Source organism: Reichenbachiella sp. (assembly GCF_965233835.1).
GTDB lineage: Bacteria > Bacteroidota > Bacteroidia > Cytophagales > Cyclobacteriaceae > Reichenbachiella.
The window spans coordinates 1,180,587-1,641,959 of the sequence record NZ_OZ247585.1; the positions used below are offsets into that span (position 1 = coordinate 1,180,587).

At 40.1% G+C, this 461,373-nt stretch carries 416 protein-coding genes, 6 tRNA genes, 1 pseudogene and 1 riboswitch (2 of these 424 running past the window's edge); of the genes and pseudogenes, 248 read left to right on the forward strand and 175 right to left on the reverse strand.

The genetic code is table 11. The features are described from left to right. The 3 genes in view from ACO6S2_RS05055 to ACO6S2_RS05065 are tightly spaced (at most 2 nt apart) and all read left to right on the forward strand, a layout consistent with a single transcriptional unit that may run on beyond the window. Positions 1-937, forward strand: partial view of a peptidase domain-containing ABC transporter gene (locus ACO6S2_RS05055; RefSeq protein WP_422361431.1) — the 3' portion only. 788 nt of this gene lie to the left of the window's left edge; the window shows 937 of its 1,725 coding nt (coding positions 789-1,725); its start codon lies beyond the left edge, outside the window; it ends in the stop codon at positions 935-937. A gap of 2 nt (positions 938-939) precedes the next feature. After that, positions 940-2,301, forward strand: coding sequence for an HlyD family secretion protein (locus tag ACO6S2_RS05060; RefSeq protein ID WP_422361432.1), 1,362 nt, complete (start codon positions 940-942; stop codon positions 2,299-2,301). Then, the gene (locus ACO6S2_RS05065) at positions 2,294-3,700 is read left to right on the forward strand and encodes a TolC family protein (RefSeq protein ID WP_422361433.1); all 1,407 of its coding nucleotides are present in this window, start codon (positions 2,294-2,296) and stop codon (positions 3,698-3,700) included. Before ACO6S2_RS05060 ends, ACO6S2_RS05065 begins: the two co-directional genes overlap by 8 nt. A 38-nt stretch (positions 3,701-3,738) precedes the next feature. Here the strand turns inward: ACO6S2_RS05065 and ACO6S2_RS05070 are convergent, their stop codons facing one another. The 6 genes from ACO6S2_RS05070 to ACO6S2_RS05095 all read right to left on the reverse strand — a co-directional run bounded on the left by ACO6S2_RS05070 (position 3,739) and on the right by ACO6S2_RS05095 (position 9,980). After that, complete coding sequence (locus ACO6S2_RS05070; protein ID WP_422361434.1) at positions 3,739-4,065, reverse strand: DUF6686 family protein; 327 nt, start codon at positions 4,063-4,065, stop codon at positions 3,739-3,741. Between the two features lie 43 nt (positions 4,066-4,108). After that, positions 4,109-5,047, reverse strand: coding sequence for a DUF6607 family protein (locus tag ACO6S2_RS05075; protein WP_422361435.1), 939 nt, complete (start codon positions 5,045-5,047; stop codon positions 4,109-4,111). A gap of 50 nt (positions 5,048-5,097) precedes the next feature. Continuing rightward, positions 5,098-5,535: a DoxX family membrane protein gene (locus ACO6S2_RS05080; protein WP_422361436.1), complete on the reverse strand. Its 438-nt coding sequence runs from the start codon at positions 5,533-5,535 to the stop codon at positions 5,098-5,100. Beyond that, a complete protein-coding gene (locus tag ACO6S2_RS05085) occupies positions 5,532-6,917 on the reverse strand; it encodes an HmuY family protein (protein ID WP_422361437.1) in 1,386 nt (461 codons plus the stop codon). The genes ACO6S2_RS05080 and ACO6S2_RS05085 overlap by 4 nt, the downstream gene beginning before the upstream one ends. 4 nt (positions 6,918-6,921) lie before the next feature. Beyond that, entirely contained in the window at positions 6,922-9,192 is a 2,271-nt protein-coding gene (locus tag ACO6S2_RS05090) for a TonB-dependent receptor plug domain-containing protein (protein ID WP_422361438.1), read from the reverse strand. Positions 9,193-9,344: 152 nt separating this feature from the next. Next, complete coding sequence (locus ACO6S2_RS05095) at positions 9,345-9,980, reverse strand: response regulator transcription factor (protein ID WP_422361439.1); 636 nt, start codon at positions 9,978-9,980, stop codon at positions 9,345-9,347. A 178-nt stretch (positions 9,981-10,158) separates the two neighbouring features. On the opposite strand from ACO6S2_RS05095, the gene ACO6S2_RS05100 reads away from it, so the two are divergent. After that, positions 10,159-10,521 (forward strand): response regulator, encoded by a 363-nt coding sequence (locus tag ACO6S2_RS05100; protein ID WP_422361440.1) that lies wholly within the window; start codon positions 10,159-10,161, stop codon positions 10,519-10,521. Positions 10,522-10,545: 24 nt separating this feature from the next. Further along, entirely contained in the window at positions 10,546-11,052 is a 507-nt protein-coding gene (locus ACO6S2_RS05105; RefSeq protein WP_422361441.1) for a hypothetical protein, read from the forward strand. Positions 11,053-11,065: 13 nt separating this feature from the next. Here ACO6S2_RS05105 and ACO6S2_RS05110 read toward each other — a convergent pair whose 3' ends face one another. Next, positions 11,066-14,398 carry a CHAT domain-containing protein gene (locus ACO6S2_RS05110; RefSeq protein ID WP_422361442.1) on the reverse strand — a complete coding sequence of 1,111 codons (3,333 nt, stop codon included), beginning with the start codon at positions 14,396-14,398 and terminating at the stop codon, positions 11,066-11,068. 161 nt (positions 14,399-14,559) lie between these two features. Between ACO6S2_RS05110 and ACO6S2_RS05115 the strand changes: the two genes are divergently transcribed. Continuing rightward, positions 14,560-14,907 (forward strand): PadR family transcriptional regulator, encoded by a 348-nt coding sequence (locus ACO6S2_RS05115; RefSeq protein ID WP_422361443.1) that lies wholly within the window; start codon positions 14,560-14,562, stop codon positions 14,905-14,907. After that, positions 14,894-17,497: an ABC transporter permease gene (locus ACO6S2_RS05120; protein WP_422361444.1), complete on the forward strand. Its 2,604-nt coding sequence runs from the start codon at positions 14,894-14,896 to the stop codon at positions 17,495-17,497. The genes ACO6S2_RS05115 and ACO6S2_RS05120 overlap by 14 nt, the downstream gene beginning before the upstream one ends. A gap of 61 nt (positions 17,498-17,558) precedes the next feature. On the opposite strand, the gene ACO6S2_RS05125 is transcribed toward ACO6S2_RS05120, so the two are convergent. From ACO6S2_RS05125 to ACO6S2_RS05145, 5 genes are all read right to left on the reverse strand, one after another. Next, complete coding sequence (locus tag ACO6S2_RS05125) at positions 17,559-18,677, reverse strand: beta galactosidase jelly roll domain-containing protein (RefSeq protein ID WP_422361445.1); 1,119 nt, start codon at positions 18,675-18,677, stop codon at positions 17,559-17,561. Further along, entirely contained in the window at positions 18,674-19,222 is a 549-nt protein-coding gene (locus tag ACO6S2_RS05130; RefSeq protein ID WP_422361446.1) for an aspartyl protease family protein, read from the reverse strand. Before ACO6S2_RS05130 ends, ACO6S2_RS05125 begins: the two co-directional genes overlap by 4 nt. 98 nt (positions 19,223-19,320) lie before the next feature. After that, complete coding sequence (locus ACO6S2_RS05135) at positions 19,321-20,013, reverse strand: response regulator transcription factor (RefSeq protein ID WP_422361447.1); 693 nt, start codon at positions 20,011-20,013, stop codon at positions 19,321-19,323. Further along, on the reverse strand, positions 20,010-21,590 hold the full coding sequence (locus ACO6S2_RS05140; protein ID WP_422361448.1) for a sensor histidine kinase: 1,581 nt from the start codon (positions 21,588-21,590) through the stop codon (positions 20,010-20,012). The genes ACO6S2_RS05135 and ACO6S2_RS05140 overlap by 4 nt, the downstream gene beginning before the upstream one ends. Before the next feature lie 54 nt (positions 21,591-21,644). Next, positions 21,645-24,056, reverse strand: coding sequence for an ABC transporter permease (locus ACO6S2_RS05145; protein WP_422361449.1), 2,412 nt, complete (start codon positions 24,054-24,056; stop codon positions 21,645-21,647). A 241-nt stretch (positions 24,057-24,297) separates the two neighbouring features. On the opposite strand from ACO6S2_RS05145, the gene ACO6S2_RS05150 reads away from it, so the two are divergent. Beyond that, complete coding sequence (locus ACO6S2_RS05150; protein ID WP_422361450.1) at positions 24,298-24,987, forward strand: SGNH/GDSL hydrolase family protein; 690 nt, start codon at positions 24,298-24,300, stop codon at positions 24,985-24,987. A gap of 95 nt (positions 24,988-25,082) precedes the next feature. Then, complete coding sequence (locus ACO6S2_RS05155; protein WP_422361451.1) at positions 25,083-25,772, forward strand: hypothetical protein; 690 nt, start codon at positions 25,083-25,085, stop codon at positions 25,770-25,772. 209 nt (positions 25,773-25,981) lie between these two features. Here ACO6S2_RS05155 and ACO6S2_RS05160 read toward each other — a convergent pair whose 3' ends face one another. The 3 genes from ACO6S2_RS05160 to ACO6S2_RS05170 form a co-directional block, all read right to left on the reverse strand. Continuing rightward, entirely contained in the window at positions 25,982-26,944 is a 963-nt protein-coding gene (locus ACO6S2_RS05160) for a DUF2167 domain-containing protein (protein WP_422361452.1), read from the reverse strand. 454 nt (positions 26,945-27,398) lie between these two features. Continuing rightward, a tRNA-Glu gene (locus ACO6S2_RS05165) sits at positions 27,399-27,470 on the reverse strand. Positions 27,471-27,515: 45 nt separating this feature from the next. Then, a tRNA-Glu gene (locus ACO6S2_RS05170) sits at positions 27,516-27,587 on the reverse strand. 149 nt (positions 27,588-27,736) lie between these two features. Between ACO6S2_RS05170 and ACO6S2_RS05175 the strand changes: the two genes are divergently transcribed. From ACO6S2_RS05175 to ACO6S2_RS05185, 3 genes are read left to right on the forward strand one after another with little or no spacing between them, the layout of a single operon-like run. Then, positions 27,737-28,900 (forward strand): hypothetical protein, encoded by a 1,164-nt coding sequence (locus ACO6S2_RS05175; RefSeq protein ID WP_422361453.1) that lies wholly within the window; start codon positions 27,737-27,739, stop codon positions 28,898-28,900. 60 nt (positions 28,901-28,960) lie between these two features. After that, on the forward strand, positions 28,961-29,446 hold the full coding sequence (locus tag ACO6S2_RS05180) for an RNA polymerase sigma factor (RefSeq protein ID WP_318173195.1): 486 nt from the start codon (positions 28,961-28,963) through the stop codon (positions 29,444-29,446). Then, entirely contained in the window at positions 29,427-30,014 is a 588-nt protein-coding gene (locus ACO6S2_RS05185) for a hypothetical protein (protein ID WP_422361454.1), read from the forward strand. Before ACO6S2_RS05180 ends, ACO6S2_RS05185 begins: the two co-directional genes overlap by 20 nt. 1 nt (position 30,015) lies before the next feature. On the opposite strand, the gene ytxJ is transcribed toward ACO6S2_RS05185, so the two are convergent. The 3 genes from ytxJ to ACO6S2_RS05200 all read right to left on the reverse strand — a co-directional run bounded on the left by ytxJ (position 30,016) and on the right by ACO6S2_RS05200 (position 33,727). Next, on the reverse strand, positions 30,016-30,369 hold the full coding sequence (ytxJ, locus tag ACO6S2_RS05190) for a bacillithiol system redox-active protein YtxJ (protein ID WP_422361455.1): 354 nt from the start codon (positions 30,367-30,369) through the stop codon (positions 30,016-30,018). Positions 30,370-30,371: 2 nt separating this feature from the next. Further along, positions 30,372-31,505 (reverse strand): hypothetical protein, encoded by a 1,134-nt coding sequence (locus tag ACO6S2_RS05195; protein WP_422361456.1) that lies wholly within the window; start codon positions 31,503-31,505, stop codon positions 30,372-30,374. 245 nt (positions 31,506-31,750) lie between these two features. Next, on the reverse strand, positions 31,751-33,727 hold the full coding sequence (locus ACO6S2_RS05200) for an alpha-ketoacid dehydrogenase subunit alpha/beta (protein ID WP_422361457.1): 1,977 nt from the start codon (positions 33,725-33,727) through the stop codon (positions 31,751-31,753). Positions 33,728-33,890: 163 nt separating this feature from the next. Here ACO6S2_RS05200 and ACO6S2_RS05205 point away from each other — a divergent pair, with 163 nt between their 5' ends. Further along, positions 33,891-35,129, forward strand: coding sequence for a M16 family metallopeptidase (locus tag ACO6S2_RS05205; protein ID WP_422361458.1), 1,239 nt, complete (start codon positions 33,891-33,893; stop codon positions 35,127-35,129). Here the strand turns inward: ACO6S2_RS05205 and ACO6S2_RS05210 are convergent. The 4 genes from ACO6S2_RS05210 to ACO6S2_RS05225 all read right to left on the reverse strand — a co-directional run bounded on the left by ACO6S2_RS05210 (position 35,126) and on the right by ACO6S2_RS05225 (position 40,111). Beyond that, positions 35,126-35,755 (reverse strand): thioredoxin family protein, encoded by a 630-nt coding sequence (locus ACO6S2_RS05210; protein ID WP_422361459.1) that lies wholly within the window; start codon positions 35,753-35,755, stop codon positions 35,126-35,128. The two genes, ACO6S2_RS05205 and ACO6S2_RS05210, sit on opposite strands and share 4 nt — an antisense overlap. Before the next feature lie 7 nt (positions 35,756-35,762). Then, a complete protein-coding gene (locus tag ACO6S2_RS05215) occupies positions 35,763-36,218 on the reverse strand; it encodes a TlpA disulfide reductase family protein (RefSeq protein ID WP_422361460.1) in 456 nt (151 codons plus the stop codon). Between the two features lie 340 nt (positions 36,219-36,558). After that, positions 36,559-38,334, reverse strand: a complete 1,776-nt coding sequence (locus ACO6S2_RS05220; protein ID WP_422361461.1) for a chloride channel protein — start codon at positions 38,332-38,334, stop codon at positions 36,559-36,561. An 82-nt stretch (positions 38,335-38,416) separates the two neighbouring features. After that, on the reverse strand, positions 38,417-40,111 hold the full coding sequence (locus tag ACO6S2_RS05225) for a M61 family metallopeptidase (protein WP_422361462.1): 1,695 nt from the start codon (positions 40,109-40,111) through the stop codon (positions 38,417-38,419). A 208-nt stretch (positions 40,112-40,319) separates the two neighbouring features. Between ACO6S2_RS05225 and rpmH the strand changes: the two genes are divergently transcribed. From rpmH to ACO6S2_RS05260, 7 genes are all read left to right on the forward strand, one after another. Beyond that, positions 40,320-40,478, forward strand: coding sequence for a 50S ribosomal protein L34 (gene rpmH, locus ACO6S2_RS05230; RefSeq protein ID WP_318173185.1), 159 nt, complete (start codon positions 40,320-40,322; stop codon positions 40,476-40,478). 28 nt (positions 40,479-40,506) lie between these two features. Beyond that, positions 40,507-40,908: a ribonuclease P protein component gene (gene rnpA / locus ACO6S2_RS05235; protein WP_422361463.1), complete on the forward strand. Its 402-nt coding sequence runs from the start codon at positions 40,507-40,509 to the stop codon at positions 40,906-40,908. An 11-nt stretch (positions 40,909-40,919) separates the two neighbouring features. Next, positions 40,920-42,566, forward strand: coding sequence for a S41 family peptidase (locus ACO6S2_RS05240; RefSeq protein WP_422361464.1), 1,647 nt, complete (start codon positions 40,920-40,922; stop codon positions 42,564-42,566). Positions 42,567-42,577: 11 nt separating this feature from the next. Beyond that, positions 42,578-43,255 (forward strand): tRNA (adenosine(37)-N6)-threonylcarbamoyltransferase complex dimerization subunit type 1 TsaB, encoded by a 678-nt coding sequence (gene tsaB / locus ACO6S2_RS05245; protein WP_422361465.1) that lies wholly within the window; start codon positions 42,578-42,580, stop codon positions 43,253-43,255. Beyond that, the gene (locus ACO6S2_RS05250; RefSeq protein WP_422361466.1) at positions 43,255-43,770 is read left to right on the forward strand and encodes a DUF2480 family protein; all 516 of its coding nucleotides are present in this window, start codon (positions 43,255-43,257) and stop codon (positions 43,768-43,770) included. Before tsaB ends, ACO6S2_RS05250 begins: the two co-directional genes overlap by 1 nt. Before the next feature lie 61 nt (positions 43,771-43,831). Next, positions 43,832-44,581 carry a segregation and condensation protein A gene (locus tag ACO6S2_RS05255; RefSeq protein ID WP_422361467.1) on the forward strand — a complete coding sequence of 250 codons (750 nt, stop codon included), beginning with the start codon at positions 43,832-43,834 and terminating at the stop codon, positions 44,579-44,581. Next, on the forward strand, positions 44,581-45,612 hold the full coding sequence (locus ACO6S2_RS05260; RefSeq protein ID WP_422362434.1) for a lysylphosphatidylglycerol synthase transmembrane domain-containing protein: 1,032 nt from the start codon (positions 44,581-44,583) through the stop codon (positions 45,610-45,612). Before ACO6S2_RS05255 ends, ACO6S2_RS05260 begins: the two co-directional genes overlap by 1 nt. Positions 45,613-45,669: 57 nt before the next feature. Here ACO6S2_RS05260 and ACO6S2_RS05265 read toward each other — a convergent pair whose 3' ends face one another. Continuing rightward, positions 45,670-46,089: a nucleoside-diphosphate kinase gene (locus ACO6S2_RS05265; protein ID WP_422361468.1), complete on the reverse strand. Its 420-nt coding sequence runs from the start codon at positions 46,087-46,089 to the stop codon at positions 45,670-45,672. A 156-nt stretch (positions 46,090-46,245) separates the two neighbouring features. On the opposite strand from ACO6S2_RS05265, the gene ACO6S2_RS05270 reads away from it, so the two are divergent. Genes ACO6S2_RS05270 through ACO6S2_RS05290 form a run of 5 tightly spaced genes read left to right on the forward strand, consistent with a single transcriptional unit; the run spans position 46,246 to position 49,977 of the window. Next, positions 46,246-47,259 (forward strand): DHH family phosphoesterase, encoded by a 1,014-nt coding sequence (locus ACO6S2_RS05270; protein ID WP_422361469.1) that lies wholly within the window; start codon positions 46,246-46,248, stop codon positions 47,257-47,259. Further along, the gene (locus tag ACO6S2_RS05275; RefSeq protein WP_422361470.1) at positions 47,249-48,166 is read left to right on the forward strand and encodes an FKBP-type peptidyl-prolyl cis-trans isomerase; all 918 of its coding nucleotides are present in this window, start codon (positions 47,249-47,251) and stop codon (positions 48,164-48,166) included. Before ACO6S2_RS05270 ends, ACO6S2_RS05275 begins: the two co-directional genes overlap by 11 nt. A gap of 6 nt (positions 48,167-48,172) precedes the next feature. Beyond that, positions 48,173-48,634: an FKBP-type peptidyl-prolyl cis-trans isomerase gene (locus tag ACO6S2_RS05280; protein ID WP_422361471.1), complete on the forward strand. Its 462-nt coding sequence runs from the start codon at positions 48,173-48,175 to the stop codon at positions 48,632-48,634. Between the two features lie 10 nt (positions 48,635-48,644). After that, positions 48,645-49,391 (forward strand): FKBP-type peptidyl-prolyl cis-trans isomerase, encoded by a 747-nt coding sequence (locus ACO6S2_RS05285; protein ID WP_422361472.1) that lies wholly within the window; start codon positions 48,645-48,647, stop codon positions 49,389-49,391. Between the two features lie 10 nt (positions 49,392-49,401). Continuing rightward, a complete protein-coding gene (locus ACO6S2_RS05290) occupies positions 49,402-49,977 on the forward strand; it encodes a non-canonical purine NTP diphosphatase (protein WP_422361473.1) in 576 nt (191 codons plus the stop codon). A gap of 50 nt (positions 49,978-50,027) precedes the next feature. Here ACO6S2_RS05290 and pruA read toward each other — a convergent pair whose 3' ends face one another. Both pruA and ACO6S2_RS05300 read right to left on the reverse strand, forming a co-directional pair. Then, positions 50,028-51,659, reverse strand: coding sequence for an L-glutamate gamma-semialdehyde dehydrogenase (gene pruA / locus ACO6S2_RS05295; RefSeq protein ID WP_422361474.1), 1,632 nt, complete (start codon positions 51,657-51,659; stop codon positions 50,028-50,030). A 249-nt stretch (positions 51,660-51,908) separates the two neighbouring features. Then, a complete protein-coding gene (locus ACO6S2_RS05300; protein ID WP_422361475.1) occupies positions 51,909-52,670 on the reverse strand; it encodes an SDR family NAD(P)-dependent oxidoreductase in 762 nt (253 codons plus the stop codon). A gap of 139 nt (positions 52,671-52,809) precedes the next feature. Here ACO6S2_RS05300 and ACO6S2_RS05305 point away from each other — a divergent pair, with 139 nt between their 5' ends. From ACO6S2_RS05305 to ACO6S2_RS05320, 4 genes are read left to right on the forward strand one after another with little or no spacing between them, the layout of a single operon-like run. Beyond that, positions 52,810-53,259 carry a thioredoxin family protein gene (locus ACO6S2_RS05305; RefSeq protein ID WP_422361476.1) on the forward strand — a complete coding sequence of 150 codons (450 nt, stop codon included), beginning with the start codon at positions 52,810-52,812 and terminating at the stop codon, positions 53,257-53,259. A gap of 55 nt (positions 53,260-53,314) precedes the next feature. Then, positions 53,315-55,702, forward strand: a complete 2,388-nt coding sequence (locus ACO6S2_RS05310; RefSeq protein ID WP_422361477.1) for an ABC transporter permease — start codon at positions 53,315-53,317, stop codon at positions 55,700-55,702. 43 nt (positions 55,703-55,745) lie between these two features. Then, positions 55,746-55,994: a hypothetical protein gene (locus ACO6S2_RS05315; RefSeq protein ID WP_422361478.1), complete on the forward strand. Its 249-nt coding sequence runs from the start codon at positions 55,746-55,748 to the stop codon at positions 55,992-55,994. Further along, positions 55,975-56,385, forward strand: coding sequence for a type II toxin-antitoxin system VapC family toxin (locus ACO6S2_RS05320; RefSeq protein ID WP_422361479.1), 411 nt, complete (start codon positions 55,975-55,977; stop codon positions 56,383-56,385). Before ACO6S2_RS05315 ends, ACO6S2_RS05320 begins: the two co-directional genes overlap by 20 nt. A 54-nt stretch (positions 56,386-56,439) precedes the next feature. Here the strand turns inward: ACO6S2_RS05320 and ACO6S2_RS05325 are convergent, their stop codons facing one another. The 3 genes from ACO6S2_RS05325 to ACO6S2_RS05335 form a co-directional block, all read right to left on the reverse strand. Next, on the reverse strand, positions 56,440-56,883 hold the full coding sequence (locus ACO6S2_RS05325) for a Dps family protein (protein WP_422361480.1): 444 nt from the start codon (positions 56,881-56,883) through the stop codon (positions 56,440-56,442). A 112-nt stretch (positions 56,884-56,995) separates the two neighbouring features. Next, complete coding sequence (locus tag ACO6S2_RS05330; protein ID WP_422361481.1) at positions 56,996-57,724, reverse strand: polyprenol monophosphomannose synthase; 729 nt, start codon at positions 57,722-57,724, stop codon at positions 56,996-56,998. Positions 57,725-57,812: 88 nt separating this feature from the next. Next, entirely contained in the window at positions 57,813-59,204 is a 1,392-nt protein-coding gene (locus ACO6S2_RS05335) for an arginine decarboxylase (protein ID WP_422361482.1), read from the reverse strand. A 123-nt stretch (positions 59,205-59,327) separates the two neighbouring features. Between ACO6S2_RS05335 and ACO6S2_RS05340 the strand changes: the two genes are divergently transcribed. The 13 genes from ACO6S2_RS05340 (at position 59,328) to ACO6S2_RS05400 (ending at position 73,147) form a co-directional block, all read left to right on the forward strand. Next, on the forward strand, positions 59,328-60,245 hold the full coding sequence (locus ACO6S2_RS05340) for a dimethylarginine dimethylaminohydrolase family protein (RefSeq protein WP_422361483.1): 918 nt from the start codon (positions 59,328-59,330) through the stop codon (positions 60,243-60,245). A 1-nt stretch (position 60,246) separates the two neighbouring features. Beyond that, a complete protein-coding gene (gene ctlX, locus ACO6S2_RS05345) occupies positions 60,247-61,188 on the forward strand; it encodes a citrulline utilization hydrolase CtlX (RefSeq protein ID WP_422361484.1) in 942 nt (313 codons plus the stop codon). A gap of 6 nt (positions 61,189-61,194) precedes the next feature. Continuing rightward, positions 61,195-62,988 carry an arginine--tRNA ligase gene (gene argS, locus ACO6S2_RS05350; RefSeq protein WP_422361485.1) on the forward strand — a complete coding sequence of 598 codons (1,794 nt, stop codon included), beginning with the start codon at positions 61,195-61,197 and terminating at the stop codon, positions 62,986-62,988. A gap of 3 nt (positions 62,989-62,991) precedes the next feature. Further along, positions 62,992-63,891 (forward strand): 1,4-dihydroxy-2-naphthoate polyprenyltransferase, encoded by a 900-nt coding sequence (locus ACO6S2_RS05355; RefSeq protein ID WP_422361486.1) that lies wholly within the window; start codon positions 62,992-62,994, stop codon positions 63,889-63,891. A 27-nt stretch (positions 63,892-63,918) separates the two neighbouring features. Beyond that, positions 63,919-64,263 carry a translation initiation factor gene (locus ACO6S2_RS05360; RefSeq protein WP_422361487.1) on the forward strand — a complete coding sequence of 115 codons (345 nt, stop codon included), beginning with the start codon at positions 63,919-63,921 and terminating at the stop codon, positions 64,261-64,263. Positions 64,264-64,378: 115 nt separating this feature from the next. Then, positions 64,379-64,618, forward strand: a complete 240-nt coding sequence (rpmB, locus tag ACO6S2_RS05365; RefSeq protein WP_422361488.1) for a 50S ribosomal protein L28 — start codon at positions 64,379-64,381, stop codon at positions 64,616-64,618. Between the two features lie 12 nt (positions 64,619-64,630). Further along, positions 64,631-64,813 carry a 50S ribosomal protein L33 gene (gene rpmG / locus ACO6S2_RS05370; RefSeq protein ID WP_420582242.1) on the forward strand — a complete coding sequence of 61 codons (183 nt, stop codon included), beginning with the start codon at positions 64,631-64,633 and terminating at the stop codon, positions 64,811-64,813. A gap of 2 nt (positions 64,814-64,815) precedes the next feature. Beyond that, positions 64,816-64,968: a DUF4295 family protein gene (locus ACO6S2_RS05375; RefSeq protein ID WP_084372144.1), complete on the forward strand. Its 153-nt coding sequence runs from the start codon at positions 64,816-64,818 to the stop codon at positions 64,966-64,968. Positions 64,969-65,051: 83 nt separating this feature from the next. Beyond that, positions 65,052-66,002, forward strand: coding sequence for a signal recognition particle-docking protein FtsY (gene ftsY, locus ACO6S2_RS05380; RefSeq protein ID WP_422361489.1), 951 nt, complete (start codon positions 65,052-65,054; stop codon positions 66,000-66,002). Between the two features lie 14 nt (positions 66,003-66,016). Next, the gene (locus tag ACO6S2_RS05385; RefSeq protein ID WP_422361490.1) at positions 66,017-67,489 is read left to right on the forward strand and encodes a DUF4301 family protein; all 1,473 of its coding nucleotides are present in this window, start codon (positions 66,017-66,019) and stop codon (positions 67,487-67,489) included. Between the two features lie 107 nt (positions 67,490-67,596). Further along, positions 67,597-68,592 (forward strand): AAA family ATPase, encoded by a 996-nt coding sequence (locus ACO6S2_RS05390; protein ID WP_422361491.1) that lies wholly within the window; start codon positions 67,597-67,599, stop codon positions 68,590-68,592. Between the two features lie 223 nt (positions 68,593-68,815). Next, positions 68,816-70,084 (forward strand): hypothetical protein, encoded by a 1,269-nt coding sequence (locus ACO6S2_RS05395; protein ID WP_422361492.1) that lies wholly within the window; start codon positions 68,816-68,818, stop codon positions 70,082-70,084. 252 nt (positions 70,085-70,336) lie between these two features. Further along, positions 70,337-73,147, forward strand: a complete 2,811-nt coding sequence (locus ACO6S2_RS05400) for a TonB-dependent receptor domain-containing protein (protein ID WP_422361493.1) — start codon at positions 70,337-70,339, stop codon at positions 73,145-73,147. Between the two features lie 46 nt (positions 73,148-73,193). Here the strand turns inward: ACO6S2_RS05400 and ACO6S2_RS05405 are convergent, their stop codons facing one another. Beyond that, entirely contained in the window at positions 73,194-73,898 is a 705-nt protein-coding gene (locus tag ACO6S2_RS05405; RefSeq protein WP_422361494.1) for a coiled-coil domain-containing protein, read from the reverse strand. 236 nt (positions 73,899-74,134) lie between these two features. On the opposite strand from ACO6S2_RS05405, the gene ACO6S2_RS05410 reads away from it, so the two are divergent. After that, positions 74,135-76,039: a CASTOR/POLLUX-related putative ion channel gene (locus tag ACO6S2_RS05410; RefSeq protein ID WP_422361495.1), complete on the forward strand. Its 1,905-nt coding sequence runs from the start codon at positions 74,135-74,137 to the stop codon at positions 76,037-76,039. On the opposite strand, the gene ACO6S2_RS05415 is transcribed toward ACO6S2_RS05410, so the two are convergent. Together ACO6S2_RS05415 and ACO6S2_RS05420 are read right to left on the reverse strand one after the other, a co-directional pair. Next, positions 76,036-76,221 (reverse strand): hypothetical protein, encoded by a 186-nt coding sequence (locus ACO6S2_RS05415; protein ID WP_422361496.1) that lies wholly within the window; start codon positions 76,219-76,221, stop codon positions 76,036-76,038. The two genes, ACO6S2_RS05410 and ACO6S2_RS05415, sit on opposite strands and share 4 nt — an antisense overlap. Positions 76,222-76,375: 154 nt before the next feature. Continuing rightward, complete coding sequence (locus tag ACO6S2_RS05420; RefSeq protein ID WP_422361497.1) at positions 76,376-76,549, reverse strand: hypothetical protein; 174 nt, start codon at positions 76,547-76,549, stop codon at positions 76,376-76,378. Positions 76,550-76,772: 223 nt separating this feature from the next. Between ACO6S2_RS05420 and gdhA the strand changes: the two genes are divergently transcribed. Further along, a complete protein-coding gene (gene gdhA, locus ACO6S2_RS05425; protein WP_422361498.1) occupies positions 76,773-78,128 on the forward strand; it encodes an NADP-specific glutamate dehydrogenase in 1,356 nt (451 codons plus the stop codon). Between the two features lie 295 nt (positions 78,129-78,423). Next, positions 78,424-80,052: a S41 family peptidase gene (locus ACO6S2_RS05430; protein WP_422361499.1), complete on the forward strand. Its 1,629-nt coding sequence runs from the start codon at positions 78,424-78,426 to the stop codon at positions 80,050-80,052. Here ACO6S2_RS05430 and ACO6S2_RS05435 read toward each other — a convergent pair. The 11 genes from ACO6S2_RS05435 to xerD all read right to left on the reverse strand — a co-directional run bounded on the left by ACO6S2_RS05435 (position 80,049) and on the right by xerD (position 95,244). Then, positions 80,049-80,570: a hypothetical protein gene (locus ACO6S2_RS05435; RefSeq protein WP_422361500.1), complete on the reverse strand. Its 522-nt coding sequence runs from the start codon at positions 80,568-80,570 to the stop codon at positions 80,049-80,051. The two genes, ACO6S2_RS05430 and ACO6S2_RS05435, sit on opposite strands and share 4 nt — an antisense overlap. Before the next feature lie 35 nt (positions 80,571-80,605). Further along, positions 80,606-81,220 (reverse strand): hypothetical protein, encoded by a 615-nt coding sequence (locus ACO6S2_RS05440; RefSeq protein WP_422361501.1) that lies wholly within the window; start codon positions 81,218-81,220, stop codon positions 80,606-80,608. Continuing rightward, positions 81,220-82,002 (reverse strand): hypothetical protein, encoded by a 783-nt coding sequence (locus ACO6S2_RS05445; protein WP_422361502.1) that lies wholly within the window; start codon positions 82,000-82,002, stop codon positions 81,220-81,222. Before ACO6S2_RS05445 ends, ACO6S2_RS05440 begins: the two co-directional genes overlap by 1 nt. Before the next feature lie 10 nt (positions 82,003-82,012). After that, entirely contained in the window at positions 82,013-85,213 is a 3,201-nt protein-coding gene (locus ACO6S2_RS05450) for a caspase family protein (RefSeq protein ID WP_422361503.1), read from the reverse strand. 67 nt (positions 85,214-85,280) lie between these two features. Then, positions 85,281-87,185, reverse strand: coding sequence for a PQQ-binding-like beta-propeller repeat protein (locus tag ACO6S2_RS05455; protein ID WP_422361504.1), 1,905 nt, complete (start codon positions 87,183-87,185; stop codon positions 85,281-85,283). A gap of 102 nt (positions 87,186-87,287) precedes the next feature. Then, entirely contained in the window at positions 87,288-88,040 is a 753-nt protein-coding gene (locus tag ACO6S2_RS05460) for an NRDE family protein (RefSeq protein ID WP_422361505.1), read from the reverse strand. Positions 88,041-88,121: 81 nt separating this feature from the next. Further along, the gene (locus ACO6S2_RS05465) at positions 88,122-88,760 is read right to left on the reverse strand and encodes a LolA family protein (protein ID WP_422361506.1); all 639 of its coding nucleotides are present in this window, start codon (positions 88,758-88,760) and stop codon (positions 88,122-88,124) included. Between the two features lie 81 nt (positions 88,761-88,841). Beyond that, positions 88,842-91,355, reverse strand: coding sequence for a DNA translocase FtsK 4TM domain-containing protein (locus ACO6S2_RS05470; RefSeq protein ID WP_422361507.1), 2,514 nt, complete (start codon positions 91,353-91,355; stop codon positions 88,842-88,844). Positions 91,356-91,430: 75 nt separating this feature from the next. Then, positions 91,431-92,456, reverse strand: coding sequence for a quinone-dependent dihydroorotate dehydrogenase (locus ACO6S2_RS05475; RefSeq protein ID WP_422361508.1), 1,026 nt, complete (start codon positions 92,454-92,456; stop codon positions 91,431-91,433). Positions 92,457-92,660: 204 nt separating this feature from the next. Continuing rightward, positions 92,661-94,226, reverse strand: a complete 1,566-nt coding sequence (locus ACO6S2_RS05480) for a T9SS type A sorting domain-containing protein (RefSeq protein WP_422361509.1) — start codon at positions 94,224-94,226, stop codon at positions 92,661-92,663. Positions 94,227-94,344: 118 nt separating this feature from the next. Continuing rightward, on the reverse strand, positions 94,345-95,244 hold the full coding sequence (xerD, locus tag ACO6S2_RS05485; RefSeq protein ID WP_422361510.1) for a site-specific tyrosine recombinase XerD: 900 nt from the start codon (positions 95,242-95,244) through the stop codon (positions 94,345-94,347). A 166-nt stretch (positions 95,245-95,410) separates the two neighbouring features. Between xerD and aroQ the strand changes: the two genes are divergently transcribed. The 5 genes from aroQ to ACO6S2_RS05510 are packed head-to-tail and all read left to right on the forward strand — an operon-like array spanning position 95,411 to position 98,051. Beyond that, entirely contained in the window at positions 95,411-95,830 is a 420-nt protein-coding gene (gene aroQ, locus ACO6S2_RS05490; RefSeq protein WP_422361511.1) for a type II 3-dehydroquinate dehydratase, read from the forward strand. Between the two features lie 3 nt (positions 95,831-95,833). Beyond that, positions 95,834-96,406: a MarC family protein gene (locus ACO6S2_RS05495; protein ID WP_422361512.1), complete on the forward strand. Its 573-nt coding sequence runs from the start codon at positions 95,834-95,836 to the stop codon at positions 96,404-96,406. 48 nt (positions 96,407-96,454) lie between these two features. Beyond that, positions 96,455-96,928, forward strand: coding sequence for a ribonuclease HI (rnhA, locus tag ACO6S2_RS05500; RefSeq protein WP_422361513.1), 474 nt, complete (start codon positions 96,455-96,457; stop codon positions 96,926-96,928). An 11-nt stretch (positions 96,929-96,939) separates the two neighbouring features. Continuing rightward, positions 96,940-97,488 carry a GNAT family N-acetyltransferase gene (locus ACO6S2_RS05505; RefSeq protein ID WP_422361514.1) on the forward strand — a complete coding sequence of 183 codons (549 nt, stop codon included), beginning with the start codon at positions 96,940-96,942 and terminating at the stop codon, positions 97,486-97,488. Next, a complete protein-coding gene (locus tag ACO6S2_RS05510) occupies positions 97,485-98,051 on the forward strand; it encodes a HutD family protein (protein WP_422361515.1) in 567 nt (188 codons plus the stop codon). The genes ACO6S2_RS05505 and ACO6S2_RS05510 overlap by 4 nt, the downstream gene beginning before the upstream one ends. Before the next feature lie 114 nt (positions 98,052-98,165). Here ACO6S2_RS05510 and ACO6S2_RS05515 read toward each other — a convergent pair whose 3' ends face one another. Continuing rightward, positions 98,166-98,723 (reverse strand): hypothetical protein, encoded by a 558-nt coding sequence (locus ACO6S2_RS05515; protein WP_422361516.1) that lies wholly within the window; start codon positions 98,721-98,723, stop codon positions 98,166-98,168. Positions 98,724-98,800: 77 nt separating this feature from the next. On the opposite strand from ACO6S2_RS05515, the gene ACO6S2_RS05520 reads away from it, so the two are divergent. Beyond that, positions 98,801-99,511 (forward strand): tRNA1(Val) (adenine(37)-N6)-methyltransferase, encoded by a 711-nt coding sequence (locus tag ACO6S2_RS05520; protein WP_422361517.1) that lies wholly within the window; start codon positions 98,801-98,803, stop codon positions 99,509-99,511. Here the strand turns inward: ACO6S2_RS05520 and ACO6S2_RS05525 are convergent. Then, positions 99,508-100,290 carry a DUF3667 domain-containing protein gene (locus tag ACO6S2_RS05525; protein WP_422361518.1) on the reverse strand — a complete coding sequence of 261 codons (783 nt, stop codon included), beginning with the start codon at positions 100,288-100,290 and terminating at the stop codon, positions 99,508-99,510. The two genes, ACO6S2_RS05520 and ACO6S2_RS05525, sit on opposite strands and share 4 nt — an antisense overlap. 165 nt (positions 100,291-100,455) lie before the next feature. On the opposite strand from ACO6S2_RS05525, the gene ACO6S2_RS05530 reads away from it, so the two are divergent. From ACO6S2_RS05530 to ACO6S2_RS05545, 4 genes are all read left to right on the forward strand, one after another. Then, entirely contained in the window at positions 100,456-100,836 is a 381-nt protein-coding gene (locus ACO6S2_RS05530) for a hypothetical protein (RefSeq protein WP_422361519.1), read from the forward strand. A gap of 136 nt (positions 100,837-100,972) precedes the next feature. Beyond that, positions 100,973-103,279: a TonB-dependent receptor domain-containing protein gene (locus ACO6S2_RS05535; RefSeq protein WP_422361520.1), complete on the forward strand. Its 2,307-nt coding sequence runs from the start codon at positions 100,973-100,975 to the stop codon at positions 103,277-103,279. A gap of 47 nt (positions 103,280-103,326) precedes the next feature. Next, positions 103,327-104,721, forward strand: coding sequence for a PepSY domain-containing protein (locus tag ACO6S2_RS05540; protein ID WP_422361521.1), 1,395 nt, complete (start codon positions 103,327-103,329; stop codon positions 104,719-104,721). Positions 104,722-104,799: 78 nt separating this feature from the next. Further along, on the forward strand, positions 104,800-107,250 hold the full coding sequence (locus ACO6S2_RS05545) for an ABC transporter permease (RefSeq protein WP_422361522.1): 2,451 nt from the start codon (positions 104,800-104,802) through the stop codon (positions 107,248-107,250). A 105-nt stretch (positions 107,251-107,355) separates the two neighbouring features. On the opposite strand, the gene ACO6S2_RS05550 is transcribed toward ACO6S2_RS05545, so the two are convergent. Continuing rightward, a complete protein-coding gene (locus tag ACO6S2_RS05550; RefSeq protein WP_422361523.1) occupies positions 107,356-109,731 on the reverse strand; it encodes a sodium-translocating pyrophosphatase in 2,376 nt (791 codons plus the stop codon). A 270-nt stretch (positions 109,732-110,001) separates the two neighbouring features. On the opposite strand from ACO6S2_RS05550, the gene ACO6S2_RS05555 reads away from it, so the two are divergent. Further along, entirely contained in the window at positions 110,002-110,622 is a 621-nt protein-coding gene (locus ACO6S2_RS05555; protein WP_422361524.1) for a hypothetical protein, read from the forward strand. Positions 110,623-110,679: 57 nt separating this feature from the next. Next, complete coding sequence (locus tag ACO6S2_RS05560; RefSeq protein WP_422361525.1) at positions 110,680-111,447, forward strand: methyltransferase domain-containing protein; 768 nt, start codon at positions 110,680-110,682, stop codon at positions 111,445-111,447. On the opposite strand, the gene ACO6S2_RS05565 is transcribed toward ACO6S2_RS05560, so the two are convergent. From ACO6S2_RS05565 to ACO6S2_RS05585, 5 genes are read right to left on the reverse strand one after another with little or no spacing between them, the layout of a single operon-like run. After that, a complete protein-coding gene (locus tag ACO6S2_RS05565; RefSeq protein ID WP_422361526.1) occupies positions 111,444-112,415 on the reverse strand; it encodes a glycosyltransferase family 2 protein in 972 nt (323 codons plus the stop codon). The genes ACO6S2_RS05560 and ACO6S2_RS05565 overlap by 4 nt on opposite strands. After that, a complete protein-coding gene (locus ACO6S2_RS05570; RefSeq protein WP_422361527.1) occupies positions 112,415-112,954 on the reverse strand; it encodes a DUF4199 domain-containing protein in 540 nt (179 codons plus the stop codon). Before ACO6S2_RS05570 ends, ACO6S2_RS05565 begins: the two co-directional genes overlap by 1 nt. A 58-nt stretch (positions 112,955-113,012) precedes the next feature. Beyond that, complete coding sequence (locus ACO6S2_RS05575) at positions 113,013-113,531, reverse strand: DUF4199 domain-containing protein (RefSeq protein ID WP_422361528.1); 519 nt, start codon at positions 113,529-113,531, stop codon at positions 113,013-113,015. Between the two features lie 5 nt (positions 113,532-113,536). After that, complete coding sequence (locus ACO6S2_RS05580) at positions 113,537-114,799, reverse strand: dihydroorotase (protein ID WP_422361529.1); 1,263 nt, start codon at positions 114,797-114,799, stop codon at positions 113,537-113,539. After that, entirely contained in the window at positions 114,799-116,778 is a 1,980-nt protein-coding gene (locus tag ACO6S2_RS05585) for a BatA domain-containing protein (protein WP_422361530.1), read from the reverse strand. The genes ACO6S2_RS05580 and ACO6S2_RS05585 overlap by 1 nt, the downstream gene beginning before the upstream one ends. Before the next feature lie 539 nt (positions 116,779-117,317). On the opposite strand from ACO6S2_RS05585, the gene ACO6S2_RS05590 reads away from it, so the two are divergent. From ACO6S2_RS05590 to bshC, 5 genes are all read left to right on the forward strand, one after another. Further along, the gene (locus tag ACO6S2_RS05590) at positions 117,318-118,568 is read left to right on the forward strand and encodes an efflux RND transporter periplasmic adaptor subunit (protein ID WP_422361531.1); all 1,251 of its coding nucleotides are present in this window, start codon (positions 117,318-117,320) and stop codon (positions 118,566-118,568) included. 38 nt (positions 118,569-118,606) lie between these two features. Further along, positions 118,607-119,320: an ABC transporter ATP-binding protein gene (locus tag ACO6S2_RS05595; RefSeq protein WP_422361532.1), complete on the forward strand. Its 714-nt coding sequence runs from the start codon at positions 118,607-118,609 to the stop codon at positions 119,318-119,320. Positions 119,321-119,470: 150 nt separating this feature from the next. Next, entirely contained in the window at positions 119,471-120,847 is a 1,377-nt protein-coding gene (locus ACO6S2_RS05600) for a TolC family protein (protein ID WP_422361533.1), read from the forward strand. 163 nt (positions 120,848-121,010) lie between these two features. Beyond that, on the forward strand, positions 121,011-122,327 hold the full coding sequence (gene rimO / locus ACO6S2_RS05605; RefSeq protein WP_422361534.1) for a 30S ribosomal protein S12 methylthiotransferase RimO: 1,317 nt from the start codon (positions 121,011-121,013) through the stop codon (positions 122,325-122,327). Positions 122,328-122,418: 91 nt separating this feature from the next. Next, on the forward strand, positions 122,419-123,978 hold the full coding sequence (bshC, locus tag ACO6S2_RS05610; RefSeq protein ID WP_422361535.1) for a bacillithiol biosynthesis cysteine-adding enzyme BshC: 1,560 nt from the start codon (positions 122,419-122,421) through the stop codon (positions 123,976-123,978). 41 nt (positions 123,979-124,019) lie between these two features. Here the strand turns inward: bshC and ACO6S2_RS05615 are convergent, their stop codons facing one another. From ACO6S2_RS05615 to ACO6S2_RS05630, 4 genes are all read right to left on the reverse strand, one after another. Continuing rightward, complete coding sequence (locus ACO6S2_RS05615) at positions 124,020-124,811, reverse strand: substrate-binding periplasmic protein (RefSeq protein WP_422361536.1); 792 nt, start codon at positions 124,809-124,811, stop codon at positions 124,020-124,022. A gap of 8 nt (positions 124,812-124,819) precedes the next feature. Next, positions 124,820-125,494: a hypothetical protein gene (locus ACO6S2_RS05620; protein WP_422361537.1), complete on the reverse strand. Its 675-nt coding sequence runs from the start codon at positions 125,492-125,494 to the stop codon at positions 124,820-124,822. Between the two features lie 139 nt (positions 125,495-125,633). After that, complete coding sequence (gene typA / locus ACO6S2_RS05625; RefSeq protein WP_422361538.1) at positions 125,634-127,412, reverse strand: translational GTPase TypA; 1,779 nt, start codon at positions 127,410-127,412, stop codon at positions 125,634-125,636. An 84-nt stretch (positions 127,413-127,496) separates the two neighbouring features. After that, positions 127,497-128,288, reverse strand: a complete 792-nt coding sequence (locus tag ACO6S2_RS05630) for a hypothetical protein (protein ID WP_422361539.1) — start codon at positions 128,286-128,288, stop codon at positions 127,497-127,499. Positions 128,289-128,503: 215 nt separating this feature from the next. On the opposite strand from ACO6S2_RS05630, the gene ACO6S2_RS05635 reads away from it, so the two are divergent. Continuing rightward, positions 128,504-129,256, forward strand: a complete 753-nt coding sequence (locus ACO6S2_RS05635) for a pirin family protein (RefSeq protein ID WP_422361540.1) — start codon at positions 128,504-128,506, stop codon at positions 129,254-129,256. A gap of 58 nt (positions 129,257-129,314) precedes the next feature. Here ACO6S2_RS05635 and ACO6S2_RS05640 read toward each other — a convergent pair whose 3' ends face one another. Together ACO6S2_RS05640 and ACO6S2_RS05645 are read right to left on the reverse strand one after the other, a co-directional pair. After that, on the reverse strand, positions 129,315-130,229 hold the full coding sequence (locus ACO6S2_RS05640; protein WP_422361541.1) for a DUF3078 domain-containing protein: 915 nt from the start codon (positions 130,227-130,229) through the stop codon (positions 129,315-129,317). A 78-nt stretch (positions 130,230-130,307) separates the two neighbouring features. Then, entirely contained in the window at positions 130,308-131,993 is a 1,686-nt protein-coding gene (locus ACO6S2_RS05645) for an AMP-binding protein (RefSeq protein ID WP_422361542.1), read from the reverse strand. Positions 131,994-132,865: 872 nt separating this feature from the next. On the opposite strand from ACO6S2_RS05645, the gene ACO6S2_RS05650 reads away from it, so the two are divergent. From ACO6S2_RS05650 to frr, 4 genes are all read left to right on the forward strand, one after another. Then, on the forward strand, positions 132,866-133,330 hold the full coding sequence (locus ACO6S2_RS05650; RefSeq protein ID WP_318173085.1) for an Lrp/AsnC ligand binding domain-containing protein: 465 nt from the start codon (positions 132,866-132,868) through the stop codon (positions 133,328-133,330). A gap of 62 nt (positions 133,331-133,392) precedes the next feature. Then, on the forward strand, positions 133,393-133,887 hold the full coding sequence (locus tag ACO6S2_RS05655) for a biotin/lipoyl-containing protein (protein WP_422361543.1): 495 nt from the start codon (positions 133,393-133,395) through the stop codon (positions 133,885-133,887). 68 nt (positions 133,888-133,955) lie between these two features. Further along, complete coding sequence (pyrH, locus tag ACO6S2_RS05660) at positions 133,956-134,660, forward strand: UMP kinase (protein WP_422361544.1); 705 nt, start codon at positions 133,956-133,958, stop codon at positions 134,658-134,660. A gap of 58 nt (positions 134,661-134,718) precedes the next feature. Continuing rightward, positions 134,719-135,279, forward strand: a complete 561-nt coding sequence (frr, locus tag ACO6S2_RS05665; protein ID WP_422361545.1) for a ribosome recycling factor — start codon at positions 134,719-134,721, stop codon at positions 135,277-135,279. Here the strand turns inward: frr and nadD are convergent, their stop codons facing one another. From nadD to ACO6S2_RS05695, 6 genes are all read right to left on the reverse strand, one after another. Beyond that, complete coding sequence (gene nadD, locus ACO6S2_RS05670; RefSeq protein ID WP_422361546.1) at positions 135,280-135,852, reverse strand: nicotinate (nicotinamide) nucleotide adenylyltransferase; 573 nt, start codon at positions 135,850-135,852, stop codon at positions 135,280-135,282. It abuts the gene before it with no gap. Positions 135,853-135,862: 10 nt separating this feature from the next. Beyond that, on the reverse strand, positions 135,863-136,432 hold the full coding sequence (gene gmk, locus ACO6S2_RS05675; RefSeq protein WP_422361547.1) for a guanylate kinase: 570 nt from the start codon (positions 136,430-136,432) through the stop codon (positions 135,863-135,865). Positions 136,433-136,435: 3 nt separating this feature from the next. Continuing rightward, positions 136,436-136,684 carry a zf-HC2 domain-containing protein gene (locus ACO6S2_RS05680; RefSeq protein WP_422361548.1) on the reverse strand — a complete coding sequence of 83 codons (249 nt, stop codon included), beginning with the start codon at positions 136,682-136,684 and terminating at the stop codon, positions 136,436-136,438. 47 nt (positions 136,685-136,731) lie between these two features. Then, positions 136,732-137,310 carry a sigma-70 family RNA polymerase sigma factor gene (locus ACO6S2_RS05685; protein WP_420582178.1) on the reverse strand — a complete coding sequence of 193 codons (579 nt, stop codon included), beginning with the start codon at positions 137,308-137,310 and terminating at the stop codon, positions 136,732-136,734. 182 nt (positions 137,311-137,492) lie between these two features. Next, entirely contained in the window at positions 137,493-138,794 is a 1,302-nt protein-coding gene (gene ahcY / locus ACO6S2_RS05690) for an adenosylhomocysteinase (RefSeq protein ID WP_422361549.1), read from the reverse strand. A 72-nt stretch (positions 138,795-138,866) separates the two neighbouring features. Further along, positions 138,867-139,622, reverse strand: coding sequence for a biotin--[acetyl-CoA-carboxylase] ligase (locus tag ACO6S2_RS05695; protein WP_422361550.1), 756 nt, complete (start codon positions 139,620-139,622; stop codon positions 138,867-138,869). A 40-nt stretch (positions 139,623-139,662) separates the two neighbouring features. On the opposite strand from ACO6S2_RS05695, the gene rsfS reads away from it, so the two are divergent. From rsfS to ACO6S2_RS05730, 7 genes are read left to right on the forward strand one after another with little or no spacing between them, the layout of a single operon-like run. Next, positions 139,663-140,034, forward strand: a complete 372-nt coding sequence (gene rsfS, locus ACO6S2_RS05700; RefSeq protein ID WP_420582175.1) for a ribosome silencing factor — start codon at positions 139,663-139,665, stop codon at positions 140,032-140,034. A 49-nt stretch (positions 140,035-140,083) separates the two neighbouring features. After that, the gene (ftsH, locus tag ACO6S2_RS05705; protein WP_422361551.1) at positions 140,084-142,180 is read left to right on the forward strand and encodes an ATP-dependent zinc metalloprotease FtsH; all 2,097 of its coding nucleotides are present in this window, start codon (positions 140,084-140,086) and stop codon (positions 142,178-142,180) included. A 45-nt stretch (positions 142,181-142,225) separates the two neighbouring features. Beyond that, on the forward strand, positions 142,226-142,996 hold the full coding sequence (locus tag ACO6S2_RS05710; RefSeq protein WP_422361552.1) for a UDP-2,3-diacylglucosamine diphosphatase: 771 nt from the start codon (positions 142,226-142,228) through the stop codon (positions 142,994-142,996). After that, a complete protein-coding gene (locus ACO6S2_RS05715; RefSeq protein ID WP_422361553.1) occupies positions 142,993-143,799 on the forward strand; it encodes a hypothetical protein in 807 nt (268 codons plus the stop codon). The genes ACO6S2_RS05710 and ACO6S2_RS05715 overlap by 4 nt, the downstream gene beginning before the upstream one ends. A gap of 36 nt (positions 143,800-143,835) precedes the next feature. Then, a complete protein-coding gene (locus ACO6S2_RS05720) occupies positions 143,836-144,279 on the forward strand; it encodes a DUF6452 family protein (protein WP_422361554.1) in 444 nt (147 codons plus the stop codon). Beyond that, positions 144,254-144,964, forward strand: coding sequence for a DUF6048 family protein (locus ACO6S2_RS05725; protein ID WP_422361555.1), 711 nt, complete (start codon positions 144,254-144,256; stop codon positions 144,962-144,964). The genes ACO6S2_RS05720 and ACO6S2_RS05725 overlap by 26 nt, the downstream gene beginning before the upstream one ends. A 5-nt stretch (positions 144,965-144,969) precedes the next feature. Then, on the forward strand, positions 144,970-145,992 hold the full coding sequence (locus tag ACO6S2_RS05730) for a potassium channel family protein (RefSeq protein ID WP_422361556.1): 1,023 nt from the start codon (positions 144,970-144,972) through the stop codon (positions 145,990-145,992). Between the two features lie 59 nt (positions 145,993-146,051). Here ACO6S2_RS05730 and ACO6S2_RS05735 read toward each other — a convergent pair whose 3' ends face one another. From ACO6S2_RS05735 to ACO6S2_RS05755, 5 genes are all read right to left on the reverse strand, one after another. Then, the gene (locus ACO6S2_RS05735; protein WP_422361557.1) at positions 146,052-147,371 is read right to left on the reverse strand and encodes an inositol-3-phosphate synthase; all 1,320 of its coding nucleotides are present in this window, start codon (positions 147,369-147,371) and stop codon (positions 146,052-146,054) included. Positions 147,372-147,389: 18 nt separating this feature from the next. Next, positions 147,390-148,388: an NAD-dependent epimerase/dehydratase family protein gene (locus ACO6S2_RS05740; RefSeq protein ID WP_422361558.1), complete on the reverse strand. Its 999-nt coding sequence runs from the start codon at positions 148,386-148,388 to the stop codon at positions 147,390-147,392. A 74-nt stretch (positions 148,389-148,462) separates the two neighbouring features. Next, positions 148,463-149,695: a serine palmitoyltransferase gene (gene spt / locus ACO6S2_RS05745; protein ID WP_422361559.1), complete on the reverse strand. Its 1,233-nt coding sequence runs from the start codon at positions 149,693-149,695 to the stop codon at positions 148,463-148,465. Positions 149,696-149,830: 135 nt separating this feature from the next. Further along, the gene (locus ACO6S2_RS05750; RefSeq protein WP_422361560.1) at positions 149,831-150,952 is read right to left on the reverse strand and encodes a hypothetical protein; all 1,122 of its coding nucleotides are present in this window, start codon (positions 150,950-150,952) and stop codon (positions 149,831-149,833) included. Between the two features lie 284 nt (positions 150,953-151,236). Further along, positions 151,237-153,126: a tetratricopeptide repeat protein gene (locus ACO6S2_RS05755; RefSeq protein ID WP_422361561.1), complete on the reverse strand. Its 1,890-nt coding sequence runs from the start codon at positions 153,124-153,126 to the stop codon at positions 151,237-151,239. 678 nt (positions 153,127-153,804) lie between these two features. On the opposite strand from ACO6S2_RS05755, the gene ACO6S2_RS05760 reads away from it, so the two are divergent. From ACO6S2_RS05760 to ACO6S2_RS05770, 3 genes are all read left to right on the forward strand, one after another. Beyond that, positions 153,805-154,407: a DUF2306 domain-containing protein gene (locus ACO6S2_RS05760; protein ID WP_422361562.1), complete on the forward strand. Its 603-nt coding sequence runs from the start codon at positions 153,805-153,807 to the stop codon at positions 154,405-154,407. A 57-nt stretch (positions 154,408-154,464) separates the two neighbouring features. After that, positions 154,465-155,505, forward strand: a complete 1,041-nt coding sequence (locus ACO6S2_RS05765; RefSeq protein ID WP_422361563.1) for a helix-turn-helix transcriptional regulator — start codon at positions 154,465-154,467, stop codon at positions 155,503-155,505. 157 nt (positions 155,506-155,662) lie between these two features. Then, positions 155,663-160,588: a T9SS type A sorting domain-containing protein gene (locus tag ACO6S2_RS05770; protein ID WP_422361564.1), complete on the forward strand. Its 4,926-nt coding sequence runs from the start codon at positions 155,663-155,665 to the stop codon at positions 160,586-160,588. A gap of 90 nt (positions 160,589-160,678) precedes the next feature. On the opposite strand, the gene ACO6S2_RS05775 is transcribed toward ACO6S2_RS05770, so the two are convergent. Next, positions 160,679-161,416, reverse strand: coding sequence for a LytR/AlgR family response regulator transcription factor (locus ACO6S2_RS05775; protein ID WP_422361565.1), 738 nt, complete (start codon positions 161,414-161,416; stop codon positions 160,679-160,681). A 216-nt stretch (positions 161,417-161,632) separates the two neighbouring features. Between ACO6S2_RS05775 and ACO6S2_RS05780 the strand changes: the two genes are divergently transcribed. Further along, positions 161,633-164,854: a caspase family protein gene (locus ACO6S2_RS05780; protein WP_422361566.1), complete on the forward strand. Its 3,222-nt coding sequence runs from the start codon at positions 161,633-161,635 to the stop codon at positions 164,852-164,854. An 18-nt stretch (positions 164,855-164,872) separates the two neighbouring features. On the opposite strand, the gene ACO6S2_RS05785 is transcribed toward ACO6S2_RS05780, so the two are convergent. Next, positions 164,873-175,162 carry a BspA family leucine-rich repeat surface protein gene (locus ACO6S2_RS05785; protein ID WP_422361567.1) on the reverse strand — a complete coding sequence of 3,430 codons (10,290 nt, stop codon included), beginning with the start codon at positions 175,160-175,162 and terminating at the stop codon, positions 164,873-164,875. 392 nt (positions 175,163-175,554) lie between these two features. Between ACO6S2_RS05785 and ACO6S2_RS05790 the strand changes: the two genes are divergently transcribed. The 3 genes from ACO6S2_RS05790 (at position 175,555) to ACO6S2_RS05800 (ending at position 180,266) form a co-directional block, all read left to right on the forward strand. Beyond that, the gene (locus ACO6S2_RS05790) at positions 175,555-177,579 is read left to right on the forward strand and encodes a histidine kinase (RefSeq protein ID WP_422361568.1); all 2,025 of its coding nucleotides are present in this window, start codon (positions 175,555-175,557) and stop codon (positions 177,577-177,579) included. A gap of 18 nt (positions 177,580-177,597) precedes the next feature. Then, positions 177,598-178,341, forward strand: a complete 744-nt coding sequence (locus tag ACO6S2_RS05795) for a LytR/AlgR family response regulator transcription factor (protein WP_422361569.1) — start codon at positions 177,598-177,600, stop codon at positions 178,339-178,341. A 227-nt stretch (positions 178,342-178,568) separates the two neighbouring features. Beyond that, positions 178,569-180,266, forward strand: coding sequence for a cadherin repeat domain-containing protein (locus ACO6S2_RS05800; RefSeq protein WP_422361570.1), 1,698 nt, complete (start codon positions 178,569-178,571; stop codon positions 180,264-180,266). Positions 180,267-180,300: 34 nt separating this feature from the next. Here ACO6S2_RS05800 and ACO6S2_RS05805 read toward each other — a convergent pair whose 3' ends face one another. The 3 genes from ACO6S2_RS05805 to lysA all read right to left on the reverse strand — a co-directional run bounded on the left by ACO6S2_RS05805 (position 180,301) and on the right by lysA (position 184,269). Further along, positions 180,301-181,254 (reverse strand): ABC transporter ATP-binding protein, encoded by a 954-nt coding sequence (locus ACO6S2_RS05805; RefSeq protein WP_422361571.1) that lies wholly within the window; start codon positions 181,252-181,254, stop codon positions 180,301-180,303. Positions 181,255-181,362: 108 nt separating this feature from the next. Then, positions 181,363-182,868 carry a sensor histidine kinase gene (locus ACO6S2_RS05810; RefSeq protein WP_422361572.1) on the reverse strand — a complete coding sequence of 502 codons (1,506 nt, stop codon included), beginning with the start codon at positions 182,866-182,868 and terminating at the stop codon, positions 181,363-181,365. Between the two features lie 225 nt (positions 182,869-183,093). Beyond that, positions 183,094-184,269, reverse strand: coding sequence for a diaminopimelate decarboxylase (gene lysA / locus ACO6S2_RS05815; protein WP_422361573.1), 1,176 nt, complete (start codon positions 184,267-184,269; stop codon positions 183,094-183,096). A gap of 111 nt (positions 184,270-184,380) precedes the next feature. Between lysA and ACO6S2_RS05820 the strand changes: the two genes are divergently transcribed. Both ACO6S2_RS05820 and ACO6S2_RS05825 read left to right on the forward strand, forming a co-directional pair. Continuing rightward, entirely contained in the window at positions 184,381-185,052 is a 672-nt protein-coding gene (locus ACO6S2_RS05820; protein ID WP_422361574.1) for a hypothetical protein, read from the forward strand. Between the two features lie 69 nt (positions 185,053-185,121). Next, positions 185,122-185,643 carry a hypothetical protein gene (locus tag ACO6S2_RS05825; protein WP_422361575.1) on the forward strand — a complete coding sequence of 174 codons (522 nt, stop codon included), beginning with the start codon at positions 185,122-185,124 and terminating at the stop codon, positions 185,641-185,643. Positions 185,644-185,672: 29 nt separating this feature from the next. On the opposite strand, the gene ACO6S2_RS05830 is transcribed toward ACO6S2_RS05825, so the two are convergent. The 3 genes from ACO6S2_RS05830 to ACO6S2_RS05840 all read right to left on the reverse strand — a co-directional run bounded on the left by ACO6S2_RS05830 (position 185,673) and on the right by ACO6S2_RS05840 (position 187,662). Beyond that, positions 185,673-186,497, reverse strand: a complete 825-nt coding sequence (locus ACO6S2_RS05830) for an alpha/beta hydrolase (protein ID WP_422361576.1) — start codon at positions 186,495-186,497, stop codon at positions 185,673-185,675. 65 nt (positions 186,498-186,562) lie between these two features. Continuing rightward, complete coding sequence (locus ACO6S2_RS05835) at positions 186,563-187,318, reverse strand: M23 family metallopeptidase (RefSeq protein ID WP_422361577.1); 756 nt, start codon at positions 187,316-187,318, stop codon at positions 186,563-186,565. Positions 187,319-187,326: 8 nt separating this feature from the next. Further along, positions 187,327-187,662, reverse strand: a complete 336-nt coding sequence (locus ACO6S2_RS05840; protein WP_422361578.1) for a PadR family transcriptional regulator — start codon at positions 187,660-187,662, stop codon at positions 187,327-187,329. A gap of 319 nt (positions 187,663-187,981) precedes the next feature. Between ACO6S2_RS05840 and ACO6S2_RS05845 the strand changes: the two genes are divergently transcribed. From ACO6S2_RS05845 to ACO6S2_RS05935, 19 genes are all read left to right on the forward strand, one after another. After that, entirely contained in the window at positions 187,982-189,244 is a 1,263-nt protein-coding gene (locus ACO6S2_RS05845) for a cytochrome c3 family protein (protein ID WP_422361579.1), read from the forward strand. 73 nt (positions 189,245-189,317) lie between these two features. Further along, entirely contained in the window at positions 189,318-192,380 is a 3,063-nt protein-coding gene (locus ACO6S2_RS05850) for a TAT-variant-translocated molybdopterin oxidoreductase (protein ID WP_422361580.1), read from the forward strand. 19 nt (positions 192,381-192,399) lie between these two features. After that, entirely contained in the window at positions 192,400-193,761 is a 1,362-nt protein-coding gene (gene nrfD / locus ACO6S2_RS05855) for an NrfD/PsrC family molybdoenzyme membrane anchor subunit (RefSeq protein WP_422361581.1), read from the forward strand. Position 193,762: 1 nt separating this feature from the next. Then, on the forward strand, positions 193,763-194,293 hold the full coding sequence (locus ACO6S2_RS05860; protein WP_318173044.1) for a DUF3341 domain-containing protein: 531 nt from the start codon (positions 193,763-193,765) through the stop codon (positions 194,291-194,293). A 34-nt stretch (positions 194,294-194,327) separates the two neighbouring features. Beyond that, positions 194,328-194,948 (forward strand): c-type cytochrome, encoded by a 621-nt coding sequence (locus tag ACO6S2_RS05865; RefSeq protein WP_422361582.1) that lies wholly within the window; start codon positions 194,328-194,330, stop codon positions 194,946-194,948. A gap of 19 nt (positions 194,949-194,967) precedes the next feature. Next, positions 194,968-196,224, forward strand: coding sequence for a quinol:cytochrome C oxidoreductase (locus tag ACO6S2_RS05870; RefSeq protein WP_422361583.1), 1,257 nt, complete (start codon positions 194,968-194,970; stop codon positions 196,222-196,224). Between the two features lie 31 nt (positions 196,225-196,255). After that, positions 196,256-197,311, forward strand: coding sequence for a cytochrome c oxidase subunit II (locus ACO6S2_RS05875; RefSeq protein ID WP_422361584.1), 1,056 nt, complete (start codon positions 196,256-196,258; stop codon positions 197,309-197,311). Between the two features lie 12 nt (positions 197,312-197,323). Further along, positions 197,324-199,168, forward strand: coding sequence for a cytochrome c oxidase subunit I (locus tag ACO6S2_RS05880; RefSeq protein ID WP_422361585.1), 1,845 nt, complete (start codon positions 197,324-197,326; stop codon positions 199,166-199,168). Between the two features lie 10 nt (positions 199,169-199,178). Further along, positions 199,179-200,252 carry a COX15/CtaA family protein gene (locus ACO6S2_RS05885; RefSeq protein ID WP_422361586.1) on the forward strand — a complete coding sequence of 358 codons (1,074 nt, stop codon included), beginning with the start codon at positions 199,179-199,181 and terminating at the stop codon, positions 200,250-200,252. Further along, positions 200,245-201,141, forward strand: a complete 897-nt coding sequence (gene cyoE, locus ACO6S2_RS05890) for a heme o synthase (RefSeq protein WP_422361587.1) — start codon at positions 200,245-200,247, stop codon at positions 201,139-201,141. The genes ACO6S2_RS05885 and cyoE overlap by 8 nt, the downstream gene beginning before the upstream one ends. 1 nt (position 201,142) lies before the next feature. Further along, a complete protein-coding gene (locus ACO6S2_RS05895; RefSeq protein ID WP_422361588.1) occupies positions 201,143-201,724 on the forward strand; it encodes a cytochrome c oxidase subunit 3 in 582 nt (193 codons plus the stop codon). A 17-nt stretch (positions 201,725-201,741) separates the two neighbouring features. After that, the gene (locus ACO6S2_RS05900; RefSeq protein WP_422361589.1) at positions 201,742-202,491 is read left to right on the forward strand and encodes a cytochrome c oxidase subunit 3; all 750 of its coding nucleotides are present in this window, start codon (positions 201,742-201,744) and stop codon (positions 202,489-202,491) included. A 22-nt stretch (positions 202,492-202,513) separates the two neighbouring features. Beyond that, on the forward strand, positions 202,514-202,843 hold the full coding sequence (locus ACO6S2_RS05905) for a cytochrome C oxidase subunit IV family protein (RefSeq protein WP_422361590.1): 330 nt from the start codon (positions 202,514-202,516) through the stop codon (positions 202,841-202,843). A 57-nt stretch (positions 202,844-202,900) separates the two neighbouring features. Beyond that, a complete protein-coding gene (locus ACO6S2_RS05910; RefSeq protein WP_422361591.1) occupies positions 202,901-203,485 on the forward strand; it encodes a hypothetical protein in 585 nt (194 codons plus the stop codon). A 22-nt stretch (positions 203,486-203,507) separates the two neighbouring features. Further along, a complete protein-coding gene (locus tag ACO6S2_RS05915; RefSeq protein ID WP_422361592.1) occupies positions 203,508-204,080 on the forward strand; it encodes a DUF420 domain-containing protein in 573 nt (190 codons plus the stop codon). Between the two features lie 35 nt (positions 204,081-204,115). Continuing rightward, a complete protein-coding gene (locus tag ACO6S2_RS05920; protein WP_422361593.1) occupies positions 204,116-204,373 on the forward strand; it encodes a hypothetical protein in 258 nt (85 codons plus the stop codon). A 25-nt stretch (positions 204,374-204,398) separates the two neighbouring features. Then, positions 204,399-204,716 carry a DUF983 domain-containing protein gene (locus ACO6S2_RS05925; protein WP_422361594.1) on the forward strand — a complete coding sequence of 106 codons (318 nt, stop codon included), beginning with the start codon at positions 204,399-204,401 and terminating at the stop codon, positions 204,714-204,716. Positions 204,717-204,834: 118 nt separating this feature from the next. Further along, complete coding sequence (locus ACO6S2_RS05930; protein ID WP_422361595.1) at positions 204,835-208,368, forward strand: ATP-binding protein; 3,534 nt, start codon at positions 204,835-204,837, stop codon at positions 208,366-208,368. A 2-nt stretch (positions 208,369-208,370) separates the two neighbouring features. Next, positions 208,371-211,844: a hypothetical protein gene (locus ACO6S2_RS05935; protein ID WP_422361596.1), complete on the forward strand. Its 3,474-nt coding sequence runs from the start codon at positions 208,371-208,373 to the stop codon at positions 211,842-211,844. Positions 211,845-212,094: 250 nt separating this feature from the next. Here the strand turns inward: ACO6S2_RS05935 and ACO6S2_RS05940 are convergent, their stop codons facing one another. After that, positions 212,095-212,850, reverse strand: a complete 756-nt coding sequence (locus tag ACO6S2_RS05940) for an ABC transporter ATP-binding protein (RefSeq protein ID WP_422361597.1) — start codon at positions 212,848-212,850, stop codon at positions 212,095-212,097. Position 212,851: 1 nt separating this feature from the next. Further along, positions 212,852-213,580, reverse strand: a complete 729-nt coding sequence (locus ACO6S2_RS05945; protein ID WP_422361598.1) for an MlaE family ABC transporter permease — start codon at positions 213,578-213,580, stop codon at positions 212,852-212,854. Positions 213,581-213,701: 121 nt separating this feature from the next. Here ACO6S2_RS05945 and ACO6S2_RS05950 point away from each other — a divergent pair, with 121 nt between their 5' ends. The 6 genes from ACO6S2_RS05950 (at position 213,702) to ACO6S2_RS05975 (ending at position 219,259) form a co-directional block, all read left to right on the forward strand. Beyond that, positions 213,702-214,397, forward strand: a complete 696-nt coding sequence (locus ACO6S2_RS05950; protein ID WP_422361599.1) for an SDR family oxidoreductase — start codon at positions 213,702-213,704, stop codon at positions 214,395-214,397. Positions 214,398-214,660: 263 nt separating this feature from the next. Continuing rightward, positions 214,661-216,601, forward strand: coding sequence for a (E)-4-hydroxy-3-methylbut-2-enyl-diphosphate synthase (gene ispG / locus ACO6S2_RS05955; protein WP_422361600.1), 1,941 nt, complete (start codon positions 214,661-214,663; stop codon positions 216,599-216,601). After that, positions 216,601-216,801 carry a DUF6728 family protein gene (locus ACO6S2_RS05960; protein WP_422361601.1) on the forward strand — a complete coding sequence of 67 codons (201 nt, stop codon included), beginning with the start codon at positions 216,601-216,603 and terminating at the stop codon, positions 216,799-216,801. Before ispG ends, ACO6S2_RS05960 begins: the two co-directional genes overlap by 1 nt. Beyond that, the gene (locus ACO6S2_RS05965) at positions 216,801-217,160 is read left to right on the forward strand and encodes an MmcQ/YjbR family DNA-binding protein (protein WP_422361602.1); all 360 of its coding nucleotides are present in this window, start codon (positions 216,801-216,803) and stop codon (positions 217,158-217,160) included. The genes ACO6S2_RS05960 and ACO6S2_RS05965 overlap by 1 nt, the downstream gene beginning before the upstream one ends. Before the next feature lie 274 nt (positions 217,161-217,434). Then, complete coding sequence (locus tag ACO6S2_RS05970) at positions 217,435-218,754, forward strand: hypothetical protein (RefSeq protein WP_422361603.1); 1,320 nt, start codon at positions 217,435-217,437, stop codon at positions 218,752-218,754. A 136-nt stretch (positions 218,755-218,890) separates the two neighbouring features. Then, complete coding sequence (locus ACO6S2_RS05975) at positions 218,891-219,259, forward strand: response regulator (protein ID WP_422361604.1); 369 nt, start codon at positions 218,891-218,893, stop codon at positions 219,257-219,259. Positions 219,260-219,264: 5 nt separating this feature from the next. Here the strand turns inward: ACO6S2_RS05975 and ACO6S2_RS05980 are convergent, their stop codons facing one another. Next, positions 219,265-219,705 carry an SRPBCC family protein gene (locus ACO6S2_RS05980; RefSeq protein WP_422361605.1) on the reverse strand — a complete coding sequence of 147 codons (441 nt, stop codon included), beginning with the start codon at positions 219,703-219,705 and terminating at the stop codon, positions 219,265-219,267. Between the two features lie 90 nt (positions 219,706-219,795). On the opposite strand from ACO6S2_RS05980, the gene ACO6S2_RS05985 reads away from it, so the two are divergent. From ACO6S2_RS05985 to ACO6S2_RS05995, 3 genes are all read left to right on the forward strand, one after another. Next, positions 219,796-220,401, forward strand: coding sequence for an SGNH/GDSL hydrolase family protein (locus ACO6S2_RS05985; protein WP_422361606.1), 606 nt, complete (start codon positions 219,796-219,798; stop codon positions 220,399-220,401). A 153-nt stretch (positions 220,402-220,554) separates the two neighbouring features. Continuing rightward, positions 220,555-221,283, forward strand: a complete 729-nt coding sequence (locus tag ACO6S2_RS05990; protein ID WP_422361607.1) for a hypothetical protein — start codon at positions 220,555-220,557, stop codon at positions 221,281-221,283. A 58-nt stretch (positions 221,284-221,341) separates the two neighbouring features. Then, positions 221,342-222,598 carry a replication-associated recombination protein A gene (locus ACO6S2_RS05995; protein ID WP_422361608.1) on the forward strand — a complete coding sequence of 419 codons (1,257 nt, stop codon included), beginning with the start codon at positions 221,342-221,344 and terminating at the stop codon, positions 222,596-222,598. 333 nt (positions 222,599-222,931) lie between these two features. Here the strand turns inward: ACO6S2_RS05995 and ACO6S2_RS06000 are convergent, their stop codons facing one another. The 7 genes from ACO6S2_RS06000 to ACO6S2_RS06030 all read right to left on the reverse strand — a co-directional run bounded on the left by ACO6S2_RS06000 (position 222,932) and on the right by ACO6S2_RS06030 (position 227,233). Continuing rightward, positions 222,932-223,834, reverse strand: a complete 903-nt coding sequence (locus tag ACO6S2_RS06000; RefSeq protein WP_422361609.1) for a tetratricopeptide repeat protein — start codon at positions 223,832-223,834, stop codon at positions 222,932-222,934. Between the two features lie 19 nt (positions 223,835-223,853). After that, the gene (locus tag ACO6S2_RS06005; protein WP_422361610.1) at positions 223,854-224,366 is read right to left on the reverse strand and encodes a hypothetical protein; all 513 of its coding nucleotides are present in this window, start codon (positions 224,364-224,366) and stop codon (positions 223,854-223,856) included. A gap of 207 nt (positions 224,367-224,573) precedes the next feature. Further along, positions 224,574-224,963 carry an energy transducer TonB gene (locus ACO6S2_RS06010; protein ID WP_422361611.1) on the reverse strand — a complete coding sequence of 130 codons (390 nt, stop codon included), beginning with the start codon at positions 224,961-224,963 and terminating at the stop codon, positions 224,574-224,576. Between the two features lie 199 nt (positions 224,964-225,162). Further along, the gene (locus ACO6S2_RS06015) at positions 225,163-225,651 is read right to left on the reverse strand and encodes a GNAT family N-acetyltransferase (RefSeq protein WP_422361612.1); all 489 of its coding nucleotides are present in this window, start codon (positions 225,649-225,651) and stop codon (positions 225,163-225,165) included. Then, the gene (locus ACO6S2_RS06020; protein ID WP_422361613.1) at positions 225,648-226,064 is read right to left on the reverse strand and encodes an arsenate reductase ArsC; all 417 of its coding nucleotides are present in this window, start codon (positions 226,062-226,064) and stop codon (positions 225,648-225,650) included. Before ACO6S2_RS06020 ends, ACO6S2_RS06015 begins: the two co-directional genes overlap by 4 nt. A gap of 78 nt (positions 226,065-226,142) precedes the next feature. Then, the gene (locus tag ACO6S2_RS06025) at positions 226,143-226,589 is read right to left on the reverse strand and encodes a DUF6428 family protein (protein WP_422361614.1); all 447 of its coding nucleotides are present in this window, start codon (positions 226,587-226,589) and stop codon (positions 226,143-226,145) included. Between the two features lie 131 nt (positions 226,590-226,720). Then, positions 226,721-227,233 carry a DUF2911 domain-containing protein gene (locus ACO6S2_RS06030; RefSeq protein ID WP_422361615.1) on the reverse strand — a complete coding sequence of 171 codons (513 nt, stop codon included), beginning with the start codon at positions 227,231-227,233 and terminating at the stop codon, positions 226,721-226,723. 159 nt (positions 227,234-227,392) lie between these two features. Between ACO6S2_RS06030 and ACO6S2_RS06035 the strand changes: the two genes are divergently transcribed. Continuing rightward, positions 227,393-227,800: a response regulator gene (locus tag ACO6S2_RS06035; protein ID WP_422361616.1), complete on the forward strand. Its 408-nt coding sequence runs from the start codon at positions 227,393-227,395 to the stop codon at positions 227,798-227,800. Here the strand turns inward: ACO6S2_RS06035 and hutF are convergent. Together hutF and ACO6S2_RS06045 are read right to left on the reverse strand one after the other, a co-directional pair. Continuing rightward, positions 227,797-229,173: a formimidoylglutamate deiminase gene (hutF, locus tag ACO6S2_RS06040; protein ID WP_422361617.1), complete on the reverse strand. Its 1,377-nt coding sequence runs from the start codon at positions 229,171-229,173 to the stop codon at positions 227,797-227,799. The two genes, ACO6S2_RS06035 and hutF, sit on opposite strands and share 4 nt — an antisense overlap. Then, on the reverse strand, positions 229,170-229,973 hold the full coding sequence (locus tag ACO6S2_RS06045; RefSeq protein WP_422361618.1) for an N-formylglutamate amidohydrolase: 804 nt from the start codon (positions 229,971-229,973) through the stop codon (positions 229,170-229,172). The genes hutF and ACO6S2_RS06045 overlap by 4 nt, the downstream gene beginning before the upstream one ends. A gap of 105 nt (positions 229,974-230,078) precedes the next feature. On the opposite strand from ACO6S2_RS06045, the gene ACO6S2_RS06050 reads away from it, so the two are divergent. Next, positions 230,079-230,642 carry a DUF3109 family protein gene (locus ACO6S2_RS06050; RefSeq protein WP_422361619.1) on the forward strand — a complete coding sequence of 188 codons (564 nt, stop codon included), beginning with the start codon at positions 230,079-230,081 and terminating at the stop codon, positions 230,640-230,642. On the opposite strand, the gene ACO6S2_RS06055 is transcribed toward ACO6S2_RS06050, so the two are convergent. The 10 genes from ACO6S2_RS06055 to ACO6S2_RS06100 all read right to left on the reverse strand — a co-directional run bounded on the left by ACO6S2_RS06055 (position 230,639) and on the right by ACO6S2_RS06100 (position 246,706). Next, positions 230,639-231,235, reverse strand: coding sequence for a DUF6090 family protein (locus ACO6S2_RS06055; protein ID WP_422361620.1), 597 nt, complete (start codon positions 231,233-231,235; stop codon positions 230,639-230,641). The two genes, ACO6S2_RS06050 and ACO6S2_RS06055, sit on opposite strands and share 4 nt — an antisense overlap. Before the next feature lie 35 nt (positions 231,236-231,270). Continuing rightward, positions 231,271-232,176, reverse strand: a complete 906-nt coding sequence (locus tag ACO6S2_RS06060) for a hypothetical protein (RefSeq protein WP_422361621.1) — start codon at positions 232,174-232,176, stop codon at positions 231,271-231,273. A gap of 291 nt (positions 232,177-232,467) precedes the next feature. Beyond that, on the reverse strand, positions 232,468-233,037 hold the full coding sequence (locus tag ACO6S2_RS06065) for a hypothetical protein (protein ID WP_422361622.1): 570 nt from the start codon (positions 233,035-233,037) through the stop codon (positions 232,468-232,470). Positions 233,038-233,135: 98 nt separating this feature from the next. Next, a complete protein-coding gene (locus ACO6S2_RS06070) occupies positions 233,136-234,365 on the reverse strand; it encodes an alpha/beta hydrolase family protein (protein WP_422361623.1) in 1,230 nt (409 codons plus the stop codon). Between the two features lie 17 nt (positions 234,366-234,382). Beyond that, positions 234,383-235,210: a LytR/AlgR family response regulator transcription factor gene (locus ACO6S2_RS06075; protein WP_422361624.1), complete on the reverse strand. Its 828-nt coding sequence runs from the start codon at positions 235,208-235,210 to the stop codon at positions 234,383-234,385. A gap of 135 nt (positions 235,211-235,345) precedes the next feature. Then, positions 235,346-240,133, reverse strand: coding sequence for a T9SS type A sorting domain-containing protein (locus ACO6S2_RS06080; RefSeq protein WP_422361625.1), 4,788 nt, complete (start codon positions 240,131-240,133; stop codon positions 235,346-235,348). A 178-nt stretch (positions 240,134-240,311) separates the two neighbouring features. After that, positions 240,312-242,921 (reverse strand): ABC transporter permease, encoded by a 2,610-nt coding sequence (locus ACO6S2_RS06085; protein WP_422361626.1) that lies wholly within the window; start codon positions 242,919-242,921, stop codon positions 240,312-240,314. Then, positions 242,922-243,260: a PadR family transcriptional regulator gene (locus tag ACO6S2_RS06090; RefSeq protein ID WP_422361627.1), complete on the reverse strand. Its 339-nt coding sequence runs from the start codon at positions 243,258-243,260 to the stop codon at positions 242,922-242,924. It lies immediately after the preceding gene. A gap of 83 nt (positions 243,261-243,343) precedes the next feature. Beyond that, positions 243,344-245,812, reverse strand: a complete 2,469-nt coding sequence (locus ACO6S2_RS06095) for an ABC transporter permease (RefSeq protein WP_422361628.1) — start codon at positions 245,810-245,812, stop codon at positions 243,344-243,346. Positions 245,813-245,950: 138 nt separating this feature from the next. Next, entirely contained in the window at positions 245,951-246,706 is a 756-nt protein-coding gene (locus ACO6S2_RS06100) for a TerC family protein (protein WP_422361629.1), read from the reverse strand. Positions 246,707-246,846: 140 nt separating this feature from the next. Here ACO6S2_RS06100 and ACO6S2_RS06105 point away from each other — a divergent pair, with 140 nt between their 5' ends. The 7 genes from ACO6S2_RS06105 to ACO6S2_RS06135 all read left to right on the forward strand — a co-directional run bounded on the left by ACO6S2_RS06105 (position 246,847) and on the right by ACO6S2_RS06135 (position 252,749). After that, positions 246,847-247,296 (forward strand): MarR family winged helix-turn-helix transcriptional regulator, encoded by a 450-nt coding sequence (locus ACO6S2_RS06105; protein ID WP_422361630.1) that lies wholly within the window; start codon positions 246,847-246,849, stop codon positions 247,294-247,296. A gap of 49 nt (positions 247,297-247,345) precedes the next feature. Then, positions 247,346-247,879 (forward strand): NADPH-dependent FMN reductase, encoded by a 534-nt coding sequence (locus ACO6S2_RS06110; RefSeq protein ID WP_422361631.1) that lies wholly within the window; start codon positions 247,346-247,348, stop codon positions 247,877-247,879. A gap of 24 nt (positions 247,880-247,903) precedes the next feature. Next, entirely contained in the window at positions 247,904-248,335 is a 432-nt protein-coding gene (locus ACO6S2_RS06115; RefSeq protein WP_422361632.1) for a DoxX family protein, read from the forward strand. A gap of 91 nt (positions 248,336-248,426) precedes the next feature. Next, positions 248,427-248,873, forward strand: coding sequence for a GNAT family N-acetyltransferase (locus tag ACO6S2_RS06120; protein WP_422361633.1), 447 nt, complete (start codon positions 248,427-248,429; stop codon positions 248,871-248,873). Positions 248,874-249,162: 289 nt separating this feature from the next. Beyond that, positions 249,163-249,594, forward strand: coding sequence for a DUF1987 domain-containing protein (locus ACO6S2_RS06125; protein ID WP_422361634.1), 432 nt, complete (start codon positions 249,163-249,165; stop codon positions 249,592-249,594). Between the two features lie 478 nt (positions 249,595-250,072). Next, a complete protein-coding gene (locus tag ACO6S2_RS06130; RefSeq protein WP_422361635.1) occupies positions 250,073-252,379 on the forward strand; it encodes a PAS domain S-box protein in 2,307 nt (768 codons plus the stop codon). Beyond that, the gene (locus tag ACO6S2_RS06135) at positions 252,366-252,749 is read left to right on the forward strand and encodes a response regulator (RefSeq protein ID WP_422361636.1); all 384 of its coding nucleotides are present in this window, start codon (positions 252,366-252,368) and stop codon (positions 252,747-252,749) included. The genes ACO6S2_RS06130 and ACO6S2_RS06135 overlap by 14 nt, the downstream gene beginning before the upstream one ends. A gap of 56 nt (positions 252,750-252,805) precedes the next feature. Here ACO6S2_RS06135 and ACO6S2_RS06140 read toward each other — a convergent pair whose 3' ends face one another. Then, positions 252,806-253,417: a DinB family protein gene (locus tag ACO6S2_RS06140; RefSeq protein ID WP_422361637.1), complete on the reverse strand. Its 612-nt coding sequence runs from the start codon at positions 253,415-253,417 to the stop codon at positions 252,806-252,808. A gap of 177 nt (positions 253,418-253,594) precedes the next feature. Here ACO6S2_RS06140 and ACO6S2_RS06145 point away from each other — a divergent pair, with 177 nt between their 5' ends. From ACO6S2_RS06145 to ACO6S2_RS06160, 4 genes are all read left to right on the forward strand, one after another. Further along, complete coding sequence (locus ACO6S2_RS06145) at positions 253,595-254,815, forward strand: TCR/Tet family MFS transporter (protein WP_422361638.1); 1,221 nt, start codon at positions 253,595-253,597, stop codon at positions 254,813-254,815. A gap of 82 nt (positions 254,816-254,897) precedes the next feature. Then, positions 254,898-257,519, forward strand: coding sequence for a DUF5686 and carboxypeptidase regulatory-like domain-containing protein (locus tag ACO6S2_RS06150; RefSeq protein ID WP_422361639.1), 2,622 nt, complete (start codon positions 254,898-254,900; stop codon positions 257,517-257,519). Positions 257,520-257,596: 77 nt separating this feature from the next. Then, positions 257,597-260,683 carry an Ig-like domain-containing protein gene (locus ACO6S2_RS06155; protein WP_422361640.1) on the forward strand — a complete coding sequence of 1,029 codons (3,087 nt, stop codon included), beginning with the start codon at positions 257,597-257,599 and terminating at the stop codon, positions 260,681-260,683. 9 nt (positions 260,684-260,692) lie between these two features. After that, a complete protein-coding gene (locus tag ACO6S2_RS06160) occupies positions 260,693-261,139 on the forward strand; it encodes a hypothetical protein (RefSeq protein WP_422361641.1) in 447 nt (148 codons plus the stop codon). A 31-nt stretch (positions 261,140-261,170) separates the two neighbouring features. Here ACO6S2_RS06160 and ACO6S2_RS06165 read toward each other — a convergent pair whose 3' ends face one another. Then, a complete protein-coding gene (locus tag ACO6S2_RS06165) occupies positions 261,171-261,629 on the reverse strand; it encodes an Lrp/AsnC family transcriptional regulator (RefSeq protein WP_422361642.1) in 459 nt (152 codons plus the stop codon). 152 nt (positions 261,630-261,781) lie between these two features. Here ACO6S2_RS06165 and ACO6S2_RS06170 point away from each other — a divergent pair, with 152 nt between their 5' ends. The 11 genes from ACO6S2_RS06170 to ACO6S2_RS06220 all read left to right on the forward strand — a co-directional run bounded on the left by ACO6S2_RS06170 (position 261,782) and on the right by ACO6S2_RS06220 (position 269,935). Continuing rightward, positions 261,782-262,582, forward strand: a complete 801-nt coding sequence (locus ACO6S2_RS06170; RefSeq protein WP_422361643.1) for a DUF1338 domain-containing protein — start codon at positions 261,782-261,784, stop codon at positions 262,580-262,582. 239 nt (positions 262,583-262,821) lie between these two features. Further along, positions 262,822-263,283 carry a DoxX family protein gene (locus ACO6S2_RS06175; protein ID WP_422361644.1) on the forward strand — a complete coding sequence of 154 codons (462 nt, stop codon included), beginning with the start codon at positions 262,822-262,824 and terminating at the stop codon, positions 263,281-263,283. A gap of 104 nt (positions 263,284-263,387) precedes the next feature. Next, positions 263,388-264,935 (forward strand): glycine--tRNA ligase, encoded by a 1,548-nt coding sequence (locus tag ACO6S2_RS06180; RefSeq protein ID WP_422361645.1) that lies wholly within the window; start codon positions 263,388-263,390, stop codon positions 264,933-264,935. A gap of 200 nt (positions 264,936-265,135) precedes the next feature. Next, entirely contained in the window at positions 265,136-265,804 is a 669-nt protein-coding gene (locus tag ACO6S2_RS06185; RefSeq protein WP_422361646.1) for a hypothetical protein, read from the forward strand. Then, a complete protein-coding gene (locus ACO6S2_RS06190; protein ID WP_422361647.1) occupies positions 265,801-266,448 on the forward strand; it encodes a hypothetical protein in 648 nt (215 codons plus the stop codon). Before ACO6S2_RS06185 ends, ACO6S2_RS06190 begins: the two co-directional genes overlap by 4 nt. Before the next feature lie 12 nt (positions 266,449-266,460). After that, positions 266,461-267,297, forward strand: coding sequence for a zinc-dependent peptidase (locus ACO6S2_RS06195; RefSeq protein ID WP_422361648.1), 837 nt, complete (start codon positions 266,461-266,463; stop codon positions 267,295-267,297). 2 nt (positions 267,298-267,299) lie between these two features. After that, the gene (locus ACO6S2_RS06200) at positions 267,300-267,620 is read left to right on the forward strand and encodes a DUF721 domain-containing protein (RefSeq protein ID WP_422361649.1); all 321 of its coding nucleotides are present in this window, start codon (positions 267,300-267,302) and stop codon (positions 267,618-267,620) included. Positions 267,621-267,671: 51 nt separating this feature from the next. Continuing rightward, positions 267,672-268,298 carry a hypothetical protein gene (locus tag ACO6S2_RS06205; RefSeq protein WP_422361650.1) on the forward strand — a complete coding sequence of 209 codons (627 nt, stop codon included), beginning with the start codon at positions 267,672-267,674 and terminating at the stop codon, positions 268,296-268,298. Next, positions 268,295-268,879 carry a Crp/Fnr family transcriptional regulator gene (locus ACO6S2_RS06210; RefSeq protein WP_422361651.1) on the forward strand — a complete coding sequence of 195 codons (585 nt, stop codon included), beginning with the start codon at positions 268,295-268,297 and terminating at the stop codon, positions 268,877-268,879. Before ACO6S2_RS06205 ends, ACO6S2_RS06210 begins: the two co-directional genes overlap by 4 nt. 77 nt (positions 268,880-268,956) lie before the next feature. Next, a complete protein-coding gene (locus ACO6S2_RS06215) occupies positions 268,957-269,415 on the forward strand; it encodes a carboxymuconolactone decarboxylase family protein (protein ID WP_422361652.1) in 459 nt (152 codons plus the stop codon). A 103-nt stretch (positions 269,416-269,518) separates the two neighbouring features. Continuing rightward, positions 269,519-269,935, forward strand: a complete 417-nt coding sequence (locus tag ACO6S2_RS06220) for a CBS domain-containing protein (RefSeq protein ID WP_422361653.1) — start codon at positions 269,519-269,521, stop codon at positions 269,933-269,935. A gap of 53 nt (positions 269,936-269,988) precedes the next feature. Here ACO6S2_RS06220 and rocD read toward each other — a convergent pair whose 3' ends face one another. Continuing rightward, positions 269,989-271,224, reverse strand: coding sequence for an ornithine--oxo-acid transaminase (gene rocD, locus ACO6S2_RS06225; protein WP_422361654.1), 1,236 nt, complete (start codon positions 271,222-271,224; stop codon positions 269,989-269,991). 200 nt (positions 271,225-271,424) lie between these two features. Between rocD and ACO6S2_RS06230 the strand changes: the two genes are divergently transcribed. The 6 genes from ACO6S2_RS06230 to ACO6S2_RS06255 all read left to right on the forward strand — a co-directional run bounded on the left by ACO6S2_RS06230 (position 271,425) and on the right by ACO6S2_RS06255 (position 281,174). Continuing rightward, complete coding sequence (locus ACO6S2_RS06230; RefSeq protein WP_422361655.1) at positions 271,425-271,589, forward strand: DUF5522 domain-containing protein; 165 nt, start codon at positions 271,425-271,427, stop codon at positions 271,587-271,589. A gap of 102 nt (positions 271,590-271,691) precedes the next feature. Then, positions 271,692-273,479: a tetratricopeptide repeat protein gene (locus ACO6S2_RS06235; protein WP_422361656.1), complete on the forward strand. Its 1,788-nt coding sequence runs from the start codon at positions 271,692-271,694 to the stop codon at positions 273,477-273,479. A 176-nt stretch (positions 273,480-273,655) separates the two neighbouring features. After that, entirely contained in the window at positions 273,656-274,012 is a 357-nt protein-coding gene (locus ACO6S2_RS06240; protein ID WP_422361657.1) for a T9SS type A sorting domain-containing protein, read from the forward strand. 40 nt (positions 274,013-274,052) lie between these two features. Next, a complete protein-coding gene (locus tag ACO6S2_RS06245) occupies positions 274,053-276,983 on the forward strand; it encodes a G8 domain-containing protein (protein ID WP_422361658.1) in 2,931 nt (976 codons plus the stop codon). Next, positions 276,980-279,568 (forward strand): T9SS type A sorting domain-containing protein, encoded by a 2,589-nt coding sequence (locus ACO6S2_RS06250; RefSeq protein WP_422361659.1) that lies wholly within the window; start codon positions 276,980-276,982, stop codon positions 279,566-279,568. Before ACO6S2_RS06245 ends, ACO6S2_RS06250 begins: the two co-directional genes overlap by 4 nt. Before the next feature lie 145 nt (positions 279,569-279,713). Continuing rightward, the gene (locus tag ACO6S2_RS06255) at positions 279,714-281,174 is read left to right on the forward strand and encodes an aminoacyl-histidine dipeptidase (protein WP_422361660.1); all 1,461 of its coding nucleotides are present in this window, start codon (positions 279,714-279,716) and stop codon (positions 281,172-281,174) included. A 51-nt stretch (positions 281,175-281,225) separates the two neighbouring features. On the opposite strand, the gene ACO6S2_RS06260 is transcribed toward ACO6S2_RS06255, so the two are convergent. After that, a complete protein-coding gene (locus tag ACO6S2_RS06260; RefSeq protein ID WP_422361661.1) occupies positions 281,226-282,533 on the reverse strand; it encodes an ABC1 kinase family protein in 1,308 nt (435 codons plus the stop codon). Further along, positions 282,530-283,198 carry a TetR family transcriptional regulator C-terminal domain-containing protein gene (locus ACO6S2_RS06265; RefSeq protein ID WP_422361662.1) on the reverse strand — a complete coding sequence of 223 codons (669 nt, stop codon included), beginning with the start codon at positions 283,196-283,198 and terminating at the stop codon, positions 282,530-282,532. Before ACO6S2_RS06265 ends, ACO6S2_RS06260 begins: the two co-directional genes overlap by 4 nt. A gap of 158 nt (positions 283,199-283,356) precedes the next feature. Between ACO6S2_RS06265 and ACO6S2_RS06270 the strand changes: the two genes are divergently transcribed. Beyond that, positions 283,357-283,926 (forward strand): hypothetical protein, encoded by a 570-nt coding sequence (locus ACO6S2_RS06270; RefSeq protein WP_422361663.1) that lies wholly within the window; start codon positions 283,357-283,359, stop codon positions 283,924-283,926. Here the strand turns inward: ACO6S2_RS06270 and ACO6S2_RS06275 are convergent. Further along, on the reverse strand, positions 283,923-286,187 hold the full coding sequence (locus tag ACO6S2_RS06275; RefSeq protein ID WP_422361664.1) for an ATP-dependent helicase: 2,265 nt from the start codon (positions 286,185-286,187) through the stop codon (positions 283,923-283,925). The genes ACO6S2_RS06270 and ACO6S2_RS06275 overlap by 4 nt on opposite strands. A 137-nt stretch (positions 286,188-286,324) precedes the next feature. On the opposite strand from ACO6S2_RS06275, the gene ACO6S2_RS06280 reads away from it, so the two are divergent. Both ACO6S2_RS06280 and ACO6S2_RS06285 read left to right on the forward strand, forming a co-directional pair. Next, on the forward strand, positions 286,325-287,638 hold the full coding sequence (locus tag ACO6S2_RS06280) for a Na+/H+ antiporter NhaC family protein (protein ID WP_422361665.1): 1,314 nt from the start codon (positions 286,325-286,327) through the stop codon (positions 287,636-287,638). A 12-nt stretch (positions 287,639-287,650) separates the two neighbouring features. Beyond that, the gene (locus tag ACO6S2_RS06285) at positions 287,651-288,100 is read left to right on the forward strand and encodes a GNAT family N-acetyltransferase (RefSeq protein WP_422361666.1); all 450 of its coding nucleotides are present in this window, start codon (positions 287,651-287,653) and stop codon (positions 288,098-288,100) included. Here ACO6S2_RS06285 and ACO6S2_RS06290 read toward each other — a convergent pair. Next, on the reverse strand, positions 288,097-288,432 hold the full coding sequence (locus ACO6S2_RS06290) for a PadR family transcriptional regulator (protein WP_422361667.1): 336 nt from the start codon (positions 288,430-288,432) through the stop codon (positions 288,097-288,099). The two genes, ACO6S2_RS06285 and ACO6S2_RS06290, sit on opposite strands and share 4 nt — an antisense overlap. 55 nt (positions 288,433-288,487) lie before the next feature. After that, entirely contained in the window at positions 288,488-291,094 is a 2,607-nt protein-coding gene (locus tag ACO6S2_RS06295) for an ABC transporter permease (protein ID WP_422361668.1), read from the reverse strand. 205 nt (positions 291,095-291,299) lie between these two features. Between ACO6S2_RS06295 and ACO6S2_RS06300 the strand changes: the two genes are divergently transcribed. Together ACO6S2_RS06300 and ACO6S2_RS06305 are read left to right on the forward strand one after the other, a co-directional pair. Then, positions 291,300-291,776: a lipocalin family protein gene (locus ACO6S2_RS06300; RefSeq protein ID WP_422361669.1), complete on the forward strand. Its 477-nt coding sequence runs from the start codon at positions 291,300-291,302 to the stop codon at positions 291,774-291,776. A 7-nt stretch (positions 291,777-291,783) separates the two neighbouring features. Further along, positions 291,784-292,617 carry a hypothetical protein gene (locus ACO6S2_RS06305; RefSeq protein WP_422361670.1) on the forward strand — a complete coding sequence of 278 codons (834 nt, stop codon included), beginning with the start codon at positions 291,784-291,786 and terminating at the stop codon, positions 292,615-292,617. On the opposite strand, the gene ACO6S2_RS06310 is transcribed toward ACO6S2_RS06305, so the two are convergent. Then, positions 292,601-293,404 (reverse strand): Rossmann-like and DUF2520 domain-containing protein, encoded by an 804-nt coding sequence (locus tag ACO6S2_RS06310; RefSeq protein ID WP_422361671.1) that lies wholly within the window; start codon positions 293,402-293,404, stop codon positions 292,601-292,603. The two genes, ACO6S2_RS06305 and ACO6S2_RS06310, sit on opposite strands and share 17 nt — an antisense overlap. 9 nt (positions 293,405-293,413) lie before the next feature. Between ACO6S2_RS06310 and ACO6S2_RS06315 the strand changes: the two genes are divergently transcribed. Next, positions 293,414-294,277, forward strand: a complete 864-nt coding sequence (locus ACO6S2_RS06315; RefSeq protein WP_422361672.1) for an alpha/beta fold hydrolase — start codon at positions 293,414-293,416, stop codon at positions 294,275-294,277. Positions 294,278-294,329: 52 nt separating this feature from the next. Here the strand turns inward: ACO6S2_RS06315 and secDF are convergent, their stop codons facing one another. Continuing rightward, complete coding sequence (gene secDF / locus ACO6S2_RS06320) at positions 294,330-297,311, reverse strand: protein translocase subunit SecDF (RefSeq protein WP_422361673.1); 2,982 nt, start codon at positions 297,309-297,311, stop codon at positions 294,330-294,332. A 99-nt stretch (positions 297,312-297,410) separates the two neighbouring features. After that, positions 297,411-297,785, reverse strand: a complete 375-nt coding sequence (locus ACO6S2_RS06325; protein WP_422361674.1) for a hypothetical protein — start codon at positions 297,783-297,785, stop codon at positions 297,411-297,413. 67 nt (positions 297,786-297,852) lie between these two features. Between ACO6S2_RS06325 and ACO6S2_RS06330 the strand changes: the two genes are divergently transcribed. Next, positions 297,853-298,794 carry a glycosyltransferase gene (locus tag ACO6S2_RS06330; protein ID WP_422361675.1) on the forward strand — a complete coding sequence of 314 codons (942 nt, stop codon included), beginning with the start codon at positions 297,853-297,855 and terminating at the stop codon, positions 298,792-298,794. Here ACO6S2_RS06330 and ACO6S2_RS06335 read toward each other — a convergent pair. From ACO6S2_RS06335 to ACO6S2_RS06345, 3 genes are all read right to left on the reverse strand, one after another. Then, positions 298,791-299,597 carry a hypothetical protein gene (locus tag ACO6S2_RS06335; RefSeq protein WP_422361676.1) on the reverse strand — a complete coding sequence of 269 codons (807 nt, stop codon included), beginning with the start codon at positions 299,595-299,597 and terminating at the stop codon, positions 298,791-298,793. The two genes, ACO6S2_RS06330 and ACO6S2_RS06335, sit on opposite strands and share 4 nt — an antisense overlap. Beyond that, positions 299,597-300,520: a ribosome small subunit-dependent GTPase A gene (gene rsgA, locus ACO6S2_RS06340; protein ID WP_422361677.1), complete on the reverse strand. Its 924-nt coding sequence runs from the start codon at positions 300,518-300,520 to the stop codon at positions 299,597-299,599. The genes ACO6S2_RS06335 and rsgA overlap by 1 nt, the downstream gene beginning before the upstream one ends. 75 nt (positions 300,521-300,595) lie before the next feature. Next, complete coding sequence (locus ACO6S2_RS06345; protein ID WP_422361678.1) at positions 300,596-301,225, reverse strand: peroxiredoxin; 630 nt, start codon at positions 301,223-301,225, stop codon at positions 300,596-300,598. 213 nt (positions 301,226-301,438) lie between these two features. Here ACO6S2_RS06345 and ACO6S2_RS06350 point away from each other — a divergent pair, with 213 nt between their 5' ends. Beyond that, positions 301,439-302,560: a DUF6588 family protein gene (locus tag ACO6S2_RS06350; RefSeq protein ID WP_422361679.1), complete on the forward strand. Its 1,122-nt coding sequence runs from the start codon at positions 301,439-301,441 to the stop codon at positions 302,558-302,560. Positions 302,561-302,755: 195 nt separating this feature from the next. On the opposite strand, the gene ACO6S2_RS06355 is transcribed toward ACO6S2_RS06350, so the two are convergent. Then, positions 302,756-302,926, reverse strand: a complete 171-nt coding sequence (locus tag ACO6S2_RS06355) for a hypothetical protein (RefSeq protein ID WP_422361680.1) — start codon at positions 302,924-302,926, stop codon at positions 302,756-302,758. A 140-nt stretch (positions 302,927-303,066) separates the two neighbouring features. Between ACO6S2_RS06355 and ACO6S2_RS06360 the strand changes: the two genes are divergently transcribed. Beyond that, a complete protein-coding gene (locus ACO6S2_RS06360) occupies positions 303,067-303,522 on the forward strand; it encodes a low molecular weight protein-tyrosine-phosphatase (RefSeq protein ID WP_422361681.1) in 456 nt (151 codons plus the stop codon). After that, positions 303,519-304,376 (forward strand): fructosamine kinase family protein, encoded by an 858-nt coding sequence (locus ACO6S2_RS06365; protein ID WP_422361682.1) that lies wholly within the window; start codon positions 303,519-303,521, stop codon positions 304,374-304,376. Before ACO6S2_RS06360 ends, ACO6S2_RS06365 begins: the two co-directional genes overlap by 4 nt. Here ACO6S2_RS06365 and ACO6S2_RS06370 read toward each other — a convergent pair. Further along, a complete protein-coding gene (locus ACO6S2_RS06370) occupies positions 304,359-305,645 on the reverse strand; it encodes an aspartate kinase (protein WP_422361683.1) in 1,287 nt (428 codons plus the stop codon). The genes ACO6S2_RS06365 and ACO6S2_RS06370 overlap by 18 nt on opposite strands. Before the next feature lie 142 nt (positions 305,646-305,787). Here ACO6S2_RS06370 and fbp point away from each other — a divergent pair, with 142 nt between their 5' ends. Continuing rightward, positions 305,788-306,801 (forward strand): class 1 fructose-bisphosphatase, encoded by a 1,014-nt coding sequence (fbp, locus tag ACO6S2_RS06375; RefSeq protein WP_422361684.1) that lies wholly within the window; start codon positions 305,788-305,790, stop codon positions 306,799-306,801. Here fbp and ACO6S2_RS06380 read toward each other — a convergent pair. Genes ACO6S2_RS06380 through yihA form a run of 3 tightly spaced genes read right to left on the reverse strand, consistent with a single transcriptional unit; the run spans position 306,798 to position 308,178 of the window. Continuing rightward, entirely contained in the window at positions 306,798-307,109 is a 312-nt protein-coding gene (locus tag ACO6S2_RS06380) for a hypothetical protein (RefSeq protein ID WP_422361685.1), read from the reverse strand. The genes fbp and ACO6S2_RS06380 overlap by 4 nt on opposite strands. 7 nt (positions 307,110-307,116) lie before the next feature. Next, positions 307,117-307,545, reverse strand: a complete 429-nt coding sequence (locus ACO6S2_RS06385; protein WP_422361686.1) for a DUF5606 domain-containing protein — start codon at positions 307,543-307,545, stop codon at positions 307,117-307,119. A 36-nt stretch (positions 307,546-307,581) separates the two neighbouring features. Next, a complete protein-coding gene (gene yihA, locus ACO6S2_RS06390; RefSeq protein WP_422361687.1) occupies positions 307,582-308,178 on the reverse strand; it encodes a ribosome biogenesis GTP-binding protein YihA/YsxC in 597 nt (198 codons plus the stop codon). A gap of 200 nt (positions 308,179-308,378) precedes the next feature. On the opposite strand from yihA, the gene ubiE reads away from it, so the two are divergent. Both ubiE and ACO6S2_RS06400 read left to right on the forward strand, forming a co-directional pair. Continuing rightward, a complete protein-coding gene (gene ubiE / locus ACO6S2_RS06395; protein WP_422362435.1) occupies positions 308,379-309,044 on the forward strand; it encodes a bifunctional demethylmenaquinone methyltransferase/2-methoxy-6-polyprenyl-1,4-benzoquinol methylase UbiE in 666 nt (221 codons plus the stop codon). Then, a complete protein-coding gene (locus ACO6S2_RS06400; RefSeq protein WP_422361688.1) occupies positions 308,993-309,769 on the forward strand; it encodes a porin family protein in 777 nt (258 codons plus the stop codon). Before ubiE ends, ACO6S2_RS06400 begins: the two co-directional genes overlap by 52 nt. Here the strand turns inward: ACO6S2_RS06400 and ACO6S2_RS06405 are convergent. After that, positions 309,766-310,062, reverse strand: coding sequence for a hypothetical protein (locus tag ACO6S2_RS06405; protein ID WP_422361689.1), 297 nt, complete (start codon positions 310,060-310,062; stop codon positions 309,766-309,768). The genes ACO6S2_RS06400 and ACO6S2_RS06405 overlap by 4 nt on opposite strands. Positions 310,063-310,167: 105 nt before the next feature. Further along, the gene (locus ACO6S2_RS06410; protein WP_422361690.1) at positions 310,168-311,055 is read right to left on the reverse strand and encodes a GNAT family N-acetyltransferase; all 888 of its coding nucleotides are present in this window, start codon (positions 311,053-311,055) and stop codon (positions 310,168-310,170) included. 17 nt (positions 311,056-311,072) lie between these two features. Between ACO6S2_RS06410 and ACO6S2_RS06415 the strand changes: the two genes are divergently transcribed. Both ACO6S2_RS06415 and ACO6S2_RS06420 read left to right on the forward strand, forming a co-directional pair. Continuing rightward, positions 311,073-312,209, forward strand: a complete 1,137-nt coding sequence (locus ACO6S2_RS06415; RefSeq protein WP_422361691.1) for a tetratricopeptide repeat protein — start codon at positions 311,073-311,075, stop codon at positions 312,207-312,209. Between the two features lie 2 nt (positions 312,210-312,211). Beyond that, on the forward strand, positions 312,212-312,811 hold the full coding sequence (locus ACO6S2_RS06420) for an IMPACT family protein (protein WP_422361692.1): 600 nt from the start codon (positions 312,212-312,214) through the stop codon (positions 312,809-312,811). On the opposite strand, the gene rlmN is transcribed toward ACO6S2_RS06420, so the two are convergent. Continuing rightward, complete coding sequence (gene rlmN, locus ACO6S2_RS06425) at positions 312,808-313,854, reverse strand: 23S rRNA (adenine(2503)-C(2))-methyltransferase RlmN (protein ID WP_422361693.1); 1,047 nt, start codon at positions 313,852-313,854, stop codon at positions 312,808-312,810. The genes ACO6S2_RS06420 and rlmN overlap by 4 nt on opposite strands. 22 nt (positions 313,855-313,876) lie before the next feature. Beyond that, the gene (locus ACO6S2_RS06430) at positions 313,877-314,281 is read right to left on the reverse strand and encodes a (4Fe-4S)-binding protein (RefSeq protein WP_422361694.1); all 405 of its coding nucleotides are present in this window, start codon (positions 314,279-314,281) and stop codon (positions 313,877-313,879) included. Positions 314,282-314,393: 112 nt separating this feature from the next. Between ACO6S2_RS06430 and ACO6S2_RS06435 the strand changes: the two genes are divergently transcribed. Together ACO6S2_RS06435 and ACO6S2_RS06440 are read left to right on the forward strand one after the other, a co-directional pair. Further along, positions 314,394-315,008, forward strand: coding sequence for a DUF6134 family protein (locus ACO6S2_RS06435; protein ID WP_422361695.1), 615 nt, complete (start codon positions 314,394-314,396; stop codon positions 315,006-315,008). A 94-nt stretch (positions 315,009-315,102) separates the two neighbouring features. Beyond that, the gene (locus ACO6S2_RS06440; protein ID WP_422361696.1) at positions 315,103-317,910 is read left to right on the forward strand and encodes a M16 family metallopeptidase; all 2,808 of its coding nucleotides are present in this window, start codon (positions 315,103-315,105) and stop codon (positions 317,908-317,910) included. A gap of 7 nt (positions 317,911-317,917) precedes the next feature. Here the strand turns inward: ACO6S2_RS06440 and ACO6S2_RS06445 are convergent, their stop codons facing one another. The 32 genes and pseudogenes from ACO6S2_RS06445 to ACO6S2_RS06600 all read right to left on the reverse strand — a co-directional run bounded on the left by ACO6S2_RS06445 (position 317,918) and on the right by ACO6S2_RS06600 (position 351,899). Further along, positions 317,918-318,427 (reverse strand): phosphoribosyltransferase family protein, encoded by a 510-nt coding sequence (locus ACO6S2_RS06445; RefSeq protein ID WP_422361697.1) that lies wholly within the window; start codon positions 318,425-318,427, stop codon positions 317,918-317,920. 7 nt (positions 318,428-318,434) lie between these two features. Further along, positions 318,435-318,917: an Lrp/AsnC family transcriptional regulator gene (locus ACO6S2_RS06450; RefSeq protein ID WP_318172930.1), complete on the reverse strand. Its 483-nt coding sequence runs from the start codon at positions 318,915-318,917 to the stop codon at positions 318,435-318,437. Between the two features lie 269 nt (positions 318,918-319,186). Further along, positions 319,187-322,777 (reverse strand): PKD domain-containing protein, encoded by a 3,591-nt coding sequence (locus ACO6S2_RS06455; protein WP_422361698.1) that lies wholly within the window; start codon positions 322,775-322,777, stop codon positions 319,187-319,189. Between the two features lie 164 nt (positions 322,778-322,941). Continuing rightward, positions 322,942-323,775 (reverse strand): glycosyltransferase family 25 protein, encoded by an 834-nt coding sequence (locus tag ACO6S2_RS06460; RefSeq protein ID WP_422361699.1) that lies wholly within the window; start codon positions 323,773-323,775, stop codon positions 322,942-322,944. After that, complete coding sequence (locus ACO6S2_RS06465; protein WP_422361700.1) at positions 323,776-324,993, reverse strand: hypothetical protein; 1,218 nt, start codon at positions 324,991-324,993, stop codon at positions 323,776-323,778. Then, positions 324,993-325,802, reverse strand: a complete 810-nt coding sequence (locus ACO6S2_RS06470) for a glycosyltransferase family 2 protein (RefSeq protein WP_422361701.1) — start codon at positions 325,800-325,802, stop codon at positions 324,993-324,995. The genes ACO6S2_RS06465 and ACO6S2_RS06470 overlap by 1 nt, the downstream gene beginning before the upstream one ends. A gap of 3 nt (positions 325,803-325,805) precedes the next feature. Beyond that, entirely contained in the window at positions 325,806-326,681 is an 876-nt protein-coding gene (locus tag ACO6S2_RS06475) for a class I SAM-dependent methyltransferase (protein ID WP_422361702.1), read from the reverse strand. Next, positions 326,665-327,738 carry a hypothetical protein gene (locus tag ACO6S2_RS06480; protein ID WP_422361703.1) on the reverse strand — a complete coding sequence of 358 codons (1,074 nt, stop codon included), beginning with the start codon at positions 327,736-327,738 and terminating at the stop codon, positions 326,665-326,667. The genes ACO6S2_RS06475 and ACO6S2_RS06480 overlap by 17 nt, the downstream gene beginning before the upstream one ends. Continuing rightward, positions 327,735-328,670 (reverse strand): glycosyltransferase family 2 protein, encoded by a 936-nt coding sequence (locus ACO6S2_RS06485; RefSeq protein ID WP_422361704.1) that lies wholly within the window; start codon positions 328,668-328,670, stop codon positions 327,735-327,737. Before ACO6S2_RS06485 ends, ACO6S2_RS06480 begins: the two co-directional genes overlap by 4 nt. Then, on the reverse strand, positions 328,667-329,161 hold the full coding sequence (locus ACO6S2_RS06490; protein WP_422361705.1) for a dTDP-4-dehydrorhamnose 3,5-epimerase family protein: 495 nt from the start codon (positions 329,159-329,161) through the stop codon (positions 328,667-328,669). Before ACO6S2_RS06490 ends, ACO6S2_RS06485 begins: the two co-directional genes overlap by 4 nt. Positions 329,162-329,164: 3 nt before the next feature. Beyond that, positions 329,165-329,470, reverse strand: a complete 306-nt coding sequence (locus ACO6S2_RS06495; RefSeq protein ID WP_422361706.1) for a hypothetical protein — start codon at positions 329,468-329,470, stop codon at positions 329,165-329,167. Positions 329,471-329,474: 4 nt separating this feature from the next. Then, positions 329,475-332,297: a carbamoyltransferase N-terminal domain-containing protein gene (locus ACO6S2_RS06500; RefSeq protein WP_422361707.1), complete on the reverse strand. Its 2,823-nt coding sequence runs from the start codon at positions 332,295-332,297 to the stop codon at positions 329,475-329,477. A gap of 52 nt (positions 332,298-332,349) precedes the next feature. Beyond that, a complete protein-coding gene (locus tag ACO6S2_RS06505) occupies positions 332,350-333,225 on the reverse strand; it encodes an NAD-dependent epimerase/dehydratase family protein (RefSeq protein WP_422361708.1) in 876 nt (291 codons plus the stop codon). A 1-nt stretch (position 333,226) separates the two neighbouring features. Continuing rightward, positions 333,227-334,285, reverse strand: coding sequence for a glycosyltransferase family 61 protein (locus ACO6S2_RS06510; RefSeq protein ID WP_422361709.1), 1,059 nt, complete (start codon positions 334,283-334,285; stop codon positions 333,227-333,229). 59 nt (positions 334,286-334,344) lie between these two features. Further along, entirely contained in the window at positions 334,345-335,088 is a 744-nt protein-coding gene (locus tag ACO6S2_RS06515; protein WP_422361710.1) for a sulfotransferase, read from the reverse strand. A 13-nt stretch (positions 335,089-335,101) separates the two neighbouring features. After that, a complete protein-coding gene (locus ACO6S2_RS06520; protein WP_422361711.1) occupies positions 335,102-336,289 on the reverse strand; it encodes a glycosyltransferase family 4 protein in 1,188 nt (395 codons plus the stop codon). Continuing rightward, positions 336,286-337,356, reverse strand: coding sequence for a CDP-glucose 4,6-dehydratase (gene rfbG, locus ACO6S2_RS06525; protein WP_422361712.1), 1,071 nt, complete (start codon positions 337,354-337,356; stop codon positions 336,286-336,288). Before rfbG ends, ACO6S2_RS06520 begins: the two co-directional genes overlap by 4 nt. Then, positions 337,343-338,431 carry a DUF6625 family protein gene (locus tag ACO6S2_RS06530; RefSeq protein WP_422361713.1) on the reverse strand — a complete coding sequence of 363 codons (1,089 nt, stop codon included), beginning with the start codon at positions 338,429-338,431 and terminating at the stop codon, positions 337,343-337,345. The genes rfbG and ACO6S2_RS06530 overlap by 14 nt, the downstream gene beginning before the upstream one ends. 235 nt (positions 338,432-338,666) lie before the next feature. Further along, on the reverse strand, positions 338,667-339,890 hold the full coding sequence (locus ACO6S2_RS06535) for an acyltransferase family protein (RefSeq protein ID WP_422361714.1): 1,224 nt from the start codon (positions 339,888-339,890) through the stop codon (positions 338,667-338,669). Further along, entirely contained in the window at positions 339,877-340,587 is a 711-nt protein-coding gene (locus ACO6S2_RS06540; protein ID WP_422362436.1) for a sulfotransferase family 2 domain-containing protein, read from the reverse strand. The genes ACO6S2_RS06535 and ACO6S2_RS06540 overlap by 14 nt, the downstream gene beginning before the upstream one ends. Continuing rightward, positions 340,581-341,357, reverse strand: coding sequence for a glucose-1-phosphate cytidylyltransferase (gene rfbF, locus ACO6S2_RS06545; protein ID WP_422361715.1), 777 nt, complete (start codon positions 341,355-341,357; stop codon positions 340,581-340,583). Before rfbF ends, ACO6S2_RS06540 begins: the two co-directional genes overlap by 7 nt. A 7-nt stretch (positions 341,358-341,364) precedes the next feature. Then, complete coding sequence (locus ACO6S2_RS06550; RefSeq protein ID WP_422361716.1) at positions 341,365-342,360, reverse strand: glycosyltransferase; 996 nt, start codon at positions 342,358-342,360, stop codon at positions 341,365-341,367. Between the two features lie 4 nt (positions 342,361-342,364). Continuing rightward, the gene (locus ACO6S2_RS06555; RefSeq protein ID WP_422361717.1) at positions 342,365-343,099 is read right to left on the reverse strand and encodes a class I SAM-dependent methyltransferase; all 735 of its coding nucleotides are present in this window, start codon (positions 343,097-343,099) and stop codon (positions 342,365-342,367) included. 1 nt (position 343,100) lies between these two features. Continuing rightward, positions 343,101-343,544, reverse strand: coding sequence for a GNAT family N-acetyltransferase (locus ACO6S2_RS06560; protein ID WP_422361718.1), 444 nt, complete (start codon positions 343,542-343,544; stop codon positions 343,101-343,103). Next, the gene (locus ACO6S2_RS06565; RefSeq protein ID WP_422361719.1) at positions 343,537-344,508 is read right to left on the reverse strand and encodes a hypothetical protein; all 972 of its coding nucleotides are present in this window, start codon (positions 344,506-344,508) and stop codon (positions 343,537-343,539) included. The genes ACO6S2_RS06560 and ACO6S2_RS06565 overlap by 8 nt, the downstream gene beginning before the upstream one ends. A 5-nt stretch (positions 344,509-344,513) precedes the next feature. Further along, positions 344,514-345,476, reverse strand: a complete 963-nt coding sequence (locus ACO6S2_RS06570; protein ID WP_422361720.1) for a hypothetical protein — start codon at positions 345,474-345,476, stop codon at positions 344,514-344,516. Between the two features lies 1 nt (position 345,477). Continuing rightward, on the reverse strand, positions 345,478-346,182 hold the full coding sequence (locus ACO6S2_RS06575; protein WP_422361721.1) for a WbqC family protein: 705 nt from the start codon (positions 346,180-346,182) through the stop codon (positions 345,478-345,480). Continuing rightward, positions 346,179-347,273: a DegT/DnrJ/EryC1/StrS family aminotransferase gene (locus tag ACO6S2_RS06580; RefSeq protein WP_422361722.1), complete on the reverse strand. Its 1,095-nt coding sequence runs from the start codon at positions 347,271-347,273 to the stop codon at positions 346,179-346,181. The genes ACO6S2_RS06575 and ACO6S2_RS06580 overlap by 4 nt, the downstream gene beginning before the upstream one ends. A 2-nt stretch (positions 347,274-347,275) precedes the next feature. Next, positions 347,276-347,959 (reverse strand): sulfotransferase, encoded by a 684-nt coding sequence (locus ACO6S2_RS06585; RefSeq protein WP_422361723.1) that lies wholly within the window; start codon positions 347,957-347,959, stop codon positions 347,276-347,278. Positions 347,960-347,966: 7 nt separating this feature from the next. Next, positions 347,967-349,717, reverse strand: a pseudogene (locus ACO6S2_RS06590) (ABC transporter ATP-binding protein). Beyond that, entirely contained in the window at positions 349,714-350,997 is a 1,284-nt protein-coding gene (locus ACO6S2_RS06595) for a hypothetical protein (RefSeq protein WP_422361724.1), read from the reverse strand. The pseudogene ACO6S2_RS06590 and the gene ACO6S2_RS06595 overlap by 4 nt, the downstream one beginning before the upstream one ends. Further along, positions 350,997-351,899, reverse strand: coding sequence for a polysaccharide biosynthesis protein (locus tag ACO6S2_RS06600; RefSeq protein WP_422361725.1), 903 nt, complete (start codon positions 351,897-351,899; stop codon positions 350,997-350,999). Before ACO6S2_RS06600 ends, ACO6S2_RS06595 begins: the two co-directional genes overlap by 1 nt. A 216-nt stretch (positions 351,900-352,115) precedes the next feature. On the opposite strand from ACO6S2_RS06600, the gene ACO6S2_RS06605 reads away from it, so the two are divergent. The 3 genes from ACO6S2_RS06605 to ACO6S2_RS06615 all read left to right on the forward strand — a co-directional run bounded on the left by ACO6S2_RS06605 (position 352,116) and on the right by ACO6S2_RS06615 (position 354,618). Continuing rightward, positions 352,116-353,222, forward strand: a complete 1,107-nt coding sequence (locus tag ACO6S2_RS06605) for a DegT/DnrJ/EryC1/StrS family aminotransferase (protein WP_422361726.1) — start codon at positions 352,116-352,118, stop codon at positions 353,220-353,222. Positions 353,223-353,230: 8 nt separating this feature from the next. Further along, positions 353,231-353,332, forward strand: a complete 102-nt coding sequence (locus tag ACO6S2_RS06610; RefSeq protein ID WP_422361727.1) for an NAD-dependent epimerase/dehydratase family protein — start codon at positions 353,231-353,233, stop codon at positions 353,330-353,332. 212 nt (positions 353,333-353,544) lie between these two features. Continuing rightward, positions 353,545-354,618 carry a glycosyltransferase family 4 protein gene (locus ACO6S2_RS06615; RefSeq protein WP_422361728.1) on the forward strand — a complete coding sequence of 358 codons (1,074 nt, stop codon included), beginning with the start codon at positions 353,545-353,547 and terminating at the stop codon, positions 354,616-354,618. On the opposite strand, the gene ACO6S2_RS06620 is transcribed toward ACO6S2_RS06615, so the two are convergent. From ACO6S2_RS06620 to ACO6S2_RS06640, 5 genes are all read right to left on the reverse strand, one after another. Beyond that, complete coding sequence (locus ACO6S2_RS06620; RefSeq protein WP_422361729.1) at positions 354,619-355,776, reverse strand: tol-pal system protein YbgF; 1,158 nt, start codon at positions 355,774-355,776, stop codon at positions 354,619-354,621. Positions 355,777-355,856: 80 nt separating this feature from the next. After that, positions 355,857-356,474 (reverse strand): PAS domain S-box protein, encoded by a 618-nt coding sequence (locus tag ACO6S2_RS06625; RefSeq protein ID WP_422361730.1) that lies wholly within the window; start codon positions 356,472-356,474, stop codon positions 355,857-355,859. Between the two features lie 158 nt (positions 356,475-356,632). Further along, positions 356,633-357,808: a homoserine dehydrogenase gene (locus ACO6S2_RS06630; protein ID WP_422361731.1), complete on the reverse strand. Its 1,176-nt coding sequence runs from the start codon at positions 357,806-357,808 to the stop codon at positions 356,633-356,635. A gap of 2 nt (positions 357,809-357,810) precedes the next feature. Further along, a complete protein-coding gene (locus ACO6S2_RS06635; protein ID WP_422361732.1) occupies positions 357,811-358,983 on the reverse strand; it encodes a trans-sulfuration enzyme family protein in 1,173 nt (390 codons plus the stop codon). 130 nt (positions 358,984-359,113) lie between these two features. Next, positions 359,114-359,224, reverse strand: a riboswitch (SAM riboswitch). Positions 359,225-359,311: 87 nt separating this feature from the next. Continuing rightward, positions 359,312-360,121, reverse strand: a complete 810-nt coding sequence (locus ACO6S2_RS06640) for a VOC family protein (RefSeq protein ID WP_422361733.1) — start codon at positions 360,119-360,121, stop codon at positions 359,312-359,314. Between the two features lie 158 nt (positions 360,122-360,279). On the opposite strand from ACO6S2_RS06640, the gene sufB reads away from it, so the two are divergent. From sufB to ACO6S2_RS06730, 18 genes are all read left to right on the forward strand, one after another. Next, positions 360,280-361,725, forward strand: a complete 1,446-nt coding sequence (gene sufB, locus ACO6S2_RS06645; protein WP_422361734.1) for a Fe-S cluster assembly protein SufB — start codon at positions 360,280-360,282, stop codon at positions 361,723-361,725. 44 nt (positions 361,726-361,769) lie between these two features. Beyond that, positions 361,770-362,525, forward strand: a complete 756-nt coding sequence (sufC, locus tag ACO6S2_RS06650) for a Fe-S cluster assembly ATPase SufC (RefSeq protein ID WP_422361735.1) — start codon at positions 361,770-361,772, stop codon at positions 362,523-362,525. Between the two features lie 11 nt (positions 362,526-362,536). Further along, entirely contained in the window at positions 362,537-363,838 is a 1,302-nt protein-coding gene (sufD, locus tag ACO6S2_RS06655) for a Fe-S cluster assembly protein SufD (protein ID WP_422361736.1), read from the forward strand. A 5-nt stretch (positions 363,839-363,843) separates the two neighbouring features. Next, positions 363,844-365,073 (forward strand): SufS family cysteine desulfurase, encoded by a 1,230-nt coding sequence (locus ACO6S2_RS06660; RefSeq protein WP_422361737.1) that lies wholly within the window; start codon positions 363,844-363,846, stop codon positions 365,071-365,073. 26 nt (positions 365,074-365,099) lie between these two features. Next, positions 365,100-365,528: a SufE family protein gene (locus tag ACO6S2_RS06665; protein WP_422361738.1), complete on the forward strand. Its 429-nt coding sequence runs from the start codon at positions 365,100-365,102 to the stop codon at positions 365,526-365,528. 1 nt (position 365,529) lies between these two features. Further along, a complete protein-coding gene (locus ACO6S2_RS06670; protein WP_422361739.1) occupies positions 365,530-365,844 on the forward strand; it encodes an iron-sulfur cluster assembly protein in 315 nt (104 codons plus the stop codon). Between the two features lie 101 nt (positions 365,845-365,945). Then, on the forward strand, positions 365,946-366,362 hold the full coding sequence (locus tag ACO6S2_RS06675) for a BrxA/BrxB family bacilliredoxin (RefSeq protein WP_420581884.1): 417 nt from the start codon (positions 365,946-365,948) through the stop codon (positions 366,360-366,362). Positions 366,363-366,447: 85 nt separating this feature from the next. Further along, positions 366,448-367,005 carry a thioredoxin family protein gene (locus tag ACO6S2_RS06680; RefSeq protein ID WP_422361740.1) on the forward strand — a complete coding sequence of 186 codons (558 nt, stop codon included), beginning with the start codon at positions 366,448-366,450 and terminating at the stop codon, positions 367,003-367,005. Between the two features lie 165 nt (positions 367,006-367,170). After that, positions 367,171-367,989: a 3-methyl-2-oxobutanoate hydroxymethyltransferase gene (panB, locus tag ACO6S2_RS06685; protein ID WP_422361741.1), complete on the forward strand. Its 819-nt coding sequence runs from the start codon at positions 367,171-367,173 to the stop codon at positions 367,987-367,989. Positions 367,990-367,992: 3 nt separating this feature from the next. Continuing rightward, positions 367,993-368,283, forward strand: coding sequence for a hypothetical protein (locus ACO6S2_RS06690; protein ID WP_422361742.1), 291 nt, complete (start codon positions 367,993-367,995; stop codon positions 368,281-368,283). Beyond that, positions 368,283-368,774, forward strand: a complete 492-nt coding sequence (locus tag ACO6S2_RS06695) for a hypothetical protein (protein ID WP_422361743.1) — start codon at positions 368,283-368,285, stop codon at positions 368,772-368,774. Before ACO6S2_RS06690 ends, ACO6S2_RS06695 begins: the two co-directional genes overlap by 1 nt. A gap of 246 nt (positions 368,775-369,020) precedes the next feature. Then, positions 369,021-371,243, forward strand: coding sequence for an NADP-dependent isocitrate dehydrogenase (locus ACO6S2_RS06700; RefSeq protein ID WP_422361744.1), 2,223 nt, complete (start codon positions 369,021-369,023; stop codon positions 371,241-371,243). Positions 371,244-371,540: 297 nt separating this feature from the next. Continuing rightward, positions 371,541-372,008: an NADH-quinone oxidoreductase subunit A gene (locus ACO6S2_RS06705; protein ID WP_422361745.1), complete on the forward strand. Its 468-nt coding sequence runs from the start codon at positions 371,541-371,543 to the stop codon at positions 372,006-372,008. A gap of 37 nt (positions 372,009-372,045) precedes the next feature. After that, complete coding sequence (locus ACO6S2_RS06710; protein ID WP_084373594.1) at positions 372,046-372,567, forward strand: NADH-quinone oxidoreductase subunit B; 522 nt, start codon at positions 372,046-372,048, stop codon at positions 372,565-372,567. Between the two features lie 2 nt (positions 372,568-372,569). Further along, positions 372,570-373,076, forward strand: a complete 507-nt coding sequence (locus ACO6S2_RS06715) for an NADH-quinone oxidoreductase subunit C (protein WP_422361746.1) — start codon at positions 372,570-372,572, stop codon at positions 373,074-373,076. Further along, positions 373,073-374,290: an NADH-quinone oxidoreductase subunit D gene (locus ACO6S2_RS06720; RefSeq protein ID WP_422361747.1), complete on the forward strand. Its 1,218-nt coding sequence runs from the start codon at positions 373,073-373,075 to the stop codon at positions 374,288-374,290. Before ACO6S2_RS06715 ends, ACO6S2_RS06720 begins: the two co-directional genes overlap by 4 nt. A gap of 52 nt (positions 374,291-374,342) precedes the next feature. Next, positions 374,343-375,866, forward strand: a complete 1,524-nt coding sequence (locus tag ACO6S2_RS06725; protein WP_422361748.1) for an NAD(P)H-hydrate dehydratase — start codon at positions 374,343-374,345, stop codon at positions 375,864-375,866. A gap of 179 nt (positions 375,867-376,045) precedes the next feature. Further along, positions 376,046-376,429, forward strand: a complete 384-nt coding sequence (locus tag ACO6S2_RS06730; RefSeq protein WP_422361749.1) for a T9SS type A sorting domain-containing protein — start codon at positions 376,046-376,048, stop codon at positions 376,427-376,429. Positions 376,430-376,501: 72 nt separating this feature from the next. On the opposite strand, the gene ACO6S2_RS06735 is transcribed toward ACO6S2_RS06730, so the two are convergent. Then, on the reverse strand, positions 376,502-379,447 hold the full coding sequence (locus ACO6S2_RS06735; RefSeq protein WP_422361750.1) for a DUF2723 domain-containing protein: 2,946 nt from the start codon (positions 379,445-379,447) through the stop codon (positions 376,502-376,504). 105 nt (positions 379,448-379,552) lie between these two features. On the opposite strand from ACO6S2_RS06735, the gene ACO6S2_RS06740 reads away from it, so the two are divergent. After that, entirely contained in the window at positions 379,553-382,042 is a 2,490-nt protein-coding gene (locus ACO6S2_RS06740) for a M1 family aminopeptidase (protein WP_422361751.1), read from the forward strand. Positions 382,043-382,097: 55 nt separating this feature from the next. On the opposite strand, the gene ACO6S2_RS06745 is transcribed toward ACO6S2_RS06740, so the two are convergent. Next, entirely contained in the window at positions 382,098-383,996 is a 1,899-nt protein-coding gene (locus ACO6S2_RS06745) for a M1 family metallopeptidase (protein WP_422361752.1), read from the reverse strand. A gap of 255 nt (positions 383,997-384,251) precedes the next feature. Between ACO6S2_RS06745 and ACO6S2_RS06750 the strand changes: the two genes are divergently transcribed. From ACO6S2_RS06750 to eno, 48 genes are all read left to right on the forward strand, one after another. Then, positions 384,252-384,334, forward strand: a tRNA-Tyr gene (locus ACO6S2_RS06750). A 44-nt stretch (positions 384,335-384,378) separates the two neighbouring features. Then, a tRNA-Gly gene (locus ACO6S2_RS06755) sits at positions 384,379-384,451 on the forward strand. Between the two features lie 13 nt (positions 384,452-384,464). Then, a tRNA-Thr gene (locus tag ACO6S2_RS06760) sits at positions 384,465-384,536 on the forward strand. A gap of 124 nt (positions 384,537-384,660) precedes the next feature. Continuing rightward, a complete protein-coding gene (tuf, locus tag ACO6S2_RS06765) occupies positions 384,661-385,848 on the forward strand; it encodes an elongation factor Tu (protein WP_422361753.1) in 1,188 nt (395 codons plus the stop codon). Positions 385,849-385,961: 113 nt separating this feature from the next. Then, a tRNA-Trp gene (locus ACO6S2_RS06770) sits at positions 385,962-386,034 on the forward strand. Positions 386,035-386,061: 27 nt separating this feature from the next. Then, complete coding sequence (gene secE, locus ACO6S2_RS06775; protein WP_318172880.1) at positions 386,062-386,250, forward strand: preprotein translocase subunit SecE; 189 nt, start codon at positions 386,062-386,064, stop codon at positions 386,248-386,250. A gap of 22 nt (positions 386,251-386,272) precedes the next feature. Continuing rightward, the gene (nusG, locus tag ACO6S2_RS06780; RefSeq protein WP_422361754.1) at positions 386,273-386,830 is read left to right on the forward strand and encodes a transcription termination/antitermination protein NusG; all 558 of its coding nucleotides are present in this window, start codon (positions 386,273-386,275) and stop codon (positions 386,828-386,830) included. 2 nt (positions 386,831-386,832) lie between these two features. After that, positions 386,833-387,273 carry a 50S ribosomal protein L11 gene (gene rplK, locus ACO6S2_RS06785; protein ID WP_422361755.1) on the forward strand — a complete coding sequence of 147 codons (441 nt, stop codon included), beginning with the start codon at positions 386,833-386,835 and terminating at the stop codon, positions 387,271-387,273. 16 nt (positions 387,274-387,289) lie between these two features. Further along, positions 387,290-387,985, forward strand: coding sequence for a 50S ribosomal protein L1 (rplA, locus tag ACO6S2_RS06790; protein ID WP_422361756.1), 696 nt, complete (start codon positions 387,290-387,292; stop codon positions 387,983-387,985). Positions 387,986-388,038: 53 nt separating this feature from the next. Further along, entirely contained in the window at positions 388,039-388,569 is a 531-nt protein-coding gene (gene rplJ / locus ACO6S2_RS06795) for a 50S ribosomal protein L10 (protein ID WP_422361757.1), read from the forward strand. Between the two features lie 39 nt (positions 388,570-388,608). Continuing rightward, a complete protein-coding gene (gene rplL, locus ACO6S2_RS06800) occupies positions 388,609-388,986 on the forward strand; it encodes a 50S ribosomal protein L7/L12 (RefSeq protein ID WP_422361758.1) in 378 nt (125 codons plus the stop codon). Between the two features lie 135 nt (positions 388,987-389,121). Beyond that, entirely contained in the window at positions 389,122-392,994 is a 3,873-nt protein-coding gene (gene rpoB, locus ACO6S2_RS06805; RefSeq protein ID WP_422361759.1) for a DNA-directed RNA polymerase subunit beta, read from the forward strand. A 48-nt stretch (positions 392,995-393,042) separates the two neighbouring features. Continuing rightward, positions 393,043-397,356: a DNA-directed RNA polymerase subunit beta' gene (gene rpoC, locus ACO6S2_RS06810; RefSeq protein ID WP_422361760.1), complete on the forward strand. Its 4,314-nt coding sequence runs from the start codon at positions 393,043-393,045 to the stop codon at positions 397,354-397,356. Then, positions 397,346-397,681, forward strand: coding sequence for a DUF3467 domain-containing protein (locus ACO6S2_RS06815; protein ID WP_422361761.1), 336 nt, complete (start codon positions 397,346-397,348; stop codon positions 397,679-397,681). The genes rpoC and ACO6S2_RS06815 overlap by 11 nt, the downstream gene beginning before the upstream one ends. Before the next feature lie 119 nt (positions 397,682-397,800). Beyond that, entirely contained in the window at positions 397,801-398,181 is a 381-nt protein-coding gene (rpsL, locus tag ACO6S2_RS06820; protein WP_084373612.1) for a 30S ribosomal protein S12, read from the forward strand. Positions 398,182-398,201: 20 nt separating this feature from the next. Continuing rightward, on the forward strand, positions 398,202-398,669 hold the full coding sequence (rpsG, locus tag ACO6S2_RS06825; protein ID WP_420581860.1) for a 30S ribosomal protein S7: 468 nt from the start codon (positions 398,202-398,204) through the stop codon (positions 398,667-398,669). Positions 398,670-398,681: 12 nt separating this feature from the next. Continuing rightward, complete coding sequence (fusA, locus tag ACO6S2_RS06830; RefSeq protein ID WP_422361762.1) at positions 398,682-400,787, forward strand: elongation factor G; 2,106 nt, start codon at positions 398,682-398,684, stop codon at positions 400,785-400,787. Positions 400,788-400,799: 12 nt separating this feature from the next. Continuing rightward, entirely contained in the window at positions 400,800-401,105 is a 306-nt protein-coding gene (rpsJ, locus tag ACO6S2_RS06835; RefSeq protein WP_318172870.1) for a 30S ribosomal protein S10, read from the forward strand. A gap of 181 nt (positions 401,106-401,286) precedes the next feature. Further along, positions 401,287-401,919, forward strand: a complete 633-nt coding sequence (gene rplC, locus ACO6S2_RS06840; RefSeq protein WP_422361763.1) for a 50S ribosomal protein L3 — start codon at positions 401,287-401,289, stop codon at positions 401,917-401,919. Positions 401,920-401,921: 2 nt separating this feature from the next. Next, the gene (rplD, locus tag ACO6S2_RS06845; protein WP_422361764.1) at positions 401,922-402,551 is read left to right on the forward strand and encodes a 50S ribosomal protein L4; all 630 of its coding nucleotides are present in this window, start codon (positions 401,922-401,924) and stop codon (positions 402,549-402,551) included. Positions 402,552-402,555: 4 nt separating this feature from the next. Continuing rightward, positions 402,556-402,843, forward strand: a complete 288-nt coding sequence (rplW, locus tag ACO6S2_RS06850) for a 50S ribosomal protein L23 (protein ID WP_084373618.1) — start codon at positions 402,556-402,558, stop codon at positions 402,841-402,843. Between the two features lie 11 nt (positions 402,844-402,854). Beyond that, on the forward strand, positions 402,855-403,676 hold the full coding sequence (gene rplB, locus ACO6S2_RS06855; RefSeq protein WP_422361765.1) for a 50S ribosomal protein L2: 822 nt from the start codon (positions 402,855-402,857) through the stop codon (positions 403,674-403,676). A gap of 3 nt (positions 403,677-403,679) precedes the next feature. Continuing rightward, positions 403,680-403,955 (forward strand): 30S ribosomal protein S19, encoded by a 276-nt coding sequence (rpsS, locus tag ACO6S2_RS06860; RefSeq protein WP_084373620.1) that lies wholly within the window; start codon positions 403,680-403,682, stop codon positions 403,953-403,955. Between the two features lie 11 nt (positions 403,956-403,966). Continuing rightward, positions 403,967-404,353, forward strand: a complete 387-nt coding sequence (gene rplV / locus ACO6S2_RS06865; RefSeq protein ID WP_348435397.1) for a 50S ribosomal protein L22 — start codon at positions 403,967-403,969, stop codon at positions 404,351-404,353. Position 404,354: 1 nt separating this feature from the next. Further along, entirely contained in the window at positions 404,355-405,083 is a 729-nt protein-coding gene (rpsC, locus tag ACO6S2_RS06870; protein WP_422361766.1) for a 30S ribosomal protein S3, read from the forward strand. A 33-nt stretch (positions 405,084-405,116) separates the two neighbouring features. Beyond that, the gene (gene rplP / locus ACO6S2_RS06875) at positions 405,117-405,542 is read left to right on the forward strand and encodes a 50S ribosomal protein L16 (RefSeq protein ID WP_420581853.1); all 426 of its coding nucleotides are present in this window, start codon (positions 405,117-405,119) and stop codon (positions 405,540-405,542) included. Between the two features lie 21 nt (positions 405,543-405,563). Further along, positions 405,564-405,761 carry a 50S ribosomal protein L29 gene (rpmC, locus tag ACO6S2_RS06880; RefSeq protein ID WP_084374008.1) on the forward strand — a complete coding sequence of 66 codons (198 nt, stop codon included), beginning with the start codon at positions 405,564-405,566 and terminating at the stop codon, positions 405,759-405,761. A gap of 11 nt (positions 405,762-405,772) precedes the next feature. Next, on the forward strand, positions 405,773-406,030 hold the full coding sequence (gene rpsQ / locus ACO6S2_RS06885) for a 30S ribosomal protein S17 (RefSeq protein WP_318172863.1): 258 nt from the start codon (positions 405,773-405,775) through the stop codon (positions 406,028-406,030). A 3-nt stretch (positions 406,031-406,033) separates the two neighbouring features. Beyond that, on the forward strand, positions 406,034-406,402 hold the full coding sequence (gene rplN / locus ACO6S2_RS06890; RefSeq protein WP_084373625.1) for a 50S ribosomal protein L14: 369 nt from the start codon (positions 406,034-406,036) through the stop codon (positions 406,400-406,402). A 29-nt stretch (positions 406,403-406,431) separates the two neighbouring features. Continuing rightward, a complete protein-coding gene (gene rplX / locus ACO6S2_RS06895; RefSeq protein ID WP_318172861.1) occupies positions 406,432-406,755 on the forward strand; it encodes a 50S ribosomal protein L24 in 324 nt (107 codons plus the stop codon). Continuing rightward, a complete protein-coding gene (gene rplE / locus ACO6S2_RS06900; protein WP_422361767.1) occupies positions 406,748-407,305 on the forward strand; it encodes a 50S ribosomal protein L5 in 558 nt (185 codons plus the stop codon). The genes rplX and rplE overlap by 8 nt, the downstream gene beginning before the upstream one ends. A 1-nt stretch (position 407,306) precedes the next feature. After that, on the forward strand, positions 407,307-407,576 hold the full coding sequence (gene rpsN, locus ACO6S2_RS06905) for a 30S ribosomal protein S14 (RefSeq protein WP_318172859.1): 270 nt from the start codon (positions 407,307-407,309) through the stop codon (positions 407,574-407,576). Positions 407,577-407,651: 75 nt separating this feature from the next. Further along, the gene (rpsH, locus tag ACO6S2_RS06910) at positions 407,652-408,047 is read left to right on the forward strand and encodes a 30S ribosomal protein S8 (protein WP_422361768.1); all 396 of its coding nucleotides are present in this window, start codon (positions 407,652-407,654) and stop codon (positions 408,045-408,047) included. Between the two features lie 10 nt (positions 408,048-408,057). Continuing rightward, a complete protein-coding gene (gene rplF, locus ACO6S2_RS06915) occupies positions 408,058-408,609 on the forward strand; it encodes a 50S ribosomal protein L6 (protein ID WP_422361769.1) in 552 nt (183 codons plus the stop codon). Between the two features lie 8 nt (positions 408,610-408,617). After that, positions 408,618-408,965 carry a 50S ribosomal protein L18 gene (gene rplR / locus ACO6S2_RS06920; RefSeq protein ID WP_422361770.1) on the forward strand — a complete coding sequence of 116 codons (348 nt, stop codon included), beginning with the start codon at positions 408,618-408,620 and terminating at the stop codon, positions 408,963-408,965. Positions 408,966-408,972: 7 nt separating this feature from the next. Beyond that, positions 408,973-409,491: a 30S ribosomal protein S5 gene (rpsE, locus tag ACO6S2_RS06925; protein WP_422361771.1), complete on the forward strand. Its 519-nt coding sequence runs from the start codon at positions 408,973-408,975 to the stop codon at positions 409,489-409,491. A gap of 4 nt (positions 409,492-409,495) precedes the next feature. Continuing rightward, positions 409,496-409,675 carry a 50S ribosomal protein L30 gene (gene rpmD / locus ACO6S2_RS06930; RefSeq protein ID WP_422361772.1) on the forward strand — a complete coding sequence of 60 codons (180 nt, stop codon included), beginning with the start codon at positions 409,496-409,498 and terminating at the stop codon, positions 409,673-409,675. A 28-nt stretch (positions 409,676-409,703) separates the two neighbouring features. Next, positions 409,704-410,150: a 50S ribosomal protein L15 gene (gene rplO, locus ACO6S2_RS06935; RefSeq protein WP_422361773.1), complete on the forward strand. Its 447-nt coding sequence runs from the start codon at positions 409,704-409,706 to the stop codon at positions 410,148-410,150. Between the two features lie 3 nt (positions 410,151-410,153). Further along, positions 410,154-411,473: a preprotein translocase subunit SecY gene (gene secY / locus ACO6S2_RS06940; protein ID WP_084373635.1), complete on the forward strand. Its 1,320-nt coding sequence runs from the start codon at positions 410,154-410,156 to the stop codon at positions 411,471-411,473. A gap of 13 nt (positions 411,474-411,486) precedes the next feature. Continuing rightward, entirely contained in the window at positions 411,487-411,705 is a 219-nt protein-coding gene (infA, locus tag ACO6S2_RS06945) for a translation initiation factor IF-1 (RefSeq protein ID WP_073122829.1), read from the forward strand. Between the two features lie 67 nt (positions 411,706-411,772). Continuing rightward, positions 411,773-411,889, forward strand: coding sequence for a type B 50S ribosomal protein L36 (ykgO, locus tag ACO6S2_RS06950; protein ID WP_073122828.1), 117 nt, complete (start codon positions 411,773-411,775; stop codon positions 411,887-411,889). A gap of 2 nt (positions 411,890-411,891) precedes the next feature. Next, positions 411,892-412,269 carry a 30S ribosomal protein S13 gene (gene rpsM / locus ACO6S2_RS06955; protein ID WP_084373636.1) on the forward strand — a complete coding sequence of 126 codons (378 nt, stop codon included), beginning with the start codon at positions 411,892-411,894 and terminating at the stop codon, positions 412,267-412,269. A gap of 9 nt (positions 412,270-412,278) precedes the next feature. Beyond that, positions 412,279-412,671 (forward strand): 30S ribosomal protein S11, encoded by a 393-nt coding sequence (rpsK, locus tag ACO6S2_RS06960; protein WP_084373637.1) that lies wholly within the window; start codon positions 412,279-412,281, stop codon positions 412,669-412,671. 23 nt (positions 412,672-412,694) lie between these two features. Further along, positions 412,695-413,300: a 30S ribosomal protein S4 gene (gene rpsD / locus ACO6S2_RS06965; RefSeq protein ID WP_422361774.1), complete on the forward strand. Its 606-nt coding sequence runs from the start codon at positions 412,695-412,697 to the stop codon at positions 413,298-413,300. A gap of 35 nt (positions 413,301-413,335) precedes the next feature. Next, positions 413,336-414,325: a DNA-directed RNA polymerase subunit alpha gene (locus ACO6S2_RS06970; RefSeq protein WP_422361775.1), complete on the forward strand. Its 990-nt coding sequence runs from the start codon at positions 413,336-413,338 to the stop codon at positions 414,323-414,325. A gap of 2 nt (positions 414,326-414,327) precedes the next feature. Beyond that, complete coding sequence (rplQ, locus tag ACO6S2_RS06975) at positions 414,328-414,936, forward strand: 50S ribosomal protein L17 (protein WP_422361776.1); 609 nt, start codon at positions 414,328-414,330, stop codon at positions 414,934-414,936. Between the two features lie 118 nt (positions 414,937-415,054). Further along, positions 415,055-416,167, forward strand: a complete 1,113-nt coding sequence (gene carA, locus ACO6S2_RS06980) for a glutamine-hydrolyzing carbamoyl-phosphate synthase small subunit (RefSeq protein WP_422361777.1) — start codon at positions 415,055-415,057, stop codon at positions 416,165-416,167. Next, positions 416,164-417,441, forward strand: coding sequence for a phosphopyruvate hydratase (gene eno, locus ACO6S2_RS06985; protein ID WP_422361778.1), 1,278 nt, complete (start codon positions 416,164-416,166; stop codon positions 417,439-417,441). Before carA ends, eno begins: the two co-directional genes overlap by 4 nt. A 181-nt stretch (positions 417,442-417,622) precedes the next feature. Here the strand turns inward: eno and ACO6S2_RS06990 are convergent, their stop codons facing one another. Together ACO6S2_RS06990 and lysS are read right to left on the reverse strand one after the other, a co-directional pair. Continuing rightward, positions 417,623-418,645 (reverse strand): lipase/acyltransferase domain-containing protein, encoded by a 1,023-nt coding sequence (locus tag ACO6S2_RS06990; protein ID WP_422361779.1) that lies wholly within the window; start codon positions 418,643-418,645, stop codon positions 417,623-417,625. Between the two features lie 216 nt (positions 418,646-418,861). After that, positions 418,862-420,601 carry a lysine--tRNA ligase gene (gene lysS, locus ACO6S2_RS06995; RefSeq protein WP_422361780.1) on the reverse strand — a complete coding sequence of 580 codons (1,740 nt, stop codon included), beginning with the start codon at positions 420,599-420,601 and terminating at the stop codon, positions 418,862-418,864. A 340-nt stretch (positions 420,602-420,941) separates the two neighbouring features. Here lysS and ACO6S2_RS07000 point away from each other — a divergent pair, with 340 nt between their 5' ends. From ACO6S2_RS07000 to ACO6S2_RS07020, 5 genes are all read left to right on the forward strand, one after another. Continuing rightward, a complete protein-coding gene (locus tag ACO6S2_RS07000) occupies positions 420,942-422,945 on the forward strand; it encodes a Vps62-related protein (protein ID WP_422361781.1) in 2,004 nt (667 codons plus the stop codon). Positions 422,946-422,949: 4 nt separating this feature from the next. Beyond that, positions 422,950-423,834 (forward strand): hypothetical protein, encoded by an 885-nt coding sequence (locus ACO6S2_RS07005; RefSeq protein WP_422361782.1) that lies wholly within the window; start codon positions 422,950-422,952, stop codon positions 423,832-423,834. A gap of 10 nt (positions 423,835-423,844) precedes the next feature. Continuing rightward, complete coding sequence (locus ACO6S2_RS07010) at positions 423,845-425,005, forward strand: hypothetical protein (RefSeq protein ID WP_422361783.1); 1,161 nt, start codon at positions 423,845-423,847, stop codon at positions 425,003-425,005. After that, a complete protein-coding gene (locus ACO6S2_RS07015; protein WP_422361784.1) occupies positions 424,995-426,176 on the forward strand; it encodes a hypothetical protein in 1,182 nt (393 codons plus the stop codon). The genes ACO6S2_RS07010 and ACO6S2_RS07015 overlap by 11 nt, the downstream gene beginning before the upstream one ends. 82 nt (positions 426,177-426,258) lie before the next feature. Beyond that, complete coding sequence (locus ACO6S2_RS07020; protein ID WP_422361785.1) at positions 426,259-426,741, forward strand: DUF962 domain-containing protein; 483 nt, start codon at positions 426,259-426,261, stop codon at positions 426,739-426,741. Between the two features lie 36 nt (positions 426,742-426,777). Here ACO6S2_RS07020 and ACO6S2_RS07025 read toward each other — a convergent pair whose 3' ends face one another. Then, on the reverse strand, positions 426,778-427,308 hold the full coding sequence (locus ACO6S2_RS07025) for a DinB family protein (RefSeq protein ID WP_422361786.1): 531 nt from the start codon (positions 427,306-427,308) through the stop codon (positions 426,778-426,780). Between the two features lie 82 nt (positions 427,309-427,390). Here ACO6S2_RS07025 and ACO6S2_RS07030 point away from each other — a divergent pair, with 82 nt between their 5' ends. Continuing rightward, on the forward strand, positions 427,391-427,933 hold the full coding sequence (locus ACO6S2_RS07030; protein WP_422361787.1) for a DUF1697 domain-containing protein: 543 nt from the start codon (positions 427,391-427,393) through the stop codon (positions 427,931-427,933). On the opposite strand, the gene ACO6S2_RS07035 is transcribed toward ACO6S2_RS07030, so the two are convergent. Continuing rightward, positions 427,930-429,582: a VRR-NUC domain-containing protein gene (locus ACO6S2_RS07035; protein WP_422361788.1), complete on the reverse strand. Its 1,653-nt coding sequence runs from the start codon at positions 429,580-429,582 to the stop codon at positions 427,930-427,932. The genes ACO6S2_RS07030 and ACO6S2_RS07035 overlap by 4 nt on opposite strands. Before the next feature lie 73 nt (positions 429,583-429,655). Here ACO6S2_RS07035 and ACO6S2_RS07040 point away from each other — a divergent pair, with 73 nt between their 5' ends. From ACO6S2_RS07040 to ACO6S2_RS07060, 5 genes are all read left to right on the forward strand, one after another. After that, the gene (locus ACO6S2_RS07040) at positions 429,656-430,819 is read left to right on the forward strand and encodes a J domain-containing protein (RefSeq protein WP_422361789.1); all 1,164 of its coding nucleotides are present in this window, start codon (positions 429,656-429,658) and stop codon (positions 430,817-430,819) included. Between the two features lie 39 nt (positions 430,820-430,858). Beyond that, positions 430,859-432,463 carry a M1 family metallopeptidase gene (locus ACO6S2_RS07045; RefSeq protein WP_422361790.1) on the forward strand — a complete coding sequence of 535 codons (1,605 nt, stop codon included), beginning with the start codon at positions 430,859-430,861 and terminating at the stop codon, positions 432,461-432,463. Beyond that, entirely contained in the window at positions 432,460-432,909 is a 450-nt protein-coding gene (locus ACO6S2_RS07050; protein ID WP_422361791.1) for a GNAT family N-acetyltransferase, read from the forward strand. The genes ACO6S2_RS07045 and ACO6S2_RS07050 overlap by 4 nt, the downstream gene beginning before the upstream one ends. A gap of 75 nt (positions 432,910-432,984) precedes the next feature. After that, positions 432,985-434,823, forward strand: a complete 1,839-nt coding sequence (locus ACO6S2_RS07055) for a peptidase M61 (protein WP_422361792.1) — start codon at positions 432,985-432,987, stop codon at positions 434,821-434,823. A gap of 151 nt (positions 434,824-434,974) precedes the next feature. After that, positions 434,975-436,318 carry a PhoH family protein gene (locus tag ACO6S2_RS07060; protein ID WP_422361793.1) on the forward strand — a complete coding sequence of 448 codons (1,344 nt, stop codon included), beginning with the start codon at positions 434,975-434,977 and terminating at the stop codon, positions 436,316-436,318. 74 nt (positions 436,319-436,392) lie between these two features. Here the strand turns inward: ACO6S2_RS07060 and ACO6S2_RS07065 are convergent, their stop codons facing one another. Next, entirely contained in the window at positions 436,393-439,122 is a 2,730-nt protein-coding gene (locus ACO6S2_RS07065) for a triple tyrosine motif-containing protein (RefSeq protein ID WP_422361794.1), read from the reverse strand. 218 nt (positions 439,123-439,340) lie between these two features. Here ACO6S2_RS07065 and ACO6S2_RS07070 point away from each other — a divergent pair, with 218 nt between their 5' ends. Next, on the forward strand, positions 439,341-440,153 hold the full coding sequence (locus ACO6S2_RS07070) for an ion transporter (RefSeq protein WP_422361795.1): 813 nt from the start codon (positions 439,341-439,343) through the stop codon (positions 440,151-440,153). A gap of 89 nt (positions 440,154-440,242) precedes the next feature. Here the strand turns inward: ACO6S2_RS07070 and ACO6S2_RS07075 are convergent, their stop codons facing one another. Next, entirely contained in the window at positions 440,243-441,439 is a 1,197-nt protein-coding gene (locus tag ACO6S2_RS07075) for an S-adenosylmethionine:tRNA ribosyltransferase-isomerase (RefSeq protein ID WP_422361796.1), read from the reverse strand. Between the two features lie 84 nt (positions 441,440-441,523). Between ACO6S2_RS07075 and ACO6S2_RS07080 the strand changes: the two genes are divergently transcribed. After that, positions 441,524-442,615, forward strand: coding sequence for an o-succinylbenzoate synthase (locus ACO6S2_RS07080; RefSeq protein WP_422361797.1), 1,092 nt, complete (start codon positions 441,524-441,526; stop codon positions 442,613-442,615). A gap of 129 nt (positions 442,616-442,744) precedes the next feature. Here ACO6S2_RS07080 and ACO6S2_RS07085 read toward each other — a convergent pair whose 3' ends face one another. The 6 genes from ACO6S2_RS07085 to ACO6S2_RS07110 form a co-directional block, all read right to left on the reverse strand. Then, entirely contained in the window at positions 442,745-443,560 is an 816-nt protein-coding gene (locus tag ACO6S2_RS07085) for a queuosine precursor transporter (RefSeq protein WP_422361798.1), read from the reverse strand. A gap of 513 nt (positions 443,561-444,073) precedes the next feature. Further along, the gene (locus ACO6S2_RS07090; RefSeq protein ID WP_422361799.1) at positions 444,074-444,988 is read right to left on the reverse strand and encodes a ribonuclease Z; all 915 of its coding nucleotides are present in this window, start codon (positions 444,986-444,988) and stop codon (positions 444,074-444,076) included. A gap of 41 nt (positions 444,989-445,029) precedes the next feature. Then, positions 445,030-445,407: an STAS domain-containing protein gene (locus ACO6S2_RS07095; RefSeq protein ID WP_422361800.1), complete on the reverse strand. Its 378-nt coding sequence runs from the start codon at positions 445,405-445,407 to the stop codon at positions 445,030-445,032. Positions 445,408-445,425: 18 nt separating this feature from the next. Continuing rightward, complete coding sequence (locus tag ACO6S2_RS07100; protein WP_422361801.1) at positions 445,426-446,370, reverse strand: phosphoribosylaminoimidazolesuccinocarboxamide synthase; 945 nt, start codon at positions 446,368-446,370, stop codon at positions 445,426-445,428. Positions 446,371-446,469: 99 nt separating this feature from the next. Further along, a complete protein-coding gene (locus tag ACO6S2_RS07105) occupies positions 446,470-447,774 on the reverse strand; it encodes a toxin-antitoxin system YwqK family antitoxin (RefSeq protein WP_422361802.1) in 1,305 nt (434 codons plus the stop codon). 106 nt (positions 447,775-447,880) lie between these two features. Continuing rightward, positions 447,881-449,059 (reverse strand): acetyl-CoA C-acyltransferase, encoded by a 1,179-nt coding sequence (locus ACO6S2_RS07110; protein ID WP_422361803.1) that lies wholly within the window; start codon positions 449,057-449,059, stop codon positions 447,881-447,883. Between the two features lie 293 nt (positions 449,060-449,352). Here ACO6S2_RS07110 and ACO6S2_RS07115 point away from each other — a divergent pair, with 293 nt between their 5' ends. Continuing rightward, positions 449,353-449,919, forward strand: coding sequence for a DUF4136 domain-containing protein (locus ACO6S2_RS07115; protein WP_422361804.1), 567 nt, complete (start codon positions 449,353-449,355; stop codon positions 449,917-449,919). A gap of 237 nt (positions 449,920-450,156) precedes the next feature. Here the strand turns inward: ACO6S2_RS07115 and ACO6S2_RS07120 are convergent, their stop codons facing one another. The 3 genes from ACO6S2_RS07120 to ACO6S2_RS07130 all read right to left on the reverse strand — a co-directional run bounded on the left by ACO6S2_RS07120 (position 450,157) and on the right by ACO6S2_RS07130 (position 453,281). Continuing rightward, positions 450,157-451,260, reverse strand: coding sequence for a hypothetical protein (locus tag ACO6S2_RS07120; RefSeq protein ID WP_422361805.1), 1,104 nt, complete (start codon positions 451,258-451,260; stop codon positions 450,157-450,159). Positions 451,261-451,269: 9 nt separating this feature from the next. Then, positions 451,270-452,403: a DJ-1/PfpI family protein gene (locus ACO6S2_RS07125; RefSeq protein WP_422361806.1), complete on the reverse strand. Its 1,134-nt coding sequence runs from the start codon at positions 452,401-452,403 to the stop codon at positions 451,270-451,272. Positions 452,404-452,483: 80 nt separating this feature from the next. Further along, positions 452,484-453,281 carry a helix-turn-helix domain-containing protein gene (locus tag ACO6S2_RS07130; RefSeq protein ID WP_422361807.1) on the reverse strand — a complete coding sequence of 266 codons (798 nt, stop codon included), beginning with the start codon at positions 453,279-453,281 and terminating at the stop codon, positions 452,484-452,486. A 287-nt stretch (positions 453,282-453,568) separates the two neighbouring features. On the opposite strand from ACO6S2_RS07130, the gene ACO6S2_RS07135 reads away from it, so the two are divergent. Next, positions 453,569-456,178, forward strand: coding sequence for a leucine-rich repeat protein (locus ACO6S2_RS07135; RefSeq protein WP_422361808.1), 2,610 nt, complete (start codon positions 453,569-453,571; stop codon positions 456,176-456,178). 14 nt (positions 456,179-456,192) lie between these two features. On the opposite strand, the gene ACO6S2_RS07140 is transcribed toward ACO6S2_RS07135, so the two are convergent. After that, the gene (locus ACO6S2_RS07140) at positions 456,193-457,740 is read right to left on the reverse strand and encodes a hypothetical protein (protein WP_422361809.1); all 1,548 of its coding nucleotides are present in this window, start codon (positions 457,738-457,740) and stop codon (positions 456,193-456,195) included. A gap of 142 nt (positions 457,741-457,882) precedes the next feature. Between ACO6S2_RS07140 and ACO6S2_RS07145 the strand changes: the two genes are divergently transcribed. From ACO6S2_RS07145 to ACO6S2_RS07165, 5 genes are all read left to right on the forward strand, one after another. Then, the gene (locus tag ACO6S2_RS07145; protein ID WP_422361810.1) at positions 457,883-459,049 is read left to right on the forward strand and encodes a 2-isopropylmalate synthase; all 1,167 of its coding nucleotides are present in this window, start codon (positions 457,883-457,885) and stop codon (positions 459,047-459,049) included. A 3-nt stretch (positions 459,050-459,052) separates the two neighbouring features. After that, complete coding sequence (locus tag ACO6S2_RS07150; RefSeq protein ID WP_422361811.1) at positions 459,053-459,223, forward strand: hypothetical protein; 171 nt, start codon at positions 459,053-459,055, stop codon at positions 459,221-459,223. Between the two features lie 76 nt (positions 459,224-459,299). Continuing rightward, positions 459,300-460,706 carry a 3-isopropylmalate dehydratase large subunit gene (leuC, locus tag ACO6S2_RS07155; RefSeq protein ID WP_422361812.1) on the forward strand — a complete coding sequence of 469 codons (1,407 nt, stop codon included), beginning with the start codon at positions 459,300-459,302 and terminating at the stop codon, positions 460,704-460,706. A gap of 4 nt (positions 460,707-460,710) precedes the next feature. Next, the gene (leuD, locus tag ACO6S2_RS07160) at positions 460,711-461,304 is read left to right on the forward strand and encodes a 3-isopropylmalate dehydratase small subunit (protein ID WP_422361813.1); all 594 of its coding nucleotides are present in this window, start codon (positions 460,711-460,713) and stop codon (positions 461,302-461,304) included. Continuing rightward, positions 461,304-461,373: the beginning of an alpha-isopropylmalate synthase regulatory domain-containing protein gene (locus ACO6S2_RS07165; RefSeq protein WP_422361814.1), read on the forward strand. The gene runs 1,466 nt beyond the window's last position; only the first 70 of its 1,536 coding nucleotides appear in the window; its start codon is at positions 461,304-461,306; the stop codon falls past the right edge of the window. The genes leuD and ACO6S2_RS07165 overlap by 1 nt, the downstream gene beginning before the upstream one ends.

Below are 461,373 nucleotides of genomic sequence, written 5' to 3' on the forward strand. Positions count from 1 at the left end.
AATAACTGGAGGTCTGTTGATATTAGGAAGTATTTTGGTGATCAACCAGGAGATAAACTTGGGACAGTTTGTGGCTTCAGAGATTATTATTCTTTTGGTACTAAGTTCGGCTGAAAAATTAATTCTGACTATGGAAACTGTCTACGACGTACTGACTGGTTTAGAAAAATTGGGTCAAGTTTCAGATATTCCTTTGGAAAAAGAAGGAGGGCTGTCTCTTTCTGAAATTTCGAACAATAAGGGGGTATCAGTAGAACTTTCAAATTTGTCCTACACTTTCGAGGAAGGAGGTAAGCGTGCATTAGATAAAATTAATCTGCACGTCAAAGCTGGTGAAAAAATAGCCATCACAGGCAATAATGAATCAGGAAAAACCACGCTGATATCAGTCATATCCGGACTTTATCACAACTACGAAGGGTCAATTTTGTTTAATGGTATTCCATTCGCGGATATTGACATCACGAGTTTTAGATCGGTAGTAGGAGATAATTTGGGGTTACAGGATTTGTTTCATGGCACATTGGCGCAAAATATTTCTGTGGGGAAAGATGATGTGTCAGTAGAAGACATCCTTCGAGCTATTGATCAGGTAGGTCTCAATGACTTCTTAAAAAACTTGCCAAAAGGCCTTGCCACCATGATTAGTCCGGAAGGGCAAGGTTTGACGGATAGTGTCAAACAGAAATTGATATTGGCCAGGACATTAGCAGAAAGTCCCAAAATTGTGGTGATGGACAATGCCTTACAAGGTTTGGATTTTGAGGACAGAAAACGAATAAGCGAAATTCTTACCAGTAAGGAACAAGATTGGACACTAATGACGGTGACCAATGATCCACTTGTCTTACAAAACTGTGATAGGATAGTTACACTCGAATACGGAAAAATAGTGGATATATCTCCTTCAATAACTAAATCTAAAACGAAGAAATAATTATGCTGAATATTTCAAACAATCCAATGGATAGAGATGAGATATTGAAGGATGTTTCATCGTATCAGGAGGTTATGTCATCTCATGCCACCCGAAAGTTTGTATTCCTGCTTTGCGGTATTTTCGGTCTGATCATTATTGGGTTATTTCTGCCTTGGACGCAAAATATAAGAGCAAGAGGAACACTCATAACCTTGAGTCCTGATGGGCGTGAGCAAGCCATCAATTCCGTCATCTCTGGTAGAATTGAAAAATGGTATGTCAGAGAAGGACAGTTAGTCGCCAAAGGAGACACCATTCTTCATATTTCAGAAATGAAAACTGAGTACTTGGACCCTGATCTTGTGGGCAAAACCAGAAATCAAGCAAGTGCAAAAAAAGCATCCAAAGAGGCCTATGCGGATAAAGGTAAGGCACTGGATCAGCAGATAGCTGCATTGTTGCGCAACAGAAATTTGAAGCAAAAACAAGCTCAAAATTATTTGGAACAGTCCGCGTTGAAGCTCAAATCTGATAGCATTGATTTTCAAACCAGTTTAATGAATTTGGAAATTGCCCAAAGACAATTTGATCGACAGCAGAAGTTATATGATCAAGGATTAAAGTCATTGACGGAACTGGAAGGCAAACGACAGAAACTTCAAGAATCGATCAACAAAAAAATATCTGCGGAAAACAAATGGTTGGCCAGTCAAAGTCAGTATTTAAATGCTGAATTGGGATTAAGCACGGTGGAAAACGAATACCGCGAAAAAATTGCCAAAGCTCGGTCGGATAAGATGTCTGCACTATCTGGAGAAATGGAGGCAGAGAGCGAGTATAATAAGCTTTCCATCAAGCAGGAGAGTTATGCCAAGCGATCAAGCTTCTATTACATTCTGGCACCTCAAAATGGTTATGTCACCAAAGCTACCAAATCAGGTATTGGTGAGATTTTAAAAGAAGGAGAGCAAATATTCACCTTTGTGCCTGAGAGAACAGAGATGGCAGTGGAGCTACATGTGAGACCATTGGATTTGCCTTTGATCCGAGAGGGCAGAAAGGTACGTCTACAATTCGATGGCTGGCCCGCCCTTGTGTTTAATGGTTGGCCGGATGTTTCATTCGGTACGTTTGGTGGGAAAATAGTGGCATACGATAAAGTAGCCAGAGATGGTACTTTTAGAGTTCTTGTTGCTCCGGATGAAGAAGATGTGGAATGGCCTACGCTCCTAAGACTCGGAAGTGGTGCTTATGGAATTGCGCTATTGAACAATGTTCCAGTATGGTACGAGTTATGGCGAAACCTCAATGGATTCCCTCCTGATTTCTATATGAAAGGAGATGTAGTAGAAAAAAAACCTAAAGGAGTGAAGTATGAATAGGCTCCTTATCATATGCGCTTTATGCCTTTGGCAAATACAAGTCTTTGCTCAGCAAGATACGCTTGGTCAATTGAGCTTGTCTGAATTTTATGAAATAGTTCGCAGTCATCATCCGATGGCCAAACAAGCTAAATTAATCCTTGATAGAGGTGACTTGGTGGTGAGTCAGGCTAGGGGGGCGTTTGATCCGAAATTGATTTCTGAGTATCAAACCAAACAGTTTCAAGGCAAGGACTACTACGATGTATGGGACAGCTATGTAAAAGTGCCTACGGTGATCAATGTGGATTTGAAAGCCGGCTATGAAAGAAACAGTGGACAATTTTTGAATCCAGAGCACACTGTTCCTACAGATGGCCTTTACTATGCAGGAGTAAGTGTACCTATTGGACAAGGTTTGATTCACAATAGTCGAAACATTAATTTGAAAAAAGGAATGGCTGAACAACAGAACCTTACGAGTCAGGCTAATGCTGTTTATAATAATCTGCTACTCGATGCAAATTATGTGTATTGGAATTGGTTTGAAACTTATCAAAAAATGAGGGTAGCTCAAGAAAGTTTGGATTTGATCAGTGAGAGATACCAGGGAATAAGAGAGTCAGTAGTAAATGGAGATAAAGCGGCCATAGATTCGGTGGAGGCACTTATCCAAGTGCAAAGCTGGAAAAATGAGGTAAATAAATCTCGATTGAATTATCAAAATGCAACACTCCAAATGGAGAACTTTGTTTGGGACACTACCCAAATATTTGCCGCACACCCCGATACTGCCTGGCAGAAACAGGAAGTACTGGTGGTGGATGAGTATATCAATTTTGCCGTATCCAATCATCCGGATCTAAATGCAATGCAGGCAGACTTACTTTCCTTAGAGTTAGACAGAAAACTGGCAGCGGAAAATATCAAACCAGTACTGAATCTGAATTACAATTTCCTGATGGCTAGTGGAAACTCTTCAGATGAGTCTATGGCAGGCCTAAGTAATAATTACAAGGGCGGATTTGAATTTAGTTTTCCATTATTGATTAGGAAAGAGCGTGCAAAACTCAAACAGGCTAAGATTAAGCTGGAAGAAGGTGGTTTAAAGTTGACTAGTAAATCGCGTATAGTTACCAACAAGGTATTTCAATCCTACGGTAAAATTATTGTGCTTCTCGAAATGCTAGAAGAACAGCGAAGAATCGTCCAAAACTATCAGAGACTATTAGAGGGAGAAAGAACAAAATTCCAAAATGGAGAGAGTTCTGTATTCTTGGTGAATAGCCGGGAAAACAAAAAGATCGCTGCCGAAATGAAACTAGTTAACCTAGAAGCCGAATATGGTAGAGCTATTGGGATGGTCAACTGGTCAAGTGGTTATTTTACTACTCAGCTCGAGAATGCACAAGTACAGTGAGATCAAGAATAAATACATGAGTCATTTCCCTTCAGTATTTAGGACTTGATTAGGTCATACACCTCTAGTAGCAGCTTACTTTCCTGAAGAATTCCCCTGAGTTCTGTAAACTCTTGAAAATCAAGATTAATTTGAATGTCTTTATGTGGAGTTTTGATGATGATTCTGGCCGACTCATCAGGGAAGTATACGGCATGATCCTCAAAATCAATCTTAGAATAATTTTCCACAAACTTGTTGAAGTTTTTGTGGGTATAGCCAATGAGAAGGTTTTTATAATAGAGGCCTATTCGCCTACAGCAGGCACAGTTCGTAATACTGAAATTAGGCCCATGGGAAAGAATATTTGGATCACAATTTTTCATAGAGTGGGTAAAAGAAGGGCGTACAATGACGCCCTCTTGAGATTTACTTCAATGAAGTAAGCATTTGATCGCTCTTCAGGTGTTTTTGAATCACCGCTTTAATTTTAGTTTGAGATTGCTCAGCGTCGTAAGGCTGAATATTGATCATTTCTTTTTCCAGTGCAAATAATCTTTGAAACATGATCTTATCATCCACTTTCATATTAATGGCCACCGTCTTTTTTTGAGCAAACAACTCATCCCAGACTAGGCGAACATCGGCCCAATACGCTTGGTTTTTATCCCACCATTTTTTAGCTACTTCACACTTCGAATCGTCTGTTTTGGCATAGGTGTTCCAGCCCTTTTCTTGTGCCAAAAGAACATCGCCCTTGTCACTCCTAATGATCTTGTTGTTGTCTTGCTCATGCACCCAGCCGTAGTCAGTGATTTCTTGACGGTTGGTCCTTGTCATTACGTTGTAGTCCTTGCGTTTGCTAAATTCCCTTCTCGGTAATGGCGCATCTGCCTTGCTCTCCCAGTAGTGCTTGCCATCCACATGCACCCAGGTGGCAGTACCTTCATAGCGTGGGCTATCATCTACCTGATATACTTTTTGAGTCCACTGACCTTTTACCTCCGACGGACTTTTAGACATATACTTCCAGGTGTTCTCCTTGTCAAAGGCGTAGAAATTTGTGTTTTCATATATCCAATCTTGTCTCCAGTGTTTGATGATCATGGTGTCACCAATCACCAAAAGATGCTGAAGAACAACTTTGTCTTTAGTTTCCGAAACAGGAAATACATATTCCAAGGCACCAGAAGTGTAGTTTTTGTGAAACTCATAATCTTTATCTGGAGCAAAGGTTTCAGCGAAGTTGAATCGAATGTCATAGCAGCCACACATGGCTTTGATTGCTTCTATATCTTGCTTTTTTTGTTTTTGTCCATAAGCTATCGCTGTGGAAAGGAACAAAAGAATGATGATTATTTTTTTCATAGTTATACTTACTTATTTGTGTATTAATATTTTTATAAATGGTTCAATAATTAATTAACTGTAGCCTGCTGAGTTAAAAATGTGGTTTTCAGTCTAGGGTAGTCGTAGGCGAGCAAGGCTAGATTAACCAAGAGGTAGAATCCGGTCATGAGCAATTCGCCCACCTCATGAGGTTCGAGGAAGAGGTGGAAGAAAAATATGTTTAACGAAAGCGGTACAAGCATCACAGCCCCCAGCAGTGCATAGACCTGACTGATTAGCAATAGCCCGCACACGATCTCCGCCACACCCAAAACAGGCCAGAAGTAGTCGGTACCTTTCAACCCTCCGATCATACCCTTTATTTTTACCACATGATCGGGCAACTGCACACCCTGCTCTGTAGCAGGTCGAGGTGGTTTAGGGATAAATTTTTGAAGGCCAGCGTAAACGAATAGCCCACCAAGGGCTATCCGTGTTACTAAAATCAGAATTCTTAAATTTTTCATTTTAAGTGCTCGTACTTAAATGATGGGCCAACTTCACTGTCACCGTTGTAGTAAGCAGTGAACTGGAATTTGAAGAGGTTGCCATCTATATCCTGAAAGCAGTAGATTAAGTTGCTGTTGATTACAATCTGATAATTGGCATCCAAACCTCGCCAGTTGGTTCCGATGATACTGTAATCGTCTTCTGTTTCAGACAGTGCACTAATTGCCGCCTCTTTTGTTAAATCCTCATAGGTAATTTCTACTTCATCTGTGTTTATTACAGCGACAAGTGTACCTCCATAGAAATTATGAAAGGCGGCTTGAGAATTGTACGTGCCGTAATATTGCCCACCATAGAAGGCTACTTGTGAGAGTGTAGAAAGCACTAAGTCCCATTGGCCGTCTTCGGGTGCTACCGTAGCTTCGCCATTCCCGAAATGTACATACTTGAAGTTTTGATTACTGGACTTGTTTATGGAGAAAGAAGTTTCGTTGGTTCCATCTAAATCTGCAGACCTAACCGTATAGGATGTCCCACTCTTAGTTATTTGTACTTTTTTCCAACCGCGATCTTGTCCACCATATTTATCAATTCCACGGTCAATGATGTACACATGGCTAGTGGTACTTTCTTTGTCCCATTCGTAGAAAACTGTTTCTGCAAAGTCACCGGTAAATGTTGTACCCTCTTCCGCTCGATCGATCAGCCCTGATAAATCCAGCCCTACGGTATCGTCTTCGCTAACTTTAGTAAAGTCTATTTGATCGGTTTTTTTTGCGTTCATGACAGCGGTTGCATTTAGGAGAATATTGAATCCATCACCTGCAGACTCTAAGACAAGGTCGAAGTCATTGCGATCTACTCGAGTAGTTTGTCCAGAACTCAAATCGATATAAACCTGATGTGTACGGTCGTCTCCTCCCACGTCAGTCTTGATTTCTGCCGAGGGAACTACAAAATTTTCTGAAAATACGACTGTAAAAGTTACCTGATCCCCAAGGTCAAGTACACCTGTATCATTACTGATGGTGAGTGTAATAGATTCATCTTGGTCAATGTTGAGTGCCGAACCTGCCGAAATAGTTACAGTCACGGACTCATCTCCTATAGCAAAGGGTACCGTAGCAATCATATCTGAGGCGGCAGGGCTGGTGAAGAAATCAGCATCTTCGCCATAGGCCAAGCTTGCACTTTTGATTTGCACGGACAGATTGCCATCGGATTCTGCTGGTCTGGAAAATGAGATTTCAATGTCAGCCGAGGAAGCTTCGTCAGATATACCTGTTTCGGTGTTGGAGAAGTTGACACGTACTGGAGCGGTTTCGTCTTCTTCGCATGCCGTCACCCCCAACAGGATGAGGCTAGCCAGTAGGTAGATAATTAATTTCAAATCTTTCATTGGTTTACTTATTAAAAAATTGGTAATTGATCTTTAGAAAAAAGGAGCGCCCATAGGCCACTGATGAGCGACCATCGCTGTTGCTGCTATGGGCTCCTCCAGAACTGATGTTATTGTTGACGGACGTGAGGTCCAATACATTTTTAGCCCCAACTCCAATGGTGAGGGCGTCTTTCCAAGTCTTGGTGAGCGTGAGGTCGAGTAACTGATAGCCATCGACTTGTCGTAGTTCTGGGTGGCTGTCTCCGTTGCCATGATCGACTGACAGATATTGCTTACCTGGGCCGACAAACTTGTAAAAACCTGAAAGCTTTACACCAAAAAAGGTGTAACCAAGCTGCGAGATAAACTCTGGTGAGTAAAGGAATTGAGGAACATTGTGTACCGAGGCTTCCGCACTAAGTCGGTGGTATCTTCCTATATAAGAAGCACCTGTTTTTAATGTAAACTTCTGGCTACGATAGGAAATGTAACCAGCTGTTCCCAACGTTTTGAATTTATGTATGTTGGTATAAGTGGTGGCCTGGTTAGTGCCTTCGGGTGTGAAATAGCTTATGCGGTTGTCGATATCGTTATAGAAGCCGCTGGTTTGTAGCTCCCAGCCACTGTTGCCAAATTGATGAGTGATGTCTCCGTTGATATTGTTGGAATATTCCGGTTCCAGTTGATCGTTGCCTACAATGTTGTGATTGGCGTCGATAAACTCATGATACAGTTCTCGCAAAGAAGGAGCCCTAAACCCCCGGCCATAACTCAATCGCAATTGGGTATGATTGGTAACGTCATATTTGAGATTGATCGAGGCCGAGGGGTTGGCATTAAAGATGGAATTGTAAGTCAGGCGGATTCCTGGCCGTACTTTTAGTTTGGTACCAATTTCAACCTCTGAAGTGGCAAATAGACCGAGGTCTGTCATTTCCTTGTCACCAGTACTTAGGGAGCTCCCGTTGGCTGTTTCAAGGGTGCCATCTACACCGAACTGTGTATGCCATTCGGTACTGCCCAATGCCCACTGTACCACATCATCTAGTGCATTTCTAAAAAAAGTAGTTTGGAATTTTATGGTATCCTGACCGCTAGCAGTGGTGACATTGGGCACACCTTCCAGGAGAAAGGCTTTGAAACGATGGGTGTGTCGACTGTAGTCTGTGTAAGAGACAACAGTGTGCATAGTACCCTTACCCATCGAAAGCTCGGATTGAATCTGATGCATCCAGCGATGAGTGAGGTATTCCTTGTCAAAGGCGTAAGGGTCATCTTGTACATTTACTTGCTCTGGTACCCCAAGGCTTTCTATAGTTTCGCTGAGATAGTCGAGACGGTAATAGATCGAAAAATTAGCAACATCAAATTGTACTTGCCCGGACTGAAAAAATTGATTTTTTGGATACCACAAATGGTCTCGACCAGTGCCACCCCATCCACCAAATTTGTGACTTCTTGTTGATGCTTGTGCAGACCAGTTGGAATTGAATTGATATCGACCTGAAGCAGATAGATTGTGCACACCTTCACCGAATATACTATACTCGCTACCAACTGTTTCTTCTTGAATGCTCAAATCCAAATTCCATTTTGTTGACTGTTTGTTTTTGGAGATTACATTGATGACTCCAGCTAGGGCATCGGCGCCATAGTTTACAGCCATAGGGCCTTCTATTATTTCTATGCGTTCGATGGTATTTACATTGATCTGCGCCAAATCAATCTCATTGCCAACCCCACTACGTCCAACCATAGGCACCCCATCAAGTAGAACTTTTACGTTTTGGCCGCTCAGGCCTTGGAGGCTGATAGAAGAATTGCCAACGGCATTATCTCTACTAAATCGAATGTTGAGCTCATTGGCCAACACTTCTGTAAGAGATTGTGCGCCTTGTGATTCTATCCTGGTTTCATCAAGTATTCGCACCTGATATACTGAGTTTCTTACGGATTGTGGAGTATACTGACCAGTGACTACCAGCTCCTCCAGTTGGATTTCTTTTGGAATAAGTTTCCAAGAGTTCTTTCCTTCCTTTGAACTGTAAACAGTATCAATTTGAGTTTGATAGTTGAGGTGGGAGATGGTAGCCCTAAAAGGATAGTTTGCTGAAATGTCAGCGTATCCATGCTCATCTGAAATGTAAAACTCTGAATGGTTGTTTTGAAGGTTAGATACCACTATCGTGGCTCCTAGCACGGGAAGCTCGTTGCTCAGCACCTGAAAGGACTGGGCGTGTGTTTCTATACTGATAGAAGCCAGTATAAGTAGTAAGGTTTTTTGTAGTGTCATAACTTTCATTATTTAGAATGATTCTAAACAATGCAAAATTTGATAAGTTATGACTCTTGCACAATCGCTAGAGATAAGGAAATTTAGCTCACTAGGTGTAGTAAGCGAAGAGAAGGCTTCTAGCTAATGCTAGTGACTGATCGGAGAGTTTGCTATAGGTCAACAAGGCCAGATTTCACCGCATATACAATCAATTCAACCGGTGAAGTGAGCTCCAATTTTTTGAGCATGTTTTTTCTATGGGAGTTGATCGTGTGGGTACTTACGTTAAGCTCTTCTGCGATCTCCTGCGTGGTCAACCCCTTCACTACCCATTCCAAGACTTCAATCTCTCTACCAGAAAGAATCTCATTGGATTTTTGGGTTTTCTGCGGAGCTTGGGGTTTGATAAGTACGTCCAGAATATCTCCACAATAAAACCGCTTACCTAGCCGAATGCTTTCCAGTGCAGTTTTGATTTCTTGGGCATCACAGTGAGTGGTGAGTATACCACGGATACCCATTTCTTTTAGTTTTTGTATCAAGGCGTGATCGGCGAGATCTACTACGAGCAGAACATCGACGTTGGGCTGTAGGATAAGTTGTGCTATTTGAGGTAGGGATTTGTCTCCATCTTTTGACAGGTCTGCCAGAATGAGATGGTTGGATGCTCCATCCAGGGGAGCAATTTCCTTTAAAGACTCTGAAGTTCCTATCAGGTGAAAGTGATTGGAATCACTTATAATCTGCTTCCACCCCATCAAGGAAACGTAGTTGTTATTAACAAGAAAAGTGCGAGTCGCTAGCAATGATTTTTATTTAGACTAATTCTAAACAAAATTAGATGGCAATCTCCGGTTTTGCAAATTGTTTGGAACGATTCTAAATAAAGAATTGAGTTTTGTTGAAATTATTTGCCTGCATTGGGTCAGCATCAATTCATTGATTATATTTAGTTGTACTTCCAGCAGCTAAATAACATTCCACATGACAACAGTATTAGTAGTAGACGATTCGAAATTTCAAAGAGAGACCATTAAGAATATATTGGAGGAGGGTGGTTATGAGGTGATAGGGGAGGCTGCCAATGGTGAAGATGCCATCAAATTAGCTCTTATTCTAAAGCCCGAAATCATTACGTTGGATAACGTGTTGCCTGATATGTTTGGATTAGATGTTATGGATGAGTTGAATGATGTTGATTTCAAGGCTAAGGTAATCATGATTAGTGCTGTAGGACAGGATATTGCTCAGCGAGAGGCCAAGGAGATTGGTATACTAGAATACCTTGTCAAACCATTCGAAAAACAGGACTTGCTGGACAAAGTATTAAAGTTGGCCACCATGTAGACCTGATTGATTCCGTGATAGATAATGAGTGAATCCCATTCACATTTTCAAATTCGACCGAGATTTAAGGTCAATCTGCTTCAGACACCAGAAGAAATTGCTAACCAATTGAAGGCAGGAATAGAGGCAGGTGCTACAGGAATACATGGTACACTAATCGATGGCCATGCTACATTTTCTCTACCTAAAAAGGATCAACATTATTGGTCGCCACAGCTAGGTTTAAGTTTTGAATCTTCAGAGACTGGAAGTGTCTTGAGAGGGCTGTATGGTCCAAGACCAGAGGTCTGGACCATGTTCGTGCTATTCTACTCCATTATAGGATTTGCCGCTTTAGTGGTTCTCGTGGTAGGATATAGCAATTGGTCCTTAGGTCAATCAGCCAAGATACTCTGGGCAGTACCTATATTAACAGTTGTTTTCCTTACCCTCTATATAGTTTCTTATTTTGGTCAAAAAATGGGACGTAAACAAATGATTGAATTACACACCTTTATAGAACAGGCCTTGAACATTAAAATAAGGGATTGAATCACCAAGGTCGTTACCTTCCCACTATGTTAAAAGCGCCCCAGTATTTTGGATTAGGGTGTTTTTCTTTTAGTTGAAGTTGAGCATTTCTGAAAGCCAGGTGTTTGTCTTTCGTGGTGCTTAGGTTTTGATAAAAATTAATCATCAAATCCATTGTGGTTTGGTCATTAACTTTCCAGAAACTCATGACCACTGACTTACTTCCTGCTATCAAAAATGCACGTTGCAACCCGTAAACACCCTGACCATTTTCTATATGTCCCATTCCAGTTTCACAGGCAGAAAGAACTACCATTTGCGTTTCATTTAGGTTGAGGTGCATGGCTTCATAGGCCGTAAGAATTCCATCTTCACCTTGTTCTGACTGGTTCTGATATTTGCTGGAAGCACCACTGAGAAATAGACCGGAGTAAAAGAGGGGATTGTCTTTAGGGCTGGTTTCTTCGAAGTAACCATGGGTGGCGATGTGCAGAATGGTAGTGTTCTCCAATTCCTTTATCCTTTCCTCAAGTGCGTCTTCCCCGGTTAGCACTTTTGTTTTCCATTTAGTTTCGTCCAGAATGGACTCGATAGTCGTGACTTCAGAGTAAGTGCCTGGCAGCGGCTCCAGATTCTCTATGTTGGTAAACGCACGTGTTGCAATGGTCTTTTGATGTGGACTCGATTTGGAAGTGGATACTCCTGCTCCCAAATGATAGGTAGGAAAACCAACTAAAAGAATTTCACCTCGAGTAGGTAGGAGCGAGTTAGCTTTGAGCAAGTCGCGCGTACTTGTAACTAAACGGACGTCCATTTCATCAATAACAAATTGATTGGTCGTTGGGTTTAATAGCGTATTAACATTGATTTTATGGTACACACCGTCTCCAGATAGATATACACGATCTATCCCCGAAAGTTCATCAGCAATGGCTTTCCAATAGACATCGTACGATTTGCGGTCATCCAGCTCATAGGAAACAGCATTACTATATGCCTGATACTTCTTCCCTTCAAGCTCGTTTCCGTTTTTTATACGGATAAAGTTAACCTCAGTGCTCCCGCCCTTAAGAATCATGGCGAGGTAATTTATCTGTTCGGTAAACTTACCTCCATTGGTAAAATCATAGGTTCTGAATCTGATCATTTCAATGGCCGCCTCTCCTGGTTTAAGTGCCTGTAATACTTTTTGAATTAATTCTGGTTCGTAGACCGAACTAGAAGGCGCCATGCCCATAAGTTGCAATTGGATTTGAAGGCTGTCAATTTCGTGTTGAATATTTTGCGCATCGACTCCACGATTATTCATTTCTTCGGGCGACAAGGATACTGATCTGGCGAGCAAGTTTTTCTTATCCATAAGGTCTTGAAAAGTGGTTTTTAACGCCTTGTCATCTGACTTCATGATAGCGTTTTGGATCTTCACTTGGTCATTGAATAACAATCCTTTGAGCAACAATTGATTTTCTAGCACTTGGTTCAACGTGTTTTGGTCAAACTCAGATTGGTTAAGTGCATATGAATTGAAGGATTCGAAATGCCTTTTCACATCTCTATAAAACAACAATTTCCCATTTTCGCTCATGGCTGGGAAATAAGTGAAAATTTGGTTGATTAATTTGTTGTTAAGCGCCTGATAATTTCCATTGGCTAAGTCGTTCATTTCAAGATTTATTGCTAGTCCAATGTAATTCTCGAGAAAAGGAATAATCGATGGGTGATTAGGCGATATTTCTTCTAGTTTGGAAAAATGTGTAAAGGCTTTTGAAATAAAGTCCCAAGCTTTTTCATACTCTCCCTGTGCATAGTAAACTTCGGCGCTACCTAAATCTAGTACCGCGTCCTGATCAGAGAAAGAATATACTTCTCTGGTTTTGTTCATTTGCTCAATTACTATCCTCGCGGAGTCAACTTTATTAAGTGCAACTAAGGAAATCGCCAATTCTTTTTGTGCCAGCACATATTTTAATTCTGAAGAACCAGAGATTTCACCGAGCGCCATTTTGTGGTAGTAAACAGCGCTGTCAGCCTGACCCCATTTGCGATAATAGCTGCCCATATTGATATAGGCATCATACAATTGAGCAGACTGGTTGTTTTTATTTAGAAAGGTCAAAGAAGCTTTTGCATACTCAATTGTTTTGGGGTAATCTCCCCAGGTATAGTACACCATAGAAAGATTTGCTGCCAGACTAGCTTGGTCTGTTGCCAGATTATTTTTTATAGCCAAATCAAGGGCTTGTTTGCCAATTTGTGCCGCAGCGCCATAGTTGCCAATTTCTCTGTAACAGTGGGTAAGCCAGGATAGAATAGAGGCCTGCCAGGCTGGCTGAGCTAAGGCATACTGACCATAAAGGTCATTGGATTGATGAAGTAAATCGATGGCACTAAAAAAGTCGTAGGCCTGAGCCAGGCCTACTGCTTGCATATAATATTTAGGATAGCCCTGGGCATCAATGGGTGATTCATCATTGGTTTCCTTAAAGTTGTAATTGGCTAATTCAGGATAGTTTTGAATGTATGAGGTCAAGTATTGCTCGGTGGCTGGATTGTCTTTCAACGCGTCTTTGATCAAAGAAATGGCTGCCGGCGTATTTGAACTCATCAGTTCTACTCCAGCTAAAAGCATCTTAGCATATCCGAAGTCTGGAAAATAATCTAGACTCTGCTGGAAGTGAGTTCTCATTTTTTGCAAATCACCTAAGGCCCAATAGACCTGCCCTAGGGCGAAATTCGCCTTGTAGTTTTTGGGTGAGATGGCCAAAGCTTTTTCGTAGTGATTGATAGCTTGATCGGCCTGACTTAGGCTAGTATAGTAGGCTCCTAATTCCTGATGCAATTCAAACAAATTGGGGTCTAGGGAAAATGCCTTTTGCACATATTCGTGTTCTACCTTGTTGGCTGCCTCTATAGGCAGCTGAGTCCATAAGTAGTAATAGGCTCGGCCTGAAGATGGAAACTTTGATCTGGCATCTTCGAAATCTAATGATGCGCTTTCGGCTCTGTTGTTGTACAGATACATCATGCCCCTGAAAAGGAGGTAATCCGGCTGGTTACTGTTTATGGTCGTCAGTTGTTCGGCTAGGTTGAGTGCATCTTTGTATTCTATTTGCGCCTTTTCAGCTTTGTTATTGAATTGGTATTGATTGCCCAATTCGAACTTGGATTTGGCTAGTCCCCAAAGCGCTGACTCATTTTTATTTCTATCCCACGACTTTTGATAAGACTGAATGGCTTTTGAATAGTTTAGCTCTTCAAATAATTCATTTCCCTGACTCAGCCAAGTATCAGACTCATCAGCTTGACCCAAGAGAAAAGTAGTTACAAAAAAGAATAAGATAGTGATTAACGTCCGGTAATAGGTCATTGGTTTTTTGCTCGTGTTATGCCTGCAAGATGATATGATTCAAGGAACATTCAAAATGGCCAGCGCACATTGACCAGGGGCATATGTAACATTCAATATTCATATTTGTAGGATTTGATTAAACAATTTATACATTTGTATAAATTGATAGTTGTAATGTTATGAAAGGAACCCAATTAGGAGAGTTTGAAGAAGTAGTATTGCTAGTGGTTGGATTGCTGTTTCCAAATGCTTATGGTGTGAATGTAAGGCAAGAAATAGAGTCTCAAATAGGTCGTAAGGTTGTGTTGGGGGCTATTCATTCTGCCTTGAATAGATTGGAAAGCAAAGGCTTTCTGGTATCGAAGTTGGCAGATGAAACCCACGTCCGAGGAGGGAGACGAAAACGTCTTTTTCAAATCACAGCCAGCGGAAAAAAAGCATTGGAAATCAATCGTGATCTGCGCAATCAACTATGGAATCAAATCCCCGATGTAGCATGGAAGGCACTCAGTTATGAAGTCATCTAAGCAATCATTTCCTCCCCAAATAGCTGATCGATTTCTGAGATGGTTTTGTAAAAAAGAGCTGTTGGAGGAGATCAAAGGGGACCTCCATGAAATATATTTTGAAGAAACTATTGATATGCCTCGGTGGCGGGCGCATCTGTTTTATTGGATTCAAGTGTTCAATTTTCTTCGCCCGTTTGCCATCGATGGTCAAAACTCAAAAAACACAATCATGATTTTTAACTACTTCAAATTCGCCAGGCGTAATCTGGTGAAACACAAAACCAGTGCGTTTCTTAATATTATAAGCTTATCGGTTGGAATTGCCTGTTTTACTTTCATTGCTGCATACATATATTCTGAACTCAAATACGATAGATTTCATGAGAAGGCAGAGAACATCTATCGTGTGCCCATAGACTTTGTGGATAGTAAGGGGAATCGATTGCCTGACGCAACCACCCCTCCAGCATTGGCACCTGCATTGAAAAGAGACTTTCCTGAAGTACATTCAACCGTGCGTTTGTTTCCTTCATGGGGTGGCCAGTTTAGGTTGAAAACTGAAGATGGTCGGCAGTTTTTCGAAACAGATTTCCTCCGAACTGACTCCACATTTTTCACGGTTTTTACTTTTCCTTTTCTACATGGCGACTCAAAGTCAGCTTTGAATGCCCCTGACCAAATGGTTATTTCAAAAAAAGTGGCCTTAAAATATTTTGGAAGGGAAAATGTACTGGGAGAAAAAATAATACTGATGGGTGATGAAAATAAAACCTATCAAATATCCGGAGTGCTTGATAACCTTCCTGAGGAGTCACATTTTCATTTTGATTTTTTAACTAAGCTCGACTTTGATGGGCTAGAACAAAACTGGGGATGGTACAACTACTATACCTATATCAGAATGAATGAGGGCGTGGATATGAGCGCTTTTGAGACTAAGCTTCAACCATTTTACGAAAGTTATCAAGAGGAGGGAGAGGAGCACTACAATAAAATTTACACCCAACCATTAACAGACATACATTTGAAGTCACACCTGAAATGGGAACTAGAGGCCAATGGTGACATCAATAACATTTACATCTTTGGAGGTCTTGGGCTGTTTGTACTTTTTGTGTCTTGCCTTAACTATATCAACCTGACCATTGCTCAGTCCGTCCGCCGATTTAAAGAAGTGGGTGTACGAAAAGTCTTTGGAGCTCATCGTTCTGCTCTAGTTAGTCAGTTTATGGTAGAGACATTTCTGACGGCGGCAATCGCTTTGGTCGCTGGTTTCGTACTCACAGAATTGGCTTTCGTGCAGCTGAATGCCATGTTGGATAAACAACTGACACTGCTCGATGGGCAGGGAATTATATTTATGTTTTCCGTAGGTGTCGTAGTTCTCATAGTAGGTTTGTTGTCAGGTATTTTTCCAGCTTATCATTTAACAGCATTCCAGGTTGCGCTTGCAGTAAAGGGAATAAGAGGCCATTCAGGTACATCAATCAAGAAGATTAGAAGTACGTTATTAGTGCTTCAATTTTCTATTTCCGCCCTAATGATTCTGGCGGCGTTGGTCGTCCATCAACAGTTAACCTATATGCAACAGGCTGATAAAGGCTTTGATCCCAATCAAGTATTAGTGATAGAGAATGGTGAAGCCGTCGGAAACTATACCACTTTTAAAAACAAAATATTGAACATTCCTGGAGTGCAAAATGTAGGAAATGCTAATGGTGTTTTAGGTCAATTGAATTGGACGACGAGAGTTGGTTATCCAGATCCATTTGTGATGAATTATATGGTCATAGATGCCGATTTTATTCAGACCATGGGTTTGCAACTGACCAGCGGTAGGTCGTTTTCTACTGACAGACCAACTGATAAAGAAGGCTGGACGATGATGGTGAATGAAACTGCAAGTAAGGAGCTGGGTTTAACGACTGATCAGATAGGTCAAACGTTACCAATCACAACCATGGAGGACTCTATCATCTACGGAACCATTGTGGGTGTGCTCAAAGATTTTCAGTTTACGGATATGAAAATCGAAACGAAGCCCTTTGCATTTTTCTATCGAGATGAGCCGCTTGATTTTATAAATTTAAGCATTTCAGGCAGCAACATACAGGAGACCCTAATGGCCATTGAGAGCGAATGGAGAACGTTATCCGGTGATGCCCCCCTTGAGTCTTTTTTCCTAGATCAAGTGTATGAGGACTTACTTCAAGAAGAAAATGTGCTAAGCCAATTGATGCTTGGTTTGACCTTTCTTTCATTTTTTATTGCCTTTATAGGTATGTTTTCTATTGCCAATATTCGGCTGAAAGACAAAACAAAAGAGATTGCAGTGAGGAAGGTGTTAGGCTCTTCAGTCTTTGATGTGATGCAGTTGATGACGGTCAAGTTTGTGAAGCTTGTATTGCTATCCAATATGATCAGCATACCTTTAGCCTACTACTTCGCCCAAACTTGGTTGACCAACTTTAGTTATCGTACTCCACTAGGTTGGGGAATTTTTGCCATTGCGTTTATTTCTACACTACTGGTAGTTATAATAGTGGTTGGTAGTCAATCTATTCGTGCAGCGCGTGCGAACCCTGTTAAGAGCTTGCGGCAGGAATAGAAATGAAATTGTAAAAGATCTTATCTTTTTGATAAGGTCTTTATTAGAAAAGCACTCGTAATCACCTCCTGTCCCTAATCATTCTGGTCACGTCCTTTTCTGAGACAATTCCCACGGGGCCGGAATAGATGCCGCCTTCCAGACCAATGTCCTTTACCTTCACGGCAATTGTGTTCTTGCCATTTTTATTCAATAGTCCTTTTGGAATGGGGTAAACACGGATTTTTTGGTACGATCTACTTTGGCCAAAATGTCCTTCATCATTTGTCTCACCTATTTTCTGCCCATTGAGGTAGGTGACATCGAAATCATCAATCCTTCCAAGTGTGAGGTAATAGGATTCTCCATTTTCAGGTTTAAAACTGAGTTCGAACGTTTTGCGATACCAAGCCGTACCATCTAGTGAGCGATAGCCTTGGTTGTCCCAATAAGAGGGCACCAGAACTACATCCCAGTTTTCGTCGTCCAAATTGGCCTCGTTGAAGTACTTTTTATTTGATTTGGTAAACCTCCATGGGCCATACAGATTTTGAAGTAGTTCCTCGCTTCCACCAGAAACATATACCCCTGGTTTGCCCTTCACAATTCCACCATTCTGATATTCGTCGTAGACCTTCACGGCTATGACATTGTCTCCTTCAAAATTGATGAGTTCGTTGCCAATAAAATAGGCACGATCAGAATTATAACCCGTTCGAAATCTAGGTGGGAAGTCTCCCGTTTTCCCCACCAATGTGCCATTCAAAAAGGTCTCGTCCACATCGTCGATGAAGCCAAGCATAAGATAGTGAGCTTCGTTTGGTCTCAAAGCGCGACCATCGAAATGCACCCGATACCAGGCAAAACCATCATAGCCATGGAATCCATCGTTTTCCCAATCTCCAGGTACTTTTATATTTACCCAGGAGTCATCGTTGTATGAAGGGTCTGCCCATTTATTTTCATTGCCAATTTGAAATTTCCAAGACTTTTCCAGATCGATTACACGATAGTTGTTTTCAAACTTATTCTGAACGGGATGCTCTTCATAATGATCAAAAAAATCGTCGAATAGGAGTTCCCAAAAACTGGGCTCTTTATCTCGGTGGTCATTTTTCTGAGCCTGTAGATCTCTTGATCCGCACAGAACGATAATCAAGACGGATAATAGAGCCGGATATATGTTATTCAACTTGATCATCTTTTTGAATTGGCATTTTTTGCAATAATAATCTCTTCCGATTCAAACTTACGTTCTCCCCTTTTCTTCTTTGTTTTTACCTTGATAGAAGCTGTTCCAGTACTCATATCTATGACAAATCCGTGATTTCTCATCATGTGTGTGCCTACAATCGCAGATATTTTCTTACCTGTTCGTAGTTGGATTGATTGGACTACGGTAGAAAGGTCGAAAGCATACGACGGTCCCTTCAGCTTTATATGACCGTATTTAAATGTTGCTTGAGAAGTTTCCATCAGCCTATTGTTCGTTGAACTTAAGCCGGATATATTAAATCGTCCCGTGCTTGACGAGCTCGTATGAAAACCATACTTTTTTTGTGCCCCCGTATCCAGTACAGTGAATTCTGAACCAGTATCCAGCAGTACCCACGTCTTTTTGTTGTTTAGTGTCATTTGAATAATTGGTTTTCCTCTGAACTTTGTTTCCACTGTTTCAAAACCTTGTGCGTGAACTGGACTCAAGGCATATCCAAGTGTAGTGATAATAAGTAATAGCGTTTTCATTGTTTTGAGTTTTATGTTATTGAATAATTCAAAATAACACTCCCTCATGTTACCGTGTGTCACCAGCGGGTAAACAGATGTCACAAGATGTCAAATGCTCAAGCTCCGATCATTTTGTATCCCATGCCATGCACGGTCAAGATAATTTTTGGGTCATTAGGGTTCGTTTCTACCTTTTGTCGTAGTCTTAAAATAAAATTATCGACCGTTCGGGTAGTGGGGAACTCATCATACTTCCAAATGTTTTTTAGTAGTTCGTCCCTACTCACAATTTCTTGTTGATGATCCTTCAAAAACTTCAATACTTCAAATTCTCTGTGCGACAGTTTTACCTCCTGTTGATCAACTCTGGCAATAAAATTTTTGAAGTCTACTTCCATCAGTCCGATTTTTTCGAATTGTTGAGTGGAAGTATTTACTGCGCCTTGCGTTCTTCTCAAAACAGCTTTGACTCTGGCCAGTAGTTCCCTTAAGCTAAAAGGTTTGGTGATGTAATCATCAGCTCCTAGTTCTAGCCCCAACACACGATCAATTTCTTCACCTTTGGCAGTGAGCAGTATGACGGGTACTTTGTTACCGTCCATTCTCAATTTCTTGCACACATCAAAACCTGAGAGTTCGGGCATCATCACATCCAATACAATCAAATCATAGGATTGCTCTTGCACCTTTTGAAGTGCTACTTTTCCATCTTCTGCCTGATCTACTTCATATCCTTCGAACAATAGATTATCAGCCAGACCTTCACGCATCGCAGGTTCATCATCTACTACTAATATCTTATTCATCATTCACGATTTTGTTTAATTATTGGAAATTTCAAAGTAAATGTACTGCCCTTATGAGGTGTGGAATCCACAACCACTTCACCTTGATGTGATTCCATAATGTGCTTGACCAGACTTAGTCCAAGCCCAGTTCCTTTTGTTTTTTGCGTTAGTGCCCCTTCTACTCGATAAAATTTGTCGAATATATGGTTCTGTGCGGAGTTAGAAATACCAATGCCGTTGTCTTTCACTCTGCAGCAAGCAAACCCGTTGGATTCAAAAGTAGTAAGTTCAATTTCCTCTTGGCCATTGCCGTACTTCACAGCATTTTCAATCAAGTTGGACAAGGCTTCTTCGAAGGCCTGTTCGTCTACCGAAATGAATAGTGGTGACTGGGATAGTTTGAGGTTGCAGTTTACCTGGTGCTCCAAAAAATAATGACTGAAGTTTTCGTGAATTCTGCTCGTCAATGTATTCAGTTCACTTTTTTCAAATCGATAAGTTTTTCGGTTGCCTTCAATTCTGGAAAAATCCAGGATGTTGTTAACAAGGAAGGTTAGTCTACCCGATTCATGATGAATAGTCGAATAGTATTGCTTTTTCTTCTCTTCAGAAGGAACCCTGCCCAGCATCAGCGTTTCTGCATACATGCGAATGAGCGAAAGGGGAGTCCGTATTTCGTGAGATACGTTGGACACAAAATCGGACTTTAGCTGCGCCACCTTTAGTGTGTTTTTGATGTTTCGGATCATTAGGAATGCTCCTATTAATACGACCATTACCGAAAAAAGTAAGAAGTAAAGATTCTCACGGGATCGGTTTTGGATCAAATCGGTATAGCTCTTGCCTTTGGATTGAATATAGAGATAGGTATTTGGCAAAATCCATAGATTCCTTCTAATAAATTTCTTTTTTAAGCTAAATAGTGTGGTTTGATAAAATAGATAGGGGGACTGTTGGGTTTCTTTGTGCCAGTTGCCTACGGCTATAGTGAACTGATCTTGGTCTATTTTCTGCATCTGAAGACCCAAAATCTGCTCGACCCAGAATTTTTTTTCTAAAATGAAAAGTGCGTTGTATAAAACAGAATCTTCATTATAAACCATCACAGTAACACCAGTCTGATCCGGACGAAGCCCCGATATGGTTTGCCAATCGTCGGCTGGTTGAATTTTTTGAAAACCTGCGGCCAAATATTCAGACAGTCGATTGATCACAGAATCTTTGCGATCATACCAGTCTGCCACTTTTTGGTAGGTACTGTCATTTATTTCCACGTAATCATTGGCATATATGCTGTCTTGCTTGGTTTCAGTATTTCGTAATACCAGCATCTGAATGGACTCATTACCGATGATGAGTTGCCTCACATTCTCTTCCAGTGTGTTTTGCTGATCCGCCAGTTGCCGCATCCACCTGTTCATCATGTCATCGGCATATTGATTGAGAGAAAACAGAATGACATCCAGCTGCTTTTCATAAGCTGCGGCCGCCAATTGTTCGTCATCATCAAGAGACCTAACCTGAAGAAAGGCATAGACCAAGAGCGGAGCTACAGTAATGATGAGAATTAGAAATAAGGCTCGAACTTCTTTGGTCATTTGCGTGGTTTATTTACGCTAATAAAAGTAAAACATTTGTTAAGGTTTATTACTCTATTCATTACGCAATGTATCTGCAGGGTTTGCTCTGGCACCACGATAGATAGTAATGCTTGTGGTGGCCATGCCGATTAAAAATATGGTGAAGGCACTAAGCACGACCGGGGTTAGTTTTATCGGAATATGAAAGGCATAAATCAAATCCAAAATCCAGGCCGTGCCATAGTAACCACCTACGCTGCCAAGTAGACCAGCGATCACTAAAATATTTACAAATTCTTTGTTGAGTAAAACGAGGATGCTTTGCATGGTGGCTCCCAATGCTTTTCTAATACCCAATTCTTTGGTTCGTCTGGCGATGTTTAGTGAAGCCAGGGAGTATATACCTGATGCCGACAATAATCCACCCAGGATAGTGAGAAAAAGGAAGATCTTTTTCAGATTGCCGTTAGTCTGATTGCTTTCCGCCAGCAAGATGTCTTCCTGAAAATGGCTGGAATAAGGTTTGGTTGGGTACATCTGTTTCCACTGCTGTTCAAGGTAGTCATTGATCTCAGCGAGATCCTTAGCTTCGGCTCTTACTATCATGTTTCTCCATCGTTCTCCTACGGTGGCGTAGAAAATGTATGGTTCGGGCTCTTTGGATCTAAATACATTGTCCACAAAATCCTCGATTACTCCCACGATCTTTTTCTTCCGCTCCCGTATCGTAACATATTGACCAATAGGATCACCTTGGATGTTTAGTGTTTTCAAAAACTGTCGGCTCACTACGGCTCCTTCGTTGAAATCATTGGCCTTGCTATGATCTAGTGGCCTACCTTGAATAAAACTGAAATTCATGCTTTCGAAATAATTTTCACCAAATTCTAAATGCCTGACTTCCACTTCTTCACCTTGAAAGGAGATTGGATTTGGATAAGTGCTGTATCCTATTTGATGTTCTGTAGCGCCTACTTCTTGCACTTTTGGATTGAGTCTAGCCTTGGCGGCTAGGGCTTCATATTCTTTCTCACTTTTGATATCGACAAGCATGAGTTGATCCTTTTGATAGCCAAAATCAATATTTTCTTGAAATTTGGCATTTTGAATAAAGACCACCCCACCGATAAGAACCATCACAGAAATAGCAAACTGTATGGAAACTAAGGATCGGGTTATAAAATTTGAACCTCTGATTTGAACCTTCCCTTTTAACAGGGTAGTGGTGTTGAGTTTTGAACTGACTAGGGCTGGATAGATGCCGGCCAGTACAGCAGTAATGACTACTAGCAGGAGCAAGGTCATGGTAAGGTTTAGTGAACTCAGATCCTTAATGCCATAAGGCAAATCCCACATAGCCGTAAATTCTGGAACGATAATAGTCGACATTAAATAACCAGCCATTAGTGCTAGCAGTGCCATGATGACCGTTTCCAGCAAGAACTGAGTGGTGATTTGGCGTTTATTGGCGCCGAGAGATTTTCTTACACCAATTTCCTTAAGCCTATAGGCCAACATCGAGATGGATGTATTGGTAAGGTTGAAGCAGGCTATCAGCATGATCATCGATGCCAGAATGATAAAGACCAGAAGTGGTTCTATTTCGATCATATTGTTTACATAAGACCAGGTTAGGGTAGTCGGATCAATCTTAGATTTAAAAGGCTCCAGTGTTACTTTTTCAACCACTTGTTCCTTAAACGCTTCATTTCTTTGAGGAAGGTATTTGTCAAAATAGGAAGCTAATTCATTAGCTTTTTTTGGATCTTCCAGTTCGAAGAAAGTGGCTGGTACATTCCAATCTCCCCAGGGCGACTGATCCAATGCCCGCATTTCTTTAAAGTGTTCAAAGCGCATCAGCATAGGTATGTACAAGGAGTTATTTACCGGAACTTTGTCCAATACGCCTCCTACAGTTGCTTTTTTCACTACACCTCGTGCAAAACTTAAGGTCAATACTTTACCTATTGGATCCTCATCTCCAAAATACTTTTCCGCAATTCGTTTACTTAGAAAAATGCTATGCAAACTTTTAAATGCCTTGTGATCTCCAGCAATAAGTGGAAAATCAAAAAAATCGAAAAAGGCGCTATCTGCATAGGTGATATATTCACCGAAAGTATTGTTGGTTTGGGTAGCTTCGTTGATGTAACTCACACTTGCTCCTCCTCCCTGACTTCCGGCAAAGCGCACGAAACTTTTTATTCCGGCAATATCTTCAGCTGCCATGGGTCCCACGGGAGAAGGCGTACTAACTGCCTGCCTGAAATCTGATCCATTGATGACTACATGAGAATGTACACGGAATATGTTGCTTACTTTTTCATCATCATGAAAGTCGTCGAATTCAATATTGAAGGCTACTAGGATATAGGCTGTGAGGCAGCAGGCCATGGCTATGCCTAGACCTAGGGTGTTGATTATTACATAATTTTTGTTTTTCAGCAAGTTGCGGAGGGCAATGAGTAGATAGTTTTTGATCATGAGTTTAGCGTTTGGTCAAAGAAACGATGGTTTAGCTTTTTTCCAGTTCAATTTGTTTCAATCGATGTTTGAGAATGTCAAAAGATGTCACAAATCCAAGAGGATAATGCAATTCAGCAGAACAAAGACCCCTTGCTGTAGAAATGGTTGCCTTTTTCGGAGTGGAGTTAGGGGGCTGGGACAAACAGTTGTTAAGAATACAACCGAAGAGCTTATTAGTTAACTAACAAATTATTCAACGATGAAAAATTACAAGTTTGCTATAGCTGCTTTGGCTATATTGTTTTGTGTGAGCATAACCAGTTGTGCCGACGACTCTGAGGAACTCCCTAGTCCCACGCAACCTTCTAATCCCATTATTGATTACTCTGATGATTCAAATCTGAACCTTACAGATGCCAATATCTTGTTTATCGGCAACAGCCTCACGTATTCCAATGATTTACCAGGGTTAGTGAGACAATTGGGTAAAGAAAATGGAGCCGATATTGGTGTTAAGTCCGTAACCAGAGGTAACTATGCCTTGATTGATCACTGGAATGATGGTGTGATCCAAAAGGAAATTGCTGCTGGGCAATTTGATTTTGTTGTGGTGCAACAGGGACCATCTTCGCAGGCTTTCGGTCGAGAGGTACTCATTGAATATGGGAAACTGATCAACGATCTATGTGAAAAGCACGGAGCTAAAATGGCTTATTACATGGTTTGGCCTTCTCAAACTTATTACCATACTTTTGATGGCGTGATCAAAAATCATGAGGACGCAGCAGCCATTAATAAAACTTTGCTTTGCCCCGTTGGCCGTGTTTGGAAGCAGCACTTCGATACGACAGGTGATTTCTCTTATTATGGAGCAGACGGTTTTCATCCATCCTTAAAAGGAAGCCAGGTGGCCGCAGTGGTAATTGTTGAGAGTTTGTTTAACCAATGATAACAGACTAAAATTACAGATTTTGGGGTTGTACTTCACTTTTTGTAAGGGTTTTACATAGTATTAATGTTAGGATCAAGACAAGAAAAAAGGAAATGACAGTAACCAACCAAAAGTGGATCATTCTCTTTATCCTACAGTTTATTATAAGCTTAGCCGGCTGCAAGGATGATCCTGAGCCAATTTCAAATGCTTCTTCGAAAGCCAATCCTAACATATCTATAGCTGATGGCCCTGATCTCTCAGAGACAGACTATAACATTTTGTTTGTTGGGAATAGCCTCACCATTTACAATGATCTTCCAGGGTTAGTGGTAATTGAAGGAAAAAAACATGAGGTAGATATTGGAGTTAGGTCTGTTACTACGGGTGGATATACACTGGAGAGGCACTGGAATAATGGAATCCTACAGAAAGAAATAGCAACAGGTCTTTTTGATTTTGTAGTAATACAAGAAGGCACTTCGGCCAGCTTAAATGGCAGGAGTAATATGATTAAGTATGGAAGAAAAATAAAAGAAATATGTGATCAGAAAAACTCAAAGTTGGCATTTTTCATGACGTGGCCTTCTATTAATAATTACCATAGGTTTAATGAGGTGATAAAAAACTATCGAGATGCTGCCTCAGGAATGGATGCCATTTTGTGTCCTGTTGGTAGTGCTTGGAAGGAATACATTGATAAAACGGATGACTATTCTTACTATGACCCCGATCAACATCACCCTTCTCTTGAAGGGAGTCAGGTAGCTGCTGAGGTGATCTACACCACTTTGTTTGAATGATTCCACTACATAGCGAGTCCTTTACCAGGGAATGTCGACGACATCGGGTAAACGTTGCAATGGCTAACCGTCCGCCACCAGGATGAAAATCTGGAAGGGCCCAGAATTGTAAGCACCAAATGAATTGCTTTTGGCTATCTATAATTTTGATGTGCAGAAAAAAAGGAAGCCCAGAGGCTTCCTTTTTTTCTGCACATCATATTTTATGACTAGGCCTCAGATTGCGTCTGCGTCATGTCTTCTTTTTGTTCTGCAGGTCCACTGAAGAATGTCTTCTTTACAAATGCGATGATTGCTCCACCGCCAATCAGAATGAATTTCCAAAATTTGGCCAGAAATATGCCAATTACTTTAAAGAAGCCTGCCTTAGCGGCGAGCTTGCCCGCCACGAGCGCGCCGATACCATAAGCCGCAACTTCATCAACTTCAGGGTCGAAATCAAAATACGTATTACCTTCTGAAAACTGTACCCTGGCGAGAAGATTCTGCATGCTGGTTTTAACAGGTTTCAGCTGGGCAAGCCCAGCCACAGCATTCATTTGTAAATACCCATTTCTTCCTAATATTCTGATATCGTAGTTCAGTGTATTTTCTTCTGAGCCTTCGAAAAACAGATTTTTTGCCCAATACAACTTCTTTTCCTGAGCATCATAGTATGGGGTTTCGGCCCATCCAATAATTTGGTAGCTCCCATAACCCATTTCTTTGCGCAATTCGTTTTCTTCCTCCATGTCTTCCTTCATAGAATCCATAAGCCCGTCATAGTCTATTGATGCTGCGTCATCATCTTCAATGTACCCATCTTCAACATAGGATACGATCACGCCCCATCCGTCAAACATATATGGATTGATAGAATCAGGGAAGATCATACCCAAATTGTCCTGTGGAGGATTGCCCCATGCTTCTTCGAGAATCTTTTTTGTTTCAGTTGGATTCAGGTATTTAAAAGTGCTGTCCAGAGTCAAAGTCGCTAGTCCATCAGATAACTTGATTTTACCATATTGATAATTCAATAATGAATCCATCCGATAAGCTTCTTTGGCATAAGCAACAAACTCGGCAATCATAGCACTATCAGGTTCGACAGCTTCTGTTCCTTCTTGTGCAAATAGATTAGGAGCAACGAGTAATGTCATCGCTATGAGCAAATAATATTTTACCTTATTCATTGTTCGGTTTTTAGTGGGAGTAAATTTTTGCAGCTGGCAAACTAGCTCATTTATAGCACAAACAAAAAATGCTCAGCACAAGCTGAGCATTTGTAGTCCGTAGGAGGACCGATCGTAAAGAAAGCTTTCGGTGAAAGGTTTTAAAGAGGGGTCTGGACGCGGGGGACGAAGGCCAACGCATTATTGTGATTATTACAATAAAAAAGCCACTCAAACGAGTAGCTTCAATTGTAGCCCGCAGGGGAATCGATGGCATCGGCCAACCGCCCATGCTATCAGAATGAAAACCTGCGCGGCCGACTAGGATCCTAACTCCTAGATGAATGGACCGCGTAGCAAGAGTCAGTACAATTGATTAGCAATTTTATCCGGTATGATTTATGGCGTTCTTCTCGACACCGATTATGAGAAAAATATGGATACAAAAAAAGGAAGCCTTTTGAGCCTCCTTTTGTAGTCCGTAGGGGAATCGAACCCCTGTTACCAGGATGAAAACCTGGCGTCCTAACCCCTAGACGAACGGACCATTACTTGTCATAAAAAAAGGAACGACTAGCGTCCCAATCTTTTGTAGTCCGTAGGGGAATCGAACCCCTGTTACCAGGATGAAAACCTGGCGTCCTAACCCCTAGACGAACGGACCATTTTGTAATGGTCTGCAAAAGTAAACTGCTTTTTATCTTTTCCAAAGTCTTGGAATAAAAAGGTTGAATTTTTTTCCAATGTCACTATATTTTTTTTCTTGGTCGATCAAATATTGCCAATACCCACAGGTGTGCTTAAGTTTAGGGCATGGAATTGATAGAGGTAAAAAGTAAGCGAGAAGAGCAGGAGTTTGTAGAGATGGCTGTGGGTTTGTACAAAGGTGAAAAAAATTGGATTCGTCCGCTGGATAAAGACGTACGTGCTGTATTTGATACCGAAAAAAACAAAACGTTTAAATGGGGCGTTTGCAGACGTTGGTTGCTGAAAAAGAATGGAAGGGCTATAGGTAGAATTGCCGCTTTTGTCAATGACAAAACTAAGAGTAAAGACAATGACCAACCCACTGGTGGTACAGGATTCTTCGAATGTATTAATGATCAGGCCGCAGCCAATTTGCTTTTTGATGTGGCAAAAGATTGGCTAAAGTCGCAGGGCATGGAGGCTATGGATGGACCGATCAATTTCGGCGATCGGGATAAATGGTGGGGACTTTTGGTAGATGGCTTTGATATTGAACCTAACTATCAGTGCAACTATCACTTTCCCTACTATCAAGAGCTATTTGAAAACTATGGCTTTCAGGTTTACTTCAAACAATTCACTTTTATAAGAAACACCTTTGATCCATTTCATCCCCGAATAATGGAAAAGTCCGATGTGCTAAACAAAGATCCCGATTACTCCTTCGAGCACATGAAGTTGAGTAATCTGGAAAAATATACTGAGGATTTTAGGCTGGTCTACAATGTAGCTTGGGCCAATCATGACGGCGTAGCAGAGATGTCCAAGGAACAATCTCAGGCTATCATGAAGCAAATGAAGCCAATCATAGATGAGAAGATCATTTGGTTTGCCTATTATAAAGGAGAGCCGGTGGCTTTTTATTTGAACTTGCCTGAGGTAAACCAAATCTTCAAATATGTCAATGGAAAGCTGGATTTGATAGGTAAGCTCAAATTCGTATGGCATAAATGGAGAAAGACCAACAAAAAAATGCTTGGTTTGGTTTTTGGTGTGGCGCCAGCACATCAGGGCAAGGGTTTAGACGGTGCTTTAGTAATGGCAACGGCACAGATGGTTCAGAAGGACTACAAGCGCTATCCGATTTTGGAGATGAACTGGATTGGTGATTTTAACCGAAAGATGATTTTGGTGGTGAAACAAGTAGGAGGAGAAATTGGAAAAACACATCATACCTATCGCTATTTGTTTGATAGAAACAAGCCATTTGAACGGATGCCAATAAAATAATAAGGGAGATTGTAATAAAACACCTTTAGTATCAACCTACTCTCTTGAAATCAATCGTATATGAAATCTGACTTTCAGGGATTCTTGGATAACAATCACCGCATTATTGCGAAGGTCTGTCGAATCTATACGGATAGTACCGATGATTTCAATGACTATTATCAAGAGTGCATTGTCCAATTATGGCGCTCATTTGATACTTTTCGTGGCGCTTCGAAATTGAGTACGTGGACATATCGTGTATGTTTGAATGTTTGCTTATCTCAACTAAGAAGTAAGAAACGCACCATTCCAACTGAAAACAGAGAAATTCCTGATGTAGTGGACGAAGACAGTGCCCTGCAAGAGGAAAGAGTACAAGAACTCTATAAGGCCATTAAGCTTTTGAGAGAATCTGATCGAGCGATAATTCTTCTATATCTGGAGGAAAAAAGCTATAAAGAAATGGCCGAAATCTTGGGTATTACTGTAACCAATGTGGGAGCTAAAGTGAATAGAGTAAAGGCACAACTTAAAAAGATCATCGATGAAAGATTCGGACATTAAGGACATTTGGAAAGATGGTGATCTGGCCAATGACAAGGCGTACACGAGCACTGATGTTGATCAAATGATAAGCAAAGGGTCTCATGGTGTTATTCAAAGATTTTTGAAGACCCTCTTCTGGGAACAACACCTGAACCTAATTATTCTATCATCATTAGCTATTGAATTATTCTGGGAAGAGGAATGGATTGTGGGTATTGGTACACTCTTCTTCAATTTTGCATTCTACCTATATTATCTAAGACTTCGGAAGAATCTGAAAAAGGAGGCGATTGACACCTCTGTGTTGGAATACCTGTACCGCGTACAAAAGATCATTGGTCAATTTATGACTCATCTCAAAATTGCCTCTGTGATTATCCTTCTACTTGCTATTTGGGCAGCCTATCATCTCAATAATCATGGGTTTTATGATGATGTGATGGAGCCCGATGCTTTTTGGATAGGAATTATTGTAGGGATGATTATTGCCCTGCCAATTACTTTTTACCTCATACATCTTATGTATGGCAAGAAGGCCAAAAAATTGGCTCACATGATTTGTTCACTAGAAAAAGAAGAGAACTAATTTAAACTGCTACCAACCCGTCAAATATTCTTTTGATTTCGTGATAAGCTATACCCATATGTGAATTATGGTAAATGCATTCACCATCAGCAATAATTAGAACTTGCGGGGACTCATGAGCTACATTAAATGTTGTAGCTATATAATCCGAAATATCACGATGCTGTATTAAATCAAGATGATAGGTGTCCATCGATGGAATTTCTTCAGCATTCCATGCTCTTTCCAGTCTGTTTTCTGCCATAGAGCTGATACTACATCTGGTACTGTGTTTGAAAATAAGAACAGGTTGGTTAGAAGAATTAGCTTTGATCTGATCTATTTGATCCTTAGCCGTTAGTTGATTCCAATTCATAATTAATTATTCCAAATGTCGATTTCGTCTTTATCGAACTTTGCTTTTTTAGTTTTCTTCTTAACAGCGTCAGGTTGAATTTTGTTCCCAAAGGTTCTTACCCAAACTACATTAAACTTCCTTTTTGTCGTTCGTACGGTTCTGCTCTTGTAGTATTTCGCTGAGAGATAATTAGCACTCGGATGCATGCTATTCTTCTTTCGTCTTTTCTTAGTCTTCAGCTCATAGTTGGCCATTTTAGCATTCGGTGAGAAACGTAAGTTTCGACTGGAAAACTTGGTGTAACTCTTGATATTCTGATTGTGATCACCCACAGCCAGGGGCTTCTGATATTTGTTTTTCATCACACCGGCATATTGCGAATTTGGACCCGCTTTGTGTTTGGCAGGTTTTCTATAGAGGTTGAAGTCACTGAGAAATCCTTTTTTTCTATTTCCGGCAGGTTTAGTCCTACTGTAGGTTGGTGGAACGGTGAACCTTGGTTTTACGACTACTATCTTGCCTGCCTGTTTCCATTCAGAATATCTTGGGTTAACCTTTCTGCCTTTCACTTGTCCAGCATTGGTTTGAGTGAATCTTGGTGTGATTTTTTTTGATTTTACGTTGCCAGCATTTGCTACACTAAATCTGGGGTTAATCTTTTTACCCTTCACTTGACCGGCATTAAGTACAGAGTATCTTGGATTTACCTTCCGATCCATATCAGCTCCAGCATGGCTCTGCGTGTATCTGACATTAATCTTTTTGCCTTTCACCTGGCCAGCATTGGCCACCGAGTATCGTGGTTTGACATTTCGACTTTTTACCTGTCCAGCATTGGCAACAGAATATCGAGGGCTTACTTTTCTGCCTTTTGATTGCCCTGCTGTAAATACAGAATATTTAGGATTTACACCACGACTTGAGCCTTCTTTGCTCGAAGCTTTGGAATACTTGGTTTTTCCAGCTGCGACGGTTTTGTGTTTACCGCTTGGCCCTTTGATTTTTGCTTTCTTTTTGTGTTGAAGAAATCCGGTCTCTCTTCTTGCGGTCTTAAGCTTGTTTCGATCCGTCAAGAGTTGTGCATAGGAGGTATGAGCCGAGACCAGTATTAGGCCAACGAATAACAAAAAAACATACCAGCGTTTGTTTAACATATATCCTCTCTACGCAATATAAACGGGAAGTTAACAAATATATTGAACCTGAAATATGCAATAGAAAATCTATTCCAGACATAAACCACTTTGAAATAGGCACTTAACGTAAACTTGTTGAATCACCATAGCGATGCTATGCTTTCTCAATATAAGTGCCTCTTTCTTTGCGATTTATGCCTTCACTACGATTCCTATTGCATAATCCAGGTTGAACTCAATATAGAGGCTACAAAGTTAGGGTCTTAGTATTCCAAAAGGGCTTTTAATTTGTTTTTAAAACGTTCCTTAGGTAAAAAATTCTGTTCCAGATTAGCGGCGAAGGGTACTGGAGTGTCCAGGCTTCCCTCTCTCATGATTGGAGCATCAAGGTCTTGAAAATGATATTCGCTGATCCAGGCAGCCAATTCGGCACCTATTCCACCAGTCAAACAATCTTCGTGGAGGATAATTACTTTGTTGGTTTTTTTGACTGTGGCAGCAACTGCCTCTTGGTCCCAAGGAAGCAATGTTCTCAAGTCTAAGATGTCAGCGTCTATGCCAAGTTCTTCAATGATCTCTTTTGCCCAGTGTACTCCCATGCCGTAGGTAATTACGGATAGGTCAGCACCTTCTCGAGTCAATTTGGCTTTACCTACTTCTACTGTATAGTAATCCTCAGGAATTTCTTCCGAGAGCGCTCTGTACAGTGCCTTGTGTTCAAAAAACAAATAGGGATTCGGATCTTCAATTGCGGCATTCAATAGTCCCTTGGCATCGTATGGACTGGAAGGGTAGACAATTTTTAAACCAGGAGTATGAAAAAACCAGGCTTCATTGGATTGAGAGTGAAAAGGACCAGCGGCTACTCCAGCTCCTGTAGGCATACGAACTACCACATCTGCATTTTGTCCCCATCTCCAATGAATTTTGGCCAGGTTGTTTATGATTTGGTTGAATCCACAGGTGACAAAATCGGCAAACTGCATTTCTACCATAGATTTTATTCCCTGAATAGAAAGACCCAAAGCACTGCCTACAATGGCAGATTCACACAGCGGAGTGTTTCGAACCCTTTCTTCCCCAAACTGACCCACAAAGCCTTCTGTGATTTTGAATACACCACCATACTTGCCAATGTCCTGACCCATGAGCACCATTTCAGGGTACTTTTCCATGCTCTGACGCAGTCCATCTGAGATGGCATCGACAAATCGTTTATCCGATTGTTTTTTTGATTTCGGAGCGATTACCTTTTGCTCGAAAGGTGAAAAAAGATCATTCAATTCCTTTTCTGAAGATACAGCGACCACACCCTCTTCATTGGCCTCTTTATAACCTTTGTCTATTGCCTTTTTTATTTCGGCTTCAATCTCTGCCTTGAGTTTCTTGGTGAGTACTTTTTCCTTGAGAAGGAACTTTTCATAGTTGCTCACAGGATCCTTTTTTGACCACTTATCCTGAAGGCCTTTAGGATAATATTTGGTTCCGCTGGCTTCTTCGTGCCCTCTCATTCTAAAAGTCATACACTCAATCAAGAAGGGCTCGTTTTTCTTCTTCATGGACTTAGAAGCTTCAGCAATGGCATGGTAGACTTCCAAAAGGTTGTTACCGTCTACCTGTTTGGTTTGGATGCCGTAACCAGGTCCCTTTTGAGTGAATGAATCAAAATTAAATTGCTGATTGCTTGGCGTGCTCAACCCCCAACAATTGTTTTCCACCACAAAAATCACAGGTAGCTGCCAAACAGAAGCCACATTGAGCGCCTCATGAAAATCACCTTCGCTGGCCCCTCCATCTCCACTAAACACCAGCGTGGACTTTTTGTTTTTTCTTAGCTTGTGAGCTAATGCAATACCATCAGCGATTCCCAGCTGAGGCCCGAGATGAGAAATCATCCCTACCAAATTGTGCTCCTTTGAACCAAAATGAAAAGAACGATCCCTTCCTTGAGTAAACCCACTGGCTTTACCCTGAAACTGAGCAAATAATCTGTGTAAAGGGATGTCTCTCGTGGTAAAGATTCCAAGGTTTCGATGCATCGGAAGAATATATTCATCGTCCTCCATAGCCAGTGCAGAGCCGACTGAGATGGCTTCTTGACCCATGCCAGAAAACCATTTGCTGATTTTTCCCTGACGGAGCAAAATCAACATTTTCTCTTCAATCAGCCTTGGAAGTAATAAGTTTTTGTAAAATGAAAGAAGTTGTTGGTTGGTGAGTTTCTTTCGTTCAAATTTCATTGGGTAAGTATTGGGTTGCTTAACAATTTTTTGTGGACGAGCCAATCACAAATCTAACAGTTTGCCGGAGTTGGCAAGGGTTCTAAGAGAAATTTTATTGAATGTATCAATATAGTATAGATTCACCCGATTGCATCCTATTTTTACGCCCAGAAGGAAAATTATGAAATACGAAAAATTTGTTTTGGACAATGGACTTCAGGTAGTTGTTCATGAAGACCATTCTACCAAAGTAGCCGTACTTAATGTGCTGTATAATGTTGGCTCCAGAGACGAAGATGAGAATAAGACTGGATTTGCTCATTTGTTTGAGCATTTGATGTTTGGGGGCTCGGTTAACATTCCTTCCTATGACGAGCCATTGCAAAAGGTGGGGGGAGAGAACAATGCCTTTACCACACCTGATTATACCAACTACTACATTTCGATTCCTTCCAACAATATTGAAACCGCATTTTGGCTAGAATCTGACCGAATGTTGAGTTTGGCTTTCGATCCGCAGTCTTTGGAGGTGCAACGCAAAGTAGTGATTGAAGAGTTCAAACAGAGATATCTTGATCAGCCCTATGGAGATGCCTGGTTGAATATGAAACCAATGACTTATAAAACCCACCCTTACCGATGGAATACTATCGGTAAAGAGATTTCACACATCGAGGATGCAACGATGGAGGATGTTAAGGCCTTTTTTAAAAAGTTCTATATTCCGAACAATGCCATTTTGGTTGTAGCTGGTGATGTTGATCTGGAACAGGTTAAAGCGCTGGCTGAAAAATGGTTTGCACCTGTTCCGGCTGGACAGCCTTACCATAGAGACTTACCTCAAGAGCCAGTGCAGACAGAAGAGCGTAAGCAAACTGTAGAGGGGAAAGTGCCAATGAATGCTTTTTATCGAGCCTACCACATGCCGGATAGACTGCACGATAAGTACCATACGATAGACCTACTAAGTGATGTCTTGGGAAGAGGTAAATCTTCTCGACTGTATACGAAGTTGGTTAAAGAAACGAAACTGTTAACTTCTGTGAGTGCAAGTATTACCGGTTCCATCGAGCCTGGATTATTGGTTATCTCAGGAAAACTAAAGGATCAAGTGACTTTCGCTGAAGTTGATCAGATAGTAGATGCTGAAATTGCTACTCTGTTAAAAGACGAGCTAAGACCGGAGGAACTGGAAAAAGTGAAAATGCAAGCAGAGTCCTCTCATGTATTTTCTGAAGTGGAGTTGCTCAATAGAGCAATGAGTTTGGCCTATTATACTTTGCTCGGTAATACTGATTTGGTCAATGAAGAAACGAATGCTATAAATGCAGTAACTGAGGAAGACATAATTTCAGAGGCAAAAAAAATGTTGAACAAAACCAATTGCTCAACATTATATTATAGGAAGAAGGAGGCCTAAGCGTCTTTCCATTTTATCGTGCAGCCTATCGCTTTGGTAGAAGTAGTTTTTATGGCTTTGCCATCAAGCATGCTGTCTACCGCATCTTCTACATATCTTTTGGTGACAGCGCCGGCATCTTTGTGATTATCATCGATGGCGCCAATGTAAGCGACTTCCAATTTTTTGTTGAGTACATAGACATGTGGCGTGCGCGTAGCACCATAGGCTGTGGCAACAGCCTGACTTTCATCGTATAGATAGGGAAAAGAATATCCTTTGTCGTTTGAGCGTTTAACCATTTCGTCGAACGAGTCACCAGGTTGTTTGGTGACGTCATTTGAATTGATGGCAATAACTGGATATCCACTAGACTCATATTTTTGATTGAGCTGATCAATTCGTTTTTCATACATTTTTGAGAACGGGCAGGTGTTGCAGGTGAAAACTACAATGTATCCTTTGGCATCCTTGTAGTCCGCCATGGAAATGGTGCGTCCATCCACATTCTTTAATTTAAAGTCTGTGGCTTTGTCCCCCACGTTGAAACCAACTTTAGGCTTTACAATTTCCTCTTTGTTGTCGCTAGCAAATAGCATAGCTACTACAGCAACTAAACCAAAAAATAAAAGTATATTTTTCTTCATAATCATGTTATTTAATAAAATTCAGATAAACTTTTTCGAGTTCGTTTTCTGAGAATTCTTTTTCGATAAATTTTCTTTTTGAGTTTCCTTTTGCCACAAGCAGCGTAGCTGGAATTGCACCGCTCCAGGATGGGTCAACTTTGTCGATAAAAGCATTGTAGTCTGTTTCATCGAGCAGATACACTTTTGCTTCAATGCTTTTCTTGCTTACGAACGGCTTTAACTTATTTTCTAAATCTTCGACAAAGTCGAAACTAACCAAGCTTAGTTCTAAATTTTCCTCATTGTACTTTTCGTATAATGCTAAGAATTGAGGCAACTCCTTAATACATGGTCGGCACCATGTGGCCCAGAAGTTGATGACTTTATGCTTTTCAGAGGGAGTGCTTATAAGCTTGGCCAAGTCTGGATATTTGATAACCTCTACGCTTTGAGCAGGTGCTTGGCTTACGGCGAAACACATTATTAAAAATGAGATGCAGAGTAATTTTTTGGGTCTATTCATTGATAGTAAGAAAAACTAGTTGACTCTAAAAATACCGTAACGTACTCAAAAATAGATAGTTGCAAATAAGCTGTACGGACATATAATTTTTCAATAAATAGTACTATCTCAAGAATTGACAAAAGTTATCCACAAAATGAATAGTTATCCACATCATTGAATTAAATAGGCTTAACCATCTGTAAATTAATCAATTATAAAAGTTAGAGTTGCTTCAGATTGTGGAAAAGGAAGGCTAGGTGTAATTTTTTTAGACTTAAAATCAATGAATAGTACAAAGAATAAAAATTTCAACTTTTTATTCTTTGTCTTGATTTATCAGCTTGTTTCTGTAGGCATTGAAGATTCTGGACTTCGATAAAAAGCCAATATATTGCCCCTCGTCGATTACAGGAAGGTTCCATGCCTGTGTGATCTCAAATTTGTTCATTACTGTTTGCATAGAATCATCCGGATGCACTTCGGCGGGAGGCAATTGCATGATTTCTTTCACAACAATATTCTTTCTAGCTTCTTCATCAAACATCTTTTCTCTAATATCATCCAATGTAATGATACCTTCCAACCCCCCAACATAGTTTAATACAGGAAAAATGTTTCGTTTGGACTTTTTGATCAGTTTGATCATGTCCTCTAGTTTGGCATCATACATGATCGTCAGCAAATCTGATTCAATGATTTTGTCGACTTTCATCAAGCTAAGGACTTGTCGGTCTTTGTCGTATTTTATTAGGTCACCTTTTTCGATAAGGCTTTTCGTATACAACGAATGTTTCTCGAAATAACTGATTGTGATAAATGAAATCGCACTGACAAGCATGAGAGGGACAAAGAGCTCATAACCACCAGTTATTTCTGCAATCAAAAATATAGCAGTAAGCGGTGCATGGAGTACACCGCTCATTACGCCGCACATGGCCACCAGAGTGAAGTTACTACTACTGATGGTGATGGGTAAAATGAAATTTACTGTTTTGGCAAAAAGGTAGCCAGCGATACCTCCCATGAAAAGAGATGGAGCAAAAATTCCACCACTTCCCCCAGCACCGATTGTAAGAGCAGAGGCCACTGGTTTGATTACCAAAATAGCGAACAACAGAATGATGATGAGCAAGGTCTTGTCTGTTTCGCCGTAGATCAAACTGTTATTGAAAATGATATCATCGTTACCGTTGAGTAATTGCTTGATAGTGTCATAGCCTTCCCCATATATGGGAGGAAAAGTGAGTATTATCAGTGCTAGGCCAATGCCTCCGACCATGGCTCGACTCCATTCGTTAGTCACTTTTTTAATCCACCGTTCGATCACATAGGTCAATCGGGTAAAGTGAACAGAAACAATGCCACAGGCAATACCTAGAAAAATGTAGTAGTGAACATGCTCCGCTAAAAATGGGTCTTTTAGCTTAAATGAAAACAATAAGTCATCGCCCAACAGAGATAGTGAAACCAACGATCCCGTAACCGAGGAGAGTAGAATAGGGATAAATTTATTGATAGTTACGTCGGTAAGAATCACCTCAATGGCAAAAATCACCCCAGCAATGGGGGAGTTAAAGATCGCTGAAATTGCACCAGATGCACCACAGGCGATCAGTAAGGTTCTTTTTTTGTAGTTCAAGTGCGTGAGTGTAGCCAGGTTTGAGCCAATGGCAGAGCCGGTGACTACAATGGGTGCCTCTAGTCCAACAGACCCTCCAAAGCCCACAGTAATGGCACTAGTTACCATACGCGAATACATCATCGACCGCTTAACGATGCTGGATCTTTTGGAGATTACAAACAGGATTTGTGTAATTCCGTGTCCGAGTTTTTCTTTAAGAATATATCTCGAAACGATCATAGTTATGACAATACCTGCCAATGGGTAAAAGAGGTATAAAAAGTCGAAACCTGAAGTATAGATGTAATTTTTGAGGATGGCTTGTATGAAATGTACAGACTCTTTTAGCGTGACGGCAGCCAGACCTGCGATTAATCCGACTATCCCACTAAGTATTAAGGTGAAGTTGTTGTTGCTAATATGCTTTAATCGCCATACTAGAAATCTTACCAGCAACGCTTTGAAATTCATCTTAGAAAAGACCCATTAATATTCACCATATAGAAAAGCATGGGCAAATGTAAGTTTTTAGCTTCTGAGCGAAAATTTATTTCTAAATATTTCCTAACCAAAGAGATAAATTTTTCAATTGTTCTGGCGAAGCATTCTCCTTAGCTTCAATTTTGAATGAATTGTAATAAGTGTCTGGCGTAATGGGTACTAGAATGTCTAATATTCTTGAGCCTCTTTTTATTTTTAATTGGTTTTGATCAGTAACCACAATGTTCTCAGTTTCAAATTTGCTTCCATTGAGTTCAAGTATTTCATCTCCTACGGATAGAAGCTTCTCTGGATAGCTTTTCGGAGCAATTTCTGCGATTTTATTGTTTTGGCATTTTACACCAAGTTTACTTGTCAGTTCGTTGGTGCTGGGTTTAGAAATGAGGTCACAGCCTACAAAGAACAATGCTTCTTTTAAGTAAGTGTCAAGGCTTTCTGTGGTTTCATAAAGTGTATGTAGAAGTGGCTTCATGCTTGCACCTCCTGTGTTCTCCAATGTTTCATAAACTTGTTTTTGGGTATACCCACCTTGCTCAAAAGTGTATTTCTTGTACAGATTTTTCACTACATCAATGAGCGAAGAGTCATTGTTCGTGTTTCTTCTTATGGTCAGATCTAGAATCAAAGAGCAAAGGGCGCCTTTTACGTAGATACTCACTTTTTTAGAAGGGAACAGGTTTTTGTATCCATCTACCCATAGGTTTAGACTGGATTGAATCAAGGTGCTTTCATGTCTACCATAGTTTTCGAAATGTCTGTCGAATAGCGTATTGAGTTCCTTAAAATATTCTTGCTGGTTGAAAACACCGGATTGTTTCAAAAACCAATCGCCGTAGTAGGTGGTAAAGCCTTCTGTTACGAATCCGGTCTTTGTCATTGTTTCTTTGTCGAATTGATAGGGAGACATTTCCTTAGGACGAATTCGGGTAACATTCCATGTGTGGAATAGCTCATGAGAAGCTACACCCATTAATTTTTCATAATAGGCGTCTTTGTTGGCTTCGTCATTCGGACCCAAAACTAGTATGGTTGAGTTTTGGTGTTCTACGCCGTGATAATGAGTGTAATCCAGAGATTGCACTATGAAATCATATTGTTTGGTTGGAAATCCTCCCATGACGTCTATTTGAGATTCGGTGAAACTCTTGAAGTCTTCAATAATTTTTTCATCAGAAAAAGGGCAGTCCCCAAGAATAGCTATAGAGAAGTTATATTCCTCTACCGCATATCTCAGAATTCTTAGGTCAGGACTAGCTAATATGGGTGAATCCACGAGTTGTAAATAATCATCCGCTTTTAGTTGTCCAAAAGAGGTGGATCTAAGGCTACAGCTAATTGAGTAGTCTTGAGGAATTTCCAGAGTCAAGTTTATTGGCTCATCGCTATGCACTTTGGTGAAAAAAATACAGTTGATAAAATTGATGTAAATCTGGCGATCATCTAAGACGGAATTGCCTGCATCCATCTTGTTCGCGTAGTACTGATAGTTGATTGTAATTTCTTTTGATTTGTCACAATTGACGGTCCAGATATTAGGACGCGTCTTTTCCCAATTGAGCGATTTGTCTGATTCATCTGTGGATTTAAATCTTTGAATATTTTCTACGAAGGGAGCCAATTCATATCGGCCAGGACGCCAGGCTGGAAGAATGAAGTCAATAGACGATTGATCTCTAACATCAAATTTGAGTTGAATGTGCAAAAGATGGGTCAAAGGATTTGGGAATGAAATGTGGCAATCAATCATAATTTTGTCTTTGTTTGCGCAAATATTCGGGTTTTGGAACAGATATTTCAAGAACGTATCCTTTTATTATGCATTCTAACCCAAACTATCTGATTCAGACTTTGTTATTGTCAAAAAGCTCTCTATTTTTGCACTCCATTTTTTCAAGCTGCGTCAGAAGAGTAGTTAGGGGCATTTGGAAATCTAGAGATAAAAAATATTATATAAGATGAAAAGAACATTTCAACCTTCTCAGCGAAAAAGAAGAAATAAGCACGGTTTTAAAGCCAGAATGGAAGATGCGGCTGGCAGAGCTGTTTTGAAAAGAAGAAGAGCTAAAGGCAGAAAAAAACTGACAGTCTCTGACGAAAGAAAGCACAAGAAATAAGAATCTTGGTTAGCTTTATTCCTTCTTAATGGAAGGAACAAATCATACATATAGAAAATACTCCTTTCCAAAGCAGGAAAGATTGAGTAGTAAAAAATTAATTGATGCTCTTTTTGCCAAAGGAGCATCTTTTTATTTTTATCCCTTCTCTGTTAGGTTTCTTGTGGCAGACGAAAATGCTGAGTGCCATCAATTCATGGTAAGTGTTTCTAAAAGGAATTTCAAAAGAGCAGTTGATCGTAATCGTATCAAACGATTGATTCGTGAAGCCTATAGACTAAACAAATATCGCTTAGATGAGCTATTGCCAGATAGTAAATTTTTGCTGATTGCCTATATTTACACTGGTAAGGAGATTCATCCTTATAGTTTTGTAGAATCTAAACTTGTGGATTCCTTTGGGCGTTTAAAGTCTAAATTGAATAAGTAAATTTCATTGATATGAAGAGAATAGTTATAGGTGTGGTTGGTGCTATGTTGCTCGTTGGGCTGTTTTCTTTTACCTGGTTAGGAGGAGACAATAGCTTCGAAATCTCCCGCAACCTTAACATTTTCACCACCCTATTTAGGGAATTGAATACGCATTATGTAGATGAAATATCAAGCGAAGAATTGATCGGTGATGGAATCGATGCAATGCTTAAATCGTTGGATCCCTATGCCGCCTACATTTCAGAAAGTGACATTGAAGATTACAGAACGGCGACCACAGGAGAGTATGGTGGTATTGGAGCAATCGTAGGAAAGCGAAAAAAGGCAAATACTGTCATTATGCCTTACATCGGATATCCTGCACATTCTGCTGGACTGAAAATTGGGGATGAAATTTTAGAAATTGATCATCAGAATTTGGAGGGCAAGTCGTCAACAGAAATCAGTGAATTACTTAAAGGACAACCCGGGTCAGAAATTGTGCTTACTGTTAAACGTTATGGCAAAGACAAACCATTTGATGTAACATTGACGCGATCTAAAATCACCATCGACAACGTGATGTTTTACGGGATGTATGATGAAACCACAGGTTTTATCAAACTGACAGATTTCACCACCGATGCGGGAAGCGAAGTGAAAAATGCATTGGACAGCTTAAAGAGAGCAGGAGCTACAAAGATTATCTTGGACTTAAGAGACAATCCTGGAGGGTTACTAGACGAGGCGGTAAAAGTGGCCAATGTATTTGTAGAGCAAGGTAAGGAAGTGGTAAACACGAAAGGAAAAATGGCGTCTTGGAACAAAACTTATACTACCCCTTACGCCACTGCTGACAATGAGATTCCATTAGCGGTATTGACCAGTAGAGCCACGGCTTCAGCTGCTGAAATTGTTTCTGGAGTAGTTCAGGATTACGACAGGGGCGTGCTCGTGGGCACAAGAACATTTGGGAAGGGATTGGTACAGGCTACCCGTCCATTGCCCTACAATGCGCAGCTTAAGATTACAACCGCGAAATATTATATCCCAAGCGGCCGATGTATTCAGGCTATAGACTACTCTCATAAAAATGAAGATGGTAGCGTTGCCAAAATTCCAGACTCATTGAAAGTGGCATTCAAAACCAGCAAAGGCAGAACGGTATATGATGGTGGAGGAATAGAACCTGACGTGCAGGTATCACCTCAAAAATTTTCAAACCTGCTATATAATATGGTAAGCCAGAATTTGATCTTTGATTACGCAACTGAGTATGCGTTTAGCCATGAGGAAATAGCCTCTCCGAGAGCTTTTAAATTGACTGATGAGGAATATGAAGAGTTTAAGGGCTGGGTCAATGGAAAAGAATTTAACCTATCTTCTCAAATGGACGATGCCATTAAGGCGCTGGAAGAAATGGCCAAGAAGGAAAAGTATTACGATGGGATGAAGCCGGCCATTGAGAAATTGAAGACGAAGGTGACTACTTTAAAGGACAATTATCTGACAACTTTCAAGGATGATATCAAATTCATGCTGGAGGAAGAAATAGTAAGCAGATTTTACTTTCACAGAGGAATGCTAGAAGCTAGTTTGGATCACGACCCTGCAGTTACTGAAGCTGCCAAAATATTGGCTGATACTCAATCCTATTCAAAAATTTTAAATCAATAAACGTTAATTCCGTGTCTTTAATACTTGGTATAGATACATCTACCAGCAGTGGTTCCGTGTCATTGTTGCAAGATGGGCAACTTGTTGGGTCGCAGCTATATTCGATCGAGAAATCGCATTCTAACTTATTGCATGTGATGATCGAACAAATGATGAGTAACGCAGGCTGCAAAATGGATGAATTGTCTGCTGTGGCCGTAGCTGAGGGTCCTGGGTCTTACACAGGATTGCGAATAGGGGTTTCAGCAGCCAAGGGGTTGTGTTTGGCGTTAGACATACCTTTGATTGCAGTGAATACTTTGGAGGCCATGGCCTATCAAATGTATAGAAGGTCAACGGACGACATCTTGTACTGTCCGATGTTGGATGCCCGCAGAATGGAAGTTTACGCTGCACTCTTTGATAAAAACTTCAAGTCAATTAAGCCAACCGCTCCAGTTATTTTGGAAGAGTATGCTTACGAAGACATTCTGGTAGACCAAAGGGTTTTATTTTTCGGCGATGGTTCCAATAAATCCAAAGAGGTGATTTCAGACAGGAATGCTCATTTTATTGATGGTATTGTGCCGTCGGCTGAGGAAGTAGCATTATTGGCTTATGAGAAGTATAAAACAAAGTCATTCGAAAACGTAATCAGTTTCGAGCCGTTTTATTTAAAAGAGTTTAGAACCGCATCATCATTCAAATAATGGAAGGGGAAATTGTAAATAGAGTAGCGCAGAGTGCATTGATCAACTTTGATCTTGAGGAATATTACGATCAATCTCCTCGAGTGCAAATCGATATCAAAGATCAATTGTTTAATGAGTTGGTGCTACGTGAAAAGGACTTTAGGGCATTTGTTAAGGATCATAACTGGGAAGATTACAAAAACAAAAATGTAGCTGTGTATTGTAGTGTAGATGCGATTGTACCTACCTGGGCCTATATGCTTTTGTCTTCAGCTTTAGAGCCCTATGCAAAGAACATCGCTTTTGGTGACTTATCTCATTTAGAGAATCATCTCTTTCAACAAGCACTTTCGAAGGTTGATTTAGAAGAGTTTAAGGATCAAAAAGTGATCATAAAGGGGTGTGGAAAATTTCCTGTGCCAGAATATGCTTACGTAGAAATTACTCGTGTGTTGAGTCCGATAGTGTCTAGTTTGATGTATGGAGAGGCATGTAGTGCAGTGCCTATTTACAAAAAGCCAAAATCAAAATAAGGACTTACTTTTTCAAATCAAGTAATCGTGATACCTTTGAAACTGACAAAATGTATTGCTGTTGAAATTTGAAGTCAAGCTACCGTTATTTGAAGGTCCATTCGACCTGCTGCTCTTTTTTATTCAAAGAGATGAGCTTGATATTTATGATATTCCAATCTCTAAGATTACCAACGACTTTTTAGACTACATCAAACATTTGGAAAAGATGAATGTGGAAGTGGCCAGTGAATTTATTTTAGTGGCTTCGACACTCATGCGAATCAAGTCAAAAATGCTTCTGCCAAGACCGGTTTTGGATGAAGAGGGTAATGAAATTGATCCAAGAGAGGAGCTGGTGAGGCACTTATTGGAATACAAGCGGTACAAGTCTGTAATTGCAGAATTAGTGCAATTAGAGTCCGACAGATTGGATAGAGAAAAAAGGGGCAACTTAGCTAAGGAAATTCGTGCACTCTCAGAAGTCTCCAATGTAGAGGCGGAGTTGCAAAACCTGGATCTCTTCAAGATTCTTAAAGTCTACAAAAAAGTACTTCATCGCTACGAAGCGGAGCAAAACAAAGTAGAGCATAAGGTGGTGCAATATCCTTATACCATTTCAGGACAAAAGGAACATATACTCTTCTCACTTGACCAAACCCCACGAATGGCTTTTACAGAAGTAATGGCCGAAAAACCGGAAAAAATCGCAGTCATTTTCAATTTCCTTGCCATTCTTGAATTGCTTCAAATGCAGCAAATTCAAATTACAATTGGAGAAGGATTCAATAATTTTTGGATAGAAAAAACGGAGACCGTAGCGGCCGATTGATGGAGATCAGTAAGAAGAACGCCTTCAAAGTTTTAAATCCTAATAATATCTGGGTGCCTATCTTGTTAGGACTGGGTATAGTTTTTCTGTTGTTTTATTTTGATGACAATATTACATCAGACAATCTCAGATTGATTTTTGACGCAAAGTGGTCCTCTGTATTTGTGGCTTTTCTTGTGTTGCTTGCCAGAGATGCGGGTTACGCTTATCGGATTCGAACATTAACGGACCAAACCTTGAATTGGAAGCAAAGTATCGTAGTTATAATACTTTGGGAGTTTGCTTCGGCAGTTACACCATCTGTGGTTGGCGGCACAGCAGTAGCCGTTTTTATCCTCACTTACGAGGGTATCAATTTTGGAAAATCTTTGGCTTATGTAATGCTCACAGCCATTTTAGATAATTTGTTTTTTGTGGTTGCCGCACCTGTGGTAATGTTGCTCACGAAAGGAGTGATATTTCCAGATATAGCTGCAAAAGAAGGTTTCCAATTCTTTTTCTTTCTGAGTTATGGATTAATCGCTATCTATACCCTTGTAATGTCGTATGGTTTGTTCGTGAAACCACGAGCATTCAAATGGTTTCTACTCAAGATGACTTCAATGAAATGGTTGAAGAAATGGAAAGTAAAAGCCAATCAGTATGGAGATGAGATTATCATTGCTTCCAGTGAGATCAAAGGGAAAATGGCTCAGTACTGGATCAAAATATCTTTGGCTACCATTTTCATTTGGTCAGCAAGGTATTTAATGCTTAACAGCTTGGTGTCTGCTTATACCGAAATTACCATTCCTGAACACATGGTAATATTTAGTCGTCAGATTATTATGTGGATAGTGATGCTTATTTCTCCTACTCCTGGTAGTTCTGGAACAGCCGAATTCTTTTTCAATCAATTCTTCAATGAGTATTTGGGTAGTTACACCTTTGTGTCCAGCATATTCTGGCGATTGATGTCTTACTATCCATATCTCCTACTAGGGGCGATATTTTTACCTCGTTGGATACGAAGTAAGTTTTTTAAGAAATAAAAAATCCCGCCTAGAAAGTATCTAAACGGGATTCGGTTTTCATGTATTGAAAGTCAATTAGATTTTTTCCAATTCAGAGAAAAAGAAAGAACCTTCTATCGCGGCATTTTCGTCAGAGTCAGATCCGTGCACAGCATTAGCTTCAATTGATTTAGCAAATATCTTTCTGATAGTACCTTCAGCTGCCTCTGCTGGGTTGGTAGCTCCGATCAATTTCCTGAAATCTTCCACTGCGTTGTCTTTTTCAAGAATCATTGCGATGATTGCTCCAGAAGACATATATGCACAAAGATCATTATAGAATGGTCTTTCGCTATGTACTGCATAAAATTTTCCAGCAGTTTCAGCAGTTAGTTTTGTCAACTTCATTGCTTTGATCGAAAAACCTGCTTCTTCCATCATTTTAGTGATCGCTCCTGCATTTCCTGCACTGAATGCGTCAGGCTTGATCATGGTGAATGTTCTGTTATTAGCCATTTAAACTTAAGTCTTATTTGTTCTAAAAATCCCGCAAAATTAGGGTTAATTTTTGATGATCAAAAGAATTCCAGACTTATCGTTTTCTGTTGTCTTATTGGTCTTTTGCATTTCGGATAAATTTCACCACTTTTGCACCTTCTTTTTACATCATCGATGCAGAACTTAGCAGCATTTAAAGAGTTACTGGAGCTACCAAAGCGAATAGTGATCACCACCCACATCAAACCTGACGCTGATGCATTAGGCTCTTCATTGGGGCTTGCCGGATATTTATTGAAGCAAGGACATCAGGTCTGTGTCATCACACCGACGGATTACCCCAAATTCCTCAACTGGATGGAAGGAAATGACGATGTGTTGATTTTTGATGGAAACGAAGAAAAATCCCAATACCTGGTTGAGAACGCTGATCTAATTTTTTGTTTGGACTTCTCCAGTCTGAATAGGATTGGAGAATTGGGCCAGATGGTTGCAGACTCAGACGCCGAAAAGGTTTTAATAGACCATCATCTGAACCCAGAGACTTTCGCTAAGTACGTCCTTTGGAGTACAGAGGCTGCTGCCACGGCAGAATTGGTATACGACTTGATCGATATGCTCGGCGATGCAGATAAACTTACAAAAGGAATGGCTGAAGCCTTGTATGCTGGGTTGATGACTGATACCGGAAACTTCCGGCACCCTTCAACTACCCCACATGTGCACAACATCGTGGCGAATTTGATGGAATTGGGAGCTGACATATCTAAAGTGAGTCACAAAATTTATGACAACAACTCGTTGGATAGAATGAGATTGTTGGGGTTTGCCTTAAATGAGCGCCTCGAAATTATTGAAGGAACTAATGTTTCTTATTTCTATTTGACCTTAGAAGATAAAAAGAGGTTTAAATATCAAACCGGGGATACAGAAGGCTTGGTGAACTATGGTCTAAGTATCGAGGGAATTAATGTATCAGCGATATTCATTGAAGATCCAGATAAAGTAAAGATTTCATTCAGGTCATTTGGAGACATACCTGTGAATGAATTGTCAAGAAAATATTTTAATGGTGGTGGACACAAAAATGCTGCTGGGGGTGCAACCACAGATAGCCTGGAGGACACGATCAAACTATTTAGAGAATTAGTATTAAAACAGACGAAGGAATTAAATTATGAAGTATAACGCACTTTTAGCCGTTTTGGCTATTTCTATCCTATCAATTGCTTGTAGCGAAGAAAGAACAACTAAGTCAGGTATTAAAGTAACAGTTTTGGAAAAAGGCGAAGGCACAGCTCTTGTGGATAGCACTATTCTTAGACTTAACATGAAATACCTTAACGAAAATGGTAATGAGCAATGGAGCTCGGAAAAGGCTGGTGCACCAGTACCTCTTCAATACATCAAGGAAGTTTGGTCGACAAGCGGTACAATGTACGAGGCATTAGAAATTATGAATGTAGGGGATAGTGCTACTTTTCAGGTAACTACTAAGGATCTTTTTGAAAATACCTTCAAAACCGGAATCCCTGATAGCTTGGATACGGCTGGTAATATGACTTTTTACGCTAAAGTAGTCTCTATGATGACAACTGAAGAGTTTCAGGCATTTCAAAAAGAGGAGTACGAAAAAGCTCAAGCAAAAAGAAAAGAAGAAATGGCTGCTGCACAGGCCAAGAAGCTAGAAGAGGCAGCAGAAGTTATCAAAAAAGATGGTGAAACTATTGATGCTTTTTTAGCTGAAAACAGCATAACAGCGCAAACTACAGAATCTGGTCTGAGATATGTGATCACACAAGAAGGTGAAGGCGAAAATGCTATTGCTGGTAAGCAAGTTTCTGTGCACTACAATGGTACTTTGCTTGACGGAACAAAATTTGACTCTTCTTATGATAGGGGACAACCATTTGGGTTTGTTTTAGGTCAAGGTAGAGTGATTATGGGATGGGATGAAGGTATTGCCCTTCTGAATAGGGGAGCTAAGGCAACTCTTTACATTCCTAGCACATTAGCTTATGGAGAGAGAGCTACAGGAAGCATTCCTGCGAACTCTATCCTAAAGTTTGATGTTGAATTGGTAGACATACAGTAGTATTTAATGAAATTTCAGACAATTTTTTTACTGAGCTTAATGGGTTTGGGCTTTTTATCGTGCGATGAAAACCCAAGCTTATCTTCATATCCTACCTTAGAACAGTATCTGGAAAGAAATAACATTACTGACTATGTAACTACAAGTTCAGGACTGATCTATGTTATTGCGAAGGAGGGGACAGGAGACCATCCAAAGGTAGGGCAGACGGTTACCGTTCATTATACCGGATATCATTTGGATGATAGCAAGTTTGATTCTTCCTACGACAGAAATGAAGCATTTTCTTTTAGAGTAGGAGATGATAAAATTATCCAAGGTTGGAATGAAGGTCTGCAATATTTTAAAAAAGGAGGTTCTGGTACTTTGTATATCCCATGGGAGTTGGGCTATGGAGAATCAGGTGGGGGACCTATAAACCCCAAGGAGGACTTAAGATTTGATATTAATTTGTTAGCAATTGACTAGCGTGATGGGAATGAAGTTTAGGGAGCATATTTTGTTAGCCACCCTTTTTGGCGGCTTAGTATATTTTAGTGGTTGTGTCGATCATGCTGCTGAAGGTGAAGAGGAAGAAGAGCAAGTAAGGTTGGATTCATTAGCCCAAGCCGAAACTGAAGCTGAAATATTTGATGCATATATTGCTGATGCTCAAAATGGCATTGATGCTGATGATGTGGTTGTTGAGGCGAATGGTGTGCGAAGAGTAGTTTGGAATCCCACGACAAGTGTACGAGTCCCCGAATTCAATGATATCGTCTCTGTGCATTACGTTGGCAAGTTTACAACTAATGAGATATTTGATACTACGAATCCCGAAGTAGCCAAAGACTCAGATAGTCTGAACTATGTAGCAAAAGGGGTTTCCTTTGATGATCTGTTAGCTGGGTCAGATAAAACTTATGAGGAGCTTCTAGATTCATTGAATACCTCTGATGGAGCCATTAGCGATCCCGTTTTTACCTTGAATAGACTGTATGTGCCTATGGCTTTTAATCACCAAGCCGACGGAACCGGAATTAGTTTTAGTTTTATTCCAGGATTTAGGAGTGGCTTGAGGAATCTAATGTTAGAAATGGAATTGAGTTCAAGAGGATTAATTATGATTCCATCGGCAGTAGGATATGGAACTGTGGGTAGCAGTATAGATGCTGAAGGAAATCAAGGTATCCCACCAAACACACCACTGATATTTGAGTTCGAGTTGGTAAACATCCGGCCATAAGCGTTACACTTTGAAAATCTGCTTTGCAACACATAATGAAAATAAGCTTAGAGAGATCAATGAGATTCTGAACAACTATGATATAGTTGGGCTCCACGATATAGGATGCACTGAAGAAATTCCTGAAACCGGATCAACACTCTCTGAAAACTCAAAAATTAAAGCCGACTTTGTTATTTCGAATTACGGTATTTCATGCTTTGCCGATGATACAGGGTTGGAGGTGGAAGCCTTAAATGGAGATCCTGGAGTTTACTCAGCTCGCTATGCAGGAAATGAAAGAGACAACTTGGCGAACATTAATTTGTTGCTTAAAAACCTTGGGCCTCACTCGAATAAAACAGCAAGGTTTCGAACAGTGATTACTTTGAACTTAGAAGGGAAGACACATCAGTTTGAGGGAATCGTTAATGGAAGGATTGTCTCTGAGTTGAAAGGGAAAAAAGGTTTCGGTTACGATCCTATATTTGTTCCAGAGGGTTACGATCAGACTTTTGCCGAAATGTCCTCAGAGTCAAAAAATGCCATTTCTCATCGTGGCCGAGCAGTGGCAAAACTGGTAGAGTTCCTGGAAAACAAGGCATAAAAAAACCGCACATCAGTGCGGTTTTAAATTCATATTATTCTTTTCAGATCTTACTTCTCTTCCATAAAAGGGTATCTATAATCCTTTGGAGGATTGAAAGTTTCTTTAATCGTTCTTGGTGAAACCCATCTCAATAAATTGAGCATTGAACCTGCTTTATCATTTGTTCCAGAAGCTCTGGATCCACCAAAAGGCTGCTGTCCAACTACCGCACCAGTTGGTTTGTCGTTGATATAGAAGTTTCCAGCAGCATTCACTAGTTTCTTAGTGGCTAGCTCAATCGCATATCTATCTTGTGAAAAAACTGCACCAGTCAAAGCATAAGGAGAAGTACTATCCACTAGCTCAAGTGCTTCCTCGAATCTCTCAGCCTGATAAACATAAATGGTAATCACTGGGCCAAAGATCTCCTCACACATAGTCTTGAACATTGGGTCTTTCGTCACTATGATCGTTGGTTGTACAAAGTAGCCTTCCGATTTATCATATTCTCCCCCAGCTATGATCTCAGCCATATCACTTTCTTTGGCAGCATCTATGTATTTCGAAATCTTATCAAAAGATTTTTCATCAATTACTGCATTGAAGAAATTGGTAAAGTCCTCCGGTGATCCCATCTTGATAGATTTTTGATCATCTAGAAGGTATCCTTTTACCTCATCCCAAAGGTTGTCTGGAATGTATGCTCTTGAAGCAGCACTACATTTCTGTCCTTGAAATTCGAAGGAGCCTCTGATGATACCAGTAGCCAATGCTTTGGCGTCAGCCGACTTATGAGCGATAATGAAATCCTTACCACCAGTCTCTCCAACTATTCTAGGATATGATTTGTATTTGCTGATGTTTTCTCCAATTGTTTTCCACAAGTGCTGGAATACACCAGTACTTCCCGTGAAGTGAAGTCCACCAAAATCAGGATGGTTGAAAACAACATCACCAGCTGTAGGTCCATCCACATAAATCAAATTGATGACGCCATCAGGGACACCAGCTTCTCTAAATACTTCCATAAGTATCTGTGCGGAATATACTTGACTTTCCGCTGGCTTCCATACGATAGTGTTTCCCATCATGGCTGGAGCCGCACACAAATTACCTGCAATAGAAGTGAAGTTGAATGGAGTTAAGGCAAAAACGAATCCTTCCAACGGACGGTGCTCCAAACGATTCCACATCCCTGGTGCAGACTCAGGCTGCTCGGCATAAATCTGAGTCATGAAGTCTACATTGAACTTTAAGAAATCAATGTATTCACAGGCTGCATCAATTTCTGCTTGAAATGGGCTCTTGGATTGAGCCAACATTGTAGAGGCATTGATCTTCGCTCTATATGGACCAGCTACCAAGTCTGCAGCTTTTAAGAAGATGCTTGCTCTATGTTCCCACGACATTTCAGCCCATGCTTGTTTGGCGCCCATGGCAGCATTGATGGCTTGCTCTACGTGAGAGGCATCTCCATAGTTGAAATGACCTAGTGTATGTTTATGGTCATGAGGAGGAGCCATTCGCATTTTTTTGTCAGTCGTGACAAGCTCGCTACCAATGTACATGGGTACATCTATTTCTTTGCTGCGCATAGCTTTGATCTCGGCTTTTAATGCAGCTTTTTCTGGACTTCCTGGGGCGTATGATAGTACTGGTTCGTTTTCAGGAACGGGTACCGCGTATATTCCTTTGGGCATATTGTTTATTCTTTAGTATTCAATGAATTTGGGCAAAGGTAAGAAAGACCCATATAATGGGTATTGGATAAATAGATATTATTTTAGCCAAAACCTTAGGTTTTCCTAACCCTAAAAGGCAAAATAGTATGCAATGAAAAGGCTGAAAGAATTTTATCTTAAATACAAGAACTACTTCAGAACAGATTTACTTTATTATGTATTTATGTTTGTGATAATTCTCATTTTCATTTTTGCTATGGGTCGGCATCAATGAACATAACTAGCGGCATTCATGTCAATGGTGCTTCCTGTGGCATGGTCGGCCATCCCACTGGCCAAAAATGTCACCATTGGTGCGATGTCCTTCGGTTCTGTCAGGCGCTCGAGCGAAATGTCTCCGGTAACATGCTCTGTCCCATACTTTTCCATGGCTTCTTTAGCCATATCAGTTCGAACGAATCCTGGGGCAATATTGAAGGCTTTGATACCATCTTTACCATAAGCCCTGGCAATCGTTTGAGTCAGTGAAACCAGCCCAGCTTTGGAAGCTGCATAGGCCATATACTCGGCTGAGTCGCCCCTATAAGCTGCTCTTGAAGTGATATTGATTATTCTTCCCGCGCTGTTTCTTTTGAGAAAATGCTCGACCGTTTTTTTGCAAAGAATGCCTGCCGAGGTGAGATTCACCTGAACGGTTTCATTCCAGGATTTGATCCAATCGGATTCTTTTCCATTAACATCAGCAGCTTTTGCTACGCCAGCATTATTAACCAAAATTTCTATGCTTCCCATTTCCAGTATCACTCGATCAAATAAATTGGCTGCTTCATCTTTTTTGGAAAGATCAGCTTGAAAGGCGCGAGATTCGTTTCCGAGCACATGAGCTAAATTTTCTGCTTCGCGCATGTTTTTGTTGTAGTGAACGGCAACGGTAGCTCCGGCTTCGGCTAGTTTAGATGCAATTGACTTCCCGATGCCTTTGCTGGCACCAGTTACTAGAATATTTAATCCTGACAGGTTGATGTACATCTTTTTCTCTTATTGGAAGGTTAAATTAACACGCATCAAAGTAAATAAAAATTACAAACATGAATTATTTACAGTTTGCACAAATCGAACCTAATTAAGAAAATTAGAGTTTATTTACAAAGCACAATAGTCATGTAAGATGAAAATTAGAAATCTGTTATGGTTGATGGTCTGGTTGTTGCCACTTTATTCTCAAGCTAAAGGCGAGAACGGTAACTCCGTGAATTGGAATAATTTCAAATCAGCGCAACTGAAGTCTGAGGAAAATCCCAGACCCATTTTTATAGAATTCACAGCAAAATGGTGTGGGTGGTGCAAAAAAATGGATAAGACTACATTCTCCAATGATGACGTGATTGATGTCCTGAATGATCAATTTTATGCTGTCAAGATAGATTTTGATAGCTCGACTCCCATCGAGTATAAAGGTGATACATATACAGGTAAAGAGTTGGCTAAGTATTTTGGAATTGAGGGATTGCCAACGATGATATACCTTTCTAGTGATCAAAATACCAGCGAAAAGATTGTTGGATATAAGACCGCAAAGCAGTTAATCAAGGAGCTGAAAAAATTAAATACTGATTAGAATGTAACCGCTAGCCAATTGTTGTAGTCGAATGATCAAACTCAAATAAATCATTATGTTCTACAACTACCTAAAGATTTCAATCAGAAATATTAGAAAACATAAGCTGTTTTCGTTTATCAATGTATTTGGACTTTCCTTCAGTTTGTCCATTTGTCTCATCATCATTATGCTGTTGGCTGATCAGTTTAGCTATGATCGGTTCAATTCCAGGGCTGATAATATCTATCGGATCAATCATACACGAAGTGACCTTGATGCTATCATTGAAGGTATGGCAACAAGCCCAATGGAATTAGGAGAGGAATTAACATCAAAATATATTGGTGTGGCAGACTACACTAGACTTACCAGAGGATTTGGTAATGGATGGGTCAAGCTAATGCAAGATGTAAATATTCCTTTATCTGGTTTTTTTGCGGACCCTTCGTTCTTCGATATGTTCCAATATGAATTCGAGTATGGAAATCCAAACACAGCCCTTATAGAGCCTTATTCTGTGGTGCTTTCAAAAAAAACAGCGGAGAAGTTATTCAATAAGGAAAATCCCGTTGGTGAAACTATAGTTGTCGGCGAGTTGGGTAGCTATAAGGTGACGGGAGTGCTCAAAAGAATAGAGGGAAAGTCACACATTAAGTTTGATGGGTTGGCGTCGATGTCTACGCTAGAGTCGCTTATAAAAAAGGAAGTAATGCCTACAAAACTGACTTCCTGGACGAATAGATCATGGACCTGGACTTACATAAGGCTGGAGGATGAAGTAACGCCAGCCGACATAGAAAACAACCTCACGATAATCAGCGAAGAGCAATATGGCGAAATGGAGGATATGGACAATGAATTCTATCTTCAAAATATCCAGGCTATTAGTCCTGGTCCAATGATAGGAAACCAAATAGGCCCTGGCATTCCAATGATATTTGTTTATTTCTTGTCTGGGATGGCTTTGGTGATTATTATATCTTCCTGTTTCAATTATACCAATTTGTCTATAGCCCGATCATTGAATAGGGCTAAGGAAGTTGGAATTCGAAAGGTCTTTGGAGCCGTGAGGTTTCAAATTTTAATGCAATTCTTGACTGAATCAGTAATCATATCGGTTCTGGCTTTTCTATTTTCATTAGGAATTGTCCAAATGATGGAGCCGGTCTTTCTAGATTTAAATTTTAGCCAACTGCTGGACTGGGATTTAAAACAATCTGTGGATGTTTACTTGCTTTGTTTAGCTTTTTCTGTTGTAGTGGGACTGTTTGCTGGTATAGTGCCTGCCTTATTTCATTCCTCGGTTAAGGCACTTCAAGCTTTAAAAAATTTATCTGGGGTTAAGGTGTTTTCAAAGTTGGGATTAAGAAATGCTTTGATCGTTGGGCAGTTTGGATTGTCTTTGTTTTTGGTGATCACAGTCAAGCTCATCTATAATCAGATGAATTATATGATTGAATCGGACTATGGTTTTGATGCGGATAACATCGTCGTGGTGCAACTCAATAATACAGATTCAAAAAAACTAAAAACAGAATTGCTTAAATATCCAGAAATTGAAAGTGTATCCGCTGCTGGATTTTCTCCGGCTGCAGGAACCAGTAATTCTACTACCATAAAAATCGATGAAGTTGAAAGAGATTTAAACTACTTCGAAGTTGATGAAGACTACGTTGAAAATATGGGATTGAAACTTGTAGCAGGGCAATCCTTTACTGGTCAAATCAATGAACGTAAGTTGGTAATTAATGAAGAAGCTTCAGAAAAGTTTGGATATCCTCATCCATTGGATGCCGTTGGTCAGATTGTGGTTTTAGATGATTCAGTTAACTATGAAATCATAGGTGTATTAAAAAACTACAATCACGAAACCTTAGTGTCTTCTATCAAACCTCTTGGACTGATTTATGAACCTGAGGAATTTGGAATTCTTCAGGTAAGAGTCAACTCATCCAAATTTGAACAGTCTATGACCAGCATAAATGCAGCGTGGAATGAAATCAATCCGGACTTAAAAATGGAGTCTAAGTTGTTGAGTGACGAGATTGCTTTTTTTGCCAATCTGATGTTTGGCGACCTTACAAAAATCATTTCCTTTATTTCATTTTTGGCCATTATTATAGCCTGTCTGGGTCTCATGGGGATGGTGGTTTTCAGTACGCAAAGCAGGCTGAAAGAAGTTTCTATTCGCAAGGTGCTTGGAGCGAGCAATCGAGCACTGATTGTTATTTTATCGAAAGGATTTGTGAAGCTTCTTTTACTAGCTGTCATTATTAGTACGCCACTGACTTGGTTTATAAATAATATGTGGATGGACTTTATAGCATTCCGAGTTGAAATCGGCGTAGGCGTGGTTCTTTTTGGGGTGGTTATCGTGGCCATTTTAGGGCTCCTGGTGGTAGGCTCACAGACTTGGCAGGCTGCTAATACAAATCCGTCTAAAGTGCTTAGGGATGAATGATTTTTCTAATCTAAAATATTGTATTGCATAAAATTAAAGAAGCATGTTGAATGTCAGACTCGATAAGGACACAGAAAAGACACTGAAGGACTATAGAGAGCTCAATAACATGTCTAAGACGGATGTGGTAAAGGAAGCACTTGCTCAATACTTCAGCAAAGAACAAATGGCCAAACAGCCTTATGGCCTTGGGGAGGATCTTTTTGGCACTGGAAAAAGTGGTGATAGGGATCGTTCTTCCTCATACAAGTCTAAACTAAGAGAAAAGCTGCATGAAAAGCATTCTCATTGATGCGGGACCATTGATTGCCCTGTTTGATCGGTCTGATCGCTATCATACCAAAGCCCTTGAGTTTATTAAGGGCTTTAAAGGCCAACTCTGGACAACTTGGCCGGTAATGACAGAAGTTAGTCATATGCTGGATTTCAGCACTAAGACTCAAGTGGCGTTTCTGACATGGATAGAAAGAGGAGGGTTTAGACTATTTGATCTGAAAAAGCGCCACATTGGTCGATTGGCTGAATTGACTAAAAAATTTGATGATGTGCCTATGGATTTGGCGGATGCTTCATTGGTAATTGTGGCGAAAGAAAATGGTCAAAAAGAGATTGCCACTATTGATTCTGACTTTTATATCTATCGAGATATTAGAAATCAATATTTGACTAACATATTCATGTAGCACAAAAGGCATATCGATCGATATGCCTTTTGTGCTTAATATCCATTTTATCGTTTATTTCAACCAGGCTTTGTACATCCAAAGCGTTTTTTCCTGCTCCTCAATAAGAGAAGACATCTGGTCTTCCGTACCGCTATCTCCAGATTCTCCAGCCAGATCTTTAAGAGACCTCTCTACTGAAACTATATGCTCCAGATTAGATACGATAGTTTCAACCGCTGTCTCTCCATCATGCACGTTTTTTACGGGCTTGATCTGAGCCGTTGCTAAATAGTCTTCAAACCCATGCAGGGGAACTCCACCAATGGTAAGGATTCTCTCTGCTATTTCGTCTACCTTCATGGCTGCATCAGTGTATAACTCTTCGAATTTTACGTGCAGCTCGAAAAATGCTTTGCCCTGAATATTCCAATGAAACCCTCTTAGATTTTGGTAATAGATTTGAAAGTCGGCTAAAAGTTCATTGAGCTTGTTTATGATTATTTTATTCTCCTTCATGACATTTATTGTTTAAGGTTCTGTACACTTCAAATAACGAAAAAAGTCATACGCAGATCCTGCTGAAAGAATCATTTCTGCCAATGCTTTAATAGAATTTATTGATAGGTTCTTAAGACGGGATATACTTCTTGAATAGGCTCTTTATTTTCATTTGGATGACTCCAAACACGGCCTCTTTGAATATGCCTCTAGACATTTTAGATTGACCCTTGGTACGATCTGTAAAGATGATAGGAACTTCGGTAATTTTAAATCCATACTTCCAAGCCAAGAATTTCATTTCAATTTGGAAAGCATATCCCACAAAGTGAACATTGTCCGGCCCTATGGTCTCCAACACTTTTCGAGTGTAACACTTGAAGCCGGCAGTAGTGTCCTTAATTGGAATGCCAGTAATGAATTGAACATAGATACTTGCGCAATAAGACATGAGTACACGATCCATCGGCCAATTCACTACATTAACTCCAGATATGTATCTAGAACCGATGGATAGGTCTGATCCATTCTCACAAGCAGCTCTAAGTCTTATCAAATCTTGAGGGTTGTGAGAAAAATCAGCATCCATCTCAAAGATGTAGTCATAGCCATGGTCTAATGCGAAATGAAAACCGGCAATGTATGCAGTGCCAAGGCCTGCTTTGCCAGCACGCTCCATAAGATGAAGCGTATCGAATTCTTTTTGCAAGCCTTTTACAATGGTAGCAGTGCCATCGGGTGAATTGTCATCTACAACCAACACATCGAAACCAGCTTTTAAATCAAAAACTGCTTTGATAATGTCCTCGATGTTTTCTTTTTCATCGTAGGTCGGAATTATGACAAGACTTTTATTCAAGGGCTATTGTATATTTTTTACGAAACTATGAGAAAAAATGAAATTTTATTGGCCTTTATCAAAATATGAAAAATTAAGTCTCAATATTCTACTTATAACCTAATATTTTCATCATTTGTTCGCTGCTTTGTTCTTCTGCAAAAACTCTACTGCTCACATTTCCATCTTCATCTTTTTCTATCAGAATATGTTTTGGTGCCGGAATCAAACAATGCTGGATGCCACCGTACCCACCTAACGACTCTTGATAGGCTCCCGTATGAAAAAAACCAAAGTACATAGTTTGCTCCTTTTCAATAACAGGTAAAAACAATTCGCCTATGTGAGCTTCCGAATCGTAGTAATCCATACTATCGCAAGTTAAACCCCCAATGTTAACTCTATGGAATTGGTTGTTCCAAAGATTGATTGGAAGCATAATAAATTTAGCATTGAGCCCCCATACATCAGGAATGTGAGTGATGAATGACCCATCCATCATATACCAAAGCTCTTTGTCATTTTGGAGCTTTTGATCCAAAACGGAGTAGATGGTAGCACCACTTTCTGCTACAGTATAACTGCCGAATTCTGTGAATATATTTGGTTCATCGACATGGTTTTTCTTGCAGATCCATTGGATGTTTTCAATGATTTGTTCTGCCATGTATTTGTAGTCATACTCGAAATGCAAAGAATTTTTTACCGGAAATCCTCCCCCAATATCCACAGCCTCCAGTTCAGGGCAAATCTTTTTGAGCTCTGCGTATTTGTATACAAATCGACTCAATTCACTCCAGTAATAGGCTGTATCTTTTATGCCTGTGTTTATGAAATAATGGAGCATTTTCAGTTGACCCTTCGATTTACCCTTAATTCGATTGGTGTAATAATCGATCACATCTCCATATCGAATGCCTAGTCGAGAAGTATAAAATTCAAAGTTAGGTTCTTCATCTGCTGCCAGACGCATACCCATTTTGAATGGGTTTTGCACATGTTCTTCATAGTAGTCGAGCTCCATCAAATTATCCAGAATCGGCAAGCAGTTTTTAAAACCGGCATTGAGCAATTCAGCAATTTTTTGCAAATACAAGGGCCGTTTGTAGCCATTGCAAATGATATAAGTGTCTTTGGTGATAAGTCCGCGTTCAAACAAAGTTTCAACTATCGATATATCATAGGCAGAAGAGGTTTCTATATGGATATCATTTTGCAATGCTTCTTCCATCACAAAAGAAAAGTGGTTAGACTTTGTGCAATAGCAATAAGTGTAACTTCCGTTGTATTTCTTTTTCTGAATGGCTTCGGCGAATATTTTCTTCGCAAGCTGGATATTCTGTGAGATTTTTGGAAGATAGGTAAGTTTTAAAGGTGTCCCGTGCTCCTTTATGATCTGCATGAGATCCACTCCATTGAAGGACAAATGATTGTTCTTTACATCAAATTCTTCATTGGGAAAGTAAAAGGTTTGGTCGATTAAATCGCGGTACTTTTTCATCTACGACTCGTTATCAAATTAGAGCTTATATAAACGGACAAATATCTGCAAATTTATGTTTAATCTGCACCATCGTATTTGCTAAAATTCCTGTTAAATTTGCCGTCCTAAAACCCGAATTTGATGATTAATATTTTAATTAAAGATGAAACTGCTCCACTCAAGTCAGTTGTGTTAGGCACCGGCGAAAGTTTTGGAGGAGTCCCTGCCATCGAAGAAGCCTATGACCCGAAATCAAGGGAACATATTCTGGATGGAACCTTCCCTAAAGAGGAGGATATTATAAAAGAAATGGAAGCGGTAGCAAGCGCATTGAAAAAGCATGGAGTTCAGGTCTATAGACCAAATGTACTTCCTGATACCAATCAGGTGTTTGCTCGTGATATTGGCTTTGTTATTGGAGATAAATTCATTGTTCCAAATATTATAGATGACAGAGCGGAAGAAAAAGATGGTATCAATTTTCTGCTTGATCAAATTAATCCTGATCAAGTTCTTAGAATGCCTAAAGGTGCTTACGCAGAAGGTGGGGATGTAATGCCTTGGAAGGAGAAGCTATATATAGGCTATTCGGAAGATGAAGATTATAATAAGTATCAAGTTAGTAGAACCAATCGGGCTGGTGTAGAGTTTTTGAGAGATCAGTTTCCGAATTGTGAGTTTTATGCCTTTGAACTCAAAAAGTCAGACACTGACCCTAAGGAAAATGCATTGCATTTGGACTGTTGCTTCCAACCCATAGGAAATGATCAATGCATCATTTACAAGGGAGGGTTCAAGAACGAAAAAGATTACGATTTACTCGTGGGCCATTTCGGTAAAGAAAACTGTATCGAAATCACTAGGGACGAAATGTATTACATGAATTCCAACGTGTTTTCTATTTCTCCTGAAGTGATTATCAGTGAGCAAGGCTTCACCCGATTGAATGAAGAACTGGAGCGTAGAGGTTTCATCGTAGAAAGAGTACCATACGCTGAGACTGCAAAAATGGAAGGATTGTTAAGATGTTCAACTTTACCACTCGAAAGAGCTTATTGATATGGGAGTAAATACAACATCTACAATCATGATGATTCGGCCGGTTCAGTTCAGAATGAATGAGCAGACCGCCGTCAATAACTACTATCAAAAGGCGTTGGAAGGAATCACACCTGAAAATGTGCAGCAAAGAGCATTATCCGAATTTGATGGTTTTGTTCAGAAGCTTCGAGATCATGACATCGAGGTATTGGTGGTCAAAGACACGCCAGAACCGAGTACACCAGATTCTATTTTTCCGAACAACTGGATTTCATTTCACGATGACGGTGTCATTGGCTTGTATCCGATGTATGCAGAAAACAGAAGGTTGGAAAGACGCCAAGACATTATTGACGACTTGGGTGCATTTGGCTACCAAATTACCAATATAGTAGACCTGTCCGGAACCGAAGAAGTTGATAAGTTTCTGGAAGGGACTGGAAGTTTGATTTTGGATAGGGGAAATCAAATCGCCTATGCAGCCATTTCCGAAAGAACTCACCCAGACGTGATCAAAGATTTTGAAAGTGCTTTTGGATATAAAGTGGTTTCATTTGTGGCTAATCAGAATGTAGATGGAAAAAGGCTGCCTATCTATCATACTAATGTGATGATGGCCCTGGGTCATGATTTTGCGGTCATCTGCTTGGATACCATAGACGACTCTGCCGAAAGAAAAATGGTGGTAGATTCGCTGGAAAATTCTGGTAAAGAAGTGATTGAGATATCCGAACATCAGAAAGCTCATTTTGCGGGCAACATGTTACAGGTGGAAAATAAGGTAGGAGATCGATTCATGGTCATGTCTGCAGCTGCTTATGACTCATTGGAGGAAGATCAGAAAACTAAGATTTTAAAATATAACAAAGACATCATTTCCAGTTCACTCGATACGATAGAGGCACTGGGAGGCGGAAGCGCCCGATGTATGATGGCAGAAGTTTTTCTGCCCAAGAAGTAAGAAAGAATGGATATTGTATCACAACTACAGCAAGGAATAGCAGAAGGGCTCAAATCTCTTTATGATCACGAAGTATCAGCGTCAGACTTAGGGTTGCAGCCTACTAGGAAAGAATTTGAGGGAACTTATACTTTTGTAACCTTTCCTTACGGAAAAATTTCAAAAAAGAATCCGATGGAAACCGGAGAGGATTTGGGCACTTATTTGAAAGAAAACTGTGCAGTGGTAGATGGATACAATGTAGTCAAAGGCTTTTTGAATATTGAATTGTCAAAGGCCATTTGGACGAATCTGTTCAACGACATTGCTTCTCAATCGAATTTCGGTGCGCACGAGCGAAAGGGAGAAACAGTGATGGTTGAATACTCCTCTCCTAATACTAATAAGCCATTACACTTGGGACACCTAAGAAATATATTCTTGGGCTATTCTGTTTCTAAGATATATGATGCCTTTGGCTATGATGTGGTTAAAGTTCAGATCATCAATGACCGCGGTATCCATATTTGTAAATCTATGCTGGCTTGGCAAAGATTTGGCAACGGTGAAACGCCAGAATCTTCAGGATTGAAAGGAGATAAGCTGGTAGGTAAGTACTACGTCGAATTCGACAAAGCTTACAAAGCCGAAATCGCTCAGCTGGTAGATTCAGGTAAATCAAAAGAAGAAGCTGAGAAAGAAGCTCCTATTTTGCTAGAAGCACAAGACTTGCTTAGAAAGTGGGAGGCCAAAGAGCCTGAGACCTACGCTCTTTGGGAAAAGATGAACGGCTGGGTGTATGAAGGCTTTGATGCCACCTACGCTCAGATGGGAGTTGATTTTGATAAGTTGTATTACGAATCAAATACTTATCTCCTAGGTAAAGAACAAGTAGCTGAAGGTTTAAAGGCAGGGCATTTCTTCTCTAAGGATGACGGATCTGTTTGGGTGGATCTGACCGATGAAGGATTAGATCAGAAGATTGTCCAGAGATCGGATGGTACGGCAGTCTATATGACTCAAGACATTGGTACTGCTATCCAAAGATTCAAAGAATACCCTGGCCTCATCAAACAGGTTTATACTGTAGGCAACGAACAAGATTATCACTTCAAGGTGCTTTTCTTGATTTTGAAGAAATTGGGATATCAATGGGCGGAAGAATGTTATCACCTTTCGTATGGGATGGTTGATTTGCCTTCCGGTAAAATGAAATCTCGTGAAGGTACTGTGGTGGATGCTGATGATTTGATGAACGAAATGATCAGTACGGCTGAGCATCATACCAAAGAATTGGGTAAGATCAACGGGTTTACAGAAGGGCAGGCCAATGAGCTATATGATACGATTGGTTTGGGAGCATTGAAATATTTTTTATTGAAAGTAGACCCGAAGAAGCGTATGCTTTTCGATCCACAAGAGTCTATTGAGTTTCACGGCAATACAGGCCCATTTATTCAGTACACACATGCCAGGATATCGGCTATTTTGAGAAGAGCGGATGAATTGGGGATTGAAACCAAAAAGTTAAAAATTGCGACAGACGTACAGTTAAGTCAAACAGAATGTGATCTGGTCTATTTGATTTCTGAATTGCCAAACAAAATCAAACTGGCAGCCGAGGATTACCTTCCCTCCGTGATTGCACAGTACGTATATGACTTGGCGAAAGAGTACAATAAGTTTTATGCCGAAATGGCAATATTCGGTGAGCAGGATGAAACAGTGACAGCTTCACGAGTTGCGCTTTCTGCTCAAGTGGCGAAGAATATAAAGTTTGGCATGTCCCTACTAGGCATCCATGTGCCAGATAGAATGTAATACATGAGTAGTTTTAAACATTGGTTATCCGCTTTCCGATTGAGAACATTGCCTTTGGCTTTGTCTAGCATTTTTATGGGCAATTTTTTGGCTAAATGGCAGGGCAGTTTTGATTGGAGCATTTTGGGTTTGGCCGTGTCTACTACTGTTTTCTTACAGATACTTTCGAATCTGGCTAATGACTATGGTGATTCTATACATGGAGCAGACAGTGAGGATAGAGAAGGCCCATCTAGAGCGGTACAAACTGGAGCCATTTCTAAAGGGCAGATGAAAAAGGCGATGATTATTTTTGGTGTATTGTCATTTGTTTCGGGAATATCCCTTTTAGCTATATCATTTGCTGATCAATGGATTTTAATTTCCGTGTTCTTGGTGCTTGGACTTTTGGCTATTTATGCTGCTGTCACCTACACTGCTGGAAGCAACCCTTATGGTTATCGAGGGCTGGGTGATATTTCAGTTTTGATCTTTTTTGGGTTGGTGGGTGTATTTGGATCTTACTATTTGCAGACCAAGACATTCGATTGGAATATATTATTGCCAGCATTGAGTTGTGGCCTTTTGGCTACAGGTGTATTGAACGTGAATAATATTAGAGATATTGAGTCAGACGAAAAGGCGGGCAAAATATCCATCCCTGTCCGTTTGGGCAGAGACAAGGCCGTCATTTATCATTTTGTACTTTTAGGGCTAGCTATGATATCTGGTTTGGTGTTTATAGTATTAAATACTTCCCAGTGGACTTCTTATCTTTTTATTCTCGCATTTCCGTTGATCATTAAAAATGCCTGGGCAGTAAAAACTAAAACCAGTGCATCTGCACTAGATCCCTATCTGAAGCAATTGGCTTTGAGTACCTTATTGTTCGTGCTTTTGTTTGGAGTGGGATTGGTTTTGTAATTTTGTAAAACATCATTTATTAATAAGATGTCAAAAAAAGGAAATTTTAAAAACAGAATCGGAGTGGTGTATTCCACAGATGATAGTTTTGATTACACAGAGGAATCTGAATTAGAAGAAGAAACATTGGCACCGAAAGATCAAAAGTTACGCGTAGAATTAGACAAGAAAAATCGCAAGGGAAAACAAGTGACTCTTGTCACAGGTTTTACGGGTATGACTGGTGATTTAAAAGAACTAGGCAAAATGCTCAAAACTAAATGCGGTGTGGGAGGAAATGTAAAAGATCGCGAGATTATCATTCAGGGTGATTTACGTGATAAAGTGGTCGAAATTCTGCTTAAAGAGGGATATCAGGCGCGCAAGATCTGATTTCGCTCAAATTTTCAAATAAATACTATTAATTTTATAGAGAGCTTTTACAAATGCTAAAGTTTTCTCTATATTTGCACTCCGATTTTTTAAGGATCGCTAAAAGACTAGAAAAATGTCGAAAGTTTGTCAAATAACTGGTAAGAGACCACAATCAGGAAACAACGTTTCCCACGCGAATAACAAAACGAAGAGAAGGTTCTACCCGAATCTATTCAAGAAGAGATTTTACATCCCTGAGGAAGATAGATGGGTAACTTTGAAAGTGTCTTCAACTGCATTGAAAACCATCAACAAGATTGGTTTGGCTGCTACGTTGAAAAAGGCTAAGGAAAAAGGAACCCTTTCATTATAATAATTTAGAACGATGGCTAAGAAAGGTAATAGAGTTCAGGTAATATTAGAGTGCACCGAGCATAAGACTACAGGTCAGCCAGGTACTTCTAGATACATTACGACAAAAAACAGGAAAAACACTCCTGACAGAATGGAATTGAAAAAGTACAATCCTATTCTTAAGAAATATACTGTTCACAAAGAAATTAAATAACCATGGCTAAGAAGGTAGTTGCAACCCTGAAGAATAAGGATGGTGTAAAATATGCTAAGGTGATTAAAGCGGTGAAAACCAAATCAGGAGCATATTCATTCAGAGAAGAAATTGTCACTGAAGACAAAGTGAAAGAAGTATTGGCTGCAAAATAATTCAGCCCTTTAAGATATCTTTGGAAGTCTCCTGATTTTGTCAGGAGACTTTTTCTGTTTTTTACCTATCCACCAAATTGATTATGGGATTATTCAATATTTTTTCCAAAGAAAAGAAAGAGACACTAGACAAGGGTCTTGAAAAAACGAAAGAAAATTTCTTTTCGAAATTGGGTAAAGCTGTTGCAGGAAAGTCAACTGTAGATGATGAGCTTCTTGATGAACTGGAAGAGGTGTTGATAACTTCGGACGTTGGGGTAGATACCACCGTTAGAATCATTGAAAGAATAGAAGAGCGTGTTGCTAAAGACAAATATCTCAATACTGCTGAACTTAATGTAATTCTCCGCGAAGAGATTGCAGGGTTACTGGAAGAAAACAATTCAGGAAACCAGGCTGATTTTGAATTGCCTGAAGATAAAAAGCCATATGTCCTCATGGTGGTAGGCGTGAATGGTGTGGGTAAAACAACCACTATAGGTAAGTTAGCCTCTCAATTTCAAAGAAGAGGCAAATCTGTTGTGTTAGGTGCAGCAGATACCTTTAGAGCAGCAGCTGTTGATCAATTGAAACTTTGGGGTGAACGGGTAAATGTTCCTGTGATTGCACATGGAATGAATACGGACCCCTCTGCGGTTGCGTTCGATGCTGTGAAACACGCCGTAGAGCAAAAGGCTGATATTGTCATTATTGACACAGCCGGAAGATTGCACACCAAAGTGAACCTGATGAATGAACTTTCTAAGATCAAGAGAGTGATTCAGAAGTTCGTTGATGACGCTCCGCATGAAATTATGTTAGTTCTTGATGGAAGCACAGGACAGAACGCTTTCATACAAGCGCAAGAATTCACCAAAGCCACAGATGTTTCTTCTCTAGCTATTACCAAGCTAGACGGTACTGCAAAGGGAGGAGTGGTGATAGGCATCTCTGACCAGTTTAAAATACCTGTAAAATATATTGGTGTTGGTGAGGGAATTGAAGACCTTCAAGTGTTCAACAAGCATGAGTTTGTTGATTCATTTTTCAATTAAAGAGATTCTAAAATATGCATGCTTTTAGCGCAACAGAAGAGGCGCAAATATTAGCTCACGGAGCCAATGTGAGTTCTATTGAAAATCAATTAAAAAACTTCAGTACAGGATTTCCCTTTTTAGAGCTTGACCGACCGGCAACACAGGGAGATGGGATCACGAAATTGACAACTGAACAAGTTGATCAATTTGTTGCCAGTTATGATCGTTCATCCACAGGCAAAAAACTTGTAAAGTTTGTTCCAGCTTCTGGAGCCGCAACAAGGATGTTCAAAGAGCTGTTCGAATATGTAGCAACTGATGAATTGAATTCAGGTACTCAACATTTCATTTCGGGACTTGAAAATTTTGCTTTTTATGAGGAATTAAAGAACTACCTGCAAGTTCAAGGTTATGAATTAGATGATCTTTTAGATTCGAAAAATTATAAGGCTATCGCGAGTGCCCTGCTCGATGAAAATGGCCTGGGTTATGGAAAACTACCCAAAGGTCTTCTTGCTTTTCATAATGAAAAGGGAGTCATAAAAACACCCATTGAAGAGCATTTAGTTGAAGGCGCAAAATATGCTTCACAGAATGGATTGGTGAGGCTACATTTTACGGTTTCTACTGAGCATCAACAAAAGTTTGAATCTAAGCTCAGCGATGTGATTCCGATTTATGAAGCATCACTTGGGGTCAAGTATGAAGTTTCTTTTTCTCAACAGAAAAAATCAACCGATACGATTGCCGTGGATTTAGCCAATGCACCAGTTAAAGATAATGGGCATTTGCTTTTCAGGCCAGCGGGACACGGTGCGCTGTTGGAAAACCTGAATGACTTGGATGCTGATGTGATATTTGTAAAGAATATCGACAACGTGGTGCCGGATCATTTGAAGGAGGATACAATCACCTATAAGAAGGCACTGGCCAGTTTGCTTCTTTCTTTTCAAAATGATTCATTCTCTTGGCAAGAGAGAATGGCGAATGGTGAAGATTGTTATGTCGAAATTCTTGACTCGCTGAGGTCAAAGTACGGAATCGAATTGAATATTGGTGATTCTAATGAATTGAAAAATTATTTGAATAGGCCGATTCGTGTGTGTGGTATGGTTGAGAATACAGGAGAACCAGGAGGAGGTCCTTTCTGGGTAAAAGGAGAGCATGTAGCAACTCTTCAAATTGTCGAAACGGCTCAAATCGATATGAACAACGATGAGCAAGTAGCAATTCTTAAAAAGTCATCTCATTTCAATCCCGTGGACTTAGTATGTGGAGTGAAGAATTTTGAAGGTAAGAAATTTGATTTACTTCAGTATAGAGATAACAAGACTGGATTCATTACTCAGAAGTCTAAAAATGGACACGACCTCAAGGCTATGGAGCTTCCCGGTTTGTGGAATGGTGCCATGGCTGATTGGATTACCTTATTTGTAGAGGTGCCGATTTCTACATTTAACCCAGTAAAAACCGTAAATGACTTGTTAAAACCCACACACCAGTAGGACTTAACAATTTTTAACAGCAACATCTGGGTGATATGCGTTTTGGGCTTTAAAACTTAGCCAAAGTGGATTAGTTTTGTTTGGTTAGTAAAGAATAAACTACAAAAATGGAAGCAACTGCAAGTGTAGATAGTAAAAAGGTTCACCAGGAGAAAATCAAGCAGATTTATACTGAGGTAAACAAAGTAGTAGTTGGTCAGCAATATATGATCAATCGATTAATGGTTGGGCTGTTCACTCAAGGACACATTCTATTGGAAGGTGTACCTGGTTTGGCAAAGACATTAACCGTAAATACTTTGGCTAACGTACTTCATCTGGATTTTAAAAGAATTCAGTTTACACCTGATTTGCTACCAGCGGATTTGCTCGGCACGATGATTTACAATCAGAAGGCATCCAATTTTGAAGTAAAAAAGGGGCCAATCTTCGCCAATTTAATTCTAGCTGATGAGGTAAACCGTTCTCCTGCTAAGGTGCAGTCTGCGCTTCTTGAGTCTATGCAAGAGAAGCAGGTTACTATTGGGGAGACTACCTATGAATTGGATCGACCCTTTTTGGTACTGGCTACACAAAACCCTGTTGATCAGGAAGGAACCTACCCGCTGCCAGAGGCACAAGTAGATAGATTCATGATGAAGGTGCATGTCGGCTACCCTTCAAAAGATGAGGAATTAGAAATCATGCGTAGAATGTCTAATATGACATTTGATAGCAAAGTGGATACAATTTTGACTAAGGAGGATATTTTCGCCATTCGAAATGAGATCAATAGCGTGAACCTTTCAGAGTCACTTGAGAGATATATTATCGAGTTGATTTTTGCGACAAGAGACCCTGAGTCATTTGGTATGAAGGATGAAGCACACTACATACAATTCGGAGCTTCCCCAAGAGCTTCTATCAATCTGAATCTAGCGGCTAAAGCTATTGCATTTTTAGAGGGGCGAGATTTTGTACTTCCTGAAGACATCAAGGAGGTAGCACCTGATGTACTCAATCATAGAATTATACTTAATTATGAAGCAGAGGCAGATGGAATTACTACTCATGACATTATCGATACCATATTGAACAAAGTCAATATCAGTATGGTGAAGTAAGTACTTAATCAAAAGAATTTTCAAGGAGCAGTTTCAGTAATGGAACTGCTCTTTTGTTTTACAGGGTTCACATTCCCTTAACATTGATAAAATAGTAATAACACATTTCTTGGTTCTTTTAACAGAAAGGTAACTACTACTTCCACACCTGATAATATCACTTGTACAGTTTTGCAGTACAAATTTTGAAAAACATAATATCAGAATATTTAAAAGAGAAAAAATGAAAAAGTTATTAGCACTATTATTCGTGTTTACAACAATGGGATTGATGGTTTCATGTGATGACGACGACGATCCGATCGATGACGTTATTCCGGAGCCAACTGAAGAGGAACTACAGGAGGCCGCGGTAGAAGCTGCTCAAACCGCGATAGATGCTGTTGCATCATCTGATGATACAGCTACGGGTGCTTCAGACGAAACTGTATTTGAGGATTGGACATTGGCTAATTATTCTGCAGGATCAAGAGTAAGAGCGGATGAAGCTCCCGTTGTAGAAGTTACTGCCAACATTGATGCTGATACAGAGTGGACTAAAGATAACGTTTACTTATTGAAAACAAGAGTAACTGTATTGGATGGTAAAACTTTGACTATTCAGGCAGGAACAGTAGTAAAAGGAGATGCGTCACTTTCTGGTGCCAATGCAGCAGTTTTGATGATCGCTAAAGGCGGGAAATTGATGGCTGAAGGAACAGCGGCTGAGCCAATTATTATGACCTCATCTGATGATGATATTCAGCCTGGAGAAATGGCAGGAACTAAATTAGATAAAGACTCAAAAGGAAAATGGGGTGGATTGGTAGTATTAGGCAAAGCGCCAGTAAGTGCTAAGACAGAAAATCCTCAGATCGAAGGTGTAGACGCCGAAGATAGCAACGGACAATATGGTGGAGATGATGCTGCCGACAACTCTGGAACTATCAAGTATGTGTCTATCAGACATGGTGGGGCCGAGATCGCTGAAGGTAGCGAGATTAACGGCTTGACTTTAGGTGGCGTAGGTACTGGAACAACTATCGAAAACATCGAAGTATATGCAAATTCTGATGATGGAGTAGAGTTTTTCGGAGGTACCGTAAATGTGACTAACCTTTTGGTTTACGCAGTAGGCGATGATGCAATCGATATCGATCAGTCTTACGCAGGTGAAGTGAAAAACTTTGTGGTGTATGTAGACAAGAACTCTGATGAAGGGTTGGAAGTCGACGGTAGAGAAGGGTCTCTGGATAAGTCATTCACTTTGACTAACGGAACGATCTACTCAATCGATGAAACTGACACCAACGCTGATTTTAAATCAAAGGCAAAAGGAACAGTGACAAATGTGACTTTCAAAAGTGGTAAAGTGAAATTGTCTGCTTCTTTCGATACTGAAACACTTGAAGAGACAGAAGATGCTGCCTCTAATGTTGCAGCTGGAGACTTGGTATTCTCTAAAGTTTCTGCCGATTCTTTCGAGGTGTACACTAAGAGCTTTGACGAATAAGAAACACTGAGCAAGCGGAAAAGAAATTTAAGATTCATTTTCTGAATATAGAGGCTCTGGCAGGAATGTCGGGGCCTTTTTTGACTTTAGCAAGACGCTGGAATTAGAATGCCTAACGGCGATCTGACCAATGTTACCTTTATGTTATTCGAGTAGCAAATCACATCGAATTATTAAACATTTCATAAAATAACGAACATACACAAGGAATATGAGAACTCTAGTTTTGCATTAAAATTAGAATTTCAGAAAATGAATAAGGCATTATTAACATTAGGATTAATCATTAGCGCTGCCAGTATATCATTAGCGCAACAAGGATTTTTAAGAGGAAAAGTAATTGACGGAGCCAATGGTGAGGGACTGTTTGGTGCGACAGTTACAAAGCAAGGAACCACCCAAGGCTCTGTTGCTGATTTTGATGGTAACTTCTCACTGGCACTTGATGCGGGCACACACAATATTGTTATTCAATTTGTTTCTTATCAGCCACAAACTATCGAAGGTGTCGTGATCACTGAAGGAGAAGTAACAAACATTGATGTAACACTATCAGAAGACATTCAACAATTAGAGGCAGTGGTAGTTACTGCTGAGCAGATCAGAGACAACGAAGTAGCTTTGATGTCCATTCAGAAAAAATCAGCCAACACTATTGATGGAATTTCATCTGCTGCCTTCAAAAAAGTAGGTGATAGCAATTTGTCTTCTGCCATGAAAAGAGTAACAGGTGTTACGGTTCAGGGAGGCAAATACGTTTATGTCAGAGGACTTGGTGATAGATACACTAAAACCTCGATGAACGGTATGATTGTGCCTGGTTTGGACCCAGATAGGAACGATGTTCAAATCGACATTTTCCCTACAGCCATTTTGGAGAATGTAATGGTTTATAAGACTTTCAGTCCAAACCTAAATGGAGACTTCGCTGGAGGTTTGGTAGACATTCAGACCAAGGCGTTTCCAGATGAAAAAACAACTTCGGTTTCTGTATCTATGGGATACAACCCTGACATGCATTTTAAATCAAACAACGTAAGTTATAAGGGGTCTGGGTCAGACTTTTTGGGTTGGGACAATGGCCAAAGAGAATTACCAATAGCAGCTGGTACAGAAATTCCAACTCAGCCAGATGATTTTGTTGCTGAGACTACGAGAAAATTCGATCCTACTTTGGGCGTGAATAGAGAACGTAATTTTATGAATACTGGTCTTTCAGTATTACATAGAAATCAGATACAAGGAGAAAAAGTGACTTGGGGATACAATGCTATTTTCAACTACAAGCACACCAATACTTTCTATGAGGATTTTCAAAGAAAAAGATACGAAAAAGACAGAACAACTAGCGAGGTTTCTTTAGTTAGAGATTTCTCTGGTGTAGGTGATTTGAGTACGAGCAATGTGCTTTGGAGCGGTTTGGCTACCTTGGCTGCCAAAACTGACAATCACACGATTGGTACCAACTTGCTTCATACGCAAAATGGTGTGTCCACTGCCTTGAAGAGAGAATTGAACTTTACTTCATTGAACAACCCCACGAATATCAATAATGATATTTTGGCTTATACGCAGCGGTCCATGACCAACAATATTACATATGGCAAGCACAACTTTGACAAGTTGAGAATCGAATGGTCTAATTCTTTATTGTTTTCTAAAATTAGTGACCCTGATTATAGAGATACGAGAATCAACGAAGACGACGGCGTTTACGGGTTCAAAAATGGTGGAGCGATCAATAGATTCTGGAGAGAATTGGATGAAGTGAGTGAGAGCTTCAAAGTAGACTTTACTTACAATCTAAATGACAACAATAAGTTAAAATCTGGTGGTTTAATGACATTTAGAAATAGAGCGTTTGATGTTTATCAGTATGCTTATGAGCCATTGGAAGTTTTTGATGTAGAGTACAATGATCCAAACTGGATATTGTCTGAAGAAAACCTCTATTCTTCATCAAACCCTGATGGATTGTACATTCAAGACAATAGCAATGATTACAACAACTACGAAGGAAAGCAGACCATCTTCGCAGGATATTTAATGAATGAAACGCAGGTGACGCCAAAATTGAAGTCTATCTATGGCTTGCGTGTAGAAAATGTACAGATGTACTACAGCGGTGTTCGTCTAAATGAGGACAACTCTAGCGAAGAGCTCGACAATGAGAAGACGCTGGGTGAAACGAACTTACTTCCTTCAGTTAGTTTGGTTTACGCATTGAGAGACGATATGAATCTTAGAGGGTCATTCAACAAAACTTTGGCTAGACCATCATTCAAAGAAAAGTCATCAGCCTTCATCGAAGATCCGATTACAAGAACAAGATTCTCAGGAAATCTGGATATCAAACAAGCTGAAATTTTAAACTATGATTTGAGATGGGAGTATTTCTTCACAGCGAGTGAAATGTTCTCGGTGTCATTTTTCTACAAAGATTTCACTGATCACATTGCCTTGGTATTCTTCCCTAACAGTCCAGGGCAGCTGAAGCCAAGAAATGTTGGAGAAGCTTCAGTTTACGGAACTGAATTCGAGGTAAGGAAGAATCTTGGAATGATCAGTTCTGCATTGGAAAATGTATCAGTAGGAGGTAACGTCTCTTTGGTTGTATCCAAAGTGAATAGAAAAACAGTAGTAGTCAATGAAGAAGGCGAGTCGGAATATGACAGTGAAGTGGCTTACAAAGGAACTGATGAAGGTGTGGATCAGTATCGTGAAATGAGTGGCCAGTCTCCTTACGTAGTAAATGGTTACCTGAATTATGATAACCATTTACTAGGGTTGACGGGTAACCTTTCCTACAACGTGCAAGGGGAGACTATTACTTTTATTGGTACTTCTAACGTGCCCGATGTATACACTAAACCATTTCATAGTTTGAATTTGAAAGTGTCAAAAACCTTCGGAGAATCGGCTCAATCTAAAGTAAGTTTTAGTGCCAAAAATCTATTGAATCAAAAGCAGCAACAGGTTTATAAATTTGGTAACGAGGAGGAGCTTTTCTCTTTATTCAAACCAGGAAGATTATTCCAGTTGAAATACACTTATACTTTTTAAGGAAAAATTAATCAAGAGCCTAAAGGTAGCCAGACGGCTGCCTTTTTCATTTTATAAGGGTCAGTTCCTTTTTGTACTGAGCCAATTTTTTTTGATTGGAAGTGAGTTTGGCCTGCAGTTTTTCAATTTCACCAGTATTGGCTTTTAGCTTTAGAGCCAATTCATTCTTCTGCTCTGGTTTCTTTTCCATTCGTAGTTGGAGCCTACTGTTGTCTAAGAGGTATTCATCCATTTCTTGACTAATTTTCTTAACAGTCAGTTCCTGGTTGTCAATTTTTTCTTGAGCCAGGGACGTGAAATAGTCTACTTTAAAGTCTTTCAGTAGGTACTTTACTTGCCTGTCTAATTCCTTCAATTGGTCATCGGGAACTCCACCTTTCACAAGCGCTACCCTCAAGGTGGATTGTTTTTTTTCTTTCTTCTCTATGAGCTGCGAAATGAACTTTAGAGGCTCATTGGTCTCTTTTCCTTTGGCGGGAACGGTTAGTTCCAAATGTGATTTTTTATTGAAGATAATGGTTCTGGCATTTACATATCTCCACCATTCCTTTTTGACTTCTTTGTAGGGCTGGGTAAAGGTAGTGGTATACCCATTAAAATTCTGGCCGTCTATTGAGAACGAGATCGGACTAATCTTTAGAGAATAGCTTTGAGCAAACGAGTGTTGACAGGATGTCCAGATCACAATAGCAAGCAGACTGCGAACGATCCAGAGGTTCATTTTTGATGAAAAGAATAGGCTTTTTGACATTTTCAAGATTCTTGTACGAAGATAAAAACATTTGAATCAATCAATAATTTCGCCAATTCAAGCTGAGGTGATAATTTCGCGCTTAAACATCTGATATATAATCGGTAGAAAACGGTTGTTTTTCCATTATTGGATTATTTTTGCCCAAATAAGCTGAAAAATTTTATCTTACATGGATCAATTTTTCGGCCGCTATTCCAAATGAATAAGATTTAATTTAGCTACGACCTGAATCAATGAATAATAGCTCTTCTCTAATTGCTAAGCTCAAATATCAATTTGATAATTATGTATCAAAAGGTACCATGACTCTGATTGGAGGATTGGGGATCTTGACTCTTATTCTTGTAGTCATTCTTGCAGTTATTTTGGTAATGACTGGGTTTGAAGTAGAAGTCGGAGAAAGTATCGGATATCCAGAGTCACTTTGGCAGAATATGATCCACATGCTAGACCCTGGTACTCTGGGTAATACTACAGGTGGATGGGCGCTGAGAGTATACTTGTTAGCAGTGACTTTGGTCGGTGTTGTTGTACTCTCTACGCTGATTGGTTTGGTATCCAATGGTATCTTGACCAAATTGGAGGATTTAAGAAAGGGCCGTTCTTTTGTGATAGAAAGAGATCATACTTTGATCCTTGGATGGTCATCAAAAATATTTACCATCATTTCTGAGTTGATTGAAGCCAATGAAAACTTAAAAGAAGGAGTCATTGTAATTCTTGCTGAAAAAGACAAAGTCGAAATGGAGGATGAAATTCGACTGAAGGTAGGCGATACCGCTAATACTCGAGTGATATGTCGTACGGGTAGTCCTATTGATATTGATGATATCTATATAGCGAACCCATTCAACTCCAAGTCTATTATAGTTTTAGACAAAGACAATGAAAATTCTGATTCACAAATCATCAAAACAATCGTAGCGATTGTAACCAACCCAAAAAGAAGAGAAGAACCTTATCATATTACGGCAGAAATTCAGGATAGTAAAAACTACGAAGTAGCCAAGATGGTAGGTCAGGATGAGGTAGAACTTATTTTGTCTGATGATTTCATATCTAGAATAATGGTACAAACCAGTAGGCAGTCTGGTTTGAGTGTGGTCTATATAGAGCTAATGGATTATGATGGTGATGAAATTTATTTTATGCCAGAACCTTCTCTTGTAGGTAGAACTTTCCGTGAGATCATTTTTGCTTACGAGGATTCGGCCATTATGGGTCTGCAGTTTGCTGACGGAACAGTAGCCATCAATCCTCCAATGGACACCGTATTTAATGAAGGGGATCAGGTAATTGGTATCACAGAAGATGATGATACGTTGGTACCATCAGGTTTGACTGATTATCACATTGAGAGTGATCGATTACTTGAAAGGCCAGAAGAGGAGACTACCGAAGAGCAAATTCTAATTATTGGTTGGAATGATAGAGCTAAAAATATCATTCGTGAGTTAGATCATTATGCGCCATTCGGATCTACCGTAAAGGTGGTTTCCAAGTTTGAAGATCCAGTGACTGTGATTCAACGATTGAAGCCAACCTTAAAAAATCTTACAGTAGAATTCAAGCGTGCGGAGACAACGGATCGCGAGACACTTGAGAAATTAGAGATACCTAATTTCGATTATATTATTCTACTTTGTTACGAACAGCATTTCCCTGTTCAGGAGGCGGATGCACAGACACTTATTACTCTGCTGCATATAAGAAGTATTGCAGAGCGTACAGAGAAACATTTAAACCTGGTAAGTGAAATGATCGACATGAAAAATCGATTGTTGGCAGACATTACTAGTGCAGATGACTTTATTGTAAGTGATAAGTTGCTTAGTTTATTGATGACTCAGGTATCAGAAAACAAGTTCTTGATGCGAGTCTTTGAGGATTTGTTCGACGCAGACGGATCGGAGATTTATATCAAACCTGCTACTGAATATGTGGCCATAGGTGAGCCGGTAAACTTCTACACTATATTAGAATCTGCAGCACGCAAGAACGAAGTTGCCTTAGGCTACAGAGTACTGGCTAAGAGTAAAGACCCCAATGAGGCTTACGGTGTGGTGGTAAACCCTAAGAAGTCAGACATGATTGAGCTGACTGCTCAGGATGAGATCATTGTACTTTCAGAAGATTAAAAAGAAGCTTGCTTCTTCAAGGCAGAACGGATTTCGCTAATCGCCTTTTTTCTATAGTTTTCTTCAGTTTGATTGTTTAGTGACGACATGTGTTTCACATATTGCATCACATTGTTTTTTTGATCTGTGTCTAGTGTTCTCACGTTTTGCATGATTTCCAAGACTGTTGCCAGTTGATCCATTTTCTGTTGTATTTAGTGAACTGATTGAATTCTTAATAGCTACTCCAAAATTAGAGCGAATAATTCATGAAATAAATACGCCTTTTACCTAAAAAGAAATTTAGGTGAGATACGTATTTCTGTTAGTTTATAAACTCTCCCCTGTAGGAGAATGCTAGTAGCTTAAAGCTTTTCGTATTTGGGATAGGGCAGTCTTTCGATACTGTTCACTGGCCTTCGAAGAGTTCAAGTATCTACTTTTAATGTAATTCAATAGATCCATTTGATCTTCCTTTTTCAATGTACGAAGTGTATTGAGCAAATCTGGTGTTGTCGGATAAGTGTTCATATTTTTCTATGTTTTGGTGCTTAACCAAAAGAACGGATTCCATGAGTAAACGACTAATGAGCTCAATTATCATTGTTTTAATAAATGATTAATTGAATAGTTTATTGTTATATGAATATTTGAGATAATTTAATAACGAGGTAAAATATCAAAGTTGAAGACAGGAATATGCGCTGGAATTAGCTAATATTGACACAGATTTATAACCCAAAAATGTAATTCCATGTCCAAGAACATGACTCAGGCAGTAGATACTTTTATGAAAAGCATTGAGGCCAGAAATCCCGGCGAAACTGAATTTATTCAAGCAGTTCGTGAAGTGGCAGAAGTGATTATTCCCTTCAATGAGGACCATCCCGAATATAAGGAAGCCAATATATTAGAAAGAATGTGTGAGCCTGAGCGAGCAGTCATTTTTCGAGTACCTTGGGTAGATGACGACGGAGTCAACCAAATCAATCGAGGGTTTCGAGTGCAGATGAACTCAGCCATAGGTCCTTACAAGGGTGGTCTGCGTTTTCACCCTACGGTAAATTTGAGTATCCTCAAGTTTTTGGCATTTGAGCAGGTTTTCAAAAACAGTTTAACCACGTTGCCACTTGGTGGAGGAAAAGGAGGAAGTGATTTTGACCCGAAAGGAAAATCAGATGCTGAGGTGATGCGATTTTGTCAAAGTTTCATGACTGAGCTTTCTAAGCATATCGGTGGATTTACAGATGTACCTGCTGGAGATATAGGCGTTGGAGGCAGAGAGGTTGGGTACATGTTTGGACAGTACAAGAGACTTCGTAATGAGTTTGCAGGCGTGCTGACTGGTAAAGGATTGCAGTATGGCGGAAGCTTGATTAGAACAGAAGCTACAGGATATGGTACCGTTTATTTTGCCGATGAAGTGCTAAAGGCTCATGGACATTCTATGCATGGAAAGGTATGTGCCGTATCAGGAAGTGGAAACGTAGCTCAATATACCATAGAAAAGTTATTGCATCTTGGAGCTAAGCCAGTCACCGTATCGGATTCTCAGGGCTATGTGTATGATCCCGAAGGGATAGACGAAGAAAAATTGGCGTTCATCAAAGAACTGAAAAACGAAAAAAGAGGACGTATCAGTGAGTACGCAAAAAAATACAAAAGTGCTAAGTTCAATAAAGATGTGACACCTTGGAATGCAAAGGTGGATTTGGCCTTCCCGTGTGCCACACAAAATGAACTACCAGATTACGATATGCAGACGCTGATTGACAATGGCTGTATTGGAGTATTTGAGGGAGCAAATATGCCTACTACAGAAGGAGCTTTAGAGTTGATTAGAAAAAACAGAGTGCTATTTAGTCCTGGTAAAGCATCGAATGCAGGTGGCGTGGCTACATCCGGTTTAGAAATGTCACAGAATAGCATGCGACTGAGTTGGACTAGGGAAGAAGTAGATCAAAAACTCAAGGATATCATGATCTCTATCCATGAGAATTGTGAAAAGTACGGACGTGTAGACAACGATTATGTGGACTATGTGAAAGGCGCCAATATTGCTGGCTATGTAAAGGTAGCTGATGCGATGCTGGCTCAAGGACATGTATAAATTTCGACAATAATATTGATCTGATTTGCGGTGTGATAAGAACGGATTATCTTTGGCCTTCAAATTAAAATCTGGTTCGATATGACAATGATAATTTTAATTGCGATTTTGTTTGTAGGTGCGGCGATTTGCCCATTTGTACTTCCAAATGAAAAAGTGAGCAATCATGAAAAAGACTGGGATACTTGGTAGGCCAGTCTTTTTTGTTTCCTTCTGTCAATTGAATTAAGACCCCTTTTTTGGTATCTTATGGATACTTTCCTCGTAAAAGGAATACTACTTTATTTCTAGGTCTATGAAAATTCAAAATACCAAAGCCCAAATCAGGCTACCCCTTTTCTTGTCCATCGCTATAGCGGCTGGAATATTTATTGGAGCAAATATGACTAGCTCTACAAATGGAGGCTCTGATCTGGCCAAATCACTTCATAAGTTTCGCGAAATTCTCAACTACGTGGATAACAACTATGTGGATGAAGTGCAAACCGAGGATTTAGTAGAAAAAGCCATTAGCGATATGCTTGAGGAATTGGACCCTCATACTGCGTATATCCCGAAAGAAGAACAAGAATATAGTCGTTCCCAGCTGGAAGGCAACTTTGATGGTATAGGCATCGAATACAATATTTTTAGAGATACCATTTATGTGGTGGCACCATTGAGTGGGGGGCCTTCGGAACGTGTCGGATTATTGACTGGGGATAAGATTATAAAGGTAGACGATGAGAATGTGGCCGGCATAGGCATTAAAACTCGTGGTGTATTGGACCGATTGAGAGGTCCTAAAGGCACGCAAGTGACGGTGTCTATCATGCGAAAGAACAATGATGACCTTTTAGATTTTGATATCGTTAGAGATAAAATCCCACAATTCTCGGTGGATGCATCCTACATGATTGACAGCGAAATAGGCTATATCAAAGTCAATAGATTTACAGCCACTACTTATGACGAATTCAAATCTGCCTTAGACAAATTGGATGAGCAAGGTTTACAAAAGTTGATTTTGGATCTGACAGGAAATCCTGGCGGATACATGAGTATGGCTATTCAAATGGCAGATGAGTTTTTGCCGGGAGATCCAATGATTGTTTTCACCAAAGGCAAAGAGTTTAGATATAATCAAGAGCATCGCGCAGGTAGTGAGGGGCTTTTTGAAGATCGCCCATTGATCGTTTTGATTGATGAAGGGAGTGCTTCCGCTTCGGAGATTGTTTCTGGTGCTATTCAGGATAATGATAGGGGATTGGTAGTTGGAAGACGATCTTTCGGAAAAGGATTAGTTCAAATGCCTATCGATTTATCGGACGGCTCAGAACTACGTTTGACGATTTCAAGATATTATACACCAAGTGGCCGCTCTATTCAGCGTTCGTATGAAGGGGGTAAGGACGATTATTACAGCGACGTCTACAATAGATATACCTCCGGGGAATTGTACAATGCTGACAGCATACACCAAAGCGACACATTAAAATATCAAACCGCCAAAGGTCGAACCGTTTATGGTGGCGGAGGTATTATGCCGGACTACTTTATCCCCATGGACACGGCGGGTAATTCTGCTTACTTAAATAAACTGTTTACGACTAACGCTATCAGAGAGTATTCATTGACTTATTCTGACAACAACAGAGCGAAATTAGAAAGCGATGGTTTTGATAAGTACTTTGCAGACTTTATAGTGAGTGAAGGAATGTTGAAAGAATTGATAACAGTGGCCGAAGAAAGTGGGCTGGCTTATAATGACAAGCAGTTTAAACACTCTAAGGACTTAATCAAATTGTACTTAAAAGCTCAGATCGCCAGAGGGGTTTGGAATAATGACGGTTTCTATCCTATCTATAACCAGTCTAATGAGATCTATATGCAAGCCATTCAGCTTTTTGATCAAGCGGAATCAATTATGGCTAGAAGTAATTAATTCTTCATTTTAGCATATATCAACCCGACTATTTTATCCATCAGGTAAAAAGTAACAGCCAGAAAAAAGACATTCAGGTGAATGTTGAATAGAAAAAAAGTGAGGCAGGAAAGCAGTGTGAGCAAAATGAGATAGCTCATGAACCCGGCTAGGTAATTAGCCAACTTGACTGCACCAAAGTGTTTGGTAATCCGGCTTTCCATATAGTCACCTTCTACAAATACCATGTAGCTGAAATAACAGTAGCTCAAAAAGAGCAGGAAGAAAAACCAAAAGTTGACATAGGTATCGCCTGACTCGATATTGAGAAAGGCATTTAGAAGTATAAGCGGACCTGCCGTGATCTCAAAGAGTGTTTCGTGCATGTCATTTTCGAAGAAGTCTCCAATCACTACTATTTTTCCGGCGACGAATTCTTGAATGTCTTGTTCTTCAAGATAAAGTAGCTCACCCATATTTACTGGGTTGAAGCCTGCTTCAATATTTTCAATATCTTTTTGAAGCAAACGGTAATTCATAATGAAATTATTAGGTGTCCATCGGTCTCCAATTCTCACAAAAGGCCTAAGGTTTCTGATTCGACTCGGTTTAAATCTTCAAAAATTTTCAGAGGAGTAAGCTTTAGACTGTCATGGTGTAGTAGTTGATATTTATACACGCCATCAAATACACTGCCGATCACATAGTCGGAAAGCCCACGATTTACATTTTTAAAAATGGGGGGTTCTATCTCACCAAAATCGTTAAGGTGATAGGAAATGATAAGATTGTCGAATTTTTGAAGTGTGGAATCCAATCCCGCGTCGAATGCCGTGGAATCTAAAAAATGAATATCGCAGATGATGTATTTAGGCGGGTGTTTTGCTTTTGTAATGGCATCAAGCACGATCTTCAATTTTTCGCGATCGGTTATTGCTCTTTGCCCTACTGGAAAACCAAAATCATCCAGACGATCGATGAGTTGCAAATCATATGATGTGTTGATTAAAGCGAAATCTTTAGAATCTGGAATTTCTCGATTGGCAAACTTGATAGCAGAAGTACTCCAAATTAAGAGCTTTTCATCTCCTGCCAGCCAGGGCAGGCTCATGAAATAGAAGGTTAAAAGGATCATGGCCAAAGCATTGACCACGATCCCCAACCAGAGAAAGATTCTTTTTTTATCCATCAATTCATACTTTGAATTGCTGCTTCTATACTTGTCAGTTCACATGAACCGTATAAGGAGCTGATAATTTCTTGCATACTCTGACATTGCTCTTCCAGGCTTAGGTCTGCCAAGGAGCTTTTTATGGATTTAAACTCGTTCTTACTTACTACTACGAAGTTGAGAGATGTCATCTCCGTGGATTCCTCTTTATTACTATTGTAGTAAAAAAGTTTTGTATCCGATGTTTGTTTTGGATCAATGGCAATGCCATCTACGGCATAGAACGTATCAGTATTAAACACTAAGTTTCCATCTACAACATCTAATTTTTTGTTGATGGCTTCGCCATTAAACGTGTAACTGGCATAAAAGAACCTTGTATCGTCTGATGGGTAGGAAGTTGGAGAAACGGCAGTTTCATACTTTCCTCCGACTATGGCAATAGGATCTTCGCCAAACTTTTTCACAAAATCCATTTGATTGTTTATGCCCCCGGCGCGCGTACTCATTTTGCCTCTGGCAGGAGAAAGTACCGCTGATAGGGTATAGGCTAAATCAGTACTTCCTCCTTGATTACTTTGCTTTTGGATTACGTATCGTCCTCTAGTTGAACTTAACGCTGCTGCTCGGGCATTCGGGGTTTCGAATTTGAGTTTTGAGTCTCCACTCAATTTATAGCCGGACTTCAAGTACGTTTTACCAGTACTGTCGTAAATTTTCCCGATGACATGAATGACGGTATAATTCTGTGCCTGTGTGGTTTGAAATCCCAGAATGAGTATGAAGATTAATATTCTCATGATGTGTTGCTTAATAAATTCTAAAATCATTTTTCACGTTTTCCTCTCGTGAGGTGGGTACCTGGTTGCCTTTGCTTTTTCTAACCACTTGCTCACCAACCCAAGCTCGCATTTCTGAGATCGTATAGCTACGGCTGCGATCTTTATCGGCTCTTCGAGTAGTGATACCTTCTATGAAGCTGGCAGTAAATAGCCCATTTTCTGAATTCATACCTTCAGCGGCAAATTCGGTACCACCAGCCGCAGATATTACTGTAGCACCCGTTCCCTTTTTCATATCACTAAAAAGTGATTTCGAGAGCTCTAATGTGTTTTGCAGTCCGAAACTATTTTCTTTGAGTTTGACAATCTCTCCTGCTGATCTAAATGATACAGCTCCACTTTTCTTAGCTGAAGCTGTGACGGTTTGCACATCTTCGTCGTCCAACTCACCAGAATGACAAGTGTCCATTAGCAGTATTTTGTTTCTGCAATTAATCCCGTCGATCAGGGACTCAATTTGAGCGTACGACAGTCCGCCATTTGCAGGATTAGAGAAATCCATATTGTTGGTCGCAAAGTAGTAGTTGTAGTCCTTGTCTAATACGCCATGTCCAGCGATGAATATCGCTACTACATCATCTACCTTGGCTTGTGAGATAAATGATCTTATCGTCATGATATTGGCATCTGTGGCTTCAGCGTTTGTGAGCAATTTGGAGTGCACCTTTTCGTAAGCGCTAGAGCCTGAGAGGGCCTCGATCATATCCTGGGCATCTTTGGCTGCAAAGACTAGATTATAATCAGACTGCTGATAGTCGGATACACCAATGCCAATCACATATAAGTCGGGTTTGTCCCACTCTGCTGTATATTGGATTTCGAACTTTTCTGGAATCGACTCCTGACCTTTGATGTTAATGGCGGTTACTTTGATTTCATTGATGCCATTGCTTAAGTCAAAGGATAACTCCTTTTCTATGCTCATTTCGCTTTCAATGGCAATTCCCTTAGATCCAAAAACAGGAACATCATTGGCATAGACTTGCAACTGCTTGATCGGGTAGTTTTTATCCGTAGCAGATATTTGAAGGCTCAGTGTCTTTTGATCCGTTTCTAGTGGAATGGATGTGAAATCAATGGTTACCTCTGGCAGGTCGAATGTATTGCCCAAATCGGCTTCTGAATATCCCAGTCTTTTTAATCTTCGGTCATAAGCGGCTTTGTATGAAGCAATCAGTTTTGTAGGTGCATATCCGATTCGACTTGCCACAATGTCGGGCCTGTTATATTTCAGTTCCAACTGTTCGAATGGAAGCACCTTGTTGTCAGCTTTAAACGCTATGGCCTTGGCAGCACCTTTTGAAGAGCTGTAATACAAATCTGGCGTATAGGTGATGAAATCATTATTACCGATGAGGGCCATGCTGATGGTTCTTTGCTTCGTAGCCAAATCATACAGGGCTATTTCACCATTTTCGTTAGTAGTGATTAAGTATTTGTTGTCTTTGCTGAAAACGGCATCTGTCAGTCTTCCGCTTTGAATATCTGTGATATGCTCGGCATTTGATTTTTTGACAATGAGCTTATAATTTTCCCAGCTGACCTTGAAGCCATTGGATTTGTATTTGTCTTCGAACAGGCGATAGTCACCTTTTATTTTCTTTTTGGCCTTGGATTCGCTGATGGACCAGATTTTAGCATCACCATCTGCAGTGGCTGCAAATATTTGATCATCATCATCAGGGTTGTATTTCACCCATACCGTCTGTTTTTTGGTTTCCAGAAATGAACGAAGTTGTCGGCCTGTTTTGTAGCTCCACATCTTAAAAAACTCCGTATTGACCGCAGCTGTTAGGAATGATTTTCCATCCTCGGAGATATCAATACTGCAGACATCAGAGGATCTATCGAAAGTTCGTACCAACTGACCGGTGGTGATGTCCCAGACGGTCAGGTTTCGATCCAAAGATCCTACCATGATATGCTTGCCATCTGGCATGACATCCACAGCAAGGGCGGGTTGAACGAAACCTTCCAGATCACGGATTTTACGTCCTGAATTGTAATCCCATAGTTTGATTCTTCTGTCGTCATCAGCCGAAACTACCGTTCTATAGTCAGGCGAAAGTCCCAATGCGTTGAGTCCTAAGCCGGTTCCTTTTATTTCCTTAACAACAGGTGGCACATACTGAGTGGCTTCTTTTTTCCCTGGTTCAGGAAAGTCTGCATTTTCAATGTCATACACTTTCATGCCGTATTTTTCATTGACAATGACTTTGGTTTGATCTTGATTGAAAACCGCCACCGCTCTTGGGTGGCTGGATTGCCATCTGATGGGTCGACGTACTTCTTTGAACTGGTTTTGGTTTTCGGTCAGCTCTATGATGGAAATGCTGGATGTGCCTTCACTTTCTTCTTCGCCTTTGGCTGCTGTAAGCGGTAGAAAAGTGTTTTGAGAAATCAATATTTTGCTGCCATCGTTGGTGAATTCTATGTTGCTATAGTTCATGATATAGAAGGTGGTCATGCCCTTGCCAACGCCTACATTACCTTTCCCAATATTCATAGCTAAAGCTACGGGTGTCATAATGGCTTTGGCATAGACCTGAGCAGCTCCGGCACCAGCCACATGATTCAAGGCATCATCAATGATTTTTCCTTTTTCTAAATCTACCAAAAGGAGCTCTACCCCATTGTTTTTATAGCCTCCAGAAATGATCCTGGTGCCATCAGGTGAAATGCCAATACTTTGAATGGAAGCTTTAAAGCCCTTAATTGTTTTTAAAGTATCACCTTGAAGATTCCATACTTTGAGCATTTTGTCGTCGCCACCGGAAACCATGTATTGTTGGTCTTTGGTGAATTTTAGCGTGTTTACACTACCTTCATGGGCATTGATGGTGAGTTTTACCTTGCCGGTTTTAGCATCCCAGAGTAGCACTTTGCCATCCATGTCTCCTGAAATTAGTAATTCTCCGTTTTCAGAAAGCTCCATGCACCTGACAGGTGCGGTATGCGCATTGAAGGTATTGACATCCACACCCGTCTTGACATCCCACATTTTGATGGATTTGTCATCGCTAGCGGAATACACAGCACTGCCATCAGGGGCATATTTCAGGCTATTGATAGCAGCCGTGTGGCCTTGTCTGATAATCAATTGGTTTTCTTGAGCATTTGCCAAAAGGCAAAACAGGAGAGAGCTCAAAAGGAGATAGGAGCGTAACATGGTAATCAAGTTTAAATGAAAATGACTGCCCCGATAAAATCGAGACAGTCTTAACTATGGATTGATATTATAAAGCGTAGCTGATGATTTGTTTTTTGTCAGCCTTGAAGAATACCTGACCCGAAATAGGATCGAAGTCATAAATTGGTTCTTTGTCGCCCAATTGAAGTGTACCCAGTTCTTCGCCAGTCGCTTTGTCCACCTTTACAAGTCCTGAACTTTTGGCTTGTCCACCTGCTCCTACTCTCGAAAGAATCATCTTTATATCTCCTTTGGATTTGGATGCAGTAAACAGTTTCTTGGCTTCATCTCCGAGCATGCTGGCTCCTTTAGCCAGGTCTTCTGCCTGCTGAGCATACATTTTTGAATAGTAGGTTTCCCCTCCATAAGCAGTGCGATGTTGGGAAGATGCTGCGGCAGAGCTTGCTGCCATAGCGATCATGGCGGCTTGTCCTACTCTCAAGGCTATTTTGGCAGCCATACTCATTCCTGGTGCTTCCCAATACTTTTTCCAGCGAAGTGATCCGTCTGTTTCAAACATGAATAGATTTTGACTAGAGCTTACTAAATATCCACCATCAACTAACTCAATGCTTGAGGGAGTTTCGTCTCCTTCGAACTGCTTATCCAATTTTCCAACCAAGACGCTGTAGTCCCCAGAAAAAAGATCGACTTCATATAAATCACCATCTATATACATCAATTCGCGTCCTAGCTCTACTTGATATCTCAGACTTGGTACATCTAGCATACCTTTTTTGTTCCAAATTTTTTCTCCGTCATATTGGATTACTCCCAATCTTCCTTTTGCGTCTGTGTACATGATGCCGTTGCCAACTATCCGATCGATGTTTATACCTGAAATTTTCTCATCCCACTTGGCTTCTCCTGTGTCCGGATCGAGTAGTAACAACCTTTTGGCCTTTTGGGTGATGGCAATGCCATGGTCCCCGAGGTCGATTACCGTTCCATCTACTTTTTTAACTTTCCACTTCTCTGTTCCTGATTTCAGATCATAAAGACGAAGATTAGTATCGTCCTTAGTCACTACGCCGTAGCTCATGGCAGTTAGTGATGGTACGTTTTTCAACTTCAATTCTTGTTCCCAGAATTTGTTTCCTGACTCCATGTCAACCGCTGAGAGTGTGCCGCTGTTTTTCTTTTTTTCAAAAAAGTATCCGGTAGAGAGATCAAGACTGAGGTCAAATTTTTCAAAGGTTTGATTTTTTAGAGAAGTATTATAATCCCATTTGATTTTACCTGTTTTTGCATCCATGCGAGCGATTTTGGTCTTTCCCGGCATGATGATATCTGTGCCCACCACGAATGGAAAATTTTCGCTGGAAACTACATCGCTTTCCCAAATTACCTTGGCGCTTGGTAGTTCCACCATTTTAGTCATTTGCATCCAAGGCGCACCTTTTTGCATAAAATCCTGCCAAGAAGCTGAGATAACAACCATTCTTAACTCAGGAATATATCCTGTGCCATTGTAGTTGAATGTTGGCATTTCTTTACCGAAAAATTTTGTGATCGGCATCTCAGCTTTTCTCGGGCTCATCACTTCCTCACCAGTTTGGATATTGACAATAGCATAATTTTTATATGCGGCATTGTCAGTGTATTTGATTTCTATGAAATCTCCCATTTCTGGATACTCTTCGTCTTCTATCACGTAAATGAATTGTTCGAAAAGGGCAGAAGGGTCTTGTTTTTTACCATCAGCGCCTTTTACTGCTCTGGCGCCCTTCATAATGTTGTTACTCCATAGTTTGTTTCCGTCTCTAGAGTCGATACCGTGCAGACCCATGTCGTTGGTTCCTACCAAGAGGATGCCTGAATCTGTGACTTTGTTCCAGGCAATTTCTTTTTCAAAGTCAAGTTGCCAAAGTGCGTCTTGCGCATGAGTACTTCCCGCCATAGCGAGAAAGCAGGCAACTAAAATTCCATATTTTAGACTGTAGTGCTTCATAATAATTCCAGTTTTTAGATTGTTTTTGGAATAAAATTAGCTTGCTATGAAGCTGAGTTCAATCCGTATTGCTAGGTATATTGAATGCCGAATGGGGAGGAATTAGAGAATAAATTCTACCTGATCTTCTTTTTGTCCAAGATGTGCGTAAATTTTTTCGGTAAAGTTGGTACTTGTACCTTTTTTTAGAAGAGTTGTTGAGCATCGAGTGCCATAGTTTTCCATGGTAATATACATGGCTGACAGCGCACGCTCCCAATCAATAGGTACACCTGTACTTGGAAGTTGATCGTCTGGAGCGATGGTCTTGTCCTGTATGATGCCTAACAGGTTTGAAGATGTCAGATGGTCATATTGAAGTAACTGACTTAGTTTCTGTTTTCCGGTTTCTACTTTAGGCCATGGGTCATTGAGTAGCGCATTGCTAAGGCCGTATATTCCAGGCTCAAGTGATTTTATCTCGTGATTGATATTGTTGTAATACCAAAGCGAGTCATTGTCACCAACCAAAAGGTTAAAGCCATTGTAGGGAATTTGAGCTGACTTTACTTTTTCTAAGTAAGTTTTGGGCTCTACGTTTTGTGTCAGGTAGTCTTTTGTTAGGTCTCCTCTGGTAGGAGCATTGTCGCTGATTTTGGCTATGTCCCGATAGTTGGTCAGTGCAGCAAATTTTCCGGTTTTTGTAACACCCATCCATGTACCACCAGCTGTGAGGTCTTTGCCTGCCAGTAAATCGGGGTAGTTCGGCCATAGCCCAGCGGATTGAGTTGGACGATTATAGAACTCATCTCTATTGGCAGTTACGATCAGGTCATAACTGGCATGTTTTTTCCAGGCGAAGAGTATGAGACACATAGCTTGTAAAACTAGTCATAAATAAAGGCTCTGATTTCGATGCTTACCGTAATCAGAGCCTAAAATATTTTGGTGTTAGAATTATCTAAAGTCGATTACTTCTGCTCCTTGGTATTTTGTTTTGTCGAAGACAAACATTTTATCCGTAATGGAAGCATCTTCTTTAAAACTCAATACCTTATAAAGGTATCGGCTACCAGACTTGTCGAACACTTTGAAACTCTGTAATGATTTATCACTTGCACCAATTTCCATTCTGATCTTGAAGTATTCTTTTTCACGATCCTCTGGCACCAAGTCAACTACGTCGGTAGCACCATTGTTCTTAGACTCTGTATAAACGTATTTGTATCCGGTTTTGTAGATATCAAAAATGTTCGACAATGAAATTTCCTCTTCTTCAGGATCAAAACTTGAAATGGTCATTTCATTTTCTTCCTTGAGGTAAGTATAAATATCAGTTCCATCAAAGGTTACTTCCTGCTCATCCATGATCAACTTGTACTTTTCTCCTCTTACTAAGATTGTACCTTTGAATCCTTCATCTATATCATCTCCCTCATCTTCCATAGTGTAAGAAAACTCTGCTCTAAAAGCAGGTATTTTCTGATATTTTTCACTCATGGCATCCAGTACTTGCTTGGCTGCCGGGTCTTTTTGAGCCACTGCATGCGTTAGGGCAGCAATGCTGAGTATAATTAGGAATTGGATCGACTTCATAATGCGTATTGGTTTAATTTCGGTTGAAAATGATGCACAAATTGCACATTTCATGCCAAATATAAAAGTTAATTAAATTGATTAGAGCCCGTTAAGCTCATTGAGTAACATCTCCAGAGATTGTTCATCAGGCACCAGCACTTCACGAGCCTTGCTGCCTTCGAATGCCCCCACAATCCCTGCAGCTTCTAGTTGATCGATTAATCGACCTGCTCGGTTGTACCCTAGCTTTAGTTTTCTTTGTACAAGTGAGGTACTACCTTGCTGATGCATCACAATCAGTCTGGCGGCGTCTTCGAATAATACATCACGATCTTTGAGGTCTACATCTCCTATACCACTGTCTCCTTCTTCGCCTACAAATTCGGGTAGCATGTAAGCCGAATCATATCCTTGCTGATCGCCGACGAATTCGCAAATCCTGTCTACTTCAGGAGTGTCTACAAATCCACACTGCAATCGGATAATGTCGGAGCCTAGTGATAGCAGCATATCTCCCATACCTACAAGCTGCTCCGCTCCACCGGCATCCAAAATGGTTCTGGAATCGATCTTAGAAGTTACTCTAAAGGACAAACGAGCAGGGAAGTTCGCTTTAATCACCCCTGTAATTACGTTAACTGAAGGGCGCTGAGTTGCTACTACCAGGTGGATGCCAATGGCTCTTGCCAATTGGGCCAGTCGGGCAATAGGGGTTTCAACTTCTTTACCCGCAGTCATCATCAAATCGGCCAACTCATCGATGACAAGAACGATGTATGGTAAGAATTTGTGTCCCTTGTTTGGGTTGAGCTTTCTTTCTGTAAACTTCTTGTTGTATTCTTTTAGATTTCTACACGCTGCGTCTTTGAGTAGGTCGTAGCGATTGTCCATTTCTATACAGAGTGAATTCAATGTATAGATCACTTTTTTAGTATCTGTAATAATTGCTTCCTCTGCATCGGGTAGCTTGGCCAAAAAGTGCTTTTCAATTTTGTTGAAAAGGGTCAATTCAACTTTCTTCGGATCCACCAGTACAAACTTCAATTGTGAAGGGTGTTTTTTATAAATCAATGAAGTGAGCAGAATGTTCAACCCTACTGACTTACCCTGACCGGTAGCACCCGCCATAAGCAGGTGAGGCATCTTGGCCAGGTCAGTCACATACACTTCATTGGAAATGGTTTTTCCTAACACCACTGGTAACTCTGCGCTGCTCTTCATGAATTTGTCCGTGGTGAGTATGGATTTCACATCCACCATTTCTCTATTCTTGTTTGGTACTTCAATACCAATCGTACCTTTTCCTGGAATAGGAGCAATAATTCTGATTCCTAATGCAGCTAAACTTAAAGCTATATCATCTTCAAGGTTTTTGATTTTTGAAATTTTGACCCCGGCTTCAGGTACAATTTCGTAGAGCGTTACGGTAGGGCCAATAGTCGCCTTGATGCTTGATATGCCAATCTTAAAGTTGATCAGCGTTGCAACAATGTTATCCTTATTTTGCTCAAGTTCCTCTTTGGATACTTGTACATTTTTATCCGGATAGTCAATTAGTAAATCTGGAGTAGGATAGACGTATTTGGCGAGATCTAATGTAGGGTCGTAATTCTCCAATTTGTCTGTGGTCTTCTCTTTGGCTTCCGGTTTTTCTACTTCTAGTGCTAAATCGTCTTCTTTTTGTTGTTCTACTGGAGCGACTAGTTTATTTTCAACAACGGGCGTTGGGGTTGGCTCAGGCTCTTCCACTACCAAGTCCAATGCTGGCTTCTCTTTCTTTTTGGTAGTTGGTGCCGTCACCTCTACCTTCCATTCTTCAGATTCATCTTCTTGCTGTTCGGCTTCAGCTTCTTCTTTTTCTACTTCCTCTTTGATTGCAGATACCACGGCGGCTATAGTTTCAGAATCGTCTTCGGCGGCTGGTTCTTCTTGTTCTTCAGAATTTTCTATTTCGTCTTCTATATCTTCCTCTAATCTGCTGCCTAGTGATGGAGTGGCGCTTAAGCCAACCATTTGTGTGATATTGAAGAAATAGATCGTAAATACCGCTAAAGCAAATAATAAAAACAATAGAGTTCCCCAACCCATAAGACTATCGAGTAGAATGGCTAATTCAAAACCGGTACCACCACCGAGAAACCCCCAGATGTTGATTTGCTCAGAATTGATCATAAAGTATCCTATGAAAATACTGATCCACATTAAAAAGAAAGTGGTAAACCAAAAGGACTTTGAAATAGGTAAAATCTCTCTATCAAATACGATTTTATAACCCACTAAAAACAAAAAGGGAGGAATCAAAAAAGAGGCAATCCCAAAAAATTGATAAATGAAATAATGGGCCGTATATGCTCCAAACAGACCAAGCCAATTTTCAGCTTCTAGGCCAGAGGCTTTGAGGCCAGTGTCAGCAATATTTCCCATCAAGCTCTGATCTGCTTTGCCAGTAAACAAATAGGAAATGAACGCAGTGAGCAAAAACAAACTGAAAACAAGGGTGAGAAACCCTAAAGACAACTGAAAGCGGCGGTCTTTCAAAAATCCGATAGAGATGGAGGGTAACTTAAACTGTCTTTTTTCCTTCGTTTTGTTCCTAAAAGTGTTTTTGGCCATTGATGAGTATTTGGAATGTAAATTAATCAAAATGGGCACAAATGTTAACCCAAGAATCGATCATTTGGTAAGCGTTTAAGCCAGAGCTTTGTTGATGTCTGAGATCAACTTTGGACCTTCGTAAATGAATCCGCTGTAGACTTGTACCAGACTGGCCCCTGCTTGTACTTTTTCTAACGCTGATGAACCAGAATTTATTCCACCTACGCCTATGATTGGGAATGAGCCGTTCGACTTTTCATGTAAGAAACGGATTACTTCTGTCGATTTTTCTTGTACAGGTTTACCACTAAGTCCACCCGCGCCAATCGCTTCTACCGTTGAACTTGATGTTTTCAATTCAGATCGATCTATGGTGGTGTTGGTAGCGATCACACCATCTATTTTTGTCTCGTTGACGATTTCTATGATATCCATCAACTGCTCTTCAGTTAAATCCGGCGCAATTTTGAGCAGAATGGGTTTGGTGGCTGGTCTTTTTTTGTTTTCACCCATTAACGTGTTCAGAATGTTGGATAATGGTTCTTTCTCCTGTAGTTCGCGAAGACCCGGTGTATTTGGCGAGCTCACATTCACCACAAAGTAATCCACCACATTAAACAGCTCATTAAAACAAATGATGTAGTCGTTGACCGCTTCTTCGTTGGGAGTGACTTTATTTTTCCCTATGTTGCCACCCACGAGAATGTTTGACTTTCTTTTCTTTAATCTTTCTTTAACGACAACTACCCCATCGTTGTTGAACCCCATACGGTTGATTAAAGCCTGATCTTCTCTCAGTCTGAACAGTCTTGGTTTAGGATTACCAGGTTGTGGTTTGGGTGTAACGGTCCCAATTTCCACAAACCCAAAACCCATGGCAGCAAACATGTCTATGGCTTCAGCATTTTTATCCAAACCGGCTGCTAGTCCTACTTTGTTTGGAAAATTGAGCCCGAAAAGTTCGGTCGACTGTCCTTTACTTTTTTGACTATGTGCGACCGAAAAAAGAGCACGCCCGAAGGGTAAAGCATTGATCAACTTCATCATAAAGAAGGTCAAATGATGTGCATTTTCTGGTTGGAATAGGAATAGAAAGGGACGGATGAGCAGTTTGTACATGGTATTCTTTAGTAAGGTGCAAATGTAGTAGGAATGAGGGGATAGGGGAAATTGGATGAACTAAAAAAGTCGCGGGATTTCAACATCGTCATTGCCCGGTGTAAGACCGGGCAATCTGTTTCGAAGTGCATTCTGATCGAATAGCGTAGAGGCCTTTCAAACGGACTATCCGAATGCTCCCTTGTCGCATCGTGTAATGACGATTTATTCCTTAATAAACCTTGCCTGAATCACTTCCGCATTCGAGACCATTCTCATCATGTACATACCAGGCAAGAGTGATGAAACATCAATCTGCTGATTCTCCACTGTTAAACTCCATGATTTGCCACCAGTGCTGTATACCGCTACTGTGTTGGTGACAAAATCTGATTGGATGTTCAAAAACCTAGAGGTTGGATTAGGATGCAAAACTAAGGATTGACTGGATGTGGCTGATACAATCGGGGAGTATTCGGTATAACCATCAAAATCTACCATTTTCAATCTGTAGTAGGATTTTCCTGTCAATGGCTGGTAGTCCTTCCATTGGTAGTCATGCGTAGAAGAGGAGTTATGATGAGAACTCAAGCGATCTAGCGCTTCAAAATTCTCCCCATCGGAGCTTCTTTGAATTTCAAAATAATCATGGTTGATCTCGGAGGCGGTTTGCCATTGGAGTAGGGTGTGGTCTAGCGCTTGGCTTGCTTTGAAGAAGGTGAGTTCTACGGGGAGTTCGTCTCCTGTGGCGGCCACTGTGAATCCACCAAAGGCATTGACACCTGTGAAAGTAAGCAGGCGAGGATCCGTGGCGTCATCTGTTGGATCAGTAAGTTCAGTCCAATCACTACCGCTATCATTAAAAATAGCCTGATTGGCAATACTATTGTCCCAAATTGCCCGCCACCTTACCGTAAGAATTTGCCCTGAAGGAGTATTGTCCGAACTCAAATCCCAAGAACAATCAATTGATTCATCCATTGAAACAGCACCAACTATCCTACCAGCAGATCCTAGGGTTCTTGATAGCGTTACGTTTCCCAGATCATTTCCTCCAGAATTATTGATTCCTAAAAAACTAAAAGATCCCGTGCCAACAGCACGAGCTTGCATAGTAGCTGTACCCGTGATATAGTTGGCATCACTTTCTTGATTATAAGGGTCATTGGCATTGTTTCCGAAGAGCAATGCTCCAGAACCAACATTAATAATGCTAGACCCAGAATAAGTCACCAAATCACCGGTTCCGTCCAAAAGGAAGTCTCCGTTGATCGCAAGGGTAGAGCCGCCGGTAACTTGGACTGATGAGGTGCTCGGTGTTCCAGTAGGTATTATCGTAAGATTCTTGTCTACCACAAGTGCCTCGCTATACGATCCAGACGCCACATTTACTTGTCCGCTAGTTTCGACCAAATCAATACCTTCTTGCAGTACGCCGCTGGTTGTTACATCTATAATCTTGCCTTCAACATTGAGTATCCCGGCTAGATCAGCATTCAGCATAATTCTGTCAATGGTTACTACTCCACCGGCTCCTACCAAATCAATGGCTTTGTTCACATTTACTGTTTCTGCGTAATCATTTCCATTGTCTTCAATAAACAAAAAATTTCCTGCAGTAATAGTGGCAACACCCGCTGCAACGGTCGCTTTGGCATTTCCAGCACCAGGTGATAATCCGTCGTTAGAATCATTTCCAAGGACATCATCTACATAGATATTTTGGGAATACACGAAAAAAGGACAAATGAGGAAACAATGAACCGTAACTTTCTTCAAAAAAGCAGTCATAATAGGTGGATTCAGGTGGTAAGTATATGTCGGGCTAGGATCGTTACATTAAAAATAACGAAATAAATAAGAAAACTCACCTTAAAACACTGACAAACTGCGACTTATGAAAGTAGGGTTAACTTCTAGGATGATAATCTCTTACTATTTGCTTGAGATAATCCCGATCCAAATGCGTGTAAATCTCCGTGGTGGTGATAGACTCATGTCCTAACATTTCTTGCACCGCACGCAGGTCAGCACCACCTTCAATCAGATGAGTAGCAAAAGAGTGACGAAAAGTGTGCGGACTGATTTTTTTGTTTAAACCAATTTTGATCGCCAGGTTTTTGATGATGGTAAAAATCATTACACGAGTAAGCTGTGCGCCTCTACGATTCAGAAAGACAATATGTTCGTGCCCTTTTTTGATATCCAGATGACATCGGATTTGCTCCACATAGATTTTGATATGCTTCAGCGCTTCTCTTCCGATGGGTACCAAGCGCTCTTTGTTGCCCTTTCCAATCACTCTCAAAAAACCTATATCTTCCAATACACAATTGAGCTGAAGGTTGACCAATTCAGATACCCGAAGTCCAGAGCTATAGAGCGTCTCCAGCATGGCCTTATTTCGTGGTCCTTCTGACGTACTCAGGTCTATGGCATCAAAAAGTGCGTCAATTTCTTGCACATTAAGCGTGTCTGGTAGCTTGCGCCCTAGTTTGGGTGCTTCGATCAGCTCTGAAGGGTCCTTGTCCAGATCACCTTCGAAGACCAGATACTTAAAGAAAGATTTGATACCGGAAACTATCCTAGCCTGGGAATAAGCCGACATACCCAGTTCATGAATGTACTCTAACAAATCCCTGATGTCCGAGTCTCTGACTTTCAAGGGGCCGTTGTCATTTTCTTTCAAGGTCAAAAACTGCTCTAACTTCACGATGTCTTGTACATAGGCTTCTACAGAATTTGGTGCAAGCGAGCGTTCTAGCTGTAGGTAAGATTTGAATTGGCCGATGTAGAATTTCCAGGACATGTCGAGACTTGATAAGCGTCCAGTAAAAATGAACTATTTTAGAAAACTGTGCAACGGGTTAGTTGACTATCGAAACGAGTGGACTAATTTTGAACATGGATATAAGGACTAAGATTTTTGTTTTTAGGCCTTTACTCTTGATTCTAGTTATATTGATTCTTAAACAATGAAAATACTCATTCTCAACGGACCAAACCTGAACCTGCTAGGTAGGCGAGAACCCGAAATTTACGGGCATGAAACATTCGAAGATTACTTTGAACACCTCAAAGTGAAATTCACAGATGTGGAACTAGAATACCTTCAAACCAATCATGAAGGTGTGATGATTGATAAAATTCATGAGGTTGGATTTGATTATGATGGTATTGTTTTGAACGCAGGTGGTTATACGCATACATCGGTGGCTTTGGCAGATGCTGTGAAAGGAGTCACTACGCCTGTAGTAGAAGTACATATTTCAAACGTGATGGAAAGAGAAAAATTCAGGCATCACAGCTATCTAACTCCCGTGTGTGTGGCACACTACATCGGACTGGGTCTTGATGGTTATAAAGAAGGCATTCAATACATTTTAAACAACTAACTCATGCAACTCGATTTTACCCAAATATTGTCGGTCTCATTGATTCTGTTTTCTGTGATCGATATCCTCGGAAGTATCCCCATCATTATCAACCTTCGGAAGAAGGCTGGAGTGATTCATAGTTTCAAGGCCACCTTCGTTGCCGGTGTGATTATGGTTATTTTTCTCTTTCTCGGAGATAGAATATTAGGCCTTTTAGGCATTGATGTAGGGTCATTTGCCATCGCTGGGGCGTTAATTATGTTTTTGATTGGGATGGAAATGGTCTTGGGCATAGAATTATTTAAATCAGATGAGGAAGAAGCGACTTCATCTTCTATAGTACCTATCGCCTTCCCATTAATTGCCGGACCGGGTACGATGACGTCCTTGATTTCCTTGAGGGCAGAGTTTGACCTCACCAATATTCTGGTTGGTATCTTGATCAACTTGCTATTGATCTATTTCGTGCTTAAATCTTCCAGTTGGCTGGAAAAGAAAATCGGACATGCAGGTTTCAATGTGATCAGAAAGGTCTTTGGCATTATTCTTTTAGCCATTTCGATCAAACTTTTCAAAAACGGAATAGCGATTTAAAATAAACTGTTCATTATTCACTTTACACTATTCATTAATCACTAAAAAATGTCTCAGCCTAGCATCATCATCTATACAGACGGATCATCCAGAGGTAACCCCGGCCCTGGAGGCTACGGTACCGTCCTGCTGGCCAAAGGCCACAGAAAAGAGCTATCCGAAGGTTTTCGCAAAACCACCAACAATCGTATGGAGCTACTAGCCGTGATCAAGGGCCTGGAAGCGCTGAAAGTGGTCAATGCAGAGGTGCTGATCTATTCTGATTCCAAGTACGTGGTGGATGCCGTAGAAAAAGGCTGGCTGTGGGGCTGGGTGAAGAAGGGTTTTAAACAAAAGAAAAACAAAGACCTATGGGAACGGTTCATCCCGCCTTACAAAAGAAACAAAGTCACTTTCAAATGGGTGAAAGGTCATGCCGGTATTCCCGAAAACGAGCGTTGTGACGAGTTAGCTGTCGAAGCGGCCATGGGCTCCAACTTACCTGCTGATCAGGCTTTTGAGAATGGGATAAATGATTTTTAGCATACAAGAAAATGACCTTTGCAATTAGAGAAACGACTCATCTGGACGCCGAACGAGTAGTCGACTACTTCTCGAATTCGGATGAAACCTATCTGAAAGGCATGGGTGCTGAGAAAAGCAAATTGCCGCCGCGAGAAGATTGGGTAGCAGCCATTCAAGCGGAGCTCGACAAACCCTTTGAAGAGAAACAGTTGTACTATGTGATCTGGGAGGTAGACGGGAAGGCGATCGGCCATTCCAATATCAACAACATTTCTTTTGGCAAGGAGGCATTTATGCATTTGCATATCTGGGAAGAAGAAAATCGTAGATTTGGTAATGGACTAGAGCTGATCAAACAATCCATTCCTAAATATTTTGAACATTTTCAATTAGAAACTTTACGGTGCGAGCCATTCGCTGGCAATCCTGCTCCTGTTCGATTGTTGGAGCAAGTAGGTTTTGAGTTCGTAGAGATTTACGAAACCACTCCAAGTATTATTTGCTTACCACAAGAAGTCCGAAAGTTTGAAATGAGTAGGGAACGCTTTTTTTCTTTAGATCATTTTCAAAGCTCATGATTATCCAGCACCTAAAACCTGATTCTACAAAAATTATTTTCTGGGCGAAAGGCTCCAGTCAGGAGTTATTTATCTATCCGCCTACTGCTGATTTTCAAAAAAGAGATTTCTTGTTTCGGATTAGTTTGGCTACAGTTGAAGCCGAATCCAGCGTATTCACACCATTTCCCGGAGTTCAACGAACCTTGATGTTGCTGAAAGGCGAACATACTTTGATGCACAAAGGCTATCACACTAAACGATTGTCTCCCTTCGAGCAGGATACTTTTGAAGGGGATTGGGAAACTTCCAGTCTGGGCAAAGCCACCAATTTTAATTTGATGTGTCGAAGCGGTGCATCAGGCATCATGAAGTATCTAAAAGGCAGCCAGGGAGAGAAAACTACCCTAAAGATAAAATCTGATTTGGAGTTGATATACCTCTATGCAGGCAAAGCTTCCTACCAAGGCAAATCAATGGAGTCTGGAGATTGCTTAGTGATAGAAAAAGAAAAAACAAGCTTGATACTAGAATGTGAAGAGGCTTGCGATTTTGTGCAGGTGTCAGTTGCTTTAAAACCTTAATTTTGGTCCCATTATGAGCTTGATGGAATTAAATAAGATGTAATCAAAAAGGCTGTCTCAAAAGTCTTGACATCATCATGAGCTTTGAGACAGCCTTTTTTATTGTTAGCAGTTTTACCGTAAGAAAAATCCAATTCCTCCTGTACTAATTATTTTAACTCCGCCATCTAAATATTCTCCATCCTGATAGCCAAGGCCAATGCTCAAGTTTAAATGGAATCCGGTTTTATAATTTCTTTGAAATCCCCATACTGGTCCAACGAAAAAAGAATTTTCGTAGCTATTTTCAAAAATTACATTCTCCGCATCTCCGAGCCTATTTCCGCTATATCCAAAGGCCAGAGCCACATAGTTTCCAGAGTTTTGCTCTAGCTCTTTTTTCACAAACTTCCTGTTGTAATAATTACGAATTTCCCCAGCGAAAAATGGGGCAGCGTAGAATTCGGTACCACTTCCATTATTGCTACTTGTATAAGCATAGGCACCCAGTTGCAGTCCTCCCGCTAAAGCAAGTGTTTGCTTTTCACCAAGCTTTTGTTCAAGAGATAACCCAAGAGGGAGTATTGTGATTCTTACTTGTGTTTGCTTGAGATCAGGAGCGATTGTTCCTTGAGCAAAACCGAAACTTATGCTTCCAATAGCAATCAGTATTGTTAGAATTGTTTTCAACATGTTTATTTTGAGTTTTAATAAAAATTTCGGCAATATAGCTTCTTTTTTTATTTGAGAAGATTGGGATTTCAGTACAAATGGCTAACTCTTATTTTCAGTTTAAGCAATTCACGATTCATCAAGGGCAATGTGCTATGAAGGTGAGTACTGAAGCTTGTATTCTTGGTGCTTGGATACCAGTGTCTACTCCTAACCGTATCCTTGATATCGGAACTGGGACAGGACTTTTGTCACTGATGCTAGCTCAGCGAATCAATGCTCCAATAGATGCCATCGAGTTGGATGAAGCTGCAGCTCAACAGGCTAAAAAAAATGCCTTGGAATCAAAATGGAAAGAGAGTGTAAAAGTTATCAACCAAAGTGTGTTTGAGTGGACGCAATCAATAGATCATACCTATGATCTAATTGTTTCCAATCCACCTTTTTTTACCGACAGTCTTAAATCTGAAACTAACTCAAAAAATCTAGCTAAGCATGACACTTCTGAATTCAATAAACAAAATCTTGCTGCTGTTTTGAAAATCTTACTTTCCGAAAATGGGAGGGCTTACATTCTTTATCCAGAGTTGGAGAGTCAGCAGTTTAAAGCTGAAGTCGAAAAAATAGGCTTGTTCTATTCTGAAGCATTGGTCATTAGAAATCAACCGAAAGGACCTGTTTTTCGGGTGATATCCAAAATCACCAAGACTGAACAGAAGTGTGAATCGGAATCACTAAACATTCGAGAAGGCCAAGTTCACTCGGAGTCTTTTGAGAAGCTTTTGTCTGGTTACTATTTAAAATATTAGCTCAGACTTCTCTTAAGTATCAACAATATCGTAATAGAAATGGTAGTAAATAGCAAAAACGAGGCGTAAGCCAGTGCGTAGGCAAAAAAACTTTTTAGGATAGACTTTATGCTTATTTTCTGAGTAAAAAATAAGCTAATCGCAATCATTTGATAAATCGTAGCCACAAGGCCGATGACTATGGAATTTTTATAGCCGCTTACTGCAAATACCAAAAAACCTATAATGTTAAATATTTGTGCCTGTCCATGGGAGAAGAAAGCGAGGACAATACTTTCCAGTAAATTGAACCCTGATTTTCTGAACCATAGTCTCGTCCAAAAACCAACAAAAGGAACCATCAAGACGGCAATGTATTGTAAGTTGTCATGAATTTTCTCCTGTACCATTTTGGCCATGACTTTAGCTTCTTGAGATCGCGTGGTTCTGGTCTCATCAATGATAGAATTAGACAGATCCTCTGTTTTAGGGAAGTAATCCGAAACGGAGAATCCTGATACTTTGATGAGTAATAATAAAATGGCGAACATTAAAAAATAATAGCCGACCGGGCCTACATACTTTCCTCGAATTCCCTTGATATAATCGAGTGCTACAGTTCCAGGGTTTTTGAATAGTCCAATTGCAGTTCTAGGAAAAGCACCATCTAGCCCATAGATGCGACTAAAAAAATCACTAAAAAAAGACTTGACTGTGAGTCTTGATACGTCTTGTTTTTGGCCGCAGTTGGGGCAAAATTTCTCTTCAGTTGAAGTGCCGCATTGAATACATGTTTTCATAGCGTTTAGTTCGGATGGTTCTTCAAGTATAGTCAATACAGCTTTAGGCACAAAAAAGCTAGGCCTTAACACTTATAATTCCACAATGTCCTAAAAGTAAAATTTAACTCAAAGAATTTTACTTGAAATCAAAAGGTACTGTTAATTTCGCTGATAGTGAATCGCATGGTTGCCATACTGCTTTTAATGATCTATACACTCGTATGGATGCGTCCTTATTTTCCATATTTGGAATATGCCTTAAATAAAGACTATGCTATTCTTGATAGAAATTCAGACAAACTGGATGCTGGCTTTACCCGATGTGAAGACATTTGTTATCTGGAAGATCAGCTAGCTAAATATAGCCAAGAAGAGGCTCCCAGCGAACTTCCCAATCAGCAAGCGAAGTTTGGATATGAAGTACTAACACACACTTTGCAGGAGTCCCATAACTCACTTGAGAGAGGGCAGAGAACTTTGCAGCCAAGTGGCCAAGTGGGTTATATTCAATTCTATCATTCTCGCAGTGAGGATGTAGCCTCTCCACCGCCGAAGAGCACTTAATTTTTTCATTTCTTATAAAGGGTTGAGCCATTCGATTGCGATTCTCCTTTCCATACAAAAGTCGCGGCTAGCCCGCGATGCAATCATTATTTAAATCACTTGCTGCATCATGCAGTAGGGAAAAAACTATATTCAAATGAAAAATTTAATTAGTGCACTAGCGGTGTTGCTTCTGGTTATTGGGAGTCATTCATTAGCTTTTGCTCAACAAACTATATCTGGAATTGTTATTGATCAACAAACCAAAGAGCCTATTCCAGGAGTGAATATTCGAGTAAAAGGAAGTGAAACAGGTACAATTACGGATGTGATGGGCAGGTTTCAACTAGAGTCTTCTGTTGACCAACTGTTGCTTGTTTCTTATGTAGGTTATGAGGCCGTTGTAGTTGCTTTGGCTGAAGACCTTGGCCGGATAGCACTCAAGCAATCAGCTATTGAACTCAATCAAGTTGTAGTATCTGCAAGTCGAGAGACACAAATGCGATCTGAAACACCTGTAGCTATTTCTAGTCTATCCGCTCAACAAATTGAAGAGGCTCATGCTACAAGCACGGATCAATTGCTAAACAAAACGCCTGGTGTCTACATGGTAGATCTAGGCAACGAGCAGCACAGTATGTCAATTCGCCAGCCTTTGAGTTACAAAAGTTTGTTTCTGTATCTAGAGGATGGTGTACCGGTGAGAACCACCGGGGTCTTCAATCACAACGCTTTGATAGAAATGAACATGGGTGCCTTCAAAAACATTGAAGTCATTCGCGGGCCTGCCTCTTCTCTTTACGGAAGCGAAGCCATAGGTGGAGCGGTCAACTTTATCACCCTAAACCCAACATCCGATCTGATGGTCAAGGCTTCCATACAGACCAATAATTTGGGATACAAAAGAGGTGATCTGTTGTTTTCCGATACCTACGGAAAAGTAGGTGTTTTGGCTTCTGTGAATTATGCTGACAGAGTAGATGGCTATAGAGCACATAGTGACTATGAAAAATGGGCAATGACATATAAGGCAGCTGTTGAAGTCAGCGAGAGGCTCTTGTGGTCCAACAGTCTTTCTTATGTCAATTACCGTTCGGACATGACGGGAAGTTTGGACAGTGCCAGTTTCTACGGACAGGAATATTCTTCTTTTCAAACATTCACTAATCGTGAGGTCAATGCCTTGAGATACAAAAGTGCTCTGGATTATTACTGGGATAGAGGGGCCAAATCTTCAGCTACATTTTTCTTTAGAAACAATTCTGTGAAACAGAACCCGTCTTATCGGATCAAAGACGATTATTCACCTTGGGGCAATCCAGGAGGAGATCCAAATCTGGCTCACTCAGAGGTGAATGACAATGCCTTCAAAAGCTATGGACTAATTCTTCAGCACAAGGAGCTGTTGAATTTTATAAATGCCTCCATGACTGGAGGAGCAAGTTTGGACTATAGCCCAAGTTCGTACATGGCTAATTACATCAGTATTTACAAAAACCATGAAGGTGTATATGAGAATTTCATGTCAAGTGATTCTGTGCTGACTGACTACGAAACTAAGTTGATCAATTACGCCACCTATGTGCAATTCGATATCAATCCATTGGATAGGTTAAGGTTGACGGCAGCCGTGCGATACGATCGATTTACTTATGTGTATGACAATCACTTGCCACCCACAGCATTTTCTGGTGCGCCAGACGAAACGAATCATTTCAATGCATTTACGCCCAAGCTAGGGTTGACATATGATTTGGGTATTGGATCTGGTTTGTATGTCAATTACAGCCAGGGGTTTGTGCCACCCCAGGTGAGTGAATTATACAGAGGTGTGCAGGTTCCTACGCTTGAGCCGGCAGTCTTCTCCAACTATGAAATTGGTGGGTGGTTCTCTTTGTTTTCAAAGGCGTCTTTAGATCTGGCTATTTATCAGCTGAACGGGCAAGATGAGATCATCAATGTGCGTCAACCGAGCGGAGACTATGCCAACGAAAATGCTGGAGAGACACTTCATCGTGGTGTGGAGTATGGCTTGAACTACCAGCCTATTCCCTCCTTGCACATTCGCGTGAGTGGAACCAATGCTGAACATACATTCAAGGATTATGTGGAATCTGGTGTTGACTTTTCTGACAATGAAATGGCTATAGCACCTTCTTGGATTGCCAACGGCGAAATCACCTATCGACCTCAGTTTATCAAAGGATTTAGACTAGGAGTAGAGTGGCAACATATTGATGATTATTATATGGATGCAGCTAATACTGCTACCTATGAAGGGTTCGACATCTTCCATATAAGGGTCGGTTATGAGTTCAAAGGATTCGAAACTTGGCTCAATATGATGAATGTGAGCGATGAGTTGTATGCCACCAATGCCTCTAAATCTGCTTGGGGCACCAACTACAATCCAGGTGATCCACGGACTTTTAATGTGGGGTTGGCTTATAATTTTCAAAAATAGATTATAACGACAGGGTGGTATTAAAAACAGCCTCTCATCTACATATTATGAAAAAGAAACAATTGTATATCTGGCACAGATGGGTAAGTATTTTGTGTCTATTACCAGTGTTGATGTGGTGCTTCAGCGGATTGATGCACCCCATGATGGCTCACTTTTTTAAAGTGAGGCCAGCCCAAATGGTTTTGAAGCAAGCTGCATTTATAGCAGACCCAGCAATGGTTTCCCTAAGGGATTTGTCATTGCAGCAAGGCGAAATACAAGATATTCACCTTGCTCGGATAGCGGAGGAAGCTTACTATCAAATTCAGATAGATGGTGAATGGAAATACTTCAATTGTATTGATGGCTTCGAATTAGAAAATGGTGACTCGATATATGCTCAACAATTGGCAAGGTACTTTTTAGGAGATAGTACATCGACCATTGTTTCAATAGAAAAAGTCGAAAAGTATACGTCTGAGTATAAGGTTATTAATCGTTTGCTACCTGTCTATAAAGTCACTTTTGATAGGGACGATAACATGGATGTGTATGTGCACACCGGTTCGTCCAGATTAGGAACTTTGAACGATGATCTGAGGAAATCTTTTTTATGGGTATTCTCTATGTTTCACAATTGGGATTTTTTAGGCGCGGACTCAAATCTAAAGAGGCTGGCTGTGCTGTTGTTTTCCTCATTAGTTTTTGTTACAGGAGTGATGGGGCTGGTGATCTTTTTTACCACCAAAAAACTGGCAACTGAAAATGACCGAATAAAGACACGTAGGCGTCATAGGAGATTGGCAGTATCCGTTGCCATAGTCTTGTTGATGTTTTCGTTTAGTGGGGCCTATCACGCTTTGCAGAAGTTTGAACCATATACTTTGAATGGTCAAGGCCCTGAGCCGTTGCACGTAGAAGTGGATAAGTTGACAAACGAACCGCTAGCGGCTGTTTTTAAAGTAGGAGCGCCTATCAAACAAATTTCACTTAAACAATTGCAGGGTAAATTGTATTACAGAATGGAATTTGCGAAGTATGGCAGTGATGCTGCATATTTAAGCGTTCAGGATTTACAATCTGTAGAAAATGGCGATGTGGCTTATGCCAAGGAAAGAGCAATGGCCATAGCAAATGGAAATTTTGAATTGATTGAGGAGCCTGTGACTATTTCTAAATTTTCTAGAAGTTATGGTTTTATCAATAAGCGTTTGCCAGTGGTTCAAATAGCCTTCAATACACCAGATCATTTGACCTGTTTTATAGAGCCTAGTTCAGGGATTCCGGGAGCTGTCGTCCGGGACAAAAACAGAGCGGAGATTTTGAGTTTTCTGTTTTTGCACAAGTTTAACTTATTCAACTTTTTGGGCAAAGGCGCTCGTGATACCATCATGTCTCTGGCAGCTTTGTCAATGGTGGCCATTGCCTTGTCTGGATTTTGGATATTGATTAGAAAGTAAAACTGTAAAAGAGACACTGTTTTTGAATGGTGTCTCTTTTTGCATTGCAAAGTTTTTTTAAAGTCGAAAATACACTTGATGAATAGCAACCTTTTAAGTTTTTCTTCATCCTTAATAGGTAATGCAAACGATATGATCAATAACAACTTTAAAATCTCCTATAGAATTCTGAAGAAGGATTTCACCTACTCACTTGTCAATATTTTCAGTTTGGCATTTGCTCTAACCATAGTAATCTTCATACTTGAATATGCTCGTTTTGAAATGAGCTATGAAAATAGTTATGAAAATGCTTCAAGAATTGCTCGAGTTACCACAGATTATTTAGATAATGATTCAGTCATTGAACAAGACTGTGAGGTATATCCGCCGTTACCTGCACGGATAGTACAAGATATTTCTTGTGCTACGGCATCTGCACGTGCCTATCAGTTAGAGGATGTTAGATCCTTAGAAATAGACGGTAGATTTTATTCGGAAAAGAATTTGTATGCAGCAGATGCCAGCATTTTCGATTTGTTCGATTACCAATTTATCAGCGCAAAAAAAGCAGATATTTTTCAAAACCCTTATGAAATAGTTATCACGGCTACATCCGCAAAGAAGTTGTTTGGGTCTACCGATATAGTAGGTAGATTATTGAAACTGCCTGAAGTAGATCACTCGTTTAGTATTGAGGGAGTGATCGATGATGCTCCAAAAAACACTCATTTAAAATTTAGTATGTTGATTTCTTACCCAACCATGCTAGCGGCGTTTGGAGAGCGCAAAAACAACTGGAACGGAAACAATACCTATGGATATATATTGCTCTCTGATCAAAACAAACATGATGAGTTTGCCCTTGCACTTGAGGACTTGAACAAAAAATTGAAAGAAGAGGAAAAAATTGAAAACGAAAAATTTACTACTCAACCCATAGAAGATATACACCTATACTCGAATAAATCTTTTGAACCCGAAATGAATGGAAATGCCTCAGAAGTCAATTTTTTATTGATTGTAGCCGGATTGGTTATGTTGATAGCTTTTGTAAATTATGTAAACTTGTCAACCTCCAAATCGCTTGATCGAGCAAAAGAAATTGGTATTAGAAAAGTTATGGGCTCTTCCAGGACTCAAATCAGTTTTCAAATATTTTCGGAAAGTATCCTGTTGCATTTTTTCTCTGGGATTACTACGGTTTTTATTCTTTTGGCACTTTTGCCGTCTTTCAAAGAACTTACAGACCTGCCAGTTTCCTTTAATCCATTTTCGTCAGCCGTCTTTTGGGTAGAGCTGGTTGCTATTGTTTCAATTAGTGCAATGGTCTCAGGAATTTTGCCCGCGGCGATTCTGTCATCCTTCAAACCTAAAGCTGTGCTCAAAGGAAAAATTAGTCACACCAAATCAGGGATAGCATTTAGGAAGGGTTTAATCGTATTGCAGTTCGTAATTACAATTGTATTATTGACACAAACGGCGACTGTCAGGGAACAGATTAAATACCTTCAGAATATGGATTTAGGAGCCAATATTGATCAAGTAATTTCCATTCGTGGGCCTGAGACTGATTCGTTAAGCAGCAAGTTCAATTCATTCAAAACGGAATTAAATGCCCAATCTTGGGTAAAGTCCATTGCGCTATCATCTGCGGTACCTGGAGTGACCGTTAACGAAATGAGCACGACAACGGGTATCAATTTGGAGGGTGCTAAAATTCACAATAGTTTCAACTACTACCTATATCGAATAGATCAGAATTATATTCCAACCATGGAAATGAAACTGCTGGCCGGTCAGAATTTTGATGAAAAAAAACAAAACAATCGAAATGTTATCATAAACGAAGAGACTGCAAGGCTTTTGGGAGCAAGTTCTCCGGCAGAGTTGGTTGATAAGAAATTGGATTTCTGGGGAGAAAAATGGAGAATTTTGGGTGTACTAAAGAATTTTCACCAAACCTCACCTAAAACACCTCATATTCCATTGGTTTTAAGATATTCTGATAATTTTTCTCTAGCTAATGTACGGATAAATGATGAACAGGTGCAGGATAAAATTGCATCTCTTAGATCTATTTATGAGCAGCACTTTGGTGATTTGCCTTTGGACTATTTCTTTGTAGATCAAGCCTATGATCGTCAGTTCAGAAAAGATGAACAATTTCAAAAGGTTTTTGGTGTGCTTTCATTTTTTGCGGTAATAATTGCATGCCTTGGTTTGTACGGCTTGGCTACTTTCACCATTCTTAAGCGTAGCAAAGAGATTGGCATCAGAAAAGTACTAGGTGCTGGTGTATCTCAGATCGTAACTTTGCTATCAGGTGAGTTTATTGGTCTTGTTTTATTGGCTGCAGCTATATCCATTCCATTTGCTTATGCGATTGTGAATTCATGGCTTGACGGGTTCTCCGAAAGAATTATGTTGAGTTGGTACTTTTTCCTTTTGCCTATAGCCTTGGTAGTTTTTGTGGCTTTTGTTTCTATAAGCTATGAGACAGTGAAAGTTTCATTAAAGAATCCGGTGGATTCATTGAAGGACGAATGACTGGAAAGTCAGAAAGTATCGAATTAGGTAAAGGCTTGATCTAATAAAAAAAGCGCAGGGCTCATGTCCTGCGCTTTTTGATTCTTTTCTATATAAGAAAACAACTTATCCTTCGGAGACTTCGGCTGAAGTTTCCATAGTGTCGTTTGATTCTACTGCTCCGTTAGGCTCTACTGTTTCCATCTTTTCTTTTTTAGCAGTACAACAAGCTTTCGTGCAGTCAGCTTTGCATGCTTTTTTGTCCATTTTGGCGTGACAAGCAGCAACACAAGCACCTTCGTGCTTGCAACCCATCATTTCGATTTGAGCCTCACTTCCGTGTCCGCCTGTGCCGTACACTTCGCCCAAGATAGGAGCTATCACTAGACCAACCAAACAAGTTAGTTTGATCAAGATGTTCATAGATGGTCCAGAAGTATCTTTGAATGGATCACCTACGGTATCACCAGTTACTGCAGCTTTGTGTGCTTCAGATCCTTTGTAAGTCATCTCACCGTTGATCTCAACACCTGCTTCGAACGACTTCTTAGCGTTGTCCCAAGCGCCACCGGCGTTGTTTTGGAAGATCGCCCACATTACACCAGATACAGCTACACCTGCCATGTAAGCACCCAATGCCTCAGGTCCCATAGCAAATCCAATGATGATTGGCGTGATGATAGTCAAGGCACCAGGAAGCATCATTTCTTTCAATGCTGCTTGCGTAGAGATTTCTACACATCTTGCGTAATCAGGTTTGCCTGTTCCTTCCAAGATACCAGGGATTTCTTTGAATTGACGTCTAACTTCCATTACCATTTCCATGGCTGCTTTACCTACTGACTTCATAGCCAGGGCAGAGAATACTACAGGAATCATACCGCCGATAAACAACGCAGCCAATACGTCTGCTTTAAAAATGTTGATTCCGTCGATGCCTGTGAAAGTCACGTAAGCAGCAAAGAGAGCTAAAGCAGTCAAAGCTGCAGAAGCAATCGCAAATCCTTTACCTACAGCAGCAGTAGTGTTACCTACTGAATCCAAAATATCTGTTCTTTCTCTTACTTCCTCTGGTAGCTCACTCATCTCGGCTACTCCACCTGCGTTATCTGCGATAGGACCGAAAGCATCAATAGCCAACTGCATCGCAGTAGTAGCCATCATCGCAGAAGCAGCGATCGCAACACCATAGAATCCAGCTAATTCATATGATCCCCAGATCGCGATAGCAAAAAGGATCACAGAAGAGAAGGTTGAAATCATACCAGTAGCCAAACCAGCAATAATGTTGGTAGCGGCTCCGGTAGAAGAATTAGTTACAATATCCAATACTGGTTTTTTGCCCAATGCAGTATAGTATTCAGTAAACATCGAGATTAAATATCCAACACCTAACCCTACCAACGTAGCGTAGAATACGTGACGACTAGGAATATCCATAGCGCCTTCACCGAAGAACTTCATACCAACGATAGTTTCCGGTAGCATATAGTCGATCAAGAACCAACCAGCTACAGCTGTCAATAGAATGGATACGATGTTACCCGTGTTCAATGCTTTTTGTACTTGGTCTTCCTTAGCAGAATTGTCTTTGATGCTGATCAAGAAAGTACCAATGATCGAAGCTACGATACCTACACCTGCAATCATCACTGGCAACAAGATAGGTCCCATGCCACCGAATGTGTCAAGCACTACGCCTGCGTCGGCCATGTCCTTGATGATATAGTTACCCAATACCATAGAGGCCAATACGGTAGCCACGTAAGAACCGAAAAGGTCGGCTCCCATACCCGCTACGTCACCTACGTTATCACCTACGTTGTCGGCAATAGTAGCAGGGTTTCTTGGATCATCCTCAGGAATTCCAGCTTCTACTTTACCTACCAGGTCAGCGCCTACATCGGCTGCTTTCGTATAAATACCACCACCTACTCTGGCGAATAGTGCGATAGATTCAGCTCCCAAAGAGAAACCTGCTAAGGCTTCCAATACCATGGTCATGTCATTGTAGAAAGAGCCATTGCCCATAAACATGTTGATGAAAATCAAGAAGAACAAGCTAAGCCCTAATACGGCCAAACCAGCTACACCTAATCCCATCACCGTACCACCACCAAAAGAAACTTTCAATGCGTTTGGCAAACTGGTTCTAGCAGCTTCAGTAGTTCTTGCGTTGGCCTCAGTAGCGATTCGCATACCGATGTTTCCCGCAGCAGCAGAGAAAATAGCACCAACAACGAATGCAGGGACAATCATCCAACTGGTAGTTTCTACCATAGTAGAAATTCCAAATAGCGCAGCAGAAGCAGCAACTACAAAGATGGCTAACAGTCTGTACTCAGCACTCAAGAAGGCCAATGCACCTTCTTTAATGTTCTTTGAGATTTCTTGCATCTTCTCATTTCCGGCACTTTGCTTCTTTACCCATGCCATTTTGATCAGCATGAAAACAAGTCCCAGACAGGCCAATACGATTGGCACGTAAATCAAATTACTCATATCTTTTCCTAGAATTTTTTAAACTCAAATTTAAAAATCAAAAAAGGGCTAAAAGCCCTCTCATTTAAACCAGCGCAAATATAAGAGATCAGTCAACAATAAAAAATATAGTAGCTGAGGGAATCCATAGGGGCTGTGGTTGGCTATATTTTACATTTTAATGGACTATTTCAATACACTGGATATGAATAGTTTGAAATCGAAAAGAACAGAAAGCAGTTTCAGTATTATTTCGTAGTTTACTGGCTGAAACTGTTACTATTAAATAATATGTCTTCCGAAAAGAAAACAACTGCCGTCTCCAGCATCCTACTTATTGTCGTGTCAATAACCATTTTGCATTTGGTCAATATGGCTCACAATGAATTGACCATTGATTTGGCGATGGCACCAGTGAAGAATCTGTCAGATGCACGTCACTTAATCGTGAATGGAAATTATAACCGTGCGATTCAAGAATTGGACGATGCCATGATGAAGATGCGGGTGATAGAACAGTATACGGACAGTTCATCCATTGCCCATTTGGAACGAGCGGTCGAAGACTTGGAGTTAGTAGAAAAGGAGATGCGAATTGACGATCTTCAGGAAGATGATTTAAACAAAGCCTTCTTTAATGCACTGAATTCGATTGCTTATGCCTGCATGACTATTTCCGAAAACAATCTAGACAAAGGCGAAAAATACAAGGCTATGCAGTTCATGAATGCGACTTTCGCTGAAATGATTGCCTCATTAAAATTTGTAAATAATGAGCAGTTGAAGCATAAGGAAGAGAAAGTAATTGCTCATGTGAGAGAGATTTTGGACAAAATGGAATCTTCAAAATATACCTTCAAATTTGACTATGACGCAGTCAATCATGAACTGGAAGAGTTGATAGAAAAGTAAACGAATCCTTCCCATCTTCAAGGCGAGCGTTATATTTGCGGCTTAATCCGGAATGCTTTGAAGAAAATCATCAGTTTTGTTGTTCGCCATATCCCGCGGAAATATCTACAGCTTTTTAGCCATGTAGCCCTTAAGATAGTGGCAGTTTTTTACAGAGGCAGTAAAGTGGAGTGCCCAGTCTGTGATAGCCACTTTTCTAAGTTTGTGCCTTATGGTAGAGTGGCTAGAGCCAATGCGCTTTGTCCAAACTGCTTGGCGTTGGAACGTCATAGATTGATGTGGCTGTACCTCAAACAAAAAACGACCTTCTTCCAGCCAGGGCAAGATGTTCTGCATATAGCTCCAGAAATTTGTTTTATCAAGAGGTTCGAAGAGATACACGGTGATCAATATATCACAGCCGATCTGGAATCACCATTGGCTAAAGTGAAAATGGATATTCATGAGATGCCATTTGAAGACAATCGATTCGATGTAGCCTTTTGTAATCACGTGATGGAACATGTGGCTGATGATATCCAATCTATGAAAGAAATCCACAGAGTGCTAAAACCAGGTGGTTGGGCTATCATCCAAATTCCAATCTTTCATCCCGTTCCTGATGTGACTTTTGAGGACGATACGGTTACTGATCCAAAAGAACGGGATAGACTATTCGGACAAGACGACCACGTAAGACTATACGGTAAAGACTATCCAGATCGATTGAGAAAGGCTGGATTTACTGTGGTGGAGGATGATTTTGTAAACACACTATCTGCAGAAGATCAAGCTCGATTTGCATTACCAAAAGATGAGGTGATTCATCTTTGTAAGAAAGATTAATTTTTCAAACCGACCTTTTCGCTAATCAAGTAATCATTCTTTCGAGTAGAAGATTGTGTCATCATTTCGCCGATGAATCCGGCTAAGAATAACTGGACGCCAATGATCACTGCCACAAGTGCCAAGAAGAACAGGGGCTGATCCACCACATCGCGCGCGGGATAGCCCATTTGAATTTCGTAGATTTTTCGTCCTATAATCCAAAAAGTGATAAGTGTACCAAAGAAAAAGGACAGTGTGCCAAAAGATCCAAAAAAGTGCATCGGTCGTTTTTTGAATTTGGATACAAAGGAGATAGACAATAGATCAAGGAATCCAAAAATAAATCTTTCCAGACCAAACTTGGTTTCTCCGTACTTGCGTGCTTGATGTTGCACGACGCGCTCACCGATTTTGGCAAAGCCTTGCCCTTTGGCTAAGAATGGAATATAACGGTGCATTTCACCATAGACATCAATCGACTTGACCACATCTAGTCTGTAGGCTTTCAGCCCACAGTTGAAATCGTGCAACTTGATCCCTGAAAACTTCCTGGCCACAAAGTTGAAAAACTTTGATGGGATGGTTTTCATGATCGGATCATAGCGTTTTCTCTTCCATCCAGAGACCAGATCATAACCCTCTTTGGTGATTTGATCATAAAGGCCGGGTATTTCATCTGGGCTGTCCTGAAGGTCAGCGTCCATAGTGATTACCACATCACCCTTGGCATTTTTAAAACCGGTGTTTAGGGCAGCGGATTTTCCGTAGTTTCGATTGAATTTGATGCCCTTGACATGAGCATCTTTTTCTGCTAATTCACTAATAATTTCCCAGGAACTATCCGTACTTCCATCGTCCACAAAAAGGATTTCATATTGAAATCCTTTTTGTTCCATTACTTTGCCTATCCAGGCATGTAGTTCTGGTAATGATTCTTCCTCGTTGAGAAGGGGTATAACAACGGATATATCCAGCGATTCAGCCATTATTCAAATTCGGGTCTTTTCTTTTTAATAATTGCTCCACAAATTAAACCAATTATAGCGGCCCCCAAAGGCCAAGCCCAGCTGTCTTTTAGAATTCCTCCTGTTGAGAATTTTCCATCCATGTCCTTCTCGACTTTTTCTAGTTCTCTATCAATATCTTCAGCAGGTGCGCCAAAAGTTTCCATCAAAGATTCTGTGTTTTCAAGAACGTGCTCAGTTAGAATTTCCGGTAATTCTGGGTCGATAATATTAAAGAGAACTATAGAAAATACTCCATTCAACATGGCTCCAATAAGTCCAGCGATGAAAAGAAATTTGAAGGCATCTCCAAAGGAGATGTATCCTTCCATATGATCATTTCTATATTTTTTTCCTATGTAGGAGTATAAAAATAAAGAAAGCGCAAATGACAAGAAGAAGTAAGTGAGACTAGCCATGTAACTTACATCAATTACATAAGTTATCATGCCGATGATAATACTGATTAGCCCAACAATAAGTCCGCCTTTGATGGCTTCTGAGCTTGCGTGAGATTCCATTTGGTAATAGTTTAAGGTTAAATAAAATAAAGCCGATCAAAATGTCAGCCGAGTCTAGTTATTTTTTTGGTTGCTTTTTTAATACCGTCGACAGAACACTTGTTAGTAAAAAACCAATGCCTGCTTTTTTGACCAAGCTATCCGCAGCTAAGTCTAATGAAGTTGTTTTACTCACCTCATCGTACGAAGATTGATAGCTTTCAGCTCCCATTTCTTCCGTTAGTAGGTCTTTGTTTTCTTTTATTACATTCAAACTTTCAGTAATGTAAGATTCCAGCATATCAGGATCTGCAAATTGCAAGGCAATCCACAAAAAAACCGAATATATAAGGGCAATACTGCCGTAAATAAAGAAGCCTACGGTCATTCCCTGCCAAAACTCCATCAAACCCTGATTGAAAGTGTCACGAAACTCTTTGATTCCAAAAAAGATGAAAACCGGAATGATGAAAAAGTCGAAAACTCTCATTTCCATAAGGGGGTTGGAGCCTGTCCAATGAAGTACAAAAAACATAGCTATGTTGATACCAGCGCCAATAAGTCCGAATTTAAGCGGGACTTTAAATAATGGTTTCATGTAGATTATTCGAAAGTTTGAAATTGATTTTCGTTGATGACGGCCATTACTTTTCCGGTCAATTCTTGATTGTAGAAAGGTGTGTTTCTCGATCGAGATTGGTTGGTCTCATCATTTAGCACCCATTTGGCTTTTGGATCAAAAAGCGTAAGGTTGGCCACTTGCTTTTCGTCAATGCTGGTCGAATCTAGCTTCAGAATAGACCTTGGGTTTGAGGTCACCTTTTCAATCCAAACTGCTGGCTCTAGTTCTTTACCCAAAGATAGTAGGGACGGAAGCATGGTTTGCAATCCCGAAATGCCAAACCCAGCCAAGTCAAACTCTAATTTCTTGTTTTCCTCATCCTGCGGAGTATGCGCAGTGACGATCACATCGATCACCCCCTCCTGGAGACCTTTAAGGAGCGCTTTTCTGTCGTTTTCAGTTCGAAGTGGAGGGTTGATTTTGAAATTGGAATCATAGCTCATCAGATCGTCATCTGTATGGATCAGATGATGAATGCTCACGTCGCAAGTCACTTGATAACCTTTCTTTTTTGCTTTTTTGATCAGCTTCACACTCTCCTTTGATGAGATGTTCGAGAAGTGAATTTTTCCGCCCGCATATTCTAGCAGGTCGAGATCTCTCTTGATGATCAAATGTTCGGCCAAAGTGGGCATGCCTTTGAGTCCCAAGACCGTACTCACTGTGCCTTCATTCATAGAGCCAAATCTAGTGAGTAGTTGATCTTCAGGTTGACTGATTAACAGACCATCAATTTTCTGCAAGTAGATCAACGACTTCAGCATCATGTCAGTGTGCCAAATGGGCCTTTCACCATCGGTGAAGGCAATGGCTCCTGCTGCATGGAGATCAAGCATTTCAGTGAGATCTTCTCCTTTGGTGTCTAGCGTAACGGCTGCAGTAGGGTAGATGTCTGTCAAATATGGTTTTGATTTAGATAAAACATATTCTACGTGTCCTTTGGTTTGAACGACTGGCTCTGTATTTGGGATAGTGACTACTCCTGTGAAACCACCTTGAGTAGCCGTAGCTGCGCCACTGGCCAGGTCTTCTTTGTGTTCATTGCCTGGATCATTAAAGTTGACTTTCATGTCAAACCACCCGGGAGTCAGAAGCATGCCCTTAGCCTCTATGACTGTGTCTGCACGGTGTTCTTTTTTATCGATGGCAACAATTTTTCCATCTTTGATATGAATATTGACTACTTTATTATGATGAGGAGAGTGAGGGTCGAGGATTTTGGCTTCTCTGAGGAGTATATTCATTATAAAAATCTTAGTAGCACACTTTCAGCAAAAAGAAATATCAAGGACAAAATTAAAGCATATTTCCATAATTCCCGTTGGTGATATTTTTCTTTCATCATTTTGGAAAATGAGGCCGCATCTTGTGGTTGATAGAGGTTTAAGTGTTTGACACTAGATAATCTGGCTTCGATCTCTTCGATAGGTAGGGTGGTTAGGTTTGATTCATTTTTTGAATGATTAAAAGCTATCGTGGTAAACAGCTGCTCTCCTAATGTCAGGTCATAAAAACCCGGTGTCAATAAGTATTTAGGCATATCTAATACTAGCTCATTGGCACTCAAACGTTGAGACGGGATGAGTTCTGTGGCTTCTTTTTTCAATTTGTATAATTGTCCATTTGGAATACTATCAACCGCCAGGGCGATATTGGTTTGATCTACACTAAACGCTAGAGCTGGGCTATTGGTACTGCTCAGTTCAGCTATTCTTTGCATTACAGGCACAAACAGGGCATGTTGATGAAAGTTGGTGAAGGGGGCTTCTAGCGGTCCTGCAAATACGTAAAGTTTCCCTTTTTGAAACAGGTGACTAAGGAAGGGTTGTCCGGTTTTAGTTTTTAGCAGTTGAATGTCATTGGTTCTCCATTTGTACTTTGAAGATACTTCTGGCATCTGAGTATCATTACTTATGGACTCAAAAATGTTTTCAAAGAATGGGTTCTTAAGGTCAGGGATAGAAAGTAGCACTTTGGAAGCAGAGGAGTCTCTTACAATATTTGTAGCTGCTAATTGATAAGAGAGAGTACTCTCGTTTGGGATAAAAACAACAGTTCTCCCTTCTGTAAGGTGTTTTTCTATTTGTGCTTTCAAACCGTTTTCTAAAGTTTGAAGACCATTGATTACCACAAGGTCTGCACGTTCTAAAGTTGGGTAAGAAATGTTTTCTGATTGGTAGCTTACAAAGTTGAACAGATCATTGTTCTTGTAGACTTTACTGATTGGACTGTTGTCTTGGCTAGACACCTCTACAATATTGATCTGCGCCGCTTGGTTTAGGGTAAAATAATAATCGTTGTCGAATGTGATAGGGAAATCTTCGAAACTGATATGGCACCTGTTGATTTTATTTAGTCGGCCTGAAAGCTCAAAGGTAACTGTCTCACTTGCATTTGCTTCAATATCGATACTTGTTGTAGCACTCTGTTGGTCATTGATAAAAAATTTGACTTGTAAATCATTGACCAAAGGCCCCTGATTTTTGAGTCTTACTTGTAGACTGTTCTTCTGATTGGGAAGCAAAAACGGATTGATCATAAAAACGGTATCCACCGAAATGTTTCGTTTTTCAGGGGTCGTTACAGTTACCAAGTGATACTGATTGATTGAATCTTGATTAGCATCAAAAGCACCAGAGGTAGATTGTTGGAAGTCAGTGAGGATGAATATGTCCTTCGGTTCGGCAGGGTCGTTTGATAATATTTTGGCAAAGACCTCTTTCCCACTTCTGGCGAGATTTGAGAATTCAATTTCTGTTAAGCGTTCAAGTGTTTTTGCCTTTGATTGACTAATGCTACTGCCAGGTAGGAAGTCATTAGTGAAAAGGTTGAACTGAGTTTCTTGAGGGTACAGGCCGACAATTTCTTGTGCAACACCGATAAGCTCATTAAATCCACTTATATCATTTTCTGTCAAATTGGACATACTGTTAGAATTGTCCAGATAGATTTGTACAGATCTGCTTTGTAGTCCGATTTCAGACCCAGGGATAAAGGGTTGTGCGAAGGTGATGACAAGAAAGAAGACAAAAAGCAGTCTGCAAAGCAAAATGAGTAAATGCCGCAATCGAAGGTTAGAAGAACTTTTCTTCTTAATGCTTTCTAAAAACCGGACATTGGAAAAACTGACCTTTTTGGCTTTTCTAAAATTGAATAGGTGAACAATAATTGGAATAGCAAGTGCGGCAAACCCCCACAAAAAGATCGGATAAGTAAAGTTCATTGGAGACAAATCTATATTAAAATTTGTTGGCCTATGGAATTAATAAGTGTCAAAATATCAATTCTGTGACGTACACGTTTTTTGCCTAATAAGGTTAGTTTATTCTGAACTTACAAAATGCAAAAATGGTTGATTTGGTAGATTGAGGACTATTTATTTGTATATAACGGTAAAATAGGGAATTACTTAACAGAGTATTTTTTTTTGAACAATAGAGTATTTATATTCGTGTTGTTGTTGTGGATTAAGATTTGATTAGTCCTTTTTATTTTGAGTTTTTGACCTTGGGGTTCAGGAGGAGTCTTGAACCCTTTTTTTGTGCCTATTTTTGAAGGTATCCCTTCCTCACTTTTATTATTTCTTTCTAAATCCGGTTTAACTAAAAAGTGGTCAAAAACGAACACCTATTGTTTCATACCTGAACAAGTTTGGTCAATTTCACGACAGTGTAAAAATCATAACTATCTGAAAAACAGATCAATAGTATTATGGCACTCTTCTTGGCATACCCTGATCGAACTTGAAATTATAATAAACTAATGGATAAGAAGATTAAAAAGAAAAAATGGACAGTAGGGAAGATATCATCCATTTCCTTCGGAGCACTATTTGTCTCTTTTGTATTATACAACTTCATCTTTGCAGATAAGGGATCTAAGCTCAATGTATCTGCGGAGAAAATCAATGTTTCGGATGTGGTGAAGGGACAATTTAGAGAATTTATACCGGTAGATGGAAATGTGATGCCTATCAAAACCATTAGACTAGATGCTATTGAAGGCGGGAACGTAGAGAGAAAATATCTTGAAGGAGGAGAAATGGTTTCCAAGGGTGATACTATTCTTAAGTTAGCCAATAACAACCTGGTGCAGAACTTTGTTCGTGAGGAAACTCAGACCTATAGACTGGTGAATGAGTTGGCCAATACAAAACTCAACCTTGAGCGAAACAAATTCGAGCTAAAGAGAAGGCTGACAGCATTGGATTATGATATAGACGCCGCTAAGGATGCTTACGAAAGAGGTGCCAAACTTCGTGATGAAAAAGTAATCTCTGAGCAGGAATATTTGAATTTGAAGCGTGCTTATGACCGTTTGGTGACAAACAGAAAAATTGAAGTGGAATCGCAGGCTTTTGATCAAAAAGCTACTGAGGCACAAATCCGACAGACTACTCAAACGTTGGAGCGTACGCGCAGAAATCTAGAAATGATCAAGGGCAATTTGGATAACTTGTTTATCAAAGCACCTATCTCTGGGAGTTTATCTTCGGTAAATGTGGAAATTGGAGAATCAATTATGCCAGGTCAGAATATTGGACAGATTGATGACTTGGACGCTTTCAAAGTAAGAGCGACTATCGATGAGCATTATATTGCCAGGATTTATGAAGGTCTGGAAGGTACATTCGATTTTGCAGGACAAACTCATCAACTCAAAATTTATAAAATATACCCCGAGGTTATCAATGGTTTGTTTTCTGTGGATTTGAAATTTGAAAATGAACTGCCTGAAGATATCAGGAGAGGGCAAACCCTTCAGATTAAGCTACAATTGAGCGAAAATATTGAAGCAGTCCAAATCCCAAGAGGAAGCTTCTATCAGACAACAGGTGGAAACTGGATTTTTGTAGTGGACGAATCAGGTTCGTTTGCAACCAGAAGAAACATCAGATTGGGTCGTCAGAATCCGAGATTCTACGAAGTAATCGAAGGATTGCAACCTGGAGAAAAAGTTGTTGTCTCTTCTTATGACGGTTACGAAGACAAAGACCGACTGGTATTTAAATAATCAATTAAAAGAACTAAAACATACTAAACAATATTCAAATGGAAAACGCGAATACGCTACTCAAAACGGACGGATTAAAGAAATTCTATTACACTGACGAAATTGAAACCACTGCATTAGCAGGAGTAAATCTTCAGGTGAAAGAAGGAGAATTCGTTGCCATCATGGGCCCGTCAGGTTGTGGTAAATCTACTTTGCTAAACATTGTCGGACTTTTAGACAATCCTTCTGAGGGAGAATTTTATTTCAGAGATGAAGAGATTTCTGACTATAGCGAAAGACAAAGAGCTGATCTTAGAAAAGCCAACATTGGATTTGTATTCCAAAGTTTTAACCTGATCGACGAACTCACAGTATTCGAAAACATTGAATTGCCACTGATCTACTTAAAGTATTCAGCTTCTGAGCGTAAGAAAAGAGTAGAAGAAGTGATGGAGCATATGAAAATCATGCACAGAAGAAACCATTTTCCTCAGCAACTATCTGGTGGACAGCAACAAAGAGTTGCGATCTCAAGAGCGGTGGTTGCTCAGCCTAAGTTGATACTTGCCGATGAGCCTACAGGTAACTTGGATTCAGCCAATGGTCAGGAAGTGATGACACTTTTGAGCGATTTGAATGAGCAAGGCACTACTGTAGTGATGGTAACTCACTCACCAGTAGATGCTGAATATGCTGATAGAGTAATTCACTTGTTTGATGGTCAAATCGTATCAGAGAACGTGAATGCTAAAGACAAGGCATTAGTATAATATAATTACCAATTACAACTGCTCTATAAGATAGTCGGTGTTCTGCTCAAATCAGGACACCGGCTGGCTTACTACGGCCAAACCTCAGGGACAAAACTCAAACTCAACTGCCCCAAGGCAATACTCAAAGACTTGAAAACTTGAAATGAAATGAAGACAGGAATAGTGAAAAGGATGGTTTTTTTAATGGTGCTGGTAGCACTTGGTGCACAGGTGATTGCGCAAAACCAGGACTCTACGGAAGTCAGAAATTCAACGGAGAAAAAAATTCTGACGTTGGATGACTGTATAGCCATAGCAATGAAGAACAATATTCAGCTTAAACAAACGAGAAACAATGCGCATATTGCCAAGGCGAATAATTTCCAGTCCATTATGAATTTTTTACCAAATGTCAACGGTTTTGGAAATTTCAGCTTAAACAATGGTACAAGCTTTAACAGTAACATAGGTCAGTTTGCAACGGGATCTAATGAAAGCAGCTTTCTAAACGTATCAGCGAATTTGGTGCTCTTTAATGGGCTGAATAATATTTATAATAAGAAGGCAACTTCGAAAACACTCGAATCAAATGTTAATTTGATTAAAGCACAAGAGCAAACAGTACAGGCTTCAGTGTTGGGGTCCTATCTGGCGGTAGTTTTGGATAAAGAGAATATCAAAATATCTCAAGCTCGTATTGACTTGCTATCCCAACAGCTTGAAAGAGAAAAGAAAAGACATTCTGTGGGCGTCGGAAACCTGGAGCAGGTTTACAACTTTCAATCACAATTGGCGAACGAAAACTTGAGGTTAGTAAACTTGCAAAATCAATTATTGACGGATCAATTGACTCTCTTGCAGATATTGCAAATCGAAGTATCAAGAGAATATGAGGTGGCTCCATATCAGTTTGAACAAGATGAAAGTGTCATGGAGAAAGAAAAGTACATAGAAGTGTTGGAAGAAAGTCGTGCATATTCCCCCTCATTAAAAAGTGCAATGGCTAACGCGGATGCCGCTCATTACAATTTTAAAAGAACCCAAACCTCAATGGTGCCTACTGTTAGTTTGATTGGAAACTACTCGACTCAATATTCTTCACTCTTAAAAGATAACTCAGATCAGGTTATTCCGATTGGTGAGCAGTATGAGAATCTAACAAATAAAGGCCTTGAATTAAGATTGACGGTTCCAATTTTCAACAACTATCGAAACAAAACAAATACCCAAGTTTCTAAAATAAATAAAGAGAACGCTGAGTTGCAGCTTGATCAGGCAGAGCTGGATGTGACGAATACTGTCCAAAGAGTTTATTTGGATCTGATCAATGCACAAGAAACTTACGAAGCTGCTGAAGACAACTTGGTGGCTTTGAATCAGTCATTTGAATTTGTGAAAACAAGATATGAACATGGCAATACAGATTTCTATACCTATCTCGAAAGCCTGAACAATAAAAACAGAGCAGAGATTGAATTAGTGAATGCTAAGTACAGTATCATATTCAGAAAAAAAATCCTCGACGTTTACAGAGGTTTATTATAAAGGTTAAAACTCAAAACTCCAACTCCAAACCGTCTCGAAAGAGGCGGTTTTTTTGTTTAAATCAACCCAAATAGGGTTTCGAACCCTGTTAGGGTTTCTGCCTTGCTTCACCTAATTTTGCAGTCGCTCGCCGAATGGCGGCATTCAATTAAATCCCAAGGCATTGAAGACTAAAGGCAGGAAAAAGGAGAAAGTAAATGTGGTGACGCTGGGGTGCGCCAAAAATTTGGTGGATTCGGAAGTGATACTCACTCAACTCAAAGGCAATAATATAGATGCCGTACATGAGTCTCAGAAAAATGATGCGACTACGGTAATTGTAAATACCTGTGGATTTATTGAAAACGCCAAACAAGAATCTATAGATACCATCCTCAAATTTGTGGATGCCAAGCAAGAAGGACATATCGAGAAATTATATGTGACCGGCTGCCTGTCTCATAGATACAAAGACGATTTAGCCAAAGAAATACCTGATGTAGATGAGTATTTCGGTACCACAGATCTCAAATCGATTCTAGCTAAGTTCAAGGCAGATTACAAGCATGAGCTAATTGGCGAAAGGCAAATTACCACTGACAATCATTACGCCTATTTAAAGATAGCTGAAGGCTGTGATCGACCTTGTTCATTTTGCGCCATTCCATTGATGAGAGGAAAGCATGTCTCTCGACCTATTGAGGAGTTGGTAACAGAGGCGAAAAACCTGGTAAAAAATGGAGTAAAGGAGATTCTGTTGATTGCTCAGGATTCCACTTATTATGGCTTGGATTTATATAAGAAAAGAAATTTAGCCGAATTGCTTGAGAAACTTTCCGAAGTAGAGGGGCTGGATTGGATCCGCCTACATTATGCCTTTCCTACTGGCTTTCCTGAGGATATTCTGCAAGTAATGGCCGAAAAGAAAAATATTTGTAGCTATCTGGATATTCCACTGCAGCACGGATCTTCTAAAGTACTAAAGCTTATGCGCAGAGGTACTGATCGAGAAAAGACGACCAAACTGCTAAAGAAGATCAGAGAACAAATTCCTGGCATAGCCATTCGCACAACGATGATTGTGGGGCACCCGGGAGAGACCGAAGAGGATTTTCAAGAGTTAATGGATTTTGTTGAGGAAAGCAGATTCGATCGATTGGGTGTATTTGCTTATTCTCACGAAGAAGATACGCATGCAGGTACCATGAATGATGATGTGCCTGAAGAAGTGAAAAACGAACGCGTGGATGCTTTGATGGAACTTCAAGAAGGTATTTCTTTGGAAATAAACGAAGGAAAAGTAGGCAAGATTTACAAAACATTAATCGATCGAAAGGATGGTGAGTATTTCGTTGGTCGCACAGAGTTTGATTCTCCTGAAGTTGATAATGAAGTTTTAATCAACGCCAAAGATCATTACTTGCGAGTTGGCGATTTTGCTAATATCAAAATTACAGCCGCAGAGCCGTTCGACCTGTATGGTGAACCAATCGTTGAATAATTGAAGGGTTTTAAACCAATTCAGCATCTTATTTGAAGTCTGTGCGTAAACCCATGCATCTTTTTTATATTTAGAAAAACCTTATCAAAGCATGCAGGTAGAAAAAATTGATCTACGCGATACCCAATCCTTCTCAAATTTCTTTTTGGATTATTTAGACAACAAAGAAGAGCTAAAAAAATTTCATGGTCTTCGACCTGAGATGAGCTGTTTTGAGAAGCAAATCAGCAAAAAACAATATGCTGATGAAAATCGACAAGTGCTTTGTCAGGTATTGAACGAGCAGTATAAAAAAGTAAACCAATCACCTGCAGTCACGGCCAACCTGGCTAGCTTAAAACAATCAAACACCTACACCATCACCACCGGGCACCAGCTCAATATTTTTACCGGCCCGCTCTATTTTATTTACAAGATTGCGACTGTTGTAAATGCTTGTAAAACACTCAAGAAAAAATACCCTACTTACAATTTTGTGCCGGTTTACTGGATGGCCTCAGAGGACCATGACTTTGATGAAATTTCATATTTCAATCTTTTTGGTAAAAAATATGAATGGCAAACTGATCAAACAGGAGCCGTTGGACGGTTTAGAAATGAAGGGTTAAAAGAACTGCTAGAATCATTACCCGAAAAGGCGCCAATATTTGAGAAAGCCTATCTGGAAAATGAAAACCTGGCAGATGCAGTTCGATGCTACGTAAATGATCTGTTTGCGGATGAAGGGGTAGTAGTGATTGATGCGGATCAGTCAGCACTTAAAAAGTTATTTTCCCCGATCATCAAGGATGAATTACTTCATGGTAGATCCAATGATTTGGTAGAGACGACTAATAGTGAATTGGAGGCAGCTGGTTATTCTCCCCAAATTTATTCTCGTGAAATTAACTTTTTTTACTTACAGGAGAATAGTAGAGCGCGAATCATAAAAGAAGGAAGTAGCTATCAAGTAAAGAACACCTCTTTGAAGTTTTCAGAAGCTGAAATACTTTCTGAGTTAGAAAATCATCCAAAGCGATTCAGCCCAAATGTGGTGATGAGACCGTTGTACCAAGAAGTGATCCTTCCCAATTTGGCCTACGTGGGTGGCCCAGCAGAAATGATCTATTGGCTGCAGTTGCCGAAGGTATTTGATCAGTATGAAACAGCTTTCCCTATTCTTTTGCCTAGAAATTTTGCCCTATACATCAACAAAGGTTTTCAAAAGAAACTGGAAAAATTTGAACTCTCCTCGAACGACATTTTCCGAAATGTTGAAGATTTGAGAGCCGATTATTTGGCCAAGCATGGCGAAAATGAAATGAGCCTCAATGGCGAAGTAGATGATTTGAAAGAGGTGTATGATCTACTCATCAAAAAGGCAGAGACCATCGATGCTTCATTAAAAGGCTTTATTGCAGCCGAACACGCCAAAGCAGCCAAGGGATTGGATAACATTGCCAAAAGGCTCAAAAAGTCTGAGGAGCAAAAGCATGAGACGGCTTTGAATCAGATCGGAGCTTTAAAAGATAAATTGTTTCCTTCTGGAGGCCTTCAGGAGCGTCATGATAATTTCCTTAATTTCTACTTGAACAATCCAAATTTCGTTAAGGAGGTTTTAGATTCATTGGATGCATTTGATTTGAGAATGCACGTGCTCAAACAGGCATAAAAAAAGCAACTCTTTAAGAGTTGCTTTCAGATTTCGTTTTCTTATTTCAATTCGAGTAGCCAATAGGGGTTTTCAAACCACTTTTCTTCCATTAAGACTAGAACACCAGTAGCTTCCAGCGATTCGATAAAGTTATCCATCATATTGATGAATAGGGCGTCGTCATAAGGCAAGGCAATACCGATAGGTTCTATAGTGAGCGGCCTGTCTAAGACTACCATCCCCTTGTCAGGGTATCTTAACATCGCGTAGGCGCATGTAGGATAGTCGGCCACCATTACATCTGATTCGTCCGTAATGATTTTTTGAATGGCACTTTCATAGTTTTGAACTAATTCCACTTTTACATGTTCCATGTAGTTTTCAACGAACTTTTCACTGGTAGATCCATCTAATGTTATCACACGAAGGTCAGCACCAATATCTTGCGGGTTGGTGGCATTGATCAGTGTCTTTTCATTTGTTAAAATGGATTTACCAGAAATCATATAGGGTCCTACAAATGCTACCTCTAGATTTCTTCTTGGTGTAATGGTCATGCCTGATATCACCAAATCTACTTTGCCCTCTTTGAGGTTTGGCAGTAGTTCAGCAAATGACATCTCAACAAATTCAAGCTTCAGCTCCATTGAAGTAGCTATGAGATTGCCTAGGTCAACATCAAATCCGATCAACTGATCATTTTTATTCTTCATAGAGAAGGGAGGCTGATTGCCTGTCAGGCCAACGCGGAGGGTGCCACTGTCTATTATTTTTGCAAGTCTGTTTTGTGCAGCAAGGTCACTCGATAGGAGAACAATGACTGCTACAAATAAGATTTTTATAGTCTTCATAGGTGTTTCTAGTTAATTATATTTCTTTTTTTAAGGTCGATTATAAGTTGCTTGGCATAAATACGGGCTGCCTTTCGCATGTCAGATGTTTCAGTGATTTTTGATTGTCCTACCCAAATATTGGCCTCTTCTGCTTTTGTTTTTCCAGAAATGTCAAATGCTTTTGTTTCCACTAGGTCTACTACGTTGGTGGAATAATAACCTGGATCGGACCAACCATAACCATATCCTCCGTAATACATATTGTACCCGTAGTTGTAGTTATAATAATTGTACATGCCATAGCCTCTGTATCCTCCGTAGTAGGTAGTGCCTTGATGGTATTGAGTTTCTTGTGTTCGGTCAGTTACGCTTGACATAAGTACCAGGTCGAACGATTCGTTTTTTAAAATTCTCTCTAAATCTTCCTGTGAAGAGGGTTGATAGGTGGGAGGAAAAACGGACATGCCATGTACAGCTACATAACCTTCAGCCTCAAAAGCTTTTACAATTTCTTCCTCAAAACTAGTTCGCGTGTTTAATCGCTTAAACATTCCAATAACCACTACTTTCTTGAATTTGTGCTCTTGAAATGAAGGACTTTGCCAAGAGGTGAAGCTCGGAGCACAGCCATGAAATGAAAGTACAATAGGAATAATTAAAAGTAATACTCTCTTTGAGAGTGTGTTTAGTTTAGATTGCATGAATTGACTTTAAGTCTGAGGTATTATTTAACTAAAATAACAATTTGACTGACAATTAGCTACTAAACCGTGTGAAGCCTTTGTAAACGAAAACGGCAACTCATTTGAGTTGCCGTTTTCTATGTTTTGTTATGTTAACTTAAGCCTTAAAATCAATTTTCCTCATCCTAAGCGATACTGGAGTAATCTCAGCATACTCATCTTTACCGATGTATTCTAGTGCTTCCTCCAATGAGAATTTTTTTGCTGGAATAATTTTAGCATTATTATCTGTTCCTGAAGTTCTCATGTTGGTCAACTTCTTGCCTTTTTGGATGTTGATAGCCAAATCATTCGCTCTTGAGTGCTCTCCGATTACTTGACCAATGTAAAGGTCCTCTCCTGGATCAACGAAGAAAATTCCTCTGTCCTGAAGCTTGTCGATGGAGTAAGCAGTACCTGGGCCAGTCTCCATTGATACCAAAGAACCGTTTAGTCTACCAGGAATATCACCTTTGTATGGCTCGTATCCATTGAATCGGTGTGTCATCACAGCTTCTCCTGCCGTAGCAGTCAATACTTGGTTTCTTAATCCAATCAATCCCCTGGCTGGGATGTTGAATTCCAAATGCTGTACGTCGCCTTTAGGCTCCATGATTGTTAACTCGCCTTTTCTCTTGGTTACTAATTCGATTGCCTTACCTGAAGTTTCTTCTGGTACATCGATAACCAAATGCTCTACTGGCTCACACTTTACGCCGTCTATTTCTTTGTATATCACTTGAGGCTGGCCTACTTGTAGCTCGTAGCCTTCTCTTCTCATGGTTTCGATCAATACAGACAAATGCAGTACACCGCGACCATAAACTAAGAATTTGTCCTCAGTGTCAGTTTCTTCAACACGAAGGGCCAAGTTTTTCTCAGTCTCTTTCATCAATCGGTCTCTCAAGTGACGAGAAGTCACAAATTTTCCTTCTTTACCGAAGAATGGTGAGTTATTGATCGTGAAGAGCATATTCATGGTAGGCTCATCTACACCTACTCTTTCTAATGGCTCTGGGTTTTCAAAGTCAGTAATTGTGTCACCAATTTCGAAATCATCAATTCCAGTTACGGCACAAATATCTCCGCATTCCACTTTTTCAACACTTCTTTTGCCAAGCCCTTCGAATACATGCAGTTCTTTTATTCTTACACGTTTAACGGTGCCATCCTTCTTAGTCAGACCAAGGCTTTCTCCTACGGAAATAGACCCTTGGTGGATTCTACCAATTGCAATTCTTCCTGTAAATGAAGAGAAGTCCAATGAAGTAATCTTCATTCTTAGCACACCTTCTTTTTTCTCAGGAGCTGGGATAGCTTCTAGAATAGTATCTAATAATGGATCGATAGAACCAGTTTCGTTTTTCCAGTCATGACTCATCCAGCCATTTTTAGAAGAACCATAGAGCGTTTGAAAATCTAATTGTACTTCAGTAGCCTCAAGGTTGAACATCAAGTCAAATACCTCTTCATGCACTTCGTCAGGACGACAGTTTTCTTTATCCACTTTGTTGACCACTACGATAGGAGTCAGGCCAAGGGATAGGGCTTTGCCCAATACAAATCTTGTTTGAGGCATAGCGCCTTCAAATGCATCCACCAAAAGAATTACACCATCAGCCATACTTAACACTCGCTCAACTTCTCCACCGAAATCGGCGTGACCAGGAGTATCAATGATATTGATTTTAGTTCCCTTGTAGTTTACAGATACGTTTTTTGAAAGAATCGTGATGCCACGTTCTCTTTCAAGATCATTTGAATCCAGGATCAATTCATTATTGTCTTGGGCTCTTTTTGCATCATTAGCTTGTGCGGCGTAAATGATCTTGTCGACCAAGGTAGTTTTGCCGTGGTCAACGTGGGCTATTATAGCAACATTTCTTATTTCTGTCATCCTTCTAAAAATTAAAGCGCAAAATTACGTCTAATTAATGAGAAGAACAGGGCTTGAAAGATTAATTCACTATTAAATGGTTGGTTATAGTTCTTCTAGTTCACTGTCTATTGAGTCAGCTGTTACTGGACTAATCACTTTATTTTTCATAATTGGGGAAGTTGGTGCTGCCGATGGTGCTGAACTCGAGTCTGAATCTGGCGAATCTCCAGTGTTTTCTGTTTGCTCTTCGGTGGCAGTTTTGGTTGCGAAATTTTGGGGATTACCAACGCTGACATTCCAGTAAGGATCTCTTAGATCGTAGTATTTGTTGTTGTATTGCGTCAGCATGATCTTTACTGCATAGTTGAGCCTGTTTAGTGCGTCAATTTGATAATCTTTTCGATTCATTGGATGAAAGATGAAGAATTTGATCACAGGAAAGGCTTTTTTTCGCAAGTCTCCTAAAATGGAAGTTATGCGAATTTCTCCTGCATCGTTCTCAGCCTGCATACGGTCGAGTGCTTCTTTGCAGAATTGAGCCAGACCATTTAGCAGATCGAAGTACGGCCAAATGTCTCCATTTTGCTCTTTCTTCATGTCCGAAACATAGTCTTCGCAGAATACTTTTAGGATGTTGAGCTGTGGAATGCATAGAGCCGGTTGTGTATAAACATTAGGCTGCCATAGTATTTCCCGAAAAGTGAAAATAGATGGCAATAACTCTGTGTCGTAATTTTCCTCTTTTTTCAGGTTAAGTATGTCTTCTGATTTGAGTTTTGAAATCGTAATGTTACCAGCTACAAGCTCATAGATCCATTGCTCGCCTTCTTTGGCAGTTTTTGGTTGAGGAGCCAACTCCATAAATTCCCAAATCTCATTCAGATCTATTTTCATACACTTAAATTATCAACGATGAAGCGCTCAAACAAATATATCCTAAAGGAGCTTAAATAACCTAATATACGATTTTGAGTGATTGGAGGAGAATGGAAAGGCTTATTGATGAGTTCAATACTTAATATAAGTATCAAAATTCGTTCATACTAAGGTTAAATTATTTGTAATCACAATATATGTAACAACATATAAAATATTACGTTAAGCTTCACATGAGTGTAGAGATTATAAGCAAACATCATCAAGCTCAAGGAGCATTTGATTTTGGCAGGATAAGAGAGAATAAGCCCATTGGATTCCCTCATGAGCCCGGAGGAGCCAATTCTATGTCCAATCTATTTTATTGGGCCCATGCATGGTCTGATACTGGAGGGTTGATTGATACTCACCCGCATCAGGGTTTTGAAATTATGTCGTATGTAATTGGCGGCAAGATTTCACACTATGACACTAAGTATGATAGGTGGTTGGATCTGGATACTGGCGATGCACAAGTGATACGCGCTGGAAATGGGATTTCTCATGCTGAAAAAGTACTTCCTGGTGGTGAATTTTTTCAGATATGGTTTGATCCGGATTTGACCAAGTCCTTGAAGAAGGAGGCGTCTTACTCAGATATCAAGGCTGCAGATTTCCCAACGGTAAAAACCGACAATGGAACTGTTAAAACTATTGTGGGTGAGGGGTCTCCAATGAAAATAGATACGGAGAGAGTTTCGATAATGGAGATTTCGGATATATCTGGAAGTTGGTCAATGGATCTGGATAAAGATTCTATCTATACTGTATATGTGTTAAATGGAGAGGGTCAAATTGCTGATGGTTCTGTAGTTCCTAATGATTTTTTCGTACTAAAGGATGAATCACATTTGAATATTGATTTTTCTACCAGCGCAAAGTTATTCATTATACAGTCACCGGCTGAAGTTTCTTATAGGACGTACGCCGAGGGGCAGACGTTCTAACTTAAAAAAATGGTATTTGACAATTGTCAAATACCATTTTTTTAAGTACTTCTTGGTTTTAGCCTCTGGATCCGCCAAACTGAACAGCAAGCCCTAAACTAATAATGTTTTTGAATTGCCATTTTTCCGTTTCTGTTGATAAAATATTATCGCCATTTGAGTCGACATCGTAAAATTTAATATCATAATCATAGATAATTTGATTGTAGATATTGGCTGATAACCAGCTATTCACTTTGAGGTTGAGTATGTTTTCCCAGTTCACGTCTATTTTATCCGGATTTTCTATATAGTCGGAGAATAGCAGTAGATTGGAAGTAAACTGCACATTTTCAAAAATCTCTTTGTTATAACTAGCCTTCAGACTAGCTCCCAACTCGGCTCGAAACTTTTCTCCTGGGTCAACCCCAAAGGCACCTGCTGCCGAAAGTGAATCATCCTGAACGAAGGTGAACTTTCCGGTTATAGGACTCACAGTTAAATTAAAATTTTCGTTTGGGCGCCAGTCAATACCGACAGAGGTCATAAGATAGCCCGGAGCCATAAACTTAGATATTGGTTTGTTTTGATTTGGATCCTTTTCAGGGTCATATCCTTCAATAAACTGAGTTCTGAAATCTGCAGTCACATTATAAAACCATTTATTATTGTTGCTATGTAGTTTTTTGCCAAAACTTGATGTAAGCACCAATCTATCATCAGCTTTTTGTTGCTCAGATCTTGCTTCTTTGATCCAGCCTAAACCCATATCGATCGTGTTTTGCCAGAGAATATCGTCTTTTTGATAGTCAGCGATATAATTAAAATACACGGAGCCAGCCACGGTATTTCCACCACCAGCCGCCCAGTTGGTGAGTGTGGCTTGTGAAAAATTGATTCCGAATTTGCCGCCTTTGTTCCAGTAGGTGGTGTCTGTTTGTGCTAGCAATGCTGATGGCAGGGACAGTAGAATAATAAGAAAGTAGGGCTTCATAAAGTTGAGATTATTTATGTGTGATAAGATTCAAGAAACAAAAATATAATAAAGTACGAATTCGATTTTGCCTTTGTGTTAATCATATGTGTTCACCTTGGCATCTTGTTCTTTGAGTATTCTTCTCAAAATCTTACCAACGTTGGACTTTGGCAACTCTGAAGTAAACTCAACATGCTTGGGACATTTATAACCTGTTAAGATTTCATGCGCATGTGCTTGGACTTCTTCCACAGTAAGCGACTGATCCTTTTTGACAATGAAAACTTTTACCGCTTCAGTGGATTTCTTGTCGGGTACACCAATGGCACCAACTTCCAAGACTTTTTCGTGCCGGGCTATGGCATCTTCGATTTCATTAGGGTAAACATTAAAACCTGATACAAGGATCATTTCCTTTTTTCTATCTACGATTCGGATAAATCCGTCACCATCTATTGTGGCTATGTCTCCAGTTTTAAACCATTCGCCATGCATCACTTGGTCTGTATCTTCTGGTCGCTGCCAGTATCCCTTCATTACTTGAGGGCCTTTGGCACAAAGCTCACCTGGTTCACCTTGCGCTACTTCGTTACCATCGTCATCCAGCATTTTGATTTCAGTGCTTGGAATAGGAAGCCCAATAGTGCCTACTCGATCAGTTCCGTCAAGCGGGTTGGTAGTAAGTACAGGGGATGTTTCTGTAAGGCCATACCCTTCGGCTAATGGAGCTCCCGTGGTTTTTAGCCACTTTTCGGCAACCACCTTCTGAACTGCCATGCCGCCTCCAAATGCTACTTTGAGTTTTGAAAAATCTAGGGCTGAGAATTTTGGCTGATTCAGTAATCCGTTGAATAAAGTATTAACTCCTGTAATCACTGAGAATTGATGTTTGCCCAATTCTTTTACAAAACCGGGCATATCACGTGGGTTAGTAATCAATACATTTTTTGCGCCAAGTTTGAACATAACAAGGCAATTGCAGGTCAAAGCAAATACATGGTACAACGGCAGTGCAGTGATTACCGTTTCTTTGCCTTCTTCAAGCATGATACTCATCCAAGCGCAGACTTGTTCGAGATTGGCAACTAAATTTCTGTGAGAAAGCATGGCACCTTTAGATACACCAGTAGTCCCCCCTGTGTACTGAAGAAATGCCAAATCGTCTCCTGATACTTCTACATGCTTAAATGACCCAGCTTGACCTAGTTCCAATGCCTTGTTGAATTTGATGGCATTGGGCAAAGAAAATGGAGGCACCATTTTTTTGATTTTTTTGACTACGAAATTTGTGATCGCTTTTTTCAGCCCACCGAGTAAATCACCTATCTCAGTGGTGATTACGGTTTCAATAGAAGTATCAGAAAGAATTTCTTCAAGATTACATGCAAAATTTTCAAGTATTATTACGGCTTTGGCTCCAGAGTCATTGAACTGATGCTTCATTTCATCCGGTGTATAAAGCGGATTTGTATTGACCACCACAAGACCACACTTTAAGGCAGCAAACATAGCAATTGGATATTGCAAGAGGTTAGGCATTTGTATGGCTATACGATCACCTTTTTCTAGACTGGTGTGGTTTTGTAGAAAAATGGCAAATTCATCTACCTTTTCATGGAGTTCACTATAGGAGAAGCATTTGCCCATGTTTTCCATGGCAGGCAAATTCTGATATTTGCTAAATCCTGTTTCAAAGAGATCAGGAAGAGATTTGTATTCATCCGGGTTTATTGTTTGAGGAACTCCCTTAGGGTAGTGTTGAAACCAAGTATGCGTCGCCATTTTGTTTTGTTAGTGCTTAAAGATTGTTCCATCTAGGAATTTAGATGAAAACATAAAAATCTTCTAAAGATGCTTAATGACGATGGAATTATCAAAAAGAGGAGGATACTTTTGATTATCAAAGGGTAGAAATGAAAAAAGTCTGGTAAACCAGACTCTTTCATTAAACAACATTAACCCAAAAATGATAGCTGTAGGAGAAGGATTCGAACCTTCACGGAGAGGTTAGTCTCAAGTTGAGATTTGTCCCAGATCCCCACCCCCGAGAGAGGAGGGCATGGCTGCCTGTTTCATCACCCTACAGTATTAAACAAAAGAACGTCTTTTTGTTTGTTTTGATAATTCAAAGGTAGTAAACCGCACTGAATGTTGAAAATTTTTCATAAAAACAGCTAAATAAATAGATTATTTTTACTTTATTGCTAGTAATATTGATGATATTGTAATTTGAATGTGTTTTAGGGTGCTGAAATTACGAAATATTCATCGTTAACGATACAGGCTTCTATATGAGGGTTCATTTGAATTTAAAAGGCTATAAATGAAAAAAGTCTGGAAAAACCAGACTCTTTCATTAAACAACATTAACCCAAAAATGATAGCTGTAGGAGAAGGATTCGAACCTCCACGGAGTAGTTAGTCGCAAGGAGCGATTTATCCCGAATCTCCACCCCCGAGATAGGAGGGCATGGCTGCCTATTTCATCACCCTACAGTATTAAACAAAAGAACGTCTTTTCGTTTGTTTTGATAATGTAAAATTAAGAAAAGCCTTGATATATTAAAAATATCACATAAAAATGGCAAAATATTTACATATTATTTAATATATTATTAATATTGTTGAATAATTAATAAAATCAGTATTGAATCATGCCGAAAAATTATGAAATTGATGATGTGGATTTGAAGATTCTTTCCCACCTCATGCTGGATGCCAAGACACCTTATACTGAAATAGCAAAAAAGGTTTATGTATCTGGAGGTACAGTCCATGTACGCATGAAAAAAATGGAAGAGTTAGGCGTTGTAAAAGGAACAACTTTGCAATTAGACTATTCGAAATTGGGCTTTGATGTGACCTGCTTCTTAGGAATTTATTTGCAAAAAAGCTCTCTGTATGACACTGTAGTGGATAAATTGAGGGAGATTCCTGAAATAGTAAAGATTCACTATACCACGGGTAACTATAATATCTTCATTAAAATCCATTGCAGGGATACCAATCACTTGAGAGAGGTATTGCATGACAAGATCCAAAAAGTTGATGGTATCGATCGTACCGAAACATTTATTTCTTTGGATGAGAGTATGAGTCGTCCGATCCAGTTGGGATAAATTTCTCCTTAGTTATTGTGGTTTGAGTCAAGGCAGTTATTTTTGGCTCAAACAGCACGATAATGAAAAAAGCCCAAATAGGAGAAAATACATTTGAAATTGATGAGCAGCAAGGAGAATACTTGTTGAATGGCGAAGCATTTGAATTTGATTTAGCCAAGTCAGAAAATGAAGATCTTCATTTTTTAGTAAACCATAAATCCTATCAAACAAAAGTCATTTCAGTAGATAGGGAAGAAAAAACTGTACAAGTCAAAGTAAACAATACACCATATACAGTCAGTGTTAAGGATAACCTTGATTTACTATTAGCAAAACTGGGAATGGAATCAGCGGGTCAGGCTGGAGCTAAAGATGTGAAAGCACCGATGCCTGGGCTCATACTCGATGTATTGGTTTCTGAAGGGCAAGAAGTAAAAAAAGGAGATCATCTTCTGATCCTCGAGGCTATGAAAATGGAAAACGTCATCAAATGCCCAGCTGATGGGGTGGTGACTGGGCTGCACGCCGAAAAAGGAGACAGTGTAGAAAAAGGTAAAATTTTACTTTCCTTATAAATACCAAGTGTCGAATTCCCTCCTATCTTTGTGAAATTTTTGTTTAACACGATAATCACAAATCACTGATGAAGTATAAAAGAATATTGTTGAAGTTGAGTGGCGAAGCCCTGATGGGAGATAAGCAATATGGTATAGATGCTACCAGACTGGAACAATATGTGAATGAAATAAAGGAGGTGAAAGACCTGGGAGTGGAGATCGCGATCGTCATCGGTGGTGGTAATATATTTAGAGGTGTACAGGCTGAAGAATCAGGTATAGATCGAGTTCAAGGTGATTATATGGGTATGTTGGCCACAGTGATCAATGCCATGGCATTGCAATCGGCCCTAGAAAAATCTGGTCTTTATACACGACTCATGTCGGGGATTAAAATCGAAGAAGTTTGCGAGCCTTTTATTAAGAGAAGAGCAGTACGCCACTTAGAGAAAGGAAGGATAGTGATTTTTGGTGCAGGTATTGGGAACCCATATTTCACCACAGATTCCACGGCAAGTTTGCGGGCCATTGAAATGGAAGCGGATGTAGTACTGAAAGGTACCAGAGTGGATGGTGTTTATTCTGCGGATCCTGAGAAGGATGCATCGGCTACAAAATTTCCAAGTATTAGTTTCCAGGATGTATATGAAAAAGGGTTGAATGTTATGGACATGACGGCATTTACACTATGCCAGGAAAACAATTTGCCAATAATTGTGTTTGACATGAATAAAAAAGGAAATTTAAAAGCAATCATTGCTGGAGATGAGGTAGGTACTTTGATCTCATAAAGTAAAGTTGTTGAAATTATTATCTTTGAAGCAATCACTGAAATAATCGAATATAGTCATGGAAGAAATTGAAATGTTTTTGGCTGAGGCCAAAGAATTAATGGATAAATCTGTTGGTCACTGCAATCACGAACTGGGGAAAATTAGGGCTGGAAAAGCTATGCCCAATATGTTGGATGGTTTGATGGTAGAATATTATGGTGCCATGACTCCGATCAATCAAGTAGCGGTAGTGAGCACTCCGGATGCTAGAACCTTGTCTGTGAAGCCATTCGAGAAAAGCATTATTGCTGACGTAGAAAAGGCAATTATTAACAGTGACCTTGGACTTAACCCTCAGAATGACGGAGAGCAGATTCGAATTAATATTCCTCCATTGACTGAGGAGAGAAGGTTAAACCTAATGAAGCAAGTAAAGGCTGAAGCGGAAAACGGAAAAATCAGTATTCGTAATGTGAGAAAGGATACAAACGATTCGTTGAAAGCATTGATCAAAGAAGGTGTCTCAGAAGACGCAGTAAAAGGTGCAGAAGGAGAGGTTCAAAAATTGACAGACAGTCATGTAGCCAAAATTGACGAGTTGGTGGTAACTAAGGAAAAAGATATTATGACGATTTAATTATTGGTAGAACTTTTTTCTAGCAATAAATTCTTCAATTTCAGTGGGCACTAGATATTTGATCGAGTGCCCATTTTTTATGTTCGATCGAATAAAAGTGGCAGAAATATCCAAAAGTGGTGCTTCTACAAAATGAATACGGTCGGTCAATTCGATTTGAGACTCCTGACCCCCAGGCCTTGGATAGACTAATAGCTCATGATGTTCTAAAATGGTTTGATAATTTTTCCATTTATGAAATGATGCCAGATTATCTCCGCCAATGATGAGTGAAAACTGCTTGTCAGGATGTTTTTCTGAGAGTATCGCTAAGGTATGCGCAGTATAATTTGGCTTAGGAAGGTTAAATTCAATATCTGTGGTTCGAAATTTTGGGTTTTCCGAGGTAGCGGCTTCTACCATGTCCAGTCTATCGAATTCGTGAAGTAGGTTTTTATTTTTCTTAAAAGGGTTCTGAGGACTTACCACAAACCAAAGTTCATCTATATGGCCGCTATCCAGCATGGTTTGGGCAATGATCATATGCCCGATATGGATAGGGTTGAATGAACCAAAAAATAAACCGACTTTCATAAGTGTCTCGTTATTTCAAAAAGTCATTGATCATTTTTTCAGCGTTCTCGAATGAGTCGTCCAATTTGTCATTGACCAAAGTTACATCGAACTTGTTCTCAAATGACATTTCAAATTTTGCTTTGTATAACCTTCTGGAAAGACTGGCTTCGTCTTCGGTCCCACGATCTTTTAGTCGTTCGGCTAGCACTGATTCATCAAGAACTTTTACGAAAATCGAAAGTGCATTATCTCCAAAATACTCTTTCAAGCTAATTCCTCCTTTTACATCAACATCGAATATGACATGGTGGCCTTTCTCCCAAACTCTATCTATCTCAGACTTGAGGGTGCCATAGAAATTGCCTTCATACACTTCCTCCCATTCAATAAATTCGTTGTTGTCAATTTTTTCTTTGAACTCATCAGGAGATAAAAAATGATAGTCTTTGCCATTAGTTTCTGTACGGCCTCTTCGGTCTCTTGTCGATGCAGAAATCGAGAATTCAATGTTTGGGAATTGAGAAAGAATGTGTTTTACTATAGTTGTTTTCCCTGAACCTGATGGAGCGGAAAAAATAATGGCTTTGCCTTTGTGCATCAATTAAGCAGATTTTGCGATTTTGGTTCTAATAGTATCAGCCAATCCTTCAGGGACTTCTTTGCTGGCTAACTTCAACTGAACGAGCTTCTTTATTTCTTGATCCAATTTATAATGCTCCAGACATTTCAAGCACATTTTAAGGTGCCTTTTGAGATAAACTTCCTGAGAACGACTGGCTTCTCCGTCTAAAACCAATTGAACTAAGTCTACATACTCAGTGCACTTGGCCATTCCTGTTCGGAATTTCATCTCATGTATCAATTTCTTTAAGCTCACAATTGCCGCAAATCTAATTATTAATATCCCATGCTCTGCGCATAGACCTGCAATTTTTCTTTCAACAAGTTCCTTGCCCTATGAAGCCTTGACCTTACAGTACCTATAGGGATGTCCAATATTTTGGCCATTTCCTCGTAAGTGAAACCTTCAAGGTCGCATAGAATGATTACAGTTCTGAAGTCTACGTCCAAGGCGGCGAGTGCATTCGTTATTTCATCGCCAATTAAGTTTTTAACAGTGTCTACTCTCAAATCAGTGGTCACTGACTTTTGAGTGCCTTCAGAATTATAATAACCTTCCACCTCCTGATAATCAACCTTTGCAGGCTGCTTACTTTTCTTGCGAAAGTCGTTGATGAAACTGTTTTTCATGATTCTGAACAGCCATGCTTTGGCATTAGTTCCCTGATGAAATGAATTAATAAATCGATATGATTTCATAAAGGTGTCTTGCACTAGGTCTTTGGCATCGTCTTCATCATAAGTGAGGCGATGGGCAAAATTGTACATAGCACGGATGTGCGGCATAAATTCTTCATTGAAGATTTTATCCTTTGCCTGATTGGAATAGTTGTTTTTGGTCGGTGACTCTTCCATTAGTTTTGATTGACGTTCAAATATATGTATGAACACACAATCCTACGTTCTTAAATCTAAACGGTTTTGATGAGTTTATAAATTATATCAATGACTTAACTCATTTTGCCTATTAAAAAAGGCCACATTGTCTAAGTATGTACGTAGACAAGTGGCCTTTTAGATTTGCCTTTGAGCAAAAATTAGTATCTATAGTACTCAGGCTTATATGGCCCCTCTGGTGTTACACCAATGTACTCTGCTTGATCCTGGCTCAAAACATCTAGTTCTACACCAATTTTAGACAAGTGAAGTCTAGCTACTTTTTCGTCCAAGTGCTTTGGAAGCATATATACTTTGTTTTCGTAAGCTTCAGAGTTATTCCAAAGCTCTAGCTGAGCCAAAGTTTGGTTGGTGAATGAGTTGGACATTACAAATGATGGGTGCCCTGTAGCACAACCCAAGTTTACTAGTCTCCCTTCAGCCAAAAGAATAATTTCTTTGCCATTCAACTCGTAAAGGTCAACTTGAGGTTTGATCTCATTTTTCTTTGCGTTGCTGTTCAACCAGGCAACGTCAATTTCATTGTCGAAGTGACCGATGTTACAAACAATTGCCTTGTCTTTCATTTTTTCAAAATGACGTCCTACAATGATATCCTTGTTTCCAGTGGTTGTAACTATGATGTCTCCTTCAGCTACAGCGTCATCCATTTTCTTTACAGCAAAACCATCCATAGCAGCTTGCAGCGCACATATTGGATCAATTTCGGTAACGATTACTCTTGCACCTGCACCTCTCAATGAAGCGGCTGATCCTTTACCAACATCTCCATATCCAGCTACTACAGCTACTTTACCAGCCATCATTACGTCAGTTGCTCTTCTAATTGCATCAACCAATGATTCCTTACACCCGTATTTGTTGTCGAACTTAGACTTAGTTACAGAGTCGTTTACGTTGATGGCTGGCATTACTAATGTGCCATTAGCTTCCCTTTCTTGTAATCTGTGTACACCAGTTGTGGTTTCTTCAGACAATCCTTTGATGTCTTTGACCAATTCTGGGAATTTATCAAACACCATGTTAGTCAAATCACCACCATCATCCAAAATCATGTTCAAAGGCTTGTCTCCTTCAAATGCAGTTAATGTTTGCTCGATACACCAATCAAATTCTTCGTCAGTTAGTCCTTTCCATGCGTACACAGGAATACCTGCAGCTGCAATAGCTGCAGCAGCGTGATCTTGCGTAGAAAAAATATTACAAGAAGACCAGGTAACTTCCGCGCCTAGCTCTACTAGTGTTTCAATCAAAACAGCAGTTTGGATAGTCATGTGTAGACATCCTGCTATTCTAGCTCCGGCTAATGGCTTGCTTTGTCCATACTCTTCTCTCAATGACATCAAACCTGGCATTTCTGCCTCTGCCAATTTGATTTCTTTTCGGCCCCAATCGGCCAGGCTAATATCCTTTACCTTAAATTTTGATGCTGTATCTATCATTTCTTTATATTTTTCATTTTGCGACTGCAAAGTTAAGTCTTTATTTGATGACGAAAAAACTTAGTGATGAGTTCACCGATAGACTACTTCTTTGAAAGCAAATTCATGAATCAATTCATTTTCCTGAACTTTCAGCAGTCCACTGGGGTTAATTCCAATGATTTTTCCTTGAAAGATGCGACCATCTGCTTCGTACATACTCGTTGTTTCGAATTGATACAACCTTCTCAGATATTGGGCTTCTAACATTTTGAGTTTTCCGCCTTTGAGCTCAAGGTATTTTTTTTCTAATTCTATAAGGATCTGTTCAATAAGTTCATTCACTTCGTAGCTGCTATCTGTTATATCGGATAATGAGGTAGCATGTACGTTCGAAAAATGACTCTGATTTACGTTAAGACCTATTCCAATAATTGAATGCTCAATGTGTGAACCTTTCAGCGTATTCTCTATGAGGATTCCGCCTAGTTTTCTGTCACGATAGTAAATATCATTAGGCCATTTTATCTTCAATTCTTTTCCCAAGATGGGGAACAACGTTTGGTGGATGGCTAGGGTAGTAATAAGATGGAGTTGAAATTGATTTTGGGTGGGGATGGTGGTTGGTTTTAGAATTATCGAAAAAGTCGCATTCTTTCCAGGTTCGCTTTCCCAGCTATTTCCTCTTTGGCCACGGCCTTGGGTCTGGTTCTGGCTAATGATGGTAGTTCCTTCAATTTCTGATTTTTCTTTCAATAGATCAGCAGCCGTGTCATTGGTCGAATGACATTGTGACAGAAAAAGAACCTTTTTTCCAAGGAATTGAGTTTTGGCAAAGAATTTATGCAACTTAAATTGGTTAATTTTGTGGTAAATTTAGAGACAAAGCATGACAGAAATAAAGGAAGCTCAAAATTCTAAAATCTTGAGTGATGCAGTGATACATGGGATGAAGGAAAAGAAGGCTTCTGATATAGTGTTGATTGATTTGAGGGAAATTGGTAATGCTGTCGCTGATTTTTTTGTAATTTGCTCTGGTAATTCGGATACACAAATTGATGCCATTTCCGACTCTGTAGAAGAAGAGGTCTATAAGCTCACTTCAGACAATCCATGGAGAAAAGAAGGGAAAGAAAACAAAGAGTGGATATTGATGGATTATGCGAATGTAGTAGTCCACATCTTTAGAAATGACCGTAGAGAATTCTACTCCCTTGAGAAGCTTTGGGGAGACGCAACTATCACTTCTATCGAAGAATAAAACTTAATCAACAACAAGGCGTTAAAGACAATTTTATAAATAATTAATAATGGCGGATAAACCGAGAAAGAATAGTACCAATCAGCCCAATAAACCCAATTATCAAATTTGGGTCATTTTAGGTCTCATGGCCTTCATATTTGGCATTTCGTACTTCTCAAACAATAATTCTGCAGTCGAAATTTCTTTCAAGAGATTTGAGCAAATGGTGCTCAGCAACGACGTAAAGCAGGTAGTCCTTATAGGAAATCAAAAAATTGTAGAAGTAACTCTAAAAGAAGAAGCTTTACAAAATAGTAAATACAAAATTCAGCTCGAGCAGCAAAACCGATTTGGCGTTCAGAACACTGGCCCACAGTACTTTTTCAAGATTGAGAGCATCGACATTTTTGCAAATAAGAAGAAGGAGCTTGATTCACAGTTGAAGTCTGGAAATGACTATGAGTATCTGGTGGACGATCGATCCGACTATACTCATATCTTCTTGAATTCAGGATTCTTTATCATTATTATCTTAGGCTTTTGGCTCTTGATGCGAAGAATGACTGGCGGCGGAGGCCCAGGTGGACAGATATTTAATATTGGTAAATCCAGAGCAGCTTTATTTGATGCAGAAAACAAAGTAAAGATTACATTCGACAATGTGGCTGGATTGGATGAAGCGAAAGAAGAAGTAAAAGAGATTGTTGACTTCTTGAAGAACCCTTCTAAGTTCACGAAGCTGGGAGGTAAGATTCCAAAAGGAGCATTATTAGTAGGCCCTCCAGGTACAGGTAAAACATTATTGGCGAAAGCCGTAGCTGGAGAAGCAGCTGTACCTTTCTTCACCCTTTCAGGTTCTGATTTTGTGGAGATGTTCGTAGGCGTTGGAGCGGCCAGAGTAAGAGATTTATTTAAGCAGGCCAAAGAGAAAGCACCATGTATTGTGTTCATCGACGAGATTGATGCAATCGGAAGATCTAGAGGAAAAGGTCAGATGCCTGGGTCAAATGACGAAAGAGAAAACACGTTGAACTCACTGCTTGTTGAGATGGATGGATTTTCTACCGATTCAGGGGTAATTATCCTGGCTGCGACCAACAGACCAGATGTACTGGATTCAGCGCTGCTTAGACCAGGTAGATTCGATAGACAAATCAGTATTGATAAACCAGATATTGTAGGTAGAGACGCGATCTTCAAAGTTCACCTCGGACCTATCAAGTCTGACAAAGACGTTGACTCAAGAAAATTGGCGGCACAAACACCTGGCTTTGCTGGTGCTGAAATTGCGAACGTTTGTAATGAGGCGGCACTGATCGCTGCAAGAAAAGACAAAAAGGCAGTTGACCTAAAAGATTTCCAAGACGCCATAGATAGAGTGATTGGTGGATTAGAGAAAAAAAGTAAAATCATATCTCCTGAAGAAAAGAAAATCGTAGCCTACCACGAAGCAGGTCACGCGGTGGCAGGTTGGTTCTTGGAGCATGCAGATCCTTTGGTGAAAGTTAGTATTGTGCCAAGAGGATATGCGGCATTAGGATATGCTCAGTACTTACCACGAGAGCAGCACTTACATCAAACGGAACAGTTGATGGATGAAATGTGCATGGCGCTGGGAGGGAGAGCTGCTGAAGAAATTGTCTTTGGTAAAGTTTCTACGGGTGCGTTGAGCGATTTGGAGAGAATTACTAAAATGGCTTATAGCATTGTAACTGTTTATGGTATGAATGAGGCTATTGGTAACATCTCGTTTTATGATAGTAAACAATCAGAGTACAATTTCAATAAACCTTATTCAGATGCTACAGCAGAACTGATTGATAAAGAGGTGAAGAAAATTGTAGATGATGCATATACTAGAACTAAGAAGCTTTTAAATGACAAGCGTGAGGAGTTGGAGAAAATTGCTTCAGAGCTGCTCGAGAAAGAAATTATCTTCCAATCCGATCTAGAAGAGTTGATTGGAAAACGTCCATTCGAAAAAGACACCAATTACGCTGCCTTTACTAATGGTGCTTTAGGGCCAAAAGGCGAAGAAGAAGTGAAAAATGAGAAGGCCATTGAAGAGCTTAAATCTGAAATTAAATCAGAAGTGGAGAGCGAAGAGGAAGATCCTTCATCAGCGCCCGAGAATCTCGAAGAAACCACGGAAGATTCTAAATAATACAATAAATTGGGGCTATGATTCATAGCCCCAATTTTTTTTCAGATGAACACTTCTCTATCTGAACTAGAAAAAAATAAGAAAGTCTATTTTGCCAGTGACTTTCATCTAGGTATTCCCAATCATGAGCAGTCCCTGCTGAGAGAAAAAATAATTGTGGCGTGGTTGGATAAAGTATCCAAAGACGCCCAGGCCATATTTCTTGTAGGTGATATTTTCGATTTTTGGTTTGAATACAGACAAGTCATTCCTAAGGGATTTGTAAGACTGCTAGGGAAATTGGCCGAGCTTGTAGATCGCGGAATTGAAATCATCATATTTTCTGGAAATCATGATTTATGGTTGAAGAATTACCTTGTTGAAGAAATTGGTGTTCAGGTCTGTCATGAACCTCAATCCTATCAAATTGACTCACATGCATTTTATATCGCTCATGGTGATGGTCTAGGCCCAGGCGATAGAAAATTCAAATTGTTTAAATCGATATTTAAGAATCCGATTTGCCAATGGTTATTCAAGTGGCTGCACCCTGATATTGGTGTGGCTTTGGCCAAGCGCTGGTCGAATGGTAGTCGCCTGGCTCAATTGGACGAACCGCTGACTTTTCATGAAGAAAAAGAATGGTTAATCATTCATAGTAATCAAGTCGAAAGAACCAACCATCATGACTATTATGTGTATGGTCATAGGCATATAGCAGGAACACATGACTTAGATAATAAGGCCACTTATGTCAATCTAGGAGAGTGGGTGAATGGAAGCAACTATGGTGTTTATGACGGAAATGAATTGCAGTTGAAAGAGTATGCCAGATGATGAGGGCTTTGATGATATGTTCTTTTGTGCTGGCGCCTTTCATTTCGTTTAGTCAGGGTTGGCAATTGCTGAAGCAAGTGAAGTTTGGTCCTGTGAATCAACTAGCGCTTGATCAGACTGGAAACATCTATGTGAGCAATTTGCAGGGAGAAGTATCCAAATATTCTCCAGAAGGGAATTTTATGGTAGAGTACGCGCCAACTCAAGTAGCAAGTATTCATGAAATTACAGCTGCAACACAGTTCAAGGTTTCACTTTTTTATAAGGACCTACAAGAAATTATTGTGCTCAATAGATATCTATCTAACCCTATCACATATAGGTTAACTGATTTTGGTTTAGGGTATGTAGAAGAGGTGGCACCAAATTTTCAACAAACCCTTTGGGTACTCGATATCTCAGACTTTGCGTTGAAACTGGTAGACTTTAGGGAAAACCGTCTTTTGGAGCAAAAGTCACTAGCTCAAGTCTTGGATCAGAGCCTGGCCAGCATTTTATCCTTTCATTCTCATCAGAACAGAATGTATGTTATAGATGAGTCCTCGGGCATTCATGTATTTGACAATATCGGTAACTATTTGTTCAAACTGATGAAAGGGGCACCGTCCTCAGCAGGTTTCCACAAAGACTATATGTATTATCAAGCTGATGGTTTTCTGAATCTTATTCATCTTTACGATGGAGATAATCTTAGGCTCTCCATTCAGGGGTTAAATGCAAGTGAAGTGGCTTATGCGAATGATCGTTTGGTAAGCATTACTCCTCAGGGATTCAATATATATAAGTATCTTAGCGGCCAATAAGTCAGCAATAAACCAAACGAATTGCGAGCGATAAATATGCGAGAAATTGTTATTCTGAGCCTGGGAATTTTAATGTTATGGGCTTGTGGAAAAGAGCCGGATTGTGATTTAGGGTCACCTGAGAGCAGTATTACTGTGAATTTTTATAATAGTGAAGATTCTACAGTGCTTGTTAAGAGATTCGTAGGCGTTACAGAAAGAAATTCGGATAGCGTGTTCTACAATTCCTCAGATTCTTTGTCAAGTTTTACGCTGAATCTTGATCCCACGACAGATCGTGTTACTTATGTATTTGTATCGAGTACTTCTGTGGATACCTTGACTTTAAGCTATACGACAGAATTGGAATGGTTGTCCGAGGAATGTGGGCCTTCTTTTTTTTATGATGAGTTGGAAGTGATTGGCTCGTCCTATACCTATGATTTGGTTTCTACTTTTATTGATAATGCTATCGATGAGAATATTAAAATATACAACTAGCCTCATTCTACTACTCAGTAGTACAAGTATTATTGCTCAAGAGAGCAAAAAGGATTTTACGCCATCTGAAGTCATCTTTGCAGTAGATGCAATTGGATTGGGTAAGACCATATTCAGTGATGAGACAAAACTCGAATTTCATTCGAAGGTTGATTTCGGACAGTATTATTTGGCGGGCGAATTTGGTATAGATAAAATAAACCCAACAGGTGAAGGGTTCAATTATAGTTCGGAAGGCACTTTTTTTCGTGTTGGTCCTCATGTGAATATGATGCCTTATAATAAGCACAGAAGTAGCATATTCTTTGGACTGATGTATGCAAGGAGTAATTTCAAAGATCAAATAAGCTATGATCAGGTTGATCAAGGCTGGGGAGCCCAAACTTTAAACTATTCCAATGATAATCTAACCGCTCGCTGGTTTGAGGCTAATCTGGGTATTAATGTGAGAATCGCGGGGCCTATCTATTTAGGGTATACGATGAGGTTTAAGTTTTCAAAGTCATTATCTGGAAGTGAGGAGCTGTTTCCTTATGAAATACCGGGTTTTGGAAAAGCAGATAAGGGTGGTCAATTCGGATTCAACTATTATGTGATTTATAAACTGAGATTCCGGGATAAGCCCATTCCAAAACGGCGAGTTAAAATGACTGAAAAGCCAAAGGAGCCTAAACCAGCCAGATAAGTAAAATGGTACTCTTCGAACGCTATAGAGACTTTAAAAAATTATTCATCAGTGCATTTTTGCTAATTGGTTCACTTTGTACCGGCATGCTCGGTTTCGTTCTTATTGAAGGTTTTAGCTGGGTGGAGTCCTTTTACATGGCGGTTATTACGTTTTCTACCGTTGGCTTTAATGAAGTTTATCCACTTTCTGAGAATGGAAGATTATTTACGAGCATTTATATCATTTTCAACTTGATGATATTTGCTTATGTGGTGTCAGTTTTTTCTACTTACCTTTTTGAAGGGGAGCTGAATCGACTGTACAGAAAGTATGTTTTTGGTAAAGAAGTTAAAAAAATGAAGGATCATATCATTGTTTGTGGATTTGGCCGAAATGGAAACCGTGCTTGTGAGGAGCTAAGAAGCCAGAAGGTGGATTTTGTTGTGGTAGATCGCAATGAGCAGTTGATAGATTTAATCCAGAATCAAAGAAAGTATAAGTTTATTCTAGGGGACCCTACCCACGAGGAGGTGCTAGAGGAGGCGGGAATAAAAAAAGCTAAAGCATTGATCACTACGCTACCCAGCGATGCGGAGAATGTGTTTTTGACCTTGACGGTAAAAGATTTGAATCCAGCAGTAAAAATCATTTCACGAGCCTCAGAAGAAAATTCAATTAAGAAACTAAAGCAAGCAGGAGCTCAGCATGTGATTATGCCAGATGCCATTGGCGGGTTGCACATGGCACAACACATCACCAAACCCTTTGTAATTGAGTATTTGGATCAACTGTCAGGTCATCAAGAGGATGGACTTACCCTCGAAGAAATTCGATATGTAGATTTAAGGTCAGACTATCAAGGACAGACTATTGAATCTATGGACATCAGAAATCGTACGGATGTTACGGTAGTGGGTTTAAATGACAAAAACGGGAAGTTTATTTTTAATCCTTCTTCGAAAGTGCTCATGGAACCAGAAGTGGTTTTGGTCATTGTGGGGACTTACCCTAAAGTTCAGGATTTTAAGTCTGAGTATTTGAAATAAAAAATCCCTACCATTTTTCAATAGTAGGGACTGTATATTGTCTTAAAATTGAACGATTATCAATCGTAGTAATCAAGCCCAAGATTGGTGATCAAATCCTCACCTGCCAGATATCTCAAAGTGTTTTTCAACTTCATCAACTGCACGAAGATGTCGTGCTGTGGCTTCAATCCTTTTGCGGCTTGTGGTGATTTCAAGTAGAATGACAACCATTCCTGGATACCACCTTTCATTCCAGCTCTTGACGCTAAATCAAGGAACAAGGCTAAGTCAAGCACCAATGGGGCGGCTAGAATGGAATCCTTACATAAGAAATCCACTTTAATCTGCATCTTGTAGCCCAACCATCCTTTGATGTCGATGTTGTCCCATCCTTCTTTGTCATCACCTCTAGGAGGGTAGTAGTTGATTCTTACTTTGTGATAAAGATCACCGTAAAGTTTTGGATGTAACTCTGGTTCTAGTACTTCTTCTAATACACCAAGCTTGGATACCTCTTTAGTTTTGAAGTTGTCGGGGTCGTCTAGTACCTCACCATCTCTGTTACCCAAGATGTTGGTAGAGAACCATCCATCGATTCCCAATGATCTGGCTTTCAATCCTGGAGCCAAGATGGTCTTCATCAAAGTCTGTCCAGTTTTAAAATCTTTACCTGCTATTGGGGCGCCAGTCTGCTTGGCGAGCTCAACGATAGCGTCTACGTCACATGAAAGGTTAGGCGCTCCATTGGCATAAGGAACTCCCATTTTCGCAGCAGCGTAGGCATAGATCATACTTGGTGCAATGTCAGGGTGATTGTTTCTCATACCCTCTTCCAACTTCTCAATAGAAGAATGTACCTCGCCTTCCTCGATATAAATCTCAGTAGACCCACACCATACCATCACTAGTCTATCACAACCATGCTCTTTTTTGAAATTTTCCATGTCCTCAATCAAAGCTTCGGCCAATTCCATTTTGTTGGCATATCCAGTTTTGATGTGAGAACCCTCAAGCCTCTTTACATAGTTCTTGTCGAAAACCGCCTTCATTGGCTTGATTTGCTCTAACTCATCTTTCAACTCATTAAGTAAATCTTTGTCCAAGACCTTGGCGTGCATAGCGGCTTCATAAGCGTTGTCTTCGAATACATCCCATCCTCCAAGAGCTACATTTTCTAATGGAGCTAAGGGAATGAAGTCCTTAATTAGTGGGTTTCTGTTTTCAGTTCTTTTACCCAATCGAATAGTTCCCATTTGAGTCAAAGATCCGATTGGATCAGATAACCCTTTTCTGATACTCAATACCCCAGCCATGAAGGTGGTAGATACTGCACCCATTCCTGGGGTTAGAATGCCTAGCTTTCCTTTAGGCTCTTGAATTGTAATTTTGTCTGACATCTATATTCTATTTTAACGCTATTTTATCCAATGCTCTTTCCTGTACCAGTCGATGGTTTCCTGAATGCCTTCGTAAAGGGTATACTTTGGCTCCAAGGCCAAGTCCTTATAGAAGTCTCTGGAATCGCACATCCAGTTGGAGCATTTGAGTTCCTTTATTTTTTCAATATTCAATTGTGACAGATTTCCAGAGATTCTAGTATAGATTTCAGAGAAAAATGCCACCACATAAACCACAAATAGTGGTAGTTTAATTTTTAATGTTTTCTTATTCAAATATTTCTTTATCAGTGCATTAAACTGTTGGTTGTCGTATTGTCCATTGTCCGACAAGAAATACTTTTTGTTTTTGATTTCAGAAATGGTTGCTTTAACTATTCCTCTTGCCAAATCCTTCACATATATAAAGGACAATAATTGTAGATTGCCCCCCACATACAGTTCAAGGTTTTTATTCACTAAATCAAAAACCGGAAACATGTCCTTATCCCCAGGTCCAAAAACCGGAGGTGGGCGCAAAATTACATAAGGTAAAGAACAATTTTGCTCTATATAGTCTTCTGCTTTCTTTTTGCTCCAGCCATAGGCTGATACAGGATCTCCGATCTGGTCAATTTTAATCATTTGATCACCTTCGCCGGGCGAAGAAGCAGCCAGGCTGCTAATGAGTGTAAATTTCTTAATAGTCTGTCCTGTGCCTTCCAATGCTTTGATTAGGTTGACAGTATATGAGAAGTTGACCAGATCGTAGGCCGAATTATCTGTTGTTTTGGTTATTCCGGCATTGTGAATGACGTAGTCAATGGTGCCATGCGTGGATGCAAAATCATTAAGAGCTGTTATTAAACTTTGCTCAGATGTCAAGTCCAGTTCAATAAATTGAACGTTTTTATCTGCAAGGCTAGACTTATTGCTGGATTTTCTGACGGAGGCAAAGACATTTAATTTTTCCTCCAGAGCATAGTCCACCAAGAACTTACCAATAAATCCAGTCGCGCCTGTAATTAGTATATTCATTTTGGTGAAAAGTGGGGGAGTCTAGCGTACAGTTTGAGGTAAAAATAAAGCCTGAAATTTCAGGCTTTTATGTTTTAGGCTTCTTTAGAGATTAACGATGGTTCTGCCAGCATTTCTTCTGGCTCACCAAATCCTATCATTTTTCTTGCCTTAATAAATTTGTCTATAGCCACGTCAATTTGCTCGTGAGAGTGTGTAGCCATTAATGAGAATCTCAGCAATGACGAATTACTTGGTACAGCAGGAGAGATTACTGGGTTTACAAAAACACCCTCATTGAATAGCATTTGAGTAACCTGGAAAGTTTTTGTATTGTCTCGAACGTAAATTGGTACGATTGGAGACTCAGCCTCACCGATATCAAATTCGTTTTCTTTCAAACACTTAATTGTATAATTCGTGTTGTCCCAAAGTTTTTCGATTCTTTCCGGCTCATCTTTGATGATTTCAAGCGCGGCCAAGGCACTCGCAGCAGAGGCAGGAGGAATACTCGCACTAAACATCAAAGCTCTCGAGTGGTGCTTCATATATTCAATAGAGGTGTGATCAGCTGCCACAAAACCACCAAGAGAGGCAAGTGACTTACTGAATGTCCCTACAATAAAATCAACATCATCTTCTAAACCGAAGTGAGAAGCAGTACCAGAACCTTGCTTTCCAATTACGCCGACAGAATGAGCATCATCTACGATAATGGTTCCGCCGTATTTTTTAGATAGTTCTACAATTTGAGGCAACTTAACAATATCACCTTCCATACTGAAGATCCCGTCAACAACAATCATTTTAACAGCGTCATCTGGAAGTCTACTCAATTGTTTCTCGAGAGATTCCATATCATTGTGCTTGAATTTAAGCACTTTAGAAAATGAAAGTCTTGTCCCGTCAATGATAGAAGCATGATCTAGTTCATCGATCAAGATGTAGTCATTTCGTCCGGTAAGGCAAGAAATCGTTCCAAGGTTTGATTGAAAACCAGTACTAAAAACTAAGGCAGCATCTTTTTTGAAGTATTCTGCCAAATTGTTTTCAAGTTGTACATGCAGGTCCAACGTTCCATTAAGGAATCTTGATCCAGCACATCCAGTTCCATATTTATCTACGGCTAGTTTGGCTGCTTCTTTCACTTTTGGGTGATTGGTCAGTCCCAAGTAGCTGTTCGAGCCAAACATCATGACCCTTTTGCCATTGATAATGACTTCTGTGTCTTGATTGGAGCCTATTTCCCTGAAATATGGGTATAGACCTGCTGCTCTCGCATCTTTAGCTACTGTGTACCTCGCCAAACGTTGTTGTAAAATACTCATCAATTATCGGTTTTGTAAAGAATACTTTGGTGCTTTATACCGTCCCTTTAGCTGATGTTATTGGAATTATATTCCTCAAACAAGCAAATTACCAATTTATATTCTTTATAATTCAATTAGTCCCTTTTTTATTCTTTAGATCGCTTTTTTAAACAATCTGTGTTTTTTATAAACCTTGCCGTTGATATTTTCAATGGCCTTGTTCATCATTTCATTATTTTCTAATATCCAGGAAGCCTCTCCAAAGGCCATTCCTTTTTTCTTGGCTTCTTCGAATGCTTTCATATAGAAATAGGCATCTATTCCCATCTTTCTATAACCTTCGACTAGTCCCAAGGTTACAATACGTACTCTATCAATATTTTTTTTATGATAGAGTAATTTGAATATGCCAAAAGGAAGTAATCTTCCTCTTTTCAATTTTTTCAAAGGCACATTCATATCTGGAATGCTCAATGTAAACCCAATGGGTTTCCCCTCGTGCTCTGCTATTAAAACAAAGTCTGGATCCACGATTTGTTTCATGTCTTTTGCAGCGTGTTTGAACTCTGCATCAGTCATAGGGACAAATCCCCAATTTTTCTCCCAGGCAGAATTATAGACGTGAATAATCTTGTCTATTTCCTCGGAAAATTTCTTTAGGTTGATTTTTCTTATGGTTATTCCTTTGCTATTTAAGCGCTCTAGAACCTTGTCAGATAGGCGAATAAGTTTGTCCGGAACATCCTCAGTGTTGATTTTATAGGACAACAGATCCATGTCTTTTTCAAATCCATACCGCTCCAGAAACCCCTTGTAATAGGGTTTGTTGTATGGCATCATTACTGTCGGAGGTGTATCAAATCCTTCGATCAGTGTTCCACAAGTTTCATTTGTCGAGTAATTTTCCGGCCCCGTAAGATGTTTCAACCCTCTTTCTGTTTGCCAGTCCGCCACAGTGTTTAAAAGAGCTTCAGCTACTTCGTAATCATCGATCACATCGAAGAAACCGAATTTACCAGACTGATCGCCCGTAAATTCTAGATAGTTGTTGTTTTTAATTGCAGCTATACGTCCAACAATTGCATCATTTTTATAAGCCAGAAAAAAATCTGCTTCTGAATGGTCAAAGAAAGGGTGACTCTTTTTGTTTAATAGGTCCTTTTGAGCAAGATATAGCTCAGGTACATAGTTTCCATCATGAGCATATAGCTCGTGTGGGAAATCGATAAACTTTTTAAGATCCTTTTTTTCCTGAACTTTTATTACTTCGATCATTCAATCAGTTATGGTTGCTGCACACCACTAAAAAATAATGCGCAAAGATATATCTATTGGCTATGTATTCATATTTAATTTTAAATATTGTAGCCAATTCTCAGTGGTTTAAAGTGAAAAAAACTTGCGTCAACTAAGCAATATTTTTTTCGGTATTTAATTGTTTAATTGTACTCTTTTAACTTTTTGTTGAAATATTAAGAGAGCAGCAATGAAAACAGCCACCTACATTTATATTACGACAAGCAAAACAGAGATATCACCCAAGCATCATCTGATTTTTTTTAATTATTGTGAGACATGAAGTTGCGGAGATTATCATCAGGTCCCATTTCTAATTTTTTCTTAAGTCTGTTAACCTTTGTTTTTACTGACCCAACGGTCAGGTGGATAACTCCTGCTATTTCTTTATTAGACATGCCGATTTTGAGATAGGCACTTAGCTTTAGATCATCATGAGTCAGGTTCGGGTTCAGTTGCTTGAGATTCTCGAAAAACTGAGGGTGGACATCTTGAAAGTGATTATGAAAGTTTTCCCAACTTCGGTCTAAAGAAAAGCTATTGGAAATGGTTTTTTTTAAGTCTTTAAATTCTGGTGACAGCTGATGGTCTTGTTTTTTTTCTAAAAAGCTCACCTTTTGTTCAAGATTTTTTAGCAACGTGTTTTTTTCATGAGCAGCCATAGCCATGGTGGTCAATTCTTGTTCTTTGGCATGTATGGTTGTTTCAGCAAGCTGTTTTTCCCTTTGGCGCAGGGCTTTAAGGTGTGTGTTTTTGATTGATAGCTCTTCATTTGCTTTCCTTTTCATTCTATAAGACCAAACCGACAGGGAAGCAATTATTACAAGCAGAATAACTAAACCACAAGCACTTATAAGTAGAATTTGATTTCGAGTGGCCGTAGCTTCCAGTTGATATATTTCTTTCTCTTTTTCTGATAATTGGTTTAGTGCTTCCAACTTGGCAATTTCTTTTTGTTTTTCAAGGCTAAAGAGGCTGTCTTCTATGATATCGGCCTCTTTAAAGAGTGCTAAAGCGTCAGTGCTTTCTCCAGTTTTCAACTTCAGCTTTGATAGCTCCTTCTTTAATCTTACAATTTCACGTGGGTTTCCTGACCTCAAAACTAAAGCACTGTCCAAGGAAGCAATGGCAGATGTGTAATCCCCAAATCCAAAATATGTCATTCCTTTGGCATAGAGATACTCACCTTTGGCAGTTTGATCCATCAGTAAAGAAATGTCAATGGAGTCAAGAACCTGCCGAGCCTCTTCAAATTGGGAGTTGTCAACGTATAAAGTAGCTAACTGTGAAGAATAGCTGTTTTTATTGAATGGATTCATGAGTGAAATGGACTTCTTCATATAGAAAATAGCTGAATCCAACTTTCCCAGATCACGATATAACATACCCAAGTCGAAGTTGACATAGGTTTCCGAAACTGGATCGGGGTTTTCCTTTACTATTTGTAAATTTTGAAATAGATACCACTGTGCCGTTTCAAAATTTTTGTTGTTTTTGTGAGCAGCCGCTATTCTATTTTGAAGCGAAACAACCACTCTATAGTTTTTATGCTTTCGGGCAAATTGAATCCCTTCTTGACTTTCTTTAATCACTGCATCGTACATAGATTGAATCATATAGCTATGCAGGAGCGTGTTAAATACAAATAGATAATTGTTCGGGAAGTTTTCTTTAAGAAAGCTGCCATACTCAGTCACGACACGCTGAATTTCAGCGTATTTTTTGATTCGTAACAGGCTGCTTGCTTTTACTTCTAAGGCAAGTGCAAGATGTCTTGGCTCCGCCTGATCTTGAAGTATTAAGAGTTTATCAACAAAAAATATGGATGAATCATATTGTAATTTGCTATAGTATTCTTCTGCCAGCAAGTAGTATATTTTGGGGTATTGCGTATCCTCTCTTTGACTAAAGTCTAGGGCTTTAAAAAGATAAGCGCTCGTCTGTTCTTCGGATAGGCTATTTAAAGCGCTTTCAATGGAATCAACATATATCAATAAAGTGGAATTGGTTAATGATTGGCTGGTTGAGTCAAGCCAGGAGAGAGATTGCTTTTTTGCTGATAATCTTGAGTCCGACTGTAACGAATCTGGTCGAGATTGCACCACTGGGCAGCAAAAAAAAGTAATAATAAAGTAGACAATAAAAGTTCTCATACCTTTCGATCAATTGAGTCCTATGGTACAAATAAAAATATCCCTTTACAAAGTCAAGTAGTATTTTGTCAAATTTTATTTTGAAAATCAGGCCTAGCTGCAGTCGTTTGCGGTTTTGACCTAAAGCACTCTTCAATGATACCCTTTTGTTACCCTACATTATTTCATGGATATAACCCTTTCCCCTTTCTTTGAAATGTTCTTAAAGAATAAGTCGAAGTAAGAGATCTTTTAGAAACCAGTATATCTGTTGTGGACTCATGAGAAAATAACAGAGAGCCGTGATAAAAATATCATTGCTAAAAGCGATTGCCGTTGGTAAGTTGAGAAAAGGTTGTCTATTATTTTATCAGAGGTTCAGAAAAAATAAGATGACAGAGCAGCAGCAATTACAGAAACAGGGCACGTTTGACACGTGTCCTGTCTTACTCAAAACACGAAATAGTAGCTCGATAGATAGCTTAGAATAAATTTAAAAATAAAACCAGGAGGGTGAGAGTCCTTCCACACCTTTTCAAGTAGACAAAAGACTCCGAGACGCGGAGTCTTTTTTTGTTTTGGTCTGGAATTGTTGTAGAACAGTAGTATTGTACCATCTGTTGTTTGAATTCTGTAATAAACTTCGTTTTTGCTCTACGAATAGCTGTGAACATCATGTTCTAGCTAAAAAATAAAAGGATGAAAAAAATTGGATGGATTGTATTTGGTTTCTTTTCTATAGTAATCGGAACCTATCCGGTTTTGTACGGGTTGGTCGACATGAGTCAGGGCTTTTTGGGCGGCAAATCTGAAGCTATTCTGAGTAGCTCAGTCTGGAATTGGTTTTTTTATCAGCATATAAGTTTTGGAGCTATTAGTATGCTTTCTGGATGGACTCAGTTTAGTGCTAAGCTTCGAAAAAAGAATCTCTCTGTTCATAGGACACTAGGAAAAGTATATGTTGTTTCCGTTCTTATGAGTGGAATGGCCGGGTTGTATTTATCATTTTTTGCCACAGGAGGCTGGGTAGCAGGATACGGATTTGGAACTATGGCCGTCCTGTGGTTGATGACCACCATAATGGCCTTTGTCACCATCAAAAAAGGGGCTGTGGATGCTCATCAAAACTGGATGATCCGAAGCTATGCCTTATGCTGGGCAGCAGTTACTCTAAGACTATGGTTACCAAGCCTTCAAGGCTTTTTCGGCATGGATTTTATTTCAGCCTATCTGTTGGTGTCTTGGCTGTGCTGGGTGCCTAATTTGATTGCGGCTGAATGGATTATTCAGAGAGAGAGTTAATTTCAATTGTGGTATCGTTTTTATTCCTTATGAAAATGGGCGTAAATTCATGCTGAAATGTATATCAGCTCGAAAAACACAATTTTTAAGAACTTTTTTAACAGTGGTGTAAAGCCAGAAACATCACTAGATGATCTGAGACGAATTAGGCTGGTGAATGTATTGTCATTGGCCTCTATTGTATTTACCCCATTGATGTTTTTATACAATTGGCGGATTGGCAATGTTCAGGAGCTATATCCACTAAGTTTTTATCTGGTGTCATTTGTTGTCATCTATTTCATAAATAGAAGAAAAAATCAATTGGCTTCATGCATTCTGATTTTGGCCTCTATAACCACCAGTTGGTGGGTGATGTTTGTAAGTACTACTCAAGTTGGAGCTCCATATTTCAATATATTATTTGGTTTGTTGGCCATTTATTTATTGAAAAATTCAATTCTGAAAAATCTATTTATCATTCTGAGTTTTTCTTCCTTTGCGCTTCTAAACTGGTATCAGCTCATGCACAGACCTTTCGCACTAGCAGAGTATGGACCTATTCTAATCTTACTTATTGTTCTTTATTTGGCTGCGGTATCCTATGACAGCATGTATCAAAAAAATGAAATGACCATTCAGCAACAGTCCCAGGAATTGATGAGACTGACTGAAGAAAAACATAAACAAGCCATGGCGTTGAAACAAAAAGATATGGATACAGTCACCGCCAATAACCAAATGCAATTGAAAATTCGAGAGAATATTTTGAACGATTTGGATCAAATTAAAATTGATGAAGGAGGAAAGAAACAGCTCCGATCTTTAAGGCTTACTTTAAGAAGTCAAATTGAGACTCAAAAAAAACTTCAGTACAGTCAGGAAAAGATAAAGGAATCAAACGCAGAGTTATACGACCGTCTTCTGAGTCAATTTCCCAACCTCAATAAAAGAGAGCTTGAGCTTTCTTCTTATATCAGACTTGGTCTCTCTGCTCGTGAGATGGCGGATTTATTGAGTAGCACCGAAAATTCCATCTATGTGACCAAGAATAGACTCCGCTCAAAACTCAATTTATCTTCCGAAGTTGATATAAATACTTTTCTGATAAATTTTTAATCAACTGACAATCAGTTGCTTGAATGGCTTGTTAAGATTTATTAAGGGTGCTTTTGTTGGCAACCCTATCACGCACATCTAGATTTGTAATCCACTTGAATATCACACCAATTTGATTATCCCATCAACAAGGTTTGTGAATTTAAAGATTGAAATTATGATGTTGAAGAAAAGCGTGAGGGGCGTAGTATTAGCTACGATACTGACAGGTTTGGTTTTTGGGTTTGAGGCTTTTGGGCAAGACACCTGTGAATTAGCAGTTGATTTAAATATCAACTACCCCATAGTAGAGGAAGGGAAGCAAGAGATTCTTGTGGACAATTCCAGTAGCAGCCAATTCTATACCTATACAGCCGATCAAGTAGGTACCATAATGATGTGGTCTGGATTTGCCAATAGCCCTGGTGATGGTAGCTTCGATACAGACCTGAAGGTCTATCAATCCACTTGTGACAATCTGATCGCTGATATTGATCAGTCACCTGGGCTTTTTGGAAATTGTCAATACACGGCAGAAGTTGAACTTGGAGATACCTACATCTTTGAATGGTCAAATGAAAATTGGGCGGGTGAATTTAAAGCTCACTTCTTTTTTCAAATGCCAATGGACGGCACGGCATGTGATGAAACGATTCAACTCCAAGAAGGCAAAAATGCTCAAAATTCTATTTTTTATGATCAATATTTCGAGTACAAAGCTGAGACTGACGGTACCTTGGAAGTCTCCACTTGTGGTCATGAAAACGCTTATTCAGTCTACGGAATGGAAATATTGGAGAATTGCCAAGGGTCTGATTTGAGTACTGTCGATTACGACTGTGACCCTGACGAAAATTATGAATGGTCAACATTGACTTATGTCATGGAGGAAGGCGAAGTGGTATTAGTAAAGGCTGCCAACAGAGGTCCGTACGATTGGAAGTATGATTTCAATGCCAGCTTCGCACCAAACGATGGATCATCTTGTGAGCAAGCCCAAAATATACAAACAGGAATACATGCGGTAGACAACAGTCAGGGAGACCACTGGTTCAGCTTTGTAGCTCCGAAAGAAGGAGAAGTAGTCATCACCACGGGCAACGGTGCCTTGGCAGGCACATCCTATTTGTATCAAGGAGAAGATACCAGGGTTGAACTTCATGGTGCTTGCGAGGATGGCTTCATCAAATCGAATGATGGGGCATTTGGAGTTTCCCAGATCAATCATATCGTAGAGCAAGACGTCGAATATTTTATAATGATGGATGATGTAAGCACCAGCGGCCAATATGAATTTGAATTATTTTATACCGAAGATTTAATTATTGGCACAGAAGAAGTGCCTATACATGTATCCATGGGTCTGAACGAAGACTATGGAAATTTACATTTCACTACAGCGCAGTGGTTTGAGTATGAGTTCTTGGCTGATGGAGTTTTCACGATGCAGTTTACAACTATTTACGATTCATCGCCTACAGTGATTACATCAGATGATGCGGTAACATATACCTATCCAGATGAAGATTCTGGTGCCAATGGATTTACTATAGCAGGTACAACTGGCGACAAAGTGCTGTTTAGCATCAGTGGGCAACTAAGAAACAATACTTTCAGTGCTTCCTTAAATACTGGTGCCATTGTAGGTGAAGATTGTTATACGCCTATAGATCTCACTTCTGGTCTATTCTCTGATGGGGAGGAAGTTTTTGAGGTAGATATCTCTGAAGATTCTCCAGACAAGTACTTTTCATTTACAGCCTCAGAAGCAGGCACATACTATATGTACTCTTGTGATAGCGATACCAGATTAAGTGATTTGACCATTTATGATGGTTTTTGTGCTGATGACAATGAACTTGATTTTTTCCCATTAGGTTTATTTGGCGGAGGCTGTGGAGCCTATGTGCATCGTATGCAATTGGAAGTTGGTCAAACCATTAGTCTAGCCTGGAAGGGAAACAGACATCCGGATGATGGGTCTATTTATGTGGAAGCATTTATGGTCAGTGCTTTTTTTCAGCCTACTGTGGCGGGTGAGACCTGCGGGGATGCGATCTCGATGATCGAAGGCGAAAATACGGTGACCAGAAAACTAGGAGACCAATATTTTTCATACACTGCACCCAACGAAGGTGTTTTGGAATTATCAACCTGTCAGCAGCAAGAAGACGGAGGCCCTGTGACTAGATTTAGACTGTTGAGCGACTGTCAAAGTGAACTGGAATATACAGAAGCATGCAGTTTGCGCTACTATATGGCGGCTGGGGAGTCCGTGATATTAAGAAATCATGACCTACAACTTTGGAATGAAGCCTACACTTTCTCCATGCAGCTGAAAGTGGCTGATTGTGAGGAATATACTGAAGTCAATGAAGGCACACACACAGTCAACAATTACGATGGTTATACTTTTCTCCGCTATCAAGCCAAAGCCGATGGAGAAGCCATTGTGTCTACCTGCCGGTCGGGTGTAGATACCCAACTGAAAAGATATTCGGCTTTTTGCGGAGAGCTACTTCAAGAAAATGACGATGCAGATCACTGCGACAGCGGTGGATCAAAAATCTCCTTCGAAGTAGTGAAAGGTCAATATTATTACCTGGAGGTAAAGGGTGCTGACTTGGCTGATGATTTCGATCTGGATATTTTAATCAAAGAACAAACTAGGGGATATACTGCTGAATATCCGATCTTAATCAACACAGATCAGTTGACCTTATTGAATCCACATGCTGAACCACTTTTTGCAAGTGCAAGGCTGGCCGCAGGAAGTGATATCGAAGTGGGTGTATTTGGAGGGATTGCAGAAATCTTAGATCAACAGGGAGCGCCTATTCCTAATGAAGATGACTTCTTCTTTATGCAGACAGCGGTGGATTCAACTTTCTTACTCCGGTTTGCACCGCAAAACCAATTTGAGGTTAATGTTGAATTCTTAATAAACTTGGGAGAATTGATGGTGCAAGGATCTGCTTGTGACAATTCATTGCAGATTCCTAGTATCGGTGTATATGATGTAGCTCACATAGCGCAAGAGGATAATGATCAATGGTATAAAATCACTGCACCTAAATCAGGGACACTGGTGGTCACCACGGGGCCATCTTCTAGAGCGGATGGGGATTTTCTGGCTTTTGGCGAAGACACATCTATAGAAGTTTATGATGACTGTTTATTTGACAATGATCCCATTGCGAGCAATGATGACTATCCAGGTTTTTTTGGAGGCTCTCGGCTCGCCATCAACGCTATTGAGGGCGAGGAATATTACATATTAATGATCGATGAATTCATCAATGACTCCTATCAATTCGAATGGTTCTATGAAGAAGATTTACGTATTGGTATAGAAGTAGCTCCATTGGAAGTGATACTTGGCGTTAATGAAGATTTTGGCCATATTTCTCATGTTTCGGAGCAGTGGTTTGCTTTCGAAATTGAGGTGCCTGGTACTTTTGATTTACGTTTTGATACTTATTTTGATGGAATAGCCACTGAGGTATCTACACAAAATGCAATTGAACCATATTATTTGGATGACGATGATCCACATCCTAGTGGGTTTACTTATACATCCACTACGATAGGAGATGTATTGTTGTTTCGCTTGAGCAATTTCAATAGCACCTTTAATGCAACATTCGAAGAGAACCATTGCAAAGGGGAGTACACCCAAATAGAGGATGAAGACTGGTCTGGTTGGATTACAGTTGAAGGAGATGCAGATAAGCAATTATTCAGATTTACAGCACCTCGCGATGGAGAAATCCTTGTGACTAATCTGAGCAACGAGTTGGGTATAAACTCAAGCGTAGAACTCACAGAACTATGCAGCGATGAAGTGCTTGCGGATACAGATGAAACTTTTGCGCCCAATGCCCGGATGGTCACTGCTGTGGAGCAAGGAATGACTTATGAATTGCTTTGGAACTTATCTACATTGGATGAAGAAGCGATTGATTTGGAAGCGTATGATTTCGATTTTTATTTTGGTTATCTGGATGAAATTCCTGGTCAAACTCAAGAAGATGCCATCGTGATAGCATCAGAAAATGGATTCTATAATGCAACCACCCAGCTGATCGAAGAACAATGGTTTGTCTACACCTTGGCAGAAGATGGGACGGTGATAGTCGAGAAATTCATGGAAGGCATAGAGACGGATGCCACGCTCAGTCTGACAATAAGTTATGCTGGTTATCTAGATCAGGTAGATGCCGAAAGCGCAACCTATACGGGCCTTGCTGGGGATGAAATATATATCACTTGGAATAATAATTCTGATTATACATCAACTGATTTTCAAGTGCAGTTTGTGGCCGATTTGCCTTGTGAAGACACCAACGTTGTAGAAGAGACGGCATGTGATAGTTATGCTTTTGGTGAAGACGAATATACCGTGTCAGGCCAGTACTTGGGTGACTTTTCTAATGAAAATGGCTGCGATAGTTTGGTGGTGTTGAACCTTACGATTCTAAAAAGTGAAGAACATGAGGTGTCAGAAAAATCTTGTGGTTCGTACATCTTTGATGATGTTGAGTACTTCGAAAGTGGCGATTATCAAGCCACTTTTACTAATCAAGAGGGTTGCGATAGTTTGGTCAATCTTTCTTTGAAAATTTTTGAGGAACTATCAAACGAGATTAGCGTCAATGGAGTAATTCTTTTCGCAGAAGATCAGGGAGACGTAAGCTACCAATGGATTGACTGTGATTTAGGAGAGGAGCTGACAGGAGAAACCAAGCGCCAACTCACACCCAAGAGAGCTGGTTTTTATGCTGTGGAAGTATCAAACGAAAACTGTTCAGTGCAGTCTGTTTGTATGAGCTCAGATGGTGAAATCTTGTCTGCTTTAGAATTAAAGACGGATATGGTAGCTTACCCAAACCCAACAACTGACACTTTTCATCTTGAACTGGGAAGGAATTTTGAAAATGTAGAAGTAAAGGTGTTGAGTATTACAGGCGATATCGTTCGCCATATCTCAGATTTCAACACAAATAAAATTGCCGTTGACTTAAGTGAGAAGAAGGGTGTCTACTTCGTGCGGGTGACTGCTCAAGGGCAGGAATTAAAGACCCTGCGCGTCATCAAAGAATAAGACACAACAACGACCAGCAGCAGGGAAGGTGCAAGCCCTTCCCAACCTTTTCAAGTAGAACCAAAAAGACCCGGGGACACCGGGTCTTTTTTAATTGTAAATACTTAAGTAATCCCTGAGGTCGTCCTCAGGTTCGATGTGTAGTTTTTCTTTTATGATAGAGATGCTGGACTCAATAGATTCGAGCGTTTGATCCATATTAGTGCTCATATTTTTTAGCTTAATCCCAACTTTAGCGTAAGCACAGACCCGGAGCTGAGTAGGTGTTAGAGTCTCAAAATCACCCTTTAAGCTTTCAAAAAAATTAGGATACATTTTATCAAATTTGGTAATAAAACTGGCCCAGGATTCATTCTGTTCAAATTCTTCTTTTGTAGTATTTTCTCTATACAAATCAGGTAGCACTTCCTGATTGGAGTCTAGTTTTACAGTCTTTTTTGTTTTTCTGTCTGTAGAAGCATTAAAGGCCAATGCCTTTTCTACAGCTGCATCTATCTGGTCAGGCCCCTTTAGCGGTTTGGAGAGAAAACAAGATGCACCTGCGGCTATGAGCTCATCTTCAGTTTCCCAATGAGAGGATACGATAATAATTATAGGATTATGCTCTAAGGCTGCTATCGTAGCGAAAGCATCTGCCTCCTTCATTTGCACATCCAAAAAAAGAATCTCTGGTTTCAGTTCATCTATGGCCTGAATTCCTTCTATTGGGTTCAAGTAGCACCCTATTAGGTCTACATGCTTGGTATGCTGGGCATACGCGGTCATCACGGTGAGCAATATCTTATCGTCGTCGATATAAATTGCTCTATACTTCTTCTCTTCACTCATTTTGCCGCAAAATACTAATTAGATTTTTTTTCGAGATAAACTTTTCGATGAGTGAATTTAAAAAAAAATCATTTTTCCTGTTAGACCTTTTTTATTCTATTTGAATTTGGATTTAGCCAATTTCTAATATGATAGAACTAATTTTAGCCCAATTTTAATGAAGGTGGAAGATGATTCTGTTCGATTCTTCCAAATGTGACATTTAAATCCAGATCCTTGAGAAAGATATTCGTTGTTTTTGCTCTATTCATAATTGCTCTTCCTGCCATCCCTCAGGAATACCCCCTTGAAACCGTGATCCAAAGAGGACACCGGGCAGCTGTCCGCTCTGTGGCTTATAGCCCCGATGGAAAATTTATTGCTACAGGCAGCCGAGACAACAGTATCAAGCTTTGGGAGGTGTCTACTAGTAGAGAAATCAGAACTTTTTTGGGTCACTTAAACCCAGTCAATATAGTCGCATTTGACCCAAGTGGCCGATGGATGGCTAGTGGCTCCTCAGACAATAGTATCATTATATGGGAAGTTTTTACAGGCAAAATCCAAAAAAAAATTGAAGGCCACAGCAGACGAGTTTCGTCTTTGAGTTTTAATTCCGATGGCACCCAACTGGCCTCAGGCGGCTGGGATCGTTTGGTTTATGTATGGGATGTCAAGTCAGGCGAAAAGCTCAGGGAGTTCAAAGGTAATCCGGCAACCGGAATAGGTGTAGGCGTGCAAGTGTCGTTCACGAAAGATGATAAAGGCCTAATTACAGGAAACGATGATGGCAAGATTATTATTTACAACCTTGACTCTGACGTTCCTCAAGATACCTTGCGAAACATAAGCCCAAGCTCTTGTGGAGGGTGTCCTAGTTTTATCCAATTGGACGAAAAGGGGGCTAAACTTTTATCTGCGAGTCGCCGTGGTCCAGTCACGCTGTGGGATTGGAAATCTGGTAAAATCGTCAAGGAGTTTAATGGAGATGGTGAAGAATATAATGCAGTAGGAATGAAGGGTAGTACCCTTTTTGTATCAGATGAGGATACCGTGAAGCTCTGGAATACTTCTGGTAAACTGATAAGAAAAATTCTTATCCCAGATACTGAGATCAATGCTGCTACCCTGAGTCCTGATGGGCGATTTGTAACTACTGCGACCAATGATAAGGTGACCAGAGTTTGGAATGTTCAAAGCGGAAAACTTGTCAAAGAGTTGAAAGGTTTTCTAAATGAGGCTGCTGACAATGGTTTAGGGCTCGATCCCGAGTCTTATTGGCAATATAACATAAGCCGCTATGTCAGTTTCAAAGAAGGAATTAGAGTGTCCCCTGATGAAAACTATGTGGTTAAGGCTGTGGGTAAATCTGCTCAGCTTTGGGATTTGAATAAGGGCCGAGTGGTACGCTCTTTTGATGGGCACGACAATGGAATTATCTGCTTAGAATTCTCTCAGGATGACAAGTATCTTTTCACAGGGAGTGGTGACAAAACGATCAAAATGTGGGAAGTGGCTAGTGGCCAATTAGTAAAGACTTTTGCCGGCCATCGTGAATTGATTTTTGAATTGGCCTTGAGTAAGAATGGAAAGTACCTGGTGTCTGGTAGTTGGGATGCTACAGCCAGGCTCTGGGATATAGAAAGTGGGTCAGAGCTGAAGGTGTATCGAATGGATCAGAATTCTCCATACGCCTTGTCTTTTGCGCTAAATGATCTTTATCTGGCAGTTGGGAGTTTAGGGAAGGAATTGAAATTGATAGAGATAGATAGTGGCGAGCCTGCAAGAACCTTTATTGGGCACACTGAAATTGTGTCTGATATTCAAATCAAAAACAATCAAATGCTTACCACTAGCTGGGATGGCAAAGCAAAACTCTGGGATATAGCATCAGGGCTTAGCACGCAAAAATTCGTGGGTCACGAAGGACAGATTTTTACCTCAGAATTTCATGACGATGGCAAACAAATTGTAACTGCTGGTTCGGATCGAATGGCCAGGCTTTGGAGCGTTGAGACTGGTGAAGTGATCAGGACTTTTCAGGGACATACCGATGCTATCACTTCTGCCGACTTTATTCATAACGGCAAACATCTGATTACGCATAGCCTAGACGGTACAACAAGAATCTGGGATGTGCAGACTGGAGATGAGATGATATCTCACATACTACTTACTAATGGAGATTGGCTGGTGGCCAATCGCAATGGTTACTTTGATGCTACTGAGAAAGCTAAGGAGAATATTTTTTTTGTTCGAGGCTTGAAAAGTTACTCTTTGGATCAATTCTTTGAAGACTTCTATCAGCCTGGAATTTTGGGTGAGTCTTTGAAGGCAGGAGGTTTACTGAACGAAAACATCAACATTAAATCTAAATTGAAAAACTCCCCACCACCTCGGGTCGAAATTATTTCTCCTAGTTCAGGTGAGCACTTAACAAAAAATGAGATTGATGTAATGGTAAAAATCACCGATGAGGGTGGAGGAATGGATGAAGTAAAACTGCTTCACAACGGAAAGAGGTTGCCAGGTCATGATCGAATGGCCAGGATGAAGCCTAAACCTGGAAAGTCAGTTTTTCATCATTATCCAGTCCAGTTGGTGCCAGGCAAAAACGTCATTGCGATTTCTGCATTTAGCGAAGAGCGTATAGAGTCTGAGTTGGCACAACGAGAAATCTTTGCGGATGGCATTCATGAGGATATTACTTGTCATGTGATGGCCATTGGTATAAATAAATACAAGAATCCACAATTGGATTTAAACTATGCCTTAGAGGATGCCGAAGCATTTTTAAAATTGGTAAAAACCAAAGGCAAAAAATTGTTCAACAAAACTCAAGTTTATTCCCTATTCAACGAGGAGGCCACCAAAGAAAATATGCTAGCTATGTTGGATGAGATAGCAGAGAATGCCCGACCACAGGATGTTTTCTTTTTCTATTACGCAGGACATGGTAGCATGGTGGAGGGTAATTTTTACTTTATCCCTACAGAAAATATCCGGCTATATGATTTTGATCTATTGACCAATGAAGCCGTGAATGCGGCTACTCTACAAGAGAAGTTTGCTAAGATCAGTGCTTTAAAGCAACTTGTTGTTTTGGATGCTTGTCAATCCGGTGGATCTACTGAATTACTAGCCGTGCGTGGCGCGAGTGAAGAAAAAGCTATGGCACAATTGTCTCGGAGTTCGGGTGTGCACGTGCTGGCGGCATCGGGCAGCGAACAGTTTGCCACAGAGTTTGCCGAGTTAGGACATGGACTATTTACTTATGTGTTGCTTGAGGCTTTGAGTGGTAAAGCAGACGGTGCACCAAAAGATGGAAAAGTAACTATCTATGAACTGAAAGCCTATATAGACTCGCAGGTGCCGGAATATTCGACACAATACAAAGGCAAACCCCAGTATCCTGTAACCTATTCTCGAGGACAGGATTTTCCTGTCGTCATTGAATAGTTAGATGAATTTTGTCTCTTACTGTTTCACTATTCTAATAACTTCTGTCTCAACATTCGATTGAATAAAATAGACGCCCTTATTGAGATGTGATAGATCTATGGATTGATTGTTAACTCCATTTATACTGAACAATTCCACTCCCGTAATGTTAAAAAACCTAAGATCTATGGGTAGAGAATTTGACTCATTTAATTTAATAATAAGTTGGCCAGATGTTGGATTTGGAAACACTTCAAACTTTTTGCTTGTCTGAGTAGGAGTGGAAAGAATAGCTCTGAGGTAAGGTTCTGAAACACCAGTGCATCCATTCAATGTTACTTCTACTGTATAGGCAGGGCTTGTGGAATATTCATGAGTCAGGAAAAGTGAAGAAGTGGTTTCTCCATTGATTGCACCTCCATCTTCATACCATTGATAGCTGTCTCCTTCACTCGCGGCCAATTCTGTGACTGCAAATACAGTGGTCACTTCTGTAATAGTAGGTATAAAGGCTTCTATGGTTAGCTCGAACGAGACAGATGTTAGGGTAAGATCTGGAGCTTCGCTATTGGTGACTTGGATCTTGTACGTACCCTCATCTTCAGGTTTTATATCAGAAATGAAAAGATTTTCAGACGTTTGCCCGCTTATTGATTCATCATCTTTTATCCATTGAAAACTATTGCCAGTTCCATTCGTGCTGAGTGATACATCTAGATCCTCACACTGTGCAAGGTTCAAATCAGTAAGTCCCATGAGTTCACTTTGTGGAGCGTATTGATAAGTTGAAATGCCTACATTAGGTAAAATGTCCTCAAAATCCATTTGATTCTCGGCAACATTTAAAATACTCAAATTAGGCATGGATGAAAGATCAGGAATAACTGTCAATTGATTCCCAGTAAGTAGTAGGCTGGTTAAACTCCCTAGATCTATGAGGTCGTCAGGTATGATGCCGTCTAGTTCATTCTCACATAAATCGATGGCAGTTACAGTCGTACCGACCACCGTGACCCCGTACCAATCACTTACGTCTTCAGCCGAGAGCCAATGGGTATTGGTTATCCAGTTTTCTCCATCAGCCGCGTTGTAGAGTGCGACCAACGCATCGTAGTCTGATTCGATGACTCCATTTACAAGAGAGGCGGTGGCAGAAGCTGAGAATTCTGAAATACCGTTGTTTACATCTGTGACGGTTGCTACATAGGTTTGGCTCGGGTCTACTGGCATGTTGTAGTTCCAGTTTCCATCGAATACCGTGGATTCGCCTATATATACAGCCCCTTGATTGTCGGCGCAGCCGGTGTTTATTTGATAGACATCAACAGTCGAGCCGTTGAATGCGGTGGTTGTGCCGCTCACGCCTTCAGCTGTTACTGAGGAGATGATTGGTTCCGTTACTGCAGGAGTATTTGTGAAATTGATAGCATTTTGATCATTGCAGAAATAGCTGTTGATGCCAAGAATGGTACCACTAGTCTGCTGAGATAATCCTTCGAACCTTATTCCGTCCAAAGTATTGTTTGCAATAATATTTTCTTGACTACTGCCGCCTAATTCTATATTGGTGGTAGTGCTACTTAGCTCAATTCCACTACCTAAATTACCCAAAGCAGTCATTCCGTTTGTTTCAACTCCAATGCTATTGTCTGTTAAAACGAAATTTGCGCACGCCGCATCAAAATGAATACCATTGCCACCGTTTCCAGAAATCACATTGTTATGGATACTTATGCGTTGGGTGGTATTGTCTGTGCCACTACTGTTATTGAAGGAAATCCCATGGTCTTGATTACCGTAGCTGGCCCCTCCTGTACCGGATGAAGAAGTGCCAATGAAATTGTTAGTGATCTGCAGATCTGTGGTAGCGTTTGTCACTGAAATTCCGTTGAGTGTGCTGCCAGAGATCGTATTATTTCGAATGATATTGCCGGCCCCAACTGAATTATCTACGTCTATGCCATTGCCTAAATTAGGTATGACTACTGTACCGGAGGAATTCAATCCAATAATATTACTATCTACTATTGTCCCTGTTCCATACTCCAGATGCACACTAAAGGCGCTATTTGTTCCAGCTATGACATTGCCTTGTCCAGTACCTTGACCACCAATCCGCGCATTGGTTACACCAATTCTTACTCGAATACCCCGAAGATTGCCCAGATCATTTTCGCCGTTTTTGTCAGTACCAAGCAAGTTGCCATAGATCTGCACATTATCACCTTCTTCAATTGAAATCCCATAAAGTGCACCACTTGTTCCATTCCCTGAGATTACATTGCCTTCCCCATCGATGCTGTTTCCTCCAATGAGGATATTATCACCAGATGCGTAAATTCCTGTACCTAGATTCGGGTCTGTAGATAACCCATCGTAGTCAAGCCCGATATAGTTGCCCTGTATGATCATATTATCGGCAGTTCCAGCACTTATAATTCCGCTTGAAGTGGAGCCTTTTATTATATTTCCCTTTCCAGGTCCGCCTATGATCAAATTGTTCGATCCATCATTGTACCTGATCCCCCTAAAGAAGCCATCAATGGCAAGGCCGTAGATCTCTACATTTGGTTCTTCTATAGTTAATCCATTTCCGTTGATGGCATTTGTAGCTCCATCCAATATGATCATCGCATTGGCATCACCAAATGTCCAACCAGGCTGGGTAGTAGCATCAATGATCACACCGACATCATTGGAGTTATTTATCGTAGGTAAGAAGGACTCAAGAACAATATCCCATGGGGAACTTTCAGTAATATTAAAAGAGATAGTTTCCTTGGAGGTACTGGCATTGGCATTTTCTATGGCCCAGCGTAGTGAGCCCACACCATCGTCATTGGTATTGATCACAGTATAAGGATCAAATCCAACGCTAGAGGCAACCCAATTGGAGTTGTTCCCAGTCAGGGCAAAATCCATGAGTGTACCGTTATTTCTATTGGTACTTCTGTCAGGAAGTAGATCAATCATAGGAGTGGTGTTGTCTTCGTTGGCATCGCCTTGATCGAAGCGGTAGTAGGCCATGAGTCCGGATTCGGTACCCGTCAGTGGGTTGGACATGTTGGATTGAATTTCACCAGGTGTTCTTTCTATAGTCCAGATGCGTACTTCATCTATACTTCCTGCGTATCCAATTTCATTTACATCAGTGCTCGTTCCCAGTAATAGGTTTTCAGAAACACCGTTTAAAGGTCCTGATAGTGTGGAGGATGCGGCTACCTCTACTCCATCTACATAAAGTCTCACCGAGTTGCCATCAGACCAGGTGAAAGCTACATGCCTCCATTCGTCTTCTTCAAAATTAAAGCCATTGCTATTGTCGAACCGAGCCACTGCTAGAGAGCTTCCATTGTCTACCAAAGCAAATAATTCTTCGTTGTCGACAGATTCACCTTCCATTACCAATGCGAACGTTGTGGTACCCGCTCCACCTGTTGACCCTTTTCCAATTAGTGTTACTGTTTCTTCGCCTTCATCATATGTAGCGATATGACTGGGCTTTATCCAAGTCTCCACAGTCAGAGCGTTTAAGGTTGTAAAATCTGGATTATCCAAATCTACATATTCGCCACTTCCTTCAAAATTCAGAGCGTTGCCTGGGTAGGTAATAGTTGTTCCTGCTTTGAAATCAGATTGTTGAGATTGACCTTCAGCATTTGTTGCGCGTACCTTGAACAGGTAGTTGCTTTCGGATGATAATCCCGAGGTGATGGAATAACTGGCGGTTGAGGTTGCATTGGCTCCGGTGGTTATGATTAAATTATCTCCCTCAAAATCGTAATCTGATCCATCGGCTACTTCAATGCGAAAATCCGTTTCATTGTAAGAGTTGTCGTCCCAGAATAGATCGATCTGAGTAGGGGAAACATCTACTACGCGTAAGTTGGTAGGTGCCGCTGGCGGTTCATCGTGATCGGCACTTACCCAATTAGAGCCGTTACCTGATAAGGTAAATCCGAATAACGTTCCGTCATTTTGATTTTGGCTTCGGTCAGAAAGCATATTTAATATGGGTGAGGTATTGTCCCCTTCTGCAATACCTTGATCAAACTTGTAGTAGGCCGCAAGATCTGTTTCATTACCGAGTAAGAGGGCGTTCATCATCGAGTTGATTTGGGTTCCATTGAGTGCTACATTCCAAATGCTTACTTCATCAATTGATGCGCTTGAGAAATAGGCTGATGAACTTGTCTGAGCCCCTATGCTCAAATTATCGGTACTTGATTCATTTAGTGAAACCGTACTTGCTCCATTATTGTACTCTACCGGTTGTAGCACCCCATCTATGTAAAGATCGACGGAGGTAGCACCTTCGGTCGCCACCGCCGCATAATGGTGCCAACCGGTATCGTTAACCCCAGAAGTGCCATACCAGCCCCCTGCATAGTAGAAGTAGAACATACCATTATTGACGGCTTGACTTTGGATAGCCATCCCGTAATTAGTCTGGTCGACAGTCCAATCATCTCCTTTTTCCAGAATCACATCCAAATTATCGAGGTCACTCCGCTTTACCCAGGCCATGAGTGAAATGGTAGTAGCAATTTGTAGCGAAGAGTGATTTGGGACATTGACAACATCATCGCTGCCGTCAAAATTCAGTGCATTGCCAAACTCCATCATAAAACTGGAAGGTTTAGATATTGGTGTGTACGAACCTCCCAAATTGGCTTGGAGCCTGTAATAATATCTAACGCCCTCGGTGAGGCTAGTCGAAACGGTGGCTGTTCCTCCTGTGGCGATACTCTGCCCAGTGATCATCGGGCTGGAAAAGTCTTCATTGTCATCTACGTCTACCAATATGTCGGTAGCACCCACCACTGGGACCCAGTTGGCAATGAATTGACTGCTCGTCACTTGTGTAGCGTTCAGCAACGTTGGCCCTTGATAAAATTCAGTCGTTCCATAGCTATCTGTGGTGGCTGTGGCGGTGTAGATTTTACCTAGATCGTAAGTAGGAGGACTGGCCACGGACCAGGTAAAATCATTGACATCAGCGCTATCTACCAATATTTTCCCTTGGTTACCTGATACGGGATCCACCTCATAAATATGTATTTTTCCGGCGGTATCGTCAGTGATGGTGCCAGAGATGGTCGTGGCACTCACTGCAGTGATGATCGGAGGAGCTACGCCCCCATCTGCTCCATTGAGGAGGTCGATACCAGCTCCATTTTCATAGATGCTGTTGTTGGTGATTTTGATTTCTGTATAAGCTGAGCCATCAAGCTCAATAGCGGGACCTAAGTTGTAGGCTATGTAATTGGCTTCGCTTAAAGCACCACCAATAATGGGTGCATCGCCAAATGATGGTGGATCACCATCGTCGTGCTCGCTGAGAATACCACTACCATTAGGGATGGCTGTATCCGAAGTATTTCTTCCTATATAATTTCTTCGAATATGAATTTCATTACCGTTTCTCGTGGTTTGCATCCAAATACCGGCCTGCGTGTTTCCTGCAATCACATTGTCTTCAATAAACCCGCTGGCTTCTACCCAGATACCGATGTCGTTAGGGATGGCGGTGCTTTCATCTTCACTTACTCCGATTTTATTGTTTTGCACAAAATTGTCGGAATAGGCTATGGCTAATCCAATTTCAGTATTGCCGGAAATGACGTTGTTGGTGAAGTAATTATTGTATGATTCAGAATAGTTATACCCAAAATCTAATCCGATATCGTTAGGGTCTGCAGTCGCTCCGAGCACATCCGTACCAATGTAGTTGTATGAGATGCTGTTATTGTTTGGGTAGTCAGAATAGATGCCCGCGCCATTGCCGCTAATAACATTGGATTTGCCGGAGGCACCTATAGTAACATACTCTAAGTAAGTGGAGTAGATGCCATAGTCGAATCCTTGGATTTTTAGTCCATAGATCTCATGTCCGTCATCTCCGTCGATGGAGATCCCGTGAATCAAATCGCCCACATCCTGAATCACGATCATACGATCCAAGGTTCGATTCCAACCTGTCTGCGTGGTTGCATCCAGATTGATGGGGTAGCCGTTGTTGTTTCGTATTTCATCCATCTCGGTAGTTGGATTTATTGTCCAGCTCGTACCGGAGCCATCACCAGCTAAGTCGAAAGTAATGGCGATGGGATGCCAGGCATCTCTAGCATCGAGTATGGCTTGTCGCAACGATCCGAGCCCGGCATCAGCTGTGGTAGTGACTTCGTATTCGCTCTGAAAAAAAGTAACGCCAAAACCACTGTTGGCAGCCGTGGCATTGTTTATACTGGATACGTCGTTGCTAGTGAATGCAGAGTTTCCGAAGGTAAACTCGATGTCGGTGATGGTTGCGTCGTCGTCATGACTGGAAGCATTGCCTGACAAGGTAAGAGACGCTTGCGTGCCATCAGCCGAAATGGATAGAGTGGGCGTGAGTCCAAGTAGGTCATTACTGATGGTATAATCCGTACTATAGGTGAGTGTACCTCCAGCTGGCGTAAAGGTGTCGCCTTCCAGAGATATAATGATGGAACCAGCTACTGAGCCGTCGTTAGCATCCAATTCTCGAATGGCGTCTCCGAGCGTATATTGATTGATATTATCTAACGAATTCCCAACGACGTAGAGCTTGCTCCCCTGTGGATTGAAGGCCAGTCCAGTGGGGCTGGACTGTTGCGATACCACTTCATGCATGCCTTCGTAAACTGGTGTAGCGCTCAGGTCAAACGATGTAGGCATAACATATTGATAGACGGCATCTGCATTCTTCCCAATGATAAATATTTTGCTTCCATCCTGATTGAAGGTGATTCCTTGGGGTTCGTCGTTTTGCTCAGATACATCAAACGAGGTGGCCGATGAAATGCCACCCGTTAGATCGAAGGGAGAGGTCACCGTGTATTGATTGACCTCATCATCACCTTCATTGACCACATAAAGCATCGAGCCATCTCGATTAAAACAGAGACCTCTCGCGTTGGTGCCATCGGTAGAGATACTTACACTTCCATCTGAGGTAGGTGTGGTGTTGATATCGAACGGTACACTCAAGCTGTATTGCAGGATGTCGGTACTGGTTAGTATATACATTTTGGAACCATCAGCGTTGAATGCGATGCCGTAAGGATTGGGAAGCCCACCAAAAGTGCCGTCGTGAGTGACACCGGATGTGGTTTCGAATGGCGTGGCGAGATCGAACTGATTGACCTCGTCTCCGAGCGTTCCCACCACATACATTTTGGTGCCGTCAGCACTAAAGGCCATATCACTTGGCGAGGATTCATAAGAATTGAGATTAAACCTTGATCCGTCATGCGATACATAATTGGTCAGATCGATGGCGGAGGCGTAGGAGAGCGTAGGGCAGTTGGATATGTCGCCATCGAAGGTCCAATTGTCATCGTCTATCAAGGATTGTCGAGCGCTCGTTGAAGCACAATAAGTCAAGCCAGTCGCACCTAGCGTCACATCAGGTTGGACCGATGGTAATGCTGCCCATGCAATTAATGTGGCGTCATAGTTGGCTTGAGATATATTGGAACGAGTCAGCATATTGACCATATAGTCCACGTTGCCGATATCCCAGGCTGCCAAACTTTGATCGAAAGCTTCAGCATCTATAAACATAGTGCCCGTATGAGTGAGCATGCCTAATTTATTGCCCCAGGCGCTCAGGTCCTGGTTGAAGAGGGTGGTTTGACTGAACATGGAGCTCATGCTGGTCACTTTACTCACCTCCCAGCCGCTGATGTCTTGATTGAATGGAGTGCCCATAAACATCGTACTCATGTCAGTCACCTCGTCTACTTCCCATCCGGAAATATCTTGGTCAAAAGCGGTGTGCCTAAACATGCTGCTCATGTTTTGAACGCTACTCACGTCCCAACCACTTAGGTCTTCATCGAAGATGGTAGACTGCTGAAATAATCCATACATACTGGTGATGTTGCTCACATCCCAGTGATTGAAATCGCCAGTTAGGTTGGGGCAATTCCAAAACATCCGATCTAGATTGATGACATTGGATAAGTCTGGAGCATCTGTAGCATTAACTACCAAGTTGGTGCTACCAGCAAGCATATTGGTCATGTCTGACCATTCAATGGTTCCCCACTGCTCTACTGTTTGTATATATTCTGCCCCAGTGTGGCTGGCTATCATCCATGGAAATAGCCCCGATATTTTCAGCTCATAGGTGTGGCCATCGGTTAAGCCGGTGATGGTGTAGCTATCCGTTTGTCCATTCACAGATCCGTCGCCCACCCCCATACTAGTCAAGTTGGTCCATACCAAATTGTAGTTGTAGGTGCCTGTCAATTTATTGATGAGCAATTCTCCATTGGATGGAGCGGTCCAAGTGGTGATAAAAGATAACTCCAACGGCTCACTTATGAATTGGGAGGTGTTATTACTTGCGGTTTGGGTGGCCGAAATATTAGTTAGCCCTGCACTTATGCTGGCTACAGAGATTTGATGACTCCAGTCCCCGCTTCCGTCCGCATCGGTAGTGCCCAGATACTGCTGACCCTCATTTTCTGAATCTGCGAAAATTTCAATTTTGGCACCAGCCGTAGAGGTGCCCACGATCAATCCGTCTAGCGTGGATGTAATCACTGGAGGGGTGACTCCATTTTGGGCACCATTGGTGATTAATATGCCTGCTCCCGTGTTGTTGTAAATTGAATTTTGTGTAAGTAGGTGATTGTTGATGCCGCTTACACTGACTTCTCCAATTTCTATCCCATTAGAACTGTTGAAAACTATGCTGTTGCTCATAATGGAGGAGCCTGTGGCCTGACTTTCTACCAGTATACCATTACCTCCATTGCCCAATGGGGAGATGCCATCGGTTTGAGTGCCAATCTTATTTTGGTGAATATTGTTGCCAGTAGTGGATACATCTTCTACCAATATGCCATCCAAAGTATTACCAGAAATCAGGTTGTTGGTGATACTAGTGCCCGTACCAGCACTTAATCTAATGCCTTGGTTGTCATTTGGTATGGCCAAGGTTCCTGAGGCATTTGTCCCAATATAGTTTTCATTGATAGTAAAGCCGCCTACACCAATGCCGATGCCGTAGCTGTTTCCTGAGATGATATTGCCTAGCCCTGATCCGCCAATGATTCCGCTTCCTCCCTGAATGTTGATACCTGCAGTCATATTGCCTCTGTCCTGATCACCGTTTTCGTTAGTGCCTATATAGTTGCCATAAACATAGGTTGGTCCGCTCCCAATGGTAATGCCATGTGAACTAACTCCAGATGTGTTAGAAATAATATTTCTAGCTCCGGGTGTTCCATCTCCGATGAACGTACTTGCCGACGGATTTTGAATGTGAATATTGTTTTGACTGTTGGCTAGTGGCGTGTTGCCATCGGTGCCCAGTCCAAAAACGTTGCCCATAATGCGGGTATTATTACCCTCTTCGAGGTTGATTCCAAACCCACCATTGCCGGCGATATAATTTCTACCAGCTATGGTGCCGTCTCCGATTTCAGTGCTAGGACTTGCGGAGCGGATCCAGATGGCATCTGAATCATTACCTCGATTGGTCACCCCTGTAGGTCCTAATCCCAGATAATTATTCACTATTTCGGTTCCCGAAGACGCACTTTGTATATATATACCCGTATCATTAAACCCAATATAATTAGGGATATCAGTGCTGGCTCCGCCGATGACTGTATCGTCCGTCGAGAAAATATCAATTCCTCGAGTATTGCCGAGATCCATATCTCCGTCCAAGCTGAGCCCAATGTAATTGCCCATGATGATCGTACCAGTAGAGCTGTTTCTTATTCGGATTCCAAAACTGTTGTTTCCAATAACATTACAGCTTGCTAAAGTACCATCTCCAATCCGTGTGCCGATAGCACCATTGTCAATGAGAATACTCACAAAATTTGCTGCGTCAGTAGCATTGCCAGTGGATGCCACACCTAGCCGACAGCCGTATATCTCATTGTTAGTGGCTCCTGAACCATTTATGTATATAGCAGCGGTTGTTCCCGAAAAACCGCGCATATGTAAGCCCCTGACAATGCAATTTGCTCCCGTTATTTCTAGACCGTGGATCGTGTTGCCGGGTTGAATCGTAATTGTGTTTGCTCCAGCATCAATGGTTGTGGCGTCGTCAGTGAGTTGCAAAGTGGCATCGATAGTGATGGTGAACGAACCTGAAAAGGTAATTTGATCCGCACCTGAATTTGCGTTGGCATCAAGGATGGCTTGTCGTAGTGAACCAGTTCCACTGTCGTTGTTGTTAGATACCGTATAGGTGTTTGCTATAGCAGATGCAGAAAAAAGAGATAAACACAAGAAGAAAAGAAGGCGCAATGAAAGGAAGTAAAAGATGACTTTCATGATGGTGGGATTTGGTGGTCCTCGCCCATTATTGGACGTAGGTTTTCAATGAATTATCTTGAATCAACCTGTCCATAGCCAAATAGGACATATAATTTACTAAAAAATGAGCGGAGTTCAAATGGAATTGGAGTAATCCACTAGTCTAGGTAATGGGTGAACTACACAGAGGCCTTGTGCCTGAAAAGTATAATAAAAGTCAAGTGAACAATTATGAGCTCAGTTATCATAGGGTGCAAAGAATATATAGCGCTGTACGTATGATAAAAGAGCAGGCTAATTTCTCAACTGCAGGAGATTCTTTAGGCTTTGCAGCAATCTTTCTGATCAAATGTTTCCAAAGCCAATGAACAAAGTATATTATTGAAAGCTCTACTTGAAATCCTAATTTTATGCAAAAATCACTGATGTTTTGGGGTTTACTTTTTGTAAACCTGCAGGTATATGCACAATCAGAAAAATTGGATAGCCTGGGGTATGCTTTGTTTTTAGCAGATGGAGAGAAAAAAACTGAAGTGTTGCTCGCATTGATGGATGAACACGCATGTAGCAATGATTCGATGGCCAGATACTACTACAGTGCTATATCTTCTTCAAAGAACAAATCTTCAAAAATCATAGTGAGCTCACTTTCTTCCTATGGCAAAATGCTCTACTGCTTAGGCCAATTAGATAGTTCCACCTTTTATTATAAGAAGGCTTTAGGCGAGGCACAACGGCTTAACCTGCCGGATGAATGCCCATTTTTATATAATAAAATTGGTTATATGTTTCAATCTGCAGGTCAGTTGGATTCAAGTATTTTTTACTTTAATAAGGGGATTGAATTAGCTCGTGCAACGAACGATAGTCTTCATTTAGGAGCTATGATAGCAGGAATTGGTATCGGATTGCAACACATGGGTAAAACTGATTCAGCGATGATATTGTATTTGAATGCTTTAGAAATCGCGGAAAAAATAGAAGCTAATAGCTTAATCATTACCAGCAGATTAAATATTTCTACTTATTACTATGATCACCAGCCGAATAAACTAAAAATATCGGATTTTGAAGAAATGCTTGATATATCAAGAGAGATAGGAGATCAGAGGAGGGAACTGAGCATTCTAGAGTGGTTGGGTTATTTACATAGCGACAGTTCCAATTTTGAAAGCGCTTTAGTCTATTTCAATGAAGGGTTAGAATTGTGTAAAGTAGTAAAGGATACGTATTACGAATTATTACTGCTGCAAGGCATGTCATATATGTTCAATTTGTCAGGAGATTTTGAAAAAGCAATTACTACAAACAATCAGATTATAGAAAGGAGTATTTCCACTAATCATGACCTTTATCTGCCCTCTATGTATGCCAATAATGCGCTTAACTTTTTATCCTTAGGCAAGAATAAAGAAGCAGTATCGAGTGCATTACAAGCTATCGAACTAGGTCAAAGGTCCAGTCAAATTGACCTTTATTATAGAGTTTATAATGATTTGGCTAGAGCATACTCTAATTTGGGCCAATTTGAAAAAGCATACGAAGCTCAAAAAGAATTTACAAAATTGAGCAACGAGATATTGGATTCGGAAAAATCTAAGCAACTGGTAGAGCTTGAAACCAAATACGAAACGGAAAAAAAGGAAGCTGAAATTGCAACTCTCTCGCAGCAGTCTACTATTCAAGCTTTAGAGTTAAAGCAGAAAAATACGATTATTCTTGTCGGATTGATGTTGGTCGGCTTGATAGCTGCTGTAGTGTATTTTATGATCAAACAGAAAAGCCTCCAAGGGGCTCAAACTCAAATGGAGCTAGAGCAGCGCTTTCTTCGATCTCAACTCAATCCTCATTTTATTTCTAACGCCCTGTTGGCGGTTCAAAACTTTATGCTAAAAAATGAGACTGATAAAGCTGCCAGTTATTTATCAAAGTTTGCCAAGCTCATGCGGGAGACTTTAGAAAACTCAAGGCAAGAATTTGTTGTGCTTGAAGATGAGATTAAGATGCTGACCAACTTTATGGATATTCATAAAATGAGGCTCAACGACAGTTTTAATTATGAGATACACCTTTCGGATGCCATAAACCCAGAAATAGATACCATTCCGCCAATGTTTGTGCAGCCATTTGTCGAAAACGCGATAGAACATGGTATCGCCCCAGCCAACGACAAGGGAAGAATCAATCTATACTTTGATAAGGATGGAGATTTTATCACGATCGTCGTGACGGACAATGGAGGTGGCTATGCGCAGTCTTCGACTCTGTCGGTCGATCACCATTCGCTGTCTACTACCATTATTGAAGAGCGCATAGCCGTGTTTAATCAGTCGCTAAAGAAAAAAATCCAGCTTGTACTTACGGATATTACAGCTGAAAATGGTGAAATAGTAGGTGCTAAGGTAGCATTGAAAGTTCCTTTTCGATATGTTTAAGTTTAGCTCATTAAGCGCATGCGAATAGTACTCATAGACGACAACGCCGCAGTCCGGGAAAATCTGAGGTTACTGCTAAAAATTTATGCCCCCGAGTCTTCGGTGGTCGGCGAGGCTAACGGGGTAAAGTCCGGACTGGTCTGTATAAAAGAGCATAAACCTGATTTGGTGCTTTTGGATGTGGAAATGAACGATGGCACTGGCTTTGACTTGCTGGCTTTGTATCCCGATATCGATTTTAAACTCATTTTTGTAACTGGTCATAACGAATATGCCATCAAAGCTTTTAAATATAGTGCTATAGACTATGTTTTGAAGCCTGTAGACCCTGATGACTTGCAGTCAGCGCTGACAAAGGCCATGCAAGCACATGATGCACAAGAAGAGAGAATCAAGGTAACTAACCTTGTTCAAAATAAAAGCTTAGCCTTGAGTGAAAGAAAAATTCTACTTAAGGATGCAGAAACGGTGTATTTGGTATTAGTGTCTGATGTAATTAGATGCGAATCTGAAGCCAATTACACTATGTTTTATTTGGTTGATAAAAGGAAAATCATGGTGTCAAAAACGCTGAAAGAATTTGATCAGCTACTTGAAGGACAGTCTTTTTTCAGAGCACATCAATCGCATTTGATCAATCTGAGTCATTTTGATCGATACGAAAAAAAAGAAGGCGGTATCATACACATGAAAGACGGTAGTACTTTGCCTGTAGCCGTGCGCAAAAAAGAAGCGCTTCTCACTGCACTCTCTCAGCTATAATTAGTCCCCGACTCTAGGATGTATCTTTTATTATTCAAAAACGAATTTTAAATAATCTCTGACGAATATTCAATCAGAGAATTCGAATATTCATTGTCTAAATAGGGCCTGGATCGCGCTACCTATTTTCGAATATAGTTTTATAGAACTAAGTAGCGTATGTTGAGGCTTTATCATGCCTGGACCGCGCTAATTATGGAAACCTGAATCTAAAAACAAAATAGACAATGAAGAACAAAATTATGGTGCTGATGATGGTGCTTGGAATGGCATCGTGCAGTGAGGACGCAGTAAAGGAATTGGAAGAAGATATCATCGAAGTAGAGGTGGAGGACTTTGTAGGAAGCATCAACGACGGAGCTAAGGAAGGCGACCTGATTGGTACGATCACGGCTAGTACTACGCTTGGGGAATTGACGTATTCACTAAAATCCGAAAGTGTGAGTGGGGCCTTCTCTGTAGGAGAGGCTACTGGAGAATTAAGTGTAGGGGATGCGACGATCTTCGATTACCAAACAAATCCAAGTCTTACTGGTGTGGTAACCGTGGTAAATGGCGATATCGAAAAAGAGGTCAACTTGACTATAACCGTGGCAGGTGTGGTATCTTCCGACCTGGCCGTCACGATAGATGAAAATCCTGACAGCGGGTATGTATTAGGCACGATCACAGGCACTACCAATGGCGGTACGCTAATGTACAGTATTTCGTCTGAGCAACCTGCCGGCGCCATGGCAATCGATGCCTCCACAGGGGAGTTGACCGTACTGGATGATGCTTTTTTCGATTACGAGGCCAGAACAGAATTGACGGCTACGGTAAAAGTGACCGCAGACGAAGTTTTTGCAGAGGCACAAGTGACCATTACTTTGACAGATATAACACCGAGCTGGGCCGCCTTAGGTGCCAAGACTTTTTCGTCTGGCAAGGCACACGATCAATGTATAGCGGTGAATAAGGGTATCCCTTACGTGGCCTTTAGAGACGAAACCAACAGCAATAAAACCACGGTGATGAAATATGAAAATGACCAATGGTCTGTGGTGGGAAGTGCAGGGATTTCTGATGGTTTTGCCACCTATCAAAGTTTGGCTTTCGACAACGACATACCGTATGTGGCTTTTAGAGATGATGCCAACAATCGTAAAACGACTGTGATGAAATACGAATCGGGCAGCTGGCAACTGGTAGGAGCTGCAGGGTCTGTGGGTAGTTCACGAACTAAAGCCGTGGTGTATGCTGCAGAATATCAAAGTCTCGCTTTCAACAATGGTACACCCTATGTAGCTTATAAAGATGGTGCTCAGGGCTCAAAAGTATCTGTAATGAAATATAGTGGATCAACGTGGCTGGCGGTAGGAGCTACCGGTTTTTCTGCGGGAACCGCTGACTACATTACACTGAAATTCAACAACGATATACCTTACGTAGCCTATGAAGATGGTGGCAATGCCTCGAAAGTCACAGTCATGAAATATGAAAGCAACAGCTGGCAAGTAGTGGGAAGTGCAGGTATAAGTACCGGAGAATCAAGCCATGTGAATCTTCTTTTTGATGGAGATATACCATACGTGGCCTTCTCTGACCATGACCAGTCTGAGAAGGTCACAGTCATGAAATATGACAACACCAGTTGGTCCGTAGTAGGTACAGCGGGATTTTCTCAAAGCAGTGGCCAGTATCAGTCCTTGGCGATGATGAATGACAAACTGCACGTGGCCTATCGCGATAGTCAGCAGGGAGGAAAAGCTACAGTTATGCAATTCAACGGCACTAGTTGGTCAGCGTTAGGCACGGCCGGATTTTCTGACGGCAATGTCAATCATCTGGACATGGTTGTAGATAATGAGATCCCGTATGTGGTCTTTAGAGATGATGCAGATAATGTGAATAAAACTACCGTGATGCGGTTTGATGATAAATGATGCGGGTAAGCAATTGAGAATAAGAAAGATCGTCTCAGCTAGGTTTGAGATGGTCTTTCTTTTTTACCTCATAATATACTTTTTCCTGTTTTTTCAAAGGCTCCTGAGTATAGCACAGAATGTCTGATTTTTGCCCTGAAACGTGAAAGGTGGTATGATAATGCATCCCCATAAATACTGATTCAACAACAGTGGCCTTAAATGTTCCTTCAGTAGCTATTTTTATCCATTCAGGTCTAATGAGCTCACTTTTCCCGTCTATTTTCAACTCATTGATCGGCCCCAAAAATTTGGCAGCATAATGCGAATTGGGGTTTTGATATATTTCTACGGGATGACCAGATTGCTCGAGTTTACCTTGATTAAGAATGAGTATATGATCTGCTACGGCCAATGCTTCAGAGGGATCATGACTGACCAATAGGACGGTAATATCCAAAGCCCTTAACATATCAATGACTTCTTTTCTCACTTCAGTTTTCATGGGCAAATCCAGATTGCTGAATGGCTCGTCTAGCAAAACCACATCCGGTTCGTCTGCTACAGCTGCAGCCATAGCAATGCGCTGCTGTTGCCCCCCAGAGAGCTCTCGGGGATAACGATCCGCGTATGTTTCGAGCTGACATACATGGAGTAGTTCCTTGATTCGAGCTTCTTTCTCATCTACTGGGTAGTGTGAGATCTTCTTGCCAATATTATCTTTGACTGTCCAATACTGTTGGAGTTTGAAGTCTTGAGGAACATAAGCCAGATGGTCATATCCAGGCACTAAGTTGTGTGAAGGTCCGGTGATTTTTTCATTATCAACTGTTACTTTTCCTTGATCAGCATCTTCTAGCCCTGCTATAATTTTGAGCAAGGTGCTCTTACCTGAACCACTTTCCCCAAGAATGTAGGTAACCTGCCCTGATGCTATTTCTTCGGAGACATTGGAAAGTGCATCGTGTTGATTATCGTAAGATTTGTAAATCTGATGAAGCTTTATCACGGAGGGGATAGATTTTTATTAGTGGCAAAAAGAATACAAATAGCTGAGAAGTCAACTAGTATGAAAGTAAATGGCCCTGATTTTTTTATTCTGGCAGAAAATTCAGCTCTAGTTTAGGTAAATGGTAAAAATGGTTCCTTTCTCAGGTTTGCTTTTTACCTCTATGTGACCGTGATGATGGTCTATGATTGTTTTTATTAGATAAAGCCCAAGTCCGCTTCCTTCTTGGGAGGTGTCTAATTGTTTGAATGGTTCCAGAATTTCTGTTCCGTTAACATTGGAGTCGAATCCCAAACCATTGTCACGTACTTCTAAAACTGTGTGATCGTTGTCCGTGTAGGATTCAATTTCGATCTCTAATAGTCTGTTCGGACTACTGTATTTTATGGCATTGGTGATTAGGTTTAAGAAAATGCTTTTCAATTGGGTGGACGGATATTTCACTGTTGGGCACTTGGCAAACCATTTGGTGATGATCACTTTGGATGTTTCCAATTGAACCGAAATACTCTTTTCAACCTCGGCTAATATGTCTTCGAAGTTGAGTAACTCAGATTTCGCATCCAGATTTTCTCTTAGTCGATGTACCTCGTTAAGTGCATTGACCACCGTTTGAATTTGCTTGGCAGACGTTTGAGCATGTTCCAGTATTTTGTCGTGATCCGCCGCGTCTTTGTTTAGTCTTTCTAGCAAACCTATTAGGTTAATGATAGGAGCCTTAAGGTCATGTGCTGTACTGTATGAAAAATGAATGTGGCGGTCGATTTCCTCTTGTGCATCGTGCAACTTCACCACCATTTCGTTGAAAGTGGTGGTTAGTTCTGAGGTGAGCCCGGAGGGAGGAGCAGCTACCTGAACAGAGGTCTCACCTTTACCTACGCGTTTAACACCTTCAGTAAGTTGATCAATGGGAATGGTCGTTTTGTTGCTCGAAATAAAGGAAATAATAATTGCAATCATGACAAAGAAACAGGTGAAGAGCACGATGAGTCTCAGTGTGTTTCTCTCATCCAACTCAATAGCATTCACGACGGTTGCTGTATAGTTTTCGACCTGCAAAAGGATGACAGTAACCTGTTTGTTGAATTTTTCTTCTTCTGCTTCCACATCGACCACACGATCAATGGCTTCTGCCGTCTTGCCTTCCTTAAGTAATTCGATTACTGCCAGGGCATCTCTCTCATAGCTCAGATGTTCCTTTTCCATTCGCTTCAGCTCATTGAGCAAATCTTTCATGATGATGCGCTGGTTGTCTGATATGGCTTCGGCAATTCCAACTTTGACTTGTTCTTCCGTTTGCTTTAACTCCTCATCAACCAATACAGCGAGATATCTGAAAACACTGTCCGCTTTGTTGAAGTTTTCCTGGGCATTATCGTATTTCCCAATTTCTTCTGCAAACCGTACGGCTCGTTCGAAGTTGATGGATTGTTCTAATTGATGAGTTTCTATGTTGGTCATAGCCTCTATGAGAGGCACATCTATGCGAGCCACTTCGTCGATTGAGTTGTGGCTGTTGTATATCCGCATCATGCTGAATATACCGATGGCGATTAACAATACTATAAGAAATAGGCTAGCTCCTGATATATGCTTAGCTAATGTTTTTCTCACTTGTCAATCAACTTTAGTTTATAAATCTATAATAAAGAGTAACCGATCGAGTCGGACGATATTCTGTTGTTAGGCGTGAATTTTAAATGTACGATTTTTTGTCGACTTAAAGGCGTGAAAATCACTAAATTATGGATGTGTACTTGTAAATAGAGCAAAGAAAAAGGCAGGTATATACCTGCCCTAATCCTTATTATTAACTAATTAATATTTTGCGCTAGCAAATTACACGGCTTCTAATTCTTCTATTCTTTCGTTATTAGAGATATATTCTTCCAGAGATACTTCATCTGAATAGACCGCTGCAGCTCGGTCTCTTAAATTGTAATTAGAACTTAACACTTGACCATAGGCACCAGCGGATCTTATTTTCAAGTAGTCACCACGTGACGTTTTTGGTAAATCCGTTTTGCCGAAAGTATCAGAACTTTCGCAGATTGGACCTACTACATGATAGGGTTCTAACTCACCCTCTTTTGATATATTGTCTATTTTGTGAAAGGCGTTGTACAAGGCTGGTCGCATCAAATCGGTCATGCCAGCGTCCAGAATTGCAAAATTTGAGTTCACTCCTTTTTTTACATATAGTACTTTCGATATCAGAGAACCACACTGACCTACAATCGATCTTCCCAGTTCAAAATGAACAGTTTGGCCATCTTCTAAATTCAAGAATTTTTCAAATACTCTGAAGTATTCCACAAAATTTGGAACCAACTGAGATTCTGGGTCTGTATAGTTTATACCTAGTCCACCACCTACATTTATATGCTCTAACACAATACCTCGAGCCTTCAGGTTAGCAATTACATGATTGGCCTGTTGACATAGGTTGGCAAAGGGGTTAAGATTCAAAATCTGTGAGCCAATATGAAAATGAATACCCTTCAGCGCGAGGTTCTTGTGTGTTAAAATTTCATCTACCGCCGCATCCAACTCCGTTATAGGAATGCCGAATTTGTTCTCGTTTAATCCCGTGGTAATTTTATGATGAGTCTGCGCGTCAACGTTAGGGTTTATCCTAAATGCAATATTTGCTACTGCATCATGCTTAGCCGCAATCTCATTGATTACTTCTAGTTCTTCAATTGATTCACAGTTGATACTATGAATACCTTGGGAAATGGCTAAATCTAACTCTTCGTCAGATTTGCCGATTCCCGCTAAGACAATATCATTAGGTTCGAAACCAATTTCGAGGGCTTTTTTGATTTCATTACCACTTACACAATCTGCTCCAAGCCCTTGTTTTTTTATGGTTTGAAGAATACGATCTTCAGCGTTTGCTTTAATCGCATAGTGTACTTTAAAATTGGGATTATTGATTGCTGCTTGCATAGCAGCCAGCGTGTTTTCCAACAGCGTCAAATCGTAGTAATAAAAGGGTGTGCTTACCGACATCTTTGGTTTCAATTTTAAATTCAGAATCCAAAAATATTTTTTAAGTGAGGCGGTGTGAAATAAATGTTAGAATTATTCATAATATTTGCACTTTGTTAAATATTTAACGCCATGAAGAAGATATCAGATATTGTAGAGGAAGGGATCAGGAAAATGCCATTTATCGAGGAAGCAATGATGGCCAATTTGATCAATTATTCGTCTCTCGCCCGACTTTTACAGCCTTATGTCTCTAAGGTACTTATGAAGGATGCGACCGAGGCCTCCATCCTAATGGCACTCAAACGGCGCTCTACTATGGGAGCTAATGCACTCAACTTGAACCCCAAAAATTTCAGAGAGCATATCGGTGATATTTTCGTGAGGTCGGGATTATCAACCTTTACCTATGCCAATTCGCCTACTTTGACAGAAAATCAAACCAGACTTTTGCATGAGGTGCAAAATCTACCAGACACTTATTGCTCCTTTACTCAAGGTATGTATGAGCGGACATTAATCGTGAGTGAGAATATTGTGGATCGGGTAAAAAGGATATTTGACAAAGAAACCTATGTAACTGGAAACAGTCAGTTGAGTTCAGCCACTGTGATGCTGAAGGCGTCGAACATAAGAGCCTATGGCCTATATTATTACATTTTCAAAATGATAGCCTGGTATGGCATTACTGTCATTGAAGTGATCTCAACTTCCAACGAATTTTCCATTGTTGTCGAGCAAAAAAACATCAACGAAGCCTTTTCTGTTTTGATGAAAATCAAGATGGATGAAGGAGGAATATAACCATACTTACTTAAGATTTTTTTTATGTCAAATACATTAAGGCTATTGCTTGCTGTACTGTGTTTAATAATGTCTAATCATGTACTGTATGCTCAGGATGAAGACTTTGAGACAAGAGTGGATTTTAAAAGGAGCTTTTGGTTCGATTTTGGATTTGGGGGTGGGGGGCAAGGTTCTAGTTCTGCGAGCGGTCTGGGCAATGAGGTTGATGTGAAATTCAACATATCGCAGAAATTATACATGAGTATTGCGTACGAGCAAATTTCTTTTGATTCAGGACGTGATTTAGAATATCTCAAATCAACTTCGTTCCGTATTGGAAGGCTATATAAAAGAAAGGTAGGTGTGTTTTACTATGGAATAGGGCCGTCTTATGTACGAGGGTCTAGGTACGTAGCCAATCAGAATGGAGGAAGATATGAGTCCTTTGATGTTGCTTCTTTGACTCCGCAGACAGGTTTTTTATTAAGTCCTGGCCATGTTGGTATTGGATTTCACATGTATGGACAGATAAATAAGGAATATAGCTACATTGGAATGGCCGTTACTTTCGGCCTTGGTGTGATTAATGAGAGGAAAAAAACAAATTAACTTTTTCTGAGAATGGGGTCGGTGTACGGTTAGAGGTCATTAGTTTTTAAATGTGTTTCTTCGAACAAAAAACGCATACCATTCATAAACGCCCTGGGAAAAATAGAGTGATGATTCTCATCTGACAGTGTTTCTGCCTTGAACATGAGCTTAGGATAGGATCTTCCTTGAAGCTGCTTGGTTAACCTTGTGTGTTCTTGCACCATCTCATGATACATGCCATTTGTTCTGGTTTCTAGTTCACCGACGGCACTATAAATTCTAGATGGTAGGATCTTATTTGATACGAATGATAATTCCTCCAGTTTGAAAACGAGCTCATCATCATACCACAGTGAGGGGCTAACCGCGAGATAGCTTTTGAATAAATCTGGAGAATTGAACAAGCAGTAATAGGCAAATAAACCGCCCAGAGAATGTCCTACGATAGTACGATCATCATTGACTCTGTATGTGGATGAAATAAATGGGATGAGTTCTTGTCTCAAAAATTCAATGAATTGATTGGCTCCACCCGAACCAGACATAGAGGTCTTGGTGGGTGTATAATCCCGAACTCTCCGCGAGCTTATTTTTCCTATTCCAACAAGTATTACATCAGGTATGTCCTTGTTTATAGTTAGGTGCCGTGTGCCATAACAAACCATTCCAAAATTGTAATCAGCGTCCAATATGTAAACTACTGGATAAGATTTGTCTGAGTTTTCGTAATCAGGAGGTAAGTAGATATTTATGTCGTAACCATGTGAGTAGATTTTTGAAGTGAGGACGGTATACTGAGTATTTTTAATACTTACTTTCGGTAGTTTTTGACCAAAAAGAGAAAAGTTCAGACATAGCATGCTTGAACTCATAATTATGAATTTGAAAAAGTGCATGCGTTTTAGAGGAAAATGATTACGGCTATGAGTGCTGCAGGTCAGTTTTTCGGGTTATCGTAGAGAACTTGCTCATCCATATTTTTATCTCTGGCCGTGAAGTAGTTTAAAGGGTCTACATACTCACCATCTCTTACTACTTCATAGTGAAGGTGTGGGGCAGTAGAGGCTCCTGTGTTTCCGGAGAGTCCAATTTCTTGTCCAAGAGTTACTAGATCCCCTTCTTTCACTTTTATTTCAGATAAATGGGCGTATTTCGTAATAAAACCTTCGCTGTGTTCAATTTCTATTTTCATTCCGTAGCCACCCAAGCTGTTTGACACAGAAACTACAGTTCCAGCTGCTGTGGCTTGTACTGAGGTTCCTATTTCTGCTGCGAAATCAATTCCTCTATGGAAGTCCCTTTTTTTCTTCAAAGGGTTGTATCGCTCGCCAAAATTGGAGGTGATGCGCTTGTAATGATCCAAAGGAGAAATGGTAGGCGGTTCTTGCGCATCTGCACCAAAAACGAGCATAAATATTGAAGCTGCTATACCTGAAGCAAGTATTTGGCTTATAGTATGACGTCTATGCTTCTTTACTACAGGTGAAGTTTGCTTGAGTTCCTCAAATCCTTCATGACCAAATGTGTTGAGCACTTCCTTATATGCCAAGGAAAAGTCTTTGCCTTCGGACAACTGTATTTCAACCATACAGCATACATGATCTAAAAGTTCAGTTCTGAATCCTTTGGACAGCCCTTTCGCTTTAAGGTCATTGGTGATATACAAGTATTGTGTTTTCGTAAGTGTTTTCATTTCAAAACTTATTTAGTCAACTGTGGATTTAATAACAAAAGCATGGTTTGCACAAATTCCGTAAACTCATTAGATCGTTCAGTCGCCTCCTGGCTACCCACGGATGTGACCTTGTAATATTTTCTTTTCCGACCGTTGATGTTCTCAATCTCCGTGGTGACCATGCCGTCAGCTTCCAACTTATGTAATGTAGGGTAAAGAGCACCCTCGGTGAGTTGAATTTTCTCATTGGTCAAAACTTTGACCTTTTGGGTGATTTCGTAGCCATACATTCTACCATTTGCAGAGAGTAGTTTAAGTATTATGGTCTTAAGGGTGCCTTTGAGCAATTCTTTTGAATACATAAGGCAAATATACATAAGAAAATTATGTATCAAATGTTTCTTGAATTATTTTGATACTGACAAGTCTATGGCTGAATAGTTACTATATAAATAAATGTAGGAGGGATTTCTGACCTATGCGAAACTCTTATTTAAATTTATTCTAAATAGCACTAAATAGTACTAAATATGGAATTGTAACTTTTTGATAATCAGTTCGATGAATGGATGAAAGCAGGGGTGGTAGCCATGTACTACGTAGATGCTATTATTATGTTTTTGAAATACAGCAACCCGATGTTACATTTGCACCACTTTACAAAAAGGAAAGCTAAAACTGATGTCAAAAAAATATAGTTTACACTCCAGAGCGGGATTTTTAAGTACTAAAACCGTTCTATTCCTCTCCTTGATTTTTTCAGTTTTGTTCACTCAAAATACGGCTGTAGCTCAGGATGATGGTATCCCTACAGACGAGGCGACCATTTCAGCTGGAGAAAAATTATTTAAGGCTAATTGTACGGTTTGTCACGCAGTGAATGATAAGGTGATTGGACCTGCGCTGAGAGACATACATAAAAGAAGAAATCTTGATTGGATTAAAGCATTTGTTAAAAACTCTCAGAAGGTAATTCAGAGTGGTGACGAATATGCAGTAAACCTTTACAACGAATACAATAAAACAGAAATGACCGCCTTCGATTTTGAAGATGCGGAAATTGCTTCTATAGTAGGTTACTTGAAAGCTGAGTCTGCGAAAGAAATAGTAGTGGCTGCTGAGGAAACTACAACAACCGGCGGTGTAGAAGCTGCTTCGGAAGAACCTTCGCAGTTTGTGAATACTGTTATGATTGTATTATTGGTTGTACTAGTACTGATTCTTGCAGTATTGGGTATGATCATCACAATGTTGAAGAAGTATCTATCTCAGAAAGATGATCTATCGGAAGAAGATCGAGAGATTGCTGAGCAAACGTTCGACATGGGCGCTTTGGTAAAAAGCAATGCTTTCCTTGGATTGACGGCTTTTATTTTTACCGCGATCATCATGAAGTCTGCGATCGACGGCATATTTACAATAGGTGTACAGCAAGGTTATCAGCCAGATCAGCCAATTGCTTTCTCTCACAAGATTCATGCGGGAGATTACAAAATTGATTGTAACTACTGTCACACTGGTGTAAGAAAGAGTAAGAATGCTAACATTCCTTCTCCGAACATTTGTATGAACTGTCACTCATCGATCAAAACAGAATCTCCTGAGATTCAAAAGATCTATGCAGCGATAGAAAACAATGAGCCTATCGAGTGGGTGAGAATTCACAATTTGCCAGATTTGGCCTACTTCAATCACTCACAGCACGTGCAGGTGGGTGGTGTAGAATGTCAGACCTGTCACGGTCCGATCGAAGAGATGGATAAAGTTTCACAGTATGCACCTTTGACTATGGGCTGGTGTATCAACTGTCACAGAGAGACAGACGTGAATACCAAAGGAAACGATTATTATAATAAGTTGGTCGAGATGCACAATGCGCATAGCAAAGAGCCAATGAAGGTAGAAGATATTGGAGGACTTGAGTGTTCTAAATGTCACTATTAATTATATAAAGAATATTAAGACACTTTTATTGAAGTGGAGATCACTTCAAACGACTAAGAAAGTCAATTAACACATGAAAGAGACCAAAAAGCAATATTGGAAAGGGTTAGAGGAATTGACCAAAAACCCTGAATTCGAAAAGCATGCTGACAAAGAGTTTCCAGAGTACTTACCGATCAGCGGTGAGAACGAAGAAGGGACTGGCGCCAGCAGAAGGGACTTCTTGAAATTGATGGGATTTGGTGTAGCAGCAGCTTCATTGGCCGCTTGTGAAACGCCTGTCAGAAAAGCAATTCCTTATTTGAACAAACCTGTGGACGTAGATCCAGGTGTTCCAAATTATTATGCTTCGTCTTATGTGAATGGTAACGAATACTGTTCTGTAGTAGTAAAGACAAGAGAAGGTCGTCCGATCAAAATCGACGGCAACAAGCTATCGACTGTAAGTGGTGGCGGTACTTCTTCTCAGGCTCAGGCTTCTGTGCTTTCTCTTTACGACAAAGAAAGATTACAAGGCCCTGAATTGGGTGGCAAGTCTGTTTCATGGGATGATTTAGATGCTGAAGTTGCTAAGCAATTGGCTGGAGCCAACAGAATTGCATTGGTAAGTGCTTCTGTCTTTAGCCCATCTACATTGGCTACGATCGATGCTTTGAAAGCGAAGTTTGCTGGTCTTGAGCATATTCAATATGATCAAGTATCTTTCAGTGGTGCTTTGGCAGCTAATGAAAAGTCTTTCGGGAAACGAGCAATTCCTTCTTACGACTTTAGCAAAGCGGACACCATCGTTTCTTTCGATGCTGACTTCTTAGGCAACTGGTTGAACGGCACACTTCATAGCAAGCAGTTCGCTCAGACCAGAAGATTGAATGACAAGAAGAAAACCATGTCTAGGTTGTACTCTTTCGAGTCAAATCTTTCATTGACTGGTTCTAACGCAGACTATAGAAACGCGATCAAACCTTCTCAGCAAGGTGCTTACGTCGCTAACTTATATAACATGCTGGCAACTAAGGCCGGCGCTCCTTCTGTAAATGCTCCTAAAATGGGTGATACAGCAGTATTGACAAAAGCAGCTAATGACCTTTGGTCGAGCAAGGCGAAGTCAGTAGTAGTTTCAGGATCGAACGACGAAAACGTACAAGTGCTTGTCAATGCGATCAACAACTTATTAGGTTGTTATGGCACTACAATTGATTTGGCTTCTGCAGTCAACACCAGAAAAGGAGACGACAAAGCAATGGTAAACTTCATCAAAGACCTGAATGCAGGTAACATTGATGGAGTTTTGTTTTTTAATAGCAATCCTGTTTATGATCACGCCATGGGTGCACAGATCGCTGCAGGTTTGAAAAAAGCTAAATTCTCTCTTTCTACTTCAGATAGAAAGGATGAGACCGCTAGTTTGACTAGCGCCATCGCTCCAGATAATCACTTCTTGGAGTCTTGGAATGATTTTGAGCCGGTGACTGGCAAATTGAGTTTGTCACAGCCTACCATTTCGAACCTGTTCAACACGCGTCAGGCAGGACAGTCTTTCTTGACATGGTCTGGTAGTAGCGAGTCTTACTTCGACTTTGTAAAAGCAAGATGGACAGCTAATGCTACGGGCGACAAACAAACCTATTGGGATAAAACAGTTCAGGCGGGTGTGGTAGAATCTGCTATAGAAGCTGAAGCAGTTTCTTTCACCGGAGATGTAGCAGCGGCTGCATCTGGATTGAAATCTACAGCTTCTGGTGTAGAGCTAGTGATGTACGAAAAGTCAGCGATTGGAAACGGTTCTCAGGCTAACAACCCTTGGTTGCAAGAAATGCCTGACCCGATCACCAAAGCAGTTTGGGACAACTACTTGACTATTTCACCTAAAATGGCTGAAGAGCTAGGGTTGAAATTGGGAGACATGACTACTCAGTTGGTTACATTGACAGTTGGAAACCAAACGTTAAAAGTACCTGCCATGGTGCAACCAGGTCAGGCCAACGGCACTGTAGGTCTCGCAGTAGGATATGGAAGAACAAGCGCAGGTAAAGTGGCGAATGGAGTAGGTGTAAACGCTTACCCGTTGATGGATTACAAAACAGGCGCTCAGAGCAAGGCAGTGACTTCAGGAGTTTCGGTTGCGCTAAGCGGTGAAGAATACAGAGTAGCTCAGACACAAACACACCATACTTACATGGGGCGTGAGAATGTGATCCAAGAGTCTATTCTTTCAAAATATCAAAAAGATCCAAGTGCAGGTAGAGATTTCCCTATGATCACTACTTACTCTGGAAAAACTAAACCAGGTAACGTATCTCTTTGGTCTGGACATGAGTATCCAAACCACCACTGGGGTATGACTATTGACTTGAATTCTTGTACTGGTTGTGGTGCATGTACCGTTTCTTGTCAGGCAGAAAACAACGTACCTGTAGTAGGTAAAGAAGAAGTACTCAACCGAAGAGAAATGACTTGGTTGAGAATTGATAGATATTATAGCAGTGACGCACCAGAAGGTGATTTGAGAGCGATGGAGATTGCCGCTGAGCAGCCAGAAGTTACTTTCCAGCCAATGATGTGTCAGCAGTGTAACAACGCGCCTTGTGAGACAGTTTGTCCAGTAGCTGCGACCAACCACTCTACGGAAGGGTTGAACCAAATGGCTTACAACAGATGTATCGGTACAAGATATTGTGCCAACAACTGTCCATATAAAGTGAGAAGATTCAACTGGTTTAAGTATCACGACAACGATCAGTTCCCTGAAAATACTTCTATGAACAACGACTTGGGTAAAATGGTATTGAACCCAGACGTAACTGTTCGATCTAGAGGGGTAATGGAAAAATGTTCATTCTGTGTTCAGAGAATCCAGTATGGTAAACTAGAAGCGAAGAAAGAAGGAAGAAGACCAGTAGATGGTGAGATTACTTCGGCTTGTGCTTCAGCTTGTCCATCGGAAGCTATTGTATTTGGCGACTTGAAAGATCCTAAGTCTAGAATTTCACAAATGTTGAAATTGGAGAACGGAGAAAACGGACCAGAAGTAAAAGAAGAAAGAGCTTACCACGTGTTGGAAGAGCTTTCTGTGAAGCCTAATGTATGGTACTTCACTAAGATTAGAAATAAAGAAGAAAACGAAGCGAACGCTTAATTTATAAATTAAAATCAATATGCACGCAGAAGCAGTAGTTCGTAAACCTCTCGTCACAGGAGGTAAAACGGTACACGACGTCACTGAGGACATTTGTATAAGAGTAGAGCAGAAGCCGGCCAAATCTTGGATGTTGGCGATGGCGATCTCTTTGGCACTCTTAGGCTATGGCGCCTACTGTGTCTTCACTCTAGTTTGGGAAGGCATTGGTAGTTGGGGTCTAAACAAAACCGTAGGTTGGGCTTGGGATATCACCAACTTCGTATGGTGGGTAGGTATCGGTCACGCTGGTACATTGATCTCGGCAATCTTATTGCTATTCAGACAGCGATGGAGAATGTCGATCAACCGTGCCGCTGAGGCGATGACCATTTTTGCCGTTATCTGTGCGTTGCAGTTTCCACTCCTTCACATGGGTCGTCCATGGATTGGAGCAATCTGGGCTTTACCACTACCGAACACTTACGGTTCGCTTTGGGTAAACTTCAACTCACCGCTTCTTTGGGATGTATTTGCGATTTCGACTTACTTCTCAGTTTCTCTTGTTTTCTGGTACATCGGGTTGGTTCCTGATTTCGCTACCATTAGAGACAGAGCCACTGGCATCAGCAAAAAAATATACGGCGCACTTTCTCTAGGATGGGATGGCGCAGCCAAAACGTGGTCTCGCTATGAGACCGTAGCTTTGGTACTAGCCGGATTGGCTACTCCTCTGGTACTTTCAGTACATACCATTGTATCCTTTGACTTTGCTACTTCAGTTATCCCTGGATGGCATACTACGATCTTCCCTCCTTACTTTGTGGCAGGTGCGATCTTCTCAGGATTCGCCATGGTATTGACCTTGATGATCGTAACCAGAAGAGTTTACAAATTAGAGGACTACATCACTATCGAGCACATCTCGTTGATGAACATCATCATTATGGTGACAGGTTCTATCGTAGGTGTAGCTTATATCACAGAGCTTTTCATCGCTTGGTACTCAGGAGTAGAAGGTGAGCAATATGCTTTCTTCAACAGAGCACTTGGGCCATACTGGTGGGCATACGCTTCGATGATGACTTGTAACGTGATCTCTCCACAGTTATTCTGGTTTAAAAAGATTAGAACTAGCATCGCTGCTACATTCGTGATTTCAATTATTGTGAACATTGGAATGTGGTTCGAGCGATTTGTAATTATTGTCACTTCCCTACACAGAGACTTTTTGCCTTCTTCTTGGGCAATGTTCTACCCAACTTGGGTTGATATAGGGGTGTACATCTTTACATTCGGTTTGTTCTTCACTTGTTTCTTCGCTTTCGCGAAATTCTTCCCAGTGATCAACATGGCCGAGGTGAAAAGTATTATTAAAGCAACCGGAGAAAAAAAGAAATAAGATGAGCGACGGTAATAAAAACTTTGTATTAGGCGTATTCGACGACGAGGATGTTTTGCTTAAAGCAATCGCTCAGGTTCGTCAGGGTGGTGTGAAGATTCACGAAGTGTTCTCTCCATTTCCAGTGCACGGCATCGACGATGTATTGGGATATAAGGGTTCGCGACTATCTATCGCAGCTTTCTTATTCGGTTTGTTAGGAACCACCTTGGCATTGACCATGCAGATCGGTATGATGACTGTAGATTGGCCAATGATCGTAGGGGGTAAGGATTTCTTGCCTTTTCCAACATTCATTCCGGTAACTTTCGAATTGACTGTATTGCTTGGCGCATTTGGTATGGTGGGTACTTTCTTCGTAGTGAGTGACCTGAAGCCATGGGCGAAGCCAAGAATATTTGACTTAAGAATTACAGACGACAAGCACGTAGTGGCTGTTGACTTAGATAAAAACAAAATGAGCGAAGCAGACATCAAAAAAGCTTTGAGTGATGCAGGTGCTCAGGAAGTGAATAACAAGCAGTTCGACTAAAATCTTAGGATTCTAATTAGGAAAAAATATTAAAATGAATTTTAATAAATACATCAACGGGATCGTCATAGTTGCAACAGGATTTGTTGTGACATCTTGCGCTTCCAGAGGCAATGATACAGGTGTAGAGTATGCACCACAGATGTATCACTCAGTACCTTACGAAGGACTTTCTCAAATTAAAGATAAAGAAGCTGGTCGTTGGTTGACTTCACAAGAAGGCGGCGATGCAGAATTCTACACTTCGAATCCTAACAACCCGAATGAAATGAACATGAGGGAAGCTGTGCCAAACACAGTGAGAAGAGGAGAAGCTTTGCCTTACAGAATTCCTAAAGACTCTTTGGCATTAGCGGCTAGAACTTTGAAGAATCCATTGGATTCTACAGCGGCCATTGTAAAAGAAGGTAAAGTCTTATTCGGAAGATACTGTTTGCACTGTCATGGCGAAACTGGACTGGGTGATGGACTCGTGGGGCAAGTATTCAAAGGGGTTACTCCTTACAATTCAAGAGCAGTAAAAGACAAGCCAGAAGGCCATATCTTCCACGTAATTACCATGGGTAAAGGAAGAATGGGATCACACGCTTCACAAGTGAGCGTAAACGATCGTTGGAAAATAGTTCGATTTGTTCAAACCCTTCAAAACCAATAATTCTTAAGGAGATCTTATTATGAGCGACGAAAAATTTATATTCTCAGCAGGAGCCAAAAGAAACATTCTGATCACCTTGGTGTCAGGTTTGATATTGGCTGCTATCGGCGTAGTGATGATGAACATGGGCGGACATGATGCCCACGGAGCTGAAGCTGCTGCAGACGCAGGACATCACGGTTTCCACTGGACCAAGCGACTATATGCCAACCTTTGGATCAACAACTTGTTTTTTACTGGTTTATCGGCAATTGGTATATTCTTTATTGCCATTCAGTATGTTGCCCAAGCAGGATGGTCTGTAGGATTGAAAAGAATTCCTATGGCGATGGCGAGCTGGTTGCCTATCGGTGCGGTATTGATGATCGTAGTGTTCTTGATTGCTAATCACGACCTATTCCACTGGACACACGAATATCTATATGACAAGGCAGACGAGAGATACGATGAAATTTTAGATGGAAAGAAGGGGTACTTAAACTTTACTTTCTACATGATCAGAATGGTAGCCTTCTTCGGTGTTTGGTATCTGTTGTTTACACAGATCAGAAAGCAAATGCTTAAAGAAGATATCGAAGGTGGTGTAACAAGCTGGAAAAAGAACGTAACGTTATCAGCAATCTTTTTGGTATTCTTCGGATACTCTTCAAGTATTGCCGCTTGGGATTGGGTGATGTCTATTGACCCACACTGGTTCTCTACTATGTTTGGTTGGTATGTATTTGCCAGCTGGTGGGTATCTGGTTTGGCTTTGATTGCTTTCATTGCTGTATTGTTGAAAGACAAAGGCTACTTGAAAATAGTAAACGCTAATCACCTGCACGATATAGGCAAATTCATCTGGGGCTTTAGTATTTTCTGGACATACATCTGGTTTTCGCAGTTCCTTTTGATCTACTACGCAAATATTCCTGAGGAAACGATCTACTTCGTAGAAAGATGGAAAAGCGACCAATATTCTGTTTACTTCTTCTTGAACTTGATCTTGAACTTCTTCTTGCCTTTCCTATTGTTATTGCCAAGAGAAGCAAAGAGACACACAAGATTCTTGAAAGTGGTTCCTCCAATCATTTTATTCGGACACTGGATCGACTTCTACTTGATGGTAACACCGGGTACGTTGAAAGAAAACGGTGGATTCGGATTATTAGAAATAGGATTGATCATGGTATATGCATCGGCTTTCATTTACACGGTATTGCATTCTTTGGCTAAGCATCCGCTAGTGGCCAAGAATCACCCAATGATGGAAGAAACATTGCATCATCATATTTAAGAAATTAATTACAAAATAGACATTTAAAGACATGATGAATATTGTAATCTTGTTAGCCGTGGTATTGATAGGAGCCATCTTGGTCACTATCTTCAGAGCACATACCTTGGTACAAGTCGTAAGAGGAAAAGAGGGTGACCCGATGGGTACCAGTAATAAGGTGAATGGCGCTTTGTTTATGGTATTCCTAATAGTGGGTACAGTTGCGTTCTTCGGGTATTCTTATACTGAGTTTGATCGATACACTGTACCTGTGGCCTCTGAGCATGGCGAAGTAACCTTCAAGTTATTCTGGATCACTACGGCAATTACAACGGCTGTATTCATTATAACTAATGCGGTATTGTTCTATTTCGCATGGAAGTATAGATACAAAGCAGATCAAAAGGCGCACTTCTATTCTCACAACAATACCTTAGAAATGATCTGGACATTTATCCCAGCAGCTGTATTGACTGGTTTGGTGTTGTCTGGTTTGTTTGCATGGCAAGATATTACGAGTAAGGCACCAGCTAATGCTGAACAGATTGAAATATTCGGCTATCAATATGCATGGGCGTCGAGATACCCAGGGCCTGATGGTAAATTGGGACCATTCGATTACCAGTTGATCGATTCTGATAATCGTCTAGGAGTAGATTTTTCTAATCCTAATTCAAAAGATGACTTTATCCCAAGAGAAATTCACATCCCTAAAGGTGAGCCAGTATTGTTGAAAATCAGAGCAAGAGATGTAATTCACTCGGTATATATGCCTCATTTCAGATTACAAATGAATGCAGTACCAGGTATGCCTACTCAGTTTTGGTTTGTGCCAACTAAATCTACTGCGGACATGAGAGAAGAGACTGGCAACCCTGATTTTCAATACGAATTGGTTTGTAACAAAATTTGTGGAAAGGCTCACTTTTCTATGAGAGCCATCGTAATTGTAGATGAGAAAGAAGATTACGAAAAGTGGAAGGCAGAACAGAAGTCATGGTTGTCTAAAAACCCTGATTATCTAGCAAACATCGAAGCAACCAGCCCTGTACAAGTGGCTGTAGAAGAAAAAGTAAGTGGTGAGGAAGTAAATACTTCATTATAATTATAAGAAATCATGGCAGTTACTGAAGTACAAATAGACGAACAACATGCAGGTCACGATGATCACGATCATGAGCATCATGGCAATTTTGTAACAAATTATATTTTCTCACAAGACCACAAAGTGATTGGAAAGCAATTTCTTATCACGGGTATCTTTTGGGCGATCATTGGTGGTGGACTTTCTATCATTTTCAGATTACAATTAGGATTTCCAGGTATCGACCTAGAGTGGTTGAGACCTTTGCTTGGCAACTGGATCACTGAAACAGGTCAACTAGATACAGAATTTTACCTCGCCCTTGTAACCATGCACGGTACCATCATGGTATTCTTTGTATTGACGGCGGGATTGAGTGGTACCTTTAGTAATTTCTTGATTCCATTACAGATTGGAGCGCGGGATATGGCATCAGGTTTTATGAACATGTTGTCGTACTGGTTCTTTTTCTTATCTAGTGTGGTGATGTTCATCTCTTTGTTCATCGAAACAGGACCTGCTGGTGGAGGATGGACTATTTATCCTCCATTGAGTGCATTGCCTCAGGCAATTGCAGGATCTGGACTTGGGATGACACTTTGGTTGGTTTCTATGGTATTCTTTATCGCTTCTACTTTATTAGGCGGTATCAACTACATCACGACCATTATCAACTTGAGAACAGAAGGTATGTCCTTCACTAGATTGCCATTGACGATTTGGGCGTTCTTCTTGACTGCTATTTTGGGACTGTTATCTTTCCCAGTTTTAGTTGCAGCAGCATTACTTTTAATCTTTGATAGATCATTCGGTACAAGTTTCTACTTGTCTGATATTTATATTGGTGGTGAGGCCTTGCCAAATACTGGCGGTAGCCCGATCTTGTTCCAGCACTTGTTCTGGTTCCTAGGTCACCCAGAGGTATATATTATTATTCTACCTGCTTTGGGTATCACTTCAGAAATTATTTCGACCAACTCACGTAAGCCAATTTTTGGTTACAAGGCGATGATTGGTTCAATGATGGGAATTGGTGTATTGTCTTTTGTAGTATGGGCACACCATATGTTCGTAACCGGTATGAGTCCTTTCTTGGGTTCTATCTTTATGATCTTGACATTGGTCATTGCAGTACCATCAGCAGTTAAAGCATTTAACTATATCACAACATTGTGGAAAGGTAATATCCGATTCACAACTGCTATGATGTTCTCTATAGGTTTGGTATCGCTGTTTATCTCTGGTGGAGTAACAGGTATCTTCCTTGGTAACTCGGCATTGGATATCTTCTTACACGATACCTACTTTGTAGTGGCTCACTTCCACTTGGTAATGGGTAGCTCGGCATTCTTCGGAATGGTGGCTGGTATCTATCATTGGTATCCTAAGATGTTTGGCAGAATGCTAGACGAGAAATTGGGATACGTTCACTTCTGGTTGACGTTCGTTGGGGTGTACATGGTGTTCTTCCCAATGCACTATATCGGTATTGCTGGATTCCCTAGAAGATATTATTCATTCACGAACTTCGATGCGTTTAGCTCATTTGGTGACTTGAACATGTTTGTTACGGTTGCGGCTATCATAACTTTCGGTGCGCAGTTCATCTTTGTTTTCAACTTCTTCTACTCGATGTGGAGAGGCAAGAAAGCACCATTGAACCCATGGGATTCAAACACCTTGGAATGGACGACACCAAGAGAGCCTGGACATGGAAACTGGCCTGGAAAAATCCCAGCAGTGTACAGATGGCCTTACGATTATAGTAAGCCAGGTGCTGAAGGGGACTTTATTCCTCAGACTGTGCCGTTGTCTCAGACACCTGAATCTAACCTACCTCACGAAGCTGAAGAAGCGAAAGAGGAAAAAGTAGATTGAGGGATAAGAAATGACAAAAGAACCTAAAGCGGGTTTATTTATAAAATTTAATAGCATTACGATCATTGCCGTTTACTTTCTAATATTAGTAGGCGGCATTGTTCGTAGTACGGGGTCAGGTATGGGATGTCCTGACTGGCCGAAGTGCTTTGGTTCATACATTCCTCCAACAACGGAGAGTGAATTACCAAAGAACTACAAAGAGCGCTACGCTGAGAAGCGAATGCAAAAAAATGAAAGGCTGGCTGGACTGGTCAAGGGATTAGGTTTTCCAGGTTTGGCTAGTGATATCCAGAAAGGAAAAAACGTAAAGGAAACTCACGGTTTCAACTTCGCTAGAACCTGGACCGAGTACGTGAATCGCCTGGTCGGCGTAGCAGTAGGTATTTTAATTATTATTTGTACAATATTGTCTTATAGCTATTTACATACTAAAAAGAGAGTATTCTTCCTTTCGGTAGCGGCTCTACTGTTGGTGATTTTTCAAGGATGGATTGGTTCGTTGGTAGTGTCTACAAACCTACTTCCGGGTATGATTACTTTCCATATGATTTTGGCCATTGGCTTGATCGCCTTGCTGCTCAAGGTAAGAGTAATCACAACTAAAGACAGTCTGGAAGGTCTAATGTCCTATAAGCCTTACAAGGTTAAAAGGCTTTTGGTTATATGTATGGTTCTATTTTTTGCGCAAATTCTGATGGGAACTCAGGTAAGGGAAGCCATTGATAGTTTGGCAATGACCTTGGGTGAGGATCAAAGGTTCAGTTGGATAGAAAACTTGGGTATCATATTCTATATGCATCGATCCTATTCATTGATATTATTAGCGCTTCATGCCTATCTGATTTATCGCTTAACGAAAAGCATAAAGGATTTTAGGACTTCCAAATACTTGGTTTGGGGTCTATTGATACTTGTTGTGGCAGAGATTTTTACTGGGGCTATTTTAGCTAATTTTGCACTGCCATATGTATTGCAGCCAATTCACTTGCTATTGGCACTAATGATATTTGGTATACAATACTTCTTGTATTTGATTATTAAGGAAAAGGAATCTTCAACAGGTGAGTTGACTAATGGGTAAGGTAGAAAATCATATCACAGGGACATTGACTACGGGCACTAAAATAGGTGCCTATATAGAGTTATTGAAACCAAGGCTTTCGTTTTTGGTTGCCTTTTCGTCGGGTTTCGGCTACATTCTTGCATCGAACGGACAATTGAATTGGGCTAACTTACTGTTACTCTCGTTCGGCGGTATGCTTGTGTCTGGCGCATCTGTAACCATCAATCAGATCATAGAAATAGAATATGATGCGCTTATGAAGCGCACCAAAAATAGACCTTTACCAACTGGTAAAATATCAAAACAAGAAGCAGGTATTTTTAGCATATTAGTGGCAATACTTGGATTGTATATTTTATACCTATCCACGAATCCACTTACTGTAGTATTGTCATTTGTTTCATTGATTCTGTACAGTTTTGTATATACGCCAATGAAAAGAGTGGGACCAATTGCTGTATTTATTGGTGCTATTCCAGGTGCCTTACCTCCTTTGTTGGGATGGGTGGCAGCTACTGGGGTAATCTCATTTGAAGCACTAATCATTTTCGGTATTCAGTTCATCTGGCAGTTTCCACACTTTTGGGCCATTGCCTGGGTAGGAGATGAAGACTATAAAAAAGCTGGGTTTAAATTGTTGCCGAACAACGGACGAAAGGATTTGAATACAGCGATCAATATCATGATCTACACTTTATTCTTATTACCACTTGGCTTATTGCCTACTTATTTTGGTGTGACAGGGTTGAATTCAGCAGTGATAGTAACCATTTGTGGTTGTGGATTTTTGGCTCAGACTTTTAGTTTGATGAGAGATAACTCGGACAAGGCCGCTTTAAAAATTATGTTTGGTTCATTTCTGTACTTACCGATAGTACAGATCGCCTACATGTTAGATAAAATTTGATATGAACGCAGCAATGACTCTTAAAAAAGATAAAGGTACTCAGTTCAAAATGCACCCAAAGAAGTTTGCGCTTTGGTTGTTTATGGTATCGGTTGTGATGCTTTTCGCTGCATTGACCAGTGCTTACGTGGTGAAGCAGTCAGATGGAGTATGGTTAGATTTCGAATTGCCATTGGTATTCGATATGACTAGTATCATCATTGTGATTAGCAGTGTGGTTATGCAGTTGGCCTATTACTTTGCTAAAAAAGATGAAATTGCTAAGATGAGAGTGATGCTATTGCTGACAGCAGCAACAGGCATCGGGTTCTTGGTCGGACAATATTTGGGCTGGCAGGCCCTGGTGGAACAAGGAGTGTATTTTGTAGGAAACCCTGCAGGTTCATTCTTGTATGTACTCACTGGAGTGCATGGTTTTCACCTCATTAGTGCATTGATATTTATTGCAGTAGTGGCCGTGGCCGCTTTCAAGTATAAGGTACATTCTAAAAGTTTAGATCAGCTCGAAATGTGTGCTACATATTGGCATTTTTTGGGTGGACTTTGGTTGTATTTATACTTATTTTTGACACTTAATCATTAAAATTAAAATTTCAGATCATGGCTGGTTCAGCAGTTGTAGTAGAAGAAAATAACGAGAAATTGTGGCAGGGTGGCGCAGAGCCCATGAAGGCCAGTTATGGAAAACTGATGATGTGGTTTTTCCTTCTTTCAGATGCCTTTACGTTCTCCTCTTTATTGGTAGCGTATGGATTGATAAGATATAGCCATCCGGCGTACGAAGGAGCCATCGAAAACTTTACTTTCTCACAAGCCTATTGGCCAGTACCAGATATGGTATTCAATGGCTTCCCATTGATGCATGGGGTTCATTGGCCTTTGGTTTTCGTAGGGTTAATGACCTTTATTCTTATCATGAGTTCTGTGACCATGGTATTGGCCGTTGAAGCTGGGCAACGAAATGATAGACAAGCAGTAGAAAAGTGGATGCTTTGGACCATCGTAGGTGGTTTGACTTTCTTGGGCTGTCAGGCTTGGGAATGGACTCACTTTATCGTAGGAACTGATGAAGGCGGTAAGCTGTTAGATGGTTCAATTTTCTACGGTGCGAACCTTTCAATGAACCAATATGGACCGCCAAACTTTGCAGCCTTGTTCTTCTTCATTACAGGATTCCACGGATTTCACGTATTTAGTGGAGTAGTGATCAACTTCATTATCTTCTACCAAACAGTAGTGGGTAAATTGGAAAGAAGAGGACACTACGAAATGGTAGAGAAAGTAGGACTATACTGGCACTTTGTAGATCTAGTTTGGGTATTCGTATTCACCTTCTTCTACTTGATTTAAGATATTAAAAACATTTCATAAGATGCAACAAGAAACAAAAGAGCAGGTAGTTATTCCTGCAGATAAAGCAAAGATCAAGCATATTTGGATGGTAACATTGTACCTGTTTTTAATTACAGCAGGTGAATTTGCTATTGCATTTACGTTGGATGCAAGTCCGATCAAGACCGTCATTTTTATTTTTATGACCATAGTTAAGGCCTATTATATCATGTCTGAATTTATGCACTTAGGTCATGAAACTAAAGGATTGAAGTGGAGTATAATCGCCCCTTTAGCCTTTGTAGTTTGGCTGATTGGCGCCTTGCTTATACAGGGAGACGCAATTTTTACCGCTGTTTACGGCGGATAATTTGAAAAGAACTAGATTAAAATGCCGTTGAGAGACGGCATTTTTTTTTTGCTAAAAATGAACAAAACTAAAGCCATACTTCTGTTTCTTACCTTGGTATTTCCAGTACTGATCTATTTGTTTTTACAAGGGTTTGGAAAGAATGAGTTTGATATCCCTGTTTATTATGAAGGAGGGATCACAATGCCATTAGGAGATTGCCCGCCATCAGTTTCAGAACAGGTCTATCAGTTGAATAAGACAGATTTAGACCTTATGCTAAATGAAAATACGAGTGATGGACAAATAGTCATATATGAAGTCGGAAACTCAGATAGCGAATCATTGAGAAATAATCTATATACTTTTCTTGAAAAGTATAAGGATAGAAGCGATGTCGATTTGATATCTGCAAAACAGCTGGAGGATACCGTATTTTCTACTTCCCGCTATGCGTCTTGGAAAAGATATAATTTGCCAGATAGCAATTTGATGCGCTTAGGAAGATGTATATTGCAACTGAATTTGGATGCACAAATGAAAGCAGATAGCGGCTTGGTATTAGTGGATCAAAAACGACGGATCAGAGGATATTATGATCCTTATGAACTGAAAGAAATCGACCGACTAAACACGGAGTTATATATTCTTTTGAGTAAGTAAAACTCAGCAAAACTTGGAGAAGATGAAAGATAGTAAAGTAGCATTGTTGGTAATCGTCCTGCTCTCTGTTGCAGTACCTGGATTAATTGGAGTATTTCTATTTTCACCATACAAAATTTCCGCTGATTATGTCTGGTTAAAGGATATTCCTGCATTTAATGCCTTTGTTAATTCTTTTACTGCGATATTTCTTTTGATGGGAAAAAGATATGCTCGGCAAGGTGAAATTCTTTGGCACAAATTCTTCATGTCTTTCGCTCTTACGTTGGGAATTATTTTTGTGCTGGCCTATTCAATATATCATTCTACAAGTCCATCTGCCGTTTACGGTGATGCTAATTTGAATGGTATTCTCGAGCATGGAGAAGAGGTAAGAATTGGCAACTTGAGATACTTTTATTTAACAGTTTTACTCTCTCATATTGGTATGTCATTTGTGGTGATACCATTCGTGTTATTTGCCTTCTATTATGCGATTGCAGGTGAAATCGAAAAGCACAAAAAGACTGTAAAATATACCTGGCCGATTTGGATGTTTGTGTCAGTCACAGGAGTTTTAGTTTATTTCCTGGCAAGTCCATACTATCCTCAATAATTTTCGTAAAACCATTTGAATAGTAACCCAATCAAATGAAAAAGGCGGTTCTTATCATCGTAGTATTGTTTAGCACGATAGCTGAATCTTTGGCGCAATGTGCTATGTGCAAGACTACCATTGTGAACAATGTTAGCCATGGTGAGTTGAGTCTGGCAGAAGGGCTGAACTTTGGAATTATGTACTTATTTGTGACTCCTTATTTAGCCATCATCGTTATTGGGTTTTTGTGGTATAGAAAAAGTAGAATTCATGCAAAAAGTAAGCTCAAGCGAAGCACTCCTGTCTTGTAAATGCCCTAGATGCAGGGAAGGTAATATGTTTAAATTCTCCTTGAAGGAGAAATGGTTCAACCTGCAAATGCACGACAAGTGCCCCAAATGCGAACAGACGTATGAGCCTGAACCGGGCTTCTACTTTGGAGCCATGTTCGTGAGTTATGCTTTTTCGACAGCCATTACTCTACCTATAGGATTTATTCTGTACAACTTTTTCAATAACCCCAATATCTGGGTATATCTAATAGTTGTGATGAGTGTTGTAGCTTTGCTTTGGCCTGTGATGTTCAAGTATTCCAGAGCTATTTTTCTTCACCTTTTTGGTGGCATCAGATTCAATCCCAAATACTCCGGTTAGAATTATTTTGTGTATTTTGATTGACTGATTTAAAGTCAAGATTATTAATACAAACAAGTACATATTTTCTGGAATTGCGTTATCTGCTGTAGCTTTTGCAGTCCTAGCTTATCTCATTGTGTTCTCACGCATAAATGTAGAAGATGAGGCTGGGAACATCGAACAAACAGTAGTGGAAATCTATGATATGTTTGATGAGGCCTATGCCATTGCAGAAAACAAAATACCTTTTTTTAAACCGATTTTGGGCATAGACTTTTTGGTATACAACCAGAAGGGAAAATTGGAGAGCTGGACCAACAACTTATTGATTCCGCCCTTAGAGGAATTTATTTTGGCGCCTTCTGAGCCTTTACTTTCCAGTAGGCAGGGAGAGTATTTGTTTAAGACTTTTGATAGGATTACTGAAGAAGGGGCCTATAAGGTAGTAGCTTTTGTGCCAGTAAGACGAGTTTTTGATTCTTCGCTTAGATCATTTCCTGACGAGTACAACCGAGAGGTAATTCCAAACAATATTGAGATTGGTTATGGAGCCAATGCCATTCCCATTACCTATGAGGGAAAGGAACTTTTTAGCGTACAGTGGACAGGCACGTCTAATTACACCCCCCAGGCAAACTATTTGATTTTGCTTACCGTTCTTTTGTTTTTTGCAGGCCTTTACTCAACGGCCTATTATCTGGCAATTTGGATAAAGGAAAAAAAGGGTTTCACCTATGGAGCGGTTTTCCTGATGATGACCTTTGTGGTTATACGAGGTGTTATGATTGTGACTGAATTTCCCAGTGCTTACTTTAGATTAGGAGTGTTTGGTAGATCTACCTTTAGATTTGAATGGTTCTATTCCAGTCTTGGTGATGCACTTCTCAACGTGATAGCACTCAATCTTATTTTGGTTTATATACTGGCCCAAAAGGACAATTTTAGATCTTGGATTAGCGAAAAATGGTCGTATTCGATTTCTTACTTTACTATACTCCTGGGTTACTTCGCATTTTACCTTTTTGCCGATACCGTGCAAATTGTTCTCGCTCATTCTCAAATTTCACTGGACATCACAGAATCACTTCAGTTTACAGTTGAAAGAGTTTTTGCCTATCTGCTGATTTCACTGTTTGCCATTTTGTATTTTTTGATCACTTATTTCGGGTTTGAAACCTTCCGGCATATTGATGGCAATCGACGTCAGTTTTTGCGACTTCATTTGGTGTGCATTCTGGTGTCTGGAGCTTTGCTTTTCAAGTACGACAATATTGCCTTGGTCTTGATTGGTAATTTCGTTTATCAAGTTGTAGTTTTTCAATTTAAGCTGCCTGCCAATTTAAAACGATTAAAGTTCGATAGTTTGAATTACTTGATGTTGTCGGCTATTCTCTTGGCATTGGCGGGATCGATTTTGATCTATCGATCATTTGAAAAAAAGGAGACAGATAAGATTAGAAAGTTCGCCACTTATTTGCAGTTGGATCGTGATATTGACGGTGAATATTTGCTGTCTAACTTAATGACACAAATTAAAAATGATCTGGTCATCAACAGCAAAATGATCAACCCACAGGCTCAAAGAAAAAGTATCATTCAGAGAATTCGCCGAACCTATTTCAATACTTATTTTAATAATTACGAAATTGAAATATCCCTATTTGATGAAAAAGGAAATGCAATTTCAAGTAGGCATGAGGGAAAGACTATTACTGATCTTAAACGTAGATATCAGTCACCTGCGTTTGCCACCAGTTATGAAGGCATCTACTATGATGGGCGGATGGATTTACAAAAAAGAAAAAAGTTTGTCTGTTTCGTGCAACTCGAGCGATATAGAAATGTAACCGGTTATTTGGAAATCGAACTTCGACTGAAAAAATTCTCAGGAAAAAGAGTACTCCCCCAGTTGCTGGCCGACCGGTCTCGGCGATCATCAAATGTTTACGATTATGCCATTTATCAAGAAGGAAGTTTGATATACAAATCTGGGGAGTTTGATTATGAGTCAGTCGTAAATGACGAATTGTTAACGGACCCTCAGTTGTATTTGTCAGGAATAGAAGATGAAGGTTACTATCATTTAGGATCAAAATCAGGAACGAAATCTATATTGATCTCAAGTCCAGTTTATTCTGGAGTTAATATCATTTCTAATTTTTCCTTTTTGTTTGCCCTATTTCTTGGCGTGGCAAGCTTGATATTCCTTGTCAATTACCTGATTTTACCTGGAAGGGTGGTTCAACTTAGTTTTTCCACCAAAATATTACTCTATTCGGGAGCGTCCTTTATTATTCCTTTGGTGTTGGTGGGTGTTGCTGTAATGACCAGTACTGATGTTTCGAACAGAAAAGAAATAGACAAGTCCAATCTAAAGAAAGCTTTGGTGATGACTGAAGATGTAAATGATTATCTGAGTGCCTTCTATAGTAGACAGATTAACAAGGAACAACTGGAAAATGACTTGTTTGAGTTAGCACATCATTCGGGTATGGATATCAACTTATATAGTCAGGACGGTCGCTTGCTTACTTCCAGTACACCGTTAATTTTTGAATCCAATATTGTCTCAAAATATTTAGTGGCAGAAGCTATGGATCAACTGGTTACAAGAAGAAAAGAAAGCTTGATTTTGGATGAGTCCATTGGTAATTTTTTATATAAGACTTCTTACGCATCGGTTTTATCTCCGGAGACAGGAGAGTTGTTGGGCGTTTTAGCGGCGCCGTATTTTGCTTCCAAAAACCACTTGAAAAGACAACAGTTACAGGTGTTTGGTAATATCATTAACATATTCACCTTCGTTTTTATACTGTCAATACTTATCGCCTACTTTATTATTTCCAAGCTCACTAAACCTATTGTTGCTATAGCAGATCGTCTGCATGATACTGGTTTTGTTCAGGTGAATCAGCCTATCGAATGGGAGGCAGACGATGAGATTGGTACTTTGGTGAATGAATACAACAACATGCTGAGCAAACTGGAAAGCACTAAAGTTGAATTGGCCAGAAATGAAAAAGAAGCAGCTTGGCGGGAAATGGCCAAACAAGTAGCTCATGAGATTAAGAATCCATTAACTCCGATGAAGCTGACCATTCAGCATTTACACCGAATTTTAGGAGAAAAGGAAGGGGATAAAAAATCACTTGATATTTTACTAAGTCAAATTGATACGTTGGATGAAATTGTAACTTCTTTTAGCCATTTTGCAAAAATGCCGACACCCGAAAACGAACCCTTCGACGTTCGTCAAACGCTTGAAAAGTCAATCGATTTGCATGTTGACAAAACAATTGATAAGGAATTAGAGGAAGGAACGTTTCTTATCATGGGGGACAAAAAATGGTTTGGAAGGATTTTTAACAACCTGATACTAAATGCGTTTCAGTCCATGAAAAATGTTAAAAATCCTTCTTTGTCAGTAGCTATGTATCAGCAGGGAGATAAAATAAAACTGGAGTTTAAAGATCAAGGAGAAGGGATTCCACTGGACATTCAAGACAAAGTCTTTATTCCGAATTTCAGCACCAAAGAGTCGGGGTCCGGTATCGGTCTTGCCGTGGCCAAGAGAGGGATAGAGCATGCGGGAGGAGATATTTGGTTCGAAACAGAAGAAGGAACCGGAACCACTTTCTTCATTGAACTTCCACTTTATCAAGCTTCATAGCTATGATTTTGGCATTTTTTCATCATGCCAGATCCGGTACCCGAAACATCATTTTTTTGTTCGGTTTTTTCTTCTGGGCTCAATCGGTTAGTGCACAGCGTTCTTTAAGATGTACGACCCTACTAGCTGGGCAAACCTCAATATCACTTTTAGATAGCCTCATTATTGAGCCGTCTTCCATCTCATTGAGTCCTGAGACTCCATATATTTACAATGAGAAAAATCATTTGTTGACTTTGGATGCGAAAGAAGAATCCATTGAAGTTTGTTATAGAGTGCTTCCACTAAACAAAAGCAAGGTTTATGCGCACAAATCAAAAACACTCTATGATTCTATGGCTTCGTTCAAGCATCGCCCCACGATTAATAATTATGCCTATCAAAAGGAGGAGTTGTTTGAAACACCAGAAATTTATAAAACCGGGAGCCTGTCTCGCGGTGTAACTTTTGGGAATTCTCAAAGCTTAAATGTCAATTCAGTTTTCAATTTTCAGATGGATGGCAAGTTGTCCGACAATCTGAATATTCGTGCGGATATCACAGACCAAAATGTGCCTTTTCAACCTGAAGGAAATACGCAGCAACTTCGTGAATTTGATAATATCACCTTTGAAATCTACAATGAAAACCTCTCCCTAAAGGCTGGAGATGTGGTAATTACCAATGGGAATTCCAATTTCATGCGGCATTACAAAAATGTGCAAGGAGGACAATTTGATATCGCGTATAATTTAAATGATAAAGTTAGCGCCAAGTCAAGTTTAACAGTTGCAGCTGCCAAAGGGCAATTTGCAGACGTTACCGTACAGGCTATTGAAGGGTTGCAGGGCCCTTACCAATTACCCGGACCAGATGGACAAAGATTTGTAGTAGTGTTAGCAAATTCAGAGCAAGTGTATTTGGATGGGAAGTTGCTGACTAGAGGATATAATCATGATTATGTAATTGACTATAATCTGGGGGAGGTCACATTCAATCCAACGATTCAGATTACTCAGTTTTCTAGGATTCGAGTGACTTATGAATACTCAGATCAGAACTATAGCCGATCTATTGTTAATGCAAGGCAGGAACTCAGAACAGAAAAAAGTAACTTTCATGTGGAGTACTACAGAGAGAAAGACAACAAGAACAAACCGCTGGCCTTTCTGCTCTCCGATAGCGATAAGACACAAATGAGTCAAGCCGGAGATGACCAATTGCCCGTTCCTATCGAAGGAGGCAATGAAGCAGACTTCAATTCAAATCTAGTTTTATATGAACGTAGAGATACGCTGGATTTAGATGGAAATCCCGCATCTGTTTATGTGTACTCCAGAGATTCTACTCAGCAATTGTATCGAGTGTCTTTTTCCAGTGTCGGATCAGGCAATGGAAACTATAGATTGCTCATCAATGATGTGAACGGCCGAGTATATGAATGGATTTCACCAACTTCGGGAGCGAGACAAGGAGATTATGAGGCGGTTCGTTTTGTTCCTGCCCCTAACTCTCGACAGCTGATAGTCATGGGAGCAGAGACTAAGCTGACTAAACATCTGACAGCCTTTGGAGAACTGGCCTTCTCAGATCAAGACCTGAATTTATACTCTTCCCTTGGTAATGAAGACAATAAGGATATGGCCTACAAATTTGGAATGAGGGCAGTGGACGTACCCATTTCAGCTATGCCAAGGTCTAAATTGTCTGCCTCTTTAGATTTTGAACATGACGGAGCTGATTTCCGACCTATTGATCGTTATCGAGCCATTGAGTATGATCGTGACTGGAGCTACTCAGCTCAAGCTGATACTTTTAGAACTGCCGATAATATTTTTAATAGTTCAATCTTACTAGAAAGAGATTTTCAGAACCTTGTTTCTGGTAGATTTTCTCTACGTCAAAAGGAGTTTGCGATCGACGGATTTCAACACGAGGTTGAAGCAAAAAAAAACTTGGGGTCAATAAAATGGTCAGCCAGACATTTTTACCTGAAAAATGAAAACTTGTTAGAAAAGTCTGACTGGCGAAGGTGGTCTAGTGAGATTTTTATGGATAGGTTTTTTGTAGTACCGGGATATAAGATAGAGCTCGATGAAAACGAAGTCCGACTTACTGCCAACGATTCTTTGTATCGAACAGCTATGAATTTCACTGCGCATAATTTCTATCTAAGAAGTAACGATTCACTAAAAGTGAAGTACCGATTGGACTATACTATTCGGGAAGATCGAAATGTACAGAATGGATTTTTATTGCCTTTTACAAATTCGAAAACAGCCTCTGCCAATGCCGCTGCGAATGTGAATGCATCTAATCGGTTGGATTTGACTTTTACTTATCGGCAGGTCAACTATCAAGAGGCTTTCAGTTATCTCGAAGATGAAAACTCCATACTCGGACGACTGAATTGGCAGGGAGGACTGTTGGATGGACATATTAGAACTGATTTGTCCTATGCTACTTCCAGTAGTAGAGAAATTTTACGTGAATACATTTATGTAGAAGTGGCAGCAGGTGAAGGGACACATACCTGGCGCGATTTGAATGGAGATGGCGTTCAAGACTTAACAGAGTTCTTCGAGGCTGTCAATTTTGACGAACGTACTTACATTCGTGTATTTGTTCCTACTATCGATTTTGTAAATGCCTTTAATACCGTATTCATCTTCTCTATAAATTCACAATTGCCTAGAAAGTGGAAGAACAATGGAGGGCTGGGCGAAGTGCTTAGCAAAGTTTCTAACAGATCAAGTGTAAATATCAATAAGAAAAATACCAATGACGATTTTGGATCTAGGTTTAACCCGTTCGAACTAGATATTGATAACGCGGATCTGATTTATGTGCGTGATGCCTTAAGGTCCGTGTTTTTTTACAACCGGTCCGGACGCGGTTTTGGAGGAGATATAGGATATCAAGTCAACCATTCCAAGCAATTGATTTCTCGTGGTATAGAATCCAGGGCAAACCGAGAGTATTCATTGAATCTAAGATTTCATCTTAGTCAGGAAGTTACACTCACTGGAGGTTATAGGCGATCTGAGAAAGAAAATGCATCCCAGTTTCAGACGAATAGAAACTACTTGATCAAAGCAGAGGAATATTTACCTGGACTAATATGGCAGCCAGCTAATAACTTAAGATTTAGTACTTCCTACAGATTGGCCAAGAAGAACAATGTACAAGTAGCTGATGAAAAAGAAAACTCTTCTATTAATGAGGTGTTGTTCGAATCCAGATGGTCTAATGGTATCAAAAATGCACTCAATGCGAGTTTTAGATTGTCAGACATCTCCTTTGAAGGGGATCTCACGAATGCAGCTTCTTATGAATTGCTTGAAGCTCTTCAGCCTGGTACCAATTATTCTTGGCAATTCAATTATAGTCAAAAATTGATTTCAGGCTTGCAGATGAACTTGGGTTATGAGGGTAGAAAATCAGAGGGTAGCCCCACTATTCACATGGGAAGAATGCAGGTAACAGCCTTATTTTAAGTGGTTTTGTGATATCCGTTAACCGCTAAAACAGCTATGTCTGTCGAAATTATACCGCATTTGGTATAATTAATTTTTATCTGCTGGGTTAATTATAGTACTTCGAATAGAAAAATAATCCAATCCTGCTATGATGTTACTTAGTTATCTCGTTAAAAAAGGGGACCAATTTTACTGGAAGGCGTTCAAGCTTGTTGCGGCGCTGATTAGTTATTCTTCATTCTTGATGTTGCTTTGGGTCAACACCTGATTAGCCTCGTTGTCTTTTTACATTCCGCATAAGGTTATTGGCAAAAATGAAATCTTGGAGTTCTTTTACTTCACAGTCGAAAATGGATTCATTATTACCTTCCCATAGCTTCTGCCCCTGGAAAATAAAGCTTACTTTATCACCAATTTCCATCACAGAGTTCATATCATGAGTAACGACCACTGTAGTGATATTTAGCTCTTCTGTAATTTCTTTGATGAGGTTGTCTATCGTTATAGAAGTTTGTGGGTCTAAGCCGGAATTAGGCTCGTCACAGAATAAGTATTTGGAGTGATTGACTATAGCTCTGGCAATACCCACGCGCTTTTTCATACCACCACTTATCTCGGAAGGCATTTTGCCATTCACATTCACGAGTTCTACTCGCTCCAGGCAGTGATTCACCCTTTCCAGTTTTTCTTCTTTGCCCAAATCAGTGAGGACATTGAGAGGGAACATTACATTCTCTTCCACAGTCATCGAGTCGAAAAGTGCGCCACCCTGAAACAGCATGCCTATTTCTCTTCTGATTTCTGTTTTTAGGTTTTTTCCTGCATTTGTAAAATCTCGGCCATCAAAAAGTACCTGACCTTGATCAGGCTGAATCAGACCTACAATATTTTTCAATAGTACACTTTTGCCTGTACCACTTGCGCCTATAATCAGGTTGGTTTTTCCCTGATCGAATTTGATACTGATGTCTTTAATGACCTCTTTGCCGTTGAAAGACTTACTAATGTTTTGTGCTTCTATCATCTTATAGCAAAAGTTTAGTAAGCAAAAAGTCGGCTGTTAGTATACCGATACAGCTATTGGTTACAGCTGCTGTACTGGCTTGCCCTACTTCTAAAGCGCCACCACTGGTGAAATAGCCTTTGTAAGCCGAAATGGCGGCTACAACCAAAGCAAAAGTGAATGATTTGGTCAATGCGAAAGTCACATTGTAAGGAACAAACTCATAGCGTATACCATAGATGTATTCATATCCGGTAAGTGTTCCAGTAAGCGTTCCAGCTAAGAAGCCGCCCATAATACAGAGAAAGGCTGAAAGAATGACCAACATGGGGTACATCAAAAAAGATGCGATAATCTTGGGCAGTACCAGATAGGAAGCCGAGTTGATTCCCATAACCTCTAAGGCATCAATCTGCTCTGATATTCTCATGGTGCCTAACTCTCCAGCAATATTAGACCCAACCTTTCCAGCATAAACGATCGCCATCACTGTAGGAGCGAGCTCCAATATAGTCATGTCTCTTACCACCAGTGAAATCACGTAACTAGGTATAAATGGGCTCACCAAATTATAAGCCGTTTGCAGCGTAGTCACCGCACCGATAAATATCGACACTATCGAAACAATAAAAATAGAATTGATACCAATCTTCATACATTCATCAATCGTCAATCGCACGTACGTGAGAAAACTCTCCCGTCTTACAAACATGGATCCGATAAATAATATAAAGCGTCCGAGGCTAGCCATTCAGTTTTTCAATTTCGCCACCAAAATAACAATTTTCGACTACCTCTCAGAATTTAAAATCACTTTACCAACAATTATTTTTGTAAACCTTTAATTTGCCCCTGACATAATAAGAAATGCTATGAATAAGACAATTGTAGTGTCTGGCGGAACTAAAGGAATAGGCCGCGCCATTATTAAAAAATTTGCATCCGAGGGGTACGATGTAGTGACTTGTGCTCGGAATCAAGGCGACCTCAATGAACTGATTAGCGCCATAACCAGTACGAAGGTACTAGCTATAAAGGCGGATTTGTCAAATGCTGAAGAAGTGAAAAAGTTCGTTGCTTTTGTGAATGACTCCGCGCCTTACGTCGATGTGTTGGTCAATAATACTGGGACATTTTTACCAGGTGAAATTCACAATGAAGCGGAAGGATCACTTGAGCTGATGATCAACACAAACCTTTATAGTGCCTATCACTTGTCTAGAGGACTTATTCCAAAAATGATTGAGAACAAAAGTGGAGATATATTTAACATTTGTTCTGTCGCTGGCCTGAAAGCCTACCCAAATGGAGGATCCTATAGTATTTCGAAATTCGCCATGCACGGGATGTCGTTGGGATTGAGGGAAGAATTAAAACCCCATGGCATTCGCGTGACAGCTGTTCATCCTGGTGCTACGCTCACAGCCAGCTGGGAAGGAGTAGATCTTCCAGAAGAGCGGTTTATCAAATCGTCCGACGTCGCAGAGGCTATTTGGTCGGCTCATCAATTATCTAAAAACTCTGTGGTGGAAGAACTAGTTATCCGTCCGCAGTTGGGGGATATTTAGTCCAAAAATCACAGGTCATTGGAGTATAGGGTCTTAAATAAATTTGATCTAAAAATTCAGTGTAGGAAATTATGGTAAAAGCCATTGTTTGATCCCGACATTTGTCGGATGAGTTTGGGTTTCAATGAAAGGTTGACTGAATTTTATGTCTTGATTTTTTTGATTCGTTTTTTCATCAAGGAAGAAATGAATGTAATTATAGAGTTGGTTGATAATTACCTGTTTTATAACCATTTCTTTCCTCTCCTCACTATTTTTGCATTATGTCTGATTCACATAAATATTGCCCTTCTCTCACTGAATACAAGAGAAGAAAAACCATCGAAGTTAATATTGGTGGTGTGCCGCTCGGAGCAGAAAATCCGATTCGAGTTCAGTCTATGACCACTGTAGACACCATGGATACAGAAGGGTCCATAGAGCAATCAATCCGAATGGTGGAGTCAGGCTGTGAATATGTCAGAATCACGGCACCCAGCATAAAGGAAGCTCAGAATCTAGAAGAAATTAGAAAAGGTCTTAGAGACAAGGGTTATGATGTGCCATTAGTCGCGGACATTCACTTTACCCCAAATGCGGCAGAACTAGCAGCCAAGATTGTAGAAAAAGTCCGAGTGAATCCCGGCAACTATGCGGATAAAAAGAAATTTGAGGAGCTAGCTTATACCGATGAAACCTACGAGTTGGAGCTAAAACGAATCAGAGAGAAGTTTGAGCCGCTGGTTAAACTGTGTAAGGAACATGGTACTGCTATGCGGATAGGTACCAACCACGGTTCGCTTTCAGATCGTATCATGGGTCGATTCGGAGATACGCCCCTTGGCATGGTGGAGTCGGCTTTAGAATTTCTTCGCATCTGTGAGGACTTGGAGTTTTACGACATCGTCATTTCCATGAAAGCGAGTAATACCCGCGTTATGGTGCAAGCTTATCGTTTGTTGGTACATAAACTGGAGGAAGAGGGTTTGAGACCGTATCCGTTACATTTAGGAGTGACAGAAGCAGGAGATGGCGAAGATGGTCGAATCAAATCTGCCGTAGGTATTGGAGCCCTGCTGGAAGATGGTTTAGGAGATACGGTAAGAGTTTCTTTGACTGAAGAACCAGAATTCGAAGCCCCAGTTGCACAAGCTTTGGTGGATCGCTATGCAGAAAGAGCAGGGCATACTCAAATTGCTCCTTTGGCCGAAAGCCCGGTCGATCCATTTGTGTATGAAAGAAGAAATACGAAAGAAGTTTTAAACCTTGGTGACCACAATGTACCTAGAGTCATTGCCGACTTTAGCAAAAAGGAGAAGATCGAAATCAAAGACCTCAAGGAAATTGGACACTTCTATTTGCCAGAGCCTGACAAGTGGCGAATGAATGATACCGGTGCTGATTTTATTTACTCCGGCAGCCAACCGGTAGATTTCATGCTGCCGAATGGGTTGCAGGAAATTATTGATTACCCAGCCTGGAAAGACCTATCAGACCAAAATAAAAAATATCCGCTGGTATCAGTAGACGAGCTTCAAAATATTAGCCAGGATCAGGTGGTTTTTGTATCGATTGAGGCTGAAGAGTTGAATCGTATTGATGCACTCAAAAATTATGAACATGCGATCCTTTTATTGCATACCAACAATACACATGCGATGGCTTCACTTCGTCGATTCATTTTTGAATTGATCATTAAGCAAGTGAACCAGCCTGTAGTTGTTAGTTGGCATCAGGAGATTGCTGATAAAGAAGATTTTCAATTGGCTTCGGCTACGGACATTGGAGGACTACTGATCGATGGACTCGGGGATGGCGTGATGTTGGCAGGAAATAGGAACAAGAAAGTAGAAAATGATACAGCTTTTGGCATTCTTCAGGCGGCCCGTACCCGTATGACTAAGACAGAATATATTTCTTGCCCTTCTTGTGGAAGAACATTATTCGATCTGCAGGAAACCACTGCTATGATCCGAAAAAGAACAGATCATCTCAAGGGTGTAAAGATCGGCATTATGGGCTGTATAGTGAATGGTCCAGGCGAAATGGCTGATGCGGATTATGGCTACGTTGGGTCGGGCAAAGACAAAATCACCTTGTATCGTGGACAGGAAGTGGTGAAGCGAGCAGTACATTCCGACTATGCCGTGGATGAACTGATACAGATTATAAAAGATGACGGCAACTGGGTAGAGCCCGAAGCCATAGAAGCAATCCTGAACTAATGGAAGAAAAGAAAGAAAAAAGTGGTTTGAAGGAGTTCTTCTCGCTTGGAGAGGTATTTGGCTACTTCTTTAGAAAAGAAGACCCTAACCAGAAAAAGGACCTCAATCTCCGCATGATGCACGGTATCAACAAATTTGCCATTATTGCGTTTCTCTTGGGTATGATTTATTTCATTATCAAGAAAACCTTATTGCAATAATGATCAATGTCGAAACCTACCGAGATTACTGTTTATCAAAACCTGGCGTAACAGAAAGTTGCCCGTTTGGACCTAATACCCTTGTGTTTAAGGTAATGGACAAAATGTTCGCCCTTTCGTCCATAGATACCTTTGAGTTTATCAACCTCAAATGCAATCCCGAACGAGCCCAAGAGCTCCGAGCCAATCACCCAGCCATTCAGCCTGGTTATCATATGAATAAACAGCACTGGAATTCAGTTTATGTAGATGGTACGCTGCCAGACGAATTGATCTACGAACTGATCGACCATTCTTATGGACTCATAGCGAATAGCCTCCCTAAGAAACTAAAGACAGAGCTAGAAGGCCTTAGATAGCATCCAGGGTTGTCATTTCGATCGAGCCAACCGGGAGTTGGTGAAGAGAGAAATCTCATCGAGATTATTACAACATATAATGACAATTAGATTCCTCTCCCGAACCATCGGGATCGAAATGACAAGTTAATTGGCAAAATCAGCCTTACCTTCCCTTACTAAACATTAGACTTCCCTTATTGAAACTCACGACTCCCTCATTCTAGGTTTTTATACTGAAAGTAAGTGCCGTATTTGGTCTTATCAATATCGATAAAACCAAATACTCACACTTATGAAAACCAAAGTAAAAACATTGACATTAGGGTTGGCTGGATGCTTACTCTTGTCGCTGACTCCGGGATTTAGATCATCCAACAAAAACCCGATGGATCACAACCACATCAAAGTATGTGGAGCCAAAGGATGTACCTTCAAGACTATTTTTGGTGAGGAATCATCTGAAGGACACAGCCATTTTAAAAATGTAGCCAAAGTCAAACATTCGGTCAATACAGGATTGAGTTATTTAGCTTCAGCACAACAGGAAAATGGAGGCTGGGGAGCTGGTAGTCACAGCTACCAACACGTTCGAGATGCTCATGCCGTGAGCACCGATCCAGCGACCACCGCCATGGTAGGTATGGCGATGTTGAGAACGAACAGCACGCTGGAGAAAGGAGAATATGCTAAGGCATTGGCTAAAGCCACTGAGTATTTATTGAATGCCGTAGAAAGTACCCCAAAGGATAGACTCAAAATCACGGAGTTGAGCAATACGCAGATACAAGTGAAGTTGGGAGATAATATAGATGCCGTGTTGGCCGCACAGTTTTTCAATAATCTATTGGAGCTGGAGGACCTGTCGGCTAAAACTGAAGATCGGGTGAGAGCCGCATTGGCCAGTTGTGTCAAACGCATCCAAACCAATCAAAATCAAGATGGGAGTTTGAAAGGTGATGGTTGGGCTGGCGTACTACAGTCTTCTTATGCCAATCAGGCTGTAGAGGCCGCTCAGGTAAATGACATTGAAATCGACGAGGTCGCCCTGGAAAGGTCAAGAGAGTTCCAAAAAGGGAACTATGATGCTGGCTCCGGTAAAGTGAATACAGAAAAAGGAGCGGGGATTATGCTTTATGCTGTTTCTGGTTCTTTGCGAGCGAGTGCCAAGGAAGCTAAAAAAGCTAAGGACATGATCGATGAGGCCAAACGAAAAGGAGAAATAGATGAGGATGCGGAGTTGTCTGAAGAGCTGTTGGAAGAAATAGGCTTGAGTGAAGAAGAGTCTTCAAGGTTAACCACCAGTTTCAATGTTTTTAAATCAGCCAAGGACAAAGCACAAGAAGACGAAGTACTGAATGGATTTGGTAATAACGGAGGAGAAGAATTTTTGAGCTTCTTGCAAACGGGTGAGTCGATGGTGATTGCCGGTGGAGAGGAATGGATCGAATGGTTTGATAATACCGCAGGCCGTATTGTCCGCATTCAAAATACAGATGGAAGCTGGAGTGGTCACCATTGCATTACGAGTCCCGTGTTTTGTACTGCTACTTGTCTGTTGATCCTATCTATAGATCAGGATATCGCCAGACTCCAGAGACTTGGCGATTCGTAGAAGAAGAATTGAGGGAGGTGTGCTAAAACTTCAGGGTGGGCTATGGCTCATTCTGGAGTTTCAGTATTTTTAAGGTTAGTTAATTCGTAAAAAATTATTGATTAACTTAGACTCAAACCAGTAGAAAGATATGAAGATGACAGTGCTATACGTAGATGATGAATCCATCCCCAGGATCATATTTGATAAAATCTTTGGCTCAAAATACAATACCCTCATGGCCGAATCAGGGCCTGACGCTTTAGAGAAGTTGGCGGCTTTAGAAGACGATCTGACCGTTGTGATTACCGACATGAGAATGCCCGGCATGGACGGCGTAGACTTCCTGGCCGAAGCGCACAAAAAATATAATAACCTCGCCTGTTTCATTTTAACCTCTATGGATCAGGACGAAAAAATCCATCAAGCCGAAACAGACAACTTAATCGAGAAGGTTTTCAATAAACCACTAAATGCCTCAGAAGTAGAAGCAGCTATCGAAGAAGCCCTGAGTCGGGTGGCTTAGGACACTCACTGGCTCTCCACAAACCTTTTGAAATTCTCTAACCATCGTTTGACAGGCTTTTTATAGAGACTCGGAATGAGTATAGCCATCAGGCGAGGCATTACCCAGTTGATGCGCGTGTATTCAATGAAACTTCTATATTCGGTTCGGCCATCATCTAGCGGAGTAAAGATACATTTCATGGTGTTATCCATGTGCTCATGATAGTAGTGGGCTTCGAAGGTATCAGGCAGATTGTTGGCCGTGATGGTTTCTACCAACTCCATCTTTTGACCATTATGTTCATAAAGCATTTTTGAGACAGCACCATTTTCCCCAGCTGTCCCACTTACGAGCTCTTTGCTTACAAATCCTTCCTGATATTCTTTGAGATAGGCGGGGTTAGCAAAGTATTGGGTTACGGTATCCAGCGGTTTGTCTATGATTACGGTGTTTTCAATTTTCATATAGAATCGGTGTTGCTTGTTTAAATTTAGCACATATTAGAGCGGATACTTCATGTAACCTCTTTAATTTTAGAGCAAACAACACCAAAAATGACATACAAATATTTAGCACTTGGAGACTCTTATACCATTGGAGAAGCGGTGGCTGCAGACGAAAGATGGCCGCATATCCTGCAAGGAAGATTGGTCGGAGACGGCATCAAAGTCGAATTGCCAAAAATCATAGCCACCACCGGATGGACGACGGACGAGTTGCAAGCCGCTATTGATAAAGAAAAACCCGCCAAAAACTATGATTTGGTCTCCCTGCTTATAGGCGTGAACAACCAGTACCGTGGTTATCCCATCGATCAGTACAAAAAGGAATTTGAGTCGCTACTTCAACAAGCCATTGCTTTTGCTCAGGATAGGGCAGATCGGACCTTTGTACTTTCCATTCCAGATTATGGTGTAACGCCTTTTGCAGCAGAAAAAGACCCACCGAAAATTGCGAGAGAGCTAGATGAATACAATGCCATAGCCAAGCGTATCTGCGACAAGTATGAGGTGGCCTTTGTGGACATTACGCCGGGAAGTAGAAGAGCAGCTAGTGAACCCACTTTGGTGGCCGAAGATGGCTTACACCCATCGGGAAAAATGTATAAGGAATGGGTGGATGCAGCTTATCCAGTAGTTAAACCCATGTTGAAAAAGTAGATTGGTACTATTCTAAGATTATATATTCATATTCGACTCGAGAGGGGAATTGCCTTTTAAGATTTGAAGAGATTAATTATATAAATCAGGAAATATTATCCATTTTTGAGGGTTAGTGATTGTATCCACCTAATCCCTAATTGAATAAAATTTGTGAGGAGAACTAGTTTTCCTATATTGTTTGTGTTGTGCCTTGTTTTTTACGCTTGTAAAGACAACGTGGTATGCCCTGCCTTTCAGAGTACCTATATTCTGGATGACTCTATACGTTTGGCCAAATACTCCTATTTTGCCAATGACAGTACCCCAAAATTTGCTTCAGCTTCGCGACGAACCAAGTATGGTGTAAACAAGCAAACCAGCTTGTTTCGCAAGAATTATGAGCTCATGACGGCCCCAAAGAAGAATGTCTTGGCTCCGGTTCCTGAAGATACTTCAGAGCTTATCATAGATCAGGGCGAATTCTTAGCCGAAGATTTTGTGGATACCGATACACTGGGTGTAGATTCTCTATCTGCTGCTCCGCTTTTGGCGCAAGTTGAAAAGGACACCGTGCCAGAAGGACCAAGATATAAGTATCGATACGAAGAAACCGCTGCACACAATCAAGAGCAGGTATACTACAACAAGTATTATGGCGAGCTCTTTATTGACAATCGACCACCGCCATCAGCAGAGAAATTGGCAGAAGAAGCCTTGCAGGAATCTGACACTACGCAAGTGAAAAAGAAAGGCTTGGGCGGATTGTTTAAAAAGAAGGACAAAAACCAAGCTGAGCCAGAAACCGTAGAGGAAGAAACCGTTGTAGAAGAAGCCGCGCCCGAGGAGACCGAAGAGGTTCAGGAAGAAACCCCTGCAGAGACCGAAGAAGGTGGACAGTAATCCGTCTGATTTTCATTAATTTTCCATTCTTTTATTACTTTTTTTCGTAGCGTACATTATGCTAGATAATCCCATGCCCTTAGCGGAAAAATTGAGACCCCAGACCTTGGATGAACTGGTGGGCCAAGACCATTTGAAAAATATACTGAAGCGTGCCATCAACTCTGGTGCCGTGCCTTCTATGATTTTGTGGGGGCCTCCTGGGGTGGGCAAAACCACTATCGCCAATATCATTGCCAATTCGGCCAAAATGCCATTTTTCACTTTGAGTGCTATAAGTGCCGGGGTAAAGGATATTCGTGAAGTCATCCAAAAATCGAGACTTGGATCAAAGGCGATCCTGTTTATAGATGAGATTCACAGATTCAACAAAGGCCAGCAAGACGCACTGCTAGGCGCGGTGGAAAAGGGCCAGGTGTCACTAATCGGCGCTACGACAGAAAATCCAAGTTTTGAAGTCAACGCCGCTTTGCTCTCCAGATGTCAGGTATATACTTTGAATGCCTTGGCTAAGGAAAATTTAACAGAACTGATCGACAAGGCCCTGAATCATCCGAATGTATTCAAAGACAAAAAGGTGGAGATCAAAGAGGACCAAGCCTTGATGCGCTTGTCGGGCGGCGACGGACGAAAACTGCTGAATCTCTTGGAACTGGTGGTCGACTCTTTAGATAAGAAAGCTGTAGTTACCAATGAGGTAGTTACTGAAATAGCACAAAAGAAAGCGGCCATCTATGACAAAAGTGGAGAGATGCACTACGATATCATTTCTGCTTTTATCAAGTCGATCCGGGGGAGCGATCCTAATGCGGCGGTGTATTATTTGGCACGAATGATCGAAGGGGGAGAGGACGTGAAGTTCATCGCCAGACGGCTGCTGATCTTAGCCTCAGAGGATATTGGCAATGCCAACCCAACGGCATTGGTGATCGCCAACAATGCCTTTCAGGCCGTGAACGTGATCGGTTATCCGGAATCAAGAATCATACTCAGCCAGTGCGTGACCTATTTGGCCTGCTCAGCCAAGAGCAATGCCTCTTATATGGCGATCAACAAGGCGCAACAGCTGGTGAGAGAAACGGGAGACTTGTCCATTCCTTTAGGCATCCGCAACGCGCCAACCAAGCTGATGAAAGAAATTGGCTATGGCGAAGGCTACAAATATGCCCATGACCATGCAGGCAACTTTGTCGACTTCGAGTTTATGCCGGAAGAGATTAAAGGAAAAGCCCTTTTTAACCCTGGTAAAAACCCACGAGAAGAAGAGATGCGCAAGAAGCTGAAAGCTCAGTGGAAGGGGAAGTATGGGTATTGATGAGCATGTGAGTCCGAGGAGGTTGGCTCGCCTACTAGCGCTCACTTGTAGTGAGTGCTAAATATACATGTGTCATTCAAGGTTTATTACCCAAGCTGCCATCACTTTCATATATTACATCAGTACTTATTGTCCGAGACTACAAGTCTCTAAATACGACATCAAATGATAGGTTTGTCACTCACGAAACGTGAGCGCCAGGGGCGAGGCGGTTGTAACGACCAGCTAAAATCCGTAAGCTGGACTTTTTAAATTTCTATAAAAGTATCAGATAGCACCAGTCTGTGCAAATAACTCAGTAAGCTTATGGATGATAGTGATTGTTACCGACTGTTACTCTTTTAGTTCTTCAATTTTCTGAAGGGCGAAATTTTTATATTGTTCGTCTCCGGTAGAAGCGACCTTGTTGTAGTATTCAATTGCCTTTTCATTCATATCTTTTTTCATGTAAGCGTAGGCGATGTTCGATAAAACAATAGGATCTTGTTTATTAATTATTTCAGCTTGTTTGAACCAAGTAATAGCCTCGTCAAAATTCTCGTTCATAAGGTTGCATGCTCCGATATTCGAATACCCGAAAATATCATCAGGAAATACCTCCACCAGTTTGTTTGAAATAGTTGTTATGTAATCACACGCTGGAGTCTGTTGGTTAAACATGTTGTAGACGTAATCCTGAATTCCACTTTTTTCAGCTTCGATACCATCTTCAATAGGTTCACCTAACTTCCAAAGCCATTTATGTTCAATTTCCATTCCATAGTCTAATACCTGTAGGATATTAGAGGTTTGTTCTTCAAACATTCTTCGTTGACCGAGTGTGATAATCTTGCCAAAGTGCATATCCAATCTTTTGGGGTTCTTTGTCAAACCGCGTGTTAGATAGTCAATAGACTTTTTAAAGAGTTCTTCGTCATAAGAAATGTCTCCGTAGAGATATCCCACAGGTTCTGAATTTGTTGAATCCATAATTTGAAAACTTTGACCCTTGGCAGGGCCCCCATCCATTCTTACAACTTCTTGCTTTGATCTTTGAAGATAGAAATTAAATGCAGAGATAAACATCTCGGGATCACGTGGATAGTTCTCTTCCCATTCTTTAAGGTGCGCGATCGTCTTTGAATCGTCATCTTGATTGCATAGTTCGTTGTAGATATTCTGATAATCCTTCGGAGGCTGTTGTGAACAAGCGGTTCCGATTACTAATACTGCGAGAATAGATATTGAGAATTTCATGGGTGATTTCTTAAATAGATTATTCAGGTCGACCGGCATTGTATAATTCATGCAATCCCTTTTCTGTGCTTACACCTAATCTTCTGTAATTAAGTTTTCCTTTGTTAAAGTCGAGTTCAATTAAGACACTAATGGGTAGTTGATCATGTGTGTTCCAAGATAGGTTATTATCAAAAATTGGTTTTAGATTAAGTTCTTTTGAATCAATATTGGATTCGTTCTCAATACTAAACACACAATTGCTCCCGTCAGAGTAAACTATAATTTGCATTGTTATCCTTCCTGCTAATTTTCTCATTACTTGCTCTGAAATATTGTCGATTAGCAGGTTTGCTATTTCTTTAGGTTCTTTCGTTATTGTTGCTGTGTCAGATTCCAGCGTCATAGTTGCAGTGTTGCATCCTTTGTAAACTTCTGGAAAAAGAGCTTGTGCATTAACAAAGGTCGTTAAGCAACTGAAAAATAAAATGGTCGTGAATTTTATGCTCATATGCAATAGTGGGTAACGCCCATGCATCTCTCTCGTATCCACGCTTGTTTAAACGGCCAAGATAGCCGAACCGCTTCCAACTGCAAAAGTTATTTTTCTTGAGTTACTGTTAATCGAGACTGCTGCGGTACTGCATGAACCAAACCGAACTACTGCTGACTATTGCGGATTGGCGAGGATGTTTCTACCAAGGCTTCGGTCACCCAGCTTTGGATATGAATGATGCATATTGTTGAGCACCGTTTTCATCTAGTTGAATTTCACATTGGCGGCGCTTCTTAATTTCTTCGTTCCGTTGTTAGGTTCTACATATTCCCAAATAGGCATTTCGGTAATCAATTTAATCGCAAGTTTATTGCAATCTGGAGTTGATCCTCTTAAGACCTTCACTTCTGTTGATTTGCCATCTTCATCAATTACAAAGGTTACATAAACTGAAGTTGGTGTTACTTGATCTCCACATTTGATTTCAGGTTTCAAATATTCGTCAAATGCCTTCTGACCTCCAGGAAATTGCCATGGTGAACCTGATTTACCTTGTTCAATGCTCAATTCAAGTGAATCATCCAATTCGACCTGAACATTGCTAGAACTGAAATATGCAAAAAGTATTATGGCTATTAGTTTAGTTAAAATCATGAAAAGTTAGTTATGGAGCTCAACTAGTGCGCAACGATCACTATGATCGTTATTTAGTTTTCAATTTATGAAAAATTGCATAAGGATAACTGAGCTGAGGCTGAGTTATAAATCGGAAATCAATTTGATGAACAAAAGCCATTTTTTTAAACGCTTACATTCAAATATAAGCGTTTAAAAAAAATGAATAATTCACTAGTTAGTGAAAATGAGAAGATCGCCTCTCAAGCATCACGGTATCCCGCCATACCTCATGCTGCTGGGCAATTTTTTCCCTGCGACCTACAAGCCTAAAGCCTAAGCTTTCATGCAGACGAACACTGGCTTTGTTTTCAGGAAAGGTAACGGCTTGCAGCATCCAGATACCGGCTTCTTCGGATCGTTGGATGAGTGCGGTAAGGAGTTTTTTACCGAGGCCCTGGCCTGTTAGCTTCACATCGATATAGATGCTTACTTCGGCCACGCCGCGATATACGGGTCGTTTGGAGACGGGAGACAGCGCGGCCCAGCCTTGTACGGAGCCGTCGTGGTCTTTAGCTACTAATCTGGGTTGATCATGGTGTCTGGCGTCCCATGCCTCCCAGCTAGGCGTCTGGGTTTCGAATGTGGCCTGGTTGGTGTCTATGCCATCCTGGTAGATTTTTTCAACCTCAGGCCAGTCACTCGGTAGCATGGGCGTGATGATCATAGCCCTTTGTCTGTCACAAATTTTTGTGTAAACTCTTTGATCATATTTTGTGTAGACCTGAAGCTATCCAAGATCTCGTCTTCGGTGCCCGTGGCTTTAGCAGGGTCTGGGAAATTGTAGTGCACGCGCTCGCCGTCTCCTGGAATGTATGGGCAATTTTCCTGCGCATGGTCGCACACGGTGATAATGTAGTCGAAATCTACCTCCAGGTATTCAGTAATGTTGTTGGAAGTGTTGTTGGAGATGTCAATACCATCTTCTTTCATTACTTTGATGGCTCTGGGGTTTACACCATGGGTTTCTATTCCCGCGCTATAGACTGCCAGTTCATCGTTAGCGAAATGTTTGAAATAGCCATCTGCAATTTGACTTCTACAGCTATTTCCGGTACAAAGAATGATAAGGTTTTTCATTTGATTGTTTTATTGAATGATAGGGTTGTTGCCAAATGAGAATTGTGACTCAATGTAATGAGCCACAATTTTAAGTAATTAACAGCATTGTTTGGCTCCTGAAACCAAACTTGGTTTACATACTGTTGGCTTAGCAAATAATTCAAGTCTGATTTTTCCATCAGCGAAAAGAAGGTCTTCTACACTAAAATTGGAAGTTCTGATATCCAAATCTCCATATTCGAAGAAAATTTCGGTGTCACCATTGATTGGTTTCAATTGGTCTACCTTATTGAAAATATCCAGTGCTTTCTCTGCTGTCCACGGTTTTCTCATTTCTTCCAATGGGTTGACCATCAGTTGTACAATGGTTTGTTTGTAGCTGTCTGGGTTCCCACCACAATCTACGGATTCAATACTCACATTTTTAACTTCTGTAATGTGAAAAGTAGGCTTAATAAATTTGCCTTTTTCGATTTCAAACTCTAATCCTAGTGCTGGGTTTTCTTTGAGGATGTTTAAAAATTCTGACGTTTTCATATTCATTGTAAAATTACGATTAAATTAATTAACCTTATAATCGTAAAATCACGATTAATGTTACGTTGATTTTGAAATAAAATAAAAAAGGGCTCTGATAATCAAATCAGAGCCCTTTTTTGAAGAGAAAAAATATTTTATTTAATCATAAATTCCACCTGAGTTTGATCCCAAATAATGGAAACGGTTCCATCATCGGCTAAATTGATGGCAAAACTTTCAACCACAGCATCAAGCTCTGCTGAAGAAACTTTGAAACGTCCGATGTCCTTGCTCTTGTCGTAATCGTAGGCTCCCCACTGCTTGGCGTTGGAGTTGATGATGATGGTCCACTCAGATTTCCCTGGAATAGTGAATAAGGCATTTTTCCCTGCCTTTACATCTACACCTCCAATTTTCGCATCCTTCGATAGCTCAATGGTAGTTGCTTCGTTGGCTCCTGTTCTCCATACTTTGTCAAATGGCACCAAACCACCATAAATCTCACGGCCTTTTTTAGAAGGGCTGCTGTAGTTGATGGTAATGTCATTCCCATTTACTGTGGCTTTAGATACTTTGGGAGGGCTGGCTTTTTGCTGCGCATACAGGCTGGAACTGCTTATAAGGCAGGCAATAATAAAACTTGTAGCAATTGATAAATTCTTTTTCATAAGTTCAAGATTTTTGTTTGGTTTGAAAACGGATTTAAGATGGCTTAAGTTCGCATTATTTTTTTAATCAGAATTGGGCCTATGCTTGATTATTTTCCAAATTCTCAGAATTTTAAATTAAATTGACGGTCTGATTATCCACCACCTCTAATAAGTACAATGACGAAACAAATTAAGGTTCTAATAATTGATGATGACGAGATCAACAATCTGATTTGTACTAAGGTGATCAAAGATTATAACCCTGAAATGCTTGTAGAATCTTTGACAAGTTCAACCAAAGGGCTCACTTATTTAGAGGATTTGGTGAAGAACAATCCAGAAGATTTGCCAGACGTCATTTTGTTGGATATCAATATGCCAACGATTAGCGGGTGGGATTTTATCCGTGAATATCGCAAGATGATGACCGCTGTAGAAAGTGAAAAAATCAAACTCTTTGTATTGACTTCATCGCAGTACTATCAAGATGCCGAGTTGGCCGATCAGTACAGGGAAGTGCAAAAACTATTCACCAAGCCCTTGACCTCAGATATTCTAAAGGAAATAGATACTTATCTAGATTAACGAATACTTAGTTCAGCAAGAGACTTTTTGAAATTAGAAACGACATCATCTTGCTTGAGGTGGTGCCCCGCTTTTACTTTCCAATCTCCATTTACTATAGTTCCCATGAAATGAGAACGATCACCACTGTACACCAGCGTAGATAAAATATGTTCAGGGCGACTGGTTGCTATGAGTGGCATCTGCGCGTCTATAACTACAGCATCTAGCGGCTGACCTACCTCAAAGTAACTTTCGCAACTGTTGCCCATAGCTTTTCTTCCGGCTTTTAGCGCCATATCCACGCCGAATAAGCCAGTGTCTCCATTAGTTTTTGAAATAAACTGATTTCTACGATGGGTGGTCAGTCGTTGTCCATAGTCCAGTATACGAAGCTCTTCCAAAGGATTTAGTCCAATATGACTATCCGTGCCAATCGACCATTTACCTCCTTGCTGTTGAAAGGATTGTAGTGGGAAAATGCCGTCCCCTAAGTTGCCTTCAGTAGAAGGACATAACACAACATGGGCACCTGATTGTGCTATGCCAGTAACTTCTGAGTCGCTCAGATGTGTGGCGTGCACCAGATGAAAATTCTGGTTAACCTCAAATGTATTCAGGAGCCATTCAACCGGCCTTTGTTTATAAAAGTCCAGGCAGTCAGCAACTTCTTTCAGCTGTTCTGCTATGTGAATGTGAACAGGTAGGTTTTTAGCTTCTGCGAAAGCTGTCCGGATAGAGTCTTCGTCGACCGCACGAAGCGAATGGATGCCTAAGCCAACATTAGCTTTTGAGTAAGATTGGGTGGCTTGCTCAGATGAGACCAAAAGATCAAGATAGTCTTGTGCCGTGGCAGAAATAAACCGTCTTTGTTTTTCAACCGGACCTTGTCCAAATCCTCCTTTTTGATAAAAAATAGGAACAAGTGTAATGCCAATGCCTGCTGTTTGCGCCGCACTGACCAACCGTTCTCCCATCTCTGCATGATTGGCATACCTTTTCCCATCTTTGTCATGATGCACATAATGAAACTCAGCCACATGGGTATAACCATGAGACAGCATTTCAGCATAAAGCATGGTGGCAATGTGTTCGAATTGATCAGGGTTCATGGACAAGGCTATGTTGTACATAGTCTCTCTCCAACTCCAGAAGTCATCTTGTGATGTAGGGTCGGGATGAATTTCTGCAAGGCCGGACATCGCATACTGAAAGGAGTGGGAGTGTGCATTTTGAAATCCAGGTATGGCATAGCCATTCACATGTTCTGTGACTTCTTGCGGTGTCGTTTGGGACAAGTTAATAATGTTTCCATCTTCATCCATCTTCACGTAGGCGGGACATAGCCATCCACTATTCGTCAACAACCCTTCAAACTTCAAAACTTTACTCATTGGTTCATTTGGTTTAGCGTCTGAATAAGCGATTCAAAGAGGTGCTTTAAATCTTTCCTCACTACTTCTGCCCTAGAATCGTCATATTGGGTTTCGTTATCATCCATATAGACGGTCTTGGCCATCTCCAACTGAAGTGCATGGATGTCTTTCTCAGGTTGGCCGAAAGTACGTGTGAGATTTCCGCCTTTGAATGGGTGGTTATGCTTGAATGAGTACGACGTACTGGACAACACGTCCATTGCTGTTTGGATAATCTTGGAGTCTGCCGCTTGTTCATCCGCATCACCCAAGATCAGGTCTGGAAATTTCTCTGCCCTAATGCCGGGTACATGCTGTCTTATGGAGTGTGCATCAAAAAACAACACATGTTTGAATTGCTTCTGTAGCTTGGTCAGCTCCAGGCGGATCTGGTCGTAGTATGGATAGTAATAGCTACTGATTCGCTTGTTGATTTCTTCTTGTGTAGGTCCATCGTCCAGATAGATGTTTCGATCGTTAAAATTCGTGGTTGGGCACAAGGCAGTAATCACTCTGCCATCGTTGTAGAGCGGTTTGCTCTCCGCATTTCTATTCAAATCAATTACCCAGCGGCTATATTTTGCTCTGATCATTTTTATTCCCAGATCACCCACAAAGTCATAGAGCTGATCCACAAACCAGTCCGTATCATCTATCGCGGCTATCATTTCCGGATCGTATTGATCTCGAATGGAATCGGGAATTTCGGTACCACAGTGAGGTACACTTACCAAAATGGGTACTTGATTTTTGTTGGGGTCAATGATTTCAAAAGGCATATGCGAATTTAATTTTTTTGACTCGGTTATAATAACCTTCAATTCCAGTTTACTTATCGCTTAATACTTTCTGATCTTATAACTTTGTGGTTCAATTCGAATACTATGATCATATTAGATAATGCTGTCCTATCCGATGACATCAAAGAAAGACATTTTGTATGTGACTTGAACAAATGTCATGGTGCTTGCTGTGTGGAAGGAGATTTAGGTGCACCACTGGAGGAAGACGAATTACCAAAATTGGAGGAGGTACTTGAGGCGGTTAAACCTTATATGTCTAAGGAAGGACTTGCAGTGCTCGAAAAGGAGGGCAGTTATATTCTGGATGAAGAGGGAGACTACTCCACGACTACTATCGGAGGCAAAGAGTGCGCATTCGCGATATACGACGAACAAAATATCCTCAAGTGCGCCATCGAACAAGCCTATTTGGATGGTAAAACCAAATGGAAGAAGCCAATTTCCTGTCATTTGTATCCGATAAGGATAACTAAATATGATCATTATGATGCACTGAACTATGACCAGTGGGACATCTGTGATCCGGCTTGTAAGTTAGGCGATGAGCTGAAAGTGCCTATCTATAAATTTTTGAAAGACCCACTAATCCGCAAGTACGGGGAGAAGTGGTACGCTGAGTTAGTTAAGGAAATTGAAGGTAGTTAAAGCTTCCGTTCGATTTTTTGAATGAGTGAGTCCGTGGAGGCCTTGATACCTTTTTCAGTTCCTAAAACGTCTCCTTTTATGATCATGACCAATAGTAGAACATCTACATATTCGGTTTGTGAGTTAATATCTAATATTTTTTCCGAAATTCCATTGCAGAGCGTATTATAGGAATTTACAGATTCGTAATATCCAGTAATCGATTCTAATAATTCGCTATCCATTCCTGCCAAAACCTCACTGAATTTAGCTGATTCGTAGGTAGGGGTACGAAGAGGAAATAATTTAAGGCCTTGCCACTTTGGGATTTTACCCCAGGCTCCATCCCAAATAAAGGCTGTTTTCAATTCTTCTTTGGAGCTATTGGATATTACGCTATCTACCGCCTTAGTAATTGATTCGTGATATGGTATGACCAGGTCAAGCTGATTTTTGTGGCCATTTAGTTCACTTGCCATATGAGAGAGAAAAACTTTTTGACGATTGTTGTCTTTTTGATCGTTATTCCATTCACTCAACAGAATGCCCAGGAATACACCGAAAATGACAATTACTATTTGAATAATGTACTCCCAAATTTTATGTCTATTCATGAGATGAAATTAAGCAAAAAGAGGGAATTAAAAGTTTATGATACTTTCTTACCTTTTATCAATTCGGATTCGAGTATTTGACTCATTTCAATGATGATGGCATCGAGCTCTTCAGAGGATAACTTGAGCTTTTCGATCAGCTCCATTTTACTTTGGATATCCTGTTCTTGGATAATGATAGACATCAAGCCTTGCATTCTACTCAATGGAGCCCTTACCTCGTGAGAGTTAAGATAGGCGTACTTCAACATTTGCTCATATTGCTCCTGAACCTTCTGAGTTCTTTCTTTGACCAGATGGTCCAGATTCTCATTCATGCTCTTCAATTCGTGGTTGGCATCGGCCAGTGCTTTGGTCTTCTTGTTTACCATAATCACTAAATTCTTCTTATGGTCTTCAAGGGATCTTCGTATTTCGAGCTGGATCAAGAAAATACTTGTAACCAATGCAGTACTTGTGAGCTCAAATTGCATAGTAGATATAATAGATAGGTAACTATTAATCATACCAATATCCTGGTTCATGCTAAGGAGCTCATTCGTAATTACTAAACTAGGTATAAGAAACAGGTAATAATATATAACTGTAAATACTATCCAGACGGTGCCCAGTACATAATGATTGAAACTGTAAGTCTTTATTTTCTTGTATGCGTAGAACCCGATTATCAAGGCTACAACGTGCATGGCAAAGGTATTGATCATGGCATTCGGTGGAGCCACCACAGACGTAATCAAAGAGGAAAGAATGATGTAGATTGGATGATTGAGATAAAAGAGACTGACGAGTAAAGGAATTTCCCGAAAGTCACTACCAGCACCTTCAATACCCGGGAGTAGCATTCTGACAGAGCCAAATAGTGCAGAAAGGCTTCCGAAGAGTACGGCATAGCTCAACTGTTTCACAATTGGGTTCTTAATCTCGATCGATGGAATCTGCATATTGATGTATGTAGACTTTACACAATAAACAATATACAAAAAATCTAGCTTTATTACCAGTGACGCTTCTGAGCATAGGACAGACTATAAACGTTATTTGCAATCAATCCTTCATTTAGTTATTTTCGGAGATATTCAGATTGGGAAAATTAATTATGATGAAGCGAACCAAAATGTGCAACGCCCATCTGAAAAGCACAGGATCTTGGTTCAACCTGCTTATTTCACCTGTAAAATGATGGGCTGAGGAGTAATTGACCCAAGGGATCAATCACTCTTTCAGCTTATTTTTTACCCTCGTTTACATTCGATTTTCCAAAATGCATAAACAATAGTATTGTTTGCGTCTATCCATTCTCCGACCCATTTGTATCCATCTTTTGAAAAATCATAAAACGTGAGCCTTGAAAAACCTTCAAGTCCTTGGGGTGATTTTTGAGGTTTGTAAAGTACAATTTTGTCCTCTTCTAAGTTCCCCGTCCAATAGGATAGAGGTACGGTGCCCGTAGCACGAGAGGTATAGTAGTGTACGAACCACTTGGCACTATCTGCATCGTACTGTCTAATGCTCCCCGAGTGAGTGCCATCAGATTTTAATGTAAAATCTTGGACTCCAAGTCCATTCATAATGTACTGGAAGGTCCATGCCATATCTACTTCTTCGGCCCAGGTTCCATCTGGAGCTCTGCTGGTAGATTTGCATTGGCACGTGCCAATCATCGGTTCATAATCCTTGATTTGTTCAGGAGCCTTGGGGTTCGGTCTGCCAAAAGGAAATTCCTTGGATGGTGCGTAATCATACTGACCAAAACAGGAAAAGCTGATGCATGCGAATAGCATGCTGATTATTTGAGTTTTCATAGTAATTTGTTTTTTGGATCAATATCTACAGAACTCTTGAATACCCCTAGACTTGTGCAGGGAGCACTAATAGAATTGCAGTAAGCATGCTGAAGAATCTACTTGAGATCTGAGAAGACAGAAAGAAAATCAATAACAAAAGGAGCAACACCGGTGTTGTGCGTGGCACCGTCAATTGTGGTGAAGGTTACTTTGCTTTCGTCAGCGCCTGCATCAATTAAATGATTGTATGTGTTCTGCGAATTTTGATACGGGACGGTGATGTCTGCAGAACAGTGATACATAAAGATCGGATGCTTAGGTTGCCAGCTTATTGGGCTGTTGGTCTCGAGTGTTTGATTCAACAAATCATACTTAGAGTCATTTGAGTTTGTTCTAAAGTCTTCGGTTAGCAATTGTTTGATATCCGTAGTTAGGCTTGCATTGATCTGACTTCCGCTTTTGCTTCCATCAAAAAGTTCTGAAATGGTGGAGGCATAAGGTTCATTAAACAGATCTGATAACAATGTTGGCCATTCGTAGACATCTGTATAAGAAAGGGCCAGATAGGCTAAATAAAAAGGCTGACTATAAGATTCGAGTTCAATAAAATAATCTTTCATTCCTACCAGGTCATATCCCCCAGATGCTGGAGCGGACGCAACTAAATTAAATTCGTTCTCATATTTCTCTTCGATTCTTTTATGGGTTACCATGGTCGCATATCCTCCTTCTGAGTATCCAGCCAGAAACAATTTGCCGTTGCTGTTTAAATTCTTTTCAGCAATAAACTCTTCGGCAGCTCTAACCATATCTATGATGCATTCTGCGGTAGATTCAGCGTGATAGTATGGATGTAGGAAATCCGATGAGCTGCCAAACCCAATAAAATCAGGAATTAAAGAGATATAACCTAGCGAAGCGAATGAAGCATAAAATGTACCCTCATCACTCTCTGTTGGTGCATCGGCATGTGCGGCAATCGTTCCATGCTGAAAGCTCAATGTAGGAACCTCTTCCTCTGTATTAGGTACTCCAATCAATCCTGAGGCAGTTATTTCGGTGCCTAAGTACGTAGTCAGGTACTCTATCTTGTAGATGGTAATGTCGTACTGAAGTTGTCCGCTGATAGCCGAGAAACCTTGTTGATTGGCACCAAACTGCAACAATTGCACTGGATAACTGGCTATCTCGGTAGCCGAGATTAAAGTTTTATTTTCAACTGGATCTGGCTCACTGTCTGATCCGCAGGAATAAAGAAAAAAGGCAACAATCAAGAAAGTTGCCTGCACCCATGAAGAAGAGCAAATTGAAGATTGTTTTAATTTCTTGCTTATAAACATTTCCATATTATGTCTTATCAAGTTCAACCATAGAAGGATTTTACATCCCGGACTCTGCTTTGTGAGATATCGATTTTAGTATGATTCTCTAGTGTAAGGAATGAGGAGGAGTTGAAATTCACTTCAGAAACCTTCTTCATATTAACAATTGCTTTACGGTGAACCCTAAGAAACTGACGATCGTGGAGTTTTTTCTCCAAGGCCTTGAGTGAATTTCGCATCGCATAGGTGTGCTGACTGACGGTATGGATTTTCACACAATAATCGTAAGCCTCTATCCAAAGGATGTCTGAAAGAGGAATGATCTTATTCTTATTTCCAATTTTGATTGATAGTGCCTGAGAGTCCTTTTTCTTTATTTTGTTTTTGAGATCAAGGATTTCAACGGCTAGATTTTGATTGACATTAACCAAATGAAATAAACCTAGCATGGCGACATGTGCCAAAGTATAGATAGGTGTTTTTTGATAGAAGAAAAACACACAATTGTCCCAGATGTTGTCTATGGTCAATGCTCTGTTACTAAGTACCAGTTGAATTAGTGAAATAACAAGTACGTTGATTAGAATGAGTATGATCAGATGCGAAATAGCAGGCCAGGTCTTAGTCAAATTAAAAACTCTATTCGATTTCCCTGTATAAATAATAGCACCACAATAGGTCAACATAATTGAAAGCCAAATCATCCATCGATAAGCGTGAGCTATAGCTAACTCGATGATAGAAAACTGGTCTGCCGAAGCCAATTCAAATTGGAGTATGAAATAGTACTGCTGTGCTGACTCAAAGAGCACCAAGAAAAGCACCATGGCAAATGCATACAGTACAAACCCTCGGTACTTCAGGTGCATAAATTGGATGAAATTGATCAGATGAGGTATCAAAATTTATTGAGTCACGTCATGCTAAATGTGAGTTTCACATTTCTATCATCAAGATAACAAATTTGAAATATGCTACCCTTGGAATCGAAAGGTGATTTAATACTATTTGAGGATACGGCTATAGAAAACGCTCTCAGATACAGATAGTCTCAGTACGTACATTCCACTTCTAAGGCGTGAAGTGTCCAATTGGATTGAGCGGTCATTTTCCTGGGTATAAGGTACATTCATGGTGCTTCCATTGACGTCGAAAACTTCTATCCTGAACATCTCTGCGAACAGAGAATTATTTACCTCAAGATAAGCCACATCTCCTACAGGATTTGGGTACGCATTGAATTGTAGATGCTGCGTATGGGTAACACTGATCACCTCAGAATAACTGAAAGTTCCGTCAAAATCGGTTTGTTTTAGTCTGTAGAATGATTTTCCGGCCAACGAATTGTAATCTACGATGCTGTAGTGGTTTACGGCTGTGGTGCTCCCGGCACCGTTTACATAGTCAATCTCTTCGAAATCGATGCCATCTCTGCTGCGCTCGACGGTGAAATAGTCGTTGTTGAACTCGGAAGCTGTAGCCCACTCTAATACAATTTGGTCTTGCTGAGATGATGCGGTAAAATAGAGAAGTTCTACTGGTAGGGCATGGTTGGGATTGTCACTATCCGTACCCAGTAAAAATTCTGAAAGGGCTTCAACTTCTAATTCTAAGATGTATCCGGTAGAGCCGTAGACTGATGTGGTTGGTGTGTAAACCACGGGTGTTCCAGAGCCATCAAGCGGTTCTAGGTCAGTACCATCTTGTCGAGTCACCCGAAGGAAATCCTGTAAGTATTCATCTACGTCATTGCCATTAGCTTTTCCATCTCCATTTAGTTCAGCTCTGATGTCGTCAATTTCTTCATTAAGTGTGTAAAAGCGAATCGTGACATCTGAAACGGGCTGTGTGGTAGGGTCGAGGTAGAAATTTCTGTCTAAGAAATAATCTTCGTTATTGACTAAATCGTCTGTTTGGCTTCCGCTGGTTCGGATTCTTACTCCCCAGCATGTAGCACCCAGATCGTTACCATTGGGGTTGATAGAATAGACCAGTTGATTATTGTTATCACGAACGTCAATAAAGCTGTTGCCACTAAACACTGGGCAGTTGGTAGTCACTTCATAATCACCTACAGTGGTTGCAATTTCATCCAGGCTACTGGCAATGCTAGTAGCCAAACTGAAGACGGCTCCATCTGCTAAATCTACATTATAGAAAGTGACCACATTTGCTGTAAAATCTCCGGCAGTAATGAGTATTTCATCACCATCGTTGAATGTAGCATCTACGTCTACAATCAATGCAAAATCATCAACAGTGCTTCCAGTAATGGTCAATCCAGTCAAATCGAATTCGATCTGAGTACCCTGTACGTCGCCCGTTTCAGAAGCCGACCATTTTCGTGTCAGCATTTGATTCACTCCTGAAGGCAAACCAGTTGCTGTTTCCGTTGTAGCACCATCGTCATTTCCCCACACTAGATATTCACCATCTTCATGGTCAGCGGCATTGCTCATGGTGATGATGGCATCATTGTTTTCGCTTTTAGATTGTAGTTGAGCGAGCAATTCACTGTCATCTCTACCAATTCCGGCAATGTCGTTGGAGTAGCCATTGCTTACGTCGTATATTATAGTAGTGCCATCAGTTGCGATATAGTTGCTCCCCAGTGTGATGCCATACTTGATGGCTAGATAGGTCTCAATCTTTTGCCTGTCGGTATCATCTTCACTGATGGCAAAAGTGATGACCTCTGCAATATTACCTACCCAGGCATTTGTGCCATTTGCATCATTTTCTCCTCCAATTACAATTTTGGTATCATCAGTTACACCGGTTGCATCGGTATTATAGGTATTAATAGTGTTACCGTTAATATATAAGGTGCCTCCACCTGCACCTCCGGAGGTTCGTTTGATCACATATATATTGGGTTCATCTACGTTGACTGTCCCAGGCGGTGTGATATTATTGTTGGCTGATCCTGATTCTCGAATATGCACTCTCGGGTTGGTATGCAAACCTTGTCTAAACTGATCACTTCCGTTACTAAAGAAGGAATTTCTGGCAGCAGGATTAGTAAGTGAATGCTGGGCTACAATATAGAAGGTGTGCTGTCCATTTAAGCTTCCTCCGGACAGTAAATTTTCTGTATCGTAAGTGCCGGAGTTATAGATATTATCATTTCCACCGAAGGACACCACGTCATTAGAATTGAGTGCGGCACTGGTCAATGTTGGTACGTCATTTTGAGAATCAAGATCCAGTCCTGTTGGCGATTGATCCACCCAGCTCGTCACATTAGATCCCGCTGTAGTAATACCTGCATCGGCCTTAAACCATAGAGCAAGATTGGATGATATACCTCCAGGAGAAGCGCTTACTGCCGTACCAAGAACAAAATAATCTCCATCACTAAAATCCACATTTTCGAAGGTGATGATGTTGGAAGCCACAGAGGTAGGTTTACTGACGGCTGTTGGACTACTCAAGTTTTCGTCATTATCAATCACAAGTGAGTAGTTTCCTATATCACGATCCGTGATTCCTGAAACACTGCTGATGTCTATGGCAATAGTGATTGTTCCTAGATCTCCAGTCTCGGCTACCCTCCATTTCCTGTTCAATATCATATCTACTCCAGTAATGGCTGGTGCAGGAGTTACTTCAGTGAGTGATACAGGTGCCGTTTCATTGTCGCTTCCCCATATTAGATATTCTCCGTCTTGCATGTCGGAGGCATTGCTCACGCTTACTATAGCCGAAGTGTTGATACTTTGGGATTGGGTTTGGTTCAACACCTGAGCATCATCACCATTTTCGGCTGCAGCTCTTCCGATACCTGCAATATTGAATGCGTAGCCAGAGAAAGCTGTACGATCTAATATTGAAGTGCCCGATCCGTCTAGATAGTCTTGAGCAGTAATGTCTAGAGTAATCCCATATTTTATGGCCAGATAGGATTCTACCTTTCTTCTGTTAGTGTTGTCTAAGGCTACCTCGTAGTAAATTACTTCAGCAACTTCACCCGTGAAGTCAGTTAATAGGTTGTAATCAGTAGAGGCAGGAATGGTCACATTACCTGTTACGAAGTCCTCTACAATACCGTTTACGTAGATATTCTCTGTTGTTGCGTTTTGTTCGAATCCTAAAATTTGCCAAGATCCCGTGGAGGAAGTAGAAATAAAACCTGTATTTCCATTTCCTCTATATACACCTCCTTCTACTTCCAATCTGGGATTAGCATTATTGTCTCGTTCAAAAATATCTACACCATTGGTAGAAGTGCGTAGTACTGAAAGGAATTCATATTCTTCAGAAACGGATGATAGATTGACCTGACCGGCATTGTCCGCAGTGAAATTGATATAGGCATTTTGGTTTAGTGTATTCACAGTTTCAATGACGGGCCTGTCGAAGGGTTCGGGTTCGGCATGATTTGAGTTTCCACTTTGATCGGACCAAAGGTCCAGGGTAACGCCATCTACGTCTGTAGTATAAAGATCGCCTTTGAGCCATAGCATTAGGTTGCTAGCTACTCCTCCAGGGCTACCTACGGGAGATACGGCCAAAGTGACGTAGTCTCCGTCTTGAATCTCCACATTGGTAAATGTTAGCACATTATCACTGATTGACGCTCCGCTAGTATGAACAGTTGGCGAGGTAAAGGTAGGAGATCCATTGTTGATCAATAGAGCGAAATCTTCGGGATCGGTGGTAGTACCTCCAATTTTTGTTAAGTCAAATTTTACGCTTACGGTTCCTACATCACCTGTTTCCGAGAAGTACCAAACTTTATTCACTCTTTGGTCAAAACCTGTTGGTAGTCCAGTAGTAGTGGTTCCGGCAGCACCATTATTTCCCCAAACTAAGTATTCGGTATCATCCATGTCAGAGGCTGCTGTGACTGTGACAATTGAATTATCGTTGATACTCCGAGACTTGGTTTGGTCTAGGCCTTCCGCAGTCTCTTGAGCAATGCCTGCTACATCGTTGCCATATCCACCATCTACATCATACACAGTGGTACTGGCTGCATTGGTGCCGTCGTAGTCTACATTGAAATAGTCATGCGTCAGCGTGATTCCGTATTTGATGGCCAAATAACTATCAATTCTTAGACGCTCATCCGCATTTAATTCACGATTAAAAACAATTTGTTCGGCTATGTCACCGTACCAAAAGTACTGACCGTTTACTGTTTCTGAGCTCCCGGCGCCAACTCTGTAGGGTCGCGCAGCATTCGGGGTGTACGATTCACCAGTGCCATTAGACTCTAGATTTCCATCTAAATAAAAACTTTTATCTCCCGGTGATTCATTGAGGGTAACATTGAGTATCTGGACATCGGCTCCTGGAAGTATGGCTTGAGTAAAGGTGTCCCACCCCGAATCTGATCCGGTCCAAAGGTCATACTGATCAGTATCTTGTCTTACGTAAATGATGTACCCTCTTTGCGGATAGTCATCTCGACTGGTGAATGGAGATCTCCAGCTGTTGTCGTCTGCTGCTAATCTATGTACCGAGAACACTGTCACGTTGCTACCATTGAGTCCAGCAGCGTAGGGTACGTCTAGCATGTCATCGGTACCATCGAAGGTAATTCCTGGGTTGAAATTGAAGGCGTCTGTAGTGAGTGATGGGCGCTTGGCAGCGGTCCCCATTGCTGCATTATTGCCCTGACCACTTTGGTCTGCCCAAGCAGATATCTGGGTGGTGCCAGTCACCCCTGCGTTAGCTTTCAGCCATAGCTGTAGGTTAGAACTAACATTTCCTGGATTTTGTGCAGAACTTGTCCATGCACAAAATATAAATACTGTATTGAGTAAATTTCTAAATCCCCTTTTCATTGTAGATCCTTCTCTGACTTGCAAGTTATGCATTCAGGGGAAAAATATGACTATTTCTAGTTAAATGCTCTTATTTTATCGACGAATGAAATAAATATAGGATTATTATTATATAGCGTATAGGGGATATCACTAACTAATAGGTAATTTCCTTACATGCATGCAGACAAAATCTTAATTACTCATCCTTTATAACATCTACAGGGTTTCGACGTGCGGTAGCAAATATCTGCCATCCTATGGTAGACATGGCAATGAATGCAACAGACATAACAGCAATGGTAAACATGGTAACAGTCAGCGTAACTCTATGCGCAAACCCTTCAAGCCATAAATGCATGCCAAACCACGAAATAGGAATGGCCACAATCGCTGCTATAATTACCAGAGCTAAGAATTCTTTGCTTATCAGACTCATGATTCGAGGAATAGAAGCTCCTAATACTTTCCTTATACCGATTTCTTTTGCGCGCTGTTCAGTAGCGTAAACTGTCAAGCCGAATAGACCTAAGCAAGCAATAAATATGGCGATTAGCGCAAATACACCAAAAAGTCTTCCGAATCGAAGGTCAGATTTGTAATGTTGATTGAAGGATTGATCCAGGAATACATAGTTGAATGGTCTCTGTGGCACTAGGTTGTCCCAGATCATTTGTAGTTCAGCTATGGTTTCTTGCATGCGATTGGAATTTACTCTGATGGCAATTCTTCTAAGGTCCCGGTTTTGGCCATATCTTAAGGATAGGGGCTCAATCTTAGCATGTAAAGATTTATAGTTGAAGTCTTTTACGACGCCGATGATTTTGCCTTTTCTTCCCCATTGTGAAAACTTCTTTCCAATAATTTCTTCCGCGCTACTGTATCCATAAAGAGACAGGGCTGCTTCATTTACCATAAGGGATTCGATCGAATCATTGACAAAATCCTTTGAAAAGGATCTTCCTGCCGCCATTTCAATATCAAAATTGGGTACAAAATCTGCGTCTATTTCAAAAATGGCAGGTGCATGGTACTGAATTTCTCCAAATGGGTTTTCAATTCCAGTACCAGCGTTGGGGAAAAAGTCACCAGGCACAGCTCGTGATGCGGATACCGAAATTACATCAGGATGAGACAGGTATTCACGCTTTAAGAGTTTCATTCGATCTTGAACGGCATTGTCCCAGCCAAAATCTACAACCACCATCTGATCTTGGGTAAATCCCATGTCCTTGTTTTGCATATACTGCAATTGGTGATAAACCACTGTTGTAGCTATTACTAAAATGATAGCCAGACAGAATTGAAAGACAACTAAACTTCGTCTGAGCTTTGTGCCAGTTCGAGAAGATCTGAATTTTCCTTTTAAGACTTGTGATGGACTAAATCTAGATAAAACCCATGCAGGATATAAGCCTGCAAGTATGCCTATGAACAGAGTAATGCCAATATAGAAGGCAGCATATTTAGCGGTCAATAACCCTTCAAAAGCGATTGGTTTACCTACTAAGTAATGAAAATAGGGTACAATGAGCGCTACGATCCCAATGGCCAATAACGAAGAGAAAATAGCAATGAGTATAGATTCTGTTAGAAATTGAAACGTCAGATCATGTCTCAATGCGCCCAATGTTTTTCTAACACCTACTTCTTTGGCTCTTTCTACAGATCGAGCAGTCGCTAGGTTAATAAAATTCACGCAAGCTATAATCAAAATAAATAGGCCAATGGAGCTTAGCATGTAAACATTAGATATACTACCTACGTCTCCTGGTTGGCGAGCAGCTACCGAATGGAGATAGGCTCCCTTCATAGGTTCGTAATCAAGAAAGTGCCTTTCTGATTCGCTCATTTCATCATAAATCAGGTTGTTTTTATCCCTAAGAGAGGCTATGGAAGTATTTTCATTCAGTAGTAGATAAGTGTAGAAATCTACATAGCCCCAGTTGCTAAAAATTCCAGGACGCCAGTTATGGAACGATGTCATGGAGATCAGTGCATCAAATGTCATTTGCGATTGAGGAGGAACATCCTCCATGACTCCAGTAATTTTTAACTGTTGCTCATGATCAGCTATTAGTGTTTCCCCAACAATGTCCACGGTACCAAAATATTTCATGGCCATGGATTGGGTAAGTACAATGCTGTTTGGTGCGACTAGCACGGTTTCGGGATCGCCAGCCAATAGACGCCAGCTAAACATTTGAAAAGTAGAAGAATCAGCAAACAAAATATTGTCTTCCTGAAATTTTTTATCGTCATTTTCAATAAGCCAAATCGATGGACTTGTAAATCGACAAAAATTTTCTACTTCTGGAAACTTATCCATCATGGCAGGTCCTGCGGGAGCAGATCCCCAGACTTGGTAGGATTCTGCTGCTGGAGATTCTGATTCACCATAAGCATGGAGCACCCGGTACATTCTATCTAGGTTTGAATGATACTTATCATACGATAATTCATTGTAGACATAGCAAAGGATCAGTAGGCAAGCGGAAATGCCAATGGTGAGTCCTATAATATTGATGCCAGAAAATTGCTTCTGGTTCATGACATTTCGCCATCCGATCTTAAAATAATTCTTGATCATTCCGAGTTGATTTAATCTTTGATTTCCAGTAAATGATTTGATTATGCCTGGTCTGAACAGTTTTACTACCTCCCATAAAAACTGCCATTTGGCTCTTTGTTTCCCTTTGGTCTTAACGTGCTCTTCGAACAATTCGAGCAAATCACCTTCTATAGAAGGGTGTAGTTTGGGGTCGCAAAACCAGCGAAAGAGCTGTTGAGAAAACCTGAAGGGAGTCATTTAGGTAAATTTTACATCCAAAGCAACTTTGGGAATCGCATAGTACAATTGATTCCTCATTTCTTTAGTGTCTTCAATAGCTCTTTTGCCCTGAGCGGTTATTTTGAAAAACCTTTTGGGTCTCCCTCCACGTTCGCTTGTTGACCCGCCTTCTTCGGATTGTAGGTATCCTTTGGTCTCCAGTCTGTTCAAAGCAGACTGTAGAGCACCTACACTCACGGTTCTTTGTAGTCTTGATTCGATTTCTTTTTTTACAGATACGCCGTAAGCTTCTCCATAGAGCACACCCACAGTGAGCATGACGATTTCTTCAAATTCGCCCAATTGAAATTTACCCATAGTTATTTCCTAATTGTAGTATTGCAAGAATATACAATGAGTAAGTAAATTCCTAATTGTAGTATTGATTTTAGTTAGAGATTTTATTCATCCTTAATCGCATCTACGGGATTGGAGAATCCTGCTTTCACCGAATGGAAACCAGAGATGGCCAAAGTCAAGCCGAGGATGGTTAATCCGGACACGACAAAAACGAAAGGTGAAATTTCTATGCGATATCTAAAATCTTCAAGCCATTGCTGCATCATCCAAAGTGTAGCTGGAATGCTTAGGACAATTGCTACCAAAATCAATCGGGCGTGTTGCTTAGAAAGCAATACCGCAATTTGCCAAACGTTAGCGCCTACAATTTTCCTTATACCAATTTCTTTGGTTCGCTGCTCGATGGCATAGATGATAATTCCCAGCAGTCCTAAACTGGCAATGAGGATGGCTAGCGTAGAGAATAAAGACAGCACGCGTAGAAAATTTTGTTCGGCTTGAAAGCTGGCCGCAAAAGTTTCATCTACAAAAGAATATACATAGGGGCGATCACCGACAAATTTTCTCCACTTTGCTTCGATGGCAGTAAGCGCATCTTGTACTTGTTCGGTAGATTCTGTTTTTAGAGAAAACAAAGCATTTACTCTACCGCTATCGTGCATTTCCGACTCATGTGAGAATAAAGCATAGGCGTCCATAGTGCCTCTTAGACCACGGTAGTGAAAGTCTTTTACTACACCAATAACTTTGAAAATCATCTTCCCATGATTGTAGGTGATTTTTTTGCCAAGAATGCTTTCATCAAGATCCCACCCGATAGTGCGAGCTGCTTGTTCGCTGATGATGACAGATCTATTGTCTTCTGTGAAATCGTCTGAAAAATTTCTTCCAAACAGCAGTTCCACACCTAGTGTTTCTAAGTAGTCGTCATCTGCGAGAGAGTAATCCATGGGTAGGGTTTGAGTTGGTGCATCTATTGGCTCAAACTGATCTCCAGCCCAGTGATTTGGAGGAACCGAAGTACACAAAGAGGTTGTTTTAATACCTGGAATTTGGCTTAACTCATTGATGAAACTTTCCCTTGTGGTTTCGTCCATCCATTCCAAATGTTCTATAGCTGCCAGGTTTTCTTTTTTGAACCCTACATCTTTTTGGTGGGTGTAGGACAATTGCTCAAAGGCAATCAAAGTAGATGAAATTAGGATAACAGAAACAGCGAATTGAACAATCACCAACCCGTTTCTTAGTGGTGCACTTTCTTTACCTGTTTTCACTTTTCCTTTCATTGCATCTATAGGTTTGAATGCACTGAGGAATAAGGCTGGATAGCCACCCGCGATCAAGCTCATGAATGCAATGAGGCCAAATAACAATCCCATAACTTTCGGATTTGCAACACTGTTAATGTTCAGCGGAGTTTCAGTCAGCTCACCAAAGTATGGAATTACATACCATAACAAGGTCATGCCGATGATGGCCGAGATCATGCAATAGATAAAAGACTCAGATACATAACCTAAACTCAATTGCCATCTGGATGAACCTAATAGTTTTTTGATTCCGGTATACTTTGCTCTTTTTAAATGCTGAGTGGTGGTAAGATTAGTAAAATTGATACAGGACAGTAAAATAATAAAGCCGGCTGCTAGACCATAAGCATATACAGTACTGATGTTAACCGGCGTAGAAATTCTATTGAATACATTGATATTAAGATGAATATCTGATAATGGCTGAAGAAAAATCTCCCATTTTTTCCCTTCATTCAAATAATCGTCGAATGACATATTCATTAGTCGCTGCAACGTTAATCCGGCATACTTTCTGGGAATGTCTTGCATCTTTGCTCGAACTTGGGCTACATCTGCTTCAGGATGCAATTCAATGTAGGTAACAAATCCGGTCCAAAGCCATGACCAGTTTTGACGTTTTACACGACCAATAGCATTCATAGGTAGAAGCATATCAAAAACAACCGAGGAATTATTAGGTGGATCGGCAATGATTCCTGCTACTTGGTGGGACCACTTATTTTCACCGTACTCTAATTCGAGCAACTTTCCCATGGGGTCAGCGTCACCAAAATACTTTGTAGCCATTGATTCAGTGAGTAGGATATTCTTTGGATTGATCAGAATGTTTTCTTTGTTACCCCTTAGCAATTCAAAAGAAAACACATCAAAGAAATTAGAGTCCGCGGCGATTACCTCAGGTTCTAAAAAGGATGTTTTTTGTCCTTGTTCGTTTTCGGAAGTGACCAAATACCCAAGTTGGTAGAGTCTTGTACCTCGTTTTATCTCAGGAAGCTCATTGCACATAGAAAACACTACACCAGGGCCTGTTGATCCGAATTGCTCATCGACTTGATCGCTCCAAATAAAGGTTTGGTTGACACGGTAGATATTGTCGCCATTTTTATGAAAATTATCAAAACTGGTATGATAATCCACATAGAGATAGATGAGCATAGAGGTACATATACCGGCAGATAGGCCGAGAATATTAATGAGTGAGAATAGTTGATTGCGCTTCAGGTTTCTGAAGAACTGTCGTAGATAATGTTTTAGCATAATTTCAAGTATAAGTCGAAATGAGATGGACTAATTCTGTGCCATTTACGTAACTTGTTGAAATATAGATGTTTATATTTTTTTCTGTTTCGTAAAATGTACAAATGCGGACAAAAAGGTGTTCACACCTGGCAAAAATTAACCTTGAGCAGACTTTGAGCTACTTCGTTTGTTCAATTGAACTTTCTGTCTGCCTTTTCTGATTCTGATATTTAACACCTCAACTATCAGTGAGAAGAAAACTGCAAAGTAGATATATCCTTTTGGCACATGATGTCCCATGGCCTCTACTGTGAGCATAAAGCCAATCAGGATCAAAAAGGAAAGGGCGAGCACCTCTAATGAAGGGTGTTTAGAAATAAACGCGCTGATTTTACCGGCAAAGGCCATCATGATAAACATGGCAATAATGACAGCTATAATCATAATAGTAAGTTGACTCGTCAATCCTACGGCAGTTAAAATGGAGTCAAAGGAGAAAATAATGTCGAGCATGATGATCTGAGCGATCGTTCCTGCTAGTGTAGCGGTAGTTTTGGTTACTACCTCGTGATCTTCCATCACTTCCATCTTGTGACCAATCTCAACTGTGCTTTTGGCTATCAGAAATAATCCGCCACCAGCCAAAATAAGGTCTCTTCCGCTAAAGGCATGCCCAAATACAGTAAAGAGCGGTTGGGAGAAACTAATAATCCAGGTAATCCCAAATAAAAGTCCAATTCTGAAAACCAGCGCACACATCAAACCAATATTACGAGCTTTGGACTGCTTTTCTTTTGGAAGTTTATTAGATACAATGGAAATGAAAATAATATTGTCCACGCCTAATACTATTTCCAAGAAGGTAAGTGTCAATAAAGCAATAAGCGATTCTGGAGTGAGTAGAGCTTCCATAGTGTTGATGGGTTGAATTGAGTGCTCAATAATAATAATCTCATTGAATTAATTACGAAAGGAGGGAAAAAATTTTGTAGGGAGAAAAAGATTTCAATATTTGTAACAACAAATAACGTAACTCCGTTAATAGTCGCAATATGAGATTTGAAGAGGAAATTAAACAGTCGTCATTTAAGAATTCAAGAGAGAAGGCCATCATTAATGTAGTGTTTACAGGGAATTGGTTGAGGGATCGCGCAGACGTGGTGCTAAAGCCTTACAATATCAATGAACAGCACTATAATCTCCTCAGGATACTCAGGGGCAGACATCCGCTCACGATATGTCCTAGCGAGATCAAGGAAGTATTGATCAATAAACGTGGTGACCTAACCAGACTACTGGATAAACTGGTAAACATGGAACTAGTTGAGCGGGATGTAAATCCGGATAACAGGAGAATGATAAACCTGAAAATATCTGAAAAAGGAATGGACTTCCTGGCTCGGTTGGATCCAGAAATGGAGAAATTAAGCAGAACCAATAATGCATTGACATTAGAGGAGTCAGAGCAATTGAGTAACCTTCTTGATAAAATGCGAGGATAATTTTTTTGCTCATAAATATGTAATTACAACAAACGTAAAAACGAACAAAATGAAAAAGATCATAGCATTTGCAGGTAGCAATAGTTCCACATCGATCAATATGCAGTTGGTTAGGTATACAGGGTCATTGATTGAAAATAATGAGGTGGAGTATTTGGATTTAAGAAAGTATGATGCACCTATATATAGTGCTGATATAGAAAAAGAAGGAATTCCACAGCCGATAAAGGACTTGGTGGCTAAATTATCTGAGGCGGATGCTTATATAATAGGTACTCCCGAACACAATGGTAGCTTGACTGCGTTTCTGAAAAACACGATCGATTGGGCTTCACGAGTGGAGGCCAAGTTTCTTGGCGGTAAACCTGTTTTGTTGTTGAGTACTTCTAATGGCAAGAGAGGTGCAGCGGGTAGTCTGGAAGATTTGAATAACAAGATGAAATATTTCGCCGGCGAAGTCGCAACAACTTATAGTCTTGGGTCGTTTTCAGAGTCTTTTGATACCACCGAGAAAGTCATCACCAATAAGGAGGAACAAATAAGATTGAAAGAAGCGACGAATCAATTGGAGAATAAATTATAATCATCAACATAACATAAAGTTTAAATGAAAAAAGTAGCACAGATTTTTAATGGCCCTAATGGAGAGGATTTAGGTAAGTTTTTGATTCGTTTTATTCTAGGTTTTGGAATGGTCTTCCACGGCTATAGCAAGGTTACTGGAGGAGCCAGTGGAATAGCCGGGATGTTAGGGGATATGGGAATACCATCGTTTATCGGGTATGGCGTTATTCTTGGGGAGTTCGTAGCACCACTACTTATTATGGTAGGCTATAAGTCAAGACTGGCTGGACTGGTAATGTCTTTTACTATGCTTGTAGCTCTGTTGCTCGTGCATACTGGAGATATCTTTAGTCTAAGTGATCGTGGTACTTGGGCGATCGAATTGCTAGCTATATATCTCGTAGGGGGAGCAGGTATCGCATTTTTAGGATCTGGAAAATACAGTCTATCAAAGGGACAGGGCGACTGGGATTGATTAAAAATATTTAGTTCAAGTAGTTGAGGTTGGTTTAAACCCCGACTCCAGATTCATATCAGGACGTCGGGGTTTTTCGTATCTTGTCGCCATGGATTTCAGATCACTCACATCAGAAGATATTGAAGTAGCTAGTCGATTGATTGAATCGGTTAGTGATATTTTCAGTCGAAGTGACTTTTCAGAAGAGGGTTATAAGAACTTTAAAGAAAAAGTACTGGATAGTGGAATGCGAAAAAATATGGATGAAGGGTTTCTATATTGGGGCGCATTTGAATCAGACACTCTCGTTGGTTTGATCGCTATTAAAAAGCCCAACCACTTATTTAATTTGTTTGTGCATCAAAATTACCATCATAAGGGTATAGCCAGTGCTTTGTGGAAATATATGCTTTCCCAACTTCGGTTGGATACGGTGACCGTTTTTTCATCCAGTCATGCGGTTGGATTGTATGAGGCGCTGGGGTTCCAGTATTCTGACGAAAAAGTGGACAACGGTGAGATTATTTGCTACCCGATGCTATGGTCACGCCAATAAGAGGAGAGTTTGGAAACCACTCTAGTTGACTCATTTTGAAGGAAATGCTTATGAGGTAGGTAATTTCCCTATGATTTTTTGAGCTTTAAATTGGGAAAAGGCCATTTCCAGTCAATATTGGGACTTTTATTTTTTTTATTAATTGGCGCATCGATTTCATTTCCTGTTTGCGTAAAAAACTATTTACGGATATCCTGTATTTTATTATAGCTGATAGGTTCTCATCTTTGAAGCATAGAAATTTATTATTCACAACGAATAAGTTGAATTGGATTAAAAATTTAGAACTATGCAAGGGTATTTTATCAGATCTTCAAGAGTAACACCATCAGTTTACTTCAATCCAAAAAAGGAATTGTTGGATCTAAGAGGGAAGTCGAGTCCTGAAAACCCGTTGAATTTTTACGGTTCATTATTATTAAACATGGACAAGTACGTAGAGAGTCATAATGGAAATATAACAGTAAACCTTGCGTTTGAATATTTCAATACCAGCTCTTCTAAATGCATATTCAACTTACTTAGAAAATTGGATGGTATAAATCAGCTAGGAAAAAGAGTAATTGTAAACTGGTATTACGAGAATGACGACGATGATATGTTGGAAGCGGGTGAAGATTTTAGCTCATTCTTTGGATACGAATTCAATTTTGTATCCGTACCAGTGATCAATTCTCTTGGAGAAGAAACAGAAGAAGAACCGCAACTAAACGCGGCATAAAATATTAATTGGACAGAAAACAAAAGAGTTATGAAACCGAAATTAAAGTCAGCAGAAAAAACAGTTAAGCAAGTGGTGTTGGGAACAATTCTGACCTTCGGGTTCGTGCTAGCATGCACGATGCTTAGCGTAATGATATAATTACTAAGGAGTCAGCAGTAGAAGAAAAGAGAAACAGCCTTTATCAATTACCTGAATTATAGGCTGTGAGGATGGGGTTCGTCTATTACCAGCTATGGGATAAAAGGTATTAAGCGAAGACTTCAAGGTAATTTATTAAGGTGGTTAAGGTTACGTGAAAGCGTAACCTTTTTTTGTACATGAGGCCGTAAGAAGACAGATATATACCGCAGCTTTGACCTTCTACTAATTCCTCCAATTTTTTTGTTAAATTTAATAAAGAGAGAAGGTTGTCTTATGACTTCATTTAAAGGGTAAACTGCGCTTCCTCAAATGAAAAATAAGTAAATCCACCGGCATGTCTAGTACACAGATTCAGGAAGAAAGGTACCTGGATATTATTAATCAATTTGCTGTAGGTCTACTCAATCAGAGCACGATCAAGGAAACGCTATGGAGTGTGATTGATAATGTGGTCTCAAAACTAGATTTTTATGACTGTGCCATCTACCTACTGGATGAAAATAAAGAGAACCTCATTCAGGTAGCCTCTCAAGCCTACAAAAACAAAGAACGGCGTGATACCAGTGCTACCCTGATAAAAATGGGTACCGGTATTGTAGGCAAAACAGCTGTTGAAAAGAAGGCTAGAATCACCAACGACACCAGCTTGAGTGAGGACTATATCACCGATGATCAATGGAGATTTTCAGAAATCACCATACCCATCATTCATGAAAATGCGCTTATTGGTATCATTGATTCCGAACATCCTGAAAAGAACTTTTTTCAACCTATTCATTTGAACATACTAACTACCATTGCCTCAATGGTGGCCATTAAGGTAATACAGGCAAGACATCTGGAGAACCTAGAAGCTAGAGAGAAGAGTTTTAACCTGATATATAGTAGTACCAATGATCTCATCTTTTTGATGGAGGTCGAGCCAGATAATATATTTCGATGTGTTTCTGTGAATCGCGCATATTTGGAACTCACCTGCAAAAAGAAAAATGAGGTAATAGGTAAGACTGTCGACGAGATATGGGAACCAGAACGAGCCGAAATCATTTTAAAACATTATCAACAGGCCATTTCAACTAAAAAACCAGTTACCTATCAAATCGAATTTGGCACCAAGGAAAAACCCATTATTGTTGAAACCAAAATTACCCCAGTTTTTGACTATAGGGGGCGTTGCACAAACCTTTCGGGAATTTCTCGAGATATCACAGCTGCGAAGCAGGCTAGAGATGAATTGAAGTATGAAAGAGAGAAGTATCAAACACTATTTTCCAAGGCCAATGATGCAATTTTTATTTTAAAAGATGATGTGATTATCGAGTGCAATGATATCACCACACAAGTTTTTGGGAGAGAAAGAAAAGACCTTATTGGACGTAAACCTCATGAGCTTTCACCGGAATTTCAACCAGATGGTCAACGTTCCGATCGTGATGTCCCAATAGGTAATTTTGAATGGTTGCATACCAAGGGAGATGGTTCTTTATTTACTGTCGATGTTGCTCTAACAGAGTTAAGTTTTGGTAATGGTCAATATGTCCAGGCTATAATGCGTGATATTACCGAGAGAATTGAGGCTGAAGAAATACTACGTGCGAGTGAAAAGCGATATAGAACACTTTTTGAACACTCGTTAGACGGGATATATAAAAGTACACCCGAGGGCAAATTTGTGGAGGTGAGTCCAGCTTTGGTTACTATGCTAGGGTACAACTCAGAAGAAGAATTGTTAGCGATCAACATCAAGGATGACTTGTATTTCAGCCATAAAGATCGATATAAGCATAGAAATCAGTATAGATTGAAGAAGAAAGATGGATCTGAGATTTGGGTGGAAGATCATGGGTTTTATCAATACGATGAAAATGGAAATAAAATATTTCATCAAGGTATTCTTCGTGATGTCACGGCTAAGAATCAAAAACAAAAGGAGATGCATAACCTTTTGAATGTGACAAGTGATCAGAACAAACGTCTACAAAATTTTGCCAACATAGTTTCTCACAACATTCGCTCTCATAGTGCCAACCTCACCTCGCTCGTATCTTTTATGGAAATCACCACCGATGAGGAAGAAAGAGAGAAAATGTTTCAAATGTTGAAAAACAGTACGAGTCAACTGGAGGAAACAATTATGAACCTCAATGAGATTATCACAGTCAATCAGAACTTCAATAAGCCCATAGAGCAGAGAAATTTATTGGAAGAAGTAGAGAAAACACTTCAGGTATTGAATCTGGAGATTCTTGAAAGTGGTGTGACCATCAAAACCAACATTCCACCAGATTTGACAATTCATATTATACCGGCCTACCTGGATAGCATTTTGTTGAATTTAATTGGCAACGCAGTCAAGTATAGAAAGCCTGATGACAAAGCCATGATAAAGATTACTGCTAAAGCCCTAAAGCGCGGAGAAGTCCGAGTGAGAATTTCGGATAATGGACTTGGAATAGACATGACCGCTCATGCAGACAAAGTATTTGGCATGTATAAAACTTTCCACGACAATGAAGACGCCAGAGGGTTTGGTTTGTATATTACCAAGAATCAAATTGAGGCCATGAAGGGACGTATTGAAGTGGATAGTGAATTAGGAAAGGGTACAACATTTACCATATATTTTAATGAGAAACATTGAACTGGTTTTGGTCGTGGAAGACGACCCCATATCATCCTATGTGATCAACTTGGCACTCAGGCAGCATGAGGCCTTTTTAGAGTGCGTGGAGCTTCGAAATGGGCAAGTAGCTATAGATCATCTGACCGAAAATGGAGAGAACTTGCCAAACCTGATACTTTTAGATATCAATATGCCGGTCATGGATGGATGGGATTTTTTAGAGAAGTTCTCAGAAATGTCGGTGAGCAAGGATATCCCTGTAGTCATGCTTACCTCGTCTATCAATCCTGATGATATAGAAAAAGCTAAGTCACATAAGCTGGTCAAAGGTTTTTTATCCAAACCATTGAATAAAGATAAGCTTGACGAGGTTTTAACCTTCATTTAAAGTGAAAAGCTACTTTGGTAGTCATTCGAAAATCAACCAAAGCAGCTTTTAAAATCTTATGAGCTTGGGAAGCCGTCGCTTTTGATTACTTCCACGATTTGTTTCATATGACGCTGCGTATGGCCGCTCATGAAAAGAATCACTTGATAGGCATCTACTTTTCCAAATGGAAAATCGAAGTATCTGTTTCTTAAATCTTCTTTCGTTTTCTTCACAAAAGCAATATTGGATTTGCGTTGAGCATTAAAGGCATCTAATGAACCCTGAAAGGATCCAAAACTATTTGTGGGCTCAAACTCAGGTCGAGTTTTTACCTTTTGATCACGACTTGTAATCATAGCAAGCAATTGTTCATCAGACATCATGACTTCACTTCTTTTCGAGGGATCGGGATCTGTTTTTAGTGTCATTTCTACCAATCCAAAAATATTCTTTTCAGAAATGGCTATATGTTCCATGGTCTCGGCAATAGACCAGACGCCCTCACTCGGCATATAATTAAGCTGATCTTCTGACAAATCTTTGACCGCTATCAATAGCTCGCTTTGAGATTGTTTTAGGTGATTGATGGCCGTGCCTTTATCCGACTTGCTGAGAGATTGAGCCAACACCGAAAATCCCGAGAGTAGCAAAACCTGGATGAGTAATAAAGATTTAAAGTTTTTCATAATTTTTAATTGTTTTGGTATAATGACGATTGGTCTGGTGTCTTTAGGACAATCCTTAAAAAAAAGTCTATTAAGTTAATCAGAACTTAGTGATATCATTCATTTTTCTGCCTCGTCTTTTGTTGGGAAGCCAACAATGCATGCAATATCTCGTATCTTCGATCAAAACTTTCCAAAATGAGCCAATCAAAAGCCTCACTTACTTTCATTTTTATTACACTTTTAGTCGATGTTACAGGGTTAGGGATTATCATTCCCGTTATTCCTGACCTGATCAAGGAATTGATTAATGGATCTTTGGCAGACGCTGCCTTGTATGGTGGCTGGTTGATGTTCTCCTATGCATTTGTCCAATTTTTCTTTTCACCGATTATGGGAGGCTTGGGTGATCAGTTTGGCAGAAGACCTGTATTGTTGGCATCTCTTTTTGGGTTCGGTGTGGATTATCTGTTGCTTGCCTGGGCACCCACCATAGGGTGGTTGTTTGTAGGAAGAATATTAGCAGGAGTGACCGGAGCGAGCATGACTACCGCATCGGCCTACATCGCTGACATTAGTAAGCCGGAAGATCGAGCGAAAAACTTTGGAATGATAGGCGCAGCCTTCGGCTTGGGCTTCATTATAGGGCCGGTTATTGGCGGATTGCTTGGGGCATATGGGTCAAGGGTGCCATTTATCGCAGCAGCAGGATTGACTCTGCTCAATTGGTTGTATGGCTATTTTATTTTACCAGAATCCTTGGCTAAGGACAAAAGAAGAAAATTCAGCTGGAAGCGAGCGAATCCTATAGGCTCTCTCGTCCAGTTAAAGAAGTTTCCTGTGACCGTAAGTCTCATGGTGTCTATGTTTTTTGTGTACTTAGCTTCTCATGCTACACAAAGTACTTGGGCTTATTACACCATGGAAAAGTTCGATTGGGATGTGAAAATGGTGGGTTATTCTTTAGGCTTTGTAGGGTTGATGGTGGCCATAGTGCAAGGTGGATTGATTCGCGTCGTAATTCCTAAAATAGGCGATCGAAATGGAGTTTATCTGGGACTTATTTTATACTTCATTGGTTTCGTCCTTTTTGCGTTTGCCTCAGAAGGGTGGATGATGTTTGTCTTTATGATTCCCTATGCCTTGAGTGGATTTGCCGGACCGTCACTGCAGAGTATCATGACAGGTCAAATTCCCGAAGACCAACAAGGCGAGTTACAAGGAGCAATTACGAGTATGATTAGCCTTACGGCTATCCTGGGACCACCTTTAATGACAGATCTATTCGCTCGGTTCACTAATGACTCTTTAGGGGTCTATTTTCCAGGTGCGCCGTATCTCATGGGCGCTATTTTTACATTCATGAGTATCGGCTTTGCTTTCCGAACACTTCGGAAGTATGCGAGTGTGTTTGGTTAATTTTTTTAGGTGAAGCAACCGAAACTGTAACTTTTGCATCCTATAGGAGACTAATACAAAAACTCAAACTGAAAACCTACTCATGCTTAGCTCATCCAGCACGCACAAAAGTGCTTTGCTTTTCTCAATACTTACGTTGTTTTTATTCAATGCTCATGCCCAAGGGATCAAGGGGACCATTAAGTCAACCCATGGGGAACCATTGCCTTATGCCACCATATATGTAAGAAACATCGAAACGGGTACCACCTCAAATGCTGAGGGCTATTTCGAATATCCTTTACCGGTCGGGAAATATGATTTGGTTTTCCAGTACATGGGATACAAATCTGTAGTGAAATTTGTGGAGGTTGGGAACGGTTTTTCTGAAATTCATGTGAAACTAGAGCCTCAAACTATTGTGCTTCGGGATGTCGAAATACGGGCTGGCAAGGAAGATCCTGCCTACACCATCATGAGAAAGGCGATCGCCAAAGCAAAATTTCATCAACAGCAATTGGACAGTTACGAAGCAGAGGTGTATATCAAGGGCTCAGGAAGACTGATAGATTCACCATTTTTCTTGAGAAAACAGATGGCGAAGGAGGGGGTCGATTCTACTACTGCCTTTGTGACTGAATCTATTTCGAAAGTAAAATACACTCGCCCAAATAGATACGAGGAGGAAGTACTGTCTATCCGAAGCAGTGGAGAGGATAATAATACCAGCCCGATGGAATATCTGAAAGGTAGTTTTTATGAGGCCAAATTGGGTGATGCGATATCGCCCTTGTCACCGAAGGCATTTGCCTATTACCGCTTCGAGTATTTGGGTACTTACAAAGATCAGGGCTATGAATTCAGTAAGATTAGAGTCACTCCTCGTTCTAGAGGCGACGATGTGTTTGAGGGTGAGATTTCAATCATTGAAGACTATTGGAGTATCTACAGCCTCAATCTGAAAACAAGTTATCTGGGGATAGAATTTTTGATCAATCAGATTTACAACCCGATAGAAAATAAAGCTTGGTTACCGATCAGTCATCAGTTTGATGTAGAGGGTACTTTTTTTGGATTTGAATTTGAGTACAATTATCTGGCTACTGTAAAAAATTACCAGATCGAAATAAACAAGGATTTAGATGTTGAACTCGTGGTGATCGATGAAAAGGTGGACAGAGAGTTGGCTGCTAAACTGGATGATCAAAATAAAAATGTGAACACGGAGGTGCTCGAAAAAATGCAGTCAGGAAAAGAAATGACACGCAAAGAGATGCGTAAGCTGATGCGCGAGTATGAAAAAATGGAATCTGAAAAAGACACGGCTCGCGATGTACAATATATCACTAACGTTAATATCGATTCATTAGCTTTCAAAAAGGATTCAAGCTTTTGGCAGTCAGTTCGACCTATTCCATTGTCTGATTATGAAATCAAAGGTTATCACAAAATGGACAGCATGGCTTTAGTTAATAAACAAGAGGCCGAAGGAGATACGATCAAGACCAAGAAAGGAAAAGAGGGATTCAAAACCTATGACCTGCTACTTGGCAATACTTACAAGATTGGTAACAAAACCCACCTAGAAATCATAAGCCCACTGCTTAGCCTCAATTTCAACACGGTGGAGGGGTATAACTTCTCGTATAAACTCGCTTATACCAAAACATTTGAAAATAAGACATGGCTGGAGATCGCTCCCGAAGTTCGATACGGATTTTCCATAAATCAGCTGCAGAACAAATTGCGCACTACATACAAATTCGGAGATCAAAACCTCATAGCAGAGGGCGGCAGGTACGTGTATCAAATCAACCCTGATGAACCCATTATTCCGATTATCAATTCCTTGACAACTCTCATGCTTGAGAGCAACTACATGAAACTTTACCAAAAGGAGTTTGTGGGAGTTAAGTTTCAGAAGAAAATGACTGACAAATATCGCATTGGACTCTCGGCCGAATATGCCAATCGTATTCCATTGGAAAATCAAACCAGCCATACCTGGTTTAATAAAAAAGATAGGGAGTATACCTCAAACACACCGCTGAATGTAGAGCTTGGGAATACCGCCTTTTTGGAGCATCAGGTACTTACCACAGGTCTTAGCCTGACCATGAAGCCTTGGTTAAAATATTATATTAAAAATAATGAACGGGAGAGTATCAATCGATCTTCTCCCGAACTGACGTTGGCCTATGACAATGCGATACCCATAAATGACACAGAAATTTCCTATCATAAATGGTCAGCAGATATTACTCATTCGCTGGATGTGGGCATCCGAGGGCGACTCAGCTTTAGGCTTGGAGGAGGAGGATTCTTGGCAAAGGATAGTATTACCTTTCTAGATTATAACCATTTCATGGGTAACCGCACACCTGTGCAAGATATAGACGTAGTGAAGAGCTATCGATTGCTCCCTTACTACAACTTTAGTACAGAAGGGACTTACTTTAACCTTCTGACTCACTATCAGTTTAGGAAGTTGTTTTTCTCAAGATTCAAATTCGCTCGAAAACGAGGCGTCAGGGAAAGTGTTTTTGTGAATTACCTGGGTACGGACTCATCGCTCAATTATACTGAAGCAGGCTATAGTATCGACAATATTTTCCGACTATTCAGATTAGAAGCTGTGGCTGCTTTTCAGGACGGAACGTACATCGATTGGGGTATTCGCTTTGGAGTTGCAGCATTCCTCGAAGAAATGTTTAATTTTGAATAGACTCCAGCGCATTCTTTAATTGATTTAGCCTACGGCTAAATTTAAAATTATTTAATCCTCAACAACCGAACATTGATATGAGAACAAGCTGTAAACTATTCCTCATAGTGATGGTCTTCACTATGGTGAATACTTCCATTGCGCAAGAAGTACCTAGAATCAAAGAAAATCGAAAGGCCAGGTTGGAGCATGAGTACGAAATGTACAAAAACCCGACTACCAACGAAGTACCCCAAGGCATTCGCCAAAAAGAACTGCAATTTGTCAAATCGTCATCAGCACGTTTAGATGCTCGTTTTCGACCTGAGTCCACAGGAAGAGCGATGGCCGATCAGTCTTGGGACCAACGAGGTCCATTCAATCAGGCAGGTAGGACAAAAGCCATAGGCATAGACCCGAGAAATGAAGATATCATCTTAGCTGGTGGAACCTCTGGTGGTATGTACAGAACCACGGATGGCGGTGTCTCCTGGACGCTTGTTTCTAATCCCCAGTCAAATCCTTCCATCACTGGTGTCGCACAAGACCCAACGGCTCAAGATACCTGGTATTATATTACCGGTGAAGGAAAGGAATCAGTAAACACGAATCAGGCCTCGCAGCAATATATAGGTGATGGAGTCTACAAATCTTCAGACAATGGTGTGACTTGGTCGCAATTGGCAAATACGGTTCCTGAAAATACAACCCTTTTTGGCGAAGGGTTGAGATCAGATTGGCAATTATGTAGCGACATTGCCATAGACCCAATTGATGGGGCAGTATTGGTGGCGAACATTGGAGGTATTTATAGATCAGCTGATGGAGGAGGTAGCTGGACCCTTGTTTTAGATGCAGAAGGTCAGGCCAATTTTGGAGATGTCGTTCATATTGATGTGGCCAAGGTAGATGCAAGTAACAGAGTGTACTACGCAGGAACTCATAGTTCAGGTACTAATAAAGGTTTTTTCCGATCAACGGATGGTCAGGCTTGGTCAGATATTGGAAAGCCCATTGGTGATTTTGGTGGAACTTGGGAAAGAATTCGAGTGTCTATAGCTTCGAGCAATACTGATGTTGTTTGGTTTTTGATACACGGAGATGCCTTAGTTGCAGACAGCGACTTTACCAGTGACGTATTGGCCAAATACGAATATGATGAGAGCTCTCCAGTTTGGACCTATTTAACTGATAAAATACCAAGCCTGGGTGGAGATGTCGGAGATTGGAATACCCAAGGCGCCTATAACATGGTGATGCGTGTAAAGCCAGATGATGAAAATACAGTCTTTATTGGAGATACAAAACTTTGGAGATCTACAGATGGATTTGCGACAACGCTAGACGCAGGAGATTGGATTGGAGGTTACTCACCTCTAAATGATGTAAGTCAATATCCAAATCATCATCCGGACGTGCATGAATTGGTGTTTTTCCCTAGTGATGCGGATAAGGCCCTTTGCGGACATGATGGTGGATTGAGTGCCACTACCAATATACTGGCTACAAATACTACTCATCCTGTGACTTGGGCCAACCTAAACAATGGCATGTACACCACACAGGCTTATGCCATATCCATAGACCCAACGACAGAAAACAGTGCAGCAATTTTGGCAGGCTTTCAAGACAATGGAAATTATGGAACGGATAACATATCAGGAACAGCTGATTGGACAGAACAACCACACGGCGGTGATGGCGCTTGGAATGCCATCGCTTCTGGTGGAGCCACTTGGTACATTTCACAGCAATATGGGCTTGTAGAAAGGTTGTCAGAAGGTCAGGTCAATGGACATGGAATCAATCCTGACACTAGAGGATCTAGTGGAACCAATACATTTATATCTCCATTTATTCTGGATAGAAATGATGATGATATTATGTACTACGCTGCCGACAAAGAACTTTGGAGAAATAATTCTATATCAACTGTTAATGATGGTGGGCATCCGTTTAACGGGACTAGTGTGGGGTGGACGAATCTGGATTTTGATGGGACTACCCTTTCTGGAAATATCACAGCACTGGAGACCTCTGTTTCTCCAGCCAATGTTTTGTACATAGGAACTTCGGCTGGCGAAGTATATAAAATAGCCAATGCACATTCTGGCACTACGGTCACACTCACGGATATATTTACGGGAGAAGGCTTGTCGACAGGTTTTATTAGCTCTATAGATGTAGATCCAGACGATGCTGATCATGTTTACATCACATTTTCCAACTATGAAGTGATTTCCATTTTTAAAAGTACGGATGCAGGTGACAATTGGACAAACATCAGCGGAAATCTGGAGGAAAACGTAGATGGTTCTGGGGCTGGGCCGGCTATTCGTTGGATTCATGTTTTTAAGAAAACAGACAACACCAATGTTTATTTAGTTGGGGCAACCACAGGCTTGTATTCAACCAGTACTTTGAGTGGAACTTCTACTGTTTGGACCCAAGAGGGAACTTCTACTATCGGTAATGTGCCTGTTTCCATGATTAGGTCGCGAACGGTTGACGGTTATGTAGCAATAGGAACCCATGGTAAGGGTATGTTCAGTACGAATATATTGACCCTAGACGATGATGTATTGCCAACCATTACCACCACGATACCAGCCGATGATGAAACAGGAGTGGAGCTGGAAAGTGACCTGACCATTACTTTTAGTGAAAATGTAAAGGATGCGGGCGGTGCCATTACACTCAAGTATGCAGAAGATGATTCAGAAGTTGAATCGATATTGGTTGAGTCAGATCAAATAGTAATCGAAGATGCGGTAGCGACCATTAGCTTGACAAATGATTTGGAGGAGGGCGTTTCTTACTATGTAGAGATAGGGGAACGTGCCTTTAAAGATGTGGCCGGGAACAAATTTGCTGGTATCAGCGACAAGACCACATGGAACTTTACAGCAAAAGCAATCACTGGAATAGAAAAACCAAAGCCGGAAAATAAGCTTAGCGTGACAGTGATAGATCATGGTATCAATCTGAAATTTTTAGGTCGAACCATTAAATTCGCTGAAATCAATGTCTTTACAATTACAGGGAAACAGGCGACCTATACAGCGAAGAGCTCATTTAAGAATAATAATGTAAATGTTAAAGCAAACCTGACTCCTGGTGTATATGTGGTGAAGGCGTCCACGGAGCATGGTTTATATACCAAGAAATTTTTAGTCTCAGAATAATCTCATATTATGAATACTGTATTTACTACCCTATTGATTGCCGCGGTTTGTTTTGGAACTAAGTTAAAAATAGAAGAGTCTAGTTTTAAAGAAATAGCTCCGGGTGCGGCTGGCGGATATGTGGTCACCAAATATGAAGTTCAGTTGAAGAGCACAGGAAATAAGCAAGCTACTATTGAAGAGGTATGGCTTAAAAACCGAGAGGCCAGTTGGAGATTGTTCGATGCAGAAGGTACCATAGTGGAGACTATTACCAGCAAAGGTATTTATACACTAAAAGGAGAGATTAGAAAGAGATCTGCAGGTGCTAAATACAAAAGTAAGCCTGGCCCAAAAGAAGCTATTGGTTCTTTCGAAGAAGACTTTATTGTAAAATACAAGGTGGAAGGGTCTGATGACGACAAATGTATGTCCATCGAAAAAATTGAGAAGCTGGAACAGGTGAGGATGCAGTAGTCTTTATTGTTAGTTAGAGCTGAGTCTCGACTTAATCAATTGCAATATTTTTCTGAAAGGCCGTCTCAAATGAAATGGTAGTATCCGTACCTTCCACTCCCGGTAGCGGGTGTATTCGGCTGTACAGTACATCCCTAAGGTGACTGTTATCCTTGGCGTATATCTTGATGATGAGCGCATACTTTCCAGTAATGTTGGAGCACTCCACGATCTCAGGTATTTCTTTCAGAGAAGCGATTAGGCTATTCACATATTTGGCATTGGTCACTTCTATCCGCGTCATGGCCTCTGTTGTGTAACCCAATACTTTAGGATCGAAAACAAATGTAGCTTTCTTTATCACTCCGGATTGTCGGAGTTTGTTCACCCGCTGATGCACCATGGTATTAGATATGCCTAATTCTTTGGCTAACGTAGAATAGGGGACACGGGCGTTTTCACCCAATCTGCGAAGTATTTTTTTATCTGTATCGTCAAATTGACTAATCATAAGAGAAATGAATAGTGAATAATGTCAAAATTAATAATTCATTTATTATATAAGTAAATATGACTCATTTTAAATCAATAATTTATTATTTGATTTAAAATTTGATTTAAATGGTTAAATATGACTTCATTTTGCATTCAAATATTTAAACTATGCAGTACGAAGAAATCATCGACATCTTTTGGAAGGAATATGTGAAAACTACGCCTTCAGCAGGTAAAATCCACGAGCTTTTGGAGGCTAAGGGAGAAAAGATCAGCAACGATCATATCGCATTCAGGACTTTCAACCACCCAAGTATCAACGTGGAGCAAATGGCGAAGCCATTTTTGGCCTGTGGGTATGTGGAAAAAGACGATTACGTTTTCGAAGAGAAGAAATTGAGAGCTAAGCACTATGAGCATCCAGATGCGAAGGCTCCGAAAATTTTCATCAGTGAGTTGTTGTTGGAAGAGTTTTCTGAAGAGCTACAATACATCGTATTGAAGAAAATCAATGAAATTCCAATGGGCTTGATCGAGACAGACTCAACCATATATTCAGGTAGACCTTGGGGTACGATTTCACACGAAACTTACTTGAAATTGAGAGAAGAGTCCGAGTATGCAGCTTGGATGTACGTCTATGGCTTCTGTGCTAATCATTTCACAATCAACGTGAATCAGCTAACAGCCATTGAGTCATTGGAAGAAATGAACAATTTCTTGAGAAACAATGGTTTCCCAATGAACGTATCTGGAGGTGAGATCAAAGGTTCGCCAGAAGCATTATTGGAGCAGTCGAGCATCTTGGCGGATAAAAAGGCGATTGAGTTTGCGGAAGGATCATTTGAAATCCCTTCTTGCTACTATGAGTTTGCCAGAAGATATGAAGATGCTAGCGGGAATCTTTTTAATGGCTTTATTGCTAAATCAGCAGACAAAATCTTCGAAAGTACGAATGCGGCTTCATAAGCCAAGACTCCTAAATTAACATTTAACCCAAAATGATAAGTCAGCTTAGGCGCTTCGGCGAGGGCTGACTTTTTTATTGTCATCCGCCATTACCCGTCCCGATAGCTATCGGGATTCGGGTAATCCTTTCGGATTGCATATTACTTCGTTTCTCCTCCTTAGAATCCGGTATTGACGATTTTCACTTGCCTTTCTCCTTGATTTTGAGTAACTTATATACTCCCAAAAATCGTACTACTATGAATCTCATTACAAAAATTGACCAATGGATGGATGCACGATTCGCTCCAGCCTGGTTGGACTTGCTTAGAGTCGTTTTAGGAATTTTTCTTTTTGTCAAAGGCCTCATCTTCACGGCCAACTTTCAAGTGCTCGCCGACAATGTACAGTCCATGGGGATGGTATATATGGCCGTGATCGCAGCTCACTATATCTATCTGGTACATGCAGCCGGAGGCTTGATGATCGCACTAGGTGCCTATACCAGAGTAATGTGTGCCTTGAATATCCCAATTCTTATGGGGGCAGTTATCTTCAATGCCACTCATTTTCTGACCATGGATGATCTCATGGAGTTAGAAATGTCTGCGTTGGTGCTAGTTGGACTCATAGTATACTTCTTATTCGGAGGCGGTCGATTCTCTGTAGATGAGCTCCGCCGCCGAGACGCCAAACGAAAAGCAGAGTTGGCCGGGTTTTAAAAAAATGCCATCAATCCTTTCCAGAACTTAGATAATTAAAAGGGTATTAAACTTTACAACCCCCATAACTTCCCCAAATCGCTGATTCGTATATCTTTGCGGCTATGGCAAAAAATGACGATCAGAATCTATTGAAAAAGATCATAGCGCACTCCAAAGAGTATGGCTATGTATTCCCTTCTAGTGAAATATATGATGGCCTTAGTGCGACCTACGACTATGGCCAATACGGAGCAGAATTAAAGAAAAATATCCGTGACTATTGGTGGAAAGCCATGGTTCAGATGAATGAAAATATCGTGGGTATCGATGCTTCGATTTTCATGCACCCAACCACTTGGAAAGCTTCTGGTCACGTGGATGCTTTCAATGATCCAATGATCGACAATAAGGACTCGAAGAAGAGGTACAGAGCCGATGTATTAATTGAAGAGCATGTTGCCAAAATCGAAGCCAAAATCGACAAAGAGGTAAAAAAGGCCGAGAAAAGATTCGGTGATGCCTTCAATAAGGAAGAATTTTTGTCTACCAATGGTCGGGTACTTGATAATCAAAAGAAAATAGACACCATCAACGCTCGATTTAAAAAGGACATCGAAGAGGAAAATTTCGAAGATCTGAAGTTGTTGATTGAGGAATTGGGGATTGCTGATCCAGTAAGCGGTTCTAAAAACTGGACAGATGTGAAGCAGTTCAATCTGATGTTCTCTACGGAGCTTGGAGCGGTCACAGATGGTGCCAGCAAAATTTATCTTAGACCGGAAACAGCACAGGGTATTTTTGTAAACTATCTAAATGTTCAGAAAACCGGTCGAATGAAGTTGCCATTCGGAATTGCTCAAACAGGTAAGGCATTTAGAAATGAAATTATTGCTCGCCAGTTCATTTTTAGAATGAGAGAATTCGAGCAGATGGAGATGCAGTTTTTCATCAAGCCAGGTACTGAGATGGAATGGTACGAAAACTGGAAAGAGAAGAGAATCAACTGGCACAAGTCTCTCGGACTTGGCGAAGAAAATTATCGATTCCATGATCACTTGAATCTGGCGCACTATGCAAATGCAGCGTGTGATATTGAGTTCAACTTCCCAATGGGATTCAAAGAACTAGAAGGTATTCACTCACGAACCGACTTCGATCTGAAAGCACATGAAGAACATAGCGGCAAGAAGCTCCAATTCTTCGATTCAGAGGAAGAGAAGTCTTATGTACCGTATGTAGTAGAGACTTCGATTGGACTGGATCGTATGTTCTTGGCGATCTTGTCTAGTTCATATACAGAAGAAACATTGGAAGATGGCAGCAGCCGAACAGTGTTAAGGATACCGCCTGTGTTGGCACCGGTAAAAGCTGCGGTATTGCCATTAGTAAATAAAGACGGTTTGCCGGAAAAGGCTCGTGAGATCATGGATGAGTTGAAATACTCGGTGAATGTACAGATGGATGTGAAAGATGCCATTGGTAGGCGATATAGAAGGCAGGATGCGATTGGAACACCTTACTGTATTACGGTAGATCATCAGACGTTAGAAGACGGCATGGTCACTATCCGTGAGCGCGATAGCATGGAGCAGCGTAGAGTATCTGTAGACGAAGTTGTAGCCGAAATAGAAAAGGCAGTGGATTTAAAACAATTGCTGAAGACATTGTGATAAGCACATACATAATAAAACTAAAGGCTCTCATTTGCGAGCCTTTTTTGATTGAAGCCAGTTCAATCTCTCCAGTCTTCTTCTCCAAGAGGGAGTAATTCCCTCTTAGAAAAAGGGGGTTAGGGGAATTTGGATAGTTCTAAAATTATTTGGTCGAAGTTATGCTTTGCCACCAAACCATTCTTCTTTATCTTTTCTTCATGGATATTTTACTCTTGATTTTGGCCGCTGCAGTGTTGTTTGGATTGGCATTATTGCTGGCCAATTTATGGTCGATCGTTGTGGCTTGGAGGGCAGCGAAACGTAGGGGCTTATCCATTTCATTCGGAGAGGCTAGGGCTTTAACAAAATTCTTTGACCTGGAGGATGAGTTTCTCGATACCTGTGTTGAGTTTAAAAGGATTGATTCCAGAGTTTCCATTAAAGATGTGGTTCATCACCATATGGCAGATGGTGATACAAAGGCCTTGCTGACTCACTGGAAACAGCTCCGGGAGGCTGACGTAAATATCACCTTCAAATCTCTCGTACTATATGATCTTGCAGGAAAGGATATGGATCAATTAATAGCTAATTTGAATAGAGAATATGAATTGATTATTCCGGAAATAGAGGAGAGTGGATTGTGTGCTTATTACTATTGTAAATTTAAAGTAGCCGGAGATAGTTCAGGTTGGATCACGCCTGATTTGAATGCCTTCAAAGCAACAATTGAAGAGAAAATAAATTTGGCGCTTTTGTCGGGTGACCTTTCTGATTTTGAGGCATTGGCCAAATTTATCAAAGAAGAATATTTGAATGAAAAATTTTGGAAAAGCTTGTGTCATGGCCAAATCATTGATCAACAAGTTCGTATAACTAAAGGATGACAGTCTATTGCCTGACCGGTCTGGGAGCAGATTCGAGTGTATTCGAGCTGCTGCAAATCAATCACCCAAAAGTATGTATCGAATGGATACCATCTTATCCGTGGGAAAGTATGACTTCCTATGCCCAGCGACTTTGTTCGCAAATTGATACATCAAAACCTTTTGTCCTTTTAGGAGTCTCATTTGGTGGTATGCTTGCCGTAGAAATGAATAAGTATATTCAACCAAAAAAGACCATTTTGGTTACTTCTTTGGCTAAACGAAGTGAATTACCGCTATGGATTCGATTGATTGCCAAAACCAAATTGAATCGATTGCTTCCGAGTTTTTTGTTTGGTTCTAATCCCAAATGGCTGATCTTGTTTTTTGGAATCAAGTCAGAAAAGGGAAAGCAAATGGTAACTAAAATTGCTAAAATTTCCGACCGTACATTAACTAAATTATCTATTGATAAAGTACTGAACTGGGACAACGAATGGCTACCTGATAATCTGGTTCGGATAGTGGCTACAAACGACAGTCTACTTCCAAACCCTAAAAATATTGAAGCTTACAAAATCGAGGAGGCTGGTCATTTTGCTATCGTTGAGAATTCGGAAGAAATTTCTGTTCAGGTAGATAAGATTTTGTCTGAAGTGAATTGATATATTTACCTAATGACTATAACCAGCTTAGCAATTCTTCTACAGGTTTCATCACCTAATCAAAATTCTTCAGAGGTAGTTTTTTTAGCCATACTTAGTGTTTTGGTGATTTTGCTTACAGGTATTTCAGGAAAGGTTAATATGGGATTTCAGGTACCTGGTTTTTCAAGGCCTCTTTCTTCTAAAAGAAAAGAAATTCTGAAGAAGCATTTTCCCTATTACTGTCAACTCAGCCCAAATCGAAGAAAGCGCTTTGAGCAAAAAGTTCAGCACTTTATCTACGTAAAAGAATTTATTCCCCGGCAAATACCGATCGTCACGGAAGAAATGAAAGTATTGATTTCAGCTTGTGCGGTTCAGCTGACTTTTGGTTACCCCAAGGTTTTTCTCAGTCATTTCAAACGCATTTTGGTGTATCCTGACAATTATTATTCTACCATCAATAAGACCTTTCACAAAGGGGAAGTCAATCCGAGATTACGAGCTGTGGTGATTTCATGGAAGGCATTTGTGGCAGGCTACTTCAACCCAAAGGATGGAAGAAATTTGGGTTTGCATGAAATGGCTCATGCACTTAGGTTAGAGAACTTGATCTTGAATGCTGAGTATAATTTTTTTGATGGAGCGGTACTCCAACAATGGCAAACGTTGGCTGATCAAGAGATGCAAAACATTTCAGCAGGTAATAGCCGAATGTTTAGAGGCTATGCTGCTACTGACCCCGATGAGTTTTTTGCCGTGGCAGTTGAGAATTTTTTCGAACGACCAGAAAAATTTAAAAGCTTGATGCCCAATCTCTATGGTATCTTAGTGCTACTTTTGAAGCAGGATCCTTTAAACCCACTTTGAGAATGGCCAAAAGAAAGCCACATGCTGCAAGTATCAGAAATCAAGACACTGCCACTGTGAAGGACGTGATTGATGCGATGCTCAAATCATACAATCTCAATAAAAAGTTTGATCAAACGACTTTGGTGTCTACCTGGAACAAGATTATGGGAAAAGCGATTGCTAACCGTACTTCAAAGTTGGAGGTAAGAAATAATGTGCTCATCGTCACACTCAATTCCGCTCCACTCAAGCATGAACTTAATCAGTCTCGACATAAGGTGCTGAATCTTTTAGAAAAAGAGTTTGGAAAACCTGTGGTTAGAGATGTGTTGTTTGTTTGATCAATTTTAAAATTACCTAAATTGAGTTGTCAAAATTGAAACCTACAGCACATGACTCAATCCTCAATTCTTTGCATGTTTTCTGGAGGAGTAGACTCTACTGGAGTATTGCATGAGCTAATAACTAATGATCAATACAAGTCTTTCTCTTTGATCATTCATCATATTCATATTTGGAACCGAGAAAACCGGGCATTGGCAGAACTGAATGCGGTGAGGAATATTCTCAACTACTATAAAAAGCAGAGTTCCTTTATTTTTTCTCAAAGTACCTTTGACACCAGAGGATTTTCTGCACTACAGTCTAATCGGTTTCCTATGGATATGGATGTTTGTGCCTTTACAGCTTCGCAAATATGTGCTGCACGGCCAGATGTAAAATATGTAGCCATGGGCCGGACAAAAACTGATGTGAGCGGTGGAGGGGAGCACTTCAAAAAAAGAATGGATAGGGCTCAAGCCATTTTTAAATCTTCTTTGAGTTTAGAGCATCACAAACCTGCGGAGTACATTTTCCCAGTCGTGGACTATACTAAAAAAGAAATTTGGGATTTTTTACCAAATGAAGTAAGCGCTGCTACTTGGTGGTGTAGGAGGCCAATTTATAAAGAAAATGTAGCCAATCCCTGTGGGCAGTGTTCAACTTGTGAAGAAATGAAAAAACTTGAAAGAGAATGATAGATCGGTTGTTTGATCATATAAAAAAATTCAGCTCAGCTTCAGATGCCGACTTGCTTCTAATTCAGGAGGTTTTATCTAAAAAGAGTTTTAGAAAAAAGGAGCATTTATTGACCTCAGGCCATACCTGTCATTACAAGTATTTTATCCTCGAGGGTTGTATGCGGTCATATTTTGTCAACAGTAAGGGTGCCGAGCAGATTGTAAATTTTGCCATTGAAGATTGGTGGATGACTGATTATGATAGCTTTATCAACCAACATATTTCACAACTCAATATTCAGGCCATTGAGGATTGTACTGTTTTAAGGCTCAGCAAATCTGATTTTGATCAACTGATGACAGAATCTCCATCTATCAGTACATATTTCAGAACTATTCTTGAAAAGAGACATATTGCTGACCAACGTCGCATTCAGTATATGTTCAATCTTTCTGGAGAAGAAATGTACGATACTTTTTTTGATCATAACTCGGCATTTACTCAGCGAGTTCCACAATATATGCTGGCCTCCTATTTGGGATTTACACCAGAATTTTTGAGTAAAATCAGAAAGAAAAAGGCTGAAGAGCGTTCTTAAACTACATTAAGAAATACCCCTAATTCTATTCAGAGATTTGAGTGATTAAAATAGTTATCACATTAAAAATCGAAAAAATGGAACGAATTAGTTTTGAAAACACCCCTGAAGGTTTGTACAACGGTCTTTATGCCATGGGCGGGTATTTAGATGAGTCTGGCCTAGACAAGCAGTTAAAGTTGCTCATCGATTATAGAGTTTCACAGATCAATGGATGCGCCTTTTGTTTGGATATGCATTTCAAAGAAGCAGTTGAGGCAGGAGAATCTACCGTCCGATTGAGTATGCTGTCTGCTTGGAGAGACACCGAACTATTTAGTAAGGAAGAGGAGGCGGTGTTGAGATACACGGAGGCAGTCACCTTGTTGTCGGAAAATGAAATTGACAATCAGCTGTATAACGAATTACATCAATTTTATAGCACTACCCAAATTGCAGCCCTTACGCTTGCTATTGTTAGAATCAATGGTTGGAATCGCTTCATGAAAGCCTTTAAAACCAAAGCAGGCGAATATGTGGTTGGACAATTTGCCTGACCTGTTTTCTTTATTGATTTTAATCATTTGATAAGCTGATTTCGGTCCTTCTATACGGGTTGGGTGTTCTCTAACTTCATGTAGAAATCAAATAATCATGAACATGAAAAAGCGAGAGCCCATTTCAACCATAATGACCAAGGATGTTTCTACCATTGATGTCAATAGCACTTTGCATGAGGTGAATGAAATATTTGCGAAGAATCATTTTCGTCATTTACCGGTTTTAGCCAATAATCAGCTGGTTGGCATTATAAGCCAGACGGACATCTTAAGGATCAGTTTTGGTAACACTTTCGGTGAAGAACAAGGAGAGGCAGATCAGGCGATTTTTGATATGTTATCTATCAATCAGGTGATGAAACATGACCCGGTGATCATTGGGCATGATCAAACCATTCGAGAGGCAGCTCAAATTTTCACGGAACATGAATTTCACGCCTTACCTGTCCTGGCTGATGGTATAACGGTTGGAATTGTGACGACAACGGATATTATCAAATATTTCTTGAATCAATAAATAATGGCTGCGCAATAGAATTACGCAGCCATTATTAATCCAAATTAAAAGTTTTACTTCTTAAACTCTCTAATTGTTTTTTCAATGATATCACAACAGTCATGCAATTGCTCTTCTGTCATCACCAAAGGAGGAGCGAAACGGATGATATTGCCATGAGTAGGTTTAGCCAATAAACCATTTTCTTTTAACGCCACGCAAATATCCCATGCGGTTGAACTATCAGGGGTGTCATTGATGATAATCGCATTCAGAAGGCCTTTACCTCTCACCAACTTTACCAAGTCAGTAGTCTCAATAAACTTGTTCATTCGTTCTCTGAACAATTCGCCTAGCTTCTGAGAGTTCTCTGCCAGTTTTTCATCTTTTACAACTTCAAGTGCTGCCATGGCCACTTTCGCCGCGATAGGGTTTCCTCCGAATGTTGACCCATGTTGTCCGGGCTTGATCACATCCATGATACGATTATCAGCCATTACTGCAGATACTGGGTAAACTCCTCCAGAAAGTGCCTTACCCATGATCACCATGTCTGGCTTCAGATTTTCGTGATCACAGGCCAAAATCTTACCCGTTCGGGCAATACCGGTTTGCACTTCATCGGCGATGAACAATGCGTTGGCAGCCGTACACGCTTCTTTGGCGGCAGTTAAGTATCCTTCGTCTGGTACAAATACGCCAGCTTCACCTTGAATGGGTTCTACCAAGAAACCAGCCACGTTTGGATCTTTTAGCGCTTCTTTAAGTGCATCAATATCGTTGTGAGGAATTTTCACAAATCCTCCCGTATAAGGTCCAAAGTTCTTCTGTGCATCGGGATCATTCGAGAATGAAATAATAGTAGTGGTACGGCCATGAAAGTTGTCCTCGGCCACGATGATCTTAGCTTCGTTTTCTGGCGTACCTTTTACTTCATAAGCCCACTTTCTACATAGTTTAATTGCTGTTTCAACTGCCTCAGCACCTGTGTTCATTGGCAAGATTTTGTCGAATCCGAAAAAGTCAGACATGAATTTCTCATACTCTCCTAATGCATCGTTATAAAATGCTCTTGAGGTTAGCGTCAATGTTTTGGCTTGCTCAGTTAGTGCACCAACAATTTTTGGATGGCAGTGCCCCTGATTTACAGCTGAATAGGCCGAAAGAAAATCATAGTATTTTTTCCCTTCCAAATCCCATACATGTACACCTTCTCCACGAGACAAAACCACTGGAAGTGGGTGGTAGTTGTGTGCGCCGTATTTATCTTCTAAGGCTATCGCCTGTTCGCTAGTTAATTCTCTCACCATGATCGTATATTTTGGGTTGTCAAACAAAAATGAGTTCTTTATTCAGAACTCATTACATGGAATCCATGAGACTTTTACATGCGAACTGCATCTGGCAGCCTTAGTGCTAGTATTAGCCGTGGAGTTCCAATTGAATTTTAATTAATTTCGCTCAAAATTACGAAAAGCATTTCGAATAACACAACAGAAACCCTTTTGCTTTGAGCGATAAAAACAATGGTCAGCAGTCAGAATCGAACGATTCGCCAGATTATTACTTCAACGAGCAAGGCCTGATGGTCTTTACTGCTGCCTATCATCTTAAAAGAGGATATTGTTGTAAAAATGGATGTAAACATTGCCCGTATGGGTTTAAGAAGAAGTGATTGCCAGTCTGGTTAAGTTATATACAGCTGTAAATAATTTACTATCTTCGAATCGCGCATTCTTAAAAAAGTAAATCCACATATTACTTTCCTCCTGTAGTTATGACTAAGAATGTTCTTTCTGTTTTACTAATAATATGTTCTCATTTTATAGTATTTGCACAATCTGCCGATTTTGATCGCGCATTGTCTAAGGCTCATGTCAAGCGAGCCGATAAGGACAGTGCTCAAATTTTTGCCCTTCAAGCTTTTGAACTAGCTAAATCGGGAGGTAGTGACAATGATAAGTTGAAAGCACTTACCTATGTGGGCATTTCATTTGTAAATCAAAATAAATTAGATACAGCATATACCTTGCTGACCGATATGATCGCTCAGATGGGTGATGCTACTTTTCAAAAAGGAATGGCTTATTGGTATCTGGGTAAGCTCCATCAGAGGAAGGCAGATTATGAGCTTTCAGATCAGAATTATCATTTGGGGAAAGAAATATTTGAACAATATGATTCGGCAATTTTTGTTTGTCGGATGATGACTAGTCTAGGTGTGAATCAGGGTATACAGGGCAACTTTTCAGCGGCTTTGGATTGGTTCATTGCCAGTTATGAATATAAGCTTAAAAATGGGTTTGAAAAAAATACAGATGTGGACCTTCACAATATTGCTAATGTATACATGCGCCAAGGCAGCTATGACAAAGCCATCACTTATTATCGCAAGTCTATTGCGCTAGCAGACGGCATCAGCGATTATAGTCCCTACATAGGTATAGGTGGCGCATATAATCTTCAATTAATGACAGACAGTGCCTTGTATTATTATAGTAAGGCCTTTGAAATGGCCCAGAAGGAAGGAGCGGAACGAGGTCAAATTTCAGCAGCGATCAATCTTAGCAACATATACTACCAGACAAAAAAGTATAGGATGGCCATTAGTTATTTGGAAACAGTTTTGCAATCGAGTGCCATGCCAGCAAGATCCGTCCCTTCTACATTGGTAGAACTTGGGAAAAATTACTACGGACTGGAGTTATACGACAGCGCCGAATACTACTTGCGCAAAGGAGAGCAGGAAGCAGTGAAAGTGAACAATAGACAGTATATAGCCGAATCTGCAGAATATCTAAGTACTGTTTTGGCAGATCAGAAAAAATTTGAGGAGGCTTATAAATATGCAAGCTTGTCCATAGCACATGCCGATTCGGTGACCAGAGAGCGTAGAGATGACGCCATTACTGATCAGCGGATCAAACTAGAAACACTAAAAAAACAGCACGAAATCGATGCATTGAATGCGGAAAATCAAGTGAATCAATACAAGCTGATATCACTTGTTGTCGGCGGCGTGTCTTTGGCATTGATAGCCTTACTAGCCTTTTTAAATTTCAAATCCAGAGCTCACCTCAAACAGGTGAAGTTGGAAGAGGAAAAAGCTGTTCTTCAAGTAGAACTTGAAAAAAGACAAGCCCAACTCTCAGCACATACTTTACACATGATTCATCATAAAAATGGAATAGAGGAAATTGAACAACAACTCACGGATCTTGACGGTGTAGGCAAACAAAAAATTAAGAATATTATTTCGCTCAATAAGGCTCAGGAAAAAGATTGGGACAATTTCAATAATTATTTCAGTGATGTTCATGCCCAGTTTTTTGATATATTAAAATCACATCATCAAGATTTGACTCAAAGTGAAATTAGACTTTGTGCCTTGCTGAGAATGAATTTGGCCAATGGAGAAATTGCCACGCTGTTAAACATTGAACCCAAAAGTGTGAAAATGGCCAGATATAGATTGAAGAAAAAATTGCAGCTCGAAGAGGAGCAGGATTTGAATTCGTATATCTCAGAGTTGGAAATACCTAATTCTAATATTGCAAAAAACTAATTTAGGCAATGATTTCTTTTCGTAGAGATGATTTATCAGTCAACCTGATGACATCATTCGTAGAAGTTTAGAACCCATTAATCGAAGCAGTTTCTTTTGTAGACCCTTTGTAGACCCTCAAAATTAGCAATTGAGCTGCCTTTCGCCTCATATTTGATTCGTTAAAAAATACAAATATGAAAAGGTATATTACTATTTTGTGTTTATTCAGCGCCGAGTTCTGTTTTGGCCAAACAGTTCATGAGGTGACTGTTTCTATAGGACAGGGAGTAGGTTGCCCTGTGGTCGCAGGCATAGACCACTCGCCCTATTTTGAAGTCTTTCCCAATCCAGCATCAACCGCTCTCACCATTCAAACGAAAATGGAGGAGGCTCACTTTCGGCTCACCGATATTCAGGGGCGAACGGTAAGGTTTAGCCAAGTCCAGAAAAACCGTACAGAAATAGATATACATGGCTTGCCAAGAGGTATTTATATCCTTCACCTGCAAAATGGAAAAACCATTGACGCCGTAAAAGTTCGAATTCAATAGCAAGATCAACAACCAGCAACTCTCTTTAGGTATTCGTATCATGAAGCATATCTTAATAGCCGCGGCAAGTATTTTTATTTTAATCCACACTACTGATGCGCAGCAAGCTATTCTCATCGAGCCAGGGGATCAAGTCGTTCTTCAGGCAGACAGCTACCGTGGAGAAATACAATGGCAGCAATCCTCAGACTTAAGTATCTGGACTGATATTTCTGGAGCTACAAATGGTAGCTATCAGTCGACTCCAAGTGTATTACCCATGTATTTCCGAGCAAAAATTTCAGAAGCAGGTTGTGATAGCTTTCATTTTGGTGAGGTTGTTCAGGTTCTTGGCATTGATGATGTCATGCTATGGTCAGAAGTTGCGACCTGGGGTGGGTCAAAACCACAAGCAGGAGAAGAGGTGGTAATTCCTGCAGGTCACTACGTGTTGCTAGACGAAAATACACCCAATCTAGGCGGACTTACTATTAAAGGGGCACTTCAATTTGATACACAGGATCTTGAATTAACCAGCAAGTGGATTGTGGTTGAAGGACTACTCAAGGTAGGTTCGCCGAACCAGCCATTTGAACAAAAAGCTACCATTACGCTTAATGATACAGATACAGAGGCCAGTCAAATGGGGATGGGGACACGAGGAATCATGGTCATGGGTGGAACTATGGATCTTCATGGAGCCACGCCCGAGGTGATCTGGACCAAGATAAATGCACATGCCGATGAGGGCGAGACGTCCTTGTCCTTGATCGAATCGGTAGATTGGCAAGTAGGAGATCAGGTTGTAATAGCACCTACAGATTATTATGAAGCAGGTTATGGAGCTTCAGTCACTCAAAGAGTGAGTTTGGCCTCGGTAAGTGGAGATCAGTTGGGTATTTCTGATCCACTGAATGCACATCGTTGGGGTCTGCTGCAATATCCAGTAGCAGATGGAATGAGCCTTTCGTCTTCGGGGTTAGTCACTCCACCTGTGGCAGATACGGAACTAACAGCTACACCCCTAGTTTTGGATGAACGAGCTGAAGTAGGTCATCTGACAAGAAATATTGTCATCCAGGCACCCGACGATAACCTGTGGAAAAATGAAGGATTTGGTGTGCACACCATGATCATGCCTTCAGGCAAAGCATTTGTAGAAGGTGTTGAATTTAGAAGAGCCGGTCAGAAGGGTCGAATCAGAAGATATCCGTTTCACTGGCATATGCTGAGCTACGAAGGTACAGCTACCTTGAGTGATGCCACTGGTCAGTATTTCAACAGAAGTGTGATCAATTCCTCCTCCAATCGAGGCGTGGTTATACATGGTACCAATGGTGTAGAGGTGAAAGAAAATGTAATTTATGATACAAAAGGTCATGGTGTTTTTACTGAGGACGCCGTGGAGAGAAGAAATACGATTGATGGAAATTTGGTGCTCCATGTTAGAAATCCGGATTATGGGTCGCAAATCCTGGAGCACGAAGTAGGTAGTTTTGGATCGTCTGGTTTTTGGATAGCCAATCCCGACAATATTGTGACAAACAATGTAGCAGCTGATTGTCAAACTTTCGGCTATTGGTTAGCCTTTCCTGACAAGCCTTTTGGTTCTAGCGCAGAGGTACTGGCCAGCGATGGTCAACTGATTCGACCCAATCGAATACTTTTTGGCACCTTCGACGGGAATACCGCACACTCTAATAAAAATGATGGTTTGCACCTGGACGACCCACAGGTTGATGAAGACGGTAACACCTTCCCACTTCAATATTGGTCAAGCACGGATGGTCGAGCCGATGTTGGTCATACCGAAACTTTGAGCAGGTTTACCTTGGCAAGATTTCATACTTGGAAAAATATGGATAACGGTTCTTGGGATCGCGGAGTATGGACGGATATGATCGAATTTGTCTCTGCCGACAACTGCGGAAGGTTCTTTGCAGGGTCAGGGGCAGACGGAGTCATCGAACGAGGGTTGATTGTGGGTACCAGTCTCAACTTTTTGATGAATGGAACAGGTCGTCCCGACATAGCAGATTTTCAGTTTAATGCTTCCTCAGCACCTACGGCATTTGCGACCTACCACAGTGCCTTCAGCATGAAAAACAATATTTTGGTCAATTTCGAAGTTACAGCACATGACCGGGCAGGTGTATTTGCGTCCGATGATTATTACATACGGGCAGTGGACAAGGGCATGCTTAGGAACACTAATAATACGTTTATCAATTCTCATTCAGGGGTTAAATTGATGTCTACAGATAGTTATTTCACCTTGGCTAGTGCCTTGTATGATCCCTATGGTTTTTGGGGCCCGGCGGGCAATTATTTTGTATATGATGATGATTTTCTAACCAATGGAAAGGAAAAGCATCTGGTGGAATTGGGTACTGAAATTGCAGGTGGGGTTAGCGTAGAAGGACCGTTTTACGGATTTGCTGCATTTGTACTTCACGGCCTAGGATTTACTCCCCCGTTAGCATCTCCTGACATGGATCTCATGGCTATACATGTAGATAGATATGCGCTTGATGATTTGGAACTGAATGCTGTGGTGGCTACCTGGGATGTAGATGCTGCAGAGCGCAGTTGGACGCTGCAACATATGAGGGATTTTGCCACCACGCCCGATGCCTTGTACTTGCTCACCTTTCCGGGAGAATCCAACCCTACAGATTTCCTTATGGAAGTAGAGCAAATGAAAGAGGCGACTGATACTCAGCTAATAGGTATCCAGTTTGAAGGTAGCATTGATCCTGAAGTGCGTTGGCAGCAAGAAAGGAACTCGAACAATTACACGTATTATACAGAGTTAAATTCTCTGACCGAAGTAGCGGGCTCAACTGGTGAAACCTGGTGGCAAGACAAATCTAACCATAGGGTATGGATAAAGATTCAAGGAGGGAAATGGGAAGAAAACGAATATGACACTGGCTGGGAACGCACCACCAATGAAACTATGCAATTATTAATTAGACCTGAAGACTCATGAAAAATTACTTAACTAAATTTTTCTTAACTGCACTTATTCTTACTTCACCCAAAGTCTGGGCTGATAAAATATTGATGTTTGTCTCTCATGAGCAGACGTATTACTCCGAATATATCGTGATGAAAGCTGCACTTGAAGCCTCCGGTCATGAGGTGGATGTTCGGAGTGCTACAACCATGGATTTTTCCATCTACATGACGGAACACTATGAGGATATTCCTACTGCCGCTAATGCACACGAAACGAGCAATTACTCGGATTTTCAATCCCAATTCAATGGGATGTTCGGGCAGGCCTGGGATGAGTCATTCAACGCTGTTCCAGCTTCTGCCAACACTACTGGTAGCCTCTTAGATGTAGAATCCATGAGCGGCTATGCAGGAATAGTCGTAGTGGGAGGGACGGGTTCACTCGACTACAGGGTGGATGGCACCTATGCTTCTCAGGGGGCTGATGAAAGAGAAATTTCGGCGTTAGTTGTAGAAAACACTGCTACACATTTAAACGATTTGGCTATTGAAGCTTTGCTATATGGAAAGCCAGTGATGGCACAATGCCATGGGGCCAGCATCCCCGCATTTTGGAGAATACCGAACACGAGCGGTTCGGGGCATGAAGTTTTGGGTTATAGCCTGCTGAAAGGACAAATTTCAGCAGGCTTTCCTGAAGGGCCGGGAGAACCAACTGGTCAAACACTCGAAAATTTGGATGTTACCTATAGACCCAATGATCGAGTCACTATTGCGAGTCCTCACAGTTCGCTCAACGACGATGGAACGGGAGACTATCGAATCATCACTACCAGAGATTGGTTTCCACAAACGGTGGCACATGCCGCTCGGACATTTCTAAATGTCATTGAATCCTATCCGAGCCAAACCAGAAAGGGAACCGGTGTGAAAGCGCTGATTCTGCATGGTGGAGAGATTGATACAGAAAACTGTGGACCTGGAAATAAAGAAAATGATGTGCCGTGTAATCATGGAGGTGGAGCCAACTTGCCTGCCGACTATACGCACCTTTTGGCTGTACTTCAAGCAAACGATGAAGCGGATGATCTGATTATCAATGCTAGCGAGTTGGATTTGTCGGAAACGATGCCGTTTGATGTGGATAGCGAGGCTGAGGCTCTAACATATTTTGAGGGATATGATGTGATCGTGTTTTTTAAGCATTGGTCGAACTATCTCACAGATGAAATGCTGCAGTCCATCGTGACTTTTGCAGACAATGGTGGAGGTGTAGTTGGTTTGCATCATGCCTTGTACAATGACAGCCACAATGCACAAAACAAAGACATCTTGGTCACTGAACTTTTTGGAGCTGAGTCGGCACCGGCATCTTGGGCCGCCAACCTCACTACTTTTGATATGTATGCCACCAATCACGGGCATTTTATCTCTGCATATGGCGTAGCGTTTGACGACGTAGCATTGTATCCTGATATGGACTCTTGGAATAATGATCCACTCGAAGTTGAGGCAAATAATTCACATTCGTATTTGGCATACCTGAATGTAATGGACGAATTGTATGTGGATTTCCAGGATACTGGTGATATCCCGATAGGAAGAGGAATAAATCATTTAACTCCTTTATTCTCTCACAATGCTCCGCCTCCTTTAGGGGAGTCGACTCAGACTAGACAAGCTGGGTTTACTCAATACTTTGATGGCAATGAAGATGGTACAGTTGGTAAGGTTGGTTATATCGCTCTAGGCGAAAGAAGAGAAAATGTGAACTCGGCTAGCAACTATGGGCAGATTATTCGAAATATGGTGGTATGGGCCGCTCCAAGTTTGTCGGACAAAATTGCTCAAGAGATCGAGATACAGGCATTCGAAGACAAATCTATAAGTGATGAACCTTTTAATTTGGGTGCAACGGCAAGTAGTGGGTTGTCGTTGAGTTATGTGGTCACTTCAGGCCCTGCTGAAGTAGATCAAACTGGTGAAGTTACGCTCACAGGGGTCTCCGGAATAGTTGTTATTGAAATATCCCAGGCTGGAAATGAGATATATAAAGAGGCTAGCAAAACCGTAACCTTCAACGTCCTTGACCCAGCCAAGCAATCACAAGAGATCACTTTTGAGGCTCTGCCTGACCGAAGCGAAGGCGATGCTCCTTTTAACTTGGAAGCCACGGCCTCTTCTGGTTTGTCGGTGAGCTTTTCTGTCATTGATGGGCCAGCTACTTTGTCTGGAAGTGTATTGACACTTACAGGAGCAGGTCGGGTTACGATCGAAGCAAGTCAGACAGGCAATGAAAACTATAATCCGGCCAGTTCGGTGCAGCGTATGTTCGACGTAGTTGAGTCCAATAATCCACAAGTATTGTCTTTGGATATGACAACCGATGGTGTAAGCGTATTTCCTAACCCTACAAATGATTGGGTGCATGTAATAACTAATAATGACTCACCGGGTTATCTGAGCATATATGCTGTAAACGGGAATAAAATTTTGGGCCGTAGGTTAGAGAAAAATGCCAGGATAGATGTGAGCAGTTGGAAGCCTGGTATGTATATGATAAAAGTAATAGAGAAAGAAAACATCACAACAACTAAAATCCTTGTAATAAGGTAACCGCATAGTTGATCGGACTAAGTGCAAGAGGAGTCATGTAGATGGCTCCTTTTTGTTTTTTACATAGACGACCGTTCAGTAAAAATATTATCGCAAATGCCTAATTTAGCGATCGAATTTCATTAAACCATTAATCGACTGCTACATGAGTAACGACGTTAGAAACCTTGAGCCTAAAGAAATGTGGAACTGCTTTGCCGATCTAAATGCAGTACCCAGGCCATCCAAAAAAGAAGAAAGAGTTATAGCCTTTGTCAAGAATTTTGGAGAGAGTCTAAATCTTGATACACATGTAGATGAAGTAGGCAATATCATCATCAAAAAACCAGCCACTCCCGGTATGGAAAACCATCAAACGGTTTGTATTCAGAGCCACATCGACATGGTGCATCAGAAAAATGCAGATACAGATTTTGACTTTGACACACAAGGCATTGAAATGTTTGTAGATGGAGACTGGGTGAAGGCGAAGGGAACCACGTTGGGTGCTGATAACGGCATAGGTGCGGCATCGATTATGGCTTTGTTGGCTTCCAAGGACATAGCCCACCCGGCTATTGAGGGGTTATTTACCATCGACGAAGAAACCGGAATGACTGGTGCTATGGGACTGAAGGGAGGACTCCTCGATGCGACCATCATGCTGAATTTGGATACAGAGGATGATCATGAGTTGACTATCGGCTGTGCCGGTGGAGTGGATGTGACTGGTGAAGGATCTTACCCAGAGGAGGAAATCACTTGCGATCGAGTAGGGCTTGAGATAAAAATGAAAGGTTTGTCCGGCGGGCATTCGGGCATGCAGATTAATGAAGGTTTAGGCAATGCCAATAAACTGATGAACCGACTGTTGTATGCTTTGGATTCGGAATTTGACATTAGAATCTCAAGCATCGATGGTGGCGGATTAAGAAATGCGATTCCAAGAGAATCTGTAACCACGATTTCGGTATTAAAATCTGAACGAGAAGAACTGGAAAATGAAATCATCGGCTTGGCCGAAATGATGATCGAAGAGCATGATACAACTGATCCAGAAATGGAAATTGACTTGAGTGAAGTGGAAGCTCCAGCGAGTGTCTTAGATAAGAATTTTCAGAAAAAATTATTGAGAGCTGTTTATGCATTGCCTAATGGCATATACAGAATGAGTCCGGATATGGAAGGACTTGTACAAACCTCCAATAATGTAGCTCGAGTGTTGGTTGGAGACGGAAAATATACGATTCAGTGCTTGACCCGAAGTTCGGTAGATACGGAGAAGGTGGATTTGGCTTTGAACATTCAGGCGATATTTGAATTGCTAGGCGCAGAGACCACCATGGACGGCGACTATCCTGGTTGGACGCCTAAGCCTGAGGCGGACATAGTGAAACTGATGGACGAATTGTATGAGAAAGAGTTTGGACATAAAGCTGATGTGAGTGCCTGTCATGCAGGATTGGAGTGCGGTATCCTTGGCACTAATTATCCTGACATGGAAATGATCAGTTTTGGACCGAATATCCGTGGAGCACACTCGCCGGATGAAAGGGTGCAAATCAGTTCCGTACAGAAATATTGGCCTTTCTTGTTAGAGACGCTGAAGAATATTCCGTTGAAATAAAAACTACCCTCCGAACATAAACATAGAGTTCGGAGGGCTATTTGAACTAAATCAGGTATACTTTTTAAAGTGATTGATTTCTACTTTAGCCTTTAGGCTATAAAGTAAATTGTACAAACCGAAGAAGGTTCTATTCATATATAAGAAATGCTTAGACCCTCTATTTTGGTTCATTTTTTTAAACTCTGGGTTTTTAGATAGCTGTTGACCTTTTTCGGCAATTGCATTAAAAAACTCATCATTATTGAAATCAAATTTTTTGAGATTGAAAGGAAGTGTGAACAGACTCAAAAGCTCCTTGAAAAATGTCTTAAAGAATAATCTCTCCTCTTCACTATCATCATCTCTTAATATTTCTAGTTCATGTAGTTTTTGCTCAAAGACGGTAGAATCCTCCATGATCGCCTGATTGGATAATTCGAAATAGGGTACATAAAACTCTTCAGGAATTTCTTTGATACATCCAAAGTCAATCGCAATCAGTTGATTTGATTCATCTACTAGAAAATTTCCAGGATGGGGATCAGCGTGGACTTCGCGCAAACCATGAATCTGAAACATATAAAAGTCCCAGAGTGTTTGGCCAATCTGATCGGCAGCGTGCTGATCCTGATTAGATTTAGTAAATTCTGACATGTGAACACCGGTCATCCAATCCATCGTGATCACCCGTTCATTGGAATACTCCTTGTAATACTTCGGAAATTTAATATTAGGGATCACACGGCAGGCTTCGGTGATCGACTGACTGCGGTTGACTTCCAACACATAGTCTGTTTCTTCTAGAAGCTTTCCTTCTACTTCTTTAAAATATTTTTCTAAATCCTTTCCTTTGAGATTTAGTAATTGCTTGGCAAATGGTTTTACAATAGCCAGGTCAGAAGATATGCTTTCAGCAACTCCAGGATATTGGATTTTAACCGCGAGAGGTTTGCCATCTTTCTCCGCCTTGTGTACTTGACCAATACTGGCTGCATGCGAGGATTTAGACTGAAATTTATCAAAGAGATCCTCTGCTGTTTTTCCAAAATATTTTTTAAAGGTTTTCTGTACTAAGGGACCAGACAAGGGTGGTACAGAAAATTGAGAAAGAGAGAATTTGTCTACATAAGCTTCTGGCAAAATATTTTTGTCCATACTCAACATTTGAGCCACTTTGAGAGAACTTCCTTTGAGCTGGCTCAGTCCATTGTAAATGTCTTCAGCATTGTTTTCATCCAGATGCTTCCTTGCATTTTCCGGATCCGTGAGCTTTTCTCCATAATACTTCAATTGATTCGACCCCACTTTTATGCCAGTGGAAATCAATTTTCCTGCCCTGCTTATTTTCCCTACTGGGATGCTATCTATGGTTTTCATTTGTTCACCGTTTCTTTGAATAGAAATTTGGCATAATCCACTACGCTTTTTATTGGAGTCGTATCCACTACATCGAACGTCGTATTGATTGTTTTTTCAATCATTACATCGGTCTTTTCGAATCGAGCAGAATCGTCCTTGATCCAAAACCTCAGAATGACCAGAAACTGTGCCCATGCCAGTTCTTCCACCGCCTTAGAAGAATAATGTTTGATTTGTTCTTTGTCGTCTGTTTTTAATTCCGCCAATCCGCTGATATACTCCTGAAAAGTATTTCTCAAAGTAGTGAGTTGAGGAATATCCAATGGTCCCTTTAGTGAAACCAATATATAGCTTCGATTTAAGGTGAGGATTTCGAAAAAGGTGTAATAAAAAGTCAATAATTTTTCCCGTTTGTTAAATGAAGGGTACTCTTTCGACTTTGAAATAACAGTTAATGCCTGTTGGATAAATTCATCCCAGATACCTTTCTGCAGTGATTCAAAACTGCCAAAGTACTCGTAAAATTGATTTTCAGTGATATTGATGTCTTTACAGAATTTGAAAATCGATTGTGGTGGATGCTCAGATTCCAAAACAGTTTGCATATATACACTGATCAGATCGCCCTTTGAAAAGGATAACTTTGGTGTTGACTTTCTTTTATTTTTTTCTTTAGTAGCCATAATATCGAAGATTTATACTGAAAACGATTGTCTAAAAAAATGGTTTAAAAATTAGACAAAATATTCCGTTTTTAAATCAACATTCGAACTAGGAACTAATTATATGACAGGTCCGTTACAGATTTTTAGTATTTTAGATCGAACCAAATATTCACTTTATGGAGCCGTTTGAGTACGTAGTTGTATTAATATCATTGATTTTAGGTTTGGGCGTCGCTCAATTATTGAACGGAGTGGCGGATATGCTAGCCCAATTCAAAAAAACTAAATTTAGTGTGGCGCACAGCATTTTTATAGTTGTACTTTTTTTGGTCTTTTTCCAGGAATGGTGGTACACCTATCAGTATTCAAAGCAGATTGATCAATGGACAGAGTCAATTGTTATGGCATTGATGATCTTTCCAATTGTATTGTTTTTGTTGGCTAGGTTTATGTTTCCTACTGGGTCACGTAGTCAGGAAACCGATTTAGATAGTTACTTTCGTGAAAACTGGAGATGGCTATATGGAATTTTCTCTTCCACCATTTTGATCAGTATTTTTCATAATGTCACGATTTCTGGTTTTAGTCTTGTTGAGCAAATTCCACTGATGCTTTATTTCACCTGGTATGTGGTTTTTATTTCGCTGAACATTCAAAATCAGAAGTATCATAACATATTCCAGGTCGCTCAGCTGTTATTATGGATTTACTTCTTTGCCCTAGTAGACAATGGCATGCTCAACTAGTCGAGAATCCTAAGCTTGGCAAAACTCAAGAGCAAAGTCTTATCACCCGCTTTTTCAAAACTGATATGCGCCTTTTTATTGGCGCCTTGTTCATCTATCTCAGTTACTTGACCAAAGCCGAATTTTGGATGCTCTACTTTATTTCCAACCGCTAGTTGGGAGGTATCGCTCGGCCTAAAGTCAGCGGAAGGTTTGTGAAACAACTGGTTTGGAGGAGGCTTTGGTACGGTTCGCTGAACATTGCTAATAAAAGTTTTGGCGTACTGATCACCTGGAGAAGGTGTGCTGCTCATCTTGGCATTGAACTTCAGGAAGTCTTTATCAATTTCCTCCAAGAATCGACTAGGTTCACAGGTTTTCAATCTACCAAATCTGTATCTGGTCAGCGCATAACTCAAATACAATTTGCTTTCGGCTCGGGTGATGGCCACATAGAAAAGTCGCCTTTCTTCTTCTAAATCTTGGCGCGAGCTGATCATCATTTGACTAGGGAAGAGATCCTCTTCCATACCAACGATAAATACATTTTTAAACTCCAGACCCTTGGCCATGTGAATGGTCATCATCGTCACCACATCTTTGTCCTCGTCTTTATCCTTATTGTCCGCATCTGTGAGTAGTGCAATTTCCTGTAAAAAGGCAGACATGGATTTGTCTTCGTTCTCCGGATTATCAACGAATTCTTTGATGCCGTTCAACAGTTCCTGAACGTTTTCATATCTGTTTCGCCCTTCGATGGTTTTGTCATCATAGAGCTCCTTCATCAATCCGGAGTTTTTAGCAATCTGAGAAGCCGCTTCAAAGGCATCTTTTTTCTCTACTGCCAGTTTGAAACTCTTGATAGTTGTCACGAACCGATCGATAGCTGTGGCCGTACGACCACCGATGACGTTCTTAGCGTTTTCTAACACAGACCACAGGTCAAGATTTTGTTCATTAGCCGCCACGAAGAGCTTGTCAACCGACGTGCCACCTATTCCTCGCTTGGGCAGGTTGATGATTCGGCGAAGGGCCTGTTCGTCATTTTGATTTACAGAATAGCGAATGTATCCTAGTAGATCTTTGATTTCCTTTCTTTGATAGAAAGACAGTCCACCGACGATCTGGTATTTGATGTTGTTTCTGCGCAGAGCTTCCTCCATCGCACGCGACTGGCTGTTGGTACGGTAGAGTATGGCGAAGTCAGCGTTTTTGTACTGGTTGTTGTTTTTCGATTCGAAGATAGCGGACGCTACCAGTTTACCTTCTTCGTTGTCCGTAGTGGCTTTGATCAATTCGATCAGGTCGCCTTCGTTGTTGTCGGTCCAAACACTCTTACGAAGCTGGTTTTTGTTTTTGGTAATGACAGAATTGGCCGCATTTACGATCGTCTTGGACGATCGATAATTTTGCTCCAGTTTGATCACTTTCAGCTCTGGATAGTCCTTTTCAAAATTCAGAATGTTCTGAATGTCGGCTCCACGGAAAGCATAAATACTTTGTGCGTCGTCACCTACGATACAGATGTTTCGCCGAACCGCAGCCAATTTTTTCGTGATTACATACTGTGAAATGTTAGTATCCTGAAACTCATCTACCATCACGTAGTGGAAGCGCTGCTGGTATTTGTTGAGCACGTCTATATGATCTCGGAAGAGTACGTTCGTATTGAACAACAAGTCGTCGAAATCCATGGCATCGGCTTTGAAGCATCGCGTAGCATACTCACGATAAATTTTGCCCATTTCAGGTTTGCCATTTTCTGTGTCATCGGCGAGATAGACTGGATTGTTTGTGTACTCTTGCCAGGAAACCAGCCTGTTTTTAGCACTGGATATTCGGTTGAATACCACATTGGGCTTGTAAACCTTGTCGTCAAGGCCAAACGATTTTACGATCTGTTTGATCAATGATTTAGAATCATCAGCATCATAGATCGTAAAATGACTTGGGTATCCCAAACGGTCTGCTTCTGCTCTGAGTATTCTCGAAAACACAGAGTGAAAAGTGCCCATCCAGAGGTTTCTGGCATCATTACCTGCTACACCCTCGATTCGCTCGCGCATTTCTTTGGCGGCCTTGTTGGTAAAGGTCAAAGACAGTATGTTGAAAGGATCAACCTTATGTTTTTTGATCAAATGGGCGATACGATAGGTCAGCACTCGAGTCTTTCCAGAACCAGCACCCGCTATAATCATAGAAGGTCCATCTACATTTTCTACTGCCTCTCGCTGAGGAGGGTTCAGTCCGTTCAAATAGTCTAAATCCGCATTTTCCAACATGGCTGCAATTTACGAACTGGAAAATTATTTTGAGACATCAATCGATAGAAATGGAGGTGAGATTCTACTCAATCTTGATTTCCATTTTCATTCGAATCTCCATAGCTTAGCGACTGCCGAATCAAAACCGAGATTACATGGAAAAACAAGGAAGTTTTAAGTCGCTGATACCTCTTATGGTATTTATTTTCTCCTTCTTAGGAATAGGAATTTTACTGGACGATTTCTATGCCTTGCCGGCACCCATTGCTGTGATTCTGGGGATCATGGTGGCGTTTGCGTTATTCAGCGATAGTTTGGAGGAAAAAACCAAGCAATTGGTAGAGGGCTGCGGAGACTCGAAAGTGATGACTATGGGAATCATTTATCTGCTGGCAGGTGCTTTTGCTACGGTGTCCAAACAGATGGGTGCTGTGGATTCAGTTGTCAATTTTGGATTGGACTTCATTTCTGTTCAATACTTGCCTGTAGGCGTATTTTTGATTGCCAGTTTTTTGTCCATTGCCACCGGTACTTCTGTTGGCTCGATCGTAGCACTAGGGCCAATCGTAGTTGGGTTGGCTGATCGATCTGGGACTTCCTTGGCCTTGATGTCAGCGACATTGCTGGGCGGTGCCATGTTTGGTGACAATCTATCTATTATCTCAGATACGACCATTGCAGCCACTCAGTCACTTGGGGTAAAAATGAAGGACAAGTTTAGAGCAAACATCTATATCGCTTTACCGGCCGCTATCGTGACTGTGATCTTGTTGTTGGTATTTGGTTTTACGAAAGACCTATCTGGAATTGATGCACTGACTGATACAGGTGATTATGAATTGATGAAAATCATTCCTTACGTACTGGTTATTGTTTTGGCAGTGATGGGAGTACCCGTATTTCATGTGTTGATCATTGGAATTATAGTTAGTGGTTTGATGGGGATTTCATTTGATAGCTTTTCTATGATGGGGTTTGCTAAGACTACTTATAAAGGCTTTGAAGGTATGACGGAGGTTTTTCTACTAGCCATTTTTAGTGGGGGCTTGGCCGCACTGACTGCCCATGATGGAGGGATCAACTACACCTTGCGCAAAGTAAAAGAATGGGTAAAGGGAAAGAAATCGGCACAATTCGGATTAGGTGCGCTGATTGGGATGACCAATTTGGCAATAGCCAATAATACGGTGACCCTTTTGATCACAGGAGATATTTCAAAGGAAATTAGTGAAAGTTATGGAGTGGATAAAAGGAAAGCGGCAGCATTGATAGACACGTTTTCTTGTATTGTACAAGGTTTACTTCCTTACGGCGCACAGGTGTTGATTTTGTTGAAATTTAGCGATGGAAGGTTAAATTTCTTTGACCTTGCTGGAAGTGTCTGGTACCTGTATATGTTATTAATATTTGTGGTGTTGGCCATAGTTATCAAACCCTGGGATAAGAAAATCTCCGAACTGGCAGAATAAAAATTTAAAGAAATGAATGTAAGACGAGCAACGGCAGATGAAGCCAAGTATATCATCGATTTTCAAATCGACATGGCGAGAGAGACTGAGGATGTGGATTTGGATAGAAACATCATAACGCCAGGAGTACAAGCAGTTTTTGAAGACGAATCTAAGGGTTGGTATTTTGTGGCTGAGGTAGACGGAGAGATCGCTGGCAGTCTGTTGACCACTTTCGAATGGAGCGATTGGCGCAATGGTATGATTTTATGGATTCAATCTGTTTTCGTGAGCAAAGCCTTTAGAGGGAAAGGTGTATATCGAGCGCTCTATGAGCATATTCAGGGAATGGTGAATGGGACTGATGACTATTGCGGCATTCGGTTGTATGTGGACAAAACGAATACCAATGCCCTCAAAGTCTATGAAAAGCTGGGTATGGATAGCCAACACTACGGCATGTGTGAGTGGATTAAGTCTTAGCTAATCCCATCAAATACTACATCTGGAATGTTACCCCAGAGCTGATCACGTTGCTCTTTGGCTTTGAGGAGGGCAGCTTTTCCTACTTGAGATACCTCGAAAAAGCGTTTGCGTCTACCACCCCGGACCTTGGTGGCTTCACCTAGCCTGGAGGTGATCAATTCTTTTTCTTCTAGCCGGTTGAGTACGGCATGTACTACACCTAATTTTACTTTTCGGTCAGTTACGCGCTCAATTTCATCACAGATCATAACACTATATGCTTGATCTATCTGGGAGGCAATAGTAAGTAGTACCAGCTCTTCAAATTCTCCAATATTTGTTCCTTTCATAGTTCTATATCAAAGTAAAATTAGGCCAGCGACAATAGTCACTGGCCCATAATTTTTATTCATTTCTCAAAGTGTCCGCCGGATTCGTTTGAGCGGCTCTATAAGTTTGAAAGCCAATCATGACCAGTCCAATCATAAATACTACAATCAAGCCACCAAGTACATCCCAAATCGTCATTGGAGCCAGGTAGGCAAATTCTGCAATTATTAACTCGTTGACGATGAAATAGGTTAGAGGTGCTGAAATAAGTGTAGCTACTAAAAGTAGCCAGACATAGCCTTTGGACAACAGATAAACTAGTTTTAAGGCAGAGGCACCTAGTACTTTTCTAATGCTTATTTCTTTTATTTTGGTTTCCACTGCATATACACTCATGCCCAGCAGTCCCATGGCTGCAATAGAAATAGCCAATATGGCAAGAAAGCCAACTACCTTGATCAGCATGCTAAACATCATGTAGGTTCTCTCAATTTCATCTTCATAGAAAGTGGCGGAGAAAGGATGCAATTCGTCAAAACTTCTCCAAACTGCTTCGAGTCTATCAATTGTAGCCATGTAGTCATCAGAATTGATGACCAAATTCAAGTACCTATATTTAGTGCGATCATATCTGAATGCAAATGGTTCTATCGGCGCATCAAGAGTGGAGTGATTAAAGTCTTTGACTACTCCTAAAATTGCGAGTTTTTTGTTTTCCAATTCTATTTTTTCTCCAAGTGCTTTCAATGGATCAATGTCGAAACGTTCTAGAAGTTTCTCATTGACTATGACGTGCTGTTCATCTGCGCTGTCAGGGCGATACTTGAAATTCTCACCTGCGATCAGGCTAAACTTGTGATTTGATAAATAGTATTCGTCAATGTAATTGATGTGTACTTGAGCTGAATCCAATGGATCTTTGTATTTCCCATCTTTAAGATGAGTCATAGTGGAATGAAGAATATGTTCGCTTAGAGAAATAGAGTTTACATCTGGTACAGCAGCAAATGCATCTCTCGACAATTGATGATTATTGCCTTGTAAATCTATGTTTAATATTTGGTCTGTGGAAAAACCTAGATCGTAGCTGGTCGCATGGATATATTGTTTGTTTAGAATAATAGTTCCTAATATGAGAATCGTAGAAATAGAAAATTGAGTAATCAGGAGTATTTTTCTAAGAGTCAGCCCAGCAAACAATCTCACATTTGATGAGCCTCTTAGTACGGCCATGGCTTGAAGTTTGGATAAAGTGCTAGCGGGAATAATACTTGCCAAAACTCCAGCAAAGATGGCAAAAAGGATAAATGCACCAACTACAGACCAGGTAATGGGTAAGCTCAGGCCATCTCCATCCAATAATATGAGGAATTGATCTCTTAATGGAATATATATCAGACAAGATACCAGCAATGCCAGCAATGCAATGATTATAGATTCAATAACAAATTGAGCGAAAATATTCCAACGTGTAGCACCAATAACTTTTCGAATCCCTACTTCCGTGGTCCGGCGCAAGGATCTGGCAATGGAAAGGTTTGTATAGTTGAAACAAGCCGTAAGCAAAATGATAAAAGGAAGTATCGCAAAGATAAGGGTAGCAGTAGCTGGCAACGTAGGGCCAAGTTGGTTGCCTAGTGCAGCACCATTGAATATATCACTGAGCGGTTGCAACTTTGATGTAATATGAAGTGGAGCAATGACTTCATTTTCTGTATCACATATTTGGCGCAACGCATGATTAATCTGTTTTACATCTTCTTTATGTGGTATTGTCATGTAGATATAGGTGATCCACATACTGCTGGAGGCAGACCAGTCAGGATCAGATTGATTTTCATTTACCAAAGTGCTATAAGATCCTAGTGCCTGAAAAGTAAAATGAGAGTTTTTAGGAGGGTTTTGTGCTACACCACGGATCAAAAACTCCCGCTCTCCTACGGTTATTAATTTACCCATTGGATCTTCTGCTCCGAACAATTTGTACGAAGTGTCTTCTGTTATTACCAGACTGTTTGGTTCGGCAAGTGCAGTGGCTGGATCTCCCTTTATCAAAGGAAAGGAGAACACTTTAAAAAAATCTTCAGAAGCCCATAAACCTGTAATAATTAGTTTCTTATCTCCAGTATCAGCATCGCCTCCAAATCCACCGTATAGTGTTGTTTTATGTTCATACCCTGATACATCTTCTAGTTTTTGACTTATAAAATGAGAAGTTGTTGCCATTTTGAATTCATCACCTCGGCCATTAGTGCGGGTATTAATTACACGATAGATATGATCTGCTTTCAGATGGAAGGTGTCAAAATTCCTACTTTCTACAATCATGGTGATGACCAATAGCCCAACGGACATAGCAATTGCTAGCCCAATGATATTGATAAATGAAAATAATTTGTTTCTAGCAAGACTCCTAACCGAAGTCTTGAAGTAGTTTTTGAATAACATGTAACTGTTCATCTTGTACTTGTTTTTGAGTTTTTTAAATGTGTACGACCTAAAAAATTTGAATACATCAATGATGAAAATAAGATTGGCCATTCTCTTTCCTTTGGCCAAGTTGCGCTCATAATACTCGTAGAGGTCTCCCTGCAGATCTTCAAGTAAATCTTCTCTACAGTACCATTCGAGTAGTTTATTGGCCCATCGTGGGGGGTGATTATGGTCTCGATTTGAATTCAATTTTATTTATTCATTAAATGTATGAAAAATTAGACGTGTATTTAAAGTAATCAGTTACATTTATTCATTATTTGTATGTAAAATAAATACTCGAAGGGGATTATGTATAGCTAGGAACAATAAATTGTAAATTGATGTTCAATTTATATTCTTGTGATAGTTCCGTGATTTTTGATCACTACTTTTGGGAAAAATTAGAGCAAAAATGAATCATCTGAGTAAACTCTTTCTATTGGTCTTAGTCATTTCCGCCTGTAGTGTGGTAGAGGTGGAGAATATGGATAATGAAAATTCTGAAATCAATTTTGAAAGTACTTTTCCTAATAGTGCCATAGATGTGAATGCCTATTTATTGGGCGGTGCAAGTAGAACCTGGACGACTTTGGAATTTACTATTGATGGTGTAGATGGCTTTCAGAACTGTAGATTAGATGATCAAATTCAGCTCAATAGTGATAAAACCTATGATTATGATGGAGGTGACATGCTGTGCGGCGCGGAAGATGATCAAAAACTGAAGTCAGGAACCTGGGAGGTTGACGTAGACAACAGAACGTTGACCTTTGATGCAGGCACTGATAGAGAAGGGATATTTCATATTGAGAGTTTAAATGCTGAAGAGATTGTAGTTCGATCGCAATATTACAGCTGGGAAGTATTGGGTAAATTCACTCACGAATAACTGACACATGAAAAAAATATTTCTTATCGGCCTGCTCTTGTTGGTTGTAGAGTCTCTTTTTGCGCAAAGCAGCTTGCAGCAATACACGCCATCGGTTTTGCTTAGCCAAGGTCAAATGGAATTTAAGCTGTTTAACAACTTATATACCCAAACCAAAGTTAGAGATGAGAATGGTACAGCCATTGAGCTCGGACAGCGGCAATCATTTCTCAATAATCAGTTTAGGTTTCTTTATGGTATTTCGAATAGTAAGCGCCTAAATGTTGGGTTTGAAACCAATCTCACTACCGCCTGGTATGGAGGTGAGTCTAGCGATTTAATGTTCACCTCTATTGGCCCAACATTAAAGTTTGTGCCCATTGAGAGTAGGGGGAATTTCAGTATTCAAAGTACCTTTCTATTTCCACTCAATGGAGATGATCTAGAAAATCCGTTGTTTGTCAATCACAATAGATACACCTGGTGGACGCAGGTTTTTTATGATCACTCAATCAATTCTAAAGTTAATCTATTTTTTGAGGCTGATTTACTCTATAGGTTCAAGGCGGAAGACATGCAGAATACATTTTTTAGAATTCCATTGAATCTAATTGCCAGCTATTTCCCTACTTCAAAACTCACGCTTTACACGAATGTGCAATATGCACCAGCATATGGTAAGCTTCAAGGTGTAGAGAATGTTGAGTTTGGGCGCATGAGATGGTTTACTCAGTTGGGCCTAGGTGCAAAATATCTCGTACTTAACAATCTTGAGTTAGAGTTGTCTTACTCGAATTTCATCCTATCCAAACGAGATGGTGCGGGAAGTGTATATAATTTCGGGATTAGATTTTTGAGATAATAAGTTCAGTGATTTTCCCATAAATGGACTGAAGTTGCTTTTTGTCTTTCAGCAAATTCAAATGCTTTTCAATTGTTTCAGTATCACCTCTTTTAGCCGGGCCTGTCAATGCATTGTCAGGTCCTGAGTCAAGTGCATTTCGAATAGATTCAAGAATCAAAGGCTCAAGGGTTTTCAAATCAATAGAAGAATCTTTTAGGATGTCTTCGGCAGCTGAGAGCATGCGATTGGTAAAATTACTTGCAAAAACTGCGGCAACATGAAGTTGTTTTCTTTCAGCTTCGGAAGCGATTTTCACATTGGAACTCAAGACATTTCCCAATTTGGTTAATTGATCAATGGCGATTTCATTCTTTCCATCAATGAGGATTGGTACCTCTTCGAAGTCAACCATTTTGCCCGTGGTAAAAGTTTGAAGAGGATAAAAAATCCCTGAATGGCTATGCTTCAATACATTCAATGAAACGGTACCTGAAGTATGAGCGATTATTTGATCCTTGGAGCAAAGTATTTTTTCTGAAATATGACTTATGGCATCGTCACTGATAGCAATGATTAATACTCGAGACCTACTGTTTGAAAAATCAAGAGAACCAGTGGCTGAGGTACCTGGAGTATGATCTGATAGCTTTTTAGCCTGAGCTAATGATCGGCCGTAGATCTCATTGACCTTCACTCCCTTTGTCCTAAGCTCATGTATCAAGCTAATAGCTACGCGGCCAGTCCCAATAATACTTACCTCATTGTCAAAATTATCAGCCATGCTAATTTGCGTATCTTTAGTCATAGCGAATCTATGAAAAATTGTTCACTCGATCAGTGGTATGGCACAGCCAAAAAAATTGAATGGGAAGGTCATTCAATCCTTTACAAGGATGAAATTTCTGATAAGGAAACTCTTTTGCTTATTCATGGATTCCCAACATCTTCCTACGATTGGTGGAAAGTTTGGGGTCAGTTGGGAGAGCGATTCTCATTGATAGCTCCTGATATGATTGGATTTGGGTATTCTGACAAGCCTTATGATTTCCCTTACTCTATAATGAAACAGGCAGATTTGATTCTGGATCTGTTGGAGCAGAAGGGGATATCAGAATTTCACATCTTAGCTCATGATTATGGGGATACCGTAGCCCAGGAGATTTTGGCTCGAGCTAATGAAGGTAAGGCTATTACGGTAAAATCAACTTGCTTGCTTAACGGAGGGATTTTCCCGGAAGCACATCATCCCATTTTGATCCAAAAACTGTTGATGAGTCCAATTGGCTTTATTCTCAGTCGTTTATTGAATCAGAAGAAATTCGAGAAGTCGTTCTCAAAAATATTTGGGCCATACAGTCAACTTACTCAGGAGGAGTTAGATGTGTATTGGAAGTTGGTTTCTCAGGGTGATGGACACAGAATCGCTCATAAAATAATTCGATACATGAGAGAACGTGTGGTGAATAGAGAGCGATGGGTGGGAGCATTACAAATTTATCCCAATAAACTGGGTCTGATCAATGGGCCGGAAGACCCCATATCAGGAAAAGTGATGGTCGCTCGATTCGAAGAGATAATATCAACGCAAAACATCTGGCTACTCGATAATATTGGCCACTATCCGCAGGTGGAAAACCCAATAGAAATGCTAAAAGCTTACTTTGAGTTTATGAATTAATAACAAAGCCCTTCCATTTTCATGAAAGGGCTTTGTTTCAAGTTATTATATTTTACTGCTTGTCCTTGTTGAAGTCGATTACTACCGGAGTAGCAATGAACAATGATGAGTAAGTACCGATTAAAATACCTACGATCAAAGCGAAAGAGAAACCTTTCAATACTGCTCCGCCGAACAAGAACAATACAATTACCACGATCAAAGTCGTCACAGAAGTAATCATTGTTCTGTTGATTGTGCTATTCAACGATTCGTTGAAGATGGACTTCATCTCTCCTCCAGCCTTCACGTCTAGATTTTCTCTTACTCTATCAAATACTACCACGGTATCATTAATAGAATAACCAATAATCGTCAACATCGCTGCAATAAATACCTGATCTACCTCGAAAGAGATACCTAGCATATTTGCGATAGCAAATGCTGAAAGTACGAATAGGGTATCATGGAATAGTGCGATGATTGCACCCAATCCAAATTGCCATTTTCTAAACCTTACCAAGATGTATAGGAAAATAACTACCAAGGCAAAAACCACTGATTGCGTAGAAGCATTCTTGATATCGTCGGCAATTGTAGCGCCAACTTTAGAAGAACTAGCAATGGTAAAGTTTCCTTCGCCTGCTTTAGAATCATCTTGTACGTAAGTCAAATTAGTGAAATCTGAAACTCCACTCACTAAGGCTGCTTTTACATTAGCATCAGCTTCATCTGTCTCATCATTGATCAAGTAACTGGTGGTTACTTTCAATACGTTGTTAGCGCCGTAAGTTTTTACTTCTACCCCTTGGTTGTCGAAAGACGAACCTAAAGCCACCTTCAAAGCAGATGACTCTACTGGTTTGTCAAAAGAAACGACATAAGATCTACCACCAGTGAAATCAACACCGAATGTCAAACCTTTAATCAACATAGCTACTATACCAATTGTGATAAACACTGTAGAGAATAAGTATGCAAATTTTCTCTTAGAGATAAAGTCGAAGTTCATTCCTGCCAAAGCATTTTTAGAAAGACCTGTAGTAAATGAAATTTTGCTTTGATCTCCTTTTTTGCTGAACCATTCTACAAATACTCTGGTAATGAATACCGCAGAGAAGAATGAACAAGCAATACCTACCATCAAAGTGATGGCAAATCCTTTTACTGGACCTTGACCTAGTGAGTAAAGAATAATACCTACCAAGAAAGTAGTCACGTTTGCATCTACAATAGAAGAATAGGCTTTTCTATATCCAGAAGTGATAGCCTGCTTTAATCCAGCTCCATTTTTCAACTCTTCTTTTATTCTTTCGAAGATCAGTACGTTCGCATCAATCGACATACCGATGGTCAATACAATACCGGCGATACCAGGTAATGTCAAAGCAGCACTTAGCTGAGCCAAGATTCCCAAGATGAAGAATACATTGAAGAACAAAGCTAAGTTGGCGATCATGCCACCGCCTGAGTAGTAAGCTACCATAAATACAATCACAATAGCCAAACCAGCAAAGATGGAAAGCATACCCTGATCCTGTGCTACTTTACCCAAAGTTGGTCCGATCACCACATCTTCTACAATAGTAGTAGGGGCAGGAAGAGATCCTGCTTTCAAAATGTTAGCTAAATCCTTGGCTTCTTCAAGAGAGAAGTTACCAGTGATTTGAGAACTTCCGTTTGGAATCTCACCTTGTACGTTTGGCGCAGAGTACACATAGTTGTCAAGTACGATTGCGATACGTCTGTTTACATTGTCTCCTGTCAATTTTTTCCACTTCTTCGCACCAGTAGCGTTCATGTTCATGCTAATCGCAGGAGCAGTTCTTTGATCCAAATCCTGACGAGCATCTACAATTACTTCACCGCTCAAAGGTGCTTTGCCACCTCTGCTAGATTTAATCGCATACAATTCCAAGAATTCATCCTGGCTCAATTCATCTTGATTTTTGATTGGCTTTACCAACCACATGAATTTGATGGTAGCTGGAATGACTTGCTTCACCTTAGGATTTTTCAACATTCTGTTGACTTGTGCCGTATCCTTCAAATCGTACACCAATCCGTATTGTGCTTTCAATAAGCTAAACAATGGAGACACTTGTGAGTTGAATGTAGAATCAACCGCAGTACTATCGCTAGCCAATTGTGCTTCTAGATCATCTGCGTCTAAAGAATCAGCTGCCGAATCGTCACCTAATAAATCACCTAAGTCTTGAGATTCGGTAGTTTCGTCTTCTTCTGCAGAAATTTCTGGCAATTCAGCCTGCATTTCTTTCACCATCACATCATTCATCGCTTGAAGTGTTGGGAATATTTCTTGCATTTCGTGTACTTCCCAGAATTCCAACTTAGCCACACCTTGCAAAAGTTTTCTTACTCTTTCAGGGTTGTCAACACCAGGTAATTCAATTTGGATTCTGCCAGTACCCTGTAATCTTTGGATATTTGGTTGTGAAGTACCGAATCTGTCGATTCTTGTTCTCAAGATATTGAAAGAACGATCAATTGCTCCATCTACTTCAGTGTTGATCAAGTCAAGCACTTCCTCGTCAGAGGTACTTAAGCTAATTCTACCTCTGTTGGCAGCTGTAGCAAAAACACTAGCCAAAGACTGATCTGGAGCCACTTCTTTGTAAGCGTTATAGAATTCGGTTACGAAATCTAGCTGTGTACCTTTTACATTTTTCTTGGCCATATCTAAAGCCTTCAAAAAGTTAGGATCAGTACTGTTGCCGCTGATTCCTTTTACGATTTCTACAGGAGAAACTTCAAGTGTAACGTGCATTCCACCCTGAAGGTCAAGCCCAAGGTTCAATTCTGTTTCTTTGATTTCTTTGAATGTGAAATCCACACCAAACAGGTTGTAAACTGGCTCATTCCATACAGAATCGAGGTATTCCTGCTTCTTTTGGTAGTCTGTGGTATTGTCCACAGTAGCTGCGTCGATTGCCTGCTGATTTACTCGCTGTGCCACAAAGGTGAACGACAGGTAATAAACGCATAGCAAAGAGATAATAATCGTGAGTAATACTACTCCGCCTTTATTTTTCATTTTTATAAATGTTTAAAAAAGTAATTACGAAATAAAATTTTTAATTGAGTGTGTGGTCGTGAGAGACCGATTTTGTAGCCAAGGGCCTAGAGGGATTGCTTAGGGTGCGTTAGGGGCGATAATAATATTGAAAAGCACTTTGAGGAGCTTTTCAGGCAGACGAACTGCCAATCGATCCAATGTTTGTGTTTCAGAAGGTTCAACCTCAGGCTGATCATTCATCACAAAATCCAACGGAGCGAAATGAATTTGAGCAGTAGGAGCTACCGCCTCCAAAGTAGATATTTGTGCCTCGTTAGGATTTTCCTTGTCGGAAGAATCCTTCTTATCGTTCACATCCTTATCCATCTGGCACATGAACTCACAATCAGCATAAGCCTTCATTATTGGTTGTCCAATAATGCCAAGTGCAGCAATCATTCCTATAGTAAGAATGAGCGTTTTGTACTTCGATATGTGATTGATGATATTCATCTAGCTCGCAAATGTATATAAATAATAAATAGATGGAAGAACGGAACAAATATTTAGTTTTGATCCTGTGAAAAATCCTTTGGTATCGGTCATCTGTCTTTGTTACAATCAGGCAAGATTTGTTAAAGAATCCTTAGACTCTGTAGTAAATCAATCATACAAGGAGATTGAACTCATCGTAGTGGATGATGGTAGTAATGATGATAGCAAGGCGGTTATTCAGGAATGGCTACTTGCTCATGATGGGGTTCCTTTTGTAAATCTACAAGAGAACTTGGGCAATACTTCTGCTTTCAACCAAGGACTAAGGTTGGCTCAGGGCAAATATGTGATCGATTTGGCAGCAGATGATGTGCTGATTTCTAATAGAGTAGAAAAGCAGATTGATTTTTTTGAGCAACAAGAGTTGAATGTTGGAGTTATTTATTCTGATGCCATGTATATATCAGAAGAGGGGAGACGATTGCAAAGGCATTTTGCCAATTCAAGGTTGAAGCCATATACGGGAGAAGTGTATGAGAAAGTTATTGATACTTATTTTATACCACCACCTACCATGATGATGAAAAAAGAAGCGCTAGATCAAATGGGTGGATATGATGAGTTGCTGGCCTATGAAGATTTTGATTTTTGGGTAAGGTCAGCTAGAAATTGGCGGTATGCCTATCAATCTGAAGTTTTAACACTTATCAGAAAGAGTGATCATTCACATTCTAAAGGGTGGTATAGAAAAGATGACAAACAGCTCTATTCAACCTTTAAGGTTTGCAAAAAAATCCAGGAGTTAAATCAAAAAAAATCTGAAGGTTTAGCATTGATTAGACGAGTGAAGTTTGAATTAAGGCAATCCTGCTTTTCTGGAAATCATGATGAATTTGACTTGTTCTTTGAGCTATTACAAGAACTCACTCACGTGCCAACTAAGTATGTATTGATGTGCAAATTGAATAGACTAAGGCTTGATTTGTCGTGGGTTAGAAATATCTACCACACACTCTTCTTTCGTTAGTCTTTTTTCCAAAACCTCATTTCCAGAGATATTCTGGTTTGATCTGTATTTAAGTTTATTGAGCCACCATGAATCAAATAAGGAGAGAAAACTAATATCTGGTTGAGACTCGGATTTGGTCTGACAAAATTTAATTCCTTCTTAGATGAAATTAGCCCAGGAACATTGAATTTCACATTATTCATTCGGGCACCTTCTTTGGTTCTTATGAAAGTATCCTCTGCAAATAGGTGTGATCCTTTGGCTAAAATGAGCGATGATTTTTCATTGCTTCCACAAATGGGGATATACAAGTTAATGCAACTACAATTCTCTTCTTGCCATGCATCTTTATGAAGCGGATTGAAATCAGCTTGGTTTGGGCGAATTACCCTGAAATGGAATACACGTTCTCCATTCATCGGTTTCTTGGATTGAACCGAAGTGCCACAAATTTCGGAGACCTTGGTCTCAAGTTTATCAAAGTATTCGCCCAATTCAGGCCAATCAATGAGTTTTGTTTTATCAACCACGTTTAGATGGTCTTGATAATCTTTTATTAATGTGTGATAAAGGCTAAGTGGTGTTTGATCAATAGGTAGACCTCCCTCTACCATTTTTTTTCTGAGAAGTGATTCGATATGAGAATGAAATTCATGGTACTTGTTTTCGTCGAAAAGATTTTTTACTACATAGCCGGCGTTATTCCAATCTGCTTGTTTAGAAAGGTCGATGTCTTTGTCAAGAAGGCAATATGGTTTGTCAATGAATTTATCTCCTTCAACGGAATATGAAATCTGATCCTTTCCAACCTGTATTTTCATTACCTTCTATTATCGTCACCCAACAGCATACTCAAATAGCTGTCATATCTGCTTTGAGATATTTCACCTTGTTCGTAGGCCTCAGCAATGGCACATCCAGGCTCATGTGTATGTGTACAGTTATTGAACTTGCATTGGCCAAGTAATTCTCTAAGCTCAGGAAAGTAGTGGCTGAGTTCATCTTTCTCAATTTCTGCTAAACCAAGCTCCTTGATTCCTGGTGTATCTATGATGTAGGAATTGTTTGATACCTTAAACCTTTCGGCAAATGTGGTGGTATGTATACCTTTTTCAGAAAACTCGGATATCTCCGATGTTTTTTGTTCAGCATCTGGGATTAGCTGGTTGACAATAGTCGACTTGCCCACACCTGAATGGCCGGAGATCAAGGTTGTTTGATTTGCAATAGACTTCTTAAATCTGTTAATATCGTCAGGATTAAGTGCAGAAATAAATCCAGTTTGATAGCTCAATGCTTCATACTCATTCATTTTTTCTTTTAATCCTACCAGTTCTTCTTCCGAAAGGAGGTCAATTTTATTGCACAAAATCATGGCTGGAATCCTGAATGCCTCAGCAGTCACAAGAAATCGGTCAATAAACCCTAAAGAAGTACGTGGATTAGCAACGGTTGCTACAATAACTGCTAAATCAATATTGCTGGCAATAATATGGCCATGGCCTTTTTTCTTAGGCGAGGTACGAATGATGTAATTCTCGCGAGGTAATATTTTAGAAATAATCCAGGCTTCTGCGTTGCCGTCATCTTCGATCATCTCCACTTTATCCCCTACCGCAACAGGATTAGATATTTTTTTATTCTCAAGCTTGAATTTCCCCTTGAGTCTACATTGGTAGCTGGCACCATCGGCCCCTTCTACCAAATACCACAATCCCATTGATTTAGTTACTGTCCCTTGCATGTATAAACTTTGGAGGAGCTAAAATAAAAAAGTCCTCCGTCAAGGAGGACTTTTAATCACTATATTGATTATTTCTTAGTGTTTAGAAAGATAGTCAGCTACACCCTCTCTAGTGGCTTGCATTGCATCTTTGCCTTCTTCCCAGTTAGCAGGACATACTTCGCCGTGCTTCTCTACATACTGAAGTGCATCAACTAATCTGATCATTTCATCAATATTTCTACCTAATGGAAGATCATTAATAGTTTCGTGTCTTACTGTTCCCTCTTTGTCGATCAAGAAAGTTCCTCTGAAAGCGATTGGAAGACCGCTGAATGACAATTGTCCTTCCTCGTCGTAATCCCAATCTCCAGCCAATACGCCGTAATTGTTAGCGATAGTTTTGCTAGTGTCAGCTACCAATGGGTAAGTTACGCCTTCGATTCCACCTTTGTTTTTGTCGGTCATCAACCACGCCAAGTGAGTTTCTTCTGTATCTGTAGAGGCGCCTACTACCGCAACTCCTCTTTTTTCAAATTCAGCCAATTTTTCCTGAAAAGCCAAGATTTCGGTCGGGCAAACGAATGTGAAGTCTTTTGGGTAGAAAAAGAATACAACTTCTTTTTCGCCTAAGTATTGATCTAATGAGAATGATTCAACTATTTCGTCTCCGTTTACTACTGCAGGAGCAGTGAATAATGGTGCTTTTTTTCCTACTAATGACATATGTTATAATAAATGTTTGTGATGTAAAATTTATACCTCAAAATTAGTACTTGGCTTATTGTTGGAAGAAGGATTAAATCAATTTTATTTATCGGTCGATAGAATTCTTTTTTTACTAGATAATATCAACTGATTGGACTAAGAAAAGGGCTTTTTTTGTGTAATTATTGTAATTAGCCTTATTTTTAAACTACGAAATAAAAACTGATGATCATGAAATTGAACTTTACTAAATCAATATTTATACTGAGTATTGTTATTGGGCTTGGTTCCAGCTCCAATCTCTTTGCTCAAGATTTTACCGATATTTTGAAAGCCCCTGAAGCTGAAGCAGAGGCTTATCTTAACGAATATATTAAGCCAGCCATGTTTTCTTTCGCGAATGGTATGGCAGGAGGCTGGTACAACACTGCCAAAGCTCATAAGCCTCTTGGATTTGATTTAACGTTTACTCTAAATGTTGCTAACATCCCTAATGATGAGCGGATGTTTAATTTTGGAAATGTTAGGTACGGTAATAATCAATCATTTAATAATCTGCGACTTCTTAGCGGGAATACGAATACGGATTTGCCGACTCTGGTTGGGGGGGATACCGACGAGACTTTAGTTTTAGCTGGTGATTATCAAGCTCCTGATGGCAATACCTATACATATACTGCCGAACAATTTCCGGCACCAGAAGGATTTGACCCAGAGAGTTTGCCGATAGCTGGGGCCCCTGTTCCAATGATTCAGTTAGGTGTTGGGATAATTAAAAATACTGATGTCAAGATTAGGTATGGTAAGTATGAAGCTGCAGTAGATCCAAGTTCCACGTTTGGTGCAGAACTGAAGTATGGGCTTGACTTGTTTGGAATAGGTGTCATGCATGATTTCAAACAATGGATCCCAGGTATTAAGCACTTGCCCTTGGATATGGCCATTTTTGTAGGGTACTCTAGATTTAAAACAAAAATTGATTTTGATGTAGATGAGGGTGTAGGAGGAGGATTTGTAGCTTCTGGAACGAGTGAAATGACAGCCAGTAATACAACAATTCAAGCGCTGGTGTCAAAGAAGTTATCGATACTGACCTTGTATGGCGGAATTGGATACAATGCAGTTTCAAGTGGATTTAAAGTGAAAGGTGAACTTACTAATTATAATTTAAGAGACTCTGGAGGTAACCCGTACACAGTAACAGATCCCGTAGATTTAACCTATGATGGAGGAAGTACTTTTAGAGGTACTGTGGGATTAAGAATTAAACTGGCAATAATTACTTTGCACACAGACTATACTTTCCAGAAGTATAATACACTCACAGTAGGATTGGGATTGAGTGTGAGATAAGTAAAAAACACAAAACCATATAAAAACGAAAAGCCCCGATTGTGATCTCGGGGCTTTTCATTTTTGATAAAAATGTTAAACAGGTGTATGAATAAAATTTGTGTTATGTACTTCTTTATACTAGATACATAAACAAAGTAACCACCTGTTGTAATTTTTTTTGAAATATTTTTTAATGCGCCGTTTTATCGGGTGTTAATCTCGTATGGATGCAGTAATTACGGTGATGCTGTCCTTAGGGGAAAGGGCTTTTTTAGCTGCAGTGAGTACATCAGACGACCTATTCACTTTACTCACAACTAGAATCAGAAACAAGAGCGATAGCTTGAGTATGAAGGTTAGTTCTGATTTTGCTTTTCTCGACATGCTTGGTAGTTTAGATTTCTCTAAGGTAAAATTATACAATTATAGGAGTGAGTAAATTTCATTTCGATGAATTTGCCGAATTAATAGATTAATGCTTGAAAACGGGCAACTTTTAGTTTTAAGAAGAGAAATAGTGTAATATGAAAAGAGTTCTATTTGTTTGTTTAGGGAATATATGTAGGTCGCCATTGGGTGAAGCAATTTTTAATTATAAAGCTTCTGAACTTGGGATGGAGGCAGATTCAGCGGGTACTGCTGCTTATCATGTAGGGGAAAACCCTGACCACAGAAGTATTGAAGTGGCTCGAAAACATGGGGTGCCTATTAGTCATAAGGCCCGAAAATTTGTGGTAGAGGATTTTGATAGGTTTGACTATATACTGGCCATGGATGAACATAATTATGAGGATATGAAAGCACTGACTCATGAAAGCACAGAACATCTGTTTTTATTGAGAGAATTCGATCCTGATTCAAATGTTGATTTGAATGTGCCTGATCCATATTATGGAGGAACTGAAGGATTTGAAAAGGTCTTTCAAATGGTGTCTAGATCAGTGGATGGGCTGATTGAATACATACAATCAGAGCAATGAAATTTCTTTCAGAAGTCGTTTTTCAGCTATTTAATAAAAAGGCTTCCATAGACCATTTCAAATCTATTGGTGGTGGATGTATACATCAGGCAGGAGTTTTTAGTTTTGATGGAGGAAAATATTTCATAAAATGGAATAACTACAGTTCGAAGATGTTTGAGGTCGAAGCTAAAGGCCTGAATCTGCTCAGAAAAACGGACTCCGTGAGTATTCCAAAAGTTATTGGTAGTGGTACTGTGGGAGAGGTGGATTATCTATGTCTCGAGTGCGTAGAGTCCAGAGCTCAATGTGGTACTTTTTGGGTAGATTTTGGTACATCACTAGCTCAATTGCATAGAAATACAGCTCCCAAATTCGGTCTTGATCATGATAATTTCATAGGTAGCCTGCCACAGGCTAATGAGTTACTTGATAATTGGACTGATTTTTTTATTCAAGAAAGGCTCATTCCTCAACTTAAACTGGCGCGGGATAAAGCACTGATAGACGCTAGCCTAGATCAAACATTTGAACGATTGTATCCAAAATTGCCAAAACTGATCCCTGTAGAATCACCAGCTCTACTCCATGGTGATTTGTGGTCTGGTAACTTCCTAGTTGGAGATGAGGGACAGGCCGTGATTTTTGATCCTGCAGTGTATTATGGACATCGTGAGGCCGAGTTGGCTTTCACTCGAATGTTCGGCGGATTTGATCCTTTATTCTATCAAAGCTATCATGATGCCTTTCCGATAGACGGAGGATTTGAAGAAAGAGTAGATATTTTTAATTTATATCCACTCTTGGTTCATGTCAACTTGTTTGGACCTTCATACTTATCTGGTATCAATCAAACGTTAAGCCGATTCACTTAAGAGTTTGTGCTTTTTTTCAGGAACGTAAAGCAAATGATATACGTCTTTTGACTTTTGCTCTAGTAGCACCTCTTTTCTGTCATAAATTTTGCTCAGGGCTTCCTGATCGTAACCTTTTACAGTCAGCATTTCTAGATTATCCCTCATTTCGATGTTGAACGTATCACTTAGGCGTTCTACAAGCTTTTCAACTTTATCGAATTTCTTGTCAATACAAATCGAAAAGCTTACGGCTGAATTTTGCATCAAATTTATCTTGATATTGAGCTGATCCAGTGCATTAAATATTAAACTCAATTTCCTTTCATCAATAAAGGTGAAATCGGTCACCCTAAAATCAACAAATACCTGTTTGGTTTTCAAAATAAATGACGCCGGATGTTTGCCTGCTCCTTCAGCGCCTATTACAGTTCCTAGTTCTTTGGGTGTATTGAATGGACGAACATAGAGTTTGATGCCATTTTGCGCTAGCGGCTTAATAGTTCTAGGGTGAATGATGGAAGCACCATAAAAGGTCATCTCAGAGGCATCGGTATAGCTCAGCTGGGGAATGATCACTGCATCTGGCATTTTGCTTGGGTCCGCTGTCATTACGCCTGGGACATCCTTCCAAACCGTTACTGATTCAGCATTCAATCCTGTAGCAAAGATTGCTGCACTGAAATCGGAACCTTCTCTACCCAATGTGGTTGTTTTTCCTTCGCCATTGGAGCCAATGAAACCCTGTGTAATGACAATGGCATCTTTGGTGAAAACTGGAATTTTCTCACCGATATTACGTCTGGTCATGTCCCACTCTACACGAGCATCAATATAGTTGTAATCTGTTTTTACGTAGTTTCTGGCATCCACCCAAATAGTCTTATGTATGTTTTGGTTAAGATAGTTTCTGATAATTCTGGTAGATAGTAGCTCTCCCTGACTCACCATTTCACTATAAACTTCCATATAGGGTTTGCCTTCAGCAAAACTCAAATATTTGGCAATACCTTCGAAGATTGATTCTAATCTTTCAAACACCTGGTGATCTGGTTCAAACAAGCCATTCGAGATATCAAAATGAAAGTTTTTAACCACTTGAAGTTGAGCTTGCCAATCACCCTTTTCGAAAAATAATTTCACCAATTCTTCCAAGGCATTGGTCGTCTTGCCCATGGCAGACACAATGACAACCAATTCGTCATCGCAAAATTGCTTAATTACTTCAGCTACATTTTTAACAGAAGGTGCGTCCTTTACTGAAGCACCACCAAATTTGAATACTTTCATCTTAAATAAATTAGGGTGGCAAAAATACCGATGGAGGTAGAATAAAAAAATAAAAGACCATCTATTGAGGGTAGAATCCCTTAACAGTGACTTAACATTAAGCGGATTATTTCTATTTTTGCAGCAACCCAAAATACATTTAATGGATAAGCAATCACTAGGATCTACTATCGGAACAACTTTAGATAGATTCATTAATGACAAACAAGGCGAATTTGCATTTGCCACTGGTGAGTTGTCTCAACTACTCAGAGACATAGCACTTGCTGGAAAAATCATCAACAGAGAGGTAAATAAATCGGGTCTACTGGATATTGCTGGTGCCTATGGTGCAACCAATGTACAAGGAGAGGAACAGCAAAAACTTGATGTAATTGCTGATATTAGATTTACTCGGGCGTTGAAAAATGGGGGTGAGGTTTGTGCCATTATTTCTGAAGAGGAAGATGAATTGATCCGACTCAACTCTAATAGTCGATATGTGGTTGCCATGGATCCGTTGGATGGTTCTTCTAATATTGATGTAAATGTTTCTATTGGAACCATTTTTTCAATTTATAGAAGGGTTACTCCTGTAGGTACACCAGTTCAGATGGAAGATGTGTTGCAGAAAGGCGACAACCAGGTAGCTGCTGGTTACATTTTGTATGGGTCTTCTACGATGTTGGTTTATACCACCGGACATGGTGTAAATGGATTTACTTTCGAACCTACTCTTGGAGAGTTTTTACTTTCTCATCAAAATATGAAATGTCCTCAAGATGGAAAAATATATTCTGTCAACGAGGGTTCTTATAATAGCTTTGAACCTGAAGTGAAAGCGTATATAGAGCACTGTAAAAAGGAACAATACAGCGCGAGGTACATTGGTTCACTTGTAGCAGATTTTCATAGAAATCTATTGAAAGGAGGGATATATATCTATCCGAGCACAGAGAAGGCACCAAATGGTAAACTTCGTCTAATGTACGAATGTAATTGCTTAGCATTTATCGCGGAACAGGCCGGTGGAATGGCAACAGATGGAAACCGTAGAGTGATGGAAATAGAGCCTACCGAACTTCATCAGAGAGTTCCATTATTCATCGGGTCACCTGATATGGTGAAAAAAGCGCATGCATTTAAAGGTGAAGAGGTAATTGCTCAGAAAAGTTAAATATTTCTGTACTTCTCTCTTGTTTTTACCTTTTGCATTTCACGTTTTACAACTTCACGAGCAAGAGTGGCTGCAATTTGATCTGGAGCCGTAGTGGAGAGAATTTTCTTGAACTTAACTTCATCCAAATCAATTTTATAAAAAGCATTCAACAAGCGAGTCATATCCTGATTGAGCAAATTGTTGATGATAGAAGTCAAAGCTTCTTCCAGTGCTTGCTCGGATGATTGAAAAGAAGCCAGCTCCTCTTCTGGGAGCTGGAAATGTTTTGTGATTAATGCGCTGCAAGATGAGACTGAAGTACTCATCAAATTATTATTTTGACTCCTCCTTACTCTCTTCTTTTTTGTCTTCGAAAAGTTCTGGGTAGCCAGCACTAAGTAAATGATACCATTTTACCAGTTTCTTAATATCAGAAGCATAAACTCGGTCTTCATCATATTCAGGAAGTATGTGCTTCAAGAAAGCTTTGAGTTCGTCATTGTCTGCATTACTTTCTAAGCCAGTGTCTCCATTGAATTCCTGATGAATTTTCTTCATCACTTGCTCTAATGGGCAAGAGCCTTCTTTATCAGTAGTATAGATAGATATTTCACCAAGAACAGATACTTTTGAATTGACGTTGACCACCAATTTCTTTTTCTGTTCATCCATTGATTCAAGGATCATTCCTCCGCGAGTGGGAGCCACTACGCTAAACAATCCGCCTTTCCCTGATACTGTTGCTATTTCGTTGAAATCCATAGTTAGTTATTAATCGGTCGCAAAATTAATATTTTCTTATAGACTCTCATTGATTTGCCCGATGTATTCTAATATTTCCTTTTGGCCTATTTTGTTGTTGGATGAAGTCACAAAAGTAGGCGGTAGTTCGTCCCAATGTTTTTGCAGTTCATTTTTGAAAGTGGCCATATTTGACTTAAGCTTTGTGCTATTGGGCTTATCCGCTTTGGTGAAAATAATGGAGAAAGGGATTTGATATTCACCCAACCAATTGATAAACTCAATATCAATTTTTTGTGGGGGTATTCTAGAATCTATCAACACGAAAACGTTGTATAGATTTTCTCTTTGACCCAGATAGTTTCGGGTCATGATATCCCACTTCTCCTTCATTTCTTTACTCACCTGAGCCCAGCCGTATCCAGGCAAATCGACCAGAAACCAGGCCTTGTTAATTAGGAAATGATTGATCAATTGGGTCTTGCCCGGTTTGCCTGAGGTTTTAGCCAATTTGGTCTTATTAGTCAGCATATTTATCAATGATGACTTTCCAACATTAGACCTTCCAATGAAGGCATATTCCGGTTTGTCTGGGGTGGGGCATTGTTTGTAGTCAGTGTTGCTGATTACAAATTCGGAACTAGTAATTTTCATTGGAATTAATTTTTTGCAAAAATGCTCAAATCCAAATTGTTACTCTAAGCATATCAAGATTATTTCTACTCTTGATATGAATGAGAGAGTGGTAATTAATTCGGGGAATCCATGTAATATTGCAGCGAAATTAAAATACGAAGCAATTGGCACTACCTTACAAAAATCAGGAGCAATCTAAAAAGCAACAAGTAGCTGATATGTTTAATAATATCAGCAAGCGCTATGATTTCCTTAATCATTTCCTCAGTATGGGCATAGACATTCTATGGAGGAAAAAGGCCATCAAACAGTTAAAACCTCATCAACCAAAACTGATCCTTGATATTGCTACTGGAACCGGAGATTTGGCTATAGAGGCGCTAAAGCTTAAGCCCGAAAAAATCATCGGGGTAGATATATCTGAAGGTATGCTCGAGGTAGGCAGAAAGAAAATGATCGAACTAGGTGTGGAGGATCAGGTAGAAATGCGAATGGGTGATTCTGAGCAGCTTTTGTTTGAAGACAATAAGTTCGATGCCGTAATCGTTGCCTTTGGCGTAAGGAATTTCGAAAATCTGGAAAAGGGACTGGCCGATATGAGGAGAGTGCTCAAAGATGGAGGAAAGTTGGTTGTCTTGGAGTTTTCAAAACCGACCAAATTTCCAATGAAACAACTTTATGGTTTTTATTTTAAGGCTATATTGCCATTAATTGGGAAATTGGTTTCAAGCGACAATGCGGCTTATACCTACTTGCCTGAATCGGTAGCAGAATTTCCATACGGGCAACAATTTTTAGACGTATTAGAAAAAACAGGATATAAAAACACTCAATGCAAACCCTTAACATTTGGCATAAGCTCTATATACACAGCCTCAAAGTAGTACTTGGTTTTGCTGTTGGCTTTTGTCTGTTTGTATCTGAGTCCAGAGCTCAGCTCCCTGGCAGTATAAATTTGCCCAACTTTGATGAACAAACCGTTCATTATGGTTTTTTGATTGGAGGGCACTCTTCAAGGTTTAGGCTCAAGTATTCTGATGAGTTCATCACTCCAGCACTAGACTCTGTTCATTCTATTCTTCCTACACACAAATTTGGTTTTAAGATTGGCTTCATTGTCAATTTCCATGTATTTCAATATATGGATGTGCGTCTGGCACCAACATTTAGTTTTTATCAGTTAGGGCTTGATTATCGATATGACAATGGAACGGTACTAGAAGAGCTTCGGGACCCTACTTACTTCGAATTGCCTTTATTGATAAAGTACAAGTCGGTACGAGTTGATAATAGAGCGATCTATTTATTAGCAGGAATTACACCAGCGATAAAGGTTTCGGGCAACAAAAAACAGGAAGACTCCTCAGAACGACTGTTGATTGAAAAATTCAACCTTTCAGTTGATGTAGGAGTAGGCTTGGATCTGTTTCAGCCACTTTTCAAATTTTCACCTGAGGTGAGATACTCTTTTGGCTTACTTAATGTACTGGATAGTGAGGAAAATGATTTTAGTGCAGGTATTGAGAGCTTGAATATTCATAGCTTCACGATATATGTCACCTTTGAAGGCGGCCCATCTACATTCAGAAGAAAAGCAAGGAGATATTAATCCTTGGAGGTTTCAACTTCAGCATCCTCATCCATATAATTCATTTTATAAACGAAGTAAAATAAGAAGTTGAATTTGTTCACGGAGTAGTAGCTAGAATCTGGCTCAGCACCTGATTCCTCAGTTTGATCTGTAGATTCAGCTTCGCCATTTGTACTCAACTCTTTAGAATCTGTCGAAGCTTCTGCTTTGTATACTCCACCATCACCAACATTATTGGTAGTGTTTTCAGTCTTTGCCAGAGCTGACAAACTGAAAAGTACGCAGAACAATATAGAAAAGTATTTCTTCAACAATTTTTGGATTGTGCTAATGAAAGCAACGAATTTATAGAGAATATTGTTACAATAAATGCTCTTGACGAATTTTCTATTGATTTTAAGCGAAAATTAGGTGATTTACTTAAGGTTGATTTCATAAATAAAGCGATCAGATTGCTCGGCTCCCATTCTCTTTTTGTAAGTGAAGAGGCCATTTTGAAGTTCACCATCAATTGAGGAAATGCCTAGGTCAAATATTTCATAGTTTCTGTCTCTTAGGTCATGATATAATTGAAACAATAGGTATGATAACGGGCTTAAGGATTTATAAACCCTATCAAATCCAGGCAAATAGTTGTAGAGGATTTGATCATTCACCAATACAAGAATCGTGGCAGCGAGGATTTTTTGTTCACAATTTCTGACTGTATAGCATTCATAACTTCGTGGAAGTTTGAGGAATAGTTGTTTTAGAGATTGATTGTCAATATTGATTTCTAGCCCTTGTTGGTTCCTGCACGAAGTAAGAAATGAATGAACTTCTTGAATCTTGCTTGGATCCTCTTTGCTAAATATTAGTTGTTCTTGTTGGCATTTTTTTATTTTTCTCAACTGCATGGGGTGCAGGTTTTGCTCAAAGTCTTGGCCGAGAAATACAAACTGATTAGCCTCTTTGGTATAACTAAACTTGTGCCTTACAAGCCCATCATGAATTATTTGAAATTCAGGAGTTGGTTCGAATTCAGGCCTTTGGCGAACAATTGCCTTTTGTATACCCCGTTTTGACAATTTTTCTTTGAGGTCAGTGGTCATTTTGTCCATTGCTGTTTGGGACAGAGAACCTTCTATATTAAATCCTGCGTATGGAGCTTTTGGTAAAGAAATTGCTAGATGGTCTTCTTGAGAGAAGGTTATATTTATCTTGCATTCGCTTTCCTTCCATTCGTAGACAAAAGTTTTTTGGATACTATTAGCATCCAGATAAATTTGGTCGTCAAATAATATGCGTTGGGAAGGATCAATCACGAAGACTAAATTTTAGATTGAACAATATTAAGTCATTTTTCCTTGTAGTGTTTTTTTTGTTTTCAGTTAAACTGATTGCTCAAAACACACCATTATTCTCAAATACAAGTTTGCTAGAAATGGTAGATCGTGGTGGAGATTTTATATACAATCAGGAATTTCAGAAGGCAGAATTTGTTATTGACTCTTTGGAACAGCAACTCCCAGGGCACCCGATTGCTCCCATGATGAAGGCTATGAGCTTAGCCTGGCGAGATCAACCGATACGAACTTCCAGTCCCGTTTATGTTGAACATGAGAAGTACTTGATGGAGACCATAGCCAAGTCGGAAAAGATAAGTAACAAAGATCCCAACAATTTGGAAGCCATGTTTTTTGAAATGTCAGCACATGGTTTGCTGGCAGAGTACTATGCGCAAGAGGGGAGTAGTTTTAAGGCGATGTCTCAAGCTAAGCAGACCTATAACCTGATTAAAAAGACCATGGAGCATACTGCCGAAAGCCCTGAATTGCTTTTTCTGTCTGGTTTGTATAATTATTTTAGAGAAAAATATCCAGAAAGACATCCGATCTATAAGTCTGTGGTTTGGGTATTCAAATCTGGTGATGTCCAACGCGGACTCGTGCAATTAGATAGTGCAGTACATCATAGTAAGATTGTAAAAATTGAGGCAGGATTATATCTGGCCTATATCTGGTTACGGTATGAAAACAGAGCGGACAAAGCGAGGTATTACCTTGAAAGGCTTTACAATATGTATCCTGCAAATGATTATTTCAAAGCGAAATACTTAGAATGTTTAATGAGGCAAAAAGACTACAAGAGTGCTATGCCATTGATCACTCAACTTCAAGCTCATGAAAAGCCATATTTCAAAATGTGCGGCGAAATATTCAGAGGTGTGTACGCTGAAAAAGTTGAAAAATCGCTGGATGCTGCTGAGCGTTTCTATAAACGAGGTTTAAAAACGGGAGAAGAATCTCCTGATCGAGGTGAGTATTACAGAAGTGTCGCTTACTTGGGTCTGGGAAGAATATCCGAAGCAAACAATAATATGGAGCTAGCCGCTGTCTATTATGAGAAAACAATCGATATGGATGAAACGGACTGGCTGACGGAAGAAGGAGAGACTAGATTGGATCAGATTGATTAGCCATGGCAGAGTCGTATCGCATTATCAAATCACCGACGGAAGGTTTTTATAAGGAAAAGGGTAGTAAGTTTTTGGGTTTTGCCTATCAGGTGAATAACCTGGATGAAGTAAAGAAGAAGTTGGAAGCATTAAAGAAAGAGTATTATGATGCTAGACACTGGTGTTACGCCCACATTATAGAAGCTGATCAGCACCAACTGATTCGGGCTAATGACGATGGAGAACCGAATCATTCAGCTGGAGATCCTATTCTAGGTCAAATCCGTTCATTCGATTTCACCAATACGTTGGTAGTGGTAGTTCGATATTTTGGAGGAACTAAACTGGGAGTAAGCGGACTAGTTCACGCCTATAAAACTGCAGCCGAGGATGCCTTGCAAAAGGCAGAAATCGAAGTGGTTGAAATTAAGCAGGACTTTAAGGTTGAGTATGGCTATGAGAAAACCAGTGATGCCATGCGAATTATTAATGATTTTGGGGTAGAGATCAAGAATCAGGAGTTTCTAGAAATTTGTACTTTGTTTGGACGCATTGAACCTGAAAAATTTGAAGCCTTGAAAGATAAGTTGAGTTTGATTCAACTTATTGCACGGAAACTCTAGTTCTTGTTTGCCAATTGTCCGCAGGCGGCGTCAATGTCTTTTCCCCTACTTCTTCTTACATGAACATTTACTCCCTTGTTGGTTAAAAACTTGGTGAAGTTATCTAAAGTATCGGCATCAGCATTTTTATAGCTTGCTTCAGCGATAGGGTTGTACTCAATGATGTTAATTCTGGCAGGTACCCGCTTCCAAAATTCATACAGCTCTTTCGCATCCTGAAGTGAATCGTTGAAGTCGTAGAAAAGGATGTATTCAAAAGTAATTTTGTTACCTGTTTTCTTATAGAAATAATTCAGCGCTTCTCTTAATGCTTCCAGCGTATTGGACTCATTGATCGGCATGATTTTATTTCTCTTTTCATCGTTGGCTGCATGAAGTGAAAGAGCAAGATTGAACTTGACCTGATCGTCTGCCAGTTTTTTGATCATTTTGGCAATACCTGCGGTTGAAACTGTAATCCTTTTGGGAGACATATTTAGGCCGTCGGGTGCCGTAATTCGATCTATGGAATCCAATACATTTTTATAATTCAGAAGGGGTTCACCCATTCCCATATAAACGATATTGGATAAAGGTTTGTCAAAGTTTTGTTCGGCTTGTCTCGAGACTGCTACTACCTGATCATAAATTTCTGCGGCCTCCAAATTTCGTTCTCTGTCCATGTAGCCTGTTGCACAAAACTTGCAGCTCAGTGAACAACCCACTTGTGAAGAAACGCAGGCAGTCATTCGCTCATCTTGGGGAATCAATACACTTTCTATAAGGTGATTGTCGTGAAGCTTTAGTGCTGATTTTATGGTGCCGTCATTACTTTTTTGTTCTTTATCGACCTTTGCTGGCCGAATAGTGAATTGAGTTTTGAGCCTTTCTCTTGTAGCTAATGAAAGGTTAGTCATTTCATCTATTGAGGTCGCAGACTTTTTCCATATCCACTCATGGATTTGTTTGGCTCGAAATGGCTTTTCTCCAATGCCTACCAAATACTCAGAGATTTCTTCTTTAGAAGATTTCCTTAAATCTATAAGTGTTGCTGCCTCATTCATGGCGCAAAGATACCGCTAAAACTCAGCCTACGAAATCAATTTTTTTATGTGCACCATCACAATAGGGTTTATTTTCTGAGGCACCGCATCGGCAAAATGCTGTGACTTTGCTGCTTTTCTTTACTTCGTTGCCGTCATGCTTCACTTTCATGTTACCGTAGACCATAAGAGGTCCGTTGGGCATGGTCTCAACAATTATTTCCTGTGTTTCATTACTCTCTTCTCCAGCTATTGATAATGCTCCTGAGGGACATTTGTTTACTTGTGCAATGATTTCTTCAGGTGTGGCACCATCCATGTTTACCCAAGGCCTTTGCTTTGGGTTAAATACTTTAGATAATCCGTGAAAACACTTCTCTGAATGAATGCAAAGGTCGGACTGCCACTTTACGGTGACGTTGTCTTTAGTGTAGTGTTTGATTGCCATAATTTTAGATGTTTGGTTCTTATAAATTTAACAAAATTAGATTCCTCTTTAGCAATTCTGATTTAACTTCCACCTCAATTTAATCGGAATAAGAAGCCTATTATTTTCTAACATGAAGCAACCTAAATCTTCGTGGTATTACCCACTTTTTTTAAGTGTATTTTTATCCTTGCTTGGCTGTGCCAAACAATCAGCTTTTTCTCAACGTCTCGAGTATGATGTAATCAAGGGAGATAAAAAAGTCGGTTTTATGATTGCAGAAAAAGTGGTGAAAGGAGATTCTATTTTTTACTACATAGAAAGTGAGACTTCAATCAGAATGCTTTTAACCTTTAAGGTAAAATATATGTTGGAGGAACTGTATGTAGGAGGAGTTTTGGTGAGTGGCGAAGCAGAGAGTAAGTTGAATGGGAACTCTAGAACTAAATCTAAAGTATGGAAAGAGGGGAATGAATATGTGGTAGAAGTGAATGGTTATGAAGAAATGAGGACTTCGGATCCGATCACATACTCTGTGCCTGAGCTTTATTTTTCGGAACCAGGTAATAAGGAGACTACCTTTTCTCAGCAGTTCGCTGAAGAACTAATTATTAAAAAGGATGAAGACCATAAGTTTACGCTTTATTCTGAAGATGGTCGAAATACTCATACTTATGAAGATGGACTTTGTACCTATGTGAAATTGAATAGGACATACGCATCATTTTATTTCCAATTGAAGCAATAAATTACAGTTAGTGGTGTGTTTAAACCTTCGGTCAAACAGTCCTATTAACTAAGACTAAATCCACCTAATTTTATTGAATATCAAAATTCACCTTATGAATAATCTATCCAAGCTTTTCCTGTCAATTCTATTTCTAGTTAGTGCCTTACAAATCAATGGGCAAGAATTGTCATTAGAACAGAAAATTCCTTTTGATTCTACTGTAAGGACTGGTATCCTTAAAAATGGCCTAAAGTATTTTATTAAGAAAAATGAGAAACCAGAGGATAGGGTGGAGTTGAGGCTTCTAGTAAATGCTGGATCTGTTCTAGAAGATGATGATCAGCGAGGATTGGCTCATTTTACCGAGCATATGGCATTCAATGGGTCTGAGCACTTTGCCAAAAATGAATTGGTAGATTATTTACAATCCGTAGGAGTCAAATTTGGTGCTCATTTAAATGCTTACACCTCCTTCGATGAGACTGTTTACATTTTACCGATTCCGTCCGATGATGAAGCCATTATTGATCAGGGTTTGACTATTCTACAAGACTGGGGAGGAAACCTACTATTTGAAACAGAAGAAATAGAAAAGGAAAGAGGAGTGGTGATAGAAGAGTGGAGGCTTGGCCAAGGGGCACAGATGCGTATGGTTCAGGAGTATTTACCTGTTATATTCAAAGGATCAAAATATGCTGATCGGCTGCCTATTGGAACTAAGGAAACGCTCGAAACTTTTGAGCCAGAAACGATCAAAAGGTTTTACAAAGATTGGTATAGGCCTAATTTAATGGCTGTGATAGCAGTTGGAGATATTGATGTTGACCAGATGGAATCGAAAATAAAAAAGCAATTTTCAGCTTTTAAGAATCCAAAGAAGGAACGTCCACGACAGGAAATTTCTGTGCCTGATAATACTGAACCGCTAGTGGCTGTGGCTTCTGACAAAGAAGCTACAAACATTATATTCAATCTGATGTACAAATCTGACGTTAAAGATTTTGTGACAGGAAACGACTACCGAAAAGCTTTGATTCAAAGTTTGTTTACCTCTATGATTAATCAACGCTTGCAGGACCTCATGCAAGAAGCGAATCCCCCTTACTTATATGCTTCAACTTCCATAGGGTCATTTATCACAAGAAGTAAAAATGCATTTTCTTGTTTTGCAGTGCCTAAGCCCGACGATGTGGAGGGAGGAGTACGAACGTTGATGAATGAAATAAAAAGGGTAGAGCTTCACGGGTTTACAGCCTCAGAATTGAAAACTGAGAAATTGAACCTAATGGAAGCCTACGAAAGTGCGTACAACGAAAAGGATAAGACAGAGTCTGCTGGGCTTGTAGATGAATTAGTAAATCATTTTTTGGAGAAAGAGCCAGTGCCAGGTATTGAATATGAGTACGCTTTTACCAAAAAGTATTTAGAAGGTATTACCCTGAATGAGGTAAATGCTATTGTCGATGAGCAGATAAGTGAAGACAATCGAGTTATTTATCTGACTGCTCCTGAGAAAGAAGAGGTTAAACTTCCTACAACAGATGACTTATTGGCGTGGGTAAAGGCCTCTGATGAAAGCAAACCAGAGCCATTGCAAGACTTAGTTTTGAGTGATCAATTGATAAAAAAAGAACCGGTTCCAGGGAAGGTACTGGAAAGATCTAGTATTGATGGACTGGGAGTGACTTCCGTTATGCTTTCCAATGGTGCTCAGGTTTTCATCAAATCTACCGATTACAAAAATGACGAAATTCAGTTCATGGCCCATCGTTCTGGTGGTATTTCGTTAGCCGAGGATAGTTCATATTGGTCTGCTTCTTTTGCCACTAACATAGTAGGACTGAGCGGTATAGGGGATTATTCATACACCGATTTGCAAAAAGTACTGGCGGGTAAGTCGGTCGGCTTGCAACCATACATGAGTGACCTGGAGGAGGGCTTTAGAGGCAGTGCTTCGCCAAAAGATTTAGAGACGTTATTGCAGTTGACCTATTTGTATTTTACTGAAGTAAGGCGTGATGAAGCAGCTTATCAGTCATTAATGCAACGTAATATGGCATTTCTGTCAAATGTAATGTCCGATCCAAATTATTTCTATCAGGACCAAATGGCTAAAATCCTTTCTCAGCAAAACATGAGGGGTGGCGGTATTCCAACAGCAGAAGACTTGCAACAGGTTTATTTGGATCAAGCGCTCGGCTTTTACAAAGATAGATTTTCTAGTCCAGGAGACTTCTCCTTCTGGTTTGTTGGCAACGTGGACGAAGATACCTTAATTCCTTTGATTGAAAAGTACTTGGGGGGTATCCCGAGTACAAGGGAAGAAAAATGGGTAGACCGAGGTGTGCGTCCTCCAAATGGCATGGTCAACGAAAAGGTTTTTAAAGGCTCAGAACCAAAAAGCTCTGTGAACATGGTTTTTACAGGTGAAATGAAATATTCACGTGAGGAGTCCTATTATCTCAGGTGCCTGGCTGAAATTCTAGATATTCGCTTAGTAGAAATTCTTCGCGAGGAGAAAGGCGGAGTATACGGAGTTGGAGCCTCAGGGTATGGAAGCAAGTCGCCTTATGAAAATTTCGAATTCAATATCAGTTTTCCGTGTGGCCCTGATAATGTTGATGAATTGGTGGCTGCTGCGCTAGAAGCCATCCGCGAAATTCAAGAACAAGGAGTATCTGAAGAAAACTTAAATAAGATAAAGGAGGCTCAGCGTAGAGATCAGGAACTCCATTGGAAAACTAATGGCTACTGGATGAACGTTCTAAAAACCTATCATGTAAATAATTTTGATTACAACGAAGTCGAATGGTTAGACCAACGCATCGAGGATTTGACCGCTAATGATATCCAACAAGTAGCTAAAAAATATTTGGATACCGATCAATATATTCAGGTGGTGCTGTATCCAGAAGAGTAGTTGTTAATTAGAATAAATAAACGCCTTTCTCTCTGCCCTTAAGAATTACCTCTACATGTTCGTTGATGGTAGTAGCTAGTTCATACCCTTTATATTTTGGATAAATAGGAAATGATTTATGGCTTCGATTGACCATTACTACAACTTCTATTTTTTTTATATTGGTATTTAAGAAGGCCTTCAGAGCAAATGCAGCAGTTTTCCCCGAGTTGAGCACATCATCAAAGAGCACTATGGACTTTTTTGTGAGCTCTTTTTCTTCCATTTTTTCTAGATGAACGTCTTCTAAAAAGGGAGCTTCTTTATTGATGTCTACTCTAACGATTGAGGTCTTGAGTGGTGAAATTTTTTCAAGCTCTTTGCTCATCAAAGTAGCAAATACAAATCCATTGTCAGACACACCTGCTAAGATGAGATGCTTTTCGTCTAGATTATTCTCATAAATTTCGTATGCCATTCTCACGATGCGTTGATCGATCTGAATGGCATTCAAAATCAGATTTTTTTCTTTAGTCATACAGGACTTAATTATCCGCTGGTACAGGTACTTCCTTGCTGTTTTTAAAGGTAGAAAGTATCACCATAGACTGCAAGCTATCCACAATATCAATGTCACTAACCTTCTCCAACATCAGTTGCTGGTAGGAGGCAATGTCTTTTGCTACGATTCGAAGGATAAAATCACCTGAGCCTGTAATATGATGACACTCAATAATTTCTTCAATGTCAGAAATTTTACTCAGGAATGTTTCTATATTAGGCTTGTTATGACCTTTCAATGATACTTGGACAAAGGTATTGACCCCAAGTCCCAGCATGGCAGAGTCTAACTCTGCATGGTAGCTTTTAATGATACCAGAATTTTCGAGTTTTTTCACCCTCTCCAAAGTAGGTGCTGGAGATAAACCTATCTCTTCAGATAGTTTAGCATTGGTAATTTTACCATTTGCTTGTAAAATCTTCAGGATTTTCCTGTCTGTTTTGTCGATTTTCGTGTTGCCAATCATTAGCATTTGCAAAATATTCTTCGGTTCAAAATTAGTAAGATTAGTAATTATTCTATCTCAATAATTAAAATTTATTATTTCAATAGAATGTTTTATTTTGAGTTAAACGGGTGGTTGTTTGATAATGTGAAAACAAGCCTAAAATCACGCCACCCTATGAAAAATCGACCCTTAGAGCATAAATGCCCGTCTCGGACATTTTATGTTTTTTGATGAAATAGTTGATAGAATTGTCGTTGAGAGGCCAAACTATTTGTCGACCTCAGGCATCACATTTTGACGAATCGTTGAGTGGATTCGTTTTGACCATACACTGTTTTGATGAAATACATGCCTTGTTCAAAACTATGTATATCAATGAAAAAGCTATTAAGTCCTGTATGGGCATCCATATATACTTCCTGATATAGAACGGCCCCGGTTGCATCTAGAAGAAATACTTGAACTGGTGCGTCAGAAGGCAGAATCATATTCACACGGATCTTGGAATCAGTATTGCTTGCCGGATTGGGATAGGAATCTTCGACTATTAATTGTTGGTTGAAGTCAACACAACCTTCGTTGTTGACGATATCGATGTCACCTATATCATCCACTCTATCTATTAGGGTGATACAAGCATAGCCTATGTTGTTTCCTATGCTAGAAAAGGTGAAATTTAGTGGGTAAGTGATGGTTTCTCCTCTTAAGAGGGTACCCGAATAACTTTCGAAAATGGAAGAGTTATTGTCTAAATCGATGCGAATGTCAAAGCCATTAAGAATGACATTTCCACTGTTTTTGACAGTCAATGAAATGTTCGTTTGGTTCTCAGAGTCTTCAGTACTGATTTGTATCAATTCCAGATCTAAAATTGGGTCGGCGACTGTGATAGACATGGAGGTTGTATCACTGCACCCATGATCATTGGTTGCAACGAGTTGTGTGCTATAATCTCCCTCTGAATTATAAGTAAATTGAGGATTGTTTTCTGTGCTTGTAGAATTCTCTTCGTCACCAAACAACCACATAGAGGAAACGGTATCTTGAGATTCATCTGTGAAATCAATCGTAAGTGGTGCGGGGCCTATGTCTGTGCTTGCTCCGATCTGTACATTGGGTGAAGGATGAATGGTTACTGTTTTTTGAACCGAACCTTCGCATCCAGTTTCGTCTACTATGCTTAGGCCAACAGTATAGCTACCAGCTACGGAAAAATTGTGAGTTGCAGGATTAGTGGTGCTTGACTCTTCATTCCCGAACTGCCAGCTAAATGACTCTATATTTGTCGATGTTGAATGGGTGGCATCTTCAAATATTGTTGATTCATTATTGCATGCCTTTTCTACAGTAAAGTCGACCACAGGTAATTCACTAATGGTAAAATTATCGTTGTGAATAGCTTGGCAGCTATTAGCCGAGCGAACCAACAGCGATACTGTGTGGTCTCCTGGGTCATTGTAGACTTCTCCGAAACTAGAACTATACGATGCTAGACTGCCGTCAATAGTCCAGACCCATTGTGTGATTGGATTGCTAAAATCATCTTCAGATTTATCTAGGAAAACTGTTTCAGTATTGATACATCCTAAATCCACTTCAAAATTGGCGGTAGGGGCCAATAACACATTGACCACCGATATCAATGTGTCTCTACAACCAGCGGTTGTTTCGACGATGAGTTCAACATCATAAGAGCCTTGATTCTCAAAAGTATAATTTGGATTTTGGTCAGTAGAACTTCCCAATCCTTCAAAATCCCAGTCATATGCTGAAATATTGGCTAGACCTTCCACACTTGATTCATCTTGAAAAGTGATACCTACGCCTTCACAAGCTGGGCCATGGCTAAACCCAGCATTTGGTTTATCCTCGATGGTAACTGGTAAAACAAGCTGATTGCTACAACCTTGATTGTTGTTTACTGTAAGAGATACATTATAATTTCCGTGTGCCCCATATGTATACGATGGAGAGGAGGCAGACGAAGCTCCGCTTCCATCGCCGAAGTCCCAAGATTGGCCTGTTATTCCTGAACCTGTCGAAGAATTAGTAAACTGTGTTTCATCACCCAAACAAAGGTCTTCGAAACTAAAAGCTACATCTGGCCCAGCAATTACGTTAATGTCTGTACCTGCACTAGGAGTAGAGCATCCTGGGATGGAGGCTGTAAGGGTAATGGTTTTTGTTCCGTCAGAATTAAAAGTGAATGAGCCATCTCTTTCATTTGTATTCCCTTCTCCGTTATAATCCCAATCATAGGTAAGCGTAGCTCCACTGTAGTTTGATTCATCAAATAAGTTTTCGAATTCCAGATCAGCCCCGGTACAATAGGGAGCACCTGGAGTTGAGAAGGTAGGGGTAGAAGGTGCGGGATAGATAGAAACGGTGTCTTTTACGAAATTGGAGCATGTGCCGTCGCTGACTGTAAGAAATACAAGGCTGTCGCCTACTTGACTGAAAGTATGTGTGGTATCAGCTGTGCTGCTTAATCCACTTGTAACACCTCCATCAAAGGACCACTCGTAAGATGCCAATCCTATATCGCTGGGAGTGAAAGTGTTAGCTTGGCCTAGGCATTCGTTTGTATTGTCTGTGAATGAGATTGGGGGGGCTATGCTTGAAGATACACTTATCGACGAAACAGACCTCGAAGTTTGAAAATTGTCATTCGATACCTTTAGACCGATGTTATAAGTGCCTGATGCAGAATAGAGCTGGTTTGGTTCTAATTCGTTTGAGGTTTCAACGTCAGTATTGCAAATGTTGGGAAACTCAATCTTGTATAGATGTTTTTTGGAACCATCTACTGAGAACCCAAACCAATTGCTGTTTTCTTTCCGAAGGGCAATATTCCAAGTATTTTGAATACTACCACCCAAGTTTCCCAAATCTTGAGAAGAATCTATCCCGTCGGTAATAGACTCTCCAAAATTTAATTGTACGAGTTCACCATTAATACTAGTCATGTACCCGATGAACTTTCCATTATCAATTTCAAGATCTATACCGTAAGGATTGTAACCATAGATGTGAGTGCTAGTTACGTTAGCGACTGCGGGGTCAGAATATACTTCTGGTCCGAAATCTAGGGTATGTATGGTTTTTGAACCATACGCTACTAATACACCATACCAATCCCCCTCCGATTCGATCAGAGATATATCAATAATGTTGGTTGCGCCAGAGACTGAACTGGTTGTAAGTATATCACTACTTGTCGGGTTATTGTTTAGTGTATTATCAAAATCGATAATATCTATGGTATTTGAATTCCAATAGGAAAGTAATGCGTAAAACCCAGAGGAGGTTTGAATAAACTCCATTCTACTGTTTGATCCGCCAATACTTTCCATAGCCATTGTAGCGATTGGTGTATTCGCTAATGAGTTTCCAAAAGAAACTCTAATGATGCTGTTATTACCACCGTTGTGGATCATTGCATACCAAATGCCATTGTCTTCTAACACTTTAATTGGTTCTGGACTATTTAATAAACCTCCTACATTACCTAGATTTTCAACGCTAGGTGTGTTGTCAAGTGAAGTTCCAAAAGTTAGTCTAAGTAATGAATGATTATTTCGACTGGTGACAAATCCGTACCAGACCGAATTTTCCAGGACTACATCTAAGTATCTTGGCGAGTTTGCTGCTGAAAGAGTCAGAACGTTGGATGCTGAGGGGGATTCTAAAAGATCTCCTTCACAAAAATCCCAATCAAAGCTCGTTCCATTTGTTGAATTGTTGGTGAGTTCAATATTCTGCTGTTGGCAAACAGATCCAACGTGCAGAAAGTTGGATATTGGGACTTGAGCATGGCTTGAAGGGGCAGCGATTATTAAGCTTATAAATAATACTTCAAAACATCTTCGCAATTTCATTTCAACCTGATTTGCACTAAATGGACCCAAAAATGTTACTGAATCCAGTCATTAGAATTCTTTTACCTTTTGCAAAGGTACCTCCCGATCGCATCTTATCCCTGCCTTTTCGATCAAATGAAGCAATTATTAGATCAAATGAAGGTCAAAATACGTGCCTTTTACTACAGTTTTGAAAAAAAACGAATTTTAGTTAATTCCCTTAAGTAAATATGCCTAGCTGGTTGTTTATCAATAGTTATGAATTGACGAATGAATTTGTCGTTAATTGACCTTCTTCTGCTTCGTATCCAATTCCACAAAGGAAAAACTCTATATGTTTGTATCATCTTTATGAGATTTTTGAAGGCAGAAGTTTTCTCATCACGGACACTATCGACCCACATGTGTCTGATGATAAATGGAAAAAGTACTCTGATTTTAACATCTGGACAAAAGAGCTGATAGCGATTAAAGCAATCAGGAAATTCCTTGATAGGCATCATTTCACTCATTAATTGTTGCGCACAATATCTTGTGATAACGTATCCTTGTGTCCCTCTAATTTTAGCAGGAGCAGGCCGCATGATCTCGCACTCACCATGGGCCCTACCTTCCGTCAAAAATTCAACTGGATCAAAAAGGAGTGTGTGAAGAGATATAATTTCATTTTTTTTAATGTTTTGCTCTATGTAATTCAAGTATTCATTAAATGATTCTGCGATAATGACATCATCTTCTAAGACGCATGCCACATCAATATTGTCCTTCAATATTTTCTCATAAATGAGGTAATGACTATATGTACAACCAACCATTCCTTTCAATTCACCTATCGGACGTTTTTCTTTTTCTTCAAGCCTTTTCACATCCGCTATATCTAAAAAGTGACTTTTTCTGATTGTTTTTCCGTCTATTCCTTCAAAAAATTCAACCTCAACAGCGAGTTTGTTAAATTGTTTTTGCATGTCCTTTTTTCTTCGAACATCTTTCTGCATGTTGATTACAAATGTCTTCATTTAATTTTGGTATATACCCTCAAAAATAGCGTGTACTCTTTCAATGGAGCGATATTCTTTTGCAATGGATCGGCTGTGATTACTAAATTTTTCTCTCTCCACATTTAAGTACCTAATAATTTGTTCTTTTTGTTTATTAATATCCTTTACACAAAAGCTATCTATCACACACCCTATTTCATATTTTTTGGCATAAATATCGTCTTCAGATATCCCTTTGCATACGATATACGGCAACCCACATAACATGTACTCAGCTGTTTTAGTCGGCGATCTGAATTTTTGATTGGCTAATGGGGGAATACCGACGATCCCTATGTCTGCAGCAGACAAATAAGCTGAAACTTCTTCTCTTTCGATAGGCGTCATGAGAGTAAATTCTTCAGGTTCGCCGCCAAACGTTTTTATCCAATTTACTATCGTTTGATGATCGAAGTCTGTTATTAGTAGAGGTAGAATAAGATTGTCCCATCTGGAAATTTCACACATTACCTGGATGATTTCTTTTTCATAGTATAGGCCTCCAAGCTTGCCAATGTAGAGTAAAATTTTTTTGTTTTCAGCTTTTAATTGGCGTCGAATGCGAATGCGATCGGAGTGTGAAAATTTAAAATCCTGCGGATCTACCGCTGTTGGCGCTACTGATATTTTTGATTCTGGTAAATACGCTTCTAGTTCTTTTTTCATGGCACGTGTACCAGTCATGATATGAAAGGCCTTTTTGGCTGCAAACAATTCAAAAAAACTGAGCACTTTGAATTTAATTCCCGACTTATTCCAATGTCCCATGTCTACCATAAACTTGGCATGTGGTTCGTAGGAATAAATCACCAATTTCAAATGAAAAAACATAGTTAAGATAGCAGATAGTGCTGCCGAGACATTGGCAAATGCCATAATATATTCCAGGTTATACCTTCTGGTTAACTGTAGAGTGACTTTAAACAGCTGTACCAAGTCCCAAACTTTTTTGAGCAGGATGAATCGGCCGGTGTGAAATTTGAGTGGAATCCAATAGATGTTGCGGTCGGCCAATTCTAATTTATTTTTTGAAACTTCCTCTGGTGTCATCTCATATTGAGGTTGTTCAAACGTGATGAGATGAAATTTGAGGTGGGGTTTTTCTGTAAGTTTCCATATATATTTCAGTATCAAATTCTGAAACAAGGGATCCTTGAAACTATTATAAATCAACACCAATGTATGCTTTTCTTTCATCAGGTCCTTAGAATTCTATAAATTGATCCGAGGGCATTAATAGGGTCTTTTCCGTCAAATAGGTGGGATAGAAACATAATTTTAAGAACCCTTAATTTCAAAGAAAGCCTATAATGATCTGGGAAATTATTTCTGATATTTTTGATCAACTGAATATACCCATTTTCGAGTCCAATAAGATTACTCATGGCCGACTCATTGCCCATTCTGACTGAAAGTATCCATTCCTTTGTAAAATCGTAATAACCTTCCTTGGCAAAGGATAGATAAAAATTTAGATCTTCGGAGTGAGTCATATTCTCATCAAATCTATAAGAAACATCATCTCTTTTTTTAATCATCCAAGTCGAACCAAAGAAGCAATCGCTGCTCAATGCGAGCAGTTTAGAGAATGGATCCCCAGTATAATTTGGTAAATACTTGCCTGAGATTCTTGTGCCGTATGAATCGATGAAAAAAACCTTACCATCCACAAAACTGATTATTGGGTTTTTTTCGAATACAGCCAATCTGGCAGAAAGGCTATTTGGACTTAACAGATCATCCGCATCTAAAAAACAAAAGTAATCACCTGTCATTTTAGCAAGTCCAACATTTCGAGCTGAGCTTACACCTTTATTTACTTGTTCAAAATATTTAATCCTACTGTCTTGATATTGTCCTATGATTTGCTTGGAGTCATCTGTGCTACCATCGTTAATTACCAACAATTCCCAATTTGTATGATCCTGCTTCATCACGGATTGGATGCTATTGTTCAAAAATTGAGCACCATTAAAAACAGGTAGAATGATCGATACCAGATTCATATCTTAAGGTTTTATATAATAGCCTTTCATGGCGTTGCCAATCTGCAGAAGAGTTAATATTTTATTAACGATTGTTTTTAACAATCTAAGTGAAAAATGATTTTCAATATTTTGCCTCAAGTTTTGATCTGAATTTTTCACACCGCCTTGACGTCCTTCCATTTGTCTTTGTTTTTTTCCTTTAAAACTTGAAATATTGATGCCAGTTGTCAATAATTTTTCTTTTTCAAATCCAACCTTTTTCATAAGATAATGTAAGGTTTTAGGTGTGAAATATATTAAATGCTCTGGGTATCCAATCACCTTATATGCTTCTCCCAGATAATACCTTTCAATTGCGTTGAAGTTTGGTGTGGTAACGTAAAAAAGTCCTCCACTTCGCAACAGCGAATAAATATTAGAAGCCTCTTCTAATGGGTTATTTATATGTTCTATGACTTCTATTGAAACAATAATGTCAAAATCCTTAATAGGGTAATTGTCAGGGTTTAACTTTCCATAGTTCACTGTTATACCCTTTTTTTGGGGAATTTCGCTGGCCTCTTTGGTGTACTCAGTACCGTAAACTTCCCATCCACGCTTTTTTGCTTCAACTAAAAAGGCACCTCCTCCGCATCCCACTTCTAGTATTTTGTTGTTTGTTCTGTAGGATTCAAATTGATCAAGTAAATCATGATACCTTTTGATTGTGATTTCTGAGATCGCACTACTGCGGGAATAATTGTTGTAGTGATCGGAAAGTTCTTTTTCCGTTGGAATCTTTCTAGTGAACACCAGTCCCGAGGATTTACTTTTGACTAGTTCGGTTTTAGGGAATTTTTTAAGAGAGACCAAGTCTTCGGTATCCGTTATTAGACACTTCTTATGATATTTTTGCATTGAGGTAGTTTTCTATGTTTTTCAATTGCCGGTCATAGGTGTTGTTAATGGCGAAATCGAGCTGCTCATTTGATTTGTGCACGTAATTCAAATTACGAAATTCAACCACGCAGCGGGTAAATATCTGCGAGAAATTACCGTTCTCTTCGCTCATGGTAACAAGGTTTGGGAATGTCTTATATTCATCTGTAAATGTGCAGATAATGGTTTTCCCACTCCCCAAATACTCTAACAACTTGTGCGGATTCGCTAGCTGCTTGGGAAATTTATCTGCCTTGTAAGCAAGAAACAGCAAATCCATTTTGACCAGATAAGATGGAACCAGTCCTGCATCTACTTTCCCTAAGAACCTTGAATTTTCTAATAAAAAAACTTCTCTCATTTTAGGGTCTCCTGATTCTAGATTGTAAGGGCCGATAAAGTAAAATAGGATCTCAGAATGCCGGGTGACCACTTCATGGATGAGAAGCCAATCTAGGTATTTAATGTTATGATTGCCTACATATCCGGCTTTCAATCTTTTGTCTTTTTGATCAGGTAAGTCGATTTCTACAATTTTTCGCTCGGCATAGCCATGATTAATGAAGTAGGAATGCTTATTGAATTTGCCTAGTTCTTCCTGAAGGTACGAACTGGTTGAAAAACAAATGTCGGCCGTTTTTGCTAGGGTCTGACGTTGATATTTTTGATTCCAGTCAACAATATGACAAATTTTGAAAGCATTGATCTTTGATAAATTAAAAAAACGAGAGGGATCAAAACTCCAAACAATATCAAAGGAATGGCCGACTTGAGTTTCTAAACGTGATAATTCGGTTTGGATAAAAATGGCGTTGAGCCAGTTGGGCAAGTATTGGAGGCCTTTGAACTTTGGTTTGTAATCTATAATATTTAGCTGATTGGACTTTCTTGTTATAAGGAATTTTTGACTAGGTGGATTGAGAAACCAAACTTGATTTTTTTGAGCTAAGTGATCAGCATAGTGATGTTTGGATACTTTCATGTCTGACCAAGGCTCAGGAGAAATGAGTAATATGTTATTATGCTCTAACTTCATTTTTTCCAACTCAAGAGATAATCTTTAAACAAATGAAGGGCCAATTCTTTTTTGAATTGATTGATTGAAGGTACTGCGTTGATAAGACTCTTGTATTGACTAAACAGACGTAGGGGATGCCATTTGTCTATACTGTATCTATAAGAATGTAATACCGAAAAACGGATCAATAGACGTTTTACTTTTTCCTCTCCTAATTCCTCTATGAATGGATAATACGATTTAAACACTTCATCGAGCAAACCCACCTTGTTGTACCCCCAATCTTTTGGGTTGAAGTCAGAAATTTGAGTGGCGAATTGCGGGGCATAAATACCATTATGTCTTAACAATGATTCCGCGGCCATAAAAATGAACAAGTAGGGGTTTCTATGAGGAGCGTTCTGGGCGTACTTTTCGTACAACCTTTCTCGTTTGACTACCAATCCCGACATTTGATGCGCTAGGTGACTATAGCGGAGCATAGCCTCATAGCCTGCTTCAAAATCGTATATGGGAGTAGATTGATCTCTCTGTACAGTCACACTACCGTCCTTTTTCAAAGAGGCCAATCCGGTAAGGATCACGCCGAAATGACCATTTTTTATTTGGTCTAAAACAAAGGACAAATAGTCCTCAGCCAAATAGTCATCGTCTCCAAGCCACAAGATGTATGGAGCAGTAGCATTTTTGAGCAGCTGCAAAACGTTAGGTTCGAGTCCGATATTGGAGGAGTTGCGGGTATAGCTAACTTCAATGCTGTGGTTTTGCTGTTTGAAGTTGGTGACTACTGATTCCGTTTCGTCTTCAGAGCAGTTGTCAGAAATAGAAATGGAGATCGCATGAGTAAGCCCTTGACCCATGATCTGTGAGGAAAGCTGACTCAGGTTTTTTTGTAAGTCTTTGGCTCGGTTAAAAGTCGGTATTAATATTTCTAGTTGAATATCACTCATTTCCAATTGGGCCAACTTTTGTCTTTTTCAGATTGGTGATATGTTTTGTTTAGCCAATCTATTCTCAGAATGGGATCATTTGGGCGTAGACCACTTTCATGTGAAGGAGCATAGCTGTTGTCTGACATGTAAAACACGGTAGTATTTCGGCTCAATGTTAAATATCCCGTGGCGTACCCCCTTGGAACATAATAGGCCTTATCGACATCATCGAGGATTAATGATCCAGATTTCTCACTTGTAGTATCAAAAAAGCCTAATTGGATGGAACCGTTGAGAACACGAAATATTTTTCCTTCAGCATGATCACCAGTTTGATAATGAAGCCCTCTCAAGGTATGGGCTGCTTTGGTTTCCACATGATTGATCTGCTTTATTTCAAATGAAACGGATTCCAGAAGCGATTCATCAAAGAATTTGCGGAAGCTACCCCTTTCATCTGAAGCTCCTTTCGATTTGAGTAACAGTATGTCGTCAAAAGTTTCGGGCATCGGTTAAAACATTTCGTAAATAAAGTCTCGCACTTGTGTTGAGTCTTGCTCCATAGCCAAAACATTTGCATCAGCCAACCATTCTTTAAGGAAAGGAAGTATTTTGTTTTTTTGTTCTGCGTCCATCTCTTCAAATTCTTGAATGATTAACATGGGATCAACCTGATAGGTTTCCAATGGGTGCAGTCGCTTGACCCTTTCGTTTTTTTCTGAGTCATAAGAGGTCCAGCTACTCGATGTAGCGGTGTGATACTCCTTTAGTTTGAACTTTTTATTGAAATTGTCCTTATTGAGTGTATTCCAATCCATGGTTTTAATCCAATTCAAATGTTTCTTGCCAATTTTCTTCTTCTTGCCATTTTGGCTGTTCTTCTTTTAGTAAGTAGTAATCTCCTAAAACCAATATATCCATTTCGGTACGCATAAAACAGCGATAGGCATCATGTGGTGTGCACACAATAGGTTCTCCCCGCACGTTGAAACTGGTATTTATGAGCACACCATAATCGTTTTTCTTTTTCACTTCGTGAAGCAAGTCATGAAAGGCTGGGTTGTGGTTATCGGATCTGTTCATAGACTGGAGCCTTGCACTAAAATCCACATGCGTGATAGATGGTAAGACGCTCCTTTCTTGATTGACAATTTCCAACATATTTTCTGAATCCAGAGAGACTTCAACTTTTTTTCTTAACGATTCTTTTACTGGTGCTACCAAGAGCATAAATGGACTGGGTCGATCAATGTTAAAGTAGTCACTCAGATTTTCTTCCAAAGCGATTGGCGCAAACGGCCTGAAAGACTCGCGATATTTGATTTTTAGATTAAACTTTTTTTGCATGTCTACCTTGGTTGGGTCACCGATGATGGAGCGGTTGCCAAGGGCTCGGGGGCCAAACTCCATCCTTCCGTCCAGATGGCCGGCAATTTTTTCCTTGATTAATAGACTGGCCAATTGATCGGCTCTTTGCCCAGGTCTAAATTGATGTGCTTTTAATCCATTGGTATCGATATAAGATTTGATTTCATCTTTTGAAAATGAAGGGCCATAGTAGGCATGGGTTTGGGTGCTGTCTGCAGCTTTGTTTTCCCCTTTATGAATTCTTTGATAGTAGTAGTCCAGTGCCGCACCTAATGCCCCTCCAGCATCTCCTGAGGCTGGCTGGATCCAGATGTCTTCAAATATACCTTCTCGCAACAATTTACCATTGGCTACACAATTGAGAGCCACCCCTCCTGCCAGTACTAGATGTTTTTTTTCAGTTATTTTTTTGGCATGAACAGCCATCTTCATAACTACTTCTTCAGTCACTATTTGAATAGAAGCAGCCAAATCCATTTCTCTCCTTGTAATTTGACTCTCGCTTTGTCGTTTTGGGCCTTCAAATATTTCAGCGAAAGATGCATTGGTCATTGTCTCACCTTTGATAAAATCAAAAAGGTTGAGATTGAGCAAAATGGATCCGTCCTCATGGATTTTCACCACCTTTTCTTTGATTACATCCGAATAAATCGGTCGGCCATACGGAGCTAACCCCATCAGTTTGTATTCGCCAGAATTCACCTTGAATCCGCAGAAGTAGGTAAATGCAGAATACAAAAGTCCTATAGAATGCGGATAGTGTTGCTGCTCAAGAATTTTTAGGCTACTTCCTTCACCTACGGCAATAGTAGAACAGGCCCATTCACCAACGCCATCTACGACCAAAATTGCGGCCTCATTGAATGGAGAAGGATAGAAGGCACTGGCGGCATGAGAGATGTGATGTTCCGTGCAAAAACTTTTACCGGCATAATTGAATTTGCTTTTTAATAATTCTGGTAGCATCAATTTTTTGAGCATACTAGGCCCTGCCAGTTGCCAAAATTTCTTAGCTGCTTCATTTTCAAGTATAGCTGAATTTGAGATCACTCGTTCGAGTGTCATCGTAGGATTGTCATAAAAACAAATGGCAGTGAGCTCGTTGATATTTATTTTCGCTTCTTCAAGACAATAGTGGATGGCGTTTTCTGGGAATCCAGGATCATGTTTTTTCCTTGTAAATCTTTCTTCTTGCGCTGCAGCTACAATAATTCCATCTTTGATTATTGCTGCCGCTGAGTCGTGATAAAAACAAGAAATCCCTAGTACATAATCTGATGGGTCAGAATTATTTGAGTTTTTTGGTATTACTCTTTTTTCTAGATTCAAAAAAGAGTGCATTACAGGGGTTAAATGCTGTGCTAGTAACTGATGTGCTTTTGGTGTGAAATGTCCACAAAGAGGTAAAAAAAAGTCATCCTGGTTTTGTTCAAATCCATGATGCAGCATTTGCTGCAGGCTTATATACTTTACGCGATCTGATTCAAAGCACTTAAATATACCATCGTAGTATTGGGGTTCATTAGTTCCGATAATATAATTGTAGGGAATGGGTGCCAGAAGCAATGGCTTGTCACCCGTCGCCACCACCAACTGGTCAATGATGGCCTTCCCAAGTTGCCATTCTTTGCTATTAGGGTCGTTGAGTTCGGGATGGCTGATTTTACCCAGCACATGTTTGCCAGCTACTTTGTTTACCAGATTTTTGGTTTTGTTTTTTAGCGCATTCAGCTTGGAGTTGTTGGCCGTTCCTTGGTGCTCAGTTGTTACAGATGCTCTAGTTAGAGGCACAGGCTGATTGCAAAGTGTAAGCTGATTGTTTTCCCACTTAAAATAAGGTTTGGGAATTGAAATTTTCTCTCCTGCCCTGTTTTTCCCTACACGCGAGGATTTCATGTTTCGATACCAATCGTCCATGTGTGGAGCGAATAAAACTGCATCGTGAGAGATTTGATCTTTGAAGGCTTCATATACCATGAGTTGCTGATCTAACCCAAAACCATTGACCGCGAGATTGGTCACTTCTATGTCTAAATGATTGGCTAGTAGATCAGAAAATCTATTCTCATTCGACACACCGTCACCCACTGCATAGGAATCGCCTAATACCAAAAGTTTGAAGGAGCCATTCGATCGGGCCTTTGAATTTCGAAATCCATTCTCATCGGTTTCCAAAAAATAGGCGTCGGCGCCATATCGTACACGCGTATATTGATTGGGCACATATAAATGCCCAAAGTCTGCGTGGTAGGTGATGATTTGGCGGTAATTTCCCATTTTAATTGATTTCAATTTATGAATGCTAAATTGGACAAAACAGAAGAGAGACTCAAATATATTCGGTCAAACCAACTTCCAGTGTCACGAATTCAAAATCCGGTGTGATGTGTTTCAGTTTACTTGTGTTAAGGGCAAGAAATTCCATGCTAGTATCTTTGCGGTTTGCTGTATCAAATTTCAGCTTTTCTTTAGGGTAATCCATCAGTTTTGCAAATGTCTCTATCACTGACCTGACACTTGTTGATTCTGGGTTGGTAAAATTTAAAATGCCATTTAGACTTCTACTCTTGCTACTTAGAATAAATTTTGCCACATCATCGACGTGCGTAAACTGTCTAACCTGTTCACCAGAAGTTAGTGATACTTCTTGACCAGCTTTGAAAGATCTGGCCAAGTAAGGGAATAACCTACTTTCATTTTCTCCGACGCCATAGATGTTGGTTAAAATCAGATGCAGGTGGTTAAATGAAGATTTAGATAATTGCTCACTAATATGCTTAGTAAGTTTCTTTTTTGACTTACAATAGATGTTTGGCAAAGAGTTGTAGGAGGCAATCAGTTCTGTTTCGGTAAAGGGCTTTTTTTGATCAGTATTTCCAATTTCAAAATAGGAGCCAAAGGTGATCAACTGACCTTTGAAATTGGCCCTTTGGAGGTGATTGATCAATTGCTTTGGTTGCTCAAAGTTGAGGGCTTCGATCGTTTTTTCTGATTCGGAGTGGTTGGGCTGTATTCCTGCACCAGCACAGTAAATAATCAAATCAAAGTCGAGTAAAAGATTGATGTTTAAACTTTCAACACCATGGGAAGGGTAATCAAATGGCCATTCTGATTTCCGAGCAAACCCTATTAATTTATGATTAGAAACATGTTTTCGTATTGATTGTGCTAAAAACGAATTTGAGCCAATTATTGCAATTTTCATATCACAAACTTAACGAAGGATCTTCATTCAACATGCGTTGGATGGCTTGATCAAATTGACTTGGGTCTACATGATATTGCTCACTTTTTTTAGAGACATAATCGTCACCAATCAAATATGAATAGTTGAATTCAAAATCAATCGTAAGGTGCCAATAGTGTAAGGGAATTTTGTTTTTTGGGAAGAGTTCTAAAACACTCATTTTCCGGTCTTTCCTAAAAATCATATTAGTCAGTCCTGCCCCATGGAATCCAATGAGCCATCGTGTATTTGAAAAAAGCTCGACCTGGTTTGCTAAACTCATATGATCTGTTTGAATAGGCTCAAATCCGTGCGATGTTGCGATTGAAATTATCTCATTCAAATTCGTAGCACTTCGGTATCCCTTTCTTATCAAGAATATTTTTTTATCCGATTTGGATGTTTTCTTTGTCAACTTGGACAAACACTGGTCGACAATGGATTGTAATTCTACACTTCCTACTCGGGATCGTTTGATAAAATGTGTTTCACAAAGAACGCGTATATATTCTTCGGAGGACTGATAGATGATTTCTTGTCCCTCGAAGATTGGATCTTGGGCGATGTATGCCTGTACAAACTCAATATTTTTGATATAATCAGGCACTATCCAAGGGATATCTTTTTTATTTAGCGATTGCCAGTACTTAATTTGTGGCAAGGTATCAGCAAAAAAGTGATAGTAGTTGTTCCATCCATAATGAAAGGAAACTGCTTTATCCAACGTTCTGGTTTTTTTGAATGGATTGAGGGACCTAAGGAGCGATGGCAAGGGTGGCCAACCTGATCTTACATTGGTCCAGAAAGCATAGGATTCTGCAATTATAGTTCTTCCATGTATGGCCCAGCCGATTTGTGGTTCTATCAGGCATGTTTGGTTTACTATGGATTTATGAAATGAGACAGAAAGTTGTTGGATATAGCCTGTTAGGTCGAAAGTAGAATGCTTAGCATTGGGGTATTGCTGATTGGGAGTATAATGATCATTGACAATTAGCCAAATATTAAAATTTAGGTAAGAATAAATGCGAGTAAACATTACTTTTTTGTAGTAGAGTCGTGAAAAAAGGTGGCTTTCTGTAATTCCTATTTCTGAAGTTAACCCGTTTTTTTTGCATGTGGAAATTGGAAAAATAGCGGTATTCGCACTTTGAGAAAAGTACAAATTTTTATTGTCGCCTCCTCATAATTATTCACATCTACAATTATTACGTTTTCAGGGAACTCCGCTTGTAATTTGGAAATAAATTTTTGGTGATTGTCCCAATATTCAGACAAGAACGACCTAGAAATGCTCTTGTAGGGAATCCCGTACATATATTCTAACATTCCAATATTATTTGCTGTAAGAATTATATCGTTTTTGATATCGTAGTTTGCATAATTTTGTTTTCTATATTCAAACTGTTCTTGATAATAGTTTTGATTGATATGTTTAATTACGCTTTGTATCCAATCTTCTTTTTCCCTAACGGTGCAAATAAATCTGGTATTTGGCCATTCATCTATAATCTTCTGAATGACCTCCGGTTTACCGAACGGATTGTCGTCCAAAAAATCATATTTATCAATGTACCTTGAGAGATTCGGCATGGATAAATCCAATAACTCGTTTTGTCTGCAAATTGGAGAGCTACCCATCGATTTTTCATTAAAAATTTCAGGCACATAGTGTTTGCAATTGTATCCCAACCAACTCATGAAAATATACAAGGAAGTAGTGCCTGTTTTTTGAAGGCCTATCCCAATAATTTTTTTATTAGTGTTTTTCCGAATGAAGTACTGATATAAAAATCTTCTTTCAATAAATCGAAATGCTTTGATTATTAGGTTATTCAACATTATGCAATAAATTTTAGCGCTTTGATCGATTAATTAGGTTGTATACATCTAAATAACTTTTTGAGATCATATTCAAATCGAATTTTTTTACTGCCTTAAGACTTAACTCAGACTTATTTTCTACTAAACTATTGTCTTCGAGATACAAATTCATCAATCTTGACAAATTCTCTGCGTTTAGTTGGTCTAAGGAAATGACATCTCCTGCTAATTGGCCATCAGTACTCAACATTTCCTCAATCGACCCAATACAAGAAGCAAGTACAGGTTTGCCGCACTGCAAGTACTCAATGATCGAAAATGGCATGGATTCTACGTTGAGATATGATGGGAATAGGGCTACATGATAATGTTGGATAATATCTAGAGGTTTATTGGTAGCTCCGGTAAAAATAATATCGGAATGCTTCTCATATTGCCTTGAAAGCTGCTGTAAATATTCCCCTTCACCAGTAAGCACAAGTTTGATGCCTTGGTTAGGTTTTTTAGCCTTGAGTAGTTCGAATGCTTTGATCGCAATTTCCCATCCTTTTTCTTTCGTTCCTCTTGCCAGCATTCCAAAAACAAAATCGTCTGGTTCTATGGTATCGATCTGAAAACTGGAATTTGGCAGCCTTGAAAGGTCTATTCCATTGTAAATTTTCTTGAAAACCAGGGTTTGTGACACTTCAATGTTATGCTTTGAGAAATTCTCCTGTGTCTTGTCAGTTAATGCTATAAGTGCATTAGACTTAGAAGCCACTATTTGCATAAGATCAAGCCGATTTTTGGGGAGTGGCGTCATTCGGTAGCTGCCATGATCGGTGATTATGACTTTAATTTCTGACTCTTCAGCTATTCTGAGACACACAGAATCACAATGCTGATAATTGCTGTGAAGGATCGTTATTTTTTTCTTCTTAATGTTTCTTTTGAAGAAGAAATTTAATGTTTTGGATCTGGCATCGTATTTTGGAAAGAGTGCCTTCACAATATTATAATATAAATTAAAAAAGCGGATGGACGTTTGGTTCTTGTACGCGGTGTCAACCGGAATTCCGGATTTTTGAACAAGTACCTTGTTAAGGGCAACGGACTCTGGAATGTAGACATAAATTGAAGCGTCCACTTTGTGTTTTTTTCTTAGATTGGTAACCAGATTTTGCGCGAAAGTGAAAATACCTCCAATACTAAGATTATAAATGACGACATAAACTCTCATTTACTCTGAAATTGCTTAAAGTAGGCTGCCACTTGTTGGTCAAGGGCATCCAGCGCTGGAGTTTTGTCTATCAATACTTGTTTGTACCACTCTATGGTCCAATCAATACTTTCCATTTGTGACAAAACCGGACACCAATTGAGGTTATTCATAGCCATAGAGGAGTTCAATAGCAGTTGCTGGCTTTCATGTAGAGTATTGGGCTGGTTGTCCATTTCTATTTTGCCTGAACCCCAAATTTCTACTGCTCTTTTGGTTAATTCTAATACAGAAACTGATTCCTGAGGGTCTGGCCCAAAATTGAAAGCATTTGGTAATGATGTATTTTTCATTCCACTCGCCAAAACCAGATAGCCAAAAATGGGGTCCAATACATGCTGCCATGGACGAATACTTGCGGGGTTTCGGAGTACAATTGGGTTGTTTTGGTGGATGGCATTCACAATATCAGGAATAATTCTGTGATCAGACCAGTCTCCACCGCCAATCACATTGCCTGCTCTTGCAACACAGACTCGAACATGAGACAGTTGATTTTCAAAAAAGCTTCGTATGTATGAATCAACCACTAGCTCTGCTGCTGCTTTACTACCGCTGTAGGGGTCATGTCCTCCGAGCTTATCGTCTTCGCTGTAAGCTTTACTAGTCTCTAGATTTCGGTACACTTTATCGGTAGTAATTATCACCGCCTTACATTCCTTATTTAATTTTCGGAGTGATTCCATTAGATAAGCTGTACCTAATGTGTTTACTTCGAAAGAATAGAGTGGGTCTTCATAAGAAGGAAGAACCAGAGCTTGTGCCGCCAGATGAAAAACATAATCTGGTTGACAATCCTGAATTACTTTATCCAAATATTCCTTATTACGTATATCACCAATAATAGACTGGCAAAGACGGTCGCCATTGATACTTTGGTATAAACAATTGGCTTCTGGTGTCAGTGCATAGCCAATAACTTCTGCTCCAAGCATATCCAATACGGAAAGCATCCAAGTTCCCTTAAATCCGGTATGTCCCGTCAGGAGTACTTTTTGTCCAGCAAAGGTTTTTTTAAGGTTGTTCATCTACATTGTCAGATAGGTGTAATACTAATTTTAGAATGCGTGTTAAACTAGAGTTTGAATCCAAGTATTTTTTATTGTAGTAAGAGCTCCACTTGTTGTTTCTAGCTAGCCATATAATATCTCGTGTATCTTTGATCTTTCCGATCAAGTCTCTCTTGATAATCTGGATTTTGTAGTTCAGTGTACTAACTGAATTTGAGTCAAAAAAGCCGAACCGGTTGATGATAAATTGATCAGGGACAGTTGACCAATTCGGGTAGGAAAACTGATTGAGTTTTTTTTCCATAACCCAATGATAGCAAGGCCACTCCTTTTTATGGAAATCAGTAATACTTCCATTATTATAGCTTACATATTCATTTTGTTCTATGGTATCAACAACCATTTCTTCTGCATAGCTGTTCAACTCATTTTTGAATCTAAAAACAACTTCTGTAAAACTTTCGATATCCTTTCTGTTAGATAAGGGTAATGTCTTTACAGATAAGAAATTTTGACTTTTGTCAATTACACTTCTAAAATGCCCCATTTTTTTGCCTGTTTCATCAAACCCCAAGTAATCATTGGACTCAAAAATCAATTTCCAATCCTTTCCTTGCATGAACAGTTTATTGACCACCGTAGAATTTTTGTATATAGATAACGGTCCATGCATCCATGTATTTCTCGAGCTGATTAGATCATACTTCCCAAGCAAGGGCTTTAAAAATGTGCTTAAATCTCCCATGATCATATCTAAATCACAATAGCCCCAATATTCAAAGTCTTTGATATAGTCTTGCATGATCAGTCCATAGCCTGGTCTGAAATCACAGAATTTATAAGGCTGGATATTTTCATCGATAGTTGCAGCTGTCTTTTTTTGAGCAAGTGCACAAAATTCTGATATTGTCAATTGAACAAATTCGACATTTGGAGGCAACTCCTCGGGCGGAGTAATATCAGTTACAATTTTGAAGTTTATTTGGGAATTAAATTCAGCGCCTTTTAAGAAGATGTTGAAATATGTAGGCAAGTTTCCATAAAAGAAAATAAATAAACAGATACTAAGATTGGATCTTTCGATTTCATTCATTTGTTGCCTGTAATAATGTTTGTTAATAAATCTTAAAGGTTCAATCAAAAACTTGCTCGTGGCTACAGTTTTAAATGAAAGGTAAATTGACCGAGTTCAAATGTAAATAAACTTGCAACGAAATTTAAGCTGATTTTTTTTATTGGCGGATAAGACAATCAAGTAATTAGAGATAATGGCATTTATTAATACAAGTACTTAAAGCGAGATTAATATTTGTTGTAATTGAAAATATTTATTTATGTGTTCGCAGTTTTGTTTCTTTGGATATCAAGTTAGTAACTAATTTTCCAATTTTATTGGCAATTATTACACTTGGTTTGTCAATGCATTTAGTGAAATATTGTGATGACATGAATAGTAAAATTAGACTACCCAATATTGTTAAGACTATTTTATATGGGTCATTTATAGTTAAGTGGAGATAAAGATAGGCAGTGAAAGAACAAAAGATAGGGAGGTGTAGCAAATAGATTGCGAAGGAATTTTTCCCAAGCCACAAGAAAATGGGTCTTCTTAATACTTTTTGCAGGTGTGTTGATTTGAGAACTAGAAATATTAATAGTGAACTGAGAATTAAGTTTGATATTCCAAAATAATTCGGTAAACCAGCTAATGCTAATATGAGTAATAACAGAACAATGTTTATCCAATTATAGGCAAAAATCTTATTTATAATCAGAAAAAGAAATCCAGTTTGGGATGGTAGATGATCCATGTCACACAAAAAAAATCCTACCAAAAAGCTTGCTAGCCAATAATTGCTGAAGTAAAGAGTAATTGCAAAAATGACGAAATAAACATAATAGCGCCAATTTCTAGTTCCAAATAGAGCGAAAACTAAAAAACACGTCAAGGAACCATAAAACTCCGGTTTCATTGTCCATAAAGAAGTATTGTAGGATGTATTGACATTAAAATGAAAAAAGGTATCCCAAATCCCATCTTTAAGAGCATTGAAAAAATTCGCCTCAAAATTGTAATGTTTGTTTAGCCATCCATTTACGTACCCTTCACCTAATTGAATTGCGAGTTCATGGTGGAAAAATAACTTTTGATTAAGTAATAGATATGCTAATAGAACAGAAGCAAGTGAGGGAAACATCAATCTGAAGTATCTCTTCGTAATAGCCTCAAGTAAATAGGAAAGCTGTTTTTTTTTGAAAAGCTTGATAGATATGACATATCCACTTAACACCCAAAATACATACACTGCAAAATTGCCGTCAAAAAAAAAGCTAATAATCCCAAGCGTAAATTTAGTAAGCAGTGTAGTATCCAAATGATCTGAAAGAAATAAGGAAAGGTCTTCAAGGGATTGCACAAAAAACATTACCCTTAAGTGAGCTAAGATCACAATAATGGCAGCAATTCCTCGGAGCCCATCAAGATATTCTACTAGATCTTGGTTGCTTCTTTTAATAAGAGTTTGCGAGGTTGAATATTTATTCGAAACCATAGTTTAGGACTTCCAAATCTATAGAATATACCTCTCTTACTTTTTCAATCATTCCCTTAGTATATGCTGATTTGTAATTCCTTGACACTTTTCGCGAATTAATATGTTTAAGTTGTATTCTTCTTTTTAATTGCTTGGAAATTTCCGAAAAATCATCTTGAATAGTTTCAAAATTACCAACAAAATCTAATTCAACCTGTCCATGTTTATTCTCTATAAAGTGTTTTTGAGGTAAAAAATGTATGTACTTTTTACAGTTTTCTATTGACAGCCAATTCATTACAAAATTTTCAAAACTGTTGTATTTTGCTATGTTTTCATCAAACCATTTCTTGTCGTTGATTCCAAACCCACCTTGTTTTAAATATTCATAGGCCGAGTAGAGACGGTCCCAAGGGTTTCTGACAATGGTAAACTTAAAGAAGCTATCAAAATCACTGGGTTTTAATATTTCTTGATAATACCGTATGGTTTCATGCCCTCCTCCTAGATTGTTAAACAGGGATTGAGAGATAGCAATGCCTGCTGCTTTAGGTATATGAACAAAAATACATTTGTTGGCATAAAATGGCACGAACGACCATTCGTATCTATGAGGCTGGTACCAGTTTTTTATTCTGTACTTGAACAGTTTGAGTTTTCTGAAATAAAGATCATCACGCAATCTCAGAGCCTCTGCTTTGTGCTGCGCTACCATACTTTCCACTGTGGGTTATTTTCCCAAAGGTTTTCCAGCTCCACTTTGTCCCGGAGAATATCCATAGATTTCCAAAATCCGCTGTGTCGGTAGCTGGTTAACTCACCATCAGCCACCAGTGCTTTCATTGGTTCTTGTTCCCACATAATATTATCCATAGGGGATTGAAGGTAATCAAATACTCTCCGGTTGAGTACAAAAAAACCACCGTTGATCCAAGAGCCTTCCGTCGATGGTTTTTCAGTGAATTTAGAAATATTACCTAATTGATCGTGCGTAAGAACGCCAAATTTGCCAGCAGGTTGGATAGCAGTTACTGTTGCAATTTTTTTGTTTTGTTTATGATGCTCGACCAAGGCTTTTATGTCAATATTTGATACACCATCTCCATAGGTAAGCATAAAATCTTCTTCACCTTCTAAATACTTTTTTACTTTTTGTAGTCTTCCTGCAGTTTTGGTTTCCAGTCCGGTATCAACTAAAGTGACTTTGAAATCTTCAGAATTGTCCTTGTGTACTGTGGTGGAGTTATCTGATAGATCCACCGTGATATCTGCATTGTGAATGAAGTAGTTCGTAAAGTACTCTTTAATTATATATCCCTTATATCCTAGGCAAATAATGAAGTCGTTGTACCCATAATGACTATAAATTTTCATGATATGCCAGAGTATGGGTTTACCACCAATCTCTATCATCGGTTTTGGTTTTAAATGGGACTCTTCGGAGATTCTTGATCCCAATCCACCAGCAAATATTACAGTCTTCATTGGTTACTTATTCGTATAAAATATGAATTAATTTTTTACTTACTCTTTCTGGGAAATCACCCAAATAGGCAAGTATCTTAATAAAGGCATATATTCTTGATTTATGAAATATTGAGGTATAATTTTTTATAAAGAGATGCCAATTGATCAATAAATATTTATATCGTTCCCACATGGGTTTTCCCACAAATTTTAATTGGAAGGTATGCCATTTTATTTTGTCTAGAACCGGTTGTTTTTGATGTTCTGGCCATTGTTTAATTTCACTAAGAATTCCATGTTGCATTTGTAATTCATTGAGAATTCTCTTCTCTTTGTTTTTTTGATTTGTGAAGAAGTCGATTGTCTTTGAAATACCATTATTGTGTACACGATATGAGCTCATTACATCTTCAAAGCAATAGGCTTTCCCCTTAGTTCCCCATAATTTTTGTAATGCTTTGTCTCCAGTTGGGATTTTGGAAAACCAATCAGGAAGTGCTAGCTGGTTTCGGAATACTACACTACATGAGTGAAATAAAAATTTCCCATTGATTAATTCATTTCGACTAAATGACTGGTTATACCAACTTTTTTGACCTCCATAATTTAAGATACTCTTGTTGTAACTATCAACGACATCTACGTTATGAAAACAGAACGAGTATTCTGGATTATTTTCCAAAAAGTCCACCTGTTTTTGGAGCTTATTGGGATCGGTCCAGTAATCGTCGCCTTCGAGGTAGGCCACGTAAGTTGTAGTTGGAGCACTCAAAAGATCAATAGAGTTTTGTGCTGGTCCTAGATTTTTGTTCTGAAGAATCAATTGAAGCTTTTCCGGATGCTCTGCCTTATATCTTTGAAGAATATTGTCTGTACCGTCTGTAGAACAATCATCAGCGACTAAAATGGTCCATGAAAAGGAGGTTTTTTGTTTTAAAACACTGTCTAAAGCTTGTTGTATGTAAGCAGCATGATTGTAAGTAATTACACAAACGGTGACCAACGGAGTTGTAGATGGCATCGAATTATCCCTTTTCGCAAACTAAGAAAATACTCGAACAAAGATCTGGGTATTGTTGTCCCAATTGAAAGCAGCCCTCAAGGTATTCGTCTGAAATAATGTCGGTTTGAAGTAGCCTGTCCCACTGAAAATTGGCCAATGCCTTAAAGAAAATTCCAGATCGGTGAATTACACGCAGTCCGCCTTCCCTTGCATCTCTTTCCAAAGAGTCAAGTGTATAGGTGATGCGATGACCATGTTCTTCTTCGGCAGGTGTTACGGCAGTATTATGGCTTATCAATCCCATTTTTACAGCAATTTGTCTGGAAGGGGCGTTGGCATTTGGGCATACAAGAAAGAATCGACCATTATCTGTCAACCATTCATCGTTTATTCTTTTCATTAAACCAACTGGATCATCCAAATGCTCTAATACATGAGTCAATATGATGTTGTCATATTTCTCAGGAAGTTGGACATTTTCGAATAGATCATGGTGGTATTTTATGTTTCCGTCTAATTCAGCTTTGGCCTTATCAATGGCTTCGCTTGAAGCCTCTACACAGGTGATGTCATCAAACAATGGCATCAACCTTTTGGTAAAATCGCCTTTAAAACTCCCCAATTCAAGTACATTTTGTGAATTAAAAAATGGCTTGAAAGATTTAATCATAAATGGATGCATTACATCAAAGTCAAAGTTGTAGGCGTACTTGTGGTCTTTGGTATCTTTTAACTCCTGGTTGTAGTCTCTGCTCATTTTATAATAATGTTTTTCTCAGAAGAAGGCTTTGATTACCTTCTGTTTTTTTCTCAAAATTATTTTTAAAATAGAATCCGGTGGCTCTCTTGTTTATTTTTTTTACTTCGAGCTCAATTGTTGTTATGTCCGCGTTACTCAGATATTCAAGTGTATAATTCATTAGTTTTTGAGCTAGACCAGTTCCGGTATACAATGGTATAACACTGAAATTAGTAATAAATGCGCTTTTTAGTTCCTTTTTCAAATAGAAAGCAGACAGTGCAACTAGATCATTGTCAGTCCAAAACTCTAATCTTGTTGCATGCTCAAAGAGCTTTTGGGCATATTGACCCAATTCTATTGTTTCAGATAGCGGTGGCTTAAAACTCTCATCACATATCAACAAATGTTTAAAGATGTCTTCGGTCGTGCTTAAATTTTCGAAAAAAGTATACTCAGGCATTATTCATGGATTCTAATTTTGCCAGGCCAAAACCTTGACGACCAAATTCATTACCATTGTACAACATATATACCTGTTCGTCTAACTGAAATACATGAGGGTAGCACATCATTTCGCTATCCCATCCAGAATCACTTTTCTCAAGGCCGCCCAAGTTGTCATCCCGCACCCAATCTAGTCCATTTTGGGAATAGGCGTAGCCCAATCGATATCCTCGATCAGGGTCTCTTCTGAAATCAGTTGCCTCTCGGAAGCAAAAATACATATGAAACATGCCACCCAATCGAATGACTGTAGGTAGTGCCTGGCATTCGTCGGGGCCCAAAACGTCACCAATGACAGATCTGCCTTCCTCTTTTTCCCATTGAATGCCATTTTTGGATTGTGCAAATCCAATTTTGTAAATTCTTGCTGGGGGCTCGGTGCTTGTGGCAGGCTTCCATTTCTCTCCGTAGATATACCACATGTAGAACTTGTCGTCTATAGGTAATACAAATGAATCTCCTACAAGCATGGCTTCTTTGAGTGAGGAGCCTAACACAGGGCCGGGACCTATTCGGGTAAATGAATTGCCATTGTCTTCACTTATGGCCAATCCAGTAGCCGTCTCTACGGGTACGGAAACCCGTCGGCTCCAGCCGCAGGTATATGCATAAATCTGGTTGCCAACCCGTACTGGACTAAATGGGAAGATACCGTGCTCATCGAATGTACCCAGTTCACCAAGAGGAAGAACTTCCTGTGGTGAAATGGCCAGTATGTTGATCATATCTTTTGCAAAATCAACATAAAGCACCCGGCTAAGGAACATTGGGCCGTTGCCTTCCTTTTCACGTGAAGAGAAATAAACGCGAACTCTATCCTCAAGAACTATTGCTTGTGGAGATTGTGCAAATGATTCACAATTGTTGGGCAATCTATGCTCTGTAGGGTCAAAAACCTTACCTAATTTTCGCCACTTCATAATCTTTAAGTTAATGTTCCAGGGACTAACCTAGCCAGTCCAAAACCCTCTTTCCCTACGTCATTCCCAAGATAAAACAAGTAAATTTCTCCGTCTAGTTCAAAAACATTAGGGTAGGAGATCATTTCGTCATCCCAGCCACTTTTAGATATATCAATTCCCGCTTGACTGTCATCTCGAGTCCAGTTTATCATATCTGACGAATGGGCATAACCGATTCGGTAACCAAATTTTTTACCTCTATAGTTGAGCCCATGACGAAAGCTGAAAAACATATGATATTTACCGCCATGATAAATTACATCCGGGCTTGCCTGGGCTTCATTTTCTAAGATATCTGGAATAAGATTTCGATTGTAGCGAGTCCAGTCCAGTCCATTGTCAGAAGTGGCCATCCGAATACTATAAATTGGTTCAGGTTTACCTTCGTCAAGTATCCATTTCCGGCCGGCGATATACCAAAGTACCCATTGATCCTGGAATCTTCGAATTTTAGGCCCACTCAGAATGAATGGTTCATCGGGTGTGTAAGGTAATATGGGACCTTCGCCTATCTTCTCAAATGTACGTCCATCATCTTTGCTTATGGCCATTCCGATAGCCACATTGAATGGTACTGATGCGCATCGCGTCCATCCTGCATAATAGCATACATAATGACCATCTTGATTTTTTATTACAGATACTGGGTATATTCCAAATTCATCAAATGTCCCCAATTTACCTAAGGGTAATATTGGGTGCTTTGACCTGCCAATGATTTTGGTAAGGTTGTTTCTATCTAGATCTACATAGCCCGAATTGCTCACATATTGACCATTTGTCGGTTTTGGCCTTGTAGAAAAATAAACCCGAACGAAATTACTGTGTACTACCGCACAAGGTGCTTGGGCAAAAGTTTCAGACCATGTACTTGTACCATCTTTTTGAGGACTAAAAATTAATCCAATTTTTTCCCACTTTGCCATATCAAATTAGTTCGAAGTCATTATGAATCAAATTAGATAACTCTTGCGGCGAGTTAAACATCATAGCGTCTACTACAGAAAGACCTGGAACAAATTCATTTTCAAATTGTGGATAGATAGACAAATTTGATCTCAAGAAATTCAGCTTCATACCCTTTGCTTCAAATTGTTTCTTGTCATAAAGCTCTAATCCACCAATTGGATTGATGTAGTGAGTTGCTTCGTTTGCCTTGCAAATAGCCAAAACTTTATCACTAGATTTTAATTTGTTGTCGAAAGGTATATCAGAAGATACAACCAATGGAGTGGTGATGTTGAAATGACTCATTAATTGCTTTAGACTAAATTGAATAAATTTAAATAGGTTTTGTTCATCATATTCGAATATACCCTTTAGTAAATCATAGGTCTTATCAAATTCCGGGGCTTTTTTGTAGCTGTTATAGATTTTGGCGAGCAGTTTTTTTCTTTCTTTCGGCCAGTGATCGGCTAAAATTCGATCTTTGATGTTGAGATAATCCGAATCCTTTTTGAGGGGAAGCGTAATTGTTTGTGCATCGTTATTGACCAGTATTCTGTTGCGATTGATCCAACCTTTTTTTGTATACTGGACTTCATCATAGATCACAAACACATCAACCAAGTTCATCAACTGGAAGTAGCCTAAATATGGCAAAAAGTAAGGTTGCATGATGGCAATTCTCATTGGGCGGCTTTCTTGAGTGTCTGTTTTATAATCTTAGTTATTTGTTTAATTTCAGTTCCCTGCAAATTATAATACAAAGGCAGGCAAAGAATCCGGTTAGCAATGTCGTCTGAGATTGGACACTTCATTTGTTCTACATAGCTCAAAGTGGACAAGGAAGGGTAAAAATATTTCTTAGGATAAATTTCCTGATCACCAAGTGCTTGGGTTATCATTTGACAAACCTCAGCCGACGGCCATATCACTGGGAAGTATGAGAAATTGTATTTGGCTTTTGCATTGATAACCGGGTAGTCAATATTTTCTTTAGGCAAATGCTCAATGTACAATGCCGAATCACTCTTTCTTTTTTCTAATATGTCAGCTATGTAGGGTAGATTGGCCAGACCCATGGCCGCATGGAATTCTGAGTTTTTTCCGTTTATGCCCAACTCTACAAAATTACCAGGTCCAGAATGACCAAAATTTTTCATATGGTAAATTTTTTCATTTAGTGCCTGATCCTGGGACATTACTGCACCGCCTTCTATAGTATGGAAAGTCTTGGTTGCATGAAAACTGGCAATACTGATATCTCCGAAGCAAAACACAGACTTGCCCCGGTACATGGTACCAAAGCAGTGTGCTGCATCATATATTACCTTCAAGTCGTGTTTTTTTGCGATCTTGTTAATGGCATCAATGTTACACGGGTTGCCAAAAACATGTGTGGCTAATATAGCCGTTGTGCGTGTAGTAATGGCATTTTCAATCTTGTTAGGGTCAATATTTAGTGAATTTGGATCTATATCTGCAAAAACTGGCTCGCATCCTTCCCAGACAATACTGGAAGTGGTAGCGACATATGAAAATGGGGTTGTAATAATCTCACCTTCCAATCCTAGAGCTTTAACGGCTAATTGCAATCCTAATGTGCCATTAGCTACAAATTGTACGTAATTCAATCCCAAGTAATCTTTTAGTTTTTCTTCAAGTTGTAGTGAAAGTGGACCCATATTGGTAAGCCAATTCCTTTCCCATATACCGTCAAGGTATTTTTCGTATTCTTCCTTTGGAGGAAGGAATGGCTCTGTCACTTGAATTTTTTTCATAATCATGTTTTATTCAACCAACCGAAACTAGAATGCATTGGAACTACATTCAGGAAATGACAAAATTTAGTGTAGCTGTCTTCATTTGCTACGTTTAACGTTAGCAACTGGTCTGTACGAGAATCAAAAAATTTCGTAACATCAGAGATATGATTCTGATATATTTCACAGTACTTAGATTTATCGTAGATCTTATTGCCGAATAGAAATTGCATAGACTTCCATGGGTATCCCAAATAAACGTAACTGGTTTGTTTTAGAATTTTATCAGTGGGAATTTTTCCATTTCCCCATATTTTGGAATGAAAATTAACAAGTGAGTTGAACCATTGTTCAGGTGTGTCTCGATGGCTCAAGATAAATTTACTATTTGGAAACGCTTCATAAATTTTTTTGTAAACCCCAGGAACAGAAAAGGGGAAATCTTGAAAGGCCTCAGCCGTTTTACAAAAATTTATTAGAGAGTCGTAATTGCCTATGATAAGGTCATCTAATAGCAATTCAGCTGTTCTTTGACGCCCAAGAATGTAGCCTTGTTCTCTTAAGGCATATTCAAGAGAGGTTGTTCCAGTTTTATTCATGCCAATAACAAAAACTTTTTGCTTGTTTCTAAGTTTTACTTTTGTTTTGATATAAGAATCCCCAAAGAACCATTTGAAAATTTTTCTCAGCCAAATTTTTAGCATTCCTTACTTATCTTTCTATTAGTCCTGTTTTGCTCACTTCATATATTTTATCGCAATACCTCAACGTACTCGGGCGGTGAGCAATTATAACCATTGTTATTTTTTCATTCTGTAAATGACGGATGGATTGCGTAATTTCTTCTTCAGTTTCAGTATCTAACGCGGACGTAGCTTCGTCAAAAAATAAGACTTCTGCACCATGGTACAAGGCTCTGGCGATTCCGACACGTTGGCGTTGTCCTCCAGATAGTTTGTTACCCCGTTCTCCAATTTGTCCATGTAGACCGCCTTCCAGCTCTTTTACAACTGCATCAAGTTGTGCTTTTTGGATTACTTGATCTACTTTGCTTTGATCTATTTCATCTTCAGGTATCCCAAAAGCCACGTTTTCAGTAAGACTACCATCTATTAAGAAAACATCTTGTCTTACATAGCCGATTAATTTTGCCAATTGGCCAGATTGTTTGAGGCTAGTACTGTATTGTCGATCCGAATTTCGCCTGCAGTGGGTTGTAGAAAGCCAAGCATCAAATTCATTAGTGTAGTTTTGCCTGACCCGGATTTACCAGAAAGTCCTATGGTTTCTCCTTTTTTTATTTTGAGATTCAAATTTTCTATCACATTCTTCTTTGCATCTTCAAATTTGAAGTCTAAACTTTGGATAGAAATTTCATTCTTAAATACTATAGTGGAAGTTTCGTTGATAAGAGAGTTTGTATCTTCTTTTGTGGAAGATTTCAAAAATGACTCCAAAATGTTTAGACAATATTCTTGACCTTTTATGCTCAGTACTGAAGCCATTAACCGATTGATAGAAGGAACAGTTCTATAGGAGGCTAATCCAAAAATGCTTATTAGAACGACTACGGATGACCTATTTTCTATTGTGTATACACCATACACCACAATGATAATCACAGCAAGCATGACACAAATCTCAATCAACCGATTGGGGATGTTTTGTATCAATAGCAGCTTAACTCTTAATGCTTTTGCCTCTCTAATTTGGCTCGTGTACTTGGTTTTAAAGAATTTTATTACTCCACCAATCACGACATCAACATAACCAAACGCCAATTCGAAAATCGGTTTGTTAATGTGCGGGATCATGCTATTTAATTCCATGTTTATTCCCACAACTTTTTTCTTAGTAGAAGAATAAAAGACTAAAAACACCGGTAATACAACGGCAGCGAGCAAGACCAAAATAATTGCATCGTATGCCAGTAAGGAACTGATAATAAGGATCAAGACGAATGCCTCGTTAAATAGCTGTAAAATTTGGAGTAAAGTCTGTCTGGCAAATTGCATGGGTATACCTGCGACGTCATTAAATACTTTATTGGAATTATTTGAGTTAAAAAATGAAAACCCTTTTTGATAGGCTTTTTGCATGACCCTAGCTGAAATATTTTCATGGACGTTCCAACAAAATTCAAATTGTATTTTTTGTATCAGTAAACCAAATCCATTTTTTACAATAATGATGGAGAAAAGTAAGCCGCATAATAATAGAATGAACATCTTTTCGTCACTGAAATTTAGATATGAATAGGCAAGATGTAAATACTTGTTCTCTTTAATAAAGCCATCTTTTAGCGACGCAGCCATGATCGGTAATATAGCGGCCAAGCCTATAATTTCTAGAATTGAATTCAAGCATACCCCGATCAATATAAAAAAAGATTGCTTTTTGAATTTTACATCAAGTAAATTCCAGGATCTGGTTAAATGTGCAACTATACTCTCTTTCTTCATTTTTTGCTACTTAACACTAAAAATGCCGCATAAAATGGCATTAATGGGATTTTATATCTGACAAGTGTGCCAAAATTAAATGTACTTACTCCAACAGCGAATGCAAAAATGATGGAAAAGGTTAGGCAAAAAAGTAAAAAAGGATTTTCTATAATGGTAGTCATTAAGTTATTTTTTCTAAAAATGAGTTTGATCGTTAGTAGAGTAAATAGTAAACTTTCGAATGCACTCAGTAGCATAAGCGGATTGCTAACCTCCCACAAATATGGTCTAAACATGGAAACATTGATGGCTTGTGGCGTAAGTTTCAGCATGCTTCCCCAGGAACCATCTAAACTTCCCAGTGTATAAGTAGACCCTCCAGCCCCCGAGTAATAAGCTATGTCGTACGCGGTAATCTGAGCAGTTGTTGCTAAATTTTCTAAGGCATATTTTTGATCTATGTTGGCCGTTTGTTGTGCGCCAAAAATTGCAAATACTAAGGCGAACACAATGAGAAATGGTACAACGAGTATTTTTAATAGGCCGTTTTTGATGTTTACTGCCTTATGCAAAAAATACCAGATGACTACATTAGGAATAAAGCAAATTATAATATAGACTTTGATGGCTGCTATTATTATGATAGAAATGGCTCCAACTATATAATACCTGGCTGAATTCTTTCTATTCTCAATCAGGTTAAACGCAGACCAAGCCAGCCACATCAGTGCCGCAAAAGTAATTGTATCTTTAAATATTCCAGACCCCCAAATAATTACTGACGGAATGAAGAGTACAGCTAGCGCAAGTTTTTTGTGTTCACTTGTGTATCTAAGACAAAGGCTCGAATAAAAAGCCCACGAACCAGCAAAAGAAAAACAAGCTAAAAGCAATGCAGTAGACGAATAGGTGCTGAAGGTGAAAAGATTGAGAAAACTCAATATTCGGATCATAGAAAAATTGTTGGAAGATTTAAAAGTCCACATCCTATTGGTATAGTGAAACAAGTCATTGACATTGTCTGAAGATTGGAAAATAAGCCTAAGGGCGCTTTCTGGTGATTCTAAAAAAATATTCCAAATTATCCTGGCTTCACGAAAATAAGTATAAGTGTCTCCCCATGAGTAGTAAAATTGATAGACCAGTCCTATGGCTATAGCTCCCCCGAATTTAGCTAAGAGTCCAGGAATAAAATATTTCTTGGTCAGCGAATTGGTTACCAAAGGACGGATCATATATGCTGCAACAAGCAGTATAAAGAAGTAAAACGGAGTAATAATGAGATCTTGAATGCCCATTAGTTCAATTGATACTTGAGTAGTAAGCCGCTGTCTAGTTGGTGCAATTTGGTGGAGGTGAGTAAACTTAATTTGTTCTTAGCCATATTCCAGTAATCGCTTGACTCATTAACTCTAGCCATTTCTATATCAGATACTAATTTCTCCCCTACCTTCAAACCAACAACTTTTTGAATACAGTCTGGAGCCAGCTCAATAGCAATGTCAGTAATTTTTTTGGCCTCCATCTTTGGAATAATGATCTCTCCATCTTCCATAGGCTTCATAGTATATATCAAGCAATCGGCTGACTGCTCCTCAGTACAAAAGAACCGAGCCATATCAGGGTGTGTGGTCGAGATTACGCCAGTTTCAGCTAATTCTTTGAATACAGGTACAACCGACCCTCTTGATTCCCAAATATTACCCAAACGCACAATTACAAACTTACTTATATCATTGCCAGCATTCAAAAATAATTTCTCAGCTGCTTGCTTAGAATTGCCATAGATAGAGATTGGGTCTACGGCTTTGTTGGTGGAAGCCTGTATCGTTTTTTTTACACTATACTCCATCGCGGAGTGGATCACATTTTTGGTGCCTTCAACATTAGTTTTCTGGCACTCTTCACGATTTTCTTCACAGATAGGAATGTGCTTCATGGCAGCTGCATGAATAACGATATCAGCTCCTTTCATTTTTTCACTCAACCTATCCATATTTTTGATGTCTCCTATTTCCCATCGAAGCATAGGAAATTGACCTGATGGATATTTTCTCCGTAGCTCATACTGCTTCATTTCATCACGTGAATAGATCGTGATTGAATTGATGTCAGTATATTCACTCAAGGTCTTATTAATGAAAGCCTGCCCGAAAGTTCCAGTTCCTCCTGTGATAAAAATGGATTGGTTGTCCAGCATGGTTCGAAGTTAAAGGATTTCAGGAAATGAAGATTCTAATATTTCGATGAATGCAGATTTAATCATGATTAATTAAGTCTTTACTCATGATAATGGTCCGTATATTTAATTTCGAAAGAACTACTCAATAATTAATCATATAAGTAAGTTTGGGTAATCATAGATTGATTAAATGCTCGAATTCGGTTCACTTTACTCTTCAAATTATGAGAATATATGAAAATTCCCTTTGTTGATTTGCAGCGTCAATACCAGCAGCATAAAACTGAAATAGATCAAGCCATACATGAGGTACTAGATCAATCCAATTATATAGGCGGAGCTAAAATACAATCGTTTGAAGAGCAGTTTGCCATGCAATGTGGAACAAAGCATTGTATTGGCGTGGCTAATGGCACTGATGCGCTTTATATTACTCTCAAAATGCTAGGCATAGGAGAAGGGGATGAGGTGATTACCTCAGCTTGCTCATGGATAGCGACATGTGAAACCATCTCACAGACTGGAGCCAAACCAGTCTTTGTAGACATCGGACAAGATTACTTGATCGATGTAGAACAAATTGAATCTAATATAAACTCAAGTACAAAAGCCATTGTGCCGGTGCATCTGTATGGACAAATGGCTGATATGGATATAATAAAAAAAATAGCGGATAAGCATGACTTAATCGTTGTAGAAGATTCGGCGCAGGCTCATCTAGCTGACAGAGACGGATTGTCAGTGGGGGCTGTTAGCCATGCGGCAACTTTTAGTTTCTATCCAGGTAAAAATTTAGGTGCTTATGGAGATGCAGGAGGGATAGTTACCAATGATGATCAACTGGCTGAAAAATGCAGGCAGTTTGCCAATCATGGTCAATTAGTAAAACACCAACATAAAATAGAAGGAATAAATAGCCGATTGGACACCATCCAGGCTGCTGTCTTGTCTGTGAAGTTAAAATATTTGTTGGAATGGACATCGCAAAGAAGGAATATTGCGACTCACTATGGCGAAGCATTAAAGGCTATATCCTCTTTGCGCCTCCCAAAAATCAATACAAACTCCAATCCTGTTTATCATTTGTATGTCGTTTCTGCGGAAAACAGAGAAGAACTTCAGGAATATCTAAAAAGTCATAACATTTCTACGGCGATTCATTACCCCACACCTCTACCATTTCTGGAATGTTACCAATATATGAGCCACAAAAAAGAAGAGTTCCCTATCGCGCATGAGGAAAGCAGTAAAATTCTTTCTTTGCCAATTTTTCCGGAGATGAGTACTGAGGAGGTCAGTTATGTTTGCGAGCACATCAAGCATTTTCATGATTCACATTAACTTAGCTTATGCCCATTTCATTAGTTATTGGCGGTGCTGGATTCATAGGTTCTCATGTTGTAGATGAACTCATTGCCAAAGAGCATGATGTCTTGTTTTGGATGATTTAAGTAGAGGAATGATTCAAAATGTAGCCCAAAAGGCCACGTTTATCAAAAGAAGTCATTTTGATAACTTAACAAACACTTCCTTGGTGGAAGGTTTAGGAAAAATGGCGAGCTGGGTGAAATCATCAACGCATCAATTTTTGTAAAATTTGGATCCTTGGAATTGACAAAAAAATTACCTCCTCTTTGGAAAAAGTATAAATTGCTAACCTAATATGAACAGGCCAAAGAGAATATTGTTTCTGACTCCATACCCGCAGGGCACTGCTGGGTCACAGCGTTTTCGATTTGAACAGTATTTTTCAATATTATTGGAGGAGGAGTTTGAATTTAAATACCAGACTTTTATAGATGATTCTACTTGGTCCATTCTTTATTCTAAAGGCCATTACCTTCAGAAGGTATTAGGAATATTTCGCGGATACCTCAGAAGGTTTTGGATGCTGTTCGGTGTACAAAAATATGATTTTGTTTTTATACATAGAGAAGCTACTCCATTAGGTTATCCCGTGATCGAGTGGCTTTTGGTCAAAGTTTTAAAGAAAAAAGTCATATATGATTTTGATGATGCGATTTGGATGCCGAATACAACCGCAGAGAATCGTTTGGCGACATGGCTCAAGTTTCCACAAAAAGTAAAACATATAATAAAGTGGAGCGATAAGGTTAGTGTTGGAAATCAGTTTCTTGCGGATTATGCCTTGCAATTCAATCCATCAGTTTGTATAAATCCCACTACCATTGATACGACGGGTAGGCATATTCCTAAGCACAATAAAGCCAACAGACCTATAATTGGATGGACTGGAACACATTCTACGTTAAAGTACTTAGAGCTCTTAAGGCCAGTTTTAGAAGAGTTGTCCAAAGTTTGTGACTTTCAATTTATTGTTATTGCAGACAAGACTCCAAAGACTCCTTTCCCAAACCAAAGGTTTGTTCCCTGGAGTAGCTCAACAGAAATTGAAGATTTAAATCAAATTGATATTGGCGTAATGCCATTAGAAAACGATAAGTGGGCAGAAGGTAAGTGTGGATTTAAGGCCTTGCAATTTATGGCCTTGGAAAAACCGGTACTCGTTTCACCTGTTGGTGTCAACCAACAAATTGTAGAGTCGGAAGTCAATGGTTTACATTGTCACACTTCAGAAGACTGGCTAAATGGTTTGAAACTTATGATCGAGAACAGGGATCAGGGCTTAAAAATGGGAAAGGCGGGAAGAAGCAAAGTGGAGCAGTTTTATTCGGTAGTGTCCAATAGACAAAATTTCCTTAGCCTTTTTGAATAGCTATAAGTTTTTTAAATAGTCCTTGGCCAAGTCATAGGTTCTATCCTTTTTACTCGCAAGCTTCTTTACTTTTTTGAATTGCTCTTTGGCATACTCTTTTTCTCCACGATCTGCTGCATATCGACCAAGGTTAAGTACCGAATACAAATAATAACCTTTTTCTTGAGCTCCTATTTCGTCGCCGTACTTCACGCACAGCTTATAGTACTTTTCAGCTTCTTCTACCTCGTCTCTATGCGCATTGATTTCACCTAAGAAGAAGGCGGCATAGCGACCACTGTTTTGTTCGTAACCCAAATAACTGCTGTCGATTTTGGCTATAATAGATAAAGATACTTCTTCAGCTTTGGCATGCTGCCCAGTTGAGTACAACAACCGAGCATAAAACCTGTGGAAATAGGCGTTGTTCGGGAATGTCTGATACAGGTACTCAGAAGTGAATAGAGCCGCACGACGGTTATTTTCTTCATTTGCCATGATCCTCATTAGAAAATATTGGGCTTCAGTTCTGGTAAAGAAGGCATTGTTGGCTACTTCTTTGAGCTGTTTAAGTCCTAAATTTTTATCCCCATCTCTAAAGAACACCATGATAGGTTTGAGAATAGGATAGTTTTCAGGGATCCACACAGAATAGTAGTTGTACAATGCATCCCCGAAAAGAATCTCAGGACCAAATTCTTCATGATTTCTGCAATAGTCTAAATACTTCATGGCATTCTTACCCGCTGTAGCGGCTTTTCTCCAGGAATGTCTTTCTGCGTATAGCCGTCCTTTGAAAGCATAGGCGGCCGAAAGAAAGAAGCCTCCTTCCACTTCGCTGCCATGTGCCAGAATATTCTCTGCTACTAGTATTGTGCTATCCATGTAGGCGATCATGGCAGAATCATATTGTTCGTCTTGAATGTTGGGCACGATTCTCCACCATTGGCTAAGGCCTAATAAAAAATAGGGAAGTGGATGCCATCCGTATTTACCCTTGAGCCAGCGAAATTGAGAATCGGCTCGCTTGAAGTCGAAATTGTACATGCTATTGATGCCTTCCGTACACTCGATCTGAATTTCAGTATCCGTAAGTAACACAGGTATGCTGTCGTTTGGGGTAGCTCCAGCTTCGAATGCCAAAACGAGAATGACAGCAATAAATAAGAGTGTTCGCATCAAATTCTTGAATGAAAATTTTCTTGTAGCATAAAACTAACACATGCTAGACAAATACCTAGAAGACTTTAGAAACGGATTTAAATTTCTTCTGTTTTTCCCACTAAACTTCGGATTTCGCAATCAATCTTTTGTGAGAGCTCCTGAATTTTTTGAATGTAAAGTTGGGTGTTGGACCAGTCGTCTGGTTTTTCTGAAAGAAGATTGGTTAAACCTAGGAGTGAGGTGATGGGGCCTCTCAATTGATGGGCAGAGACGAAAGCTACTTCTTTTAGTTTTTTGTTCTGTTGAGTTATTTTCTTCTCGTATAATTTTTCTCGTGTAACATTTCTAAATGATAAGGCTACTTTGCTACCCCCATTGTGAAGCTCTTTTACAGGGTGGTATTCTACAGCAATCCACATACTCCTGCCACCCTTTGTTGTAAAATGATGCTCGCCGTTTATTACTTTACCATTTAGTGCAAGACTGAATTCTCGTTTGAAATCTTCCATATTGTCGGGATGGACAAAGTTGGTGCTGATTTCACCTACGGATACTTCATGAGACCAATACTTAAGCAGAAATTCCCTGAAACGACGATTGAAAGAGACAATGCTATAGTCGCCAGCTACCACCAGGTTGGCCACTGTGGTACTGTCTTGAATAGCTTCTAAAAGCTGCAGGGTTTCCTGCAGTTGTTCTGTTTTCTCTCTCATCGCTGATAGTTAGGCCTGAAAATTTATTAATATGAGATGAGAAAATCAGTCTGAACGCAGAATAAATTTGTAAGAAGGGTTTTCTTTCAAAAAAGAGAACCCTACTAGCCGGCTGCCAATAGGGTTCAGGTTCTCAATTATGAAATCTTTGGATAATGCTAGTTTAGCACTATGGTGTTGATGCTCGCCTCTTTGAGCCAGCTAGAATTTTTTAGGTTCTTCAATTTGATCTTGCCTACAAGAAAATTGCCTTGCTCACTGTAGTATTTTTCTTCAATGGAATCGAAGTCTTCAAAATCAGGAGAGGTACCATTGTATCTGACATAGAGTCTCAAATCGAAGTCCTCGCATAATTCGAATTTGTTTTTGTTCTTGCCTCTCTTTTTGTATTCATACTTATAGTCATGGTTCAAAGCTGAAATATCCGATAACACTGCCGAACCTGTAGGTTTGTCTCCAGCACCTTTGCCGTATAGGAGTTGACTTTCCGAAAAAGCACTTTCAAGCACTACAGCATTGTATTCATTGTGGGTCTGTGACAGCACGGCGCCATTTGGAATGAATGTAGGCAAACAGTAGGCCTCAATTTTATCACCCTCTCGTCTGCATTTAGAAATCAACTTGATTGAGTAGCCATGTTTATGTGCATAGTCAATGTCAAAATCATTGATTTTTGAAATCCCGTAATTGAATACATCTTCGGGTTTGGCGACGAGTCCAAAAGCATGAAAAAGCAATATGCAGAGTTTGTATTTAGGATCAATACCTTCAACATCTAGTGTAGGGTCGGTCTCTGCAAAACCTAAATCTTGAGCTTCTTTTAATACCTCATCGTAGGTTTGGCCTCCGCCCAATAGCTTGGAAAGGATAAAATTGGTCGAACCATTGAAAATCCCTTCCAGGGAAGAAAGCAGATCATTATCGTAATATTCCTCCAGGTTACGAATTATAGGAATACTCGCACAACAAGAAGCTTCATATAGGAAGGAGACCTTGTTCTTTTCCTGTAAATCGAGTAATTCCTCTAAGTGTTCGGCAATCATCTTTTTATTAGCTGAAACTACTGACTTGCCATTGTTCATAGCTGTGGTTACGATTTCCAACGCCGCATCGGCATCATCAATAAGCTCCACGATCACATCTATTTCATCGTTTTGAAGTAATTCATCCTTGTCATCCGTAAAGTAGGATGCATCTAAGGACCTGGGTTTATTCAGATCCTTGATACAGATTTTCACTATTTCCGAATTAATGGAGTTGGATTGTTGGAGTACGTGGTACAGTCCTTGTCCAACACAGCCGAAGCCGAAAATGCCTAGTTTGAGGTTTTTCATTCTTATGCTAATACAGCGTTTTTCTCTTTTGTTTTAATTTTATCAAAGGCCTCTTCCAAATCTTGAATTAAGTCAGAGGGGTCTTCTGTACCGATAGATAATCTCACTAGTGAATCGTTGATGCCGGCGGCTCTACGGATATCATCAGGCGTACCTTTGTGTGTCATGGTGGCCGGATGACAGCAAAGACTCTTTACGCCACCAAGGCTTTCGGCTAGCTTAAAGAGGTTGGTACTGGTCACAAATTCAGTAGCTTTTTCTTTAGAGTCTTCTTTGAAAGCAAATGAGACTACCGCCCCATAATATTTCTGTTGTTTTGTGGCTAGCGCATGATTTGGATGTTGCTTCAGCCCTGGATAGTTCACGATTTGTAGCTCGTGCTTATTGAGCAGATATTCAGCGATGATTTCTGCATTTCTACACTGTTTCTCCACTCTTAGCCCGAGGGTTTGGATGCCTCTGATAGTGAGCCAGCTGTCCCACGGCCCAAGAATACTGCCGGTAGCATTTTGAATGAACTTAATCTCATCAGCCAGCTCCTTTGTTTTTACGGCAATCAGACCCGCAATCACATCAGAATGACCGGCAATATATTTGGTGGCGCTATGCAGCACGATATCGGCCCCCAGATCCAATGGCTTTTGTAATACAGGGCTTGCAAACGTATTGTCAACCACAACAAGGCAACCATTCGAATGTGCGATTTTCGAAATGGTTGCGATGTCTGTGATTTTTAGGGTAGGATTGGTTGGAGTTTCCAACCAGATCAGTTTGGTATTAGGGGTAATGTTATCTATAATATTTTCCGGATCAGTGGTGTCCGTGTAATGAACAGTGATCCCAAATTTCTTGTATAGTTTTTCGAATGAACGAAATGTGCCGCCGTAGATGTCATCTACAGCCACAATCTCGTCTCCAGCCTGACAGAGTTTGATCACTGCATCTACAGCAGCCAATCCACTGGCAAATGCAAATCCACCTGCTCCATTTTCTAGCTTGGCAATAGTTTCTTCGAGTACTTGCCTTGTAGGATTGTTAGATCTACTGTAGTCGAAGCCTTTGTTAACACCTGGAGCATCTTGTACAAAGGTAGAAGTCTGATAAATTGGAGTTGAGAGTGCGCCTGTCAAAGGGTCTGACAGGATGCCGTGTAAAATTTCTGTTGTCTCTTGCATGTCTTTATTTTTTTAAAGTTTACAAGGAGACTTTTCAAGGATCCATTGTCTGGTTTGGACAAAAAAAATGTCCTTTCCAGACAAGCTAGAAAGGACATCGTATATTTTTTGAAATTGAGTCTATCCATTCCGCTTATCTCTCCCGATTTTCATCAGGATTGGAGTTAGCACCTTCTGTTGTTTCCAACTAGGGTTGCTAAGGTTTCACAGGGCCAAATCCCTCCACCTTTCTTGATAAGTCATCCAATAAATTATTTAGAACGTGCCACAAAGATATGGGCTAGATTTTTTCTTGTGCAAGAAAAATTGAAAATTATTTTTTCGGAAGCTAGCGCATCCACCTCACTTTGTTGGCATTGTTGTCCATCTCAAAAGTGCTTGATTTCCCTGCTCCACTTTTGAATTTCAACTCATCAAAACTGGCCAATTCTCTGCCCAATGGCATAAATTCCGTAGTTTCTAATGATTCATAAGGCAGGTGAATAATCTCGAAAATTACATCTCCTTTATGTAGTAAATTTTGGTAATGAATTTTTGATTCGTCTACTGTTTGTATTTCGGTAAAATCAATATTTTCTTCATACCATTTCATAGTATTGATGTAATCTGAAGAAGTGATGGAGAAAAACATCGCCTTAGTAATTACGCTATCCACAGGGTTTGGTTTATCAAAAATTTGTACTTGATTCCCGTCTGGGTCAGTCGTGAGGAAAAATCTCATATCAAGGTTTTTGTCTTCAGTCACATCTTCGATTAACTTCTGATTGGAGGCCTGCAATTTTTCCTTGACTTCTTCAAATTTGTTTGTCGAAAAACCAATTTTGGTTATACCATTCACGTATTTTTTCCCCTTCGGAAATTTAATCTGACTTTTGAGCATGATGCTTTTCCCTTGCTTGATCAAAAGGTTGAAATCACCTGTTTGCATCTTTACATGCTGCTGTGGTTTATATTCTTTGATAGCTATATCCAGATACTTTCGATACCAGGTGGCTGATAACTTAACGTCTCGTGCGATGATCGTTGTGCCGCTCAACTGAAAATCACTACTATTGGTTTGCGCAGATAGTTGCTGGTTGAAAGTACTGAGTATGAATGTCAGTAGGAGAAAGATGTTTTTCTGTAAATCTAGGGTCATATTTATGCTGCTAGTCTTTGTCAAAGTAAGATAAATCTAATGATATAGGCAGCGTCTATCTCTGTTTCAAAAAAAATTATAAACATGAATCGACATCCTCGATTAATCGTAGTAATTTTGAGCCTATTTAAAATGAGTCTAAATTATTCTATTCTCGAATGAGTAAAGATGATCAAATATTAGAGGAATTCACCTCAAAAGAATACGAACATGGATGGTCAGTTGACTTGGAAGCCGATGAAGCACCCAAGGGACTGAACGAGGACATCGTTCGATTCATTTCAAAAAAGAAAAACGAACCAGAGTGGTTGCTGGAGTGGAGATTGGATGCGTTTGCCAAATGGCAAGCGATGAAAGAGCCCAACTGGGCCAACGTCAAATATCCAAAAGTAGACTATCAGGATATCAAGTACTACTCTGCTCCTAAGCAGAAAAAGACACCTGAGAGTCTTGATGATGTAGATCCAGAATTGCTAGAGACTTTCGAAAAGCTTGGGATTTCATTGACTGAGCAAAAGAGATTAACGGGAGTTGCAGTAGATGCAGTTATTGATTCTGTATCGGTAGCAACTACTTTCAAAGATACTTTGGGTAAACTCGGTATTATTTTCTGTTCGTTTAGCGAAGCAGTAAAAGAGCATCCTGAATTGATTAAGAAATACATCGGGTCAGTAGTGCCTAAGTCTGACAATTACTTTTCAGCATTGAACTCAGCAGTATTTTCTGATGGATCATTTTGCTATATTCCAAAGGGTGTAAGATGTCCAATGGAATTGTCAACATATTTCCGAATCAATGCAGCAAATACCGGTCAGTTTGAAAGAACTTTGATCGTGGCTGACGAAGGTTCTTATGTGAGTTATCTCGAAGGCTGTACAGCTCCAATGCGTGATGAAAATCAATTGCACGCGGCTGTGGTTGAGATCGTAGCACACAAAAACGCAGAGGTAAAATATTCTACAGTTCAAAACTGGTATCCCGGCGATAAAGATGGCAAAGGTGGTATTTACAACTTCGTGACTAAACGAGGAATCTGTGCTGGTGATCATTCTAAAATATCTTGGACACAAGTAGAGACTGGTTCAGCTGTGACATGGAAGTATCCTTCTTGTATATTGAAAGGAGACTATTCTGTTGGAGAATTTTACTCTGTGGCTGTAACTAATAATTACCAACAAGCAGATACGGGTACAAAAATGATTCACTTGGGGAAAAACACCAAGTCTAGAATCGTATCCAAAGGTATCTCAGCTGGCCATTCGCAAAACAGCTATAGAGGTCAGGTGCAGGTTTCGAAAAGAGCTGAAAACGCAAGAAATCACTCACAATGTGATTCTTTGTTAGTAGGAAACCTTTGCGGAGCGCATACATTTCCATACATCGATATAGAAAACTCTTCGGCTCATGTAGAGCATGAAGCCACAACTTCAAAAATCGGAGAGGATCAAATCTTTTATTGTACTCAACGAGGAATCGATGAGGAAAATGCTGTGGCATTGATCGTCAACGGTTACGCCAAAGAAGTCCTCAATCAATTACCGATGGAGTTTGCGGTAGAAGCTCAGAAGCTTTTGGCACTTACTCTTGAGGGATCCGTAGGATAATCTCCATTTACTAATACATTCAATAAGAAATAAAATTTGCAGCAATGCTTAAGATAAAAAATTTACAGGCACGAGTAGAAGAGAAGGAAATTCTCAAGGGAATTAACCTAGAAGTAAAACCAGGGGAAGTCCATGCTATCATGGGACCAAATGGTTCTGGCAAAAGTACTTTGGCTTCTGTGTTGGCAGGACGTGAGGATTACGAAGTGACTGGCGGTGAAGTTGAGTATATGGGTCAGGATTTGCTAGATCTTGCGGCTGAAGAAAGAGCAAGAGAAGGTATCTTTCTGGCTTTCCAGTATCCGGTAGAAATTCCTGGTGTTACTACCACCAATTTCATGAAAACGGCGCTCAACCAGATTAGAGAGCATAAAGGGCAGGAGCCTTTGGATGCTGTGGCCTTCTTGAAGAAAATGAAAGAAAAAATGGCTTTGGTAGAAATTGACCAGTCATTGTTGAGTCGTTCGTTGAACGAAGGATTTTCTGGAGGAGAGAAGAAGAGAAATGAAATCTTCCAAATGGCTATGCTAGAGCCAAAATTGGCGCTTCTCGATGAGACAGACTCTGGTTTGGACATCGATGCTTTGAGAATCGTAGCGAATGGCGTAAATGCCTTGAAATCTGAAGATAATGCCACCATCGTCGTGACACACTACCAGAGATTATTGGACTATATCGTGCCGGATTTTGTACATGTATTGTATCAAGGTAGAATCGTGAAGTCGGGAACCAAAGATTTGGCTCTTGAATTAGAGAAAAGAGGATACGACTGGATCATCAAAGAATTAGAAGAAGCTTAAGTATGAGCGATTTGGATAAAAATATATTTGGTCAGGAGCTGGTAGATCAGGCGGCACAATTTGTTGCCAACATGAACGGTAGTGCGATCCCTCAATTGGGGGAGAATCGTAAGAAAGCGCTCAATTTCCTGAAAGACAATGGCTTTCCCGGACCACGTGCGGAGGAGTACAAATTCACAAAGCTAACCAAGGCCATCAGTAAGAAATTCGACTTGTCGAAATATACGGATATCGATGAGCTGCCACAGGATTTGATCAACGATATCAAGGCTAAGCATGAAGGAGCCAATGTGCTATTTTTCGTAAATGGAAAGTATGATACTGCAAATTCGATAGTTGTTTCTCCAGAAGAACAATTGAAAATTGAGTCACTCAAAGACTACGCTGCAGCTAATGACGTTAATCAACTGTTCAAGGACGATTCAGATCCATTTGCAGCACAGAATAATGTATATGCCAATGATGGTGTAGTGGCTCAGGTTGCCAAAGGCAAAGTGGTAGCCGCCCCTGTGATTTGTTATTATATTTCTGTGAATGATGGCAATGCCAATCACGGATTCGTTAAAAACATTTACTTGGCCAATGAAAATAGCCAGGCTGATTTTGTGCATTTTCATTTGTCGTTCGGCAACGAGAGCACTTTCATCAACGAGTCTAAAAACTACATTGTCAAGCAAAACGCTCGTGTGAGTCTTTATAAGATTCAAGAAGAGTCACCAAAAGCAGTGTACATCGGCAACACCAGGGTGTACCAAGAGAGAGATAGTGTATTCTCTTCCTATGTCTTTACACTCGACGGCGAAGTAGTAAGAAATAACCTGCACATCGAAGTGGATGGCGAAGGGTGCGAAAGCAACATGTTCGGCTTGTACTTGACCAAAGGCAATACGCATGTAGATAATCATACCACGGTAGATCACCGCAAGCCAAATTGTAATAGCAATGAGCTGTACAAGGGCGTGATGGACGATCAGTCACGTGGCGTTTTCAACGGAAAAATATTTGTGCAACAAGAAGCACAAAAAACAAATGCATTTCAGTCGAATGGCAACATCCTTTTGTCCGACGATGCCGTAGTAAATACCAAGCCTCAATTGGAGATCTGGGCAGACGATGTGAAGTGTTCACACGGATGTACAACAGGCCAATTGGACGAAGAGGCAATTTTCTATTTGAGAACCCGAGGCATCGAAAAAGAAAAGGCAAGATCAATGATCTTATTGGCCAATGTGGCCGAGGTGATTGAGAAGGTAAATCTCGGCTGGTTGAAAATGGAAATCACCGACAAAGTAATCGATAGACTGAACGTATAAGTAATATGGTGGACGCTGCGCTAGATATTGAAGCAATAAGAAAACAATTTCCCATTCTTCATCAGGAAGTTAATGGTAAACCTTTGGTTTATTTTGACAATGCTGCTACGTCGCAAAAGCCACAGAGTGTTATCGATGCGCTGACGCATTATTACAATACGGATAACTCCAATATCCACAGAGGTATTCATACCTTGGCGGAGAGAGCCACTTCGGCTTTTGAAGATACGCGTAAAACCGTTGCCAAATTTTTGAATGCCAACGAAGTGGAGGAGGTAATTTTCACTAAAGGCACTACGGAGGGCATCAACCTGGTGGCTGCTACGTTTGGTAGAAAGTTCATCAACACTGGCGACGAGATCATCGTGTCGGCACTAGAGCATCATTCCAACATCGTGCCTTGGCAAATCCTTTGTGAAGAAAAAGGAGCGACCTTGAAGGTCATTCCGATTAATGATAAGGGAGAACTGATCTTTGGCGAGTATGTCAAATTGTTGTCTGACAAAACCAAATTGGTTTCGGTCAACTACATCTCCAATGCCTTAGGTACTATCAATCCAGTTAAGGAAATCATTGACGAAGCACATAAAGTAGGTGCAAAAGTTTTGATTGATGCAGCGCAGGCAGCTCCTCATGTAAAGCTCGATGTGAAGGCTTTAGATTGTGACTTCCTGGCATTCTCCGCGCACAAAGTATATGGTCCAACGGGTGTAGGTGCTTTGTACGGCAAAAGAGATTTGCTCGAAGCCATGCCTCCTTATCAAGGCGGTGGTGAAATGATCAAAGACGTGAGTTTCTCTGGCACTACGTTTAATGATATTCCCTACAAGTTCGAAGCAGGCACACCAAATATTGGTGAGGTTATCGCATTCAAAACGGCGATTGATTTTGTAGAAGAGCTTGGACAAGAGAATATTGCTAGTTACGAAGACGAGTTGATGACGTATGCCAATGACTTATTGAAAGATGTGGATGGTTTTACACCAGTCGGAACGGCGGATAAAAAGGCCAGTGTTATTTCTTTCTTGATCGATGGCGTGCATCCGTTTGACTTGGGTCAATTGCTAGATGCCAAAGGTATTGCTGTAAGAACAGGCCACCACTGTGCGCAGCCTTTAATGGAGTTTTTTAACATCGAAGGAACGGTAAGGGCTTCTTTCTCTGTTTATAATACAAAAGAAGAAATCAAATATTTTGTGGATTCGCTCAAAGCGGTAATCAAAATGTTTAAATAAGATAAATGCCCCCTGGGCACCAAGTAATGGCTACAATCAATTCCATTCAGGAAGAAATAATCGAAGATTTTGGTATGCTAGATGGTGATATGGAGATGACCATTGGCTACGTGATGGAACTGGGAACAAAACTTTCAGAACTTCCAGCTGAATACCAAACAGATGAGAATATCGTAAAAGGCTGCCAGTCCAAAGTTTGGCTTCATGCCAAAATGAAAGACGATAAAGTAGTCTTCGAAGCAGATAGTAATACGGCCATTACCAAAGGTTTGGTGAGCTTGTTGGTGAGAATTTTATCTAACCAGACACCAGATGATATTTTGAATGCAGATCTGTACTTTCATAAAAAAATTGGAATGAACAGATTCATTGGTACGCAACGATCTAACGGTTTCGCCGCTATGATCAAGCAAATGCAGATTTACGCCTTGGCGATGAAAGCTAAAATTAACTAAGATGGCAGAAGAGAAAGACTTAAAAGAAAAAGTACTCGCAGCGATCAAAATGGTCTATGATCCTGAGATTCCTGTTGATGTGTATGAACTGGGATTGATCTATGAGATCAACATTTTTCCGGTAAACAACGTCTATGTCTTGATGACATTGACTTCGCCTGCTTGTCCATCGGCAGAAGCACTGCCTGAGGAAATCAAGCAACGGATAGAAGAAATCGAAGGTGTGGGTAAAGTGGATGTAGAAGTGACTTTCGATCCACCCTATGAGACAGATATGATGTCAGAAGCGGCAAAGCTCGAACTCGGATTCATGTAATCCTTTTTTGTCATTTCGACGGTAGCGGCCCGCCGAAGTGGAGAAATCTTTTCTCGATAAATGCAGTAAACGAAATAAAGAATATATAATACAAACAAGATATGTATCCAGAAGAATTAGTAGCCCCTATGAGAGCAGACTTGACGTCTGTAGGCTTTGAAGAATTTAAAACCGCTGACTCAGTGGAGCAGCATTTGACCGACCATAAAGGCACTACACTTTTGGTGGTCAACTCGGTATGTGGGTGTGCAGCTGGAGCTGCAAGACCAGGAGTGAAAATGGCAGTGGAAAATAGTGCAAAAAAGCCAACGAATCTAGCAACAGTATTCGCTGGAGTAGACGCTGAAGCAGTACAAAAGGCTAGAGAATTCACCTTGCCGTACCCTCCGTCTTCTCCATCTATTGCTTTATTCAAAGATGGTGAGTTGGCACACTTTGTAGAAAGACACCACATCGAAGGTAGAAGTGCAGAGATGATAGCAGATCACTTAGTACAGGTTTTCGATGAATTTTGTTAAAAAATAGAATCAAGAACTTAGAGTCAAGAACCAAGATATTAACCGTCTTGATTCTTGACTCTTTTGTCTTTTAATCCAATTTGCCATGGCCAAAACCGAATCAACCATGATGCCGCTGGGTACTCAAGCCCCGGCATTCAATCTACCTGATACAGTCTCTGGAAATACTTTTAGCTTTTCTGATGTTAAATCTGACAAAGGCACGGTTGTCATGTTTATATGTAATCATTGCCCTTATGTGATTCATGTGCAAGAGAAGGTGGTAGAAGTGGCAAAAGAATACCAAGACAAGGGTATCGGCTTCGTAGCGATTAGTTCCAATGACGTAGAGAATTATCCGGATGATTCCCCTGAGTTGATGAAGAAACATGCGGAGAAGTATGGCTTCAACTTTCCATACCTCTACGACGAATCTCAAGAAGTGGCTCGATCCTATCAAGCGGCATGTACACCAGATTTCTTTGTGTTCAACGAAAAGGATGAATGTGTCTATCGCGGAAGACTCGATGGGGCTACTCCGGGTAATAATGTGCCTGTTACAGCTGATGATTTGAAACTGGCTTTGCGAAACCTCGTAGCAGGGTTGCCAGTAGATACCGAGCAGCACCCTAGCCTGGGCTGTAACATCAAGTGGAAACAATAGAAAATTTATGGTCTTGGATCATGACTCTTGTGTCTTGACTCTAAATTTTTGTTTCTTGGTTCTAAAATCTTGCATCTTCGCTTATCTTGCAAGCAGAGTCGATGCTATGGTTCGTCTTATGTCTAACTACTCATTACTCATTACTAACTACTAAAACATCCACTAATGAGCGTTCATCAATCCAATATCAAGCGAGTCACCACCCACCAACTCCAGGAAATGAAAAATCGCGGAGAGAAAATCTCCATGCTTACGGCCTATGATTTTTCAATGGCTAGAATACTGGATCAGGCAGGAATTGATGTGTTGCTTGTTGGCGATTCAGCCTCCAATGTGATGGCGGGAAATGAAACTACCTTGCCCATCACACTTGACCAAATGATTTACCATGCACAAGGTGTGGTTAGAGCGATCAACCGAGCATTTGTTGTAGTGGATTTGCCGTTTGGTAGCTATCAGGGTAATTCCACTCAAGCTTTGAAGTCGGCCATCCGAATCATGAAAGAATCGGGTGCACACTCAGTGAAGCTAGAGGGAGGCGCAGAGATCCAGGAAAGCGTAGCAAGAATTTTAAGTGCGGGTGTACCTGTGATGGGACACTTAGGGTTGACCCCTCAATCGATTTATAAGTTTGGCACCTACACGGTAAGAGCCAAGGAAGAGGCCGAGGCTGAGAAGTTGATCTCAGATGCAAAACTATTAGAAGAAACAGGTTGCTATGCGATTGTTTTAGAAAAGATCCCAAGCAAATTGGCCAAACGTGTCGCAGAGACGGTCAACATCCCGATCATAGGCATAGGCGCCGGCCCTCACGTAGATGGCCAGGTCTTGGTTACACACGACATGTTGGGCATCACACAAGAATTTCAGCCTAGATTTCTCCGACAATATACCGATATGAGCCAGGTCATGACCGACGCCGTACAAGGCTACATCAAAGACGTAAAAGCCAAAGACTTCCCGAGTGAGAAGGAGAGCTATTGATGTATGACTGGAGGAGCAGGTTTTTCAAGATGGGCGAATGATTTAAGGAAAAACAACCGTGCTTTATTGAAAGGAGGGGAAGGGTCAAGTTATCAAAGCTTCGATAAATCCTATATCACCAATTACATCATTTCCAGAAAGCCGCTGGTTTTCAAAGAAGCCAGTCCAGAGTATTTAGAGAAATTACACCGTCGACTAAAAGCTGCAAGGAAGAAGGAAATACGAAGGAAAATTAAAGCGATGATAATTTCCATTGTTATCGTCGGGCTCTTGGTTTATTGGGTATTCGCGTAATGGATAAGCTAACAAAATCGAGGTTTAATATGGGAATGTGCACAGCAATGTATTTGACTGTATTTCTAGGACTTATTGCAGTACTCTATGTTGCTTTATTTAAGTCTGAAGCTGATGTCCTCTTTAACTTTATTGTCCTTCCGATGTTGTTTGTTGCTCTTGCAATGCTCATAAGAATTGAGATACCGAAGATTAAAGTTATTTCAGTTTCGGAAAAATCAATGAATATTGGCTATCCTGTTCTTGGATTAACAAAACAATATGCAATGGAAAGTCTTGATGGGTTTAAAACCCAATTACAACCAGCTCGAATTGGATTCAATGAATCAATTTTGATTTACAAGAATGGGAAATGCGTTCTTGAAATAAGTGACTTGTATTATTCAAATTATTTTGAATTGAAAAATCAAATAGAAATAAATGTTCCATTTTTAGGAATTTCAAGGTTTAAATATTTCGAATATATTATTGAGCGCATAAAATGGTGGTAATTAACTCTTTGCTTTTGTTGGTCTTGTGACCAACGAGCTAGGAACTCAGTCATTCACATAAAAAACCACTCCATCCAGCTTTTAACCACCCAATCCATACCCCTTTCTACAAACATTTATTAAATTCGCCAGCTGATAGCAACAGAGTCGCCGATACGGGCAATCTACGACTCCTGACCCTGCCAGTCCTCGGACTGAACCAAAAACAAATTTGTTGGGTATTTAATTAATTGAAGGAAAAGAAACATGGCACAAAACGCTAAAATCATTTACACAAAAACGGACGAAGCGCCGGCGCTCGCCACCTATTCATTTTTGCCTATCGTGCAGGCATTCACCAAGGCCGCAGGGGTAGAGGTTGAAACTAGAGATATCTCTTTGGCAGGAAGAATCATTGCGAACCTTTCTGAGTATTTGACTGACGATCAGAAGATCGGAGATGCCTTGGCTGAGCTGGGCAAATTGGCAAAAACACCAGAGGCCAATATCATCAAATTGCCTAATATCAGTGCTTCGATTCCACAGTTGCAAGCTGCTATCAAAGAATTGCAGGCGCAGGGGTATAAATTACCTGATTACCCTGCTAGCCCGTCCAACGACGAAGAAAAGAAAATCAAAGCGGCTTATGCGAAAGTATTGGGTAGCGCAGTGAACCCAGTCTTGAGAGAAGGTAACTCTGACAGAAGAGCACCAAAGGCGGTTAAAAACTTTGCCAAGAAAAACCCACATTCAATGGGTGCTTGGTCGGCTGACTCAAAGTCTCATGTAGCTAGCATGCCAGCAGATGATTTCTACGGAAGTGAAAAATCAGTAACAATTGCTGATGCCACAGATGTGAAAATAGAATTTGTAGGAGCAGATGGTTCTACCAAAGTATTGAAAGAAAAAGTGTCTTTGTTATCAGGAGAGATCATTGATGCTTCTGTGATGAACATGGCAGCCTTGAAGTCTTTCATTGCTAAAGAAATTGAAGATGCGAAAGCGAACGGTGTATTGTTCTCTTTACACATGAAGGCTACGATGATGAAAGTTTCTGATCCTATCATCTTCGGAGCGGCAGTTGAAGTATTCTACGCAGACGTATTCGAAAAATATGCAGGCTTATTCGCTGAGCTTGGAGTGACTGCCACTAATGGTATTGGTGATGTTTATGCCAAAATAGCTGGCCATGCTCAGGAAGCTGAAGTTAAAGCGGCCATTGAGGCGGTGTATAAGAACAGACCTGATTTGGCTATGGTAAATTCTGACAAAGGAATTACTAATCTACACGTACCGAGTGACGTGATTATCGATGCGTCTATGCCTGCCATGATCAGAACGTCTGGTCAGATGTGGAACGCAGAAGGTAAGCAGCAAGACACTAAGGCGGTGATTCCAGACAGATCTTATGCAGGAGTATACCAGGAAACGATCGACTTCTGTAAGAAGAACGGTGCCTTTGATCCTACTACGATGGGTAGCGTACCAAACGTAGGTTTGATGGCTCAGAAGGCCGAGGAGTACGGTTCGCACGACAAGACTTTCCAAATGTCTGCAGCTGGTACGGTTAAAGTAATTGATGCGGCTGGTAATGTACTGATCGAGCAGTCAGTTGGCGAAGGTGACTTATTTAGAATGTGTCAGGTGAAGGATGCACCAATCCAGGATTGGGTGAAGTTGGCCGTATCAAGAGCGAGAGCTACAGGCAGCCCTGCCGTATTCTGGTTGGACGAAAACAGAGCGCATGATGCACAGTTGATCTCTAAAGTAAATACTTACTTGAAAGACCATGACACTGCTGGATTGGAACTATTGATCAAATCGCCGGTGGAGGCTACTAAGTTCTCATTAGAGAGAATCAAAGAAGGAAAAGATACCATCTCTGTTACAGGAAATGTATTGAGAGATTATTTGACTGACTTGTTCCCGATTTTGGAGCTAGGTACCAGTGCAAAAATGCTTTCTATCGTGCCGTTGATGAACGGCGGAGGATTGTTCGAAACGGGTGCTGGGGGATCTGCTCCAAAGCACGTTCAGCAGTTCAACGAAGAAGGTCACTTGCGATGGGATTCATTGGGTGAGTTCTTGGCATTGGCTGTTTCTTTAGAGCACTTGAGCCAATCATCTGATAACGCTAAAGCGCAAGTATTGGCAGACGCATTGGATGAAGCTACAGGTAAATTCTTGGACGAAGGGAAGTCACCTTCAAGAAAGGTAAACGAAATCGACAATAGAGGGTCACACTTCTATTTGATGACTTATTGGGCAGAGGCTTTGGCCAACCAAGAGAAGGACGCTGATTTGAAAGCTAAATTCACGGAAGTGTCAAAGGCATTGGCTGACAACGAAGCTAAAATCAACGAAGAGTTGATCGCTGCTCAAGGTTCTGAAGTCAATATTGGTGGTTACTATCAGCCCAATGAAAAACTTGCTTCGGAAGCCATGCGACCAAGCGCAACATTGAATGGCCTTTTGGCGTCTATTGCGTAACTAAAGAATGAACAGAACTTACAACATCCCAAGCCTTGATATGAATACAACAAATTCTTTTTGTTGTTGGAATCGGTATAGGTGATATTGTAAGGCGTTAGATATATAAATTATAAACCTCGTCTTATGGCGAGGTTTTTTTGTTTGTGGTAACTTAGTAATTGTATGGCCACTTAAATATTTTGTCATTTCGACCGAGAGGGAGAAATCTGATTGTATTTAGTAAGATGAATTGAAGATAAGATTTCTCGATTCCTTGAAATGACACAATTTATGTAGTCAGCATTGATGAAAAACATGGAACTAACCAATTATCAAATCTTATTACTGTTCGCCGTGGGCGGATTGGTAGCCATCATCGGACCGTTGGTAATCAGTCGATTACTTCGTCCTAGTAGACCGAATAACGAAAAGCTGACCACCTACGAATGTGGAGAAGACCCAACAGGTACTGCCTGGGGCAAGTTCAACATACGATTTTATGTAGTGGCTTTGGTTTTCGTGCTTTTCGAAACAGAACTATTGTTCTTGTTTCCTTGGGCTATTGTTTTCGGAAACGAGCAACTGAACGCAGAAACTGCTGGTAACTGGGGCTTGCTGGCCATGGTTGAAATGGGACTGTTCATTTTGATCCTTGCATTAGGATTAGTCTATGTCTGGGGCAAAGGCTATCTCGAATGGGAAAAACCAAACGTGACCGTTCTAGATTCAGAAAGCAAGGTTCCGGAAGATCTTTATGAAAACTTAAACACCAAATACAGTTAATCTTGACTCTTGAGTCTATAATCTTGATTCTAACAAAATGAAAGGCCTACTCGATCAACAATTCAACAATGGCGGCGTCATCCTGAGTAACCTCGAAGACCTGACCAACTGGGCGCGCATGTCAAGTATCTGGCCCATGGGGTTTGGACTGGCATGTTGTGCTATAGAGATGATGGGGTCGATGGCATCTGGCTACGATTTAGACCGATTTGGGGTAGTGCCTAGAGCGAGCCCTAGAATGTCAGATGTAATGATCGTCGCTGGGACGGTTACTTACAAAATGGCTGATCGAGTCAGGAGACTGTACGAACAAATGGCTGAACCGCGCTATGTGATTTCTATGGGCAGTTGCGCCAATTGTGGAGGCCCATATTGGGAGCACGGCTATCATGTGGTGAAAGGGGTGGATAAGATTATTCCGGTGGATGTGTATGTGCCAGGCTGCCCGCCAAGACCAGAGGCGTTGATCGGTGGCATCATCAAACTGAGAGAAAAAATCGAAAACGAAACTTTGGTGGCTCCTGAGGGCTTCAAAGAAATTTTGGACAAACAAGCCTAGTCATGACTGCAGAAGAATTTAAAATCTTAATAGATACCAAGCTAGGCGAAGGAGTAGTTTTGTCTATTGATGAAAACGCCACACCGCAGACCTTAGTAGTGGATTCCATGAAAGTGGAAAAAGTAATGGCTTTATTGAAGGATGATGAATCTTCATTCTGCGATTTGCTTTCTTGCCTGACTGCTGTTGATAATGGGCCTGAGACTAACACTATGGAGGTGATTTACAATTTGTACTCCATTCCTTTGGAGCATTCGCTGATGGTGAAGACTGTGATTTCAAGAGAAAATCCAGAAATTGAAACTGTCAGCCATTTGTGGAAAACAGCCAACTGGCATGAGCGCGAGGCTTTTGATTTATTTGGAATCATATTCAACAATCACCCAGATTTACGAAGAATTCTGATGCCAGCCGATTGGGAAGGTCATCCCATGCGAAAAGATTACGAAGAACCAGCCACTTATCGTGGAATGAAAACCATCAGAGAGGAGGGTGATCCAACATCATGAGTCAAGTCATAGAATACAAATACAGACCTGAAAATCTCAATGAGTCTGCGCCTAATGTGTACGACGAATCAAAGCTTACTCGAGAGGAAATGGTCATCAACATTGGTCCTCAGCATCCATCTACACATGGAGTTCTGAGGTTGGAAGTGGTGACTGATGGGGAGATTGTAGTAGATGTAGTCCCTCACCTGGGGTACTTGCATAGATGCTTCGAAAAGCACGCCGAACAAGTAGCCATGAATGGAGTCATTCCATTTGTAGACCGTATGGACTATGTCGGTGCCATGAATTCTGAGCACGCCTACGCTATGGGCGTGGAGCGAATGCTTGATATTGAAGACAAAATTCCTAAACGCGTAGAATACATCCGTGTACTTGTGGCTGAGCTCAACAGGATCGCTTCTCACTTTGTGGCGATTGGTACGTATGGTTTGGATATAGGTGCATTTACTCCATTTCTTTGGGTGATGCGAGATAGAGAGCATATTCTCAGATTGCTCGAATGGGTAAGCGGGGCACGTATGCTGTACAATTACATCTGGATCGGTGGTTTGTTTTATGACTTGCCAGTGGGCTTTGAACAGAAGTGTTTAGAGTTTATTAACTACCTAAAGCCTAAGTTGGTTGAGCTGGACGAGGTGCTGATGAACAACAAAATCTTCATCGAGCGAACGGCCAACATCGGAATTATTCCAAGGAACCTTGCCATTAACTATGGCGCTACAGGACCTATCCTTCGTGGATCTGGCTTGCGCCTAGATTACCGAAAGGTGGATGGATACTCGGTATATCCCGAATTGGACTTTGATGTGCCGATTGGCGAGGGACAAATGGGCCAAACAGGTGATTGTTGGGACAGAACCTGGGTGAGAGTGGAAGAAGTGAAACAGTCAGTAAAGATTGCAGAACAGTGCTTAGCTCAACTTACTGGCGACCATAAGCGCACAAGAGATTTTGACCCACGAGAAGTAGTGCCCAAGAAGATCCGTCCTAAAGCTCAGGATTTATATGTAAGGGCAGAAAACCCTAAGGGGGAATTGGGATTCTTTTTTCGTACGGACGGACGGTCCGATATTGCGGTCCGGTGTAAAGCTAGAGGTTGTAGTTTTTCCAATCTTTCGATCCTTCCCGCCATTTCTAAAGGCTATATGGTAGCTGATTTGATCGCTATTGTTGGTTCGTTAGACTTTGTGATGGGAGAAGTGGATAGATAACCTTAAATCCTATTCAAAAATCATTAAATTTAATTGTTAATGATTTTTGGAAATGGATCTCAATTTATGCCTCAAAGTATTGGATGCGGAGCAAATCCGCCAAGCTGATCAGTTTACCATCAAAAACGAACCTATTCACTCCATAGACTTAATGGAGCGTGCTTCAGAAGAATTTGTCAAATGGTATGTTGCTGAATTCAGCGTTGATTCTCCAGTTGTTATTTTTTGTGGAACAGGAAACAATGGGGGAGATGGGTTGGTGATTTGCAGACTACTGAATGAAGCTGGGTACATGGTATCGCTATTTTGTGTAGGTAATCCAGATACTGGTTCTAGAGATTTTAAAATCAATTACGATTTTATTCAAAACTATGACATCCCACAAACAGTTATAGATTCAAGTAATTTTCCCGATCTGAGTAAAGGTACTATTATCATAGACGCCATGTTTGGCTCTGGCCTCAGTAGACCTATTACAGGAGTGATTGCTGACCTTATCCATCACCTCAACGAACAGCCTTGCGCTTATCGTGTGGCAGTAGATATTGCTTCTGGACTTGGCTGTAATGAGAGGTTTGGTGAAGGGGCGATAATGAAAGCCACACATACAGTCAGTTTTCAAGTGCCTAAGTTGTCACTATTACTTCCTGATAATGAAGCTCAAAGCGGACAGCTTGTAATTAGGAGTATCGGACTGATTGAGGAATATATTCAGTCGTTGTCATCAAGCTTCTACTATTCTACCGAGGGATTTATAAAATCATTTATTCGCTCTAGAGGCAAATTTTCACATAAAGGTACAGCAGGAAAAAACTTATTAGTGGCAGGGAGTCTCGGTAAAATGGGCGCCGCTGTATTGGCGAGTCGAGCTTGTCTTCGTTCGGGAGCTGGATTACTTACCACCCACGTACCAGGCTGTGGTATCAATGTGTTGCAAAGTAGTGTGCCAGAGGCCATGGTTATAGTCGATGAGAATGATAAGTTGATATCTAATATGCGAACTCTATCAGATTTTGATGTGATAGGAGTAGGGCCCGGCATTGGAACAGATAAGGTAACAGCGAGTGCCTTAAGCCAAATACTTGATCAGTTTGACCGGCCCATGGTCATTGATGCAGATGCCTTGAATATTTTGTCTGAGAATAAGAAATGGATAGAGAAAATTCCTAAAGGGTCAGTGCTAACACCACATCCCGGCGAATTCAAAAGAATGGTTGGAGACTGGAGCGATGATTATGAAAGACTGGATAAACAAGTGAGGTTTTGCGCAGAGCACGAGTTGATCCTTTTGCTTAAGGGAGCCAATTCCAGTATTTGCAATTCTGAAGGAACTGTAATCTTCAACTCCACAGGAAATCCTGGTATGGCGACCGGTGGAAGCGGTGATGTGCTCACAGGGATTATAGCTGCACTTTTGGGCCAGGGGTATACTGGATTCGAAAGTGCATTGTTGGGGGCTTACTTGCACGGTTTAGCAGGAGACTTATTTGCAAGGCAAAATGCAGAAGAGTCCTTGATAGCTTCCGACCTAGTAGAATTCCTACCTAAAGCCGTTCGAAAAGTTAGTCAAGGTTAGTCGGACAAAAATGAAAATATCAGCGTCGTCATTTGACAAATTCGTCGAGAATTAGACTACCACTTATCGAAAAGTCGGATTCAGACGCAAGACTTAACAAAATAATTATTATATTCATAGAAACTATAAATCCGCAATGCGCGTATTTTGTAGAGCAGTGAAATTGGGAACAAAACTATATGCAATTTTTAAAAGTCATCGGATCAGTGGTCTTGCTGCTTGCAGCAACCTCAGCATGGGCTCAAGATAGTACTAGCGCGACGACTTTTACTGCAGAGTCTATCATATTCGAAAATGAATCTTTAGACTTTTCCAATCAAATTGAAGTTTACCCAAATCCATCCATTGATTATATTGTTGTAAATATTAGAAATTCAACATTGAGAGAAACCTCATTTGAATTACATAGTATTATAGGAAATACTGTAAAAGTGGATGCGGAGAATGTTGGCAGTGATAAATATCGTATCAACATAAAAAACTTTAACCCTGGCTATTATTTTGTTGTGGTTAAAGACGATTTCTCACAGTTTAAAGAAGCCTATAAATTTTTGAAAAAGTAATAATAGAAGCAAGGAGCGTAAAAAAGAAAAGGCCTCGAATTTCGAGGCCTTTTCTTTTTTCATATGTTTTTTCTACTGAACTAATTCGTAGTGCTTTCTGAACAATTCTTCGTACTTGTTTGCCAGCTCTAGATTTTCAGTGCCTCTAAATGTTCTGGCCAATTCACTCAGCGAAATCAGATTCTTCTGTAATTCGAATCTGTCCAAATTGCCAGTAGTATATAGGTAGGTAAGCATCTCATCAGATCTTTGAGAAATCAACTCGGCCATCTCTGTAGCTTTTTCTTCCTCTCCAACAAGTATAAGATACCCGACTTGTTGCACGCTGAAGTGATCGTATCTAATGGCATCGTCAGGCATAAATTCAAGACATTTCAACAGCGCCTCTCTTGCCTTTTCGGTTTTTCCTTCGGCTAATAAGTTCTGAATCAGTGTATTGAAACTTGCTCTATGATTCAAAACAAAATTTCGATAATCCTCAGAATAATAAACTGTAGGATTGTCCAGTTCTCTCCAGTGGAAATTATTGATCATATTGTCAAACATGATATCCGTATTCACGAACATTTCACCAGAGGTTTGATTTCTAATTGGTAATAACCTAAAAGCATTTCCTTCCTGCACCATGTAATCTTTCAAATTGAAGTTAACACTTGAAGCGGAAGTGTTGTTGAAATAAATAGGTCTCTCCCAATTGTTGTTTACAATCAAATCAAGGATAGCCAGGTCTTTCTTTTCCAACCCTCTGCCTTTCATACTCCAGGTCATTCGATCTGAAAGTCTGGAAGCAAATTGCTCTGGGATAATTTCCATCTCCATCACTTTGGCTGAATCGACTGGTAGGTAGAAGTTCTTGGCAGGAACTGAATTGTAACTACTGATAGAAGTAGGGACAGCAAGAGCCGGATGTTCTGCTTTAATCAAATTGATAAATTGTGCAGCATTCATGGTGCCGCCTTTGATGTTTTGTCTTTCTACCAATGGAAGGTAGTCATTCAATCCACCTTGTTTGTAGTTGTCAAGGGTAAGCCCAAATGGTAGAGGCTTCGATTCATAAGCATCACGCATCATCTGAGCGATGTACCAATCGGTGTTGAAGTAACTTAAGACAATAACTCGGACGTCTGTTCTAAATCCCTCTACTTCTTGTACATACCATAGTGGGAAAGTGTCGTTGTCCCCACCGGTAAAGATGATGGCATTTTCTTCGCAAGAAGCTAGAAAGTTTTTAGCTGAATCTACGGAGAAGTATCTGTTCGAGCGATCGTGATCGTCCCAACCTTCAGAGGCCATAATGATCGGTGCTGACAAACAAATAACCAATGCAATGGCTGCTGCAGGGATGCCTTTCTTGATTACGGCCATTAGGCCATTGAAAATAGCAATAAAACCTAACCCGATCCAGAAGGCATAAGCATAGTAGGAACCTGCATAGATATAATCTCTTTCTCTTGGTTCGGTAGGAGGAGAGTTTAAGTAAAGCACGATAGCTGCTCCCGTCAAGAAGAATAACAAGCCAACGAAGGCAAAATTTCTTGGGTCTTTGTAGTATTGAAAGGTAAGTCCAATGATTCCCAAGATCAGTGGAATCATGAAGAAGATATTTCTTCCTTTGTTCTCTTCGAGCATAGTAGGTACTTTTTCAAAAGCGTCGTTAATTCCAACCCAGTCTGCTCCCTGAATGTCAGAGGCTCTTCCGGCAAAATTCCACATGAAGTATCGGAAGTACATTGTGCCGAGCTGGTGTTTGAACATATATGCTAGATTGTCTGCGAAACTTGGCTTTTCTCCATTCTTTAATCCTAAAATCTCTCGATAACGCTGCACATGACCCGGCTGATTACTATAGGCTCTTGGTAATATAGTTGTGTGCTCTGGGTCGTATATATATTCTAATTTGTAATCTGTGATTTCGTATTTTTCTTCACCTTTCGTATATACTGGAGCACCTTTTTTCTGGTCTACGATATCAGCGGTAAAAAGCTGACCATGTAGCAATGGTCTGCTTCCGTATTGTTCTCGTTTCAAATAAGAAACATAGCTCAATACATCTTCTGGATTGTTTTCGTCAATGGGTGGATTGTAGTTCGATCTTATCAATACAATAGAGTAGGACGAGTATCCAATGACAATAAAGGCAAAACTTACCAAAACGGTATTCAGTGTTGCATTGCTAGATTTGATCGAGTAGTATATACCATAGACTAAGCCACCGATAAACAAAGCAGCAAAGAAAATAATCCCAGAGCCAAAAGGTAATCCTAGATTGTTCACAAAGAAGATTTCCATTTTTCCTGCAAAACTTGGCAGTCCTGGAATTACTCCTTCCATGATGATAAGCACGATAGCACCACTTGCAATTAAAGTGGTTATAATTCCTCTTGTGCTGAGCTTTTCTCTTTTCTTGAAGTAGTAAACTAAGCCTAATGCAGGAACAGTAACCAAATTCAATAAGTGAACACCAATGGAAAGACCTACCATATAGGCAATCAGTATCATCCATCTATTTTCATCGGAAGGATCTTTGATATTTTCCCATTTTAGCATGGCCCATACCACGAAGGCAGTAAAGAATGACGACATGCCATAAACCTCAGCTTCTACTGCTGAAAACCAGAATGAATCTGAAAAAGTATAGGACAGGGCACCTATTAAACCACTACCAATAATAACAAAGTTGGTGTAGTTCGTGTCTGGCGCAACTAACTTCTTAGCCAAATGAGTGATCGACCAGAACAAGAATAAAACGGTAAATCCACTACTTAATACACTGAGCATATTGATCCAATAAGCAACCTGAGTGGTGTCGCCCATAGCAAGGAAGGAGAATAGTCTTCCAAGCAACAAAAAGAATGGAGCACCTGGAGGGTGAGGAACTTCAAGCTTGTAAGATACAGCTATGAATTCTCCACAGTCCCAAAAACTAGCTGTAGGTTCTACAGTCAGGGCATACACTGTAGTGGCTAGAATGAAAATAATCCAACCGGTTATATTGTTTAATTTATTGTAATCGCTCATAAAAAATGGAAATTTAACTGGCGAAAATAGTCATATTTGGTCAAACCAAAACGTTAATAAAGGTTAACTTGGAGCGCTTAAAACAGAACACTTAATTCTAGTCGTATGAAGTATACAAAATGTCTTTTTCTGATTCTTGGAGTTTTAATTTTTAGTGAAAGCCGGATGTTAGCTCAGTCTAATAATGAAATAGATGCTATTTCTGGAGATATAATGGAATCAGAACTGCTGACCTACAGAGCTTCGCCTTCCAGAACATGGGACTTGCTTCATACAGAATTGTCTGTGTCGTTCGATTGGGAAAGGAGATATCTGAACGGTAAAGCGACTTTAGATTTAACCCCCTTGTTTTATGAACAAGAATCGTTAGTCCTCGATGCCAAGGGCATGGACATTAAATCCTTATCCGTAGATGGAACATTAAAGGATTTTGATTATGATGGTTGGGAGATTTTAGTTCCATTGAATAAAACCTTTACACGATTAGATTCTATTCAGGTCGTTATCGAATATACCGCAAAACCCTACGAGCGTGAAGGTGGAGGAAGTGAAGCCATTGAAGAAAATCGAGGACTATATTTTATTAATGCTGATGGATCGGATCCAGACAAACCTCAGCAAATTTGGACCCAGGGAGAAACAGAAGCCAGCTCAGGGTGGTTTCCTACCATCGATATCCCAAATGAGCGCTGTACACAGAAAATGAGAATTACTGTTCAGGATAAGTTCAAAACTTTATCCAATGGTTTATTGACAGAACAAATCAAAGAGGAAGGAGGAAAAAGAACTGATGTATGGGAAATGGACCAACCTCACTCTCCCTACTTGTTTATGATGACGGTCGGTGAGTTTAGTGTGATTAGAGACGAATGGAACGGCGTTCCATTAGCCTATTGGCTGGAGGAGGAATATGGTCAATATGCCAAAGACATATTTGGTAATACCCCTGAAATGATGACCTTCTTTTCTGACCTATTGGATTACCCATATCCTTGGAAAAAATATGATCAGATTGTGGTTCGTGACTATGTCTCTGGAGCTATGGAAAATACTACCGCTTCTTTGTTTTATGAAGATTTGAACGTTGATCGGAGATATCTAATCGATGAGAACTGGGACGGTATCATCGCTCATGAATTGATGCACCAATGGTTCGGTGACCTAGTGACCTGTGAGTCTTGGTCGAACCTAACGTTGAACGAAGCCTTTGCAAGTTACTCTGAATACTTATGGAACCAGTACAAGTACGGTCAGGATGAGGCCGACTATACTTTTCTAGTAGAGCAGGAGGCATATTTTATAGAAGCAGCGGAAGAGCCCAAAAATTTAATTCGCTATTATTATGAGGACCAAGAGGACTTGTTTGATTCTCATACCTATAATAAAGGGGCTGCTGTGCTACATATGCTCAGAAGTTATTTAGGAGATGAGGCCTTCTTTTTGGGATTAAAAAAATACTTAGAAGCGAACGCATTTCAATCCGTGGAAGCGGCTCAATTACGATTAGCTTTTGAAGAAGTGACTGGAGAGGATTTGAATTGGTTCTTTGATCAATGGTTTTTCTTTGCCGGGCATCCAGAGCTAGAGGTTAGACATACTTTTGTCAATGATACATTGACCTTGACTGTAGAACAAACCCAAAGTCTAGACGAAATGCCTGTTTTTCAACTACCCGTGTTTGTCGATATCTGGAAAGGAGATGAATTGGCAAGCTTTCCTATAGTTATCAATGAAGCTTACGAGACTTATCAGTTTCCTATGAATGGAAAGCCTGATGTTGTCATTTTTGATAGTGAACGTCAACTGCTTGGTATTATCAACCATCCTAAAACTGAAGAGGAATATTTCACCCAGTTTGTGAAAGATGGAAGCTTATACAGTAGAATCGAGACGCTGGATAGTTTGTATTCATTCGAAGACAAAAAACTCGTGGATGAAATTTTAAAAAGGGCTTTTGAAGATCCGTACTATATGGTTCGTGAATACGCCCTGGAATACTTGATAGACGAAGAAGTGAAACTGAAAAAATATGAGGAGGAGGTAGTGAAAATGTTAAACGATCCGAGTTCACAGGTTAGAGCTTATGCGCTGGCTTACATAGGAGAAAGTGGATTTGAAAAATACCGAGCTGAATTCAATAAAGCCTTAAATGATTCCTCTTATTTGGTGGCGGCATCCACCATTGCGCAGTTTACAAAAAATGAAGAAAAGCTACCTGCTCAGTTTTTGGCTAACCAACAAGCGGTAACCAACCTAAATATTGTGATCATGCTTGCTGAATATTACCTCTATCAAGAGCACAAAGATTCCTACGACTGGTTTCAAAATCGTATGAAAGGATTGGATGGTAATACACTTTTCTTTTTTATACAGGCCTATGCTGAAAAACTCTTAGAGGCCCCAGATCAATACCGAAAAGACGCCATTCCTCAGTTCGAAGAAGTAGCTAGAAATAACTCCAACTACATGGCCAGATTCTCAGCATTTCAAGCCCTAGTGCTGATGTCAGACATAGAAGGAGTTAATGCTATAATCAAAGATGTTCGGGAAAATGAAGATGACGAAAGACTGATTGAATTGTATGAGGAGATATAATAAAAAAGGGATTGAAAATTTTCAATCCCTTTTTTATTTAACCGTGTTGCGCGATTTACATCCCCAGCAAGACATCAATCGAGCTGCTCGCTACGAAATGATAATTAGGTCTAGCTTTCGCATAAATCTCCTTCGCCATTTCTGTTCCTGCAGGTGTTTTTACAAACTCCTTATATAAAGGCATCAAGAATTTCCTTCTACCAGTGTTTATTAGAAACGATTCCAGCTGAGGGTACGCGGGTTCGTATTTATTTGCGATAACGTGAAGACCCCAAACGTCGAATATTTCGCTATTGCCCGTATTGGTAAATCCAAAGGCTTCATCCAAATTGGCCATTTGTTCTGTAGACAACGAGTCAGGCAACCCTCGAACAAATCTCAACCATTCATGCGTACTCCAGTTGTCACTATTGTGGGAAGTTTGTAATTCCTCTTTGCTTTGATTGGCAGCCCATGTTGCTAGCGCTTGGTCCACATTTTCAAATTTGTCAGAAACAGGTACGGGACAATTGTCAGGCAACCCAGGGGTATAGATCCAGGCTTCATAAAACGCTGGTTTGATGTCCAGCTCATAGGTATCAAACAATTGTGTTTGAAGAATTTCGGTGAATTCTCTAGTGGTCATGGTTTTGAATGAATTATTAGTGAAGTAATCCTTCAGGAAAGCATCCCATTTTTCTCTACCTACAGTTTCTTCTAATAGTCTCAAAAAGAAATAGCCTTTATCGTATGCGATAGCTGTAAGACCGTCATCAGGGTTCCTTCCTGTCAAATCCAATTTCAGGCTTGTGTCTTTGAAGTTTCCTGCTGTTTTCATTTCTTCTATTTCAGCTTTCAAATCCTGAAGAGAAAGTAAAGCCAGCATTTCTGAATAATCTCGGCCATACACTGCTTCCATTATTCTATACTCAAAGTAAACTGTAAACCCTTCATTCAACCAGAAGTCGTTCCAGTTGGCGTTAGTTACCAAATTGCCGGACCATGAGTGTGCTAATTCATGCGCCACTAAAGAAGTCAATGATTTGTCGCCAGCTAAAATAGTAGGTGTAGCAAATGTCAACCTTGGATTCTCCATGCCTCCGAAAGGAAAGCTTGATGGCAATACGATAATATCATATCTGTCCCATCGATAAGGCCCATAGAGTTCTTCTGCCGCCGTGATCATTTTTTCCAGGTCTTCAAATTCAGCTGCTGCTTTTTCTAAAACCGAAGGTTCAGCATATACACCACTTCTAGCTCCAAGCGAACTAAACTCAATGTTTCCAACCGATAATGCCATCAGGTAGGCAGGAATAGCCTGCTTCATTTCAAAGTTGTACACACCGTTCTCATTTTTCTCAACAGGATTGGATGCACTCATCAATGCCATGAGTTCAGCAGGAACTCTTACCTGTGCATTATATGTGAATCGAATACCCGGCGAATCTTGAATCGGAATCCATGATCTGGCCAAAATGGCTTGCGATTGGGTAAACAAGAAAGGGTTGGCCTTGTCAGTGGTCTGACTTGGCTCTAGCCATTGAAGTGCCTCTGCCTTTTCAGAAGTTTCATAAGCGATTACTACATTTTTGGTATTTGAAGTAATATCAATTGTTAATGGAGCACCTAAGTGGGGTTGATTTTCGTCCAACACAAAATTGAGTGCTTCATTATTGCCATTCATAACCGAATTAATGGTCAAGTCTTTCGTGTCCAATATTAGCTGCGTTGCTTCAGGAGAGCTTTGTATAGTTAATGTAGCTGTAGCCTGAATTTTCTTCAAATCAAAATTCACATCGGCGTCCCAGTTCAAATGTGTAACAACCGTTTCTTCAGGTTGAGCAAATGTATGTACGTCCGAGGCTTTCATTTCAGTGTTGGTTTCGTTTGAGGATTCCTGATTGGTTCCACAGCTGAACAAAACTGCACAGCAACTCCATGCGAGTAAGAGTGGATTCATTATCTTTTTCTTCATAGGTATCTATTGTTTATAATATTCACAAATCTAATGATCCCGTGAAGTAATAAAATTAATGTTTGATTTTTGACTAAAAATGAGGTTTAAACGGCCTTAAAAGGGTGTCGGTCAAAAAAAAGAAATAATGCTGAAAATAAGTTTGCAAAAATTTGAATAAGAATCAAAAGCATATAATTTTGCACTTCCTTAAGAAAAACGGGAGAGAAAAACTCTTCAATTTTGTTAAGGATTGTTCTCAATTTTATTGAACACGGGGGGATACCAAAGCGGCCAACTGGGACGGACTGTAACTCCGTTGACTTATGTCTTCGCAGGTTCGAATCCTGCTCCCCCCACATTGGCCTGATTTAATAACCAGTTGAATCAGTGAAAGGATTAAGCGGGAGTAGCTCAGTTGGTAGAGCGACAGCCTTCCAAGCTGTAGGTCGCGGGTTCGAGCCTCGTCTCCCGCTCTTAATTTTTCAAGCCGATGTAGCTCAGGGGTAGAGTGCTTCCTTGGTAAGGAAGAGGTCACGGGTTCAAATCCCGTCATTGGCTCTTAGCTCTGAAAGTCTTTTTAATAAAAAAGGCGAATATTGGTTTGAGTGATTGTGCTATATATTTATGTGTAGCCTTTTTTTATATTTAATTTAATATTTAACTAAAATAGGAATTTTCAGACATGGCTAAAGAAACCTTTGACCGTTCGAAACCTCACGTGAATATTGGTACAATTGGTCACGTGGATCACGGAAAGACAACTTTGACTGCTGCGATCTCTTCAGTTCTTGCGAACAAGGGTCTGGCAGAGCAAAAAGACTTCTCTTCTATCGACAACGCTCCAGAAGAAAAGGAAAGAGGTATTACAATTAATACTTCACACATCGAATACCAAACAGAAAACAGACACTACGCTCACGTGGATTGTCCTGGTCACGCCGATTATGTGAAAAACATGATTACTGGTGCTGCTCAAATGGACGGCGCGATCATCGTGGTTGCTGCTACAGATGGACCAATGCCACAAACTAGAGAGCACATCTTGCTTTCTCGTCAGGTTGGTGTTCCTGCTTTGGTTGTATTTATGAACAAAGTAGATTTGGTAGACGATCCTGAATTACTTGAGCTAGTTGAAATGGAAGTAAGAGAATTGCTTTCTGAGTACGACTTCCCAGGTGATGATATTCCAGTGATCGCTGGTTCTGCCCTTGGCGGATTGAACGGTGAGCCTGAGTGGGTTGAGAAAATCGACGAGTTGATGAAAGCTGTGGATGAGTATATTCCACTTCCAGAAAGAGCTGTTGACAAGGATTTCTTGATGCCTGTAGAGGATGTATTCTCTATTACTGGTAGGGGTACAGTTGCTACTGGTAGAATCGAAAGAGGTGTTACTAACACTGGTGATGCTGTTGACATTATCGGTATGGGTGCAGAAGACATGAAGTCTACTATCACTGGTGTTGAGATGTTTAGAAAAATATTGGATAGAGGTGAAGCTGGTGACAACGTTGGTCTTTTGCTTAGAGGTATCGAGAAAGCTGATATCAAAAGAGGAATGATCATCTGTAAGCCTGGTTCGGTAACTCCTCACCAGCACTTCAAAGCTGAAGTTTATGTATTGTCTAAAGAGGAAGGTGGACGTCACACTCCATTCTTCAACAAATACAGACCTCAGTTTTATCTAAGAACAACTGACGTTACTGGCGAAATCATGCTTCCTGAAGGAGTTGAGATGGTAATGCCTGGTGACAACGTAACTATCGAAGTAACTTTGATCAACAAAGTAGCTCTTGAAAAAGGACTAAGATTTGCGATCAGAGAAGGTGGTAGAACAGTTGGATCTGGACAGGTAACTGAAATTTTAGACTAAGGTCTAATACAGATATAACAAGATTATCAGATGCGTTTCATTTTTTAATGAAGCGCATTTGTTTATAATCAAAAATAATTCTAATTTTGCAGTCCTTTTGGGCTGAAGGTTTTACGGGTGTAGCTCAATTGGTAGAGCACTGGTCTCCAAAACCAGCGGCTGGGAGTTCGAGTCTCTCCACCCGTGCAAATGTTTAAAGCTAAGATTTGAGTAATGGCAAATTTGATCAACTTTTTTAAAGAGTCTTATGACGAAATGGTCCATAAAGTTACATGGTCTAAATACAGTGAGCTTCAGAGTAGTTCAATTTTGGTATTGGTCGCTTCCCTGATCTTCGCAATATTCATTGGAATAATAGATTTCGGTTTCGATAATCTATTAAAGTGGTTTTATAATCTATAAATAGTCAAATAGTCCCGCTATTATGAGTGAACTTAAGTGGTACGTAGTACGTGCGGTCAGTGGACAAGAGAAAAAGGTGAAAACCTACTTGGAAACTGAGATCACAAGAATGGGTCTTGAAGAATACATTCCTCAAGTCATGATACCTGCTGAAAAGGTATATGAAATGAGAAATGGGAAAAAGCGTGTGAGAGAAAGAAATTTCTTCCCAGGCTATATCCTTATTTCTGCAGATCTCAACTACGGTGAAGTACAACATACAATCACTAAGATACCGGGTGTAATTGGCTTTTTAGGTGCCGACGATGGCGGTCCTGCCAAGACTCCAGTTCCTTTAAGACAAAATGAGGTAAATCGAATTTTGGGTAAAGTAGAAGAAGTAGACGAATTCGAAGAGAAGTTGGATACTCCTTTTATAGTAGGAGAAACTGTGAAAGTAATGGATGGTCCGTTCAGTGGATTTACAGGTAATGTAGAAGAGGTATTCGAAGAAAGAAAGAAGCTGAATGTAATGGTGAAAATCTTTGGACGAAACACGCCTGTAGAACTTAATTATATACAAGTAGAAAAAACAGAGTAAAAATGGCTAAGGAAATTAGTGGTTACTTAAAATTACAGATAAAGGGTGGCGCAGCCAATCCTTCTCCTCCTGTAGGACCTGCACTAGGTAGTAAAGGTCTTAACATTATGGACTTCTGTAAGCAATTTAATGCCAGAACCCAGGAAAAAGCGGGACAGGTATTACCTGTGCTTGTTACAATATATACCGATAAGTCGTTTGATTTTGTTATTAAAACTCCTCCTGCGCCAGTATTGTTGTTGAATGCAGCAAAACTGAAAAAGGCTTCTTCAGAGCCTAATCGCGATAAGGTGGGTAGCGTAACTTGGGATCAAGTGAAAGAAATTGCTGAAACTAAAATGCCTGATTTGAATGCATTTACAGTAGAATCAGCAATGAAGCAGGTAGCTGGTACAGCTCGAAGCATGGGTATTAGAGTAAGTGGTAAAGCCCCTTGGGCCTAATTAATTAAAAATTAACATGGCGAAATTAACGAAAAGTCAAAAGCTAGCTGCTGAGAGGTATGACAAAACGAAGGCTTATAGCATCGAAGAAGCATCGCAGATAGTAAAGGACATCACTACAACTAAATTCGACGCCTCAGTGGACGTTGATATTAGGCTAGGAGTTGATCCAAGAAAGGCGGACCAGATGGTAAGAGGAGTGGCGACACTTCCGCATGGAACTGGTAAAGAAGTAAGAGTTCTTGTACTATGTACTCCTGACAAGGAGCAAGAAGCAAAAGATGCTGGTGCAGATCACGTAGGATTGGATGAGTATATCAAGAAGATCGAAGGTGGTTGGACTGACATCGATGTAATTGTAACTATGCCAACAGTAATGGCTAAAGTAGGTAGAATAGGTAGAGTATTAGGCCCTAGAGGATTGATGCCAAACCCTAAGTCTGGTACAGTGACATTAGACGTGGCGAAAGCAGTACAAGAAGTGAAATCTGGTAAGATTGATTTCAAAGTTGACAAATTTGGTATTATTCATGCTAGCGTTGGAAAAGTGTCCTTCTCAGCTGAACAGATCAAAGACAACGCTATGGAATTGATCAATGTGGTAAACAAATTGAAGCCCGCTAGTGCAAAAGGTACTTATATGAAAAACGTAAGTCTTTCAAGTACAATGAGCGCGGGGATTACAATTGATAAAGCCTCTACCGGAGTTTAAAAGCTTTTATAATCAATGCCGCTTAGGCGGTAGGATTCTAAATAAAGAACAAAATGACTAAAGCAGAAAAAGCAGTCGTTATTCAAGAACTTTCTGAGAAATTCAAGGAAACTAGTAATTTCTATTTCACAGATGCTTCAGGGTTAACCGTAGCAGAAGTGAACAATTTCAGACAGAAATGTTTTGATAACGGTGTAGAGTACAAAGTGGTGAAAAATACACTTATCAGAAAAGCTTTGGAAACTGTTGATGCGGACTTTTCTTCATTGAATGATGAAGTATTAACAGGTTTTTCAGGAGTGATGTTTACTGGTGCGGACAGTGCGAACGTACCTGCTAAGATCATCAAAGAATTTAAAAAAGAAGACAGTGCAGATAGACCAAAATTAAAGGGAGCTTCCATCGATTACGATCTCTTTATTGGTGAGGAACATCTGAATACGCTTGCTAAACTTAAGTCTAAATCAGAACTTATTGGTGAGATTATCGGATTGTTGCAATCTCCTGCTAAGAACGTTGTTTCTGCTCTTCAGAGCAGTGGACAGACTCTTTCAGGATTGGTTAAGACTTTGTCTGAACGTTAAAATTGGTTTCAAATTATTAAAATTAAATATTAAAATACAATGGCAGATTTAAAAGCATTCGCTGATCAGTTGGTAGGACTAACTGTTAAGGAAGTAAATGAATTAGCTGAAATTTTGAAAGAAGAGCATGGTATCGAGCCTGCTGCTGCTGCTGCACCTGTAATGGTTGCTGGCGGAGCTGGTGGTGGAGAAGAAGCTGCTGAAAAAGATTCTTTCGACGTTATCTTGAAATCTCCAGGAGGAGCTAAATTGGCTATCGTGAAGTTGGTTAAAGAATTGACTGGACTTGGATTGAAAGAAGCTAAAGAACTAGTTGACGGTGCACCTAAAGCATTGAAAGAAGGTGTTGCTAAGGACGAAGCTGAAGGACTTAAGAAGCAGCTTGAAGAAGCTGGAGCTGAAGTTGAGCTTAAGTAAAATTTGACAGTTTTTAGTTTTAAAAACGTCTAAAATATTAGGCCCCGATATCTATCGGGGTCTTTTCCTGTTTCTGCTAAATATGTTTTTGTAGAAGCAATTACTTACATTATTATCACATAAAATTGTACGGCCTTGGCTAGTAAAAATAAATCCGAAAGAATTAATTTTTCTTCGATAAAATCAGTGATTGATTATCCTGATTTCTTGAAGGTTCAATTACAATCTTTTGAAGATTTTTTTCAGTTGGAAACGCCCGCTGAGAAAAGAATTCAGGAAGGACTTTTTAAAGTTTTCTCGGAAAACTTCCCTATTTCTGACTCAAGAGAAAATTTTGTACTTGAATTTATCGATTACTTGGTAGATCCACCAAAATATAACGTGGATGAGTGTATCGATAGAGGGTTAACGTATTCTGTCCCTTTAAAGGCAAAATTGAAATTGTCTTGTAATGATGAGGACAACGATGATTTTGAAACCATCGAGCAAGAAGTGTTCTTGGGTAATATCCCATACATGACTGCTAAAGGGTCGTTCGTAATCAATGGAGCAGAGAGAGTAATTGTTTCTCAGCTACACAGATCACCTGGTGTATTCTTTGCGCAAAGCAAACACACCAACGGTACTAAATTATATTCTGCAAGAATTATCCCATTCAAGGGTTCTTGGATAGAATTTGCGACTGACGTAAACAACGTTATGTACGCTTACATTGACCGAAAGAAAAAATTCCCGGTAACTACGCTTCTTAGATCAATCGGATACGGATCTGATAAGGATATCTTGGATTTGTTTGGATTGTCTGAAGAGATTCCAGCAAACGCTAAAGAATTAAAGAAGGTTATTGGAAGAAAACTAGCAGCTAGAGTTCTTAGAACCTGGACTGAGGATTTCGTGGATGAAGATACTGGAGAGGTAGTATCTATCGATAGAAACGAAGTTGTGCTAGAAAGAGATTCTGTTATCAATGAAGAAGACATTGAGACAATCGTAGAATCTGGCTCTAAATCAATTATCCTACACAAGAAGGATGTAAATATTACAGATTACTCTATTATTTACAATACGCTTCAAAAGGATAATTCAAACTCTGAAAAAGAGGCAGTAGAGCAAATCTACAGACAATTAAGAAACACTGAAGCACCTGATGAGCAGACTGCAAGAGACATCATCAATAACTTATTCTTCAGTGATAAGAGATATGACTTAGGAGAAGTTGGTCGATATAGAATCAACCGTAAGCTTCAGCTAGACCTAAGCAACGACTCAAGAGTATTGACTACTGAAGATATCATCTTGATCGTAAAATACTTGATCGGATTGATCAACTCGAAAGCAGTTGTGGATGATATCGATCACTTGAGTAACAGAAGAGTAAGAACCGTAGGTGAGCAGCTTTATGCTCAGTTTGGCGTTGGTCTTTCTAGAATGGCTCGTACCATTAAGGAAAGAATGAACGTTCGTGACAATGAAGAATTCAAGCCTATAGACTTGATTAATGCGAGAACGCTTTCTTCTGTGATCAACTCATTCTTCGGAACGAACCAGTTATCTCAGTTTATGGATCAAACCAATCCACTAGCAGAGGTTACTCATAAAAGAAGAATGTCGGCACTTGGGCCAGGTGGTCTTTCAAGAGAAAGAGCTGGTTTCGAGGTTCGAGATGTTCACTACACGCACTACGGTCGTCTTTGTACGATTGAAACACCGGAAGGTCCAAACATTGGTTTGATTTCTTCACTATGTGTGCATGCAAAAGTAAACAGCATGGGATTCATCGAAACTCCTTATAGAGAAGTGGAGAACGGTGTAGTAAACATGACCAGCAATGTGAAGTATCTAACTGCTGAAGAAGAAGATACGCACAATATTGCACAGGCAAATGCTCCATTGGAAGACAATGGAAACTTTGTGAATGATACAGTAAAAGCAAGATTCGAAGGTGACTTCCCTGTGGTAGGACCTAAGGATCTTAAATATATGGATGTGGCGCCTAACCAGATTGTATCTGTGGCAGCGTCAATGATTCCTTTCTTGGAGCATGATGATGCGAACAGAGCTTTGATGGGATCCAACATGCAGCGCCAAGCGGTGCCATTGTTGAAGCCTCAAGCACCAATCGTAGGTACAGGCTTAGAGAAGAGAGTAGCATTAGACTCCCGTTCATTGATCCTTGCAAGAGGAAAAGGTGAAGTGGTGGAAGTGGATGCAACTAAGATCGTTGTTAAGTATGACGTTTCGGATGATGAAAGATTGGTTTCTTTTGATGAAGAACATATTACTTACGATCTAATTAAGTTCAGAAGAACGAACCAAGATACTTGTATCAACCTAAGACCGATTGTGTTGAAAGGTGATAAAGTAACTGAAGGACAGGCGCTTTGTGAAGGTTTTGCTACCGAAGATGGCGAATTGGCATTGGGTAGAAACTTGACAGTGGCCTTCATGCCTTGGCAAGGATACAACTTTGAGGATGCGATTGTAATTTCTGAGAAAGTTGTAAGAGATGACGTGTTTACTTCTATTCACATTGATGAATTTGAATTAGAAGTTAGAGATACAAAAAGAGGTGAGGAAGAATTGACTTCTGAGATTCCAAACGTAAGTGAGGAAGCAGTAAAGAATCTTGATGAGAATGGTATCATCAGAATTGGAGCTGAGATCAAAGAAGGAGATATCCTAATTGGAAAGATTACTCCTAAAGGAGAAACTGATCCAACGCCAGAAGAAAAACTATTGAGAGCCATCTTTGGAGACAAAGCGGGTGATGTGAAAGATGCTTCCTTGAAAGCTTCTCCGTCACTAAGAGGTGTGGTAATCGATACTAAGTTGTTCTCTAGACCTAAGAAGGATAAAGACCTTAGAGCGAAGACCAAAAGAGAAGTTGAAATTTTGAAAAACAATTACTCTCAAGAACTGAAAGAATTGAGAAGTGTTGTTATTGCGAAGTTGGTTGAACTTATCGGTGGTAAAACTTCTCAAGGAGTGAAGCACAAGTTTGGTGATGAAATCATGTCGAAAGGCGTGAAATTCAACGCTAAGAATATTGAAGAAAATCTTTTCCCGGAAAAGAATATCTATAGAGATGAGTCTAATTACAATGTTCAGGAAGAAGTAAACCTTATTGGTGACTTATTGTTGGATAATTGGACAGCTGATGAAAAAGTGAACAAGATGGTTTTTGAATTGGTCAAAAACTATGGTAAGAAGAGACACGATATCGGTGGTATCTTCAAACGCGAGAAATTCACTTTGGAAGTTGGAGATGAATTGCCAGCAGGCATCGTTCAGCTAGCTAAAGTTTACGTGGCTAAGAAACGTAAATTGAAAGTGGGTGATAAGATGGCGGGTCGTCACGGTAACAAAGGGGTTGTAGCCAGAATCGTTAGAGAGGAAGACATGCCGTTCTTGGAAGATGGAACTCCGGTGGATATCTGTTTGAACCCTCTAGGTGTACCTTCAAGGATGAACATTGGTCAGATCTACGAAACTGTTCTAGGTTGGGCTGGATTGAAATTGGGTAGAAAATATGCTACACCAATCTTCGATGGAGCGAGCATGGATCAAGTAGCTTCTGAGTTGAAAGAAGCAGGATTGCCAGAGTACGGTAGAACATACCTTTACGATGGTCTATCTGGAAACAGATTTGACCAGCCAGTTACTGTAGGTGTGATTTACATGCTGAAACTAGGTCACTTGGTGGATGATAAGATGCACGCCAGATCGATTGGACCTTACTCGTTGATTACTCAGCAGCCGTTGGGCGGTAAGGCGCAGTTTGGTGGACAGCGTTTTGGAGAGATGGAAGTTTGGGCATTGGAGGCATTTGGTGCAGCCAACGTTCTTCAGGAAATCCTGACCATCAAATCTGATGATGTTATCGGTAGAGCAAAAGCATATGAAGCCATAGTAAAAGGCGAGAATATGAACAAACCAAATATTCCAGAGTCGTTCAACGTACTCGTTCACGAATTGAGAGGTTTGGCTCTTGAAATTACTTTAGACTAATTAATTGATCATAAGACCTTCGGGTCATTAACATATAAGATTGTAATTATGGCATTCAGAAAAAGCAAAAAGCTAAACAGCAACTTCTCGAGAGTTACAGTAAGTTTAGCTTCTCCCGAATCTATTCTGGAAAGCTCACACGGTGAGGTTACACAGCCTGAAACTATCAACTATAGAACTTACAAGCCTGAAATGGGTGGATTGTTCTGTGAGCGTATTTTCGGTCCAGTAAAAGATTGGGAATGTCATTGCGGGAAATATAAGAGAATCAGGTATAAAGGTATTATCTGTGACAGATGTGGTGTTGAAGTTACCGAGAAAAAGGTAAGACGTGAGCGCATGGGGCACATCGAGTTGGTAGTACCAGTAGCACATATTTGGTATTTCAAATCTCTACCTAACAAAATTGGTTACCTACTCGGAATTCCTACTAAGAAGTTGGATCAAATCATTTACTACGAGCGTTATTTGGTGATTCAGCCAGGAGCGAAAGAAGAAGATGGTATTGCTCGTCACGACTTCTTGACTGAGGATGAGTACTTGGATATCTTGGATAAGTTACCAAGAGAAAACCAATTGTTGGATGACGACGATCCAAACAAATTCATCGCGAAGATGGGTGCAGAGGCATTAGAAATGTCTTTGTCTAGAATCAAACTAGATGAATTATCATACGAATTAAGACACCAGGCAGCTACTGATACTTCTCAGCAGAGAAAAGCAGAAGCCTTGAAGAGATTGAAAGTAGTTGAAGCATTTAGAGATGCTAAGACGCGTATCGAGAACAAGCCTGAGTGGATGATCATCAAAATGGTGCCGGTTATTCCTCCAGAATTGAGACCTTTGGTTCCATTGGACGGTGGTAGATTCGCTACCTCTGATTTGAATGATCTATACAGAAGAGTGATTATCAGAAACAATCGTTTGAAGCGATTGATCGATATCAAAGCGCCAGAAGTAATTCTTAGAAATGAGAAACGTATGCTTCAGGAAGCGGTTGATTCACTTTTCGATAACTCAAGAAAAGTAAACGCGGTAAGATCTGATGGAAACAGAGCTTTGAAATCTTTGAGTGATATGCTTAAAGGTAAGCAAGGTAGATTCCGTCAAAACTTGCTTGGTAAAAGGGTGGATTATTCTGGTCGTTCTGTAATTGTGGTAGGACCGGAATTGAAAATGCATGAATGTGGTCTTCCTAAGGGAATGGCTGCTGAGCTTTTCAAGCCATTCGTTATCAGAAAATTAATAGAGAGAGGAATTGTTAAGACAGTGAAGTCGGCGAAGAAAATCGTTGACCGTAAGGATCCTGTGATTTGGGACATTCTTGAGAATGTGTTGAAAGGACACCCTGTACTGCTTAACAGAGCTCCAACGCTTCACAGATTGGGTATCCAGGCTTTCCAGCCTAAAATGATTGAAGGTAAAGCAATTCAATTGCACCCATTAGCATGTACAGCATTCAACGCCGATTTTGATGGTGACCAGATGGCGGTTCACGTGCCTTTAGGCCATGAAGCTATTTTGGAAGCATCTGTGTTGATGTTGGCTTCTCACAACATCCTAAACCCTGCCAACGGGGCACCAATTACGGTACCTTCTCAGGATATGGTTTTGGGACTTTATTATGTTACAAAAGGAAAGAGAAGTACTGACAAAGAAGTTGTAGCTGGAGAAGGTATGACTTTCTACAGTGCTGAGGAAGTGGAAATTGCGATCAACGAAGGAAGATTGTCTAAGCATGCATTCATCAAGGTAAGAACTAGCGTTCGAACTGCAAGCGGTGAATTGGAAACTAAGATTATCGAAACGGTAGCTGGTAGAGTGATATTCAACCAGTTGGTTCCTGAAGAAGTTGGTTTCGTAGATGAGTTGTTGTCTAAGAAAAAATTACAGCAAATTATTTCGAATGTCTTCAAAATTTCAGGAATGGCTCGTACAGCTCAATTCCTAGATGATATCAAGCACCTCGGATTCCAGTCGGCTTACAAAGGCGGATTGTCTATGGGACTTGGAGATATCAACATTCCAGAAGAAAAAGAAAAGTTAGTAGCTCAGGCTAAAGAGGAAGTGGATGCTGTATGGCAAAACTACCAAATGGGTCTGATTACTGATAACGAGAGATACAATCAAGTAATTGACATCTGGACCAGAATCAACTCAATGTTGACTGGTACCTTGATGACTCAGCTCGAAGAAGAAGATCAAGGATTCAACTCGATCTACATGATGATGCACTCAGGTGCAAGGGGTTCGAGAGAGCAGATTCGTCAGTTGGGCGGAATGAGGGGTTTGATGGCTAAGCCACAAAAGAACCTGCAAGGTTCTGTGGGTGAGATTATTGAAAACCCAATTCTATCCAACTTTAAAGAAGGACTAGATGTAATCGAGTACTTTATTTCTACTCACGGTGCTCGTAAAGGTCTGGCCGATACAGCATTGAAAACTGCCGATGCGGGTTACTTGACAAGACGTTTGGTTGATGTATCTCAGGATGTGGTAGTAAACGAAGAAGATTGTGGTACTTTGAGAGGTCTGGATGTTTCTGCCTTGAAAGATAACGAGGATATCGTTGAACCATTATCTGAAAGAATTTTAGGTAGAGTATCAGTACATGATGTATATGATCCAATCTCTGAAGAATTATTGATTCCTGCAGGAATTGAAATTACTGAAGAGCTAGCTGAAAAAGTAGACGATACTGCGATTGAATCTGTAGAGATCAGATCGGTATTGACTTGTGAGTCAAAGAAAGGTGTTTGTGCGAAGTGTTACGGACGTAACCTAGCCACAGGTGCTATGGCACAGAGCGGAGAGGCTGTAGGAGTAATTGCAGCACAATCGATCGGTGAGCCAGGTACACAGTTGACACTTAGAACATTCCACGTTGGGGGTACAGCGTCTAACATTGCTGTTGATGCGACTATTCCTGCGAAATTCGACGGAGTTGTTGAAATGGAAGGCTTGAGAGCAATCAAGACTACGAATCAGGATGGCGATGCTGTTGAAGTTGTAATGGGTAGAACGGGAGAGATCAGAATTATCGATCCTGAGTCGGGTAAAACGCTGATTACTAACCATGTGCCTTACGGTGCTTTCTTAGATGTGAAAAACAAGAAGAAAGTTAAGAAAGGAGACAAGCTTTGTCACTGGGATCCATATAATGCGGTGATTCTTTCTGCTGCTGATGGTACAGTTAACTTTGAGTCTATTGTAGAAGGTGTTACTTATAAAGAAGAATCTGATGAACAGACTGGTCACAGAGAGAAAGTAATCATCGATACTAAAGATAAAACTAAAAACCCTGCCATTATAGTAGAGTCTAAGGATGAAGAATATACGTTCAACATTCCAGTAGGTGCTCACTTGGCAGTGGATGAAGGCGATAAAATTAAGGCTGGTCAGATCTTGGTGAAAATCCCAAGAACAATGGGTAAGTCTAGAGATATTACAGGGGGTCTTCCAAGAGTAACTGAGTTATTCGAGGCTAGAAACCCATCTAATCCGGCTGTAGTTTCTGAGATCGACGGTGTGGTAACGTACGGTGGTATCAAAAGAGGTAACAGAGAAATTTTCATCGAGTCTAAAGATGGCGTGAAGAAGAGATACCTAGTATCACTTTCTAAGCACATCCTAGTTCAGGACAATGACTTTGTGAAAGCTGGATATGCACTTTCTGATGGAGCCATTACTCCTGCTGATATTTTGGCTATCAAAGGCCCAACTGCGGTTCAAGAGTATTTGGTAAATGAGATTCAGGAAGTATACCGTCTGCAAGGTGTGAAAATCAATGATAAGCACATCGAAACTATCGTAAGACAGATGATGCAGAAGGTAAATATCCTTGACGCTGGAGATACTAGCTTCTTGCCTGGTCAGATTGTTGACAAACTAATGTTCATGGAAGAGAATGATTCAATTCTAGATATGAAAGTAGTGACAGAAGTTGGAGATTCTGGAAACTTGAAACAAGGACAGATCATCACTTCAAGACAATTGAGAGATGAGAATTCTAGTTTGAGACGTAAGGATATGAAGTTAGTTCAGGTAAGAAATGCCGAGCCGGCAGTTTCTAAGCCTACACTTCAAGGTATTACGCAAGCTTCTTTGGGTACACAAAGTTTCATTTCGGCGGCTTCCTTCCAGGAAACTACCAAAGTATTGAGTGAAGCTTCGATCCGAGGTAAGCGAGACACATTGAATGGATTGAAAGAGAACGTAATTGTTGGACACTTGATTCCAGCCGGTACAGGACAAAGACAATTCCAGGATTTGATAGTAGGGTCTCAAGAGGAATACGATTCTTTAGTTTCATCTAAAGAGGAATTCGAAAAGTCAAAAGAATACCAGACAGATGAGCAATAAGAAAGAAGAAAGTCAAGACAAACAACAAGGCAATCAAATCAATATTGAATTGTCTGAAGAAATTGCAGAGGGTGTATATGCTAATTTGGCTATGATCGCCCATTCCAATTCTGAGTTTGTGATTGATTTTATTCGATTGATGCCGGGTGTGCCAAAGGCCAAAGTAAAATCTAGAGTGGTAGTAACTCCAGAACATGCAAAAAGGCTATTTGCAGCACTGCAGGACAACATCAATAAGTACGAACAAACGTTTGGACCAATAAAAAACGTAGACGATTCTCCGAAATTCCCAATGAATTTTGGAGGAGCTGTAGGCGAGGCTTAACGGTACAGATTAATTAATAAGATAATTAGGGGTTAGGATATTTTGTTCAGAAATACTTAATCCCTATTTTTGCGTTCCGAAAAATTTCGGAGGAATTGAAATATATAAATAATAAGTAAATGCCTACTATACAACAATTAGTAAGAAAAGGCAGAAAGACATTGGTGTCAAAGTCAAAGTCTCCTGCATTGGATTCTTGCCCGCAAAGACGAGGTGTATGTACCAGGGTATATACGACCACGCCTAAGAAACCAAACTCCGCGATGAGAAAAGTTGCAAGGGTAAGGTTGACCAATGGCAAGGAAGTGAATGCTTACATTCCAGGTGAAGGTCACAACCTTCAAGAACACTCGATTGTATTGATCAGAGGTGGAAGGGTAAAAGATCTACCAGGTGTAAGATACCACATCATTAGAGGAGCCTTAGATACCGCCGGTGTAAGCGGACGTCTTCAGAGAAGATCGAAGTACGGAGCTAAGAAGCCTAAAGACAAAAAGTAAAAAATTGATTTAAAGAAAAAATGAGAAAATCGAAACCAAAGAAGAGATATATTCTTCCGGATCCGAAGTTCCAGGATACGCTAGTATCTAAGTTTGTGAACTACCTGATGGTGGACGGAAAGAAGAGTATTGCTTATTCGATCTTTTACGATGCGGTAGCATTGGTAGAAGAAAAAACAAGTGAGAATGGTCTTGAAACTTGGAAAAAAGCGCTTAACAACATCATGCCTTCAGTAGAGGTGAAAAGTAGACGTGTAGGTGGTGCAACTTTTCAGGTTCCTATAGAAGTAAGACCGAACAGGAAAACTTCCCTAGGAATTAAGTGGATGATTTCATACTCAAGAGCCAGAGGAGAGAAGACAATGAAAGAGAGATTGGCTGGAGAAATCATTGCTGCTGCTAAAGGTGAAGGAGCTGCTGTGAAGAAGAAAGATGACGTTCACAGAATGGCTGAAGCGAATAAAGCATTTTCACATTTTAGATTTTAATAACAGGAAACGATGGCAAGAGATCTTAGTTTGACTCGTAATATTGGTATTGCAGCACATATTGATGCTGGTAAAACTACCACTACCGAGCGTATCCTGTATTACACAGGCGTAAGTCACAAAATTGGAGAGGTACATGATGGTGCCGCTACAATGGACTGGATGGAGCAAGAGCAAGAAAGAGGTATTACTATTACTTCGGCTGCTACTACTGTATTCTGGCCTTACAAAGAAAAAAAATATCATATCAACATCATTGATACTCCTGGTCACGTGGATTTTACCGTTGAGGTAAACAGATCGTTGAGAGTATTGGATGGTTTGGTTTTCTTGTTTAGTGCAGTTGACGGTGTTGAGCCTCAGTCTGAAACTAACTGGAGACTAGCAGATAACTACAACGTTGCTCGTTTAGGTTTTGTCAACAAAATGGACAGAGCTGGAGCTGACTTCTTAATGGTATGTAATCAGGTAAAAGAAAGATTAGGCACTAAGTCTGTTCCTTTCCAATTACCAATTGGTGCCGAAGAAGGATTCAAAGGTGTGGTTGATTTGGTAGAAAGAAAAGCCATGATCTGGAACGAAGCAGATATGGGTATGACTTTCGAAGAAATCGAAATTCCTGCTGATATGGTAGACGAGGTGGATCAGTACAGAGAAGAATTGTTGGAGGCAGTAGCTGAATACGATGAAACTTTGATGGAGAAATACTTCGAAGATCCTAATTCGATTACTAAAGAAGAAATCATTGCTGCTTCTAGACAAGCAACAATCAACATGGACTTTGTGCCAATGTTCTGTGGTTCTGCCTTCAAGAACAAAGGAGTTCAAACTATGTTGGATTACGTGATGGAATTGCTTCCATCTCCGCTAGACAGAGAAGGTATCGAAGGTACTAACCCTGACACAGAGGAGCCAGCATTGAGAAAGCCTTCTGCTGACGAGCCATTCGCAGCCTTGGCATTTAAGATCGCAACTGACCCATTTGTAGGTCGTCTATGTTTTGCTAGATCTTACTCAGGCACGTTGGATTCTGGTTCTTATGTATTCAATACAAGAACTGGGAAGAAAGAGAGAATCTCTCGTATCTTCCAAATGCATGCCAATAAGCAAAATCAGATTGATCAATTCCACGCTGGAGATATTGCTGCAGTAGTAGGATTTAAGGATATCAAAACTGGAGATACACTTTGTGACGAAAAGCACAAAATCGTTCTTGAATCTATGGTATTCCCTGATCCTGTAATTGGATACGCGATTGAGCCTAAAACTCAAGCAGACGTAGACAAGCTAGGAATGGCGATCGCTAAATTGGTAGAAGAAGATCCAACCCTTCAGGTAGAGACTAACCACGAAACTGGTCAGACGATCTTGAGAGGTATGGGAGAGCTTCACTTAGACATTATCATCGATAGATTGAAGAGAGAATTCAAGGTTGAAATCAACCAGGGTGCTCCTGAGGTGGCTTACAAAGAAGCTATCCAGTCATTGGTGGATCATAAAGAGGTTTACAAAAAGCAATCAGGTGGTAAAGGTAAATTTGCCGATATCGTATTTGAGTTGTCTCCGGTAGACGAGGACTTCGAGAAAACTGGATTGCAGTTTGATAATAAGATTGTGGGTGGTGTAATTCCAAAAGAATTTATCCCTGCAATTGAAAAAGGATTTAAAGCGGCTATGGACAATGGTCCTTTGGCTGGATATCCTTTGGATAGCATGAAGGTGAAATTGTATCACGGTTCTTTCCACGATGTGGATTCGGATGCGCTTTCATTTGAGTTGGCTGCAAAGATCGGTTTCAAAGAAGCTGCTAAGAAAGCTAGCCCAGTATTGCTAGAACCTATCATGGGTGTTGAAGTAGTTACGCCAGACGAATATACTGGTAATGTAACTGGTGACTTGAACAGACGTAGAGGTTTGATGAAAGGAATGGACGTAAAAGGAAATTCTCAAGTAGTGAAAGCAGATGTTCCATTGTCTGAGTTGTTCGGTTATATCACTGACCTTAGAACGATGACTTCTGGTAGAGCTACCGCTTCATTGACATTCTCTCACTATGATCCAGTTCCTAAGAACATCGCAGAGGGAGTTATTAAAAAGGTAAAAGGCGAGGCCGTTTAAAGCATATTAGTTATGAATCAGAAAATTAGAATTAAACTAAAGTCTTACGACCACAACTTGGTAGACAAGTCTTCTGAGAAAATCGTAAGAGCAGTAAAAACTACTGGTGCTGTAGTAAGCGGACCTATTCCACTTCCTACGGTAAAAGAGAAATTTACTGTATTGAAGTCACCCCACGTAAACAAGAAAGCTCGTGAGCAATTCCAGCTTTGTACTTACAAGAGATTGGTAGATATCTTCTCTAACAGTGCCAAAACTGTAGATGCATTGATGAAGCTTGAATTGCCAAGTGGCGTAGATGTAGAGATTAAGGTCTAATTATTAGACTTTGAAAATATGAGAACCACGTGTAAGCGTGGTTCTTTTTTTGTGCCTTACGGAATTGTTACTTTTTTGTTTAGGAATTATTTGACTGCAATTTATTAATTGCTATCTTTGCACTCCTTTTCCGAACAAGTGGACGAAAAGGCGAAAATTATTAAAGAAATTTAATACTGAAATGTCAGGTATAATAGGAAAAAAAATTGGGATGACTAGCGTCTTTGGTGCCGATGGACGAAACGTTGCATGCACATTGATAGAAGCTGGTCCTTGCGTAGTTACGCAAGTTAAGAACGAAGACACTGACGGGTATACAGCTGTACAGCTTGGTTACGGTGAGCGTAAAGAAAAGCGTACGACTAAAGCCTTGAAAGGTCATTTCGCGAAGGCGAAAACTACTCCTAAGCAACACTTAGTGGAATTTAGAGATTTCCGAGTAGAGTTTGATGGAGGTGTAGAACTTGGACAAGAACTAAGTGTAGCAGATATTTTCCAAGAGGAAGATTTTGTTGATGTCATTGCCAACTCAAAAGGTAAGGGTTTTCAAGGCGTAGTAAAGAGACACAACTTCGGTGGTGTTGGACAAGCTACTCACGGTCAGCACAACAGACTGAGAGCACCTGGATCTATTGGTGGAGCATCTTATCCTGCGAGAGTATTCAAAGGAATGAGAATGGCTGGCCGAACTGGTAACGACAGAGTCAAAGTAACTAATCTTCAGGTAATGAAGATTATTCCTGAGAAGAATCTGATTTTGGTTAGTGGGTCTGTACCAGGACCTAAAAATGGAACTGTAATTCTAGAGAAATAGTCATGAAAGTATCCGTAGTAAATAGAAACGGTGAGGATACCGGGAGAAAAGTTGATTTGGCTAAGGACATATTTGGCATTGAGCCAAATGATCATGCTATCTATTTAGATGTAAAGCAATTCCTAGCGAATCAAAGACAGGGAACTCACAAGTCGAAAGAAAGAGCAGAGATTGCTGGATCGACTAAAAAGATTAAGAAACAAAAGGGTACTGGTACCGCTCGTGCGGGTAGTATCAAATCGCCATTGTTCAGAGGTGGAGGAAGAGTGTTTGGCCCAGAGCCAAGAGATTATTCTTTCAAGCTAAACAAGAAATTGAAATCTTTGGCTAGGAAGTCTGCTTTGACTTATAAGGCTTCAGATAAAAGCATTTCTGTTTTGGAAGACTTCAGCTTCGAAGCACCTAAGACAAAGGAATACAAAAGCTTATTGGCTAGTCTATCTTTGAATGATAAGAAGACGCTGCTTGTATTAGCAGAAGCTGACAAGAACATTGTGTTGTCGTCTAACAACCTTCAGAAAACGAAAGTAACTACTGCAGATCAAATCAATACTTATGATTTGTTGAACGCAGACAACTTGATACTTTGCGAAGGTTCTATTGAAAAAATTCAGAACTTATTAACGAAATAAGAAGATGAGTATACTAAGAAAACCACTAGTTACCGAGAAAGTATCTGCGCTTAATGAAAGTGGAAAATACGGCTTTATAGTTGATCAAGATGCTAATAAAGTTGAGATCAAAAAGGCAGTAGAGAAAACCTACGGGGTAACGGTTGAAAAAGTAAACACAATGGTTTACCAAGGCAACGCAAAAACTAAGTACACTAAATCGAAAGTGGTATCTGGAAGAACTGCTTCTTTCAAGAAAGCGATCGTGCAAGTGGCCGAAGGAGATATAATTGATTTTTACGGAGGAGTATAAATAGTTAGAAAATGGCTGTAAGAAAATTAAAACCGATGACGCCGGGTACCAGATATAGGGTTGCACCTGTATTTGATGAGATCACTAGCTCTACTCCGGAAAAGTCTTTGACTAAAGCAGTTCACAGAAATGGTGGACGTAACAATTCTGGTAGAATGACTATCAGAAACGTTGGTGGAGGTCATAAGAGAAAATATAGAGCAATAGACTTCAAAAGAGAAAAGTTCGGAATTCCGGCTACTGTGAAGACTATTGAGTATGATCCAATGAGAACTGCAAGAATTGCATTGTTGTTCTACGCAGATGGTGAAAAGAGATACATCATTGCTCCTGAAGGAGTAAAGGTTGGAGATACTTTAGTGTCTGGACCTGGTGTTGCACCAGAAGTAGGCAACACACTTTTGTTGTCTGAGATTCCTCTAGGTACAATCATCCACAATGTGGAGTTGAAGCCTGGTAAAGGAGCTTGTATGGCAAGAAGTGCTGGAGCATACGTGCAATTGATGGCAAGAGAAGGTAAGTACGCAACTGTGAAGTTGCCTTCTGGTGAAATGAGATTAGTACTTGTTACTTGTCTGGCTACTATCGGTACCGTATCAAACGGCGACCACATGAATGTAAGATTGGGTAAAGCTGGTCGAAACAGATGGTTGGGTAGAAGACCTAGAGTAAGAGGTGTAGCAATGAACCCTGTCGATCACCCAATGGGCGGTGGAGAAGGTAAGTCGTCTGGAGGTCATCCTAGATCTCGTAACGGTATCTTTGCTAAAGGTCAGAAGACCAGAGCACCTAAGAAATATTCTAACAAGTTGATCATTGGTAAAAAGAAATAAGTAATGGGAAGATCTTTAAAAAAAGGACCTTATATAGATTTCAGACTTGAAAATAAAGTCGATGCCATGAATGATTCAGGCAAGAAATCAGTGATCAAGACTTGGTCAAGAAGGTCGATGATATCTCCGGATTTCGTAGGACACACATTTGCAGTACACAACGGAAACAAGTTTATCCCTGTGTTTGTAACTGAAAACATGGTAGGCCACAAGTTGGGCGAATTCTCTCCTACGAGAAACTTCCGAGGTCATATTAACAAAAAAGACAAAAGAAAATAATTAGCTGAACTATGGAAGCTGTAGCAAAACTAAAAAACGTACCTACCTCTCCTCGTAAGATGAGAGTGGTTGCTGATTTGGTAAGAGGCCAAAGAGTAAACCATGCATTAAACGTACTGAAGTTTGAAGCAAAGCAAGGTGCTGCTAGACTAGATAAATTATTATTATCTGCCATCTCTAATTGGGAAGCTAAAAACGAAGATCAGAAGCTTGAAGAAGCAGATCTATACGTAAAAGAAATTTTTGTAGATAGTGCAAGAATTTTGAAAAGGCTGAGACCTGCTCCGCAAGGAAGAGCGCACAGAATTAGAAAGAGATCTAACCACGTGACGTTGGTTGTGGATAGCCACAACGCAGAGAGCGCAGAAAAGAATACTGAAACTTCAGAAAACAAATAAGATGGGACAGAAGGTAAACCCTACAGGACTAAGATTAGGAATTGTTAAAGGTTGGGATTCCAACTGGTACGGTGGCAAGACCTTTCCTGACAAATTGGTAGAAGATACCAAAATCAGAAAGTATATCAAGGCCAGAATTCCTAAAGGAGGTATTTCTAAGATTGTAGTAGAAAGAACCATTAAAAGAATCACTTTGACTATTCACACTGCTCGTCCGGGTGTTGTGATTGGAAAAGGAGGATCTGAAGTTGATAAAATCAAAGAAGAGTTGAAAGCATTTACTGGAAAGGATTTGCAAATCAACATCTTCGAAATCAAGAGACCTGAATTGGATGCGGCATTGGTTGGTGAGTCTATTGCTCAGCAATTGAAAGCTAGAATCTCTTACAGAAGAGCTATGAAGCAAGCGATCGCTTCTTCTATGCGAGTAGGAGCGCAGGGTATCAAAATCAAAGTAGCTGGCCGATTGGGCGGTGCTGAGATGGCGAGAACTGAGCAATACAAAGAAGGTAGAATTCCTTTGCATACTTTGAGAGCTGATATCGACTATCAAATTTCTGAAGCGCATACCATTTATGGTAAGATTGGTATCAAAGTATGGATCTTCAAAGGTGAAGTTTACGGCAAGAGAGATCTTTCTCCTAACGTAGGTATGGGCAACCAAGGTGGCGGTGGAGGCCGTGGTCCAAGAGGTGGCAATGAAGGTCCAAGAAGAAAAAGAAGACAATAATCCCTCACTCTAGAGGAATAAAATATTTAAGAGATGTTACAACCGAAAAGAACGAAGTTCAGAAAAAAGCAAAAAGGTAGAGTAAAAGGACTTGCACAGCGAGGTCATACTTTAGCCTTCGGTACTTTTGGAATTAAGTCCCTAGAGCCAGGTTGGATTACTAGTCGCCAAATAGAGGCTGCCAGGATTGCCATGACCAGAGCGATGAAAAGGGAAGGACAAGTTTGGATTAGAATTTTTCCAGACAAGCCAGTAACAAAGAAGCCTGCTGAAGTAAGGATGGGTAAAGGTAAGGGTGCGCCAGAATATTGGGTAGCAGTTGTTAAGCCTGGAACCATTTTATTCGAGGCAGCAGGTGTAAGCAAAGAGTTAGCTCAGGAGGCTTTGAGATTGGCGCAGCAGAAGTTGCCGCTGAGAACGAAGTTTACTGTTAGAAGAGATTTTCAAGCACAAGGGTAATACCTATAAATAGAGGAAATTATGAAAAATTCTGAAATCAAAGGCTTATCGCTTGATGAATTGAAAGGCAAGCTTGTAGCTGAGAAAGAAAATTACGCAAAGTTGAAATTTGCGCATGCTATCACGCCAATCGAAAATCCTATGAGATTGAAAGAGGCGAAGAAATTGGTAGCAAGGTTAAGTACTGAAATCAGGGCTAAACAAATCGCCCAACAATAAGTTAGTTCGAGATGGAAGCCAGAAATTTAAGAAAAGAACGTATCGGAAAAGTGGTAAGCGACAAAATGTCGAAAACTATCACTGTAGAGGTGTTGCGTAAAGTAAAGCACCCGATGTACGGAAAATTCATGATCAAGACAAAGAAATTTGCTGCTCATGATGAGAATAATGATTGTGGTATCGGTGATACTGTAAAGATCATGGAAACAAGACCTTTGTCTAAGAACAAAAGGTGGAGATTGGTTGAAATAATTGAAAGAGCTAAATAAGAGATGGTACAACAAGAATCAAGACTAAGTGTAGCGGATAACAGCGGTGCTAAAGAAGTACTATGTATTCGTGTATTAGGAGGAACCGGTAAGAGATATGCTTCTGTTGGTGACAAAATTGTTGTAACAGTAAAGTCAGCCATTTCTTCTTCCAATCTTAAAAAAGGTACTGTTTCAAAAGCAGTAGTAGTAAGAACTAAGAAGGAGGTAAGAAGAAAGGATGGCTCTTACATCAGATTCGAAGACAATGCAGCAGTATTGTTGGCAGAAAGTGGTGAGCCAAGAGGTACTCGTATCTTCGGACCTGTAGCAAGAGAGCTTAGAGAAAAGCAGTTTATGAAAATTGTTTCATTGGCTCCAGAGGTGCTGTAATTTTATCATAGCGTAGAAAAATTTAGATCATGAAATTTCACATCAAAAAAGGAGACACCGTTAAAGTACTTTCAGGAAACTCGAAAGGAAAAACAGGAGCTGTTCTTGAGGTATTTCCTTCAAAATATAGAGCAATCGTAGAAGGCTTGAATATGGTGACTAAACACACCAAGCCGTCAGCTGAAAGCCCTGAAGGTGGTATTAAGAAAGTAGAGGCATCTATACACATGAGCAACTTGATGCTCGTAGATGCTGCGACTGGCGAAGCAACCAAAATTGGCAGAAAGCTAGACGAAAACGGCAAATTGCAAAGATTTTCAAAGAAAACAGGGGAGGTAATCAAAAATGGCTAATCCAAGATTAAAAGATATTTACGAGAAGGACGTAGTACCTGCTCTTAAAGAGAAATTCCAGTACAAATCTGTAATGATGGTTCCTAAACTAGAGAAGATCTCTGTAAACAAAGGAATCGGAGCAGCTGTATCTGATAAGAAGTTGGTAGACGCTGGTGTTGAGGAATTGACTCAAATTACTGGACAGAAAGCTGTACCTACTTTGGCAAAGACTTCAATCTCTAACTTTAAATTGAGAGAAGGAATGCCAATCGGAGCTAGAGTAACATTAAGAGGAGAGAAGATGTACGAATTCTTGGATCGTTTGATGACTGTAGCACTTCCTCGAGTAAGAGACTTTAGAGGTATCAAAGATAAGGGTTTTGATGGACGTGGAAATTACACTTTGGGTGTAAAGGAGCAAATCATTTTCCCTGAAATCAGTATCGATAAAGTGAACAAGATTTCTGGAATGGATATCACTTTTGTGACATCTGCTCAGACTGACGAAGAAAGTTATGAACTACTTAAGGCGTTCGGAATGCCTTTCGTAAAGAAAAATAATAATTGATATGGCAAGAGAAGCGATAAAAGCCAGAGAAAGAAAAAGAGAAAGATTGGTAGCTAAGTATGCCGCTAAAAGAGCTGAATTGAAAGCAGCTGGCGACTACGAAGGTTTAGACAAACTTCCTCGAAACTCTTCTAAAGTTAGACTTCACAACAGATGTAAGCTTACCGGCAGACCAAAGGGATACATGAGAAAATTCGGTATTTCTAGGGTTACATTCAGAGAGATGGCTAGCGATGGGAAAATTCCAGGTGTGACTAAAGCAAGCTGGTAAAAAGAGTTTTTAAAATATAAAATATTAACTAACTTTGCACCCCCGTAAAGAAATGGGGGTTAAAAGTATACTGTAATGACAGATCCGATAGCAGATTATTTAACAAGATTGAGGAATGCCATCAAGGCAAATCATCGAATCGTTGAGGTTCCTGCTTCTAACATGAAGAAGGAACTCACTAAAGTGTTGAAAGACAAGGGATTCATTAAGAATTACAAATTCGATGAGGATGGTGTCCAGGGGAAAATCAGAATTGCATTGAAGTACAATCCGGAGACTAAGGAGTCTGCGATTGTATGCTTAGAAAGGATAAGTAAGCCTGGTCTAAGAAAATATGCCAAGTCTGACGCATTACCCAGGGTATTGAACGGTCTTGGAGTAGCCATTTTGTCTACATCCAAAGGCGTTATTACTGACAAAGAAGCCAGACAGCACAATGTGGGCGGCGAAGTATTGTGTTACGTTTATTAATTAGAATAAGATGTCAAGAATAGGAAACAAGCCGATTACTGTGCCATCTGGCGTTGAGGTAACAATCAACGGTGGGTCGGTGACAGTAAAAGGATCAAAAGGAACTTTGGCTAGAGAAATCGATACAGATTTCACTTTGGCCTTAGAGGATGGTGTACTTACAGTAAAGAGACCAACCGATCAAAAGAGACATAAAGCACTTCATGGTCTGTATCGTTCATTGTTGAACAATATGGTAGTGGGTGCTAGTGAAGGATATAAGAAAGAATTGGAACTTGTAGGTGTAGGTTATAAAGCTTCTACTCAAGGTCAAATTCTTGAATTGAACTTAGGATACTCGCACAATATCTTTATGGAAATCCCTAAAGAAGTGAAAGTAGCAGCTGAAACTCAAAAAGGTAAGAACCCAATAGTTACATTGGAATCTCCTGACAAAGAGTTGGTAGGTGAAGTGAGTGCTAAGATCAGATCCCTGAGAAAAATCGAACCTTACAAAGGAAAAGGTATCAGATTTGTTGGTGAAATTATTAGAAGAAAAGCTGGTAAAACTGCTGCTAAATAATAGGAGACATGGCGATTACTAAAGAACAAAGAAGGCTAAGAATCAGAAAAGGTATCAGAAATAAGATTACTGGTACTGCTGAAAGACCAAGATTGTCTGTTTTCAAAAGCAATAAAGGCATATACGTTCAATTGATTGATGATGTGAGTGGTCACACATTGACAGCTACGTCATCTGCTGAGATTGGAAAAAACAATGTCAACATTGAGGTTTCTAAAGAAGTAGGGAAGAAGCTTGCAGAGAAAGCTACAGGTACTGGAATTTCAGCTGTAGTATTCGATAGAGGTGGATATCCTTATCATGGAAAAGTAAAAGCTTTAGCAGATGGTGCTAGAGAAGGAGGCCTTAAATTTTAATTGAGTTATGTCTAAGCAAAATATAAGAGCAATCAAAGCAAGCGAAATCGAATTAACTGAGAAAGTAGTTGCTATCAAAAGAGTTGCTAAAGTTGTAAAAGGTGGTAGAAGATTCAGTTTCTCTGCAATCGTAGTTGTGGGTGACGGAAATGGTGTAGTAGGATACGGATTAGGTAAAGCCAATGAAGTAACTGACTCTATCACTAAAGGTATCGACGACGCTAAGAAAAATTTGGTAAGAGTACCAGTATTCAAAGGAACTGTACCTCACGATGCTGTTGGTAAGTTTGGTGGCGGACACGTATTGTTGAAGCCAGCTGCAACGGGTACTGGAGTAATTGCCGGTGGTGCGATGCGTGCGGTATTGGAGAGTGCTGGTGTGCACGATGTACTAGCTAAGTCTAAAGGTTCTTCAAACCCTCACAATGTGGTAAAAGCTACTTTCGATGCATTGAGCCAAATGAGAGATCCTTATGCGGTTGCTCGTCAAAGAGGTGTTGAATTGTCAAAAGTTTTTAACGGATAAGAAGATGGCCAAGGTAGTTATTACACAAAAAAGAAGCGTCATAAAGAGACCTAACGATCAGAAGCTTACTATTAAAGCACTGGGATTGGGTAAAATCAACAGATCTGTTGAAAAAGAATTGACGCCACAGATTGCGGGAATGATCAAGAAGATCAATCACCTGGTTTCTGTTGAGAATAAATAATTTTAGAATTTTCTGAAATCATAGAAAGATGAAATTAAATACATTACGACCTGCAGAAGGATCTGTAAAATCTAACAAGAGAATTGGTAGAGGTCAAGGTTCTGGAAGAGGTGGAACATCTACAAGAGGTCACAAAGGAGCCAAATCTAGATCAGGATATTCTAGAAAACTTGGTTTTGAAGGTGGACAGATGCCTTTATATAAGCGTGTACCTAAGTTTGGTTTTACTAGTCCTAACAGAGTAGAAACTAAGCCAATCAACTTGGACGTACTTCAGGCACTAGCTGAAAAAACTAAAGCTTCTACTATCACTGTTGAAACATTGGTAGAGAATGGCTTAGCAGCTAAAAACGATATAGTTAAAGTATTGGGTAGAGGAGAGCTTAAGGCTAAGTTGGACGTAACTGTTCATTATTTCTCTAAATCTGCTATCGCTGCTATTGAAAAAGCAGGGGGCAAAGCAACAGCATTGTAATCTATGAAGAAGTTTTTTAGTACCATACGGAACATATTTACCATTGAAGATCTAAGGGTCAGAATACTGAATACAGTCGGTTTTTTAATCATCTTTAGACTGGGTTCGTTTGTTGTTCTTCCTGGTATAGATCCTTCTAAATTAGACGACAACGTTGCAGGTATATTAGGTATATTAGATACCATGCTAGGAGGCGCATTTAGTAATGCGTCTATCTTTGGTTTAGGTATTATGCCTTATATCTCAGCTTCAATTGTTATCCAGCTATTGACTATGGCTGTTCCTTATTTCCAAAAATTACAGAAAGAAGGAGACAGTGGTAGAAAGAAAATCAATCAAATTACTAGAGTACTTACAATAGCGATCACTTTCGCTCAAGGTAGTGCTTACTTAGCGGGAGCCATTCCTGCAGATGCGATTGTACTAGAAAATAAATTTTTGTTCACACTTTCTTCATTGACAATCCTTACGGCAGGTACTATCTTCTGTATGTGGTTGGGTGAAAGAATTACTGATAAAGGAATTGGAAACGGTATCTCCATGTTGATCATGATTGGTATCATTTCAAGATTTCCAGGTAGTTTGATGCAGGAAGCGGTGACTAGAGGAATGAGCGAAGCGCTTTTTTTCTTGCTTGAGATTTTAGCATTGTTCTTTGTAGTAATGGCAGTGGTATTGTTGACTCAGGCAGTGAGAAGAATTCCGGTACAATATGCCAAGCAAGTGGTTGGTAACAAAGTATACGGAGGCCAAAGACAGTACATTCCTTTGAAAGTAAATTCAGCAGGCGTAATGCCAATTATTTTTGCTCAGTCGTTGATGTTCTTGCCTTCTATGGTAGGCGGATACTTCGCTGAGTCAAGTGATGTTGCACAGTATGTAGCAACTACTTTTTCAAACTTTCAGTCTTGGGAATACAACTTGACATTCGCAATCATGATCATGTTGTTTACTTTCTTTTATACAGCTATCTCGGTCAACCCGAATCAGATCGCTGATGACATGAAAAGAAATGGAGGTTTCATTCCAGGTGTTAAACCAGGCAAAGCAACTTCTGAGTTTATCGATACCGTATTAACGAGAGTTACATTTCCAGGATCTTTATTCCTAGCAGTTGTGGCTATCATGCCAGCATTCGCTCAAATGGCTGGTGTTAATACAAACTTTGCTCAGTTTTTTGGAGGTACTTCATTACTCATTATGGTGGGTGTGATTTTGGATACCTTGCAGCAAATTGAGAGTTACTTATTGATGAGACACTACGAAGGCATGATGAAGTCTGGTAAGTTGAAAGGTAGATCTCAAAATATAGCAGTAGCATAATTTTAAATTAAGAATGGCAAAACAGGCTTCAATAGAACAAGACGGTACAATCAAAGAAGCATTGTCTAACGCAATGTTTCGAGTTGAATTGGAAAATGGGCACGAAGTAATCGCTCATATCTCAGGAAAGATGAGAATGCACTACATTAAAATCTTACCTGGTGATAAAGTGAAAATGGAAATGTCTCCCTACGACTTGTCTAAAGGAAGAATTGTTTATCGTTATAAATAAAAATCGCTGATATGTCCTGATAGGAAATTTATTCACGTCAGGATGTGTAGGTTTAAATAGTAGAAAAATGAAAGTTAAAGCATCCGTAAAGAAGAGAAGCGCAGACTGCAAAGTCATCCGCCGAAACGGTAAAGTTTACGTAATCAACAAGAAGAACCCTAGGTTCAAGCAAAGACAAGGATAATTATGGCTAGAATTGCAGGAGTAGATATTCCAGGAAACAAAAGAGGTGAGATTTCTCTTACCTATATTTTTGGTTTGGGCCGTAGTTCGGCACAAAAGATTTTGTCTGAAGCAGGCATAGACTGGAGCAAGAAAGTTGATGATTGGAGTGATGAAGAAGCGGGTGCAGTAAGAACGCTTATCAGTGAAAACTTCAAAGTTGAAGGTGTACTAAAGTCTGAGGTTCAATTGAACATCAAGCGATTGTTAGACATTGGTTGTTACCGTGGATTGAGACACAGAAAAGGTCTTCCAGTAAGAGGTCAGCACACTAAGAACAACGCTAGAACTAGAAAAGGAAAGAGAAAGACTGTTGCCAACAAAAAGAAGGCTACTAAATAATAATTGACGATGGCACAAAAAAGAAAAGATAAAGGAAGAAAAAGAGTAGTGGTGGTTGAGCCAATAGGCCAGGCACACATCAAAGCTTCGTTTAACAATATAATTATATCTATGACCAATTTGACTGGTCAGGTAGTGTCTTGGGCATCTGCAGGTAAAATGGGATTCAAAGGTTCTAAAAAGAACACCCCATATGCAGCTCAGGTAGCAGCTCAAGATTGTGCGCAAGCCGCATACGATCAGGGCTTGAGAAAAGTAGAGGTTTTTGTAAAAGGACCAGGTGCGGGTAGAGAGTCTGCCATTAGAACTATCCAAAATGTGGGTATCGAAGTAACAATGATTAAAGATGTTACGCCGCTTCCTCACAACGGATGTCGACCACCTAAGAGAAGAAGAGTTTAATAATATTATAGAATTAATATAAAATGGCAAGATATACCGGACCCAAGACGAAAATAGCTAGAAGGTTTAACGACCCTATCTTCGGCCCAGACAAGACTTTGCAAAAAAAGGCGTATCCTCCGGGACAGCACGGCCGTGGTAGAAGAAGAAAGCCTTCTGAATATGCCATCCAGCTTGCTGAGAAGCAAAAAGCAAAGTACACTTACGGATTGCTAGAAAAGCAATTCTCTAACTTGTTCGAGAAAGCTTCTAAGAAAGGTGGTATTACTGGTGAAGTATTACTTCAGCTATTGGAGTCAAGATTGGATAACGTAGTATTCAGACTAGGACTTGCTCCTACGAGAAGTGCGGCTAGACAACTTGTCTTACACAAGCACGTATTGGTCAATGGCGAGTTGGTAAATATTCCATCTTTTTCATTGAAAGTAGGAGATTTGGTTGCTGTGAGAGAGAAGTCAAAATCACTTCAGTCGATTACTGAGAGTTTGTCAAGAGGAGTAGTGAGCAAATATCCATGGTTGGAATGGGATTCTAGCCAATTGACGGGAAAATTCGCTGTGTTGCCAACTAGGGAAGAGATTCCTGAAACTGTCAAAGAGCAATTGATCGTTGAATTGTACTCTAAATAATAAATTTCCATAAATTTTATATTAAAGAATTAACTATGTCAATACTAGCATTTCAAATGCCTGAAAAGGTGGTGATGGAGAAGGCTGATGACTTTCATGGCTTATTTACTTTCAAACCACTAGAGCAAGGCTACGGTGTTACCGTCGGTAATGCATTGCGAAGAATTTTATTGTCTTCACTGGAGGGATATGCCATCACTGGTATCAAAGTTCCTGGAGTATTGCATGAGTTTTCTACAATGGAAGGCATTGTAGAAGATTTGTCAGAGATCATCTTGAACCTCAAAATGGTGAGATTCAAAAAGATTGCTGATGTGGCTGAAAGCAAAATTGTTGTTAGCGTATCAGGACAAAAAGAATTCAAAGGAAGTGATATAGGAGGAGCTACTTCAGCATTTGAAGTATTGAACCCAGATCACGTGATTGCTCACTTGGATGAAAAAGTGAAGTTCGAAATAGAATTGACTATTGAGAAGGGTAGAGGTTATGTAACTGCTGAGGAGAACAAACCAGCAGAGCAAATCTTCGGATTTATTCCGATTGATGCCATCTTTACTCCTATCAAGAATGTAAAATATTCTGTAGAGAATACAAGGGTAGAGCAAAAGACTGACTATGAGCAATTGATATTGGACATAGAAACAGACGGATCTATCCACCCGGAGAATGCTTTGAAAGGTGCAGCTAACATTTTGATACAGCACTTTATGTTATTCTCAGATCAGACGATGATACTCGATACGCACGATGCGGGCGAGCCAGAAGCTGTAGATGAGGAATTACTACACATGAGAAAATTGCTTAAGACTAATCTTAACGATCTAGATCTTTCAGTAAGAGCTTACAACTGTTTGAAAGCTGCTGACGTGAGATCACTAGGTGACTTGGTAAGATTGGAGATTTCAGACATGATGAAGTTTAGAAACTTCGGTAAGAAATCTTTGGCTGAGTTGGAGCAATTGGTAGCAGACAAGAACCTTACTTTTGGCATGGATTTGTCAAAGTATAAATTAGACGAAGAGTAAAAATGAGACACGGGAAGAAATTTAATCATTTGAGCAGAACAGCATCGCACAGAAATGCAATGTTGTCCAATATGGCTTCTTCTTTGATTTTGCATAAAAGAATTACTACAACTGTAGCTAAAGCAAAAGCTTTGAGAAAATATGTTGAGCCTTTGATCACAAGAGCAAAGGACGATACGACACACTCTCGAAGAGTAGCTTTCTCTTACTTGCAAAACAAAGAATCTGTAACTACCCTTTTCGGTGAAGTAGCGGAAAAAGTAGCTAACAGACCGGGAGGATATACTAGAATCTTGAAAACAGGTGCTAGATTAGGTGATAACGCTGAAATGTGCATTATGGAGTTGGTTGATTACAACGAATTGATGTTGAAAGATGCGGCACCAGCAAAAGCTAAGACTAGAAGAAGTAGAAGAGGTAAGGGAAGTGCTGAGAAAGCTACTCCTGCTGTAGAAGCTACTGAGGCAGTTGTAGAAGATGCTAAGGTGGAAGAAGCACCAGCTACTGAGGCTACTGAAGAAGTGAAAGCTGAAGCTGCTCCTGAGGCACCAGAAGCTGACGCTAAGGAAGAGTCTGCGGACGATGCAGAAAAGAAAGAAGATAAGGAATAAGTGATATTGTTCCATTAAAATATTAGCCATCTCGATTAGTTTCGGGATGGCTTTTTTTATGTCTAAAAAATCATAAAATTTGCGCTGATTTTAGCCCAGAGTTTGCACCAAACGAAATATGAAAATACAGGAAAAGAAAAAAGCTTATTTGTTACTGGCGGACGGCCAATGGTTTGAAGGTACATCAATTGGAAGCGAGGGCACAAGTGGTGGGGAAATCTGTTTTAATACAGGTATGACAGGCTACCAGGAGGTTTACACAGATCCATCTTACTACGGACAGATTGTAGTGAATACGAATTCTCATATTGGAAACTACGGGGCTGTAGACAGAGAGCAAGAATCGGATGGGCCAAAGATCAAAGGATTAGTGATCAACGACTTTTCTGAAATGCACAGCCGCTTCGAGGCAGACGCTTCCTTAGATGAGTATTTGAAAAAGCATAATATTGTTGGTATTGCTGACCTAGATACAAGAAAGGTAGTGAAGAGTCTTCGAAGTGAAGGTGCCATGAATGCCATCATTTCTTCGGATATCTCAGAGATTGAGAAGCTCAAGGGAGAGCTGGACAAAGTACCAAGTATGAATCATCTAGAGTTGGCTACAAAGGTAACTACCAAAGAACCTTACCTGTTGGGTGATGAGAGTGCTGAGCTGAAAGTAGCAGTATTGGATATTGGAGTTAAAAAATCCATCCTAACTAATCTAACTGATAGAGGCGTTCAGTGCAAGGTATTTCCTGCAGAGACTTCTTTCGAAGATTTGAAGGCATACAATCCGGATGGCTACTTCTTGTCGAATGGCCCAGGTGATCCAGCCGAAATGGGTTATGCAATAGAAACAGCCAAACGAATTATGGAAGAAGGCAAACCGCTATTTGGTATTTGTTTAGGACATCAGGTGATCGCATTGGCCAATGGAGCAACCACTTTCAAAATGCACCACGGGCACAGAGGGCTCAACCACCCAGTTAAGAACTTGATTACTGGTAGAAGTGAAGTGACTTCACAAAACCATGGATTTGCGGTAGACAGAGACTCTGTAGAGCAATCCGAAACTTTAGAATTGACACACATTAACTTGAATGATAACACGGTAGCTGGTATTCGTGTAAAGGACAAGCCTGTATTTTCTGTACAGCACCACCCAGAGGCTTCTCCGGGACCACACGATTCGAGATACCTGTTCGATGACTTCATTCAATTAATAAATAAACACAAGAAAAAATGAGTTTGATAGAAAGCGTATTTGCTAGGCAAATACTTGATTCAAGAGGAAATCCAACCATCGAGGTAGATGTAGTTACTGAAAGTGGCGTATTGGGTAGGGCGGCAGTTCCTTCAGGGGCTTCTACTGGTGTAAACGAAGCAGTAGAATTAAGAGACGGCGACAAAGGCAAATACCTGGGCAAAGGGGTGTTGAAAGCTGTAGACAACGTAAACGACATCATTCAGGAAGAATTGATTGGCTTGTCTGTTTTTGATCAAAAGTATATCGATCAGTTGATGATTCAGTTGGACGGTACTGAGACTAAATCTAAGCTTGGAGCTAACGCTATCTTGGGCGTTTCTCTAGCGGTGGCCAGAGCTGCAGCTGAGGAACTTGGATTGCCATTGTTCAGATATATCGGTGGAACCAACGCACACACGTTGCCAGTGCCAATGATGAACATCATCAACGGTGGATCTCACTCTGATGCAACGATTGCATTTCAGGAATTCATGATTCGTCCAGTAGGCGCAGAGACTTTCTCTGAGGCTATGAGAATGGGAGCGGAGACTTTCCACGCCTTGAAGAAAATTTTACACGACAAAGGTTTGAGTACTGCTGTAGGTGACGAAGGAGGATTTGCTCCTGCATTCACAGGTGGTACTGAAGAAGCTTTGGAGAGCGTGTTGAGCGCAGTGAAAGCTGCAGGATACGAGCCTGGCAAAGACATCACTATCGCACTAGACTGTGCGTCTTCTGAGTTCTTTGTAGATGGTAAGTATGACTACTCTAAGTTCGAAGGACCTAACGGTAAGAAGAGAAATGCTGAAGAGCAAGTAGCTTACTTGGCTGAGTTGGTAAACAAATATCCTATCGATTCTATCGAAGATGGATGTGCTGAAGAGGATTGGTCTACTTGGGCGCTTTTGACTGAAAAAATCGGTGATAAGTGTCAATTAGTTGGAGATGACCTTTTCGTAACGAACGTGAAGTTCTTGCAAAGAGGAATCGAAGAAAAGTCTGCTAACTCTATCTTGATCAAAGTAAACCAAATCGGGACGTTGTCTGAAACCTTGGATGCTATCGAATTGGCGCACAAAGCCGGCTTCACGGCTGTGATTTCTCACAGATCAGGGGAGACTGAAGATGCGACTATCGCAGACATCGCTGTAGCGACAAACGCTGGTCAGATCAAAACCGGTTCTTTGTCTCGTTCGGATAGAATGGCGAAGTACAATCAGTTATTGAGAATCGAAGAAGAGTTAGGCGAAACTGCGCGTTTCCCACAGGCTTAATTTTATAGAATATTGAGCGTCATCGCCGGTTTATTCGGCGATCCGTTTGAATAAATATCAGAAACCGCAAGGATTATTCTTGCGGTTTTTTTGTTCGTTATATCAACTGTAAGGAGATATTTCCATCGGCAATGCAGCCCGAATGGGACTTCTCACTGGAGTTCGAAGTGACGTGGTGTTATCAAACCTGCTCTCGTCCCTTCCTTTTAAACAACTGTTTGCCTTTAGCCAAGAGAGAAGAACGACCTTCTAGTAGAAAGTCATTTACCACCTCAGCCATTTCGATGCATCTCAGGTAGCCGAATGATTTGTGTGCGTTGTCCGTTTTCCACTCCTTGTAGTTGTTTTCTACAAACTTGCCTATGGGCTTCACGCCACGTACATTTTCTACATAGTAGTCAGCCAGATTGTAATGGGCACCGATGTTGTCTTCTTTGTCGCAGAAGCTATACCAATTTTCAACTCCTTCGGGAGTAGGTGGAAAGGCTTCTTCACCTTCTTCAAAAGGCAGGTGATGGTCTTTCATGATGTTTTCTCTAATCAAAGGCAAGCCCATGGGCGACCCAAGTGCAATGAAATATTTTATTTTCACTCGATGCTTTAGAGAAAGTAGTACATCGTAGGTGATAATGGATCCCATAGAGTGGGCAACGATTAGAATATCCTTTCTTTTGTTTTTGAGGAGTAGCTTGATCAATCGGCTTCTCACTTTGTTCCGAAAGTAGTCTTCGAACATTTGCTCGTTTTTAGGCACTTCCTCATTGTAGTATATATCGAGGTCTCGGAATCCGATTTTCACGATGGCATCGAACGGCTTTCTGAATTTATTCAATCCGATTTTGCTAAGGAAAACAATCTCCTTGATGTACTGAATCAAATTTTTAAATAATTGAACAAGGCCTCTTTTGGCCTTCACTTTCAATTGCTTTTCCGAAATATACGGTTCATCAATGTGTAATGGGTCATCCTCATCTTTGACATTTAGGCTAAGTGGAGTGGGATATAGCAAATCCGCCCAGTAAAGCATCTTGAAATCGAATTTGGTAGGACTGCCTTCAATTTTTGATAGACCTTCTTCAATGGATCGTCGCCACCAATGAGTGAGAAGCTTCTTCGGCGGCTTATTGCTCAGGCCATGAATGCCGATGACGAGGGTTCGTCTTTTGACCTTGAATAGATTCTTGAGCAATGATTCTTTTGGCATAAATTGACACGTATGTAGTTGAAGGTTAACGTGTCACTAAAATAAGATATTATGATGAAGCTGGCTTATATATTTATCATTTCGATTTCGATAGAAACTGGAAGAGAAATCTTTTTGAACATTATTACAAAATATAATTTCAATAAGATTTCTCTCTTTGCCTCTTACGAGTCGACTCGTTCGAAATGACATTAACTTCTATCCGTAACTCGTAAATCAACTGGCTTTTTCAATCCACCCTTGTACATCTTCAAGCGAAGGATTTTTCACCTCTTTTAACTTCAATTTCTTACGTGTACCACATACATCATTAAATAGCTTACTGTCTTTGGCTTCAGCGAATTGTTCTTTGGTCACCATGCCCAGCTTTTGCAGGATAGGGATCAACTCATTCGCTACACCCAACTCTTCGTACTGGCCAGAAGTCAAGGCTTCAATCTTCTTCTCAGGTTTCATTTGAGGGAAGAACAGTACGTCTTGGATTGAATTTGAATTGGTCATCATCATCGTCAGACGATCGATTCCTACACCTAATCCTGCAGTAGGAGGCATGCCATATTCAAGCGCTCTCAAGAAGTCTTCATCGAGTACCATAGCTTCGTCATCACCACGTTTGCCAAGCTCGAGTTGCTCTTCAAATCTTTTTCTTTGATCGATTGGATCGTTCAGCTCAGAGAACGCATTACAAATTTCCTTACCATTGGCCACCGCTTCAAATCTTTCAACCAACCCTGGTTTGCTTTTGTGCTTCTTAGCTAGCGGAGACATTTCCACAGGGTAATCAGTAATGAAAGTAGGTTGGATCAATTGTCCTTCACACTTCTCTCCAAATATTTCGTCAATCAATTTCGCCTTACCCATGGATGGGTCCGTAGGTACATCAAGCTTTTCTGCAGTAGCTCTCAGCTCGTCTTCTCCCATTTCTGAGATATCCACGCCAGTAAAATGCTCAATAGCCTCAAACATGGTGTATCGCTTCCAGGGTCTCTGGAAGTTGATTACATTTTCTCCTACCTGAACTTCCGTGGTGCCATGCAAGTCCATAGCTACTTTCTCTACCATGGCCTCAGTGAGATCCATCATCCATTCGTAGTCTTTGTAGGCTACGTAGAGCTCCACTTGTGTGAATTCTGGATTGTGGAAACGAGACATACCTTCGTTTCTAAAGTCTTTCGAGAATTCAAAAACACCATCGTATCCACCTACGATCAACCTTTTCAGATACAGCTCATTGGCGATACGCAAGTACAAAGTCATGTCTAGCGTATTGTGATGCGTTTTGAATGGACGGGCGGCGGCCCCTCCATACAAGGGCTGAAGAATTGGTGTTTCTACTTCTAAGTAGCCTTTTTCAGCTAGGAAGTTTCGCATGGAATTCACCAACTGGGTACGCTTTACAAAAGTGTCTCGTACTTCAGGGTTCACGATTAAATCCACATATCGCTGGCGGTATCTTAATTCCGGATCGGTGAATGCGTCGTACGTCTTCATGTTACCCTCTTCGTCTTTCGCTTCTTTTACGATTGGTAGCGGCTTCAACGATTTGGTTAACAATTTCAAATCCGTCACATGTATAGAAATCTCCCCAACTTCTGTTGTGAATACATAACCTTTGATCCCAATGATGTCACCAATGTCCATCATCTTTTTGAAGATATTGTTGTAATGACTTTTGTCTTCACCAGGGCAGATATCGTCTCTCCTTAGGTAGATCTGAATTCTACCCGTTGAGTCTTGAATTTCGGCAAAAGAAGCGGACCCCATGATTCTTCTGGACATCAATCGTCCTGCGATAGAAATGGCCTTATAGTCCGTCTTTCGTTTTTCGTAGTTTTCGTGAATGTCTTTAGTGGTCACGTTCACTTCGAAAGTGTCAGATGGATACGGCTCGATGCCAGATTCGATCAACTTTTCTCTGATCTGGCGTCTGTTAATTTCCTGTTCGCTTAGAATCATTTTGTAATTTTTTAGAAGCCGCAAAAGTAAGGTAAAATAGACGATTGGTGAAGTATTGGGAGGGGATGTTTTTGATACAACATTATTATTTTGTCCTTCAACCAGAGGCGGTCTACTGAAGCCGATAAATCTTTATGCAATTGGATGGTGTGTTTGGTAAAATATTGAAGGTTGTGTTTTTCCTTCATTCTTCTATTGCTCAGGTCGTATTAAATGATAGCATGAATATCAATAAAATTGTGATCAGAATAAAAATCATTTACTTTAGCCGTCCAGCATTTTCAGAGTGATTAATTAGATAATTAATCTATAACTCGATAATAACTTAAACATTTCCAATATGCATTTGATTTATCGGCCTAATCTTTCCACCAAGGTATTGGTATGCCTAATCGGTATGCTTCTTTCTCAATTTTCATTTGCGAATGAGCTTCCTTGTGGACAACGTAGATTGTTCAAAGATGGTACGGAACTCACCTCAACCTATGACGCAGCTTATCACTATGCAGAGGATGGTTCAGTTACCATGAAAGATGGTTTTGTAGCCAAACCTGGTTTTAGTATACAACCCAGCTTAAACTGTAGTCAAACCAGACCCGCTTTGGAGGAGTTGGTCAGGAAGCATGCGCCCCAGATTAGACATTATTCGCAGGAAAACTATCATATGGCATCCATGGATTGGTTTCTAAAACGTGCGAAAATTGTAAAACAAAACGGTTTGTTCTTTACGGATATTCAGTTAAATATATCAGATGAAAATATTCAAAACTACAGTCTTGGAGAAGAGTATAAGCTTACAAAAAAGATAAATGAGGCAAAATATGGGTACATTGATTCTGCCCTTTGCTATGTACATATTCAGAGGGCGTACTATCAAAGCCTACCTCATTTAAATGATGATATAGAAATTCAATACTGGTTGTTTTATCCATGGAACGGAGATCAGAATGGTGGTAATTCTTTTTCTCATGAAGGTGATTGGGAATATGTGAAAGTTATTGTTGCTCGTGATGGCAGCCTGAAAAAAGTTATAACGTCAGAACATGAGACTTATAATGTTTATAACCCTGACGATGTTCAAATGTATAATCATATCACCCAGACTATAGATAATCAGGGAACACATCCAGTATTGTACTCAGCAAATGAATCTCACGCATTATATAATGATACAGGTTGGCAACACAAAGTATACGACCCAACAAATAATGGAGGAGATTGGTTTGATTGTTGGGATAATTATGAAATAATTGAATTAGGTAACGCTTATTCTAATTACCCTGAATACCCAGCGCCTGATAAACTTAGTATATTAAATTCTGGAGTTGTACCGACAAAACCCAATTGGATCAATTTTAATGGTAGGGTTGGAAAGGATGGCCCAATCATGCCTAAGAAACATAGAGAGAAGTGGAGAGGCATGGTTACTTATTATGACTTTGACTATATCCCAGACCAAATTGCTTATTATCCCGAATCAGTAATCATAGGAGAAAAAAGTATTTGCTATAATGTGGACTATGATTTTAGTCTCCTGGTTCATGTGCCCTATGAAGTCAATTGGACGGCAAAAGATCACTTTACTGTTGAGTCAAGCACAAATCCTGTACTTACTACGCGAGCCAAGTCTAGTAGCTATAATTCTAGCGGACAAATTAAAGCCAATGCAATCCTAAAGTACCCTGGAGGTTTTGATGTTAAGTACCAAAATCTAAAGAAAAATGTATGGTTTGGTCCGCCATCTTCTGAAGCCTTTACATTAGACTTAGATCATGAGTTTACCTGTTCAGCCGATGCTTCTATTATGTATAATGGAGCATTTGATGTTACTTCAGTTGATTGGTCGATTGCTGGAGCTGCAGATTTACCTCCTCCAGGTGAAAGAAATGTACATAAAGCAGCGCTGACTGCCCAGCCTGGAGGTGGAGGTTATACGGTTTATGCCAATGTTCACAATACCTGTGGAAGTTATGAAAAGAGCGCATCTGGCACTATGGATAACAGCTGTACGGATCCGTTCTTGCGAACACAAGAGGAGCAAATGTCAGATTCGGTATCTGTAACCACAGAACCCAATCCCATCCTTCTCACCAATTACCAGCTCTTCCCCAATCCTACTACGGGACAAGTTCAAATTGGTCTAGTGTCAAATCGAGAACCTCTTACTAACATTCGTACGGAAGTAATGGACTACTCAGGAAGGATGGTAGATTCTTTCAGCTTTGACAGACTGGAAAGCCCTTATTTGGATTTGGATCTGTCTAGTCAGGAAAAGGGGCTCTACCTCATACGAGTTTATCAGGCTGATGTACCTGTTTTCGAAAGTAAAATCTTAAAAAACTAGCCCTATGAATTTTTCAAATTGTAAAACCTTGTTAAAATCATTTTTACTTTCGGCATTATTAGTTCTGTCTTCCGTCTCAGTCATTGCTCAATTAAGTCAAAACCCAACCTATACCTCACAGGCTAATTTCGAGCGTGGTACGGGCTGGGATGCTGCAGCTAACATTGGTTTTTTGAATGTAACTTCAGGCTCTGCAGAAGATAATAACTTTGCTCTAAAGGTTAACTCAGGTAGTGGCTATTTCACTTTTCACACGAATGATGGAGGTGTTGAAGAGCAACTGAGAATAGCAAATAATGGCTTCGTTGGAATAGGCATTTCTAACCCCTCTTATTTGTTAGATGTAAATGGGCCTATTGCTATTGGGCGAAAAGGAAAATCTGGAGTTATACATTTTAGAAGAGGCTCAAACGGTTGGGATGGAGCAGCTAATATTGGATTCAATGGTGATAACGAGGCTCATAATTTTGCATTTAAATTGGCCAGTGGATCTGGCGCTTTTACTTTTCACACCAATAAAGCAGGAACAGTTACGGAGATTGTCAGAGTTAATTCATCTGGAATTACAGTTGGTGGTTTAGTGCACTCTCAAGAGGTTAAAGTATCCGTAGGTGCCGGAGCCGATTTTGTTTTTGAAGAGGACTATGAACTTACTTCTCTCGAAGAGTTGGATCAATATGTAAAAGAAAACAAACATCTCCCTGAAATCGCTTCAGCCAAAGAAATGGAGTCTGAAGGCATTCACCTGGCAGAGATGAATATCAAATTGCTTCAGAAAGTTGAGGAGCTGACTTTGCATTTGATTAAACAAAATAAGAGAATAGAAGAGCAAAACAGAAGATTGCTTTTGCAAGCAAATAGAATAGATGTGTTGGAAAGTCAGAAGTAAAAAAAGCGTCATGAAAAATAATGTATTCACTTTAATTGTATTGATAATTACGAATTTGCAGGCCTATTCTCAACAAGCTCATATCCTTGATGAAACAGGTTACGCACTACTAAGAAATACTACTTCAACTAGTGGGTGGTCAGGAACCACCTCGTTAATGTTGGCAGCTACGGCAGCTCAGAATTCGGGACTTGTTTTGTCCTATGAAGCCGATTCTAATCCCAGAGTTGGTAGAATTAGTTTAAACAATAGTTGGGGAGGTAGATACGGTGATTTTGCCATTAGCCTTAGGAATGCATCTGGCACCTATGAAAGGTTCAGGATTGATGCCGATGGCAATGTAGGCATAGGTACGTCAAACCCAAGCCAAAAATTGCATATCAATGCTGGGTACAATGGTCTGTTGGTTAATGGGACTCAAGGTGGTGTAAATTTTACTGATCATCAAGTAGAATTTACGTTTACTGACTCCGGAGTCTTAGAGAGTGGTGTGAAATTCAATAAAAAGAATGGTGGACTTAATTTCGATTTGATGAATGCTTACTACAACGGGAATGAACTCTTTGTGATTCGAAACTCTGGTAATCTTGGAATAGGTGTTGCAAATCCAAGCCAAAAACTGCATATAAATGCCGGATATAATGGTTTACTGATCACTGGAGTGCAATCGGGAAATAATTTTACTGACCATCAGGTGGAGTTTACATTTACAGATGCAGGCGTATCAGAAAGTGGCGTGAAATTTAATCAGAAAAATGGAGGGCATAACTTCGATTTGATGAATGCTTATTACAACGGAAATGAACTTTTTGTGATAAGGAATAGCGGCAATGTCGGTATCGGCACCACCAGTCCAGACTCAAAACTCACAGTAGCTGGTAAAATTCACTCACAAGAAGTAAAAGTCTCCGTGGATGCCGGAGCCGATTTTGTCTTCGAAGAAGATTATGAACTGACCTCTTTAGAGGAATTAGGTCAATATGTGAAAACAAATAAGCACCTCCCTGAAATCGCTTCAGCCAAAGAAATGGAGTCTGAAGGTATCCACTTGGCTGAAATGAATATCAAATTGCTACAGAAGATTGAAGAGCTGACTTTGCATTTGATTGAACAAAATAAAAGAATCAAATTTTTAGAAAAAACTTTAAAAAGCCAATCAGATGAGAATTGATAAGATGAAAATCATTGGAACAGTTGTATTTGCCATTGGTTGTTTTCAACTAACTTATGGACAGACGTTGTCGGTTCCTGATCTACTGGTAGAATCAACTAGTGAGTCTGTTTGGATAAATGATCAGGGTAAAGCACTCACTATAGGGTCAACGAGTTTTGGAAACTCGTTTATTCAGTTTAGAAAAAACAGTCCATATGGTGTGAGAATTGGGCTTAATACAAATATAAGTGGTGGAATTGGACTGATTCAAACCGGTGGTTCTCGTGGGTTTGGGGTAAAAGTCAATGAGGTGGGCTCCTGGCAAGATGTTGTAAACCCAGAATTTTTGATCATTCCTAGTGGTAAAGCTTATATAAGTCATGAACTTGATGCTTCGGCATCTATGGATGGAGCATTAACAATCGGGAATGTATCAAATATCAATTTGACAATTGATAACAATGAAATAATGGCTAGGAATAACGGTTCCATTTCAACGCTTACTCTAAATGCAGAGGGAGGAATGACACAAGTAGGGGGGCAACTTAATGTGAATAATAGTTTACAAGTAAGTAATGGTACGATTGATGTTAATAGTGATAATAATGCGTTGAATATTGGATCAGGCGCCTATTCAAATTCGTATATACAAATCAGAAAAAATAGTACAAATGGTGTTAGGTTTGGTTTGAAGACGGGCTTAATTGGTTCAACTGAAGGGATTGGTTTAATTCAAACCGGAGGTTCAAGAGGATTTGGCATAAAAGTAAATGAAGGTAAGAGTTGGGATTTGGTTTCAGACCCTGAATTTGTAATTAAATACAATGGCAATGTGGGCATCGGTACTACTGACCCTGACTCAAAACTCACTGTAGCTGGAAAAATACACTCACAGGAAGTGAAAGTATCCGTAGATGCTGGAGCCGATTTTGTTTTTGAAGAAGATTATGAACTTACTTCTCTAGAGGAATTGGATCAATATGTGAGAGAAAACAAGCATTTGCCGGAAATCGCTTCAGCCAAAGAAATGGAGTCTGAAGGAATACACTTGGCTGAAATGAACATCAAATTGCTGCAAAAGGTTGAGGAGCTGACTTTGCATTTGATTGAGCAGAATACCCAATTGCAAAAGCAAAATGATCAGATCATTGAGATGAAACAGCAGATTGACCAGTTGATGGAAGAGTAGGTTGATTTCTTAGGTAGTCCTGTTGAGAAGGTAGTTTGTCATTTTTTTGGTTAATATTATAGAACAATTAAACACCAAGCCCATGAGAAAAATTGACCAGCTTCTTTCTGAGTATGGCGAGAGCCATCAAAATCCCACCAACAAATTAATTCACTGGATCTGCGTACCAGCAATTTTCTGGAGTATCGTCGGTTTATTTTGGTCTATACCAAATGATTGGCTAGTCGTTGTTTTTTCAAAAACACATAGCCCTTTTTTGAATTGGGCAACTATCGTTTTGATGGCTGTATTGATGTACTATTTCACTTTATCTTTTTCATTGTTTGTGGGCATGGCCGTAGCCGTCATGGGCTTTTTGTATCTGACTTTGTTTGTGGAACAACTGGGTATTGCTCCTGTTTGGCAAGTAAGTATTGCAGTGTTTGTCATTGCCTGGGTCGGACAATTTTATGGTCACAATGTGGAAGGCAAGAAGCCTTCTTTTCTAAAAGACGTTCAGTTTCTATTAGTAGGCCCCGCCTGGTTGATGCATTTCATTTACAAAAAAATAGGGTTGCCTTATTAAGGTCAACCCTGATTTATAAACCGTGTCGTTAGGACTTTAGTTGCTGCCGCTCCATGGTGGAGTCACGTCATTTACTCTGGCATAGGCAATCAGCTGACCTTTGTGTTCGTAGCTATGCGTCGCAATGATCATAATCAAAGAGCGCTTTGTGAAAGTACCAAAGGGCAAAGTCACCATGTCATTCATTTGATCATCTTTTACTGCATCAACGGCAGCTTTTGAAAAAGCATAAGCTTCATTAATAGCTTTTAGAATTTCAGCTTTATCTGTAGTCGACTTCTCTAAAGCTTTAGTGTCTAATCCTTCTGGAAGTGGCGTACCCAATGCACTGGACAAATTGTAAGTGGAGGCTGCGATATGCAAGATCACCTCAGACGTACTGCGTACGTTTTCTCCAGGCCTCCAGGTATACTTATCCTGAGGAATGGCTTCAATTAATTTAACAATCTGACCTTGACTGTAATTCATGCTGCCTGTAAATTCTTGCTGATAGGTAGTTGGTTGTGCAGCTTCCTGTGCTGTAGCTAAGAATGGCGTAATAAGTAAAACGTAAAGTAAGTTTTTCATGGAATATGTTTTTAGTTCAGCAGTTGAAACGGTTATACACAATTAGAGTTAGGAATAGGTTGTCTTTTTTTACTTTTGGGACATGACAAAATACATTGCACTACTAAGAGGTATAAATGTGAGTGGCCAAAAGCTGATCAAGATGGACGCATTGAGGGCATCCTTGGATAAGCTCGGTTATCAAAACATTCAAACCTATATCCAGAGCGGGAATATTGTATTTGAAACATCTGAGTCCGATCAGGAAAAGTTAGAAAATCAAATTCATGAAAACATCAAGGGTACTTTTAGTTTTGATGTGCCAGTGATTGTTCGTTCGAAGGAAGAATGGACTGCAACTTTCGGGGATAATCCATTCATCAACAATCGTAATGAAGAGATCACGAAGCTATATGTAACAATCTTAGCCGAGGACCCTAGTGAAGAGAATTTTAAAGTTTTACAAGATTTTCATTCAGGCCCTGAAGAGTTTATCAAAGTAGGTTTGAATCTATATTTGTTTTATGTGAATGGGGCTGGCAAGTCAAAGCTTGATCACAATACCATTGAGCGGAAACTGAAAGTGAAGGGAACTTCTCGAAATTGGAAAACTACCACGAAGTTGATGGAGATGTTGAATGCTTAGACCCATTCTACCAAAGCAATCTCTGCAGGGATTTTCCACTCATCAAAGCGTTCCAACCAAAACAACTGTTTTTCAGACAAATGATCATTCGGTGATTTCACCTCATAGAATGAGTACTCATTTTCTTTCCAAATGAATAGGTCAGGAAAACCAGTGGATCGGTTTTTCGGATCGATAGCCATTTCTGCCAATAGGAATTTGATTTGTTGCAACTTGGCAAAGGCCAAAAATCTCCACATGGCTTCAATCATGCTTTCATCCCAGTGCACAAAAGGATTAGAGACGCCATGGTGCAATTCAAGACTGGTCTCTAGCGTTTTTGAAAGTTGTTTTTTTGATTTTGTCTTTTGAAGCTTGTTAATAATGGCTTCTTTGCGCTTGGCGTAAAAGTCTTTACCATAAATGTCAGAAGGGTTACGTTGCAATGGTTGATGTAAGCTGTTGTATTTGGGATCAAAAACTTCTTCCCAAAAAAACAATCCAAAGACGTTTCTGCAAATAGAATTTTCAGAATGATAGCCATAGTAACCTTCCGTTTGGAAGTATGCCAGTGCACCTTGCTCTACTCGATACTGATAGCTAGCGTCTACTGGAATAGAGACTCCATCTTTTTGCCTCAGGGTGGTGGTCTTTAGTTTTTTATCTAGCTTGTTGAGGACATCTAGTGCGATATAGTACTCTTTATTATCGTTGGGATTTTCAAGGATTTGTTTTGCCTGAGCCAAAGATTTGTCAAAATCTTTTTGCTTGTTGTAGATTCTAATTCTTCGTTCTCTCAGTGGAGATGCAGGTGAAATATGATACAATTCAAGTGCTTCCTCAAAGTGTTTGTTTTTTTCAAGATGGTAGCCAACCTTGTGCAATAGTTTTTCTGCTCGTTGTTTGGCTTTATCCATGTTGAGAAAATAGCCAATTTCAATTTCTTTGAACCATGCATAGATGGATAAAGGAGAAACCGCTTCTTCTAATAAATAAAACTCTTTGTTCAACTGAGAGAGTTGCATCACGGCTTCAGCTTCTTCTCTCGAGTCGAATGAAGTGCCTAATTTTGACTCGTCTATTTCCATGAATTTGGCATGCCCGACATCACGGATAACGAAGTCAGACATGTCGCCATGATTGTGTCCAAAAAAGAATAATTTAACCATATCCAATTCCTCACGTGCCCCTTGGGTAATAATGGAATTGGTATAAAAAGATTGTTGCAGAATTTCCGAACCGTGACTTTCGAGTAAATCCAAAATCAACTCATCCTTTTTTAGTTTCTTATCGACCTCAATATCTAAAGGTTTTAGCATTTGGATGATCTCTGCCTTGTTATAAATGTTGACGAGCTGATAACACTCTTCAATCTCTAGAAAGGATTTATTAATGAGAAAATTTTGATCCAGCAATTCTTCTTGAGCATCATCTAGATTAGTTATTTCAGCATAGATCAATTTTTCTTTTCTAAAGAATTGTCCTTTTCTATTGCTTACTCTTACGTACAGGCACTGAGCATCCTCAGAAAGTGTCGTGAAGTTGGTGACAAATGCTACTTCATCATCTGAGAGGAGTGGTTCATATTTATCCAAGACAAAATTGAGGACATATTTAAAATTGTCCAGATAGTATTTTTCGGGCAGTATAATTTTGTCATTATTGGCCATGTCAGGCAAAAATAGAAGCAACTAGTACCTTTTTTTGTTTTCCTACGTTTTATTTGACACGCAAATCTCTGAAATGATCAATTACTATCACATCTTGGGTGTTTCTTCCAGCGCAACTGATGCAGAGATCAAGGCCGCATTCAAATCAAAGGCATTGAGCTATCATCCTGACAAACATTCAGGTGATAAGAATATGGAAGAGTTATTTAAGCAAGTGAATGAGGCACATCAGGTGCTTTCCAATCCATACAAGCGATCCAAACATGACATGATGCTGAGATATGGAGCTTCCTCCCATGGTATTGCCAATTCGATTTATAGGAGAACGTATCCTCAGCAAAGAAGAGAAAGGTATTATCCGCCACAAATGAGCAACTGGAAAGCAACAGCTTATGCCTTTCTATTTGCTTTTTCTGTAGCGCTTGTTATCACCACTGGCATGTACCTCAATAGACAATATCAAGAACGTCAAAAAGCAGAATTGCTGGCAGGAAGAAGAACGGTCTTTAATACGGTGAAATCGGCTCACGACAAAGGCGATTTGGAGCAAAGCCTTCAATTGATCAGCAGTATGGGGTCTTTTTGGTACGAAGAACAGGATATGAAGGATTTCAAGGACTTACTACTGAAGGAGATCAAAGACAAGGGAGATGAATTTCTGTCCGAAGGTCAATACGAAGAGGCCATAAATCATTATGATATGCTCAAAGATTATTCTGTGAGTAATACTATTTCTTACCTTAAGAAAATGGCTGCAGCCTATCAGGGTATGGGAGAAGTGGGCAAGGCATTGGAGATGTTTCAGATGATGCACTTGTATGGGTATCGTACTACTAGTTTTTATTTGGAAATGGGTATGCTCTATGAGAATGGAATGAAAGATTTAGAGATGGCCTTAAATTATTATCAAATTGGAGCGGACTTGGCTTCATCCGAGTATGAAGTGACTATAGGTAGCGCATATCCAATTGTAATCAATGCGAATATGGTTCCGCCTACGCATTATGACATTTACATGAAAGTAGCTCAGACTCATTTGGACTTGAATCAATATCAGGAAGCGGTGGATGCGGTTTCCTGGACAAAAGAAATTTGGAAAGATAGTTTGTGGCAATACCGGATTGAAGGACAGGCATTGCAGGCTATGGGGAGATCGTCTGCTGCGAGAAGAGTGGTTGCAGAAGCCAAAGCAATTGATCCCAAATTTATACTAGATGTAGACACATACGACCGCTAGTCAAATCTTTTCGAATAGCTAATTGTTTAACGCTTACATTTGGAAAAACCATTCCATATGCCCGTGATTCAGAGCTGCAAGTTTTTCATTTTATGCTTTCTATTTTTAACAAATAGTTTTTCTTTCGGGCAAAGACCGGAGACCGCTGTATTCGATATACAAAACTATCAGTTTGATGTTGTTTTGACTGATACCAGTGATGTGGTGAATGTCACAGCAGTAGTGTCGATTAACTATCCGAGCACAGTGCCAGAATATACGGTGTTAGATTTTGCTAATACTGGGATGGAAGTAAAAGCCTTATCCTTTGGAGGAAAAGAGGTCGACTATGTTCATCGTTCAGATGTATTGAAAATTCCTACACCCAATACAATACAGTCAGGAGGATCTACTGAATTGGTGGTAACCTATCAAGGAATTCCCTCTGATGGCTTGGTTATTTCTCAAAACAAACATGGTGAACGAACTTTTTTCGCCGAACATTGGCCGAATCGCGCACATCATTGGCTACCTGTAATTGATCATCCTTCGGAAAAAGCTACCTGTGAGTTTAGAGTGACTGCTCCGGCGAAATATCGCGTAGTGGCGAATGGAGATTTGCAAAGTGAAGAACTCATGGACTCAAATTGGAAACAGACCATCTGGAAGATGAACAAACCTATTTCTTCAAAAGTTATGGTAATTGGAGTGGCTCCTTTTGTTACGAAAACTTTAGACAGTGAGGGAATGATCAAAGCTTGGGTATACGAAAAGACACAAGCCTTGGCCCTCCATGATTTTTCTGAAGCACCAGCCATATATGAAATGTTAGTTGGTTACATGGGGACATACCCATTCACTAAGTGCGATCAGGTAGAATCGAGTACCAGATTTGGGGGGATGGAAAATGCTGGAAATATATTTTACCCCGAAACGTCATTAACTGGAGAACAAAAAATAAATCAGACGATAGCGCATGAAATAGGCCATCAATGGTTTGGTAATGCGGTGACCGAGGGAGATTGGGCTGACCTTTGGATCAGTGAAGGTTTTGCAACTTTTTTTGAAAATTACTGGGTGGAGGAAGCGCTTGGATTGGATAGTCTTTTAGCCAAACTACAAAAAGAGGAGAAAAAAGTGCTAGACTTTCAAAGAAAGAACCCTAGTCAGATGATTGTTCAGCGACCTGTCGAAAATTTGAATAAACTCATGAACCCAATGACATACGATAAGGCGGGTTGGATGTTAAGAATGCTTCGATATCGGGTAGGAGAGGAAACTTTCCAAAAACTCATATTGGCCTTTTACGAACAGTACAAATATGATATTGCAAGCACACAGGATTTTATAAATGTCGCTAATGAAATTTCAGATGTTAACTTGGATAAGTTTTTTGAGCAATGGTTTTATACGCCAGGAGCACCCGACGTTAGATGCCATTGGAGTTATAAAAAGGGAAAATTGAAGCTTAGCTTTGAACAACAAACGGACTTTGTTTATCAGTTAGATTTCGATGTGCAGGTTGCATATAAGAATGGTACCACTGAAAACAAGAGAGTGTCACTTAGCGATAAAACACAGATCATTGAAATTTCATGCGAACAAGTAAGCAATATAGAAATTGATCCGCACAACGTCATTCTTGGAAAATTTAGAGAGAAATGAGTCTGAATAAAACCACCATTCGTGAAGGCTCCATTGAGGAAGTGGTCAAAATAAGCAATCAAATCCCTGAATTTGAAAGTCCGCATGCAAATGAGGTGTATCAGGAAAGACTGCAAAGCAAAAAACATCTCATCGCCATAGCTGAAGTAGAAGGCAAGCTTGCCGGATTCAAGGTCGGCTATGATAAGTTTGGTAATACTTCATTTTATACATGGATGGGAGGTGTGTTGCCAAAGTTTAGAAAAATGGGATTGGCCAAAGCACTCGCAGACTTTCAGGAACAATTTGCCCTTGAAGAAGGATTTGATTCCATTGTTTTAAAAACTCGAAATCGTCATAAAAACATGCTTCACTTTGCTATTAGCTCAGGGTTCGAAATTATGGATGTTGAGTTAAGATCCGAGTCAGCGGAGAACCGAATCTTACTTAAGAAGCAATTAAAGTGAGAGAAGGTGCTTTCTTTTGCATCATTCGTTCTTGTTTTTAGAGGATACCTCATATTATTGAATAAAATTTATCAGATGAATATTAAAATCATTTTACTTGTTGCCTTGTTGAGTGTTTCTACTTCTCTTTTAGCTCAGGAGAAATACACTATTTCTATAGACTTGAACACTGTGGTAGATGACAAAGTAAAAGTCACTTGCCTGGTTCCGAACGTTGAAAAAGAGGAGATTGAATTTCGTGTGCCTAAGATTGTGCCGGGTACATATTCTATCTACGATTTTGGACGTTTTTTTACTGACTTTAAGGCATTTGATGCAGAGGGTAATGAACTTGTAACCCGGCAGCTGACTGATAATCGTATTTTAATAAAGGGGAGTGAAAAATTGGCTTCGGTTTCGTATTGGATTGAAGATACTTTTGACTCCGAGAAAGGGAATTTCGTATTTGAACCGGCAGGTACTAATATAGAAGAGGGTAAGAATTATGTGATTAACACCTTTGGGTTTGCAGGCTATCTGCAAGGTATGAAAGACTTAGCCTATGAGCTACATATTGATTACCCCAAAGGCATGTACGGCGCCTCTGCGCTTGACAAGGTATCCATCAATGACTCATCAGACGTTTTCTTAGCTCCAAATTATTTTGACTTGGCCGATGGGCCAATCATGTATTCTTCGCCAGATACAACGACCTTCGAAATCGGAGGTGCTGAAATACTAATTGCTGTTTATTCGCCCAACAAGGTGTTGGATCCGGTTTTCGTAAAAGAACAGGTAGAGCCTACCCTAAAGGCCCAGCACGAATACCTTGGTCAGCTCCCAGTAGATCGATATGCTTTTATCATCTATTTGTTTGATACAAGCCCAATGTCGGGCAAGCTGGGTGCTTTGGAGCACTCTTATTCGTCATTTTATAGTCTGCCTGAAATTGACCCCTTCCGTTTGGCGCAAGTGATACGTGATGTCGCCGCTCATGAATTTTTTCACATTCTTACTCCACTCAATGTTCATTCTGAGGAAATAGGAAATTTTGATTTTATAAATCCAAAAATGTCGAAGCATCTATGGCTGTATGAAGGAATGACCGAGTACGCCGCAGGGTTGGCGCAGGTGAAATATGGAGAGATGTCCTTGGCCAATTACTTAAATGTTTTGGAAGGTAAGATTGGTCAATCTACTTCCAATTTTGATGATCAATTGCCTTTTACGGAATTGAGTCTCAACTGTCTGGGGGAAACAAAAAGCCAATATGGTAATGTCTACCAAAAGGGTGCTTTAATCGGAATGGCATTGGATATTCGGTTGAGAGAGTTGTCTGATGGAGCGTATGGTGTTCAGGATATGATGCAAGATCTGGCTAAAAAATATGGAAAGACACAGTCCTTTAAAGATGAGGAGTTGTTTGATACGATTACCGAAATGACCTATCCTGAAATACGTGAGTTTTTTAGTACATATGTGGAGGGAAGTACTCCTCTTCCCTATGAAAGTATACTTAAAAAGGTGGGTGTTGAGTTTAAGCCAGCAAGAACAGAAAAGGAACTGTCATTAGGCCATCTTAGTTTTTCTGTCAATGAGTCTGACAACAGGTTAATTATCCAATCCATCGATCAGATGAATGTTTTTGGTAAGGAAATGGGATACAAAGAAGGAGACATCATCTATAAATTCGATGGGATTGAAATTGATATTGAAAACTACGAAGAAGAATTTTTGGCGTTCACCGATCGCCATCAGGTAGGAGATAAAATTCAGGCTGTAGTTTTGCGAACTGATGAAAAAGGCAAACTCAAAAAAGTAAAACTGAAAGCAGAGGCCATTGAAATTGACCGAAAAATTGAGGCTTCTATGATGCTTTCTGATACCCCTTCCGAAACTCAATTGAAATTGAGAAAGTCCTGGGTCAATAGATAAATTTTTGAATTTTCAGCTAAGAACTCTTCAGGGGTTGGTTATGGAGAAAGGATGAAAATTTCTTCAAATTAATTCTTCTATAATCATTGGCTTCGCTTGTAGATTAGTGTAAAATTTTCCATTTTACTATAGAACTAATTCCTACATTGATATGGCGAAGAAAGGTAGTGAGAAAAAAATATTTGTCCTTGATACATCAGTAATTCTCTTTTCACATGACTCCATCATGAACTTTGCGGAGCATGATATCGGGATACCAATTACGGTGCTGGAGGAGTTAGATAATTTCAAAAAGGGCAACGATACATTAAACTTTGAGGCGCGAGAATTTGCAAGACTCCTAGACGGATTAGCCAAGGATCACATGCTTCAGGATTGGATCCCACTTAATGGAAAAACCAAAGGAAAGTTCAAGGTCTTGATGCATTCGGAAGCTGACCCTGACTTTGATGCGGTAAAAGTATTTGGAGATAGAAAAAATGACCACAAGATCTTGAATGCCGCACTGCGGCTGAAAAAAGAGGAGAAGGGTCGTAAAGTTATTCTGGTTTCGAAAGACATCAATTTACGCTTAAAAGCCAAGTCTTTAGATCTTAGTGCTGAGGATTACGAAACAGGTAAGATCAAAGATGCCTCAGAGCTGGTTACTGGCAAGTACGAAATCAATAAAGTGCCGGCCACCACCATCGATACATTGTACAAGAAGGGTGAAGTAGACCCTAAGAAAGTATCCAAAGACTATGAGTTTCATAATAACGGATATTACATACTCAAGAGCCCAAAAAATTCGGCCTTAAGTTTTTACAATCCATTGACCGAAAAACTGGGGCATGTAGAAAAGAAAACGGTCTACAATATCAAACCCAGGAATGCAGAACAGGCTTTTGCTATTCATTGTATGATGAATCCTGATGTGAGGCTGGCGGCAATCACAGGAATGGCTGGTACCGGTAAAACATTGTTGGCATTGGCTTGCGCACTGGAGCAGAAGCGAGAGTTCAAACAGATTTATTTAGCTCGACCCATCGTTCCGCTGAGCAACAAAGACATTGGCTACTTGCCTGGGGATATCAAGTCTAAGCTCAATCCATACATGGAGCCGCTTTGGGACAATTTGAAGTTTATACAAAATCACTACAAGGAGACAGACAAGGAGTATAAGCGATTGACTGACATGGTGAATCAAGAGAAACTTCTCATCACGCCTCTGGCCTATATTAGAGGCCGGAGTTTATCCAACATTTACTTCATCGTGGACGAGGCGCAAAACCTGACGCCACATGAAGTAAAAACAATTATCACCCGTGCTGGAGAGAATACCAAGATTGTATTTACAGGGGATATCCATCAGATCGACACTCCATACTTGGATTCTCAAAGTAACGGACTGTCTTACTTAGTTGATCGCCTTCAAGGCCAAGAGCTTTTTGCGAATATCAATCTAGAGAAGGGGGAACGTTCGGAGTTGGCTAATCTGGCGAATGAACTTTTATAGGTAGTTCAATACTAATTCAAAAACAAAGGCTATGGGGAACCCATAGCCTTTGTTTTTGCCGTTGAATTTCTTTTTTATGCCTTTGCTTTCTTAGGCTCGGGCTTAGAAAACTTAAACAAGTCCAAAAAAGCTTTGCCATTCAAGCCGGGTCCTTGTCTACTTACTTTCATCAGTTTTTTCAAGAACTGCTCGAGTGGGAATACGCAGAGTGCAATCATCACATCTATAGCAAAGTCTATTACAGGGGTACTCTCTATACCCAAGGTACCTCCAGCTACTGTTTGCAAAAATTCGATAACCATGACTATGGTCAGAATAGTGAGTCCCTCAGTCACCAATACGTATTTTTGCTGAGCTTGTCTATTCATAATCACCGAGCCAAAGACCAATCCCGTCATGAAAATAATCTGCAAACCATAGAACCAAAGCGTTTGCCAATAAGGTGGTTTGATCGTGAATTTCACCGTATCCAATTGCTGTATTTGACCAAAATGGTCGCGCGATCGGATGTCTAGTTTGTAATTTCCTGGCGGTAGATAATTGAAACTAATTTGATTATTCGTAGACCATTCAGACCAATTGTCATTTAGGCCGCTGAGCATATATTGATATTCAATTTGTAAAAGCCCTCGATAGTCGGGTCGTGCCATTTCAAAATAGAATGAATTTTCATCATGTTCGAAGGCTATAGGGCCTTTTACATTGATATTTACATCACCCTTGTTGCTCTTCGCTTCGCGTAAATACATATGGTTTCTCCAAACCAACGAATCATCTTGGCTTGGATAATACTTGAGCAATTCATGTGAGTCATCGATCAACCAAATATTGTCTCTATAGTTAGTGATGAATGACATGTTGGGAAACAGACCGAATATCTCACGTTTTACAAGAGACTTGTTTCTGTTGATTTGATACCAGGCTTCGCCATTGTTTACCCAAACTTTGCCTCCATGTTCTTGCAAGTGTTTGATAGGGCGGCCTATTTTTTGCATCAGCGTGGTATCCTCTAGAATGGTGTCTTTTGCACCATCGAGGTAGAAGTACCCAATAGAGTTGATCAAATAAAGTTGGTTGTCAATGGCGGCAATTCTTACTTCATCAATGAACTGGTTGTGATATTTGTACTCGCGAAAATCATGGTAGGTAGAGGATAATGAATCATATCTGTATAGGTGACTTGGGGTCGCGAACCAGGTAATGCCATTGTGTTGATGAAGCGCACTCAACACCATCTCGCCATGAAAATCTATTTGATCCTCTTGTACCCAAATTTCGTCTTCGTGGTTATACAGTTTGATCTCATTGTAGTGATTAGCAATGACGAGACGACCCTCATGATTGTCGATAAAGGTAAACCTAATAGGCTCATGAACTACCAGTTCTGCGGTGTGCTCGTATTCTTTCTCCTTCCTATCGTATTCTTTTTTAATTTCATATAGTCCGTTCGATGAAGCTACAAGTAGTTTTTTCTTGTAGCGAATGAATTTCTCACACTTGGCTTCTATGCCATCCACTTTGATGAATTCGTATCCAGAACTCACCAGATGCTTTTTCACACGCCGTTCGTATTTGGTCGTAGATCCTTTGGTCCCGCCAGAGGTAGGTCCTTTTTTCTTTCCCCTTGATCGTTGGGCTTTTTTCTGTTTTTTTGAAACTGAAGCAGTGGTGGCCGTGGCTCTACCGCCTTTTACAGGCACATAGTACACCGTGTTTTTGTAGTTGAGGCTTTTCTCTAGGTAGAATACTCCTTTGCTGGTAGATACATACAGATGTCCCTTAAACCAGTAGATGTCTTTAAGGTTTCCTTCTAGCCCGTGGTAGTTGGTAAAACTCCTGAACGGAACGCCGATTTCCAGTCTTGACAAACCGAATTCATGGGATATCCAAAGACCACCTTCATGATCTCGGCCAATGGTATAGATTTCATTGTCTGGAAGTCCTTTGTCATGATTGATGACATCTACAATTTTGGAATGGCGATTACTGTAAAGTATAATACCATCCTCTAGTGTGCTAAGTGCAAAGTGATTGTCATCTACCCAAACGCCATTGTTCACAAACGACTCATGCTCGGTAAGGAACTTGGACATTTTACATTCGTAAAAATTCTTTTTTCTGTAGATGTAGACCTTGTTGTCCATTGTCCCTGCTACATATTGATCTCTGGTGGGGTGCTTGTCAAAAAATAGGAACTGAGCGTTTTCAGGAAGCTTCCAGTCTAAATCGTCTACCAACTGGTCTTCATGATAGCGGTAAATCTTTTTGTTGGTCTGAACCATGATATCGCCATCTGCTTCGAATAGATAGGTAAAATGTTCATCCGGATCTTCCAAGTAGTTTATGAAGGATTTGTGCTGCCCTAGATGATATCGGATGACGTTGGTTTCACTGATAAAAAAGGCCAGAGAATCTTTAACGATCGTTTTGAAATATAGACTTTCATCTGTTTTGTTTGGGTTCAGCGAGATGAATTGATATTTGCCATTTTGAAACCCGAATTTTCCAAAATCTCCTGCGCAGCCAACAAAAATATGACCTAGAGAGTCGAAGTCTATTGAAAGTGCCGCACTTGGCGTTGCTTTAAACTCCCAGTTGTTGCCTTCATAAAGCAAAACCCCCGATCGGTTTGCAATGCACAATTGACCGTCGTCATTTACTTTCAACTCAAAGTTGAGATTGTCTAATCCATCGACATCTAATGAATAATGAGAAAGTAGAAAATCACCTTTCTGTGCCTGGGCATAACCTAGCACTAACAAGAAGAGAATGAGAAAGTAACTTTTCAAAGTAGAAATAGACATCGGGATCTGATTTAGTATGGAAATACTTTATAGTCAAATATAATAAGGTTAAGAGTATTAACCTTCTCGTATTTTTTATTAAAAAATGAATGCTAATATCAGCTGTTTTATTCCCCCACTTGTATGAGCATTCCTAAATATTTGATTTAAAACTCATGCTCTTGGTGGAGTCTTATATATTTGCCTAACTTTTGAAAAACAGTCTTTAATACTTGAAAATGGCCAATCACAGAGAAAAACTCGGAAAATTTCTTGAGAGCCCAAAATTCCAAAACTTCATCGTTGGATTGATAATCTTGAATAGCATAACTATTGGGATGGAAACTTCAAAACCGTTGATGAGAAGTTTTGGTGCATTTTTTCAATGGATTGACGATGCCATCTTAGCTGTGTTTGTCATAGAGATCGTATTGAAGCTTTATGCTTTTAGTTATCGATTTTTCAAAAGCGCCTGGAATATTTTTGACTTTTTGATCGTTGCGATTGCGGCTGTGCCGGCAGCAGGCTCATTTTCGGTGTTTCGTACGGTTCGAATACTAAGGACTCTTCGACTGATCAAGAATGTGCCCAAACTTCGTGTAATTATTGAAGCGCTGATCAAATCGATTCCGAGTATCGGTTGGATTATGGTTTTGCTGGTTATGGTGTTTTACATCTTCGCAGTGTTGGCAACTAACTTGTATAGCCAGGATTTTCCTCAATGGTTTGGAGATATTGGTGAGTCCATGTTCACTTTGTTTCAAATCATGACATTGGAAAGTTGGTCTTCGGGAATTGCTCGACCTATGATGGATCAGACACCTTATGCTTACTTGTTTTTTGTTCCTTTTATTCTCATTGCGACTTATACCACACTCAATATCTTCATTGCCATAGTGGTGAACACGATGAACGAAATGCACATGCAGGATGTGAAAGAAGAAGAGGACCTGAAGTCTGAAATCACACTGGCCGAGCACCGCAAGTCTCAGCATCAGATTGAAATGCTGAACAGGAAAATAGATAAGCTGATCAAAAAGCTCGATAAATAAAAATCCCACCACATGAACTGTAACGGGATTTTAAAATCAAACTAGGAAAATTACTTCTTTATACGATTTTAACGGCCTGAAAGTTTTGCTTACGGCAGGAGCAATGACGTATCACCATAGCTAAGAAACCTGTAGTCGTTAGTCAAGGCTTCCTCATAGATTTTTTGCCAATCCTCTCCAACAAATGCGGCAACTAATAAAACCAAAGTAGAGGCAGGCATATGAAAGTTTGTAAATAGTCCATGAGCTACTTTAAAGGCATAGCCTGGGTAGATGAATATCTCTGTTTCTCCCTTCAATTCATTTACATCCAATTCATCCATTTTTTTCAAAATGGCTTTCATAGATTCCTCTAATGAGACGCCTTGATAATGGTCTTCGTAAGGATCGTTTTTTTCTACAAAAAACTTGCTAGCACTATCTTGAGAGAGTTTTACACCGTACCAGTACAAACTTTCTAAAGTTCGCAAGGCTGTCGTACCAACTGGAATGATAGGGCCATTGGCGGTCAAGAGGTTTTCAATATTAGCTTTGTTCACAATGATTCGTTCATTGTGCATGTCATGATTTTTGAAATCACTCTCTTTGATAGGGCGAAAAGTTCCTGCACTGACATGGAGTGTGACGCGATCTTGTTTTACACCTTTCTTTCGAAGTTGGCTCAATATTTCATCCGTAAAATGTAAACCAGCAGTTGGGGCAGCTACGGCACCTTCGAGTTCTGAAAATACTGTTTGATAGCGGTCTTTATCTTCTTTTTCTTCTTCACGGTTGAGATAGGGAGGGAGCGGCACATGACCCGCAGCTTCCACAATGGAGAGAAACTCCTGCTCTCCATTCCACGAAAACTCCACCAGGTTTTGTTCACGATCCACTAATCTGGCTTCAATATCTAGTTGATCATTTAACCTTAAAGAAAGTACATTTTCGTCCTTCCACTTTTTTAGATTGCCAACCATACATTTCCATGTGCATTTGTTTTTGGCTTTCAAAGCTTTTTGAAATTCCGTATGCGGTAAGATGGGCTCTGTTAGAAACACTTCGATTTGGGCGCCAGTAGATTTGTGGAAAAAGAGGCGTGCTGCTATTACTTTAGTGTTGTTAAGGAATAGTAAGGCATTCTCTGGTACCAGATCAACCACTTCTTTGAACGTCTGATGAGATATGTTTCCCGATTGATAAAGTAATAGCTTGGAGTCATCTCTATTCGCCAAAGGGTGCTTGGCAATTCGGTGTTCGGGAAGTTCGTACAGGTATTTTTCTAGCGAAGCAGAATCTGAAGCCATCTGATAAAATTTTAAGATTCAAAATTCTCATATTCTAGTCATAATGCGGAACGAATGGCTAATTTTATTCATTAAACTGTTGATATGTCATTAACTCTGAAATTCACCAAACACATATTGAAATTTAAGTTTGATGCTGGTACATCTCGAGGCGTACTAAAAACTAAGGATGCTTGGATTATAAAGGTTTATGATTCCAACCTACCTAAGGTTTATGGATTGGGAGAGGTAAGCACCATCGAGAGACTTAGTTTTGACTATAGCGTGGATTTCGAAACAGAACTACAAGAGCTTAGTGATGCACTCAGGCAAGAGACTTTACCTCAAACTTTAGAGGACGTTTTTGAATTAGTAAGGAATGTAGTTTCAGTATATCGACCAGCCATTCGTTTTGGTTTAGAAACGGCTTTATTGGATTTGTTCCATGGTGGAAAGTTCAAAATCTTCGACAATGATTTTTACCAAGCCGAAAAAGGAATTCCAATTAATGGATTGATCTGGATGGGAGAGAAGGAGTTTATGAAACAACAGATTGATGAGAAACTTAAAGAAGGGTTCAAGTGCATCAAACTAAAAATAGGCGCGATTGATTTTGATACTGAATGTGATTTGCTCAAATATATCCGATCTCAATACTCAGCAGATCAGCTGACGCTCAGGGTAGATGCAAATGGTGCTTTTGTTACCCAAGACGTACTGAAAAAATTGGATCGATTGGTAGAGTTTGATTTGCACTCCATCGAGCAGCCGATCATGCCTAAGCAGCCGGAGGCCATGGCGCTAGTTTGTGAAAAATCAAAAGTCCCCATTGCGTTGGATGAAGAGTTGATTGGTGTATTTGGGAAACGTGAAAAAACAGAACTGCTTAAGGACATCAAGCCACACTATATTATTCTTAAACCCTCGCTGGTTGGAGGGTTTGTCGCTACTACAGAGTGGATCGAAATTGCCGAAGCCCAGGGCATCGGATGGTGGATTACCTCGGCGCTAGAGTCTAATATTGGTTTAAATGCTATTTGTCAGTTTACTGCTCAATATGAATATGAGGGGCACCAGGGACTTGGTACGGGGCAATTATTCGAAAACAACATTCATTCACCACTAGCTATTCAAGGTCAGGAAATTGTCTTTAATCAGACATTAAGTTGGGATTACGGTGATCTAAAATTCAATTAATCTGTGATTTTTGCCAGTTGATCGAAATGAATTGACATTCACACAAAATGTCATGAACTTCTATTTATTAATGCAATAAGGTTCGTTTATTAACCCACATTCAACCACCTAAGGAAGAATTTTTGCATTCTATATTATGGATTTGCTGGATGCTGCGGCTTCGTCAGTCAAGCGTTCAGCATTTTCTTTTCCCAGATACCTGTCGATCAAATGATGTCCCAAGTATATCAGCGGCGTCAGTAAAATGGCCACACTAAATTTATAAATATAATTGATCGTACCGACCGCCATCACTTGAGCAAAAGGCCATTGTGTGTTTTCCGGAGCCAGTAGATAAAAGGCGATAAAGAGAACCACAAAACTGTCGATCAGCTGAGAAATAAGCGTAGAACCGGTGGCTCGCAACCAAATCATTTTTGTACCGGTGAGTCGTCTTAATTTTTGAAAGACATATACGTCCAGTAATTGGCCAATCAAAAAGGCAATCAAAGATCCAACTATAATACCCAATCCTTGACGAAAAATCGCTTTGAAAGCATAGTCGATGTCAAAGGCATTGCCATCAGGGTCTGTACCATTCACAGCCAACCAGAAATCAGCCGGTGGCAATATGGTGATGATATAGATGATTAAAAAAGCAAAAGAGATCAGGCCTGCCGTAAGAAAGCTGATTTTCTTAACCCCAGCTTTACCGAAGTATTCATTGATAATATCTGTAGTGAGGAATACCACCGGCCATAAAATGACTCCTGCAGTTAGATTGAAGTCTAGTACGAAATCACCAAACAGCTTGATCTGAGCTGGATTGACACCTATCGCTTTCTCAGCGGAAAATATCTTCACACCCACCAGTTCAGCCAGTAGCGCACTAGTGATGAATATGCCTGCCAGCACGAGGAATAGGTTTGTTTTTTTGTTTTGGAAGTCAGAGGTGGGGGCGATCATTTGATGTTGAGAGATTGATACTTAGATTTAATTAATAAAATTGAAGTTATTACCAAAACTGAAATTCCGATTACTAAAAGAGTAAGTTCAATAAGTCCAGTCATTGCATAAACACCAAAACTCCAATCTATTCTACTCCTTTTTGCCTGTTGTAGGAAGTCATTAAATGAAGAAGAATGCCTCATTACAAAATATATGACTAAACACATTACGCCGATTAAATAGATTCCAATGATTCTAAAAACTCGTTTCATTGACGGAAATTTTTGGATTATCCAAAATAAGTAAATGAATGTCGACGCCAAAGACTTTTAATATTTATTCCGTCATTGCGAGGCGCGCGATTTGAGGATAATCAAATGCACAACGTGGTAATCTTAATCTTTTGTTGGCCTGCATGCAAATAGAACCGAACTAGTCCGAAGGAGATTGCCGCGTCGATAACTTCCCCTGACGGTGAAGCGCTCTCCTCGCAATGACCAGGTGTAGCGAGCAGATTTCAAATTTATGTAATCATTCCACCCTAAAACTTTCTCCCTCAATCGCCAGCTCAGCATTTTCGAAAACACTTTGGGTTTCTTCAAGCATGGGCTCGAGCTCCTTGTAGCGGGTAGAAAAGTGGCCGATGAGAAGTTTTCCTACATTGGCTTTTTTTGCGATTTCGCCTGCTTGTTTGGTAGTGGTATGGTGGGTGGCCTCTGCACGTTCTTTCATGTCTTCCATAAAGGTAGCCTCATGGTAGAGCAAATCTACCTCTTTGATAAAAGGCAAGATACTTTCTGTGTATTTGGTGTCAGAGCAGAAGGCATAGGAGCAAGATCGAGCCGGCGGCAAGGTGTATTTGTTATTGGCTAGCAGTATGTTACCCTCATCGTCTAGTACGTCCTTGCCATCTTTGAGCGCGATGATTTTTAGCGGTGAGATATCCTTTTCCAGCAGGCCCTTTTTGATCCTTCGCTTCTTCGATTTTTCTCGAAAGAGAAAACCTGAGCAGTCGATGCGGTGATCCAATGGAAAAGAGTGTACAGTCAGGTTTACATTTTCAAACAACAGCTCACTTTCACCCGGCGTCCACTCTGTCAAATTGATCTTATAATTCAACGAAGACTGAGAGTATTTGAGTTGGATGGCTATGATTTCTTTGAGCCCGGGAGGGCCGTAGATATTTAGCTCCTTTTTCCTTCCATACAGATGTAAGGATGAAATCAATCCCATTAGGCCATAGAAATGATCTCCATGCAAGTGGCTGATGAAGATATGATCAATACGCTGTGATTTGATTTTAAACTTCTTGAGCCTGGCTTGGGTGCCTTCTCCGCAGTCGATCAGGAAGGGCACCTGCATCATAGTAAGTACCTGTGAGGTCTGATGTCTATGATGCGCCGCAATGGCGGCATTGGAGCCGAGTATTTGTAAGGTAAATGACAATAAGCGTTGGTTTAGTTGATTGAGCAAATAATGAGGAAGACTTAGTCTTCCTCGCCTTGAAAGCCTTGCTCGAGCTCGTTCATGAAGATAGCGTCTACAGCTTCTTCTACAGTAGGTAGTATGTTCAATACGCCATCCAGCTGAGAGATTTTAATCAATTTCATCGCATGGTCAGATACGCCTGACAAGATGAAGGAACCTTCCGCTTCAGTGAATACTCTATTGCCCACCAAAATGGCACTCAGTCCTGAGGAGTCGATGTATTTTACATCAGACAGGTCTACTATGATGTTTTTGATCCCCTGGCCCTGAATGGTCAAAAATTCTGATTTGAGGTCTGGAGAAATGGTCGAGTCCAATTTTTCCTCATCTACTTTAAGTGTATTGTATTTTTCTTGTCTGTCTAGTGTAAACTTCATAGTCTTTGATTTAATCTCTTATTGTAATTTAATCGATTTTTCGATGTTCGACTGAATACGTGCTTCGATATCTTCTGTTGGTACGCGGTCGAATGAGTCTCCTGTAATCTTTTCAAAAAGCTCAATATAGCGCTCAGAAATCGATTTGATTTTTTCTTCTGACATGTCCGGAACGCTTTGTCCCTCTTTGCCCTGAAAACCTTCGGAGATTAACCACTGACGAACAAACTCCTTCGAAAGTTGTCTTTGTGGTTCATTTTTATCTTGTAATTCCTGATAGGTGTCTTGGTAAAAGTAGCGAGACGAATCTGGGGTGTGGATTTCATCGATCAAAATGATTTTACCATCGTACATACCAAATTCATATTTGGTGTCTACCAAAATCAAACCTCTTTCGGCTGCCATCTCTGTACCTCTTTGAAATAGCTTTCTGGTGTAGTCTTCCAGTTGCACATATAGACTTTCATCTACTATTCCCTTAGCCAAAATTTCTTCTCTTGAAATATCTTCGTCGTGGCCTTCATGGGCCTTGGTTGTAGGCGTTATGATCGGCTCAGGAAGTTTATCGTTTTCCTTCAGACCTTCCGGTAGAGCTACGCCACAAAGTTGTCTTTTGCCCGCCTTATATTCTCTCGCTGCGTGTCCTGCCAAATAGCCTCGAATAACCATTTCCACCTGAAAAGGCTCACATCTTTTGCCCACCGTTACATTAGGGTCTGGTACGGTATCTACCCAGTTGGGCACGATATCGGAAGTAGCCTCTAAAAATCGAGCAGCGATTTGATTCAATACCTGTCCTTTATAAGGAATAGGCTCTGGAAGCACTACATCGAATGCCGAAATTCTGTCGGAAGCCACCATGATGAGTTGATTTTCAAACTCATACACATCACGCACTTTGCCAGTGTATTTTTTGGTCTGCCCTTCGAATTGATAATTGGTAGATTTTAGCCCTTTTGTCATGCGGCAAAAGTACATAAAAACGTAAATGTCATTCCGAACGGAGTGAGAAATCTTATTGTCAAACTAAGGAATTTTGAACTTTAGAATAGTTATTGTCAATTACTTCAACAACCGCCCAAACTTATAAGTCTCCTTTTTCAGAACCTCGCCCTTTTTGTCATAGTAGATCCACTCGCCATTTTTTTCATTGCGGGTATATCGACCGGTGATTTCAAGGTCTTGGGATTTGTAGTATTTGATGTAGTCACCATCAAGTCTGTTGAACTTGTAGTTCATCACTTCGGACTTCTTTCCATTGCTGAAGTAAATGGTAGCCTCCCCATGCTTTTTGCCCTTTTCATAGGGTTCTACTTTGGTGGTGTTTCCTTTGTCATCAAACTCGGTGCGTTTACCTTCTAGCTTACCGAGCGTATAGTTTTCTTTGATAACTAAATCCCCTTTAGAGTTGAAATATTTCCAGGTACCTGATTTGAATTCGTCTTTGTACTGTCGTGTGGCTATCAATTTACCTGACTGATTGTATTCTTCTGTGGTCCAATTTTTCTCATCATTGGAGTAGTTGGCTTTGATTTTTAATTGCCCATCAGGGAAGTAAGTGAAATTGGCTCCAGTCATCTTATCGTCTACTATATTGAGTTTCTTCTCCAAACTTCCGTCTTCATAGTAGGACTTAAATTCGCCGTTGCGCATGCCATCTTCGTATTGTCCATGAAGCTTAACTTGACCATTACTATAGTATTTGATGTAATCCCCGTGTAGGGAATGATTGGACTGTGTGGCTTTGGTATCCATTTGCCCATTCGGGTAGTAACTGATCATGATACCGTCTATCACTCCATAGGTGTAATTGATTTTTGATTTAGGTGAGCCGGACTCGTAGTAGGTGGTATTGAGTCCATGTTGCTTACCGTTTTTATAGTTGACTTCTTCTTTTAATATACCTGTAGGGTAATATTCTTTCACCAGTCCATCAGGCTTGCCGTTTTTAAATGTGGTCGTGTTTTTTGTTTTCCCATTCGGGAAATAGGTGACTAACTCGCCAATCAGCGAGTCATTTCTGAATTGAACTTGTTGAATAAGGTTGCCTTTTTGGTCAAAAACGGAGGTCGTTCCTTGCCTCAAGCCACTTGCATAGGTTGTCTTTCGCTGAGTGATGCCATTTTCATATAGATTCAAAAACTCTCCTTCGCGCTTTCCATCTATATACTCGCCAGTGACGATGACTTGACCAGATGGGCTGTATTTTTTATACGGTCCCTCTAAAACCATCGTATCCTTTTCGACTACATAATACTCTTCCATCAAAGAGTATTTTTCATCATCATAATAGGTTTTTATTTTTTCCTGTCCCCAGGAATTTTGGGCTGACAAGCATAAGAATAAAAAACTGATTACGTACTTCATTAACTTTTCAAGCTGATTAATAAAAGCTCAACGGCACTAAATAAAAAAGACTTCAGACCTGAGTTTCCCCAAATCTAAAGTCTCTTACGTCTAATTCGGTATTTTATTATGCTTTTTCTATCACGATAGCAGAAGCACCTCCGCCACCGTTGCAAATACCCGCCACACCGATGTTAGCGCCTTTTTCATGCAGCACTGAGTTTAGTGTCGTGATGATTCGTGCTCCAGAGCATCCAAGTGGGTGACCTAAGGCTACTGAACCTCCAAAGGCATTCACGCTCTCTGGATTCAAATCCAACTCCTTGATATTAGCCAAAGCTACTGCAGAGAATGCCTCATTGATTTCGTAAAAGTCAACGTCAGATTTTTCAATCCCTGCATTCTTGATCGCTTTCGGAATAGCCAAAGCAGGGGCAGTCGTAAACCATAATGGCTCTTGAGCGGCATCTGCAAATCCTCTGATTTTAGCCACTGGAGTCAAACCTAATTCTTCCATTTTGGCTTTGCTCACTAAGATCAGGGCTGAGGCTCCATCATTGATGGTCGAAGCATTGGCTGCTGTTACTGATCCATCTTTGTTGAATACTGGGCGAAGTGAAGGAATTTTTTCGAATTTTACATTCTTATATTCTTCGTCTTCAGACATTACAATTGGATCCCCTTTTCTTTGAGGAATCTCTACTGGCACGATCTCATTTTTGAATAAACCATTCGCTACAGAGTCAGCAATTTTTTTGTAAGAATTGATGGCAAATTCGTCTTGGGCCTCGCGTGAGATGTTCATTTCTTTGGCAGTGTTGTCGGCGCAGCTACCCATTGGAAATTGATGATAAGGCTCCCAAAGGCCGTCGTGCATCAATCCATCGAGCAATTGCCCATGGCCGTATCCGTGGCCGTATCTTGCCTTTGGTACATAGTAGGGCACATTCGACATGCTCTCCATTCCACCAGCTACGATGACATCAGCATGCCCTAGCATGATGCTCTGAGCACCTAGCATCACAGATTTCATACCTGAAGCACAAACTTTGTTGATGGTAGTACAGGGAACATTGTAGCCAATGCCGGCACCGATGGCGGCTTGTCTAGCTGGTGCCTGGCCTAGTCCGGCAGACACTACATTACCCATAAATACTTCGTCTACTGATTCGGCTTTTACGCCAGCTTTTTCTAGTGCGCCAGTGATGGCGATAGATCCAAGTTTGGTAGCTGAAAGGCCGGATAGGCTTCCGCCAAAACTTCCGATAGGCGTTCTTATCGCCGATACTATATATACTTCTTGCATGTGCTTACTGGGTTAATATTTTATAATCGTAAAAATAAATAGGACTACGCATTCTAAGGACAATAAGCTGCATTATTTGACTAAATAAGAATACTCTCCTGAAGAAAGTCAACCCGCTAGAATATTTGCTAAATATTGTAAAATGATTGTTGAATTTGTTGAAGAAAAAGATCTGTCGGACAAAAGAAAATTTGCTCTAGGCGAAATGCCTATTTATTGTAGGTAGTCTTTGGGTTGGCTTGGTTTTGGTATAAATAAGTACGGATTAAATGTTCAATTAAAATCTATATGTTATGAAGGCGAAAGTAATAATGATAGGAGTCTTTTCAGTATTGATGAGTGCTTGTTCTGGATTGAAAGTAGTAACTGATCAAAAAGCGAATATCAACTATGCACAGTATCAGACTTATGAGCTTCGTTATGAATCTGATCTAACTAAACAATCGGAGTTTTTTAATGAGCTAAATATCACAAGGTTTGAAAATGAGTTATTGAAATCCTTGGGAGAAAGAGGAATGATTGAAGACACTGAAAGTCCAAACGTATATATTGATATTGCATCAAGTACAGAAACGCTGACCAATTATAGCACGAACTATAACAATATGGGAGGTCGAAGATTTTACGGAAATGGCTACGGCACGAGTAATACGCGAGAGTATAGTACTAAACTAGAAAAAGTGGTTATTGCACTTCGCGATGGTGAAACAGATGAGTTGCTATGGTATGCTTCTTTAACTAAAGAGTTGAAAAACAACCCTAAAAAAGCGGCAGAAATAGTAGAGAAGGCAGTTGATCGATTAATGGAGTCTTTTCCTATCGATCGTCAGAGCAAACTAGTAGAATTACCAGTGTCATAGGCGCTAAGTGATCCAAAGAACCATCTCAGTATTGAGATGGTTCTTTTATGTCAAAGGATTATTATTGGACGTTAATCTCGGTAGTCTGCAATTCAAACACACCACTTCTGCTGTCACTCCAGATGAGTTGAAACTTTCCATTAGCTTTTGCTACAATGTTGAGATAATGTCCACCGCCGGGGAATTTGTTGGCAACGTCTCCATTTTTGTTGGTTGCGGGGTTGGTGCTGATCTTAGTTACTCTTGTGGGACTAGAAAATGATCGGCCTCCGTCTTTGGAGAAACTAAAATAGACATTTTTTTTTCTTGTTTATCGTCCACTTGGCTGTCTACCCAAGAAATTCCTACCGTACCCTTTTTCGAAATGGCGACGGAGGCTACCATTGCTTTTGATGGAAGCTGATTTTCAAATCGATCTACTCTAATATCAGGACTCCAAGTATCTCCTTTGTCTGAAGAATAATTCAACCAAACACCATTCGCTGCTCTTACAAAATAAACACGATCCTTGTATTTAGATTCTGGACTCATGTCTGCGGACATTCTCATATATCCTCTTGCTCCACCGGGCTTTGTTGTAATTAGAGATTTTCCGGATAGCTTTTTTGTCTGAGGATTGTATTTCTGAACCCAGGCCTTGCGCAAATAATGGGAGGAAGGAATAAGCACAGTCCCATCTGATAAAATGACAGGCTCGCAGAAATTGAGACGTATACCTTGACTTGGAACAAAGGTTACTTCCTTGAACGAACCTGTAGATTCTCGATGATATAATACCACATCGGCACTCATGTCATCTTTGAATCTCACTGTTGTAAAATAAAAGTCTTTGTTATGACTGGTGATTTTGGTGCCGTCATGACCATGAGGAGACTCAAATGTTTGTGCGTTCACATTCCAAGATATACCACCATTAAATGAACTGAAAAATTGGATTGGAAACTGGTGTTCGAAACTTCCTTTTGTGCCGAGCCAACTCATGGCTGTTTGTCCATTCGATAATATGGCTGTCCATGGGTCATACCCCCAATAGTAATGGGCTGTCTCGTCCCAGGATTTGCCCCCATCTGTCGAAACAAAACTGGAAAGTCTGGCGCTTTGATAGGGTCTTTGGATATCGGTAATGACCATAGCCGCAGCCAGAAGATGTAAGCTGTCATGTGGATGTGCAGATAGATGTGGTTCTACCACTGGAAGTCCAGTGAATTGAGATTGAATGGTAACCGCCTCCCCAACCATAATAGAGGAAGCGGTTTTAGGGTCAACTTGTGAAAAGCAGAGACCCTTTGTTGAAAAACAAACTACCAATGAAACCATGTATGAGTAGAGTTTCTTTTTCATGATATAAACTTATAGCGATTCCTTGTCCTTTCTTTTAGCTTTGATAATAGCTATGGGATTATTTTTTTGGTCAATACTGAAACTGACCTCACCTTTTCCAATTCTAGGATGATGAATAATACCCGCAAAAGATGTTTTGTTAGAGCTATTCGGCTTCCACTCACCTGACCTTTCTAATTCCTCTTGAATTATTTTTTTGATCTTTTCCGGTCGTATTTGATGCGTTAGTTGAAATCTGCATTCCCATTCGTATTGATCACCTTGCGAATAGAAGAAATCGACAGAAAAAAGTTGCGTAAGGGATTGTATTTGGCTCATGTAGTTAATCGCCAATTGAGTTCTTGCATAGTCATGCTCGCGCTTCCATGGGTACTCCATATGATTAGCGATTTCTTGAGCTCGACCAACTCCATAGAACTTGGAAACTACATGAAATGAGGCATCTATTCCCGAGGACAGACCGGCGGAAGTTACAATTTGACCATTGTCGGCATATTTAATGTTATTGAGGACCTCTGACTTTGGGTATTGAGATTGTAGTCTGGGAATGAGGCCTGCAAAGGTGGTAGATTGCTGGCCATCCAATAATCCTGCTTCGCCTAAAAAGAAGGCACCACTACAGACGGAGAGTATGACTTTTGTCGAATATTTTCTGTCATTCAAAAAATTCATCACCTGAGGGTCATCAGGGTTGCTTTCGGCAAGTCCACCGCCAGGAAGAACTAGTACATCCGTATGTGGCAATGATTCAATGGTATAATCGGGCATCAATTCTATATTCATTCCGATCCGTGTCATTTCCTTTTGTTTTCCAAAAGTGACGGTATTGAATCCTGCATGCTCAAAAACCGAAAGAGGGCCCGATACGTCCATCACGTCTGCACCGTTAAACAAAAAGATACCAACTGTTGGACTGGGTGACGAATGATTTTCCCTTTCCAATTCCAGAAGGGTAGGCTGCAATTGCATCTGACAAGCACTGCAAGTACCAGGGCCGGAAAAGAATTTATCATCTTCGGAACAACCACAGGGAGCGCAGAAATAGAGGACTCTGTCTTTTGGGAGATCCCCGTTAATGGGAGTTTGTGCTGAAACAGTCTGGCTCCAGACTAAGACTAAGAAAATATAAATTACGCGTTTCATAACCTTTGATTTTTAGGTTACAAGTAGCAAGGAATTGGAGTCAAATACTTGTACGGAATTGCTGTTTTGATAAACGGCTGTTAGTAAATTTTGAATTGCTTAGTCGGTGTTATACCTTCTATTCTTTTGAAATGTCGGAGAAAATGACTGTGATCGTAAAATCCAACCTGATGAGCGGTTTGAGAAACGGAATGATTGGAAAGAATCATTTTGGCCTTTTCAATACGGATATTCCTTAGATACTGTATGGGCGTTATACCGTACTGTCTTTTGAACTGACGCAAAAAGTGAAAGGGGCTAAGGTGGCACGTTTCAGCGATTTGGGCTAGCGTTAGATTTTCTCGGTAGTTTGCATGTAAATATTCCTGAGCCAACTTTAGTGATTTGGGTGGTTGGACTTTAAAGTATTTATGATCTTTAATTAAAAGCATCAATAGTTCAGTCAGATTACTTTCGAATTCTAATCGACTCTTCTGTTTTAAGTTTGATATTAAAGAAAGTACTTTGTTGGTAGAAAAACAGTCGTAATTTGGTTCTGTGTCGAAACGAATATCACCTGCCCAAGGAATCTCATTTTGTTCATAAAAGGAACCTATGAAATCTTCGCCCAATCGGATGGTATGAAATTTCAACAGTTGGTTATCCATCGAATGGCCAGCATGTAATTCGCCAGGGTTTATGATCGATACCCCCCCTTTACCAATCTTATATTTAATGGATTCAGTGAAGCCCTCATTTACTCCCTCTTCAATCAATTGGATGGTATAATGATCATGGAAATGCTTTGGAAATTTATGATCGTGATAGGAAGTGGTGCTTATCGAGATTTTTTTAAGAAAAGAGACTTTATGATAACGGATGTCAATTTGCTTAGGCATACAAGTCAAACGTTGATGTGAAATCTAGGTTTGGCCGTTCATGTAAAAGTAGGATTGAGTTTTGGTATGTGACAATTGTAATTCATCAAGAGTTGTGTTGTTATTTTATTGACTGTTTTTGAATGGATTTTTAGTTGTTTATTCTGGAGATAGTGTCATTCAGATGACAATTTTTACTACTGAGCTAAAATGTATGGAATGACCTAAACTGAGAGGTAATTTTCCCGTTGGGTAGTATTTTGAAAATATTTAATGTAACTAATTCAAGACTAATCAACGCAAATATTATGTTTATACCTAATCCTAACTTCAGAGCTTTTATGCTCTTATTTGTGATCCTATCTTTCTTTTTAACTCAGGCTTCAGCCCAATACATTCTTACAGACGATGATGTAACGATGAGTTACGGACGAATAGCGAGCTGTTCATACAATTTTGAAGAAAAGAATATAATTATTCCCCAAACACTAGATGGAGAGACGGTTATAGGTATTGTTAACAAAGGTTCAGGTCAGTTAGGCGTATTTGATAGTAAGGGGATTACTAGTGTGCAATTGCCAGCTACTATGGAATATGTAGGAGACAGAGCTTTCATTGGCAATGAAATCACTTCAGTTAGTTTTACTGGAAATGTTGCTCTAGAAAGAATTGGAGAATACTCCTTTGCGTACAACAGTATTAGTGCTATTGATCTAACTGGCTGTCCCAATCTCAAAATGATAGATGAAGCCGCATTTCGTAATAATTCTTTCACCAATTTGTCCATCGCACATGGGTCTCTTGAAGTAATTGAGCATCATGCTTTTAGAAATTGTGGTATCAGCAGCTTAGATCTAGACAATTGTCCAAATTTACAATTGATTGGAAATTATGCCTTTCAAGGCAATGCTATTGAGACAGTCTCCTTCGTCAATAGTACATCTTTACACATTTTAGGAGCTTATAGTTTTGCTGACAATTCTTTGTCTGGTTTTGATCTCAGTCAGTTTACTTCATTTGTGCAACTAAGAGAATATGCTTTTAACGGAAATACCAATATTACATCGGTAACCCTGCCTGCGCCTCAAGACGCCCAGTTTGAAAATTGGGTTGATGAGTCTGGAAACATAGTGGATCATACACAGCCAGTCTCGGATTTGACAATCATGTATAGCGCTGTGATTCCATACACCCTTACAGATGAGGATGTGGTTATGGAAAACAACTGGATTCGTGGCGCTTCATTCGATAGAAGATATACGCACATTATCATCCCACCTGTACTTGATGGACAGCCGGTTGAATACATTTATAACCAGGGCCCTGGTACATATTCTAATCTCAATAATTTTGGAGTAGTTGGTAATAGAAACCTTGTGTCGATAAAATTGCCTTCTTCTATGAAATATGTGGGCATTAACTCTTTTGTTAATAATCCATTGATCGAATTAGATCTGTCGGAATGTCAAAGCCTAAATAGTATGGCTAGTCAGGCATTCTATAATCATAAAATGACCGAGGTAGATTTGAGTCAGTGTACTAGTTTGACTTTTATTGAAAGTTTGGCCTTGCATAGTGTAACGATGACGAGTTATACCTTGCCCAAACCTTCAACTCCAGATTATACTTTCAATTATTGGTACGAAGGAAGCAATTCTGGATCTCCTCATGATGGGGAGGCTTCTACAACTCAAAAGTATCGAATAGATCGAACCTGGAATCCGGATATTAAATTTGTAGTCGTAAACCAAATGGATGAGCCAATAGAAGGTGTTCAAGTTGTGTTTGAAGGATATGAATCGATTCAGACAAACGCAGATGGAATAGCCACTTTTGAAAATACACCGGCAGGTGGTTCTTTCGATTACGAAGTAACAAAACTTAACCACACATCGGAAATCAAGACTTTTATTTCAGATCAAAACACTTCGCAGCGTCAGATTGATGTTGTTCTTACTCAAACAGCATATTCTGTAACTTTTACAATTCAGGATAAAGAGGATGCTGTGTCTGGTGCTGAGGTCACTCTAACGGGCTATGGTGAAATAAGCACCGATGACAATGGTGTAGCATTTTTCCCTACGGTTGATCCTGAAGAAGATTTAGAATACACTATTATCGCTGATGGCTATGAAAATAAAACTGGAAGTTTTTCAGTTTCGGATAGTGATGTAAATGAACAGGTTCAATTGGATTTGATCACCTATGATGTCACGTTTGAAGTTACAAATGGTGATACCGCAATTGATGGAGCAGTTGTAAGCTTGGCGGGTTATTCTGATCATGTTACGGGAGCGGATGGAAAAACTGTTATTAGTGATGTAGTACCTGAGGAGGATTTGACTTACACCATAGAGGCCGATACGTATGATACAGAGCAAGGAACAATTTCAATCTCTGATGCAAATTTGAATGTAGAAGCCAGTTTGGTGCTGTCAGTATATAGTATCTCATTTGTTGTTACAGATGGACAGATACCGATTGAAGGAGGAGTGGTTGTTTTGACCGTCCTAGGAGAGGCAACCACGAATGCAGAGGGGTTAGCCGTAATTGAAGGGGTACTCCCATCTGAAGCCATAGGTTTTCAAGTGACTGCAGATGGATTCGATCCATTCAATGGAGAAGTAGCGGTAGTCAATCAAGATGTGGAAGAAAATGTCCAACTGACGGCTGCAATTCTTGAAGTCCCTGAATTAATTGAGCAAACTATGGAGATATATCCAAATCCGGCAGGAAGCGAACTGCACTTAAAAGGTAAAGTTGGCGCTAATCTCGAGATATATACACTATCTGGTAATTTGCTATCCAAAGAGCGCATTGTGCGACCTCAACAGATTATTGAATTGGACTCATTTCCTGATGGGTACTACTTGTTGAAAATTGAAAACCATGTACGGAGGTTGGTTATAATTCATTAGCCCAATGAGAAATATCAGATCTCACTCAACCTCAGCAATGCCTTATCTTTAATAATGCTTTGCACAGGACGCCTCTCAATTTTGGATTCCAGCCAGGAGATAATGTCAAAGTAGATAAAGGCTCGTCGCTCGTATGGATCTTTGGTGAGTGGAATCAGGTTTTCGCGTAGCGTTCTGAATCGTTTGACCAATTCCTCTTTAGTGATATTCGTCTTTAGTCTAACTAGAAAGTTGAGAATGTACTTCTGATACAAATGGAGATCTTCTTTTTTTAGAAGGAATCTATAGGTCGAACGCACGTAATACTCAATCAGCTCCATATTACCCAACTCATAGTGAGCGATCAGATTCAGAATCCTGGCAAAGCCATGAATATCTTCTCTGAGGTCCACTTCCTTGGAATTAATGATTTGATTCAACCAATAAATAGCTGTTTGATAATTGTCATTCCCAAAATACAAACAGGCGGTTTTGTAAAATAAAATCACCTTAGAGTGCATGTCCATTTGATTCATGAACTGCTCCATGCCCGGCTTGATTCGTTCCATCAATTTCACCCCGCGTTCAAAGTCACCCATCAAAAACAACCTGTTGAACTCATGAACGAAGGTGTATTTCAATAGCTTCATCCGAATGTTTTCATTCAGCTGAGCGGGAGGAAGGTTGTTGAGCGCACGAAGCTCTCGTGTAGTGGCGTGGAATTCTCGATATTTAAGAAGCTTGTTTTGAGCAATCAGTAGGTTGTTTAAGCTATTGATATAGGATTCAAGCATGGAGTTGATCAATGCTTTATTGTTATGAAATAAGTCTACCAGCTTGTTGGCATATTGAAACCCTTTTTCAAAATCTTGTAAAAAAAAGTAATAGCCAATGTATAGGTTATATAGACTGATTTTTTCACTATTAGAAAGCTCCTCTTCAACAAAGACTGGCAAGGTGGCTGCGAATACATTTTGAATTTTGTTGTAGTCTGTTTCGCTTCTAATGAATCCAATTTTTTGATAAAGAGATTGAAGTTTTACTTGTAGATTGGAAAATGAGTTGATGTTATTGATACGATTGTTTACGCGTTGTACGTCTACAATAATTTCATTGGTTCGAGCTACATTTTCTTTTCCTGAAGTATGAAATAAAACTTGCTTTTCCCACTTCAAAATCTCTAGTTGCATTTCGAGGTTGCCGCCTTTGATGGCAATTTTCTTCACCTTTTTAATGACCTCCGCGCATTGTTTGTACAGTCCCTTATTAAACAAGATCTCAGCATGATCGATCATGTCTCGAATCTTGATATTAGGCAGGGTATTGGCGTTGTAGTCTCTTAGGGCATTCAGGATTTTTGTGTATAGGTGCGCTTTCATGTTAGAAAGCTGCGATCGTTTGATGCTTGTGTCCTTTTTTACAATCTCTTCGTCATCAAACGCTTTTTGACTGTCTATGATATTGAATAGTCTTGAGAATTTTTTTTCTTCTCCATTGGCCATTGAGAGCTTGAAATAGCGCTTTTCACTCTTTTTGAGTGACTTGATTAAATGGAATAAAGCATCAGATCTCTCTTTAGACATTGTAATTAAAGTTGTATTATTTCAATTTAAAATTGATATATGGGCAAAATTAACCATTTTAGAAATCGTAATTAAAAAAATATTAGGCATTTTTTAGCGAATTGTCGCTAAGTAGTTTTGTATTCTTAATTAAACAATAACTATGGACAATCGCATACACATTTTCGATACAACACTACGTGATGGGGAACAAGTGCCGGGTTGCAGACTAGATACCAAAGGCAAACTATTGATTGCCGAGCAATTAGAACATTTGGGAGTAGACATCATAGAAGCTGGATTCCCAATATCTAGCCCCGGTGATTTCGAATCTGTTTCCGAGATTTCAAAATTAGTAAAAGATACAACTGTTTGTGGTCTTACTAGAGCGGTTCAGAAAGATATAGAATGTGCAGCTGAAGCATTGAAACATGCCAAGCGACCAAGAATTCACACCGGAATAGGTACCTCCAATCAGCACGTGTTCACAAAGATCAAAACGACTAGAGAAGACATTATTGCTAGAAGTAAGCAAGCCGTCAAGTGGGCGAAGAATTTCGTGGATGATGTGGAGTTTTACGCGGAAGATGCGGGTAGAACGGAGAATGAATTTTTGGCTCAAGTCATAGAAGCAGCGATTTCAGAAGGGGCTACAGTAGTCAATATTCCAGACACTACCGGATATTGTTTGCCAGAGGAGTATGGCGCAAAAATCGAGTACCTGATGGATAATGTAAAAGGTATTGAGAATGCTGTTATCTCTACCCATTGCCATAATGATCTTGGTTTGGCTACTGCCAATTCCATAGCTGGAATTCAAAACGGCGCTCGTCAGATCGAATGTACGATCAACGGCATTGGTGAAAGAGCAGGTAATACATCGCTTGAAGAAGTAGTGATGATCATGCGCAAGCACAACTGGATGAAATCTGATACCAATATCGATGCCACTCGCTTGAATGCAATGTCAAGGCTGGTGTCTGAAACTATGAGAATGCCGGTTCAACCAAACAAAGCGATTGTAGGTAGCAATGCCTTCGCACACTCTTCAGGGATTCATCAGGATGGTGTCATAAAAAACCGAGACAACTACGAAATTATCGACCCGGCAGAAGTGGGAGTGGATGAGTCCTCTATCGTCTTGACCGCTCGAAGCGGGAGAGCAGCACTGAACTACAGAGTAGAAAAGCTTAATGTGAATCTTTCTAAAGATGAACTAGAAAAAGTCTATCACGAGTTTTTGAAAGTGGCCGACAAGCACGACGTAGTCGATGACAAATTGCTCAAAGGCATGTTGAGTGAGTATTTGATGACGAATGTAGAAATGTAAGTGATGGACAATTACAACAATAAAAATAACCCCAAAGAAGAGAATCAGCAGTTGGAAGCCTGGCAAGAGGATTTCGAGATGGAGAAGAAGGAATTAAATGCCAGAGTGTTTCTGGCGTCTTCTCAGTGTCGAGGGACCAACGAGAACTTTTTGTATGCCTTTGGCTGCGAATGAAATTGGGTAAATGTCACCTCAATAGCTATAGGGGAGACTTTTTTTAATAGTAATTAATTAGAGAATTAAATTAAACGTGGAAGCAAAAACATTATTTGATAAGATCTGGGATGCTCATGTAGTGAGCGAGATCGAAGGAGGGCCAAGCGCCATATATATTGATTGTCACTTGATTCACGAAGTGACTAGTCCACAGGCTTTTGCAGGAATTGAGAAACGAGGTGTGCCGGTTTTCAGACCGAATCAAACATTCGCGACACCTGATCACAACGTGCCAACCGAAAATCAGCACTTGCCAATTCAAGATGCATTGTCAAAGTTCCAAGTCGATAAATTGACTGAAAACTGTGAAAAGCACGGAGTGTCTCTTTACGGATTAAATCACCCTTACCAAGGTGTAGTACACGTGGTAGGACCACAGTTGGGTCTTACTCAACCAGGTATGACGATTGTTTGTGGCGATAGCCACACATCTACTCACGGAGCCTTTGGAGCCATTGCTTTTGGTATTGGTACGAGTGAAGTGGAAATGGTATTGGCTTCGCAGTGTATCATGCAGCCGAAGCCGAAGAAAATGAGAATTACCGTAAACGGTGACCTTGGCGAAGGCGTAACGGCCAAAGATTTGGTACTCTATATTATCTCTAAAGTAACAGCTGGTGGCGGAACAGGCTATTTCATCGAGTACGCAGGATCAGCATTCGAAAACCTAACAATGGAAGGTCGAATGACGGTGTGTAACATGAGCATCGAGATGGGTGCCAGAGGTGGATTGATTGCGCCTGATGAAACTACTTTCGAATATGTGAAAGGAAGAGAAAATGCACCGAAAGGAGCTGATTTCGACAAGGCGGTTGAAGAGTGGAAGAAATTGAAAACTGACGACGGTGCAGTATTCGACAAAGAATTGGAATTCGACGCAGCTGACATTGAGCCAATGATTACCTATGGTACCAATCCAGGGATGGGTACTAAGATCAAAGCTTCAATTCCTGCACTTAACGATATTGAAAAATCTGAGCAAGAATCTTTCCAGAAGTCAATGAACTACATGGGATTCTCCGATGGTGATGCATTGGTAGGGAAGCCGATAGATTATGTCTTTGTAGGAAGCTGTACTAACGGTAGAATCGAGGATTTGAGAGAAGTTGCTAGCTATGTCAAAGGCAAGCAAAAAGCGGAGAACATTACGGCATGGATCGTACCAGGCTCTAAGCAAGTAGAAAAGCAAGCACAAGAAGAAGGATTGGTAGAAGTGCTCGAAGAGGCAGGTTTCAAATTGAGACAGCCAGGTTGTTCGGCTTGTTTGGCCATGAACGACGACAAAGTACCGAAGGGAAAATATGCGGTTTCTACTTCCAATAGAAACTTCGAAGGCAGACAGGGCCCAGGCTCTCGTACCCTCTTGGCTAGCCCGTTGACTGCTGCTGCTGTGGCTGTTGCCGGCAAAATTGTTGATCCTCGTGAACCTGTAAACTCTTAATCAGATGGCTATTGAAAAATTCGTAAAAATAAATTCAGCGGCAGTTCCAGTAGCTACCGAAAATGTAGATACAGATCAGATCATCCCTGCCAGATTCTTGAAGGCAACGACAAGAGAAGGCTTTGGTGAAAATCTTTTCCGTGATTGGAGATATGATGGAGAAGGAAATGAAATTCCAGAATTTCCATTAAACGATAAAAAATATTCAGGTACCATCTTGGTGGCTGGGAAAAATTTCGGCTGTGGTTCTTCTCGTGAGCATGCTGCTTGGGCAGTGCACGACTATGGATTCAAAGTAGTGGTGTCAAGTTTCTTTGCAGATATCTTCAGAAACAACTGCCTGAACAACGGCGTGTTGCCTGTGCAGGTGTCAGCTGAGTTTGCCGACAAAATATTTGCTGCGATCGAAGCAGATCCGAACACCAAATTTGATGTGGATTTGGATTCGCAAACATTCACAATTTCTTCGACAGGTGATTCGACTTCATTCGAAATCAGCCCATACAAGAAAGAGTGCTTGCAAAATGGATACGATGATATCGACTATTTGATATCTCTAAAAGATAAAATCGAAGCTTACGAAGAAGCGAGAGCTTAATGAAAGTAGAAATCCTAGATACGACCCTTCGGGACGGAGAACAAACCTCCGGCGTAGCTTTCACTGAAA

Coding starts and splice junctions, on each gene's coding strand:
- ACO6S2_RS05090 (WP_422361438.1), bottom strand. CDS start 9,192: ATGACACTACAAAAAACCTTACTACTTATACTGGCTTCTATCAGTATA.
- sufB (WP_422361734.1), top strand. CDS start 360,280: ATGAGTAAAGATGATCAAATATTAGAGGAATTCACCTCAAAAGAATAC.
- ACO6S2_RS07095 (WP_422361800.1), bottom strand. CDS start 445,407: ATGAAGTTTACACTAGACAGACAAGAAAAATACAATACACTTAAAGTA.
- ACO6S2_RS05220 (WP_422361461.1), bottom strand. CDS start 38,334: ATGAATTTCAAAGCGTTGCTGGTAAGATTTCTAGTATGGCGATTAAAG.
- ACO6S2_RS05580 (WP_422361529.1), bottom strand. CDS start 114,799: ATGAATATACTCCTCAGAGAAGCCAAAATCCTCGACCCTCACTCTCCT.
- ACO6S2_RS06530 (WP_422361713.1), bottom strand. CDS start 338,431: ATGAATGAAATCGAAAGATCCAATCTTAGTATCTGTTTATTTATTTTC.
- ACO6S2_RS05540 (WP_422361521.1), top strand. CDS start 103,327: ATGAAAAAGAAACAATTGTATATCTGGCACAGATGGGTAAGTATTTTG.
- rpsM (WP_084373636.1), top strand. CDS start 411,892: ATGGCTAGAATTGCAGGAGTAGATATTCCAGGAAACAAAAGAGGTGAG.
- gmk (WP_422361547.1), bottom strand. CDS start 136,432: ATGCACAAAGGCAAAGCCATTATTTTTTCCGCTCCATCAGGTTCAGGG.
- ACO6S2_RS06265 (WP_422361662.1), bottom strand. CDS start 283,198: ATGGCTACTAAAGAAAAAAATAAAAGAAAGTCAACACCAAAGTTATCC.
- ACO6S2_RS05155 (WP_422361451.1), top strand. CDS start 25,083: ATGACAGTAACCAACCAAAAGTGGATCATTCTCTTTATCCTACAGTTT.
- ACO6S2_RS06600 (WP_422361725.1), bottom strand. CDS start 351,899: ATGCTGGACAACCAATCCATTTTTATCACAGGAGGAACTGGAACTTTC.
- ACO6S2_RS06735 (WP_422361750.1), bottom strand. CDS start 379,447: ATGAGCGATTACAATAAATTAAACAATATAACCGGTTGGATTATTTTC.
- ACO6S2_RS05760 (WP_422361562.1), top strand. CDS start 153,805: ATGAAAAAAATTGGATGGATTGTATTTGGTTTCTTTTCTATAGTAATC.
- ACO6S2_RS06565 (WP_422361719.1), bottom strand. CDS start 344,508: ATGAAGTGGCGAAAATTAGGTAAGGTTTTTGACCCTACAGAGCATAGA.
- rpsD (WP_422361774.1), top strand. CDS start 412,695: ATGGCAAGATATACCGGACCCAAGACGAAAATAGCTAGAAGGTTTAAC.
- ACO6S2_RS06325 (WP_422361674.1), bottom strand. CDS start 297,785: ATGAATATCATCAATCACATATCGAAGTACAAAACGCTCATTCTTACT.
- ACO6S2_RS06065 (WP_422361622.1), bottom strand. CDS start 233,037: ATGAAAACTCAAATAATCAGCATGCTATTCGCATGCATCAGCTTTTCC.
- ACO6S2_RS06970 (WP_422361775.1), top strand. CDS start 413,336: ATGTCAATACTAGCATTTCAAATGCCTGAAAAGGTGGTGATGGAGAAG.
- ACO6S2_RS06710 (WP_084373594.1), top strand. CDS start 372,046: ATGAAAGGCCTACTCGATCAACAATTCAACAATGGCGGCGTCATCCTG.
- ACO6S2_RS05555 (WP_422361524.1), top strand. CDS start 110,002: ATGTCTTCCGAAAAGAAAACAACTGCCGTCTCCAGCATCCTACTTATT.
- ACO6S2_RS05655 (WP_422361543.1), top strand. CDS start 133,393: ATGAAAAAAGCCCAAATAGGAGAAAATACATTTGAAATTGATGAGCAG.
- ACO6S2_RS06130 (WP_422361635.1), top strand. CDS start 250,073: ATGTCTAGTACACAGATTCAGGAAGAAAGGTACCTGGATATTATTAAT.
- ACO6S2_RS05405 (WP_422361494.1), bottom strand. CDS start 73,898: ATGTCAAAAAGCCTATTCTTTTCATCAAAAATGAACCTCTGGATCGTT.
- ACO6S2_RS07140 (WP_422361809.1), bottom strand. CDS start 457,740: ATGTCTAAAGAGAGATCTGATGCTTTATTCCATTTAATCAAGTCACTC.
- ACO6S2_RS05905 (WP_422361590.1), top strand. CDS start 202,514: ATGCAACAAGAAACAAAAGAGCAGGTAGTTATTCCTGCAGATAAAGCA.
- ACO6S2_RS05885 (WP_422361586.1), top strand. CDS start 199,179: ATGACAAAAGAACCTAAAGCGGGTTTATTTATAAAATTTAATAGCATT.
- rplX (WP_318172861.1), top strand. CDS start 406,432: ATGAAATTTCACATCAAAAAAGGAGACACCGTTAAAGTACTTTCAGGA.
- ACO6S2_RS06190 (WP_422361647.1), top strand. CDS start 265,801: ATGACAGTCTATTGCCTGACCGGTCTGGGAGCAGATTCGAGTGTATTC.
- ACO6S2_RS05590 (WP_422361531.1), top strand. CDS start 117,318: ATGGATAAGAAGATTAAAAAGAAAAAATGGACAGTAGGGAAGATATCA.
- ACO6S2_RS06030 (WP_422361615.1), bottom strand. CDS start 227,233: ATGAAAAAGAATTTATCAATTGCTACAAGTTTTATTATTGCCTGCCTT.
- ACO6S2_RS05470 (WP_422361507.1), bottom strand. CDS start 91,355: ATGGCCAAAAACACTTTTAGGAACAAAACGAAGGAAAAAAGACAGTTT.
- ACO6S2_RS05075 (WP_422361435.1), bottom strand. CDS start 5,047: ATGAAAAAAATAATCATCATTCTTTTGTTCCTTTCCACAGCGATAGCT.
- ACO6S2_RS07120 (WP_422361805.1), bottom strand. CDS start 451,260: ATGAAAAAGAAACTCTACTCATACATGGTTTCATTGGTAGTTTGTTTT.
- ACO6S2_RS06070 (WP_422361623.1), bottom strand. CDS start 234,365: ATGGAAATGTTTATAAGCAAGAAATTAAAACAATCTTCAATTTGCTCT.
- ACO6S2_RS06125 (WP_422361634.1), top strand. CDS start 249,163: ATGCAAGGGTATTTTATCAGATCTTCAAGAGTAACACCATCAGTTTAC.
- ACO6S2_RS06990 (WP_422361779.1), bottom strand. CDS start 418,645: ATGCCAAAAGAATCATTGCTCAAGAATCTATTCAAGGTCAAAAGACGA.
- ACO6S2_RS06205 (WP_422361650.1), top strand. CDS start 267,672: ATGACTCAATCCTCAATTCTTTGCATGTTTTCTGGAGGAGTAGACTCT.
- argS (WP_422361485.1), top strand. CDS start 61,195: ATGGATATTGTATCACAACTACAGCAAGGAATAGCAGAAGGGCTCAAA.
- ACO6S2_RS05900 (WP_422361589.1), top strand. CDS start 201,742: ATGGCTGGTTCAGCAGTTGTAGTAGAAGAAAATAACGAGAAATTGTGG.
- ACO6S2_RS05125 (WP_422361445.1), bottom strand. CDS start 18,677: ATGATCAAGTTGAATAACATATATCCGGCTCTATTATCCGTCTTGATT.
- ACO6S2_RS05640 (WP_422361541.1), bottom strand. CDS start 130,229: ATGAAGCCCTACTTTCTTATTATTCTACTGTCCCTGCCATCAGCATTG.
- ACO6S2_RS06210 (WP_422361651.1), top strand. CDS start 268,295: ATGATAGATCGGTTGTTTGATCATATAAAAAAATTCAGCTCAGCTTCA.
- rfbF (WP_422361715.1), bottom strand. CDS start 341,357: ATGAAGACTGTAATATTTGCTGGTGGATTGGGATCAAGAATCTCCGAA.
- ACO6S2_RS05210 (WP_422361459.1), bottom strand. CDS start 35,755: ATGAAGAAAAATATACTTTTATTTTTTGGTTTAGTTGCTGTAGTAGCT.
- ACO6S2_RS05240 (WP_422361464.1), top strand. CDS start 40,920: ATGAAGAGAATAGTTATAGGTGTGGTTGGTGCTATGTTGCTCGTTGGG.
- ACO6S2_RS06135 (WP_422361636.1), top strand. CDS start 252,366: ATGAGAAACATTGAACTGGTTTTGGTCGTGGAAGACGACCCCATATCA.
- ACO6S2_RS06185 (WP_422361646.1), top strand. CDS start 265,136: ATGGATATTTTACTCTTGATTTTGGCCGCTGCAGTGTTGTTTGGATTG.
- rplB (WP_422361765.1), top strand. CDS start 402,855: ATGGCTGTAAGAAAATTAAAACCGATGACGCCGGGTACCAGATATAGG.
- ACO6S2_RS06585 (WP_422361723.1), bottom strand. CDS start 347,959: ATGCTAAAAATTTGGCTGAGAAAAATTTTCAAATGGTTCTTTGGGGAT.
- ACO6S2_RS06725 (WP_422361748.1), top strand. CDS start 374,343: ATGGATCTCAATTTATGCCTCAAAGTATTGGATGCGGAGCAAATCCGC.
- ACO6S2_RS06045 (WP_422361618.1), bottom strand. CDS start 229,973: ATGCCTTTTGAAATCATTGACCCCAACAAAAATCAAGTACCCATTTTG.
- ACO6S2_RS06250 (WP_422361659.1), top strand. CDS start 276,980: ATGAAAAATTACTTAACTAAATTTTTCTTAACTGCACTTATTCTTACT.
- ACO6S2_RS05475 (WP_422361508.1), bottom strand. CDS start 92,456: ATGTACAAACTGCTCATCCGTCCCTTTCTATTCCTATTCCAACCAGAA.
- ACO6S2_RS05305 (WP_422361476.1), top strand. CDS start 52,810: ATGAAAATTAGAAATCTGTTATGGTTGATGGTCTGGTTGTTGCCACTT.
- ACO6S2_RS05385 (WP_422361490.1), top strand. CDS start 66,017: ATGCATGCTTTTAGCGCAACAGAAGAGGCGCAAATATTAGCTCACGGA.
- ytxJ (WP_422361455.1), bottom strand. CDS start 30,369: ATGAATTGGAATCAACTAACGGCTAAGGATCAAATAGATCAGATCAAA.
- ACO6S2_RS05515 (WP_422361516.1), bottom strand. CDS start 98,723: ATGTTGAAAACAATTCTAACAATACTGATTGCTATTGGAAGCATAAGT.
- ACO6S2_RS06690 (WP_422361742.1), top strand. CDS start 367,993: ATGACTGGAGGAGCAGGTTTTTCAAGATGGGCGAATGATTTAAGGAAA.
- ACO6S2_RS05450 (WP_422361503.1), bottom strand. CDS start 85,213: ATGTTACGCTCCTATCTCCTTTTGAGCTCTCTCCTGTTTTGCCTTTTG.
- yihA (WP_422361687.1), bottom strand. CDS start 308,178: ATGAAAATTACTAGTTCCGAATTTGTAATCAGCAACACTGACTACAAA.
- ACO6S2_RS05430 (WP_422361499.1), top strand. CDS start 78,424: ATGAAAATTCAAAATACCAAAGCCCAAATCAGGCTACCCCTTTTCTTG.
- ACO6S2_RS06660 (WP_422361737.1), top strand. CDS start 363,844: ATGGTGGACGCTGCGCTAGATATTGAAGCAATAAGAAAACAATTTCCC.
- ACO6S2_RS06290 (WP_422361667.1), bottom strand. CDS start 288,432: ATGAAAGGAACAAATATTGGAGAATTTGAAGAGCTGGTACTACTTACT.
- ACO6S2_RS06450 (WP_318172930.1), bottom strand. CDS start 318,917: ATGATTGGCAACACGAAAATCGACAAAACAGACAGGAAAATCCTGAAG.
- ACO6S2_RS05820 (WP_422361574.1), top strand. CDS start 184,381: ATGAAGAAGATATCAGATATTGTAGAGGAAGGGATCAGGAAAATGCCA.
- ACO6S2_RS06465 (WP_422361700.1), bottom strand. CDS start 324,993: ATGAAAGAAAAGCATACATTGGTGTTGATTTATAATAGTTTCAAGGAT.
- rpsC (WP_422361766.1), top strand. CDS start 404,355: ATGGGACAGAAGGTAAACCCTACAGGACTAAGATTAGGAATTGTTAAA.
- rplQ (WP_422361776.1), top strand. CDS start 414,328: ATGAGACACGGGAAGAAATTTAATCATTTGAGCAGAACAGCATCGCAC.
- ACO6S2_RS06555 (WP_422361717.1), bottom strand. CDS start 343,099: ATGAGCAGAGACTACAACCAGGAGTTAAAAGATACCAAAGACCACAAG.
- ctlX (WP_422361484.1), top strand. CDS start 60,247: ATGGGAGTAAATACAACATCTACAATCATGATGATTCGGCCGGTTCAG.
- ACO6S2_RS05145 (WP_422361449.1), bottom strand. CDS start 24,056: ATGATCAAAAACTATCTACTCATTGCCCTCCGCAACTTGCTGAAAAAC.
- rpsL (WP_084373612.1), top strand. CDS start 397,801: ATGCCTACTATACAACAATTAGTAAGAAAAGGCAGAAAGACATTGGTG.
- ACO6S2_RS05935 (WP_422361596.1), top strand. CDS start 208,371: ATGATTTTGGCATTTTTTCATCATGCCAGATCCGGTACCCGAAACATC.
- ACO6S2_RS06705 (WP_422361745.1), top strand. CDS start 371,541: ATGGAACTAACCAATTATCAAATCTTATTACTGTTCGCCGTGGGCGGA.
- ACO6S2_RS06560 (WP_422361718.1), bottom strand. CDS start 343,544: ATGCCTGAGTATACTTTTTTCGAAAATTTAAGCACGACCGAAGACATC.
- rnhA (WP_422361513.1), top strand. CDS start 96,455: ATGTCTCAGCCTAGCATCATCATCTATACAGACGGATCATCCAGAGGT.
- rplE (WP_422361767.1), top strand. CDS start 406,748: ATGGCTAATCCAAGATTAAAAGATATTTACGAGAAGGACGTAGTACCT.
- ACO6S2_RS07125 (WP_422361806.1), bottom strand. CDS start 452,403: ATGAAACGCGTAATTTATATTTTCTTAGTCTTAGTCTGGAGCCAGACT.
- secY (WP_084373635.1), top strand. CDS start 410,154: ATGAAGAAGTTTTTTAGTACCATACGGAACATATTTACCATTGAAGAT.
- ACO6S2_RS06630 (WP_422361731.1), bottom strand. CDS start 357,808: ATGAAAAACCTCAAACTAGGCATTTTCGGCTTCGGCTGTGTTGGACAA.
- ACO6S2_RS05845 (WP_422361579.1), top strand. CDS start 187,982: ATGTCAAAAAAATATAGTTTACACTCCAGAGCGGGATTTTTAAGTACT.
- ACO6S2_RS05225 (WP_422361462.1), bottom strand. CDS start 40,111: ATGATTGATTGCCACATTTCATTCCCAAATCCTTTGACCCATCTTTTG.
- ACO6S2_RS07135 (WP_422361808.1), top strand. CDS start 453,569: ATGTTTATACCTAATCCTAACTTCAGAGCTTTTATGCTCTTATTTGTG.
- ACO6S2_RS06715 (WP_422361746.1), top strand. CDS start 372,570: ATGACTGCAGAAGAATTTAAAATCTTAATAGATACCAAGCTAGGCGAA.
- rplA (WP_422361756.1), top strand. CDS start 387,290: ATGGCGAAATTAACGAAAAGTCAAAAGCTAGCTGCTGAGAGGTATGAC.
- ACO6S2_RS06720 (WP_422361747.1), top strand. CDS start 373,073: ATGAGTCAAGTCATAGAATACAAATACAGACCTGAAAATCTCAATGAG.
- ACO6S2_RS07035 (WP_422361788.1), bottom strand. CDS start 429,582: ATGGCCAATAATGACAAAATTATACTGCCCGAAAAATACTATCTGGAC.
- rpsQ (WP_318172863.1), top strand. CDS start 405,773: ATGGAAGCCAGAAATTTAAGAAAAGAACGTATCGGAAAAGTGGTAAGC.
- ACO6S2_RS05115 (WP_422361443.1), top strand. CDS start 14,560: ATGAAAGGAACCCAATTAGGAGAGTTTGAAGAAGTAGTATTGCTAGTG.
- rpoC (WP_422361760.1), top strand. CDS start 393,043: ATGGCATTCAGAAAAAGCAAAAAGCTAAACAGCAACTTCTCGAGAGTT.
- ACO6S2_RS07000 (WP_422361781.1), top strand. CDS start 420,942: ATGCATTTGATTTATCGGCCTAATCTTTCCACCAAGGTATTGGTATGC.
- ACO6S2_RS06025 (WP_422361614.1), bottom strand. CDS start 226,589: ATGAATATGAAAACGTCAGAATTTTTAAACATCCTCAAAGAAAACCCA.
- ACO6S2_RS05970 (WP_422361603.1), top strand. CDS start 217,435: ATGAAAACCAAAGTAAAAACATTGACATTAGGGTTGGCTGGATGCTTA.
- ACO6S2_RS06275 (WP_422361664.1), bottom strand. CDS start 286,187: ATGTTGGAAAATGCGGATTTAGACTATTTGAACGGACTGAACCCTCCT.
- ACO6S2_RS06015 (WP_422361612.1), bottom strand. CDS start 225,651: ATGATCATCACGCCCATGCTACCGAGTGACTGGCCTGAGGTTGAAAAA.
- ACO6S2_RS05680 (WP_422361548.1), bottom strand. CDS start 136,684: ATGAAATTCCGAACAGGAATGGCCAAGTGCACTGAGTATGTAGACTTA.
- ACO6S2_RS05420 (WP_422361497.1), bottom strand. CDS start 76,549: ATGAACACTTATCCGACAACACCAGATTTGCTCAATACACTTCGTACA.
- ACO6S2_RS06540 (WP_422362436.1), bottom strand. CDS start 340,587: ATGGTAGCGCAGCACAAAGCAGAGGCTCTGAGATTGCGTGATGATCTT.
- ACO6S2_RS07085 (WP_422361798.1), bottom strand. CDS start 443,560: ATGATCGCCCCCACCTCTGACTTCCAAAACAAAAAAACAAACCTATTC.
- ACO6S2_RS05275 (WP_422361470.1), top strand. CDS start 47,249: ATGAAGTATAACGCACTTTTAGCCGTTTTGGCTATTTCTATCCTATCA.
- ACO6S2_RS05575 (WP_422361528.1), bottom strand. CDS start 113,531: ATGAAACCATTATTTAAAGTCCCGCTTAAATTCGGACTTATTGGCGCT.
- ACO6S2_RS05120 (WP_422361444.1), top strand. CDS start 14,894: ATGAAGTCATCTAAGCAATCATTTCCTCCCCAAATAGCTGATCGATTT.
- ACO6S2_RS05195 (WP_422361456.1), bottom strand. CDS start 31,505: ATGTTAAACAAACGCTGGTATGTTTTTTTGTTATTCGTTGGCCTAATA.
- ACO6S2_RS05335 (WP_422361482.1), bottom strand. CDS start 59,204: ATGAAAAAGTACCGCGATTTAATCGACCAAACCTTTTACTTTCCCAAT.
- ACO6S2_RS05525 (WP_422361518.1), bottom strand. CDS start 100,290: ATGAAAACATGTATTCAATGCGGCACTTCAACTGAAGAGAAATTTTGC.
- ACO6S2_RS06365 (WP_422361682.1), top strand. CDS start 303,519: ATGAAATTTCTTTCAGAAGTCGTTTTTCAGCTATTTAATAAAAAGGCT.
- ftsH (WP_422361551.1), top strand. CDS start 140,084: ATGGCGGATAAACCGAGAAAGAATAGTACCAATCAGCCCAATAAACCC.
- ACO6S2_RS05325 (WP_422361480.1), bottom strand. CDS start 56,883: ATGAAGGAGAATAAAATAATCATAAACAAGCTCAATGAACTTTTAGCC.
- ACO6S2_RS06675 (WP_420581884.1), top strand. CDS start 365,946: ATGTATCCAGAAGAATTAGTAGCCCCTATGAGAGCAGACTTGACGTCT.
- ACO6S2_RS06255 (WP_422361660.1), top strand. CDS start 279,714: ATGAGTAACGACGTTAGAAACCTTGAGCCTAAAGAAATGTGGAACTGC.
- ACO6S2_RS05280 (WP_422361471.1), top strand. CDS start 48,173: ATGAAATTTCAGACAATTTTTTTACTGAGCTTAATGGGTTTGGGCTTT.
- ACO6S2_RS06570 (WP_422361720.1), bottom strand. CDS start 345,476: ATGGCAAAGTGGGAAAAAATTGGATTAATTTTTAGTCCTCAAAAAGAT.
- ACO6S2_RS06470 (WP_422361701.1), bottom strand. CDS start 325,802: ATGAATCTGGTATCGATCATTCTACCTGTTTTTAATGGTGCTCAATTT.
- rpmC (WP_084374008.1), top strand. CDS start 405,564: ATGAAAAATTCTGAAATCAAAGGCTTATCGCTTGATGAATTGAAAGGC.
- ACO6S2_RS05360 (WP_422361487.1), top strand. CDS start 63,919: ATGTCAAAAAAAGGAAATTTTAAAAACAGAATCGGAGTGGTGTATTCC.
- ACO6S2_RS07050 (WP_422361791.1), top strand. CDS start 432,460: ATGAGTCTGAATAAAACCACCATTCGTGAAGGCTCCATTGAGGAAGTG.
- leuD (WP_422361813.1), top strand. CDS start 460,711: ATGGCTATTGAAAAATTCGTAAAAATAAATTCAGCGGCAGTTCCAGTA.
- ACO6S2_RS05310 (WP_422361477.1), top strand. CDS start 53,315: ATGTTCTACAACTACCTAAAGATTTCAATCAGAAATATTAGAAAACAT.
- ACO6S2_RS05315 (WP_422361478.1), top strand. CDS start 55,746: ATGTTGAATGTCAGACTCGATAAGGACACAGAAAAGACACTGAAGGAC.
- rplN (WP_084373625.1), top strand. CDS start 406,034: ATGGTACAACAAGAATCAAGACTAAGTGTAGCGGATAACAGCGGTGCT.
- ACO6S2_RS05160 (WP_422361452.1), bottom strand. CDS start 26,944: ATGAATAAGGTAAAATATTATTTGCTCATAGCGATGACATTACTCGTT.
- secE (WP_318172880.1), top strand. CDS start 386,062: ATGGCAAATTTGATCAACTTTTTTAAAGAGTCTTATGACGAAATGGTC.
- ACO6S2_RS05480 (WP_422361509.1), bottom strand. CDS start 94,226: ATGACTGCTTTTTTGAAGAAAGTTACGGTTCATTGTTTCCTCATTTGT.
- rnpA (WP_422361463.1), top strand. CDS start 40,507: ATGGAAGGAACAAATCATACATATAGAAAATACTCCTTTCCAAAGCAG.
- ACO6S2_RS06260 (WP_422361661.1), bottom strand. CDS start 282,533: ATGAAAACCATAGATAGCATCCCAGTAGGGAAAATAAGCAGGGCAGGA.
- rocD (WP_422361654.1), bottom strand. CDS start 271,224: ATGGTGAGAGAATTAACTAGCGAACAGGCGATAGCCTTAGAAGATAAA.
- ACO6S2_RS07110 (WP_422361803.1), bottom strand. CDS start 449,059: ATGCAAGAAGTATATATAGTATCGGCGATAAGAACGCCTATCGGAAGT.
- ACO6S2_RS05340 (WP_422361483.1), top strand. CDS start 59,328: ATGATTAATATTTTAATTAAAGATGAAACTGCTCCACTCAAGTCAGTT.
- ACO6S2_RS05505 (WP_422361514.1), top strand. CDS start 96,940: ATGACCTTTGCAATTAGAGAAACGACTCATCTGGACGCCGAACGAGTA.
- ACO6S2_RS06460 (WP_422361699.1), bottom strand. CDS start 323,775: ATGAAGACATTTGTAATCAACATGCAGAAAGATGTTCGAAGAAAAAAG.
- ACO6S2_RS06155 (WP_422361640.1), top strand. CDS start 257,597: ATGAGAACAAGCTGTAAACTATTCCTCATAGTGATGGTCTTCACTATG.
- ACO6S2_RS06200 (WP_422361649.1), top strand. CDS start 267,300: ATGGCCAAAAGAAAGCCACATGCTGCAAGTATCAGAAATCAAGACACT.
- ACO6S2_RS05860 (WP_318173044.1), top strand. CDS start 193,763: ATGAGCGACGGTAATAAAAACTTTGTATTAGGCGTATTCGACGACGAG.
- ACO6S2_RS05785 (WP_422361567.1), bottom strand. CDS start 175,162: ATGAAAGTCATCTTTTACTTCCTTTCATTGCGCCTTCTTTTCTTCTTG.
- ACO6S2_RS06520 (WP_422361711.1), bottom strand. CDS start 336,289: ATGAGAGTTTATGTCGTCATTTATAATCTTAGTATTGGAGGTATTTTC.
- ACO6S2_RS07040 (WP_422361789.1), top strand. CDS start 429,656: ATGATCAATTACTATCACATCTTGGGTGTTTCTTCCAGCGCAACTGAT.
- ACO6S2_RS06610 (WP_422361727.1), top strand. CDS start 353,231: ATGCCCATTTCATTAGTTATTGGCGGTGCTGGATTCATAGGTTCTCAT.
- rfbG (WP_422361712.1), bottom strand. CDS start 337,356: ATGAACAACCTTAAAAAAACCTTTGCTGGACAAAAAGTACTCCTGACG.
- secDF (WP_422361673.1), bottom strand. CDS start 297,311: ATGAAAAATAAAGGCGGAGTAGTATTACTCACGATTATTATCTCTTTG.
- rlmN (WP_422361693.1), bottom strand. CDS start 313,854: ATGAATGAGGCAGCAACACTTATAGATTTAAGGAAATCTTCTAAAGAA.
- ACO6S2_RS06620 (WP_422361729.1), bottom strand. CDS start 355,776: ATGCGAACACTCTTATTTATTGCTGTCATTCTCGTTTTGGCATTCGAA.
- ACO6S2_RS07145 (WP_422361810.1), top strand. CDS start 457,883: ATGGACAATCGCATACACATTTTCGATACAACACTACGTGATGGGGAA.
- aroQ (WP_422361511.1), top strand. CDS start 95,411: ATGAAAATACTCATTCTCAACGGACCAAACCTGAACCTGCTAGGTAGG.
- ACO6S2_RS05985 (WP_422361606.1), top strand. CDS start 219,796: ATGACATACAAATATTTAGCACTTGGAGACTCTTATACCATTGGAGAA.
- ACO6S2_RS06100 (WP_422361629.1), bottom strand. CDS start 246,706: ATGGAAGCTCTACTCACTCCAGAATCGCTTATTGCTTTATTGACACTT.
- tuf (WP_422361753.1), top strand. CDS start 384,661: ATGGCTAAAGAAACCTTTGACCGTTCGAAACCTCACGTGAATATTGGT.
- ACO6S2_RS05980 (WP_422361605.1), bottom strand. CDS start 219,705: ATGAAAATTGAAAACACCGTAATCATAGACAAACCGCTGGATACCGTA.
- ACO6S2_RS07015 (WP_422361784.1), top strand. CDS start 424,995: ATGAGAATTGATAAGATGAAAATCATTGGAACAGTTGTATTTGCCATT.
- ACO6S2_RS06635 (WP_422361732.1), bottom strand. CDS start 358,983: ATGCAAGAGACAACAGAAATTTTACACGGCATCCTGTCAGACCCTTTG.
- ACO6S2_RS06270 (WP_422361663.1), top strand. CDS start 283,357: ATGGAGCCGTTTGAGTACGTAGTTGTATTAATATCATTGATTTTAGGT.
- ACO6S2_RS05285 (WP_422361472.1), top strand. CDS start 48,645: ATGAAGTTTAGGGAGCATATTTTGTTAGCCACCCTTTTTGGCGGCTTA.
- ACO6S2_RS05550 (WP_422361523.1), bottom strand. CDS start 109,731: ATGAGTAATTTGATTTACGTGCCAATCGTATTGGCCTGTCTGGGACTT.
- ACO6S2_RS06335 (WP_422361676.1), bottom strand. CDS start 299,597: ATGAAAATACAGGTTGGAAAGGATCAGATTTCATATTCCGTTGAAGGA.
- ACO6S2_RS05270 (WP_422361469.1), top strand. CDS start 46,246: ATGCAGAACTTAGCAGCATTTAAAGAGTTACTGGAGCTACCAAAGCGA.
- ACO6S2_RS06075 (WP_422361624.1), bottom strand. CDS start 235,210: ATGCACCTGAAGTACCGAGGGTTTGTACTGTATGCATTTGCCATGGTG.
- ACO6S2_RS06215 (WP_422361652.1), top strand. CDS start 268,957: ATGGAACGAATTAGTTTTGAAAACACCCCTGAAGGTTTGTACAACGGT.
- ACO6S2_RS05135 (WP_422361447.1), bottom strand. CDS start 20,013: ATGATGAATAAGATATTAGTAGTAGATGATGAACCTGCGATGCGTGAA.
- ACO6S2_RS05945 (WP_422361598.1), bottom strand. CDS start 213,580: ATGGCTAGCCTCGGACGCTTTATATTATTTATCGGATCCATGTTTGTA.
- ACO6S2_RS06435 (WP_422361695.1), top strand. CDS start 314,394: ATGAAGCAACCTAAATCTTCGTGGTATTACCCACTTTTTTTAAGTGTA.
- ACO6S2_RS06440 (WP_422361696.1), top strand. CDS start 315,103: ATGAATAATCTATCCAAGCTTTTCCTGTCAATTCTATTTCTAGTTAGT.
- ACO6S2_RS05180 (WP_318173195.1), top strand. CDS start 28,961: ATGAAATCTGACTTTCAGGGATTCTTGGATAACAATCACCGCATTATT.
- ACO6S2_RS05975 (WP_422361604.1), top strand. CDS start 218,891: ATGACAGTGCTATACGTAGATGATGAATCCATCCCCAGGATCATATTT.
- ACO6S2_RS05710 (WP_422361552.1), top strand. CDS start 142,226: ATGAACACTTCTCTATCTGAACTAGAAAAAAATAAGAAAGTCTATTTT.
- ACO6S2_RS05585 (WP_422361530.1), bottom strand. CDS start 116,778: ATGAACTTTACTTATCCGATCTTTTTGTGGGGGTTTGCCGCACTTGCT.
- ACO6S2_RS06240 (WP_422361657.1), top strand. CDS start 273,656: ATGAAAAGGTATATTACTATTTTGTGTTTATTCAGCGCCGAGTTCTGT.
- rpsE (WP_422361771.1), top strand. CDS start 408,973: ATGTCTAAGCAAAATATAAGAGCAATCAAAGCAAGCGAAATCGAATTA.
- ACO6S2_RS05395 (WP_422361492.1), top strand. CDS start 68,816: ATGAAAAAGTTATTAGCACTATTATTCGTGTTTACAACAATGGGATTG.
- ACO6S2_RS05865 (WP_422361582.1), top strand. CDS start 194,328: ATGAATTTTAATAAATACATCAACGGGATCGTCATAGTTGCAACAGGA.
- ACO6S2_RS05790 (WP_422361568.1), top strand. CDS start 175,555: ATGCAAAAATCACTGATGTTTTGGGGTTTACTTTTTGTAAACCTGCAG.
- ACO6S2_RS05455 (WP_422361504.1), bottom strand. CDS start 87,185: ATGAAGCACTACAGTCTAAAATATGGAATTTTAGTTGCCTGCTTTCTC.
- ACO6S2_RS05960 (WP_422361601.1), top strand. CDS start 216,601: ATGGAAGAAAAGAAAGAAAAAAGTGGTTTGAAGGAGTTCTTCTCGCTT.
- ACO6S2_RS07150 (WP_422361811.1), top strand. CDS start 459,053: ATGGACAATTACAACAATAAAAATAACCCCAAAGAAGAGAATCAGCAG.
- ACO6S2_RS06000 (WP_422361609.1), bottom strand. CDS start 223,834: ATGAAATTCTCAATATCTATTCTCGCAGTATTAGTAATCGGAACCGCT.
- ACO6S2_RS06145 (WP_422361638.1), top strand. CDS start 253,595: ATGAGCCAATCAAAAGCCTCACTTACTTTCATTTTTATTACACTTTTA.
- lysA (WP_422361573.1), bottom strand. CDS start 184,269: ATGTCGGTAAGCACACCCTTTTATTACTACGATTTGACGCTGTTGGAA.
- gdhA (WP_422361498.1), top strand. CDS start 76,773: ATGTCCAAGAACATGACTCAGGCAGTAGATACTTTTATGAAAAGCATT.
- ACO6S2_RS06105 (WP_422361630.1), top strand. CDS start 246,847: ATGAGATTTGAAGAGGAAATTAAACAGTCGTCATTTAAGAATTCAAGA.
- ACO6S2_RS06315 (WP_422361672.1), top strand. CDS start 293,414: ATGAAAAATTGTTCACTCGATCAGTGGTATGGCACAGCCAAAAAAATT.
- ACO6S2_RS05645 (WP_422361542.1), bottom strand. CDS start 131,993: ATGGCGACGCATACTTGGTTTCAACACTACCCTAAGGGAGTTCCTCAA.
- sufC (WP_422361735.1), top strand. CDS start 361,770: ATGCTTAAGATAAAAAATTTACAGGCACGAGTAGAAGAGAAGGAAATT.
- ACO6S2_RS07010 (WP_422361783.1), top strand. CDS start 423,845: ATGAAAAATAATGTATTCACTTTAATTGTATTGATAATTACGAATTTG.
- ACO6S2_RS05140 (WP_422361448.1), bottom strand. CDS start 21,590: ATGACCAAAGAAGTTCGAGCCTTATTTCTAATTCTCATCATTACTGTA.
- ACO6S2_RS05390 (WP_422361491.1), top strand. CDS start 67,597: ATGGAAGCAACTGCAAGTGTAGATAGTAAAAAGGTTCACCAGGAGAAA.
- ACO6S2_RS06355 (WP_422361680.1), bottom strand. CDS start 302,926: ATGTCGAGAAAAGCAAAATCAGAACTAACCTTCATACTCAAGCTATCG.
- ACO6S2_RS06370 (WP_422361683.1), bottom strand. CDS start 305,645: ATGAAAGTATTCAAATTTGGTGGTGCTTCAGTAAAGGACGCACCTTCT.
- bshC (WP_422361535.1), top strand. CDS start 122,419: ATGCAGGTAGAAAAAATTGATCTACGCGATACCCAATCCTTCTCAAAT.
- ACO6S2_RS06120 (WP_422361633.1), top strand. CDS start 248,427: ATGGATTTCAGATCACTCACATCAGAAGATATTGAAGTAGCTAGTCGA.
- ACO6S2_RS05065 (WP_422361433.1), top strand. CDS start 2,294: ATGAATAGGCTCCTTATCATATGCGCTTTATGCCTTTGGCAAATACAA.
- rpmH (WP_318173185.1), top strand. CDS start 40,320: ATGAAAAGAACATTTCAACCTTCTCAGCGAAAAAGAAGAAATAAGCAC.
- ACO6S2_RS05460 (WP_422361505.1), bottom strand. CDS start 88,040: ATGTGTCTCATACTCTTCGCCTGGAAAAAACATGCCAGTTATGACCTG.
- ACO6S2_RS07055 (WP_422361792.1), top strand. CDS start 432,985: ATGAATATTAAAATCATTTTACTTGTTGCCTTGTTGAGTGTTTCTACT.
- ACO6S2_RS07005 (WP_422361782.1), top strand. CDS start 422,950: ATGAATTTTTCAAATTGTAAAACCTTGTTAAAATCATTTTTACTTTCG.
- ACO6S2_RS06740 (WP_422361751.1), top strand. CDS start 379,553: ATGAAGTATACAAAATGTCTTTTTCTGATTCTTGGAGTTTTAATTTTT.
- rsfS (WP_420582175.1), top strand. CDS start 139,663: ATGACAGAAATAAAGGAAGCTCAAAATTCTAAAATCTTGAGTGATGCA.
- ACO6S2_RS05400 (WP_422361493.1), top strand. CDS start 70,337: ATGAATAAGGCATTATTAACATTAGGATTAATCATTAGCGCTGCCAGT.
- ACO6S2_RS05060 (WP_422361432.1), top strand. CDS start 940: ATGCTGAATATTTCAAACAATCCAATGGATAGAGATGAGATATTGAAG.
- ACO6S2_RS05440 (WP_422361501.1), bottom strand. CDS start 81,220: ATGGATAAAAAAAGAATCTTTCTCTGGTTGGGGATCGTGGTCAATGCT.
- hutF (WP_422361617.1), bottom strand. CDS start 229,173: ATGAGTAAAGTTTTGAAGTTTGAAGGGTTGTTGACGAATAGTGGATGG.
- ACO6S2_RS05650 (WP_318173085.1), top strand. CDS start 132,866: ATGCCGAAAAATTATGAAATTGATGATGTGGATTTGAAGATTCTTTCC.
- ACO6S2_RS05775 (WP_422361565.1), bottom strand. CDS start 161,416: ATGAGTGAAGAGAAGAAGTATAGAGCAATTTATATCGACGACGATAAG.
- ACO6S2_RS06680 (WP_422361740.1), top strand. CDS start 366,448: ATGGCCAAAACCGAATCAACCATGATGCCGCTGGGTACTCAAGCCCCG.
- ACO6S2_RS06490 (WP_422361705.1), bottom strand. CDS start 329,161: ATGCCCGAAACTTTTGACGACATACTGTTACTCAAATCGAAAGGAGCT.
- ACO6S2_RS06310 (WP_422361671.1), bottom strand. CDS start 293,404: ATGACTAAAGATACGCAAATTAGCATGGCTGATAATTTTGACAATGAG.
- ACO6S2_RS05495 (WP_422361512.1), top strand. CDS start 95,834: ATGCAACTCGATTTTACCCAAATATTGTCGGTCTCATTGATTCTGTTT.
- ACO6S2_RS07080 (WP_422361797.1), top strand. CDS start 441,524: ATGTCATTAACTCTGAAATTCACCAAACACATATTGAAATTTAAGTTT.
- ACO6S2_RS06575 (WP_422361721.1), bottom strand. CDS start 346,182: ATGAGAATTGCCATCATGCAACCTTACTTTTTGCCATATTTAGGCTAC.
- ACO6S2_RS05570 (WP_422361527.1), bottom strand. CDS start 112,954: ATGGAATCTCACGCAAGCTCAGAAGCCATCAAAGGCGGACTTATTGTT.
- ACO6S2_RS05925 (WP_422361594.1), top strand. CDS start 204,399: ATGTTTAAATTCTCCTTGAAGGAGAAATGGTTCAACCTGCAAATGCAC.
- rpsN (WP_318172859.1), top strand. CDS start 407,307: ATGGCAAGAGAAGCGATAAAAGCCAGAGAAAGAAAAAGAGAAAGATTG.
- ACO6S2_RS05770 (WP_422361564.1), top strand. CDS start 155,663: ATGATGTTGAAGAAAAGCGTGAGGGGCGTAGTATTAGCTACGATACTG.
- ACO6S2_RS06615 (WP_422361728.1), top strand. CDS start 353,545: ATGAACAGGCCAAAGAGAATATTGTTTCTGACTCCATACCCGCAGGGC.
- ACO6S2_RS06535 (WP_422361714.1), bottom strand. CDS start 339,890: ATGGTTTCGAATAAATATTCAACCTCGCAAACTCTTATTAAAAGAAGC.
- rpmD (WP_422361772.1), top strand. CDS start 409,496: ATGGCCAAGGTAGTTATTACACAAAAAAGAAGCGTCATAAAGAGACCT.
- ACO6S2_RS07100 (WP_422361801.1), bottom strand. CDS start 446,370: ATGACAAAAGGGCTAAAATCTACCAATTATCAATTCGAAGGGCAGACC.
- ACO6S2_RS06245 (WP_422361658.1), top strand. CDS start 274,053: ATGAAGCATATCTTAATAGCCGCGGCAAGTATTTTTATTTTAATCCAC.
- ACO6S2_RS07070 (WP_422361795.1), top strand. CDS start 439,341: ATGGCCAATCACAGAGAAAAACTCGGAAAATTTCTTGAGAGCCCAAAA.
- ACO6S2_RS06110 (WP_422361631.1), top strand. CDS start 247,346: ATGAAAAAGATCATAGCATTTGCAGGTAGCAATAGTTCCACATCGATC.
- ACO6S2_RS06020 (WP_422361613.1), bottom strand. CDS start 226,064: ATGAAAAACCTTATCATTCTTTGTACCGGAAATAGCTGTAGAAGTCAA.
- pruA (WP_422361474.1), bottom strand. CDS start 51,659: ATGCCCAAAGGAATATACGCGGTACCCGTTCCTGAAAACGAACCAGTA.
- ACO6S2_RS05920 (WP_422361593.1), top strand. CDS start 204,116: ATGAAAAAGGCGGTTCTTATCATCGTAGTATTGTTTAGCACGATAGCT.
- ACO6S2_RS06345 (WP_422361678.1), bottom strand. CDS start 301,225: ATGTCATTAGTAGGAAAAAAAGCACCATTATTCACTGCTCCTGCAGTA.
- ACO6S2_RS05520 (WP_422361517.1), top strand. CDS start 98,801: ATGGCTAACTCTTATTTTCAGTTTAAGCAATTCACGATTCATCAAGGG.
- ACO6S2_RS05685 (WP_420582178.1), bottom strand. CDS start 137,310: ATGGAAGAGTCACCGACCAAAAACAACTATTCCAATCAGGCAAAGGAT.
- rplD (WP_422361764.1), top strand. CDS start 401,922: ATGAAAGTATCCGTAGTAAATAGAAACGGTGAGGATACCGGGAGAAAA.
- ACO6S2_RS05725 (WP_422361555.1), top strand. CDS start 144,254: ATGAGAATATTAAAATATACAACTAGCCTCATTCTACTACTCAGTAGT.
- ACO6S2_RS06300 (WP_422361669.1), top strand. CDS start 291,300: ATGAATCATCTGAGTAAACTCTTTCTATTGGTCTTAGTCATTTCCGCC.
- cyoE (WP_422361587.1), top strand. CDS start 200,245: ATGGGTAAGGTAGAAAATCATATCACAGGGACATTGACTACGGGCACT.
- ACO6S2_RS06195 (WP_422361648.1), top strand. CDS start 266,461: ATGACTATAACCAGCTTAGCAATTCTTCTACAGGTTTCATCACCTAAT.
- ACO6S2_RS06050 (WP_422361619.1), top strand. CDS start 230,079: ATGATCATATTAGATAATGCTGTCCTATCCGATGACATCAAAGAAAGA.
- ykgO (WP_073122828.1), top strand. CDS start 411,773: ATGAAAGTTAAAGCATCCGTAAAGAAGAGAAGCGCAGACTGCAAAGTC.
- panB (WP_422361741.1), top strand. CDS start 367,171: ATGAGCGTTCATCAATCCAATATCAAGCGAGTCACCACCCACCAACTC.
- ACO6S2_RS05830 (WP_422361576.1), bottom strand. CDS start 186,497: ATGAGTTCAAGCATGCTATGTCTGAACTTTTCTCTTTTTGGTCAAAAA.
- ACO6S2_RS05510 (WP_422361515.1), top strand. CDS start 97,485: ATGATTATCCAGCACCTAAAACCTGATTCTACAAAAATTATTTTCTGG.
- ACO6S2_RS06730 (WP_422361749.1), top strand. CDS start 376,046: ATGCAATTTTTAAAAGTCATCGGATCAGTGGTCTTGCTGCTTGCAGCA.
- ACO6S2_RS06360 (WP_422361681.1), top strand. CDS start 303,067: ATGAAAAGAGTTCTATTTGTTTGTTTAGGGAATATATGTAGGTCGCCA.
- ubiE (WP_422362435.1), top strand. CDS start 308,379: ATGTTTAATAATATCAGCAAGCGCTATGATTTCCTTAATCATTTCCTC.
- rplJ (WP_422361757.1), top strand. CDS start 388,039: ATGACTAAAGCAGAAAAAGCAGTCGTTATTCAAGAACTTTCTGAGAAA.
- ACO6S2_RS05630 (WP_422361539.1), bottom strand. CDS start 128,288: ATGAAAATAGATCTGAATGAGATTTGGGAATTTATGGAGTTGGCTCCT.
- ACO6S2_RS06455 (WP_422361698.1), bottom strand. CDS start 322,777: ATGAAATTGCGAAGATGTTTTGAAGTATTATTTATAAGCTTAATAATC.
- ACO6S2_RS05755 (WP_422361561.1), bottom strand. CDS start 153,126: ATGAGAACTTTTATTGTCTACTTTATTATTACTTTTTTTTGCTGCCCA.
- ACO6S2_RS05615 (WP_422361536.1), bottom strand. CDS start 124,811: ATGAAGACTATAAAAATCTTATTTGTAGCAGTCATTGTTCTCCTATCG.
- ACO6S2_RS07105 (WP_422361802.1), bottom strand. CDS start 447,774: ATGAAGTACGTAATCAGTTTTTTATTCTTATGCTTGTCAGCCCAAAAT.
- ACO6S2_RS06665 (WP_422361738.1), top strand. CDS start 365,100: ATGGCTACAATCAATTCCATTCAGGAAGAAATAATCGAAGATTTTGGT.
- rplR (WP_422361770.1), top strand. CDS start 408,618: ATGGCGATTACTAAAGAACAAAGAAGGCTAAGAATCAGAAAAGGTATC.
- rpsJ (WP_318172870.1), top strand. CDS start 400,800: ATGAATCAGAAAATTAGAATTAAACTAAAGTCTTACGACCACAACTTG.
- ACO6S2_RS05070 (WP_422361434.1), bottom strand. CDS start 4,065: ATGAAAAATTGTGATCCAAATATTCTTTCCCATGGGCCTAATTTCAGT.
- ACO6S2_RS06090 (WP_422361627.1), bottom strand. CDS start 243,260: ATGGGTAAATTTCAATTGGGCGAATTTGAAGAAATCGTCATGCTCACT.
- ACO6S2_RS07075 (WP_422361796.1), bottom strand. CDS start 441,439: ATGGCTTCAGATTCTGCTTCGCTAGAAAAATACCTGTACGAACTTCCC.
- fbp (WP_422361684.1), top strand. CDS start 305,788: ATGGATAAGCAATCACTAGGATCTACTATCGGAACAACTTTAGATAGA.
- ACO6S2_RS06480 (WP_422361703.1), bottom strand. CDS start 327,738: ATGAAGTTAGAGCATAATAACATATTACTCATTTCTCCTGAGCCTTGG.
- ACO6S2_RS05085 (WP_422361437.1), bottom strand. CDS start 6,917: ATGAAAGATTTGAAATTAATTATCTACCTACTGGCTAGCCTCATCCTG.
- ACO6S2_RS05720 (WP_422361554.1), top strand. CDS start 143,836: ATGCGAGAAATTGTTATTCTGAGCCTGGGAATTTTAATGTTATGGGCT.
- pyrH (WP_422361544.1), top strand. CDS start 133,956: ATGAAGTATAAAAGAATATTGTTGAAGTTGAGTGGCGAAGCCCTGATG.
- ACO6S2_RS06605 (WP_422361726.1), top strand. CDS start 352,116: ATGAAAATTCCCTTTGTTGATTTGCAGCGTCAATACCAGCAGCATAAA.
- ACO6S2_RS06700 (WP_422361744.1), top strand. CDS start 369,021: ATGGCACAAAACGCTAAAATCATTTACACAAAAACGGACGAAGCGCCG.
- nrfD (WP_422361581.1), top strand. CDS start 192,400: ATGCACGCAGAAGCAGTAGTTCGTAAACCTCTCGTCACAGGAGGTAAA.
- ACO6S2_RS06485 (WP_422361704.1), bottom strand. CDS start 328,670: ATGAGTGATATTCAACTAGAAATATTAATACCGACTTTTAACCGAGCC.
- ACO6S2_RS06150 (WP_422361639.1), top strand. CDS start 254,898: ATGCTTAGCTCATCCAGCACGCACAAAAGTGCTTTGCTTTTCTCAATA.
- ACO6S2_RS07130 (WP_422361807.1), bottom strand. CDS start 453,281: ATGCCTAAGCAAATTGACATCCGTTATCATAAAGTCTCTTTTCTTAAA.
- ACO6S2_RS06010 (WP_422361611.1), bottom strand. CDS start 224,963: ATGATTTTAACTAAACTAATAGCCATAATACTTTTTGCATATTTCAGT.
- ACO6S2_RS07060 (WP_422361793.1), top strand. CDS start 434,975: ATGGCGAAGAAAGGTAGTGAGAAAAAAATATTTGTCCTTGATACATCA.
- rpmG (WP_420582242.1), top strand. CDS start 64,631: ATGGCTAAGAAAGGTAATAGAGTTCAGGTAATATTAGAGTGCACCGAG.
- ACO6S2_RS05185 (WP_422361454.1), top strand. CDS start 29,427: ATGAAAGATTCGGACATTAAGGACATTTGGAAAGATGGTGATCTGGCC.
- ACO6S2_RS06280 (WP_422361665.1), top strand. CDS start 286,325: ATGGAAAAACAAGGAAGTTTTAAGTCGCTGATACCTCTTATGGTATTT.
- ispG (WP_422361600.1), top strand. CDS start 214,661: ATGTCTGATTCACATAAATATTGCCCTTCTCTCACTGAATACAAGAGA.
- nusG (WP_422361754.1), top strand. CDS start 386,273: ATGAGTGAACTTAAGTGGTACGTAGTACGTGCGGTCAGTGGACAAGAG.
- ACO6S2_RS05825 (WP_422361575.1), top strand. CDS start 185,122: ATGTCTAATCATGTACTGTATGCTCAGGATGAAGACTTTGAGACAAGA.
- ACO6S2_RS05895 (WP_422361588.1), top strand. CDS start 201,143: ATGAACGCAGCAATGACTCTTAAAAAAGATAAAGGTACTCAGTTCAAA.
- ACO6S2_RS06175 (WP_422361644.1), top strand. CDS start 262,822: ATGAATCTCATTACAAAAATTGACCAATGGATGGATGCACGATTCGCT.
- ACO6S2_RS05915 (WP_422361592.1), top strand. CDS start 203,508: ATGAAAGATAGTAAAGTAGCATTGTTGGTAATCGTCCTGCTCTCTGTT.
- ACO6S2_RS05355 (WP_422361486.1), top strand. CDS start 62,992: ATGAGTAGTTTTAAACATTGGTTATCCGCTTTCCGATTGAGAACATTG.
- ACO6S2_RS05110 (WP_422361442.1), bottom strand. CDS start 14,398: ATGACCTATTACCGGACGTTAATCACTATCTTATTCTTTTTTGTAACT.
- ACO6S2_RS06475 (WP_422361702.1), bottom strand. CDS start 326,681: ATGCAAAAATATCATAAGAAGTGTCTAATAACGGATACCGAAGACTTG.
- ACO6S2_RS07020 (WP_422361785.1), top strand. CDS start 426,259: ATGAGAAAAATTGACCAGCTTCTTTCTGAGTATGGCGAGAGCCATCAA.
- ACO6S2_RS06235 (WP_422361656.1), top strand. CDS start 271,692: ATGACTAAGAATGTTCTTTCTGTTTTACTAATAATATGTTCTCATTTT.
- infA (WP_073122829.1), top strand. CDS start 411,487: ATGGCAAAACAGGCTTCAATAGAACAAGACGGTACAATCAAAGAAGCA.
- ACO6S2_RS05300 (WP_422361475.1), bottom strand. CDS start 52,670: ATGTACATCAACCTGTCAGGATTAAATATTCTAGTAACTGGTGCCAGC.
- ACO6S2_RS05130 (WP_422361446.1), bottom strand. CDS start 19,222: ATGAAAACGCTATTACTTATTATCACTACACTTGGATATGCCTTGAGT.
- ACO6S2_RS06420 (WP_422361692.1), top strand. CDS start 312,212: ATGGCAGAGTCGTATCGCATTATCAAATCACCGACGGAAGGTTTTTAT.
- ACO6S2_RS06180 (WP_422361645.1), top strand. CDS start 263,388: ATGGCAAAAAATGACGATCAGAATCTATTGAAAAAGATCATAGCGCAC.
- ACO6S2_RS05620 (WP_422361537.1), bottom strand. CDS start 125,494: ATGCAATCTAAACTAAACACACTCTCAAAGAGAGTATTACTTTTAATT.
- ACO6S2_RS07025 (WP_422361786.1), bottom strand. CDS start 427,308: ATGAAAAACTTACTTTACGTTTTACTTATTACGCCATTCTTAGCTACA.
- ACO6S2_RS05750 (WP_422361560.1), bottom strand. CDS start 150,952: ATGATCGAAGTAATAAAAGTTCAGGAAAAAAAGGATCTTAAAAAGTTT.
- ACO6S2_RS05435 (WP_422361500.1), bottom strand. CDS start 80,570: ATGAATTACCGTTTGCTTCAAAAAGATATTGAAAATATTGAAGCAGGC.
- ACO6S2_RS05795 (WP_422361569.1), top strand. CDS start 177,598: ATGCGAATAGTACTCATAGACGACAACGCCGCAGTCCGGGAAAATCTG.
- ACO6S2_RS05545 (WP_422361522.1), top strand. CDS start 104,800: ATGAATAGCAACCTTTTAAGTTTTTCTTCATCCTTAATAGGTAATGCA.
- ACO6S2_RS06510 (WP_422361709.1), bottom strand. CDS start 334,285: ATGTTTACTCGCATTTATTCTTACCTAAATTTTAATATTTGGCTAATT.
- ACO6S2_RS06350 (WP_422361679.1), top strand. CDS start 301,439: ATGAAATTGAACTTTACTAAATCAATATTTATACTGAGTATTGTTATT.
- ACO6S2_RS06505 (WP_422361708.1), bottom strand. CDS start 333,225: ATGAAAATTGCAATAATTGGCTCAAATTCGTTTTTAGCACAATCAATA.
- ACO6S2_RS05250 (WP_422361466.1), top strand. CDS start 43,255: ATGGAAGGGGAAATTGTAAATAGAGTAGCGCAGAGTGCATTGATCAAC.
- ACO6S2_RS06815 (WP_422361761.1), top strand. CDS start 397,346: ATGAGCAATAAGAAAGAAGAAAGTCAAGACAAACAACAAGGCAATCAA.
- ACO6S2_RS05600 (WP_422361533.1), top strand. CDS start 119,471: ATGAAGACAGGAATAGTGAAAAGGATGGTTTTTTTAATGGTGCTGGTA.
- ACO6S2_RS05765 (WP_422361563.1), top strand. CDS start 154,465: ATGTATATCAGCTCGAAAAACACAATTTTTAAGAACTTTTTTAACAGT.
- ACO6S2_RS05635 (WP_422361540.1), top strand. CDS start 128,504: ATGAGTGTAGAGATTATAAGCAAACATCATCAAGCTCAAGGAGCATTT.
- ACO6S2_RS05100 (WP_422361440.1), top strand. CDS start 10,159: ATGACAACAGTATTAGTAGTAGACGATTCGAAATTTCAAAGAGAGACC.
- fusA (WP_422361762.1), top strand. CDS start 398,682: ATGGCAAGAGATCTTAGTTTGACTCGTAATATTGGTATTGCAGCACAT.
- ACO6S2_RS05265 (WP_422361468.1), bottom strand. CDS start 46,089: ATGGCTAATAACAGAACATTCACCATGATCAAGCCTGACGCATTCAGT.
- ACO6S2_RS05880 (WP_422361585.1), top strand. CDS start 197,324: ATGGCAGTTACTGAAGTACAAATAGACGAACAACATGCAGGTCACGAT.
- rplC (WP_422361763.1), top strand. CDS start 401,287: ATGTCAGGTATAATAGGAAAAAAAATTGGGATGACTAGCGTCTTTGGT.
- ACO6S2_RS06430 (WP_422361694.1), bottom strand. CDS start 314,281: ATGGCAATCAAACACTACACTAAAGACAACGTCACCGTAAAGTGGCAG.
- rplP (WP_420581853.1), top strand. CDS start 405,117: ATGTTACAACCGAAAAGAACGAAGTTCAGAAAAAAGCAAAAAGGTAGA.
- ahcY (WP_422361549.1), bottom strand. CDS start 138,794: ATGATAGATACAGCATCAAAATTTAAGGTAAAGGATATTAGCCTGGCC.
- ACO6S2_RS05415 (WP_422361496.1), bottom strand. CDS start 76,221: ATGGATCAACTGGCAACAGTCTTGGAAATCATGCAAAACGTGAGAACA.
- ACO6S2_RS06035 (WP_422361616.1), top strand. CDS start 227,393: ATGACGAAACAAATTAAGGTTCTAATAATTGATGATGACGAGATCAAC.
- ACO6S2_RS05465 (WP_422361506.1), bottom strand. CDS start 88,760: ATGAAGTCGATCCAATTCCTAATTATACTCAGCATTGCTGCCCTAACG.
- typA (WP_422361538.1), bottom strand. CDS start 127,412: ATGACAGAAATAAGAAATGTTGCTATAATAGCCCACGTTGACCACGGC.
- lysS (WP_422361780.1), bottom strand. CDS start 420,601: ATGATTCTAAGCGAACAGGAAATTAACAGACGCCAGATCAGAGAAAAG.
- ACO6S2_RS05105 (WP_422361441.1), top strand. CDS start 10,546: ATGAGTGAATCCCATTCACATTTTCAAATTCGACCGAGATTTAAGGTC.
- ftsY (WP_422361489.1), top strand. CDS start 65,052: ATGGGATTATTCAATATTTTTTCCAAAGAAAAGAAAGAGACACTAGAC.
- rplL (WP_422361758.1), top strand. CDS start 388,609: ATGGCAGATTTAAAAGCATTCGCTGATCAGTTGGTAGGACTAACTGTT.
- xerD (WP_422361510.1), bottom strand. CDS start 95,244: ATGTCCTGGAAATTCTACATCGGCCAATTCAAATCTTACCTACAGCTA.
- ACO6S2_RS06445 (WP_422361697.1), bottom strand. CDS start 318,427: ATGACTAAAGAAAAAAATCTGATTTTGAATGCCATTCAGATCGATCAA.
- ACO6S2_RS05910 (WP_422361591.1), top strand. CDS start 202,901: ATGAACAAAACTAAAGCCATACTTCTGTTTCTTACCTTGGTATTTCCA.
- ACO6S2_RS05835 (WP_422361577.1), bottom strand. CDS start 187,318: ATGAAAACACTTACGAAAACACAATACTTGTATATCACCAATGACCTT.
- ACO6S2_RS06670 (WP_422361739.1), top strand. CDS start 365,530: ATGGCAGAAGAGAAAGACTTAAAAGAAAAAGTACTCGCAGCGATCAAA.
- rpsG (WP_420581860.1), top strand. CDS start 398,202: ATGAGAAAATCGAAACCAAAGAAGAGATATATTCTTCCGGATCCGAAG.
- ACO6S2_RS05800 (WP_422361570.1), top strand. CDS start 178,569: ATGAAGAACAAAATTATGGTGCTGATGATGGTGCTTGGAATGGCATCG.
- ACO6S2_RS06285 (WP_422361666.1), top strand. CDS start 287,651: ATGAATGTAAGACGAGCAACGGCAGATGAAGCCAAGTATATCATCGAT.
- ACO6S2_RS06500 (WP_422361707.1), bottom strand. CDS start 332,297: ATGGGAAATTACCGCCAAATCATCACCTACCACGCAGACTTTGGGCAT.
- rplV (WP_348435397.1), top strand. CDS start 403,967: ATGGAAGCTGTAGCAAAACTAAAAAACGTACCTACCTCTCCTCGTAAG.
- ACO6S2_RS06095 (WP_422361628.1), bottom strand. CDS start 245,812: ATGCTAAAACATTATCTACGACAGTTCTTCAGAAACCTGAAGCGCAAT.
- ACO6S2_RS06085 (WP_422361626.1), bottom strand. CDS start 242,921: ATGACTCCCTTCAGGTTTTCTCAACAGCTCTTTCGCTGGTTTTGCGAC.
- ACO6S2_RS06170 (WP_422361643.1), top strand. CDS start 261,782: ATGCAGTACGAAGAAATCATCGACATCTTTTGGAAGGAATATGTGAAA.
- ACO6S2_RS05840 (WP_422361578.1), bottom strand. CDS start 187,662: ATGTATTCAAAAGAATTGCTCAAAGGCACCCTTAAGACCATAATACTT.
- ACO6S2_RS05530 (WP_422361519.1), top strand. CDS start 100,456: ATGGTTGCCATACTGCTTTTAATGATCTATACACTCGTATGGATGCGT.
- ACO6S2_RS06625 (WP_422361730.1), bottom strand. CDS start 356,474: ATGAGAGAGAAAACAGAACAACTGCAGGAAACCCTGCAGCTTTTAGAA.
- ACO6S2_RS05535 (WP_422361520.1), top strand. CDS start 100,973: ATGAAAAATTTAATTAGTGCACTAGCGGTGTTGCTTCTGGTTATTGGG.
- ACO6S2_RS05730 (WP_422361556.1), top strand. CDS start 144,970: ATGGTACTCTTCGAACGCTATAGAGACTTTAAAAAATTATTCATCAGT.
- ACO6S2_RS05445 (WP_422361502.1), bottom strand. CDS start 82,002: ATGAGAATATTAATCTTCATACTCATTCTGGGATTTCAAACCACACAG.
- ACO6S2_RS06220 (WP_422361653.1), top strand. CDS start 269,519: ATGAAAAAGCGAGAGCCCATTTCAACCATAATGACCAAGGATGTTTCT.
- ACO6S2_RS06165 (WP_422361642.1), bottom strand. CDS start 261,629: ATGATTAGTCAATTTGACGATACAGATAAAAAAATACTTCGCAGATTG.
- rplK (WP_422361755.1), top strand. CDS start 386,833: ATGGCTAAGGAAATTAGTGGTTACTTAAAATTACAGATAAAGGGTGGC.
- ACO6S2_RS06385 (WP_422361686.1), bottom strand. CDS start 307,545: ATGGATTTCAACGAAATAGCAACAGTATCAGGGAAAGGCGGATTGTTT.
- ACO6S2_RS05995 (WP_422361608.1), top strand. CDS start 221,342: ATGCTAGATAATCCCATGCCCTTAGCGGAAAAATTGAGACCCCAGACC.
- ACO6S2_RS05715 (WP_422361553.1), top strand. CDS start 142,993: ATGATGAGGGCTTTGATGATATGTTCTTTTGTGCTGGCGCCTTTCATT.
- ACO6S2_RS05965 (WP_422361602.1), top strand. CDS start 216,801: ATGATCAATGTCGAAACCTACCGAGATTACTGTTTATCAAAACCTGGC.
- rpsK (WP_084373637.1), top strand. CDS start 412,279: ATGGCACAAAAAAGAAAAGATAAAGGAAGAAAAAGAGTAGTGGTGGTT.
- ACO6S2_RS06745 (WP_422361752.1), bottom strand. CDS start 383,996: ATGAAGAAAAAGATAATGAATCCACTCTTACTCGCATGGAGTTGCTGT.
- spt (WP_422361559.1), bottom strand. CDS start 149,695: ATGAGTATTTTACAACAACGTTTGGCGAGGTACACAGTAGCTAAAGAT.
- ACO6S2_RS07030 (WP_422361787.1), top strand. CDS start 427,391: ATGACAAAATACATTGCACTACTAAGAGGTATAAATGTGAGTGGCCAA.
- ACO6S2_RS05870 (WP_422361583.1), top strand. CDS start 194,968: ATGAGCGACGAAAAATTTATATTCTCAGCAGGAGCCAAAAGAAACATT.
- ACO6S2_RS05740 (WP_422361558.1), bottom strand. CDS start 148,388: ATGAATATACTAATTACAGGCGCGACTGGATTTATTGGTAAGTTCTTG.
- ACO6S2_RS05320 (WP_422361479.1), top strand. CDS start 55,975: ATGAAAAGCATTCTCATTGATGCGGGACCATTGATTGCCCTGTTTGAT.
- ACO6S2_RS06115 (WP_422361632.1), top strand. CDS start 247,904: ATGAAAAAAGTAGCACAGATTTTTAATGGCCCTAATGGAGAGGATTTA.
- ACO6S2_RS06400 (WP_422361688.1), top strand. CDS start 308,993: ATGCAAACCCTTAACATTTGGCATAAGCTCTATATACACAGCCTCAAA.
- ACO6S2_RS06550 (WP_422361716.1), bottom strand. CDS start 342,360: ATGCCATCTACAACTCCGTTGGTCACCGTTTGTGTAATTACTTACAAT.
- ACO6S2_RS07065 (WP_422361794.1), bottom strand. CDS start 439,122: ATGTCTATTTCTACTTTGAAAAGTTACTTTCTCATTCTCTTCTTGTTA.
- ACO6S2_RS05080 (WP_422361436.1), bottom strand. CDS start 5,535: ATGAAAAATTTAAGAATTCTGATTTTAGTAACACGGATAGCCCTTGGT.
- ACO6S2_RS06595 (WP_422361724.1), bottom strand. CDS start 350,997: ATGGGCATTCAAGATCTCATTATTACTCCGTTTTACTTCTTTATACTG.
- ACO6S2_RS06305 (WP_422361670.1), top strand. CDS start 291,784: ATGAAAAAAATATTTCTTATCGGCCTGCTCTTGTTGGTTGTAGAGTCT.
- ACO6S2_RS05595 (WP_422361532.1), top strand. CDS start 118,607: ATGGAAAACGCGAATACGCTACTCAAAACGGACGGATTAAAGAAATTC.
- ACO6S2_RS05850 (WP_422361580.1), top strand. CDS start 189,318: ATGAAAGAGACCAAAAAGCAATATTGGAAAGGGTTAGAGGAATTGACC.
- nadD (WP_422361546.1), bottom strand. CDS start 135,852: ATGAAAGTCGGTTTATTTTTTGGTTCATTCAACCCTATCCATATCGGG.
- rpsH (WP_422361768.1), top strand. CDS start 407,652: ATGACAGATCCGATAGCAGATTATTTAACAAGATTGAGGAATGCCATC.
- ACO6S2_RS06695 (WP_422361743.1), top strand. CDS start 368,283: ATGGATAAGCTAACAAAATCGAGGTTTAATATGGGAATGTGCACAGCA.
- ACO6S2_RS05735 (WP_422361557.1), bottom strand. CDS start 147,371: ATGTCAGACAAAATTACAATTCAAGAGCCTAAAGGAAAGCTAGGCATT.
- ACO6S2_RS05375 (WP_084372144.1), top strand. CDS start 64,816: ATGGCTAAGAAGGTAGTTGCAACCCTGAAGAATAAGGATGGTGTAAAA.
- ACO6S2_RS05410 (WP_422361495.1), top strand. CDS start 74,135: ATGAATAATAGCTCTTCTCTAATTGCTAAGCTCAAATATCAATTTGAT.
- ACO6S2_RS07115 (WP_422361804.1), top strand. CDS start 449,353: ATGAAGGCGAAAGTAATAATGATAGGAGTCTTTTCAGTATTGATGAGT.
- rpsS (WP_084373620.1), top strand. CDS start 403,680: ATGGGAAGATCTTTAAAAAAAGGACCTTATATAGATTTCAGACTTGAA.
- ACO6S2_RS06080 (WP_422361625.1), bottom strand. CDS start 240,133: ATGAAAAGGGGATTTAGAAATTTACTCAATACAGTATTTATATTTTGT.
- ACO6S2_RS06060 (WP_422361621.1), bottom strand. CDS start 232,176: ATGCAGATTCCATCGATCGAGATTAAGAACCCAATTGTGAAACAGTTG.
- ACO6S2_RS05215 (WP_422361460.1), bottom strand. CDS start 36,218: ATGTGTTTCGCCGTAAGCCAAGCACCTGCTCAAAGCGTAGAGGTTATC.
- rplF (WP_422361769.1), top strand. CDS start 408,058: ATGTCAAGAATAGGAAACAAGCCGATTACTGTGCCATCTGGCGTTGAG.
- rplW (WP_084373618.1), top strand. CDS start 402,556: ATGAGTATACTAAGAAAACCACTAGTTACCGAGAAAGTATCTGCGCTT.
- ACO6S2_RS05950 (WP_422361599.1), top strand. CDS start 213,702: ATGAATAAGACAATTGTAGTGTCTGGCGGAACTAAAGGAATAGGCCGC.
- eno (WP_422361778.1), top strand. CDS start 416,164: ATGAGTTTGATAGAAAGCGTATTTGCTAGGCAAATACTTGATTCAAGA.
- ACO6S2_RS05175 (WP_422361453.1), top strand. CDS start 27,737: ATGGAATTGATAGAGGTAAAAAGTAAGCGAGAAGAGCAGGAGTTTGTA.
- rsgA (WP_422361677.1), bottom strand. CDS start 300,520: ATGCAAGGGACAGTAACTAAATCAATGGGATTGTGGTATTTGGTAGAA.
- ACO6S2_RS06640 (WP_422361733.1), bottom strand. CDS start 360,121: ATGACCCTAGATTTACAGAAAAACATCTTTCTCCTACTGACATTCATA.
- ACO6S2_RS06140 (WP_422361637.1), bottom strand. CDS start 253,417: ATGAAAAACTTTAAATCTTTATTACTCATCCAGGTTTTGCTACTCTCG.
- ACO6S2_RS05260 (WP_422362434.1), top strand. CDS start 44,581: ATGGAGATCAGTAAGAAGAACGCCTTCAAAGTTTTAAATCCTAATAAT.
- ACO6S2_RS06380 (WP_422361685.1), bottom strand. CDS start 307,109: ATGAGTACTTCAGTCTCATCTTGCAGCGCATTAATCACAAAACATTTC.
- rpmB (WP_422361488.1), top strand. CDS start 64,379: ATGTCGAAAGTTTGTCAAATAACTGGTAAGAGACCACAATCAGGAAAC.
- ACO6S2_RS06495 (WP_422361706.1), bottom strand. CDS start 329,470: ATGGATTGGAATACACTCAATAAGGACAATTTCAATAAAAAGTTCAAA.
- ACO6S2_RS05200 (WP_422361457.1), bottom strand. CDS start 33,727: ATGAAATTTGAACGAAAGAAACTCACCAACCAACAACTTCTTTCATTT.
- ACO6S2_RS05205 (WP_422361458.1), top strand. CDS start 33,891: ATGAAATACGAAAAATTTGTTTTGGACAATGGACTTCAGGTAGTTGTT.
- ACO6S2_RS05875 (WP_422361584.1), top strand. CDS start 196,256: ATGATGAATATTGTAATCTTGTTAGCCGTGGTATTGATAGGAGCCATC.
- carA (WP_422361777.1), top strand. CDS start 415,055: ATGAAAATACAGGAAAAGAAAAAAGCTTATTTGTTACTGGCGGACGGC.
- ACO6S2_RS05150 (WP_422361450.1), top strand. CDS start 24,298: ATGAAAAATTACAAGTTTGCTATAGCTGCTTTGGCTATATTGTTTTGT.
- ACO6S2_RS06580 (WP_422361722.1), bottom strand. CDS start 347,273: ATGAAAAAAATTCAAGTGACAGAGCCATTCCTTCCTCCAAAGGAAGAA.
- ACO6S2_RS06160 (WP_422361641.1), top strand. CDS start 260,693: ATGAATACTGTATTTACTACCCTATTGATTGCCGCGGTTTGTTTTGGA.
- rplO (WP_422361773.1), top strand. CDS start 409,704: ATGAAATTAAATACATTACGACCTGCAGAAGGATCTGTAAAATCTAAC.
- frr (WP_422361545.1), top strand. CDS start 134,719: ATGGAAGAAATTGAAATGTTTTTGGCTGAGGCCAAAGAATTAATGGAT.
- ACO6S2_RS06515 (WP_422361710.1), bottom strand. CDS start 335,088: ATGTTGAATAACCTAATAATCAAAGCATTTCGATTTATTGAAAGAAGA.
- ACO6S2_RS05940 (WP_422361597.1), bottom strand. CDS start 212,850: ATGATAGAAGCACAAAACATTAGTAAGTCTTTCAACGGCAAAGAGGTC.
- ACO6S2_RS06055 (WP_422361620.1), bottom strand. CDS start 231,235: ATGAATAGACATAAAATTTGGGAGTACATTATTCAAATAGTAATTGTC.
- ACO6S2_RS05565 (WP_422361526.1), bottom strand. CDS start 112,415: ATGGCTGAATCGCTGGATATATCCGTTGTTATACCCCTTCTCAACGAG.